Genomic DNA, 461,373 nt, shown 5'->3' with positions numbered 1-461,373 from the left:
TAAAATCTCATCTTATTACGTGTTGAGGTCATAAATGCGCTTATATACTTTTATTGCAAGTAGTCTTCTTTAGTTTATTTTATTTATATACTGTAAATATTTGATGCGATGAGTTTTTTATCATATTTAAAACCCTTTTGTGCTACTTTTTTCATATCATATTTGTTTTGGTTAGATTGGCTTGTATTTAATATCTCGGATATATGCGTACTTGAATTTTATATTGAGAAGTGTATTGTGGTCTTTATATTAGGCATTTGAGCCTGTTTCATTCATAAGTGTTGATTTTTAGAAATCCTTTAAAAAGTTTATATTAACGTTCAGATTTGTAAATATGAGTATCACTGAACGTTGATACATGGTTGAAAATGTATAACTCCATTGGATAATCTTGTTATAGTTCAGCTTGAGATGTAGAACATTCAATAGATCAATTTATGAGGCTGTGTAGCAAGTAGCAGAGGAGGGCGAAAGGTTTGAAAAGTATCACGTAAGCATCAGCTTATTCGTGGATGCTGAAATTAATACTGCAACTTCTGTACGTGAAAATATCAGAAACAGCATCGTTTATAAAAAACACATCGTTAATAATAAGTTACAACCTATAAATACGATAGTTACCAATATTATGACATCACTGAGAAAAAAATTCAGTACTTAAAATATGTTTTTAAGCGATGTCTATACATTGTACGTTGTGAATTTAATTTTTAGAACAAGATTATCGATAATGTTTTGCTTTTTTCTAGAAAAATCATGAAGGTGATAAGCAAAAGATACTTTCCAGAGAGTCCTATTGAAAGGAAAGAAAGAGCGTGAATGATAGCTAATGGTAGAATTTAAAATTGACTGTACATTGTATACACAACACATAAGCCATGTTAACATGTTAAGAAGTAGGCATACAATCATTCACATAAAACATTCAAAATAGGCAAAGTCCAATGAACAATAAGGTGGGGAAAATATATTGGTTCGTAGCTTTTATCAAAAATATAGGTATGTCTCCTTATGCGGCTGTTTCTTTACTTTAAATGGACAAATTTGATGAGGCTATCTTGCCGGTGGGTTAAATCAATAAAATTGTTGCCATTCCATGTAGTATAAAATTCGACAAAGCCTTTAAATCACTTTTAGTATCTGAAAATAAGAGGATTTGCTGAAAACATCGAGAATGCACAAGTTTTCCCTCATTTTTCGAAGGCATAAAAATATATTGAAAACTTTCTTTTCAATTTTTATATATTGATCAACAAACAAAAAAGTATATTTGGTAAATAGATAAGAATATTATATAGGAACCTATGATATTACATGGGATTTTTAAAGGATTATTTTTATTTTGTGATTTGTTTAACAGGTATCTAATTACCTTTTCATGTCATGCCGCAAGGTAGCAATATTAAGCAATAAAGTTCTCCAGGAAATTTTTTATCTGCTGGTAAAGTATTTACAATGAGATATAAAATTACTTTTAAGTTGATAGATAAGATTATTTAATGAATATTTTATCAAAATGCATATCATGATATAGAATACATATTGTTATTTTTTCATGACATGTTTTCATTAAAATTATAAGCATCTGTTTTTTCTACGAAAATCCTTAGCGCGAACAGTAGATTTATTGTTTTATTTTTTTATTTTGACTTTACATATAACACAAAACGAATTATAAAATAATCTCAAAATGAGATTATTGATAAATATCTCGCTTCAATTTTCAGTGAAAATGGAAAAAGAAAGTTTATAAAAAATCATGATTAAAGTCTTAAAATACCACACATGTTTATGTGCTCTTACAACATCTATTTTTTTTTTAGTGCCCAATATAGCTGTTAAGGCTCAAACTGTTAAGGCTCAGGAGGAGCGTTCATGTAATGCTTTATTGTCATTATATTCGTGTGATGCTGTTGTTTCGAGAGAAGATAACAGTGACTTTATTATCTCTCAAGACTTTAATATTGATAATATTATTATAAAAAAATCTGAAAATATTTCCATTAATGTAGGAAAAGAGGCCAGTTCAAATTCCCTGGAGACTTTACAGTTGAAAAAGTCTGGCACTATTATACCAGAGATTTTGACAAAACCGAATACAGCGGTTGTTTTGGATAGTGTTTCTGTTACTGGAAATGGAAAAAATACTAAAAAAGCCAAAGAAGAAAATAGTCACGGGAGTAGCGTGAACCGGGCAGTTAATGGTGTCAAGCAAGACGGCTTTCTTATCGTTCATAATAGTAAGGTTAATGTTAGTAATATTCATGGTTTTGCAGTTGAAGCTTTACCAACATTTGTTGACCCCAGTTGGAATTTAGCACACGATCCAAAGGATAAATCTGAGGTTTTTGTTGAAAATTCAAATATTGTTCTTAAGGGTCGGGGGGTTCATGGAATGCATTTTGGAGTGGAGAGTTCAGCAGAAGACTATATAGAAGGCGAGTTACTCATTCGATTAGGGGATTTCCAGTTTAAGAACTCTGTTTTAAAAGTTCCTGATGGTACGGCGGTTTATGCCGATGATGCCAGAAGGTTTTCTTATATCACTTTATTAGGGGGATCAAAATTTATTTCTGACCGGTTATTAGAGGTTAAGAATAACTCATTTATAATGGTTGAAGCTGATTCTTCTTTGCTTATAGGGGGAAGTTCCATTGAAAAAGATTCTTATGCTGAAATGAATTTATTCAATAAATCGCAGTGGACTGTGACACCAGGGAAAAGCAGTAATCAGAGAAACTCAGCATCTGTAGCTTCATCAATTTCACATTTGAGAGTTGTTAATAGTACTCTTTCTTTTAAGAAACCACAAAATGGTAAATATCAGACTCTTCATATTGGGATGTTTGATGAAGATTTTCCAAATTATGCTTACATTGCGAAGGGTAATGCGCGCCTTCTTGTAAATGCACATTTAGCTATAGATGGTAAAGATAAAGGGATAAAGACAGATAAAGTTTTGATTTATGGTGACGTTTATGGAACGACCAAAGTTTATATTGTAGAAGATTCAGGAAGCGAAAAAGTTTTTAGAAAAGGTGAGATAGGAGACAGACAAAGTGTTTCGCTGATTCAGGTTTATGGAAGAGCAAGTAAAGATTCCTTTAAATTACCGCTTGGTTATGTAGCCTTAAGAGGAGTACCTTATCGGTACAGCCTTCGTGCTTATGGTCCAGAAGAGGCAAAAGATGAAAACAGATTGATTAAAGAAAAGCGAGTTAAGGGGAGTCAAGACTTTTGGGATTTCCGTCTTGAAGCTGAGTATATAGAGCGTTACGCTCGTAATTTTTCTTCTCATCGTCCTCGTGTAATTCGTTCTGTTGGATCTAGTGATCATCCCGATTATGCTCTGGCTGGTTTAGATGATTCTGTTTTTCATTCTGGAGTAAAAATTAGGGCTGTTTTACCACAAATTCCAACCTATTTGCTTTTACCAAATGCTTTGTTTCATGCTGGTTTAATGGATGTTAATAATCAAAACAAGCAGTTGGAAACTATGCGTAAATCTATTGGAAACGTTTTAGAATCTTCTAAAAATTCTGCTTTTTTTGTGCGGGGTTATGGTGGACGCCATAGTTATGTTTCAGATTTATCTGCGCTTGAATATGAGTATGAAGGAAATTTGGATCATAATGCTGTAGAAACAGGCGTTTTGCTAGATGCAATTGAGAGTGCTCATGGCACCGCAAATCTTGGAATGATGGGAACTTATGGAAGAATTTCTCTGCAACCTCAGGATATTGTAGAAAGTAAAAAGAGCGCATTTAATAAATGGTCGGCTACAGCATATGGTAGCATATTGCATAATACAGGTTTTTATTTAGATAGTTTATTTTCTTACGGTTTTTTTAAAGGTGATGTTTCGATCCTTGAACGTGGAAAGACAGCAACATTAAAAGGGAAAACTCTGAGTGCATCATTGACTGGTGGTAAGGCATTTATGATAGGGGATAAAAGCCTTGTTTTAAATCCGCAAGTTCAAGTTGTTTATCAAAATCTGCAATTTGATAAGACGTCTGATATTGATGGTTTTGATATTGAGATGGCGACACCTGATCAGTGGGTGATGCGTGTTGGTGGGCGTTTAATTAAGACGCTTGCTATATCTGAAGCGGGGCGTGTTGCTTCTTTCGGTGGAAAGCTTCATCTTGTTCATAATTTTGAAAAAAATCAATTCGTGCATTTTAAAGATACGTTTCAGTTGGGTGCTTTTGGTTCTTTTTTAGAAGCTGGGTTGAGTTTTAATACTCAATTATCTCCAAATTTTGTATTCCGTGGAGATATGACTTATCAGCATCGGCTAAGTAAAGCTGGTTTTTCCGGGATGAGTTTCTCTGGTGGTCTTAGTTATCGTTTTTAACTATAACATGAAAGATAAGATCACTTTGATGTAATTATAGGGTGTTATGTGAAGTAATAAAAGTAATTTTCAGAATGTTATATTTTTATTGTTCAAATTTTAACTAAGTATTATCTTAGGTATTGTTTGTTTTCAATTAAAATGGGGGAGGATAACATAATATTTTTTAATATATTAAAATGTTTTGAATTTTTATTTACTTTTACAATGACTGTTTTTTCTTTTTTATAAGCTGTTAATATTAATGCCTCTGTACTTTTCTATTTCAGAGGCATAATTTTATAGTGGTAGTGATAATAATATATATTTATAAATAAAATATATTATTTAAAAAGCTTTAAGAAAAAATTTTTTATTACTATGTCTATTTCTGCTATAGGCATAAACTTTTGTTATAGCTATACAAAGCAGAGAATACTTATTAATGTTTCTCAGATAATTTTCTTTTGTAATAGTTTAGATTAAATATTTGTACATGGTGCGTATGTGTCATAAAGCGGAAACTTATTATATCTGATTCAAATCTTTAAAATATACCCAAGCTTCGCACTCAGAATGCAATTGTTAGCATGACAAAAATTAATAGAGCGTTACATGCTGTTCATGTATCAGGGGAAAAAACGGATATGTTTTCATTACTGCTGTAAATATTGATATTGAATCAGATAGTTTGAATACGGAAGAGATTGGTATTGTTAGAGGTTTTGGTACAATAGTTAGGATGTCAGGAAGTATCATCACAGTTAAAGAGGTGGCTTATTTCCAACACAACTTTGAAGGTGATATTTTTTTAGATATTATTGGTTATTAGGAAAAAAAGAGACGCTTCTAATTGAGAATAGAGATGCGGGTACGTTACCAAAGAATTTGAAAAATTTTTCAAGGTTTTACTGTTTATTTGAGAGATGATGCTGTGCAGCATTATTAATGCGGATGGTTTTTTCCCCGTGAGCTTTTCTAGTTTTGTAGACGGTATGGCAAATTATTCCAAGAATATCATTTAGAAACTTTCTAAGAAAAATTTCTTGAATAGGGTTTGACATTAGGCTTTGTACTAATGTTAGATAGGTAAAATGATATAAGAAGTGGTTATAGTTGACTGTTTTAATGTATATTTTCATCATTAAATAAATATTTTGCTAAATTGGATTTTAATACTGAAAACTCAAAAGGGGTGCAAAAAATCACAAAAATTAAAATTTCCAGTGAAAAGGGTAGGAGTCTTTAAAAATTTTAAGCAGTTGTTTTTTAGAGAGTAGAGGTAGATTTCCAGTAACTTATTTAAAGCACCACCCATCACTTTCAATCAAGCAATAAAAGATGGATTATTAGGCAGATTTAAAAAACAAAAATAATTAACTTATTGATTATATCGCATTACTAAAAACAAAACGGTGCCCCCAGAGAGACTCGAACTCCCGACCCCCTGATTACAAATCAGGTGCTCTACCAACTGAGCTATAAGGGCTTAACAATATGTGAGGTAGCACAAACTTACAAAAAGGAAAACAAAAAATTGTCAATTTTGTATAATTTTTTTAATTACATCACAGAATTGTAAAATAATCAGCTTTTTGTTCCTTTATTATCTTATATAATATTTTTTTCTATGCTTATACCATATTTAGTAGAGACTGTTAGTAAAAATGAGTCATTTTATTTATCATGTTACGAATCTGAAGATTCTTGCCTGTTAGAGAGGTATTGTTCTAACCAATGGATATGGTAATTACCATCCATAATATCTTGGTTATTAATCAGATCGCGAAAAAGAGGTAATGTCGTTTTGATTCCATCAACCACAAATTCATCTAAAGCGCGTCGTAAACGCATCATGCATTCTAAACGAGTCCGTCCATGAACAATCAGCTTTCCAATTAAGCTATCATAATAAGGTGGAATACGATAACCAGAATATGCACCTGAATCAACACGAATCCCTAAACCTCCAGGTGTATGAAAATGTGTAATTGTTCCCGGTGATGGTGTGAAATTAACGGGATCCTCCGCATTAATACGACATTCAATAGCATGGCCGAAAAAACAAACATTGTCTTGCGTAACTGAAAGTCCTTGGCCAGCTGCAATATGAATCTGTTCGTGAACTAAATCTATACCTGTAATTGCTTCAGTTACAGGATGTTCAACCTGTAAACGAGTATTCATCTCGATGAAATAAAATTCACCATTTTCATAAAGAAATTCGACGGTACCTGCGCCACGATACCCAAGTTCTGCGCAGGCATTTGCAACAATATTACCAATTTTTTCCTGTTCAATTGCATTAAGTGCAGGTGAATTAGCTTCTTCCCATATTTTTTGATGACGTCGCTGAAGTGAGCAATCACGATTTCCTAAATGAATAGCATTTCCTGCTCCATCGCCTACAATTTGTATTTCAATATGGCGTGGTTTTTCTAAATATTTTTCAATATAAACTGCATCATTACCAAAAGCAGCTGCTGCTTCTGAACGGGTTATTTTTAACGCTACAGCAAATTCTTGTTCAGAATGAACAACTTTCATACCACGTCCACCACCACCAGCAGAAGCTTTAATAATAACAGGGTAGCCAATTTCGCTCACAACACGCAAAGCTTCTGATTCTTCAGTAATAGCTCCATCTGAACCTGGAACTACAGGAATTCCAAGCTTTTTAGCGGTTTTTTTTGCTTCAATTTTGTCACCCATCATTCTAATATGAGCAGCTGTTGGACCAATAAATGTAATATTATGGGCCTCTAAAACATCTGCGAACTTTGCATTTTCTGAAAGAAAACCATATCCTGGATGTACAGCATCAGCTCCTGTGATTTCACAGGCAGCAATAATTTGCTGAATACTCAAATAAGAATCGCGAGCTGAAGGGGGACCAATACAAACGCTTTCATCAGCAAGACGAACATGCATTGCGTCAGCATCAGCGGTCGAATGAACAGCCACAGTTTTTATTCCAAGTTCTTTGCATGCTCGTTGAACACGAAGAGCAATCTCTCCTCTATTAGCAATGAGAATTTTCCGAATCATACTTGCCCCTCGCTTTATTCTACAACAATAAGTGGTTCACCAAACTCAACTGGTTGACCATCTTTAACTAAAATGGCTTTTACCGTACCGGAGTGTGGAGATGTAATGTGATTCATTGTTTTCATTGCTTCAATAATAAGTAATGTTTCTCCTTCAGAAACTCTTTGTCCTACCTCTACGAAAACTTGTGCACCTGGAGCAGGTGCAAGGTACGCTGTGCCAACCATTGGAGATGTTATTGCATTTTTTAGTTTATCTTCCGATAGAGTAGATGCTTCAGATTCTGCAGATGAAGAAGAAGCTATTTCTGCAGTTGAAGAAGGAGGAGTTATTGCAACAGTAGGATTCGAAATGGGAGGGCAGATTGTTTGTTCAGTAATGATTGAAGTGTTTTGACGTGATACACGAATACGAAGTTCGCCCTGTTCAAGTTCGATATTAGTTAAATTCGTGTCGTTTAAAATTTCGGCAAGGTCACGGATAATCTTCGTATCAATTGCATTATGTTTCATCGTATCCATTTTTTTTGTTGCCATTTTATTTTTAACTCCTTGATCCATGAAGAACTTCACTATTTAATTGCTGTGATGAAATGTCTCTAAATTGCGAATAGCCTTTTTGAGCTAGGAGAACTTATCTACTTTTTCGGTATTTATACTGATAGTATTTTGCAATTAAAAATCCATATACATTACAAAAATTGCATTTATAAACCTATTGACAAAAAAGAAAAAGTCTAAAATCATTTAATTTATGGTATTTTTATAAGACTTATGAGATAAAAAAGACACTCATTGTACATTTTCTATAGATCTTTTTAAGATTTCTTGGCTTACAGCTCCGACAAAGATTTCATTATTTATGATATAAGAAGGAGTTCCTGTAATATCTAGTGTAGAGACAATTTGAATATTTTCTTGAAAATAATTCTGTAGGTTAGGATCTTGCATTGCGTGGAGCAATTTTTTTTTGTTAGCTCCTAATGAAGTTGCGATTTTCATGGCTTTTGCTTCATTCGAGCGATTTGGGCTAGTTAAGAGTTCTTTATAAAATTGATAGTATTTTTCTGGCAATTGTTGTCTAAAAGCATAGGCAACAGTATGTGCTGCCATAGAATCATCCCCTAAAATTGGTAAATCCTTAATAATGACTCGTAAATCTGGATATTCTTTTATTAAATTCGTTATGTGCGTATATGATTTTTTACAATGGCTACAATTATAATCGAAAAAAACAACGAGTTCTGTTTTTCCATTTGGATTTCCAAAAACAGCATCATGAGGAGATTGAAAAATTTCCTTTTTTAGTAAATTAATAAGAGAAACTTGTTTTTCTTTTTGTTTTTTTAGTTTTTCTTGGAGAATAATCTGCATTTGTATCATAATCTCTGGATTAGTGAGTAAATATTCTCTTACAATATTTTGAATGTCGTGATCATCCGTATGTAATGCAATCTTTTTTTTCAGCTTAGATAAAAAGGTAGTGTCTTCTAAAAGTTGTGTCTTAATAGCTTCTAAATCCAAATGATTTTGTGTTTTCTCGTTTAATTTTGTGCTGGATGAAGAAGGCGAACAGATTAAAACGCTTAATATGGTTGTTGCTAAAATTCTTGCAATGAATGTCGTTTTAAAATACTGAGATAGATTAGTCATTTTATATTTTCTACCTTTACTGCAAACGTTAAAAAATTAGGTGGAAAGTATTGCGTGTACACAATAAAACATCTGATTATAATGTAAATTGAGTCAGTTGCAAAAAAAACATATTTTTTTTTTCATAAAAGAGTTTTATCTAATGCATATTTTGCTATCATTATGTTTTACAGTCTAAAAGTTTTTAATTTTTAAGATATTGTTTTAATTTATGGTGATGTTAAAAATATTGATACGCATATTTACTACGAAAAAAGTGCGTTAATAACGCGCTTGATAGAGTCTTAATATTGACTTTAAGCTACTGTTTTGTTGAGCACAGTGGAACGAAATAGATCTAATATGAAAAGTAAAATTATGAAAACCACAACGCATTATGATCTTTTTATCATTGGTGGAGGGATAAACGGATGTGGGTTGGCAAGAGATGCAGCTGGGCGCGGATTTAAAGTGGGCTTAGCTGAAATGAATGATCTTGCATCTGGTACATCAAGTGCATCAACAAAACTTATTCATGGAGGTCTTCGTTATCTTGAACATTATGAGTTTAGACTGGTTCGTGAATCACTAAAAGAGCGCGAGATTCTTTGGCGTATGGCTCCGCATATTGTACGCCCTTTGCGTTTTATCCTTCCTTATCATAAAAAATTGAGACCTGCTTGGATGCTGCGTTTGGGAATTTTTATTTATGATCATCTTGGTAGTTGGAATCAAAAGTTGTGGCGCAGTAAAACTGTTAATTTTTCAAAAAGTTTTGGTTCTACGCTTAAAGAAAAGTATCATAAAGGTTTTGAATATTCTGATGCACGGGTAGATGATGCACGCTTGGTAATTGCTAATGCACGTGATGCAGAAAAATTGGGGGCTGATATAAAAGTGCGGACAAGAGTTCTGTCTGTAAAAGTTGAGAATAAAAAGTGGCTTGTGGTTCTTCAAGATAAGTTAAGCGGGAAAGAGTATTGTGTCTCTGCCTCTTATGTTGTGAATATGACAGGTCCTTGGGCTAATCACGTTTTGGAAAATGTATTAAATTGTAAAGGATGTTCACCAGTACGACTTGTTAAAGGTTCTCATATTGTTGTTCCTAAGCTTTATGTTCATGATCGTGCTTATATTTTTCAAAATGAGGATGGGCGCATTATATTCTCTATTCCGTATCAAGAAAATTTTACATTACTCGGGACAACAGATTGTGAATATCAAGGTGATCCTGCTGATGTTTGTATTACAGATAAAGAAATTGATTATATATGTACCGCTGCAAGTGAATATTTTATAAAGCCTGTACAACGAGAAAATATTGTCTGGACTTATTCTGGTGTTCGTCCGCTATATAATGATGGATCTTCCAAAGCACAGGAAATTACGCGTGATTACGTTTTGAAAGAAGTAGGTAACGGGGATGCTCCGAGAATTCTTCATCTTTATGGCGGCAAGATTACAACTTATCGCAAATTAGCTGAAGATGTAATGAAATTTGTTGAAAAAGCGCTTGGCAAAAAAGGAGCGTCATGGACAGCAAATTCGACACTTCCTGGGGGTGATTTTCCATGTAATAAGCTAGATGCAATCGAAAATAAAATTGCTCTTTTAATTTCAGATTTAGACGATTTTACACATCGAAGGCTTGCTCGCTCTTATGGTTCCGAAGCGCTGACAATATTTGCTAATGGCAAGGCAGATAAGGGAAAAAATTTTGGACATGGACTTTATGAAATAGAGGTAAAGTGGTTAATGGAAAAGGAGTGGGCTCAAACATGTGAAGATGTGTTATGGCGTCGTTCAAAACTTGGTCTTTTGTTCAATAAAGAAGAAATTGAAGCACTGTTTACTTATATGCAAAGTAAACAAGAAACTACACAAAATTTGCAATAATCTAATTTACAAGACTTATATCACTGGAGTATGACATTTGTTTACGTCATAAATTGCAAGACATTGGAGAGAATTAAGTCATAATAATAGAATTATCTGAGATTTTGTATTATTGATTTGATTAAGAGTATTCTAAATGTGCAAAAATGGCATTTTTAAGTATAGTAAACATACTATCATTGAAAAGAGATGCTGTCGTTAATAAATTACTATAATGATATTTAAGCTTTATAGAATTATTTAAAATGAATAGACCTCTAGAAAAATAGCTTTGTTAAAAGCGACAATTTTTTTCAGTATGAATTGATTTTGATAAAATGTAAAATCAATTAAGGAAGTTAATGAATTAAAGAGCGTATTTTTACGTTTTTGGGGGGGGAAGAATAAAAGAAAATTTCATTTTCTATGAAACAGCAACTTATGTGGTGAAGAAGGGAGCAGTCTATTAATGGAAATACAAGAGTGAAGCTTTTATGGTATTTTATGGACTTCCGTCACCAATAAAATTTGCAGTAGCTCCAATGTTAGATTGGACAGATAGGCATTGCAGATTTTTTTATCGCCTTTTAACAAAAAAAGCGCTGCTTTATACTGAAATGATTGTAGCAGATGCTGTCATTCATGGTATGCGTGAACAATTATTGTCTCTAAATCATAAAGAGCATCCCATTGCATTGCAATTGGGAGGATCTGATTCAAAAAAGTTAGCAGAGGCTGCAAAAATTGCAGAAGATTTTGGTTATGATGAGATAAATCTTAATGTTGGCTGTCCATCAAATCGCGTTCAGTCTGGTGCATTCGGTGCTTGTTTGATGTTGCATCCCGATATTGTAGCAAATGCCGTAGAATCTATGAAACAAGCCGTCTCTATTCCTGTTACTGTAAAATGTAGGATTGGTGTAGATGATCAGGATGAAGAATTAACTTTAGACTTTTTTGTGGAACAAGTTTTGAATGCTGGGTGTGATGCACTCTGGGTACATGCACGTAAAGCATGGTTACAGGGATTAAGCCCAAAAGAAAACCGAGATATTCCTCCACTTAATTATAAAAGAGTATATAGGTTAAAACGCAAATATCATAATAAATTCATTGGAATAAACGGCGGGATTAAATCTATTGATGAAATTAAAGAACATTTAATTTTATGCGATGCGGTTATGGTTGGTCGACAGGTGTATTATAATCCAATTTTATTGAAGGATATTGATGAAAAGATATATGGTGACTCACAGAATGATCTTAGTGATTATGATCTTATTGAAGCTATGTGCGATTATTCTGCTCAACATATAGCATCAGGAGGGCGACTTTCTCATGTTACGCGTCATATGATTGGTTTATTTCATGGTCAAGATGGAGCGCGTCGATGGCGGCAAATATTGTCAAATGATGCAACGAAAAAAGATGCTGGTGTGCATGTTTTGAAAGAAGCTTTTTCTGCTTTAAGTTAAAAAAAATTATAAGACCAATGCATACTAAATTCAATTTGCTAGAATTTGTTTTTTAGAAAAATTTTAAAATACTGCAAGATTTATTAATTTCAAAAATTTGCGCTATTATGGGGAGGATGCCAATTGCATCTAGAACAGTTTACAAATTGGGCGTTTATTTAATGCAAAAATATGCTGAAGATAAAGGATTGGATACATGTAAATTAGCTATAATAATTCATTCAATTTAAAAATAATGTACAAATAATCTAGCTAATAAGATTTAATGTGTCTAAAACGTTTTTCGAAAAACAATAAATAATTTATGTCCTGTTTATAGGATAAATTGCACAACGTAAATTTAAAAAGGTATTTTTATGACCGTTAGTCCATTTGATGATTTTCGTGCTTTACTCACCAATTTACCTATCGCGGATGAATTTTCTATGATTTTAGCGAAAAAGCGCCAGAAAAGCTTAACACATATGGGAGATGCGTTAGGAAAATTAGGAGATCTTGCGGTTTGGTATGCAGGATGGAGAGGTACAGAAAAACCGGTCATGGTGCGTCCTTTGGTTGCTATTTTTTCTGGAAACCACGGTATTACGGATGAAGATATTACACCGTTTCCACAGTCTATGACACAAAAGATGGTACAAAACTTTGCAACTGGTGGTGCTGCTATTAATCAGATTTGTAAAGCTTATGACCTTGGATTAAAGATATTCGATTTGGCACTAGAATACCCAACAATGAATATTACCAAAGATGCAGCAATGGATGAGCGCAGTGCAGCTGCTACAATGGCATTTGGAATGGAATCTATAGCCGGTGGCACAGACCTTTTGTGTATAGGTGAAATGGGTGTTGGAAACACTATGATAGCTTCAGCTTTGTGTTTAGCATTATTTGGGGGAGAGATTGAAGAATGGATAGAAAGTGAGAATGCTCTCGAACATGAAGAAAAATTTCATCAGCGTAGGGTGGCTGCACTCAAAACTGCAATTTCTTTACATAAACCCCATTTCGATGATCCTTTTGAAATAATGCGTCGCTTAGGAGGACGTGAAATTGCTGCTATCATAGGTGCTATTTTAGCTGCAAGAATGGAAAAAATACCAGTTATTTTAGATGGTTTTGTAACAACAGCAGCAGCTGCGGTGCTTTATAAAATGCATCCAAGAGCTCTTGATCATGTTCTCGTTGGACATATTCCTTCTGAGCCGGTACACCGAAAACTTTTAGAAAAAATTGATAAAAAATCATTTTTAGATTTGGGGATAAATCTTGGCGAAGGAGTAGGTGCAGCTGTGGTTGCTGGTATAGTCAAGGCTGCTGTTTTAACACATGCACAAATGGTAGTTTTAAAATAAAAAGGTTTAGTCACTCAAAAAGTGTAACTTAATTTGCTCCTCTTTTCTTATGATATTCTTAAAGTAAAGCTTTATGATATTTTATCCGGTGTAAACAATAGAGCATCATAAACTTTAATTAAAAAAATATTGGGGTGCTATTTATGGTTGAGAGTCTATTTGTATAATTAAAACGGGTATCAAATAAAGCGCTTCTAGTGAAAGCGCTTTTAGCGGAATGTCGATGAAACTAGTATGAAACGACCCATAAATGAACTTAATAACTGATACAAAAGGAAGAAAACTGGCGCAAAATGTCAAAATTGGAATATTCCGTTAACTAACATACACAATAAATTTACAAATATAATTACAGTATGAAGAGCAACAATCTTTAATCTATTAATAAAATTTTTGAACATTACAAAGCTCAACCGTTACGATTGTGCGTACGTATTCTCTCCTAAAGCGAAAATACTACTACGGATATACCACAAAATGCAAACACAACAAAAAGCGGCTATCTCTAACTTATTTTATAAAAAAATAAAAATAAATTGTTAAGTAATATTACTCTCCTCAGTTTTTTAATTTTGTACTTATGAGGAATAATAAAATTTAGCTTCTTGAGTTTTGTAATAAAGAACAAATTTTATACTTTTTAAAATACAAAATCTTGAGATAAAGATAGTTTATATTTTTAAAATATTTAATTTATAAAAACTTACGCACTAAAGCGCGAAGGTGAATAATAAGTTCATCATTAAACCATGAATTTTTTTGTATCCAAGAAGTATTTCTCCATGATGGATGGGGCAACGGCATGACACGGTATCCTCTAGGTTGATGTGTAGAAAGAATGTTTTTCCAATCACGGACAGTTGCGGAAACAGTTTTATATTTTAAATTTGCAATATGCCATCTTTGTGCATAACGTCCAATCGCCAATACAAGTTTTATTTGTGGCATAGATTGAAACACTTTTTCATGCCATATCTCTTGGCATTCACGTCTTGGCGGTAAATCAGATTTATTTTTATCATAGCCTGGAAAACAAAATCCCATAGGAACAATAGCAAATAGAGATCTATTATAAAATTCATCACTTGTTACATTAAGCCAACTACGCAGTTTTTCTCCAGAACGATCGTTAAAAGGAATAGAGCTTTCATGTACACGCAATCCAGGAGCTTGTCCTGCAATTGCAATCGAAGCTGTATTGGATAAGTAAACTACGGGATTTGGTTCATGAAGAAGAGGGGGAAAATAATGTGGGTGTTCGATGCAAACACGACAGGAATAGATTTCTTTTTCAAGGTTAATAATTTTATGACACTGTTCTTGTTTCATGAATACACAGGCAATTAAAACTCTGTCTTTCCAAAAGAGAAAATTTTTTTATTTTTTACAAGTATGGTCTTTTCGCCACTTTTGTGGCTTTTGAAAACTTGATTGCCATATTCCCTTTTTTTTCTTTTTGGCATCTTGTTCTTCTTTAGGATAGCTATCGTAACTTATAGCCCAACCACCACGTACCATCATTTCATTGATATTCTTTATTTTTTTTGTTTTGCATGTTGCTAAAATACGATGATATTTATCTTTTTTATACCAGTAACATGTAATAGGTTGGTTGGCGATGAGCTGTTTTAAGTATTTTTTTGCTTCAAGACCGCACGGATATCGTCTTGTTTTTGTTCCACAAAATTGATGAAGTTCAGGAGCATCAATTCCAACAAGCCGAATTATAACAGAAGAAATTACAATTGTATCACCATCAATAATATGTGCGTTACCTTTTATAGATTTTCGAAATGTAAAATCTGCTTTTTGAGAGGATGCTTGTGCAGATTTTAAGCAAGACATGACAAAGATAATGGCAATAATAATTGCAAAAATGCTAAAATTAACAATCTTTTGCTTAAAGTTATAAACTTCAAACTGAAATTTTTTTTTCATAAAAAAACCATTCTTATGAAAACTTAAAACTCATTATATCTTTATAAAACTTTCATCATTTAATGAAAAAAGTATATGAATTATATAAAAAAATTATATTTTAATAATTACTAGTACACAAAAGCAGACCAAATACTACAAAACGATTATACGCCTAACTAGAGGATAGAAAGGTGATTTAAAAAACAAATCACCTCTGCATATACAACATAACAATATAATACGAGCAGACACAAAAGTACACTCTTTCCCTTAATTTTATGAAAAAAAATGAAAAGGGATGCAATTAGGATTTGTCTTCAACAAAAAATTAATAATTAAATGATGGCAATGACTTATTTAATTTTTGTTTCTTTAAACTCAACGTGTTTTTTTGCAATGGGATCATATTTGCGTTTGCTCATTTTATCTGTCATTGTACGGCTGTTTTTCTTTGTAACATAAAAGAAACCAGTATCTGCAGTCGATAAAAGTTTTATTTTAATGGTTGCTGCCTTAGCCATAACGAAGAGTCCTATTTAATTGAAAATGATATCATTCTGCTATTAAAATCTATTTTTATGCAATTAGACTTTATCGCAACACTACGGATGTTATAAAAAAAGTCAATAGCTATTAATTTTTTGGTTAATTGGATAAGAAGAAAATAGTATATAAATTTAAAAATGGGGCATTTTTAGCTAAAACAAGAGTTAAAAGATATTTAGCTTTATAATACCAAACTTTCGATCAAATATTTATTATAATAAAAGATATTAAATATAATTTAAGAGTAATAGATTTATAATTTTAAAAATGTAATTAAATTATATAATTGAATAGTATAAATAATTGAAATATTAGTATTTCATAATTTATTATAAAATAAATTTATTTTATAGTGTATTATTGTAATTTAATTGCGATTTTATGTAGTTATAACTCAGTAAAATAATTCATATTATTTACTATTTTATTTTATAAAAAGATTTTTTATGTTTTTTATTTATAAACTTTCTTTTATGGTAAGATGTAAATGAAAAATTTATTGGACGGGGACTGGTTAATATTTCAAAAGACAAAGCGCCAGCAATGGACTGTACTTTTATAAGTTTTATTTCTACTGTATCACTAAGTTGATAACCTTTATGACTACGCTCTCCTATAAGAACATGTCGTGCTTCATCAAAATGATAATAATCATTTTTTAGTGTAGAAATATGCACAAAACCATCTGTACCTAGTTTATCAAGTGAAATAAAGAGACCTGCTTTTGTAACACCAGAAATACGACCTGTAAAAGTACAACCAATTTTATTTATTAAATATTGTGCAACAATGCGGTCAATAGTCTCTCTTTCAGCCATCATTGCACGGCGTTCATGTAAAGAAATTTGTGTAGCGATTTCTTCAAGATTTTGTTCTTTTGTATCTATTAAATGATCACTCTCTAATTTTAAAGCTTTAATGAGCGCTCGGTGAATCATAAGATCCGCATAGCGACGTATTGGTGATGTAAAATGTGTATAGTTGTGCAGGTTTAAACCAAAATGTCCGATATTTTTGGGATTATATTCAGCTTGAGATTGTGAACGTAAAATAACCTGGTTAACCAATTCTTGTTGCTGAGTATTTGCTACTTTTGCCAAAATGTTATTAAGGCGTGCTGATGTAAGTTCTGCTCCTCGGGAGAGTGATATCCCCAAACTTTGAAGAAAGTTCCGCAATATTTCTTGTTTTGCAAGAGAGGGCTTATCATGGACACGATAAATGAGAGGCTGATGATGTTCTTTTAAGGTTTCAGAAGCTGCAATATTGGCTTGTATCATAAACTCTTCAATTAAACGATGTGCTTCTAGGTGTTCTTCTATTATAACGTCTTTGATACAACCATTTGGGTCAAGAATAATTTTTTTTTCTGCGATTTCTAATTCTAATGGCTGTCTGCGATTACGCGCAGCTCTGAGCGTATCGTAAGCTGTCCATAATGGCTGTAAGACATTCTCAAAAAGGGGAGCAATTTTTTTATTTATATTTCCGTCAATTGCTAATTGCGTTTCTTGATAAGATAATTTGACTACTACACGTATCATAACGCGATGAAAACTATGTTTTAATTTGTTACCATTCGCATCAAAAGTCATGCGAACAGCTAAGGCCGGTCTATCTTCTCCTTCACGCAAAGAACATAAATCATTAGAAATTCTTTCTGGAAGCATTGGTACAACGTGATCGGGAAAATACACAGAATTTCCGCGCTTAAACGCTTCTTTATCTAAAGGACTTCCAGCTTTAACGTAGTAAGAAACGTCTGCAATCGCAACGATAACAATCCAACCACCGCTATTGGCAAAGTCTTGGTCTTTTGTCGCATAGACAGCATCGTCATGATCTTTGGCATTTGGTGGATCAATTGTTACAAATGGTAAATGCCGCCAATCTTCTCGATTTTCTATATTAGCAGGTTTTGCATTTTTTACTTGCTCAAGAACGTCTTCAGGAAAAATATAAGGAATATTTTTCGAAAGAAGTGCAATCATTGAGATTGCTTTTTCACTTTCAATGCGTCCTAAAACATTTTTTATTTGAGCGCTCTTTAATCCATAACCAATATCTTTTTTTATTTCAACTTCAACAAGATCACCAGGTTCTAGATCAATTTTTGAAGATGTATCAATAATGAGTTCGTTAAATTTGCGTTCTATTGGATCAAGCCGCCATTGACCATTTTCAAGCCTTCTAACGACACCGAATGTTTTTTGGGGAAACACATCAATTTTACGAATAATTTTCCCAGTATAAAGAATATTGTGAGAATCTTTATTTCGAACAATTTTAACCAGAACATGGTCTCCAACACCAGCATTTATCCCTTTTTTGCGTTGAGAAGGGAGTATTTCAATATTCGGTTTTGTGCCATTTTTCCATTCGAGAGGTTGTGCAATAAAACTACCATCTTCATCACGTGCGCTAATTTTTACTAAAGCAATTGGTGGTAATTTATCTTTACTGATTTCTTTTTTATACTGTTTTTGAATAAGTCCATGATCTTTTAAGTCACGCAATATATTTCTTAGCCAGATTCGAGAATCACCTTTTAAATTAAAGGCTTTGGCGATTTCACGTTTACTTGATTGGCCAGGATTATTTTGAATAAAAGAAAGAACCTCTGCCTTATTGGGTAGATGCTCTATATTGCGAAGTTGAAAATATTTTGTTTTTTTTGCGCTTTTAGCCAAAATTTATGTCTCTTTTGTTTTGGATGAAGCTTTTTTAGAATTTGTTTTTTTAACGGTTGATTTCGTTAATATAAGTTCTAATGCTTCTACAAGTGTTACAGTACTTGGATCTTTATCTTTTGGCAATGTTACATTAATTTTACCCCAATTAACATATGGACCATAACGCCCATTGCGTACAGTAATAGTGCCTCCCTCTGGGTGTTCTCCTAATGTAGCTAGCGCTGCAGATGTTGTTTTTCTTTGCTTTGTTTTGTTTTCTTGTTTTTCAGCGAGAACTGTAACAGCTCGATTGATACCAATATCAAAAATTTCATCTACATGAGGAAGAGGGGCATATTTTCCATCATGACTAAGATATGGACCATATCGTCCAATTGTGGCTGTAATTATTTTTCCAGTTTCAGGGTGAATTCCAATTTCACGAGGTAAAGATATTAATGCCAAAGCTTTATCAAGAGTAATATTTTCTGTTTGCCATTCTTTTGGCAACCCTGTACGTTTAATTTCTTTCCCATCACCAAGTTGTACATATGGTCCAAAACGACCAGTGCGAAGAGAAACATCTTTCCCTGTTATAGGGTCGACACCAAGTATTACAGGTTCGTCACTGCGCACAGTTTCATTTTCTTCTCCTGAATCAGTTCCAAGTTGGCGTGTGTATTTGCAATTAGGGTAATTAGAACAACCAACAAAAGCACCATAACGCCCTAATTTTAGTGATAGCTGTCCATTTTCACACAGAGGACAGGAGCGAGGATCACTTTCATCTTCACGCATAGGAAATATAAGAGGAGCTAATGCTACATTTAAAACATCAAGGACGTTTGTAATACGCAATTCTTGAATATTGGCAATAGACGCATTAAACTCATCCCAAAAATCGTGCAAAACATCTTTCCATGCAAGTTTTCCGTCCGATATGAGATCTAGTTTTTCTTCCAAATTTGCTGTAAAGCCATATTCCACATAGCGATTAAAAAAGTTTTCAAGGAAGGCTGTAACGATGCGTCCTTTAGCATCAGGAATAAGTTTTCGTTTATCAATTACGATATAACCACGATCACAAAGTGTAGCTAATGTGGAAGCATAAGTCGAAGGTCTCCCAATTCCTAATTCCTCAAGCTTTTTAATTAATGAGGCTTCAGAATAACGAGGTGGTGGTTCTGTGGTATGTTGCGTGGCTTCAATTTTATCTTTTGTAAGCGTTTCATTAGCGTTAATTTGTGGTAGACGAGCTGATTCATTTTCGTTACTGTTTTCCTCATCTTTTTGATCAGCATAAACAGAAATAAATCCGTCAAAACGAATAACAGAGCCTGTTGCACGTAAATTAGCATGATTCTCTTTTTGCAATGCTTCAATTTCAACAGTTGTACGCTCAATTTCAGCAGAACGCATTTGGCTAGCAATAGCGCGTTTCCATATCAATTCGTAAAGTTTTGCTTGATCATTATCGAGAAAATGACTTACTTGATTAGGTGTTCGTTGAAAATCTGTTGGACGTATAGCTTCATGTGCTTCTTGGGCATTTTTTGCTTTGGATGAATAAAAGCGTGGTTTTTCAGGGACATAATCATTACCAAAAGATTCGTGTATTACTTTTCGTGCCAAATCAATAGCTTCTGGTGCCATCTGTACACCATCTGTACGCATATAAGTAATAAGTCCTGCCATTTCACCATTAATTTCAATGCCTTCATAAAGTTTTTGAGCAATTTGCATAGTTCGAGATGCTGAAAAGCCTAATTTAGAAGAAGCAGCCTGCTGTAAAGTAGATGTTGTAAATGGAGGTGAAGGGTTTCTTTTTGTGGGTTTTGCTTCAACGCTTAGTACACGATATTTTGCGTCTTCTAACATAAGACGAATTTGATTTGCTTGTTCTTGAGATTGGATATCGAGTTTGCCAATCTTTTTTTGATTAAACATTGTTAATCTTGCAAGAAAGCTGTCGTGACGTACAGTTTTTAAGTACGCTGCAACAGACCAATAATCTTCTTTAATAAAATGCTCTATTTCTGATTCACGGTCACAGATAATACGTAAAGCAACTGATTGAACACGCCCGGCGGAGCGTGCACCAGGAAGTTTGCGCCACAAAACAGGTGAGAGCGTAAAGCCAACCAGATAATCGAGAGCACGACGTGCAAGGTATGCATCAACGAGAGATATATCAATGTCACGAGGGTTAGCCATCGCATCAAGAACGGACTTTTTAGTGATTGCATTGAATACAACCCGTTTGACAGGCTTATCATTTAAAACTTTTTTTTGCTTAAGAATATCCAAAATATGCCATGAAATAGCTTCTCCTTCACGATCAGGGTCTGTGGCTAAGATAAGACTATCGGCTTCTTTGACGGCTTTTGCTATTTCATTTAAACGTTTCTGAGCAGTAGTATTGATATCCCATTTGAGTGCAAAATCTTCATTTGGTAAAACAGAACCGTCTTTGGCAGGTAAATCTCGAACATGCCCAAATGATGCTATTACTTTATATTGGGAGCCGAGATATTTATTTATTGTTTTTGCTTTGGCTGGAGACTCAACTATAACGATATTCATAATTTAACCTGAATGTTGAAATAAAAACTTTTTTATAAACGCCTTTTATGGGAATAGCTAATGGCAATTGGTTTAAAGAACATAAAAACATTATATTATACAACTTCTTATTGTTATTATTAAAATACACCCTATATGATACTGTGCAACTTATTTTCTACAGCTAATACAACAGATATGACGAAATAATAAGGTGATATCTATTGAAAGGTGAAGGAAAATACTCGAGGATAGAGGGTTATGTTTGTGAATCATTTAAAGGTTATCCAATATATTACAGATATGTCAAAACAAATGAACGTGATGGCGCGTCAAGCCCGGAGTCCGCTTTTGGCACTACTTTTGGATATGGCGGCTAAAGAAGGGCAAAGCATTATTAATAACGCTGAAGCTCTTAATGATGATCAAAATTCAACAATGACACATAACCACCAGCGTGTCGAATAAGTTTTCCTGCAAGATCGAGTTCAACCAACAAAAGATAAAGATTTTGTAATGAAACGCCTGAATGAGAACTGAGTGTGTCGAGGTCAATCGGAGTCGTTGAGAGAGAGGAGAGTACAGCTGCTCGTTCTTCATCATTTCCGGGGGGTGGGGGCGTATTGTTTTTTGGATAAAGAGGGCTCTGACTTAATTCTTGAAATTGAGAAAAGTTTGGTTTTTTAAAAAAATCAAGCTGAAAATCTCTCGTGTTTTGGGTAAGAGGTGTTAATGTTTCTACTATATCGGAAGGGTGTGTGGTTAATAAAGCGCCATTTTTGATAAGGTTATTTGTACCAATAGATCTTGGATCAAGTGGAGAATTGGGAAGGGCAAAGACTAATCTTCCCAGTTCAGCAGCTTGACGTGCTGTAATTAAGGACCCTGATCGCAGAGCAGCTTCTGCAACTAAGAGACCAAGTGATAAACCGGCAATAATACGATTTCTTCTTGGAAAATCGGGTGCTCTTGGCTTCCAAGAAATGGGCATTTCACTGATAATCGCTCCACCATTGTTGATGATATTTTCGTAGAGTTTTTGATTTTCAGGAGGGTAAATATGATTAATTCCACCAGCCATAACAGCAACCGTACCTGTTTGTAAGCTGGATTGATGAGCAACACTATCAATTCCACGAGCTAATCCAGAAATAATTGTAAAGCCAGCATTGCCGAGAAAGTGAGCAAATTGAGCAGTTAATTTTTTGCCAGCTGCTGAAGCGTTTCGAGACCCCACGATTCCAACAGAAGGTTTCTGAAAAATTGAACAATCTCCTTTTATGGCAATAAGTGGTGGTGAGGATTCTGTTACTTTAAGAAATGCTGGATAATCTGGTTCCCCTATACCAACAAACCGAACATTTAATCTTTCGGCTTCTTGCATTTCTTTTTCAGCATCTTCTAATGTTGCTACTTTAATAGGTCTACCAAGTCCACCTTTTCTACTAAGTTCAGGCAGTGCCTCTAGGGCATTTTCTGCTGATTTATAATGATCAATTAAATTGCGAAAACTTACTGCTCCAATATTTTCACTACGCATTAATCGTAACCAGTTTAAACGTTGACGATCAGTAAGTAAAATTCCCTTATTCATTCCTGTTTTAAATGTTAATTTTATTTTCTTTTCCAATTAATAATCTGCCTATATTTGCATAATGTTTTAAAATTACGAAAGCACTCATTGCAAGTACCATGCAATAAATGCGGGGATAAGGATAGAATAAATAAAAAAATATGGGTGTTATAACAACAGCGATAAGTGAAGATAACGAAGAATAGCGCGTAAATAGAAAAATTGCTATCCATATAACAGAAAATACAACTGCTGCTGGCCAATAAAGTCCTAAACACACACCCAAATAGGTGGCAACGCCTTTACCGCCCTTAAATTTGAGCCATATTGGAAAAAGATGCCCTAAAAAAGCTAAAAAACCAGCTAAAATAATAACAATGTTATTTTCTATTGGATAACTTAAAAATTTTGCAATAAGAACAGCGACAGTTCCCTTCAATATATCACCAAGAAGAGTAAGAGCGGCTATTTTTTTATTTTTTGTTCGCAAAACATTCGTAGCTCCGATATTTCCTGAGCCAATTTCTCTGATATCTCCAAGTTTAGCAAATCGTGTAAAAATTAGCCCAAACGGAATAGATCCAATGAAATAGGATAGCAAAAAAATAAACCATATATAAAATTGGAAAAGCGTGTTTGTTTCACTCATTAAAAATCTCATTAATTTTGTTGATCAAATTTAAAAATTAACCGTCCTTTAACAAAAGTTTGAAGAACTCTCCCTTGAAAACGAGCATTCTCGAAAGGTGTATTTTTTGCATGTGAGTATAATTTATTTGTAGATACTATCCATGGCTCATCCAGATCAACCAAAATAAGGTCTGCATTAGCACCTTTTTTTAATGTTCCTGCGTCAAGACCAAAAAGTTTTGCAGGCGCTGTTGACAAAAGTTCAGTTAATCGTAGCAGAGAGATATTTTCATTGTGATAAAGGCGCAAAGCTGCGCTTAGTAAAGTTTCCATACCAACGGCGCCTGTTGATGCTTCACTAAATGGCAAATGTTTTGTATCAGCACTTTGGGGGTCATGAGAAGAAACAATAATATCTATTGTTCCATCTTTTATTGCTTCAACTATTGCTACACGATCTTCTTCTGCGCGCAGTGGAGGCATTAAACGAAAAAGAGTACGATATTCATTAATGTCATTTTCGTTAAAGGATAAATGGTTAATAGATACACCGGCTGAAATTTTTGTATTGCGTTGCTTTCCTAAACGAACAGCATCGGCAGATATAGCTGTTGATATTTGTGCAGCATGATAACGTGTTTGTGTTAATGCAGCTAACCGCAGATCCCGCTCAAGAGGGATCACTTCTGCTTCGCGAGGTATTCCTGCAAAACCAAGCCAACTTGCTAGCAAGCCTTCATTCATAACACCTTGTCCTGTAAGATCATTATCTTGTGTTTCGTGCACCAATGTGACGTTAAAATCACGTGCGTAAGTCATTGCACGTCGCATAACAGATGAACTTTGAAGTGTTTTTTTTCCTTCACTAAAAGCAATTGCTCCCGCATCTTTTAACAATCCAAATTCCGTTATTTCTTGACCATTAAAACCTTTAGTAATGGCAGCAATGGGATAAATATTAACCCGTGATATTTCTTGTGCAGTATACGTAATAAATTTAAGAAGTGTAGCGTCATCTATAATGAGGTGTGTATCAGGCATTAAAAAGAAGGAAGTAATCCCACCTGCTGCTGCTGATTGGCTTGCTGATTCTATCATTTCACGGTGTTTACCCTTTACTTTTCCAATAAAAACGCGGGTATCAACAAGCCCAGGCAAAATTGCTTTGTTTTGGGCATTAACAATTTCTGCCCCTTCTGGGATTCCTTGATTAAGAGCTTCTTTTCCTGCGGCTGTTATTAATCCATTTTCAACAATAACGGTGCCAATTTCATCAATTGCACGAGAAGGATCAACAATACGAGCATTTTGAAAAATTATTGGCCTTATCATTTTGTTTCTCCGCTTACCTTAAGTCGTGGATCTAATAAAGCTTCTATGACAGCCATACGTACAGCGACTCCCATTTCTACTTGTGTATGAATCATGCTTTGTGGTCCATCTGCTATGTCAGATGCGATTTCTACACCACGGTTTATTGGACCAGGATGCAGAATAATACAATCACTTTTAGCATAGGACAAATTGTCTTTATGCAAGCCAAAATAACGGAAATATTCACGGGTTGAGGGAATAAAAGAACCCACCATACGTTCATGTTGTAAGCGTAACATCATGATAACATCAGCATTTTTCAGGCCTTCTTCCATTGTATTAAAGACCTCAACACTCATATTTTCGATACCTGTGGGCAAAAGTGTTGAGGGGGCAACAACACGTACACGTGCTCCTAAAGCATTAAGGCTAAGAATATTGGAACGTGCGACGCGTGAATGCAAGATATCTCCGCAAATTGCGACAGTTAATCCTTCAATGCGACCTTTTGCTCTTTTAATAGTCAAAGCATCTAGCAGAGCCTGTGTTGGATGTTCATGTGCACCATCACCTGCATTAATGACACAACAATCAACTTTTTGAGATAATAAGGCAGCTGCTCCAGCACAACTATGACGAATAACAAGTATATCTGGTTTCATCGCATTGAGGGTTGTCGCTGTATCAATTAAAGTTTCTCCTTTTTTTATAGATGAATTGCTGATAGCTATATTCATCACATCTGCTCCCAATCGCTTGCCCGCTAATTCAAACGATGATTGTGTTCTTGTGGAAGCTTCAAAGAAGAGATTAATTTGTGTACGCCCATGTAATATAGGTTTTTTTTTGTCAATTTTTTTTAAGAAAATAACGTTAGCATTTGCACGATCGAGCAGCATGGTAAGGTCATGTGTATCTAAACCTTTAATACCTAAGAGATGTTGGTGGGGAAAAATGGGGAAAAAAGTATTTTGAGTCATAGCATTCTTTTCTCTCTCTCTGCTAATAGAGACTAAAAAACTATTTGTTTAAAATGATAAGTGTTTTTTAACTGCAAAAAGACAAATAGTCTATGATATGAATTATTTGATAATAGGGAATATACTCATGAGTATCGCATCTATGCACAATATCCGCCAAAAAAATGCATTTCTTAGTGATACACTGATGTTTCGTGTTGCTTCTAATTTGCCTACATTTTTATTAACCAATTTTGAAGAAATGGGAAATTTTGTAGCAAGCCATGAAGCAAGAAATCTTTCCTATTTAGCTAATTGTTATAAGCCAGTATTGCGCTATAATGATGAGTGGGGGCGACCAGTAGAACAGCTGGAGATACATTCTTCTTATCAAGCACTTCAACGGTATTCTAGACAAGCTGGTTTGGTTACGTCGCTTTGGGAAAATACCACTTTTGAAAATGGGGTACGTTATCAGGCACGTGCTATTCGTTTGGCTTTATCCGCAAGCTTAGAAACGGGACATTTAAACGAAGTCACAATATCAAGTGCAGCCATTGCAGTATTAATTAGTGATGTTGAGCTATTTAAAAAATGGAAAAATGTTCTTTTATCGCGTGAATATGACTTATCATCCAAACCTATTAATGATAAAAAGTCAGCTTCGCTCACCTGTGCTTTTGATGATATCGAAAAAAGTGAAAAATACTTCTTCAATTATCCAAGTGTTCAAAAAATTTCTTTTGATGATAAAATGGGGCGCGATCTTTATCGTTTAAATGCTGTAAAAACAAATGTTATTAATCCTGTAGTTGATGGATATCTTGTTAGCGCAGAGGTAGATGGTCATTTAAGCTGTTTTTTAGTCCCACGTGTACAAGAAAATGGTGCATTAAACGGTACAATATCAATCCTTAATTTAATACAGCGTTCTGGAGAAACTTCAATGCCAGAGGGTGTTGTTGGTTTTCAAGGCTGCTACGGTTGGCTTTTGGGTAATATTGGAGAAGGAACTAAGATCATTAAAGATATCGAAACTATGACACGTTTTGATCAATCTGTGATTTCTGCAGGAATTTTGCGAGCAGCACTTCAATTTGGTATGGATTTTATTCGACAAAAAATGCCTAATCAAACTTTACCACCGCTGACAGAACGCATCTTTGCAGATATAGCACTTGATATTGCTGCTTCACAAGCATTAGTTTTTCGTTTAGCGCGTGCATTTGATAATGCTGCAAATGATCGCTCTGAAGCAGCTTTTGCACGAATTATGACACCTATTATTGCTTATCATGTGAGCCAATTAGTGATCCCTATTATTGGTGAAATTATGGCACAACTTGGTAATGAAGGCTTTATAGAAGGTAATCCATTATCACAAATGTTACGCAATGGACCTGCACGAATTGTTAGAAATAGTTCTGCTAATCAGTTGGTAAAAGATGCGATTCTTATAGCAGAAAAGGCACCAGGATTGTTTCAGAAATTATTAGAAAAAGTTGCAGGTGATATTGGCACAGCAGGTCCTAGAGCAATTGAGATTATTAAGTCTTCTGTAGGTATGGCATCGACAAATGAAGGTGCGGGAAGATTTTTTGTTGAGCAAGTAGCATATGCCGCGGCTTCTGCATCGTTACGTTACGCAGATATAGAACATGTTGCAAATGCCTATATGGAAAGCCGTCTTGGGGGACAATGGAGAGCTTCCTACGGTATGCTCATTGCGCGATATAATGCAGAACATTTGCTAAATGTCCTCTATCCATCTATATGATGAAGGTTTCGGATTCTATTAAGAGCACCTTGCAATATAAAAGCGGCGGCAGCCGAATCAACACGAGTTGCTCTTTTCATACGTGATACATCCATTTCTAATAAGTATCGCTGTGCAGCGACCGTTGATAAGCGTTCATCCCAAAAAATAAATGGAATTTTTGTATGCGCTGCCATGTTGCTGACAAAAGTTTTTGTTGCTTGGACACGAGGACCATTGCTTCCATCCATATTAAGAGGTAAACCAATGACGGCTGCGCCCACATTTTCATTGTCAAAAATTTGTACAAGTGCGCGAGCATCTAGGGTAAATTTTTTTCGTTGAAGAACTGGACGTGGATTTGAAAAGGCTAAACCAATATCGGAAATGGCAATTCCAATAGTTTTTGTGCCTAAATCCAATCCTGCTATTGTTTGTTCGGGCAAAAGATGTGTAATAACTTCATCTATGTTAATAATAGCCATGTGCATTATGATTTAAGTTGTTTAACATTTTAATTTGCACCTATATTTATATTTTAAGATATCAATATTCTTGCGCTTACTAACATAGCTCTGTATAGCCAGAATATGAGTAAATGAATGTCAAAATAAAAAAGCAGGAAGGCATAATATGTCTGTTGATAAAGAAACAGTCAAGAGGATGGCACATTTAGCGCGCATTGCTATCCATGATGATGAAGCAGAACGTATGACAAAAGAGCTCAATGTCATTTTTAATTTTGTAGAACAACTTAATGAAGTTGATGTCAGTGAGATTGAACCATTAACATCAATCATGCCAATGGCTTTACGAATGCGTGAAGATATTATCACAGATGGTAATAAAGCAGAGGATATTGTAGCAAACGCACCTGTTACAGAAGAAAATTTCTTTCTTGTCCCCAAAGTTGTTGAGTAACTTTAATTGTATTTAAAAATTTGAGAAGCAGTATGACAGATTTAACGACCTTAACAATTGCACAAGCGCGTGATTCTTTAACAAAAAAAGATCTCAAAGCTACTGAGCTAACAGAAGCTTATCTAAAAGCGATTAAGTTGGCTAATCCGATTTTAAATGCTTATGTGGCAATAACGGAAGAACAGGCAATGAAAATGGCGACTGTATCAGATAGCCGCTTAATTAAAGGGCAGGGGGGTATTCTCGAAGGAATTCCGTTAGGGGTTAAAGATCTTTTTGCGACGAAAGGTGTTCATACTCAAGCTTGTTCATATATTCTTGACGGTTTTAAGCCTCGGTATGAATCAACTGTAACTGCTAATTTATGGAAGGATGGAGCAGTTATGTTGGGTAAACTTAATATGGATGAGTTTGCTATGGGATCTTCCAACAAAACATCGTATTATGGACCAGTTGTTAATCCGTGGAGAAAAAAAGGATCAGAAGATAAGCTTGTTCCAGGCGGTTCTTCAGGTGGTTCTTCAGCTGCTGTTGCAGCACGACTTTGCGCAGGTGCAACAGGAACGGATACCGGAGGATCAATTCGTCAGCCAGCAGCTTTTACTGGTAGTGTTGGCATAAAACCAACTTATGGACGATGCTCACGATGGGGGATTATCGCTTATGCTTCATCACTTGATCAGGCGGGACCTATAGGACGAGATGTGCGTGATTGTGCAATTATGCTACAATCTATGGCTTCCTTTGATGATAAAGATTCAACTTCCGTTAATTTTCCTATACCTGATTATGAAAGCTATATTGGTCAATCAATAAAAGGAATGAAGATTGGGATTCCAAAAGAATGCTATATTGAAGGTATACCTGATGAAATTATTGCTCTATGGAAATCAGGAATGAATTGGTTAAAAGAGGCAGGAGCTGAGATTATTGATGTTTCATTGCCTTATATAAAATATGCTTTACCTGCCTATCATATAATAGCTTCTGCGGAAGCATCTTCTAATTTAGCGCGCTATGATGGTGTTCGTTTTGGGCTTCGTGTTCCAGGAAAAGATATTATTGAAATGTATGAAAATACACGTTCAACAGGCTTTGGTGATGAAGTTAAGCGGCGTATTTTAATTGGAACCTATGTTCTTTCCGCAGGTTGTTATGATGCCTATTATCTTAAAGCTCAAAAAGTAAGAACCTTAATAAAGCGTGATTTTGATCAATGTTTTGCAGATGGTATAGATGCCATTTTAACTCCTATAACACCAATGCCAGCTTTTGGTATTGCTGACGAAAAAGTTAAAAATGCTACTTTGACAATGTACCTTAATGATATTTTTACAGTGCCAGTTAATATGGCGGGTTTACCAGGAATTTCTGTTCCTGCAGGTTTATCAAAAGATGGCTTACCATTAGGTTTACAATTGATTGGTAAGCCTTTTATGGAAGAAGTGATTTTTCAGATAGCTCACGTTATAGAACAAGAAGCGGGCATATTCAGTGCTGAAAAATGGTGGCCATAAAGTAAAAAATGGATTTTTTATAAAGATAAAATTTTACCCGAAAAAAGTGTTTTTCGGGTGAAAAATTAAAATAATTTCCTTAAAAAAACTGTACTACAATCTATTAACCACCAAGGTAAGCTTCTTTAACACGTGGATCAGAAAGCATAGCTTTTCCTTCACCATGAAATAAAATCTTTCCTACTTCTAAAACATAAGCGTAATTAGCAATAGAAAGTGCTGCAAACGCATTTTGTTCAATAAGTAGGACAGTTTTTCCCATATCGTTAATTTTGCGAATAATCGAAAAAAGTTCTTTTACAAGGAGAGGTGCTAACCCCAGAGAGGGTTCATCTAATATCACAGTATCAGGATTGCTCATAAGTGCGCGCCCCACAGCTAGCATCTGCTGTTCACCTCCTGACATTGTACCGCTTAATTGCTTAGACCTTTCACGCAAACGTGGAAACATATCAAACACCCATTCAATATCTCGTGCAATACCAGCCTTATCCTTACGAGTATAAGCGCCTAACTGTAAATTTTCCAAGACAGTAAAATAAGGTATAACACGTCGTCCTTCAGGACTAAGTGCAATACCCAATTGCAAAATTTTTTCTGGTGTTTCTTTGATAATAGATTGGCCTTTATAAATTATATTTCCTTGAACTGATTTATTAAGCCCCATAATGGAACGTGCAATACTACTTTTTCCTGCTCCATTAGCACCAATTAAGGTTACTATACTTCCTTTTTTGATGGACATAGAAAGATCATAAACAGCCTGGATATTACCATAATGAACATGAAGGTTTTTTATTTCAAGAATATTCATGTATATCTCCACCAAGATAAGCTTCAATCACCTTAGGTTCATTACGAATTTCGTTAGGTGTACCACCAGCTATGCAACGACCATACTCTAATACATAGATATATTCGCAAAGTCCCATAACAACTTTCATATCATGTTCAATAAGTAGGATTGTAAGATCAAATCTTTCTCTTATTTGTTCTATAAATTGTCTCAACTCTTCGCTTTCTTGCGGGTTCATACCAGCAGCTGGCTCATCGAGAAGAAGCAATTTTGGTTTTGTTGCTAAAGCGCGAGCAATTTCTAAACGCCGTTGCGCTCCATAGGGGAGGGTTGTTGCCAGCTGGTCAGCAAGATGATCAAGTTGAAACCATTTAAGGAGGTCCATTGCATTTTCGTAAAGCTCATTTTTTTCTTTAATAGCACTTGGCCAAAACAAAGCTGATGCAAACCATGGATTTTTTTGTCTAACATGAGCACCCACCATGACATTTTGCAATACTGTTAATCCTGAAAAAAGTCGAATATTTTGAAACGTTCGCGCAATATGGCGTTTACATATGACATACGGCGAAAGTCCACAAATTTCTTTTCCATCAAAAATAATTTTTCCACTAGTAGGTGCATAAAAACCAGAAATCATATTAAAAACAGTGGTTTTTCCTGCACCATTTGGACCAATTATCCCAGTGATTGTTCCCCGTCCAATTTCCATATTAACATTATTTGTAGCAATCAACCCATCAAAATTCATCATGAGATTATGGAGTGAAAGAATAGAATTTTTCATGTTTTTTCCTTATTCAAAGTACTTCTTTTCTTAAAAAAACAGTAAATTCCGTTCCATGAAAATTCACGTTGTCCTAATAATCCTTTTCTCCAAAATAAGATAATTACCAACAATAAAAGTGAAAAAATAACCATACGCAGACCTGGAATTCCTGGGATATGTATAAATCCTAAGTCTAATGAATTTTCGATAACGCGAAACCATTCAAGAGCTACTGTAATAATAACACTACCTATAACACTGCCAGTAATAGAACCAAGACCACCAGCAACGACAATCATCAAAATATTAAATGTTAAAAGAAAGCTAAACATTTTTGGGTCTATTGATGAAATCAGGGCAGCCATTAATGCTCCCCCAATACCGGCGAAAAATGCTCCCATAGTAAAGGAGATGACACGGTAAAAAAAAGCATTTATTCCCATTGTTTCTGCTGCAATTTCATCATCACGAATAGCACGTAACACATTACCGGTATTACTTCTCAGCATAAAAGTAATAAAAATGATTGTGAATGCTAACCAGCCATAATTCCACCACAACGTAGCGCTTTGAGGTATTCCTTTAATTCCTAAAGCACCATTTGTTAAAGAAGTAGCATTGACGATGACAATGCGAATGATTTCTGCAAAGCCTAATGTTGCAATTGCAAGATAATCACCACCAAGACGTAATATGGGAAGTGCAATTAATAGTCCAACCACGGCTGCACATAATCCGCCTACAATAACCGCTGCAAAAAATGGTAATTGCATATGGAGCAATGGTTCAGCTATAGGGTCGAGAATCCACATTACTTCTTTTTGTTCAGGAGAGAGAAGAAAAATTGCACAGGTATAAGCACCAATAGCGATAAAACCGGCATGTCCAAGAGAAAGCATACCTGTAAACCCATATACCAAATTAAGAGAAATAGCCAATATAGCATTGATAGCAACAAGATTAATAATACGCAGCGTATAGTCATTAAAATGGCTATCGGCATAAAATAAAAAGCTTATCAACACTAAAATACTGATAAACGATAAAAAATATTCCATTGATTTTGCCATCAAATTTTCTCCTGATTTTTTTTACCCATCAAACCTTGAGGCATAAATAACAGGATCAGAATTAATAAAATGAAAGCAAAAGCATCTCTATATCCAGATAAAATTGGGAAGAAAGCAACAATCATAATTTCAATAAACCCTAATAGCAATCCACCAAACATTGCGCCTGGAATTGACCCAATCCCTCCGACAACAGCTGCTATAAATGCCTTTAATCCAGGAAAAAGACCCATATAAGGTTGAACTTGAGGGTAGCGTAACGCCCACATAATTCCTGAAACTGCTGCTAATGCAGAGCCTATAGCAAATGTGAAAGCAATAATCTTATCAACTGGAACACCCATTAAACGAGTAATTTCAATATTGTGAGAAATTGCACGCATTGCGAGACCAGGCTTTGTTTTATTAACAATCCATAATAATAAAACGACAAGAAACAATGAGACGATAGGCACGATGATCGACATGGGAACAATTCGAACTACGCTATCTGAGGTCTCTCCTAAATGCCATTCAATTGGCTTTACAAAAAAACTTGGCTGTTTTACACTTTTTGGGGCGCCACCAAAGAGTACAGTTGCTAGATTTTCAATGAGAAAAGAAACACCAATTCCACCAACAAGTGCTGAAACACGTGGGGCATCACGTAAAGGTTTATAAGCAAAACGGTCAACAGAAATTCCTATTGCACTTGTAATAAAAATTGAAAAACAAACCGCTAAAATCCAAATTGGTGTAAAATCTTGAGGAGCAATTTTCAAGTAATAAATGAGCCCAAAAATAAGGATAAGAAAGATACCAATCCAGTAATTTTGAGGACGCTTATTAAATCCTATAAATGTTGAATAATAAAGAATACTAGCCAATAATATAAGAAGAACAGCAGCCCATGCTGGCATAAAGCTGACCGTAGAGAAAAAAACAAAATACGCACCTAACATAAAAATATCGCCATGGGCAAAGTTAATTAGTCTTAAAATACCATACACCATGGTATAACCAATTGCGATAAGCCCATAAAGCGACCCTAATGCAAGTGCATTAAAAAAATACTGGATGAACATTTCGGTGCTCATCTCTTATCCTTCCATATTTAAATACAAGATGAAATGCTACGTCTTTGAATTATTTTATTTATTATTATTAAGCACATAGCATATTTTTTCTGAATTATTTTTCTTCAAAGTGTCTCTAGATATCAGATTCTACTTCACCCAAATAAACACGCTCACCATTTTTTATTTGAATTACGCCAACAGGCATTATAGGGTTATGATTTTCATCCATAGATATTTTACCAAAAGGAGTTGGGAAATCTTTCAACTTTGCAAGTTCTCGCGTAATATCTTCACGATTAGCACTACCTGCATTCTCAATAGCTTTCATAATCATTGTGTAAGCTACATAGCCGGCAACAGAGTTCATATTCGTTTTTTTATTGGGATAAAATGCTTTCCATTCTTGAGTAAATTGCTTTGCAGCTTCTGACATATTAGGCATATTTTCATCGTAAGCGAGAGTCGTATGTAAAAAACCTTCTGCAGCTTTACCAGCAATTGTGACAGTATCTGGATTATCCATAGCATCGGCACCCATGATGCGGAATTTTGCCCCCAATTCTTGTGCTTGCTTTAAGATGATAGCACCTTCAGAAAAATAGGAGGTTATGAATAAAACATCAGGTTTTTGTGCAATAATTTGCATGAGAGCAGCTGAAAAGTCCTGATCTCCAGCGTTATAATTTAAGTTTGCAACGACTTCACCGCCTAATTTTTTAAATGATTTGCTAAAATAATTCGCAATACCAACTCCATAATCACTTGATATATCTTTCAGTATAGCAGCTTTTTTTGCATGCAAAGTTTTAATTGCATAAATTGCAGCATTTGTACCTTGGTAAGAATCAGTAAAAGATGCACGAAAATAGTACTTTTTACCTAACGTTATGAGAGGATTTGTTGCTGAAGACGCGACAACAGGTGTCTTCCCTTTTTCAGCCACTTCTCCGCCAGCCAATGATAATGAAGAGCCATAACTTCCAATAATAGCATTAACCTTATCGTTAGAGATCAAACGCATGACAGCATTAGCAGCCTCCACCTTATCAGATTTGTTATCAACAACAACAAGTTCGACTTTACGTCCCAATACCTCTGGAATTTTTTTATGCGCTAACCGTATACCCCCAAGTTCAAGCTCTCCTCCAAACGTATAGGGACCTGTTAATGGGAGGTAAACACCAATTTTAATAGGTTCATTCGCATGAACATTGGCTATCAGTATCATCATTGCAGCCATTGTAGTAAAGAATTTTCTTAATCGCATTATGCACCTCCCTTATTAGTTGCGGTTTCGCACCTTATCTTGAACTTTTTCATTATGCAAGAGTTCTACTTCTTAAAATATCATTATGTAAAAAATCTTTTGTATAGCTTCTGTTAAGTTATGTGAAGCATACAATAAAGATTTTTTGTAAAATGGATTGATATTCAATATAAATACAACAAGACGCTAAAATTAAGAGGAATTTTTAAAGATGTGACAATATGGGGAAATCTTATCTTGGGGGTTGCGTGTTGATGCAGGAGCGATATTTACTTAGGTGAAAGAATCAATATCGTAATTTATACCTAATAGGATCGCGTTTTGTTATGACGAGTAAAGATGTATTAAAAGATCATTTCATGTCTGAGGACGGTTTGGGTTCTTGTGGTGAAATTATTGAAATTAGTGGTGTCATTAAGTGGTTTGATGGAAGTAAAGGTTATGGATTTATTCTGCCTGATTCACCTGGATTTCCTGATATATTATTACATGTTACTGTAATGCGGAGAGATGGTTTTCAAACAGCTTTAGAAGGAGCTAAAGTTGTTTGTTCTGTAGAAAAAACGGAGCGAGGATTAAAGTGTGTTCAAGTAAAGTCTATAGATTGTTCGTCAGCTATTCATCCGTCAGAAATTCCAGCACGTACGCACGTTGTTGTGACTCCCGAAAGTGGTTTAGAGCGCGCAATTGTTAAGTGGTTTAACCGTGATAAAGGATTTGGGTTCCTTAGTAGAGGACAAGGGACAGAAGATATTTTTATTCATATGGAAACGTTGCGTCGTTTTGGCTTAGCAGAGCTTCGTTCTGGCCAAGTTGTTCTTGTTCGTTTCGGAAAAGGGAAAAAGGGCTTAATGACAGCAGAAATTTATCCAGATATAGGTCTTCCATTTGCTACACACTAAATTTCAAATTAACGGACTTGCCTTATCTTATCTCACTTTTAATTTTTTAAGCTTTTTGTTTTGTATTACAAAATTAAAGAGTTTTTGTGGTTAAATAAAAATGTTGAAACTCTTTAAAGGAAAAGTTATCCCATTGGTGCTGTTATTATTTATGATAATGGCGGGTGTTGCCGTGATAAAAAGACCTTTGAAAATTCCTATTCATCCCGTTCCCTTAGTGATAGAGACAAAGAATGGTCCAATATTATATAAAGTAGAACTTGCGTTTACGTCATCTCAATCAGAAGATGGTTTAATGTATCGTACTGATTTTCCACGCGATCGGGCTATGCTTTTTAAAAATCAAGTAAATAATCAGCAAGAAATTTTTATGTGGATGAAAAATACGCCTTTGCCTTTAGATATGATTTTTTTAAATGCTGAAGGAGTTATTGTTTCCATTGTGGAAAAAACTACACCATTTTCAATGGATATCATTTCATCAAAAGTGCCAGCAGCTTTTGCTATTGAAGTTAATGCTGGAGAAGTTTTTGAAAAAAAGATACAAAAGGGACAACGTGTTGTTCATCCCGCTATTTGCGGCGAGTGTGAAAGTAATAAAAAGTGACAGCTGAAAACGTTTATTTTTTTGAATATGATGGATTACGCCTTGCTTATAGAGAAGAAGGACAGGGTGAACCTATTTTATTGATTCATGGTTTTGGATCTTCTGCATATATAAATTGGTACGCAACAGGTTGGTTTAAAGTTCTTACCGAAGCAGGATATCGTGTTATTGCCATTGATAATCGTGGACACGGAGATTCAGACAAAAGTTATGATCCTGCTTTTTATACGCCTCAAGCTATGGCTGGAGATGCAGTTAAATTACTACAACATCTAAATTTGTCTCAAGCTCATGTCATGGGGTACTCTATGGGGGCTCGAATTAGTGCATTTATGGCTCTTTTGCATCCAACATATGTACACAGTGTTATTTTCGGTGGCTTAGGTATTGGCATGGTCACAGGAGCAGGGAATTGGGAACCTGTTGCCGAAGCTCTCTTAGCAGAAGATATTTCTACCATTATTAATTCACGTGGTTTGATGTTTCGTAAATTTGCAGATAGAACTAAAAGTGATAGACGCGCTCTTGCTGCTTGTATTAGGACATCAAAACAAGAATTAACCGCAGATGAAGTCTACAAAATTAAGCAACCCGCATTGGTTGCGGTTGGTTCATTAGATGAAATTGCTGGTACGGCGGAACCGTTAGCTGCTTTATTGCCTCATGGCGAATCGTTATTAATTCCTGAACGAGATCATATGTTTGCTGTGGGGGATAAAATTTACAAAAAAGGCGTTATCGATTTTCTTTCTCGTTACCCTATTGTATAAATAAATTGTCAACAATTGTTTATTTTTTCTAAAAATAGGGTCCTTCTTTTGTAAGTTGATATCAAAATTTATTTTAATTTTACAATTGTAATATCAGTTTATATACAAAAATAAAGAGAACAGCGATAAAGAAAATTTTAGTGAGTTTATCTTATATACAAGTGCTTTTTTCGTATGCTAAATTTGTATTTTGCATGAGAAAAAAGAGATTTTTTTATTATACAATGTAATTTTTTTATATTAGATAAAAATAACTATAATAAATATTTAGTTTATTTATATAATTTAATTTTAATAAAGTAAACTAAATTGCTTAATATTTTATTTTTCATTAAAATATATTTGCAAAAATGAAAACTGAAATTAAAAATACAGTTTTTAAAATTATACTGATTATTATTTATTATTTATTTTGAATTTTATTTAAAAATAATCAGCTTTTTAAATTAAGGTACATTAAGATAAATTATGAAGGTACTTATGTTTGGAATATAAATTATAAAAATAAAGATTTAGGTTAATATATTTTATTATCTTTATAGAATCATAAGAGCACCTTATTTGCCAATTGATAATTCAGAAAATAGGAGAGCATAGTGAATGCTGATGAAATAAAAAAGCTTGATAGTTATTTTAAAAACACATTCCAGAATTCAGCATTACAAGTAAGAAAACGACCTAAAAAAGGTGATTCTTGCGAAGTTTATATTGGAGATGAGTTTTTGGGTATTATTTATCGAGATGAAGATGAGGATGAATTATCATACAATTTTTCAATGGCTATATTAAACATTGATTTGGAAAATTGAACAATGATAAATTATTGAATGAAGTTTTCCTGCATTCAATAAGCTTTATATAAGTTTTAATTTTTTAAAACTTGTATGGCTATTGCGTCCGATAATCAAATGATCATGAACAATAATTCCTAATGCGTTTGCTGCGTCTTTTAATCTATATGTCATTGATATATCTGCTTGAGAAGGCGAAGGATCGCCAGAAGGATGGTTGTGTATTAAAATAAGTCCTGATGCAGATAATTCTAATGCTCGAGAAATTACTTCACGGGGATAAACAGGAGTGTGATCAATAGTTCCAATTTGTTGTACTTCATCAGCAAGCAAACCATTTTTTTTATCAAGAAATAAAATACGAAATTGTTCACGTGTTTCGTGTGCCATAACAGCCTTACAATAAGCTAAGACTTTATCCCATGATGAAAAAATATCACGTTTAAATAGTTCTGCTCGAGCAAGGCGTCCTACAACATCGGAAATAATTTTTAAATCTATTGCAGTTGCTGGTCCACATCCCTGAACTTCTTGAAGTCGATGAATATCCGCGCATAATACGTCAGCTAATGAACCAAAACGTTCTATCAAGTTTTTAGCTATTGGCTTTGTATTTGCGCGAGGAATAGTACGAAAAAGCAATAATTCCAGGTATTCGTAATCTTCAATTCCATTCCCTTTTGTCTTTAAATAACGTTTACGTAGACGCTCACGATGTCCTTGATGATGCTTGTTTATTGTTAAATTTTTTTGAAGATTTTTGCTTTTCTGTTCATGCATTGAGCTTAATGGGGAAGAACTTTGTGTTAATGCAAAGTGATTGCTTTGACTTTCTCCTTTTTTATTTGATTTTTTGACCATGGTATTTCTACATTTATTTAAGAATATGAACTTGGAATATAAAAAATGTCTTTAGGAGATTGAGTAAATATTTCATATCCTTCACTTGTCACACCAATTGTGTGCTCGTATTGTGCAGTTAAGGATCGGTCACGTGTAACAGCGGTCCAACCATCAGATAAAATTTTTACATGTGGTTTGCCAAGATTAATCATAGGCTCAATTGTAAACATCATACCTTTTTTTAGTTCTATACCCTCTCCAGGATTTCCATAATGTAAAATATTGGGCGCATCATGAAAAAGCTGACCAATACCATGTCCACAAAAGTCTCTTACAATTGAACATCGTTCAGATTCAGCATAACGTTGAATAGCTGCGCCAATGTCACCCGTTGTTGCTCCAGGTTTAACTACAGAAATTCCTCTCATAAGACTTTCATGTGTTATCTTTAGTAAGCGTTCTGCAGCACGTCTGATTTTTCCAACAGGATACATACGACTTGAATCTCCATGCCAACCATCGAGTATAAAAGTCACATCAACATTAACAATATCTCCTTCTTGTAAGGGTCTTTTATTGGGTATTCCATGACAAACAACATGATTAATGGATGTGCAACATGAATGACTGTATCCATGATAATTTAGGTCAGCCGGAAGTGCTCCTCGCTCAACACCAAAAATAAATACAAAATCATCAATTTCTTGAGTAGTAACACCAGGTTTAATGATATCTACAAGAGCATCGAGACATTCTGCAGCAACTCGGCCAACCTCACGCATTTTGGAAAAAGCGTAATCATCAAAAATACGAATTTGTCCATTAAGTTTTAAAGGAGTCTTATTATATTCAATATAATCAATCATTGTTTTTTCTATTTTCTATTTTTACTCGATGAATCGGAAAAATACCTTTTATACTTACGTGACATTTTATTGCATAAAATTCTACCCCCGATTTTAGTGCTAAATCAAATTGACGTCCATAAATAAGATCTAAATCGTGACACACTGCGAAAGCTGTACAATCTTCTCTTTGTATTACATAAAGCATAGCAGCTCGTTTTCCTTGTTGTACAATTTTTATAAGCTCATCAAGATGACGTGCACCGCGTTTTGTTTTAGTATCAGGAAATTCTGCTAACCCTTTTTGACGAATATAGTGAACATTCTTGACTTCTAGATAACAATCGGGAAGGCTGTTATCACGCAGAAGAAAATCAATACGCGATTTTGTACCATAATATTGTTCTTTTAAAATTGTTTTATAGCCGTTTAACTCTGGTAACAATCCTTTTTGAATTGCTTCTAATGCAAGTTTGTTAGGTAAAATCGTATTGATGCCAACCAAGGTATTATTTGCTTCGACAATTTCTAATCGGTATGGGTATTTTCGTTTAGAATTGTTGTTATAAGAAAGCCAAATATTGGAATTGGGTGTTGTTAATCCAAGCATCGATCCTGTATTAGGAACTGAAACGGTGAAGATGTGTTGATCATCTTGTTTAACATCTGCAAGAAAGCGTTTATAACGACGAATAAGTTTTGCAGGGAGAAGTTCTGAAGTGAAGAGCATGTTTCTTTTTAAAATGTATAGTGCCATAGTTCAACTTAAATTATGATTTGTAATAATTACAGCATGTTGAATAAAATGGTATTATGTAAAAAAGTATTAGCAACTTATATGATTGCTATTTCATTTTGTCAGTGCAAAATAAGATTGATCTTAATTTATTTGTAAAATGGCTATTTTATATTTTTTAAAGTACAATTCAAAAAACAATGATAAGAGCGTGATGAGTGAAATTAGGTAAAATGAATGGCTGGAACAAATAAAAGTCGTAAAAACTTAATAAACGGTCCAATTATTATTTTAGTTGAGCCACAACTACCAGAGAACATTGGTATGGTAGCAAGAGCAATGGCAAATTTTGGGCTCTCTAAACTTCGGTTAGTTAAGCCAAGAGAAGTATTTCCAAATGAAAAAGCTAAGGCTGCAGCTAGTAAAGCAGATCATGTAATTAACAATGTAATGATTTTTGACACGTTGCATGCTGCAATTGCAGATTTACACTATGTTTTTGCTACAACAGCGCGTGAAAGATGTGGCTTTAAAACTGTAAAAAGTGCTGTTGAAGCAGCTGATATATTACGTCAACGTGAAAATATTGGGCAGAAAACAGGTATTTTATTCGGAAGAGAAAGATGGGGACTAAAAAACGATGAAATTAGTCTTGCTGATGAAATTATTACTTTTCCAGTTAATCCTGCTTTTGCATCACTCAATATAGCACAAGCAGTTCTTCTTATGTCTTATGAATGGATGAAATCAGGTTTGGATAATGCGAATGATACGGCTTTTCGTGCAGTAAAGATGCAGCCAGCTAATAAAGCAACCTTTCATGGTTTTTTATCTCAATTAGAAGATGCTTTGGATATTCGTGGATACTTTAGACCTCAAGAACGTAAAGAGGTGATGATTGCAAATATGCGCTCTGTTTTTACACGCGCTAATTTTAGCGAATCTGAAGTTTGCTTACTGCGGGGGATCATATCTTCGTTAGAGCATTTTTCGCCTCAATCTCCACGAGGAAGTGGAGCGCCAGTAGGTCGTGATCGCAAAAAAAGAAAAATAAGTGTAAATGCTGATGGTTAAACGGCCTGTTCTTTTTTTTGATAGTGGAATCGGTGGTTTAACAGTTCTCAGGGAAATGCATGCTCTTATCCCGGAGGCTCAATTTATTTATGTTGCTGATGATGCAGGGTTTCCTTACGGAAATTGGGAAGAAAATTTTTTAAAAAAACGTATTTTTAAGATTTTTACAAATCTTTTAACGCTCTATACCCCTGCTTTATGTGTAATTGCTTGCAACACTGTTTCTACGTTGATGATAGCAGATTTACGACAACAGTTTCCACATATTCTTTTTGTTGGAACGGTTCCTGCAATTAAATCAGCAGCAAAACAAACAAAATCTGGTGTTATTTCAGTGTTAGCTACTCCTGGAACAGTTAAACGCGCATACACACATGAGTTAATCGCTTCTTTTGCAGGACAATGCCATGTGCAACTTGTTGGAAGCAAAAAACTTGCTGAATTTGCTGAAAACTATTTGCGTGGAAAACCTATTAATTCTGAAAAAGTACGTGATGAAATCTTACCATGCTTTGTTAAAAAAAATGGACAATATACTGATATTATTGTTTTAGCTTGCACTCATTATCCTTTTTTGATTCATTTGTTTCGTGAGCAATCCTTATGGCCAGTTAAATGGATTGATCCATCAAAAGCTATCGCTAAACATGCTAGATCGTTATTACCGGAAAAAATGTGCCACCAAAGCATAAAGACGCATAAAAGTTTTGCATTATTGACATCACAAAATATAACGTATTCAACAGAATGTTTGCTAAAAGAGTTTGGCTTAGATATAGTGAAAAGAGTTGACTTTGAAATATAAAGTGAATAGAGCTGTTTTAAGATTTTCTTTCGAGAAAATGTTGTGAGAGTTGACGTGTCCCGTGGATAACTTTGCAAAACTTTTTTAAAGTGTCCTGTCAGTCTTCATATTTAAAGGCAGAGGAGGGCGCGTTTCCTTAATGTTTAATTGTGGATTTTTTTATTTATTTTAAAGGAAATGCGATGAGTAAACGCGAAACAACAAAGTATAAAATTGATCGCCGTATGGGAGAAAATATTTGGGGACGTCCAAAGTCTCCTGTTAATCGCCGTGATTATGGTCCTGGTCAACATGGTCAGCGCCGTAAAGGAAAGCTGTCTGATTATGGTGTACAGCTGCGTGCTAAACAAAAGCTAAAAGGATTTTACGGTGATATATCAGAAAAACAGTTCCGTAAAATCTATCAGGAAGCTTCTCGTCGACGCGGTGATACAGGTGAGAACTTTATCGGACTTTTGGAATCGCGTTTGGATGCAATTGTTTATCGTGCAAAATTTGTTCCGACAATTTTTTCTTCTCGCCAGTTTATCAATCATGGTCATGTGAATGTAAATGGTCGACGCACTAATATTCAGTCATATCGCTGTAAACCAGGTGATGTTATTGAAGTTCGTGAAAAATCAAAAAAGCTCGTTTTAGTTTTGGAGTCTGTGCAGCTAGTAGAACGGGATGTGCCTGATTATATCGATGCAGATCATAATCAAATGAAAGCAACATTTACTCGAGTTCCTGCTTTTACAGATGTTCCTTATGCCGTGCAAATGGAACCAAACCTGGTTGTTGAGTTTTATTCTCGTTAAACTTTTTGTGGGGAGAGTATTGCTCTCTCCCTATCTTTCTATATGTCTAAAAACATATACTATTTCGTTTTTGTTGAATCTGACAACGATATTCAGGGATAGGGTAGGTTGTCTGTTTTGTGCTGTATAAGCGCACAAGCATAACAGTGTAGTTATTGTTGTTTTTTTATTTTATTTAGATTTACGGCTTTAATAAGTATCAATTAAAGTTGCTTTATACCTGTATAGGTTTATGCTCATTTTACAGAAAACTTATTATATTGTATAAGTTTAATTTATAATATCATAGAATTTTTTTCAGCTAAGTACTAAAAAATGAAAGAAAATAGAGATAAAGCTGTTTCTTTTGTAGAAGAAATTGATGAATGTCATCCAATATTTCGAAGTGCGCCTTCTACTGTTGAATTTAATAAATTACGTAAACGGCTTTTGCGTCATGTGCGACAAGCATTTGATGATTTTTCTATGCTTACTACGGGAAAAAAATGGCTGGTTGCTTTGTCAGGTGGAAAAGATTCCTATAGTCTACTTGCATTTCTTTTAGATTTAAAGTGGCGTGGACTTTTGCCTGTTGAGATTTTGGCCTGTAATCTTGATCAAGGACAGCCAGAGTTTCCAAAACATATTCTTCCAGATTTTTTAAGTTCTTATCAAATTCCATACCGCATTGAATATCAGGATACTTATTCAATTGTTACAGATAAATTAAAGCACACACAGACATATTGCTCACTTTGTTCGCGATTGCGACGTGGCAATTTATATCGTATCGCACGTGAAGAAGGATGTTCTGCATTAGTTCTTGGACATCATCGCGATGATGTCTTAGAAACGTTCTTTATGAATTTATTTCATGGTGGACGATTAGCAGCTATGCCTGGGAAACTCATCAATGATGAAGGCGATCTTTTTGTTTTACGTCCTCTTGTTTATGCCGCTGAGGAGGATATACAAAAATTTTCTCAAGCAATGCAGTTCCCCATTATTCCTTGCAATCTTTGTGGTAGCCAAGATGGTTTGCAACGTAATGCGATGAAAAAAATGCTAAAAGATATAGAAAAAAGAATGCCAGGACGCAAGGATACTATGATTCGTGCTTTAACAAATGTGCGCCCAAGTCATTTACTTGATAAAAAAATTTTTAATTTTAAAAATTTTGTATAGATATTAAGTATTAATAAAAGTAAATTCAAGTTATTCATTATAATTTATAATTACTATACTATAAAATTTATTTTTTTTATTTGTATAAATACTTTTTATCTTTTTACATCTACAGAATAATTTTTTATAGTAATTATTTAACTTTTTTAAATAACTTATTGAATCATATAAATAAAAATATTAAATAATATTTTTCTATATGTATAAAGCATACTAAAAAGGTATTTTGTTTTTAATATTTTCGAATAAGCCCTATAAGTTTACCTTGTATATGTACTCGCTCAGGCTCATATATGCGTGTTTCATAGTAAGGATTTGCAGATTCTAATGCAATAAATGTCCCTTTGCGTTGATATCTCTTTAAAGCTGCTTCCTCCTTATCAACGAACGCAACAACAATTTCGCCTGATGTTGCTATGTTTTGGCGTTTAATAATTATAGTATCTTTATTAAAAATACCTGCTTCATTCATAGAATCATCTTTGACTTGTAAAGCATAGTGTTCACCATATCCAAGCATCTCTTGTGGCAAACAAAGTGTATTTATTTGTCGCAACATAGCGGAAACGGGTACCCAAGTAGCAATACATCCCATAATAGGAATAGTAACATGCTTTTTATCTTTTTCATAAAAGTTACCAAGATTAGTAACATTTTTGAACATTTTTCTTTTATTTTTTTCTATTGTATTAGGAAAAATTTCACGAGCTGAAGGGAGATTAAATGCTATCTTGTCAGGGAATCGAATAATTTCTATTGCGCGGGCCCGATTGGGTAAACGTCGTATAAACCCCCGTTCTTCTAATGCAATAATAAGCTTATGAATGCCAGATTTGGAAGCGAGTTCCAATGCTGTTCTCATTTCATCAAAAGAAGGAGAAACACCGGTTTTTTTTATATGATTGTGAATGAATAAAAGTAACTCATATTGTTTATATGTTAACATTCAACATTCCAATAGAAATTATGATATAACAAATAAAAAATACACATAACTATTCTTTATTTGTTATATAAATTTTCGTGAATTAAATAAAAACTATACGTTTTATTTTAAACTAAAATAATAAAAGGGAGACTCTATATTTTAAAATAATGAATCATGACTTAATTTTATTTTAAAAAAAATATCAAAAAATAAAACGATTAATTCATAATTTTATCACATAAGAATTGTTTTCCAAAATGAAATAAGCGGCGCTCTCGTTTTACAACGCAAAAAATGAGAATTCAGGTATTTATTTTATTCAAGTTGATAACATTTATATAATTTCAGGATATTTTTAATGCTTTTGAATGTTGCTACTTTTATTAATTTTGAAAAAATAGAATTTTGTATATGCGCGAATAATGAGAGAAAAAAATCAAAAAAAAATATTAATAATTGGGATAAAGAAATTTTTTTTAAAAAAAGAGAAATATTTTTTCTAAAAGGTGTTGACCAAATGAAGAGTCGACCGTATGTTCCGTTTACTTTCTTTAAACAATGTAGATTTGTTTGAGAGCGCGTAGCTCAGTTGGTAGAGCAACTGACTTTTAATCAGTAGGTCCAGGGTTCGAATCCCTGCGCGCTCACCACTTAAAAAAATAAATGGGTCATGCAGAAGTTCGAGACCCGAGATTTTTTTCTCAAGTTATTCTTTCTCTTATCATTATTTTTTGTAGAGGAGGTTTATCTTATCTTTAATTTTACAGAAAAATTTAGATTGTGAGACTCTCAACTTCTGCATTGGCAGTATGTATTTTACTGTTTTTTGTGTCAGCTACTTTACAAAATGAGGTTATAGATTTTCTTTGACGAGTTTATTTCTACTTGTTTACAAATGTAATGTTTTATTACTAATAGGAATCATTTCCAGGATTTTTGTAAGGAGAGTAGAATCGTAAAAAATCTATTTTAGGTTTCTTTTTTATTGTATGATCTGTCATATATTTCCAGCTAATATTAATCGCATCCACATTATTACATCGCAAGCTTATTTATAAAACAAAGTCTCTGAATACTGATATTGATTTTAAGAAAAGATAATAACGAGACAAGTTTACATGTTTTTTAATTTTTAAGATTCGTTTTGCTAGTGAATTTTTGGAATCATTTTTATTTGTTTCATATCAAGAATATATGCAAATGGAGCTTGTTAATTTCTTATTTGTATATATTCTTTATTAGCATCAGTTATTGAGAGAAGATATTCCGCAAATACCTCCACAAAAAATGGATGTTTCAGTAGGAGTGAAAGTTGTAATCATCGCACAAGTATGGGGGGCTCCCTAATATATTTTATCAGAGCTACGCCATCAGAATATGGTGGAGATCGCAAAAGCTTATTAAATATTATCGCCCAATGTTAAACAAATAGATACAGACACAGTCTCGATAAAAAACTGAACGCATTATTGCAAATTTTCTAGATTTGCACTTGAGAAAAATTCTTTCGACCGTTACCCAAAAGTCATAGTTATATATTTAAAGCAGCAAAACATTTCAATTTGGATTCTATAGCACATTCTGCATTTCGCAATAATGTTATTTAAATTTGTTTACAAAAACAGCAATGCACTTCTATTTTTTGTTGTCAAAGTAACTAATTATCGTATGACAGTGCTTGTTTTTATCAAAACTTATCAAAAATAGGCAAAGTGTATGAAGGATTTGTTTTTTTTATAAGATATTCGAAAAACAGCAACGTAGTGGTATAGTTTTAAATGCTTTTTTGGTCTTATTGTTGTGCCAGATTGTATTTACTTAGTAGATGATAGATTATTGTGCAATCTATGATACAAGAAAGACGAGAGAATCTTATATAGTACCTCACATACCCAATGCTCCAGGAGATATTATATTTTACTGCTGGAGCACATGAGAATGGAGGCATTAAGTATAACATATTTGTTACAGCTCTGGTAGTTACTTATATTAGTGCAGGGTTAATTATGATGCTGAATTGATCATAATATATTCATGCAATTTTTTTCATCTTTATCTTATTTTTTAAGAGAAGATAGAAATTTGTATTTTGATAAAATAAAGATATTATTTGATTTTACATAGATAATAAAATTTGATGACCTGAAGTTCTTAATGAGTATTTATAAAGACAGTAATAAAATATGCTTCTATTTATGATATTACAATGTTGATGGATACATGGTGCAGAACAACCATTATTATCAAGTTTGATTTGTTTTTATAAGAGAATATGTTTGATGAGCCTCTACTATTTCAGCAGATCATTGGGGAATAGAAGGGTTATTTAAAGAAAAATTATTATGATGATTAAGGTAATTCTATCGTAAAATCTTCTGTAGAGGCTATGGTTACGTTAGTCGTTTTTATGAAAAAGAAGTATATTTTTTTTTAATTTGTAAAAAAAATATATTTTCCTCTTGATATTTTATTTAATAGACTATAGACATGCAGATATATTTTAGAATCTTTTTTGATAAGTTATCAAAAATGCACCAAAGGGGGGGTGATATATGCAAGTAAAAAAAATAAAATTACAGTCCTCCTAGTTACACTATAGTTAGACGTAAGAGAAGAGTTGGCTTAAAAACTGTACAACTCACTAGAAATACTTAATATCGAGTTAAACAGTCTTCGCTTCGCTCTGATCGTGAAAAAAAATCCTCTGTAAAATTGAAAAATTACAACAAGAAAGAACAATTTAACAAAGCATTTTTTTATCTACAATCAAACACGTATTGAAAAATATCCCTCATCCCTGGTGGGAAATATTTGAAACGTAAGAAAACGCTCACTCAACTTCAAGAACCCAAATGTATTTTAGGAACCGAAATGTACTTTTTGTTTACCAATATACTTTTCTAATTTTGCATTTAGGTTCACTTTAGAAGGTACACGTAAAACACAGAAAAAAACAAAACTGCTCTCGATGATTTTTTCAAATTTAAAATCTTACGCAGGGTTACAGCTAGCACTGAAATATGTTTTTTTTGTGTTTTGGATATGTTTTAAATTTTTTTATTGGAGAATTTATTGTGAAAAAAATGTATACAACACGAATAACCAATGATTTGAAGTCATCCTGTTTTTCTTTTGGCAATGCTTTGTTTTTGACTAAAATGGTTGTGTTGTTATCGAGTGTTTCACCTGTTTTTGCTTCAAATCTGGCTATGATAGGAAATTCTAAGCCAAGTACAAATGCTGCATCTGTATCATATGCAACTGGTAGTCATGGCAGTGTTGTGTTGTCTGGGAGTGCTGGAACGGCGAGTGGTGTTCCGCAATTATGTGGTGCAGACCTTGTTGTCGGTCGTGGAGCTCTCGATGAAGACTTTCGGGGTGCTATATCTGCGCAAGAAGAGTATACTAGGTTTCTTCAGGATAGGCAATTTTCCGGGTATACTCCTTATGGTAGTAGCACTCGCCAAGAGATTGGTTTTAGTGTGGCTGAGGCTGATAGTGGGAAAACCAAACCAGGTTCAGGGGGAGGAATCGGTGTTGGCTATATGGGGACATTAACAGGTGGTCGAGTAAATGCTGCGCCTACAGCTTATGGTGTTTATTCTATTGCAACGGGTTGTGGATCTTATACATCAGGAAATTATTCGACAGCATTTGGTGCGAATGCTACTGCGCTTACTGGAGGATCTATGGCTTTTGGTGTTGCTTCGCTTGCAAGTGGAAGGGTGAGCACAGCTATGGGTATATCTTCAGAAGCATCTGGAGAATCTTCTGTTGCTCTGGGTGGACTTGCAACTTCAAAGGGTAGTCATGCTGTTGCCATAGGTACGCGAGCTCGAGCTGAGGGTGCTCATTCGATCGCAATAGGCAGTGGTGAGAATGACGATAATTTAGCGGAATCTAAAGGGAGAAGATCAATTGCTATAGGGTATCACGCCACGAGTGAAGAAGATTCATCTATTGCATTAGGTGGGAATGCGACTGTGAGGGTTAGTGGTGGCGTTGCTATAGGTTCTGGATCTGTTTCTAAGGTTGCAGCTGGTGTATCTGGCTATCATCCTATGCAAAAAACTTCATTAAATAGAGATACTGATACTGAGGTGTGGAAAAGTACAGCAGGAGCTTTTTCTGTTGGTAGTGCTGACAATAAAGTAACTCGACAAATTGTAGGGGTTGCTGCTGGATCCGCAGATACAGACGCAGTGAATGTTGCGCAGTTAAAAGAAGTCCAGAAAATTGCCAGCCAGGGATGGAGTTTTACTGTTAACAAGAAAAATCCTACTAAAGTTGGATTAGGAGATACAATAAATTTTGTAGCTGGAAGTGAAAATTTAAAAATTGCCAATGATAGTAATAATCATGCTATAAGCTTTGACTTGGCGAAAAATATTTCAGTAAAAAATATTGATTTAGAGGATGTTTCTTTAAGTGATGCAGGGTTAATAATTGCTAATGGACCTAAAGTAACTCCCGATGGTATTGATGCTGCAAATAAAAAAATTACTAATGTAGATACAGGCGTCAAGGATACAGATGCAGTAAATGTTTCTCAGTTAAATAAGACTAAAGAGCAAATAGAAAAATCTATATTGGTTAAACAAAGTTCTGACACTCAGCATATCACGATTGGTGCAGAAACGAACGGTGATAAAATCGATGTTCTCAATGTGAATAAAGATAAGCGGACCATTACTGGTGTAAAGGATGCTTATCTTTCAGCAGAATCGAGTGAAGTTGTAACTGGTGCACAGCTCTATACTGAGCAGCAAAAATTAAACGAAGTATCCAAAACAATAAAAGAAATGGGTACAAATGTTGCCCAATATTTCGGTGGCGGTGCTAGTTATAATGATGGAACATGGACAGCTCCTACTTTTAAAGTAAAAGCTGTTGCTGATGATGGTACTGAAAGTGAAAAAGAATATCACAATGTTGCAGAAGCTTTGACTGAGGTTGGTACTTCTTTGGTTAATATAGAGAGCAGTATTACCACAAAAATTACCAATCAGTTTGATGAGCAGATTGCTAGTGTAATGGGGAATGGTCTTGTTAAGCAGGATGAAGAAAAAAAGCATATCACTATTGGTCAAGCATTGAGCGGTTATAACATTAGTATTGCTGACAAAGACAATAGTCAACGAATTCTTTCAGGGGTGAAGGATGCAGAATCTGAGCATGATGCTGTTAACAAAGGTCAGCTTGATGCTCAGATCACAGATGTAAAGGGTGAACTGAAAACTAAATTTGATGAATTTGATAGCAATATTGCAAGTATAACTGAAACGGTTCAAGGTGACTCTTTATTGTGGAGCATTGAGGATGGTGCATTTGTTGCGCAACATAAGAATGGTAAGGCAAAAAAAGATAGCAAGATTACCCATGTTGAACAGGGGTCGATTTCTTCTGATTCAACTGATGCAATTACGGGTGGTCAGATTTATTCGTTAACTCAGCAGGTTGCGAAGTATTTTGGTGGCAATGCTAGTTATAATGATGGAACATGGATAGCTCCTACCTTTACGGTAAAAGCAGTTGATAATGATGGTGAGTCTAAAGACGAAACTTATGATAATGTTGCAGATGCTTTATCCGGGATTGGTACTTCTTTCACTAATATGCAGAATAATATCTCTACAAAAATTACCACTCAAATTAATGAAGCGATTGCTAATGTAAACGGATCAAGCCTTGTTAAGCAGGATGAAGCAACAAAACATATCACCATTGGTAAAGAAATAAATGGCGATACAATTAATATTGCTAATAGTAAAGGTGATTCACGAATTCTTTCAGGCGTTAAGGATGCAGAATCTGATCATGATGCTGTTAACAAAGGTCAGCTTGATAGTAAATTCACAGCTATAAGCAGTGATCTGACAACTAAATTTAATGAATTTAATGCAAGTATCAAAAATATAACTGAAGTAGTTAAAGGTGATTCTTTATTATGGAGTGAAGAAAATAAGGCATTTGTTGCGGAACATGGTAATGTTGGTTCAAAAACAAATAGCAAGATTACACATATTTTAAATGGAACGATTTCTTCTGAATCTACAGATGCAATTACGGGTAATCAGATTTATTCATTAACTCAGCAGGTTGCCCAGTATTTTGGTGGTGGTGCTAGTTATGACGGTGAACAATGGACGGATCCTATCTTTAAAGTGAAAACCGTTGATAATAATGGCACTGAAAATGAACAAGAATATAAGAGTATTGCAGAAGCTTTGACGGGAGTTGGGACTTCTTTGGCTAACGTGGAGAGCAGTCTTACCGCAAAAATTACCGATACGCTTAATGAGCAGATTGCTAGTGTAAAAGGGGAGGGGCTTGTTAAGAGGGATGAAGCAACAAAACGTATCACCATTGGTAAAGAGATAGAAGGTTACTCAATTAATATTGCTGACAGTAAAGGTGGTTTACGAATTCTTTCAGGTGTGAAGGATGCAGAATCTGAGCATGATGCTGTTAACAAAGGTCAGCTTGATAGTGAGTTCACAGCTATAAGCAGTGATCTGACAAATAAATTTAATGACTTTAATAAAGAGATCACAGAAGTAACTGGAATAGTTAAAGGTGATTCTTTGTTGTGGAGCACAGATGATAGTGCATTTGTTGCAGATCATGGTGATGATGGTTCAAAAAAGAATAGTAAAATTACACATATTTTAAATGGAACGATTTCTTCTGAATCTACAGATGCCATTACAGGTGGTCAGATTTATTCGTTAACTCAGCAGGTTGCGAAGTATTTTGGTGGCGATGCTAGTTATAATGATGGAACATGGACAGCTCCTACCTTTACGGTAAAAGCAGTTGATAATGATGGTGAGTCTAAAGACAAAACTTATGATAATGTTGCAGATGCTTTGTCCGGAATAGGTACTTCTTTCACTAATATGCAGAATAATATCCTTCAACAAATTACCTCTAAGATTGATCAAGAGATTGCTAATGTGAATGGATCAAGCCTTGTTAAGCAGGATGCAGCAACAAAACGTATCACCATTGGTAAAGAAATAAATGGCGATACAATTAGTATTGCTAATAGTAAAGGTAAATCACGAATTCTTTCAGGTGTGAAGGATGCAGTAAATAATAATGATGCTGTTAATAAACATCAGCTTGATGCTCAGATCGCAACTATAAATGGCGAGCTGACAACTAAATTTGATGAATTTAATAACAATATCACAAGTATAACTGAAACGCTTCAAGGTGACTCTTTATTGTGGAGCACGGATGAAGGTGCATTTGTTGCGCAACATAAGAATGGTGGTTCAAAAACAAATAGCAAGATTACACATCTTGCAAAAGGAACGATCTCTTCCGGCTCTACAGATGCAATGACAGGTGGTCAGATTTATTCATTAACTCAGCAGGTTGCCCAGTATTTTGGTGGTGGTGCTAGTTATAACGGTACAACATGGCAGGCTCCTACCTTTACAGTGAAAACCGTTGATAATAATGGCACTGAAAGTGAACAAGAATATAAGAGTGTTGCAGAAGCTTTGACGGGAGTTGGTACTTCTTTGGTTAACGTGGAGGGCAATCTTACTACAAAAATTACCGATACGCTTAATGAGCAGATTGCTAGTGTAAAAGGGGAGAGCCTTGTTAAGAGGGATGAAGCAACAAAACGTATCACCATTGGTAAAGACATAGAAGGTTACTCAATTAATATTGCTGACAGTAAAGGTAGTTTACGAATTCTTTCAGGTGTGAAGGATGCAGTAAATAATAATGATGCTGTTAACAAAGGTCAGCTTGATAGTGAGTTCACAGCTATAAGCAGTGATCTGACAAATAAATTTAATGACTTTAATAAAGAGATCACAGAAGTAACAGGAATAGTTAAAGGTGATTCTTTGTTGTGGAGCACGGATGATAGTGCATTTGTTGCAGATCATGGTGATGATGGTTCAAAAAAGAATAGTAAAATTACACATATTTTAAATGGAACGATTTCTTCTGAATCTACAGATGCCATTACAGGTGGTCAGATTTATTCGTTAACTCAGCAGGTTGCGAAGTATTTTGGTGGCGATGCTAGTTATAATGATGGAACATGGACAGCTCCTACCTTTACGGTAAAAGCAGTTGATAATGATGGTGAGTCTAAAGACAAAACTTATGATAATGTTGCAGATGCTTTGTCCGGAATAGGTACTTCTTTCACTAATATGCAGAATAATATCCTTCAACAAATTACCTCTAAGGTTGATCAAGAGATTGCTAATGTGAACGGATCAAGCCTTGTTAAGCAGGATGCAGCAACAAAACGTATCACCATTGGTAAAGAAATAAATGGCGATACAATTAGTATTGCTAATAGTAAAGGTAAATCACGAATTCTTTCAGGTGTGAAGGATGCAGTAAATAATAATGATGCTGTTAATAAACATCAGCTTGATGCTCAGATCGCAACTATAAATGGCGAGCTGACAACTAAATTTGATGAATTTAATAACAATATCACAAGTATAACTGAAACGCTTCAAGGTGACTCTTTATTGTGGAGCACGGATGAAGGTGCATTTGTTGCGCAACATAAGAATGGTGGTTCAAAAACAAATAGCAAGATTACACATCTTGCAAAAGGAACGATCTCTTCCGGCTCTACAGATGCAATGACAGGTGGTCAGATTTATTCATTAACTCAGCAGGTTACACAATATTTTGGTGGTGGTGCTAGTTATAACGGTACAACATGGCAGGCTCCTACCTTTAAAGTGAAAACTTTTGATAATAAAGGCACCGAAAGTGAGCAGGAATATCACAATGTTGCCAGTGCTTTTGAAGGCATTAATTCTACCTTTGCTTATATAAATAAAGAGCTTAAAAGTGAAATTAACAACGTAACGGGTGAGTTTATTGTTAAGCAAGATGCTGATACAAATGTTATCGCGGTTGGTAAAGAAAAGAGCGGTCTCAAAGTTACTTTTGCAAATGTTGATGGTATTTCTCGAATTCTCTCTGGTGTAAAAGGCGGAGAACTTTCAGAAACGTCAACGGAGGCTATTAATGGTTCGCAGCTTTATTCGATGGGAACTCAGTTTGCAGCATTTTTAGGTGGTGGTGCTGGTTATAGTAATGGCAAATGGAATGCTCCTAGCTTCAGTGTTGTACAATTTAATTCTAATCAGTTAGCAGATAATATAAAATATAATAATGTTAATAATGTTTCTGATGCTTTTGATGCTGTTAATGAAAGTATGTTGAGTATAAACGATCGTATTCATGATGTTGAACAAAATACTGTATCAAATGGTATATATTGGGATGCGAATGATGGAGCTTACAGTGCTAGCCATAATGAAAAAGATGGCAAGATTACACATGTGGCAGATGGTAAAATAGCGTTAGGTTCGACAGATGCTGTAAATGGAGGTCAGCTTTTTGCAATAAATTCTCAAGTTACAAAAATTGAAAACAAAGTTGATTCTCTTGGTAGTCAGATACAAAGTATAGCTCAAGTGGCGGATAATGTTATTGCGTATGATAAAGATGAAAATGGAAAATTGAGTATCACCTTGGGAGAAGGGGATGATAGTGCTCCAGTCTTGATAAGTAATGTTGCTGATGGTGAAATAAAACATGGCTCTACAGACGCAGTTAATGGTGGGCAGGTATACGATTTTACAAAAGAGCAAATGGCTTTAGTTTTAGAAGATGCAAAAAAGTATGCGGATGAACGTGTAGATGATATCGTTATGAATTCCGTTTTTGGCGGTGCTCAGAATTACATCGATACAAAGTTTGATGTCTTAACTTATGCTATTGAGGACGTTCGGGGAGAGGCTAGACAAGCGGCAGCTATTGGTTTGGCGGTATCTAATTTGCGTTATTATGATAATCCTGGAGCTTTAAGTGTATCATTGGGAACAGGTTTATGGCGCAATCAATCTGCTTTTGCTGTGGGAGTTGGTTATACATCTGAAGCTGGAGATATGCGTTCTAATCTATCTGTAACGAGTGCTGGGGGTCATTGGGGGACAGGTGCTGGAATTACGTTAAGATTAAGATAATGATAAAAAAATAACACCTCTTTCCTTTCCTTTTTAGGAAAGGGTAAGAGGAATGCTAAAAACTTGATAAATGTTTTAGATTAATGTGTATAATAACCCAATCCATATAAAACTAAACAAAGGAGAAAACAAAAATATAACAAAACTACATTCGAATTGTAGTGTTTGCTCTATAAATCAGATTTATAAAATACAACTTAACACAAATACTGCATTTTTTTATATGGAAACACCTTTTTACATAAAACAATCATATCAAATACATAAACTCCTCTCTAAAAGTTATTTCAGACAAAGAAAATAACTTCACCGCTCAAAAAAAACAGAACTTTTTTTGCGCAAAAACACACATTTTTAAGGACTAAAATGCGCTTTTTTACATTTACTAATATACTCTTTTTGATTGGTGCATTGAGGTTCACTTTAGAAGGTACACGAAAACATAAACAAAAACCAAATTATCATTGCTCTGGATAATTCTTTTAAGAATAAAATCTCATTTGGGAGCACAAATAACACTAGAATATGTTTTTTTTGTGTTTTGATATGTTTTAAAATTTTTTTATTGGAGAATTTATTGTGAAAAAATTGTATACAACACGGATAACCAATGATTTAAAATCTTCTTGTTTTTCTTTTAGTAATGTTTTGTTTTTTACTAAAATGGTTGTGTTGTTATCGAGTGTTTCACCTGCTTTTGCTTCAAATCTGGCAATAACGGGAACTGCTGAGTTAAGTTCAGATAGGGAAAGAGTGGGATGGAGATCCGTTAGTCATGGTAGCATCATGCTTGCCGGTGATAATAATGATTTTTGTGGTGCAGATTCAGTTATTGGTCGTGCAAATGGGACTAACTCTGTTCCTGCCTCTCGGAGGATAACTGCAGAAGAAGAGTATTCAAGGTTTTTAACGTCACCAAAATTTGATTCATATTCTCCTTATGGTGAAACTACTGGACAACAGGTTTGGTCTGGAAATGGTAGGACGAGACCAAACGGATACAAGGCTGATTCCTCCGGTTATATGGGAGTATTAACAACAGGTGGTAATGTTAATATTCTTCCCTCAGCGTTTGGTGTTTATTCTTTTGCAACGGGTTGTGGATCTTATGCTTCAGGAAACTATTCGACAGCATTTGGTGCGAGTGCCACTGCGCTTACTGGAGGATCTATGGCTTTTGGTATTGCTTCGCTTGCAGAAGGAAAGGTGAGCATAGCTATGGGTATATCTTCAGAAGCATCTGGAGAATCTTCTGTTGCTCTAGGTGGACTTGCAACTTCGAAGGGTAATCATGCTGTTGCCATAGGTACGCGAGCTCATGCTGAAGGTGCTCATTCGATCGCAATAGGCGGTGGTGAGGAAGATGCAGACCTTGCAACATCTAAAGGGCAAAGATCGATTGCTATAGGGCATCACGCCACGAGTGAAGGAGATGCATCTATTGCATTAGGTGGGAATGCGACTGTGAGGGTTAGTGGTGGCGTTGCTATAGGTTCTGGATCTGTTTCTAAGGTTGCAGCTGGTGTATCTGGCTATCATCCTATGCAAAAAACTTCATTAAATAGAGATACTGATACTGAGGTGTGGAAAAGTACAGCAGGAGCTTTTTCTGTTGGTAATGCTGACAATAAAGTAACTCGACAAATTGTAGGGGTTGCTGCTGGATCTGCAGATACAGACGCCGTGAATGTTGCGCAGTTAAAAGAAATCCAGAAATTATTTGCCGAAGATGAGTGGAGTTTTACTGTTAACGAAGGAAAATCAACTGATATTGGTTCTAATGAAACAATGGACTTCTCAAATGCAGGTAAATCCCTAAAAATTGCCAAAAACGATGCTGGTGATATGATAAGCTTTGATTTAGCGGAAAATATTTCAGTAAAAAATATTGATTTAGAGGATGTTTCTTTAAGTGATGCAGGATTAATAATTGCTAATGGACCTAAAATAACTCCCGATGGTATTGATGCTGCAAATAAAAAGATTACTAGTGTACTTGCAGGTGTTAAAGATACAGATGCAGTGAATGTTCTTCAGTTAAACAATCTTAAGGAGCAAATAGCAAATTCTTCATTGATTCAGAAAAGTGGAGAAACTGGAAATATCACGATTGGTACGCAAACAGATGGTGATAAAATTGATGTTCGCAATGTGAATAAAGATAAGCGGACCATTACTGGTGTGAAAGATGCTGATCTTTCAGCAGGATCCAGTGATGCAATAACTGGTTCACAGCTATATACTGTGCAACAGGAGTTAAGAGATGCGTCCAAAAAAATAAAAGAAATGGGCACAAATGTTGCTCAGTATTTTGGTGGCAGTGCTGGTTATAGTGATGAAACATGGAATGCTCCTAGCTTTAAAGTTCAAGTTATTAATGATAGTGGTGTTTCTGAAGAAAAAACTTATACAAATGTTGGAGAAGCATTAACAGGAGTTGATAATTCTTTCACTAATATGGAGAATATTATTATTACACAAATGACCAATCTGATTAATCAAGATATTGGTGATGTAAAAGGACATAATCTTGTTAAGAAAGATGAAGAAACCAATTTTATTACTATTGGTAAAGACCTAGAAGGTTACACAATTAGTATTGCTGACAAAGACAATGGTCAACGAATTCTTTCAGGGGTGAAGGATGCAGTAAATGATCATGATGCTATTAATAAAAGTCAGCTTGATAGTAATATCAAAATTGTAAAAGATGATTTAAACGAAAAATCTGGACAGCTTGCTCAAAGCATAACGGATATTACTAAAGAAGCTAAAAGTGATGTTCTTTCATGGAGTAAGACAGATAATGCATTTGTAGCAGATCATGGTGATGATAATTCAAAAACGATGAGCAAGATTACACATCTTGCCCAGGGATCGATTACTTCTGGTTCTACGGATGCAATTACGGGTGGTCAGATTTATTCGTTAACTCAGCAGGTTGCTCAGTATTTTGGTGGTGGTGCTGGTTATAATGATGGAACATGGAATGCTCCTAGCTTTAAAGTGAAAACTATTAAAAATGGTGGAGATTCTGAAGAAAAGACTTATGATAATATTGCGTCAGCATTAACCGAAGTTGGTAATTCTTTTACGAATATGGAGAATAATATTACCACAAAAATTACCAATGAGCTTAGTGAAAAGATTGATGATGTAAAAGGAAGCAATCTTGTTCAGATAACTAAAGAAACAAATCTTATTACTATTGGTAAAGAAGTAGAAGGCGATACAATTGATATTGCGAACAAGGATAATGAGCAACGAATTCTTTCAGGGGTGAAAGATGCAGTAAATGATGATGATGCTATTAATAAAAGTCAGCTTGATGCTAATATCAAAACTGTAGAGAATAATTTAAACGAAAAATCTGAACAGCTTGCTCAAAGCATAACGGATATTGCTAAAGAAGCTAAAGGCGATGTTCTTTCATGGAGTAAGACAGATAATGCATTTGTTGCAGATCATGGTGATGATAATTCAAAAACGAAGAGCAAGGTTACCCATCTTGCAAATGGATTGATTTCTTCTGATTCAACTGATGCAATTACGGGTGGTCAGATTTATTCGTTAACTCAGCAGGTTGCTCAGTATTTTGGTGGTGGTGCTGGTTATAATGATGGAACATGGAATGCTCCTAACTTTAAAGTTCAAGTTATTAACGATAGTGGTGTTTCTGAAGAAAAAACTTATACAAATGTTGGAGAAGCATTAACAGGAGTTGGTAATTCTTTTACGAATATGGAGAATAATCTTACCACAAAAATTACCAATCTGATTAATCAAGAGATTGGTGATGTAACAGGAAACAGTCTTGTTAAGAAAGATGAAGAAACCAATTTTATTACTATTGGTAAAGACCTAGAAGGTTACACAATTAGTATTGCTGACAAAGACAATGGTCAACGAATTCTTTCAGGGGTGAAGGATGCAGTAAATGATCATGATGCTATTAATAAAAGTCAGCTTGATAGTAATATCAAAATTGTAAAAGATGATTTAAACAAAAAATCTGGACAGCTTGCTCAAAGCATAACGGATATTACTAAAGAAGCTAAAAGTGATGTTCTTTCATGGAGTAAGACAGATAATGCATTTGTTGCAGATCATGGTGATGATAATTCAAAAACGATGAGCAAGATTACACATCTTGCCCAGGGATCGATTGCTTCTGGTTCTACGGATGCAATTACGGGTGGTCAGATTTATTCGTTAACTCAGCAGGTTGCTCAGTATTTTGGTGGTGGTGCTGGTTATAATGATGGAATATGGAATGCTCCTAGCTTTAAAGTGAAAACTATTAAAAATGGTGGAGATTCTGAAGAAAAGACTTATGATAATATTGCGTCAGCTTTAACCGAAGTTGGTAATTCTTTTACGAATATGGAGAATAATATTACCACAAAAATTACCAATGAGCTTAGTGAAAAGATTGGTGATGTAAAAGGAAACAATCTTGTTCAGATAACTAAAAAAACAAATCTTATTACTATTGGTAAAGAAGTAGAAGGCGATACAATTGATATTGCGAACAAGGATAATGAGCAACGAATTCTTTCAGGGGTGAAAGATGCAGTAAATGATGATGATGCTATTAATAAAAGTCAGCTTGATGCTAATATCAAAACTGTAGAGAATAATTTAAACGAAAAATCTGAACAGCTTGCTCAAAGCATAACGGATATTGCTAAAGAAGCTAAAGGCGATGTTCTTTCATGGAGTAAGACAGATAATGCATTTGTTGCAGATCATGGTGATGATAATTCAAAAACGAAGAGCAAGGTTACCCATCTTGCAAATGGATTGATTTCTTCTGATTCAACTGATGCAATTACGGGTGGTCAGATTTATTCGTTAACTCAGCAGGTTGCTCAGTATTTTGGTGGTGGTGCTGGTTATAATGATGGAACATGGAATGCTCCTAACTTTAAAGTTCAAGTTATTAACGATAGTGGTGTTTCTGAAGAAAAAACTTATACAAATGTTGGAGAAGCATTAACAGGAGTTGGTAATTCTTTTACGAATATGGAGAATAATCTTACCACAAAAATTACCAATCTGATTAATCAAGAGATTGGTGATGTAACAGGAAACAGTCTTGTTAAGAAAGATGAAGAAACCAATTTTATTACTATTGGTAAAGACCTAGAAGGTTACACAATTAGTATTGCTGACAAAGACAATGGTCAACGAATTCTTTCAGGGGTGAAGGATGCAGTAAATGATCATGATGCTATTAATAAAAGTCAGCTTGATAGTAATATCAAAATTGTAAAAGATGATTTAAACAAAAAATCTGGACAGCTTGCTCAAAGCATAACGGATATTACTAAAGAAGCTAAAAGTGATGTTCTTTCATGGAGTAAGACAGATAATGCATTTGTTGCAGATCATGGTGATGATAATTCAAAAACGATGAGCAAGATTACACATCTTGCCCAGGGATCGATTGCTTCTGGTTCTACGGATGCAATTACGGGTGGTCAGATTTATTCGTTAACTCAGCAGGTTGCTCAGTATTTTGGTGGTGGTGCTGGTTATAATGATGGAATATGGAATGCTCCTAGCTTTAAAGTGAAAACTATTAAAAATGGTGGAGATTCTGAAGAAAAGACTTATGATAATATTGCGTCAGCTTTAACCGAAGTTGGTAATTCTTTTACGAATATGGAGAATAATATTACCACAAAAATTACCAATGAGCTTAGTGAAAAGATTGGTGATGTAAAAGGAAACAATCTTGTTCAGATAACTAAAAAAACAAATCTTATTACTATTGGTAAAGAAGTAGAAGGCGATACAATTGATATTGCGAACAAGGATAATGAGCAACGAATTCTTTCAGGGGTGAAAGATGCAGTAAATGATGATGATGCTATTAATAAAAGTCAGCTTGATGCTAATATCAAAACTGTAGAGAATAATTTAAACGAAAAATCTGAACAGCTTGCTCAAAGCATAACGGATATTGCTAAAGAAGCTAAAGGCGATGTTCTTTCATGGAGTAAGACAGATAATGCATTTGTTGCAGATCATGGTGATGATAATTCAAAAACGAAGAGCAAGGTTACCCATCTTGCAAATGGATTGATTTCTTCTGATTCAACTGATGCAATTACGGGTGGTCAGATTTATTCATTAACTCAGCAGGTTGCACAATATTTTGGTGGTGGTGCTAGTTATAACGGTACAACATGGCAGGCTCCTACCTTTAAAGTGAAAACTTTTGATAATAAAGGCACCGAAAGTGAGCAGGAATATCACAATGTTGCCAGTGCTTTTGAAGGCATTAATTCTACCTTTGCTTATATAAATAAAGAGTTTAAAAGTGAAATTAACAACGTAACGGGTGAGTTTATTGTTAAGCAAGATGCTGATACAAATGTTATCGCGGTTGGTAAAGAAAAGAGCGGTCTCAAAGTTACTTTTGCAAATGTTGATGGTATTTCTCGAATTCTCTCTGGTGTAAAAGGCGGAGAACTTTCAGAAACGTCAACGGAGGCTATTAATGGTTCGCAGCTTTATTCGATGGGAACTCAGTTTGCAGCATTTTTAGGTGGTGGTGCTGGTTATAGTAATGGCAAATGGAATGCTCCTAGCTTCAGTGTTGTACAATTTAATTCTAATCAGTTAGCAGATAATATAAAATATAATAATGTTAATAATGTTTCTGATGCTTTTGATGCTGTTAATGAAAGTATGTTGAGTATAAACGATCGTATTCATGATGTTGAACAAAATACTGTATCAAATGGTATATATTGGGATGCGAATGATGGAGCTTACAGTGCTAGCCATAATGAAAAAGATGGCAAGATTACACATGTGGCAGATGGTAAAATAGCGTTAGGTTCGACAGATGCTGTAAATGGAGGTCAGCTTTTTGCAATAAATTCTCAAGTTACAAAAATTGAAAACAAAGTTGATTCTCTTGGTAGTCAGGTACAAAGTATAGCTCAAGTGGTGGATAATGTTATTGCGTATGATAAAGATGAAAATGGAAAATTGAGTATCACCTTGGGAGAAGGGGATGATAGTGCTCCAGTCTTGATAAGTAATGTTGCTGATGGTGAAATAAAACATGGCTCTACAGACGCAGTTAATGGTGGGCAGGTATACGATTTTACAAAAGAGCAAATGGCTTTAGTTTTAGAAGATGCAAAAAAGCGTATAGATGAAGCTTCAGATGCTATTGTTTTAGATAAAGTTCTCAGTAATGTTCAGAATTATGCTGATATAAAGTTTGATCTATTAAATAAGAGCATTGAAGATGTTAAGAAAGAATCTAGACAAGCGGCAGCTATTGGTTTGGCGGTATCTAATTTGCGTTATTATGATGATCCTGGAGCTCTGAGTGTATCAGTAGCTGGTGGTCTATGGCGCGGTGAAGCTGCTTTTGCTATGGGGGTTGGTTATACATCTGAAGCTGGAGATATGCGTTCTAATTTATCTGTAACGAGTGCTGGAGGTCATTGGGGAATAGGTGCTGGGATTACTCTGAAACTAAAATAATAAGTAAAAAAAGATATAATTATAAAAAAGCATAATATTTTATTAAATGCTCTCCACTTTTTTCTTTTGAGAAAATGGTGGAGAGCTTTCTAATGAAAAGAATATTTTTATATGAGATATCTGCAGCGCTTATATGATAAACAAGGAAAGTTTGGTGAAGTGCATCGATTATTATGCAGTTCTATTATTGGACATCAATTCATGATGAAAAAAGCTGAAGTATGGCATATGTAGTGCAGTGTAGAATGTTCATGAGCAGGAAGGCAAAACTATTTTTTATTGCTCTTTTGCTTCTATTTTGATCGGTGATGAAGCACGGTTAGCAGAGATTGCGAGGCTCCAGCAAGAGCAATGGGAGATTGCCACGCTGTTAAAAGCCATGCATGCTACATCCGGTGAAGATTAAGCGGGAGCAGTCATGAAAGAATAGTTTAGCATTGCAGAATTGGCTGCATTAGTCCTGTCAGAGTTGCCATCTACATATAAAAGTCTTGAAAATCATGGTCGTACATATTGATATTGGTAAAAGAATTCAGCTGTTTCAGGGAAAGTAGAGAGAAAAATCAAGCTGGTTTGGGAATACCACATCTTTTTATTGCAAAGCGGGCGCGGGTAGTTTTACTAATCCAGCAAGGTGAGATTAGCATTTCTCCAACAACGGAATAAAATGCGCAAAAAGAAGACATTTGGTTGCGTTATGAGGGACTTTCGAAGGCACATAAAACCGCTGTGAAGAGCGTTGGAAGGCGCTTTGTTTTATGGATGATTTACTTTTAGCAGGTAGCTGGTTTAGGTGTGCATGATGCGGCAACCAGCACTGAGGTCAAATTTGGCATAAGCTGCAGGTCACTTTTTAATTGGCGCGAGAGGGTAGAAGGTTATAGTTGTAATGATTGGTTGGCAGTATTAGCACCCGCTTGCGGTGAGGATAATTATTCACAATTTACAGTATGTCATGAGCAAGCTTGGGAGGTTTTATGTTCGGATTATTGACATTCTTCTAAGCCGGATTTTTTGGCATGTTATCGGCGGATATGGTTGCGGTTGCACAGGAAAAAGGTTGGGTTCCCATTCCTTCTGAGCAGGCTTTACGGCATCGTTTTAACAAAGAAAAAATTTGAAAAGTGGTTGTGACGTTAGCGCGTGATGGTGAAGAAAAAGGCAAAGAAACTGTATCCTGCCTAACGACGTGATTGGTCTGCCATTCATGCTTTGTAAGCAGTGAATATGGATGGGCATAATTAGATGTTTTTGTTCAAGTTTCTTGGGCAGAAAAACCTGTTCGGCTTTATTTTGTAGCCATTCAAGATCTTTATTCTGGTAAGATTTTATCGTGGCGTTTGTCGGATGCTGAGACTTGGGAAATTGTCCGTTTGGTTATTGGTGATATGGTTTCTGCTTATGGGATACCAGAGCGTATGACCTTGGATAATGGTCGCGCCTTTACCAGCAAATGGATTTCGGGGGGTGTACAAAACCGTTTTCGGTTTAAAATTAAACCAGATGATCCGCAAGGTCTTTTGACAACATTGAGTATTAAACTGCAATGGACAACGCCTTATAGCGGGCAATCCAAGCCAATTGAGCGAACATGATGTGATTTATAGCTGAAGCTATTTCCAAACATCCTTTCTGTGCAGGCGCTTATACGGGAATAAACCTGATGCCAAGCCTGAAGATTACGGTGCACGAGCGGTTATGTTTAAAGAGTTCAAAGCGTATGTTGAAGCATAAATTGTAAAGCATAATGCGCAAAAGAGATGGAAAGCAGTCAATTGTGCGGGCCTGAGTTTTGATGTCATATTTGAAGAAAATTTACAGGCCGAGGGCACGATTAATATGTCAAGCGATAAAAGCACAACGCGCTTTGTGGCTTTTTTGACATCAGAGGCACTTCGCACTCAGAAAGGGACGGGGGAGATTCATTTTTATGGTAGTCGTTATTGGTCGCAGGCGCTTAATCAGCATGCGAGTCAAAAAGTGATTGTCCGTTTTGATCCAGATAATTTACATCAAGATTTGCGGGTTTATGACCTGAATAACCGTTTTAATTTGTATTGCGTCTTGTCTTTCTGATGTTGATTTTTACGATCAGTAGCCGTGAAGCATTTCAACGTCTCTCACGACAAGATCCAAAGGATTTAATCGATTTAGAGCCTGCTGTTCGGTTTTTGTATTTGCAACGGTCAAGTTTTAGCGGCAAAGTGGTAATAAAGCGCACATTTGGCGTTGAAACGAGCTGTGGTGCACGATTTAATTATTTTTAAGCCGAAGCATTACCAGAGCTTATTTACCAGCGCTTGGCAGGGATTACGATTGAAAATACAGATGGGTCAGACTTTATGCTGCGCTATGATAAATCAAACGTTTTGTTTTATCTTGATCCGCCTTATTGGGGTGTTGGGATTATTATGGAAAAGACTTGTTTAAATGAGAAGATTATCATGCGATGGCCACGATTCCTGCGAAATTAAAAGGCAAGTTTCTTCTCTCTTTAAATGATGTACCAGAAATTCAGAAAACCTTTAGTCAATTTAATCTAAAAAAGGTCACTACATCTTATTCATGTGGCAGTTCAAATAATGCTATCGCCAAAGAACTAATCATCGCAAATTGCGATTTTTAATAGAAAAAAAGACTTTTTGAGGGGGTTTAAAAGTCCCTTTAAAGACCCCTTGAAAACCCTTTAAAAAAAAATGAATTGGTGCAAAACGAGGTGGCAAGCTACAGTGTATAGAAGCGCGTTTGACACCTGTTTTCTTACTTTTTTGGAGATTTTTTATTGATTCAAAAACTATTTTTCTACGGTTAGCGCTTTTGATGGAAGAAGAAAGAGAGATTTTCTTTCATCAACTGATTGTTTTCATTCTACAAGCTATGATAAATTAAACTCAATTTGTTTAGGTAATGCTATATTTTATACGGTAAGATTTGTTAGAAAGGGGATGTTTTTTACGTATAGAATTTCAATGTTATTAGAGAAATGTACATATTTTCAGATACAAATATTTTTAAGATAGTCGTGTAATGCCTAAAAATAAAAGCATGCAGGGTGCAATTGTTGTGATGGTGAGAGATACATCAATCGGAGGGCTTCTTGTTGCAAAGTCTTATAAGGGGATTTGTAATATAGCTTTAGGTAATACTACCGAACAATTATTACAGGAGCTTAGGATATATTTTCCCAGTGTACAAGAGAATATCGATGATAACATATTTAGTAGAGAAGTAGCGCACATTGCAACAATGATAGAAACGCCTGAGTTGATAAGACCTTATGATATGCCATTAGATATAAGTGGCACAGTTCTTCAGCAGAAAGTATGGGGTGCGTTACGCGAAGTGCAATGTGGTGAAACAATTTGTTACGAAGAATTAGCGCAGCATATTGGTATGCCGAAAGCGTGTCGAGCAGTCGCTAATGCGTGTGCGCGTAACAAATTGGCATTAGTCATTCCTTGTCATCGTGTGGTGCGCAAAAATGGTGCTCTTTCAGGTTATCGTTGGGGTGTTAAACGGAAACAGATTTTACTGCAACGGGAACGACGAGAATGCTTTTTTAAGATTTAATTTTGCTAAATTACAATTGCAATGTTTACAATTGTGCATTTCTTTTCCTTAAAAATGATTTCAAGTTATTCTTTGTGTAATGTCAACAAGGCACGCCTAATTTTAGTAAAATCGGTGAGTTGTTATAAAATGAAGAAATTTTACTATTATTGTTTCTAATAAGTTTTTTGGAACTTTATCTCTCATTTTTCTAGGGCTTTTTGATCGATTCAAAAGCAAGCTTTTTCTGGTCAGCGCTCTTTGTGTAAAGAGATGCCATACTGTCTTCTGTTCAGTTTAAAACTTGCTTTGAAGCGTGAGACTCTTGCACATGAATTTATGGCACGTGTTGTTGCTAATTTTCTTAGTTCCTGCATTGATTTTTTTTATGTCTGCCGCATTACATTCTTCATGAAACAGATTGCCAAAGCTTTCTTTGTTATTTTTTTATATGCCTTTACCGCAAATGAACGTTTTATCTCTGACAGGACTAGTTTGAAGTGTATCTGCTAATTCAGGTAAGATTGGAAGAAAAACATCTTTTTGGAATTTATTTTTTTCTGTTTTTCTATGAATAATGTCATCTTTTACATCTTTCCAGCCAATTCGTATTGCAATTACTACGATGCAAGCTCGTAAAACATCAAGATGCGTTCATGCGTTTCGACAGAGATCAGCATTGATAATATTTCTCAACGTCTTTTTCTGTCCAAATTGGAAATCCGTCTTTATTGTTGAGAGCTGTTTTTTTGATTTCTGCTGCTGGATTGTCTGCTAAAAGCCTTTGTTCAATTGCCAATTAAAAGCTCACTAAAAGCTTTCAGAACGTTTTTAGCCATTGCTGGCGTTTCTTTACGTCTTTCAACTCCTGCTGTAATATGTGCTTTTTTGATTTCTCTATATGGAATATTTCCTATGGAATCGCACACCTTCATCAAAATGAGTTTTTTGTGGCTTTAGCGAGGCGATGCCAATCAACACTATTAAAATATTGTTTGAGAAGCCATGCAAAGGAACCTTCAACAAGTTTCCCTGGTTTGGATTTAGGAAGTATGAGTTCTTGTGATTGGACTAGAGCGCTTTTATAGTTATCGACAAATTCTTGCATTCCATATACCCTTTGGATTCTAATTCGTTGCCCATGACCAATATGCACATACCATATAGTTTTGCCATAGCGTGTAATTTCTTTGATAAGATGAGGAGGATGTGGTTTTGGCATAGTAACTTTACATCTTAGAGAGAAAAACTTCGTAATACTCATTTTTTGACAAGTCTGATAAGCTGTTTGGATGTGTTGCCGTATTAGGGATTTCGATTCCGGTTTTGAGATAGATTAACAATTCACCAGTGGGCTTAAATGTCTATTAGTTCGCACCTTTGCTTTTTAGCTTCTCTGATGGCGCGAGCAATGCTGGCTGTGTTATGGTAGGTTGGCGGTGTGCCATATCTGTTCTCTTAAGTTTAGATGCAATCCATCTGTGGAGCGAAGCGCGCATTGCATAAAAAGCTTTTGTGAAAGGGCAGGGGTGCGGAACAACACTCCCATAGTGTTTAAGCGGCTTGAGTCAATATTTGCTGCATGTTTTGCTCTATTTCTATTAAAAACGTTTCAACAGCTTTGTATATGTGTTTTTCATCACGGTATATGCGTCGTATTTTGAGGCGTAAATGTGATGATTGGTCAGTAAAGCGTGGATTATAGCTTACAAAACACACCATTTACGCTTCGTACAAGCCATTTGGAATTGCATTTGTGTGATATATTCAGGCTTGATTTCGTTATCGATAAAAAAGCGGATATGAGTTGTTGATCTTGGGCATTTGACTTCGATTAAGCCATGTTCTCCAATAAGACCATCAGGCCTTGCTCCTGCCATTTTTATTGTTGGATGCGGTACAAAACCGCACCTTATTATAGAAAAAAATTTTAGAAAAAAATATTGCAAAAGGTACTTTCCTGAAGGTTAGGATTGTTGTGGGGATAACAGCGCAACCTATCGCTAGTTATAGGATTTTAAAATTGATAGTATATTAACACATTAATAACTAATGTTTTCCATACAACTTGCTGATGAATTGATAAAAGAAAGCTGAAAGTGAAGTGAGTAGGAGCGAGAATACTCGTTTGTAGCTTATATTATAATTTATGATAAATTGGGAATCACTTTATTAAAATATGATTAGGTATGGTTGTATGCTTTTATTATTGATATGCAGATAAATATCTTTATAGCCGAGTGATGTGAAGATAACATTCTTTGATGGATGGAGCTAGTCGGTATTAGCATTAGCCAACTTAGCCGCCAATTTAGCCAATGAAGAATAGACTTATCTTTTACTTTATTATAAAAATAATCTTATATAGCTCTCTTTTAAAAGAATGTGTAATGCGTAAGTTTACATTTTAATAGGGGGATTAAAATCTAGAGCGGGGGAAGAGTGATTGGTTTACGTAGTTGATAAAGCTGATGTGTATGAATCAGTTCATACTTTTTATTTATATTTAAAAAAAATTGATCTCATCAAAACAGTAAAAGATTATTATACAGTTGGCAGTTTTTTTTACGATAATGAGACTGTTCATTTTGCTTCTCAAAATGAAAGCAAAGATTAATGCGCAGATTTTTTTGTATTTATTTTGCTTTTTTTGTGTTTTTTTTTTCGCGGAGTTTTGCACAAAATATTCATGACGCTGCAATTAATCAATCAGAGAAAATCCAGCGTCAACAAACGCAACAACAGCGTTTACAACAATTGTACAAGGGGAAAGAAGCGCGTGATGTTGATGTACCTTTGCAGGATGATGAAACCACAGTGCTGCCTTATAGTACTTCGACGCATAAAACATGTTTGATGATAAAAACTATCGAGCTTCTTGGTGTTCAGTTAATTTCTTATGCTGACTTTCATTACGCAACAGCTCCTTGGGAGGGGCGGTGTTTGGGCATTGACGAAATAAATAAAGTGCTCAAAGCTGTAACCATGCTTTATATCAAACGCGGTTATATTGCTGTACGAGCTTATTTGCCTGAGCAAGATTTAAGTGGTGGTCGTCTAAAAATTGTTGTTGTTGAAGGTCAAGTAGAAGATATAATCTTTGATGGGCACAAAGTTGAGAGAAGTTATCAAGGTGAAATCATCACAGCTTTTCCAAATCTGCTTGGTAAGCCAATCAATCTGCGCGATATTGAACAAGGGCTTGATCAAATCAATCGCCTTGCTTCTCGTCGAGCTACTATTAGTCTTGGGGCTGGCAGTACTTCTGGTGGATCCGTTCTTGATATTCATGTGGACACACAAAAACCTTGGTTATTCACTCTTTCTAGTGATAATCTTGGCTCTAAGGGAACAGGGCTTTATCAAACGCGTCTTAGTTTTGTTTTTGATGATCTGTTAGGTTTCAATGATCAATGGTCGTTTAGTTATCAGCGTTCTACGGATGGCAAACCGTATCACTTTTCAAAAAAGCGCCCCAATAGTGATACGATAACTGGTTCATTTTCTATTCCCTATGGTTATTGGTCTGCGGGTTTTGATAGCAATTGGAGTCAATATCACTCGACTATAGAAGGAATATTTTCAGATATTATGACTTCAGGTAAGTCTTTATCTCTTACACCATGGATTTCGCATGTTATTCACCGTGATCAAGAGGGAAAGACGAAGGTTGCGGGGTATTTTACATGGAAATATACCGATAATTTTATTATGGGTAGTAAGGTTGATGTTTCAAGCCGTAAATTGGCCGTTGCTACATTTGAGCTTAACCATTCGCGCGCATGGGCGGGAGGTGCATTAAACGCTAATATAGGCGTTCATAAGGGACTGACGATTCTTGGCGCTTATAATGATGCAATCCAAGAAACTGCAACAAAAAACGCACCCAAAGGACAATTTTTAAAATTGTCTTTTTCTTTGGATTATGCACGTTCCTTTTCATTAAGCCAGTTGAATTTTCGCTATAACACTTTGCTTGCAGGACAATTGTCGCCCGATACGTTGTTTAGCTCAGAGCAAATGTCGCTTGGTGGTATCTCTTCTGTGCGTGGGGTGCGTGAGGCTATTTACTACAGCAATAATGCTGTGTTTTGGCGCAATGAATTGTCGTTGTTATTACCAGGTTTTGCATCCGATATGGGGCGTAAATTTATGGAACGATTTGCACCTTATGTGGCGCTTGATTTGGGAAAGGCAGCCAATAATCCACTCAAAAACAGTTTTGGTGGTAACTTAGTTGGGGCGACATTAGGATTCCATGAAACAGGAGAGACTTTAGATTTTGATGTGTCTTATTCAAATATTTTGAGTGCATTGACGCCTTTAAGGCATGAAAATGCGACAGGAGTTTTTCAAATGCGGGCATTGTTAAGGTTTTAGGATAAGGGATTTGTTTTGAGAAAGTTTTCTTAGTTATTTAGAGTTATCAGTTTTTTGCGAAGAGAGATTTATCAGATTTTATGGGGGGAAAGATGCGGGGTACAAGAGATAGATTTGCGTGTGGAAGCGTTTTTTTGCGGTATGTTTTTGGCGTTTTGAAGCGCGGATTGCATAAGGGTCTTTCGCTTGTTTTAAGCTTTTGCGTGGCATTTTATCCACTGTTAGCACAAGCTCAAATGATGGGGTCTGCAAGTTCACCATCCCCAACCATTCAAGGAATTAAAGCGGCTATAGGGGAGAGTTTTTCTACCCGTCCCACGATTGGGCAAGCAAACAATGGTGTTGTGCTAATAGATATAGCTCGTCCCAATAATCAGGGTCTTTCTCATAATAAATATGACAGTTTCAATGTTGATGTTCATGGTGTGATTTTGAATAATTCCACCGAGAACATTTCACGTTCACAGCTTGGTGGTTTGGTTTTTGGCAACGGTAATTTGCGTGATACTGGTGCGGCAAAGGTTATTCTGAACGAAGTGGTGAGTAGCAATCACTCGCATCTTGAGGGAGTGAGTGAGGTCCATGGGCAATCAGCTGATGTTATTATTGCCAATCCCAATGGGATTACTTGTAACGGTTGCGGCTTTATCAATACACCGCGGGTGACCTTATCAACTGGCAAACCGATCATTGGCATTGATGGGATTTTAAGTGGTTTTCGGGTTGAAAGTGGTGCAATCACCATTGGCGCGCAAGGTGCGGATGGGCGCGTGTTGGATATATTTGATCTTGTTTCGCGCAAGATTAGCGTAGCGGGTCCGATTCAGGTCAAAGGTGATTTGTCTGTTATAGCAGGTCGCAATAATTTTGCTTATGACAAGCGTGAAGCCACATCGCTTGGCACGGATGGCAAAGAGCCAGAATTGGCGATTGATTCCAGTGATTTTGGCGGGATGTATGCAGGTCAGATTCGCGTTATTGCCAACGATAAAGGCGCTGGAGTTAAAATGCATGGCTCTATGGTTTCCAATGCGGGCGCCATGCAACTGTCGAGCGATGGCAAGTTGGTGATTGCCAAAGCGCGTGCCAAAGGTCCTGTGAAGGCGCAATCACATCACGCCAGTGTTCGTGTAGAAAATTTGCTATTTTCAGAATCGTTTGTTGGGCTTAAGGCGCTTGATGCAGTCGAATTGGTTGATCATGCACGGGTTGCAGCGAGCGGTGCTGTTGATGTCAATTCGGCTGTCATCAAGCTTGAGCATGATGCTCTTCTGGCAAGTGGAATTGGCAATGATGGTCAACAGTCTGCTACAGGTTCTTTACACTTAAAGGCATCCAAGCTTGATGCAGGAAGCGGACGTATAGCGTCAGGTGACCTTCTGTGGATCCAAGCAGAGACAATAGATCTAAGCCGTGCTGAAGATAACCATCAGACAGGGGTATCTTCCCTTGGCAATCTGACGCTTGAAACCAATACAATCACAGCTTTAAACAATCATATTGGAGCGAGTGGGAGTGTTATTCTGAAAGCAGAGGACCGCCTCACCATAGGGGCTGGTCATTATAGCGCAGGAGGCTCTCTTTTAGCAGAAGCGGCTGAATTATCTTCTTACGCCAACCTAGCCGCGGGACAAGAAATCGGTCTTTATACGCATAGTGGTCAGCTGATCCAAGAAGGAGCCCTCTTATCCAATGGAGTGGTAACACTGCACTCCCATGGAGCACTAAACAACAAGGGTGATATCGTTAGCGTGCAGCAGGTTTCGTTGACAGCTGGTGGTGTCCTCACAGTTGGTGCGGATAGCACGCTTTTAGGTCATGATGTTATCTTGAGTGCTAATGTTCTTACGCAAGCTGGTCATGTGGAAGCGCACGGCGGGGCACTAACTCTTCAGGTTGATGATAAGATTACCAATCTTGGTACGATACGCGGTGATACTGTTAATGCGCATGCAGGTTCGCTCATCAATCAAGGCATGCTGATTGCAACTGATGAATTGCATCTTCAAGTCATTGCTCACCAAGCTGCTTTTCCCCAACAAGCTGCTGTTGTGAATGCATCTGAAGGGATCCTGCAAAGCGGGGGTGCTTTTGTTTTATCAGCAGGGCAATTACAAAATATTGGTTCGCTTGGTTCCAGTGGTGCAGATGTAGCACTTCATGTGGTGGGGGATATTCACAATAGTGGATTAATTTACGCTAAGAAATCTGCAGCCATTTCTTTAGATGGAAGTTTTATCAATAAATTTGGCGATGTCATAGCTGAAGATAATTTCTCCATTCGTGGTTTAAATGGAGATCGTGCAGGTCATGTGATCAACAATTCTGGTCTTTTGGAAGCCGTGTCAGGGGATATGTTCTTTGACGTCTCTACGCTTACCAATATGCGCGAAGGTGGGGTCGAAATTACCAATAAAGTGGTTGGTTATAGTTACGATCCAGGGGAATTCGTAAGTCATGGAATTAAACACTACACTGATAAGACCACGACTGAAACCACGATCATCCGTGAAGAATCTCATTTAATCAATAGTGCTGGACAAATTCTAGCTGGACGTCACCTGTCGATTAATGCTGATGATGTCAACAATAGCTACAGCTTAATTGCAGCCAATGGCAATATTGTTGTGCGTGCGGATTCTTTCTTCAATCAGGGGCGAGATTTAATCGAAACAACGAATATTGTGAGACAAACACGCCACAGGTATAAGCATTGCACAGTAGGGAATTTGGGATGTCTATTGGACACGACAGAGGAATGGGTTGATCCTGCTCGTACAGAGATCATCTCCCACACCTATGATGCTGTTTATGGCACGATTGAATCTGGAGGTGTTCTTGATGCTGAGGTAACAGGCTATCTTGACAATCTTGCTGTGCGTGAGGCAGCTGATCAAATTGGCTTAAGCTCAGGCGATAAAGGGGTATTTGGGGTTGGAAATGCTGATTTTGAAGGGATGCCTCTGATCAGCGATGAGCGCTTAGATGGCATGATCGATGGTTTGGCAGGTCATACAGCGCTTTTTCACCCTTCTGCTCAAACAGAGGGGCTCCAATCTGTTTGGACGCCCACGCCAGATGCGCTTCCACCTGTAAAGACAGAGCTTGTTAGCGCTCAGGCTCCGAAAGCGCCATTTTTGATAGAAACGCGTCCAGGTTTTATCGACCCCGGTCATTTTTTGGGTTCTGATTATTTTTTAGATCGTCTTGATTTTAAGCTTGGGCAAGAATTTAAAAGGCTGGGGGATGCGCATTTTGAATATCGTCTGGTGAATGAGCAAATTTTTGAGCTCACAGGCAATCATAGTCTTTTTGGAATTGATGATCCCAATGCCCAAATACAGAGGCTTTATGACAACGCCGTCGAACAGCAAGCTTTGTTGGGATTAGAGTTAGGGGATCCATTATCACCCAAGCAAATTGCTGGGCTCAAAAAGGATATTATCTGGCTTGAGACGCATAATGTGGGGGGGCAAAATGTTTTGGTGCCACGTGTTTATTTGGCGCCAAACTCTTCTTCTGTTCAAGGGACACATCAAGAGAACTTTGCTAGTGCGCGTTTAAAAGGAAATGGTCTCACCTTAACAGCAGAGAGCTTTGTCAATAGTGGTGCCGTGGTGAGTGATGGAGGGCTCCACGTTACGACGACGAAAACCGGTTTGAATGATGGAGGTTTTTTGGTTGGAACCGGTGCCGTAGAGATTACCAGTGACGACCTTTTTATCAACTCTTCAGGGATTGTTCAGGGCAATATGGTTGCTATCACTGCAGCGACAGTGATGAATAATACAGCCAAGATCCATGATTTGAATAAATATGGTTTTATTGATCGAAATGGGCAAAAGGCACAGATCATCGCGGTGAATGATTTGAGCATTCAATCCCTTGGCGATTTGAGTGCGTATGGTGGGCAGTTTATCAGTGGCGGTTCGATGGCGCTGACGGTTGATGGCTCCGCTACATTTGGTGCCTTTGTGCTGGAAAGCGCTCAGGCACAGACGCTTGAAGACAGTTTTTTTAACGCCCAAAGCTATCATAATCAGTTAAGTGGTCTCAACAGTGGTGGCGATCTGACGATTCAAACGGGCGGTGATCTTAGCCTTGAAGGAGCCAAGCTTCAGGCAGAAGGTGATGCGCAGCTTACGGCTGGAGGGGATATCACCTTAGCTTCGGTGCAAGATGTTAGCAGTTCTGATTGGGAAGTTCAGAGGACGAAGAAAGGTGGTTTATTCTCTCAGAAATTCCATTCTCATCAACATTCAGAAGAAGTTAAAACAGTCAAAACGACGGTAGAAGCTGGTGGCAAGCTTTCGGTTCATGCTCAAGGAGGGGCTCTTACGGTTGTTGGCGCGGGCTTGAAAAGTGGTGGTGAGACGCATCTGCAGGCAGATCGAGGTCAGATACAACTTTTGAGCACCAAAGACCAAGATTTTAAGCAAAGTTTCCAGCATGATGAAAATCTCTTCTGGTGGAGTGAGCGCGACCAAGGACAGTTGGAAGAAAGCATCCATCATGTGTCCATGGAAGCTGGAGGTGGCATTAAGATAGATGCCGGCAATGGCATTGTTGTTGAATACGAGAAAACAGGCAGTTTTGAAAAATCTCTTGATGAATTGGCACGCATACCAGAGCTGTCATGGATCAAGCACTTGCGTGATGATGCCATTTTAGCCCAACAAGTGAATTGGCAAGCTGTCGAGGCGAGGTTTGAAGACTGGGATTATAAGAGCCAAGGATTGACAGAAGCAGGAGCCGCTCTTGTAACATTGGTTGTTACGGCACTTTCCTCAGGAACAGCCTCTACTGCAGCTAGCGCTATAACAGGAGCTTTGGGTGTCGGTTCGAACGCAGCCATGAGTGCGGCGATCAATGCAGGTGTACAATCGCTGATTAACAAAGGCGCTGTGTCTTTAATCAATAATGGCGGTAACATTGGCGCTGTGCTGCAAGAGCTTGGTTCTTCGAAGGCTGTTCTCAGTATTGTGTCATCGATGGTCACAGTAGGCTTAACCAGCCAAGCAACGGCGATGGCAGGAGTTAATCAATCCTTGCCTAAAACCGCTCCGGTGATAGAGCGTATCACCCATGAGGCGGAAAAAAATATCGTTAAAGCGGTTATTAGCACGGGTATTCAGACTGCTCTTGAAGGTGGCTCTTTAGATGAGAACCTATTAGCGAACCTTCGTACAGCGCTGTCTGAGGTTGTTGGCAAAACCCTTGCTGAAGAAATTGGCACGGCTAAGGCTGAGGGCAAGATTAACACGGTTACGCAGATTGTTGCCCATGCGGGGCTTGGTTGTCTGGTAGGCTCCACAGCCAGCGGCGATTGTTCTGCTGGTGCTATTGGTGGTGCTGTGGGGGAAGCAGCAGCAATGCTGCAATTTAAGCACTGGGTTACAGCTATCCTCCAAGAAGAAGTGGGCGACCTAGATGGGCGACCATTAACCGCGGAAGAGCAGGCTCGTATAAACGCGCGGTTTGATGCTCAGTTTGTTGACTTTAAGGCGCAGACCATTGATGTAGCGCGAATTGCTGGGGGCTTTGCAGCAGCGCTTGCTGGCGGGGATGTGAATACCGGTGCCGATGCGGCAGGCAATGCGGCAGAGAACAATTACCTTAGCAGCGCACAAAAGGCTCAAAAAGAAAAAGAACTAGCTGAGTGTTCTGACTATCTGTGTGCATTAGAGGTTTCTGTAAGATGGTCTCTGATTGGTGGTGGGCAAAATGTATCTCTTTTGGCAGGTGTGGCTGCTGGTGTGCCTGTTGAATTATTCGATACCGTTAATGATCTCTTGCACATTGGGCTCCATCCTATCGCGACTTTGGGAGCACTTAAAGATTTGATCACGAGCGGTGATTTAGTCGGTGTTGTTGCGCAATCTTACGTAGAGCGTATTGATCACCTAACGGAGGAATTTGAAAGAGCGGGTGCTGGTGGATCTTTTAATGCTGGTTTGGAAGTCGGAAAATTACTCACCGAAGTCGTGACATTGGTAATTGGCGGGGCTGGAGTAGCCAAAGGAGGTATAAAGCTTGTAGGCAAAGCAAGTACAAAGTTTGTAAAAAATTCTCTTATCGAAGCCGCCGTTGAAGCTGAAACAGTAGGGATAAAAACAGGCAGTGAAGTTGCCCAATCCGTTGAGAAAGTTAGCTCTGAAGCAAATGCTATAAAGACAAGTGGTAAAGCTGCTCAATCCATTGAAAAAGTTAACTCTGAAGCAGCTGCTATAAAGACAAGTGATAAAGTTGCTCAATCCATTGAAAAGGTTAGCTCTGAAGCAGTTGCTATAAAGACAAGTGGTAAAGCTGCCCAATCCATTGAAAAGGTTAGCTCTGAAGCAGCTGCTATAAAGACAAGTGGTAAAGCTGCTCAATCCATTGAGAAAGTTAGCTCTGAAGCAAATGCTATAAAGACAAGTGGTAAAGTTGCCCAATCCATTGAAAAAGTTAGCTCTGAAGCAGCTGCTATAAAGACAAGTGATAAAGTTGCTCAATCCATTGAAAAGGTTAGCTCTGAAGCAGTTGCTATAAAGACAAGTGATAAAGTTGCTCAATCCATTGAAAAAGTTAACTCTGAAGCAGCTGCTATAAAGACAAGTGATAAAGTTGTTCAATCCATTGAAAAGGTTAGCTCTGAAGCAGTTGCTATAAAGACAAGTGGTAAAGCTGCCCAATCCATTGAAAAAGTTAGCTCTGAAGCAGCTGCTATAAAGACAAGTGGTAAAGCTGCTCAATCCATTGAGAAAGTTAGCTCTGAAGCAAATGCTATAAAGACAAGTGGTAAAGTTGCCCAATCCATTGAAAAAGTTAGCTCTGAAGCAGCTGCTATAAAGACAAGTGATAAAGTTGCTCAATCCATTGAAAAGGTTAGCTCTGAAGCAGTTGCTATAAAGACAAGTGGTAAAGCTGCCCAATCCATTGAAAAAGTTAGCTCTGAAGCAGCTGCTATAAAGACAAGTGGTAAAGCTGCTCAATCCATTGAGAAAGTTAGCTCTGAAGCAAATGCTATAAAGACAAGTGGTAAAGTTGCTCAATCCATTGAAAAAGTTAGCTCTGAAGCAGCTGCTATAAAGACAAGTGGTAAAGTTGCTCAATCCATTGAAAAGGTTAGCTCTGAAGCAGCTGCTATAAAGACAAGTGGTAAAGCTGCTCAATCCATTGAGAAAGTTAGCTCTGAAGCAGCTGCTATAAAGACAAGTGGTAAAGCTGCTCAATCCATTGAGAAAGTTAGCTCTGAAGCAGCTGCTATAAAGACAAGTGGTAAAGTTGCTCAATCCATTGAGAAAGTTAGCTCTGAAGCAGCTGCTATAAAGACAAGTGGTAAAGTTGCTCAATCCATTGAGAAAGTTAGCTCTGAAGCAGCTGCTATAAAGACAAGTGGTAAAGTTGCTCAATCCATTGAAAAGGTTAGCTCTGAAGCAGCTGCTATAAAAACAAGTGGTAAAGCTGCCCAATCCATTGAAAAAGTTAGCTCTGAAGCAAATGCTTCTGGCAAGAAGGTCAAAGATCCACAGAAAAAAGAGGAAGGTACAGCTAATAAAAACAGGGAACATCATGACAAAAAAAGTAAAGAAAAAAAGCAAGAATTAAGGGATGAGGGGTGCGTAGCATGTGGAGGGGAAATCACGTTTAAGACTGTGCATAAGGATGGTAAGGTTAGAAAAAATGGGAAGAAGAGTAAGCCTGAGATCAGTTCACGCCCCGATATTCTCTATATTGATCAGAATGGGAACCTCAACCTTATTGAAATAAAAACGGGTAAAGGTAAGCTAAGTAAAAACCAAAAAATTTTAGGAGAGGCGTATAAAAATGGTACTGCAATGCCTGCAGGGGAAAAGCTTTGGAAATTTCTTAACGAAAATAAACAAGCCTTTCCTGATTATCAGAAAAAGTTCATGGATCTTAAAAATAATTTTACAGAAACTGCGGAGGAATTTGATGCACAACTGAAGGAATTGGATACAGAGTGGTTGAAAGAGAAGAAGGATGAGTTCAAGAAGGGGGTAAAAATTCATAGATATGATATTATCCGTTATCCAGGTCGTTTAGAATGAAAGAAGAATGATGAAAACCAAAGATGTCACAGCAATTTTAAAAAAGCATGGTTGGAAGACATATCGTGATGACGCAAATGATAGCTATGCTCGGTATCATTTTCCTGATCGTATTGTGAGCATGGGCTATAAGGTCAGAAGTTATGGAGGGGGCGAGGGAAGCTTGGAGTTATGGATGGTTGAGCTCACCACTGCTCCCTATTGTCTTGCTTGGGAATATTATATGGGTGAAAAGCGGGATCCGTATGAAGATCAGCTCATTTCTACCAAGGAGGAGTTCGGGATTACAGCCCCAGATCTTTCTGAAAGCCATGTTGAAGCGGCATTAAATAGGGTGCTTGCATGGGCACAAGCACAGGATATTGAGCAAATATTACGCGAAAAAGCTGCCGATCATTTTCTTGCTGCAAAAGCTGTGCTTGGTGATGTAGAGGCTTTAAAAAATGATTCGTCCACACCCCAAGCCCTTGTGCCAGAATTTTCTGATTATGAAACAATGACTCGGAAAAAACGTCTCCTTCTTTTTGCACAGGCTTATAAAAATGGTGAATTAGCAGATGTTTTGGCAGGGAAAAAGCCAAAAAACCGCTTGATGAACCCCACAGCAGTCAAGCGTGCTCTCAAAACCCAAGGTTGGTTTGTTGCTAGTGATTTGGGAGACATGTGGCTGTCTTTGCCCGATCGTTTTGTTCTGTTAAAATTTGGCTTTGTGCATCTCCTTGATAAGTACAATGTCCATATTGAAGCAGAGACTTCCACTGAAGAGATTGTGGTCGCTTGTGATTATATTCAATATAGTAAGAAATATAACTCTATATCATCTGAGGTTTTGTATACTTCTTTTATTACCATTGGAGGCAATTATTACAGGAGTTTTGATAAAGGGATTGATATTTGTGTCAAGACATTGAATGAGCAAGAAGTTAGCAAGATTTCTGACCGGGTGATACAATGGGCACACGCTCAAGATTTAGATGCAACAATAGAAAACAAAGCGCTTATCCAGAAATATAAATTCTACAAAGACATCGTTTGGCATTTAGCGTGTTTAGCGTTGATGGGTAAAATCGATGTTTTGAAGTCTTATCAAAACTTTATTGCCGCGGGTACGATTGCTGAACATTTAGATGACGATGACGCAGAAACTTATGTTAACCGTGCGGTTGAATTTGCGGAAGATCACTTGAAAATTCTCAATGAGAGAAAAGCAAAAGATGCTTCTCTTGGAGCGCAGGCATTAGCTGTTTTTGATAAAATTGATGAGCAATTGAAGGCAATAGGTTGGACAGTCTATCGGGACAAGAACTATGAGCGTAATGCTTATTTTCTAGAAAAAGACCGTCTCATCAATATCGTCTACAGTCTTGACACAGAAGGAGAAACCCCTCTTATTGTATTCAAGGCTTCGCTTTCCACACTTGGTTTTTCCACTGCGCATCGAGAGATCTTTCTTGACATGCCTCAATATACACCACTCAAAGAGGCAGATGATGTGTATAAATTATCCTATAGCGAAATCGAAGCAGGCAAACTGAACCAGATCTGTACGGATATTCTTCGTTGGGCTAATCAGCAAAATGTCAATCAAATCATCTATGATTATGCTGCTTTACCAACCAACAGTGACTATGAACTTGCCGTGCATCACCTTATTGCACTTGTTTTGATTGGGGATGTTGAAAAGCTTAAATTTTATATGGACAGCTTTAATGCGGGAAACAGGTTAGGTTTTGCAGAAGGAATTACACAAAGTCTTATTAATCAATTTTTTTATTTCACTCGGTATTATCGCTCTGACTTTCCTAAAAATACACCACTTTTGAGTTTGGATCAGAAGACAGCGCCTGTTGAGGGAGCGCTTGCTGATGAAGCATCTGTTGAGGGAGTGCCTGTTGAAAAAGCGCCAGCTGATGGAGTATCTGCTAATGAAGTATCTGTTGAGGGAGCGCTTGCTGATGTAGCGCCTGCTGATGAAGATGAAGAAGGGGCAGATGAGGCGGATGATGCAGAAGAAACCTTGACGATGGAGAGTGCAAAAGCACTTTTTCAAAGTTTAGGTTGGTCGGTTGAAACACTCAATGACGAAGGCGATCATTTAGCCATTTATCAATTGGCGGATCGTGAAGTAGAATTGCTGTATAACGACGAAATCATTGAAGATTGCCCGCAATTTGATAGCGGTCTTTTGATAGAGACTGGTATTTTGACTACTGCGTGCAAGATGATTGATCCTAGCTTTACGCAAGAGCTACCGGATTTAGAGCTTAATTTTGAAGCAAAAGGGCTGGAAATTTTTGATCCAGAGGTGAGTGCGGATTACTTAAAGAAGGTTCTTCATAGCACTTTAGAATGGGCTGTAAGCGAGATTGATCTTGCTGAAATTCTTCGTTCTGATTATGGCACACCTCCTTGGCAAAGGGAAAAAAGCGCAACTGGTAAGGCGAATGATGCGCGTTATGCTTTGCAGCATATTGGTGCTTTGGCTTTATTAGGGGATGTTGAGACTTTGCAGTTTTATCACAAGAGCTTTGCCGCAAAGGATCGTTTGGGTTTTGATGAGAGCATTCAACAGATACATCTTGAACGCGCAATAGTGATAGCCAAAGCTGTGGCAGAATCTAAACAACTCAGTTATGCTTTGCTTGAACAGGTAGAAAAGAGCTTACCGACCCATTCTAAAGCTTCTCAGAGGGGCTTCTTTCGCTTTTGGAAGAAAAAATAAGAAAGAAACTTTTGTTCAGGTGCTTCTCCTGAATTTATTTGCCATTCTTTCCTTGCTTTCAAGAATGAGGATATTGCTGTTGCTAGGATTAGTTATTTAGAGTTATCAGTTTTTTGCGAAGAGAGATTTATCAGATTTTATGGGGGGAAAGATGCGGGGTACAAGAGATAGATTTGCGTGTGGAAGCGTTTTTTTGCGGTATGTTTTTGGCGTTTTGAAGCGCGGATTGCATAAGGGTCTTTCGCTTGTTTTAAGCTTTTGCGTGGCATTTTATCCACTGTTAGCACAAGCTCAAATGATGGGGTCTGCAAGTTCACCATCCCCAACCATTCAAGGAATTAAAGCGGCTATAGGGGAGAGTTTTTCTACCCGTCCCACGATTGGGCAAGCAAACAATGGTGTTGTGCTAATAGATATAGCTCGTCCCAATAATCAGGGTCTTTCTCATAATAAATATGACAGTTTCAATGTTGATGTTCATGGTGTGATTTTGAATAATTCCACCGAGAACATTTCACGTTCACAGCTTGGTGGTTTGGTTTTTGGCAACGGTAATTTGCGTGATACTGGTGCGGCAAAGGTTATTCTGAACGAAGTGGTGAGTAGCAATCACTCGCATCTTGAGGGAGTGAGTGAGGTCCATGGGCAATCAGCTGATGTTATTATTGCCAATCCCAATGGGATTACTTGTAACGGTTGCGGCTTTATCAATACACCGCGGGTGACCTTATCAACTGGCAAACCGATCATTGGCATTGATGGGATTTTAAGTGGTTTTCGGGTTGAAAGTGGTGCAATCACCATTGGCGCGCAAGGTGCGGATGGGCGCGTGTTGGATATATTTGATCTTGTTTCGCGCAAGATTAGCGTAGCGGGTCCGATTCAGGTCAAAGGTGATTTGTCTGTTATAGCAGGTCGCAATAATTTTGCTTATGACAAGCGTGAAGCCACATCGCTTGGCACGGATGGCAAAGAGCCAGAATTGGCGATTGATTCCAGTGATTTTGGCGGGATGTATGCAGGTCAGATTCGCGTTATTGCCAACGATAAAGGCGCTGGAGTTAAAATGCATGGCTCTATGGTTTCCAATGCGGGCGCCATGCAACTGTCGAGCGATGGCAAGTTGGTGATTGCCAAAGCGCGTGCCAAAGGTCCTGTGAAGGCGCAATCACATCACGCCAGTGTTCGTGTAGAAAATTTGCTATTTTCAGAATCGTTTGTTGGGCTTAAGGCGCTTGATGCAGTCGAATTGGTTGATCATGCACGGGTTGCAGCGAGCGGTGCTGTTGATGTCAATTCGGCTGTCATCAAGCTTGAGCATGATGCTCTTCTGGCAAGTGGAATTGGCAATGATGGTCAACAGTCTGCTACAGGTTCTTTACACTTAAAGGCATCCAAGCTTGATGCAGGAAGCGGACGTATAGCGTCAGGTGACCTTCTGTGGATCCAAGCAGAGACAATAGATCTAAGCCGTGCTGAAGATAACCATCAGACAGGGGTATCTTCCCTTGGCAATCTGACGCTTGAAACCAATACAATCACAGCTTTAAACAATCATATTGGAGCGAGTGGGAGTGTTATTCTGAAAGCAGAGGACCGCCTCACCATAGGGGCTGGTCATTATAGCGCAGGAGGCTCTCTTTTAGCAGAAGCGGCTGAATTATCTTCTTACGCCAACCTAGCCGCGGGACAAGAAATCGGTCTTTATACGCATAGTGGTCAGCTGATCCAAGAAGGAGCCCTCTTATCCAATGGAGTGGTAACACTGCACTCCCATGGAGCACTAAACAACAAGGGTGATATCGTTAGCGTGCAGCAGGTTTCGTTGACAGCTGGTGGTGTCCTCACAGTTGGTGCGGATAGCACGCTTTTAGGTCATGATGTTATCTTGAGTGCTAATGTTCTTACGCAAGCTGGTCATGTGGAAGCGCACGGCGGGGCACTAACTCTTCAGGTTGATGATAAGATTACCAATCTTGGTACGATACGCGGTGATACTGTTAATGCGCATGCAGGTTCGCTCATCAATCAAGGCATGCTGATTGCAACTGATGAATTGCATCTTCAAGTCATTGCTCACCAAGCTGCTTTTCCCCAACAAGCTGCTGTTGTGAATGCATCTGAAGGGATCCTGCAAAGCGGGGGTGCTTTTGTTTTATCAGCAGGGCAATTACAAAATATTGGTTCGCTTGGTTCCAGTGGTGCAGATGTAGCACTTCATGTGGTGGGGGATATTCACAATAGTGGATTAATTTACGCTAAGAAATCTGCAGCCATTTCTTTAGATGGAAGTTTTATCAATAAATTTGGCGATGTCATAGCTGAAGATAATTTCTCCATTCGTGGTTTAAATGGAGATCGTGCAGGTCATGTGATCAACAATTCTGGTCTTTTGGAAGCCGTGTCAGGGGATATGTTCTTTGACGTCTCTACGCTTACCAATATGCGCGAAGGTGGGGTCGAAATTACCAATAAAGTGGTTGGTTATAGTTACGATCCAGGGGAATTCGTAAGTCATGGAATTAAACACTACACTGATAAGACCACGACTGAAACCACGATCATCCGTGAAGAATCTCATTTAATCAATAGTGCTGGACAAATTCTAGCTGGACGTCACCTGTCGATTAATGCTGATGATGTCAACAATAGCTACAGCTTAATTGCAGCCAATGGCAATATTGTTGTGCGTGCGGATTCTTTCTTCAATCAGGGGCGAGATTTAATCGAAACAACGAATATTGTGAGACAAACACGCCACAGGTATAAGCATTGCACAGTAGGGAATTTGGGATGTCTATTGGACACGACAGAGGAATGGGTTGATCCTGCTCGTACAGAGATCATCTCCCACACCTATGATGCTGTTTATGGCACGATTGAATCTGGAGGTGTTCTTGATGCTGAGGTAACAGGCTATCTTGACAATCTTGCTGTGCGTGAGGCAGCTGATCAAATTGGCTTAAGCTCAGGCGATAAAGGGGTATTTGGGGTTGGAAATGCTGATTTTGAAGGGATGCCTCTGATCAGCGATGAGCGCTTAGATGGCATGATCGATGGTTTGGCAGGTCATACAGCGCTTTTTCACCCTTCTGCTCAAACAGAGGGGCTCCAATCTGTTTGGACGCCCACGCCAGATGCGCTTCCACCTGTAAAGACAGAGCTTGTTAGCGCTCAGGCTCCGAAAGCGCCATTTTTGATAGAAACGCGTCCAGGTTTTATCGACCCCGGTCATTTTTTGGGTTCTGATTATTTTTTAGATCGTCTTGATTTTAAGCTTGGGCAAGAATTTAAAAGGCTGGGGGATGCGCATTTTGAATATCGTCTGGTGAATGAGCAAATTTTTGAGCTCACAGGCAATCATAGTCTTTTTGGAATTGATGATCCCAATGCCCAAATACAGAGGCTTTATGACAACGCCGTCGAACAGCAAGCTTTGTTGGGATTAGAGTTAGGGGATCCATTATCACCCAAGCAAATTGCTGGGCTCAAAAAGGATATTATCTGGCTTGAGACGCATAATGTGGGGGGGCAAAATGTTTTGGTGCCACGTGTTTATTTGGCGCCAAACTCTTCTTCTGTTCAAGGGACACATCAAGAGAACTTTGCTAGTGCGCGTTTAAAAGGAAATGGTCTCACCTTAACAGCAGAGAGCTTTGTCAATAGTGGTGCCGTGGTGAGTGATGGAGGGCTCCACGTTACGACGACGAAAACCGGTTTGAATGATGGAGGTTTTTTGGTTGGAACCGGTGCCGTAGAGATTACCAGTGACGACCTTTTTATCAACTCTTCAGGGATTGTTCAGGGCAATATGGTTGCTATCACTGCAGCGACAGTGATGAATAATACAGCCAAGATCCATGATTTGAATAAATATGGTTTTATTGATCGAAATGGGCAAAAGGCACAGATCATCGCGGTGAATGATTTGAGCATTCAATCCCTTGGCGATTTGAGTGCGTATGGTGGGCAGTTTATCAGTGGCGGTTCGATGGCGCTGACGGTTGATGGCTCCGCTACATTTGGTGCCTTTGTGCTGGAAAGCGCTCAGGCACAGACGCTTGAAGACAGTTTTTTTAACGCCCAAAGCTATCATAATCAGTTAAGTGGTCTCAACAGTGGTGGCGATCTGACGATTCAAACGGGCGGTGATCTTAGCCTTGAAGGAGCCAAGCTTCAGGCAGAAGGTGATGCGCAGCTTACGGCTGGAGGGGATATCACCTTAGCTTCGGTGCAAGATGTTAGCAGTTCTGATTGGGAAGTTCAGAGGACGAAGAAAGGTGGTTTATTCTCTCAGAAATTCCATTCTCATCAACATTCAGAAGAAGTTAAAACAGTCAAAACGACGGTAGAAGCTGGTGGCAAGCTTTCGGTTCATGCTCAAGGAGGGGCTCTTACGGTTGTTGGCGCGGGCTTGAAAAGTGGTGGTGAGACGCATCTGCAGGCAGATCGAGGTCAGATACAACTTTTGAGCACCAAAGACCAAGATTTTAAGCAAAGTTTCCAGCATGATGAAAATCTCTTCTGGTGGAGTGAGCGCGACCAAGGACAGTTGGAAGAAAGCATCCATCATGTGTCCATGGAAGCTGGAGGTGGCATTAAGATAGATGCCGGCAATGGCATTGTTGTTGAATACGAGAAAACAGGCAGTTTTGAAAAATCTCTTGATGAATTGGCACGCATACCAGAGCTGTCATGGATCAAGCACTTGCGTGATGATGCCATTTTAGCCCAACAAGTGAATTGGCAAGCTGTCGAGGCGAGGTTTGAAGACTGGGATTATAAGAGCCAAGGATTGACAGAAGCAGGAGCCGCTCTTGTAACATTGGTTGTTACGGCACTTTCCTCAGGAACAGCCTCTACTGCAGCTAGCGCTATAACAGGAGCTTTGGGTGTCGGTTCGAACGCAGCCATGAGTGCGGCGATCAATGCAGGTGTACAATCGCTGATTAACAAAGGCGCTGTGTCTTTAATCAATAATGGCGGTAACATTGGCGCTGTGCTGCAAGAGCTTGGTTCTTCGAAGGCTGTTCTCAGTATTGTGTCATCGATGGTCACAGTAGGCTTAACCAGCCAAGCAACGGCGATGGCAGGAGTTAATCAATCCTTGCCTAAAACCGCTCCGGTGATAGAGCGTATCACCCATGAGGCGGAAAAAAATATCGTTAAAGCGGTTATTAGCACGGGTATTCAGACTGCTCTTGAAGGTGGCTCTTTAGATGAGAACCTATTAGCGAACCTTCGTACAGCGCTGTCTGAGGTTGTTGGCAAAACCCTTGCTGAAGAAATTGGCACGGCTAAGGCTGAGGGCAAGATTAACACGGTTACGCAGATTGTTGCCCATGCGGGGCTTGGTTGTCTGGTAGGCTCCACAGCCAGCGGCGATTGTTCTGCTGGTGCTATTGGTGGTGCTGTGGGGGAAGCAGCAGCAATGCTGCAATTTAAGCACTGGGTTACAGCTATCCTCCAAGAAGAAGTGGGCGACCTAGATGGGCGACCATTAACCGCGGAAGAGCAGGCTCGTATAAACGCGCGGTTTGATGCTCAGTTTGTTGACTTTAAGGCGCAGACCATTGATGTAGCGCGAATTGCTGGGGGCTTTGCAGCAGCGCTTGCTGGCGGGGATGTGAATACCGGTGCCGATGCGGCAGGCAATGCGGCAGAGAACAATTACCTTAGCAGCGCACAAAAGGCTCAAAAAGAAAAAGAACTAGCTGAGTGTTCTGACTATCTGTGTGCATTAGAGGTTTCTGTAAGATGGTCTCTGATTGGTGGTGGGCAAAATGTATCTCTTTTGGCAGGTGTGGCTGCTGGTGTGCCTGTTGAATTATTCGATACCGTTAATGATCTCTTGCACATTGGGCTCCATCCTATCGCGACTTTGGGAGCACTTAAAGATTTGATCACGAGCGGTGATTTAGTCGGTGTTGTTGCGCAATCTTACGTAGAGCGTATTGATCACCTAACGGAGGAATTTGAAAGAGCGGGTGCTGGTGGATCTTTTAATGCTGGTTTGGAAGTCGGAAAATTACTCACCGAAGTCGTGACATTGGTAATTGGCGGGGCTGGAGTAGCCAAAGGAGGTATAAAGCTTGTAGGCAAAGCAAGTACAAAGTTTGTAAAAAATTCTCTTATCGAAGCCGCCGTTGAAGCTGAAACAGTAGGGATAAAAACAGGCAGTGAAGTTGCCCAATCCATTGAAAAAGTTAGCTCTGAAGCAGCTGCTATAAAGACAAGTGGTAAAGCTGCTCAATCCATTGAAAAAGTTAGCTCTGAAGCAGCTGCTATAAAAACAAGTGGTAAAGTTGCTCAATCCATTGAAAAAGTTAGCTCTGAAGCAAATGCTATAAAGACAAGTGGTAAAGCTGCTCAATCCATTGAAAAAGTTAGCTCTGAAGCAGCTGCTATAAAGACAAGTGGTAAAGCTATCCAATCCATTGAAAAAGTTAGCTCTGAAGCAGTTGCTATAAAGACAAGTGGTAAAGCTGCCCAATCCATTGCAAAAGTTAGCTCTGAAGCAAATGCTATAAAGACAAGTGGTAAAGTTGCTCAATCCATTGAGAAAGTTAGCTCTGAAGCAGCTGCTATAAAGACAAGTGGTAAAGCTGCTCAATCCGTTGAAAAAGTTAGCTCTGAAGCAGTTGCTATAAAGACAAGTGGTAAAGTTGCTCAATCCATTGAAAAAGTTAGCTCTGAAGCAGCTGCTATAAAAACAAGTGATAAAGTTGCTCAATCCATTGAAAAAGTTAGCTCTGAAGCAAATGCTTCTGGCAAGAAGGTCAAAGATCCACAGAAAAAAGAGGAAGGTACAGCTAATAAAAACAGGGAACATCATGACAAAAAAAGTAAAGAAAAAAAGCAAGAATTAAGGGATGAGGGGTGCGTAGCATGTGGAGGGGAAGTCACGTTTAAGACTGTGCATAAGGATGGTAAGGTTAGAAAAAATGGGAAGAAGGGTAAGCCTGAGATCAGTTCACGTCCTGATATTCTCTATCTTGATCAGAGTGGTAACCTCAACCTTATTGAAATAAAAACGGGTAAAGGTAAGCTAAGTAAAAACCAAAAAATTTTAGGAGAGGCGTATAAAAATGATACTGCAATACCTACAGGGGAAAACTTTTGGAAATTTCTTAACGAAAATAAACAATCCTTTCCTGATTATCGGGAAAAGTTCATGGATCTTAAGAATGGTTTTACAGGAACCGCGGAGGAATTTGATAAAAAACTGGAGGCATTGGATACAGAGTGGTTGAACAAAAAGAAGGTTGAGTTCAAGGATGGGGTGAAAATTCATAGATATGATATTATCCGTTATCCAGGTCGTTTAGAATGAAAGAAGAATGATGAAAACCAAAGATGTCACAGCAATTTTAAAAAAGCAGGGTTGGAAGACTTATCGTGATGACGCAAATGATAGCTATGCGCGGTATCATTTTCCTGATCGTATTGTGAGCATGGGCTATAAGGTCAGAAGTTATGGAGGGGGCGAGGGAAGCTTGGAGTTATGGATGGTTGAGCTCACCACTGCTCCCTATTGTCTTGCTTGGGAATATTATATGGGTGAAAAGCGGGATCCGTATGAAGATCAGCTCATTTCTACCAAGGAGGAGTTCGGGATTACAGCCCCAGATCTTTCTGAAAGCCATGTTGAAGCGGCATTAAATAAGGTGCTTGCATGGGCACAAGCACAGGATATTGAGCAAATATTACGCGAAAAAGCTCATTCCCTTGTTGCAAAAGTTTTGCTTGGTGATGTAGAGGCTTTAAAAAGGAATATGTCCACACCTCAAATCCTTGTGCCAGAATTTTCTGATTATAAAACGATAACTGATACGGAGCGCCTCCTTATTTTTGCTCAGGCTTATAAAAATGGTGAATTAGCAGATGTTTTGGCAGGGAAAAAGCCAAAAAACCGCTTGATGAGCCCTACAGCAGTCAAGCGTGCTCTCAAAATCCAAGGCTGGTTTGTTGTGAGTGATTTGGGAGACATGTGGCTATCTTTGCCCGATCGTTTTGTTCTGTTAAAATTTGGCTTTGTGCATCTCCTTGATAAGTACAATGTCCATATTAAAGCAGGAATCTCCACTGAAGAGATCTCCAAAGCTTATTGTTATATTTATCTTGATAGGAAATATAGCTCTATACCGCCTACGGCTATGTATACTTCTTTTATCACCATTGGAGGCAGTTATCGTGGAATTTTTGAAGAAGGGATTGATATTTGTGTTAAGACATTGAATGAGCAAGAAGTTAGCAAGATTTCTGACCGGGTGATACAATGGGCACATGCTCAAGATTTAGTCGCAACAATAGAAAGCAAAACACTTATCCAGAAATATAGCTTCTCCCAATACATCGTTTGGCACTTAGCGTGTTTAGCGTTGATGGGTAAAATCGATGTTTTGAAGTCGTATCAAAACTTTATTGCCGCGGGTACGATTGCTGAACATTTGGATAGCATGAATGCAGAAACTTATGTTAACCGTGCGGTTGAATTTGCGGAAGATCACTTGAAAATCCTCAATGAGAGAAAAGCAAAAGATGCCTCTCTTGGAGCGCAGGCTTTAGCCGTTTTTGATAAAATTGATGAGCAATTGAAAGCAATAGGTTGGACAGTCTATCGGGACAAGAACTATGAGCGTAATGCTTATTTTCTAGAAAAAGACCGTCTCATCAATATCGTCTACAGTCTTAACACAGAAGGAGAAACCCCTCTTATTGCATGCAAGGCTTCGTTTTCCACACTTGGTTTTTCCACTGCGCATCGAGAGATCTTTCTTGACATGCCCCAATATACGCCACTCAAAGAGGCAGATGATGTGTATAAATTATCCTATAGCGAAATCGAAGCAGGCAAACTAAACCAGACCTGTACGGATATTCTTAGTTGGGCTAATCAGCAAAATGTCAATCAAATCATCTATGATTATGCTGCTTTACCGACCAACAGTGACTATGAACTTGCCGTGCATCACCTTATTGCACTTGTTTTGATTGGGGATGTTGAAAAGCTCAAATTTTATATGGACAGCTTTAATGCGGGAAACAGGTTAGGTTTTGCAGAAGGAATTACACAAAGTCTTATTAATCAATTTTTTTATTTCACTCGGTATTATCGCTCTGACTTTCCTAAAAATACACCACTTTTGAGTTTGGATCAGAAGACAGCGCCTGTTGATGAAGCGTCTGTTGATGGAGTATCTGCTGATGTAGCGCTTGCTGGTGAAGCGTCTGCTAATGAAGCCTCTGTTGAGGGAGTACCTTCTGATGAAGCGTCTGCTGATGAAGATGAAGAAGGGGCAGATGAGGCGGATGATGCAGAAGAAACCTTGACGATGGAGAGTGCAAAAGCACTTTTTCAAAGTTTAGGTTGGTCGGTTGAAACACTCAATGACGAAGGCGATCATTTAGCCATTTATCAATTGGCGGATCGTGAAGTAGAATTGCTGTATAACGACGAAATCATTGAAGATTGCCCACAATTTGATAGCGGTCTTTTGATAGAGACTGGTATTTTGACTACTGCGTGCAAGATGATTGATCCTAGCTTTACGCAAGAGCTACCGGATTTAGAGCTTAATTTTGAAGCAAAAGGGCTGGAAATTTTTGATCCAGAGGTGAGTGCGGATTACTTAAAGAAGGTTCTTCATAGCACTTTAGAATGGGCTGTAAGCGAGATTGATCTTGCTGAAGATCTTCGTTCTGATTATGGTACACCTCCTTGGCAAAGGGAAAAAAGCGCAACTGGTAAGGCGAATGATGCGCGTTATGCTTTGCAGCATATTGGTGCTTTGGCTTTGTTAGGGGATGTTGAGACTTTGCAGTTTTATCACAAGAGCTTTTCCGCAAAGGATCGTTTGGGTTTTGATGAGAGCATTCAACAGATACATCTTGAACGCGCAATAGTGATAGCCAAAGCTGTGGCAGAATCTAAACAACTCAGTTATGCTTTGCTTGAACAGGTAGAAAAGAGCTTACCGACCCATTCTAAAGCTTCTCAGAGGGGCTTCTTTCGCTTTTGGAAGAAAAAATAAGAAAGAAACTTTTGTTCAGGTGCTTCTCTTGAATTTATTTGCCATTCTTTCCTTGCTTTCAAGAGTGAGGATATTGCTGTTGCTAGGAGCGGTTTGCAACAGGAAATGATTTTTTTTTGGGGGGGGGAAATTCGTGAAAACCAAAGATGTCACAGCAATTTTAAAAAAGCATGGTTGGGAGACTTATCGTGATGACGCAAATGATAGCTATGCGCGGTATCATTTTCCTGATCGTATTGTGAGCATGGGCTATAAGGTCAGAAGTTATGGAGGGGGCGAGGGAAGCTTGGAGTTATGGATGGTTAAGCTCACCACTGCTCCCTATTGTCTTGCTTGGGAATATTATATGGGTGAAAAACGGGGTCCGTATGAAGATAAGCTCATTTCTGCCAAGGAGGAGTTCGGGATTACAGCTCCAGATCTTTCTGAAAGCCATGTTGAAGCGGCATTAAATAAGGTGCTTGCATGGGCACAAGCACAAGATATTGAGCAAATATTACGCGAAAAAGCTGCCGATAATTTTCTTGCTGCAAAAGCTGTGCTTGGCGATGTAGAGGCTTTAAAAAATGATTCGTCCACACCCAAAATTCTTGTGCCAGAATTTTCTGATTATGAAACAATGACTCGGAAAAAACGTCTCCTTCTTTTTGCACAGGCTTATAAAAATGGTGAATTAGCAGATGTTTTGGCAGGGAAAAAGCCAAAAAACCGCTTGATGAGCCCCAAAGAAGTCAAGCGTGTTCTCAAAACCAAAGGCTGGTTTGTTGTGAGTGATTTGGGAGACATGTGGCTGTCTTTGCCTGATCGTTTTGTTCTGTTTAAATTTGGCTTTGTGCATCTCCTTGATAAGTACAATGTCCATATTGAAGCAGAGACTTCCACTGAAGAGATCTCCAAAGCTTATCGTTATATTTATCTTGATAGGAAATATAGCTCTATACCGCCTACAGCTATACATAATTTTTTTATCACCATTGGAGACAGTTATAGTGGGAGTTTTGATAGAGGGATTGATATTTGTGTCAAGACATTGAATGAGCATGAAGTTAGCAAGATTTCTGACCGAGTGATACAATGGGCACATGCTCAAGATTTAGATGCAACAATAGAAAGTAAAACACTTATCCAGAAATATAACTTCTACAAAGACATCGTTTGGCATTTAGCCTGTTTAGCGTTGATGGGTAAAATCGATGTTTTGAAGTCTTATCAAAACTTCATTGCCGCGGGTACGATTGCTGAACATTTAGACGACGATGACGCAGAAACTTATGTTAACCGTGCGGTTGAATTTGCGGAAGATCACTTGAAAATTCTCAATGAGAGAAAAGCAAAAGATGCTTCTCTTGGAGCGCAGGCTTTAGCCGTTTTTGATAAAATTGATGAGCAATTGAAGGCAATAGGTTGGACAATCTATCGGGACAAGAACTATGAGCGTAATGCTTATTTTCTAGAAAAAGACCGTCTCATCAATATCGTCTACAGTCTTAACACAGAAGGAGAAACCCCTCTTATTGTATTCAAGGCTTCGTTTTCCACACTTGGTTTTTCCACTGCGCATCGAGAGATCTTTCTTGACATGCCTCAATATACGCCACTCAAAGAGGCAGATGATGTGTATAAATTATCCTATAGCGAAATCGAAGCAGGTAAACTGAACCAGATCTGTACGGATATTCTTCGTTGGGCTAATCAGCAAAATGTCAATCAAATCATCTATGATTATGCTGCTTTACCGACCAACAGTGACTATGAACTTGCCGTGCATCACCTTATTGCACTTGTTTTGATTGGGGATGTTGAAAAGCTTAAATTTTATATGGACAGCTTTAATGCGGGAAACAGGTTAGGTTTTGCAGAAGGAATTACACAAAGTCTTATTAATCAATTTTTTTATTTCACTCGGTATTATCGCTCTGACTTTCCTAAAAATACACCACTTTTGAGTTTGGATCAGAAGACAGCGCCTGCTGATGAAGATGAAGAAGGGGCAGATGAGGCGGATGATGCAGAAGAAACCTTGACGATGGAGAGTGCAAAAGCACTTTTTCAAAGTTTAGGTTGGTCGGTTGAAACACTCAATGACGAAGGCGATCATTTAGCCATTTATCAATTGGCGGATCGTGAAGTAGAATTGCTGTATAACGACGAAATCATTGAAGATTGCCCGCAATTTGATAGCGGTCTTTTGATAGAGACTGGTATTTTGACTACTGCGTGCAAGATGATTGATCCTAGCTTTACGCAAGAGCTACCGGATTTAGAGCTTAATTTTGAAGCAAAAGGGCTGGAAATTTTTGATCCAGAGGTGAGTGCGGATTACTTAAAGAAGGTTCTTCATAGCACTTTAGAATGGGCTGTAAGCGAGATTGATCTTGCTGAAATTCTTCGTTCTGATTATGGCACACCTCCTTGGCAAAGGGAAAAAAGCGCAACTGGTAAGGCGAATGATGCGCGTTATGCTTTGCAGCATATTGGTGCTTTGGCTTTATTAGGGGATGTTGAGACTTTGCAGTTTTATCACAAGAGCTTTGCCGCAAAGGATCGTTTGGGTTTTGATGAGAGCATTCAACAGATACATCTTGAACGCGCAATAGTGATAGCCAAAGCTGTGGCAGAATCTAAACAACTCAGTTATGCTTTGCTTGAACAGGTAGAAAAGAGCTTACCGACCCATTCTAAAGCTTCTCAGAGGGGCTTCTTTCGCTTTTGGAAGAAAAAATAAGAAAGAAACTTTTGTTCAGGTGCTTCTCCTGAATTTATTTGCCATTCTTTCCTTGCTTTCAAGAATGAGGATATTGCTGTTGCTAGGATTAGTTATTTAGAGTTATCAGTTTTTTGCGAAGAGAGATTTATCAGATTTTATGGGGGGAAAGATGCGGGGTACAAGAGATAGATTTGCGTGTGGAAGCGTTTTTTTGCGGTATGTTTTTGGCGTTTTGAAGCGCGGATTGCATAAGGGTCTTTCGCTTGTTTTAAGCTTTTGCGTGGCATTTTATCCACTGTTAGCACAAGCTCAAATGATGGGGTCTGCAAGTTCACCATCCCCAACCATTCAAGGAATTAAAGCGGCTATAGGGGAGAGTTTTTCTACCCGTCCCACGATTGGGCAAGCAAACAATGGTGTTGTGCTAATAGATATAGCTCGTCCCAATAATCAGGGTCTTTCTCATAATAAATATGACAGTTTCAATGTTGATGTTCATGGTGTGATTTTGAATAATTCCACCGAGAACATTTCACGTTCACAGCTTGGTGGTTTGGTTTTTGGCAACGGTAATTTGCGTGATACTGGTGCGGCAAAGGTTATTCTGAACGAAGTGGTGAGTAGCAATCACTCGCATCTTGAGGGAGTGAGTGAGGTCCATGGGCAATCAGCTGATGTTATTATTGCCAATCCCAATGGGATTACTTGTAACGGTTGCGGCTTTATCAATACACCGCGGGTGACCTTATCAACTGGCAAACCGATCATTGGCATTGATGGGATTTTAAGTGGTTTTCGGGTTGAAAGTGGTGCAATCACCATTGGCGCGCAAGGTGCGGATGGGCGCGTGTTGGATATATTTGATCTTGTTTCGCGCAAGATTAGCGTAGCGGGTCCGATTCAGGTCAAAGGTGATTTGTCTGTTATAGCAGGTCGCAATAATTTTGCTTATGACAAGCGTGAAGCCACATCGCTTGGCACGGATGGCAAAGAGCCAGAATTGGCGATTGATTCCAGTGATTTTGGCGGGATGTATGCAGGTCAGATTCGCGTTATTGCCAACGATAAAGGCGCTGGAGTTAAAATGCATGGCTCTATGGTTTCCAATGCGGGCGCCATGCAACTGTCGAGCGATGGCAAGTTGGTGATTGCCAAAGCGCGTGCCAAAGGTCCTGTGAAGGCGCAATCACATCACGCCAGTGTTCGTGTAGAAAATTTGCTATTTTCAGAATCGTTTGTTGGGCTTAAGGCGCTTGATGCAGTCGAATTGGTTGATCATGCACGGGTTGCAGCGAGCGGTGCTGTTGATGTCAATTCGGCTGTCATCAAGCTTGAGCATGATGCTCTTCTGGCAAGTGGAATTGGCAATGATGGTCAACAGTCTGCTACAGGTTCTTTACACTTAAAGGCATCCAAGCTTGATGCAGGAAGCGGACGTATAGCGTCAGGTGACCTTCTGTGGATCCAAGCAGAGACAATAGATCTAAGCCGTGCTGAAGATAACCATCAGACAGGGGTATCTTCCCTTGGCAATCTGACGCTTGAAACCAATACAATCACAGCTTTAAACAATCATATTGGAGCGAGTGGGAGTGTTATTCTGAAAGCAGAGGACCGCCTCACCATAGGGGCTGGTCATTATAGCGCAGGAGGCTCTCTTTTAGCAGAAGCGGCTGAATTATCTTCTTACGCCAACCTAGCCGCGGGACAAGAAATCGGTCTTTATACGCATAGTGGTCAGCTGATCCAAGAAGGAGCCCTCTTATCCAATGGAGTGGTAACACTGCACTCCCATGGAGCACTAAACAACAAGGGTGATATCGTTAGCGTGCAGCAGGTTTCGTTGACAGCTGGTGGTGTCCTCACAGTTGGTGCGGATAGCACGCTTTTAGGTCATGATGTTATCTTGAGTGCTAATGTTCTTACGCAAGCTGGTCATGTGGAAGCGCACGGCGGGGCACTAACTCTTCAGGTTGATGATAAGATTACCAATCTTGGTACGATACGCGGTGATACTGTTAATGCGCATGCAGGTTCGCTCATCAATCAAGGCATGCTGATTGCAACTGATGAATTGCATCTTCAAGTCATTGCTCACCAAGCTGCTTTTCCCCAACAAGCTGCTGTTGTGAATGCATCTGAAGGGATCCTGCAAAGCGGGGGTGCTTTTGTTTTATCAGCAGGGCAATTACAAAATATTGGTTCGCTTGGTTCCAGTGGTGCAGATGTAGCACTTCATGTGGTGGGGGATATTCACAATAGTGGATTAATTTACGCTAAGAAATCTGCAGCCATTTCTTTAGATGGAAGTTTTATCAATAAATTTGGCGATGTCATAGCTGAAGATAATTTCTCCATTCGTGGTTTAAATGGAGATCGTGCAGGTCATGTGATCAACAATTCTGGTCTTTTGGAAGCCGTGTCAGGGGATATGTTCTTTGACGTCTCTACGCTTACCAATATGCGCGAAGGTGGGGTCGAAATTACCAATAAAGTGGTTGGTTATAGTTACGATCCAGGGGAATTCGTAAGTCATGGAATTAAACACTACACTGATAAGACCACGACTGAAACCACGATCATCCGTGAAGAATCTCATTTAATCAATAGTGCTGGACAAATTCTAGCTGGACGTCACCTGTCGATTAATGCTGATGATGTCAACAATAGCTACAGCTTAATTGCAGCCAATGGCAATATTGTTGTGCGTGCGGATTCTTTCTTCAATCAGGGGCGAGATTTAATCGAAACAACGAATATTGTGAGACAAACACGCCACAGGTATAAGCATTGCACAGTAGGGAATTTGGGATGTCTATTGGACACGACAGAGGAATGGGTTGATCCTGCTCGTACAGAGATCATCTCCCACACCTATGATGCTGTTTATGGCACGATTGAATCTGGAGGTGTTCTTGATGCTGAGGTAACAGGCTATCTTGACAATCTTGCTGTGCGTGAGGCAGCTGATCAAATTGGCTTAAGCTCAGGCGATAAAGGGGTATTTGGGGTTGGAAATGCTGATTTTGAAGGGATGCCTCTGATCAGCGATGAGCGCTTAGATGGCATGATCGATGGTTTGGCAGGTCATACAGCGCTTTTTCACCCTTCTGCTCAAACAGAGGGGCTCCAATCTGTTTGGACGCCCACGCCAGATGCGCTTCCACCTGTAAAGACAGAGCTTGTTAGCGCTCAGGCTCCGAAAGCGCCATTTTTGATAGAAACGCGTCCAGGTTTTATCGACCCCGGTCATTTTTTGGGTTCTGATTATTTTTTAGATCGTCTTGATTTTAAGCTTGGGCAAGAATTTAAAAGGCTGGGGGATGCGCATTTTGAATATCGTCTGGTGAATGAGCAAATTTTTGAGCTCACAGGCAATCATAGTCTTTTTGGAATTGATGATCCCAATGCCCAAATACAGAGGCTTTATGACAACGCCGTCGAACAGCAAGCTTTGTTGGGATTAGAGTTAGGGGATCCATTATCACCCAAGCAAATTGCTGGGCTCAAAAAGGATATTATCTGGCTTGAGACGCATAATGTGGGGGGGCAAAATGTTTTGGTGCCACGTGTTTATTTGGCGCCAAACTCTTCTTCTGTTCAAGGGACACATCAAGAGAACTTTGCTAGTGCGCGTTTAAAAGGAAATGGTCTCACCTTAACAGCAGAGAGCTTTGTCAATAGTGGTGCCGTGGTGAGTGATGGAGGGCTCCACGTTACGACGACGAAAACCGGTTTGAATGATGGAGGTTTTTTGGTTGGAACCGGTGCCGTAGAGATTACCAGTGACGACCTTTTTATCAACTCTTCAGGGATTGTTCAGGGCAATATGGTTGCTATCACTGCAGCGACAGTGATGAATAATACAGCCAAGATCCATGATTTGAATAAATATGGTTTTATTGATCGAAATGGGCAAAAGGCACAGATCATCGCGGTGAATGATTTGAGCATTCAATCCCTTGGCGATTTGAGTGCGTATGGTGGGCAGTTTATCAGTGGCGGTTCGATGGCGCTGACGGTTGATGGCTCCGCTACATTTGGTGCCTTTGTGCTGGAAAGCGCTCAGGCACAGACGCTTGAAGACAGTTTTTTTAACGCCCAAAGCTATCATAATCAGTTAAGTGGTCTCAACAGTGGTGGCGATCTGACGATTCAAACGGGCGGTGATCTTAGCCTTGAAGGAGCCAAGCTTCAGGCAGAAGGTGATGCGCAGCTTACGGCTGGAGGGGATATCACCTTAGCTTCGGTGCAAGATGTTAGCAGTTCTGATTGGGAAGTTCAGAGGACGAAGAAAGGTGGTTTATTCTCTCAGAAATTCCATTCTCATCAACATTCAGAAGAAGTTAAAACAGTCAAAACGACGGTAGAAGCTGGTGGCAAGCTTTCGGTTCATGCTCAAGGAGGGGCTCTTACGGTTGTTGGCGCGGGCTTGAAAAGTGGTGGTGAGACGCATCTGCAGGCAGATCGAGGTCAGATACAACTTTTGAGCACCAAAGACCAAGATTTTAAGCAAAGTTTCCAGCATGATGAAAATCTCTTCTGGTGGAGTGAGCGCGACCAAGGACAGTTGGAAGAAAGCATCCATCATGTGTCCATGGAAGCTGGAGGTGGCATTAAGATAGATGCCGGCAATGGCATTGTTGTTGAATACGAGAAAACAGGCAGTTTTGAAAAATCTCTTGATGAATTGGCACGCATACCAGAGCTGTCATGGATCAAGCACTTGCGTGATGATGCCATTTTAGCCCAACAAGTGAATTGGCAAGCTGTCGAGGCGAGGTTTGAAGACTGGGATTATAAGAGCCAAGGATTGACAGAAGCAGGAGCCGCTCTTGTAACATTGGTTGTTACGGCACTTTCCTCAGGAACAGCCTCTACTGCAGCTAGCGCTATAACAGGAGCTTTGGGTGTCGGTTCGAACGCAGCCATGAGTGCGGCGATCAATGCAGGTGTACAATCGCTGATTAACAAAGGCGCTGTGTCTTTAATCAATAATGGCGGTAACATTGGCGCTGTGCTGCAAGAGCTTGGTTCTTCGAAGGCTGTTCTCAGTATTGTGTCATCGATGGTCACAGTAGGCTTAACCAGCCAAGCAACGGCGATGGCAGGAGTTAATCAATCCTTGCCTAAAACCGCTCCGGTGATAGAGCGTATCACCCATGAGGCGGAAAAAAATATCGTTAAAGCGGTTATTAGCACGGGTATTCAGACTGCTCTTGAAGGTGGCTCTTTAGATGAGAACCTATTAGCGAACCTTCGTACAGCGCTGTCTGAGGTTGTTGGCAAAACCCTTGCTGAAGAAATTGGCACGGCTAAGGCTGAGGGCAAGATTAACACGGTTACGCAGATTGTTGCCCATGCGGGGCTTGGTTGTCTGGTAGGCTCCACAGCCAGCGGCGATTGTTCTGCTGGTGCTATTGGTGGTGCTGTGGGGGAAGCAGCAGCAATGCTGCAATTTAAGCACTGGGTTACAGCTATCCTCCAAGAAGAAGTGGGCGACCTAGATGGGCGACCATTAACCGCGGAAGAGCAGGCTCGTATAAACGCGCGGTTTGATGCTCAGTTTGTTGACTTTAAGGCGCAGACCATTGATGTAGCGCGAATTGCTGGGGGCTTTGCAGCAGCGCTTGCTGGCGGGGATGTGAATACCGGTGCCGATGCGGCAGGCAATGCGGCAGAGAACAATTACCTTAGCAGCGCACAAAAGGCTCAAAAAGAAAAAGAACTAGCTGAGTGTTCTGACTATCTGTGTGCATTAGAGGTTTCTGTAAGATGGTCTCTGATTGGTGGTGGGCAAAATGTATCTCTTTTGGCAGGTGTGGCTGCTGGTGTGCCTGTTGAATTATTCGATACCGTTAATGATCTCTTGCACATTGGGCTCCATCCTATCGCGACTTTGGGAGCACTTAAAGATTTGATCACGAGCGGTGATTTAGTCGGTGTTGTTGCGCAATCTTACGTAGAGCGTATTGATCACCTAACGGAGGAATTTGAAAGAGCGGGTGCTGGTGGATCTTTTAATGCTGGTTTGGAAGTCGGAAAATTACTCACCGAAGTCGTGACATTGGTAATTGGCGGGGCTGGAGTAGCCAAAGGAGGTATAAAGCTTGTAGGCAAAGCAAGTACAAAGTTTGTAAAAAATTCTCTTATCGAAGCCGCCGTTGAAGCTGAAACAGTAGGGATAAAAACAGGCAGTGAAGTTGCCCAATCCGTTGAGAAAGTTAGCTCTGAAGCAAATGCTATAAAGACAAGTGGTAAAGCTGCTCAATCCATTGAAAAAGTTAACTCTGAAGCAGCTGCTATAAAGACAAGTGATAAAGTTGCTCAATCCATTGAAAAGGTTAGCTCTGAAGCAGTTGCTATAAAGACAAGTGGTAAAGCTGCCCAATCCATTGAAAAGGTTAGCTCTGAAGCAGCTGCTATAAAGACAAGTGGTAAAGCTATCCAATCCATTGAAAAAGTTAGCTCTGAAGCAGTTGCTATAAAGACAAGTGGTAAAGTTGCTCAATCCATTGAGAAAGTTAGCTCTGAAGCAAATGCTATAAAGACAAGTGGTAAAGTTGCCCAATCCATTGAAAAAGTTAGCTCTGAAGCAGCTGCTATAAAAACAAGTGGTAAAGCTGCCCAATCCGTTGAAAAGGTTAGCTCTGAAGCAGTTGCTATAAAGACAAGTGGTAAAGCTGCCCAATCCATTGAAAAAGTTAGCTCTGAAGCAGCTGCTATAAAGACAAGTGGTAAAGCTGCTCAATCCATTGAAAAAGTTAGCTCTGAAGCAGCTGCTATAAAGACAAGTGGTAAAGCTGCCCAATCCATTGCAAAAGTTAGCTCTGAAGCAGCTGCTATAAAGACAAGTGGTAAAGCTGCTCAATCCATTGAAAAAGTTAGCTCTGAAGCAGCTGCTATAAAGACAAGTGGTAAAGCCGCCCAATCCATTGCAAAAGTTAGCTCTGAAGCAGCTGCTATAAAGACAAGTGGTAAAGCTGCTCAATCCATTGAGAAAGTTAGCTCTGAAGCAGCTGCTATAAAGACAAGTGGTAAAGTTGCTCAATCCATTGAAAAAGTTAGCTCTGAAGCAGCTGCTATAAAGACAAGTGGTAAAGTTGCTCAATCCATTGAAAAGGTTAGCTCTGAAGCAGCTGCTATAAAGACAAGTGGTAAAGTTGCTCAATCCATTGAAAAGGTTAGCTCTGAAGCAGCTGCTATAAAAACAAGTGGTAAAGCTGCCCAATCCATTGAAAAAGTTAGCTCTGAAGCAAATGCTTCTGGCAAGAAGGTCAAAGATCCACAGAAAAAAGAGGAAGGTACAGCTAAGAAAAACAGGGAACATCATGACAAAAAAAGTAAAGAAAAAAAGCAAGAATTAAGGGATGAGGGGTGCGTAGCATGTGGAGGGGAAATCACGTTTAAGACTGTGCATAAGGATGGTAAGGTTAGAAAAAATGGGAAGGGTAAGCCTGAGATCAGTTCACGCCCCGATATTCTCTATATTGATCAGAATGGGAACCTCAACCTTATTGAAATAAAAACGGGTAAAGGTAAGCTAAGTAAAAACCAAAAAATTTTAGGAGAGGCGTATAAAAATGGTACTGCAATGCCTGCAGGGGAAAAGCTTTGGGAATTTCTTGACAAAAATAAACAAGCCTTTCCTGATTATCGGGAAGAGTTCATGGGTCTTAAGGATGGATTTACAGGAACTGCGGAGGAATTTGATGAACGACTGAAGGAATTGAATACAAAGTGGTTGAACAAAAAGAAGGATGATTTCAAGGATGGGGTGAAAATTCAGAGATATGATATTATCCGTTATCCAGGTCGTCTAGAATGAAAGAAGAATGATGAAAACCAAAGATGTCACAGCAATTTTAAAAAAGCATGGTTGGAAGACTTATCGTGATGATGCAAATGATAGCTATGCGCGGTATCATTTTCCTGATCGTATTGTGAGCATGGGCTATAATGTTAAAAATTATGGAGGGGGCGAGGGAAGCTTGGAGTTATGGATGGTTAAGCTCACCACTGCTCCCTATTGTCTTGCTTGGGAATATTATATGGGTGAAAAGCGGGGTCCGTATGAAGATAAGCTCATTTCTGCCAAGGAGGAGGAGTTCGAGGTTACAGCCCCAGATCTTTCTGAAAGCCATGTTGAAGCGGCACTAAATAAGGTGCTTGCATGGGCACAAGCACAGGATATTGAACAAATATTACGCGAAAAAGCTGCCGATAATTTTCTTGCTGCAAAAGCTGTGCTTGGTGATGTAGAGGCTTTAAAAAATGATTCGTCCACACCCAAAATTCTTGTGCCAGAATTTTCTGATTATGAAACAATGACTCGGAAAAAACGCCTCCTTATTTTTGCACAGGCCTATAAAAATGGTGAATTAGCAGATGTTTTGGCAGGAAAAAAGCCAAAAAACCGCTTGATGCGCCCCACAGCAGTCAAGCGTGCTCTCAAAATCCAAGGCTGGTTTGTTGTTAGTGATTTGGGAGACATGTGGCTGTCTTTGCCCGATCGTTTTGTTCTGTTAAAATTTGGCTTTGTGCATCTCCTTGATAAGTACAATGTCCATATTAAAGCAGAGACTTCCACTGAAGAGATCTCCAAAGCTTATCGTTATATTTATCTTGATAGGAAATATAGCTCTATACCCCCTACGGCTATGTATAATTCTTTTATCACCATTGGAGGCAGTTATCGTGGGATTTTGGGAGAAGAGATTGATATTTGTGTCAAGACATTGAATGAGCAAGAAGTTAGCAAGATTTCTGACCGGGTGATACAATGGGCACATGCACAAGATTTAGATGCAACAATAAAAAGCAAAACGCTTATCCAGAAATACAGCTTCTACAAAGACATCGTTTGGCATTTAGCCTGTTTAGCGTTGATGGGTAAAATCGATATTTTGAAGTCTTATCAAAACTTTATTGCCGCGGGTACGATTGCTGAACATTTGGATAACAGGAGCGCAGAAACTTATGTTAACCGTGCGGTTGAATTTGCGGAAGATCACTTGAAAATGCTCAATGAGAGAAAAGCAAAAGATGCCTCTCTTGGAGCGCAGGCATTAGCCGTTTTTGATCAAATTGATGAGCAATTGAAAGCGATAGGTTGGACAGTTTATCGGGATAAGAACTATGAGCGTAATGCTTATTTTCTAGAAAAAGACCGTCTCATCAATATCGTCTACAGTCTTAACACAGAAGGAGAAACCCCTCTTATTGCATGCAAGGCTTCGTTTTCCACACTTGGTTTTTCCACTGCGCATCGAGAGATCTTTCTTGACATGCCCCAATATACGCCACTCAAAGAGGCAGATGATGTGTATAGATTATCCTATAGTGAAATCGAAGCAGGCAAACTGAACCAGATCTGTACGGATATTCTTCGTTGGGCTAATCAGCAAAATGTCAATCAAATCATCTATGATTATGCTGCTTTACCGACCAACAGTGACTATGAACTTGCAGTGCATCACCTTATTGCACTTGTTTTGATTGGGGATGTTGAAAAACTCAAATTTTATATGGACAGCTTTAATGCGGGAAACAGGTTAGGTTTTGCAGAAGGAATTACACAAAGTCTTATTAATCAATTTTTTTATTTCACTCGGTATTATCGCTCTGACTTTCCTAAAAATACACCACTTTTGAGTTTGGATCAGAAGACAGCGCCTGTTGATGAAGCGTCTGTTGATGGAGTATCTGCTGGTGAAGCGTCTGCTAATGAAGCCTCTGTTGAGGGAGTACCTTCTGATGTAGCGCCTGCTGATGAAGATGAAGAAGGGGCAGATGAGGCGGATGATGCAGAAGAAACCTTGACGATGGAGAGTGCAAAAGCACTTTTTCAAAGTTTAGGTTGGTCGGTTGAAACACTCAATGACGAAGGCGATCATTTAGCCATTTATCAATTGGCGGATCGTGAAGTAGAATTGCTGTATAACGACGAAATCATTGAAGATTGCCCGCAATTTGATAGCGGTCTTTTGATAGAGACTGGTATTTTGACTACTGCGTGCAAGATGATTAATCCAAGCTTTACGCAAGAGCTACCGGATTTAGAGCTTAATTTTGAAGCGAAAGGACTGGAAATTTTTGATCCAGAGGTGAGTGCGGATTACTTAAAGGAGGTTCTTCATAGCACTTTAGAATGGGCTGTAAGCGAGATTGATCTTGCTGAAACTCTTCGTTCTGATTATGGCACACCTCCTTGGCAAAGGGAAAAAAGCGCAACTGGTAAGGCGAATGATGCGCGTTATGCTTTGCAGCATATTGGTGCTTTGGCTTTATTAGGGGATGTTGAGACTTTGCAGTTTTATCACAAGAGCTTTGCCGCAAAGGATCGTTTGGGTTTTGATGAGAGCATTCAACAGATACATCTTGAACGCGCAATAGTGATAGCCAAAGCTGTGGCAGAATCTAAACAACTCAGTTATGCTTTGCTTGAACAGGTAGAAAAGAGCTTACCGACCCATTCTAAAGCTTCTCAGAGGGGTTTCTTTCGCTTTTGGAAGAAAAAATAAGCAAGAAACTTTTGTTCAGGCGCTTCTCTTGAATTTATTTGCCATTCTTTCCTTGCTTTCAAGAGTGAGGATATTACTGTTGGTGGGAGCGGTTTGTAACAGGAAATGATTTTTTTTGGGGGAACTTCGTGAAAACCAAAGATGTCACAGCAATTTTAAAAAAGCATGGTTGGGAGACTTATCGTGATGACGCAAATGATAGCTATGCGCGGTATCATTTTCCTGATCGTATTGTGAGTATGGGCTATAAGGTCAGAAGTTATGGAGGGGGCGAGGGAAGCTTGGAGTTATGGATGGTTGAGCTCACCACTGCTCCCTATTGTCTTGCTTGGGAATATTATATGGGTGAAAAGCAGGATCCGTATGAAGATAAGCTCATTTCTGCCAAGGAGGAGTTCGGGATTACAGCCCCAGATCTTTCTGAAAGCGATGTTGAAGCGGCATTAAATAGGGTGCTTGCATGGGCACAAGCACAGGATATTGAGCAAATATTACGCGAAAAAGCTGCCGATGGAGAGTGATCTATGAAAATTTATACTTTATCCGATGTTGTACAATTAGTTGATGAATATAGTGATGTTATCAATTTCGGGACTGCAGATAAAGCGGTTGATGATATAGTAATTGAAAAAGCTGAAAAAGCTCTTGGTTTTCAATTCACATCTTCTTACAAGGATTTTTTAAAAAATTATGTAGGAGGAGACATTGATGGTGAGGAAATATTGAGCCTTTATAATGTAGATTTTAAGTATAAGCCTGGAGGCGATATTGTTTACCGGCATTTTAATAATGTAAAAAGTGGCTTAGCAAAACCACAGCAGCTCGTTGTTAGTACAACTGATTTTGCGGAGGTATTTTACTTTGATTATGCTCAATTTAAGGATAGTGAATGCCCACTTTATTTTAGAATAGGATACTCTGGAGATCCCTGTTATTATGCAAGTAATTTTTATGAATTTTTGTGTAAAAGAATTAAAGAAAACTTAGGATAGCTTTTTTTATGTTTGTTTTATTTTAGAGTGTAATTTGAAGTTGCTATTTTTATCGTTTTCAGGAATGCAAGAATTGCTATCGGCAGAACGTTGCAGTTTATAGCGAATAGCAATTTTAGGATGGTAATTTATGAAAATTTATACTCTATATGATGTTGTGCGATTAGGCTATAAATATAGTGATATTATTAATTTCGGTACTGCTGATGATGCGGTTGATGATGTAGTAATTGAAACAGCTGAAAAGGCTCTTGGTTTGCAGTTCACATCTTCCTACAAGGATTTTTTAAAAAATTATAAAGGAGGAGACATTAGTGGTGAGGAAATATTAAGCCTTTATGATAGAGATTTTACGTATTATCCTGTTGGTGATATTGTTTACCGAAACTTTAAGGATATAGAGAATGGTGTAGCAAAACCACAACAGCTTGTTGTTAGTAAAACTGCTTTAAGTGAAACATTTTATTTTGATTACTCTCAATTTAAGGATGGTGAGTGTCCACTTTATATCAGGTTTCCATCTGGAGATTCAGAGTATTATGCTAGTAATTTTTGTGAATTTTTGTGTAAAAGAATTAAGGCACACGCAGAATAGCTTTCTTTTTATGTCTGCTTTATTTTTGAAGTGCAATCTTAAATTACTATTTGCCTTTTCTTTCAAGAATGAAGTGTCGCTATTGGCAAGAACAGCTTGCAATGAGGATAACAATTTTGGGAGTCATTATGACAACTTATACTTTATCCGATGTTATACAATTAGTTGATAAATATAGCAACGTTATCAATTTTTGGATTGACAACAAAGCAGTTGATGGTGCACGAGTTAAGAGGGCTGAAGAAATTCTTGGTTTGCAGTTTACATCTTCCTATAAGGATTTTTTAAAAAATTATAAAGGAGGAAAAATTGGTAATGAGGAAATATTAAGCCTTTATGATATAGATTTGGGGAGTCTTTCTATTATTCTCGTTGGTGATATCGTTTACCAGTACTTTAATGATATAAGACTTGGTTTAGCAAAACCGCAACAGCTCGTTGTTAGTAGAACTGATTTAGGTGAAACAATTTATTTTGATTATTCTCAATTTAAGGGTGATGAATGCCCACTTTATTTTGAGTCAGGATTTGGTGATTGCTATTATTACGCCAGTAATTTTTATGAATTTTTGTGTAAAAGAATTAAGGCACACACAGAATAGCTCTCTTTTTATGTCTGCTTTATTTTTGAAGTACAACCTTAAGCTGCTATTTTCCCTCATTTCAGGAGCGAGATATAGCTATCGGCAGAACATTGCAGTTTATAGAGAATAACAATTTTTTTTTGGGGGGGATTCATGAGAACCAAAGATGTAACAGCAATTTTAAAAAAGCATGGTTGGAAGACTTATCGTGATGATGCAAATGATACCTATGCGCGGTATCATTTTCCTGATCGTATTGTGAGCATGAGCTATAAGGTCAAAAGTTATGGAGAGAACGAGGGGAACTTGGCGCTATGGATGGTTAAGCTCACCACTGCTCCCTATTGTCTTGCTTGGGAATATTATATGGGTGAAAAACGGGATCCGTATGAAGATACGCTCATTTCTACCAAGGAGGAGTTCGTGATGCCAGCCCCACTTTCTGAAAGCGATGTTGAAGCGGCATTAAATAGGGTGCTTGCGTGGGCACAAGCACAGGATATCGAACAAATATTACGCGAAAAAGCTGCTCGTTCTTTTGTTGCAACAGCTTTATTGGGTGATATAGAAACTTTAAAAAATGATCCCGCCACACCTAAAATCCTTATTCCAGAATTTTCTGATTATGAAAAGATAACTCAGAAGAAACGCCTCCTTCTTTTTGCACAGGCTTATAAAAATGGTGAATTAGAAGATGTTTTGGCGGGGAAAAAGCCAAAAAACCGCTTGATGAGCCCCACAGCAGTCAAGCGTGTTCTCAAAATCCAAGGCTGGTTTGTTGTTAATGAGTATGGAGGCATGTGGCTGTCTTTGCCCGATCGTTTTGTTCTGTTAAAATTTGGCTTTGTGCATCTCCTTGATAAGTACAATGTCCATATTGAAGCAGAGATTTCCACTGAGGAGATCTCCACAGCTTGTAATTATATTTACTATGGGAGGAAATATAGCCCTATATCAGCTGAGGCTACGTATGATTCTTTTAACGTCATTGGAAGAAATTATCTTGGGATTTTTAAAAAAGGGATTGATGTTTGTGTCAAGACATTGAATGAGCATGAAGTTAGCAAGATTTCTGACCGAGTGATACAATGGGCACATGCTCAAGATTTAGATGCAACAATAGAAAGCAAAACGCTTATCCAGAAATATAAATTCTACCAATACATCGTTTGGCATTTAGCCTGTTTAGCGTTGATGGGTAAAATCGATGTTTTGAAGTCTTATCAAAACTTCATTGCCGCGGGTACGATTGCTGAACATTTAGACGACGATGACGCAGAAACTTATGTTAACCGTGCGGTTGAATTTGCGGAAGATCACTTGAAAATGCTCAATGAGAGAAAAGCAAAAGATGCTTCTCTTGGAGCGCAGGCTTTAGCCGTTTTTGATAAAATTGATGAGCAATTGAAGGCAATAGGTTGGACAATCTATCGGGACAAGAACTATGAGCGTAATGCTTATTTTCTAGAAAAAGACCGTCTCATCAATATCGTCTACAGTCTTAACACAGAAGGAGAAACCCCTCTTATTGTATTCAAGGCTTCGTTTTCCACACTTGGTTTTTCCACTGCGCATCGAGAGATCTTTCTTGACATGCCTCAATATACGCCACTCAAAGAGGCAGATGATGTGTATAAATTATCCTATAGCGAAATCGAAGCAGGTAAACTGAACCAGATCTGTACGGATATTCTTCGTTGGGCTAATCAGCAAAATGTCAATCAAATCATCTATGATTATGCTGCTTTACCGACCAACAGTGACTATGAACTTGCCGTGCATCACCTTATTGCACTTGTTTTGATTGGGGATGTTGAAAAGCTTAAATTTTATATGGACAGCTTTAGTGCGGGAAACAGGTTAGGTTTTGCAGAAGGAATTACACAAAGTCTTATTAATCAATTTTTTTATTTCACTCGGTATTATCGCTCTGACTTTCCTAAAAATACACCACTTTTGAGTTTGGATCAGAAGACAGCGCCTGTTGATGGAGTATCTGCTGATGAAGCGTCTGCTGATGAAGATGAAGAAGGGGCAGATGAGGCGAATGATGCAGAAGAAACCTTGACGATGGAGAGTGCAAAAGCACTTTTTCAAAGTTTAGGTTGGTCGGTTGAAACACTCGATGACGAAGGCGATCATTCGGCCATTTATCAATTGGCGGATCGTGAAGTAGAATTGCTGTATAACGACGAAATCATTGAAGATTGTCCGCAATTTGATAGAGGTCTTTTGATAGTTACTCGTATTTTGACTACTGCGTGCAAGATGATTGATCCAAGCTTTACGCAAGAGCTACCGGATTTAGAGCTTAATTTTGAAGCGAATGGGCTGGAAATCTTCGATCCAGAGGTGAGTGCGGATTACTTAAAGGAGGTTCTTCATAGCACTTTAGAATGGGCTGTAAGCGAGATTGATCTTGCTGAAGATCTTCGTTCTGATTATGGCACACCTCCCTGGCAAAGGAAAAAAAGCGCAACTGGTAAGGCGAATGATGCGCATTATGCTTTGCTGCATATTGGTGCTTTGGCTTTATTAGGGGATGTTGAGACTTTGCAGTTTTATCACAAGAGCTTTTCCGCAAAGGATCGTTTGGGTTTTGATGAGAGCATTCAACAGATACATCTTGAACGTGCAATAGTTATAGCCAAAGCCGTGGCAGAATCTAAGCAACTCAGTTATGCTTTGCTTGAACAGGTAGAAAAGAGCTTACCGACCCATTCTAAAGCTTCTCAGAGAGGCTTCTTTCGCTTTTGGAAGAAAAAATAAGAAAGAAACTTTTGTTCAGGCGCTTCTCTTGAATTTATTTGCCATTCTTTTTTCGCTGTCAAGAGTGAAGTTGATACTGTTGGTAGGAGCGGTTTGCAACACGAAAAGATTTTTTTGGGAGAAATTCATGAAAACCAAAGATGTAACAGCAATGCGTGTAATCTGAGAGGAGAGAGGATATGCCAATATTTAAGACTAAGCATGAGAGTGGTAAGATTAGAAAAAATGGGAAAGGTAAGTCTGAGCTCAGTTCACGCCCTGATATTTTCTATATTGATGATGATAAAATCGGAATTACTGAAATAAAAACGGGCAAAGGTAAGCTAGGTAAAAACCGAAAGATTTTGGGAGAGGCGTATAAAACTGGTACTGCAGTACCTACAGGGGAAAGTTTTTGGAAATTTATTAGCGAAAATAAACATGCCTTTCCTGACTATCAGAAAAAACTCAAAGAACTGGAGGATGGTTTTACAGGAACTACGGAGGAATTTGATAACGAACTGGAAGAATTGAATACAAAGTGGTTGAGCGAGAAGAAGAAGGAGTTCAAGAAGGGGATGGAAATTCATAAATATAATATTTGCCGTTATCCAGGTCGTTTAGAATGAAAGAAGAATACAGATACATCTTGAACGCGCAATGGTGATAGCCAAAGCCGTGGCAGAATCTAAACAACTCAGTTATGCTTTGCTTGAACAGGTAGAAAAGAGTTTACCGACCCATTCTAAAGCTTCTCAGAGGGGCTTCTTTCGCTTTTGGAAGAAAAAATAAGAAAGAAACTTTTGTTCAGGCGCTTCTCTTGAATTTATTTGCCATTCTTTCCTTGCTTTCAAGAATGAGGATATTGTTGTTGCTAGGAGTGGCTTGTAAGTCGTTCGAAATCCATAAGCATCACTGTTCTCACTGGGAGTTTAGGATAGAGCCACGGACACAATATGGTGTGGTTGAAGCTAGTTATTTTGATCGAACCAAAGGGCAACAGTTACAGATCCAACATCAGACAAGTTACAAAGGTCCCACGCGGCGTTTGCGCGGTTGTTATAGCTGTAAGGAAGAGGCTCTAGCAGCAGCCTCAGAAGGAGAGAGGCTTTGTCGTGCTGTGGGAAGTGGTTCGTTACTGTTAGAGGGTCAACCAGAAATCATGGCCAATCAACCTCTTTTGCTTCGTGGGTTTCGTGAGGAAATGAACGGACAATGGAAAGCCTCTATGGTGACTCATCGCTATGAAAAAGCCAGCGGCTATACCACAGAAATTATCTTAGAAGCACCAGAAAAGGAAAGGGAAAATAGCAAGCAATAGAGGCTGGGCTGGTTTCTCCAGCCAACAGGGATAGTTTAGCGACAAACCCGTCCTATGCCAAGAAACATAACATCGCAGCTACTTCTTATTACTTAATGCAATAAGAAAGCGGCTATTATGGATGGAAGAAGTTAAGAAAGTATGGACATAATTTATTCTGAAACATTAAAATCTGTTGCTCCTGTCACACCAGCAGCTGCTTATATTGGTGGCAAAAGAAGGTTAGCCAAAACCCTTGTCAAAATCATTGAAGAGATTCCGCATAACGTTTATGCCGAACCTTTTATTGGAATGGGTGGGATTTTCTTTAGGAGAAAATTGATACCAGCTGTGGAAATCATCAATGATCGCTCAGGCCGATGTGGTGAATTTTTTCCGTGTGTTACAACGCCATTATCAGCCCTTTATAAGAGGCCACTACATCTTATTCATGTGGCAGTTCAAATAATGCTATCGCCAAAGAACTAATCATCGCAAATTGCGATTTTTAACAGAAGAAAAAACACTCTTTAAAGACCCTTCAAAGTCCCTTTAAAGCCCCCTTGAAAACCCTTTGAAAAAAAATCAATTGGTGCAAAACGAGATGGCAAGCTACAGGCAAGCTACAATGCATATAAAAATCCAGTGGCGGAGGGGGTGGGATTCGAACCCACGGTACAGTCTCCTGCACGCCGGTTTTCAAGACCGGTGCCTTAAACCGCTCGGCCACCCCTCCAAATGAGATATGCTTCCTTTTACAAATTTTTCATAAAAGGTCAATTACTTATATATGTTTTAAACGCTTTTAGTAACATTGCTTGAGTTTAAATTTAAAGTAAATTCTCATTTTCTGATTATTTTTGTTAATCAAACATCTCTTTTAAAGCTAAAAAATTAAAAAAATGAAAATAAACATAAAAATTATTATAAAGTTTAAACTTTTTTAATTTACGTTATTAATTTTGTAAAAATAATTCAGTTGTACAGAGACAATTGAAATTCCAAGGTTTTTAGTAAACTATTCAATTCGTTAATATAATAGTTACTTTATGAATCTTGCTCCTTAGAAAATGGTTTAGTTTGTGTTATTGAATAACAGCATTAACAGTTTATTATTTTATAATTAGCTGTTAGCGTTGCTACTTTTGCTAAACTTATTTAAATACAGAGAATTGCAATCGCTGAATAAGTTTTGGAACTGTTTTTGTATTTTTTGAAAAAAAAATTTATTAGTGTCTGAAGGGTTTTCGAATTAATATTGATCATGTGCTTTTCCTAAAACATTTTGATAAACTTAAACGATGATCCCTATTGGATATATAGGTGGTTTATTTTAACTACTCGTCTTCAAGGTTTGTAACGTGCATTAATATAGTAATTTTATATAAATCTCCTGTATAACTAATGTATTATGAACTTTAATTTTAAATTTCAGTTCTTCTCAAAAGCCCATTTTTTCTTTGAATAAAAGTTTGTTATTGATCCTTTCCCTCTTTAGCTTAAATTGCTAATAACACGTTTTATTTTTTAAATTTTTAATGTATCGGATGATTTCACTTCTTGATTCCATAACGGTTATTATGATCATTATTAAAGTGTAACAAATAGAGCGAATTTTGATAAATTTCGCTTATTTATTAATGTTTCTTTATTTTGATATATATATACTGAGAAGATAAGCGATTTGAAGTGGGAATAATCTAGATATCATCTTTCTCAAATCTGACCTAGGAACAAAACAATACCTTTTCGTAAACAATAAAATATAATAGCTCAAAAAACTTTGCAGACTATTTTTTAAGATACTAAAGAGAATAAGGATTTTTATAGCATTTTTACCTTTTCTAAAAATCCATTTCTATTAATATAGAAGGCAAAATTATTGAGACAATGTGTTGAATGACAATACTGCGCCGAAGAAGATAATTACAAAAGCATTCAAGCCGTGCGTAAACAAGAGAGAAAGTGTGCACATGCGCCTTAACAATTTTGTAAAGCAAGCAAAGGGTTTAAGCGTTTTCTTTAATACAGCGAAAACTATTAAAAGCGGTATGAGTTTAAAGAAGACGCGTCATGCGAGTTTGACAGCATCTACCTCGAAAAGTGTACGTTTTGAAAAGTATTGTCTTATACTTCATCATTTGGTGATAAAAAATTAATTTAAAGCTTAAAATAAATTGTTTAATATAATGAAATAATTTGATTTTTTATCAAAACATTCATGACAACGTTGATTTTTAATACTATAATGTACGCATGTTAGATAAAAAAACATCTTGCATATCAGAAACAGAGATTGAGATATAGGCTGCTTTACAGGAATGGCAAGCACTAAAGGGGAAAATACATATTATTTATAATTTTCCAGATTATAAAATTATAGCCAGATACCAGCAGGTACTTTTTACCAATGTTGATATGATAAAGACAAATCGGCGTACAGTGATTACAATACGTTTATGCACTGTGAGAGTATCTAAATTGATATGACTGAGTACCGTCATAGATAAGCAGAAGATGTCAACCATTCAATCTTTAGAAGCAAAAAGTAAAATTATGTTACGATGAGAGAAGGCACGTATGGATATGAACTTTTTTAAACATGATGCTTTTTCAACAACCACAATGATGAAAGCGATTGAAAATTATGAATTTCAGCCAGGTTTGATTGGTTCTTTTGATCTTTTTGAGGAGGTTGAAACCAGCGATAGATTTATCAATATAAAAAACATAACAATGTGTTGCAGATTCAAGCGCGCTCACATAGGATACCTGTATTTGAAAATAACAAAAATGATTGCAACTCTCACTCCCGTATTTATGAAAGCTCGTATTGTTATAAAAGTGACATTATTAGAGCAGATGAGTTCCAGAACTGGGTAAAAGTTAAAGGAGAAGATTGTCTTGAAACAGCGATGAAATATATCGCTCGCAAATAAAAGAAGCTGATTTCTGAAATTGAACTGACATGGGAGAATATGCAGCTTGGTGCTATTCAAGGTGTTGTTCTTGATGCTGATGGATCGGTGATTGTTGATTGGTATAAGGAATGGGAAATCAAGCCGCCAGAGCCACTCGATTTTAAACTAAACAATGAGACAACAGATGTTGCGGATATTGTCGATCAAGTTGTTACGAAAATGATTGGGGCATCAAAGGGTGCCTTTACGGATCGTTCACGGATTATTGGTCTTTGTGGAAATGAATTCTTTTCTAAATTAAAAAATCATAAAACAATTCGTGAAACCTATTTAAATACCGCCTTAGCGCAGACGTTAAATAGTGCAGGGGGTGTTACAACACCAAGTGCTATTGGGGCGGGGAGCTTTGGCAGTTTTGACTTTGCTGGGGTGACTTTTATTAATTACCGAAGCATTCATAACTATAGCGTTAAGGCTAAAGCTGGGACAAAACGTGCAATAGGAATTAAGCCTGATGAATGCCAATTCTTCCCTGTTGATGCACCCGGTGTGTTCCAGAAAACCTTTGCTCCAGGGGAATCTTTAGATTTTGCCAATACAATTGGAAAGCCTCTTTATACCATGCTGATAGTCGATCACGACCGTAATGCGTGGGTCAAGCCTGAAGTGTACAGCTATCCGCTTTATATTTGCACGCGTCCTGAAATGCTCTTTAAAGGCGTTATAGGAGCGAAATAATGTTATGGCACGGGTTGCTCAAGCAAATGGTGAAAGATGTACGCAACACCTTTGGGCAGCCTGTTGTCTACACGCGAAAAGAGACAGGGCAGTCTTTTGATATTACAGCAATTTACAGTATCAAGCATTCAGAATCGGAAGCGGGCGGCAGAACACTCACGACAATTCCAAGAAAAGAGCTGGATGTTTGTATTAATGACATTGGTGGGGTGCCTCCAAGCCTTCAGGATAGTGTTGTTATTTATTATAGAGCTTGAAAATATTACAAATAACGAAGTGCCCCTTTTCAAGAACACTTCATTGTGCCGGATGTACAAGCTTTAAAATCTGGCGTATATAAGTTCAGTTTGCGTCATGATTCCTTCATTTAATAAGTTGTTTTGATTATCCTGCTTAGAGTTATATTCTATTCCCGATAATCAGTAGGTTCAGTAAATAAAGTAACTTTTAATCTTGTTGACAGAATAATAAACATTGACGAGTTTATTTAGACTCGATAGTTGAAGGTGTTTTTGATAGGATGAAATATGACGCTACAATCACTTTTACGGACATATCGTGATGAAGCGCGTACCGAACGAGAGAAGGGTACATATTTTGAGCGTTTTTCTCTTGCGTATCTGACACATGATCCTCTCCAATTAAAACAGTATGAAAAGGTTCAAACTTTTAAAGATTGGGCTCATGAAAATGGTTGGGATGGTCGTGATACCGGTATCGATCTTGTGGCAAAGATTCGTGATGAAGATGGTTTTGCAGCAATCCAATGTAAATTTTATGATGCAGCGTATCGGATTAGGAAAGAGGACATTGATAGTTTTATTGCATCATCAGGTAAGGCTCCGTTCAAGCGACGTGTGGTTATAGACAGTACTGTAAATGCTTGGAGTGAAAATGCTGAAGCAATGATAAGAGGGCAGGCTATTCCTGTTATACGAATTAGTCTTTCTGATATGCAAAAAAGCCCGATTCATTGGAAAATTTTTGCTGCTAAAGGCAAAATTATATTGGATGATAAAAAGAAACTTCGTCCGCATCAATTGGAGGCATTGCATTGTGTGCGGGCTGGACTTGCTGAAGCAGATCGCGGCAAGCTCATTATGGCTTGTGGTACCGGTAAGACATTTACCAGTCTTAAGATTGCTGAAGATTTAGCGGGTAAAGGGAAGTTTGTCTTGTTTCTTGTGCCATCCTTGGCTTTAATGTCACAGACTGTGCGTGAATGGACAACGGATGCAGAAATCAGATTACGGTCCTTTGCGGTATGTTCAGATACACAGGTTGGAAAGCGTCGTAAAAATACTCATGATATTGCCGAAATTGATATATTTGATCTTGCTTTTCCAGCAACAACTGATGCAGCTAAACTCTCAGAACGTGTGAAGGGTGGTGTCGCAGATGAGATGACCGTTGTGTTTGCAACTTATCAATCCATTCAGGTGATTGCTGATGCTCAGAAATACTATGGTTTTCCAACATTTGATCTTATCATTTGTGATGAAGCCCATCGTACAACAGGTGCAACGTTGACGGGAGAGGATGAATCCAATTTTGTTAAGGTGCATTCTAATGATGTTATTTGTGCCAAGAAGCGCCTTTATATGACAGCAACGCCACGCATTTTTGGTGATAACGCGAAAAGCCGTGCGAATGAAACAAATGTGGTTCTTGCGTCGATGGATGATGAAAAGCTCTTTGGCAAAACGCTTTTTTATCGTGGTTTTTCATGGGCAGTACAAAATGGTCTTTTAACTGATTACAAAGTTATTGTACTAGCAATGGACGAGAAACTTGTGAGTTCAGCTGTTCAGAATCGTCTTAGTGATATTGATTCTGAGCTTGTTCTTGATGATGCAACAAAGATTGTCGGGTGTTATAAGGCGCTCACAAAACAAGACGTAAAAGCTGATGTTGGGACTGATCTATATCCTATGCATCGTGTTTTAGCATTTTGTAAAGATATTCGTAGTTCTAAACTGGTTCGTGATGAGTTTTCTGCGGTTATCAAAGAATATCTTGATTATACCAATAAAGAGGAAACTGAAAAAGGCTCATGTTTAGAATGTGAGGTTAAACATGTTGATGGCACTTTCAATGTGAAGGATCGTGGTGCATTACTTGATTGGCTAAAAGCCGATATTGATAATAATGTTTGTCGTATTTTAACCAATGCCCGTTGTTTATCTGAGGGAGTAGATGTTCCAGCTCTTGATGCGATCATTTTCTTTAACCCACGCAAAAGTCAGATTGATGTTGTTCAAGCAGTCGGGCGCGTGATGCGTCGCTTTGAAGGCAAAAAGATGGGGTATGTCATTTTGCCAATTGGTATTTCTTCTGATATTCCGGTGGAACAGACATTAAACAATAATGAGAAGTATAGGGTTGTCTGGCAAATTTTGAATGCTTTGCGTGCTCATGATGATCGTTTTAATTCTACGATTAATAAGGCATCCTTAGGGCAAGATGTAAGCAGCATGATTGAGATTATTGGTGTTACTCAAAGCACTGAGTTACAGGCTGTTACTGCGGTTGTAGAAAACCTTCCTGTTCGATCACAACCTGAACGGTCGGGAATTGGAACACCGGAGTATGACCATGTTATTACAGATATGGTACAAGGGGAGCTTTCTTTTTCTGTAAACGAACTTTCTCGTGCTATCATGGCAAAGATCGTCAAAAAGTGTGGTACGCGTGATTATTGGGAAGATTGGGCGAGCAATATTGCTGAAATTGCCAAAAATCATATTACGCGTTTAACAGGAATTTTAGCAGAACCAGACACTAAGGTTCGTCAAGCCTTTGATAAATTTATAGCAGAACTGCGTGATGACTTAAACTATACTATTACAGAGGCTGATGCGATTGAGATGTTGGCACAGCATATCATCACGCGTCCTGTGTTTCAGGTGTTGTTTGAAGAGTATAAGTTTACGCGTGAGAACCCTGTATCGCGTGCTATGCAGCGTATACTCGATGTGCTTGATGGGGCAAATCTTAATAAGGAATCCAAAGATCTTGAGAGTTTTTATGCAAGTGTAAAATTGCGAGCAAGTGGAATTACGGATCCACAAGCCAAGCAGAACTTGATTGTAGAGCTTTATGATAAATTTTTCCGTTACGCTTTTCCACGTACTGTAGAAAAACTAGGGATTGTTTACACGCCCGTTGAGATTGTGGATTTTATTATCCACTCAGTGAATGAGATATTACAGGATGAATTTGGGCAAACGCTTGGCTCATCTGGTGTTCACATTATGGATCCCTTTACGGGAACGGGGACTTTTATCACGCGGCTTTTACAGTCGGGTTTGATAAAACCAGAAGAAATGAAGCACAAATTTTGTCATGAAATTCATGCCAATGAAATTGTGCTTTTAGCATATTATATCGCAGCCATTAATATTGAGACGACGTATTATAGTCTCATGGGGGGCGATTATGTCCCGTTTAAGGGAATTTGTCTGACTGATACTTTCCAGCTTTATGAGCAGGAAAAAGACCTGATGAGTGATTTGATGATGGATAATAGTACACGTCGGTCACGTCAGAAGGAACTGGATGTTCGTGTTATTATTGGCAACCCCCCTTATTCGACTCGGCAAAAAAGCGAAAATGACAATGCACAAAATATTAGCTATCCTAAATTAGATCGTCGCATCCGTGAAACCTATGCTGCATTATCCAAAGCAACTTCTGTACAAGTCCTTTATGACAGTTACATTCGTGCAATTCGATGGGCAAGTGATCGCATAAAAGACTGTGGTGTTATCGGTTTTGTTACAGGTTCTGGTTATGCAAAAAAATTAGCAATGGATGGCCTCAGAAAAAAATTGAACGAAGAATTTTCGAGCATTTATGTTCTCAATTTGCGAGGTGATATTCGCAAAAATATGATGAGTAAAGGGGAAGCTCAAGAAGGAGACAACGTATTTGGAAATGGGAGCATGACAGGTATTGCTGTGACACTGTTTATTAAAAATCCAAATATCTCGAAAGATTGCAAAATTTATTATTATGATATTGGTGATAATCTTACAAAAAAAGAGAAACTGTGTGAACTGAAACGATTAGGTAGTGTTGGTGGTATTAAGTGTGAACACGGTTGGCGGTTGATTAAGCCAGATGAGCATGGCGATTGGCTGGATCAGCGCAACAGTGACTTTGAAAAATTTTTAGCGTTAGGTGATAAGAAGAGCAATGATAAAAAGCTTTTTAAAAGTTTTTCTTGTGCTCTTGTAACTAGTCGTGATGCTTGGGCATATAATTTCAGTCGCGATGCTTTAGCTACGAATATGAGCAATATGATCACTTTTTATAACGGTGAAGTAGAACGTTTTAACGCTGCGCATCTACACTCTGACAGCAAAGTACGTACGAATGCTGTGAACGATTTTGTCAATACAGATGCCAAAAAAATCAGTTGGAGTTATGCTCTCAAAAAACAAGTAGCCAGAGGCAAGGTTTTTAAATTTAAAGATACATGCCTTGTTCAGAGTTTTTATCGTCCTTTTACCCGACAGTGGCTCTATTATGATCGCATTTTTACTGAAAACACGTATCAAATGCCGCGGATATTCCCTTTAGAAAAAGTGGTTGAAAACAGGGTAATCCAAATTGCAGGTAAAGGAGCAAGAAGTGGTTTTTCTGTTCTTATGACTAAAGATTTACCTGATTTTGCTGGAATGGAAAATGGTCAATGTTTTCCTCGATATATTTATGAAAATGTTGAGTCCTTAGACAATGAAGAGGGAGGCCAAGTTCATTTGTTTGCAAATTTTGCAAAAGAAAGCAAAACAGCTGGACTACAAAGGCGTGATGCACTTACGGATGAAGGGTTGGCATATTTTAAGGCGGCTTATCCGGGTGAAATAATTACAAAGGATGATCTTTTTTTCTATGTTTATGGAATTTTGCATTCTAAGGATTATCGTGTGCGTTATGCGCATAATCTATCCAAACAATTGCCACGTATTCCGACTGTTAAAAAGGTAGAAGACTTTTGGACATTTGTTACAGCTGGTAGAAGGCTTGGCTATTTGCATATGAATTATGAAGAAGTTGAGCCATATCCCGTTACATATAAACAGGGTGATCCAAGCACTTGGATTATTCCTGATGAAGTGAATTTTTATCGTGTTGAAACAATGAAATTTGCTGGTAAACGCGGTGCACTTGACAAAAGTACAGTGATTTATAATGCGCATATCACTATGCAAAATATTCCTCTTGAAGCTTATGATTATATAGTAAATGGCAAGCCTGCTCTCGAATGGGTTATGGAGCGTCAAGTTATCAAAACTAATAAAGCGAGTGGTCTTGTCAGTGATGCTAATCGCTATGCTGTTGAAACGGTTGGCAATCCAGCCTATCCCTTAGAATTGTTTCAACGGGTTATTACTGTAAGCTTAGAAACAATGAAAATTGTTCGCAATCTTCCAAAATTGGAAGTGAGAGAAACTGAAAATATTTAAAAAGTTACTTTTTGTATGCAACATGTGAGTGTTCATGTTTACTGCGTTCTTCTGCTCCATGTTTAAAAAAGAAAAATAGGTAACACTTCTTTTTTGGCTTGAGGCGTGTAAATTTTTCTAATCTTTTCTAAGTAAAAAGTTTGAAATGAACAGGCTAAATCATGATCAGTAATATTAGAAGCATCAACAAAGTTATCTATTACTTCATCCGTTTTGAAAACAGGTATCTGTTTTATTTTAAGGATTATTTATAAAAATAAATCGCTTTTTGAAGTATTCTATTTTCTCTTTACCTTAAAAGATGAGAAAGAGGCTGATACCATAACGTATGTAGATTTAAAGGTATTTACAAATCAATCAACCTAAGAGTTATTATAATCTGCATCCTAAGAGGAAATTAAGACTCAAACGTCCTGTTAATCGATATCAACAATAAGAAAAAAACATAAATAAATAGACAAATTATTCTCGAAGATACGATTCTGCACAATGGTAAATAAATACCAGGAAACGTGTTTTCTTATGAACCCAAGGTTAAGATTTTTCACACATTAATAAACGCTAGGGTTCGGTGGATATAGGCAGGAATTCCCATAATGAAAGGTGAAGAAGTGAATGATCTTCGGGAGGTGCTAAAATACAAAAAAAAGAAGTCAATATAATTAGCTGGAATTAAGGCATGTTGGATGACATCAAATTTACGATTCTCTATGGGGTTTGAAGCGGTACATATCGGCTTGCCGACGTCTAATGTTCGTCTCAGTCACAGTGTTAGAAAAAATAAAAACTGGCTGTTAAAGACCGCTGTTGATTTGGTGAAATATACCAAAGAAAGAGACAGTTTTGTATCAATCAGTGCTGAAGAATGTAGAATGAACCAGATTTACATTTTCTTCAATAGTATGCAGCCATTGTTTATAAGTCGTTTGAAATTATCTGACATTATTATCTGACATTATTGGAATTCTTAATAGTGCCGCTTATGCCGAACATGGAAAGACGATTGCTGGCGATTATCCTATAAACGCAGTGTCAAATACTTGGCTGGTTAGAAGAAAGAACAACATATTTATAGTTCATAAACGGTATAGGAAAGCGTGCCAGCATGCCAGATATGGCGCAAATGGTAGTGGTGCTATAATAAGTTTCATAACGTCAGTATTGGAGGTAGATACAACACAACCTCACTTATTTATAGTAATTTTGATTTTTTACAGGAAATGAGCGATGGCTTTGGAGGCAATCCAGAAAAAGTTACTCTACATACGCACAATTGGACGATGACAATCCCCTCTGAATCTTTCATTGGAATGAGTCGTTCCTCAACTCAGGCGCAACGTGCCATTGCTAGATATGGGGATGAGTATTTGCAGAAATTGGTTACATTAGTAAAGCAATATGAAGTGCAGGAAAATTCGGAGCTTTTATATCGAAGTGAACTATACATGTACACAAGATAATCTTACATTTACAGTTACTTCTGCCCATGTCAAATCAGCTGAGGAAGAGGATGTATAGGAAACTTAGCTTTATTTTTTACAAAAATACAGATTATTGATGCTAACAATCTTCCTCTAATATTTAAACACTACCCTGATACTTTAGCTTATTTAGATGCTTAATGTACAGAATTCTTTTCAGTTTGTGGTGGCTGCTCAAAGAATCAGATCAAATTTGCGGAGATTTAAAGGGTTGGATACTATACCCTCAAACATGGGCTGATTCTTTACTAAATATTAATATCAGCCAATAAGTTGTCTATGCACCGACGTCTTTCAAATTATTTATGTCTCCGATTTCGGCATTCTGATGATTTTTTTTACAAGCAGCTTGTAAAACTCGACATCTTCCATTCATGCTAGAAACATAAGAATGTTTGTTTTCGTTTTAAAAAGATTCAGGTTACACGCTCACATCATTCGGCACAATTTTACGTAATCTTCACTTAAACAGTTTGAATTTCTTTTCGATATGGCAAAATGAGATGTGTCATCCACATCTTATATGCTTTCATAAAGATTGGAAAAAGATTTGTTCCTGTTTGCATAAAAGACAAATTATTGAATTATATATTTTAGATCAAGAAACAGCGGCAATGTTTTAAAAGAAACCGATTCTTATTGTAAAAATTTTCAAAAAAATTCTTTTAATCTACTTAACTATCAAGCTTATGATATATTTGATAAAGCAATAGTGTCTCTTTCACAACAAGAGTTAAGATGAAAAAAAGGAAGCAATTCATTAAAAAACGATTGTTCAGAGGAACGCTTGAAAGTCTTATTCTCTACCTTTATTTAAGTATCGCACACCTTAATCTTAATAAAGTAAAATCAATAAATTATACGAAATTAAAAAGCAAATGGTGGGCGATGAGAGACTCGAACTCCCGACATCCTCGGTGTAAACGAGGCGCTCTACCAGCTGAGCTAATCGCCCGGTGCAGTGATTTGCAACTAAGTTGGTCCTGTTTAGGAAATTTTTTTTAAAAACGCAAGGACAAAGACCCCTTGAAAAAGAAAAAATTATTTTTTTGTTGTTTATTTGATTTTTTTTAAAAAAATGTTGAATCTTGCTTGACATAAATGTATGAACTCCTTAACACGACGAATTATGCTGATCTAGCTGATCTATTAGATTAGTTTAAAAGATGCGCGGGTGTAGCTCAGTTGGTTAGAGTGCTGGCCTGTCACGCCGGAGGTCGCGGGTTCGAGCCCCGTCACTCGCGCCATTTCAGATTTGTATTTTGCATTGTACATTTTCCATAAAAATATTTAAGACTTTTCTTATAAGAATTTAAACTGAAGCCTAAGTTTCCTATTTTTTTTCTTATGGTTTATGCAAATGAGGACTTGCGTCTTTCTTTTCTCTGCGGTACCTATGTTATTAGAAAATGCCGTGCGGCATGCTCTTAAAAGTTGTACGAGCGGAATTAACAAGCAATTATTCTAATTTATTTGCTTTTTATGAATTGTTGGATAATTGGATTATTTAAGTATCTTGTTAAAGCGGAAGAGGATTATGTCTCATTTATTGAGCTCTTATTTACCGATATTTATTTTCATTATTGTTTCAGCCGTTATCGCTGGAGTTTTGTTGATTATGCCTTATGCAGTAGCTTATCGTTCTCCCGATCCTGAAAAATTATCAGCTTATGAATGTGGGTTTAATTCGTTTGATGATGCTCGCATGAAGTTTGATGTTAGATTTTATTTGGTTTCAATTCTTTTTATTATTTTTGATCTTGAAGTCGCTTTTCTTTTTCCCTGGGCAGTTTCTTTTAATTCGATAGGTATGTTTGGTTTTTGGTCTATGATCATGTTTTTGGCACTTTTAACTATCGGGTTTATATATGAATGGAAAAAAGGAGCTCTGGAATGGGATTAATATCTAATAATTCAGCGATTACGGCTCCGCAACCCAAAGGAATTATTGATCCTAATACTGGGAAATTGGTAGGTTCTGATGATAAGTTTTTCAGTGATATTAATGCTGAATTATCAGATAAAGGTTTTTTGGTTACCTCGGCGGATGCTTTGATTACTTGGGCACGTACTGGATCTTTAATGTGGATGAGTTTTGGGTTAGCTTGTTGCGCTGTTGAAATGATGCAGTGCTCAATGCCTCATTATGATAATGAGCGTTTTGGGTATGCTCCACGTGCTTCACCCCGTCAATCAGATGTGATGGTGGTTGCTGGAACTTTAACAAATAAAATGGCTCCAGCTTTAAGAAAAGTCTATGATCAAATGCCTGAACCGCGTTATGTGATCTCTATGGGGTCATGTGCGAATGGTGGTGGATATTATCACTATTCTTATTCAGTTGTACGTGGGTGTGATCGTATTGTACCTGTGGATATTTATGTTCCTGGATGTCCACCTACTGCAGAGGCATTGTTGTATGGTATATTGTTATTGCAAAAGAAAATTCGCCGTACAGGATCTATAGAACGATAATGATAGGGAGTATTTATCATAATGAGTGAAGCATTTTTTGAACTTGCTGCTTATTTGAAAGATCAATTAAGAGATGCAATTGAAGAAACTGTTTTCGCATTTGGTGAATTAACTGTTGTATCGCGTCTTGAGACAATAACAGATGTTTTAATGTTTGTTCGTGATGATTCTCAGTGTCAGTTTATTAATATTATAGATATTAGTGGTGTTGATTATCCTTTTCGCGATAAACGTTTTGATGTTTCTTATCATTTGTTGTCTCCGCGTCATAATTTACGGTTACGTGTTAAAGTGCGTACTGATGAAAATACTCCTGTTCCTTCTGCATGTTTAGTTTATCCTGGTGCAGAATGGTATGAGCGTGAAACATACGATATGTATGGAATTTTGTTTTCTGGTCATCCCGATTTAAGACGGATTTTGACAGATTATGGGTTTGAGGGGCATCCTTTACGCAAAGATTTTCCTGTTACAGGATTTGTTGAGTGTCGCTATGATAATGAAGTAAAGAGAGTGATTTATGAGCCTGTCGTTTTAAGGCAAGAGATGCGTAATTTTGATTTTCTTTCTCCTTGGGAAGAAGTGCAACATGTTTTTCCACATGAAAAAATAAATGACAAAGAGTAATATTAGGACTGATAAATATAGTATTTAAAAAGATAACTTTTAAATATTTGAATGTTTTTAATACAATAAAGATTTTTATTAATGCTTGATATGAAGTTCGTTTTTAAAAAAGCAAGAGGTTATTAATTGTGGCTGAGGTCAATGTTCGAAACTTTAATATCAATTTTGGTCCGCAACATCCTGCAGCGCATGGAGTTTTGCGTATGGTTTTGGAGTTGGATGGCGAAGTTGTTGAGCGCGTAGATCCACATATTGGATTATTGCATCGCGGCACCGAAAAATTAATGGAAACGAAAACTTATCTTCAGGCTGGTCCTTATCTAGATCGTTTGGATTATGTTGCTCCTATGAATCAGGAGCATGCTTTTGTGCTTGCTATTGAAAAATTATTGGGCATTGAAATTCCTAAACGAGGGCAATTGATACGTGTTCTATTTTCTGAGATTGGACGTATCCTTAATCATTTGCTTAATGTAACAACACAGGCAATGGATGTTGGTGCTTTAACACCTCCGCTTTGGGGATTTGAGCAACGTGAAAAATTAATGATTTTCTATGAACGTGCATGTGGTGCGCGTCTTCATGCAAATTATTTTCGTCCTGGTGGTGTGCATCAAGATTTGCCTGAGTCTTTAATTGAAGATATAGGTAATTTTATTGATCCGTTTCTTGTTGCTCTTGATAAACTTGATGCGCTTATCACTCCAAATCGAATTTTTAAGCAACGCAATGTGGATATTGGAGTGGTGAGCATTGATGAAGCTTGGGCACGCGGTTTTTCAGGAGTAATGATTCGTGGGGCTGGGGTGCCTTGGGATTTACGTAAAAGCCAGCCTTATGAATGTTATGACGAAATGGAGTTTGATATTCCTGTAGGTAAGAATAGTGATTGTTATGATCGTTATCTTATTCGTATGGAAGAAATGCGTCAGTCAGCAAAAATTATGCGTCAATGTGTAAACCGTTTGCTTAGTACGGAAAAAAATGGTCCTATATCGAGCTTAGATCGCAAAATTGTTCCACCAAAACGTGCGGAAATGAAAAGTTCTATGGAAGCACTCATTCATCACTTTAAGCTTTATACAGAGGGTTTTCATACTCCTCCCGGTGAAGTATATGTTGCTGTAGAAGCCCCAAAAGGTGAATTTGGCGTTTATCTAGTTTCTGATGGAAGCAATAAACCTTATCGTGTTAAATTGCGTGCTCCTGGCTTTGCACATCTTCAAGCTATGGATTTTTTAACTAGAGGCCATATGCTAGCAGATGCTACAGCTATTTTGGGTTCGATTGATATTGTTTTTGGGGAGGTTGATCGCTAATGTCTGTTCGTCGTCTTGCAGATGATATTTACCAGCCTAGAGAATTTTCTTTCACAGAAAAAAATCGGATATGGGTACAAGACACCATAAAAAAGTATCCTGTAGGGCGGGAACAATCTGCTGTTATTCCACTATTAATGCGCGCTCAAGAACAGGATGGTTGGGTAACGCGAGCAGCAATTGAGCATGTGGCTCAAATTCTTTCTATGGCTTACATTCGTGTTTTAGAAATTGCAACTTTTTATACTCAATTTCAGCTTCAGCCTGTCGGAACAAAAGCACATATTCAGGTTTGTGGTACAACTCCTTGTATGTTACAGGGTTCAGGTGAATTGATTAAAGTGTGTCAGAAAAAAATTAATCGTGAGCCTTTTGTTACGAACCAGAATGGAACTTTATCATGGGAAGAAGTGGAGTGTCTGGGTGCATGTGTAAATGCTCCCATGGTTATGATTTTTAAAGATACTTATGAAGATTTAACAGCTGAGCGTCTTGAAGAAATTATTGATGCATTTGAAGCTGGTAAAGGCGCTGAAATAGCTGTTGGTCCGCAAAATGGTAGGCATTCATCTGAGCCAATTAGCGGTTTAACCTCTTTAATTGAGAGTGATGAAAAAAAGAAAACATTTAAGTCTTCCAAGAAAAAAGGTAATGTAAAAATGGAAATGTAAAAAGCATTTTCTAAAATAAAAATGCTTTTTATTTTATCTATTTATTTGTGATTAAAAATAAAACATCTTTAAAAAGTTATAAAAGTTGCATTTGAGGAAATACTAAAATGTTACAGGCAAAAGAGAAAAGGGGAGGCATGCTAGCTGATAAAGATCGTATTTTCACCAATCTTTATGGTTTGAAAGATAAATCGTTAAAAGCTGCGATGTTGCGTGGACATTGGGATGGTACTCGAACAATTATAGAAAAAGGCCGCGATTGGATTATTAATGAAGTAAAAGCATCAGGCTTGCGTGGTCGTGGTGGTGCTGGCTTTTCCACAGGAATGAAATGGTCTTTTATGCCAAAACAAAGTGATGGTCGCCCGCATTATTTGGTTGTAAATGCAGATGAATCAGAGCCTGGAACATGTAAGGATCGTGACATTTTACGGCATGATCCCCATACTTTAATTGAAGGATGCGTTATTGCTACTTTTGCTATGGGAGCTAACGTTGCTTTTATTTATATTCGTGGCGAGTATATTCGTGAGCGTGAAGCTCTTCAAGCTGCTGTTGATGAATGTTATGATGCTGGTTTGCTTGGTAAAAAAACCAAATATGGGCATGATTGCGATATTATTATCCATCATGGTGCTGGTGCTTACATTTGTGGTGAAGAAACAGCACTTCTTGAAAGTCTTGAAGGTAAAAAAGGGCAGCCACGACTTAAACCGCCATTTCCTGCAAATATGGGAATTTATGGCTGTCCGACAACAGTAAATAATGTAGAGTCTATTGCAGTTGTTCCAACAATTTTGCGCCGAGGTGCGTCATGGTTTTCATCGATAGGGCGTGCAAATAATACTGGAACTAAGTTATTTATGGTTTCTGGGCATGTTAATGCACCTTGTACATTTGAAGAAGCTCTTGGTGTTTCTTTTCGTGAACTAATTGAAAAACATACTGGAGGTATTCGTGGCGGATGGGACAATCTTTTAGCAGTCATTCCAGGTGGGGCTTCGTGTCCGGTTGTTCGTGGTGAAGATATGATTGATGCGATCATGGATTTTGACGGAATGTGTGATGTAGGGTCTTCTTTTGGGACAGGTGGTATGATTGTTATGGATAAATCAACCGATATTATTAAAGCAATTTGGCGTATAGCAGTTTTTTTTAAGCATGAAAGCTGTGGTCAGTGTACACCGTGTCGTGAAGGTACTGGCTGGATGATGCGTCTTTTAGGACGTATGGTTGAGGGAAGAGCTCAAAAACGTGAGATTGATCTTTTATTTGAGGTTTCTAAACAAGTTGAAGGACACACCATTTGTGCTCTTGGTGATGCAGCCGCATGGCCTGTGCAGGGATTGATACGTAACTTTCGTTCAGAAATTGAAAATAGAATCGATAATTATACGAGAAATGCTGTTCAAAGAAAAAATATTGCTTTAAAAGCTGTTATATAAAAATTTATTTTTAAATAGCGAAATGAAAATTTAGGTAAATTATCCGCAGGCTGGATGAATGATGATAAATATCAAAGTTGATGGTAAAGAGATTGAAGTCCCTGATTATTATACGTTGCTTCAGGCTGCTGAAGCTGCGGGTGTTGAGGTGCCGCGTTTTTGTTTTCATGAATCTTTATCAGTTGCTGGAAATTGTCGTATGTGCTTGGTTGAGGTTAAAGGAGGACCTCCTAAACCTCAAGCTTCTTGTGCTATGGGGGTTCGTGATTTACGTTTAGGTCCTAATGGTGAAGCCCCTGAAATTTTTACCAATACGGCAATGGTAAAAAAAGCACGTGAAGGTGTAATGGAGTTTCTTCTTATAAATCATCCTTTAGATTGTCCTGTATGCGATCAAGGTGGGGAATGTGACCTTCAAGATCAAGCAATGCTTTATGGTCGTAATTGCTCTCGTTATACGGAGAATAAACGTGCTGTAGAAGATAAATATATTGGACCACTTGTAAAGACTGTTATGACACGGTGTATTCATTGTACACGTTGTGTACGTTTTACAACGGAAGTTGCAGGTATTTCTGAACTTGGTTTAATTGGTCGTGGCGAAGATGCTGAAATTACGACATATCTTGAAAAAGCAATAACATCTGAATTACAAGGAAATATTATTGATCTTTGTCCGGTAGGAGCTTTGACTTCAAAGCCTTATGCATTTCATGCTCGTCCATGGGAATTGGTTAAAACAGAATCAATCGATGTAATGGATGCTATTGGTAGCGCTATTCGTATTGATAGTCGCGGTCGCGAAGTGATGCGAATTATGCCGCGTATAAATGAAGATGTAAATGAAGAATGGATTTCTGATAAAACGCGTTTTATTTGGGATGGTTTACGTACTCAGCGACTTGATAAGCCATATGTGCGCAAAAATGGTAAACTTCAGCCTGTGAGTTGGACAGAAGCTTTTGCTCAAATTAAAATGATGGTTTCAAAAACAATTCCAGAAAAAATTGCAGCGATTGCCGGTGATCTTGCATCTGTTGAGGAAATGTATGCATTAAAAACCTTATTAACTTCGTTAGGTTCAAAAGCGTTTGATTGTCGCCAAGGGGGAATGGTTTTATCTCCTCAATTTGGTCGTTCAAGTTATATTTTCAATCCAACCATTGCAGGTATAGAACAAGCTGATGCATTGCTTATTGTAGGATCTAACCCGCGTTATGAAGCCGCAGTTTTAAATGCGCGTATTTTAAAGCGTAAACGGATGGGACAGTTCCCCATTGCATTAATTGGAGAAAAAGCTGATTTGCGTTATCCATATTCTCATCTTGGCACTGGGACTGATGCATTAAATGCATTAATTTGTGGAGAGGATGCGTTTTTAAATGTATTAAAGGAAGCTGAAAGACCTCTTATTCTTATTGGGGAAGGGGCAGTTTCAGGTAAAGAAGGTTTATCTGTTTTAAAAAGTCTTGCAAAATTAGCTGATAGTGTTGGAGCTCTTAGTGAAACATGGAATGGATTTGCTGTCCTTCATAACGCTGCGTCAATTGTTGGTGGATTGGATATTGGCTTTACTTCTGAGCTTGGTGTAAAAAATATTGTTGAAACTTGTGAAGTGTTATTTTTACTTGGTGCTGATGAGATAAACCTATCAGATAAAAAAGCATTTATAATTTATATAGGCAGTCATGGTGATAATGGTGCACATATTGCTGATGTTATTTTGCCTGCATCAGCTTATACTGAGAAATCAGGGATTTATGTAAATACAGAAGGACGCGTTCAAATGACAAATCGGGCCGGTTTTGCCCCAGGTGAAGCAAAAGAGGACTGGGCTATCTTGCGTGCTTTATCAGATATTTTAGGACACAAACTTCCCTTTGATACACTTTCTCAATTACGACAAAATTTATTTAACGATTATCCACATTTTTGCGCCATTGATGATATCGAACCTTCCGATGTTAATGATCTTAAAACGCTTGGTTCACAAAAGTGTGTTTTAGCAACACAACAAGCATTTACTTCTATAATTAAAGATTTTTATTTGACAAATCCAATAGCACGTGCTTCTGCAGTTATGGCGGAATGTTCATCGCTTGCAAAGAGTCGTGCTATGCAGACTGTAGAGTAAGAGCAGGGAGGGAAGGAGTAATTATGCATGATTTCTTTGTGACCTGGTTATCGCCATTATTCATTGTAATTGGGAAAACGCTTCTTCTTCTTGTTGTTCTTTTAATTTTAATTGCGTATCTTCTTTATGCAGATAGAAAAATTTGGGCCGCTGTACAATTGCGACGTGGTCCAAATGTTGTTGGTCCATGGGGTTTGTTACAATCTTTTGCAGATTTAATTAAATTTGTTGTTAAAGAACCTATTATTCCTGCTGGTGCTAATAAGGGCGTCTTTCTTTTAGCCCCTTTTGTTTCTGCTACCCTTGCGTTATCAAGTTGGGCAGTAGTTCCAGTTAACGAAGGTTGGCAAATTGCAAAAATAAATGTTGGTTTGTTATATATATTAGCTATTTCCTCTCTTGAAGTCTATGGCGTTATTATGGGAGGTTGGGCATCAAATTCAAAATATCCTTTTTTAGGCGCTTTGCGTTCAGCTGCGCAGATGATTTCATATGAAGTTTCAATTGGATTTGTGCTCGTAACTGTTATTTTAGTAAGCGGCTCATTGGATCTTACAACGATTGTTCATAAACAAACTTCTGGGATTGGTACGATTCTCGGTCTTCCTTTTAACAGTTTTCTTGATTGGAATTGGTTAGCCCTTTTTCCAATGTTTATTATATTTTTTATTTCTGCACTCGCAGAAACAAATCGCCCACCATTTGATTTAGTTGAAGCAGAATCTGAACTTGTCGCAGGTCACATGGTGGAATATTCTTCAACTCCTTATATGCTTTTTTTCCTTGGTGAATACGTTGTTATTGTTTTAATGTGTGCATTAACAACTATTTTATTTTTGGGGGGATGGTTACCTATTTTAGATGTTTGGTGGCTTAATTGGATTCCTGGTATTATTTGGTTTGTTTTAAAAGTTTGTTTTGTGTTTTTTTGGTTTGCCATGGTTAAAGCTTTTGTTCCACGTTATCGTTATGATCAGTTAATGCGACTTGGTTGGAAGGTGTTTCTTCCTCTTTCATTAGCAATGGTTGTTATAACTGCTACTTTTTTAAAATTCACAGGTTTAGCTTAAAAGGAGGGTTACGGTGTCAAATTTTATTCGGGCAGCAAAATCACTCCTTTTGTTGGAGTTTATAAGTGCTTTTTTCCTAGCAATGCGTCAATTTTTTTCACCAAAACCAACTATTAATTACCCATATGAGAAGGGCTTTGTCTCTCAGCGTTTTCGTGGTGAACATGCGTTACGTCGTTACCCTAATGGTGAAGAGCGCTGTATTGCGTGTAAATTATGTGAAGCAATTTGTCCTGCACAAGCAATCACAATTGAGGCAGGTCCACGGCGTAATGATGGTACACGTAGAACTGTTCGTTACGACATTGATATGGTCAAGTGTATTTATTGTGGTTTTTGTCAAGAAGCTTGTCCTGTTGAAGCTATTGTTGAAGGTCCTAATTTTGAGTTTGCAACAGAGACACGTGAAGAACTTTATTATGATAAAGAAAAGCTTTTAATGAATGGAGATCGTTGGGAACGAGAAATTGCTCGGAATATATTGATGGATGCGCCTTATCGTTAAGTGTATCAAATGAGTAATCGGATAATTTTTCCGATAAATTTTAATCTGGTATAAATTATTGTACCAATTATTTTGTAAAGTAAGGAGAGGGCTGTGCTAACAGATCTAGCGGCGGCATTTTTCTATTTGTTTTCTTTCATTATGCTTTTAAGTGCAATTATTGTCATTACTGCACGAAATCCAGTGCATTCAGTTTTATTTTTAATATTAGCATTTTTTAATGCTGCAGCTTTATTTATATTAGCAGGAGCAGAATTTTTAGGACTTCTTTTGCTCGTCGTTTATGTTGGTGCAGTAGCGGTTTTGTTTTTATTTGTAGTTATGATGCTTGATGTTGATTTTGCTGAACTAAAAAGTGGTGCACTTCGATATGCTCCTATTGGTTTTGTTATCGGAGCAGTTATTGCAGCAGAACTTATCGCGGTTTTTGTGAATAGTCATTTTCCTTCAGTTCTTAAAGCGCATGTTATTCAACCAATGCCAAATTTAGTACAACGAACAAACTCACAAGCATTAGGTGATATTCTTTATACAGATTATGTTTTTTATTTTGAGCTTGCTGGAATAATTTTATTGGTTGCAATGATTGGTGCTATTGTTTTAACTCTTCATCATAAATCGGGTGTAAAACGACAATCTATTTCCGTGCAAGTTTCAAGAACAGTAGAGAGTGCTATTGAAATTAAAAAAGTTAAATCAGGCAAAGGGATTTAAGGGGAAAACTATGCACATTGATATTGCTCATTATCTTACTGTGTCTGCTTTAATGTTTACAATTGGCATTGCTGGGATTTTTTTAAACAGAAAAAATGTAATTATCATTCTTATGTCAATTGAACTTATATTGCTTTCCGTGAATCTTAATTTTGTTGCATTTTCAGCATTTCTTCATGATCTGATTGGTCAAATATTTGCTTTATTTGTTTTAACGGTAGCAGCTGCAGAAGCTGCAATTGGTTTAGCAATTCTTGTGGTTTTCTTCCGTAATCGTGGTTCTATTGCGGTTGAAGATGTTAATGTTATGAAAGGCTAATCCGTAATGTATTACACTATCGTCTTTCTTCCGCTGTTGGGTTTTTTAATTGCTGCTATAGGTGGAAAAACCATAGGAGCTCGTGCTAGCGAATTGATAACTTCTGGTTTTATGCTGATTGTTGCAGCATTATCATGGGTGGCTTTTTTAAATATTGCTGTTGGTCATGCTCCAGTGATTGATATCTCATTATTAAATTGGGTTAGTATAGATGCTTTAAATTTTAATTGGGTATTGCATATTGATACATTGACAGCTGTTATGCTTGTTGTTGTAAACAGCGTTTCAGCGTTGGTTCATATTTATTCAATTGGCTATATGCACCATGATTCTTCAAGACCTCGTTTTTTTGCTTATCTGTCTTTGTTTACATTTATGATGCTTATGTTGGTAACAGCCAATAATTTAATCCAAATGTTTTTTGGATGGGAAGGTGTTGGGCTTGCCTCTTATTTATTAATTGGTTTTTGGTTTCAAAAAACTTCTGCCAATAAAGCTGCGATGAAAGCTTTTGTGGTTAATCGTGTTGGAGATTTTGGTTTCCTTTTGGGTATTTTTAGTACTTTTATTTTGTTTCAATCTGTTAATTTTTCCTCCATTTTTGAAAAAGCCGCTGATAGTAGTTTTTTACAAAATATGACGTTTTCAGGTTGGCAAATTGATGGACAAACAGCAATTACCGTTACATGTCTTTTATTATTTATTGGTGCCATGGGAAAATCAGCACAATTTCTTTTGCATACATGGCTTCCTGATGCAATGGAAGGACCGACACCTGTGTCAGCACTGATTCACGCAGCGACAATGGTAACAGCCGGTGTATTTATGGTTGCGCGTATGTCTCCAATTTTTGAGCTTTCTTCAGTTGCTTTGACAGTTATTATTATAATCGGAGCAACAACAGCTTTTTTTGCAGCGACTGTAGGACTAGTACAAAATGATATTAAACGTGTTATTGCTTATTCTACTTGTTCTCAACTTGGTTACATGTTTGTTGCATTAGGTGTTGGAGCTTATGGAGCAGCTGTTTTCCATCTTTTTACACATGCTTTCTTTAAAGCGCTACTGTTTCTGGGAGCTGGTTCTGTTATTCATGCAGTATCAGATGAGCAAGATATGAGAAAAATGGGAGGGTTGCGTAAGCATATAAAGATAACTTATTGTATGATGATCATAGGAACCATTGCTTTAACAGGTGTTGGAATCCCAGGAACGTTTTTTGGAACAGCTGGATTTTTTTCTAAGGATGCAATTATAGAGTCTGCATTTGTATCTCATAATATTGCTTCAGGGTATGCTTTTGGACTTCTTGTTTTTGCTGCTTTATTAACAAGCTTTTATTCATGGCGACTTTTATTTATGACGTTCCATGGGAAGCCACGTGCAACTGCTGATGTTATGCATCATGTTCATGAATCAGCTCCAATTATGTTAATCCCATTGTTTATTTTATCTATTGGAGCATTGTTTTCTGGTATAATTTTTCAACCTTACTTTTTTGGTAATTTATATGACGTATTTTGGAAGGGTGCGTTATTTACAGGAGATCACAACCATATTCTTCATGAAGTTCATCATGTTCCAAATTGGGTTAAATGGTCTCCATTTACAGTAATGATTATCGGATTTATATTAGCTTACTTATTTTATGTTATTTTTCCTTCTATTCCAAAAAAAATCTCTAAGTTGATGCCTGCGATATATCGTTTCCTTTACCAGAAATGGTATTTTGATGAATTGTATGATGCTTTATTTGTTCGTCCTACTTTGAAAATTGGTTACTTTTTTTGGAAAGTGGGAGACGGTAAAATTATAGACGGTTTTGGTCCAAACGGTATCGCTGCACGCGTTATTGATATTACAAATAGGGTTGTCCGGATGCAAACAGGTTACCTTTATCACTATGCGTTTGTAATGCTTATTGGTGTTGCAGCTCTCATCACATGGATGACAATCGGGAGTTTAAACTAATGACCGATTGGCCTATTCTTTCTACGGTTACATTTTTGCCGCTAGTTGGTATACTTTTGATTTTGTTCATAAAAGATGATAGCGAAGCAGCAAAGCGTAATATCCGCAATGTAGCATTTTTTACGAGCGTATTTGTCTTCATCATTTCTTTAGTGATTTGGGCAGGATTTGATAATACAGATCCTAATTTTCAAATGATTGAAAAATTCAATTGGTTGGGGAGTGGTATTTATTACCATATGGGCGTTGATGGTATTTCTATTCTGTTTGTTGTGCTTTCAGCTTTTCTTATACCCTTTTGTATTTTAGCAAGTTGGGAAACCATTCAAGATAGATTAAAAATTTATATGATTGCTTTTCTTCTTCTTGAAGTTGCGATTATTGGAGTTTTTTGCGCCCTTGATGCAATATTATTTTACGTCTTTTTTGAAGGTAGTCTCATTCCGATGTTTATTATTATCGGAGTTTGGGGTGGAGCACGTCGCGTTTATGCAAGTATAAAGTTTTTTTTATATACTTTACTTGGTTCCGTGCTGATGCTGGTTGCTATTATGGTTATGTATTGGGAAGCTGGAACCCTTGATATACCAACTTTGATGACCCATCAATTTTCTTTACATATGCAAATATGGTTATGGTTGGCATTTTTTGCTTCTTTTGCAGTTAAAATGCCAATGTGGCCGGTTCATACATGGCTACCTGATGCTCATGTGGAAGCTCCAACTGCTGGCTCTGTTATTTTAGCTGGTACATTGCTTAAATTAGGTGGATATGGTTTTCTGCGTTTTTCTTTACCAATGTTTCCTATAGCATCAGCTTATCTTGCATCTTTTGTTTTTATATTGTCACTAATTGCAATTATTTACACATCATTAGTTGCACTTGTTCAAAGTGATATAAAAAAGCTTATTGCTTATTCATCAATCGCTCATATGGGATACGTAACCATGGGAATTTTTGCTGTGAATGAGCAAGGAATTCAAGGCGCTATTTATCAAATGTTGTCACACGGAATTGTTTCTGCAGCTTTATTCCTTTGTGTTGGTGTTATATATGATCGTCTTCATACACGTGAGATTGCAGCTTTTGGTGGTTTGGTAAATAATATGCCCAAATATGCTGTTGTTTTTTTAATTTTCACTATGGCCAATATTGGTTTACCAGGAAGTTCAGGGTTCTTAGGTGAATTTTTAACTCTGATCGGTGTATTTCAAGTTAGTAAATGGATTGCAATTTTTGCTACGATTGGTGTTATTTTATCTGCTGCTTATGCACTGTATCTTTATCGGCGTGTTGTTTTTGGATCTTTGGATAAGGAAAGTTTAAAAGTGCTTACTGACCTATCTTCAAGAGAAAAATTGATCCTTTATCCGATGGTTATTCTTACAATATTCTTTGGTGTTTACCCAACACCCATTTTAAAAACGACTGCGCTTTCTGTAAAACTCCTTATTAATAAACTGCACTAGAAGAGAAAATCCTTATGCAAACTGAAATAATAGCTCAATTAGTGTTAATTTTTCCAGAAATTTTAGTAGCATTGGGGGGAGTTATATTGCTTTTAGTTGGCGTTTATTCTCGTGCACGCTCATATTTAAATATAGCTGGTTTAGCAATTTCACTTCTTGTTGCAACCATTATTATTATGGTTGTTTTTCCCAAAAGTGGCTCATTTCAAACCAATGCGCTTATTATAGATTCTTTCAGTCGCTATATGAAAGTTTTAACGCTAATAGCCTCACTTTTTGCTCTTATCATGTCAGTTAATTTCACGTATGTTCAAAAATTTGACGTATTTGAATTTCCAGTGCTAGTTCTTTTAGCAACTCTTGGTATGATGCTGATGATTTCAGCAGGCAATATGCTATCACTTTATATGGGATTAGAATTACAATCTTTAGCTTTATATGTTTTAGCTGCAATAAATCGTGATCATGTAAAATCTTCTGAAGCAGGGATAAAATATTTTGTTTTAGGGTCTCTATCTTCAGGATTATTACTTTATGGTATTTCTTTACTTTATGGCTTTACAGGTCAAATCGGTTTTAGCGAAATTGCTAATGCTTTAAGAGGTGAAGATTTAAAACTAGGTGTTATTTTTGGAATCGTTTTTGTTTTAGCTGGTTTAGGGTTTAAAATTTCTGCTGTTCCATTTCATATGTGGACGCCTGATGTTTATGAAGGAGCGCCAACCCCTATTACAGCATTTTTTGCTGCTGCTCCCAAAATTGCAGCCATGGCATTGATGATTCGTGTTGTTGTTATAGCTTTCATTCCATTAGATTCTCCTGATGGTTCTGTACCTGCGTGGCAGCAAATTTTAGTGTTCATGGCTGTTGCATCTATAATACTTGGTGCATTTGCAGCAATCGGGCAAACTAATATCAAACGTCTTATGGCTTATTCATCTATTAGTCATATAGGGTATGCACTTGTTGGTTTAGCTGCTGGAGACATGCTTGGAGTAAAAAGCGTTATTCTTTATATGACTATTTATCTTGGCATGACGCTTGGTTCATTTGCCTTTATTCTCGGAATGCGATCTAATAATGAAAATGTTGAAAATATTTATGATCTTTCAGGATTGATAAAGACTAATCCTTTCATGACTGTCGTTATGACGATACAGCTTTTTTCTTTAGCAAGTATACCACCTATGGCTGGTTTTTTTGGAAAATGGTATACATTTTCGGCCGCTGTTCATGCTGGTCTTATTCCATTTGTTATTATTGGTGTAATTGCATCTGTTATTGGGGCTTTTTATTATTTACGCGTCATTAAAATTATGTGGTTTGATAATGCAAAAATTCATTTTATGACTTTATCGAATGAGCTTCAATTTTGTCTTGGATTTTCTGCATTATTTATTTTATTTTACATGTTCTTCGGAATTTGGTTTGCAGATTTAGCGGAAAAAGCAGCATCCGCATTATTTTTGTGAAGATGACTTATATTTTATCAAACTTTGCGCGAAAACAAGGATATGTTGTTGAATCGTATGATATTGTTGATTCAACAAATTTGATAGCACAACGAAAAGCGTATAATGGTCATCCTGGTTATCTTTGGATTGTAGCACAGGAACAGTCGAAAGGAAAAGCAAGAAGAGGTAGAGCGTGGTATAGTCCAAAAGGAAACCTTTATACCAGTCTTTTATTGATTGATGGTATTGTTCATCAAACTGCTGCTCAGCTTGGTTTTGTTGCTGGAGTTAGTATGGTAGAAGCAGTAAAGCAGTTTATAAAAGAAAAAACAAATGGTATTATTAGCTTAAAATGGCCAAATGATATTTTGCTAAAAGGAGCTAAAGTTTCTGGAATTTTGCTCGAGATTTTTGAAGTAAAACCGCAACAATACGCATTGGTTATTGGTATTGGAATGAATGTAAAGCATCATTATGAAAATGCCCCGTATCCTACTTCAAGCTTAAAAAATATCGGTTTGCATATTGATACAAAACAGTTATTTACAGCTTTGACAGAATATTTTTCTAAAAATTACCTTCTTTGGAAACAGAGAGGAGGGTGTGATATAATTCGTGAAAAATGGCTTTTATATTCTGCATACCTTGGACAACATATCAAAATAATTAATGATAAGAAAATCCGTGAAGGTATTTTTGAAGGTCTCGATAACGATTTTAACTGCATTATAAAACAAAAGAATGATCAGCAAGCAATTATAACAGCTGGGGATGTCCATTTTGGTTCTACTGCTTCTGTTAATGCAGATCATTGTTAATTTATAAAATTTTATTTCACCAACAAATTATCTGAATGATTTAGGAGAGGTTTATGGTCGCCGCCAATGAAAATGAATTCACTTTTTTGCCATTTGGCGGAGTAGGTGAAATAGGGATGAATTTAGCGGCTTATGGCTTTGGTTCTCCCAGTTTTCGTGAATGGTTGCTTGTTGATATGGGTGTTAATTTTGCTGGTCCTGATTTACCTGGAGTAAATCTTATTTTGCCAGATATTCGTTTTCTAGAAAGTGAAAAACATAATATACGCGGTCTTGTTTTGACACACGCTCATGAAGATCATTATGGTGCTGTTCTTGATTTATGGCCAAAGCTGAAAATTCCGCTTTACTGTACGCCTTTTACAGCTGGATTACTAGAGAGTAAAAAGCAATCAGATTTTGAATCTTATCAAATGCCATTAAATATTTTTCAAGCTGGAGATTCTTTTCAAGTTGGTTCCTTCATGATCGAAGCTATAGCTGTTAATCATTCTATTCCAGAATCTGTATCTTTAGCAATTACAACTTCTTTAGGAACTGTAATCCATACCGGCGATTGGAAAATCGATCACACACCTTCGCTTGGAGATGTCACGGATGAAAAACGTTTTCGTGCTTTGGGAAACAAAGGTGTTTTGGCTTTGCTTTGTGATTCTACTAATGCATGCCGAGATAAAATATCTCCATCTGAACAGCAGGTTCAAATAAGCCTTTCTGAAATCATGTCAAAAGCTGAGGGGAGAGTTGCTGTTGTAACTTTTTCATCTAATATTTCTCGAATACGTTCCATAGCTCTTGCCGCTGAATCTGTAGGTCGTCAAGTTCTTGTTATTGGGCGTTCTCTTAAACGAAGTATTATGATTGCACAAGAGCTTGGTTATATAGATGATTTAGCGCCATTCCTCACAGAAGAAGATTATAATTATATTTCACGAAAAGAGATTGTTTTAATCGTAACAGGTAGTCAAGGTGAATCACGTGCCGCTTTAGCAAAATTATCGCGAAATGAAATGGGCAATATTATACTTTCTTCTGGTGACACGATTATTTATTCATCACGGAGTATTCCAGGAAATGAAAAATCTATTATTGAAATACAAAACCGTTTCATAGATTTAGGAATTAAAACGATTACAAATGAAGAAGCTCTAACACATGTTTCTGGTCATCCGTATCGCTCAGAGCTTTTACAGATGTATGATTGGGTAAAACCAAAAGCACTTATTCCTATACATGGTGAAGCAATGCACCTTGTTGCTCAAGCAAATTTAGCGCGTCAAGCAGGTATTAAAACCGTTTTTGATATCAGGAATGGTAGTATGTTACGTCTTGCGCCAGAGCCAATAGAAATTATTGATCACGTTCCTGTAGGACGCATTTATAAAGATGGTAATCTGATTGGAGATGAAGATTCATTAGGGATTCGTGAGCGTCGCAAGTTAAGTTATGCTGGTTACGTTGCTGTTTCTTTTCAAATGAATAACAAACATGATTTTTTGGGTGAGATTGGTTTAGCTACATTCGGTTTACCTGAAAATAATGAAAAAGGGGAATTGTTGGAAGATATGCTTTTAGACGTAGTGGAAAATACTGTTTACAGTATTCCACGTGTTAAACGAAAAAATGACGAGCTTATTCGAGAAGCTGTTCGGCGAGCAGTAAGAGCAGCTATTAATGAAGTTTGGAAAAAAAAGCCTATCTGCACAGTTTTTTTACATCGTTCAAAATAAGATAATTGGGTTGGTATTGTGTAACTATTGTGACTTAAACAGTTTTATAACATAGAGAATTACAAATTTATTTTATTGTTAAAACATGCGCTACATAAAAGCACAATATATAAACTTATCAACAACATGATTGTTATATTTGCAAGCAATCAGAATGTATTTATAGATGAACATAAGATATACGTTGAATCATTCTGATATTATGTACTTAGTTAGGAGTTAATTACCTTAATGCGCCTTTCTCGATATTTCCTTCCTATATTAAAAGAAAACCCTAAAGATGCAGAAATTGTTTCTCATCGTCTCATGTTGCGTGCTGGCATGGTTCGTCAACAAACATCAGGAATTTATTCTTGGCTTCCATTAGGTAAAAAAGTACTTGATAAAGTTTGTAAAATCATTCGTGAAGAGCAAGAACGTGCTGGTGCCATAGAAATATTAATGCCTACAATTCAATCTGCTGATCTTTGGCGTGAAAGTGGGCGTTATGATGATTATGGTTTAGAAATGCTACGCATTAAAGATCGTCAAGAACGTGATTTACTGTATGGTCCAACCAATGAAGAAATGGTAACAGATATTTTTCGTTCATATGTTCGTTCTTATAAAGATCTTCCACTCAATTTATATCATATTCAATGGAAATTTCGAGATGAAATTCGTCCACGTTTTGGTGTAATGCGCTCGCGTGAATTTTTGATGAAAGATGCTTATTCCTTCGATTTTGATCATGAGGGTGCAAAGGCATCTTATAATCGTATGTTTGTTGCTTATTTACGTACTTTTTCTCGTATAGGTTTAAAAGCAATTCCTATGCGTGCTGATACAGGTCCTATAGGTGGTGACCTCAGCCATGAATTTATTATTTTAGCTGAAACAGGCGAAAGCGCTATATTCTGTGATAAGCGATTTCTTGAACTTACAGTTCCAAATGTTTCAATTGATTTTACTGATAAAACTATTCTAGCAGATATTGTAAAAAAATGGACATCTCTTTATGCAGCAACAGAAGAAATGCATAATGAAGAAGAGTGGAATAAAATTTCTGATAATAATCGTTTATCTGCGCGCGGTATTGAAGTGGGACATATTTTCCATTTTGGTACAAAATATTCTGCTCCAATGGGAGCAAAAATCATGGGGTCAGATGGAAAAGAACATCTAGTTTCTATGGGATCTTATGGTATCGGACCTTCTCGTCTTGTAGCTGCGGTTATTGAAGCTTTTCATGATGAACATGGTATTATTTGGCCAAAATCTATAGCACCATTTGATTTTGGTATCATCAATATGAAACCAGATGATGAAAAATGTAATAATATATGTGAAACTCTTTATCAAGGATTACAACATGCTGGTTTTGATCCATTATTAGATGACAGAAATGAGCGTCCTGGATCAAAATTTGCAATAATGGATTTAATTGGTTTACCAACGCAAATTATTGTTGGACCCAAAAGTATTGTACAAAATGAAGTTGAAATTAAAGATAGAAAAACCAATGTAAAAAAATCTTTAAAAATTGAAGAGGTACTTAATCATTTCGCTGGAATTTAATGGATATTGTTATGAATAGATTGAGGGAAAAATGGTTTTTATCTTATGAATGGATGATTGCTTTCCGTTATATGATTCCAAATAAAAAACATGTAGTTGCATCTGTTATTTCAATTATTTCTTTAATTGGAATTATGCTAGGGGTATTTGCTTTAATTGTTGTTATGGCTGTAATGAATGGTTTTCGCACAGAGCTCCTCAATCGTATTCTTGGTATGAATGGGCATCTTGTCGTTCAGACAATTAATTCTGGCATTTCCAATTATGACGATTTTATTTCTTCTTTAGAGTCCGTAAACGGTATCAAATTTGCTCTGCCTGTTGTTGAAGGTCAAGCATTGGTACAAGGTGAATTTGAAGGAGGATCTGGTGCTTTAGTTCGCGGTATGCGTAAACAAGATTTAGAAAAACTAAAAACGATATCTCAAAATATTAAATTAGGTACACTTGCTCAATTTGATAAAGAAGAAGGTGTTGCAATTGGAAGCGGCTTAGCTGCAAAATTAGGACTTACCATTGGGAGTGATCTTCGTATCATCACACCAAATGGTGATGATACGCCCTTTGGAGTTACACCACGTGTCAAAGCCTACAAAGTGACAGCTATTTTTGAAGTTGGCATGTCTGAATATGATACAATATTTGTTTTTATGCCACTTCATGAAGCGCAAATGTTTTTTAATTTAGACAATAAGGTTAAATCTTTAGAATTGTTTTTGGACGATCCTGATGCTGTTGATACAATAAAACCATTAATAAAGAAGATTGTTGGTCAACAAGTTTATTTAATTGATTGGCGTACGCGTAATCAGGCTTTTTTTTCAGCGTTACAGATTGAACGGAACGTTATGTTTTTTATTCTTTCTCTTATTATACTTGTTGCTGCTTTAAACATTATTTCAGGGCTTATTATGCTTGTAAAAGATAAAAGCCATGATATTGCAATTTTACGCACGATGGGAGCACATAAAAATTCAGTTTTGCGTATATTTATTATGACAGGTATGATGATTGGAATGATCGGAACAATATTGGGCCTCATTTTAGGTATTATAACCACTGCAAATATCAACCATCTTCAAAATTTTATATCTTGGTTGTTTAATATTGATGTCTTCAATTCTGAGATATATTTTTTAACAAAATTACCCGCAAAAATTGATTGGGGACAAACAATCATGGTTGTTGTCATGGCTTTATTTTTGTCCTTCATTGCTGCCCTTATTCCAGCGTGGCGAGCTGCTAAATTAGATCCTGTACAAGCTTTGAGGTACGAATAATGGCAGCTGTTCTAGAACTTGTTGAGATTGAACAATATTTTTTTGAAAATAATAAGCCATTAGTTATTTTAGATAAAGCTAATTTAACACTTAATCGCGGAGAACTTGTAGCGCTTGTTGCACCATCTGGAGCAGGAAAATCAACACTTCTTCATATTGCTGGATTATTGGAAAAACCGATGGCTGGTGATGTCCTATTACGAGGTATTTCCTGTGCGAAACGTTCTGATAATGAACGGACATCTATTAGACAAAATGATATAGGATTTGTTTATCAATTTCATCATTTACTTCCGGAGTTTACAGCTTTAGAAAATGTTATGATCCCGCAAATGATAGCAGGATTAAAAAGATCTATAGCAGAAGATCGTGCATTTAAATTATTGAAGTATTTACGTGTTTCTCATCGTGCACAACATCGTCCATCTGAATTATCAGGTGGCGAACAACAACGTGTTGCTATTGCACGTGCGGTAGCAAATGGTCCTTCAATTCTTTTAGCCGATGAACCTACAGGAAATCTTGATCCTGTAACTTCAGATTATGTATTTCAAGCTTTATCTTTGCTTGTCCAGCAATCAGGTCTTTCTGCTCTTATTGCGACACACAATTATATTTTAGCGAAACGAATGCATCGTCGAATTACACTGAAAGAAAAAAAGATTATTGAATTACCTTAAGGTGATATACAAAAAAACTCGTGTTATAAATTGCCACTACATTGATACTACTTTTCATTTATGAGGGAGATGATTATGACCATTCTTGCCGTTGATAAGAATCAATTGGACGTGCGCCGTCGCCGATTGGTTTTTCATGCATGGCATCGGGGTATTCGTGAAATGGATTTAATTTTGGGGAATTATGTGGATGCGCATATTGTTGAGATGGATGATAAAACGATCTCTGAGCTTGAATATATTATGTCTTTTGATGATAGAGATTTATTGATGTGGGTTACTGGAGAAACTGCTCCTCCATCTGAGATTGATAGTCCCCTTTTTCGTGACATTGTAAATTACCACATTTATATAAATTCAAATTAATCCCTATGCCCATATTTAAAAAAATTATTATTCCAAAAGATATATCTACTCGTATGACCTTTGAAGGGGTTGCTGATGGATTTGAAGCTTTCGCACTTATCAAGATAAGCTTAGAAATTGCGAAAGGTAAACCACTTGTTTACGTCATTCGAGATGGAACAAATATTGCCTATTTACAGCAAGTTTTAAACTTTATTGAGCCAAACTTGCCTGTTATTCAATTCCCCGCATGGGATTGTTTACCTTATGATCGCGTATCACCTGGAATTACAGTTATGGCGCGTCGATTATCAGCTTTAGCACATATATCAAATTTGCGTAAGACTCCACACGCTGCAATCATATTAACAACAGCAAATGCAATTATGCAAAAACTGCCTCCTCGAAAAATGATTAATGAACATATTATTCATGCACGTGTTGGTCAAAATATGAATATGAACCATTTAATTCATTCTCTAGATATTAATGGTTTTGAGCGTGTTGCAACTGTTCGTGATGTGGGTGAGTTCGCTGTACGAGGAGGAATTATTGATATTTTTTCTCCTATGAATACCGAGCCTTTGCGTCTTGATTTTTTTGGAGAGACTTTAGAAAGTATACGTGTTTTTGATCCAGAAACACAAAGGACAACAAGCACAAAAACTGACTTTTTATTACAATCAATGAGTGAAGTTGTTCTTACTCCAGAGCGCATTAATCTATTTAAAAAAAACTATACCAGTGCATTTGGTATGTCGCAAAAAAATAATATTCTCTATGAAGCAATTTCCCAGGGACGGCGCTTTGCTGGTATGGAACATTGGTTACCATTTTTTTATGACAATCTTGATACTTTTTTTGATCATTGTGGTGAATTACCTATTGTTTTTGAACATCTCATAGAAGAAGTACTCACTGAGCGCTATCGTCTCATTAAAGATTATTATGGTGCTCGTAAAGAATACGGAGATGATAAGGATCATTCTACTTCCTATCATCCAGTAGATCCAAATCTTCTTTATTTAACTCCAGAGCGCGTTTTAGAATGCGCTCAAGAATCCAGATTGCGTATTGATTTTACACCTTTTAATGTTCCACAAACTTTTAAACAAACTGTCGTTAACACAAATGTTAAACCGGGGTATGATTTTGTAAAAGAACGTAATGCACAAGAAAAAAATGTTTTTTCGAGTGTTGTTAACCACATTGCTTCATTGCGTAGTTCCGGTAAAAAAGTGCTTTTAGCGTGTTGGAGTGAAGGATCTCTTAGTCGTTTAATACAAGTGCTTGATGAGCATGGATTAAAAAAAATAGAGATTGCAAAATCGTTACAAACTGTCAAAGCAACACCTCGTGATCGTATATCTGCAGCTGTTATAATGATTGAGCATGGTTTTGAAGCTGAAGATCTTGTTATTATAGCAGAGCAAGATATTTTGGGTGATCGATTAATAAGATCGCCACAGCGACGTAAACGCAATAAAAATTTTATTTCTGAGATTTCTACTTTAAATTCTGGCGATATCGTCGTGCATATTGATCATGGTATTGGGCAATTTGTTGGTCTTAAAACCATTACAACAACTGGAATTTTACGAGATTGTCTTGAAATTCAATATGCTGGAGGTGATCGACTTTTTTTACCTATTGAAAATATTGAGCTTCTTTCGCGTTATGGGTCAGAAGCAACAGATGTTTCATTAGACAAATTAGGCGGAGTTGCTTGGCAAGCGCGTAAGACACGGTTAAAAAAATACTTATTGGAAATAGCTGGGCAATTAATCCGTATAGCTGCAGAACGTGCTACGCGCTCTGCACCTGCTTTTGTTCCACCAACAGGACTATTTGATGAGTTTGTTGCATGCTTTCCTTATGAAGAAACAGAAGACCAAATAGATGCTATTAATTCCGTTTTAGATGATTTGGCATCAGGGAGACCAATGGATCGCTTAATATGTGGTGATGTCGGTTTTGGGAAAACAGAAGTTGCTATTAGAAGTGCTTTTGTTGCAGCATTGAATGGATATCAAGTTGCTGTTGTTGTACCAACAACTTTGCTTTCACGACAACATTACAAAACTTTTATCTCGCGTTTTCAAGGACTTCCTGTTAAAATTGGTCATGCCTCAAGACTTGTAAAATCTAAAGAACTCGCACAAGTTAAAAAAAATATTGCGAATGGTACACTTGATATTGTCATTGGAACACATGCATTATTAAGCAATGCAGTTAATTTTTCACGATTAGGACTTCTTATTATTGATGAAGAGCAGCATTTTGGAGTAAAACACAAAGAGCGTTTAAAAGAATTGAAAAGTGATATCCATGTTCTTACACTTTCAGCAACTCCCATACCACGGACTTTAGGATTAGCATTAGCAGGAGTACGTGAACTCTCGTTAATAACAACTCCGCCTATTGATAGAATGGCGGTACGGACTTTTATTTCACCTTTTGATGCATTGGTTATACGAGAAACATTACTTCGAGAATATTATCGTGGTGGGCAAAGTTTTTATGTTTGTCCTCGTATTTCTGATCTCGCTTTTGTGGAGGAGTATCTCAAAACACAAGTACCAGAACTTAAATTTATCGTCGCTCACGGACAAATGCCATCTGGACAACTTGATGACATTATGAATGCTTTTTATGAAGGACAATATGATGTCTTGCTATCGACAACTATTATTGAATCAGGTCTTGATATTCCAACAGCTAATACATTAATTGTACATCGAGCTGAGATGTTTGGTCTTTCTGCTCTTTATCAATTACGTGGCAGAGTAGGGCGTTCTAAACAACGAGCTTATGCGCTCTTTACATTTCCTACTGGTAAAACTTTAACGCCTGCAGCTGATCGTCGTCTTAAAGTTTTACAATCTCTCGATACATTAGGAGCTGGTTTTCAATTAGCAAGCCATGACATGGATATCCGTGGTTCAGGAAACTTTTTAGGTGAGGAGCAATCAGGACACATTAAAGAAGTTGGATTTGAATTATACCAAAAAATGCTTGAAGAGGCCATTGTTGAATTAAAAGATGGTCAACAAAATGAAGATAAGCAATGGTCGCCTCAAATTTCACTAGGTACAACAGTATTGATACCAGAAAGTTTTGTTCCTGATTTATCATTACGTATGGGACTTTATCGTCGTTTAACAGAGCTGGATGATTTAGAGCAGATTGAAGAATTTGGAGCAGAATTAATTGATCGTTTTGGACCTTTACCATTTGAAGTTCAACATCTTCTTAAAGTTTTTTATATAAAAATATTATGTAGAAAGGCACATGTAGAAAAATTAGATGCAGGGCCAAAGGGTATTGTTATACAGTTTCGCAATAATTATTTTGAAAATAGTGTAGCTCTCGTTCAATGGGTTGGAAAACAAGGATCCATGGCGAAAATCCGACCTGATCAAAGTATTGTGCTTATTCGTGATTGGACAACAGTAGATGAAAGGCTTGTTGGAGCTGCAGTTATTATGAAACAGCTTGTAGAAATGATAAAATAATATTTTATTTAGGTAATTATTTTTTCATATTTAAACATTGTTATATTTTTTACATCATATGAATATAAATTGCATAAATATTTACATTCATAATGATAAATGTTGATACAAGTATTTTATAATTCTTATTACTTTTATTCATGCCACCAAGCGGGAAGACGATATCCATATAATGGTGTATAAATAGGATGTTTAATATATGACCAACGGGCGACCCATTGCTCAGGCAAATGATAAAGTGGTATATAATAACTACCAGAAATAAGAACTCTATCTAAAGCACGAACCGCTGCAATAAAATCGACATCTGAACGTGCATCAAGCATTGCCGTTATCATTGCATCTATAGCGGGATCAGCAACTCCAGGAAAATTAAAACTTCCTTTTAAATTTCGAGAAATAGAGCTCCAACGATTGATTTGTTCGTTTCCTGGAGATAAAGAGCTTCTTAACTTACCAATAATCATATCATAATCAAACACTCCTAAACGATTTTGATATTGACTATCATCAACAGTCCTAATTTCAACCTGAATACCAAAGCGTGATAAAGTACTTTGAAAGGCAAGTGCAACTTTTTCTTCTTCAAGTGATCGTGTCATAATCTCAAATCGAAAAGGCAAACCATCAGGAAGAATGACTCTATTATTTTTTTTAGTAAATCCTGCTTTTTGTAAAAGCTTCCAAGCTTTTTGGGCAATTAATCGATCCATCCCAGATCCATCTGTTTTAGAAACGTGCCAATTTCCATCCATGACTTCGGGATGAACTGCATCAGGATAAGCTGCTAAAAGTATTTTTTCTTCTTTACTTGCTGGTTTTCCAATAGACGAAAGAATAGATCCGTCCCAATAGCCTTCTGTTCTGGTATAGATATTATTAAAAAGATGACGATTAACCCATTCAAAATCAAAAAGCATCGATAATGCTTGTCTTACTCTTTTATCTTTAAAAATAGCACGACGCGTATTAAAAACAAAACCCATAACATCAGCAGGAGTTCCTTTTGAAAAATTTTCTTTAATAACTCGTCCTTCGCGAACAGCAGGAAAATTATAAGAAGATTGCCAACGGTTTGGATTTGTTTCAATAAAAACATCAACGATGCCTTTTTTAAAGGCTTCAAAATGCACTGCATCATTGCTAAAATATTCTATTTGTATGGTATCAAAATTATTTATTCCTTTATTAACAGGGAGATTTCTACCCCAATAATTAGGATTACGTTTATAAATAATCCGTTCTCCTGGATTAATACGCTCAATGATATAGGGCCCACTTCCTGGGATTTGATTTAAACCATTTTTTTCAAAATTATCAATATTAATAGCGTGTTTTGGCAATACTGGCATTACACTCGCTAAAAGAAGCGGAAATTCACGATCTTTTGAGTGTGGAAAGCGCATTTTAATGCCATAATCTCCGATTTTTTCGATAGATTCTATGCGTTTCATGTATTGATTAAATGGGAGTCTTCCTTTATCTTTAAGAAGCTCTACTGTGAATAAGACGTCTTCAGTTGTTACAGGATTCCCATCTGAAAAACGTGCTTTTGGATTAAGAAAAAAAGTAATTTCAGTACGCTCATCGTTTAATTCAACTTTTTCTGCTAACAGACTATAAAGCGTGAATGCTTCATCCCGAGAGCGTACCATCATTGTTTCATAAACGAGACCAGAAAATTGTTCATCTGCAAAGAGTCCTCTCGCAGTTGTTCGAAAACTGCGGATGACAAATGGGTTTAATCCATCAAATGTTCCAACAACACCATAAGTCACTTTACCTTTTTTATTTGCATTAAGAGATGTATAAGGAAAATGATCAAACGCATCCGATAATTTTGGAACTCCATGCATCGCAATGCCAGTTGCTAAAGCTCCATGGCTTAAAAAAAACAATGTAAATATAAAAATCAATTTGAAATAATAAGAGCTATAAAATAGCATAAAAGTCCACTTTAGCTATATTGCAATCTCGATTCGTTTATGTAATTTTATCTTTTTTAAAGATATTTTATAGATGCATTGTGTGAAAAATAATGTGATAAAGAGGGGGGTACACATAAGTGCGTAAAAGCTTTTTTAATTATTTATAAACTCTTTCTCTAAATTTGACTTTTTTTTGTATTGAAATATGAGACACGTAAGAAAGTGTCGTTTTGTTTAATTTATTTAATACACTGGATTAACATTACACCTAATATTCCCGACATCAGGGCTATTATAAGAATATGTTGAAAGGATTAACTTAGTCATGTTGCATAAAAATATCTATTCTATTATTTCAGTATTCGCTGGTGTTGCTGCTCTTTCTGTCACATTTCACATTCCCGCAAACGCACAAACCTTATCTCAAGGTTGGTACAAAGTTTGTAGTAAGCAGCATGATGTTGATATTTGTAACACAATGAACACTGTAATATCGAGTACAGGACAACCTTTAACAGCTTTTAATTTGGTTGAAATAAAAGGAAAACAAAATGAAAGACGTATAGGAATTCAAGTACCAACAGGTCGTTTTTTACCAGAAGGTGTTCGCATTCAAATTGGAGATAATTTTTCTAAAAAAGTTCCTTATATTATTTGTAATGGGCCAAGTTGTATTGCCAATGACATTCTCGATGATAAGCTCATCGCTGCTATGAAAAGCGGTACCAAAATGATTGTAACGACAGTTAATTTTCGAGGATCAGCGAATCCTATTGAATTTTCTCTTAATGGATTTACTGCTGCATACACAGGACCTGGTATGGAGGAAAAAGATTTTCAACAAGAACAAATAAAGCTGCAACAAGCTATTCAATCACAACAAAAAGAAATTGAAGATCGTATGAAAATTGAACAAGAAAAAGCAAAACAGCAGTAATAAAATAAATTGTTTAAAAGCTTTTTTAATAAAAAAAATTGCTACAAAGTTTTGTAGCAATTTTTTTTATATTTAATTTTTAGAAAGGATCTTGCGCTTCCACCAACCAACACGCTTAGTTTTTGGAATATCAGTGTCATCAGATACAGATGATGTAATAACAGGTTGATTGGTTATTTCTTCAATTTTTTCAGAAGATTTATCTATTACAGATTTTTGTTCTGATACTTTTTTTGTTTCTGTTTTCTCTTTAGCAGTCGTTTTTTTTCGTGTTTTACGTGTTAACTTTTTTATATTTGCAAGAGCCTCCTTTACAACATCATGTGTAGGCTCATCTGCTTTTTTTGTTTTATTTTTATGCGTTGTATCATCTATAGCTTTTTCTTCAAGAAATTCTTGTGTTATTAAACTATGATCATTATCAGCAACTCGTTTACTTTGCATTATCTTTGAAGAACGCGTCCTACGCTTTTTAGGCTTAACAGCTGCTTCAACTTCTACAGTTTTATCTTTTTGTATTACTGGATGTTGTGTATCATTTTTAAGTTCTTCATGTTCAATAGGTTTAATAAATGGACTATCAGCCTCTTTAACTTCTGTTATATTTTGCTTTGTAAGATCCTCTACCGGTTCTGTCTGAATAATACGAGAGTGATGAGGATTATTATCTTTTTTATTACGGTGATTTCCAGAACGTCCTCGACGACGCCCTCGACGACGAGAATCTTCATCATTGGAGACTTCATTTTTTTTGTTCATCTCTGAAAATGAATTATCGTTAGCTTCACTTTGACGATTCCTACGTCTACGCCGCTGTTTTGTTTCAGTTGATGTTTTATCTCCACCAGATTCACTTTCTATTATGATTGCATCATCAGCTTTTTCTTTGTTGTTATCTTCAACAACTAATGAAGAGTGGACAGCTGATTCTGCTATTGTGCTCTTAGAAATAATGAGATGTTGTGTTCCAATGCTATCATCTGCTTCGATACTAATATTAAGCTTAAAGCGTTCTTCGAGATTAACAAGAATATTACGTTTATGATTTAACACATAAAGTGCTGTTGCTACGGGTGTGCGTACAACAATATTGTATTGCGGATTATGAAGAAGATACTCTTCAATTGAACGCATAACATGTAAAGCAATTGATGATTCTGAGCGTATACTGCCTGTTCCAGAACAATGTGGGCAGGGTTGTGTTGTGCTTTCTAAAACCGATATACGAATACGTTGACGGCTCATTTCTAAAAGACCAAAATGTGAAATATGTCCAACTTGAATGCGAGCACGATCGTTTTTTAAGCAGTCTTTTAACTTTTTTTCGACCATCCTAATATTACGATCCTCTAGCATATCAATGAAATCGATCACAATTAAACCAGCTAAATCACGTAAACGTAATTGACGTGCTATTTCTTCTGCCGCTTCAAGATTAGTTTGTAATGCTGTTTTTTCAACGGAATGTTCTTTGGTAGAACGACCAGAGTTTACATCAATCGCAACAAGTGCTTCAGTTTGATTAATAACAAGATAACTACCAGATTTTAAAAATACCTGTGGCTGTAGCATTTTATCCAGTTGGGTCTCGATATTATTGCGCGTAAAAAGAGGGATAGGATCGCGATAAGGTTGTACAACTTTCGCATGACTTGGCATAAGCATACGCATGAAATCCTTTGCTTCACGATATCCTTGATCACCAGAAACAAGAATTTCATTGATATTCTTATTATAAAGATCGCGAATAGAACGCTTTATAAGGCTGCTTTCTTCGTGGACAAGACAGGGTGCCGTTGACTTAAGTGTTAAAGTACGAATAGTATCCCATAATCGTGTAAGATAATCATAATCGCGTTTAATCTCAGCTTTTGTTCTATTTGCTCCAGCAGTCCGCAAAATAACTCCCATACCTTTTGGAACATTTAATTCTTTTACAATTTCTTTAAGACGTTTGCGATCCTGTAAATTTGTAATTTTTCGTGAAATACCACCACCACGCGCTGTATTAGGCATTAAAACAGAATAACGACCTGCTAAAGACAAATAAGTTGTAAGCGCAGCACCTTTGTTACCACGCTCCTCTTTTATAACTTGCACCAACAAAATTTGACGCCGTTTAATAACTTCTTGAATTTTATATTGTCGCTCTTGCACACGTTGATAGGTAGGAAGCTCTTCACTTACATCCTCTACACCTACCATTTCAATATCATCATCAGAAGCATCAACATCAAAAGCTTCTTCTGTATCATCATCATTTATGACTGATTCCGTTATAACATCATTTTCAATATCTACAGCTAAGAGTTTGCTATTTTTATCTTTTTTTGTTTTTTTAGAGCTTTTTTTATTTTTTTTAGTTTCTTCTACACAACCATCTACATGGCTTTCTCTAACAGCTGCTTTTTCTTCTTCCTCAAGAAGCGCAAGGCGATCAGCAATAGGAATTTGATAATAATCGGGATGAATTTCTGAAAATGTCAAAAAGCCATGACGATTTCCACCATACTCTACAAAAGCTGCTTGAAGCGAAGGTTCAACACGTGTGATACGTGCTAGATAAATATTCCCCTTGAGCTGCTTTTTATGTTCTGATTCAAAATCAAATTCCTCAATTTTGTTGCCATGAACAACAACAACACGTGTTTCCTCCGGGTGGGAGGCATCTATAAGCATTTTGTTTGACATAAGTTAAAATCCTGAAGGTAACATACGCAATTTTATTCAAACGAACAGTAAAAACATTCGCAGACATAAAAGGCTGTTTACCGTAAAAAAGGGTGGCCAGCATAACAAGATGGGTGGTTACGGGTAAATGTCTTCCTGCATTTACAACTTTTATAATCATCATCTCCATCTGTTTTATATGACTCATATTTTTATAAGTCTCCGGCAAAAAATCTCGAAAATAGTTCGGACATCCGAATCAGCTAATCTAAATAACGCTATCCTAGCTTTTAAGGTCTGAAGACTTCTCATTCATAAAAAGCCTTAAATGCGTAATGTACGACAAACCTTTTAAAGACAGCTGTAATATGAACTACAGATAAATTAAGTCAATACTAGGCGGCTATCATCAACTAGGAAACGTAAATATTCTTTTATGTTGATATCATATTTTTGGCAAATAACAATACGAATACGTATCATTATAAGGAATATTAACTATCTAAGCTTAGTTTTTTGCTGTTTATTAAAAATTTTACAATTTATTAAAAATACAATTTAAATCTGAGATATCCACTTGTATATGGTCAAATCGATTATTGCTTCAAAACTTTATAATAGAGTGTTTCATTTATGATAAAAAAACTTTTTGCCAAAGAGCCTAAAGCTGCTTATTGGAATATTATTTTATGTTTTTCATGTTTTTTATTATTTTTTTTTATATTCCAAACACATATTCAAGCTGCTGATTCTCTAAAACTTATGAATTTGCAAACTATTGGTGACAATGCATTTACACGCGTCATTGCAACTTTTAATGTGAAACCAAATGTACGTTTGCAAGTTTTGGATAGGCCTGCACGTTTAATCATCAATTTGCCCACAGTTGATTTTTTACAGAAAAATACATCTTTAAAGAAGAAAAATATGCTATCGGGTATGATATCAGATATCCATTATAGTTTTTCTGATATACAAACTTCACGTATTATTTTAACGAGCAAAACTGTTTTTTCTATTGAAAAAAGTACAGTGCAAAAATTAGATAATGGTTTATGGCAATTATTAATTGATATTTCACAAACTACACAAAAAAAATTTGACGAAACATTAAAAAAACAACAAACTTTTAATCAAAATACAAAAACGCAGATAACTCAAACACGTAATTTTCGTGTCGTTCTTGATCCTGGTCACGGTGGAATTGACAGTGGTGCACAGGGAGTTACCGGAATTTTAGAAAAAGATATAACACTGGCCTTTGCACGTGCATTGCGAAATGAACTTAAAAAAGATTCTCATATTACTGTTGCTTTAACACGCGATTCTAATGTTTTTTTAAGATTAAGTGAAAGAATTAAAAAGGCACAAGAATTTAACGCTGATCTTTTTATATCCATTCATGCAGATAGCATTGGTATACATTCTTTACGTGGTGCTACAGTATATACCATTTCAGATAAAGCATCTGATGCGATTACAAAATCCTTAGCTGAAAACGAAAACAAAGTAGATCTTCTTGATGGGCTGCCTGCTGAAGAAGTTTTTGAAGTCACTGATATTTTGTTTGATCTTACTCGACGTGAAACGCACACATTTTCAGTTCGTTTTGCTAATCATGTTATCTTAAATTTATCAAAAGATCATATTAATCTGATTAAAAACCCTCACAGACACGGCAATTTTCAAGTTTTAAAAGCTCCCGATATACCATCAATTTTGATCGAAATAGGTTATCTATCAAACAAGGAGGATGAACAATTATTAAATAATTCTCAATGGAGACAAAAAATGGCTGCCTCTATAGCTCATTCTATTCGCCAATTTGCTGAATATAAGCAAAAAATGATGCAACCTCTTTAAACTTTCAAAAAAATAGAGTACTAGTAATGGATTTTAGTATAAGTAAAAAAAATGGGAAAAAATCCTGTCCGTATATATGTATTATTGTAATGATACCTTATCCTGATAAGATAATGTACTTTTCTTTTAGTCAATTCTGAAGAAAGCGGTATTCGTTTTGAAGATGATTTTTTTTAGGTATTTTCTTAAAATTATTGTTATTTTTGGTTTTTTTGGAATAGTATTAACAAAAAGTCAAGCAAGTGCACTGCCTGATTATGAAGTTCTTTCATTATATGAACCTCCCGTGATGACACGTGTTCATGCTTCCGATGGTAGTCTTATAGCAGAATTTGCAACAAAACACCGTCTTTATTTGCCAATCCAATCCATACCAAAGATGCTTAAAGATGCTTTTATTTCTGCTGAAGATAAAAACTTTTATCGCCATTTTGGTTTAGATCCAGAAGGATTTTCTAGAGCTTTAATCAATAATATTCGTAATATTGGTTCTGGTCAACGCCCAGAAGGAGCCTCAACTATTACGCAGCAAGTCGCTAAAAATTTTCTTTTAAATTCAGATGCAACATTTGAACGTAAATTCAAAGAAGCCATCTTAGCAATGCGAATTGAAAGAACTTATTCAAAAGATCATATTCTCGAACTTTATCTGAATGAAATTTATCTTGGTCGTGGATCTTATGGTGTTGCGGCAGCGTCTTTAGTCTATTTTAATAAATCCGTTAATGATCTTACTTTAGAACAAAGCGCTTATTTAGCTTCTCTTCCAAAAGGACCAGCAAATTATGATCCTTTTAAATATACACAACGTGCTATTGATCGACGTAATTGGGTTATAGATAGAATGGTTGCAAATGGATATGCAACATTTGAGCAAGGTAAAAAAGCTAAAGAAAAACCTTTAGGTGTAGTTACACGCAATAATGATAGCCACATTTTTTCCGCTGATTATTTTGTTGAAGAAATACGTCGTCATTTAATTCGTGATTATGGAGCCAAGACACTTTATGAAGGTGGGCTTTCCGTTCGCACAACACTTGATCCTAATTTACAACTTGTTGCGCGACGCGCTTTACAAAATGGTTTAATTAAATTTGATCATTCTCAAGGATGGCGTGGAGCTTATAAACATATAAATGAAAAAGGCGATTGGGGTACGAAACTTGCAGATATTCCAGGATTAAATGATGTTCCAGAATGGAAACTAGCAATTGTTCTTTCTACACATGCAAATAAAATAGAAATTGGTTTACAGCCACAACGTGAATCTTCTGGAACCTTGTCAAAAAAACGAGAAATTGCTGTTTTATCTGAAGAAGATTCAAAATGGGCATTAAAGGTCATTAATGAAAATGGCTCTAAAAAAAGTGTTCCAAATTTATCTCATATCTTGCATGTTGGAGATGTTATTTTTGTTGAAAAAGTCCCTAACATAAGCAATACTTATCGTTTACAACAAATTCCAAAAGTAGAAGGTGCTATTATTGCTATGGAACCCCATACCGGACGTGTACTTGCAATGGTAGGAGGATTTTCTTTTTCTGCTTCTGAATTTAATCGTGCAACACAAGCTTATCGGCAACCTGGCTCTGCTTTTAAGCCTTTTGTGTATGCTGCAGCACTTGATAACGGATATACACCTTCATCGGTTATTTTGGATGGTCCTATCGAGGTTCGTCAAGTAAATGGAGAAATTTGGCAACCCAAAAATTATGGCGGTACATTTGCTGGTCCCTCAACACTTCGTTACGGTATTGAATATTCTCGTAACCTCATGACCATACGGCTTGCCCATGACATGGGAATGCCTCTTGTTGCTGAATATGCAGAACGCTTTGGTATAGTGGATAAATTACAGCCTTACCTTCCGATGGCTCTAGGAGCTGCTGAAACAACAGTTTTAAGAATGGTTACTGCTTATTCAGTCATTGCAAATGGAGGACGCTCTATTAAACCTTCACTTATCGATCGAATTCAAGATCGCTATGGAAAAACTATTTACCGTCATGATAACCGTCTATGTGAAAACTGTAATGTTGAATCATGGAATAATCAAACAGAACCAACATTGATTGATGAGCGGGATCAGGTTCTTGATCCTATGACAGCTTATCAGATTACCTCCATGATGGAAGGTGCTGTTCAACGTGGAACAGCGGCACATTTGCATTACCTTAATCGACACATTGCTGCTAAAACAGGAACAACCAATGATTCTAAAGATGTATGGTTTATGGGATTTACCCCTGATATTGTTGTTGGTATTTTTATCGGTTATGATCGTCCAGCTCCATTAGGATATGGAACAGGAAGTTCATTAGCAGCTCCTATCTTTGGTGAATTTATGCAGGCTGCCTTAAAAGATAAACCAGATGTGCCATTTAAAATGCCAAAGGGTATGATTTTAATGCCAATTAACCGTAGAACCGGTATGCTTGCAGAAGAAGGGGATAATAACGTTATTATAGAAGCATTTAAACCAGGAACTGGACCTGCAGATATTTATCAGGTTATTGATGGCAGTGGTTCGTTTCAAGAAGGTTTGCCTTCAACAACTATTTCTCCACAAGTCAATAAAGCTCTTGAAAGTGGAGCTGGTGGATTATACTGATCAAAAAATAACTTTTTGAATAAAGCAAGTAGATATAAACAATATCTACTTGCTTTTATTACTCAGTTAAGAGAATAAGTCTTTAAAATCATAAAGTACATTAACGTATATCATCATATTGATATCCTTAGAGTACTTAAAATCGTGTTTTAAGAAAAATATAAGTAAGTCATTAAAGGTTCATTATGCGTACAGAAATAGAAACTCTAGTTGATGAGATACAACAAGCAATAAAATTGCTAAGGAGGCATCTTTGACTGGGATCAATCATTAAAGCGTCTTGAATATCTTAATCAAAAAGCAGAAGATCCAACACTCTGGAATAATGCTCAGCAAGCACAAGATATGATGCGTGAGCGTCAAAACCTCGAAGATTCAATAAACAGCATTCGATCATATTCAAAAACACTTGAAGAATGTATTGAGTTAATCGCAATGGGCGAAGAGGAAAGTGATACGGAAATTATCACTGATGCAGAAAATGTGATACGAAATCTTAAAAGCGAAATAGATAAAAAACAAATTGATGTGCTTTTATCGGGAGAAGTAGATTCAAATGATACTTATTTAGAAATTCACGCTGGTGCAGGTGGTACAGAAAGTCAAGATTGGGCTTCTATGCTTTTGCGTATGTATATGCGCTGGGCTGAACAGCATAAAATGAAGACTGAAATATTAGAAGTTCATGATGGAGAAGAAGCAGGAATAAAATCAGCTACTATTCTTATAAAAGGATATAATGCTTATGGGCTTTTGAAAACGGAATCAGGAGTTCATCGCTTAGTGCGTATTTCCCCATTTGACTCAAATGCAAAACGTCACACATCTTTTGCAAGTATTTGGATTTATCCTGTTATTGACGAGAATATTGAAGTTGATGTCTCAGAAGCAGATGTTCGTATTGATACATATCGCGCATCAGGAGCTGGAGGACAACATGTCAATACCACAGATTCCGCAGTTCGTATTACGCATATAAAAACGGGAATTGTAGTTCAATGTCAAACAGAACGTTCTCAACATAAAAATAAAGCAACTGCGTGGTCTATGTTACGTGCGAGACTTTACGAAGAAGAGCTCAAAAAAAGGGAAGAAGAAACAAATGCTATTGAATCTTCCAAAACAGAAATCGGATGGGGTCACCAAATTAGATCTTATGTACTTCAGCCTTATCAACTTGTTAAAGATTTGCGCACAGGTATCGAAAATACCGATCCGCAATCCGTACTTAACGGAAATTTAGATGCGTTTATAGAGGCAGCTCTTGCCCGACGTGTTCATGGAAAAGATGAAAAAATTGAAGATATTGATTGATAACACATAATATTTTTAAATTTTTGATTTTGGCTGTTAACTTTTGAACTCAAATACAATACTCAAAAAACAAAGTTAACCTAAAATAACTTTGTTTTTATAGATAACCACTAGCAAATTGAATTTATGAGCCATTATTATATAAAAGCTCAGCGGCAGCTAAAACATTTTCAGCGTGTCCAGGTACACTTACTTTGCGCCATTCTTCTGCTATTTTTCCAGTTGAATCAATAAGGAAGGTGCTTCGTTCAACACCCATATATTTGCGCCCATACATGCTTTTTTCAACCCACACACCATAATTGTTAAATGTGGTCTTTTCTTCATCTGAAACAAGGACAACATCAAGCTCGTGTTTTATCTTGAATTTGTCATGTTTTTTAACACTATCTGGAGATATCCCAATAACAACAGCTCCAATTTTATCAAATTTTTCCTTTAATCGTGTAAAATCAACTGCTTCACTTGTACATCCACTGGTATCGTCTTTTGGATAAAAATATAAAATAATTATTTTTCCTTTTAGATCAGAAAGCCGCACTGTGCCTCCACCATCGCGTGGCAAATTAAAGTCAGGAGCAGGGGTTCCTTTCATCGATTTTATCATTCTTTCATCTTTCTTTTTTATGAATATTAAGTTTAAAGATACATAGAAAAAATAGCTATTCAACTATATAAGATCTAATTATTTTAAAGAGTTCTATTTTTAAAATGATATGAATGGAAATGGGATGCATAAAAACTAAAAAATATGCGTATATGATAAATATGTAAAATGTTCTTACAATTTACATAAAAACTATAAAGTAATATAAAATCTTGAATAAGCTATAGGATTTTAATTAAAGCGTGCCTTTTTTTACCGAAAGAAATTTTTATAACTCCTGCTGCATTAACATCTTTTTCAGTAATAAGACGCGTTTCATCCTCAACAATTTTACCGTTTATACGGACACCACCACCTTGGACATGTCGACGTGCTTCACTGTTAGATTTAGCAAATTTCATCTCTACTAAAAGAGATAACAATCCCAAACCCGCTTTTAATTCTGCAGAATTAAGCTCAATCGTTGGAAGATTTTCTCCAAGAGTTTTTTCTTCAAAAGTTTTACGCGCAGTTTCTGCCGCGGCTTCTGCAAGATCTCGTCCATGCAACATTGCCGTAATTTCTGTTGCAAGAATTTTTTTAGCTTCGTTAATTTCAGTGCCTTGTAACGTGGAAAGTTTTACAATTTCATCCATCGGTAATGTAGTATAAAGCTTTAAAAAGCGTGCAACATCAGCATCTTCTGTGTTGCGCCAATATTGCCAAAATTGGTAAACTGAAAGCATATCTGCATTAAGCCACACAGCACCATTCAATGATTTCCCCATTTTTGCGCCAGAAGCAGTTGTTAGCAGTGGTGAAGTTAAAGCATATAGCTGTGGCGTCCCTAGACGATGTCCTAATTCTATCCCATTAACAATATTACCCCATTGATCAGAACCACCCATTTGCATACGCAATCCATAACGGTAATACAGCTCAACAAAATCATAAGCTTGTAGGATCATATAATTAAACTCAAGAAACGATAAAGAATGTTCACGTTCAAGTCTAAGTTTAACAGAATCAAATGATAACATGCGATTGACAGAAAAATGTTTTCCTATATCGCGTAAAAATTCTAGATAATTTAAATTACATAACCAATCAGCATTATTGACAATACATGCATCAGTTTCTTTATCACCAAATTTTAAATAATTAGAAAAAACCTTTTTAATACCAGCAATATTTTTAGCAATATCATCTTGTGTCAAAAGACGTCGAGCTTCATCTTTAAAAGATGGATCACCAATCATACCTGTTCCTCCCCCCATCAAAGCAATGGGGCGATGACCGGTTTTTTGCAACCAGTAAAGCATCATAATTTGCAAAAGACTTCCAGCATGCAAACTTGATGCTGTGGGATCAAAACCAATATAAGCCGTTACAATTTCCTTTGTAAAAAGAGCATCTAAACCTTTTTCATCTGAAATTTGATGAATAAAGCCACGTTCGCTCATGATATGTAAAAAATCAGATTTAAAGACAAACACGAATTTTATTTCCTGATCAATATTGCGTTATTTTTTCTACTGGTTGCCAATGCATGCGGGTTCTATCACAAATGACATATAATGCACAAGAAAATGAAAGATATTAAAATATAAATACTATTTTATTTATCTATTTTAAGAAAAAAGCGATTTTGACTTACCTAAGAAGATATATTTTTATAAATGCGTAGTAAAACGTAAAAAACACCATACTCCGTCAAAGAATAACCCAATACTCTATTATGAAACTCTTAAGTAAGCATAGTGATTTCACGCGGAGGAACAGAGAGTTCCACTGAAATATGACTATCTAAATATTGCGCACACCGTTCAATAAGCTCTTCATGATATCCGCTAAAAAAATGGTTAGCGCCTTCTAATATTTCTTGTGTAATGACAATACCTTTTTGTGCTCTCAATTTATCTACAAGGGTTTGTACATCTTTAGGAGGAGCAACTTTATCAATACCACCATGAATGATAAGCCCAGAAGAGGGACAAGGAGCAAGAAATGAAAAATCATAAATATTAGGTTGAGGAGCTACAGATATAAAGCCTTCAATTTCTGGTCGACGCATCAAAAGCTGCATACCAATCCATGCGCCAAATGAATATCCCGCTACCCAACAATTTTTAGAGTCAGGATGTTGTGCTTGTATCCAATCGAGCGCGGCAGCCGCATCTGAAAGTTCTCCTATTCCGTAATCAAATTCACCTTGACTGCGACCGATACCACGAAAATTAAAACGTAATGTGGTAAAGCCTCGCTGTTGGAACATATAAAATAAATCATAAACAATTTTATTATTCATTGTTCCACCAAATTGAGGATGAGGATGTAGAATAATTGCAATTGGTGCATTTTTTTGTTGAGAAGGTTGATAACGCCCTTCAAGGCGACCCGCAGGACCATTAAAAATAATTTCTGGCATTAAATGCTCCTTAAGTACTATGAGACTTTCTGTTAACCTTAACTTACTTCTGCTATAGTAATTTTTTACATGATTGTTTCATTTTTATGGATTGTTAGATATCCTGTTTTGGATGCATTTTTCAAGAAAATTGCATTATTTTTTTTTAATCAATTCATAAGATTTTTTATAGTTGAGATGTAAAATGATTGTTAAACGTCGATATTTTGATAATAATGCAACCACACCGATTAAGAAAATGGCACGAATAGCATTACTTGAATCTTTAGAAATATTTGGAAATCCATCATCTGTTCATAGCGAAGGGCGTGCTGCTAAAATTTTATTACAAAAAGCACGCAGACAAGTTGCCAATAAACTCAATACACATCCAGACAATGTTGTATTTACATCTGGTGCAAGCGAAGCAGCAATGACCTTATTAACGCCCTTTTATAACATGGGAAACTCTATAGTGCATTTTTCTCATCTTTATATTGGAGCTACTGAACATCCATGCATTGCAGAAGGAGGACGTTTTTCTAAAGAATTAATCAGTACAATTGCTGTTGATCAAGATGGCTTAATTCAACAAGATCAGTTAACCGCTCTCTTAGCCGCTCATGATCGTACAAAGGGATTACCTCTTATTGCTATTCAAGCTGCAAATAATGAAACTGGTGTTATTCAAAGAATAGAAGAAATATCTGTTATTGTTCGAAACGCTGGAGGTGTTCTTATTGTTGATTTAACACAATATATAGATAAAAATTACACAGATAACAATTCTATTGATATTAATCAAATGGGTGGAGATTTTTTTATATTATCTGCTCATAAAATTGGTGGTCCCAAAGGGGTTGGCGCTTTTATTTCATGTGGTGGACTTCTAACACCTTTTCCTCTTATTGTTGGAGGAGGGCAAGAAAAAGGATTGCGTAGTGGGACAGAAGCGTTGCCACTGATCGCTGCTTTTGGAGCAGCAATAACAAATTGCTTTACTAAAGAAGAAATAAAACAATTAATTTATTTACGTGATAAATTAGAAGATGGTCTGCAAAAAATTAGTGATAATGTTACCATTTTTGGTCAAAAAGTTCAACGTCTACCAAATACAACTTACTTTTCTGTGCAAGACATAAAAGCCGAAACCATGCAAATTGGTTTTGATTTGGCAGGATTTTCTGTATCAGCTGGCTCTGCTTGTTCTTCAGGAAAAGTAAAACAAAGCAGAGTTTTAGAAGCGATGGGATACCGTACCTTAAATGGTGCGATCCGTGTTTCACTAGGACGTGATACAACGGCTAATGATATTGATGACTTCTTATTAGCTTTTTCTCAAATAATAAAGAATAATCAAAAATAAAATTTTTAGAATTCTTTAAAAAATAAAAATAAACTTGATTGAAACTTTTCTAGTTTACATATAATCTAGAAGATGGATTTTTTGTTTTCATTCTATAAAAACAAGTTGTTCAATCACCGGCCCTTGACCCCGGAAAGAATGGAGAATGCTAATGCCGGCAGTACAGGAAACAATACGCCAGGTACATGAAATAGATGTTGATCAGTATAAATATGGTTTTGAAACCCATATTGAAACAGATAAAGCTCCTAAAGGATTGAATGAAAATATTATTCGATTTATTTCGACAAAAAAACATGAGCCTGAGTGGATGTTGATGTGGCGTTTACAAGCTTTTCGCCGTTGGCTTACCATGGAAGAGCCGCATTGGGCGCGTATTCAATATCCCAAAATTGATTTCCAAGAACTTTATTATTATGCAGCTCCTAAAAATCATACGGGACCAAAATCTCTAGAGGAAGTTGATCCCGAATTATTAGCGACTTATGAAAAACTTGGTATCCCTCTTAAAGAGCAAGAAATTTTAGCAGGCGTAAGAAAACAGAGTGATCCTTCTAATCCTGATGATAATATTTATGCCTCAGGACGAGTAGCTGTCGATGCAGTTTTTGATTCTGTTTCTGTTGTTACAACATTTAAAAAAGAATTAGCACGTGCTGGTATCATTTTTTGTTCTATTTCAGAAGCGATTGCTCAGTATCCTGATCTCGTTAAAGAATATTTAGGAACAGTTGTACCAGTTTCTGATAATTATTATGCTGCTTTAAATGCAGCTGTTTTTACAGATGGCTCTTTTGTTTATATTCCTAAAGGCGTTCGTTGTCCCATGGAGCTTTCTACCTATTTTAGAATTAATGAACGTAATACAGGCCAATTTGAACGAACATTAATTGTTGCGGATGAAGATTCTTACGTTTCTTATCTTGAAGGCTGTACCGCACCTCAGCGTGATGAAAACCAACTCCATGCGGCTGTTGTTGAACTTATCGCATTAAAAAATGCAGAAATTAAATACTCAACAGTACAAAATTGGTATCCTGGTGACAAAGAAGGAAAGGGGGGTATTTATAATTTTGTGACTAAACGGGGCGATTGTCGAGGGGATAATTCTAAAATTTCATGGACCCAAATTGAAACAGGTTCTGCAATTACTTGGAAATACCCATCTTGCTTACTACGGGGTGATAATTCACGCGGTGAATTTTATTCTATTGCTGTTGCAAATGGTCATCAACAAATTGATTCCGGTACAAAAATGATACATTTAGGAAAGAATACATCAAGTCGCATTATTTCTAAAGGTATCTCTGCAGGATTTTCAAATAATACTTATCGTGGACAAGTTGCTGCATATCGGAAAGCGCAAAACGCTCGAAATTTTACACAATGTGATAGTCTATTAATTGGTAATGATTGTGGTGCACATACCGTACCGTACATTGAAGCAAAAAATGCAACAGCTCAGTTTGAACATGAGGCAACAACATCAAAAATATCTGACGATCAGCTTTTTTATGTTATGCAACGGGGAATTCCTGAAGAAGAAGCTATTGCACTAATTGTGAATGGTTTTGTAAAAGAAGTCATTCAAAAACTTCCAATGGAATTTGCTATTGAAGCGCAAAAGCTCATCGGTATCAGCCTTGAAGGTAGCGTTGGTTAATTGTCTATCGATTTAAAGTAATATGCTGAAATCAGCTGCAGGAATAGGATTAAATTATGTTAGAAATTAAACATTTGCATGCCCGTATTGCTGAAACTGATACTGAAATCATTCGCGGTTTAAATTTAACTATCCAAGATGGTGAAGTTGCCGCGATTATGGGACAAAATGGAGCTGGAAAATCTACTTTATCTTATTTACTTGCTGGTCATAATGATTATGAAGTAACCGAAGGTGATATCCTTTACAATGGACAATCGCTTTTAGAAATGGATCCAGCAGAGCGTGCTGCATTTGGCATTTTTCTTGCCTTTCAATACCCCATGGAAATTCCTGGTGTCGCAACAATGGAATTTTTAAAAGTCGCGATAAACTCTCAACGTAAAGCGCGTGGCGATGAAGAGCTTAAAACTCCTGAATTTATGAAACGTGTTAAAGAGATTTCTTCTAAACTTGATATAGATATGTCTATGCTTAAACGTCCTTTAAATGTTGGTTTTTCAGGGGGAGAAAAAAAACGAGCTGAAATTCTTCAAATGGCTCTGCTCGAGCCTAAACTTTGTATTTTAGATGAAACAGACTCTGGTCTTGATATTGATGCGCTAAAAATCGTCGCAGATGGCGTTAATAAACTTCGTGATTTAAAACGATCATTTTTGCTCATAACGCACTATCAGCGTCTTCTTGATTACATAGTTCCTGACACAGTGCATGTTCTTCATAAAGGGCGTATTATTAAAAGCGGAGATAAATCATTGGCATTATATTTGGAACAAAATGGATATGCTGATATTATCGGTACAGCAGCTTGAGGTCATTTTGAACATGCACATGAACTCACAACAACAATTGATAGCAGTTGAAACAGACATTATAAATAATTTTAATCAACGTATTGATGATTTACCTGGAAATGGAACAATGCGTGCAATACGTAAAGAGGCTATTGACATATTTCAAAAAATGCGACTCCCTACACGTAAAATAGAAAATTGGCATTACACTAATCTACGTGTTTTATTAAAATCTGTTAGTCATTTTTCAAAAATTAATAATGCCCAATTAGTTGACGCATTACTTCCGGAAAACATCGTATTTTCTACTGAAAACGGTAAAACGCTTACAAAACCAGAAACATCCGATATTTCAGCAGAACCTCTTGCAAATGCATTGGAAAAGAATTGTACGCAGATAGACCCAACCGTTGCTGACGAAGATTTTATTGGACAATTGAATACAGCTTTTGTTACGGATGGTTGGCTGCTGCAAATCCCAGAAAATATGAAATTAGATGTTCCTATTGAATTACAAAATATTCAAAACGGCGGACAATCACATATTTTTTCAGAGATTCGGGTTGGTAAAAATAGCCAAGCTGTCATTATCGAGCGTCAAATCGGTAACGATGAAGATACTTTTGTCAGTTCAGTATTTTCCTTACATGTAGCAGATTATAGTGATGTAACGTGGTTTCTTATTAGAGATAGAGGAATAAATTCTACACAGTTTGGTCAATTCCGTGCTACGCTTGGAAAAAATGCCCAATTATCTCTTTATGTGATTAACATAGGCAGTGAATTGAATCGTCAAGAGCTTGATATTGCATTACAAGAAGAAGGTGGAAATTTTCAATTACGAGTCATCAATTTATTGTCTAAAAAAACACATAGTGATTTTACAATGACAGTTCGTCACATTGCAGAACACTCAACTTCAACAGAAGTTATTCGCAATGTTGTTACAGATGAAGCACATGGTGTTTTTCAAGGAATGATACGTGTGGCTCAACAAGCTCAAAAAACAGATGCTCGTATGGCATGTAATAGTCTTATCCTTTCAGACGCTGCAGAATTTAATGCAAAGCCTGAATTGGAGATTTTTGCTGATGATGTTGCATGTGGTCATGGTGCGACTGTTGCAAAAATTAATCATGATCAGCTTTTTTACCTTATGGCACGTGGTATTCCTTTCAAAATTGCTCAAGAACTTTTGATTAAGGGGTTCGTTTCAGAATTAATTGATGATGTTAAACAAGATAAGATTCGAGCCATCCTTGATGGAATTATTGTTCTATGGTTAAAAGAGAATATTTAAGGCCACGATATGGAAAATAATCTACCAGCATTAAGTTATAATGTAGACGAAATTCGCTGTGATTTTCCTATTTTACAATGCAATGTTTATGGCAAACGGTTAGCATATCTAGATAGTGGCGCATCTGCTCAAAAACCACAAGTTGTACTTGACACTATGAATGATTTATATCGATATCATTATGCCAATGTCCATCGAGGAGTACATTTTTTATCAAACACCATTACTCAATCTTATGAAGACGCTCGTGAAAAAATTCGTACTTTTTTAAATGCTCGAACAACTAAAGAAATCGTCTTTACAAAAAATGCAACGGAAGCGATTAATACAGTTGCTTATGGTTGGGGTATGTTTAAATTAAATGAAGGTGACGAAATTGTCCTCACCATTATGGAGCATCATTCAAATATTATTCCTTGGCATTTTATTCGTGAACGAAAAGGCGTAAAGCTTGTTTTTGTCCCAGTTGATGCAAATGGTGATTTGCACATTGAAGATTTCCAAAAAGCATTGAGTAAAAAAACCAAACTTGTTGCTATTACTCATATGTCTAATATATTAGGAACTGTCCCCGCTGTTAAAGAGATTGTTGAGCTCGCTCATCAAAATGCTATTCCTGTTCTTGTTGATGGTTCGCAAGGAGCTGTACATTTAACAGTTGATGTACAAAATCTTGATTGTGATTGGTATGTTTTTACTGGTCATAAGCTATATGGCCCCACAGGAATTGGCGTTCTCTATGGTAAGGAACATCGTTTAGAGGAGATGCACCCTTTTCAAGGAGGAGGAGAAATGATTGAAGATGTCACTACTGAAAAAGTTTCTTATAATGCTCCTCCATTTCGTTTTGAAGCAGGAACTCCTCCTATAGTTGAAGCTATTGGTTTGGCTACTGCTATTGATTATATACAAGAAAAAGATAGAAATGCTATCCATGCACATGAAACAGCACTTTTAGAATATGCGCATAAAAAACTTGAAACTATTAAATCATTGCGTATCTATGGCTGTTCTCCTCATAAAGGAGCCATTATATCTTTTGACATTGAAGGTATTCATGCTCATGATGTCGCTATGTTTATCGATAGGCAAGGCGTTGCTATTCGTGCGGGAACGCATTGTGCACAACCCTTATTACAACATTTTGGTTTAACATCTATTTGTCGTGCATCATTAGCCATGTACAATAATTATGAAGATATTGATCAGCTAGCGGAAGCATTAGAAAAAGCAAGGACATTTTTTAATGGATAAATTAGTTAAAACGTATGATCCTGTTGAAGCTGATAGAAATAACAGTGAAGAAAAACAATCTTATATATCAGCAATTCCAGCAGCTGAAATTGAACGCATGACAGATGATATTATTGCTGCTCTTAAAACAGTCTACGATCCAGAAATTCCTGCAGATATTTATGAATTAGGTCTCATTTACCGTATTGATATTGAAGATGACCGTTCTGTAAAGATTGAAATGACCCTTACAGCTCCAGGATGTCCTGTAGCAGGTCAAATGCCAAGATGGGTAGAAGATGCTGTAAGTGCAGTGGAAGGTGTTTTGCATGTAGAAGTAACTATGACATTTGATCCACCATGGACACCTGACTGTATGTCAGAAGAAGCACAAGTTGCGATTGGGTGGTATTAAAATACTACTAAAAAATTTAATTTTCTTATTCGTGAATAAAGTGCTTTTTTATGTGAGCATTTAAATCATAAAAAATGATTGTATGGATTTTAGTAAACAAAATTTAAATTTATTAAATTGAAAAAAGCTTATTTAGATACCAAATCTAGTAGTTAACTCATTTGTGTTTTTCATTATAAAACGTATTTTTAATATAAAAAAACTAGCAAAAATCATAAATTTTCTTAAAAAAGACAACAAAATAGGGGAGATGAAGAAAATTAATTTCAATAATAAAAAGATTAGGTCACATTAAGCATTATATTTCAAAAGCAATCAATTCAATAAAAATAGCAATACCTTATACGAGCCCATGTATATAAAAAAGTAAACTTTTTCAATGAATTATAGATAAAAATAAATGCTTTTAAAATATTTTATACAACCAGAAGATTTAAATAATTTTTGAGATAAAATTTTTTCAGAAAATGAAACAAAAAAATTTATAATAAGTTGCAAAGGGATATGATAAATCATTACACTCATGAATAAACTGTAGAAGAATTGAACAGTTTCTACAGTTTACTCTGGTTTTAGATTTATCCTGCAATAATACCGCATGCTAAACGCGCGCCACCTCCACCAAGAGGTAGTGGTTTATCTGAGTTATTGTCTCCTCCTACATGGATCATTAATGAACGACCTTGAATTTCAGAAATTTTTTTAATTCGTGGTGCAAGAACACTCATTGTTGCATGCCCATTTTCATCAACATAAAGCGCAGGTAGATCACCAAGGTGTCCGTTAATATTATAAGGACCAAGATGTTTATTAGTATTTTGGGGATCATAATGCGCTCCTGCAGCGCCACCAATCATACCGTCTTTCATATCACATGAAGGGTTCATGTGTACATGAAAACCATGCAAGCCCTCTGGAAGAGTAGATAAATTTGGTGTGAAAATCAAACCATGTGCATTTTCTTCAATTTTTATTATACCTATAGGTTCTTTTACGTCATTTTTTTCTAGCTTGTAAATTGTTACTTGAGTTGTTGCTGCTAATGCAGAAGTAACATAATTTAAAAGCGCAAATGAAAATAAAAAAAGGAGGAAAAACTTATTCATACATCACCTTTTGCACTTATTTTTATATAAAAATATTTAATATGAAGTTTATACTTAATATAATGATTTTATTATATTATTTTTTATTAAATAAGGCGATATTTATTTTAGGCAAATGCAACTTTAAAAAATATACTTTAAACTTTTAAAAACTTTTTTATAAATGTTAATATCGTATGATGATGTTTTTTATTTATGAATAATGTAATTTTCATGATTGAGTGAGCATATATTTTTTAAAAACGCATTTTTAGATAAAAATTTTTTTATGTATAAAATAAATAAAAAATATTTATAACATTCAATTATAATCATTCAGATTGTTAAAATAGTAATATATAACTACTAGTTATATGCTTGCACACAAAATTTATAAACAAAATCATGATACGTATAAAGTTTCTATGAAAACGCAACACATACCAACAAGAATGCCCATTATTGATCCTATTGTTGCTCCAATTATTATACCAATAAGGGATGCTATTCCTACACCCATTGCAATAATTGGTCCAAATCCTGGAAGTGCTATATAGCCATAAGCAGCAAGAACCGCTGCAATCGCACCTGATACACTACCGTTTAAACCGCCGATTAACGCAAGCTCCTTAATAGAATGGCAAATCTTTTTACAAAAGGTTTTCTTACATATCTTTAAATCAACATTTTTATAAGTTTTAAAATCAATCATACCTATTACTTTCATTTTGAATATGAATTGCTCCAGAATAGTCAACTGATATGAGAAAATGGCATTTTTTAAATTCTACTAAAGCACGCCAAATTCCTTTATCGTCTAAACGTAATCGTTTAATATTACTAAAACCATTTTGCTTAAGATAATTTTTAATTTGCGAAACAGTAAATGAATTTTTTCCCGGCTTGCTTATGTCTTGTGTCGTAACATTCTCGAACATTTGACAATAAGAACCACGGAAAACTTCTCCTATTGAATTTGTAGTTGTAGATGAAATATATACAGTTATTATTATAAGAAAAATATTTGATCTTAAATTTTTATTTGATTTCACCTCATCACCATCTCTTTAAAAAGATGCTTTTAAGCATTCACCTCGTATGCTAATTTAACTGTTGTATTTCTTACTGGTTCCCAATATATTTTATTTTTTATTTTATCCTTAACAATGAAGTTCTTTTTTAATTTCAATTCATTAAAACTATTTTATTATTGAAATTGTAATAAAGTAGTCTTTCTTTTTACTCATGAAAAAATGATCTCAAAAAATAGTACATTGTGCAAATATTACCTACCAGACGGTTTATAATGCAAAAATAGTTCTTTGAGTTGTGGTTCTTTTACACGCCTTATCGCTTCTGATGCAGAAACCCATTCATATGTACGTTGACTTTTCTCAGTCCATTTTTCTTCTTGATATAAGTGAAGCACAGCAAAAACATAAACACAGATTTTTTTATTTTTTGCTATCAATAAATCTGATTTTTCATATTCATACGTACCGATAGGAGATGTCTCAATAATACCGCGTATGCCGGCTTCTTCAAAAGCCTCTTGTAATGCTGCTTGTGCAAAAGATTTGTTGGGAACTGGCCAACCCTTTGGTATAATCCACCGACCAGATCTTCTACTGGTAATAAGAAGAAATTCAAGACTTTCATTTTTTATGCGATAAATCATTGCACCAACTTGCAAAAAACGTCCATCGCTTAAAAAAATATGTTTATTGTAAGCTATGTCGTTACCATTCATTTGCTCATCATATTAATATAATGTTTTAGACAATTTGGTTGAAAATGTATGCATAATTTTTTTAAATCCATAACCAGGATGCATACCTTCTCTCATAAAAAAATTACGTAACGGCGAGCAATCACGTAATAATCCTAATCCAATGCTTCGCATAATATGAACAGGAAATATATTAGAGAGTAAAGCATAGTTGAGCGTATGAACGGAACCGCTTCGAATATATATATCAGGTTTACGACATCGATTATAATGCGCAATAATCATTTTAATATTTAAATCAGATACTTGATTAGGAACAACATCCATCAAAGTTTTAACATCACTAAATCCTAAATTTAATCCTTGTGCCCCAATAGGAGGAATAACATGTGCAGACTCACCGACTAAAATTGTTCGATTAGTAGCAAAACAATGAGAAATCAGTCCTGAAAGAGGCCATGCTTGAATTGATGATTCTAGAGTTAAACGGCCAAGAATTGACTGCATTTGTTCTTCAATTATTTTTTCAATTTCTCTTGGCTCCAAATTCAATAATTCTTTAGCTCTGGAAGGAGTAACAACCCATACAAGCCCTGATTTATGCCCTTGAAGCGGAACTTGTGTAAATGGACCACTTTCTGTATGAAATTCAATCGAGGTATTTTGATGAGAAAAATCATGTGAAAAATTTAAAACTAATGCTGTCTGTGAATAATTCCACTGTTTTACTCCTATGCCAGCTGCTGAACGCGTTGGAGAGTGACGTCCATCAGCAGCGATAACAAGTGGTGCTTGAATGATGTTTCCATCCGCAAGAGTAATACATATATGATCTTCTTTATGATCAAAAAACTTTGCTGAAGAGACAAACCTTGTAATATTAGTTGTATTTGAAACAAAATCACATAAAATTTTATTTAATTTTACATTAGGTATATTATAACCAAAAGCTTCCTCTCCAATTTCAGCAGAACAAAAATTTACACTAGGAGCACGCACAATCCTAGATGTAATATCTATGATTTTTATAAAAGATAAAGCCGCAGCATGTTTTTTGAGAATATCCCAAATATTCATTTTTTTTAACATATTAATTGCAGGCATCATAAGAGCTGTTGTTCGCAACTCATCTGCGTGGGGCAGTGGACCAATGAGAAAAACTGAGTACCCTTTGTATGCAAGACCAAGTGCTGCTAACATCCCTACTGGACCCGCACCAACGACAACAATATCTTTGCATTTATCTCTTTTCAACGCCACAATAACTTGAACCTTTTAATTTTTTTAACCATTTTTATGTTTCCAAACGAATAACCATTTTTATTATGTAAATTATTTCTGTTACACTATTTAATAAATAACGCGATATGGAAAAGTGATCTTTTTGTGTTTTTTTTACTGATGAATCATACCATAAAATTGAGGGGAATAGTATATTGCAAAATGAGTGGCGACTTTTAGAATCGAGGATAAAAAATTTTGAAACGTAAATTGGCAAAGAAAATCAAAAAAAAAGCGGATCTGCTACGTCAGAAAAAAGTAACAATGCCCCAAGCGAAGGCATTTTCTGTTCATTTGTTAACAGCTTCGGGTTCATTTTTAGCATTTCTTTCTCTTATATCTGCATCTGAAAAAGAGTGGACTGCTATGTTTTTTTGGCTAGGGCTTGCACTTCTCGTTGATGGTATTGACGGACCAATTGCGCGTAAACTTGATGTTAAATACGTACTTCCAACATGGTCTGGAGAATTGTTAGATAACATTATTGATTATGTAACTTATGTTTTAATTCCAGCATTTGCACTTTATCAAAGTGGTTTTGTGGGTCCAAGATTATCATTTTTACTTAGTGCTATCATTGTTATTTCATCAGCTATTTATTATGCTGATACAGGAATGAAAACTAAAGAGAACTTCTTTAAAGGGTTTCCCGTTGTTTGGAATATGATGATTTTTACGCTTTTTGTTGTAAAACCAGAAGAGTGGATAAGTTTTACCATTATTGTCTTATCTGCAATTATATCTTTTTTACCAATTTATTTTATTCATCCAGTAAGGGTCATCCGTTTACGGAAGATGAATTTTTCAATTTTTCTTTTATGGTGTTTTTTTGGTGGTATTGCATTTTTTTACCAACTCAATGTTCCGTATTGGGTAAAATTAGGAATTTCAGTAACTGGTATTTATATATATTGTATTGGTGCTATCATGCAGCTATTGCCTAAATTAGGAGCACCAAAAAGTCATTAAAAATAATAAATTAGTACTTTAAGATAGTTTTAAAATGCAAATTGATTTTGGAGCAAATGGTTATATTTCTTTTATGAAGGAGGGACGAGCTGGTCTTATAAAGTTAACACGTCCTTCTGTCTTAAATGCTTTTAATCATCAAATGGTTTTTGCTTTTCGAAATGCTCTTAAGGCATGGGAAAAAGATGATGATATTTCTTGTATATTAGTCGAAGGAGAGGGACGTGCTTTTTGTGCAGGCGGGGATGTTGTCGAAATTTATCATATGAGAGAAACTCCCTCTTCTTATCAGTATTTTAGTGATAAATATCGCTTAAACGCTTACATTAAACATTTTCCAAAACCTTATGTTTCTTTCTTAAATGGTATTTGTATGGGAGGAGGGGTAGGTATTTCTATATATGGCTCACACAGAATTGTTACAGAAAATGCAATTCTTGCTATGCCAGAAAGTGCTATTGGTTTTTTTCCAGATGTTGGTGCAAGCTTTTTTTTACCACCTCTTCCTGATTTTTTTGGTGTTTATCTTGCTTTAACAGGCATAAGCATAAAATGGGGAGATTGTTTAAATTTAGGATTAGCAACGCATGCGGTTCCTGAATCCGAACTAAATAGCATTAAAAATACTATTATTGAACAAGGAAATCCTATTTTAGCTTTAAAAGAAAAAACAATCGAAAAAAAGTATGAAACAAATCACAAAATGCGCTGTATAATAAATGCGTGTTTTAGTGCAAATACATTAGAAGAATGTTTAGAATTACTTTATAAAAAAAGTAAGGAAGGAGTTTTATTCGCTAAAAAATGTTATGATATTTTACAGTCACGTTCCCCAACAAGTTTAAAAATTATCTGGAAGCAAATGAAGAAAAATTCATGCAAAACTTTAGAAGAGTGTATGCAAATTGAAAATCGCATCGCACATCATATGATTAATTCACATGATTTTTGTGAAGGTATACGCGCAATGTTAATAGACAAAGATAAGACACCTAAATGGCATCCAGATAAACTCGCAGATGTAACAGACGAAATGATTGATGTTTATTTTCAACCCGTTGAACGAGAATTATTATTTTGATAAATCGCCCTCAAAAACAGATTTCAAAAATCAATATATTTCTATTAATTTATAATTTTTATTTACGTTTTTTGGCGCTCATTTGTTTGAGTTTGAGCATTCTTTATTGGTTGCGTCTTGTTGGTGTTTTTTCTGGAGTTCTCTGGCGTTTTGATCTTATGCCATGGCAGTGGCAATTTTTATCTGGAACATTAGCTGTTGTTTATCCCATCGCATTACTCGGACTTTGGATGTATTCACCGTGGGGGATTGTATTATGGTGCATTGCAGCTTTAACAGAAACATTAGTAATAACGAACTTGTATTCTCATTCTATCTATGAACTATTTACGTTATTATTACATGGAATATTATTTTTAATTTTTATACTTTTACAAAGTATAATACTTTTTTTAAAAAAAAATAATGATCCTGATACTATAACTAATTATTAAATTGAAAAGCTTCGAGCTAATAATTTTAGCTCGAAGCTTTTAATAAAATTATATAACTTTCTTAATGTCGTAAAACTTTCTCAATAGGAAAATAATGTCGTCAGACTTCCTAAATTATTGTAAAACCTTTATATCTAATAATAGAATAGAATTTTTTTAACAAAATGGAACCCACCATAAGTCCAAACTACTGGTAGCTTTTGCTGAGAAAATCCATATTAATGATGCCAATGTTCCAAAAAATGATGCTATTAACATTATAATACATATCCTTTCTATTAAAAATATTCCATAATATATATTATGCGATAATATGAATGTGATTAGAGCAAAGAAAAAATCTTTAATTAGACTTATTTCGTACACATTTTCACATTTTTGTCACAGACATCACTTTTGTAACAAAAATATGTCAATAATTTGACATCTATCTTTTATAATTAAAATATTGTTTGAAAAATAAAAAATAATAAGAAGTAATTCAAATAAATAAACAAAATTACTGAAATAATTTTAAATATTTTACCTATTATAAATCATAAAAAAACTTATAGTATTTGCATAATTTTTGTTTAAATATTATTAATAATAACATGAAATAAATACATAAAAACTTATTGAAATAATAATATTTTTATAAGAACAAAATCATACTTTAAATTGATTTAATATTCTAATAAGTATCAACAGATATAGCTGTTTCAAAAGTAAGCCCTTGATATGCAGGAGTAACATATACTGGAATATATTTTACAAGTTCATTATAATCGAGCGATTTATCCATATGTGTTAATATGGCTTTCTTTGGCTTTAAATATTTTATCCATTGTAAAGCTTGATCAACTGAAAAATGACTTTTATGAGGTTCAAATTGAAGCGCTTCAATAATTAAAATATCCAAGTTCATTAATTTTACTAATGTTTTTTCCGGAAATTCACTTACATCTGTACAATAAGCAACATTGCCAATACGAAATCCTAAAGAATGAATGGCACCATGAAATTGTAAATGCGTACTGACAGTTATTGCCCCTCCCTGTCCCTGAATTATAAACTGGCTATCTTCATTGATAAGATTTGCTTTTAAAATGGGTGTATAAAGCGAATTATTAGGTGTTTGAAAACAATATCCAAAAGCATTGTTTAAATGCTCTATTGTAGGCGCATCTGCATAAATATCTATCAAACCTTTTTGTGTAAGGGCATAGCTACGTAAATCATCTATACCATGAATATGATCTGCGTGAAAATGCGTATAGAGAACTGCATCAATATGTTTCACACATCCATCTATCATTTGTGATCTAAAGTCTGGGCCAGTATCAATCACAAGGATTGTTTTTTTTCCTGATGAATGAATACGTTCTACTAATAAAGAACTTCGATAACGTTTATTTTTAGAATTATTAGGATCACAAACTCCCCAATCACCATTAGGGCGTGGAACTCCCGCAGAAGGACCACAACCTAATATTGTAAATCGGTACCGATCACTCATACCTCTTGCCTTATTTCATTTTGTTAAATAAGTGAAAAGCATTTTTCGTCGTTATTTGAGCTATTTCTTCAATCTTTAAGCCGAGAGTTTCAGCTAAAGTAGCTGCTGTATAACGCATAAAAGAAGGCTCATTTGTTTTACCTCGATAAGGAATAGGAGCTAAAAATGGTGCATCTGTTTCAATTAATAAACGTTCATGAGGCACAATTTTTGCTATTTCACGAACTTCAGAAGCATTTTTAAAAGTAAGAATGCCCGAAAAAGATATATAACCACCTAATTCAATACCAACACGAGCAAGATGCATTCCAGATGAGTAACAATGAAACACGAATGGAAAACTCCCCTCTTTCATTTGTTCGCGTAATATTTGCTCCATATCTGTATCAGCATTACGCGAATGAATGATAAGAGGCAACTGCGTTTCTCTAGAAGCTATAATATGTTCTAAAAAACTTTTCTGTTGCTCCTTTGGTGAAGAATATTCATAATAATAATCAAGACCTGTTTCTCCAAATGCAACAATTTTAGGATGTGTTGACAGACGAATAAGGTCTTCATTTTTAATATTTTGTTCTTCATGAGAGTGATTAGGATGGATTCCAACAGAACAAAAAACGTTATCATGAGCTTGTGTAATTGCTAAAAGCTTATCCAATTCGCTAACACGTGTTGAAACTGTTATCATACGTTTAACGTCAGCATTTAAAGCGCGTTGAATAACACCATTCAAATCTTGTTTAATACTATCAAAATCAAGATGACAATGCGTATCAATCAGCACGATGGATATCCTCTTTCTGAAAAGTATAACGGGGGAAAATTGGTTCTGGTAATGGAAGCTCACAACCTTCCTGCATCTTCGAATTTCTTACATGATACAATAATCTATCTTCTTTAGAAATTGCAAGACTATCAAGTAGTTTGCTTGCTGATTGTGGTATAAAAGGTAACAACATAATTCCTATTCGCCGCAAAACTTCTACGGTTACATAAAGAACCGTAAAGAATCTTTCTGGATCATTTTTTCGTAAATTCCAAGGTTGTTCATTGGCAAAATAACGATTAGCATCTGCTATAACTGAAAAAATCGCTGAAAGTGCTAAATGCATTTTTTGAAAACACATAGCTTGACGTACATTTTCAAGTACTTGAAGAGATTGCTCCAAAAGTTGTTCATCTTGAGCTAAAAATCCTGTTGGTACAGGAACTTTTGCATCACAATTTTTAGTGATCATAGATAAAGAGCGTTGTGCTAAATTACCAAGATCATTAGCAAGATCTGCATTGATACGATTCACAAAATGATCATGACTATAACTGCCATCTTGCCCAAACGCTACTTCACGAAGGAGAAAATAACGCACCTGATCAAGACCATAACGATCTATCATTTCAAAAGGATCGATAACATTCCCTACAGATTTTGACATTTTTGCACCACGGTTAAGTAAAAAACCATGTGCAAAAATGCGCTTAGGCAATTCAATTCCAGCAGACATTAAAAATGCTGGCCAATAAACTGCATGGAAACGAATAATGTCCTTACCAATGATATGAAGATTGGCAGGCCAAAAGTCATGATTTTTTGAATTTTTATCAAAAAAGCCAATTGCTGATAAATAGTTTGTGAGTGCATCAACCCAAACGTACATCACATGTTTGGGATTATTTGGAACAGAGATTCCCCAATTAAAGCTTGTCCGTGAAATAGAAACATCTTTTAAACCCGATTTTATAAAGCTTATAACTTCATTGCGCCGTTCAGCAGGAGCGATAAAATCAGGATGTTTTTTATAATATTCAAGGAGAGCATCTTCATAACGAGAGAGTCTAAAAAAGTAGCTTTCCTCCTCGTTCCATTCAACTGGAGATCCTAATTCTTTTTCACGGCGAACATTATCCTCTCCAATTTCAGTATCCTTCTCCTCATAATAAGCTTCCTGACGAACTGAGTACCAACCACTATAACGGCCAAGATAAATGTCACCGTTGGCTTCCATCTTTTTCCAAATTTCTTGACAAGCTTGGTAATGCCGTTCTTCTGTCGTGCGAATAAAGTCATCATTAGAGCAATTTAATGCCGTAAGCATTTCCTTAAACACAGCACTGTTACGATCTGCAAGTTGTTGAGGGGTTACACCTGATGCCTCTGCTGTTTGTTGCATTTTTAAACCATGCTCATCCGTACCAGAAAGAAAAAAAACATCTTTTCCATCTAATCGATAAAAGCGAGCTAAAGCATCGCTTGCAATTGCACTATAAGCATGTCCAATATGTGGAGCGCCATTAGGGTAAAAAATTGGAGTAGTTATATAATATGTGTCACGCATGTCATACTCGTTGTAAACGCCATAGAAGTTATAATGACATAACGTCTGTCAATCACATTGTCACGGAAAAAGCTTACTTTCTTGAAATATCTTATGCACTTTAAAAAGCAGATTAATAACAAATTGCTTTTTATCAAGATTTAATAATTGTATTTCCCCTATTTCTTGATGAATTTCCTGCCATGCTTGCGCATACTTTTTTGAAAGAGTAAGATTTCCCATTTCACCAAACATGATAGCTACTTTTTGAATTTTATCAAGAATCTCATCACAAAATTGTTGGAATTGAATTCCTGAAGTAGAAGAGGATAATGTTTGAGCAAGATGATGCGCGATAGTTATGTTATATACAGGTTTCTCTAAAAGAGAATCGATAGTTTTAATAATTTCAAATCCACAATGACAAATAAGTAAAGCAGCTTTTCTAGGATTTCCTTTAGATTTTTGAACAATCATTTTAACAGTTTCTTCATCAATATTGTTTTTATTAGAAAAAACATGTGTAATAACCTGTTTGACTTCATCATTGCGCAATGGTTGCAAAGAAATCTGTTGGCACCGTGAGCGGATTGTTGGAAGCAATTGTCCAGAAGAGTGCGTGATAATAATAAATAAAGTCTTTGCAGGAGGCTCTTCAAGCGTTTTGAGAATTGCGTTAGCAGCGTTTCTGTTCATATCATCTGCAGAATCAATAATAACAATGCGCCATCCATTATTTTGCACCGTTTGATTTAAAAAATGAATAACATCACGAATATCGTCAATAGATATATTTGCTTTAAATTTTTGTGTTTTTAAATCAAAGCGACGTGAGATATGTAAAAAATTAGGATGACTGCCTTGTGTAATTTGGCGCCATATTATTGAATTGGGTTCTGGTTGCCAAAAGTGACTCTTTTGAGAACTTAAAATATTCCAAGCAAAATGAAAAGCCAACGTGGCCTTTCCAATTCCGTACTCTCCTTCAAATAATAACGCATGATGTAAACGCTCTTTTTCAAACATTTGCATCAAAAAATGACGAACATCCTCATGACCAAAGATAATATTATTTTGTGATGACGACAAAATTGTATCTATATCATCATATTGGCGTAAAAAATTTACATCACTCATGGAAAACAGTCCAATATCTTTTGGTGACAAATATCTTTTATTTGATGTGCAATAGCTTCCACTGTACCTGTCGCATCAATTACATGAAATCGATGAGATTCTTGTTTTGCTAATTGAAGAAAAGCCTGACGTCTTTGTTCTTGGATCTTTAATTCGTCTTTTTCAAAATAATCAATTGTTTCTGTTTTTTTTCTTCGTAAATTGGCACGCTTTATACCGCATATTGCGGGCATATCGAGCAAAAATGTTAAATGAGGTATCATCTCATTTATAGCAATATTTTCTAAAACTGAAAGGGTGCAATGACTTATCTTCTCATTGAGACCTTGATAAACACGTGTAGAATCAATAAAGCGGTCGCATAAAATAATTTTACCTTTTTGCAAAGAAGGTACGATGACTTCAGCAACATGATCAGCACGTGCTGCAGTTAATAAAACTGCTTCCATTAAAGGTCCGTAATGTTGTGCCTGACCCGTTAATAAAACATGGCGTATTGCTTCTGCTCCCGCTGTTCCTCCTGGTTCTCGCGTTGTAATAACATCATACCCCTTGTTACAGAGATACTGACTAAGTAAAGAAATTTGCGTTGTTTTTCCTACTCCTTCTCCCCCTTCAAATGTAATGAAACAACCTGACACGTATGAACCTAACCTTATTTTAGCATATTTAAAAATATTTTCTTAACCATCCAATTGTCACTTCATACAGTGCATCTTTTACTTTTGCAAAGAAAGTTCCTTTTCGAATATTATCCCCAGCAAAAACTGGCTTTTTAAAAATAATTTTTTCATTTTCTAAAACTTGAATAGTACCAACAGGTTGTCCTGAAACAATAGGGGCTTTTAATGGACCATGATATTTAATTTTTACTTTAACATTACTTTCTTTTTCATTCGAAAGCATAAAACTTATCGGTTCTTTGACAATTAACGGAACAAAATTCTGCGATCCGCCATAAACAAAAGCATGACCAACTACTTCCCCTTTTGTAAAAATTGTTTTAAAATCAAAAGTTGTCCTTCCCCATTCAAGAATACGTTCTACTTCTTTTGTACGTCCTTTACCATCTTGTAAACCATTTATTGCTAAAAAAAGGCGCCGATGATTCATACAGGTGGAAACAACCATTGCAAATCCTTCTTCTTCGCTATAACCAAAGCCAAAGCCTTCTACACCAATTTTTTTAGCGATAAGAGGATTTTTATTACGTTGAAAAATTTTATTCCAAGTAAAATGAGGTTCACGATAAAGCGCATAATAATCGGAATATTCATAAATGATGTGATGCACTAATGTTATCATATCTCGTAACGTTACGAACTGCCCATCCTCAGGAAGACCTGTCGCATTGACAAAATGGCTATGTGATAACCCAAGTATCTTAGCGCGCTGATTCATCAATTTTGCAAAATCAGCCTCGCTTCCTGCTATCCCTTCAGCCAAAGTAATAGCCGCATCATTTGCATTGATAATAATCAAACCATGCAAAAGATCAGAAACACTAATTTCTGTTTTTACTTTCGCAAACATAGTCGTCGTACCGGAAGGTGCTCCACCCTTGCGCCAAGCATTTTCACTCACTTTAAATGTTTGTGCGCTGGTTAAGAGTCCTTCTTTTAATTGATGAAATACAACTTCAGCCGTCATTAATTTTGCTAATGATGCAGGAAAAAAAGCAACATCACTATTTTTTTCAAAAAGAATTGTGCCTGTATCATCATCTAGAAACAATAATTGAGAGGCTGAAGTCTGAAAATTTTTTGCTCTTCCCTGCTCAGATGACGTTAATATTAAAAATAAAATAAACAAAACCCTTAATGTCGTGCTCATAGCTAATCCTTCCCCTCCCATATCTAAAGAATCAGCATAAAATAATTTTCTTAAAGAACTTTCTTATATAAAAAAGACGTGTCGCTTTTTTACAAAACAAGAGTCGCTTTTATATAATAAAAAACTAATCCCGGGTTCCTTAAGATCATTGAAACCAGCTTGTGTTTATTTTTTTATTTTTCTCATTTACAAAAGCTACCTGATCAAATGCTACAGGCTTATTAACTAAAATAGGACCAATATCTGGCAACTTTATTGAAAAAAATTTATTCAAGAGTTTTTGTTTCATTTCAACTTTGACTAACTCTTTTTGGGTATCAAAATCGAATTTTTCTAACGCAACATCTTCTTTTTTACCTGAACTATCTGCCAACGCTAATAGTGAGTCTGGATTTTGAATAGTATATGAAGCCATTAAATATGCGCCATCATAATAACCAATAGGTGCGGAAGAAATATATTCTACTTTTACATTTGTCACCCCTAGATTAACATAACCAAGTATCGTTGCGGCTTGTTTTGATAAATCAATGATTCTATCTTTCATAAATGGACCACGATCATTTACTCTAACAATAAGAGAAGCTCCATTTTCTAAGTTAGTAACACGCGCATAACTAGGTAAAGGCATTGTAGGATGAGCGGCTGTTAAAAGATTCATATCATAAATTTCACCATTTGCAGTTAAGCGCCCATGAAAATATGAACCATACCATGATGCTTCTCCAACACGTTTATAAGTTGGATCATTTTTAGGATAATACCACTTCCCTTTTATTTGATAAGGTTTTCCAACAGTAGCATATCCACTACCCTCTTTTTTCAGTTTATTCTGTTGCAGTTTCTCTTGCTTTTTTAAAACTTTTTTAGGGAGAGAAACATCTGTTACTTCTTTTTCTATTCTATTATGATCTGAATTTTTTACTGTAAACTTTGCGAATTTGCTTGTACTACAGGATATCAATAACTGAGAAACAGCTATTATAAAAACAACTTTAGAGATTAATTCGACAATGGAACCATTCTGTTTTTGGAAACCATTTTGTTTTTTATTATTAGGCATTTATCATCCTGATGATTTATATTCACTACTTATTTAATAAAAAAATCGTATTTTCATACGAAATAAAAATTTTGTCATAAATTATCCTTGTTCAGGATTTACGGTATGTTTAAATTCTGCCTTTTATCATAAAATTAACATAATGTTAACTTTTTCATCACATGTAAAAAAATAAATGCTATCTAATGAAGCATTAAAATGATTTTAAATATAAAGAAATCAATACGATAATATAAACTGTGAATAAGTATATTTGTTGTACACAAACAGCAATAAATTATGTTATTGAACGTAAAAAGAATAGAAAAAACTAAAAGTTAAATAATAATATTTATCATTTTATAAAATTTTACGCCTCATTATTTAACAATTGCTTGTAAAGATTTGAATCTTATAAATTTTGTTTATAAAAGCATGCATATCACGTATAATAATAGAGTGATACATAATAGATTTATATTCATTCTGTTTTTAAAATCTCAAAATAAATATCAATTACATCGGCTTTTTTAAATTGAATCATTTTTATAATGTTTTTTAAAGTAATATTTACAAAAATATCTCTAAATAAATCTTATTTCTGCATTTTTATCTCTTTATTGAAAGATGAATAGTAAAGATTATTATCAAAAAAACTTAATAAATACTTCTTAAATTTAGATAAAAAAATTTAGAAGTAGTAATACTACAAAAAAATAGTAAAATTAGCTACCTATTTGGGTATGACTAACTTTTTAAAACTAAACCCCATTGCCACTTTATCTCAATTTTAATAAAATGTTTTATACATTATATTTTGCAGCTATTTTTATTAATTACAACATAAGCTTCATGCTCATATAAATTTGCTAATGACATTTAAACCAAAACATATTGATCGTGACCACTTACCATATCATTTTAAAGCAATTCACGATAATTCACCAGTTGAATGGAAAGTGAGTCACAATTTGATCGAATATCCTGAAGCACTGCGTTATATGCAAGAACGTGTGGAGAATATTATTATGAAATCCGCACGCGAACAAATTTGGCTTCTTGAACACCCTCCCCTCTATACAGCTGGTACAAGTGCAAATAAAAAAGATCTTTTAATCCCTGACTTATTTCCTGTTTATGAAGCTGGTCGTGGCGGCGAATTTACATACCATGGACCAGGACAACGTATTCTTTATATTATGCTTGACCTTAAACGTCGAAAACAAGACATTCGCGCTTTTATTAGTGCATTAGAAGAATGGATTATACAAGTGCTTGCGAAGTTTAATATTAAAGGTGAACGCCGTGAAGACCGAGTGGGTGTATGGATTAAACGATCGAATGACCTATCTGCACAAAATAGTATTTTTCGTGAAGATAAAATTGCTGCTATTGGCATACGTGTACGCAAATGGGTAAGCTTTCATGGAATTTCTATAAATGTTAATCCTAATTTGACACATTATTCAGGTATTGTTCCTTGTGGAATTGCAAATCATGGTGTAACCAGCCTTGTTGATTTAGGTTTTCCCATAACAATGCGTAATATTGATATTGCTCTCAAAAACATATTTGAAGAAATTTTTGGTCTAACAATTGATGTTTCCTAAATACATTGATTTTTCAATAAAACACAGGCATAAGATTTATTTTAATAGGGATGATGATTAAGCGCCATGAGCGATAATAATAAAGATCTTTTTAGTGTTTTAGACAGTGCTCAATCTCGGATAAACGTAAAAGAAAAAAATTCACAAACTTCAATGAACGCACCTATAAACCTAGGAGAAACCTCCTCAAAAAAAGATACATCAAAAGATGAATATAATGCTCACTCTATTCGGGTTCTGGAAGGCTTAGAACCTGTACGTTTGCGCCCTGGAATGTATATAGGTGGAACAGATAGCAAAGCACTTCATCACCTATTTGCCGAAATTATCGACAATGCAATGGACGAAGCCGTGGCTGGTTATGCAGATTTAATTGATGTATCATTAGATAAAAATGGTTATTTAACAGTTACGGATAATGGGCGCGGTATTCCTGTTGAAAATCATCCTCAAATGCCTGAAAAGTCTACGCTTGAAGTCATTATGACACAACTACATTCAGGTGGGAAATTTGATGGGAAGGTGTATCAAACAGCTGGAGGGCTACATGGAGTAGGAATTTCTGTTGTCAATGCTTTATCTGATGATATGGAAGTTGAAGTAGCGCGGGATCGCAAGCTTTATCGACAACGATTTTCACGTGGTATTCCTCAATCTGGATTGGAAGATTTAGGCGATGTCTATAATCGCCGTGGAACAAGAGTTCGTTTTCATCCTGATCATAAAATTTTTGGAGAAAAAGCTGCTTTTGATCCAGAAATAATTTATAAAATGACGCGTTCTAAAGCTTATCTTTTTGGTGGAGTAAAAATTCGCTGGAATTGTGATCTTACTGTACTTAAAAACGCGAAAAATATTCCAGAAAAAGCTGTTTTTTATTTTCCAGATGGACTTAAGGATTATTTACGATCATCATTAAAAAATGAAGAACAAATAACATCAGAAATTTTTTCTGGCAAAACAAAACAACGCGATGGGCATGGCTTAGTAGAATGGGCGGTAGCTTGGCATAATGGAGATTCTTGCGTACAATCTTATTGCAATACTATTCCTACCAGAGAAGGTGGAACACACGAATTAGGACTTCGACAAGCTCTTTTACGCGGATTAAAATCCTATGCTGAATTAATAGGAAACAAGCGTGCGTCGATCATCACATCTGATGATGTTATGGCTTCAACAGTTGCAATACTTTCAGTTTTTCTCAAAGAACCTGAATTTGTTGGACAAACCAAAGATCGGCTCTCAACAATAGAAGCGCAACGTATTGTTGAAAATGCAATACGCGATTCTTTTGATCATTGGTTGACAAATTCTCCTCAAGAATCAACCAAACTGCTTGATTGGATTGTTGAACGTGCTGAAGAACGAGTTAAACGACGTCAAGATAAAGAAATTAATAGAAAAACGGCTGTACGTAAATTGCGTTTGCCCGGTAAATTAGCAGATTGTAGTCAAAGCTCTGCTTCTGGTGCTGAATTATTTATTGTTGAAGGTGACTCTGCTGGTGGTTCTGCTAAACAAGCACGAAACAGAACAAATCAAGCTATCTTACCCCTTCGTGGAAAAATTCTAAATGTAGCCAGTGCAGCACATGAAAAAATGAGCTCAAGCCAAACAATTAAAGATCTTATACTTGCCCTTGGATGTGGAACACGTTCTAAATATCGTGAAGAAGACCTTAGATATGAACGCGTTATTATTATGACAGATGCAGATGTTGATGGCGCCCATATTGCTTCACTCCTCATCACCTTCTTTTTTCAAGAAATGCCTGACCTGATTCGTCAAGGACATTTGTATCTTGCTGTCCCTCCTCTTTACAGAATATCACAAGGAGGAAAAGTTGCTTATGCACGCGATGATACTCATAAAGATGAGTTATTAAAAACTGAGTTTACAGGAAAAGCCAAAATCGAAATTGGACGTTTTAAAGGACTTGGTGAAATGCGCGCTGAACAGCTCAAAGAAACAACCATGCACCCTCAAAAACGCACGCTTTTACGTATTTCTGTTGATTCAATCCAAATGCAAGAAACTAAAGAGACAGTAGAAAATTTAATGGGAACTAAACCAGAAGCACGATTTAAGTTTATACAAGAAAACTCTACTTTTGCTTCTAATCTCAATATCTGATAGAAAAATTTTTCAAACTACTGCCGCAGCATCAATAACTCGTAACTGTGGATTAATAGTTCCATTCCAATAATTTAAACTAATATTACCAGCAAAATGAATCATTTCGCCCATATTTTCGGAAAGAAAACGACCAAGCGGCGTTCCCACTGCTCGAAAAGCTATCCCTTGCAGTTTATTACCTTCGATATTAGAAATAACAAGACGGAGATGCCCCTTTCCAACCTCACATAAATTAACTAATCGATGAGAAGGAAAAACAAAAACAGGAGTATTATTCCCCGAACCAAAGGGACCTGCTTTTTCAACCATATCAAAAAGCTCTTTGTTAGCACCGAAAGCAGAAAGACAACCATCAATACTAAGAGACTTTTTAATGCGTAACTGCGAGACTATTAACGAAACTTTTTCTTCTAACCACTCTCGAAAAATCTCTACTTTTGTCTCTTTAATTGTAACACCTGCTGCCATAGTATGCCCACCCCCATTTTCCAATAAATTTAATGTAACAGCTTCACGAACAAGCGCTCCTAAATCTATTCCACTAATTGATCGTCCTGAACCTGTTCCACTTCCATCTGGTTTTAAAGCAATTGCAAAAACAGGACAAAAAAAGCGTTCTTTCAAACGAGAAGCAAGAATACCAACAATTCCTGGATGCCATTCTTTGTGAGCAATCACAAGCGATGACAATGTTTGTTTATCTTTATAAAGGGAATCAATGTAAGCTTCCGCTTGCATTAATTGTACCTCTTCCATTTTTTGGCGCTCTTGATTAAGCTGATTTAACTGTTCTGCTATTTTTTCAGATTCCTCTTTATCGTCACAGCTAAGCAATTGTGCTCCTAAAGCTTGATTCCCAATACGTCCTCCAGCATTAATTCTAGGACCTAGTAAAAAACCCAAATGAAAACTATTAAGCGGTTCACTTATACGCGCAATCTTCGTTAAAGCCGCAATCCCAGGGTTATGCATGGAACGTGCCACTTGAAGACCTTTAACCACAAATGCGCGATTAACACCTTGCAACGGAACCACATCACATACAGTAGCTAAAGCAACAAGATCAAGCATACTTAAAAGGTCAGGAAGCTCCCCTTTATATTTTTTTCTTCGCAATAAATGATTAACCCACGCTAGTGTAATAAATACAACACCAGCAGCACATAAATGTCCTTGTCCAGAAAAATCATCAGGACGATTAGGATTAACCAAAGCAATAGCTTCTTGATGAACCTCTGTCATTTGGTGATGATCTAAAATAACAACATCACCCCCCGCAAGTCGCACTGCCTTTATTGCATCTGGACTATTCGCACCACAATCAACAGTAATAATGAGACGTGCTCCCTCTTGCACTAACATTCTCATTGCTTGTTCATTGGGTCCATATCCTTCAACAATACGATCAGGAATGTAAATTTTTACTTCTATACCAAAATAACGTAAAAAACGCGCTATAATTGCTGATGAACAGGCACCATCAACATCATAATCACCAAAAACAGCAATTTTTTCCTTATTTATAATAGCTTTAATTATACGCTCTGCTGCGCATTCCATATCCATAAAGCTTTTTGGATCAGGCATTAAAGCACGTAATGTTGGATTAATAAATGTCACAGCCTCAGTTTCATCTACATCCCTCGCAGCGAGAACGCGAGCTAGTTGATCAGGGAAACCGAATTTTTGAGAAATAGCGCGAGCGTTATTCATCCCTTGAGTATCAAGAGCATCCACCCACGCCTGACCACAAGCAGAAGATTCAACATTAAGGAAATAACGAGACTGCTGCATTAATGTTCATTTTACAATGAAAAAAAAGAAAATACAATCAATAGATTAATGATAAGCAATTTTGTACCTATATCTATTGTAGCTTAATATGTATAAATTATTAAAACCTGAAGTATTATAATACCTATCTTTTAAAGTATTGTTTTATCAGTTTTTATTTTCTCTTGACGTAAATTAAAAGACATTATATCAGAACAGTGAATAGGTGTTAAATGTTTTGCTTGAAAATAAATTCCAATGCAAAAAGTTTAACTTAATAGCAATTTCAATGCAAAAACAAGAATACCCTTATATTTAAAGGGTTGTAATAAAGGATACTTCTATGGCAACTTTTTCACAAAAGCCAACTGAAGTGGTGAAAAAATGGGTTATTATTGACGCAGAGAGCCTTGTTTTAGGTCGTCTTGCCGCGTTTGTTGCAAACCGCTTACGTGGCAAACATAAAGCTACGTTTACACCACATGTTGATGATGGTGACAATGTTATTGTAATCAATGCAGACAAAATAGCTCTTACCGGTAAGAAATACACAGATAAAAAATATTATTGGCATACCGGATATATTGGTGGAATTAAAGAGCGTACAGCTCGTCAAATTCTTGAAAGCCGTTTTCCTGAACGCATTATTGAAAAAGCTGTAGAGCGCATGATTCCTCGTGGACCACTTGGTCGCCGTCAATTAAAAAATCTACGTGTTTATGCTGGGAGCCAACACCCGCATGCGGCACAACAGCCCGAAGCTCTTGATGTTGGTGCTTTAAACCGCAAAAACAAAAGGATTGCTTAATTATGGCTGAAATTAATTCTCTTTCTGAACTCAGCGCAGTAACAAATGTAAATATTGCAGAAATTAACCAAGATAATACTCTTGTCCGTACACAGAAAATTGATTCACAAGGACGCGCCTATGCAACAGGAAAGCGTAAGGACGCTGTTGCACGCGTATGGATTAAACCAGGATCAGGAAAAATCACCGTAAATAATAAGGACTTTGATAAATATTTTGCTCGCCCTGTTCTTAAGATGATTTTGCGCCAACCAATAGTTGCTACCCAGAGGGAAACACAATTTGATATTACCGCAACCGTTGCAGGAGGTGGTCTTTCAGGACAAGCAGGTGCAGTACGTCATGGTATTTCAAAGGCTTTAGCTTATTTTGAGCCAGAACTTCATAAAATTTTGAAAAAGGGCGGTTTTCTTACACGTGATAGCCGTGTTGTTGAACGTAAAAAATATGGTAAAGCGAAAGCGCGTCGTTCTTTCCAATTCTCAAAACGTTAATGTCATTACAATTTTTTTTATATTAAAAAACAAAACTCCGTCTCTAACGGAGTTTTTTTTAATGTTATCGTAACTATTAAACTTAAAATTGCATTTTTACCATTTCTTTTATTACCATTGAATAAAACGTCTATAATATTTCAGTCTAAGAAGCGTTTTACCATTTTAATAAAGTGAGGAACTGAAATAGGCTTTGACATGTATTCTTCGCATCCACTCGCACGAATCCGCTCCTCATCTCCTTTCATAGCGAAAGCCGTTACAGCAACAACAGGAATACACCTTAGCTCTTCATCTTCCTTTAGTTGCTTTATAACATCTATCCCTGATACCTCAGGCAACTGAATATCCATAAGAATAAGAGACGGCATAGACGAACGGGCTAAATCTAATGCAAGAAGACCATTTCGCGTTTCAACAGTTTCATAACCACTCGCTTCTACAAGATCACGGAATAATTTCATATTAAGCTCATTATCTTCTACGATCATGACTTTTTTTAGCATTAATATAACTCCACTCTTCCTAGATGAGCTTAACACATTCCCTTTTAAACAATAGAAAAAATCGTAAACTATAAAAAAATAAAATAGCTCATGGTAAAAAACCTTTCCGTTATAACAGAGCGGAGTGTAGTGTTTTTAATTAAAAAAAATAAAATATCACGTATTTATCAAAAATATATTGTAACATATTTTCAATTTATATATTAAATTTGATATTAAAAAGATTTTATGACTTTTTTCACCATGATGTAGACATAAAGTCACTCAAATATCAACTTTCTAATATAAAGAAATCGATTAACTAACTTTTAATTAATCACACTATATGTGAAATAATTAATTCATTGATTTTTTTTTATGAATTTTTTATAAAAGATAAAAAAATAGATTAATATATAAATCTATTATCTGAAAATAATTTATTATGTTTACTGTCCTTTATTTTTATCTTTAACTTTAATCTTCTCTTTCAAAAAGATGCGGATTTTCAATAATAAGTTCTTTTCGTGCTTTTTGTAATCGTTGGATAACTTCATCAATTCTTGATGGAGAAGAGGAAAATTCTTGATTAGTCAGTAAATGCTGCTTCTCTATCCCCTTATAAAAACACTGCATCTGAGATTGTAACATTCTCATTTCTTGAAAAAAAAGACGACCTGTCTCTTTAAAATCATTATTAAGAGAAAAAAGTTGATCGGAAATTGATATTAAAATTTGTTTTAAGAAAAGCTCATTTTCTCGACATCTGCGATATTCTAAAATAAGAGCGCGGCTTATTTCGTCTAGCTGTTTTTTAGCAGAATCAATTTTCTGTAATAAATTCGGTTCCCCTCCTATATTATCCTTTTTTACTTTTGAAAGCATCGCATGAATATTTAATAACCTCATTGCAGAATGAGATAAATAATCGACTAATGCAGACGTATTAGCGTAACGTTCTCGTGTCACCATCATATACTCACCTAATGACAGTTTTTTTACATTTATTCCGCTATTTATTTTTAATTTTATAGAGTCATTCTAAAGAAAATACTAAAATAACGCTTCTAATATGCTTATATTTGAAGGTTAATTTCATTTTTTTTTTAATTTAATTAGCCTCTAACGGGAATAAAAGACGCATAGGTGTGTAAAGGATAATGTTTGTCGTTTTTTCCAAAACGGTACTACTATCAGCAAGAAGTGCCTGACTAGGTGTTAATTCTGTACCCTGCATGATAGCTGAAGCTAAAGAGCCATCTCTAGAAAGAGTCATTAACGTTGGTGAAGATGCAAATACATTGTGTGTTCCACCGTCAATATTAGAAAGATCAAAGACAGCTACTCCATTTTTACGTAACATATCAATATCTGAACCATCTCCCACACGAGGGTGCCCACCTGTCAAACGCCCTGAAACAGCAAGTGCTTTATCTGCACGAGACACCAATATAGCTGTTGGCCGAGGCATTTTTTTAATATCGTTTAGTTGACGCTCAAATACATCGATATCGATATCTGGCGCAGCCATTAAAAAACTTATCATATGGCGAATGGGTTCATATTTTCCTTGTAAAGCCAAAGTCCTAAATGCCTCCATCGTTACAAAATTTCCCATAGAATGAGCAATAACTGAAACTTTTTCGGCATTAGTTTTACTAATAAGAGTCAAAAGTTCTATCAATCCGTCACGTGCAAAATTAGCACTATCGCGATCATAAATATAAAGAGGAATTGATCCTGCAGAGGGCCATGAATAATGCACAGTGACAACGTCTAAAGAATAGTCATATGTAAACTGAGCAGCCCGAAATGTACCATCCGCAAAGTTATTATTATAACCATGAATAAAAAGAAAAATTTCTCTTTTCCCTGCCGGTTTTTTCGCTAAAGCCGCATTCAGTTCTTGTTTAAATTGTTCCTTACCATCATATTTCTGCAACGCTACTGCTGCAAAATACTTATCATGAGTAGGTCTATACGCATTTGTTTCAACAAAGCCCTCTTTATGTTGTTGAGGGATTCCTACATCAACACGATTATAATGCACTTTATTTGATCGTCCTGCACCATAAGGTTGAGCATAATTGCTTTGCATCATGCGGCTTGTTGCAACATACACTGGAACAATAGCTTTTGGGGGTATCGGCTCGCCTTCAACTTCTCTTTGAACAGCAACCATAGACGGTGTAGCATGCACTCCATGCCAAAGCACAGCACGCGACGCACTACATGCAACGAGTAAAGTAATGCCCATAAAGAGTACTAAATACCTAAAAAACACTGTACCTTCCACGTTAACACTGCCACTTTTATTAAAGATAAATAACACCCTTATTTCAGATTTGTAGGTATGTTTTTTAAATAATTAAAATAAAATTTGTTAAAAACACATGTACAAATGACCTATCACAATTTTGCTGTGATACACACCAAGCTCTTAATTTATCTCCATGCTATCTATGGATAGTAAAAATGGTGCGGTCGAGAAGACTCGAACTTCCACGGGTTACCCCACAGCGACCTCAACGCTGCGCGTCTACCAATTCCGCCACGACCGCACACGGTGAAGCCAAACACATTCCACTTCTAACAAATCATAAAGTCCGGAACAAGCCTCTTTTCACCTTCTCACCATTTATTTTTTCGGATGCATTACAATTATAAAAACATAAAGCTATAAAAGTATGAGCATTATTATAATTTATAAACTGTCATCATAAAATTAGCTTGTGCAGCCTGATTTTTTTCATAATATCCACGGAAGCTGGTTGTAATCGTTTTTGTTCCTTGCTTTTTTGCTCCTCTTATAACCATACACATATGCTCAGCTTCAATCGATACAGCAATGCCGCGAGGTTTTAAATGCTCTTCCAAAGCATTAGCTATTTGAGCTGTCATAGTTTCTTGTGTCTGTAAACGACGAGAAAAAACATCTACAACACGCGCAATTTTAGAGAGACCTACAATCTTTGTATCTGGAAGATAAGAAATATGCGCTTTGCCCACGATCGGAATCATATGATGTTCGCAATGTGAATAAAAAGCGATGTCTTTTACTATTATCGCTTCATTATACCCTGAAACTTCTTCAAAAACCGTACTTAAAATCTCTTCAACCGATTCGTTATAACCAGTAAAAAGTTCACGATATGCTTTAGCTACACGCTTTGGAGTATCTAAGAGCCCCTCTCGATTAGGATTCTCCCCTATCCATAACAATAATGTGCGAACCGCTGCTTCTACTTCTTCAAAATTAGGACACTTTTTTTCAGATAAAGAGGGATTTGCAGTACCTCCTTTAATATCATACATCTAAAAACTCCAAACCTACTACATACAAAATATTTGCTATATATCCATTTTATTTTGTATATTGTCTATATAATTAAATTAAAAATTTAAACAATTACAGCTTTCAGAATTTTAGGCAAGAGTATATGATTAATGATCTCTACAATGATAAAATACTTGAATGTGCCGCACATATAACCAGAATTGGACGTCTTGACAATCCAGATGCAACATCAAAGCAATATGCCCGCCTTTGCGGATCAACAATTACTGTAGACTTAAACGTAAAAAATAATATTGTGACAAATTTTGCTCATGAAGTTCATGCTTGTGTCCTAGGGCAAGCATCAGCTTCGCTTTTAGCACATCATATCATTGGACAAACAACACAAAATCTTAAAGTATTACACAAAAACATCTATAACATGCTGACAGAGGATGGTCCCCCTCCTACAGCTCCATTTGAAGAATTTTCTTGCTTACAGCCTATTAAAGACTATAAAGCACGTCATACATCAACCATGCTCATTTTCGATGCTGTTGTAGATTGCATTAAACAAATTGAAGAAAAATAAATGCGTGGACCACATTCTCACAAGAAAAAGAGATACTCTCGGAATTATACCGGTTCTTGGCGGAAAACACCTGGACGATTATTTGGTATTATATTGATACGTTTTTATCAGCTTACACTTTCCAATTTCATAGGGAATCAATGTCGACACGCACCAACTTGCTCTGAATATGCTTATGAAGCAATTGCGCGCCATGGACTATGGGCTGGTGCGTGGATGGGACTTTTTCGTATTATACGCTGTGGTCCATTTGGAACACATGGATTTGATCCAGTCCCTCCCTCTCTTGAAAACTTCTACTGCTATTATAAACCTTGGCGTTATTGGAAAATTTATACTAAACACAACAAATAATTCTTTTCTTTTTTTACGTGTATTGATAAAAGAGCAAACCACCTATTGGTCTTAAATTAATTTTTGCTATTTGTCACAAAACCATCCGCAATCGTTAGCGGAATTGGATGAAAGGGGTGTTTTATGTCTTGTTCTGTTTCTCTTTCTTTTCCAGATGGTTCAAAACGTGACTACCCCACAATGATGACTGGTCTGGAATTGGCAGAATCCATCTCCAAGTCACTTACCAAAAAAGCAGTCGCTTATAGCCTTAATGGAGTTATTCGCGATTTATCTGATCCATTAAACGAATCTGGTCAAGTGGAAATCATTACTCGCGAAGATCCACGTGCTCTTGAACTAATACGTCATGATTGTGCGCATGTTTTAGCTGAAGCAGTGCAAGAACTTTTTCCTGATACGCAAGTTACAATTGGGCCTGTCATTGAAAATGGTTTTTATTACGATTTTGCACGCCAACAACCTTTTACATTGGATGATCTTACCGTTATTGAAAAAAAAATGCGTGAAATTATTCAACGTAATAAATTTTTTAGAAAAGAAATTTTGTCTCGCGAAAAAGCGAAGAAAATTTTTTCTGAAAAAAAAGAATTTTATAAAGTTGAGCTCATCGATAGCATCCCCGAAAATGAAGATGTCAAGATCTACTATCAAGGTGATTGGTTTGATCTTTGCCGCGGTCCACACATGCAATCTACCGGACAAATTGGTAACGCTTTCAAACTCATGAAAGTTGCAGGAGCTTATTGGCGTGGCGATGCTAGTAAACCAATGCTAACAAGAATTTATGGAACAGCATTTGCTAATGAAAATGACTTAAAAGCCTATCTCCATATGTTAGAAGAAGCTGAAAAACGCGACCACCGACGTTTGGGGCGAGAAATGGATTTATTTCATTTTCAAGAAGAAGGACCAGGAATGGTTTTTTGGCACCCAAAAGGCTGGAAAATGTTTCAAAATTTGCTCAGCTATATGCGTAGGCGTCTCGATGATTATCAATATGCGGAAGTTAACGCACCTCAAGTCCTTGACAAATCACTTTGGGAACTGTCTGGTCATTGGGAATGGTATAGAGAAAATATGTTTAAAGCAATTCCAGCTTCAGATGATTGGAATGATGAATCTGTTTACGCTATCAAACCAATGAATTGCCCGGGTCACGTACAAATCTTTAAACATGGTTTGAAATCTTACCGCGATTTACCTATTCGACTTGCTGAATTTGGGATTGTTCATCGTTATGAACCTTCAGGTTCACTACACGGTCTGATGCGTGTGCGTAGCTTTACACAAGATGACGCACATATTTTTTGCACAGATGAACAATTAGCTGATGAATGTCTTAAGATTAATGATCTTATCTTATCAACTTATGCTGATTTCGGTTTTAAAAAGATTACTCTTAAACTTTCAACTCGCCCAGAAAAGCGTGTCGGATCTGACGCATTATGGGATCATGCAGAAAATATCATGGCTTCTGTTCTTAATACCATTGAAACACAATCTGCAGGACAAATTAAAACAGCTATCCTTCCAGGAGAAGGTGCATTTTATGGACCAAAATTTGAATACACATTAAAAGATGCTATTGGTCGTGAATGGCAGTGCGGAACAACCCAAGTAGATTTTAACCTTCCTGAACGTTTTGGCGCATTTTACATTGATAGCAATTCAGAAAAACGCCAGCCTGTCATGATTCATCGCGCCATTTTTGGCTCAACGGAGCGTTTCCTTGGTATATTAATCGAAAATTTTGCTGGTCACATGCCACTTTGGCTTGCACCTGAACAAGTCGTTATAGCAACAATTACATCCGAAGCCAATGAATATGCAAAAAAAATAGCTGCAAAGTTTAAAGCTATCGGACTTTCAGCAACAACAGACCTGCGTAATGAAAAGATTAATTATAAAATACGCGAACATTCTTTACAAAAAGTTCCCGTAATTTTGGTATGTGGTAACCGTGAAGCTGAAACAAATAGCGTAAATATGCGTCGATTAGGAAGCACAGATCAAGTGTCTTTATCTATAGAAGAAGCGATTAAACAACTTTCAAATGAAGCAATCCCCCCAGATTTGCGTCGTTTAATAAATTCCTAAAATATACGCTAACATATAAAATAGAGTAGAAGAATATATTTGAATTTTGTTATAAAATAGAAAATATTATCGCATAAAGGCTGTCATTGTTATCGTGCTCTATCAAGCACACGTTTGCACTCAATTAATTCAAATAGTGTGTCCTGTAACAATTCTTTGTCAGTTTTGTTTCTGTAGGCATTAACAGCCCCAATAGATGCTTCACTTTCATTTCTCATAAAACTTAAAAGCCCAAAAGATGACTTTTTTGGTTTATTATGGGGAGTTTCAGGTACTTTTCCTGCTTGTTTCTTTTTCATAACGACATTCATAGCATCAAGATCACCATTACCAAATGCAATAATGAAAGCAATACCATTCTCTTTCAAAAGACGCTGTACACCTTTTATAGTATAGCCTTGATCATATAGTAACTGCTTAATACCATTGAGTAAATCGATATCAGCTGGACGATAATAACGCCTTCCTCCCCCACGCTTCATTGGTTTTATTTGCGTAAAACGTGTTTCCCAAAATCTTAATACATGCTGTGGAAGCCCTAACAGCTCAGCTACTTCGCTAATTGTACGAAAAGCATCGGAGCTCTTATCCATTTTGCAACACCTTGTCTAAATTACAAAAATGATTTTATGATTACGAATTAAATTCACTTTTTTTATAAAATTTATTAAAAATAGAGTCACTTTTAACTGCATTTGAATCCAAAAACTCTCTATGCAAAATATAACTTAAATATTTATTTTATACATTTTTTTGAAAAATACTATAAATCTTCATTTATATAATGTTTTTTGATATCTAGCACGATGTGCATCCAAAATTCTTTGTTTAAGCACATTTGCAGCTTTAAATGTTACAACTCTCCGTGGTGGAATAGATGCTTCAACACCAGTTTTGGGATTACGTCCAATACGCTCATTTTTACTACGAACTTGAAACGTCGCAAAAGAAGATAATTTAACAGCTTCACCTTTTACAAGTGAATTGCAAATTTCATCTAAAACTAATTCAACTAAAGCTGCTGATTCACTATGTGACAAGCCCACTCTTCTGCAAACTACGCTCGCCAAATCTGCACGCGTCACTGTTTTACTTGTCATTGTAATCACCTATTTAATTATTCAAAATTACAAAACAATTAATTTATACGTTTTATATAAATACGGTCAAGTAACTATAATCTACCAACGAATAAGAATTGCTCCCCATGTAAATCCACCTCCCATAGCCTCCAACATAACAAGATCTCCTTTTTTAATTTTTCCATCATAAATAGCTGTTGTTAAAGCCAACGGAACCGATGCTGCAGATGTATTACCATGCTGATCAATAGTAACAACAACTTTGTCCATATCAATTCCTAGCTTTTTGGCTGATGCTTCAATAATACGCCTGTTAGCTTGGTGAGGAACAAACCAATCTAATTGTGAAGGATCTATACCAGCAGCCGAAAAACAATCATCAACTACATCCGTGATCATACCAACCGCATATTTAAAAACTTCTCGTCCTTCCATGCGTAAATAACCTGTCGTTTGTGTGGTCGAAGGACCACCATCAACGTACAATTTATTCATATATGTACCATCAGAACGTAATTTTGCAGATAATATACCACAATCAGATGCAGCATTACTGTCTGTTTTTTGAGCTTCCAAAATAGCTGCACCTGCGCCATCACCAAACAAAACACACGTCGTGCGGTCTTTCCAATTTAAAATTCGAGAAAATGTTTCAGATCCAATAACCAAAATTCTTTTAACTGCTCCACAACGCAAATAAGCATCTCCTGTTGTTAGAGCAAAAATAAAGCCAGAGCAAACAGCTTGAAGATCGAAAGCAAATCCATGTTTCATTCCTAAAGCATGCTGAATTTCAACAGCAGAAGCAGGAAAAGTGTGATTTGGCGTTGAAGTTGCCAAAATAATACAATCAATATCTTTTATTGTTAAACCAGCATTTATGAGTGCAGCTTGCGCAGCTTCTACTCCTAAAGAAACTGTTGTTTCATTTTCATTGACAATGTAACGCTGACGTATTCCTGTACGTTGCACAATCCACGAATCAGATGTGTCAACAAACTTTGCAATCTCATCATTCGATAAGCTTTTTTTTGGCAAGGCACTCCCTACACCACATATCACTGATCGAATCATTAATTTTTAACCTTTTCCTGAACTTTTTTACTTACATCATAAATACTGATCATATCGCACCCTCATTAATTTTCATTTCGTCTTCTTCATCAAACAATATTTTTTTATTTTCATGAAATTGCCGTAAATCAGCGGTTATTTTTTCTAAGAGTCTATTATTGACCATCTCATAACCAACGCGAATAGCAGAAGCAAAACCACTTGCATTAGCGCTGCCATGACTTTTTATGACAACACCATTCAAGCCTAAAAGGACCCCGCCGTTAACTCTATCAGGATTCATTTTGTGCTTCAGTGTACGAAAAGCACCTCGTGACAAAAAATAACCAAGATATGAAAAAAAAGAACTGCGCATAGCAGTATTTAAAATTTCTCCTATTTGCCGAGCAGTTCCTTCTGCTGTTTTTAGAGCAATGTTGCCAGAAAACCCTTCTGTTACAACAACATCAACTGTTCCCTTTCCAATGTCATTCCCTTCAACAAAACCCTTGTACTCTAAACCTTCTAATTGAACTTTACGCAATATCATTCCAGCTTTTTTAATTGCATAAAGGCCTTTTACTTCTTCAACTCCTACATTTAAAAGCCCAACACTTGGTTTTTTAATGTGATACAAAGCGCGAAACATGCCAGCCCCCATAACGGCTAAATCAACCAATTGGCTAGCAGATGCACCAATTGTTGCACCAATATCTAAAACAATACTCTCATTTCGAAGGGTTGGCCAAATACCAGCAATGCCAGGGCGCTCAGCCTCTGCCATCATCTTTAAGCAAAAATAAGACATTGCCATAAGAGCACCAGTATTTCCTGCAGAAACACAAGCATTAGCTTCACCATTTTTTACTGCTTCAATTGCATACCACATTGAGGACTTGCCACGCCCGATGCGAAGGGCTTGACTTGGCTTTTCATCCATACGCGTGTAACTTTCTGTAGGATAAAAAGACGATGCAGAAGCCAAACAAGGATATTTTTCTAAAACCGGTCTAACAGCTTCATCTAACCCATAAAATAGAAAATGGATATTTGGCAATTGTTTTTTTACAATTGCTGCTCCTGCAATAGTTACCTCTGGACCATAATCACCGCCCATTGTATCCACAGAAATTCTAATCACGCTCGCATATCCTACATCTTTAAATTTATATTTCTAAACTCATATTGTAACTTTTGTTACTAAACACCATTCGAAGCATATCTAAAAGAGCTTCGCAAAAATACCGTTTTTACATTAATACACAATAGATATCTTTTTTATTAGATATCTTTTTTATTTATTACAATTGCTTCCAATTTTTTAAAATAGAGAATGGCGATGTTTTTTTTTCACCTTCATCTGATTCATCTGAATTTTTAATTATATTCATATTTGCACCTTCTTTGCGTGGATAATGATTAATTGACAATTCAAAAAATTCTTCCATGACCGCACCTATATCAATTTTATCGCCATGAAAAACTTCTGGTGTATCTGATCCATCTACATATAAAAATAACTCACCTGTATCCTCTGATACTTCGGGCTTAGCCCAATTCGAATCGCTAGGAACAAAAATAACATCAATATTTTCACAAAGAGTATTTTCTAAGGGTTCTAATGTAATAACACATAACTGTATTATATGTGCTTGCAATACGCCTTTTACGCGAACTCCACGCTGTTTTGCTGGAAACACATGAAATTTCCCTTCACAATGCTTTACTTTAACTAAATCGTGATTCTTTGCTAAATGTTCACATTCTTGCTGGTTTGCACAAATATGAACCTTTATACCTTTAGGAGGTAATGAACGCACTGATATTGGATAAGCCAAAGCAAATGTCATTTGAGAAATGTCTTGCACATTCATGGCAACTCCTGAATATGAAAAAATATAATATACTGTGTCTTTCTTTAAGCATATTATATTTTCTTTATTTTTTTCTTTTCTAAAGAAATTCTGTATGGCATAATTTGTCTTATAACAAGGAAGCTTCATACAAGCTACGGCAGATTAAGTTAAAATTAAAAAAAACTTAAGAGTGTTTTCTTACTATATATCTAATTTATAATGGAGATATCATTGTTTCAGGTACCTAACATAGTGCCCTTAATTAAACGCAACTCGTTGATTGGGCTATTGATAGTAAGCATGGCAACAGTTTCTGGTTGTAATTTAATTCATTCCTCAGGTTCAAGTCAGATATATAGGGAAGGCTATATTCTTGATAAGAATGCTCTTGATTCTATTCCTGTTGGATCAAGCAAAGAGCAAGTTATTTTAACTTTAGGAACTCCCTCTTTAAAAACAAAATATGATAATGATGTCTTTTATTACATCTCACAAACTCGGTACCGTGGAATGCAATTTATGAAAACAAAAATTGTTGACCGTAAAGTCTTGGCTATTTATTTCGATTCAAATAATCAAGTCGCTCAAGTAGCTCATTACGGATTGCAAGATGGTCAAGTTTTTGATTTCATTACGAAAACAACACCAACTGCAGCCAGAGATCACTCTTTTTTAAGCCAAATCATTAAGGGCTCTGCGAATTTTTCACCACGCAATTAAATTTTAAATGTATCACACACAACCTCAGCGTAATTAATACTCAGGGTTGTGTTTTTCTGTTTTTTAAACGTGTTTCTTTTGCTATACTGTCAAGAACTGCATTGATAAGCTTTGGCTCGTCATTTTCAAAAAATGCTTTTGCTATATCTACATATTCACTCACAACAACAGCAACGGGCACATCTTGGCGATTGATCAACTCCCACAAACCTGCACGTAAAATCGCTCGTAATATAGAATCAATACGAGAAAGTGACCACTCAGAAGAAAAAAGTTGCTGATGAAGCATAGGATCAAGCTTTTTTTGATCTTGTACGACACCAGTTATTATAGCCAAAAACCACTGAAAATCAGCATCAAGATATTGGTCCCCATCAATTTCTTTTCCTAAACGATAGGTTTCATACTCAAGTGCTGTTTCCATAACACCAGTACCGACTATATCCATTTGATAAAGTGCCTGTACTGCAGCAAGTCTTGCTGCTCCACGTTTATTCGCAGTACGTGAAGAATGTCCGTCCTTTAGATCAGTCATATTGAGTGATTATCTCCAAATCTTTTTTTCAGAGCAATCATACATAGTGCAGCTTCAGCAGCAAAACCACCTTTGTTTTTTTCATCCTGTTTTGCACGTGCCCATGCTTGTTCTTCATTTTCAACAGTCAAAATACCATTTCCAATAGCCAAATGTTTATAGACGGTTAAATCCATTACCGCTCGACAAGAATTATCAGCAACAATTTCAAAATGATATGTTTCACCCCGAATAATACAACCAAGAGCAACATAACCATCATAAGATACTTTATTATCCTCTTCAGCAAAAACTATTGCGCTTGGTATTTCTAATGCTCCTGGAACTGTAACAATATCATAGCTTGCTCCAGCTTTTTGCAAAACATTCACCGCGCCAGCAAGAAGCGCATCAGAAATTTCGTTATAAAAACGCGCCTCAACAATCAATATACGCAGATCTTTATGTAGTTCTTGTATCATAAGATAATCTCATCAAAAAAAATAAAATTTTAAAAATTATAATAAACTTTCAGCTTATTCAGCTTCCATTTTTAAGTTAGAAAGTTTTGCAACATAACGCGCAAGCTGATCAACTTCTAAATTAACTTGATCACCAACTTGAGCCTGTCCCCAAGTCGTTACTTCAAGTGTATGGCGAATAATAAGAACATCAAAAATATTATCCTTAACACTATTGATAGTCAAAGATGTTCCGTTCAGCGCAATAGAACCTTTATTTGTAATAAAAGGTAATAATCGCACAGGAGCTTTTATGCAAAAACGAACGGCATCACCCTCTTCAACCTTATTAACAATCTCAGCCAAACCATCAATATGACCAGAGACTAAATGACCTCCAACTTCATCACCAAAACGCAACGAACGTTCTAAATTAATAAAAGTCCCTTTTGTCCACTGAGCAAGATTAGTCAAACGTAATGCTTCTTCCCACGCTTCCACAGCAAACCAATTACTAGCGGCTGGTTTTGGTGCCAGCTCAACAACTGTTAAACAAATCCCTGAACACGCAATTGATGCACCAATTGTTAAACTCTCCACGTCATAGTGTGTAGAAATTTTTAACCGCACCCCACTATTTAAAGATTTGACATCTTCAACACAACCAATGTCTGTTACAATCCCTGTGAACATAATGTCTTACGTCTCCATTTATAAAAACGATCATTTCCAAACATCTTCGTCTCAATTTTATTAAAGTCCGAAAGATATTTTTTAAAATGGGGAGCTTCAATACGGTCTTCTCCTAAGATAATAGGCGCATAAAAGCATATTAAATGATCAACACAACCAGTACTTAAAAACCTTTCCCCTGTTTTTACTCCCCCTTCAAGTAAAACACTGTTGATTCCTTGTTGATAAAGTAGCTGTAAAATAGCAAAAGGTGGCATGTAGCCATTGCTTGTTTTTACAGAATACACAGAAACACCATACTGTTCTAGCTCTATTTTTTTACTTTTTTTTGCAATATTCTCATCACAAATAATCCATGTAGGAATTTTTTTTGCAGTTTGAACAACTTTTGTATCAATTGGAACGCGTAAATCTGTATCCAAAATAATACGTATAGGAGAACGTATCCCTAAACCCGGCAAACGGCAATTTAATTGTGGATCATCTGCTAATATTGTATCAATACCAACAATAATAGCATTATTTTGCGCACGCAGAATATGGGTATATGTGTGAGAAGCCGCTCCGCTAATTTTTATACTGCCCTGTCCTTTCTTTCCTACACCATTATCCGCAGAAATTGCCATTTTTAAAGTAACTGCACATCGCTGTAATTTTTTTATACACAAATGGGTACACAATGCTTCAAAAGCTTCTTCAGCCAAAACTCCTTTAACAACTTCAATACCAGCCGCACGCAAAAGAGCAATTCCACGACCATTAACTCGCTTATCAGTATCAGTAAGAGCAATAACAACTCTAGAAATACCAGAATCTATGAGTGCATTGACACATGGTGAAGTTTTACCATAATGCGAACAAGGTTCTAAAGTGACATACGCAGTACCACCACGCGCTAAAGAACCAGCCATACGCAATGCCTGTACCTCAGCATGAGGTCTTCCATGAATAGCTGTTACACCATATCCAACAACAGAGGTCCCCACATCACCATTCTGTACGATTAATGCTCCAACAGAAGGATTCTCACCTGTAAGACCAACATGACGTTCTGCCAAACGGATAGCTGCAGCCATAAACCGCTCGTCTTGTATTTTTTTATTTTTATTCATGAAAATAAGTTTCTGTATCTATTACGTTTTTTGATAATTCGTCTATCACATCATGAAAATCACCAGCATTACGAAAATTTCTATAGACTGAAGCAAAACGAATATAAGCTATATCATCAATAGTTTTTAATGCTTCCATCACGAGATACCCAATTTTTTCTGAAGGAATCTCAGACTCTCCTGAACTCTCCAATTGACGTACAATGCCAGAAATTGCTTGCTCAATATGATTAAGATCAATATTACGCTTACGCACAGCTATATCAACTGATCGCATTAATTTATCACGATCAAATGGCTCACATCGACCATCTTTTTTAGAAACCAAAAGTTCTCTCAATTGAACGCGTTCAAAAGTCGTGAAACGACCACCACAGACGGAACATACACGTCGACGACGAATTACTGCGCCCTCCTCTGTAGGGCGCGAATCTTTAACTTGTGTATCCTCATGTTGACAATAAGGACAACGCATTTTTTTTATATCCTTAATTTAAATTATTGAGATAAGAATAAAGAGGAAAATTTTGTGTCATATTTTTCACTTTTTCTTTAACAGCCATCTCAATTGCATTATTATCTTCATCGTTTTTTGCTGCTTTAAGCCCTTCAAGAACTTCTGCAATTAAATCAGCAATTTGGATAAATTCATTTTCTCTAAAACCACGCGTTGTTCCCGCGGGTGTACCTAGACGAATACCTGAGGTTATGAATGGCTTTTCCGGATCAAAAGGAATACTATTTTTGTTACAAATAATACCAGAGCGCCCTAAAGATAATTCCGCAAATCTTCCTTTTAGATTCTTAGGACGCAAATCAACCAATAATAGATGATTATCTGTACCACCAGAAACAATATCAAAGCCGTTACTTTGCAATCTATTTGCTAAGACTTTAGCATTAGCAACCACATTTTTAGCATAATCCCGGAAAGCAGGCTGTAAAGCTTCTCCTAACGCCACAGCTTTACCAGCAATTACATGCATTAGCGGACCACCTTGAAGACCTGGGAAAACTGCCAAATTAATTTTTTTGGCTAATGCTTCATCATTCATCAATATCATTCCACCACGAGGACCACGTAGTGACTTATGTGTTGTTGTCGTCACAACATGTGCATGCGGTATAGGAGAAGGATGCATACCACCAGCAACTAAACCTGCAATATGCGACATATCTACCATCAAATATGCCCCAACTTCATCTGCAATTTCACGAAATCTTTTCCAATCCCATATGCGTGAATAGGCCGTTCCCCCCGCAATAATAAGCTTTGGTTTATGTTCTTTTGCAAGACGTTCAACTTCTTCTATATCAAGAAGTTGATCTTCTTTACGCACTCCATAAGAAACAACATTAAACCATTTTCCTGACATATTAACATGAGACCCATGCGTAAGATGACCGCCAGCATTCAAACTTAATCCCATTATTGTATCTCTAGGTTGAAGCAAAGCCAAAAACACAGCTTGATTCATTTGGCTTCCTGAGTGTGGTTGAACATTCACAAAAGAAGAACCAAATAATTTTTTAGCTCTTTCAATTGCTAATTCTTCAATTTGATCCACAAAGTAACAACCACCATAATAGCGATTTCCAGGATAACCTTCCGCATATTTATTAGTTAAAACTGAACCTTGCGCTTCAAGAACTGCTCTTGAAACAATATTTTCAGATGCAATTAACTCAATCTCATGTTTTTGACGTTCAAATTCACCTTTTATCGCATCGAAAATTGCAGCATCAACAGTTTGTAAATTATCATAAAAAAAATGCTCACGCACACCATCTGCTTGCTTATCCATAAAATATGTCCTAACATTTTACAAAATAAATTGATCGATCATAACATAGTAAACTATGGACACAAGATAATTTAAACTATCTTTATTAATATTAATTTTTTTAAATTTGAGCTTTACAAAATAGGCATTAATATTAACTAACTTTTATTGCACCATTTTTTGCAAAAAAAAATCGATCAATATTTTTAAGATATTCGATGCTTTATTGAATTTACACTATAATACATTCAGTACAGCAGAAAAAATTTATTTAAGGCAGATATAATATATGGTGGCAAAAGTTTTTATTGATGGAGAACATGGAACAACTGGATTACAAATACACAAACGTCTAGCAAAACGTTCAGATCTAGAATTACTCTCTCTCCCTCACACTGATCGCCATAACATTGATATTCGACAAGACTATTTTAAACAAGCAGACATTGTTATTTTATGCCTTCCAGATGATGCCGCACGCACAACAGTTAACTGGATCGAAAATAATAAAAAGGTGAGGATTATTGATAGCTCAACGGCTCATCGTGTTTTGCCTAAATGGGTTTACGGCTTTCCTGAAATGACTGCAGGACAAAAAAAACGTATACAAGAAGCATATTATGTATCAAATCCTGGATGTTACTCTACTGGAGCTATCAGTTTAATTCGACCACTCCGTGAGGCTGGTCTTTTAGATGCGAACTACCCAATATCAATTAACGCAATATCTGGCTACACTGGTGGTGGTAAACGATTGATTGCGCAAATGGAAAATCAACCTCAGCAAAGTGAATTTCGACAGAACCATTTTATCTATGGTCTCGATTTAAAACATAAACATATACCGGAAATTAAAATGTATGGGAAAATTAATCAAACACCAATTTTCGTACCAAGTGTTGGTCGCTTCCCTCAAGGAATGATTGTAAATCTTCCACTGCATCGTAGTTTATTTACAAAATCTGCTAATTGCTCTGATCTACGAGAGATTTTTAATAGCCATTACGATGGACAAAACACCATATTAATTGCGTCACAAGAAGAAACTGAAACGCTTACAAAACTTAACCCAGAATATTTAGCACATAAAGATGGTATGAAATTATTTATTTTTGGCGACGAAAACGAAGGTATTTTCAATTTATGTGCTGTTCTAGACAATTTAGGTAAAGGCGCATCTGCAGCCGCTGTTCAAAACCTTAATTTAATGCTCTCAAACAGCTAATATTGCTCTGATAACAGATTTATTCAATAAAAAGATACTGCTCCTTTTGTTGCACGCCAATGTGCAACCGCAAAACACAATATTATCAATGCAACACTTTGATGAATAAGTCCTAAACTTATTGGCACCTCATTTAATAAAGTAATAATCCCTAACAGTGCTTGTGCAACAATCATAGCGCAAATCAAAAAAGCACGACGAGCATGCGTTGAATGCGGAACATTTTTTTGTACATAAAAAGCATGAATAACAACTATAATAAATAAAAAATAAGCAAAAAAACGGTGAACAAATTGAACTGTTAATGGATTTTCAAATAAATTAAGCCAAACAGGACTATGATTGAATAACCCATTAGGAATGATTTGACCATCCATAAGTGGCCACGTATTATAAACTTTCCCTGCATGAAGTCCAGCAACCAAAGCACCTAAATAAATTTCAATCAAAATAAAGATAACAAGCCAACCAGCAAATTTTTGAATCATCTTATTTGTTGGTTTCTCTGAATATTCTACAAATCCTCTCGATAAATAGGTAACAAAAATAATAACAAAACACGCCGTTATAAGATGGAATGCTAAACGATATTGGCTCACACTTGTTAAATTGCTTTTTCCAATACCTGAAGCCACCATCCACCAACCAATAGCACCTTGAATGGCAATCAGTATTGGTACAATAGCAAGCTGAAGCAAAATATTTTTTTTAATCTGTTTTGTAGCCCAAAACCAAATTAGACCTACTAAAGCGATAAGACCAACAAGACGCCCAAGAACACGATGCCACCACTCCCACCAAAAAATAACCTTAAATGCACTTAAAGTCATATCATAATTAAGAAGCTTATATTGCGCTATTTGTTGATATTTTAAAAATTCTTCTTGCCATTGTTTAGCACCAATAGGTGGAATGATACCATGAATTGGTTTCCATTCTGTTATAGACAATCCTGACCCGGTCAAACGGGTAGCCCCCCCAATTAAAACGATTGCTAAACAAAGAAATAAGATAGAATCAAGCCATACTTGAATTTGCTTTCTATATTTTTTTTGCAGTGGTACCAAAACAATATTATTTAAATTTTTTGCGGTCATTCCTGATTCCCCCACATTTATTTTCCGTTTTTAATCACAAATATTTTCCAAATTTAAATATTCAATTTATCTATCACAGAAAACGCTATAATTTTAACAAAAGGCAATCATATTGACAATAACACACAATGAGCATTCCTATTTTACAATATCTTAAGAACCAATCACACGATAAACAGTTTTTGGGAACTTGTGTATCATTTTGATCATCCAACTTTGTTCATTAAGATCAGCATTGCAGATATAATAATCTGATAACTCAACAAATTGCTCAAATCCATATTGAGGTTCATTTGCTATTTCAAAAATAATAAAATCATAATTGCTTTTAAACTCTTGCAGCACACCAAAAATACAATTTGGAAAATCTTGTGCACAAGTAATAGGTGTTAAACCTTGAGGAAGAATATCAATTCCCGTATCATAATCACGATAAATAACATCTTGCAACTGCGCATGCCCTCCTAAAATATCACTCAAACCTCGATGTGGACCAATCGCCTTTTCTATTTGTTGGCCGGAAACATCTACCAACAAAATTGTCTTGTGGTCTTTTGTAAGATGAAGGGATAATTTTGCTGCTGTCCGTGCAGCTTCTGGACCCATTACTGAAATAACAGCTGAATCGCGCCACTTAAAAAAATTAGATAATTCTTCTATCGTAATAAAAACTTCAAGATTTTTTATTTTTTTAGATACTAAAATACCCTTATCGTTTTTCTCTAACTGTTTTTTTCTTATCCTAAAGCACTGTTGCCATAACAACAGCCCTCCCCCCAAAATAAGCAAACTAATAAATGCACTGACGATAATATTCTTTTTATAAAGAGTCATAAAAGAAATTGGTACTAATGTTGTTGGAACAACGACATGAACTTTTATATTCTGTAATGAAAAAGGCTTATTTATTACTTTATTTTTCTCATCTATCACTCCCCTTATTTTATTTTCTAATTCATTAAGCATTTGATTTAAAGATTCTGACTGATCCTTTACAAAAAGGCTAATTCTTTTTCTTAGTTGTAGTTCAAAGTCCTCTGCAATAATTTTGTCTGCATGAATTTGATTCACGATTTGCAAAACTTTATTTTCTAATTGGTGAGAAATTGCTTCCGATTCTGCACTCATTGCCTTGATTTGCGGATGGTCCCAACCCAATTGTGCTGCCATATGCGCTTTTTGTGATTCTAAAAGATTTCTCTTAGATTCTAATGCAGCAACTGCTGAATTATTTGAAATAAATGATAAAGATAATAAAGACTGTCCACTTTCACGCATCATCTTAATAACTGAACTTAAGCTCGTTAAATGAATACGCTTTAAAGTTGCTTCAGATAACTGTACATAAAGATCATTAAGCTCATTTTGTTTTACATCCTTGTGCATGAAAGAATCAACAGATGAGCGAAACTCTTGCATTATATTTAGCACAGTAGCACTATCGTATTGTCGGTTTACTTGTTGCTGCTTTAACAATAATTTTTCATCTTGCTTGATAATTGTTTCTGAAAAGATAGAAAATAAATTTTCTAACCCGTGCTTAGCAGCGGAGATAGTTTCAGTTTCAAAAACAAGATTGAATAAATCACCATTACGGAACAAATAAATATTTTCATGAAAATTTTTTTTATGAGACCCATCGAAAAAAAAACGATTAGAATTTGAAGAATTGAAAACTGTAGGCTGTAAAAATAAGAGTGCAATTGCACTATTTTGCCGATCAACTGGTAATGGCTTTCCTACAGAATCAGATAAAGAAAATGTTAAAGTGGCTCTGTAAGCCTGTGGCTGAACTAGGTAATACAAACAGATCAGAAACGCACATAATATTGCCAACAGCAAAATGATTAAAATGCTTCGCCGTACCATATGCACCGATAGTTTTTTACTATACTTAAAATTCATTTTTATTTTAACCAAGAAAATACTTTGTATTTTTTATTAAGAAAAAACAATAATCATCTTTTAACTTGAAGGAATATTCTTGCAAGATAATAAAAATATTTATCAATATATGAAAAAGATGAAAAACTTTAATTCATATTTTGTTTAAGGTAATCTAATCTTTTTTTGGCTTCAGAAGTAAGGACTGCTTTAATAATAACAGAACCATCATCTCGCCCTTCCTGAGTTATTTCGCTCGAATTCTTATAAAACCAATTCATAAGCGGCATTTCATGAGATCTTAAAATACATTCGATTTTTTGCATTTCTCCAAAAATCCGCTTTTCAATCGCTATTAATAATTGATCCAGTCCCTTATTATTGAGCGCTGATACCATTAAAGCAGGATTTAATCCTGTATTTGCGCTTGTTTGCAAAATACTCAGTGTCTTTTCATCCAATATATCAACCTTATTCCAAACTTCCATGATACGTTCTGTATCATCAATACAAACTCCAAGATTTGAAAGCACCTCGAAAACATCTTGAGCATGAGCACGGTGATCAAGATCTGACATATCCCTGATATGAAGAATAAGATCAGCTTCTACGACCTCCTCAAGAGTTGCTCTAAAAGCTGCAATCAAATGTGTTGGTAAGTTAGAAATAAAACCTACGGTATCTGATAAAAGAATAGTTTTACCATGAGGAAGGATAACTTTACGCAAAGTTGGATCAAGCGTTGCAAACAACATGTCCTTTGTTAATACATTCGCACCACTTAAGCGATTAAAAAGAGTTGATTTTCCTGCATTCGTATATCCCACCAAAGCAACAACAGGATGAGATGCTTTTTTTCTTTGAGCCCTGTGCAAAGCGCGTGTTTTAACAACCGTTTCTAATTCGCGTCGAATACGAACAATTTTTTCTTGCAAAAGACGCTTGTCCTCTTCAATCTGCGTTTCACCAGGACCTCCTAAAAAACCACGTCCTCCACGTTGCCGTTCTAAGTGTGTCCAACTTCGAACCAGCCTACTCTTTTGATAAGATAAATGCGCTAACTCAACCTGTAAAACCCCCTCTTTTGTTCGCGCTCGGTCTCCAAAAATTTCAAGAATTAAAGCTGTTCTATCAATAACTTTGCAATGCCATAATCTCTCTAAATTACGCTGCTGCACCGGCGTTAAAAAATAATCTACAATTACAAGACCAATACGATTCTCATTAATATAAAGAGAAAGTTCATTCACCTTGCCCGTACCAAATAAAGTTGCAGGACGCAGCTTCGTGACATTGACGACTTCAGAATACTCAACTTCTAACTTGATAGCGCGTGCTAACCCTAATGCTTCTTTTAGCCGAGAAGGCACAGAGCATTCACGTGACGTCTTCTCATTTTTATTTCCATAAACAATTGGTACCAAAACAACAGTACGCACTTATTTTACAACCTGTGAAAATTTTTAAATCTTTCCCATTTTTATCTATTATAGCAATTGACATAACACTTTAAACGGGATACTGAGTGCATAGTGGGTTAGTTTATTATTCAGAATTTTCACCTTCAAACATTTGTACAGGTTGTCCAGGCATGATTGTAGAAATGGCATGTTTATAGACCAATTGTACATGTCCATCGCGACGCAAAAGAACACAGAAATTATCAAATGACGTCACGATACCTGTCAGTTTAACGCCATTCACAAGAAAAATCGTAAGAGATATCTTTTGCTTGCGAAGCGTATTTAGAAATACATCTTGTAGGTGTTGTGATCGCTCTGCCATTATTTTTGCACCTTTTTTTTCGAATTGCGTAAAATATTCGTGCATGCATATCGACTGAAAAATATCAAATTGTCAACGTAGTAGCATTAAAATTTTAGTAAAATACTCCCTAATATTGAGAAAAAAATACTATTTGAGACAATAAATACCGCAATTATATAGCATCAATCACCATAGACGAAATTCACTAACATTTTGCTTTTTAAAACTTATTATTAAGGATACTAACGTATATAGTAGATCTTTAAGTAGGCAAGATTGTTTGCATTTTAAGAATGAATAAAAAGTGAATCTGCTTCATTTCACTATTCACAAAAGTTATTATAATTTATTGATTTTTTAAACACAAAAAATAGCCTGACATTTTTACACAAAGACATTTATGCTTTGGGTATCTGTGCTTTGTAGATTCTTTAAAACATATTGTACACAGCTGTCATTTTTATTGACTATCCTTTATTCAAATACATAAAATTTATAAATTTTGGCTTTATAAGGAAAATTGTAAACAGCATTCTTGTTTTAAGAAAAATCACATACATAATTGTTTTTATTGTATTTTTTTATCATTTTTGTATAAATAAAAAAATCACGTTAACTTTATATTGATAAGTTTTCACAATTTTACCTTTAACATATTCCTTTCTAAATGATTAACAGCTAGTATATGGGGATATGTGGAGGAGGATGTAACTCTTTCTCCGTCTGTAAAGTACGAGGCGAGTATGGCACGCAGAACCAAACTAAAGACATTCGAAGTTGAAGTTGAAGAAGCTTTGAAAAAAGCTATGGACTTTGACTTTAATGACACAACAATCGAAATGATACCATCAAATAATTCTAAAAATATTGTTAATGTGGATGATTTGCTTCAAAAGATTGTAGTAGCAGAAGAGGAAGTTTTGGCTGAAAAAGATATTCCAGATCTTACCCCCAATATTCGTGATAATGCTGTTGTTAACGAATCAGTTGTAGAACAACTTTTTTCTCAAAAGTCCAAGCATGAGTTTTCAGGTGGAACCGTGCATAATACGTTATTACCTGCACAACTTTCCCCCGCTAATGATGATATAACAACCCCTTTAGGCTTTGAATTCCCAAAACAAAAGTCTTTTTCTTTAATTTATTGGAGTACAACAGCGCTTAGTGCCTTATGGACAGCAGGAGGTATTTTTGTTGCTCATAAATTAGCACCTTACGGTCTCGGTTCTTTATCGGATATAGCTTCTTTTCTTACATCTCCAACTGGATTAGCAGTAACAACCGGAACTGTAATTCCTACCCTTATGTTTTGGGGATTTGCTCAATTAACAAAACGTTCAAATGAATTGCATAACATTGCTGTTCTTATGACAAATGCTGCACAACGTCTCAGTGAACCACAACATATGTCAGAAAAACAAGCTGTTGCTATCGGACAAACTATCCGTGAAGAAATAGCTGCAATGAATAAGGGAATTGAACGTACCCTTGGACGTGCTGTTGAACTTGAAGCTATCATACAAGGTGAAGTTCACAATCTGGAACAAGCTTATGCCGAAAATGAATCGCGCATTCATACATTAATTAAAGAATTAAGTAATGAGCGCATTGCTATTTTGAATCATGCGGATCGTGTACAATCAGCCATTAAAGGAACACAAGAGCAACTAAGTGATGAATTTGATTTGGTTACATCTAAAGTTGTAACCAATGTTAAAAAACTCACAGAAACTCTTTCTCAGACTTTACAAAAGCAAGGAGAGGATCTTATCATAAAAATTTCTCACGCAGGCGATGGCGTGACAAATCAGCTTTTTGAAAAATTTAATGAAACCACGGCACAAATTCAGCAAAAAAATACAAAATTTTTCCATGAATTGGGAAAGAACTTTGATGATTTTTCAAAACGCTTTGATATTAATGAAAAACAACTAGAAAAAACATTTAATGAAACAGCTTCTAAAGCTGAAACGCATATTGCTAAAATTGCAACGCGTATTCATACAGCAACAGACCAGGCTCTATATAGTGTTGATGAAAAGTTCAGAACACTAGATGAAGCCATAATTGATCGCAATAATCAGTCTTTGCAAAGTTTTAACGAAAGGATCACGAAGCTTGATGAACAATCATCTAAACTCTCTTTAAAATTTGATAATATAACTTCAGAAGCCATTTCTGCTTTTGAAACACGTTTAGCAAATGTTGACCTTTCTCTCAAGAAACACAGCGATTCCATCATTGATTCCTTTATTGCTCGCAGTCAAGCTCTAGAAGATAATGCTGAAAAACTTAGTGATTTCTTAGAATCTCATGCTTTAAAAATTAATTCATCTCTTAAAGAAAGAGCGGATGGTATTGCTGACGTCTTTACAAATGGACACGATACTATCATCTCTGCAATTGATAAAAGTAAAGAAATTTTAAGAGAAGAAATTAAAGTTATAGATAACTCGATTGTTAATATTATACAAGAACGTTCTCAAGACTTTAAATTACAACTCTCTGATCAACGAGATATAATGGCAAATATGCTCGATGGAGAAAAGAATAAAATCGCTGATATGTTTAGAGATCATGTTGATTCTTTAAGTCATAATACTTCAAATATTGAAAAGGTCTTTATTGATAATATTCAAATTGTTGACCAACATACAGAAAAACATGTTGCAAATATAGTCCAGCACACAGAAAAATTACAAGAAGTCATTGCGCAAAGCTGCAATGCAACCACAGATGCTTTAGAAGCACAAGCTAGAAATATTGATATACGTGCTGATGCTTTACGTGACTCTTTGGCTATTAACAGCTTCTCTCTTAACGAAATTCTTGCAGATCAAACACGCACGTTAGAACAACGAATGGAAACAATTCATAATCTCATTGAAAAAAGCGATATACATGTTGATCTTGCATTAAAGAAGCAGATAGACTTTGTTGAACAAGCGATTTTTGCTAATAACAAGAGCATTACTGAAGCTGTTCAAAACCATGTTAAAAATCTTGAAGATCACGCTGAAACTGTAAAAAATACTCTTTCTCAATCCAACGGCACATTTTTTGAAGCCCTTGAAACACAAATTGGATCGTTTGACGCAAACTTAGAAGTTCGTGCACGTAAAATTTTTGAATGTGCAGCTACATTGGAAGAAGAGTTATCTGAAAAACTTGGTCGAGTATGTAAAACTATTGAGACACAAACATCTGTCTTAGGAGCGCATTCTGATACATTACAAAAATCTATCACTTTAAATAATGAACAAAGCCAAGCTGTTCAACAAGCATTAGAAACAAGTGTAGATAATATACGCATCACATTCGAAAATTCTGTTGATACAGTTACAGGTAATCTACATAATAAAATTATAAAAGCCTCTGATATTTTATCTTCTACGGGTGAGCATATAGCTTTGTCTGTTGCAAATGTTGCTGCAGAAGCTGAAAATATTATTTCAGAATCTGGGAATCGTATTGTATCAAGTGTTAAACAAACAGTTTATGACACAAGTGACAAAATTCTCTCTGCTTTATCCGAAAAAACAGCTCACACTATAGAAGCTTTCACTGAAGCAAGTTATAATGCGCAAATATTGTTGAATGAAACAATTCATACTTCAACAACGGCAATTGAAAAAGTGCTCAGCGAACGCTGCAATGTTCTCCATAATTCTATGCAAAACTTTAAAGATGGTTTGGGCCATCAATTTTCTGATGTCAGTAATCGTTTAGAAGAAGCAAAAAATCAAACAGCTATTCAAATTTCAGGACATGTTGAAAAGCTTACAGAATTGACAAATAATTTAAATCAAGCGGCACAAAATACAACGGAGTCGATCGGTTATTTAACTCAACAGGTTAGTGAACAACTTTCCCTTTCAACGCAAGATACTGAACAAAGAATTTATGCACAAAATGAATCTCTAGTGAATACTTTGGCGCAAGCCAATTCTGAAACGTTAAAAACTGTAGCAGCAATGAAGGAAGATTTTATCAATAACGTTTCTTCTGTTCTTGAGCAATTAAATAGTTCAATTTATAATATTCATGAAAATAGCAATGTTTTAATATCAGCAGTTCAAAATATTGATAGTCAATTTAACGAAACTGCTAATAATTTCTTCCAAAAAACAAATAGAATGACAGAACATTTGTCAGCATCAGGTCAAGCACTTAATAACAATGTAAATGTCTTGCAAGGACTGTCACAAAATACATTTAAACAAATCACTGATATAACAATTGATTTTGGACAACATGTTAAAACACTTTCTGAGCTCATGCGGGTTTTTGAGCAATCCGAAAATACACTTAACATAACGCTTGAGGAAAAATATAACGCTCTTTCTGCGTTAAGTAATGCTCTTATGGCTAAATCTGGTGAAATTAATCATCTGATTAAACATTATGAAAGTGCTATTAATTCAGCGTTTGAACGCACCGATAAAAATACGCGTAACTCCACATCTTCACTTCAACAATCACTTAATCAACTTATCAATGAAGCTTCTGTACGTTTTTCAGGAGCTGCAGAAGAAATACGTCGTTCAGCTAATGAAATTCGTTCAGAAATTTCAAAAATTGGCAATGATATTACTGAAAATGTTCAAAAATTACCAGAAAAAACAAAAGAAACAACGCGTGCAATTCGTTCTGCTCTTAGTGAACAAATTACTGCATTAAATGATTTAACAAGCATTATACAAAAAAATGATCAAAATAGTGTAAAGAGTCAATCAACACAGACGACAGTCTTATCATCAATATCTAATAAAGAGGATAATACTTTTTCAGAAGTCACAAAAAAGATAGTGCCTCCAAAACCTATTCCACAGCAAGAACAAGGACAAAAAAGGCAAGGTAAATGGGTATCTAACCTTTTAAAGCGAGTTTCACATGAGGAAGAGCTATATGAGGACGAAACTGAAAAATTTTCATCAATACGAACAAAATCGCATTCTGAAAATAAATCTCTTAATTCATTAGCAAATGATATACTACAAGCTATAAACCATAATGCCATTATTGAGTTATGGAATCATTATCGACATGGACAAATAAACATCACAACAGAACATCTTTATACTTCAAGTGGGAAAAAAATATTTGAGATAATTAAAAAAAGATGTATGGATGATATAAACTTTAAGCGTTCAGTTAATAACTTTGTTAAGGATTTTGAAGAATTATTACGCAAAGTATCTGTCAACTCTGATAGTCCTCGATCAGTTCAAAAATATCTGATATCAGATACTGGAAAAGTTTATACTATGCTTGCCCATGCAATTGGACGGATCCGATAAATGGATGAAAAAGTGGAAACAATATAATTTTCCACTTTTTATTTATATTCACAATTATAATCGCAAACTTACTTTAATTATATAATATAATTTAACGTATATAAATGAAATATTGATATTATTTTAATCGATTGAATATAATAACATTTTATTAATGTAATAATCGATCAGTAATTTATTTGCTTATAATAGTAACAATTATTATATTTATATGGAAATAATTGAAATTACTTATTAATATTTAAATTAATTTTTTTATACATATTTACACTATTTAATTAATATAATAATTCTATCTTATGAGTATACTAAAACTGTTACATTTTGATAAATACTAATAAAATTAACAAAAATTATTATTATATTATTTATATAAATATAAAACTTATTAACTTTAACAAATTTATAATGAGAAAATAATCTTACTTCAAAGAAAATTATTTAATACAAACCAAAATGATTATAACCTATTTTACAATATAAAAAATTGCTCATGCTTGTATATTTGTGTATTCAAAAATCAGACTTATCAAGAAAAAAACTACACCATAAATGAAAATATTATACAATAAACGTATATTAACTTGGATATCGTAACAATGTCTAAAGAACAAAAAAATAACTTCAGTTTACAAAAAACTGAATTAGATAGCGCGGCACTTTTTTATCACCAACATCCAAAACCTGGAAAATTAGAAATCCAAGCTACCAAACCTCTTGATAATCAACGTGATTTAGCTCTTGCTTACTCTCCTGGTGTCGCCGCACCATGTCTTGCAATTTATGAAGATCCAAAACTTGCTGCTCAATATACTTCCCGCTCCAATTTAGTAGCTGTTATATCAAATGGTAGTGCCGTTCTTGGACTAGGCAATATTGGCCCCCTTGCATCAAAACCGGTTATGGAAGGAAAAGCTGTTTTATTCAAAAAATTTGCAAATATTGATGTTTTTGATATTGAAGTTGATGCACCTGACATTGAAAAAATGGTAGAAACTGTATCTGCCTTAGAACCCACATTTGGTGGTATTAATCTTGAAGATATTAAAGCGCCTGAATGTTTTGAAATTGAAGAAAAACTTCGTGCTAAAATGAATATTCCAGTTTTTCATGATGATCAACATGGAACTGCCATTATTGTTTCTGCCGCTGTCTTAAATGCGTTAAATCTAGCTGGAAAAAAAATTGAAAACGCAAAAATAGTTTCTTCAGGCGCAGGTGCAGCAGCTTTAGCCTGTATTAATCTTTTGGTTCGCCTTGGAGCAAAAGTTGAAAATATTTGGCTTAGCGACTTAGATGGAGTCGTTTATGAAGGCCGCAAGACGCTTATGGATCGCTGGAAAGTTATTTACGCACAAAAAACTGATGCACGTACTTTATCCGAAATTATTGATGATGCAGATATTTTTTTAGGTGTATCAGCGGGTGGTGTTTTAAAACCTGAATATTTAAAAAAAATGGCTCCCAATCCATTAATTTTAGCGCTTGCTAATCCAACACCAGAAATTATGCCAGAAGAAGCCCGCGCAGTGCGGCCAGATGCGATGATCTGTACAGGACGCTCTGATTACCCTAATCAAGTTAATAATGTTCTTTGCTTTCCTTATATCTTCCGTGGTGCATTAGATGTAGGTGCTACAGCAATCAATGAAGAAATGAAAATGGCAGCAGTTCATGCTATTTCTGCTCTTGCCCGTGAGGAATCTTCAGATATTGCAGCACGTGCATATTCAAAAAAACCACCAAGTTTTGGACCAGACTATCTGATCCCTTCTCCTTTTGATCCGCGCTTAATACTGCGAATTGCTCCTGCTGTTGCTAAAACAGCAATGGAAACTGGTGTAGCACTCCGACCAATTGCTGATATGGAAGCGTACTATGATACCCTTAATAGATTTGTATTTCGCTCTGGTTTAACTATGAAACCTGTTTTTGCAGCTGTAAAAACAGTAAAACGTAAACGTGTCGTTTACGCCAACGGTGAAGATGAACGTGTCCTTCGTGCAGCACAAATTGTTTTTGAAGAACAAACCGCAACCCCTCTTCTTATTGGTCGCCCACATGTGATAGAGCAAAGATTAAAACGCTTTGGTTTAAAAATTCGTCCTCATGTAGATTTTGAACTTATAAATCCAGAAAATGATCCACGTTTTCATGATTATGTTAACTTATTTTTCCATTATACAGGAAGACGTGGCGTTTCACCTGAGGTTGCAAAAACAATCGTGAGAACTTCAACAACAGCTATTGCTGCACTTGCCATAATGCGTGAAGAAGCTGATGCAATGATCTGCGGGTTAGAGGGACGCTTTGAGCGTAACCTTGAATTGATTGAACAGATTATCGGGCTTAACCCAGATGTTAGCCATTTTTCTTCTGTTAGTTTACTGATCTCTCCACATCGTACGCTTTTTTTAACAGATACCTACGTTAACGAAGATCCTTCTGCAGAGGAAATAGCAGAAATGACAGTGTTAGCAGCCAGAGAAGTTGAAGCATTTGGCATAACACCAAAAGCTGCATTATTATCGCATTCAAATTTTGGTTCAAAAAACACCAAAAGTGCATGTAAAATGCGTCGTGCAACAGAAATTCTTGCTCAGTTATATCCAGATTTAGAAGCAGATGGAGAAATGCACGGAGATGCTGCCCTTTCAGAAGCTTTTCGTAACCATGTTTTTCCTGATTCACGCCTTAAAGGTGAAGCTAATTTACTTGTTTTTCCAACGCTTGATGCAGCTAATATTGCTCTCAATCTTATTAAAAATTTAACGAATGCACTTCATGTAGGCCCTATTTTGATTGGCGCTAAACGTCCTGCGCATATATTAACACCTTCAGTAACCTCACGAGGGGTTGTCAATATGACAGCTCTTGCGATACTTGCTGCAAATAGAAAAAAGTTGTAAGAGAAATTGAATAAATAAAACCATTATAAAAATTTAAATTTTTTTTAAACTTTGGAGCAAAATACTTCATAATATAAGCTCTAATATATCAAAAATAGTATTAAAGTGCTTTTTAAATTTACAACTCTATATAATAAGGAATTATACATTGTCTTCTACGTTTGATAAAGTTGCTGACATTATCGCAGAAATAAGCGAAATTGATCGCAGCATAATCACATCTGAAAGCCATGCAATTGACGATTTAGGAATAGATAGTCTTGATTTTCTTGATATTGTTTTTGCCATTGATAAAGTTTTTGGAATTAAAATTCCACTAGAACAATGGACACAAGAGATTAATGAAGGCACTGTTGAGACAGATGAGTATTTTGTACTTAAAAATCTTTGCTCAAAAATTGATGAGCTTGTTGCCTTAAAACATGATAATTAATTTTTGTTGCCATGCGTGATCAAGCTGTATTTATAACCGGTATAGGACTTATAAGCTCTTTGGGTGAAGGAGTTGATCGTCATTGGCATGCTTTAAATGATCCTACAATCACGCCAAATCTTGATTATAAAACTTTTTCTCCCTACCCTGTGCATCAACTAGTTGAAGTTGACTGGAATTTGCAAATTCCTAAACGAAGCGACCTACGACAAATGGGAACATGGCAACGTCTCGGTGTTTATGCCGCGGGGCTTGCTCTTGATGACGCAGGTATGAAAAATGATGAACAATTAACGTCAACAATGGACATGATTGTTGCAGCAAGCGGAGGAGAGCGTGATATTGTTGTCGATACACAAATTCTTTCTAAAGCCCGTACTGCTGCTGATCATGCTGTTATGTTAAATTCAACTCTTTCGACCGAACTTCGCCCTACTTTATTTTTATCACAACTTTCAAATCTTTTAGCTGGGAATATTTCAATTGTTCATAAAGTTACTGGCTCTTCTCGCACCTTCATGGGAGAAGAAGGCAGCGGACTTGCTGCTGTTCAAATTGCTGCAGCTCGTATCCGATCCGGCCAAAGTACACATGCATTAGTGGGAAGTTCTTACAATGCACAAAGTTATGACATGTTATTATCACATGAACTTGGTGGTCTTTTAACACGTAATGAATGGGCCCCAGTATGGGATAGAAAAAATTGCATTGGTGGTGGTATTATTACTGGATCTGGTGGTATTTTTTTAGTTCTTGAGAGTGAAGAGCACGCAAGAAAACGCAATGCACGTGCTTATGCTGAAATTAATCACATTATCACAGATCAAACAGATCGAACAAAGGTTCCGCTAAAAAAATCAGTTGCAACAATGTTGCAAAAAATGAACGCGAGATCTGCTTTAACTATTTCAGCTGCTTCAGGATTTCATGAAGTGACAAAAGCCGAGCAAAATGCTCTTGATGACGCTGATATGTTTTATCGTGGCATTACAACATTATTTGGTTATATGCGGGAGGCGCAATTTCCTTTAGCACTTGCACTTTCTGCTATTGCTGTTGAAAAAAAATGTAGCTTTCCAGCATTAAGTATTGAGGAAAAACCTTATTTAAAAGAAGTGAATGAAGCATTTGTCTCTACCATTGGTGTAAAAAGAGCTGAAGGTATAGTACGCTTAATTGCTACTTAAGGGAAATTTTTATAGTGAAATATAATGATCATCTTGGACGTCCACTTGTCGCAGTCACTGGAACAGGAGTTGTAACATCACTAGGGCAAGGTAAACGTGAAAATTGGCAAAAATTAATCAATGGTGTTAGTGGAATTCACCAAATAACACGTTTTTCAGTTGATGGATTAAATACGCGCATTGCTGGAACCGTTGATTTTCTTAAAGAAAGCACACTTGGTGCCTCAGCACTTTCTGAAAAACTCGCTGATCTGGCAGCAACGGAAGCTTTAGAACAAGCAACTTTTGATAAAACAAACTTTAATGGATCATTATTTTTAGCCGCTCCTCCTGTTGAACTTGAGTGGGAAGCACGTTTTGCTCTTAGTCAAGAAGGAACATACAATAACGAACCTTCCTATGAGCATCTTCTTGAAGTTTGCAGCCTTAAACCTCATGAAGAATTATTTGAAACCACACAATTCGGTGCAATCGCTGAAAAACTTCAAAAAAAATTTGGAACAAAAGGGCTTCCTATTACACTTTCAACTGCCTGCGCATCTGGCGCAACAGCGATCCAATTAGGAGTAGAATCTATTAGACGAGGAGAAACAAATCGTGCTCTCATAATCGCTACAGATGGTTCCGTTTCTGCAGAATCTCTTATCCGTTTCTCACTATTATCTGCTCTTTCAACTCAAAATGATCCTGCAGAAAAAGCAGCAAAACCATTTAGCCGTGACCGAGATGGTTTTGTTATGGCAGAAGGATCAGGTGCACTTGTTCTTGAATCTCTCAAAAGCGCACTAGATCGTAACGCAACAATTTTAGGAATTATAGCTGGTTGTGGGGAAACAGCGGATGATTTTCATCGCACACGTTCAAAACCTGATGCATCACCAGCTATTGAAGCAGTTCGAAAAGCTTTAAAAGATGCACAAATAACAATCAATGAAATTGATTATATTAATGCACATGGAACTTCAACACCTGAAAATGAAAAAATGGAGTATCTTGCGCTATCAACAGTCTTCGGCAATATTTTAGAGCATATTCCAATATCTTCTAATAAATCAATGATTGGTCACACTTTAACTGCTGCTGGTGCTATAGAGGCTGTTTTTTCACTTTTAACTATTCAATCAGGAGTTCTCCCTCCTACAATCAATTACGATCATCCTGATCCTGCGATTCCTTTAGATGTCGTTCCTAACCATAGTCGCAAAGCTTGCGTCAATGCTGTTTTATCAAACTCTTTTGGATTTGGTGGTCAAAATACGAGCCTTGTTATTACAGCATATAAAGGATAACTCTTTATATTAGCTAAATGTTATAATAGTTAAGTTGACAGTATATATATTAAAGAGGGATGATAATGCGTGCACTGCAACTACTTGATGAACGCCAACTTAAAATCACAGATATTGCCCCACCTCCCCCACCATCCCCCGATGAAGTGACAGTACGTATAAAAGCTGTTGCCCTTAATCATATCGATGTATGGGGATGGCGAGGTATGGCTTTTGCTAAAAGAAAAATGCCACTCATAATTGGTGCAGAAGCTTCTGGTGAAGTTGTTCAATTGGGAAGTAATGTTAAAAATTTACAACTTGGACAACTTGTTTCAATTTATGGAGCACAAACCTGTGGTCTATGCCGAGCCTGTCGTGAAAGACGTGATAATCTTTGCGATGATGTAAAGGGTATTTACGGTTTTCATTGCGATGGCTTTGCATGTGAGCTTATAAATTTACCAGCGCGTCTATTGGTTCCAGCTCCTCCTCAATGTAATGAACTACAAGCTGCTGTTGCTCCAATTACGTTTGGCACTGTAGAGCATATGCTATTTGATAATGCAAAACTGCAAGCAGAAGAAACAATTTTGATACATGCAGGTGGCTCTGGAATCGGCTCAGCAGCCATCCAATTAGCAAAACATACAGGATGCAAAGTTATCACTACCGTAGGATCAGATGATAAAATTGAAAAGGCACAGTCTCTTGGAGCAGATCACGTTATTAATTACCGTAAAGATCGTTTTGAAGGTATTGTCCGAAAATTAACTCAAAAAAAAGGTGTTGATGTCGTTTTTGAACATGTGGGAGCTGATACATGGAATGGTTCTTTATTGTGTATGAAACGGGGAGCACGCTTGGTAACTTGTGGATCTACTTCTGGTGTTTCAGCTTCTATGAATTTAATGCAACTGTTTCAACAACAACTTAAAATATTTGGATCATTTGGCTGCCGTATAGAAAATATGCAAAATGCTATGCAAAAAATGGCACAAAAAATTGTGCAACCTGTCATTGATACAATTGTTAAATTTGACGAAATAGACACGGCTTTGAAAAGAATGGAAAGCCGTGATATTTTTGGAAAAATTATTTTAAAAATCAATTAAATCATGATAAAGTTTTATATTAAAAAATTTGTTTATAGTATTAAAATTATAACTAAAAATTTATTTTATTTGTTATGGGGATATGTTTTAATTGGTTCTTTATCTGCTCTAAAATATATTCCTACCAAGATTGGATTTTCCTTTTTTCCTTGGTTGATAAAAACATTCGGTCCTCTTACACATCGCCATAAAATTGCTCTTGTAAATCTTAAGGCAGCATATCCAGAAAAAACAGAACAAGAACTCCACGCGATTGCCATAGAAATGTGGGAAAATATAGGGCTTTTTCTAGCAGAATACGTTTTTCTTGATGAAATTTTTGACTTTGATCCCAATGCCGACAAACCAGGTCTCATTGAAGTTAAGGGAGCTGAAATATTTCAACGGTTAAAAAATGAAAAAAAACCTCATATTTTTTTTACAGCTCATACTGGAAATTTTGAACTTCTCCCGATATGCGCACAAAGCTTTGATCTTGATGTGACAGTATTGTTTAGACCACCCAATAACCCTTATATTGCAAAACGAGTTCTGAAAGCTCGACAAACGTCTATGGGACATCTTGTACCATCTAAAGCTGGTGCAGCTTGGGCATTAGCAGCAAAATTAGCAGAAGGTAAAAATGTCGGCGCGCTTGTTGATCAAAAATTTCGCAGAGGTATTTTAGGAACATTTTTTAACAGACCCCTCAAAACCAATCCTTTAATTATAAAGCTTGCTCGTCAATATGAGTGTGATATTTATCCAGCGCGCTGTATTCGTTTAGCTGGTGGACGCCATCGTTTAGAATTATACGAACGCATAGAACTTCCCCGTAATGAAAAAAATGAAATAGATTTAGTCGCATCTACCCAAAAACTAAATGATATTGTTGAAACATGGGTACGTGAATATCCTGGTCAATGGACATGGTTGCACAGACGTTGGGATAGCTAACATATGGTATATTTTAAAGAGGCACTTAGATGTTAGCATCAAAGAATATTCATGATCTAACTACAATTATTGTAGCATTACGAGATCATGATAATGGTTGTGTCTGGAATAAAAAACAAACCTTTTCATCGCTCATCCCTTATCTTCTTGAAGAAGCTTATGAGGTAATAGATGCTATTGAACGAGAGAATCATATGGATCTTTGTAATGAGCTTGGTGATCTTCTTTTACAAGTTGTCTATCATGCTACCATTGCAGAAGAAGCAGGAAGTTTTACTTTTGAAGATGTTGTTTATGCAATTACTGCAAAAATGATTCGTCGTCATCCTCACGTTTTTGGAACTATAGAACAAAAAAAACGTGGGTTTGTAAAAGATGAATGGGAGAGAATCAAAAAAATAGAAAAGGCTGAACAAAAAAAATGGTGTACAGAATCAAGCTTACAAACCGATTCTGAAATAAGCACTCTTACAAAAATAAAACAGATTCAACCTGCAGATAAAGAAGCTATCGCTTTACAAACAGAGGCTGCTAAGGCAGGTTTTGACTGGCACAGAAATCATAAGTCTTTTGCAGAAATCGAAAATGAGTTCTATAAACTCAAAGATGCAGTCCAAAATAATAATGCTTCAGATATAGAAACAAAATTTGGTGACTTTTATTTTAGCCTACTTAATCTTGCACGCCATTTAAATATCGATTCACAAAAAGCATTAAAAAAAGCAAATGTAAAATTCCGAAATCGTTTTAGCTATGTTGAAAAAAGTTTATCTCATCAATCCAAAACACTGGCTGACGCATCTTTAAAAGCAATAGAAATCCTCTGGAATGAAGTAGAAAATGAAAAATAGTATAATTTCAATAAGATCGATAGCCTATATACGTTTTACTTTATTAATTTTGTACAGCGGCACGAAGTTCTACTGATTCTCCACATCCACATGCCGAAATTTGATTAGGATTTTTGAATACAAAACCAGAACGAAGTGTTGTAACTTCATAATCCACTTGTGTTCCTAATAAAAATAATACAGCGTCACGTGCTACAAAAACGCGAGCGCCATTAACTTCAACAACATCCGCATCCAATACCTCTTCATTGACAAGAGTAATTGTATACTCCATCCCTGCACAACCACCTTTTTTTACACCAAGAAGAATACCACGCGCTTTTTTTGCCTCCATAATTTCCTTAACACGATCTACTGCGGCTTCTGTCAAATTTATTACAGAAAAAAAACGACCCATAATTTGCTCTTTTCTCGTTAAATAAACATTTCAAATTTTAAATAGTTTTACCTCTACATTTTATTTATTTGGTATATTAAAAAGAAAACAACAAGATATAAAGTGACATGTTTTTATCCTTTTTGTGAAGAAAAAGCTTTACACATAATATATTTAAAATAATAAAATATGCATATAACATCTATAAAATTAATAATAATCAATATTTTAACAATTTAATTGCTTATTTTAAATTAACAAAGAATATTAAAGTGCAAAGTTTAATTGTTCTTTTCATTAACTCTAAAAAATAACAAAGGTAGTTAAATTTTTTTCTTCTTATTTTTTTCTTGCCTTTAAAGAAACACTCGTTTAGTCGTTTTGAACTATTCGGAGCGTAGCGCAGCCTGGTAGCGCACTTGACTGGGGGTCAAGGGGTCGTGGGTTCGAATCCCGCCGCTCCGACCACTTTTTTGTAAATATTAAAAACTGATTCCCAAATTACATGGAAAAAGCAAATTATCACATTATGATGCATTCAGAAGATTTAAAAATCTATCCTAGTTTTTTTAATATATAGATAATATTGTTATAATATGTTTGGAAACATACTTGTCTAAAAATATAAAAAACGCAAGATCTCTATCTCGCGTTTTTTTATCGTGAGAAGTTTATAATTATTCAATTTTTAAGATTCTGAATTTACTGTATGTACATTACGATCACTACTATCCTTTGAAGAAGGTAGCGAGGATTGTACAACCACCTTTCTTGGTTTTAATTCAGCTGGCATTTCTCTTTTAAGCTGAATATGAAGAAGTCCATCACCAAGTTCTGCTCCAATAACCTTGACATGATCAGCTAAATGAAAACGCCGTTCAAAAGCACGAGAAGCAATACCTCTATAGAGAAACTCGCGACCTTCATCATCATTTTCAGACGCTCTCTCTCCTTTAACAATTAACTGATTACAGTGCGTTTCAATATCGATTTCATTCTGAGAAAAACCGGCAACAGCCATGGAAATCCTGTAAGAATCTTCGCTTAAACGTTCAATGTTATACGGTGGATAAGAAGAAACATCTTCAGGTTGTGTTCTAGAATCAAACCAATTCAAAAGGTGATCGAAACCTACTGTCGAACGATAAAATGGTGAAAAATCTACTTGACGCATAATACTTGCCCTCCTTTTAGAGCGACTATAATTGACTCACAAAGTTCCCAAATGGCAAACCTGCCTGTGAACCAGTAGCCCCATTGTGGCGACTACACACTCTATTTGGTAATTATTCTATTCTATTTCAACTTTTTTCTTTAATTAAGTAACACAACCCCTTCTTAATCCTTCATTATCACTACATTAATGTAAGATCTTTCTCCATCTCATTTTGCATAAAATCGCACAATACATCCTAAAAGATATCAATTGAAAATACCTCTTATCTCATAGACCGGGGTTCCCCTTCTATCAATCTCTATAACAATCATCTTACAATAGAAATTGATAGCTAAATTTTTTTAAAGCAACTATAATTGATTCACAAAGTTCCCAAATAGCAAAACTGCTTGTGAACCAATAGCCCCATTATGGCGACTACACACCCCATTTGGTAATTATTCTTTTACATTTCAACTTTTTCTTTAATGAAAAATATAAATGTTTTTTAAGCTTTTATTATTATTTAGTGTAAACTCTTTACTTTATTATCTTGCATATGCATTGAATGACAAAAAATACACTTACAAGGATGTCAATTGAAAATACCTTTTCATTCTATAAACTGGAGTTCTCTTCCCTGTAATCTCTGTAACAATCATCTTAAAACAGGTATTGATCGTGAAATTCGTTTTGTAACAACACGTCCTACAACAGACAAACCAAAAGGAACAATCGTTATCCTCGGAAATTATACAAATACTATTGAGGAATATTGTTTACCAATGAATGAAATATCCAAGCGTGGTTTTTATACAGCGATATTTGACTGGTTTGACAAAGCCCCCCCCCAACACACAATCGTAAAAAAAAGACACTATCAATATTTTGATATTAACAATGATATTAATGACTTAGATAAATTTCTTACAAATGTTGTTTATAATAACTGTCCACCGCCTTATTATCTGTTAACTTTCGGTATAGGTGGACTCATAGCATTTAACGGATTGGATATTATTAATCATCAATTCAGTAAAATGCTTTGTGTCTCTCCTCTGTTTGCTCCTTTTGGAAATAAAGCAAATAGTTTTCAACATAAAATCACACAACTTTTTTCTGATATCGGTCTTGGATTCTTACCAATGATAAGCGTGAATAAATTAAAAAAAAAAACTACACCATTTTTACGCATTAATAAAGAATCTTTACCTCCACCTCCTCACCTTTTTATTCCTTCTCCAACATCTCGATGGATGGCATCGGTATTCAATGCTATTGAGATTATGAAAAAAAATATACTTAATGGACATTTACAAATTGCAACACTTTTTATTCTCGCAAACAAAAACAATATGATAAATAATATTGAGGTACGACAGTTATGCCAACAAACACATATAACAGATAGCATTACAATCATAGGTGCCGACCTTGATACAATTATGCAAGAAGAACATCATAAAAATCAATTTTGGGCTGCATTTGATGCATTTATTCCTGGGAGTATTTCAATAACATAAGTTCTTTAAAGTCATAATGAATTGACTTCATTTTAAAAATAATTAATTATAGAATATTACTTTATCTTATACTTTTTATACACAACAAACTGGCCTATTAAGCTTCGATTTTCTCATATCGACATTCTATAAATGCAAATGTCATCATAAAAATTTCATAGATATCCATAGAAAAAATAAACAAAAATAGAATTCGCAATTGACTGAATTAAAAATAATCTTGTTTTTTCGTATTACATACATTTCGAATTTAACAAAATTTAAATTAATAGGCGGTATTCTTGACAAATATTCGGAAATTAACCATTTTTCCATTCATTTTAATTATGAGTATTTTATCGATTGTTATAATATTTTATATCTTGCAAATCGATATAATAAAAACTCTGAAAATGGAGCAATTGGAACATAATTATGAAACGAATCTTGCTCGCAGAAGATGATAACGATATGCGTCGCTTTTTAGCGAAAGCTTTGGAACGCGCAGGCTACGAAGTCGCAGATTTTGATAATGGAGCTAGCGCGTATGAACGTTTGCAAGAAGAGCCATTTTCTCTTCTGTTAACTGATATTGTAATGCCAGAAATGGACGGAATCGAATTAGCACGACGCGCAACAGAAATTGATCCTGATTTACGAGTGATGTTCATCACTGGATTTGCAGCAGTTGCATTAAATTCAAATAGTGATGCTCCTCCTGATGCAAAAGTGTTGTCCAAACCATTTCATTTGCGTGAGCTAGTTAGTGAGGTTGAGAAGATACTTATAGCTGCTTAAAAAATTTTTTTCTAAATTATTCATGCTTAATTAAACATGAAATCAAATTAAGCATTGACGTTTATTATTCTATATGGTGTATGCAACATTATTGGATGGGCGTGTAGCTCAGCGGGAGAGCACTACGTTGACATCGTAGGGGTCACAGGTTCAATCCCTGTCACGCCCACCATTCGTGTTTTTATGGCGCTTAATAATTTGATTTTATTCGCTTTTTTAAAGGTAAGGGATACGTAAATAAAGGTAAGGGAATAGGCTTTTTAAGTGTGCCCTTTATAAAGCATATCCTTTTTGATAAATCTCTCTATTAATTATTTTAGATTTTTCTGAATTCAGTTTTGAAAAGCTAGCCATCATTCTATTAAACATGTCATAAATTTAACGGTTAAGTAGATCAGAAAGATTCATCATAAAAATTTTCTAACAAGCACCAAATTCTTTCCTTAAAAGTACCGCTATCTCTTTATCTAAAGCATATAATTCATTGATCTTTTCTTCCATGCCAACTAGTATAGACCTTTTGCTAATTTCTATAGAAGATAGAAATGCTATAATCTGCCCTCTTAGCCAGATTAAAAACATTTTATATGGTCAATACAAAATTTTTGTAAAATTTTATCACATAAGATGGAATATTTGAACAACGCTCATGTTAACGCAAATAACAATTAATTTTGAAGTTCGCTTTTTTACAAAAAATTGTTAAAAACGCATTCAAAAATATACACAATATTCATTTATTCGTTACTGTGAATTCTTATCTTCTTATTAAAGATAAGAAAATATCATAATCAAAATTTAAATATATCAATAAATATATATAAAATCAAAAGTGTATTGGTAAACTCATGCGTGTCAATCTTAATTCTATAATTAGGGATTTTAAAAATGCGAATATCGTTACAGTTCTTAAAGAAGCTGTAGTTAATTCTATACAAGCTCATGCAAAAGAAATTCAGATTGTATTTGAGTTTGAAAAAGGTTTAGAACTTAATGAAAATGCACCAAAGGATGAAACTGTTTTATCTATAGATGTTTTTGATGATGGAGAAGGATTTACAGAAAAAAATATTGAATCTTTTTCTACTTATAAAAGTGATTATAAAATTAAAGAAGGATGTAAAGGTATTGGACGTATTAGTTATTTAAAAGTGTTTAAAAAAATTAATATTACAAGTTTTGTGAAAAATGAAGACAATACTGATACTTGTATTTCACTGAATTTTACACCACGTTTTACACAAAACTCTTTTAAAAAAAAGGCTGATAAACAAACTGCATGGTGGAAGACACATGTGCATTTTGAAACTCCTAATGAACAGAAAAAGTTTAATATAAAATCAATTTCTAACGAAATTTATTACCATCTTCTGCCTTTGCTTCTTTTAAAAAAAGAAAAAAATATTGAAATTAAGTTTTATGAAAAAATACACGATGGTAGTTGTATAGTCGATGATAACTCTACAATAAAAACACAAGAAGTACCTTATTTAAACCAAGAAAATTTTGAAGTTGGTCATTCAAAAATTCCATTCACTCTTTCGTATTATTTTAAACAAATTGAAAACAGTAAAAACTCTAATGGTATAATAGAAGCATTTTATTGCGCTAATAAGCGTACTGTTATGTCTTTTTCAAAGTTTATAGAAATCAACCCAATAAACAACATGTTGACAATATTTTTATTGGAATCTCCTATTTTTGATAAATGTGTTAATGACGAACGAGATGAATTTAGTATCGACAAAGAAACCCCCGATTTATTAACACAACTGAGTTGGGATGATATTAATAAAAATTTAACAAATGTTTTAATCAAGATAATTGACACTCAATTCCCAGACCTGAAAAAACAAAAGGATACCTTTCTTAAAGAGATTGTAGAAGAATATCCTTATTTAGTCGATTTTTTAGGTGCAAAAGAAGTGATCGGTGGTGTATTTCAAAAAGACAAATTTATTGAAAATGCAGAAAAAAAATATTCAAAAGAAAAATTATTACTCAGAAAAAAGTTACGTGACAGTAAAGGAAAATTAGAAGAAAATTTACAAAAAGCACGAAAATTCGCTAGTCTAGAATTAACCCAGTACATTGAATTTCGAGATTATATTCTGCAGAGATTTGATGAGTTAATGAAACCTGCAACTTTAGAAAAAGAGGTTCATAATTTATTCGTTCCTCAAAGAAGGTTAGCCAGTAAAACTTCACCATTGCCATTAAAGGAAAATAATTTATGGTTGCTTGATGATAAATTCATGAGTTATGATTATTTGCAAAGCGAAGAAGAAATAAAAAAATTTCTTTCTGAAGTTAATTTATCAGCAGAAAACCCTGAAAAAGATGCTCAAAAATTGTCTGATCGTCCTGATGTGGTTGTTTATTTTGATTCTATACAAGAAAAAAAACGAGCTGTTTTAATAGAATTTAAAAGACCTAAAGCAAATTATAAAACTGATGGCATTGTTCAATTGGATCATTACGCTCAAATTCTCATACAGAACGGTGTAAGTGAAGTATATATGTATCTCATTGCTGAGATAGATAATGCTTTTGAAAATGCACTGCGTCTTACATATAAATTTTCTCCTATTTTTTCTTCAAAAGGAAAAATCTATCAGCGCAGTTTGCTTCCTGACTTAAATGCTCACCAACAAGTTATTTCATCAGAAGCTATTATTGGAAACGCAAAAGCACGGAATCATGTTTTTATGAAAATTATTAAAGAAGATTCCTTACGCCATCTATCAACATAAGACTATAAAATATTTTATCACTCAGCTCCTTGAAATCCACGGCTTCAAATGTATAAGGATACTGTCTAGCGTCTCCATGAGATGAGCAAATTCAAGAATAAGTAGAAAAATAACGAGCACGATCCACTTCATGAAGCGAGATATCATTTTTACACTTTGGTAGGTAACGATTATTTCTTGAAGCATTTCTTTAGACATTATTTTACCAAAATATAAATCAATTATATCCAGCACTGATTACTAACTGGAGATTAATACTATGAAACCTAGTGATTTTAAGGCTGTTGCCTCTTCTTCTTCACAAGTGCAAGAAAGCGATGTAGAAAGTAAGTCGCTGGAAGGTGCCAGCGCAAATTTAGAAGAAGACAGAGAATTCACTCCTGAAGAATTAAAAGGTGTTATTGCAGGTTTAGAGAAAGATATTGCTGATGGTAGTTGGATACATGCTAATTATGCGCATACAGATCTCAGAATGATGCCTGCCTTGGTAGAGCAAGCAAACAAAAAGTATCCAGAAATGAATCTTCAATTAGCAAATAACCCTTATCACCTTGCTTTCCTCATGAAAAAAGCAATCGATGATGGGGTTCAATCTTCTAGATTTATCATTAGCTCGAAGGAGACAGTAATTCATTTTGCGGTCATTGATTATAAAGCTCTTGGCGATAAAAACTCCTTCATATTTTTTGAGCCAACAACATTCAATGGTATACTACAAGACATGCTAAGAATGAAAACATTAATGGCTGTTAAATCTCGCGAATTGCCTAATTGCCATTTTTCCATGGTGGAGATGGATATTCAACGAAGCTCTTCTGAATGTGGAATATTTAGTTTAGCTCTTGCTAAAAAACTGCATACTGAATCTGACCGATTAAGAAAAATGCACGAAGATAATGTTGAAAATATATTATGTGAACCAGATATGCCTTTGCCCTCTCATAAATTAGATCAGTATCTTCCTGTTACTTTTTACAAACATACACAAGGAAAGAAACGTCTCGAAAAATATATAGAATCAAATCCAAGTGCTGTAGGTGAAAAAATTAACAAAAAAGAGGAAACTATCTTTGAAAGATACGATAAAAACTTAGTTACAACTAAAGAAAATAAGACTGTCTCCGTTTCGTCACATCAGAAGAGAATTCGTGAATATAAATCTGCTCTATCTTTATGATGCAATTTTTTAACACTTTTGTGTAATGCAAATGGATGTTTTTTTACTATGAATTTAAATTTGTAATAATTATAAACGCGATTTTAGTTGAATCAATCCTTTGTTATTACATGTTTACTTTTAGTAATAGAGAAACAAATTTATTGTGTAGTATAAAAAGCTTCTTTAAGCGTTCATTTTAATTTTTTAAAAACCACTGCTTTAAGTGTGCAAAAATATTGTCTAGCGCATCCATGAGACGTGCAAATTCAAGAATAAGTAGAAAGATGATGAATGCGATCCACTTCATGAAACGAGACATCATTTTTACACTTTGATAGGTAGTAATTATTTCTTGAAGCATTTCTTTTTCTGCATCTGTAAGCTCTATTACTTTTTCAGTCTTTTTTCTAACCATGTTTCCACCCACATAGACGTTCACCTTGCTGATTATGCTTTAAAATATCCCTTGCTAAGCCAGAACTAATTGCTGTAACATCTTGCTTTTCCAAGTAAATTGGCATCCAGCCAATACATGTTGAACGTTCATTCATCACGCACCCAGCGAGAAAGCTCAACACGCACATCAGCATCACTTTTCTTGTTAATCTCATTTTCCACCTCAAGTCGTATTGTTGCTGCTTCTAAAGCTTTCTTTGTTTGCTTTTGCTGCTCAGAATTTTTTCCAAAGTAAAAAGCTTTTGCTATAGCCATAAAAAAAGCAGCTAAAGCTGCTACAATGAGTATAAGATTTTTCTTTATCCGCCAGATCATAAACGTTGCTCACGAAAACGTTTGGCAACAAAAACAACACCTGCACATGCCGCTAAAACCATAATAACAGCGAATGCCCATTGAACTGGACCATTGCCCGCTAATAAGCCTCCAAGCCCTGAAAAAGAACCTATAATCGGTGCTAAAGCTTCTGCTTTGATAAAACCTGTTGGTTCTTTTGTTTCTACTCTTTGATAATTTGAACAAACATAAGAGCCTTTAGCCCATAATCCTGCTTCTGCTGCACGGCGGTTTACAAGACCTTGCAGACGTTTTCCCCCTGCTTTCGTCCATTTCTGTAATTCAAATGGCACTGCTTCATAATCACCCTTATTAAGCTTTCTGAGCAATGTTGAATTGCAAAACGCTTTTATTCCTACATTATAGCAAAAGGATACTAACGCTGCGAATTGCTCATCGGTTAAAGAGACAGCGACTGCTTGATCAACAGCCTTCTCAAATTGTTTTAAATCTTGAAATAAAATCTCTTCTGCTGTTCTTTCAGTGATGCTCATGTTTTTATGAACAAAAGGCTTTCCAGCGTTACTTGTATGACCATAACCTATTGTCCATATACCGGTAGCATCTTGATAAGACTGTAATCGCAATCCTTCCCATTGTTTAATGAGAGCAAACCCTTCTTTGGATATTTTTCGCATATTTTTCCCTCCATAAAAAAAGCCCCGCAAAAAGCGGAGCTGATTGATACATTTAAAATTAATGGTTCCCGTCTTTAACAACGAGAAACGATAAGCTGCATTATAAGATTAAGCCACTTTCTTAAGCGAGCTTTTTAAGTTCGGATCATATGCCTTCAACAAAGGATCGATACCACGAGGAAACTCTGAATCTCCAAAGTCTGTAAGAACCGCTAAAAGCTTAACAATATGCGCATCTTTCTCGATCTTTGAAACCAAAGCTTTTTCTACCACACTCATGGTGTTAACTATAGCGTTACATTCTTCATCTACAACACCATCACGATTGCAAAGCTTAAACAACGCTATCCACAAATCACACAAAGAATCGATATTAATATTCATTGTACACCTCCGTGGATTTGCTCTCTCAAACATGCCAATCCTTTTGTGGTGATTTTTGTTGAAGGCAAGACCTTTTCTGTGCCATCGGATCTTTGAATCGTGATGGTCGGGCAATCCATGAGACCTTTCTTGATCTTATCTTGATAAGGTAATAATGGAGACCCCGGAGCGCGCCGATAAACCCAATCATTTCCACGCAGATAATCAATTAAATCTTTTGGTCGTACCTCTAATACCTTTGCTGCTTCTGTCAGACCAAACAAACCATCAGAACGGGTTAAGTGGTCATAAGCTATAACCTTAGGAGTTTGTTGTTCAATCAACGCATCTTTATTTTGCAACTCCTCTTGCATATGGGTGATGACGCCAAGTATCGTGCGTGGATCCGAATAATCAATTTGTGGAATAGACATTTGCTTTGCACGCCGTTCGCATTCAATGAAATACTGTCGTGCTTCTCTACCTTTCTGATTATTTTCAACCATGGAAAGTTCTTTAGCTACATCCAAAGTAAGAGCATAATCCTTAGAAGGACGACCACCTTGAAGGTTTTCCCCAAAATTGGTGAAAACTATATAATCCCTATTTTCTATAAATCTGTATTTGTTGATACGATCTTTAATCCATGTTGTAAAATCGCGACCTACTTCCAAAAACACATGTAGATCGCGCGCATTCACCGTTTGAACAGTTTCCTGCCCGATCGTTTGTTTTGATATTGATATGAGAGTGTCCATTATTGAACTCCTATCGATTAGAGGTTTTTGATTGACACCCACAAGGGCGCCGGGTGCTCAAAAACACGGTCGATAGTCCGTCGTTACACTTTCCCCTAAAAGGGTATTGTATAGTATAACCACACCCGACAAAATCATTGTACACTTGTAGTGCATAATGAGTCAAAGCCTTAATGTGCGGAAAAGAGATTATTTCGGTAATCTATCCGCTATCGATTCAAGGTGTTTTTGAGGCACCTGAATCAAATTTAGATACATTGTTGTGATATTGTCAAGTAAAAAATAATTATCTGCCTCCTTTCTTATTCTGCTCAATCATAAAAAATTTTTGCCATGATCGATACAAAACAATATCATTTTTTTATTCAAAATAGATAAAATAAGAAAAATATTACCAACATATTGTTTAATTGTATTACGATCATTATATACTTTTTGATAAATAAGTACTTTTAATAGGAGGGCTTTAAACATGCAATTTGTTGCTTTTGAATTTGAAAATTTTAGAGGAATTTCAGCTCCTGTAAAAATAGATCTAACAGATGGAGATCCATCTTTTCCTTTTGTTCTCGTTGGAGATAATGAAGCAGGAAAAACAACAATCCTGAAAGGTATTGAAATAATTTATTGTCTTTTTTATAACCAGGGTTTTCATAGAGTTGACGAGGAGTTTATTGCTTTTGCTCGTCCCAAAGGTTGTCGCTCTATTGATGCAATTACCTTAACAGCACATTTATCTTATAATGAAGATGAAGAAAGAGAGCTAAAAGAAAAACAATTTATATCTACAAAAAATGTTTCCAGCAATAATAGAACATTAGCAGTGTCTTTTGCTTATCATTTTAAGCATGATCAATTTGATGGTCTATACATATCAGTCAATAACGAAAAATTACAGCGTGGACATAAAATTATAAAATGGATAAAAGATTCCATTCCTGAAATTGTTTATTATAATTACTGTATTCATGGCGATATCCCTGACACAATTAGATTTGTGAAAAGTGATAATTTAAAGAATTGTCGTTTTAATATTTGCAATGATAAGCTTTTTACATTAGAAGAAAACTTACAATGGCAAGTACTCCTCCAAATACTTTTTAAAGGGTGTTATCGTAGAAATAATAATGGTATCTCTTATGAAGATTTTGAGCATAACATTGATTTTCAGAAAAATATTGTTGATTGCAACGATGAACGTACTGTTGATAAACATTTAAGATCTATCAGTTATTATTTAAATTCAATAATTGCAAAAGACTGGTTAAATATTACTCGCAATAAAGAATCTCCTTATGTTTTTTCCTTAGAGAAGAAGAACAATAAGCATAATGACAACCTTTTTGTAGATTTTCGTATGCGCATTGAGAAAGATGGTAAATGCTTTTCTTGGAATGAAATAAGTCAAGTATTTCGTTGGTTTTTTTACTTTAAAATTTTCACAGAGATGAACACAGATATGAGTTGGAATGAACATGGAATTATCTTTCTTCTAGATGATCCAGAAAGTAAATTGCCTATTAATTTACGAAAAAACTTCATAAATTCTTTAAATAATCTGTCACGTTCAGAGAACAAAAAAGTGATTTATTCAACTTATTCTCGTGATTTTATCCATAAAGGAGCACTTCAAAACTCATTTGCTCTGCACAAAAAAGCAAATAATAACTTTTCCCATCAAATCATTTGTGAAAAACTAAAAAAACAGAGTTATATTTTTTCTCTGTGTCCATTGCGTTTTATGCGAAAAAACATAAAAATCTTAGATAAATCAAAAAAAATCATAGAAAAAAATCTACAGGAAGATAAAGATACTGTCAGTGTACAAAATTATAATAATATTGACGAATTAGGACAATATGCAGAGAATAGGGATGTTTGGGGAGGGATGGACTCTGGCTCTAGTTGTTGTGATTAAAAGCTGTTTTATTCATATTTGTTTAGCCAGAATAAGCTTTTTTTCTATATCTGTGACAATATTATTTTTATTGATAACATTTTTGTATTCCCCAATTTAAAAAAGCATCAAAGAATCTCTGCCTGTTAAAATAATCAAATTTAAGCTTCAATCTGCAAAAATACCGTCTGTTTTCGTTTTAAATAGAGCCTCTTTGTTGTTTTAAACTTATTTTCTCACATATCTCCCTCGCCCATATGGATAACATCTTCTCCTTCATCATATGAAGTGTCAGGTGGGGCGTTGGGATCAATCATGTCATCCTTATCGGGCAGTGTATTTGCGATGTTTCCCGCAGCATCTTCTTGTGCTCCATCAAAGAATTCACATTCTATGTTTGTGATATACCCGCCTATCTTATCAAATTTGTGCTTAACGCTTTTAATGCGCCATTCTGCTGGAATATAAGGTCGAAGTGGCGGCTCTTGAACAAGCTTCGCTTCTGCTTGAATGAGAGGATTGCCACCCATGCTACACGAAAAGGATGATTTCCCACGTGATGATTTGTTGCGATAAGAAGCAATGGCTGCAACCGCTTCTGATTGATTATGATAGGTGTATTTTAATTCATGAAAGGGAGCATTCCCAACTTTGACTTCTTTTTTCTCACCACTGCGTAAATCATAATAAGCAGCAAGAACACCACCCTTTTTCTCTTCCTCTTGTTCAGGTGTTTGTTCTGTTTCTTTTAGATTCAGTGATGTAGAGCTTTCGCTTATCTCTCCTTCATCCTCATCCATATGGATAAAGTTTTCATCCTCTCCAATTTCTTCTGGTGCTCGTGCATTGGCAGCCGCTTTTTGATCGTCCCCCACATCTATTTCTAAGCCATTAGCTGCCCCTGCTTCCTCACGTGCGCTGTACTTAAAATCCCAAGAGCTACACATTTTCTCATTGATGGAAACGATAGGAAGTGGCTCACCCGTTATGGCTTTACCAAACCCGCGCTTGGCAAGCACAAGTTTCCCATCAACAGGCTTTGCAACAGCGTCATATTCTGCGGCAAGGCGTGCAGCAAAAGCCATATCACTTTCCGCTGTTTGGTCAATGTGACGCACAACAATCTTGGCAAGAGTGGGATCAACCTTTGCTGTATAGCCATTGCGCTGTGCTATTTCCTGGATAATACTGCCTAATGTTTGTTGGTGATAAGATTGACTTTTGGGTGTTCTGTAGGAGGTGTTCATTGAAGCAGCACGCCCTGTAACACTGAGACTTTGCGGTGGGCTGCTTACCGATATTTCATCAATCAAGTAGGTTCCCATATCACGCATCACTCCCCCTGCATAGCCAAGAGTGACAGAAAGAACTGTCCCAATCAAAGGAATATCAAGAAAGCCATTATCATTTTCCCTTGCACGATCATCAAGCTCTATGGTGATGCGGTCGCTTTTTTCTTCTGCTTCATCGGTAATTTCAATCGACAAAACATAATCCATTAAAGAGCTTGTAATGTCTTTACCATTAGCCATCACTTTACAAAAAGGCTTCATTTGCTTCCCCAGATTCTGATCACTGGTGTGGCTTTTGGATAAGGGAGAGAAGGTAAAATGATCGTTATCCCTGCTTTTAAGATTGCTCCATAATCTGCAAGACCATAGTTTGCAGCATAAACACGCTCAACGGCAAGGGCTTGCTGACCTTTGGGATAATATTTCCAGCAAATGGCATCAACCATGTCACCCTCTTTGGTTACGTAAAGATCACTCACCAACCCCCTCCATCTTCTCCGTATTCTTTTAATCTCACGGTAAATTCTTGCTTCTTTGGAGTACCGTTTTTATGGAAAAAGCTTTGCTTTTCCTCAACAGAAAGAATGACAAATTTCCCTAAAATTCTCCCCTGTCCCGTCACAAGAATATGTGCACCGTTATGCGCCATCCGCCGCAATTGTTCTAGCTGTCTAGTCCCACTTTTAAAGTCTGGATACACCACACCTGTTAGGGAAAACTCTGCGTTTGCAACGGCTGGCAATTGCAGTGCGGCTTTTCTCCCCAAGCGCCCCTGCTCAACCCATGGAACATCGTAAAACAGATCAAGTTTTTGATAAGCTGCCGTTTCCACCGAAAAAATAAAGTGTCCCAAAGCCAACATCATGACAATTAATCCGAAAAACTCGAAGCAATCGCTAAGCGCTGTTGTCTAGCATGACGTTCAAGGGCTTGATTGACCGCAGCATGAATGTCACTGGGAGAGCCACTTCCCCCCGAAATATTCAAATTGCTAATCGTGATAGAAGCATCTATTTCAGAAGGCTTATGAACCATGATTGGTTCAGAAATGTTAATAGCTTCAGTTTTTATTTTTGTCGTTTCAATTGAGCGATTACTGTTTTGTTGTTTAGGTGGAGTATTGGTAACAACTGTTGCATCGGCTATTCTCTTTACGCGTGCACTAGTTTCTTCAGTAAGATTTTTAATAGTCTCCGTTGAATTTTCGTTGATTGTAGCGCTAAAACCTAGCTTTTCTTGCATCCAATTTGGCATCCAGCTGGTCAATTTTTTAACCGCACCGCTAAGCCAATTGTACATTGTCTGCCATGCGCTTTTCATGCCTTCCCAAAGCCCACTAATCAGGTTAGCGCCTGCTTTGACCAAACTAAGCCCACAAAACCAATCAACAAATCCGCTGATTGTATTTGCGAGAAAATTCCATAACGCACCAAGAGACGCTATGATTTTATTCCAGTGCTTGTAAAGAAAATATCCCGCAGTCACGAGCAAGAAAACTCCACTTATGCCAGGTATGAATAACGCAAGCAAAGCGCGTGAAAAGTTGCCTACACTGCTGGTAATAGAGTCAAAAAAATGATCAAGATATTCGATGACCTGATCCCAGTACTTGTAAAGAAAATACCAAGAAACCGCAAGCGCTACTATTGCGGCGATTATCCAGCCTATAGGCGTCGTTGCTATAGTAAAACCAAGCGTGACAAACGCTGCTCCAAGTGCAGCTAACGATGCAATGAGTGGTCCAAAGATGAATGCGCTAAGTGCCACAAGACCTATCTTAAAGAGAGTGATTTCACCAATCAACGGCTCCATCCACTTAAACCAGCCTTTTATTCTCTCGGTAATATCTGCGATGCCCTGTCTTAAATCAGAAGTAGGATCACGCAAATCTTTAAGCACTTGTTTTAAGGTTTTCGCCCAGTGAGAAACAGCTGTTTTGATGAGTTCTCGGTTTTCATCAATCAATGCGGAAAAAGCATCAATCAAATCACTCATAATAGGCATGAAACGCGCCCCGATAAAACTGGCAACTCCTCCTAATTGACTCTTAAAAGCACCAAGCTTATCACTTAAATCTGCTGCATAGCGTGCGACATCGGCACCTATCATCCATTTTCCTTTTCGCGCATCTGCAAAAAGACTTTTGATTTTTCCCATGCCCTGTGAGAGCATAGCAGCCATTTCCTTCCCATCCCCACCAAAAAGCAGAGCCGCAATCTGTTGTCTTTGTGCTTGATTGTGCATCTTGCTCATCTTGTCGGTGATTTCTTCCAACAAAATTGAATTTGACTTAAGTTTCCCAGAGGCATCTTTGACAGAAATACCAAGTGCCTCAAATCCCATCATGCCTCTTCGTTGCCCAGCATATGCTTGTGCAGAACGTCTATTTAACACTGCTAAAGATTGTTGAAAGAGTTCAGCAGAAGTCCCCGAATTGTCTGCTGCATCGCCCCATAACTGAAGCGCTGCAACACTCATGCCTAAATGCCGTGACGCATGATAAAGACTATCCCCCATATGCATGGTTTTCACAGTGACAGCAGTTAAACTTGCCACCAAACCACCACCAGCAATACCTAAAGCACCAGAAAAGACCGCTGTACGACTTGCCGCAGTGCTAAGGGCGCCTTGAACACCCTTAAGGCTTGCCGTCATCTTTGTTACCGCAGCAGAAAAACGAGGAACACTCAATTTATGCGATAATTTCTCTGACAACTCTCTAAACTTCTTTTGTACACGTTTAAGAGGTGCAGTGATTTTATCTTCAAGCGTTAATTTTACCTTTGCATCAGCAACTTTTTTACTCATTTTGTTTTATACCTTTCTGCGGCTTTCTTGCGCCAAAAGATTAACTCCTGTGGTTCCATTTCCAGCATGTCTGAAAGTGACCAGTGAAAAACAATGGCAATATCTGCTATGAGTTTAGCGGCGGTTTCCCAGTCGAGATATCCCGCCGCTTGATAAAAGATTCCAAAATTTCTCCAATGCTCGACAAATCTTCAATATCCAGTTCTCCAACCGCTTCATATGGCCATTCAGAAAGACGCGCGATCATTGCTATCGTTTGCTCGATCCCTTCCTTTTTATCAATCGCTTGCAAATCCTTTGTTTTGGCACGCCGTAAAGTGATTTTTGTGTGTTCTTTTCCTTCAAATTTAACGGGAACAAGTAATTGATGGGTAATGCTTGGTTGTGTTGCCATTTTTATAATCCTAAAAATTCTCTGTGTTTTGCTAATTGATCGACACCATTAAATTTTCTCACCATGTTGATCGCATCTATTTCGACAATCTCAACGTCCTTCTGAACATATTTGAAGTAATGCAATGTGAATGTCGCTGTAGAAGTCGCTTTACTGCCTGGTTGCCATTCTGCCATTTCAAAGCCTTTGCAAAGCCCTCGCATAGTGATCGCAACCCCTTCTGCTGGTGTGCCTTGCGCTTGCATCGAACTTCGCAAAGAGATGTCAACATCAGACCGTCCCAATTGCGCCATAAGCTCTGGAGAACAATCAGAAATCGTCATGGTCAGTGTTAAAACCTCAAGTCCCATATCCAACTCAATGGGCACATCCATGCCGCCGCCACGGTAACTTTCAACAACGAGATTCAAATTCGGTAAAGTCACGCTTTCACACTTTGCTTGATAAGGAATGCCATCGACATAAATGTTAAAATATTTCAAAATCCTTGGTAAAGTTGGTACAGCCATCAAGCAATCTCCTCTAAATAATCATGAGTAATTCGCGAACGGAAAGTGATATGTTCTGCTGGGGTTGTTGGTGTAAATTCAACATTGAAATAAACTTTTCCGCTTTCGATAGCGCTTGCTGTATTCAGCTCTAGATCTGGAGAACAGCGTCCACTCAGAATTGCCCCTTGTGCTTTTAAATCACGCAAATAAGCATTGACGCTTTCGCTCACATCACTCATGTAGGTTTTTTTGATATTCCTATCGACAGCCCACAAATGTCCGCGCAAAATGGCATCGTTAATCATATCCGCAGTTCTCACCACCGATAAAAAAGCAAATTTTATATCGCTTGAAAGCGTACGATTTCCCCACAAGCGGTAGCCATTTTCGCGGATAATGGTTGTGATATTTTGCTCATTAAGAAGATTCGCGCGGCTAGATCTATCACCAATGGAAAAATCAATTGGGCGCGCTATACCAACAATCCCATTGATGACTTTATTGGAAGGAGAATGCCAAAAGCCGTGGGTGAAATCTGTTTTAGCAATAACACCGGCAACTGCTGCACTCGCTGGTTCTGTTAGAATTTTTCCATCATGATTCACAGTGACAAAGGGATCAATAATCATCGCACGTTTTGAATCAAAATCCTTTGCGACTGCAAAAGCTGCTTCATCTGTCGTGTTTGGTGCATCAATGACCACAATGGCACGCAACCGCTCTGCAATGCCAAGAAGCTCTGCGGCTACAGGATTAGACGTTGCTTTGATTTCAGCCTTAGCTGTCGCACCTGCCCCGTCACCTTCAATTGTCACACTTGGTGCTGTTTGGTAATCAGTACCATTGTCCTTAATAACAATAGACGTGATTTTTCCATCTGAAATAATCGCCTTTGCTGTAGCACCACCTGTAATTTTAACCGTTGCTCGACTATAACCACTTCCTTGGTTCGTAACATTAATCTTGCTAAGGGTTACTGGACGTTGATGCGTAAAACCTGGGGCAATTAAAATGCGTGGTGTTTGTCCAACAATGGATTGCGCTCCAATCAAAGCATGGACACCTTCATAAGCACCGTTGCTATTCACACCTCCAAGAATATTGCTGAATGTTGTGTGTTTGTTATCGCCTTCCTCCACCCGCACAACGACAACAATAGCACCCACTTGCTTGAAAATCAGATCAAGAGCATTGAGTAAAGTGCCTCGCCGCTTGCCTGTTTTATCAAGCTTTGCTGCTTGTGAAAGGGAACCAGAAACCAAAACCGGGGTATTAAGCGGAAATGCTTGCGCATCCGCATCTGGTGCCGTTCCTACAATCCCGATAACGGCTGATTGAGCCGTACGAAGTGAGCGCGTACCGTCATCGGACTCGATAACTTCAACGCCATGTAAAAAGCCTGCTGCCATTTTTTTATGCTCCTTTAAATAATTGGCTAATGTTAATGAATTGGGAAAAAGAGTGATTAGAAATAGCCGCTCTGGAAAACTGCATATCCTTAATTTTTGTGCTTTTTTATAGAAATCTTGACTTAGTACCATTTTGGTACTATTTTAAATGAAAGTCAGAATATGGTTATGAAAATTATTAAAATCTCCACACTTCAAACCTTTTGGAAAAAATATCCTGATGCTGAACAAGCGTTAAAAGCATGGGTTGATGAAGCGAAAGATGCGCAATGGCGTTCTCCTCATCACATTAAAGAGAAATATAAAAATGCAAGCATACTAAAAAATAATCGCGTTGTTTTTAATATCAGAGGAAATGACTATCGCTTAATTGTCTCGATCTTTTATCCAGCAGGCTGGCTTTATATAAAATTCATCGGAACGCACAAGCAGTATGATGCAATTGACGCTAATACTGTAGAACTAAAGGAGTTTTAAAAATGAATATAAAACCCATTCGTACTGAAAAAGATTATCAAGAAGCGTTGGAAATTGTCTCTGCAATGTTTGATAATCAGCCCAAAGTTAATACTCCAGAATTTGATCAAATGGAGATTCTTGTTTTATTAATTGAAGCTTATGAAGCTGAACATTATCCCGTTTCTCCTCCCCATCCAATTGAAGCTATAAAATTTAGAATGGAGCAAATGAATTTAACCGCTAAAGACCTTGTTCCTGCAATCGGTCACTTAAATCGTGTTTACGAAATTTTGAGTGGAAAAAGAAAATTAACATTACGCATGATTAGAAACTTGCATCAGCAATTCAATATCCCGCTGAAAAGCCTGATCTCTTATCCGAAAACCTCATGACTTTATGGCATAAACGACTGTTGCATTAACAGGTCGCGTTTCTGCTTCACCCGTTGGGGAAAGAGTTGCTTTGTGCGTGTGAGCACCAGCAGGTTTTGTTACGTTTTCTATGGATGCATAGTGAAACTTACCAACCGCTACAAAATTGAGATCATTCCATCCACCAGCATAATTAGAAAGCTGTTTAACTCCATTATACTGAAAATTATGGGAATGCTCGCCCGCTTCTTCAAGAATGCAATCATGCGTATGCGATTTTATGCTGTCTTTTTGTTCGGTTGCAAAATCTCTCTCTGGATCTAAACCGCGACCATTATCAAAACCACGTAAAAACATCCCTCTCAAATCAGGAACTTTAAAGGTTGTCTCGCTATCTTTTCCCCATTTATCGCCTATTGCCTCAAATAATCGTGGATACTCTTCACGTTCATAGGTCGCACCATCACATAAGAGCCAACCGCTTGGCACTTCTTGCATGGCGAATGTGGCAATGAATCCAGCGGGGAAAATTGCCTTCATTGTTTGGTATATTTCCTGAAGTGTCGCTGAAGATTCTTCTTTTGTGCAATAATTCTCCTCAAGCCCAACAATATCTTCAGTCTTATGTTGATGAGGACCTAAAAGCGATTTAGCACTACCAAAGGTAAAATTATTGTTACTTGACTTGTAGAGAACATAATTATTAGCCGCATCTTGTGCACCCTCGACATCTGCTAACTCAGAAAGTGCAAAACTCTTATCCGCAGGCATCTTGCCTTTGAGAGTTGTCTCAAGACCTGTGATATCGCTTATCGTATGTACATGTTGTGAAGGTGCTTTTTCTTTTACTTGTGTTTCAATATCTGCAATTGCTTGATCAATTTTTGTCAAATTTTCACGCAAGATAGGAAATTCAGCGCTGATAAAGCGCCCTTCTTGAGGAAGTTCCAAATTCAATTTTTCTGTTTTTGCCATTTTCCACTCCAATTATAATATACCTGCGCCAAAATCACGCACCATCGATCTTGATGCGGGACCACCAGTCAGTGTGAATTTCAAGCGTGCCTGTTTAGCTGTTTTGTTATCACTGATAAATTTACGTTCCGTCCAAAGCGGCTCAGCGAGTTGTTCTGTCTCCTCCAACGTCAGCGGAATAAAAGCTCCATCATCAAATTGGATCTCCATTTTGAAGGTCGCTCCACCTGGTAAAAAGCTTTTAATATAGCTGGTGAGCTTTGACCGTTCTCCAAAGGCAAAAGCACGGGTCACATAAGTGGCTTGTTTGTGGATTTTCCCTGCAATAAGTTCAACAGGAGCAAACAAAACAGGCGAGAGCTTTTCAGTCCCCTTGAGAATAGCGCGCAACTGAACCTTTTCGCTGATATATTCTGTTAAACTGAGCAATTGAAACGGAAGTAATTGGTAAATTGTGCCATTGTTTCTTTCAATTTCAAACACGACAGAACAATCACTGGAAGGCAATTCAATCGCTGCCCGCACTTGTAAATCTGAGCAATCAACAAGGTCAAACTCTCCTAAATTGACAGTTTTTTCTGTTTGCGTATAGCGTGCTGCTAACACCCGAAAGGTTAAAGCCTCGTCTTGATGAGCTGTCCAACTTCGCGCATTAACAGAAGAAAAACGTGGACCTGTCACATAAGGGTGACTTGAGACAACTCTTTGCTTTTCTTCATCAAAACCTCCAAGCTTTGCCAATGAGATAGCATGATGACCATCATCAGTCTTAATAACAAAAGCCGTAAGACGATCATTAGAAACCGTTAACGGCACATCATAGCGTGCCTGTGCCCAGCCCTCCTTGGCTTCTTTCATGGAATAGGATGTTTGTGCTTGGACATCGGCTGTGGGGTATCCGTTCTCTGTGGTCACTAAATCAATCACCAAATCATGAGCAGGATCACCAATTTTACAAAGGTAGAAATCAATAGCTGTGACTTGACGTGTTTCATCGGGAATGAACACTTGCGCTTGTGGGTCAGATTTTGTCCAGATACGCACCGTTGTGGTGCGCCGCATAACTTGTACATCAATCACACCCTGTCCTGTAAAAAGACCCGTTGCAGTTGTTCCCCCTTTGCCCTTCGCCACAATATTTTTCGTGCCTGCAGTGATATTTTCAGGAATAGTAAATGTACCTTCAATGACACCTTTGGTATCGGCAACAAAATGCTTGTTTTGCAAAACATCCACATCATCAAAGGTGAGGCTTTCCAAAATTTCTCCTTTGCCAAAACCTTCAATTTTAAAATCAAGATCAATTTGTCTTAAAAAATCTATTTGTTCTTGATGTGCATCAACAAGAACATTTTTCACTTCCGTAGTCGTGATACTTTTTTGGGATCTCCCCGTAAACAGTTGATTGGTTACGCTAGAAAGCCACTCTGTGCGCTGTTCGTGCCAAAAATCTGTCGCTGGTGTCAGTGTTACCATACCCGGCAGAGGTGCAAAATTTTGATAAGGATTGATTTTTTCACAAGCCGTTGCCAACTCTTGTGCGATAATGACTTCGTTTTCCCAATCAAGCGTTACAGGAGATTTTAAAGTAGCAGTATAAAATGTTGGCTCAATGGCAAGCTGCAAAATGCCGTTTCCAATGGCTCCTGTCTGTGAAACTCCCTCATCTCTATAAGCATCATCAAGGAAGGGATCAACAAACATACCCTTTTTTGCCACAGGCTCTTTTGCATCAACATTGCTTTTAATCCGCTCTAACTGCATGAGACGGTCAAGGGAGAGAACACGCTGGAAATAGCGCCACATCTCATCATAGGGGGCAACCCGGGTGCCATCATTCTTGACAATGGGTAAATCCATCCAATTATTGGTGATCGTAGCCAAAGACAGCACATCATCAGGCACACTCGGTGCCATGGGATCATCGGCTGAAACCCCCTTGATGTAAACCACTGTGCCTTGTGCATTCAATCCTAGGCGATCAATTCGTGGTAATTTATAAGTATAACTGACAATGATATCACCACCTTGTGCGCCATCTGAGATAGTAATCTCTTGCGCTGTGATTTTATCAGCAATGACTTGCGCTCGATAGCGGTAGGTGACCATATAAGTACTGCCTGAAGGCGGCTCATCACCAGCTAGCCCCCAATCAATTGTATCACCCGTTTTTTTAAAGTCAGTGCCTTCTTTAAATTCCTTGTCCCCTTGAATGACTTTAATAAACGATGTGATACTTTTATCAGGCACGCCATCACGTCCTGAAGCGATCGCCCCACGCGTGACATGGGCGGTTTTTTCTTTGGTCAGCAAAAGAGAATGAATGGCGGCAACAGGAAAGTAATAAGGTTTAAAGGTGAAACTTGTTTCCCCTTGCTTTGTTGAAAAAATATGGGTTTCACTTGGCACAACCCCTTCAGAAAAATCCTCTAATTCCTCATGTCTCAAAGCCGCAAGGCGTTTGCGTTTAAAACCATGAATATTGGCTTCCCCTTCCTGAATACTGAAAACTTGATTTTCTCCATTTTTGCCCAAAGCTGTAACACGGCAACCATTGACAATATAATGACCGTGTGCACGATCATAGGTAGCAATCGCTTGCATAGCAGGCTCAAGCAAAGAAGGCGATTTTTGATCAATCAAAATACCATCTTGCAGCACATAAACAGGATAAAAAGAACCTTCTTGGGTATCATCTTTGAGTGCCCAGACCAGCTTTACTGTTTCGCGCGCTGCCCCTGGTTCACCTTCTGATAATGTCCCTGGAACTTGACCCAATAACTGAGGGTCATCCTCATGTGTAATCCACTTTTTTTGAAGTTTTACACCAATTTCCATGCGACCAACCATCGAAACATTTTCCAAAACAGCTCGTGAGACTGGGAAAATATCACCCGCAATAAAAATCTTACCATCCGTTAACGTGACAGTTTGGCTGTCTTTATTCACGAAAGCATCAGCACGCTCAATGCGATCGCCTTCTTTAGCCACCAATCGTCCCAAACGATCATGACGCCCTCTGATGATTGTTTGAACCTCATTTAATTCGCCACTTTGAAGAAAGGGACGCTCTCCGTAGAACACAACACTTTGTTGCTCATCCATGCCCACAGATCTATCAATCGCAAAGGGTAAACCACTTTCATGCTTCATTTTAAAACCTCAATAAAATTTTGAATTGTGTGCGAACATCTGCGCGTAAAAGAATGTTGACAGGTGTTTTTATAATCTCAACGCCTCCAATGAGTTCATCAACTCTCAACCAAAGCTTTCCTAAAGGGACGTGTTTTGCTGGAGTCGCATCAACTAAAACAGAAACAGAAGCGACTTGCTTATCATCAACGTTATGGAAATCTGTACGTGCAGCCAACAAGACCATTGCGCCTGCACTCGAAGGCTTAAAGTTTTCACCTAAATGACTGTAAACTCCATTTAATGCCTGCTCTACAGGCTGTATAATGTTACATCTGCGAATGCCAATAACTGTACCCTCGCTATCTCTCAAAACAAGATAAAGAGTTCGATTTCTAAACCACTGTGCCAAAAAGATATTACGCTCATGCCGCGTGATAAAACTCCAAGAAAAGTTTACGCCATCCCATGAATAGTGGAGCTTTTCCCAACTCAGCTCCTCATCGGGATCCTCTATCCAATTGCCAATCAATTGACCTTCTTCTTTACGAAGGGTGTGAGTGATGTCTACATCTTGTCCAAAAGAAAACAATGTATCGCTTGTTGTCATGCGCACACCACTCTCGCGATCCAGCAGCGCATTGTTCAATCTCGACATATTGCCTTCACAAGCCCCAACGCTATAACCGTAAACGGCACGTCTAAAATCAGAACGCAAACTTTTAGAAAGATTGATAATCGCACAAATTGCTTCAAGTTGGCTTTGTTCAGGTAAACTGTCAAAATCAAGCTGAAAGGAATTCCACCACACACGCCCTGCCCATGCTGGTATAAAACGGGCTGAAAGCTCCAACCATTCTAGTCCACTATCAAGGGCTGCTATAGACCCACGCACCTGCTGCCATTTGGAACCTTTATCAAGCAAATCATAAGGGTTTGGTACATAAGGTGTTAACTCACCAAACCCGTATTCCTCAATCAGCCATGGCAAAAAACGAGAGGAACATACAGTAAGTTTTAAACGTGAAATCCCCCAAATAATATCATCAACATCTTGATGAAAATCGCAAGCATCGGCAAGACATTTTTCAAATTCTGTCGCATTGCTGGCAAGCAAATATCCAACCATTAGCGTGCCCGACCTTTGAAGTTTAACGTGACTTTTCCAACAGACAAAACTTCTTTATCTAAAACAGCAATATCCTCCATTGGTTCAAGAGCAATAACTTTTTGCACACCACCAATCATCAATTTTGAAACCCACCATGATAAACTTAATTCGCGACCAAGCATTTGTTCTTGTCTCCATGCTGATCTTAAGTTTTCTTCCATTTGTGCTAAAATTGTCAGTGCCGTTTCTGGTAACAGCCAAACATCAGCTTCCAAATCCACCACCTTTGCTACAGCCGCGTGAACAATGATCGTATCATTGGTCATAATCACATCTTTTTCGTGAAGTGCTTCTGAGACTTTCTCTAAAAGATCTGGGCTGGCTGTTTCTTGCTTATTATTGCCAAAAAGTGCAACATGAATCGTTGGATCTTTCCCATTACGATAGACAATAGCATCTTTAACACGGTTATCTGCTGACAGAGCCACAAATTTATAATAGGGCTCTGTACCGCTACCTTTACCACTGCGAGCATGCAATTTAATGCGTTCACGATACCTATCATCACTTTCATCTTTCATTCGGTAAACACCGTGCCATTCTCCCAAAGCATCAAGGGAAGCGCCCGTTGCAAAAGCAAGAATGTTATCGCGTGCGGCTTCATTAATGCGTTGTCTTAAAAGCAATTCTCGGTAACTGAAAGCCTCAATGACTTTTATCGCCGGATCACTTTCAAGAAACGTATACTCGGGCAAAAGTTCTTTTAAATGAGCAAGACACGCTGCACGGATTTCCTCAAAAGAAAGTTCCGAAATGATTTCAGGTTTGGTAAGTGCTTTATTCATTTTATTAGCAATCCTTCCATGACAATGGGCTTTCCTGAAGGCAAATAAATCCCTGAAAATGACAAAGAAACTTTTCCAGCCTCAACCCATTGCAAATCAATTTCCTTCAATTGAAAACGCGGTTCCCACTGATCCAAAGCCTCCGCAATAGCTGCATAAAGCGAAACCGCAAAAGCATCATTCACAGGCGCATCTATGAGCTCAGAAACGCGTGAACCATAATCACGCCGCATCACACGAGACCCAATCCGTGTGGACAAAATATCAAGGATCGATTGACGCAAATGATCAATGCCTGATAAGGGCTGTCCTGTGTTCCGATCCATTCCTATGGTCAAATCGGAACTCCTGTTATAGAACTACCAGAAGCCACACCATTATGAACGTGAGATGCCCCTACATTTCTACCGTTATGGGTCAAAGAGCTGCCATTTATTGAAACATGACCGCCGGCTTTCAAAGAAAGATTGCCCCCTGCACTTAAGCTCACATCACTTTCTGAAGCAATTTTGAGACCATCAGGAGCTGTAAGTTCTAACATGCCACCCTCTCCTTTAACGGAAACGCCATCAGAAATCGTGAGCAGAAACTTGCCTCCTGACTGAATAGAAAGGGCATAAGCATTCTGTTCATCATCATATTCAATGGTCGTTCCATCAGGGTATATGGTTCGATGAATAATGCTCCCTTTATCCGCTGCTTGGGTCTCATCGGTATGAATGGAGCCAACTATCACCCCTTGCGATAAATCCCCCGATGACGACACAACAACAACTTGCTCGCCAATATCGCGCCCCTCATAAGAACAGGTTTTTCCAGCACGCGCTTGTGTATCTGGAATCCAGTCACTGACCAAAGCACCACTTCTCACCCGATAACGAGCATTCTTATGGTCAACATGGCTAATCTTTCCTACAACGACCATATTCGCCACACGACGCTTAAGATCGTTGATTTCCTTGTCGCGTCTCTCAAGCATGAAACCCCTCAATCTTTTGATATTTATCTTCGTTTTCTCTCCCTGTTTCGGGATCAAAACCAACAAAAGGCTCAACAAATCTCGCCTCTATACTTCCTTCATCGGTCTCAGAAATATTCGTTACATATGTGACTTCAAAGGTTAAAATGGCACCATGAAGCGCTACAGCACCGTTATCACCAAAGGCAAAAGCAATATTCTGTAACCGACAACTCTCAACCGTGTTGTTTAAATGAGGATTAGCATAAAAAATGCTTTCAACTTCCCATGCCAACTGATCAACACAGCGCGCTCCCTCTTCCTGTGTTGCGTAACATTCAACATCAACGGTTAAAACACGCCGCCGCAATCCATAATCATGCCCCTGTTCCAGTGTTTCGTTTTGTGTAGACACGTTAATGGCAGGCATGGTCTCAACAGAAAAATTAAAGTCCCGCATATTGAAAACACGTTCACCAGCAATTGTCTTTGCTGCCTTTATCAAGGCAATAAATATCTCTCTTATCGTTTCTCTCGGGTGCATAAAGGTTCCTGTTCAATAAGTTGATTTTGTTATATTTTATGGATATGTCTTATGAGCAGCCGCTAACATGCACCAAAAGAAAATCAGCCTTTATGAGAACTTCAAAATTAAAACAAATGCCTGTTTTTAAAACGGATGCAGAAGCAGCAAACTTTGTTGATACTGCTGATCTTACTGATTATGACTTAACTGGCTGAATTCTGGCTTAATACGTAAGCTGCTTACGACGTAAATGTCTTGCAATCAGAAAAGGCAAAAGAATTTGCCAAATCAATAAATTTAAACGTATGATTTAGCTTCCTTCCCACCTGTGAAGATGGGAAGATATATCATATTCCTTTCAAGTTAAGCCACTTTCTTAAGCGAGCTTTTTAAGTTCGGATCATATGCCTTCAACAAAGGATCGATAACTTTAGGAAACTCTGAATCTCCAAAATCTGTAAGAACCGCTAAAAGCTTAACAATATGCGCATCTTTCTTGATCTTTGAAACCAAAGCTTTTTCTACCACACTCATGGTATTAACTATAGCGTTACATTCTTCATCTACAATGCCATCACGATTGCAAAGCTTAAACAACACTATCCACAAATCACACAAAGAATCGATACTGATATTCATTGTACACCTCCGTGGATTTGCTCTCTCAAACATGCCAATCCTTTTGTGGTGATTTTTGTTGAAGGCAAGATCTTTTCTGTACCATCGGATCTTTGGATCGTGATGGTCGGGCAATCCATCAAACCTTTCTTGATCTTGTCCTGATAAGGTAATAATGGAGACCCCGGAGCGCGCCGATAAACCCAATCATTTCCACGCAGATAATCAATTAAATCTTTTGGTCGTACCTCTAATACCTTTGCTGCTTCTGTAAGACCAAACAAACCATCAGAACGTGTTAAGCCTTCAAGTGTCTTTGCTTTCGGTTCTAATTTAGCAATGATCGTGTCTTTCTGTTCTATCTGTCCTTGGAGATGTTTCAAAAAGCCAATCATTGCCTCAGGACTAGAATAGTCAATTTGTGGTGCCGATACTTGCTTCTCCAATTCTTGCCAACGATCAACTATCTTTGCTCGTAGTGTCGTACTGTAACCTGACACAAGAATTAAACATTCACGCTTGGGAAGATTATAGCAAGGAAGTGTACGACCTGTTGAATCCTTGTATAATCCTGTAAATTCACTCAGCTCAATTTTGAGCTCAGTGAATATTTGCCGAATATCACGCATGACATTTCGATGTTTCTTATCGCATAATGCAGCAATCTCGCGGCTAGACATAGTCTGAACCGCTGCACCATTAACAGTGCTTTCTGTAATTTCTATGAAAGTGTTCATAATTGAACTCCTATGCAGTTAAAAGTTTTTCATTGGCATCCAATAAAGGATGTCGGGTGCTGAAAAACACGGTGCATAGTCCGTCGTTACATTTTCCCCGCAAGGGTATTGTATAGTGTAACTACACCCGACAAGATCATTATACGCAGCAAGCGCATGACGAGTCAAAGCTTTTAATGTGCGGAGGAAAGATTGTGTCGGCAATCTACCCGCTATGCATTTAAGGCGTTTTTCAGGCACCTGAATCAAACTTAGATACATTGTTATGATATTGTCAAGTAAAAAATGATGCTTCAAGATTTCAGTAATCGATTTATAGAGTGGATATATACTTTGCGCGCTGTGCGTATTCAATACAATACTCCCGCGCGCGTTTGCCCGCTTTTTTTAAGAATTCTATTCATCTCTTCCTCTATGTCATCAGATTTTATTTTACCCCAAATAAATATCCTCAAAAGTTTCGCCTTCATCAATTATCAGAAAATTACCAATATGAAAAATACATTCAAGATTTTCGAGTGGATAATTCGAAGAAGTGTGTCCCAAAATAAGGTTAATAGGACATACTTTACGTAATCCTGTATCATTTTTTTTCTTGGAAAGTTTAATGTTTATCAAAAGAGACAACACCAAACTTTCTTTAGCCATTATCTGAAATATATTGTTGATATAATAACTGTTATTTTTCTTCTTAACACACCTAAAATCTATGTATTTTTTCTTTATAGAATAAGCATTAACATTGTATTTTTTAAATTTTTCTTTTCCAAATATACACACTCTCTCGCTGTCTTTAGGTTCGCGCAAAACCTTATGAAAAAAACTAATGCCCTCAAACTCATACGGATCTTCCTTATAAAGCTTGAAGTAATTTATGGTTATCATTTGATGGGTAGGGTTATAAAATTTTAATATTACCTCTTTTTTTATCTCATTTATGCCTATTGAACCTGCGAAAACAACATCCCTAATCTCAAAAGAAGAAAGTTGCAGCGGCTTTCCGAAAATTTTACGCTCACTTTCTTTACGTGACCAATTATACCATAGAAACATATTTATAATTACAGAACTACTTCCAAAAGCTTCAACGATATTTTTAAATTTTACTGCTGCTGAAGATTCAGTATCTAAAAACCAGTAAACAGTACCTAAGAAAACAAAAACAAACAGAAAACATACAATGAACCAAAGAGTTTTTATCTTAAGTGCAAGCATTATTTCACTCAATATCTATCATAATTATAAATTTGATTAAAAATGATTCTGTAGCTTAGATAAAGAACAAAAAGGATTGTTTGTTGCAAAAAAAAATCTATAAATACTTGTTTTATAAAATATTTAAGTGATCATTATTGAATGAAATTATTGTGAATCATTATGCGCACAACATACAATGAATCAAAGCTTTTAATGTGCAGGAAAAGATTGTTTCGTAACCAATCCGCTTACTATCATGGTATTTCTTAAGCACCTGAAATCAACATTAGACACATTCTAGCCATATTATCAATAAAAAATAGACGTTGTTTTAACAAAGTAACTTATTTATTGACATAATGTATTTTAAAAAATATAGGCAGGCAACATAATTTTTACACAATGTATTAATGTTGATTTGTGGAGCGTTTGCTATGGGCAAAACCCAGAAAAATAATGATGGCATATGTACAGTTCAAGAAATAGCTAATTTTTTTCTTGATAAAGGATATGAAGAAAATATTGCAATTTCGCCTATGAAACTTCTGAAATTGGTTTATTTCGCTTATGGTTGGGTTTTGGCAATTACAGATAAACGTCTCTTTTCTGATCCCATAGAAGCTTGGGAATATGGGCCAGTTGTCCGTGATCTGTACCATGAGTTTAAATGCTGGGGAAAGGATCCTATAAGTCGGAGGTCGCAGACAAGCGATCTTCGAACAGGAGGTACAGTTATCCCAAGGATTTTAAAAGAAAAATGTGACAGAAATATAATCAAAATATTAGATAAAGTTTGGGATGTCTACAAAGATTTTACAGCTATTCAATTGAGTGAAGAAACTCACAAGAAAGAAACTCCATGGTATAATACGTATCGCATAAAAAAGCTTATTAACGAACGATTGAATGATGATGAAATAAAAGAATACTTCAAGAGCAATACCAAAAGCCAAGAAAATGACCGATAAAATTGATCAAATATTAGATGAAGTTGCAATTCACGCTCGGGAAAGACTGCAAAATGTTTCAGGCAATTTTGAAAAACACGGTGATAAAGCCATCATTACGCGGAATAAGTTACGACAACATATAACAGAATTTATACAGGAATGTGATTCCACGAAAAAGATATTTCTTGCAATAGAAATTGTGATAGCACAGTTCGTAATTAAAGGTGTAACTTGGCTTATAAGGAAATTACTAGATTATTTCTTTACCGAACCTTTCTTGAGCGATCTAGTCAACTGCATAAAAATAGAAATAAAAGACTTCGCGGTTTTATTTATGAACGAAGAATCTTTAGACTTTAGGGAAGCGTTAGTAGATACCATCGTTGTGGTTATTCTAACACTCATAATATTCTTCTGTTTTCCAAAGAACGATTCTAAAATAAAGATTGATCAGTTAATAGACAATATATTTCAAAAAGCACCCCCATATTTCGAACCCTCCCCCAAAAACTGCCACAAAATTTAAAACTGCCGTAAAATTTTTAGTTTTCTTCTGAATATTCAAAAAATTCAAGAAAAGAAATTTGTAAATCGCTATCTTTGAAAAAGCAACAGAAGAGTATTTAAAGCGTGCGCAGATAATAAATCAAATAATACCATGTAAATGGCTAATTAAATCACTCAGAATAAAGATGCTTCACGCAAAACTAGCTTATACATGCCAGATTCTGAAGCTTGCACATCCGTTACAATGAAGTGTTCTTGAGAAGAAGCGTTGCTGTTTTCAGGAGACATAACGATAACGCTATCCTTAAGGCTTGGAGGTAATCCACCAATGTCATTAATACAAACATCTAGCTCTTTTCTTGGAATTGTCGTGAGTGTTCTGCCGCCCGCTTCCGATTCTGAATGCTTGATACTGTAAATTGCTGTAATATCAAAAGACTGCCCTGTCTCTTTTCGCGTGTAGACAACAGGCTGCCCAAAGGTGTTGCGTACATCTTTCACCATTTGCTTGAGCAACCCGTGCCATAACATTATTTCGCTCCTATAACGCCTTTAAAGAGCATTTCAGGACGCGTGCAAATATAAAGCGGATAGCTGTACACTTCAGGCTTGACCCACGCATTACGGTCGTGATCGACTATCAGCATGGTATAAAGAGGCTTTCCAATTGTATTGGCAAAATCTAAAGATTCCCCTGGAGCAAAGGTTTTCTGGAACACGCCGGGTGCATCAACAGGAAAGAATTGGCATTCACCAGGCTTAATCCCTATTGCACGTTTTGTCCCAGCTTTAGCCTTAACACTATAATTATGAATGCTTCGGTAATTAATAAAAGTCACCCCAGCAAAGTCAAAACTGCCAAAGCTCCCCGCCCCAATAGCACTTGGTGTTGTAACACCCCCTGCACTATTTAACGTCTGCGCTAAGGCGGTATTTAAATAGGTTTCACGGATGGTTTTATGATTTTTTAATTTAGAAAAGAATTCATTTCCACAAAGACCAATAATCCGTGAACGATCCGTAAAGGCACCACTTGATACCTCAATCATTTTCATAATCACTTGATCGACAATATCCGCAACATCTGTTGTCTCATTGTTTAGTTTAAAATCGAGTGGCTCTGGTGGCTTGATTTCCCATTCCTTATACCAATCAACAATCACCGATCCATCAGCATCAAGAACAACACCTTGAATAGCGCCAAGCTGCATATTCTCCCATGTCAGTTCAATTTCAGAAATCAGCTTCTTTTGCTTTTGAGCGATATATTTCATCGCTGTTTCGAGTTGATCTTCTGTTCCAAACTCTCGACGATTTTGGATTTCTTCTGACTTTACAGTATCACTTTTAGCAATACGCGTTGTTTTAAAAAAGCGAAGGTTACGATACCCTCTATCTCCTTCAGCTAAAGGTGCACCACGTTCACTTGTTTGAATCAGTGACAAGGTATTGTCACGTCTCTCAATGCCAACAACCGTCGTGCTTGTCTCAACATCCTCAAAAAGATTGAGAGAGCTGATAAGACTTGGCTGAAATTCGTAATTTTCAATCGCTTTCATCATTGTCGTGGCTGAGAAAGCGTCGTGTTTAAAAAAGTTCATGTCCATGTACGCATTCTCCTATCGCAATATAATTTTGTTGTTTTCTTCTAAAGACTTAATGGCTACCTTCTTTTGCTCATCCGTGATTGTATCGGGCCATATCAATTCAGAAGCTTTTACAGTACATAAACGCGCTGTAATAACTGCACGCCGATCTGTCTTTGTTGCATCAACATTGGCATAAGAAATGCCTGCTGGAACTTTGCTCCCATCCACGGATTTTAGATTAAGCGGGACATATTTTCCCGTTGCAGTCACTTTTCCCATGACAGTTCCTGCCATAATTTCTGCCCCTGATGCGAAGATAACCTCTTCATGGGATAAATCGGGATCATAACGCCCAAGATAAGCGCTATCACGAATGTCTTCATAAAAAATATTGCTCATTTTACTTCCTCCCAGTCACTGCTTTCCAAGCTGTTTCCCACTTTGCATGAATCTTCGCCTTACTATTCCCGTCTTGATGCGGAACATAAGGCGACGCTTTTAAAGACGCACTCTTGGAGGAAGCCGCTGTCAAAACCGCATGGCGTGCTTTTTCCAAGCTCATGCCACTTTCAATAGCCTGAGCAGCATCAAAAGAGACCCCTAAGCATTTTGCTTGTTTCTCAAGATTCGTTAAGGCACGTGCACGTTTTCTTTCTAGTTCACGCACGGCTTTAATATTTTTTTCCGTATCTTCGTCATCTTCTTCCTCGTCTTCTTCGTCAATGACTTCGGAGTTAGCGTCAATGTCGTCATCGTCTTCTCCTTCGTCTGTGACGTCGACAATCTCTTCTTCTTCATCTTCTTTGATAATATCTTCTTCGGCGCGGTATTTTGTGCGTGCCATGTGTTTGATCCTTCTTGTTCTGTTGATGTTGGAGGGAATTTAATGGAATCCGTTAAGGCTTCCAAAGCCTGCGCAAATGTGCCTTGCGCATCTGCTAATCCAAGCTTTACAGCTTGATTGCCTATAAAAGTTTCTGCTTTCGTCTCTCGAATGGCGACAGCATTCATGGGGCGACTTTCTGCAACCAAATCGACAAACATGTCGTAGAGGAGCGCACAGTCTGCTTGCATTTTTTCAAGCGCTCTATCAGCTAGTGGTTCATGAGAGTTGCCATGCACTTTGTGATCGCCTTCAAAAACAAAAGTCCATTTATGACCATTCTTTTCATCTGCACGAGATTGATCGAGATGCGCACAAACAACGCCAATGGAACCAACAACCCCCGTACGAGCAACCCAGATTTGAGAAGCAGAGCAGGCAATCGCATAAGCCGCAGAGCACGCAAATTCATTGGCATGCGCCCAAATAGGCTTGTTATATGTTTGTGAAAGCGTGCGAAACTCTTCGACCAAATCAAACACACCACCTGCTTCACCTCCGCCGCTATCAATATCAAGCATAACAGCGCAAACATCAGGCTGAGCAATAGCTTCACGAAAAGATGCTCCTAAACCTTCATAAGAGGTCAAACCTGATGCAGTCTCAAGCCATGCACCACGACGCACAAGCGTGCCATGAACGGGGATAATCGCAACATTGTCTTGCACCCTATAAGTTTCAGGCGGTTTTAAAGCCGCCACATCACTTGCCGAAAAAGCTCCAACTGCAAATCTTTCCCCTTTAAAAAGACGCGGTGCAAGAGCATTGAGAATGACATCAAACTTTGTAGAGGCAAGCATGTGCGGAACACCGAAAAACCGTGATGCCAAAAACGGCAGATCAAGATTATTCGCCATGCCCATGTGCCTCGCTGCCCTGATTGCTTTCATAGTCATCGTTAGAATCTTCATCATCAATTGCTTTATGATCGATGGAGAGATCAGTCATATCCGTATCAAAGAATAAGCCGCGCGCTTGAGCATCTTTGCGTTCTTCCTCAAGCTCAACATGAATGCCATCAATATCAAAACCGCGTTCAGCAAGCGCCATGCGCCGTGTTTTTAATCCTGCTCGAATTTCTTCTTTTTCTGCTGAAATATCCTTGAGCGGATCAATCATTTCAAGGGGCGGGGCAAAGCTCTCACATTGTATCCATGGCAAATGATTGTCTTCCCAGCCCGGCAATTGAATACATCCAGCAAGCACTGCCATTTCAACAAAACGTTCCCAAATCATGCGATTGAATTGAAAGGCAATAACATGTTCTCGCCATTGTTTAATCTGGCGTCTAAACTGAATGATCGATGTGCGCACATTAGAAAAGTTGCCTCGCGTTACATCACCGGTCACAACCGCATAAGGCATATTAAGTCCTTTGCAAATTTTCAAAGTAGTACGATATTGAAAAGCTTCATAAGACCCGCCAACTTCTACCGGATTAGAAAACTTAATGTCCGCGCCTTCTTCCATTTTTTGGATACCACCTGGTTCCAGTATAATAGGAGGCTCATCTTGCGGTTCTTTGTTGCTTTCTTTACGGTTTTCAGCCAAACCTGCATAATCGGTATTAGGATGCGTAATAAATCCCGTGAGAAGAGCAGCTGTTCTTTTTCTATCAAGCTCGGCATCATCATAAGCTTCAAGCTGAAAAATCTTTGTCAAACTGCGCGTTACTTTTGGTGAGCCACGTAACTGACCAGCGACCCGCCTTTCTTTAATATGGAGTACCATTTCTGCTGGTATCCGCACACGCTCTTGACTTCCAAACGCTCTGCTCAATGGGCTGCTATCATAAGGATGATGCTTCCAAAAATGATAAGCAATACGCTTCCCATTGGCATTAAACTCAATCCCCATGCGGATATAATTGCCTTCAATTTCAGCAACCCCGCTATAGGTTAAATCAAGCATTTCTGCGGGATAAATTTGTAATTGAAGCGGTACACCGGAACGCCCATAATGATCAACGTAATGCAATCTCACGAAACATTCGCCGGTTAAAAAAACTTCCCGCGCAATGGTTGCTTGGAGACCATAAAAATTGGCATCCTCGTCATAATCAGCTTCATCAACCCATTGCCACCAAAGATCAAGCAGCTTCTTTTTTTCTTTCTGAAAACCTTCAATTTTTGGATAAGGTTTAATCCCATCACTAACCGCTGCTGAAACCCATTCCTCTGTTGCAGAACCATAAAGTGCCTCATTATCATAAAGCCACCTTGACCGTGCAATAATGGTATCACCCGTCGCTTCAATCGCTTGGTTAATATGTTTTTTGGCAGGGTTTAACCCACTCATGCGACGACTACGGCTTGCAGCTTCGAAAGGCGGATTATGATTACCAGAAGTGCGAAAAAAGTCCGTTACTTTACTTAATAATCCAGCCATTAATAACCTCGCCTCGCATCTATATAAAAAACACGAGAACTTCCGCGCCCTTCAAGCTCTGCTATTTGCTTGTCCAGCAGTGCAAGCGCCTTGCGTAATTCCTCAACGGAACGGTTTCCAACTTGCTTGTCACCATGACGGACAAACTGTGCACCTGAATAAAGAGTCTCCTCAAGTTGCTCTCGTCGTTTTTTTAACTCTGCAATTTTTTCAACTGTGCTCTTCAATGAATTTAAATTCTCACTCATAAAATATCCCACTCCCTTTGCATGTAAGGATTGACTGATCTCCTTAGTTTTCTCCTTTGAGGCTGTGTTGTCTGAGATTGTGTTGGAAAAGATGTTGTACTCTCTGAAGACGTCTCAACATTTTTGAGCCCTTCCAAGCGCTCTTCTAAAATATCAACTTCTTCATTAAGGTTCAGACCCGCTGAAATCAGACCTTGCAAAGCCGCATAAGCATAGACGCGGCAATCCAAAGCCTCGTTTCTGGCTTTTTCACTTTTTTGCCATTCGATGCGTTTAAAACCTTTGAAATATTTGACGACCTTCTTTTCAGCTGTCAGCTGCTCGAAATATTCTTGATCGAGGCTTGTATGAAAGTGCGTTGCCCCTGCTCCTGAAGCTTCAGGACCTGACTTCTTAAAACGTGCTGTAATAATATCTTTGGCAGCATCAACACCCACCATATAAAGGTTAATCTGTCCCTTGTTGTTTCTGCTCGGACGGCGTGGCCATACCGCACGCCATCCTGCCTGACCTTTTACTCCCCATATGCGCCTTCCCTCGCGAGGACGAACATAATTGTAAACAGCCTGGGTGTGTCCACCCCCTGTATCAATACAAGCCGCCGTTATCCTTATGCCATTTTTGTAACCTGGATGTGTCCAGCGTTTGGCAAGATATTCATCCAATTGATCCCAAACTTCAAAAGAGGATGGATCACCAAGAATTACTTGATAATCAATATGCCAGCTTTCTTCACCACGCCCCCACCCCACAACTTCTAATTCTAACCGATCATTTTGCACATCAATTCCCGCTGTCAACAACACAGCTTGTGGCGGTGCAATGGGATATTCTTCACGCCGTGCATAGAGGCTCTCAGGATCAATCACTTCACCCGTTTTATCCTCCCATGGCTCTCCAAGAACAGTATTGATAAAAGGCTGTAAAAGCGCAGGATCATCTTTGGCATCTAAAAATTCACGTGCACACTCCCCCCATGTCAACCACGGTGAATAGAGCGCTGAAATATGGTACGAACGCAAATTCGGTCGGCTTGATTCACTAGTGGGAACCCAACACGCTCCCCTTTCCTCAGACATCAAATCTTCTTTGCGATGCTCTGCATGCTCATGACCACAATGCGCACAAACAAAAACCGCCTTTTCTGGTGATCCTTTTGGCCATTTTATTTGCGACCAAACAATCGGCTGTAACGTGCCACATGCATCACAAGGCACGTTGTAATATCTCTGATCTCCAAGTACAAAATCCTTGGCTATACGGCTAGTGTCACGATGTGTTGGTGTAGACAATTTAAAAATCTTTCTTTGTACAAAAGTTGATGTACGCTTTTCGGCAATCACCACAGGATCACCTTCGTTATCCACGCTCAAAGGATACGCATCGACCTCATCCAAAATCAGATAACGAATAGGCATAGAACGAAGCCCAGCAGCACTATTGGCTCCTGTAAGCATCAAGACGCCCCCATCAAACTCCTTCGAGAACATTGTATTTCCACTGTCGCGGGCACGAGCGGGTGCAATCCGTTCACTTAAAGCAGGGCTTGCTGTAATCATCGGATCAAGACGAGTCTTCGACAGTTTCTTTGCTGTCTCAACCGTCGGCATCACGTAGAGTGCTGGGCTCGGACTAAAATGGATCGCATAACCACAGAAATTCAGTCCTGCTTCCGACATGCCAACCTGTGCACCTTTCATCACAATGGTTGTTTCAATTGGCACGTAAGAGGACAGATTATCCATGATTTCCCGCAAATATGGGGTACGTTTTGTTCTCCATAATCCAGGCTCTGCACTTGCCACTGTACTCAAATACCTATTCTTATCCGCCCATTCTGAAACCGTGTAAGGTGGATCGGGTTTTCGAGCTTCATTGGCATGCGAAAAAAACTCTTTTACCGCACGATCATTCATGGTTCACTTGCTCTTATTCAGAGGGGCTCGGATCATGAAAAGGAACAGGGATATGAACTTCTTCCAGCAAAGCTTTTCTCATAAAGTAATCAAGAGCACCAATAAGACTGGCTGCATCACACTCAACTTGAGCAGCAATGCTTGCACCAAAACGATGCGGAAAATTCAACATCGCATCACGATGCGCTCTCCCAAAATCACGCGCTGCCTTTTTTACTTCTTCTCGATCAACCGTTGTCTCACGTAATCGTTCAAGCGCAATCTGTTCACTTTCCAGTGCAACTTGCATCCTCTTGAGTTTGATCTCGTATTCATTAGCTCCGTCTATGGAATCTTTTTTAATTTTTGCACAAGAATGACCAGCAGACGACGAAAATGCTTGGAAGCGCTTTGTGGGATTCTCATTCCATATGGCTGTAGCAGCAGCTTCATTGACTGAACCATCCGCAAAAATCGCCTCATCAAATTTACCCGTCTTGAATCGAGAAACAACCGCATTGGGAGACACACCCATCTTTTTAGCAAACGCACGCACCGATATGCCTTGCCTACCCTTGTTGTTCATTGGATACTCATTCGTTCTGAATAATTTACGAAAGATTGTGCGCCTTCATTTGTTTACGGCGTCATATTTTCAATATACGTAAAGTACACAAGATAGCATTGTGTAAGCCAAAAGAGATGCTCAATGACTATCAAGAAAACCTTTAAAGAAGAATACAGTTACACAAAAGAAGACGGAGAAGCCGTAAATTCACCATCACTCACAAATAAAGAACTTGCACGCTTAAAACCAGCTAAAGAAGTTTTACCTGCTTCCTTTTTCAAATATACAGCAGAAGAACGCCGTAAACGTGGGCGCCCTTCAGTTAAAAAATAAAGCCAATCATAATCTGATTTTTGTTATTGCAGACAACATTCAAGCAAAAAAACAACCCTCCCGAGTACGCAAATCATGCCTCTGCTGTGGTTATCAATCATTGGCTTGTGCCTCTTCTCTACTAACTCATATTTTCATATCCACCAACGTAAGTTGGAATAACAATAGTTCCGCAATCTTGTTCAGAGATATTTTTCATTGTGGAGCGAATTTTTTTCATGCCCAAAATACTATGAAAATGTACAACTTTTTCTTCTTTATCTTTAGCTTTTAATTCAAACTTGCAATCCGTATCAAAACCAACCACAACACTTTCTGCACCAAGTAATACAGCACGACGAACATTTCCATTGCGCGTATTATCCGAATTAACACCATTCGTTACATGTATAGATTCACACAAAATAACTTCATTTTCATATACACCTACGCACACATTTCCTCTGTACCCACCGTCATCCACATCCGTAATCTTACCAAAAATCGTCTTCTCTCCAAAACAATCTACAGGCTTATCACAGACAAACTTTCTCCACTCTTCCCTAGAGCAACGCAGCTGAAAAATTTGCGTTGGATTAAGATACATAACGTACATATTCCTACCACAAACATGTATAGGTCTAATAGGTTTAATATGAGGGAAAGCTGTCTTTGCTTCCCGAACAGCTCTCTGGATGAGTTCAAAACTAATGCTGTGTTCCCCCTCATTTTTCAACTCTTTTTCTTCTTTTACTCCTTTTGGTAAAATAATCCGATTGGAGCTTGGAGCTATTGGTGTGTTGTACCCGTAGGAAACATCCTTAATAGCATTAATCATCTTTCCCCTAAACATTATATTCTTCGCTGTATATCCGCATGCTTGAATAAAAAATATTGTATCTATCCATGCAGCAAACCAATCTATAAGCATATCTACAACTTGCTCTGAAAAATCAGATTTGAGACATTCTGGCAATCCTTTATCTGTAACACCATAACAAAGCTTTCCGCCAGAAAGAGATTCCCACGCAGCTATAAAATCTTCTTCTGTTTTTTTATCCTCATTATATAAAAAATCACTACGTAAAAAATGAAATTCTTTTTTCTCACTATCATATGTCTGCACTAATTGAACAAAGTTAGTATGACACCTTCCTACAAAAGGACCAATATCGGTCCTTTTTAAAATTTCAGTTATTTTTTCTGAATAAACACCTTTTTCCTTTAAAATTTTACCTATCTGTTCTAACCGAGAAAAATCTTCCATAATTACTCCATAAAAAAGCTGTTAAATGGCGATTTTTTTTGAACACGATTCGGTTATTTATATAAATATCAAAATATTCATTTTAAACTTTATTAACAGCATCTAGGATTGCACCATGCAGCAAGAACATAAAGGCTGAAAACTTAATTCCAACCTCCATGTTTTATCAAATATAGAATTAAGCCACTTTCTTAAGCGAGCTTTTTAAATTCGGATCATATGCCTTCAGCAAAGGATCGATACCACGAGGAAACTCTGAATCTCCAAAGTCTGTAAGAACCGCTAAAAGCTTAACAATATGCGCATCTTTCTTGATCTTTGAAACCAAAGCTTTTTCTACCACACTCATGGTGTTAACTATAGCGTTACATTCTTCATCTACAATGCCATCTCGATTGCAAAGCTTAAACAACACTATCCACAAATCACACAAAGAATCGATACTGATATTCATTGTACACCTCCGTGGATTTGCTCTCTCAAACATGCCAATCCCTTTGTGGTGATTTTTGTTGAAGGCAAGACTTTCTCTGTACCATCAGGTCTTTGGATCGTAATAGTCGGACAATCCATCAAACCTTTCTTGATCTTGTCCTGATAAGGTAATAATGGAGACCCCGGAGCACGCCGATAAACCCAATCATTTCCACGCAGATAATCAATTAAATCTTTTGGTCGTACCTCTAATACCTTTGCTGCTTCTGTCAGACCAAACAAACCATCAGAGCGGGTTAAGTGGTCATAAGCTATAACCTTAGGAGTTTGTTGTTCAATCAACGCATCTTTATTTTGCAACTCCTCTTGCATATGGGTGATGACGCCAAGTATCGTGCGTGGATCCGAATAGTCGATTTGTGGTGCCGATACTTGCTTTGCGCGCCGTTCACATTCGATGAAATATTGTCGTGCCTGTTTTCCTTTTTCATTGCGTTCTACCATGGCAAGTTCTTTTGCCATATCAAGTGTGAGGTAGTAATCTTTTAATTTTCCACCCCGGTAAAATTTTACCGTGGTTGTAAAATCTTGTTTCTCAATAAAAGAATATTGTTCAATACGGTTGTTAATCCAATTTCTAAATTCAGATTTGATTTCCAAAAACGCGTGTAAATCACGTGCATTCACTGTTTGAACAACTTCTTGTCCAACCGCTTGTTCTGATATTGATATGAGAGTCATTGTGAACTCCTTGTTGTTAAATGTTTCTTATTGACACCTACAAAGGCGTCGGGCGCTAAGAAACACGGCAACAAGCCCGTCGTTATGCTTTCCCCGCAAAGGTATTGTATGGCATAACCACACCCGACAAAATCCTTATACGCTTTCAGCATATAATGAGTCAAAGCTTTTAATGTGCAGGAAAAGATTGTTTCGGCAACCCATCCGCTTGTTGTTTTAAGGTGTTTCTTAGGCACCTGACTCAACAATAGGCATGTTCCTGCCATATTGTCAATAGGTGAAGAAAACTATTTTAAAAATATATAAGTGTGTCTTTACTTGTTATTTTATTGTAAACATTATAGTTAATTTTCGTATTTTATTTACGGACGAGAAAAATGGTATACTTAATATATGTATATATAAGCATAATTATAAATTTAATTTGTATAGTTGGAATTATTACTGGAACAATATTATTGTTTACAAAATCGATGCGAAAAAATGGAATTGAAATCCTTGCTTTCATTTTTTTATTAGTTATTGGATGTATGATAATAAAATTTATTACTATAAATCATATAGGCTCCAATCATAAAAACGAATTAAGCCTTTTGGAATGGTTGTTATTAATATCCTTCGCTATTTTTACATTTTTCATTTTTTATAATTATCGACAACACAAACGAAAAAAATATTTTGAACAACAAGTTTCAGCATTACGACCATATCCTTTTCCCTCTAGCTTTTCAGAAGCGTGTGAAGTGTTTCAAAAACTTAACGCATATGAACTATTTCAAGAGCTTAACAAAAATAATTATCGTTTAGCACACAATGAAAAATTATTGGGAATGCAACAAAATGTTACCTTTGCTAGCAGTAAAAAAACAAATCTATAGGACGTCTTTTGGTAACAAACCAAGCCATTATATTTGAAACTCCTAAAAAAAATGAACGAATTGCTTGGGCGCAAATTGCATCAGCAAATCTCACATACCAAGGATGTCGGATTAAATGTCGCTCTGGCACCTCATGGAATTATAAATTTGCTGCCAGTCCCAAATTTTCCGCAATAGTCCGATCTCTCGTACAGCTTTATTGAATTTTGAATGTTACAAAATTTCTTTCCGTTTAAAATAATCTACACTGTACAGCCTGTGCACATTAAAACTGTACAGTCTGCACATTAAAATTAATTGTTTTCAATAACTTACATGTACAATGCACAGTCAATTTTAAAATTCTGTCGCTAGCGATGGTTCGCGCTGGGCTTCCCCGCAACAAGTCCAACCCTCCTGGAAGTACCTTTTGCATTGATTTTATTGACTTTTTTATGAAAAAAGCGAATTATCATCGATAGTCTTGTCTTAAAAATTATAATCACTGCATACAACACATAGACATCACTTAGAACGTGCTTTAGCCTTATTCTTTGCAGCATATTCCTGACGAGCAAGTTGTATCTGGATATTTTTGGTTAATCTTTCATTGGCATGTTGTACAATGGAATTGGCAATTTCTGGATTAGACATGACCTCTGCAATGGAGACCCCTTCTTGTTTTTCAATGGGGAATTGATCTCCCCCAGCTCTTTGGAAAACATTCCCCCCTCCTCTCCTTAAATTAACACGTTGGGGAAATGTCCCACCTTTTATAAAGCCATGAGGCAAAATCTTTCTTGCTCCAAACATTGTATAAACCACACCGCGCTTTGTTTCTTTTGCTTTAAAAAATTTAAGCGGCAATGCTGTCCCTGAACCAATAATATCTGCTTCAGGAAATTGTGTTGTTGCTTTTGATTTTATGTAAACACCTTTCTTAACACGCTTTACTTGAGCTGATGAAACTTCAGAAACTTTTCGTTCTGTAAAACGCTCAACCTGTTTTGCTGCGGTGTTTACAGCATTACGAAGCGCCCAATTAAGACGTGGTGCTTTAAGACTGGTAAAAGTATCTTCAACTTGCTGAAGATACCATTTTTGATGAATCGTTAGCTTCAAATACTAAACTTTCTTTTTAGAATCCGTTGATGGCTTGAAATCTTTAATGGCTTTCGGCTTCTCGGAAACGGCTGTTTCTGAAGCTTCTTGTTCGCTTATATTTGTATTCTCTTTTTGCTCATCAAGCTGTTGTCCTTTACCAGAAGCTACACATTCATCCTCTTGATAAAGCCTTGCAGCATTAGCCCGTTTAAGACGAGCATAAACTGCATGAGAAACCTCAACGAATGGATTATCTAAAACCGAAGGCTCAAAACGGATGACGTCTTTATCATCTCCCAACACACACATTGGCTTAGTGATTACTACTTTCATAGTCACTCCTTTTGATGAATTATTTAATGACATTTAATGACATGATCGGTCATTTATTCGCTTTTGTTGCTTGAAACAAAAAAACAGCCCGTTTTCCTAAGAAAACCAGGCTCTCTAGCCACATTTAAGGCTTAATATTTTTCTAAATTCTAAAGGGAAAATCTGAAATCTGGACACAATAATACTAGTGCCGTGATGTCATTAAATACGAATTTTTACACACTGTCAACAAAAAAATCTAAATATTGTGATTTTTTATTTTTTTTATCCAAATTTGGTGTTTAAAGAACTAAAAATAGAAAAAATTACGTAAGAAATGTTGCTAATTTAGCGAGCACTTCATTCATAATCATGGAGGGAACTGTTTCTATTTTCTTTCCTTTACGCGCTCCTATATCGAGAGCACGTGGTTGATCACAACGTACCACACCTGTTGTATGTAATCCAACTCCCATCAATGAAACAGCAAAACCTGCTGTTCTAGCAAAGCTTCCTCCACTTGTAATGGGTAAAACAATGGGTGTTTTCGTTACACGATTAAATGCCTCTGGTGATACAATCAGCACTGGACGCATCCCTTTTTGCTCATAGCCTAAAGATGGATCGAGCGGTACTAACCAAATCTCACCCCGCTTCATTACAAAAGTTCTCGACCAACAGATTGAACATTAAACCATTCCGTATCCTCATCAGAAAAATCAGCAAGAGGATCACATTGAGCTAACAATTCATCCAGAGTGTAACTGGGAAGTGCTTGTGGCTTCATCACTAAACATCCATTATCAATAGCTAATCCAACTTCGGTATTTTCAGAAAGGTGAAGGACATCAAGCAATGCAGGCGGTATAGAGAGCATAACAGACCCTCCAACTTTACGTAACTTTGTTGTGTGCATAAAACGCTCTCCTTAAATATTATATAAAAATATAACATTCAATCCTCTATTATTCAACGGTTTTTCATACTTTTATGAAAAATAACAGCAAAACATTCACTTTTTACTGTTTTTACCAAAATACTCATGGAAAGCATTAAGAACGATATGCAGTGGATTAACAAGATATGATAACGATTGATCTTCAATTACAATATATTGTAAAGCAGCATAAAGATTATACTGTCTGTATGAGCATTGTGCTTCTTTTACTACTTCTTGTGCAGCTTTGTAATGACTGGTTGCCCTTTGAATCCATTGCTCAAGACTATTTAAATCTGAGTTTGTAGAGACATCATCATAACAGCCACTAGGAAAACCTTTTGCACACAAATAATTGTTTCTCACTTCAAGATATTTTTGTGCAGCATCATACTGCTCTTGACTAAGCTCACCTTGCAAACAAAGCCGCCCGATATAAGAACCAGAAAGTGGATTTTTTGCCTCTTCTACAGTTAACCCAAAGTGCTTAGCACGCATTGCAATTGTTAATTTATCAATAGCTTCACGTGGTCTTTTTGCACGTGAAATACGTCCGTTTTTTTCTCTCATACGTCCCTCAATCCGTGGTCGTCCACGTTTTGCTCGTTTTTTTCTTTTTGCCATATTTTTTCAATCAAAATGGAATGTCGTCATTAACAGATGTTTTATAATCAGCAGCACCTGAAGCAACTGCATAACTTTGAGCAGTGACATAAGTATCGCTCTCTTTCTTTGCATCAAGCAAATACAATTCACCTTTAAACTGCGGTACAATCACTTCTGTCGTGTAACGCTCAATGCCTTTGTTATCTTGCCATTTACGTGTTTGTAATCGCCCTTCGATATAGACCTTACTGCCTTTTTTGAGATATTGAAGGGCAATCTTTGCAATGTGGGGATTAAAAACCGCCACAGAATGCCATTCCGTTTTCTCTATTTTTTGATTGGTGTTTTTATCTTTATAGCTATCAGAAGTCGCCATTCTAAAATTGACCACTTCAGCTCCAGAAGGCATTGTTTTGCTTTCTGGATCAGCACCAAGATACCCTATTAACGTCACCTTATTGAGCATATTTTTATATCCTTTTTGGGGAAAATTTATATGTATTAAACAGAAGAATGCACGCGTAAAAAACAAACTTTATAACTGCATTATAATACCATAAAATAATTCATGTTTCCAAATAAAAAATATCAGTAAATAACTGAAAATAAATATTTTTCTTATTTATTTTTACATTAAACCCTGACAGATGTTTTGAGCCATTTCATCACTGTACCTTTTTAAATCATTAAATGGCTTCTGAAGTGTCTTTAGCTATTTTATTGAATTTTGCATCACATCACAAGCATACCAGGTCATTTAGCGATACTAAAATTAAGCTAATACGCAGTTATTAATATAAACACCTTGCCCTTCAACGACAGAAATGTTTCTAAGTAAAAAATTCAATAAAAATGCTACAAAATGGATTGTTTAACCAATAAAATACTTGAGTAATCGCTTAATTTATTTCATTATGTAGTAAATTTTCCTAAAAATAAATTTCAATATGATAATAAGGAGTAATTATGAATATAGACCCAGATAAAGTGTATGAAACAAATCCTTTTTATCCTAATTTCAGTACAGAAAAATTGGCCCAAGGTGTCAGAATTTATTCTTATTCAGAGAAGCTTGCTGAATTATCGACAAACGTTGTGAAAATACTTTTCAAATCTTTAAAATCTGATACTGAAAAATCTGATACTGAAACCAACGCTGATATTAAAACTTTCTTCTTCATCTTATGGGCAGCTTCAAGAGGAGAAAGTGACCTGTGGAGCAATTCAATAATTTACTGTGATCATCGTAGGAAAAAATTTTGTCAGGACAATGATCTGAGAGAGAGCGATTTTAGTGATGAGATTTTTAAAAAAGGTATCAAAACGTTTTTAAATGCTCAGATTGTCGCGCAAGCACTATCTCCAAAAAATGAAGAACGTTATTTCATAAATCCAAATATTTTTTTCATATCGTAGGAATCTAAAGATACGTAGTAATCTCAAAATAAGTTAAATTTGCTAAATTTATTGTTGAGAGAAGGAGTTTTTTTATTTTTTAGCTTCACAGAGGACATAATTTTTGTGCATCTAAAAATTTATACAAAAACAAAGCTAATCAAAAAAAGAAGTGGTCAAGGTGAGTTGCTTATAGCGTTTTGCTAAATAGCTTAGGCAATACTTGAATTCACTAAATTAAGACTATAAACATTGTGATTAACGTTGATTTTATGAGCATAATTAAACTCCTTTCTTACAATATACGCGTAAATTTAGAACATATTAAAAGGAAGAACTAGAACGTATAATAGGCAGTAAAATGCTCTACGATGACTTTTGAGCAGAACTTTGCACTACTCTGATAAATGCATTTATCATACTGCGCATATAAAACATAATATAAAATGTAACAAATAAAAAAACATCCCAAAGCAAAGTATCCAATGAAAAATCAAGTTCATACTCAAAATGCCCCAAAGTGATCAGATAAGAAATATTTTTTTTAAAACTATTTGGAAAAATTAATATTATAAGTGCTAAAACAATTAAACGAAAAAGTTGATGCATATATAAACGTAAATCAGATGTTATGATATTCCAAGATGTTGTATTTTCATATTGGTACTCTGGATCAAAATGTAATTTTGACGGAAGTTTAGAATTACATAAGATTGCACAAAGGATTGTTACTATTACTAAAAAGATAGATGCAAATGTTAAAACGCCTTGAATAAAGTCAGTGTTTTTTTTCTATTTCCAAAAAAGACAAAGCTATAAGTGCTATAAACCCGATGCCATATAATAAAATTGTCGTTTTCTTCATTGTAAACATGTTTATTTCCCAGCAGATTTCGATAATTTTTTAATAGTTTCTGATAACTTTTTAATGCCTTTGTTAATCTCATCGATCAGAGGCTCAAGATGCATAACAGTACTAGGAACCTTACCTCCATAAACCCATGCTTTCACTTGTGCTTTAGTACTAAAATCGGTTTTTTCTGGCATATCATAGTACTGACAGCCTTCAAACTCCTCATATTCTCTGATCCCATTTTCATGCTCATAAAGGTTATAAAAATATTCAGCACAACCAAGCCCCCAAGGTGCATGACAAATAGCTGTTGCAACAAACTTTTTTTGTATTGGCTGTTTACGTTTTGTTAAGAACAGATGTTTTAAGATTTCCATGCTTTAATCCTTAATTTTATCGATAGGCTTATTTGCCACAAATTTGACCACAAATAGCCATTTTTATTTTAATGCTATATGTATCAAAAAATTCTTTAATCGCTCTGTATGGTGCCTTTTTATTGATTTAAACGTATGTCTAATACAAAAACGATCAACACTTTTCACTAGTTTGCTAGGCTAAGATACTCTCACGCTGCTTTATCCCGCTACGCTTTGGCAAAATACGCTTTTGCCTCTGCGGAATCTGGAGCAGCAAGCATTTGCTTCAGTTCATCAAATTTTTCTGCAGAAATCGGCTCTCCTTTTGGTTTTGGTTTAATCTCTGATCTTTCTAGGTACTGAAATATGTTTTGAACTGCTTTTCGAACGCCATTTTCAAGCTGTTCACAATAAAGAAACAAATCTGTTGCTGATGGCATAAACGTTGTCGAAAAGCCTTTTGCTTTACCTTTTATCACGTCTCTTATTGCCGTCTTAAGTCCCCACTGACTCACCCCTTCAAGTGCAAAAAAATATCCAAGTGCAGTAGCCTTTTCATCTGCTGCAGTTGAAGTTTTACGAGCACCAGACAGCACATCAAACATTAAACTGATTTCTTGCTCAGAAGCTTGGTCATCAAGTTGTTTTAAAGCCTCATTCCCCAAGGCAATGACTTGCTCCGCTTCTGCAATCGATGGTTTTTGTCCCGGGAGCCAATGGAATGGTGGATTTTGCGTCATCCTCGAAGAGAAACCTGTACGCACTGTCAGAATGTTTGATATTGCGCATGTGTTCAGCGACGCGGTGACCCCAGCCACGCTGTTGACCTGTTTGGTAACCAGTTCCTTTTCCATAGTTGTTTCCTTTCGCTAAATTCTCGATAGTCCTACGCACCCAGACACGCCATGTCGCTGGCCAATCATGCTTGGTTGCGTCCTTGCCTGTCTTAGCTTTCCAATAATCTTTGAATTTTTCCATCTCGACTTTCACACGCTCGGGAGGCAAACCTTCCTGAATTGCGAAATCGTAATCAGGCTCGAAATCATCAGGCAATCGACAACCTCGCTTGCTTTTCACTGATGAAGATTGTTTTTTGGCTTGAGAAGCAACAGGCTCTTGCGCTTGTGCCATAGCTGCCCCGTAAAGAACATCGCCGATAGCTTCTCCAAGCATTTTAGTGTTTGAGGGAGCTTCTCGTGTTGGAAGCTTCTCTAGCGCATCATCGTCAATCGGTGCCCAGTTTCTGAAATCAGGGATATCCTCGATATTTGGCTGATGAATGGGATGGATGTTTTCTGACGATGTTTTGACTGGATCTGAAAAACTCTCCAGAACATGATTGTCTGTTTGCTCGTGAACTTGATCTTCTGTTTCTGAATTTTCAGAACCCATTTCTTTTTCTTTTTTTGCTAACACGAAAGTGTTAGTTTTTTTATTTTTATTTATATTTTTATTTTCTTTTAGGGGGGTGTGGGGGGATCTTTTCTTTTCTTTTTGCTCAACCTCATGCTCAGCATCGTTCACAATGCGAACATTATGCGGATTATATGCGTCGCATTCAGTTTGCATATGCACGTGCATTACGTCTGCATCGCGTTCGCATTGCATCTGTATATGCGGATCATATACGAGGTCATTCTCTTTTAAACAATCATCATCATTTTTGTTTTTAGCTTTTTGCCATCTAGTCCTAGCTGCTTTAGATGCAGATTCTGATTTTTCTCTACTATCACTTAATTCTGCTTCAACATCTAAATTCCATAAACGACCATCTGCTAAGCTAATAATTTTTTTCTTAAGCAATAAAAGGTCTAACGCTTTGATAAACGTTTTAGCTGGATAACCAACATAAAGAGCTAATGCCTTTGCATCATTCAAAAGAGGTTCACCAGCGTAAAGCATTTGAAACCGCAACATCACATAAATACATTTCTCTGTTGGAGATAAACAAGAAACCTCATTCATCCATTCACCCGCGTTAAGCTTCGTCCAAGGCAATCTAGTTGACATGCCCGATTTCCCTCCTTTTAATTAAATGTAAAATTGCTAAAGCATCTGCTTCATTATCATCTTGTGGCGCATGTCCTTTAGAACGCACCGCCTTTATCATTTCTTCCTTTGAGGCATTCCCCTTCCCTGTCGTCGCTTTTTTAATTGTACAGACTGAAATACCTTCATAAGGAATTGTGTGATGCTCACACCATGCTGTTAAGGTTGCTAACAAACCACCATAAACATGAGCAGCATCGGTACCCACATGACGGCGCACCTCTTCAAAATACACCTCACCAATTTGACCTGCGGTCATCTTCATTTCTGTGAGCCATTGCTTAAAACGCAAATAACGCATTCCCCCACCCTCAAAACGACGTGGTTGGAAATTGGCTGTTCCACTTATGATGTGATTATCTGCACCACAAATCGCCCAGCCTGTCTTGGTGCCTAGATCAAGGCAAAGAATCGTGTTAGTCATCTGAAATTCCATTATAAGAATATTTTTATAATGCCGTTCAATGGCTGTTGTTTTCGAAATGAGGGAGAAAAATGCCTGATAATGATGCAATTCGAAACGCAAACAATCAAATAAATAGCATTCCACTGCAACCTTTATATGTTACATCTTGTTATGAAAATTTTGCTGATGATATTGCGTGGCTTAATTTTCATAACGTAACCCCCTTTGATATTAAATTGCATTCTGTTTCTGCTGTTTACTGTTTAGAAGAAGATATTGCTATCAATCGGGCACATACTAATTCTTCTCCTAAAGTATTTCTTTCTGTTGGCCAGTTTAATGCACCTACTTTTCCTTATCACCATAATATCGAAGATAAAATTCATCTTATAACCCCACCTGCAATGCCAGCTTTAGAAGTATCTTTGAAAGACATAAATATTCCAGCCCAGACAAAATGTTTTGCCATTATGGGAACACAATTTTGGGCAGATATTGACCGCACATGCTGGGCTTCTATTAAACTCACTTTTCAATTTTCTCCGACATATAATTTTACAAAAATTTTTAGTGCTAATATTTATCTAGAAAGAGCATTTTTGCGTTCTCCTATAGAAGAAGCTGAACAAATCCAATCAGCATGGAATGAAATGGAAAATGTAACAGATCAATTAAAAGCATATCAATTACGAGGTGCTTTATTTAATATGCAGACCACTTATTGTGTTTCCCAAATAATCCCCGAAACTTCTCTTTGAAAGTTTGTGTGTTACCGTGTATCTCTAAGTACAACATTGATCCTAAATCATTTTTTGCTACTAAATGGTTGTTTTCATCAAACGAAAAATTCCAATCAGAATTACCAAAAACGATTGTACAACCATCTGGAAAACCTATTGCATGTATTAAACCTTCTGAACAGCTGAAAGTATAACCTGGTGTTCTTTTCATGTTTTTCCCCCTTAAGGTTATTGCGTGTTTATATCCATGCTGCATGCACGATTTATTAATTTGATTTCTTCTTTTTTCTGTTCGATGAGCTGATCCCTTAAGCTATTAAGCTCATTTTTGACTATGGCCATAAAAAAGACCATCTCACTTAAGCGATCAAAAGATAACAAATCTCTAGAAAAATAATTGTCAAACCAAGCAGTAAAAGCTTGCGTAAACACAGATGAAAACCATTGGTTAAAATCATCGTACGGATATAATGTAAAATAACTTTTATTATCATTCTCAAAGATACTGTGCAGCGTATAGAGAATAAAACTTGTTGATGGAAAATATAATCTTATTTGAGAAGGTGGTTCATCAAGCGGATGGGCATCATAACACATATCACTCTGTTCAATCTTATTAACAAGATCGATCAGCTGATCTTTGCTTATAGTGATCTGGTGCTGATTATTTGCCATCTCTGTTTTTTCTCCAATTTAAGAGTGTGAATTGTGCTGTTGATTATTAAATGTTGAGACATTAATCGAAGGATACATAAAGCCAGAATGGTTTTTTAACTGAGGCAATTCTTGTTGCAATTCTTGTTGTAACTTTAAATAATTTATTAGAGATATAGATCCTCTTTTTTCCCATTTACAGACAGCCGCTTGAGTCACACCAAGCCTTGTTGCCATTTCTGATTGTGTCCAATTAAATTTAATCCGTACTGATTTAATAAAGTTCTTAAAATATTCTTGTTGTTTCATTAAAGGCTCCGATCATAACTTTACCCAAATAATTACTATAATTATAGTTATACAAAGTCAAGAAAATAAATCTTTATCAATAATAAAAAAATAAGGTAAGCAGAGCTATGAGCAATAAATCTAATATCATAAACACTTTAAAAAAGATTCTGACTGAATTCAACTTAACGCAAGAAGATGTGGCTAAACGATTGAATGTAACACAAGCTTCAGTCTCAAAGTGGCTAAAAGATTCAGACCCTAGAGGTTCTAATCGTGATGCCATTTTAAAACTATACAGAGAACTAACAGGAGAAAATCACTTCACAACTTTCGTGCCTCTCATGGGTTATATAGGGGCAGGAACACAAATAGATCCAAGTTTTGAACAAATCCCTGAAGAAGGTCTTGCGCAAGTAGAAGTTCCTTTCACTTTTCCTGATGATATGATTGCTTTTGAAGTTAGAGGAGAATCTATGCTCCCCGCTTACAAAGATGGAGACATGATTATTGTTAGACGGCGCCAAATCAAAACAATAGAATCTTTTTTTGGTAAAGAAGCCGTTGTTTTAACACATGACAACAAGAGATATATAAAGAAAATCAGTAGAGGTATGAATGGAGAAATAGATCTGCTTTCATGGAATGCACTGCCTATTAAAAACGTTAAAATTACATGGATTGGAGAAATATTTGCTATCCTGCCAGAAGGCACTTACGGTAAAATGATTCGTAATTACCTCTAACTATTACTGGAGTTAAAAGTACGTTCCTCTGCTTTTTTACTCACCTTTTTACTCAATAAAATATTATGATAATTTTTAAAATATAATTTTTTATAATTTTTTACTTGATATTTTATAATTATAGTTATAATAATTAATTGTAAACTACACACACAAGCATTGAGGGGGAAATTATGAAAAAGCCAATTTTTATAAATTCAGATGAAATTTTGTTAGTTATGTGCCGTGATGAATTAGAAAACATCGCACAATCGGGACCATTTTACGAAGAAAAAGACATTATAAAATTTATCGATAATGTTGAGAACGCTGTTAAAATTTTCCGTATCGAACCAACAATTAATCGTTGTGAAAATATTTCAGAAGATATTGCTGAACTTTATATTAATGGACATGATATTATTTACCTTGAAAACAAAACATATCACGATTTTATTCTAGAAAGCGAAGCATATCACAATTTCCTAGATGATATTGTAAAGCAAGAATATGAAGACGCATTGTACGGCACTTATGAACAACAGCACCGTCTACGCTTTTGCGACGTAATCTAATGGTGTTTTAAGAGCGCCCCTTTTCAATCCAATAAATATCAAGCTCGCCATGAAAAAGCTTACCGCTATTCATGCATAATGGAGTTTAATGATGAATACCATCATACCAATATCAGAACAAGCTATCGGACCGGAAACTATTCAAACAGTAAATGCACGTGAGTTGCATGCGTTTTTGGAAGTAGGAAAAGATTTTTCAAATTGGATCAAAGATCGTATCAATAAATACAGCTTTATAGAAAATCAAGATTTTATAAAAACACAAAATTTGCGGTCGCCAAATCTGGCGAGCGCAAAATCTAGAGCTGTTATTGCAATAGATTATCACCTTACACTTGATATGGCAAAAGAACTTGCCATGGTAGAACGCAATGAAAAAGGAAAACAGGCACGACAATATTTCATCGAATGTGAACGGCGCGCAAAGCAAATGCCTGTTCCGCAAATTGACTATTCAAGTCCTGAAGCAATGATCGGCTTTTTAAAACACCTAAATGGTCAAATTGAAGAGAAGGACACTATCATTGCTGAACTTAAGCCAAAAGCAATGGCTCTTGAAAGTTTAACGCGCTCTGATGGTCTGTTTGGTCTTACAGAAGCAGCAAAAATATTAGAAGTGCAACCAAAATACTTCGTTCACTTTTTACAGGAAAAAAGTTGGATTTACCGACGCATGCCAGCAGGACACTTATTGCCTTATCAGGATAAAATAAAAAAAGGTCTTATGGATTGCCCAACCATCACAATTCAAAAAGAAGATGGAACGGAAAAAATTATTCCTTCTGCAAAAATCACAACAAAAGGCATAAGTGCCCTTTCCCAAGAACTGAAAAGACAAAACACGCATTAATAAAGGAAAAAAATTATGGAAAAGAAATACGAGGGGCTGGATCGAGCATGAAGAGAACCTATGGCATGGTGGAGACTGTTGGATTAGTGATAACGCTAAAATTTTTGGTAATGCACGTATTTTTGGTGGTGCTATTATTTGCGAATATGCCAACGTGAATGGCAGCGCAAAAATTTCTAGAAATGAAACCGTCTTAAAATAAAGATTTTAGATCATGAGGCAGTACAAATTTACTGATAAGATCACACAGCCTAAAAAATAAAACTCTAACAGCACAAAACAATTATTTAAAACAAACGCGAGATTCACATCACAGATAGATTGCGCATAAATGAGGGATATTAAATGACCAATTCTCCATTAACACTCATGGCACACAAATATGGTTTCTCCCATGACGAATTTCGAGAAACAATCATCAAAACTTGTACCAGTAATAAATTTCCTTTTTCTAATGAAGAATTCACTGCTTTTATTTGTGTTGCCAATACTTACGGACTTAATCCTCTCACAAAAGAAATTTATGCCTTCCCCAAAAAAGGCGGAGGGATCATGCCTATCGTCTCCATTGATGGATGGATTAAGATCATTAAAGCGAATCCAAACTTTGATGGTATGACCTTCCACGATCAACTCGACAACAATGGCAATTTGATCGCTATCAAATGCTCCATCCGTTTAAAAAACATTCAAGATCCTATAGAGGTCACCGAATATTTGTCAGAATGTAAACAAAACACAGATATTTGGATAAAGTACCCTGCTCGCATGTTGCGTCATAAAGCTACTATACAATGTGCACGCTATGCTTTTGGGTTGTCTGGCATTTACGATGAAGACGAAGCCGCACGTATTAACAGAACAAATCACAACACACAAAGTCAACAGATTTCAAATGAAATGCTTATGCAAATTCAGGAATTAATGGATCAAACACAAACAAAGAAAGAAAATATACTTTCTTTTGCAAAAGTCGAAGGGCTTAGCGATCTGTCTCATGAAAAAGCTCAAACTGTTTTGGATGGTTTGAAAAGAAAACAACGCTTACAAATAGCTCAAGCACAACAAAACGCCTCTATACAAGATGCTGAATATGAACCAATCCTGCAAAAACAAGAAATGGCAGTGTAATATGGAACAAAGAACAGCAGAATGGTTTCAAGCACGATTAGGAAAAGTCACTGCCTCAAACGTCTACAGCGTCACCAATCGAACAGCCAAAGGATTACCCACAAGCAAATATGACGAATACAAAATCAAACTCCTTACAGAGCGCTTAACGGGAGAAACAAACCCATATTATGAAAGTGAAGATATGCGATGGGGTATCGAGCATGAAGATGATGCAATCAAAGAATATAGCTTTATTTATGATGCCAATATAACAAAGTGCGGTTTTGTACCGCATCCAACAATAAAAATGGCAGGTGCAAGCCCTGATGGTCTTGTTGGAGAACATGGCTTAATCGAAGTCAAATGTCCAAGATCAACAACCCACATCCGCTTTTTTATCGATAACGAAATCAAGCCTGAATATATCGCACAAATGCAATTCCAAATGGCTTGTACGGAGCGTAAATGGTGTGATTTTGTAAGCTATGATCCACGCTTTACTGACCAATCATCACATTTACGCCTCAAAATACGACGCATATACCGTGATGAAAAGCAAATCGAACACATAAACAAAGCTGTCGAAGCGTTTTTAGAAAAGATAGAGCAAGACATGCAGCAGATATTGACTCAAGCTGCTTAAACACTATGGGGGTGTTATTCCTTCTCTTAGCACCCCCACCCTTTCACAAAAACTTTTCATTAAATGCGCGATTCACGCCACAGATGGATTGCATCTAAACTTAGGAGAACAGATATGGCACATCGCCCACCTACCATAACACAGCCAGCCATTGCTCGCGCCCTCAGAGAAGCTAAAAAACAAGGCTGCGAACTAATAGAAATCAAACCTACAGGTGAATTATTGATTTATCTCAAAGCTGGAATCGGAATTCCTAAAACAACTACTCATCCAGACCAATTATTAGATTTGCAAAAGAACGAATATTACGAATCTTTACTCTCTAAGATGTGAAGCTCCCATGCCAAAGCCACGCCCCCCTCATCTTGTTAAACAAATTACCCAACATGGCAAAATTGTATGGTACGTACGAATTGGTCATGGACCGCGACGTAGAGTACACGGAACCTATGGAACGCAAGAGTTTGTTGACAGCTATAAAAGCGCACTTGCTGAATTGCAAGGCATCATCCCCCCTAAACCTAAATCAGGAAAACTTATTGAAGGTTCCTTTGCATGGCTTCTCAAACAATATTTTAATAGCGTTGATTGGCATCGCCTCGCTAAAGCCACAAAAAAACAAAAAGAACTCATTTTGATGAAAGTGTGCGATTCCATAGGAAATATTCCATATAGAGAAATCAAAAAAGCACATATTACAGCAGGAGTTGAAAGACGTAAAGAAACGCCAGCAATGGCTAGAAATTTTCTGAAAGCCCTAAGTGGACTTTTTAAATGGGCAATCGATCAAGGACTTTTGGAAAATAATCCAGCAGCAGGAATCAAAAAACCAGCTCTCAACAATAAAGATGGATTTCCAGTTTGGACAGAAGAAGACATAGAAAAATATTATCAACGCTGGTCTATCGGTACGCATGAACGCGTCTGGATTGACGTTTTTCTCTATACAGGCTTAAGACGGGGTGATGCAATACGAATTGGCTGGAAAGATGTAAAAGATAACACTATCCATCTAAAAACAGAGAAAAGTAAATTCCAAACAGATGTCTTCCTTCCCATTTTGCCAGAATTAGCCTCAACACTTGCAACTAGTCCTATCGGAGATGAAACGTTCATTTGTGGGAAAGGAGGCAAGAAACTAACCAAAGAAAGCTTTGGAAATTTGTTTAGAGATGCTTGTAATGCAGCAGGGATTAAAAAATCAGCACATGGATTAAGAAAGTTAGCGGCAACACGCGCCGCAAATTCAGGTGCAACAGTCTCACAACTCAAAGCAATTTTTGGCTGGACAGAGGATCGTATGGCATCTCTTTACACAAAGAGCGCTGACCGCAAAAAACTTGCTCTTGAATCAATAAAAAAGCTTCAAAAAAGTAAGGGATAGCCATTCAAAAAACGTAATAGAATCAATGATTCACTAATTCCCTCATCTTATGATAACTTATTGATTTTACTAAAACTATTTGCGCCTGTCACGCCCACCATTCGAGTTTTTATATCAATTAATAACTTAAGTTTATTTATTTTGTTAAAACTATGAATTTTATATGAAAATATTAGCAATTTTTTCGCTGTAAATAGGCACAAATCACGATAAAAAAAATCGCGTTATTCTATCTATTTTTTTGAGTTTTTTAGCAAACGTGTGATAACAAAACTACTTTTTAAATTGTTTTTCTAAAAACTTTATTGCTTATCCGTTATTAATTTAGTCTATTGTGCAACAAAAATTAAATAAAAATACTATAAAAAATCTTAAATACTTCCTTAAATTTTATAATAATCTTATTTTATCTAAAAAAAATAGATAATAATTTTAAAATTATTTTTATTATTATCACTTATATTTAAAAACTATTTTTATCATTGATAAAAATCATTCATTCTCTTTTTACGTAACATGAATTTAATAGACTTTTAACGTAAAATAATACGCAAAAAATTTTAAAATAAATAATACTTGAAAAATAATTTCTTATATTTGAGAAATAATTTTCAAATGTTGTTCTGTTATAGAGTCAACAATCATTTATTTTAAACTCAATCCTTATTCATCACTTTGACTCATCTTTCTTCTTTGAATTAAAAAATTTGAGTGTGTAAAAGCAAAAAACAAGCCAAGCTATCCAACTAACACCTATAATTAAAACTGGTCGCGTATCATCAAAAAACCATAACAAAACAAAAATAAAAGTCATAAACAAAATAGAAAAAATTGATCCTATTGGCCAAAACGGTATTGGAAACTTTAAATCACACTGCGCTTCCTTAGGCATCTTTAACCGCATAAAAATTTGTGAAAGTAAAATCATCATCCAAACAAAAACAGTTGCAAATGTAGCCATCGCTGCAATCAGAAAAAAAAGTTTATCATGGTAAAAATAATTTAGGATAACCCCAAGAAGAAAAACACTAAAAAGTAATAAAATAACAAAAATTGGTATACCGTTTTTTGACAAATATTGAAACTTCTTCAACGCATAACCTTCATGCGATAATCCATAGATCATACGACCAGCACCGTACATTCCACTATTCATTGCCGAAATAGCAGCTGTAACAACAACAATATTTAAAATATTCGCTGCTGATGAAATCCCGAGATTTTCAAAAATTGAAACGAAAGGACTATCCATTAGACCGATTTTATTCCAAGGATAAAGTGACATTAAAATAGCTAATGTCATAATATAAAATAGCAAAATACGAACTGGAGTAGAATTGATTGCCTTCGAAATAGTACGATGCGGATCTTGCACTTCCATCACTGCCATTCCAATGATTTCAATACCACCAAAAGCAAAAACAACAACACTAAAGCAAGCTAAAAAACCAAACCAACCATTAGGAAAAATACCACCGTTTTTCCATAAATTATTAATGTTAACAGCAGAAGAAACCGTATTTGTTCCCCAACCAAGAAAAATAATAGCTATTCCTAAAACGATCATAGCGATAATAGCAATAACTTTAATGAAAGACAGCCAGAACTCTAATTCACCGTAAACTTTTACTGCTGCTAAATTAATACCGGTAATAACCAATGTAATGCTAAGAGCCCATATCCAAGGAGCAACATCAGGATACCAAAATCCCATATAAGTTGCAAAAGCCGTAATATCAGCCAAACCGACTAAAACCATTTCAAAAACATAAGTCCATCCCGTTAAAAAACCAGCTAATGGCGATATGTAGTTTGCAGCATAACGAGCAAAAGAACCGGGAAGAGGATTATGGATAATCATCTCACCAAGAGCCCGCATAACCATAAAAATAGCTAAACCAGCAATACAATAAGCAATCAAAACGCTCGGACCAGCAAGATTAATAGCTTGTGCAGACCCGTAAAAAAGACCTGTCCCAATAGCAGAACCAAGTGCTAAAAAAATAACTTGTCGCTTACTCATACCTCGCTTAAGTTCATTCGTTGCCATTTCATTCCTTTTTTAAATGCTTTCGCCCTATTCATAAAAAAAATTCATAAATCAACAAGCATAAAAGCCAATTGAACTATGAAAGGGACATAATGAATCTGAAAGATTTGCAACTTTTATTGTTTCATTTTCACAATAAAGCATTATAGCAACAAAAACATATAACTTTATTTTAAGTGATAACACAGCGGACGCCGGTTACAATAAAAATTGCACCCCTTTGCCCCTTCAATTTAAAGTCTCGTTATAACGAAACAAGCTCCCCATGATGATATTTCTCTATATATTCATAGGGCTTTAATTTAACATTGCGTTTAGCAAAAAAAATTTATGGTAGCAAGCACTATCAAGAGATACACTTAATAAAACAGTGCGATACAAATTTTATATAACTGCAATATTAATTATCCAATTCATCTTCAAAATCATGAATATACCAATTTATATTAGTAAACAAATCAGTACATTCATAAAATTTTCAAATACGCCATTGAACAATAATATTTGTATGAAAAAATCCCCTAAAGATTTCTTCTTCTGTTTTTATTTCGTAATAAATATTATTTTGGTTCCAATTTTGGAAAAATTGTCTCTGGTAAAATAGATAATAAGTGCCCTTCACTTACAAGTACATCTACTTTATGAAGATCTGAGGCCATGTAACGATCTACTTTCAAAGTATCAATATCTTCACGTAAACGTGTAATAACAGATTGCAATAAAGAGCTTGTTTTTAAAGGAGCACGATATTCAATTCCTTGTGCTGCAACAAGCGTTTCAATGCCAACAATAGTCAAAAGATTTTTGCTCATAGCCAATAATCGACGCGCTCCATGACAAGCCATTGAGACATGATCCTCCTGATTTGCAGAAGTTGGTGTTGAATCAACAGAAGCAGGATGTGCCATTTGTTTATTTTCAGACATTAAAGCAGCTGCCGTTACCTCAGCAATCATAAAACCTGAATTAAGACCCGCATTCTGCGCTAAAAAAGCAGGAAGTCCATAGGAAAGTGCTGGATCAACCATAAGAGCAATACGTCTTTGAGAAATCGATCCTATTTCACATAAAGCAAGAGCAATCTGATCAGCTGCAAACGCTACAGGCTCGGCATGAAAATTTCCACCTGATACAACATCACCATTACTTAAAATTAATGGATTATCTGTAACCGCATTTGCTTCAATAACAAGTGTCTTTGCTGCTGCCATCAGAATATCAAAACACGCACCCATAACTTGTGGCTGACAACGTATACAGTAAGGATCCTGTACACGGTTATCATTATGTAAATGCACATTTCTAATTTCTGAATTCTCCACAAGTTTTTTTAACGTTTGAGACACTACAATTTGTCCATAATGACCACGTAAAACATGAATATCGGGATGAAATGGTGCTGTTGATCCCATAATAGCGTCAGTTGTTAATGCTCCAGAAAGAAGCCCGCCACACAATGCTCTATATCCTTTAAAAAGACCTGCAAGAGCAAGCGCTGTCGATGTTTGCGTCCCATTGATAAGGGCGAGCCCTTCTTTTGCCTCTAAAGTAATAGGTGACAACTCTGCTTTTTCTAAAGCAGCTGCTCCACTCATACGAGTCCCTTTAAAGAATGCCTCTCCCTCTCCCATCATAACAGCTGCCATATGAGCAAGTGGAGCAAGATCTCCCGATGCACCAACCGATCCTTTTTCAGGAATGACAGGAATAACACCCTTTGCAAGCATATTTTCTAACAAATGCACCAACTCTAAACGAACACCAGAAACTCCTCGTCCTAGCGAAATAAGCTTTAAAGTCATCATTAAACGCACAACATTTTCAGCTAAAGGATCTCCTACACCACAGCAATGCGATAAAATAAGATTTTTTTGCAGAACAGTTACATCACTTGCATTAATTTTAATCGAAGCTAACTTACCAAAGCCAGTATTAACACCGTAAACTGGTTCACTTCCTGAGGCAATCTCAGCAATGCGATTAGCTCCCTTTTCGATCGCCAAATATGTATCACTATGAAGTTTACTTACTTCACCATTTACATAAACATTTTCAAGTTCTCTAAGTGTTACCTTGCCAGGATTTAGTATAATAGTCATGATTTTCTTTCTTGCTTTTGAAAAGCCGAGTAATGCGCATTATTGGTTTTTATTCATAAAAACAAAAGAGTTACAGTTTATTTATAAGACTTAAATGATAAACTAAAACCTATGAGATAAATAAATTTTGCTAATTCTTTAATTCATCAAACAACAGTATTAGCCATTTGTCTTTTTTAGAATCCTATAAAAAATAAAAATACACCGATGATATTTCATCAATTATTGCCATAACACACTCTATTAAGTGTAAGTGGTATTAAAACCTCATCATTCTTCTGTTATTTTATACAATAAGCAAAAATACTGAGAACACAGTATTCCATTGCTGAAATTATAAACACAACGACCTTATATGGATAAACACTTCATTGTTTTTCCCCTCCCTCATTCGAACACTTAAAATAATTTATTTGAAATGCATAATTAAAAAAGAGCATATCAATATCGTGATAAATTTTACTTTTTAAAAAAGGATTTTGCTACTTAGCTTATCATTTAACAAGCAATTTTAGCCGCCAATTTAAGTAAAAACAAACCCATTGGAGATTGTTTCATAAAAATTATATATGAAACAAAATTGTGAAATTTGGTGCACCCGACAGAATTCGAATCTGTGACCTCTGCCTTCGGAGGGCAGCGCTCTATCCAGCTGAGCTACGGGTGCCTATCACTGATAACTAAAATCAATTGTGATCTTTTAACCGAACATGCCTTTTGCTTCAATGATGAATTGCCATTCTTTAAAAAAATATTCGTCTATAACTTACGTAATTATGCAACTTTCTTATTTTATTATGCTATAAAATTTTACTTTAAAAAGATAATTTTTTAAATTTTCTTCCTGCAAAACAATTTGTATTACAACTTCAAAATTTAAAAAAGTAAGCTAAAAAATAAGATAAAATATTGGAATAACTCTTAATGACAATATTACCAAACCGCTTTCATTTCATTTCTGCTGAGACTAAAGAAGCTATTGAAGCTACCAATAAATTAATTTCTATTTATGGTCACTCTTCTCTTAAAGAAGCCGATATTGTTGTTGCTATCGGTGGCGATGGTACAATGTTACAGGCCGTACGTGACATTATGGACAGCGGAAAACCTATTTATGGCATGAATCAAGGTTCTGTGGGGTTTCTCATGAATGAATTTCATGAAAAAAAATTGCCAAACCGCATTGCTGCCGCGCATAAAAAAGAAATCCATCCTCTGCGCATGATCGCAAATGCTGACTCTCAAGGACACATTGAAGCTCTTGCTATAAACGAAGTATCTCTCTTTCGTCAATCTTATCAAGCAGCTAAAATTCGTATCAGCATTGATGATAAAGTTCGCATGGAACAATTAAGTTGTGATGGTATCCTTGTTGCTACACCAGCAGGATCCACAGCATATAATTTGTCTGCACAAGGACCTATCTTACCTCTTATGGCTCCTCTGATGGCACTTACACCTGTTAGTGCCTTTCGTCCCCGATGTTGGCATGGTGCATTACTTCCAAATACAGTAACAGTACGTTTTGATATGCTCGAACCTGAAAAACGCCCCGTAAATGCTGCAGCCGATAATGTTGAGGTTAAATCTGTTCATTCAGTTACTATTTCATCAGCAACAGAATTAACAGTTTCAATCCTTTTTGATTCTAACCATTCATGGGACGAACGTATTTTATCAGAACAATTTCGTTATTAATTGTTATTCATTATTGTACATACTTTTGATACGTATATGGCCGTTAGAGTTGACTTTTTTGCAAATGAGTCTTAACCATTTTATTGATGTAAAACTTAATCTTGCTAATAATTGTTGATAATTTAATAATGAAATTAAAAATGCAAAGCGATTGATAGAAAAATTATGATGCCATCTTTAAATAGTTTTGATAATTTAGGTCTTTCCACAAAGGTTATTAAAGCAGTAAAATCAGTAGGATACACAGCTCCAACCCCCATTCAAAGCGAAACAATTCCTCATGTACTTCAAAAAAAAGATGTTTTAGGAATTGCTCAAACAGGAACTGGTAAAACCGCCTCTTTCGTTTTGCCTATGCTAACGTTACTTGAAAAAGGTCGTGCAAGAGCACGGATGCCTCGGACACTAATACTTGAACCGACACGAGAACTTGCAGCCCAAGTCGAAGAAAATTTTGATAAATACGGAATGAATCATCATTTAAATGTTGCGCTTTTAATTGGTGGTGTTTCTTTTGAAAACCAAGACCGTAAACTTGAACGAGGTGTCGATGTCCTCATAGCAACACCAGGACGTCTTCTTGATCATTTTGAACGTGGAAAGTTGCTCCTAATGGGTGTTGAAATCCTTGTCATTGATGAAGCTGATCGAATGATGGATATGGGTTTCATTCCCGATATTGAGCGCATCTGTAAACTAACCCCTTTTACACGTCAAACTTTATTTTTTTCAGCAACAATGGCACCAGAAATTGCAAAATTAGCAAAGCAATTTTTACATTTTCCTGTATCTGTGGAAGTGACAAAAGCATCCTCAACAGCGAAAACAATTACACAACGGCTTGTTAAATCTGAAAGTAAAGCATGGGACAAAAGAGCCGTTTTGCGAAACCTTATTAACAATGAAGGCAATGAGCTTAAAAACGCTATTATTTTTTGTAACCGAAAAAGAGATATCTCTGAACTTTTTAGATCGCTTACTAGACATAATTTTAGTGTAGGTGCGCTTCATGGGGACATGGACCAACATTCACGCATGAATACATTAGCTAACTTTAAGGATAATAAACTAACGCTTCTTGTTGCTTCTGATGTAGCAGCTCGCGGACTTGATATTCCGGATGTAAGCCATGTCTTTAATTACGATGTTCCTACACATGCTGAAGATTATATCCATAGAATTGGCCGTACAGGACGTGCAAATCGCAGTGGAAAAGCTTTTACAATTGTTACAAAAGCTGATCAAAAATATATCAGTGCTATTGAAAAGATAAGTAATGAAAAAATTGAGTGGCTTAATGGAGACTTATCTACTTTAGAGACTCATAATAACCATCAAGAAAAAGGTTTCGTAAAAACAAAATCTACAAAAAAAACCACTCAAAAAAAGCGCACTATACAAACTAAAAAATCATTAGATAACAACAAAGTGCGCGACATTGAAAACACAAATCATAAAACAAGTTTACTTGAGAAACACAGTAAAAATAATACCCCTCTCGGATTTGGCGATGATATTCCAGCATTCATGCTTATAAAAATCCGTAACTAAAAACTTGCTTCTTTAACAGTGCGCAAAAATTAAAAAATATCTCAAATTGCTACTCTTCCTTTTCTTGAAGAGTTAATCTTTTAATTACCTTATCCCGTCCTAAAAGCTGCAACAAGCTTCCCATTTCAGGTCCATGATCCATTCCAGTAAGAGCTTGACGTAATGGCATAAACAAAGACTTTCCTTTACGACCTGTTTTTTCTTTTAATGCTGTTGTCCACACTTTCCAACTCTCATTATTGAATGCACCTTCAGGTAAAAAGTTAACTGACTGACGCACAAATGCTTGGTCTTTCATTATAGCATTATCAAAAATTTGATTATCATGAATGATTTTCCACCAAAAAACAGCATCATTGACTTTACTAATATTGCCTTTTATCGCGTTCCAAAAATCTTTCGCTGTTTCTCCATCAATGAAAAGCTGGCTAAGTCGCATTTTAACTTCTTCATAAGGTAATTCATGGACAAGATGACTATTCAAAGCAATAAGATCGGCAACATCAAATTTTGCAACAGATTTCGATGTATCTTGAAGATTAAAATGTTCTAAAAGAGCGGTTTGGTTAGGATAAGGGTGCACGTTTTGAGATGTTCCAATCAAAACAGCAAGACACTGGACAGCTATAGATTCAAACCCTTCATTCCGTAAAGAACGAATGGAAAGATCACCATCACGTTTTGAAAGTCCTTTTCCTGAAACCGTACTTAATAAATTAATATGCCCAAAAAACGGGATTTTCTGTACATTAAGAGCTTCAAAAATAGCAATTTGCGCTCCTGTGTTAGTAATATGGTCATCACCACGAATAATGTGTGTAATACCCATGTCTATGTCATCAACCACAGACGGCAACGTGTAAAGATAACTTCCATCTTCACGAATTAAAACAGGATCTGAAAGAGAAGCCAAATCAATTATCTGTTTGCCCTTTACAATATCATTCCAATGAACTTCCGTTCTCTTAGTCTGTAATGGATCATTGTCAAAATTAGGTAAGAGAAAGCGCCAATGAGGCTTACGTCCTTGTGCTTCAAGTGCTTTTCTGTCTTCGCACGTTAATTTTAATGCTCCACGATCATAAATAGGAGGTTTTTTGCGTGAAAGTTGAATTTTGCGACGCCGGTCCAATTCTTCTGCTGTTTCATAACAAGGATAAAGAAGACCGCTTTTTTTTAAAATTTCCGTAACTTCATTATATCGACTGACTCGTTTAGACTGATAATAAATTTCATCTGGTTTTATATTAAGCCATTCAAGATCAACCATAATAGCATCGACATATTCTTGTCTCGTACGCTCTATATCTGTATCATCATAACGCAAAACAAATGTTCCATTATTTACCTGTGCATAAAGCCAATTGAATAATGCAATACGAGCATTGCCAATGTGGATGTAACCTGTTGGAGATGGGGCAAAACGAACTTTTGTCATGAAATAATGCTCAACTTTTATCACGAAAACGATTGACAATAGGATAACGACGGTCACGTCCAAAATGCTTCTCACTGATTTTTATACCAGGTGCAGATTGTCGCCTTTTATATTCAGATAAATAGAGAAGATGTTCAACTTTTTTAACTGTTTCACGTAAATGTCCACGTTTAACAATATCACGAACACTCATGTCACTTTCTACAAGAGATTGCAAGATATCATCTAAAATAGGATAAGGAGGAAGAGAATCTTCATCTTTTTGATTTTCTCTAAGCTCTGCAGAAGGCGCTTTTGCTATAATATTGGGTGGAATGACTGTCCCCTTCGGCCCCTTAAAACTTTGTAAATGATTTTTATTGCGCCACTCAGCTAACGCATAAACCTGCATTTTATAAATATCTTTAATAGGATTAAACCCTCCATTCATATCACCATAAAGAGTCGCATACCCTACAGCCATTTCCGATTTATTTCCTGTTGTTATTACCATTGAACAAAATTTATTCGAAAGAGCCATTAAAATAGTTCCACGTATCCGACTTTGGAGATTCTCTTCTGTAAGATCAGGTGCAAGTCCCCAAAAAATAGGTTCCATTATACTCGAAAAAGCCTCAACAAGCTGCGCAATAGGTATTATTTCATAATGACATCCTAAAAGACATGCACAATCTTCTGCATCTTTCAATGATTCTTGAGAAGTATAATGATAAGGCATCATTACAGTACGTACTCTTTCATTACCAAAAGCATCCACCGCCATTGCTGCGCAAAGTGCTGAATCAATTCCTCCAGAAAGACCAAGAATAACATCTTTAAAGTTATTTTTATTGACGTAATCTCGCAAACCTAAAACACAAGCACTATAATCAGCGGTTAACCCATTAAAAAGACTTTCATTTGGACCAATCACACATTGCCATTCAGCAGATTTTCGTTGCCAGTGGCTCAAAGCAATATGACTTTCAAAATGTTTCATTTGAAATACTACTTTTCCTTGTCCATTTAATGCAAATGATCCCCCGTCAAAGACTAACTCATCCTGACCTCCAACTTGATTAGCATAAATAATTGGCACACCAGACTGAATAGCTTGCATACGAATAACGTCTATACGTTTTAATATTTTATTACGATGATAAGGAGATCCGTTAAGAACAAGAATAATCTCAGCTCCTTTATTGCTAAGCTCCATACAGATAAAGGGATCATTCCAAATATCTTCACAAATAACTATTCCTAATCTCATCCCACGATAAATGATAGGTTCAGAACGTGGTCCAGGAGAAAATACGCGCTTTTCATCAAATTCAGCATAATTAGGCAAATCGAACTTCAAAGTTTCAGCAATTACCTGTCCTTTATCAAGGAGCATTGCACCATTATAAATATTATCATTATGCCGTATTGGAATACCGATTACAATTCCTGGACCATCTACTGTTACCTTTGCTAATTTTTCAACAGCATCTCTACAGGCTTTTGTAAAAATAGGTTTAAGAACAAGATCCTCTGGTGGATAAGCACATATAAAAAGCTCACTAAATAAAATAAGGTCAGCTCCCTTTTCTTTAGCTTCTTTATGCGCCATTATAGCAAGAGAAAAGTTCCCCTCTATATCTCCCACACTAGGATTTAGTTGAGCAACCGCTACCTGAAAATCATTTTTTATAAGCTTTTGTATCATCTCATCAATTTTGCGATTATGGCTCTACTTAATTAAAAAGTATTTTCTAAAAACTTTTCATCTCCATAAATATTTACAATAATAATTTCTACGTCATTGTTGCCTAATCATTCACTGCCAAAGCTACTGCATCAGTATTACGACTTTTTTTAAGAAGCTCCGCAACAAGAAAAGCCAACTCCAACGCTTGATCTGCATTTAATCGAGGATCACATTGGGTATGATAACGATCAGATAAATTTTCTACTGAAATAGCATGAGCACCACCCGTACATTCAGTGACATCACGACCTGTCATTTCAATATGAATACCTCCTGGATAAGTTCCTTCTTCGCGATGTACTACAAAAAACTTTTCCACTTCCTTTAAAACATAATCAAAAGGACGCGTTTTATAACCATTTAAGGTAATCGTATTGCCGTGCATTGGATCACATGACCATATAACTTTACGTTTTTCACGTTCAACTGCACGAATCAGTCTTGGAAGATATTTTTCAACCTTATCGTGACCAAAACGAGTAATAAGCGTCAAACGACCTGACTCATTTTCTGGATTCAAAATATCAATCAAACTCAAAAGCTCATTTGGTTCAATAGAAGGTCCACACTTCAACCCAATAGGATTTTTAATGCCACGACAATATTCAACATGGGCATGATCAATTTGACGTGTACGATCACCAATCCATAACATATGACCAGAGGTTGCATACCAATCTCCAGAAGTTGAATCAATGCGTGTTAAAGCCTCTTCATAGCCAAGCAAAAGTGCTTCATGGCTAGTATAAAAAGATGTTTCCCGTAATGAAGAATTCGTTTTAGACGTAATCCCTATAGAGCGCATAAAATCAATTGCTTCAGAAATGCGCTCAGCCAACTGTTTATAACGCTCCCCTTGTGGACTATTAGAAATGAAACTTAACATCCACGTGTGAACATTTTCTAAATTAGCGTATCCACCTTGTGAAAATGCGCGCAATAAATTAAGCGTTGCTGCTGATTGACGATAAGCCATAGACATTCGTTGTGGATCAGGAACACGAGAATCCGCATTAAATTCTATGCCATTAATAATATCCCCTCTATACACAGGAAGCTCTACCCCATCTTTGCTTTCCATGTCAGAAGAGCGTGGCTTTGCAAATTGACCAGCAATGCGACCAATTTTAACAACTGGCTTAGAACTTCCAAAAGTTAAAACGATCGCCATTTGTAAAAATACACGAAAAAAATCGCGGATATTATCAGCCTCATGTTCTATAAAACTCTCTGCACAATCCCCACCTTGCAACAAAAAAGCTTTACCCTGTGCAACTGCAGCTAATTCATTTTTCAAATCACGTGCTTCACCCGCAAAAACAAGAGGAGGATAGCTACGCAAATTTTGTTCAATTTCTGCTAATGCATATTTATCTGGATAAACTGGAACCTGTTTAATTGGCATTGTTCTCCAAGAATTAGGAGCCCATTTTTTTACCACGACATTTTCTCCAAAACTCACTTTTACAGCTTATAGTGTAATTTATAGCCTATAATATAAAAAATTTAATTATTTTCTCTAATGAGAACGGTTTAATTTTCTATTTTTTTTCCATTTTCATATATATAGCTTGGTTCATACATTGTTACCAACTCTTCTGTAACAGTTGGATGTACTGCCATCGTTTTATCAAACACATCTTTTGTCAATTTTCCTTTAAGAGATACCCCAATAAGCTGTGCCATTTCACCAGCACCATCCCCTAAAATATGAGCACCCACAACAATACGACTTTCACCATCAACAACCAATTTCATAAACATTTTTTCCAAATTATTGGAAAAAACGTTGTACATAGGACAAAAGGTTGTACGATAAATTTCAACACGCTTATAACGACGTACTGCATCTTCCTCTGAAAGACCCACTGTTCCAATCTCTGGTTGTGAAAAAACCGCTGTTGGAATTAAATCATAATCAGGCACAGTGGGAGTATTTTCCAACACAGTTTTCACAAAACACATCGCATCATGAATTGCAACGGGTGTCAATTGCATATGTCCTATTACATCACCAACAGCCCAAATATGAGGGACACTTGTTGTCATCTTCTCATCAACAATAATACCACCACGCTCATTTAATTTAACTCCTGCCCGCTCAAGTCCCAATTCTGCTGTATTTGGCACACGCCCCATAGCCAGCATAACTTGATCAGCGCTAATTGTTTGCCCATTTGACAACAGAACATCATAACAACCATCAGCAACTTGAACTTGTGAAATTGTTGCTCCATAAATAATAGAGATTCCTTTTTCAATCATTGCATCATTGAGCAACTGCCGCAAATCGTGATCAAAGTTACTAAGGACTAAGTCACCACGGTGAACTAGCGTAGTCTTCACACCTAATTCATGAAAAATATTAGCAAATTCAACTCCAATATATCCACCACCAAGAATGGTTATTGATTTTGGCAAATTTTTAAGATCAAAAGCTTCATTAGAAGTAATACACAAATCACCACCTTTTATTGCAGTGTTTCGCGTAGCTTTTGCTCCTGTTGCTATTAAAATTTTTTCTGCTCGTATCCGCTGACCTGTCGCTGAAAGTTCTATTGTATGATCATCTATAAAAACAGCACGACTTTCATAAATATGGACATTACTATTTTGCAATCCTTTACGATAAAGCCCTTCTAGTCTTGATATTTCTTTATTTTTAGCTAAAACTAGCTTTTCCCAACTAAAAACTGGATTAGCATATTCCCATCCAAAACCCGTACTGTTACGAAATTGTCGTGCATATTGCGACGCGTAAACATATAATTTTTTGGGGACACAACCGCGAATAACACAAGTCCCTCCTATACGAGATTCTTCTGCTATAGCAACACGCTTACCAAGCTTTCCAGCAAGACGTGCAGCACGTACTCCACCAGAACCACTCCCAATTACGAACAAATCAAAATCAAAAGATCTCACCAACTATTCCCTCTCATATTTTTGCAATAACAGATTATTGTCGTTTATAACCAAATGGAAATACTTTTTATTTTTAAGTACTATTTTTTATATAAAGCAATATCTTTAAAAAAACTATTTCTTTTCAAACGGCGACTTTCACGCCGTTTCTCAAAAATAAATAAAAAATTGCTTATTATCGTAACGATATCAACAAAATCACTTTTTCTTTATCGAAGAACTAGATGCCGTAGGTGTAATAGGCTTGTCCAAATTAATTATTTCGGACATCTCTTTTTTCACATTTTTTACAAGATCTTGCATAATGACATCGCGCCATGCTTCAAATGTAGAATAAGCATCATGTGCAATATTAGGAACTTCTTTCAAAAATTTTTTACCAGTATTCGAACTATAAAATGCCGTGATTGCATCGAGTTCTTCCTGAGTAAAATATTTTGCATATACATGGGCAATTTCTTTTTCCAAATCAGAACGCCGTTTAACCAAAGCAAGTGCATGTTTATCAACAATCTCAGAAATAACCGTCGCCAAATTTGGATCATTGCCTATTAGCTCATTTTTGAGATCACGTGCAGCTGTTGGTAAAAAACTATCAAATTGATCAGTTGCATGCATAGCATTGATAGCCTTTCTAGCTGCATCTAAGTGCTTATCACTCATATCAAGTGCATAAACCACTCCAATATTCACAACCAAAACGGCAACTGTAATACAACATACTAAAAAACGCTGTAAAAAAGATATTGTTTTCATTTAATGGTTACCCCGATACTTAATTATACTTTTAATTTGTTCTTTTATTCAAAATATTAGAAACCTCTTTATATTGCACTAACGCATCAACATGTAAAAAACTTGTTTTGTTCAAAAATTACACGATTCTAAAATTTTTATTTGACCATCCTTCATTGCTATAATTGCACACGAAGCCAATCCTAAAAAAAGACCGTGCTCAACAACACCAGGAATTGCAAGGAGTGCATCTGACAATAATTTTGGCTGCATAATACAGCCCCAAGATGCATCAAGAATAAAATGACCACCATCCGTTTTTAAAGGAGTATTTCCATTCATTCGCAATGTAATTTCCCCAGACAATCCTAAATCATTAGCAACTTTTTCAATAGCTATTTGTGTAGCATGCATACCAAACGGATTGACTTCAATTGGCAGAGAAAAAGCACCAAGCGTTTTTACTATCTTTGTTTCATCAGCAATGATAAGCATTGAACGAGAGGCTGCCGCTACAATTTTTTCATGTAGCAATGCACCACCCCCACCTTTAATTAAAGCCAGTTCTGGACCAATTTCATCTGCCCCATCAATATCAAGGTCAAGCTCACATATTTGTTCTAGAGTCGTAGTTGGCACTCCGCATTTACGACACAGTTGCTCAGAATATTGTGAGGTAGTAACACAAGTTACATGCAAACCATCGGAAACACGCTCTCCAAGAAGACGAATAAATTCATTTGCTGTAGAACCAGTTCCTATACCAAGCCGCATATTATCCTGAACAAATTCAAGAGCTTTGGTCGCTGCCATTTTTTTTAATTTCTGAACATTCACGAATCACTTTATCCTTTTACCAATGAAGGATATCAATAAAAGATCTATTGAACACCTTCTATGTTGAAAATATTCGCTACTATAAAGATATGTAGTTATAAAATAGAATAATTAACAATTTTATTTTTTTTAACTTATTTACATTTTTTACGTTTAAATAAGTGTTTTAAATCTACTATTCATTGCCAATAATATGCACTAATCGCATAATTTTGAAAATTCTTAATTCACCAGATGTTTTAAAAGTCATCTATTTCTTTCAAAGAGTACTTTACATAACTTTTATAAATGCCGCCTGTGCATATTCCATGGTCTGAATAAACCCCGTGAAGACCAAATGGTATTCCCGCTTTTGTCCATCATAACACTGCCTTGTGACAACAATTGTTCAAACGTAAATAGTGTTTTTGCATTCTTATTACAGTTTGAATTATGAGTGACAGCTCCATTAATTATAATATCTGCGTTTACACATTTGTTTGTCCCTTTATGTAAAACAATCACTTTTAACCCATTTTCTAATCTAGAAGTACAAACATGGTCATCACAAATAAACTGCTCCTTAAATGGAGGACCATATTTTGTTGGTTTAATAACTTCATTTACATAAAATGATTGTTTCCACATGGATCTCGTAAATTTAGAGATTGAATAACGATCAATATATAAATTTTTTCCATTAATAAGTCCCACAAGCTTTATATTGTCGGTTATAACTAATTGTATGGGGGAATGTACCCAGCAAACGTAAACACCAATCATAATAAAAAAACTAAAAGCAAGTCTAATAGGTGTTTTGCAAAAAGTCAGTCCAACCAACCCTATACTAAAGAGAATTAACGCAGATAACGGTATAAATCCGGAATTAAAAACAGGAAAAATAGTGCTTATAGTATAAGCAATTTTTGTCACAAGACCAATACCAAATCCCATAACTTGTAAAGGAAACCACTCAACACCTAAAGGCATTGCAAATGTTGCTATTAATCCGAAAGGTATGATGATTATTGATACAATAGGCAAAACTAAAACATTGCTGACAATGCTAAAAAGAGGAATATTAGAAAAATGATAGGCTGCATAAATCCCACTAGCAGACCCCGCTACAAGCGAAGATGCACCTGTTGAAATAATTGATAAAAAAGCAAAATGAATTACTCTACCCCCAATGTAAGATGGTGTCGTTTTTTTTATACGAAAAAATGACTTTCCATTCCACCAATCAAAAAAAGCTATTAAAGCTGCTGTCGCAGAAAAAGACATTTGAAAGCTAGGACTTAGTATCTCATGCGGAGCAATAGCTAATGTTATCAAACCTGCAAGAGCAAAGTTACGCATTGTTAAAACAAGACTATCACACAACACAGCAACCAACATAACGGCAACCATCACAAAACTTCTTTGCGCAGATATGGCTCCACCAGACAGAACAAAATAAAAAGCTGTTATTATTAATGATACAATAGCAGCAAACTTTTTAGTGGAATAATAGGATGAAAAAACTGGGAAAAGTGCTAAAAAACCACGAACGCTCATAAAAGCCATGCCACTTAGCAAAACCATATGCAAACCTGATATCGATAAAATATGTGCTAATCCAACTGTACGCAATGCTTCATTTGTATTATGTGAAATACCACCCCGCTGTCCTGTTATGAGAGCAGCTGCTATCTTGCCGTTTTCTCCACCAATCGCCGTAGTAATTTTTTGTGTTATTTTTATTCGCAAATTTTCAATTTTTTGTGAGACTATATCCAATATTGTATCAGGTTGCGTCTCTGGTATTTTGATCGGCGTTTCCAAATAAACACCTCGAGCACCAATCCCTTTAAAATAATTATGGAAACTAAAATCATAACTTCCTGGATACGCTGGACCAGATAATGCAAACATTTTGACTCGTCCAGACAAACCATCACCAACGACTAACCCATATGGCAAATGTCTTGCTAATAAACGAACACGTTTAGGTCCATGACATAATGTTGGCTTTTCTGTATTCAAAACATCTAAAATTAAACGAAATTTTCCTTTTTGTAGTGCCTCAATAGAAACAATTCTACCGGTCAATGTAGTGAAAACATCACGATCCAACATGGGTGTGGAAATACGCCATGTTTCTATTTTTGCAGCCAACACCCCCAATAAAGTGCAACACATAAATCCTACGATAATCCATATTTTTCGATGGACCTGCAAAATACGTAAAACATACAATATCCCAAAAAGCGCACCAACAAATACAGAAATTTGTCCCCAATTTGGTTCCCGCTCTAAATTAAAATAAAAAATGACTCCTGTAGCAAAAAATACCAAAATTAACAAAAAAAGGAGCCCTGCAGAAATTTCTTTGTTTATGCAATCTTCTAACCACTCCCAGCATAAAACTATTGTTTTCTTAAAAGACGCAAAATAATTTCCATCGTGAAAAAACATCGTCTTTTATTAAATTGAATTTCTTTTTAAGAAATTATTTTTACTTAACATCCTAACTCTCTGCTTTACTTGCTCGTGCGGATATTGCACACTCCATAGCCTATGCTAATATAACTTTTCCATAAAGTCTCACAAGCAATATCTTAATTAAAAGGAAGATATCCGTGTCCGTTATTACCCGCTTTGCCCCTTCCCCTACAGGTTTTCTTCATATTGGAGGTGCTCGTACAGCTCTTTTTAATTGGCTTTATGCAAAACATACCGGTGGAAAAATGCTTTTACGCATTGAAGATACAGATCGTGAACGTTCAACGGAAGCAGCTGTAAAAGCTATTATAGATGGATTACACTGGTTGGGATTAAACTATGATGGTGACCCTATTTCACAATTTGAACGAGCAGAACGTCATCGCCAAGTCGCAGAACAATTAGTAAAAGACGGCAAAGCTTATTATTGCTACGCTTCCCCTGAAGAATTGGCTGAAATGCGTGAAAACGCTCGGGCAGAAGGCCGTCCACCACGTTATGATGGGCGTTGGCGCGACCGTGATATTTCTGAAGCTCCCAAAGATATCAAACCTGTTATTCGCATCAAAGCACCAAAAGACGGAGAAACAATTTTGCATGATCGCGTTCAAGGCGATGTGCATTTTCCTAACAAAGACTTAGATGATTTTATCATTTTGCGTTCTGACGGCTCTCCAACTTATATGCATGCCGTTGTTGTTGACGATCATGATATGGGAATAACACATATTATACGCGGTGATGATCATCTCACAAATGCAGCCCGCCAAGCAATTATCTTCAATGCAATGGGATGGGATATCCCTGTTATGGCACATATTCCACTTATCCACGGTGAGAATGGTGCAAAATTATCAAAACGCCATGGCGCACTAGGTGTCGATGCATATCGGACAATGGGGTATCTTCCTGCTGCTTTACTCAATTATTTAGTACGTTTAGGTTGGAGTCATGGTGATGATGAATTAATTTCAATTAAAGATATGATTTCTTGGTTTGACATCGATGATATTAATAAAGGGGCAGCACGCTTTGATTTCAAAAAGTTAGATGCCATTAATGGGCATTATATGCGTATGAGCAACGATCAAGATCTTTTTGATGCTGTTCTTAACATATTGCCAGATACCGAAGGGGGACAAAAAATAATGGAAATGCTTAATGAACGACATCGTGCTCAGTTTTTAACAGCTATACCAAGTCTCAAAGAACGTTCTAAAACATTATGTGAACTCATTGACAATGCCTCGTTCATTTTTGCACAACGACCATTACACCTTGATGAAAAAGCACAAGCGCTTCTAGACAAAAATGGATTAGCTACTTTAGAGGGAATCTATTTTGTTTTGAAAAAATGTACAAACTGGGATGCTAAAGTCTTAGATGAGATTCTTCGATATTACGCACAAACACAAAATCTCAAATTTGGGGCTATTGCTCAACCACTTCGAGTGGCTCTTACAGGACGCACAACATCTCCAGGCGTTTTCGATGTTCTTATATCATTGGGACGAGATGAAACTCTTAATCGCATTCATGACCAACTAAAAAAAACACATGCTAATTTGCATGTATATCAAGGTATGTTAAGCTAAACAATCATCTATCTAAAAATGAGTGTTTTCACGTAAGTTAAAAGCGGGATTTAGCTTCAATTATTCAAAAGACGTATTAGATGTAGTGCAAATAAAAAATATTTTTAAAATTACAGGCACTAACTTTTAGAGTAAATCTACTCTTAACATCGATAGAAAAAGCTTTAACTGCATACCTCATATCTAAAAAAACAGCTCTTATTTTTAGGAGCGAGAAATCTGAAAGGAATATTTAATGTCTAAAAGTATGGCTCACATTACTGTAAATGGTAAAAACATAGATCTTCCCGTACTCAAAGGGACTATTGGTCATGATGTCATAGATATTTCTGCTCTTCATAAACAAGCAGATATTTTTACTTATGATCCTGGTTTTACTTCAACAGCCTCTTGTGAATCAAAAATCACTTATATTGATGGTGATAAAGGAATATTGCTCTACCGTGGTTATCCTATCAATCAACTGACTGAGGAAGGAGATTTTTTAGAAAGCTGCTATCTTTTACTTTACGGTGAATTACCAACAAGACAAGAAAAAGCTGATTTTGATCACTGCATTATGCGACACACAATGGTACATGAGCAATTTACGCGATTTTTTCATGGATTCCGTCGTGACTCTCATCCTATGGCAATCATGATTGCATGTCTTGGTGCTATGTCCGCATTTTATCATGATTCTATTGATATTACAGATCCTCAACAAAGAATGATCGCTTCTATTCGTCTCATTTCAAAAGTTCCAACTCTTGCCGCTATGGCCTATAAATATAGCATTGGGCAACCGTTTGTTTATCCACGGAATGATCTTAGTTATGCTGCAAATTTTCTTCATATGTGTTTCTCTATTCCTTGTGAAGAATATAAAGTTAATCCCGTACTTTCTCGCGCCATGGATAGGATCTTTACCTTGCATGCTGATCATGAACAAAATGCTTCTACATCCACTGTACGTCTGGCAGGATCATCAGGAGCTAATCCTTTTGCGTGTATTGCAGCAGGTGTTGCATGTCTTTGGGGACCAGCGCATGGTGGAGCCAATGAAGCGTGCTTAAAAATGTTACAAAAAATAGGCTCAGTTCAAAAAATTCCTGAATTCATTGCACGTGCAAAAGATAAAAATGATCCTTTCCGTCTTATGGGTTTTGGTCACCGAGTTTATAAAAATTATGACCCACGTGCAAAAATTATGCAGCAGACCTGCCATGAAGTTTTAAAAGAACTCAATATTAAAGATGATCCACTTCTTGATATTGCTGTAGAACTTGAAAAAATTGCTCTAAATGACGAATATTTTATTGAAAAAAAGCTTTACCCTAATGTCGATTTTTATTCTGGCATAACATTAAAAGCCTTAGGCTTTCCAACGGAAATGTTTACGGTTCTTTTTGCATTAGCGCGAACTGTTGGCTGGGTTGCACAATGGAAAGAAATGATTGAAGATCCTGCGCAAAAAATTGGTCGACCACGTCAGCTTTATACAGGCTATACTGTACGTGAATACGTCCCTATAGATAAGCGTACAAGTTAAAAAATACAAAGACATATCACTAAGACTTCAATTTACTGAAATTTTAGACTTCAATGTGGATCATTAAGTAAAAAGTATAAATTTTTTTTATGGTTTTTAATTTGATTTTTTTATAGCTATAGATCATTAATCACTCATGATATAATTTTTAAGTGAACTAATGATCTTTGCTCAATCAATAAGCAAATGTGCAATGCCCTCTTTTTGTAAAGATGAGGAATATTGTTTGATACCCAAAAACGCTAATCTATAATTCTATTTAATTTGGATATGTACCTTTTTCTATTTCGTCTATAAACTGAAGGACATTGTCGTATATGAAAATTAAAGGATAATAAAAAAGTGTTTTTTCTAAAATAACATTACAATAAAAATTCCTAGCCACTCATATTTTTACTTTTTATTTTTTTTGTAAATTGGTAAAGAGGGTGGCATAATTTTGAGATTTGTCTATATGAGATTATAAGGTGTTATTGTGTGGCTTCATAATGAGCCAAACTCAAGCACTTTTCTTGAAAATCATTCATCAAAAATATGCTTTGGTATAAAAAAACATTTATTGCCTACTAACATATCAATTGGTATTGGTTTTGTATGTTGCCCAATATATAAATATTTTAACTGTACCAATTATGATAACAATATCCTTTTTTCATCATCTTTAAAGTCCAAAATTTTTTTGAACTTAAAATCAATAACTTTTTTCAAAGTTAAGTTTGCAATGTGTGAAAACAAAATAGAAAGGAACGAATTATTTCATAAAAATAGTTTCAATAAGCCAATAGAATACCTATTCTCTCTGTACTTATCATATGTAAACTTGATAAAAATAAATAACTTTCTTGATCATTATATACCCGTCAACAAGCACAAAATGAATACCAATAAATTTTTTATTACTCTTATAAATATCTTACAGATTATAAAAATACACGATAATCCCATATTTTTCTGCTTATCCAACAGGAGAACATAATGAAACTCATCCCACTCGCTCTCATAATAAGTGCAACACTATTTGTTCCATTAACTCATGCTAAAACACTAAAAATTGCGAGTGAAGGCTCTTATCCTCCATTTAGTTACATTGATTCAAATAACGAACTTCACGGCTTTGATATTGATATATCTCACGCACTTTGTAAAGAAATGAAAGCAGAATGCATTATCACTACGCAAGATTTTGATGGAATTATACCTGGTCTTCTTGCAAAAAAATACGATGCCATTATTGCTTCTCTTGCTCCTACAAGAGAGCGATTAAAAAAAATCGATTTTACAGATGCTTATTACGATACAGCATTGGCTGTTATTGTTACCAAAGATTCAGGTATTAAAGAAATCTCTAAAGAAGCCTTTAAAGGAAAAAATCTTGGTGTACAATCAAATACAACGCAAGCTGCATACGCAGAAGATCATTATGCTTTTGAAGGAGTAAATATTAAATTTTATCCTACAACAATAGAAGTTAGTCGCGACCTCTTAAGTCATCGGCTTGATGCCATCATTTTGGATAAATTGCAAGCATTAAACTGGCTAAAAAATGAAGGCAAAGGTTGCTGTGAGCTTCTTGAAACACTTCAAGAAACACGCTCTCCTATAGCAATTGGTATACGCAAAAATAATGAAGATCTTAAAAATAAATTCAATGAAGCAATAAAGAAAATCCGTGAAGACAAAACCTATGATAAAATCATGAAAAAATATTTTACATTCGATATTTATTAAATATCAATATAAACTAAAATTGAACAAACTATTATTTTTTAAGAGCTGTTATAAATCTGTGTGAGGAGCGCGAGAATGATTGAAAATTTAGCATTGCTATCATTTAGCAATGGTGGATGGGGTATGGTTATACTCTATAGTGCAGGAATGACATTATCATTGGCTTTGTGCTGTGGAGTTGTAGGACTACCTCTAGGACTCTTAAGCGCCGTAATGATTCGATCTAATGTCAAAATAGCCAGAGCTATAGCTACCCTATTTTCATTAGTATTTCGCGGACTACCAGAACTTTTGACTCTATTTTTAGTTTATTACGGTTTACACAATGTTATCCAGACGATTCTTGACTATTTTAATATTGATATAACATTTAGCATTAATGCTTTTCTTGCTGGAGTTCTTGCTCTCAGTATGGTTCTTGCAGCTTTTTCCTGTGAAGTTTGGCTTGGAGCATTCAATGCTTTTGATAAGGGGCAATATGAAGCAGCTAAAGCTTTAGGGCTTTCACGTTCAACGACTTTTTTTCGTATTGTCTTTCCTCAACTCATCCGAAATGCATTGCCAGGCATTTCTAATAACTGGCTCACTTTACTTAAAGATACATCACTTGTTTCAACTATTTCACTTGTAGATCTCATGCGACAAACCAATTTAGCAGTTGCAGCTACAAATAAACCTATGTTGTTTTATCTTATAGCTTGTTTATTCTATTTATTATTTTCTGCCTTTTTTTCCATCATTTTACACAACCTAGAAATATATACTCAAGCAGGATATAGAAAGGTGTTAACCGATGTTTCCTGAGTGGCTGCATTTCCTTTTTGATCCTGATCTTTTAAATCATTACGGATTAAAACTTATTAATGGATTAATTGTTACTTGTAAGCTTGTTTTTATTGCTTGCTCTATTGGTTTCATCTTTGGTATTCTTGTCACACTCGCACGTTTATCAAATAATAAACCTCTACAGTACTTTGCACACGCTTATGTATATTTTTTCCGCGGATCTCCTTTATTAGCCCAACTTTTTCTTTTTTATTACGGTCTTGGCTCAATGAGCAGATTTTGGCAACAAATTGGCTTATGGTGGTTTTTTCAAAATGCATGGTATTGCTGCCTTTTCATTTTTTCTCTCAATTCTGCTGCTTACCAATCTGAAATTTTTAAGGGAAGTTTTCTCTCAGTAAAAATCGGACAACGTGAAGCATCAAAAGCTTTGGGATTAAGCAGATCTGTAACATTTTTTAAAATTATTCTTCCACAAGCAATGGTTTTAGCTATACGACCTTTGGGAAATGAGATCATTTTAATGATCAAATCTAGTGCTATTGCCTCACTCGTCACCGTTTATGATTTAATGGGAATCGCAAAACTCATTTATTCACGCACATTTGATTTCCAAGTTTATATTTGGGCTGCTCTTATTTATCTTTTTATAGTTGAGCTCATTAATCGCTTTATTGCTCTTCTTGAACGTCATTTAACCAGATATTTACGATAAATAAAAATGCTAAATTAATTAATTTATGCATCAATGAGAGAATACAATAAGATGAATTTGCAAAATAAAAATCATCCCCATACAGATCAAAATTCCATAATTTCTATTCGCAACTTAAGTAAATGGTATAAAACCTTTCAGGTCTTGCATGACATTAATTTAGATATAAAAGCTGGAGAACGAATTGTTATTTGTGGACCTTCTGGATCAGGAAAATCAACACTAATTCGTTGTATTAACCAGTTAGAGCAAGCACAAAAAGGTTCAATTTGCATCCACAATGTAGATATTTATACTGCTCCTATACATCAACAAAAAAACGTTTTACGTAAAATAGGAATGGTCTTCCAGCACTTTAATTTATTTCCTCACATGACAGTTATGCAAAATTGCATTTTAGCACCTATGACAGTTCAAGGGCTTTCTAAACACCAAGCAAAAGAACGGGCAATTCATTATCTTACGCATGTTGGTATCGAAGAACACTGTGAAAAATATCCTTTACAACTCTCTGGCGGACAACAACAACGTGTTGCAATTGCACGTGCGCTTTGCATGAAACCTGAAGTGATGCTTTTTGATGAACCAACTTCAGCTCTTGATCCCGAAAGTGTTGGAGAAGTTTTAGAAATTATGGCTCAATTAGCAAATACAGGTATAACAATGCTCTGTGTTACTCATGAAATGGGATTCGCTCGCAAAGTTTCAGAAAGAATACTCTTTTTAGAAAATGGAAAAATTATTGAAGATACAGCGTCTGAAGAATTTTTTACCAATCCTAAAAGTCAGCGTGCTCGTAATTTTCTTTCTAAAATTCAACATTAGTCATAAGCCATGATTATTTTCTCTACAAAACTTGAAATGTACTGATTTTTTTTTGAGAATCGTGATGATCGTTTGAGCCGCAATGACTCCTGATGGTACTTTAGTTTTCATTTTTTGTTCCATCACCTCAAAAAGATCAAGTTGTGCCTGTCGCAATAACGGATTATGCAAAAGCTGTTCTATCTGTCGTGCCAACATACCAGGCCGTAAAAATTCATTAAAATATTCCGGAACAATAGGTTTATCAGAAATAATATTTGGAAGAGCAGCACTCCATAACATTATTTTAGGAAAAATAAATAATTTAGAAAAATAATCGAGCTTGTAACAAAGAATCATTGGAATTTTTGCTAACGCTAATTCAAATGAAACCGTTCCCTGCGCAGCAAGAGCAACATCTGCATCTGCAAAAGCACGCCATTTAGCATCTTCATCAACAACAATCTCAACTTTGTTTGTCCAATCCTTTATAAAATAACGAATTTTATCGACCAAATGCGGTAATGTTGGTAAAATAATACGCAAATTAGGAATACGTTGTACAAGAATTTTTACGGTTTCTCCAAAAATAGGCATTAAAGAGCAAATTTCTAACTTGCGTGATCCCGGCAAAATAACCAATGTTGGAAAAGAAACCTGTTTATCATATAAACGTTTTTTTTCTGATTGAACAGCTAAAAGCGGAGGATAAGTTAAAAGACGATGCCCAACATAAGTAGTAGCAGGGCCTTCAAAATCCTTCATAACTTCTTTTTCAAAAGGAAAAATTGCTAAAACATGGTCAACAAATTTGCACATAGCTTTAGCTCGCTCTGGTCGCCACGCCCAAACAGTTGGTGCAACATATTTTATAATAGGAATAGAGGGCGCTAAAACACGTACTTTTTTTGCTACACGATGAGTAAAATCAGGACTATCAATAATAATTAAACAATCTGGCTGTTCTCGCGCAATAAATTTGGATAGATTATGAATTCGCATCAGCAATAATGGTAATCGCTTCAACACTGCGCTTAAACCTATTAAAGCAATATCATGAGGATCAAAAAGAGTTTTTAATCCTAATGCTTTTAAATGCCTTCCACCAACACCAATCAAATGAATATTGCACCCTGTCTGTTGGGACAAACAAGCGATTAAATCTGCTCCAAGAAAATCACCAGATTCTTCACCTGCAACAATAGCAATTTTTAAACAACGATCATTCATGATCACCTATTTCAAATGTTTCGATAAATAGTGAATGTTCGTTAGCTCTTTCTATTGTTGCTTTCGCTGATAATATCAAACTTTTATTTGCTTCTATCGCAACACCAGATAGCCCACTCTTTGCAATATTCATCATTGTTGCAGGACCAATAGATGGTAAGTCAACACGATGATCTTGTTGAGGTTTTACACATTTAACAAGAACACCGCCTTTAGGCGGGATTTGCTTTCTTTCCCTCATTTCGCAAACCCGCCATAACATATTATCAGTTCCCTCTGCCCCTTCCACAGCTATCACCCTCCCATTGATAGCCACAGCTGCTTGCCCAATATCTAATCGGCCTAAAAGCTTTGCAGCCTCAGCAGCTAAAAAAATATCGTTTTTATCTTTTTTTGTAGCCCGCCGCAGTGTTAAATCAAATTGCGTTGGAGCTAGTAGATCTGGTACTATTTCATGAGCACCAATGACACAAAAACCATATGCTTCAATAACTTGTATAAAAGCTTTTAATAACGCATCATCTCCACTTCCTAAAGCGCCAAGTATTTTAGGTAAAGCTAAAACGGTTGTCCAATCAAGACGTAATTGCCTAAGAAGCGGCCGTCTTTTGACTCCTCCAGCCAAAACAATATTGCAAATTGCAGCCGATTTTAGGATTTTAATGAGCTGTTTTAGTTCAACAATTGACAATTCACAGTGCTCATAACGACAAAGCATTGAATCTGCTTCATCGCGGAGAAGCACAAGAAAAGGATTTTGTCCATGCTTCTCAAGTGCCTGAGCAACTGTAATCGGTAAAACACCATTTCCTGCTATAATAGCAGTTCGACCGGCAAGAAAACTTCTGGCACCAGAGGCAAACATTTTTAATCCTTATTTTCTTTTACTCCATCATCTTCAAATTTTGGCGTACAATAGAAACGTTTTCCATCTTCTCGAATAAACTTAATCACATCAAGCGCTGGCTGAGAAGTAGAATAGAAAGAAAACACATCGTTTACACGCTCTTTAAATGGTTTACTACGATCAAAAAGCATAGCAACTGCATGACGTAATGTATGGATATCTTTGCGTTCAAAACCTGCACGTTTCATGCCGACAATATTTAACCCAGAAAGTTTTGCATGTACACCAACAGCCATCCCATAGGGAATCAAATCGCCAACTAGCGCTGATACACCACCGATAAATGCATGATGTCCAACACGAACAAATTGATGAACAGCAGAACCTCCACCAATAATAACGTGATCACCAATAGTAACATGACCAGCAATCATTACATTATTTGCAAATGTTACATTATTTCCTACAGAACAATCATGAGCAACATGTGCATAGCAAAAAAATTGGCAGTTATCACCAACAACCGTCATCCCTACGCTCGAATCGGACCCTCTATGCATTGTTACACCTTCACGAATTGTGCAGTTCTTACCAATAGAAAGAGTTGTACAACCTCCATTATGCTTATTATTTTGTGGATCTCCGCCTAAAACTGCATGAGAAAATACGATACTATTGGCTCCTAACGTCGTATTTCCCATTATCACAACATGGCTCATCAAAGTGCACCCATCACCAATGATAACCTCTGAACCAACATGACAAAATGGTCCAATAAGGACATTTTCACCAAGCTGCGCTCCTTTCTCTACAAAAGCGGTTGGATGAATTTTCGTACCGGACATGCTAAATCCCTACTGTATCATTTCTTCTGTTTCGCTAATCATCGCAGCGATTTCCGCTTCAGCAACGCGAACACCCTCTACTTCTGCAACACACGAAAAACGTCTCACGCCAGACCGCTTTTTTAAAAGTTGAACATGAATTTTTAACTGATCACCAGGAACAACAGGCTTACGAAATTTTGCATTATCTACAGTCATAAGGTAAACTAGATTTTTCTTCTCATTCCCTAATTTTAAAAGGGAAATCGCTCCTGCTGTTTGTGCCATAGCTTCTAAAATCAAAACCCCTGGCATAATGGGCTTTGCAGGAAAATGTCCTGTAAAATGTGGTTCATTAACTGTTATATTTTTAATACCGACAGCCTCTTGTTCCCCATCGATTTCAACTATGCGATCAATTAACAAAAAAGGATAGCGATGCGGTAATATTGAAAGCAATTTTTCAATATCTATAGTTTCTAAAGTTTTTACTTCTTCGGTGCTAATCATATTAGCGTTTCTCCTTTTTAGCCTTGCCAATATTACGCAACGCTGCTACCTCACGAAACCATTGTTTAAATGGTCGTGCTGGGCTCCCCCCCCACTTTTCACCATCTGGAATATCATTCATTACACCACTACCAGCAGCAATCTGAACATATTTACCTATCATAACATGATCCGTAACCCCAACGCTTCCGCCAAGCTGAGACATATCCCCTATGGATGTACTTCCAGCAATGCCACATTGAGCGGCAATAAGGCAATAGCGACCTATTTTCACATTGTGAGCAATTTGTACTAAATTATCAATTTTGCTCCCTTCCCCAATAACAGTATCTTCAAATGTTCCGCGGTCAATCGTTGTATTTGCACCGATTTCTACACCATCATGGATAATAACACGACCAAGCTGGGGAATTTTCTCAATCCCACTCGTACCACCAACATAGCCAAAACCGTCTTGTCCAATACAAGCACCTGGATAAATTTGGACTCTATCGCCAATTAAAGAATACTGAATTGTTACCTTTGGAGCAATATAACATTCACGTCCAATGCGACAATTTTCACCAATAACGGCGGTTGATGCGATAAGAGACCCCTCACCAATTTTAGCATTTTTGCCAATAACCGCTCCGGCTTCAACGCACACATCATTTTCAAGCTCAACGCTTGGGTGAATATGCGCATGCGGTGAGATTCCTCTTTGTCCGAACAAAGGCATCGGCTTTACAGAAGAAGGAAATAAAATACGACCTACCTGTGCAAAATCACGCTGCGGTGTAGACGTTACCAAAATTGCCATAGATGCAGGAACTTTAAAGACAATCTCATTTGTACAAAAAACAGCAACAGCAGAACTCCCCACTAAAGCATCAGAAAATTTCCGATTCTCTACAAATACGAGAGATCCTTCTTCCGCCCTTTCAAGTGAAGAAAGAGTGTATATAACCGTGTTAGAAAATTCTGGATTAAGAAGTTTTGCACCCGTTAACTCCGCAACATTAGCAACTGTTAATCGCCGGGACGGCGTAAAAAAAAATGTATCCGCCATCAAAACACTTTCTCTCCTAACCTAGTCCACTCTCTTTAAAACTTTTCCTTCTGGATAAAATTTAAATTAGAACTTAGTAGAAATACCAAAATTAAATTGCTGCACACGATCTCCTTCTTGCTTAGTAATTGGCCAAGCATAATCAAAACGCAGAGGACCAAATGGAGATTCCCACATCAAACTAGCACCTGCAGATGTACGCCACGCACTTTTGGTGTCTGTAACAGGCGCTTCACCCTCGAAAACAGGTTTATAATTATTGCCATAGAGCGTCGCAAGATCTGCAAACACAGCACCACGTAACCCTAACCCTTCAGGAACAACAGGTATAGGAAACTGCAATTCAGCAGTTGCATTCATATATGTCGTGCCCCCTAAGAAATATACTTCACCTTTATTGGAAATCTGGCGCGGACCTATCCCGTTATATTTGAAACCTCGAATTAAATCAGAGCTTTTAAACATATCGAAAATACGAACACCTTCTTGACCTACTTCATGGATATAACCAGCTCCAAACGAAAGTAAACCGACAAGATCCATTGGATCAGAAAGGGTTTTATACATCATCGCTTTACCAGTTGTCTTCAAGAATTTTGCATTCCCACCAAGCCCAGCATATTCTTGAAGAACACGTACATACAACCCATCATGAGGATCCCTCATATTGTCAATAGTATTATAAGTCAAACCATAACTAATTGATGAACGTTTCCAAGGACTATGTTTTGCTGCTTGAACAATAGCACCAGAATACTTACCGTATAAATCTCTTACAACAGCATCATTAGTTAAATCATAATTTCCGCCAAAATCATATTCCTCCTGCACATAAGAATAAGCTACATTAGCAGACAGCTGATCACTAATAGGCAATCCAAATCGAAGCGCCCCTCCTGTTTGGCGAACATCATACGCGTTATCAGCACGATAACTACTGCGAAAAAGATCAATACCAGCGGATAAACGATAACCTAAAAAATGAGGATCAACAAATGAAAGATTGTAATTACGAGACTTCTCTTGGCCAATTCCTAAGCCTAAACGCACATACTGACCACGACCTCCAAGATTACGCTCCGTCAAAGATACCTCCAATGACATTCCAGGACTCGTACCACCTGTTGTATATCCTCCTGTCAAAGAAAGATCTCCCGTTGGTGCTTCTACGACATCTATAACCAAAACAATCTGATCAGACTGATCAGTTGGAACCATTGAAATGTTAACTGTCTTGAAAAAGCCTAAATTTTCTAACCGACGCTTTGCCCGCTGCACTAGAGTTTGATTAAAAGCATCTCCCTCATTTAAATCAATTTCACGACGGATAACATAATCACGTGTCTTTTCATTTCCTCGGATCTCGATGCGCTGAACATAAGCCCGCGGGCCTCGCTCAACATTGTACACAATTGAAATTGTATGATTCGCTAAATTACGATTCCCCCGTGGTTCGACTTTAGCAAAAGCATATCCCGCATCTGCAACCTTATTATTAATAATTTCAACAGACTGCTCAATATTCTCTGCACTATAAACATCACCAGGATGTGTTTTTAACGATCCTTGTATTGACTTAACATCAATTCCATCAATATCACTTTCAATTTTGATAGCACCAATTTTATAGCGTGCTCCCTCATCAAGAACGAAATCAATTTTATATGCATTACTCGCTTCATCAAAAACTGCTTTAGATGAAACAACTCGGAAGTCTGCATAACCACGATTATAATAAAAGCGACGCAAAGCTTCTTCATCTACGGCTAAGCGTTCTTCACTATAAACATCACCTTTCGTTAACAATGACAACAAACCTGAAGGTTTCGTTAAAATGACATCACGTAAACGGCGACTGCCAAAAGCGTTGTTACCCCTAAATGTGATGTTGCTAATCTTTGTTTTCCGACCTTCAACAACATTAAAAACTACGTTTACACGTCCTTTTCCAAGATCAATGGTTTTTACTGTAACCGTAACGTTATTGCGACCAATAGTTTTATAAGCTTCACGAATCGTATTAACATCAGCCGCAAGTTTTACCGAATTAAAAGACTCATTAGGTTTTAGTGAAATAAAGCGTTTAAGATCAAGATCTTTAAAGGATTTATTTCCTTGAAATAACACCTGATTGACGACCTCATACTCTTTAACTAGTACAATGAGTTTATCACGGACTTGATTTATTTTAACATCGTAAAATAAGCCTAAGCTGAAAAGCTGTTTTACTGCAGCATCGACATCACTACTGGAAAAACTGTGTCCAGCTTTTATGTTCATATTGTCACGAATTGCTTGGGCACTTACAAGTTTATTTCCACGAACTTCAATGGAATTAACCACAGCAGCCTGCGTCTCTTCAACTATAGCAACTGACATCAAAGCTGTTATCGGAGAAACCACTCCCATAGCTAAAACAAACATGGATGCCGCACTTAAAAACTTCGAATTTGTAGTCATTGGCTTTTTTTACCTTATCTTGTTTCCCAGACGCTATACTCGAAAAAGCTAACCGTAATAAACAACTCTTTATGTTTATAACATTCACAGCAGAGCTTCTCACCCCTTAAATTAATAACAAAAATACACGGTGCCACACTATTTCATAGACATGGTAAACAAATTTCAAACTATATACTTTACTATTACTCAATTTCTAAAATGTTTTCCATAATTTAATTAGCTAAACCAACAGAAATAATCATTAAACAGCGCAAAAACCATAAATAAGAAAACTAAGAAAAAGCCTAAATAAAAAATAATTTGCCTAATTTTAATAGAAATAGCTCTACCAGATAGAGCTTCTGTGACATGAAACAACAAATGCCCACCATCAAGAGGCGGAATCGGAAAAAGATTAATAAGTCCAATACCAATAGAAAGAAAAGCTGCAAAATTCAGCAAAGAAATCAAACCTGTTTCACTAATTTGCCATGCAATTTTAACAGTCTTTGAAGGACCACTTAATCTACAATGATCTTCTTTTCCTTCTATTAAACGACCAATAAAGAGAATTGTCTGTGTGGCGATATACATTGTACGTTTTGATGCAACCACCACCGATTCTACCAAATTGTAACGGATATGTTTTTCATAAGTTGGATCTAAACGCATCGGATTAGTTGGATCAACCGGCGCTCCTACTCCTATAACTCTGTTCAAAACTCGATTGCCAAATCCATCATCCTGCTCAATCACCGTTGGCGTAATCACCGTAGTAAATATCTGTCCCATACGCTCTATTTTAAATTCTATAGGATTCTCACCATGAAAAACAACATAAGCTGCCAAATCTTCAAAGCTTTCAATTGGTCGCCCATCCATTTCAACAAAGCGATCACCTATTACCAAACCACTCTGAGCAGCAGGAGAATCTTTTACCAAAAAACCAACAACAGGCTCAGTAGCTATACGCCCATACGTAAAGAAAAAAAATGTTAAAATAACAATGGTAAAAAGAACATTAAATAGGGGACCAGCAAAAACTGTTGCAGCCTTTTTCCAAGCATGAGCACCAGAGAATGAACCACACGTGACCAAAGATGATTGAGGTGATGATACATTCATTCCATCTTCATCCCCTATAAACTTCACATATCCTCCTAAAGGAATGAGTGATAAACACCACTGTGTGCCATGCTTATCCACGTGACTCAAAATTTTGGGTCCAAATCCAAGTGAAAAAACCGATGCCTTTATGCCACACCAACGCCCAATAAGATAATGACCAAATTCATGAACAAAAATGATAACCATAACGGCAAAAAAAATGCTCAAAGCTCTTAAAAGCAAACTGCTCATGGCGAATATGTGATGCAAAAATTCCAAGACATTTTCTCCTTATTAAATCATACTAAAAAGATTAAAAGGTGTCTCCATATTAGACATAAACGAACCAATTAAATAAAGGAAAAAAGCAGCTCCTATCAACCCATCCATACGATCCATAAACCCGCCGTGCCCAGGTAACAAAGAACCAGAATCTTTAACAAAAAACCGTCTCTTAAACCATGATTGTCCTAAATCACTTATTTGAGAAACGATTGATAAAAAAAGAGCTAGCAATGGTACTAAAAAATTTTCTAAACCTACGTCCAAAAAATAAAAAGCAATTAATACACCACCTAACACCCCAAAGAGCGTACCACCAATTGCCCCAGACCATGTTTTATTAGGGGAAATTCGTGGCGCTAATTTGGGACCACCTAATGCACGTCCACTAAAATATCCACCAATATCTGTTCCCCACACTATTGCAAACAAAAAAATAACAACCCAAAATCCTAATGTTCCAGAACCTCGTAAAAGAGATAATGCCACAACAGAAACAGATGCGTACAAAAAACCCGAAAAAACCCAGCCAACACTTCTATAAGACCCAATAGCCACTAGTAGCATTGCAAAAATCATTAAAAAGAAAAATACTAATAAAGAAGGTAGACCAAATACAAAAAAAGAACCAAAAATTAAATAAAAAATACCTGCTAAAATTTTCTGAAAATTATTCCACTTTTCTTTTGTAATATCAATCCATTCATATAAAATAAAACCGCCAATGAGCCACACAAACAAAAAAAATGAAATGCCCCCTAACCAGGTTAAGTACAAAGCAATACCACCAAAGATAAAAGCAGTTAAGATACGAGAAACAAGATTAGACAAAATAACATCCAAATAAAAAATACAAAATCAATGTGAATAAAAAGCTCTGTTAAACAGCATTTTTAGGTTTATAATTTAAGAAATTTTGATACTAACTATTATAAACAACCTGATATATTAAAAAATTACTCAAAAATTAATAACCAACTATAATAATTCTTAAAGTTCTCCTCTTAAGAGCAATAAAAATACATTTTTACACTTTTCCCTAACCGTAAAAATAGAAAAATGTCGCTATTGATCAACAATAAAATCATCAAGTTCCAAAGAATGCTTTTTTCACATTACAGCACCTCTTATCAAGCAATTAAAGAATATATCCAAAATTTAACAGACCTACAAAATCAATCATACAAAACACAATTCATTTCATCTATTCTGTTATACCCTTCATCACCAAAAGTGATTAAAAAATAAGACACAAAGAATAATAGAATAATGCCTCATTTTTCTAGTTATGTAGTTACTATGAAACTTGATCAACTATAAATAAACTTTGAACTACCTTATCATGCAACTCAACAAAATCTTGATAACAAATTTAAACAATTCAATTAATTCACTTTTTAATATACAACCTTGCCAAACTCACAGATAAAAACTAAAAAATACTAACATTTTAAATCAATTTTACCTATGCGCAATATAACAAAACGTCATTATTTGATTGTATGCTTATACATGATAAGTATAACTTTTTATTCTTACCTATTAAACAATTATGAAACATAAATTATTCATATAACAAAATCAGTTTAAACTTGCATAATTTCAGATTCTTTTACAGCTAAAACTTTATCAATATCTGCAATAGTTTCATCTGTAATTTTTTGAACTTTTTCAGATAAACTATGAGCCTCGTCTTTACCAATTTCGCCTTCTTTTTCTAGTTTTTTCAAATTATCCATCCCATCCCGACGTACATGACGAGTAGCGACACGAGCTTGTTCTGCGTATTGATGCGCAATTTTTACAAGCTCTTTACGACGTTCTTCATTTAATTCAGGCAAAGGAATACGTAAATTCATACCATCAGTAATCGGATTTAAACCAAGCCCGGAATCACGAATAGCGCGTTCTACAGCTCCTACCATTGTTTTATCCCACACAGAAACTGAAAGCATCCGCGGTTCTGGAACAGAAATATTTGCAACCTGATTTATAGGAACCACTGAACCATATGCTTCAACTGTTAATGGCTCTAACAAGCTAACAGATGCTCGTCCAGTCCGTAAACCACCTAATTCATGTTTAAACGCCGAAATAGCTCCATCCATACGACGCTTCAGATCATCCATAATTGCCGTAACACTCATATTTCTGTCTCCTTTAATTACGTCTTGAAGCTTACTCTCATTCCGATACTATTGTAAACTGTCCCGTTCCATTTAATACCTTAGCTAAACCACCTTTTTCATGAATAGAATATACGATAATCGGTACATTGTTTTCACGTGCTAAAGTAACTGCTGTCGTGTCCATAATAGACAACCCTAACTGTAAAATTTCAACATGCGTCAACTGATCAAAACGTTTAGCCGTAGGATCTACTTTAGGATCTGCAGAATAAATACCATCTACTTGTGTTCCTTTTAATAAAACATCTGCACCAATTTCTGCAGCACGTAAAGTAGCAGCAGAATCGGTTGTAAAAAATGGATTACCAGTACCACCAGCAAAAATAACAACCTTTCCTTGATTCATATAACTTATAGCTTTACGCTGCGAAAAACTTTCGCAAATTTGTGGCATAGCAATTGCGGATAACACAACTGTTTCAATCCCTAATTTCGTCAAAGATGTTCGCAATGCCAAAGAGTTAATAGCAGTTGCAAGCATTCCCATATGATCCCCCGTTACGCGGTCCCCACCGTGAGAAGCAACAGCAACTCCACGAAAAATATTGCCTCCACCTATAACAATGGCAACTTCTACCCCCATAGATCGCACCTCAGCAATATCAGCAGCAATACGATCCGCAACCGAAACATCAATCCCAAAACTCTGCTTACCCATAAGAGCTTCACCAGAAACTTTTAAAAGAATACGTCTATACTGAAGCGCTAACGTCATTAATAATCTCCCAAAAAGCACATTTATTTTTGCTTTCAATACCATGAAGGGCACCACTTTATCACGTGACGCCCTCTAAATAATCAATAACTTTTTACATTAGCAATTTTACAATTAATGGCATAAATTTAAATTCATAACCAATAACCTAAGAAATTATTAGCTTTTAGCGGCTGCTGAAACTTCTGCAGCAAAATCAGATTCTTCTTTTTCTATACCATCGCCTAACGCGAAACGAACAAAGCCTGTAATTTTTGCTGGCGCACCTATATTTTTTTCAGCATCTTTTAAAGCTGCCTCAACAGTCATATCAGGATTCATAACAAATGCTTGAGAAAGTAAAACAACTTCTTCATAAAACTTACGCATACGACCTTCTACCATTTTTTCAATGATATTTTCTGGTTTGCCTGATTGACGTGCTTGATCTGAAAAAATTGCTTTTTCACGCTCAACAGCATTAACATCAACATCTTCTGCTGTTAGTGCTAACGGATTAGTTGCTGCAACATGCATTGCAACTTGTTTACCAAAAGCAGTAGCAGCTTCTTTATCTCCTGTAGTTTCAATTGCAACCAACACACCAAGTCTTCCAAGACCATCAGCAACACTATTGTGAATATAAGTGGCAACTACCCCCTCATCAACAGACAACTTAGCAGAACGACGAAATGTCATATTTTCGCCAATTGTACCAATTGCATCTTTAATGATCGTTTCTACAGTTTTTTCAGAACCAGGATACACAGATGCAGAAACAGCCTCAACATTACCTTGTGTATCCAAAGCAGCTACCGCTACATTACGTACAATATCCTGAAAAACACCGTTACGCGCAACAAAATCTGTCTCAGAATTAACCTCAACTAAAACTGCGCTTTTATCTTTTAATCCAACACCGATCAATCCTTCAGCCGCTGTACGACCAGCCTTTTTATCTGCTTTAGCTATACCTTTTTTGCGAAGCCAATCAACAGCAGCCTCCATATCACCATTTGTTTCCGCTAAAGCTGCTTTGCAGTCCATCATACCAGCGCCAGATAACTCCCGAAGTTCTTTTACTTGTGCAGCAGTAATGCTCATATTTATTTGCCTCTTTATTCTTAATGATGCAAGCGCACAAAAACTCATGTACGCCTAAAATCTTTTCTTAGAAATAATCACCTCAAAAGGCGTTTTAAACCGTTATTCAGAAGTTGAAATCTCATTTTCTAAGACGGGTTCCATAGGCGCATCAGCTTGAGCTCCTAAATCAACACCCATTGCACCTTGCTGACGAGCAATACCATCAAGAGCTGCACGAGAAACAAGATCACAATAGAGAGAAATCGCGCGTGAAGCATCATCATTGCCTGGGATCGGGTAATCAATGTAATCAGGATCGCAATTCGTATCTATTACAGCAATAACAGGGATACCTAAACGTTTTGCTTCTTGGATAGCAATGTTTTCTTTATTCGTATCAATAATAAATATAAGATCTGGAACAGATCCCATATCTTTAATACCTCCGAGCGCACGGTTAAGCTTTTCACGATCACGTTCAAGATTTAAACGCTCCTTTTTTGTAAAGCCCTGAGCCTCAGCAGCAAGAATTTTATCGAGCTTACGCAAACGATGTATCGAATTGGAAATCGTCTTCCAGTTCGTAAGCATCCCACCAAGCCAACGCGCATTAACATAATATTGTGCAGAACGGTTTGCCGCATCAGCAATACTATCAGCTGCTTGCCGCTTAGTACCCACAAACAAAATACGACCACCACGTGCAACCGTATCTGAAACAAGCTTAAGTGCCTGATGCAAAAGCGGAACAGTTTGAGCAAGGTCAATAATATGGATATTGCTACGCTCTCCATAAATATAAGAAGCCATCTTTGGATTCCAACGATGTGTCTGATGCCCGAAGTGTACACCCGCTTCTAAAAGCTGGCGCATAGTGAAATCTGGTAGTGCCATAATCTATCCTTTCCGGTTAAACCTCCGCGAAAAAAAATAGGAAAAACCTATACCGGCGGATGTCTACTAAACCTTTTCTGTAAACACCCAAATTCCGCGTGTGGAATGAAGTAAACATACTAATATTTGATTCTTTTTCAAGTTATTTTCTACATTATCTAATGTTTACATTGATTAGCTTTTTTTTCAACTTCAAATAATTCAAGATTATTTAGTTTTGCACGTACCGCAAAAGTACCATAATCCACATGAATGTCGCGCATGATTCCGCTTTCATGTAAAAGAAAGCTTGTATGATACATAGGGAGACCATCTTTATTTTCTGCATCATCAAAATAAGAAATTGTAACAGGCCAATATCCTTCTTCATCCATCTTTTTTATTTTTTGTTCTGCTGAATGAAAAACCTGTACCTTTTTTTCTCCAATCACGACGCTCTCTTTTATGACCTTATCTACTTTATTGGCTCCATCAAATACAGTCGTATAATAAAAATTGTGGCCTGCTTTTGCATGTCGAATAATACTTTTCAACTGCATAATTGGAAATTCTGCCATTGCGATCTTGTATTCTTTTTTTTGTGGTTTTTGTAATTTAACTATAATTCCATCCGGAGCATGTTCAGCCAATCCTTCCGTATTCTGCTCAACATTTTGTCCAACTTTATCTGTAAAATTAAAGCGAAATGTACGACCATCACCGGTTTCATAACTAATAGTTTGTTGATCAGTTAAACGTGTTGGCATATCTTCGATATGAATGCGACTAATAAAACGGAAGCGTGTAGTATACCCCTGACATACAGAACCAGTAAGCTCATAAACCATTCGCCCAGTCATTCCCAAAATCGCCATTTCATTAGAAGAACTGTCAAGCTGAAAATCATAAATCGCTCTATGAGGAGCGACATAGACTTCTTCATCTGCTTTCGCAGAATATAAAAAAGCAATATATAAAATTACTATAAATAATAGCCGAATCATTCCCAACTTCCAAATCTATTCTATTGTTCACAATCACATAATAAAGAACTAAAGAACAACGATTTCATAAACCAAAAAATAGTTTATGCAATAGATATAAAAATAGTTTATGCAATAGCTATATTGTAAACAATTATGGGATTTTAATTATGACCAACTTTATTGAAAGTTCTCTTAAAAAATTCGGTATTACTATTCCTGAAGCAACACAATCTATTGCAAATTATGTAACAACATCACAAAGTGGTAATCTATTTTTTATCTCTGGACAACTTCCTCTTTTAGATGGAAAACCTGTCGCTACTGGTAAAGTTGGTGCAACCGTTAGCGTTGAGCAAGCAAAAAAATCAGCTGAAATTTGTGCAATCAATATTCTTGCACAAATAAAAGCAGCTCTTGGTGATTTAAATAAAATAAAAAAAATAGTAAAAATTACCGTTTTTGTTGCTGCTGACACTCATTTTACCGACATCCCTCTTGTTGCTAATGGAGCCTCTGATTTATTAACCAATATCTTTGGCGAAGCTGGAAAACATACCCGCTCAGCTATCGGAGTTGCTACTCTTCCTATGGATGTTCCGGTAGAAATTGAAGCCATCATAGAAATTTGAATTCTTCATAAATAATAGAGTGGTATATCTGTACAAAGTCATAAATTGAATGCAAAAAGCTTTTTGATCTATATTCTATGCCATTGCATTCTTTTGTTTTGAAAAAAATTTAAAGGAAATATTCGTATGAAACAATCTTATGATAACAATAACATTTTTGCTAAATTGATTCGTAATGAAATTCCTTCTGTTCGTGTTTATGAAGATGAAGATGTCATTGCTTTCATGGATATTATGCCACAAGCACCAGGACATACATTGGTCATTCCCCGAAAAAGCTCTAGAAACTTATTGGATGCAGATACGGAAACATTATTTCCAGTTATTAAAGCCGTTCAAAAAATCGCTAATGCTATCAAAAAAGCTTTTCAAGCAGATGGTATAACAATCATGCAATTTAATGAAGAAGCAAGCCAACAAACTGTATTTCATCTCCATTTTCACATTATACCACGGATGAAAGGAGTGGAGCTTAACCTCCATAATCAAGTTATCACACCTACAGAAGTACTCGAAGAGAATGCAAAAAAAATTCGCTCTGCTCTCTAACATATTACCAAATTGCAGAGCTTTTTTTTGCTATTCGCTTTTTCTCTAAATGTGTAACTTTATTATTTTTTAAACGAACAGACGTATCAGAAGATGAAATTTTTAGCCGTAACTTTTCTTTTCCGTCATTTGTTTTCTGTGTCAATATACAAACCGTACCACCATTGCGCAACTTTCCAAATAAAATCTCATCGGCTAATGGTTTCTTAATATATTTTTGTATAACACGACTCAACGGACGCGCCCCCATTTGAGCATCATAACCTTTATTGGCGAGCCAATCTATCGCTGAAGCATTTAATTCAAAGCAGATTCCTCTATCAACCAATTGTGCTTCAAGCTGAAAAATAAATTTTTGTACAATTTTATTCATTATTGAACGAGGCAAAGGTGAAAATGGAATAATGGCATCTAGCCGATTGCGAAACTCTGGTGTAAATAATCGATTAATAGCTTCTACATCATAGCCATCACGGTATACTTTACCAAATCCAATAGCCGATTTTGCCATATCTGAAGAACCAGCATTTGTTGTCATAATGAGAATAATATTACTAAAATCAATTTTTTTACCATTATGATCGGTTAATTTACCATAATCCATAACCTGCAATAAAATGTTGAATAGCTCTGGGTGCGCTTTCTCAATCTCGTCTAACAAGAGGACAGCATGAGGTTTTTTATCCACTGCATCTGTAAGAAGACCTCCTTGATCAAACCCTACATACCCTGGAGGAGATCCTATTAAACGCGCTATAGTATGCCGCTCCATATATTCTGACATATCAAAACGCAATAATTCAATTCCTAAAGAAGATGCAAGCTGTTTAGCAACTTCAGTTTTTCCTACACCTGTTGGACCTGAAAATAAATAACCTCCTATTAATTTTTCTGATTCACGCAATCCAGCTCGTGCTAGTTTAATTGACGACACTAATGCTGAAATTGCCTGATCTTGTCCATAAACGATATGCTTAAGCTCTCTTTCAAGATTACTCAGCACTTTTTGATCATCACCAGAAATTGTTTTTGATGGAACTTTTGCCATAATAGCAACAGTCGCTTCAATTTCTTTAACACCTATACTTTCTTGACGCTGTTTTTGAGGTAAAAGCATCTGTGCTGCCCCACTTTCATCAACAATATCAATTGCTTTATCAGGAAGTCGACGATCAAACATATATCGTGAAGATAATTCTACAGATGCTTTCATTGCATCATCTGTATATTTTACTTGATAAAAATCTTCAAAATAAGGCTTTAATCCCTGCAAAATTTTAATCGCCTCAGCAATGGAAGGTTCATTAACATCAATTTTCTGAAAACGTCGCTCTAAAGCACTATCTTGTTCAAAAACCTTGCGATATTCTCGATAAGTCGTTGAACCAATACACCGAATAGTTCCAGAAGATAATGCAGGCTTTAAAAGATTTGCTGCATCCATATTCCCCCCAGCTGTCACTCCTGCTCCAACCAATGTGTGAATTTCATCAATAAATAAAATCGCACCTGGATACTGCGCAAGCTCTTTAACAACCTGCTTTAATCGTTCTTCAAAGTCACCACGATAGCGTGTACCAGCAACAAGCCCTCCCATATCAAGTGAAAATATTGTTGCGTTCGATAAAACTTCAGGAACCTGCCCATCAACAATGCGTTTAGCTAACCCCTCAGTGATAGCCGTTTTTCCGACACCAGGATCCCCTATCAAAAGTGGATTATTTTTTGACCTTCTACATAAAACTTGTATCATTCGTGAAATTTCTGCATCACGACCAATTAATAAATCAATTTTTCCATCGCGTGCTTTACGATTTAAATCAATGCAATACGTAGCGAGTGCATTTGTTACTTTTTCACTATTGTCAACAATTTGCTGATCTAATTGTTCTTCAAGATCTTCAAGAAGAAACATAGATAACCCCTCACCACACGTAATACCATGTGAGATAAAACGCAAAGCATCATAACGAGTCATTCCTAATTCTTGAAGAAAATATGCTGCATGACTTTCATGCTCAGAAAAAATTGCAACGAGAACATTCGCCCCCGACACTTCATCTTTTCCAACTGATTGAGCGTGTATCACTGCACGCTGAATAACGCGCTGTAAAAATATTGTTGGTTTTGTGTCTGTGCTATTTTTCATTTGCACATCCAATTCTGATTGGATGTAGTTAGTTAAGCGCTCCCGCAGTTTCTCTAAATTTACTTGACAAGCCTGAATAACTGAACTTGCATCAATATCATCTAACAAAGCAAGCAGCAGATGCTCTAATGTGGCGTATTCATGTTGTGCATGAGTAGCAATTGTTAATGCGCGATGCAAAGTTTTTTCAAGACTCGGCGTAAAAGATGGCATAATCCCTCACTTTCATTCTATTACAAATTGTAACGGATATTTATTTTGGCATACACATTTCATAACCTAAAAAACTTTCATTTCAGCCATTTCTCAAATATAAGCTCCGCATTCCCCATTACATTTTTATGAATATCTCACATAATATGCATTATTTCTTCGGTTTCTTTTTTTAATTTTCAAAATAAAAAAATAAAATCCATAAATATATTAATTATTATGATGCTAAAAAATGTAATATAATTTAAGCCTCTGAAAGTTTAATAAGCTTTAATCATTATAGAATCATGCCTAGTTTCTTTCTAATTTTTGCCCTCTTCATTATGCATATGTAGAAGATGAAGTTTGTTTTTAACTTTTGTATAGCTATTATTTTTGTGCAACGCACTTTTATCAATTTTAGAGCTTTTCATAACTGTTTCGACGCGCATTTGTATAAAAATTCTTCTCCTTATGGCTAAATTAAATCAAATATAAGAACTCACAAAATGATTTATGTAAATAAATTGGTAACACCATTCATTTAAACTGTGCTAACAAACCACAAAGAAAGAAACTTTTTATAAAACTTTCAAAATATCAGAGTAAATGAAGAAATAGGACACTGCAAGTGTATATTAACTGCTCAAAAATTGTACATTGCTATAAAAAGCTAGCAATTTCTCTTATTGTTTTAGCTCTTTCTTATTCTTGTGCGTCAGCTACTCCTCAAGGAGCTTATCCAGATAAATACGCAGCTATCGTTATAGATGCAAATACAGGAAAGACTTTATTTCAAGCTAATGCAACATTAAAACGTTATCCTGCTTCTTTGACAAAAATGATGACATTATACATACTCTTTGAAGCTATGCATGCACGCCGTATAACACCAAAGACACCAATCCCTATATCAAATTATGCTGCCACACGCCCCCCAACAAAAATGGGACTTAAAGCAGGTCAAACAATTTCTGCAGAAGAGGCAGCCAAAGCACTTATTACAAAATCAGCAAATGATGTTGCAGTTGCTATTGCCGAATATCTTGGTGGTAATGAAAAAAAATTTGCTAAAAAAATGACAGAAAAAGCTCGTCAACTTGGCATGATGCATACGCACTTTGCAAACGCTTCTGGACTTCCAGATGTTCATAATTACTCTACGGCACAAGATATAGCCATTTTATCATTAGCACTACGAAAAGATTTTCCACAACAATATAAGCTATTTAAAATAACAAGTTTCACTTTTCACGGTCGGACAATTAACAGTCATAATAAATTAGTCAAAATAATGAAAGGTGTCGATGGAATTAAGACAGGCTATACACAAATGTCAGGTTCAAATTTAGCTACCTCCATGCGTGCAAATGGACGTTCTATTGTTGCTGTCGTTATGGGAGGCAGATCGGCTACTGCACGTGATAAACATATGGCCAATTTACTAAGCAAATATATGCCAAAAGCAAACCGCATGCAAAGTGATCAACATTTAATAGCCTCTGCGCACTATAATCTACCCACTGGTATAAATACCCCTATACCGATTATTAAGAGCGATCAAAACGATCCCGATGATGAAGTTTCTACTTTGTTAACAGCGCTCACAGAACAACCTAAAAATTTTAATACAGCAATAACAGCTGTAAACCAAGCAATCATACCAATTCCAAACCCTCAAAAAGCTATAGCTGTTAATGCAGACAAAATTATAACAGCCTCTCTATCTACAAGCACTAGCTGGGCTATTCAGATTGGCTCACTTTCAGAACAAAGCCAAGCAAAAGCTCTCCTTTCAAAAGCAAAAAATACAGCCTACTCCGCTTTAAAGTACTCATCCTCACATATGCAGCTATTTGAAAAAGATGGACGTCGTTATTATCGAGCTCGATTTATAGGATTTTCATCAAAAAAAGCAGCATTAAATGCTTGTTCCATTTTAAAGAAAGCAAATTTTAACTGCTATACTGTAGCATATTAAAAAATTTTTAGATTCTGTATTTAAGGACAGCGCCATGACACGTAACGCTATTGCTTCATATGCTGAAAAAAAAATTTTATTGAAGCAATCATCCCCCATTTCACTCCGTTCTCTTCATGATGCTGTGATAAAATTAGCTGGTTTAAAACATACTCCCCCCACACTAAATACACATCATCTCGTTAATCTTCTCATTTGCCAAACAACAAGAAATCAGCGTTTAACTATACCTCCTATACGCATTCATTTACGTGTTATGAGTCAAACTGGTAACGTCCCTATTAAAATACGTCTAGGAGCAACAAATATCTAAATTTATAAAGAATCTTTATAAAATTTTGCTCATAAAAAAGTATTTCCACATTCCTTACAGTTTTTTTTAATGTAATGCTTCCTTACATTTACTAAAACTACGTTAAAAATTTTTCTATTTAATTGTCCATCTTCTTAAAGAGCAGCATTTTAACAATGGGGATAATTTAACATCATTCATAATTTAAAGATGTTTTTTTATATTTTTTAGTAAAAAAAATTGATATTTATAAAACAATAAGCATCAAGAGATGAATGTTATCACAAACAGTCTCATAATAATTTATAATTATTCTTAATCAAGAAAATGATATTATTTAATTTGTTAAAAAAATTATGTTTTTTTTTCATAACATATAAAATAATATTAAATTTAAAATGAAACTATTTTATAAATAAATTAATGTATACAAATTTTAAATACCGAAGAAAATTTAGCAATCTATTACATTAACTGCAAGACCAGCTTGGCTCGTTTCTTTATAGCGTTCACTCATATCACGTCCTGTTTGACGCATCGTTTCTATACAAGCGTCAAGGGAAACAAAATGCTTTCCATTACCATGCAATGCAAGGGAAGAAGCTGTTACTGCCTTAACAGCTCCCATTGCATTACGTTCAATACAAGGAACCTGCACAAGACCTGCAACCGGATCACACGTCATCCCTAAATGATGTTCGAGAGCAATCTCTGCTGCATTCTCAATTTGACCAGGTGTACCACCTAATGCTGCAGTCAACCCAGCTGCCGCCATTGAAGATGCCGCTCCAACCTCTCCTTGGCAACCAACTTCTGCACCAGAAATAGAAGCATTGTGCTTTATGACACCGCCAATAGCTGCGGCTGTTAACAAAAAGGTACGTATACCTTCTTGATCTGAACCATCATTAAACTGAAGATAATAACGTAAAACTGCAGGCACAACACCAGCTGCACCATTCGTCGGCGCAGTAACAACACGACCACCCGCTGCATTTTCCTCATTCACAGCTATAGCATAAACAGAAAGCCAATCATTAGCTAAAAATGGACGATTGTAATTCTTTTTTTGATCTTCTAAAAGTTTATCATATAATTTTTTAGCACGTCTTTGGATATGCAATTCACCCGGTAATTCACCTTCTTGCGAAAGTCCTCTGTCAATACAATTACTCATAGCTGCAAAAATTTCATCCAGCCCAGTATCAAGATCAGAACGCTCCATCCTTGTTTCTTCATTTACACGCTTCATCTCAGCAATTGAAAGTCCTGATTTCTCTGCCATCAATAACATATTTTTTGCAGAATCAAAAGGATACGGCACTTCAGATATTTCTGTTCGAGCATTACAACTTACGTGACTTAACTCATTTTCAGTTACAACAAAACCACCACCAATAGAATAATAAACTTTCCTTAAAAGAATATTTCCATCAGCATCAAGTCCTTCAAACGCAAGCCCATTAGCATGCTCAGATAAAGTTATTTTTCTCTCAAAGATAAGATCATTGTATAAATCAAATTTATAAGCATTATGGCCTTTTGGTTGCACCTTTTTTTCACGCTTAACTTTTTCCAATAATAAATCCATATGATCTGGATCAACAGTGGAAGCACTTTCTCCCAAAAGTCCTAATATAACAGCTCTATCTGTAGCATGACCAATTCCTGTCAAAGCTAATGAACCATAAAGGTAAACACGTATATGAGAAACTTTTGAATGAGGTAAAGATAAACAAGAAAAGTTTTCCGAAGCAATCTCTTGCAAAAACATATTAGCAGCAGTCATTGGTCCCATTGTGTGCGAACTGGAAGGGCCAATACCAATTTTGAAAAGCTCAAAGACAGATAAAAACAATAAGCACCTGAAAATTAAATACAAACCTAAAGAATATGTATTCTTTTATTAAATTTATCTTACTCAAGTCAAATTATTAAATAAATTAAAAAAATAATCGCAATAAATATAAATGTTGCTCGTCGCACCACTAACCAGCATTTTTTTTCTATAATGCTCTCCATAGCTATCCTTTGAAAAATTGATAGTGGTCTTTAAATAACCATTCTTTTGCATATAAGAAGTAGTAGAGTGAATGTGAGCTTACAATGTTAAAATTTAAATGGGAATAAGAAATCCCCATTTAATTATTTATTGTGATATTTGAAATTATAATAGGTATCCTATATCATGTGATCATGATTTAATAAAACGTACAAAGTTTTCAATTGATTCGCGTTCAGTTTCTACATTATTTTCTGGTGCATTCGCATCACGATAACCAAGTGACATACCACAGACAATCTTACGATCAGAAGGTATAGATAAAAGCGTATGAAGTTGTTTGTAATAATCTGTCCAAGAAGCCTGAGGACAAGTATCTAACCCAAACCCACGTGCTGCTAACATAACGGTTTGCATAAACATACCTACATCAAGCCAACTACCAACTTCCATATCACGGTCCATTGTAAATAACAAACCTACAGGTGCATCAAAACATAAGAAATTCCGCGCTTTTTGGCGCAACATTTTCTCTGTTTCGTCTTTTTGAATTCCAAGACTCGCATAAAGATCTGCACCCATTTTTTGACGTCGAGAAGTATAAGGATCCCGCCACTCACATGGATAATAATGGTATTCGCGTTCTGCTCCTACACCAGATAACACTAATTGAGAGAGCTCTTTTCCCACTCTCTTCAACGCTTCTCCTGTAACCACAACCACTTGCCATGGTTGAATATTGGCTCCAGATGGAGAGCGTGCTGCAAGCTTTAAAATTTCCTCAATTGTTTCTTGCGGAACCGGTTTATCAATAAAAGCTCGAATTGCTCTTCTCGATAAAATAGATTGAAAAATACTAATAGAATCATCTTTCATAGACATAGAATAATCTTTCATTTTTACATCTTCATTCATTTATTTTTGAATAAATTCAATGTGTAATTAAAATATTTTAAAATTTTCGGCTTAATATGCTTTTGTGAAAAAATTCATATAACCCGCCATTTAGCAAAAAAATTATTAATAACGAAACAAACCTTAAAATTGCGATCAATGATCAACTCATAAATCTAGTCAAATTTTCAATTTTTTTATATTTTTAAATTATACAAAAAATTATTCGTGACATTTTTGTTATAAGCAAACACATCTTTAATTAACCACTAAGATTAATTATTTAAGCTTTTTTTCGTTATAAAATATTTTTCTTTACTATAATCAACATATTCGATATTTCAAATAAAAAAATAACTTTTTATCATATAATATCTTTTAAATTTATAATGATTTATTTTATTATAAAAATAAATCCCTATGTTTAAAACATTTAATAAAAAAATTATAGGAATTTACTAGAACTTATTTATAAATTTATCGATAGAATAGTATTAAAATACTTTATTACTCTATTTTTATAATAGCGTATTATATTTCGTGATATTTATATTGTTTATAAAAAGTAATTAATACATCACTATTTTTTTTATTATAAAATATTATTTAATATACTTATTTTTTAATTTTATACATTTTAATGCAATTATATAAAAAAAATACTATAATATACAAATACAATAAAGTAATTAAATAAAACAACTTTTATTCTTATAAGTATGCTTTTAAAATATTGTACTACCCTATTCCAGAAACCTTAAAACGCCTGAATTTTATATTCAGACGTTTTTGTATTATCTTATACCTATCCAAATTATTCAGCAACCGCACCAGTTGTCATATTTGTCAACATAGCTCTCGCTGCTTCATTATTGTTAGATTTATAACGTTCATCTACAATTAAATCGTCACGTACTGAAGCGATACGGCGAATTTGAGCAATCGTACCACCAGTTCCCGCAGGAATAAGACGACCAACGATAACATTTTCCTTAAGCCCTTGCAAAGTATCAATCTTTCCAGAAACCGCTGCTTCAGTAAGCACACGAGTTGTTTCCTGAAACGATGCCGCAGAAATAAATGATGGGGTTTGGAGAGATGCTTTTGTAATTCCAAGAAGAATAGGATTACCAGATGCAGGTTTTTTTCCCTCTGCAATCAAATTATCATTAATTTCATCTAACTCAATGCGATCGACATGATCACCTGGAATATAACCAGAATCTCCAGATTCAGTAATTTCAACTTTTTGTAGCATTTGACGAACAATAACTTCAATGTGCTTATCATTAATTAAAACACCTTGTAGACGATAAACTTCCTGAATTTCATTGACAAGATAAGACGCTAAAGCCTCAACGCCCTTAATCGCCAAAATATCATGAGGTGCTGGATTACCATCAAGAATATAATCACCTTTTTCAATCTGATCGCCTTCTTGAAAATGAAACAACTTGCCCTTTGGAATTAAATATTCTACTGGCTCTAAAGATTCATCATTAGGCTCGATAATAATACGACGTTTATTTTTATAACCACGACCAAATCGTATTGTACCACTAACCTCTGCAATAATAGCATGATCCTTTGGATGCCGTGCTTCAAAAAGCTCAGCCACACGTGGCAAACCACCCGTGATATCTTTTGTTTTAGCACTTTCCATAGGTAAACGTGCAATAACATCACCCGCTTTTACACGAGAACCTAGTTCTACAGAAAGAATAGTATCCACTGACATCATATAACGGGCCTCCCCCCCCTTATACAATTTAGCGACAGTTTCACCTTTTTCATCTGCATAAATAACAATAGCTGGCTTTAGCTCAGCACCGCGTGGATTAGCACGCCAATCAACCACTAAACGCTTTGTAATACCTGTAGATTCATCAGCGGTTTCAGTAACTGATAAACCATCAATCATATCCTCAAAGCCCACATAACCATCAACTTCAGTTAAAATTGGACGCGTATAGGGATCCCACTCTGCAATACGTTGCCCCGTTTTAACAAAGTCACCATCATCAACAAAAATGTGCGCCCCATAACTAATACGATGCACAATACACTCTTTTCCAGTCTCATCCTTGATAACGACAGAAACATTACGCCCCATAACGACCAAACGTCCTTCCGAATTGCGAACAATATTGCGATTACGAATCTCTACCGTACCTTCATAAGACGCTTCTAAATGCGATGAATCAACAACCTGCGCGGTCCCCCCTAAGTGAAAGGTACGCATAGTAAGCTGTGTTCCAGGCTCACCAATAGATTGGGCCGCAATAACACCAACAGCCTCTCCTTGATTAACCGGCGTTCCACGCGCTAAATCACGACCATAACACTTTGCACAAACACCAAGACGCGTTTCACATGTTAAAGCAGAGCGAATTTGCACAGATTGAATTCCAGCTTCTTCGATTTTAGCAACATCTGCCTCTTCAATCATCGCACCGCCTTCAAGAATAACTTCTCCAGAAACTGGATGCAAAATATCCACAAGAGCTGTACGACCAAGAATTCTTTGACCAAGTGACGCAACAATTTGTCCTGCATCAACAATCGGCTGAATAGTAAGTCCCTTTACAGTACCGCAATCAATAGCTGAAATAATTGCATCCTGCGCAACATCAACAAGGCGACGTGTTAAATAACCAGAGTTAGCAGTTTTTAATGCAGTATCAGCAAGTCCTTTACGTGCACCGTGGGTCGAATTGAAGTATTCATTAACAGTTAGACCTTCCTTAAAATTCGAAATGATCGGTGTTTCAATAATTTCACCTGACGGTTTTGCCATCAATCCACGCATACCAGCCAACTGCTTCATCTGATTAGCAGAACCACGAGCACCAGAATGTGACATCATATAGATCGAATTCATCTGCCGCTGACGACCTGTTTTAGGATCAAACTCAACAGCTTGAATACGTTTCATCATTTCATAAGCAACACGATCAGTGCATTTTCCCCACGCATCTACAACTTTATTATATTTTTCACCCTGCGTAATTAAACCATCATTATATTGCTGCTCATATTCTTTAGCCAACGCCTCTGTTTCTGCAACCAAACGTGACTTGCTTTCAGGGATAACCATGTCATCCTTACCAAACGAAATACCAGCACGACAAGCATGGGAGAAGCCAAGCTGCATAATACGGTCACAAAAAATAACTGTCTCTTTTTGTCCACAGTGTCTGTAAACCTGATCAATCATTTTAGAAATGTTTTTCTTAGTCATTTCCTGATTAACAATATCAAAAGAGATATTTGGATTTTTTGGCAAAAGCTCACCAATAATTAAACGACCAGGTGTTGTATCATAAAGCTTAGGAACTTCTTTTCCATCTTTATCGATATTTTTAAAACGACCTTTAATCTTTGTGTGAAGCGTTACAACCTTATTTTCTAAGGCATGATGCAACTCACCCATATCAGCAAATACCATCCCTTCACCAGGTTCTTTTTCAAAAACAATTGAAAGATAGTAAAGACCAAGAACCATATCCTGTGAAGGAACAATAATTGGTGCACCATTAGCTGGATGAAGAATATTATTAGTCGACATCATCAAAACACGCGCTTCAAGCTGCGCTTCAAGAGAAAGCGGAATATGTACAGCCATCTGATCACCATCAAAATCTGCATTAAAAGCAGTACAGACCAACGGGTGAAGCTGTATAGCTTTTCCTTCAATCAAGACAGGTTCAAAAGCTTGAATCCCTAAACGGTGCAATGTTGGGGCACGATTCAATAAAACAGGATGCTCACGAATAACTTCATCTAAAATATCCCAAACTTCTGGATGCTCTTTCTCAACAAGCTTTTTTGCCTGTTTTACAGTTGATGAATATCCCTTTGCATCAAGTCGCGCATAGATAAATGGCTTAAATAATTCAAGAGCCATTTTTTTAGGAAGACCGCATTGATGTAATTTCAATTCAGGTCCTGTAACAATAACTGAACGACCTGAATAATCAACACGTTTACCTAGCAAATTCTGACGAAAACGCCCTTGCTTTCCTTTTAACATATCAGAAAGCGATTTTAATGGGCGCTTATTTGCCCCAGTAATCACACGTCCACGGCGACCATTGTCAAATAACGCATCAACAGCTTCCTGTACCATACGTTTTTCATTTCTCACAATGATCCCAGGAGCTCGCAATTCTATTAATCGTTTTAACCGATTATTACGATTTATAACCCGCCGATAAAGATCATTTAAATCTGACGTTGCAAAGCGTCCACCATCAAGCGGAACTAATGGACGTAAATCCGGTGGAATAACCGGAATTATTTTCATAATCATCCATTCTGGTTTATTGCCAGATTCAATAAAATTTTCAACAATCTTAAGTCGTTTAATTAATTTTTTCTGCTTTAATTCCGAAGTCGTTTCAGATAATTCAACACGCAAATTATTTGCGACTTTTTCCAATTCCATACCAGCCAAAAGCTCATAAATAGCCTCAGCACCAATCATAGCCGTGAACTGATCTTCTCCAAATTCATCAACAGCAAGCATATATTCTTCTTCAGAAAGAAGTTGATGCAACTTAAGAGATGTTAATCCTGGCTCTGTTACAATATAATTTTCAAAATAAAGAACTCGCTCAATATCCTTTAAAGTCAAATCTAAAAGAGTAGAAATACGGCCCGGTAAAGATTTGAGAAACCAAATATGAGCAACTGGTGCAGCAAGCTCTATATGCCCCATACGCTCACGACGCACACGTGAAAGAGTAACTTCTACGCCACATTTTTCACAAATAATGCCTTTATATTTCATGCGTTTATATTTGCCACAAAGACACTCATAATCTTTAATAGGACCGAATATACGCGCACAAAAGAGACCATCACGCTCTGGCTTAAAAGTACGATAATTAATAGTCTCAGGCTTCTTGATCTCACCATATGACCAAGACAGAATCTTCTCAGGACTCGCAATTGAAATACGAATAGAGTCAAATGTCTGTGCTGGTGCCTGAGGATTGAAAAGATTCATGACCTCGTGGTTCATGCTGTTCTCCTTAAAAGATTCTTAGAACCCTTTGTATAGCTCTTTATTTTTTATTACAGAGCATAATTTAAAACTTGTTTTTACTTTTTAAATCGTCTGTATTATTCTCATAAAAATTTCTTCGTTTTGCCTTTCAGAACAATAAAAACGCACTATTTCCAGTGCGTTCCATGAATCATTGTTCTGTTGAATTAGATGACGTTCGCTGCGCAATAAGCTCACGCGCATCATCAAGTTCTACATTAAGGGCAAGTGAACGCATTTCTTTTACTAATACATTAAAGCTTTCGGGTATACCCGCCTCAAATGTATCATCACCACGCACAATCGCCTCATAAACTTTCGTTCGACCAGCTACATCATCCGATTTAACAGTTAACATTTCCTGCAGAGTATAAGCGGCACCATAAGCTTCAAGTGCCCACACCTCCATTTCACCAAAACGCTGACCACCAAATTGTGCCTTACCGCCTAACGGTTGCTGCGTCACAAGTGAATAAGGACCAATTGAACGAGCATGAATCTTATCGTCAACAAGATGATGCAATTTGAGCATGTAAATATAACCCACCGTCACAGGACGATCAAAAGGTTCTCCAGTACGACCATCATAAAGTGTAACCTGCCCCGAACTATCCAAACCTGCATCTTCCAGCATCCTGTTAATATCAACTTCATGAGCCCCATCAAAAACAGGAGTCGCAACCGACACACCCTTTCTCATTTGCAGTGCCAATCTGTAAAGGCTTTCATTATCATACTGACGCACAGGTTCATTACGATCATTATCAGGAATAAAATCTTCAATACGCTGACGTAAAGGAAGAATATCTCCAGTCTCTTTATAAAAATCTACTAAATCACCAATTTTTTTACCCATACCCGCACAAGCCCAACCAAGATGTGTCTCAAGAATTTGACCAACATTCATACGACTAGGCACGCCAAGTGGATTCAATACAATATCAGCATGCGTTCCATCTTCAAGAAAAGGCATATCTTCTATTGGAAGAATACGTGATACAACCCCCTTGTTACCATGACGCCCCGCCATCTTATCACCCGGTTGAATTTTGCGCTTTACAGCCACAAAAACCTTTACCATTTTCATGACACCAGGAGGCATTTCATCGCCTCTTTGCACTTTCTCAACTTTATCCATAAAACGACGTTGTAAAGCTTCTTTAGATTCATCGTACTGCTTACGTAAAGCTTCAATTTCATTCTGAAGCTTTTCATCCTCGACGACAAATTGCCACCATTGTGAACGTGGATAATTCCCCATAACTGCACTATCAAGCTTTTGATCTTTTGCAAATCCTTTGGGACCTTCTACAGCGAACTTTCCTGTTAACATATCAGCAAGACGCGCATAAACATTACGATCAAGAATTGATTGCTCATCATCACGATCTTTAGCTAAACGTTCAATTTCTTCACGCTCAATCGCCATCGCACGCTCATCTTTTCCAACACCATGACGATTAAAAACACGAACTTCAACAACAGTTCCAAAAGTCCCAGGAGGCATCCGCATAGAAGTATCACGGACATCTGAAGCTTTTTCTCCAAAAATGGCACGCAGAAGTTTTTCTTCTGGCGTCATGGGACTTTCACCCTTCGGTGTAATTTTACCAACTAAAATATCACCAGGTTGAACTTCAGCACCAATATAAATAATGCCAGCCTCATCGAGATTCCTTAACGCCTCCTCTGCAACATTAGGAATATCACGCGTAATTTCTTCTGGACCAAGCTTTGTATCACGTGCAGCAACTTCAAATTCTTCAATATGAATTGAAGTGAAAACATCATCTGCGACTATGCGCTCAGAAAGCAAAATAGAATCTTCATAATTATAACCGTTCCAAGGCATAAATGCTACAAGAACATTCCACCCAAGAGCTAAATCACCAAGATCTGTAGATGGACCATCTGCAATAATGTCGCCCTTCTCTATTCGATCACCAACATGCACAAGAGGACGTTGATTAATACAAGTTGATTGATTAGAACGTTGAAATTTTTGTAAACGATAAATATCAACACCAGATCTTGAAGGGTCTAGATCTTCTGTAGCACGAATAACAATACGCGTTGCATCAACCTGATCAACAATACCACTGCGTTTTGCAACAATAGCAGCCCCTGAATCACGAGCAACGACTGACTCCATACCCGTACCAACAAATGGAGCTTCAGCGCGCACAAGAGGAACTGCCTGACGCTGCATGTTAGATCCCATTAACGCACGGTTTGCGTCATCATTTTCTAAAAATGGAATAAGAGCCGCAGCAACTGAAACTAACTGTTTTGGAGAAACATCCATTAAATCAACAAGATCTCGTGGCGCCATCAAAACTTCACCTGCATGACGACAAACGACAAATTCTTCAGTAAAGCGCCCTTCAGAATCTAATGAGGAATTAGCTTGCGCTACATAATGCTTTGATTCTTCCATAGCAGAAAGATAAATAACCTCTGTTGTTACTTTGCCATCAATAATTTTGCGATACGGACTTTCAATGAAACCGTATTTATTAACCCGCGCAAATGTTGCCAAAGAATTAATCAAACCAATATTAGGACCTTCTGGCGTTTCAATTGGACAAATACGACCATAATGTGTAGGGTGCACGTCACGCACTTCAAAGCCTGCGCGCTCACGTGTCAAACCACCCGGACCAAGAGCAGAAAGACGACGTTTATGAGTAATTTCCGACAACGGATTAGTTTGATCCATAAATTGTGATAATTGTGAAGAACCAAAAAATTCACGAACAGCAGCAGCAGCGGGTTTTGCATTAATTAAATCTTGCGGCATAACCGTATCAATTTCAACTGATGACATACGCTCCTTTATCGCACGCTCCATGCGGAGCAAACCAATGCGATACTGATTTTCCATTAATTCTCCAACAGATCGAACTCGACGATTACCAAGGTTATCAATATCATCAATCTCACCACGACCATCACGTAACTCAACTAACATTTTTACAACTGCAAGAATGTCTTCTTGGCGTAAAATGCGCACTGTATCTGGACAATCAAGATCCATACGCAAATTCATTTTAACACGTCCAACAGCCGAAAGATCATAACGCTCAGGATCAAAAAATAACGAATGGAACATAGCTTCCGCTGTATCCATTGTAGGCGGTTCTCCTGGACGCATTACTCTATAAATATCAAACAACGCATCCTGCCGACTTTCATTTTTATCCACTTTTAAAGTGTTTCGAATATACGCCCCAACATTCATATGATCAATATCAAGGATATTAATTTGGTCAGCATTCACATCAGACAAAATCTTTAATGTTTTTTCGTCAATTTCATCACCAGCTTCAAGATAAATTTCACCTGTCTGATAATTAACTATATCTTCTGCCAAATAAGATCCTAATAAATCATCTTCACTAATTTTAACAGCCTTAAGACCTTTTTCGGCTAAAGATTTTGCGACACGAGCTGTTAATTTCTTACCAGCCTCTGCAACCACTTCACCACTATCTGCGTCTACAAGATCAGAAACAAGCGTTACCCCCTTAAAACGCTCAATCGAATAAGGAATACGCCAACCATCCCCATCTCGCTCATAAACAATCTTATTATAAAAAGTTGATAAAATGTCTGACGCATCCATACCTAATGCCATCAAAAGACTCGTAACTGGAATTTTCCGTCGTCTATCAATTCTAGCATAAATTATATCTTTAGCATCGAACTCAATATCAAGCCAAGATCCACGATATGGAATTACACGTGCAGCAAAAAGTAATTTTCCGGATGAATGCGATTTTCCTTTATCATGATCAAAAAAGACACCCGGAGAACGATGCATTTGTGAAACAATAACACGCTCAGTACCATTAATGATAAAAGTCCCACTGGCTGTCATTAAAGGCATATCGCCCATATAAACACCCTGTTCCTTAATGTCTTTAATATCCTTTGAACCAGTATCTTCATCCACATCAAAAACAATTAAGCGTAATATCACCTTTAATGGCGCCGCATAAGTTAAATCACGCTGACGGCATTCTTCAACATCAAATTTTGGTGAATCAAACTCATAGCCGACAAATTCCAGCATAGCCGTACCGGAAAAATCCGAAATGGGAAATACCGATTTAAAAACAGCCTGTAGTCCTTCATTTGGACGACCACCTTTCGGTTCCTTAATCATCAGAAACTGATCGTATGACGCTTTTTGAACCTCAATAAGATTCGGCATCTCAGCCACTTCAGGAATCTTACCAAAAAATTTGCGTACGCGCTTACGACCATTGAATTGAGATGTCATCGATTGGGTCTGAGCCATCATCGCTCCTCGATCTTTACTCTTCAAGGCAAACTAAACCTTAAAAGCTTTATATCATTAACCTGCACATGCAGACCAGTTCACTTGATACCCGACAGTGAGCATCACCAAAGCATTTCATTAATCATGAACCATTTAATTTGGTCTCTATGATAAAAGATGCTAGAAATAAAACCCACATCCACTACAATTACTAAATTATTGAGGAAAGAGTTTCATTGATCTCCTTCTTTCTTTAAAAAAAAGAAAAAAATTGGCGAACATAAACGCTCGCCAATCAATTTGGACTTATTTAAGTTCAACCTTAGCACCAGCTGCTTCAAGTTGAGATTTAATTTTTTCCGCTTCATCCTTAGAAGCACCCTCTTTAATAGGCTTAGGCGCCCCTTCAACAAGATCTTTAGCTTCTTTAAGACCAAGCCCTGTAAGAGCACGAACTTCTTTAATAACATTAATCTTTTGAGCACCACCTTCAACAAGGATAACATCAAATTCTGTCTTTTCTTCAACTACTGGAGCAGCAGCACCAACAGCAGCAACTGCAACAGGAGCCGCAGCGGAAACTCCCCATTTTTCTTCAAGCAACTTAGAAAGTTCCGCAGCTTCCAAAAGAGTTAAATTAGAAAGGTCTTCTACGATCTTCGTTAGATCAGCCATTTTTAAAATTCCTTCAATTAAAAAGTTTTAACCATCATTTAAAATTTGTTCAAAAAAAAACAGAAAAGCATTAAAGTCTTTCCATTAGAATGGATACAAAACAACCTTAAACAGCTTCCCCCTCCTGAGCGTATGCACCAATAACACGCGCAACTTGACCAGCAGGTGCACTAACAACCTGCGCAATACGAGTTGCAGGAGTGGAAATCATACCCACAAGTTTTGCTCGCAATTCATTTAATGAAGGCAATGAAGCTAAAGACTTCACAGCATCTACACTCAAATTCGTTGCACCCATCGAACCGCCAAGAATGACAAATCGATCATTACTTTTTGCAAAATCAACAGCAACTTTTGGCGCTGTAACCGGATCTTCTGAATAAGCAATAAGAGTCTGTCCATTAAATAGACTCACTATTGACTCAGATTCCGTGCCCTGAAGAGCGATTTTAGCAAGACGGTTTTTAGCAACTTTAACGGCACCACCAGCTTCATTCATTTTTGAACGTAGATCGTTCATCTGTGAAACTGTCAAACCAGAATAATGCGCAACAATAACAGAACCAGACTTCTTAAAAGTCTCATTCAGCCATGTAACAAATTCGCGTTTTTCCGCTCTATCCACTGTCTCTCTCCATTTAACAGATTTATTAAATAAATCTGTTGGTTACCTTTGATAGCATAAAATATTCATGCTATCGATGAGGATCCTGTCCCCTTTTTCACGCACAGCGATCAAAGGTAACCTTGGCTCAAACTTTTTAAGTCTTTTAACTTTACAGTTCTTACCCCAGTCTCATGCAGGCCTTTTTTATTAAGATACGAAAATAGTATCACCCACAATCTCGGACAGGATATTCCGGATTTTTTTCCGGCACAACCTAAGCTCAATAAAGCCTAGATAATAAAATACCGATAAAAATCGATACCCTAAATAAAATTCTGATATTTTCACACAAAAAACAAAATCAAAAACTCAATCCACACCTATTCTGAACGAATCGTTACGGGATCAACTTTAATCCCAACACCCATTGTCGAAGAAACTGCAACACGCTTAATATATTCACCTTTTGCACCTTGCGGCTTAGCTTTAATAACCGCACTAGCAAAAGCTTTAATATTTTCTACTATTTTCTCAACCCCAAAAGAAGCCTTACCTATACCAGCATGCACAATTCCAGCTTTTTCAACACGAAACTCGACAGCACCACCTTTAGAATCCCTTACAGCACTAGCAACATCCAACGTTACAGTACCAACCTTGGGATTTGGCATCAAACTACGTGGACCAAGAATTTTGCCAAGACGACCAACCAAAGGCATCATATCTGGCGTTGCAATACAACGATCAAAATCAATCACGCCACTATTAATACTCTCAAATAAGTCTTCAGCCCCTACAATATCTGCACCGGCATCCTTAGCTTCCTTAGCTTTATCTCCACGTGCAAAAACGGCAACACGAACATTTCGTCCGGTTCCATTAGGCAAATGAGCAACACCTCGAACCATTTGATCCGCATGACGAGGATCAACACCTAAATTCATTGAAACCTCTATTGTTTCATCAAACTTTGCAACTGCACGCTCTTTAACCATAGAAACAGCATCCGTTAAAGTATAAAGTTCATTAAACTCAATACCTTTACGAATATTTTTCATTCTTTTTGCTACTTTTACCATAACGTTAGCCCACCACTTTCAAGCCCATAGAGCGAGCAGAACCTTCAACCATACGCATCGCTGCTTCAATGTCATTTGCATTAAGATCTTTCATCTTTATTTCTGCAATAGAATGAATCTTATCACGAGAAATGCTCCCTACAGAAACTTTCCCTGGTTCTTTTGATCCAGACTTTAAATTAGCTTCCTTTTTCAATAAAAACGACACAGGAGGAGTTTTTAAAGAAAACGTAAAAGATTTATCCTGATAATAAGTGATAATCACAGGTATCGGAGAACCCTTTTCCATCTCTTGTGTGGATGCATTAAACGCTTTACAAAATTCCATGATATTAATACCACGCTGACCAAGAGCAGGACCAATCGGTGGAGATGGAGTAGCTGCTCCTGCAGGAACCTGCAATTTCAGCTGACCTATACTTTTTTTTGCCATAATATTCTGCCTTCAATTTAACTAGTACACTAACAATGCAACTTGCCAGTTACCTACCGCAGTTATGTGGTTCGGATCATAAAGCTGACAAAAGCCAAAATCACCTCCCACTGATCACTTAAAGCGACTAACTTACTTCAAGTATAATCAAAGTTTCTCAACCTGACTAAATTCCAAATCAACAGGTGTAGGACGCCCAAAGATCAATACCTCGACCTTAAGACGAGAACGTTCTTCTTCGACCTCTTGCACAATTCCATTAAATGAAACAAAAGGTCCATCAGCAACACGAACTTGCTCACCAACCTCAAATAACACTGAAGATTTCGGAGATTCAACCCCTTCCTGAACCTGCTTAAGAATTTGCTCAGCTTCCTGATCAGAAATAGGGACAGGACGTGAATCCGACCCCAAAAAACCTGTCACTTTAGGAGTATTTTTAATAAGATGGTATACCTCGTCTGTCAATTCAGCACGAATAAGAACATAACCAGGAAAAAATTTACGCTCTGTATCAATCTTACGACCACGACGAACTTCAACAACACGCTCTGTTGGAACAAGAATTTTTTCAAATAGATGATCGAACCCTTTTTGCTTCGCTTCTTTTCTAATAGCTTCTGCCACTTTCTTTTCAAAATTTGAATACGCCTGAACGATATACCAACGAGCAACCACAATCACAATTCCCTGTACTATCAACCAAAAAGATACTTCAGAAGATCAATACTCCACCATACACCAAAATGCATAATCTGATCTACGATAAAAAAGAATACCGAAGCCAATGCAGCAACTAGCAAAACCATAATAGTAGAAACCACCGTCTCCTGACGCGTAGGCCACTTCACCTTAGCAGTTTCTGCATAAACCTGTTTTAAAAAAGTAATTGGATTGGTTTTAAATGCCATTAGTCACACTATATTCTTTTCTACCTTATTGTGATAATATAATAAAATAAACATAACGAAAACGCAAAAAAATATTTTTCAACTTCATATGGCTTCCTTGTCCTGTTATTCAATAACGATTTACATATAAAAAAACAAGCCCCACATAAAAAAAGCAAAGAAGGCTGCTATCCCAGCTTCTCGTCAACATACTCTATACCAATCTTTGGCAGGGGCAGCAGGGCTTGAACCCGCGACCTGCGGTTTTGGAGACCGCCGCTCTACCAACTGAGCTATACCCCTTTTCTTTAAATACTCTAAAACACACCCTCAACAATTATTATTTACTCAATAATCTTAGAGACAATACCTGCACCAACAGTACGACCACCTTCACGAATAGCAAAGCGAAGCTTTTCTTCCATTGCGATCGGAACAATCAAAGAGACATCCATGGCAACGTTATCACCAGGCATAACCATTTCAGTCCCTTCTGGAAGAGAAACGATACCTGTCACATCCGTAGTACGGAAATAAAACTGTGGGCGATAATTGGTGAAAAAAGGTGTATGACGACCGCCTTCATCCTTTGTTAAAATATAAGCTTCAGCTTTAAACTTCGTATGAGGAGTAACTGAACCAGGCTTTGCCAAAACTTGACCACGCTCAATCCCTTCACGATCAACACCACGAAGAAGTGCACCAATATTATCACCCGCCTGCCCTTGATCCAAAAGCTTACGGAACATCTCAACGCCTGTAACTGTCGTCTTAGAAGTGGGACGAATTCCGATAATTTCGATTTCTTCACCAACTTTGATAACACCGCGTTCAACACGACCAGTAACAACTGTCCCACGACCAGAAATGGAAAAAACATCTTCAATCGGCATTAAGAAAGGTTGATCAACAGGACGCTCCGGCGTTGGTATATAATTATCAACCTCACTCATCAAAAGACGAACTGCATCTTCACCAATGCTTTTATCTGTATCCTCAAGAGCTGCCAATGCTGAACCTTTTACAATCGGTATTTCATCTCCTGGAAAATCATACTTTGATAAAAGCTCACGAACTTCAAGCTCAACAAGCTCCAAAAGTTCAGCATCATCAACTTGATCAACCTTATTCAAAAATACAACAATCGCAGGAACACCAACCTGACGTGCTAGCAAAATATGTTCGCGTGTTTGAGGCATTGGACCGTCAGCTGCGGAAACAACCAAAATTGCTCCATCCATCTGCGCAGCTCCCGTAATCATGTTTTTCACATAATCTGCGTGTCCCGGACAATCAACATGTGCATAGTGTCGATTCTCTGTTTCATATTCAACATGCGCCGTAGAAATGGTAATCCCGCGCGCACGTTCTTCCGGCGCAGCATCAATTTGATCATACGCTTTAAATTCTCCAAAATATTTCGTAATCGCTGCTGTTAACGAAGTTTTCCCATGGTCAACGTGACCAATCGTACCAATATTAACGTGCGGTTTCGTACGTTCAAATTTGCTCTTTGCCATCGCTGTCAATCTCTTATCTTGTAAGTATCAAAAAAAACAGACCTACACAACAAAACTACCCGGAATAATATACAAACCCGGAAATTACAACTGTTGGGCGAATGAATCCCCGCCAAATTTACGACAAAAACATTTCATCCAACAAGCTTACCCACACAGCCCTCAATAACTTACTGGAGCGGGTAGCGGGAATCGAACCCGCATATTCAGCTTGGAAGGCTGCTGCTCTACCATTGAGCTATACCCGCATACCACACGTATTAACTCCTTTTGATGTATGGTGGAGGGGGTTGGATTCGAACCAACGTAGCATACGCAACGGATTTACAGTCCGCCCCCTTTAACCACTCGGGCACCCCTCCATTACATCAACAAAACTGCGCGATGAAATATCATCTACAACCAAATTTAATCACTTGATAAATACTGGCTGCGAAGCGGTTATGACGGTTAGTATCGTATCTGTCAACAAGATAAATGCAATTTTACGCAATTTTTAAAAAATAATTTAAAATTATATTTTTTTATCCACTTTTATTGTTAACAAGCTATAAAAAGACATGCAAAAAAAAATATCTAAAGATTCTCATTATGCTCGTTTGCGTCGCAGATATCGCGATATAAAAAACTCATCGTCTTCATCTGCGACATATTTGAAACAATCATTTTCCTCTTTAAAAAAAGAAACAATACACCTTTATGGCATTCACACAGTTTATGCAGCTTTAAAAAACCCTAAAAGAGTTTGTAAATGCCTATATATCACACAAAATGCTTTAAAACGATTAAATATACCAGAATTGGATTTGCCCTGTCTCATGACTTTATGCTCACCTAAACAACTTGATGCGCTTGTTGGAGGTGATGCAGTTCATCAAGGTGTTGTTTTAGAAACCGAACCTCTTAAACCACGCCACTTATCTGAATTAACAAATACCGATCTTGTTATTGTCATGGATCAAATTACCGATCCACATAATGTTGGCGCTATTATGCGTTCTGCAGTCGCATTTAAAGTTGGAGCAATCATTACAACCGGTCGCCATTCACCTCAAGAAAATGGTGCCCTTGCTAAAGCTGCTTCTGGAGCTTTGGAACTGATTGATTACATAACCGTAAAAAACCTTGCCGAAGCGCTTAAAGAACTCCACGAAGTAGGTTTTACCAGCCTTGGGCTCGACTCAGAAGGTTATTTACCGTTAGAAACAGCGCTCAACGGACAAAAAATTGCTCTTGTCTTGGGAGCAGAAGGAAAGGGGTTACGTAAAAAAACACGCGAAACCGTTTGTGCATTAGCGCGTCTTGATATGCCTGGAGATATCAAATCATTAAACGTCTCAAACGCAGCAACGATAGCACTTTACGCAACGCATAAATATCTTAGATCCTAATTTTTGTTTTACTCTGCGAAATATCAAAAAAACCAACTAAAAAAAAACCAGAAAAAAGCCCGCCAATATGTGCTTCCCATGCTATGGATACATTATTCTCTTCAAACAAAGAAGAAATACCTATGATAAAATTGCTAATCAACCACACAAGAATATAAACAAGTACAGTCCTTGAACAAAGCGCCCTCTTAACGGACCACAAAGGACCAAAACATTTCCTATTCTGCATATTATTATCAAAATGAACAAAAGAAAAACCATAACGTGTGACAGCCCCCATCATTCCAGAAACTGCACCCGATGCCCCAACAAGTGGCATTGTACTATTTTGATGAAAAACAAAATACGTTAACGCAGAAATAACCGCTGTTAATATCCAAAAAATTAAAAAACGGAAATAAGAAAAATGATTAACCAAAGGAGAACCAAAAATCAAAAGCCAGATCATGTTAATAGCAATATGTTCAAAATTACTATGCATAAATGAATAGCTAACAAGAGTATAACAAAATGCCAAAGGATCAGCCTTGAATAAGGCAGGTGTAAATGAGAAAAATTTAAAGCTTTCTATATAAAGCGGATAAGAAACAAAATACTGCGGAATAAAATACACACAAAAACAAAATGCTATTAAAATGATTATAATAAATGGAACATTTAACAATGATTCTTTAGTTTTTTTTGGCAAAAGAGGATTGTTATTATATTGATAATTGGCATTTTTCATTATTAAAAATCTCATACCTTTTATAAAATAAATATATCAGTATCAGTTTGGAAAATAAAAAATTGTTACACTTATAATATTATTTCGATTTGAACTCAAAAATAACATTTTTTATGTAAAATCAGCTATATATACAAAACACCAATAATTTTATCCATAAAATTACCGTGCCATGATAACCTAGAAAGAAAAAAATTCTATTATCTATTATATTAATAGCATAGATATTATTGCAAAACTATTTATTTTACTTTTTATCAAAACAAAAAACAAAACTTTTACTTAAAAAAACTATCTTCTTTTATGCACTTACATGGAGTAGTCATATTTTATCGTTTACTAACTTAACAATGAACATCATTACCTACAAAATATTATAAGCATAAAACAGATTGCCTATTTACAAAGCAATAATAACATTAAGTAATTATTTAATTTCAGTATTATATTTTTATAATTTAAAAAATACTTTAAAAAGATAAAATTTGATATAGCTTATCAAAACGAAAAATTTACTTGCAATCTTTTAACCACACATCATAGATAGGATGCTCGACTGCATTTAAACCAGGACTATCCGCAAACATCCATCCTGTAAAGATACGCCGTACCTTTTTATCTAATGTTATCTCATTAACTTCAACAAAACCTGTTGTATGAGCTGGCTCGTCTTTAGAACTCGTATAGCACGCTCGTGGCATAACTTGTAAAGCACCGTACTGATAAACCTCACCAAGAGAAACTTCAAAACGCGTAGTCTGCCCACTAATTTTATCAAGACCTGAAAAAATAGCTATTCCATTGCTAATACGATCAGCTTTCACCTCATTAACGAAAAATAAAGCCATTATTCCTATAGAACAAATAAAACCAACATACCTTAAGCTTGACAAGACAAAATAAAACATAACATCAAATCAATCGCATCTAAAAAATAGCTTCCATTATAGTCTATAAAACATAAAAAAATACATCAGCTAAGTAAAAATACCTTATGTTTTAGGCGACCATGCATCATAATCTTCACGAACATAAGAACGCTCACCACTGTGAGCAATAGATCCCTTTGGTCTATAAGCTGCACTTGTCCCTGTCATATTTGCAATATGAGGTTTCTCCCATTCATATGATTGGTATTTTTCCTGTGTAGGTGGTATATCACAACGATGATGAATCCAACCATGCCACCCTGGTGGAATAGTAGAAGCTTCAGAATAATCTTTATAGATTACCCAACGACGCGGATAACCATCTTTATGGTATCCCCCTTCATAATAAACATTCCCAAACTGATCTTCTCCTATACGCTTACCTTTCCACCAGGTAAAGAAGCGTGTATTAATAGTATTACCATTCCACCACGTAAAGACTTGCCTTAAAAAACCAACCATCTTATATTCCGTTTCTTAGAATATTTATAAAATAAACCTATCGTAAAGCCTAAAATTGAAAAAAAATATCAAAAAACTGGGAAATTATTTTTCTTAATAAAAACTTTTAATTTATATTTTTATAAAAAAGAAAATAACATAATTATAATTTTTTTCCATACAAGATTAATCTATGCCAAGTTTCACTTTAATCAATTCATTAACAATTTGAGGATTTGCCTTACCATTTGTTGCTTTCATTACTTGGCCAACAAACCAACCAGCTAAAGCGGGTTTTTGTTTTGCTTTTTCAACTTTATCAGAATTATTTGCAAGGATTTCATCGACTGCTTTTTCAATAGCCTGTGTATCTGTTACCTGCCTCATATTGCGCTCTTCTACAACTTGACGTGGATCACCACCCTCATTCCAAATAATTTCAAAGAGATCTTTAGCAATTTTTCCAGAAACAGTTCCTTCTTTTATAAGATCAATAATATCCCCTAATTGGCTTGGTGTCATTGGTGTTTCTTTAATTTCACGGTTATCTTTATTTAAAGCACCCAAAAGATCATTAATCACCCAATTAGCAACTATCTTTCCATCACGCCCACACGCCACTTCTTCAAAATAATCAGCAATAGCTTTTTCTGTTACAAGAACAGATGCATCATACACTGTTAAACCCATATCATTGACAAAACGCGCTTTGCGTTCATCAGGTAATTCCGGCAACTCCGCGGCCAATGCATCCACAAACGCCTGATCAAATTCTAATGGTAAAAGATCTGGATCAGGAAAATAACGATAATCATGCGCTTCTTCCTTTGAGCGCATAGACCGTGTTTCTCCTTTAACAGCATCAAAAAGTCTCGTCTCTTGATCTATTACACCACCATCTTCTAAAATCGCGATTTGACGACGTGCCTCATAATCAATTGCCTGACCAATAAATTTAATAGAATTAACATTCTTAATCTCGCAGCGCGTACCAAATTTTTCACCAGGACGGCGGACCGATACATTAACGTCTGCGCGCATAGATCCTTCATCCATATTGCCATCACAGGTACCCAAATAGCGGACAATTGTACGTAACTTTGTCATATAAGCTTTGGCTTCATCCGACGAACGCATATCCGGTTTTGATACAATCTCCATAAGAGCAACACCAGAACGATTAAGATCTACAAAAGACATAGTTGGGTGTTGATCATGTAATAATTTTCCAGCATCTTGCTCAAGATGTAATCTTTCAATTCCAATTTCAATATCTTCAAATTGACCATTTGAATCTGGACCAACAGATATAATAACCTTTCCTTCACCTACAATCGGATATTGAAATTGTGAAATTTGATATCCCTGTGGTAAATCTGGATAAAAATAATTTTTACGATCGAAAACAGATCTCAGATTAATGTTAGCCTTTAATCCTAAACCAGTACGAACAGCTTGGCGTACACATTCTCGATTAATAACAGGTAGCATGCCCGGCATAGCAGCATCAATAAAAGAAACATTACTATTTTGTTCAGCTCCAAATTTCGTTGATGCCCCCGAAAAAAGCTTTGAATCTGATATGATTTGCGCATGAACCTCCATGCCAATGATGACTTCCCAATCACCTGTAGTTCCAGAAATAAAACGCTTAGAATCAGAAACACGCGTATCAATGATTTCCATTGCCAATCCACTACCAATATTAAAAAAATATATCCGATGGCTAATCTAAAAACGCAACAAGTGCAAGTCTAGAATATAATCTAACACAAAAAGCCCGATAAAATCGGGCTTATTTTTATTGGGATAAACATTAACTTTTTTTAGGCAACTTCTTTTTAACTGGAGTTTTTTCCGCGCCTTTCTCTTTTACTGTAGATTTTTTCTTTGTAGATTTCTCTACAATCAAATCTGATTCATCAGACTCTTTCATCAATTCTTCAACCGTAACTTCTTTATCTGTGACTTTTATCCTTGTTAATAAATGATCGATAACCTTTTCTTCAAAAATTGGAGCACGCAAATTTGCAACCGCCTCTGGTGTTTTACGAAAGAAATCCATAATTTCTTTCTCTTGTCCAGGATACTGTCTAATCTGATCAAAAACTGCTGCCTGGAGCTCATCATCACTTACTTGAACGCCAACCTTCATTCCAATTTCAGAAAGAACTAGACCAAGACGAACACGACGCTGCGCAAGCATACGGTACTCTTCCCGTGCCTGCTCTTCTGTGACACCTTCATCCTCAAAACTTTTACCAACCTTTTTTAAGTCGTTATTAATCTGGGTCCAGATGTTGTTAAATTCGATTTCTAAAAGCCCCTCAGGAACCTCAAAAGTATAATCAGCATCCAAAGCATCAAGAATTTGACGCTTAATCTTTTGACGTGTCACTGAACCATACTGACTTTCAATTTGTCCACGAATAACTTCTCGCAAACGGTCCAAAGATTCTAAGCCAAGTTTTTTAGCGGCTTCATCATCAATTTTCAATTCATCTGGCTTAGAAACAGCTTTAACAGTAATATCAAACTCCGCATCTTTACCAGCTAAATGCGCGGCACTATAATCATCTGGAAATTTAACAGAAATTGTCTTTTTATCACCTGCTTTTACACCTATTAACTGCTCCTCAAACCCAGGAATAAATTGCTTTGAACCTAGAATTAGTTGAGAATCATTATCTGCTCCTCCTTCAAATGGAGCATTTTCAATTTTTCCTAGATAATCTATCGTAATCCGATCACCTTCTTCGGCAGCAGCATCTTTCAAAGAATAATTACGCGTAGAAGAAAGAACACGTTTGATCTGTTCATCTATTTCTTCTTCAGGAATTATTGCAATTTCACGAATAATTTCAATATGTTCGAAATCTTTAATTCCAAAATTTGGCAAAACCTCATATTTTAAGCTGAAAACAAAATCGTCTTTACCATCCAGAATCTTTTCATTTTCATCTATATCGATCTGCGGCTGCATCGCTGAACGTTCATTACGGTCAGCTAAAATAGAACGAGGAGCATCGCTAATAATCTCATTAAGAATTTCTGCCATGAAAGACTTGCCGTACATTTTACGCAAGTGTCCAGCAGGAACCTTACCAGGACGAAAGCCATTAATCCTAACTTTATCCTTGGTATCATTCAACCGCTCATTCAATTTCTCTTCTAAATCTCTCGCCGGAACCACGATCTTAATTTCGCGCTTCAGTCCTTCATTAAGCGTCTCGGTAACCTGCATCAAACAACCTTCATACTTTAAAAGGAGAGGGACAACCCCACTCTAACAATCATGATATTCTCAACACTTAAGTGTTAAGACACTATAATACAGATTTCAAAACATACAGAAACCCATAATATAAAAAAATTCCTTTGTGGTGCGGATGGAGGGACTCGAACCCCCACGGTCTCCCGCCAGAACCTAAATCTGGTGCGTCTACCAATTTCGCCACATCCGCTCAATTTTACAAGCTAGCAATCTTTTATGTAAGAGGCGTTTCTATACCATTAATTTATAAAAAAAAGCAAACAAATATATTTAAAAATCTCAATATAAATCTTTCTTAAAAAATTAAAAAACAAAATCTATGCTTTTCAGGCTAAATAATTTTCGTTAAAAGCAGATTATGGCAAACAAATTTAATACCCCAATTCATATCATCGGCGGCGGACTTGCGGGAAGTGAAGCAAGTTGGCAAATTGCACAATCAGGAATTCCTGTTATTTTACATGAAATGCGACCGCAAAAACAAAGCGACGCCCATAAAACAGATAAACTTGCAGAACTTGTTTGTTCCAATTCATTCCGTTCAGATGATGCATCAACAAATGCTGTAGGACTTTTACATGCAGAAATGCGATTAGCAAAATCCCTGATTATGATGGCTGCAGATGCTAATAAAGTACCGGCTGGAAGTGCACTTGCTGTTGATCGTGATGAATTTTCAAAAACCGTGACAACCACACTTGAAAATCATCCTCTGATAACTATAAAGCGCGAAGAAATTCAAAAAATTCCTGAAGATTGGCATCATACGATTATTGCAACAGGACCCCTTACCTCATCTGCACTCGCTCAAACAATACAAGAAATAACTGGGACAGAAGCACTTTCCTTTTTTGATGCTATAGCACCTATTATCTATACTGATAGTATCAATATGGACATCTGTTGGTATCAATCACGCTATGATAAAATTGGTCCTGAAGGAACAGGAAAAGATTACATTAACTGTCCTCTTAATAAAGAACAATATGAAGCATTTGTTCAAGCATTAAAAAATGCAGAAAAAGTAGAATTCCGAGACTTTGAAAAAGTCCCCTATTTTGATGGATGTTTGCCAATCGAAATTATGGCCGAACGAGGACTCGAAACTCTAAGACATGGGCCGATGAAACCTATGGGGTTAACAAATGCCCATAACCCTAAAATTAAAGCTTATGCTGTCGTTCAATTGCGTCAAGACAATAAACTTGGAACCCTATATAATATGGTAGGTTTTCAAACAAAACTGAAATATGGTGAACAAATTCGCATTTTTAGAATGATTCCTGGTCTTGAAAAAGCTGAATTTGCACGACTTGGCGGATTGCACCGCAATACCTATCTTAACTCACCACTAATTCTTGATAAAAACCTTCGTTTAAAACAAAAACCTAAATTGCGTTTTGCTGGACAAATTACAGGATGTGAAGGTTATGTAGAATCATCCGCAATAGGACTACTCGCTGGGCGTTTTGCCGTCGCTGAGTATAATCATAGCTATCTTCCTTTACCACCAACAACTACAGCATTTGGAGCTCTTTTAAGTCATATTACTAGCGGTCATATCGTAGTTAAAGAAACAGAAAAACGATCATCGTTTCAACCAATGAATATCAATTTTGGACTTTTTCCACCAATTTCTTCTATTTGTAATTCAAAAAAACATTTACCAAGCAAAGAAAAGAAAATGGAAAAAAAACAAGCTATCACGCTGAGAGCTCTCACTGATTGTTTTCAGTGGTTAACAAATGAAAAAACAGCGCCTAATTAATCACACTTTTGATTTATAAATAATACCACTTGTTTTTTGAAAATAAATGAATCTGCTTCTTATATGAAAAGAACTCTGAAATTTCTATAAGATTATCTAAAATATTTTCAATTAATAAGCACCCTGCACAATATATAACAGTCTGCATATTAATGTCATGCAAAGCTAACCTAAAAAAAACTTCAACGCGCTTTAAGCCTCAAAATTAAGCGATGCAAAGTACGCTGCGAGAATAACAGTTTATTCAGCATATATTAGATAACCACACAAACAAATATTCTAATAATTACCTACAAGTCTCATATGAGAAAAAGCATATAGCGACAGAGTCGTAAAAATAAAATCTTGCTTACAATCTATATTCTTCATCTCCAGAGCAATATTATTTTAAAACTAAAATAATACACTCGCCCCACAGCTCATAAGAAACTTTAAAACACTTTCAAAAAAACTCTCATAAAAAGCTTAAAGCCGCGACATACTAAAAAATTTACAGCAAAAACACACAGAGAACATCCCGTAAAAAACCCGTTTATTAAAAAATCGGGTTTTTTTTAATGTAGCTTAAAGTTATTTTTTATTAACAGCTTCTTTAAGACCTTTTCCTGCTGAGAATTTAGGTACTGAACGTGCAGGAATCTCAATTTCAGCGCCGGTTGAAGGATTACGCCCCTTTGTGGCAGCACGATGAGAAACTTCAAAAGAACCAAAGCCTGGAAGACGAACATCATCTCCAGAAGCCAAAGCTTCCGTTACAGAAGCAAGAAAAGCATCAACCATAGAACCGGACTGCGCTTTCGAAATACCCGTCTTTTCAGCAATGGAGTTAACTAATTCACTTTTATTCATTGAACATTTCCTTTCCCTATATATTTTAGGCGACACAATCCAACCGATCATTAGTTAGTTTATTTAAAAGTACAACAAACAGAAGTCTTATTTTTATCCAAAACACTGTTTTTTTAGTAAAAACCATAGTTATTCACGGAATTTTTCATTTTTTTCACAATATAAAAAAAACAACAACCCTAAAATAGCCTCTCCTGCTTTTTAAAATACAGTTTAAAACTGTCAATGAGCAATTTGTACTCCCTCGTTGTCACTCTCTGTTTTAACCGCAGTAGTTACTGCAGGAGGCTCTGTCCATTCAATTGCCTCAGGAAAATGAACTAAAGCATGTTTAAGCACTTCACTTACATGGTTGACCGGAATAATTTCCATATTATTTTTCACAGCATCAGGGATATCTATCAAATCTTTTGCATTTTCTTCAGGAATAAGCACTGTTTTTATTCCTCCCCGAAGTGCCGCAAGCAGCTTCTCTTTTAATCCGCCAATTGGTAAGACACGCCCACGTAATGTAATTTCTCCAGTCATCGCAATATCCTTATGCACAGCGATCCCTGTTAATATCGAAACAATTGCTGTAACCATTGCAATTCCGGCAGATGGACCATCTTTCGGTGTAGCACCTTCTGGAACATGGACATGAATGTCGCGCTTTTCAAAAGTCGGTGGCTCAATACCAAAATCAATAGCACGAGAACGCACATAAGATGCCGCTGCAGAAATTGATTCTTTCATAATATCACGCAAGTTTCCAGTAACTGTCATCTTGCCTTTGCCTGGCATCATAACACCCTCAATAGTTAACAGCTCTCCACCAACCTCAGTCCATGCAAGCCCAGTAACGACACCGATCTGATTTTCACCTTCAATTTGACCAAAACGGTAACGTTTAACGCCTAAAAAATCGCCAATATTATCTTTTGTAATTTTTACAGATTTTTGATGAGTCTTAAAAATTTTAGTCACCGATTTACGAGCCATTTTCATTAATTCACGCTCAAGGTTACGGACGCCTGCTTCACGTGTATAAAATTGGATAACAGACTTTATTGCATCATCAGAAACACTAAACTCTTTTTTAGATAAACAATGATCTTTTAATGCCTTTGGTAAAAGATGTCGTTTAAAAATTTCCATCTTTTCACATTCTGTGTAACCAGCAATACGAATAATCTCCATTCGATCCATTAACGGTCCTGGGATATTGAGCGTATTTGCAGTTGCAACAAACATAACGTCAGAAAGATCGTATTCTACTTCTAAATAATGATCAATAAAAGTACCGTTTTGTTCAGGGTCTAGCACTTCTAGTAAAGCTGATGAAGGATCTCCACGGAAGTCTTGCCCCATTTTATCAATTTCATCGAGCAAAAAGAGAGGATTAGATTTTTTTGCTTTTTTCATAGATTGAATAATTTTACCGGGCATAGACCCAATATAGGTACGACGATGTCCACGAATTTCTGCTTCATCTCGTACTCCACCTAATGATATACGGACATATTCACGACCAGTAGCCTTCGCAATGGAACGTGCAAGAGATGTTTTTCCAACACCAGGAGGCCCCAACAAACAAATAATAGGACCTTTTATTTTTGACGCCCGGCTTTGTACCGCTAAATACTCAATAATCCGTTCTTTAACTTTCTCAAGGCCAAAATGCTCATTATCCATGATCTTTTCAGCAAAATTCAAATCATTTTTAATTTTTGACTTTTTGCCCCAAGGTATTGCTAAAAGCCAGTCAAGATAATTACGCACAACTGTAGCTTCTGCAGACATAGGGGACATATTACGAAGTTTTTTCAGCTCTGCAGTAGCTTTTTCACGTGCCTCTTTTGAAAGCTTAGTTTTTGTGATGCGTTCTTCTAACTCAGACAATTCATCACGACTATCATCTCCCGCCCCTAATTCCTTCTGAATAGCCTTCATTTGTTCATTGAGATAGTATTCTCGCTGATTCTTTTCCATTTGTCGTTTAACATGTGAACGGATACGTTTTTCAACCTGCAAAACAGAAATCTCTCCCTCCATAAAAGAAAGAATACGTTTAAGGCGGTCACGTATAGGCAACAAAGCCAACATTTCTTGTTTTTCAGCAAGCTTAATCACCAAATGCGAAGCAATTGTATCGGCAAGCTTAGAAGGATCATCAATTTGACTAATTGCATTGACAACTTCAGGGGAAATTTTCTTATTAAGTTTTACATAATTTTCAAAATAGGTAATCACAGATCGAGAAAGAGCTTTAATCTCAACAGCATCTTCTTGAAATTCTTCCGGAATAGTTGCAAAAGCCTGATGGTAATCTTCATTTTCAGTAAATCGGTTAATTTTTGCACGCGCAGTGCCTTCAACCAAAACTTTTACCGTGCCATCAGGAAGCTTTAAAAATTGAAGAACATTGGCAAATGTACCAATATCATAAATATCTTCTGATTGTGGATCATCATCAGAAGCATTTTTTTGCGTAACTAACAAGATCTGCTTATCAGATTCCATCGCCCTTTCAAGAGCACGAATTGACTTTTCTCGCCCCACAAAAAGCGGCACAATCATATGCGGGAAAACAACAATATCACGGAGTGGTAAAACAGCGTAAGGTTCTTCTCTTCTCTCACTCATCTTTTCATCAATATATTGCATAACTCTCCTTTCTGGAGCCTATGATTCATCCACTATACAAGCCTGCCTTTATAAATCCATTTACTCTTTCACAATAACATGAAAATGGTAACTACAAGCATTACTGGTATTATATGTCTATAATATCTAAAAACATCCACTCTTAAATGATATTTATTACAACTTTTCATATAAAATAATGTTATGCTGATACGTTTTCCTTATCTTCAGCACGTTCTGAATAAAGATAAAGAGGACGTGCCTTCCCATCAACAACATCGCTTGAAATTACCACTTTTTGAACACCTTCAAGGGCTGGTAACTCAAACATAGTTTCAAGAAGTATTTTCTCCATAATAGAACGTAAACCACGTGCACCAGTTTTCCGTTCAATAGCTTTCTTAGCAATAACCCGTAATGCATCTTCATGAAACGTCAGTTCAACATTTTCCATCTCAAAAAGGCGCTGATATTGCTTCACCAACGCATTTTTTGGTTGTGACAAAATTTGAACAAGCGCATTAACATCCAAATCCTCTAAAGTAGCTACAATAGGAAGACGGCCAATAAACTCTGGTATTAAACCAAATTTGATAAGATCTTCAGGTTCTAAATCACGAAAAATTTCACCTACACAGCGCTCGTCAGGAGCCTTAACAGTAGCAGAAAAGCCGATAGAAGTTCTCTCACCACGTCCTGAGATAATACGTTCTAAACCAGCAAATGCACCTCCACAAATAAATAAAATATTTGTTGTATCTACCTGAAGAAACTCTTGCTGCGGATGTTTACGTCCACCTTGTGGCGGAACAGAAGCGATTGTTCCTTCCATGATTTTTAACAATGCTTGCTGAACACCTTCTCCTGAAACATCTCTTGTAATAGATGGATTCTCTGCTTTACGAGAAATCTTATCGACTTCATCAATATAAACAATACCACGCTGCGCACGTTCAACATTGTAATCAGCTGCTTGAAGAAGTTTTAAAATAATGTTTTCAACATCTTCACCAACATAGCCTGCTTCAGTCAATGTAGTCGCATCAGCCATAGTAAAAGGGACATCAATAATACGCGCTAATGTTTGCGCTAGATAAGTTTTACCACACCCCGTTGGGCCAACAAGAAGGATATTGGATTTCGCTAATTCTATATCACTGCTCTTAGACTGATGCGCAAGTCGCTTATAATGATTATGGACAGCAACAGAAAGAACACGCTTTGCGTGCCGCTGACCAATCACGTAATCATCGAGAACTGTTATAATTTCCTGTGGAGTAGGAACACCATCACGCGCCTTAACCCCAGAAGATTTATTTTCTTCACGAATAATATCCATGCAAAGCTCTACACATTCATCACAGATGAATACAGTCGGTCCCGCGATGAGCTTACGCACTTCATGCTGACTTTTGCCGCAGAACGAGCAATAGAGAGTATTTTTTGATTCGTTCCCGCTATTGCCAATTTTGCTCATTTTACTTTCCTTTCACCACGATATATGAAGACTTCGTTTTTTTAAGGAAGCTTTTCATAATAAAACTACAAAATACATACAAAAACACACATCGCGCATCATAACAATTTAGATATCTTCTATTATTTTATGTTTATGATATCTTTACAAAATTCCTTACTTAAAGTAGTCTTTTTTTTTTGAAAAATTGTTAGTCTTTTTCTTCTTTTTCAGTTTCTGCACGATACTGTATAACATTATCAACCAAGCCAAACTGCTTCGCTTCTTCTGCTGTCATAAAATGATCACGATCAAGCGTTCTCTCAATAACCTCATAATCTTGACCTGTATGTTGAACATAAATTTCATTTAAACGCTGCTTCATTTTTATGATATCTTGCGCATGCCGTTCAATATCTGAAGCCTGTCCCTGGAAACCACCTGAAGGCTGATGCACCATAATACGTGCATTTGGTAATGCAAAACGATGACCTTTTGCTCCAGCAGTTAGCAGTAATGATCCCATAGATGCAGCCTGTCCCATACAAAGTGTAGAGACAGGAGGACGAATAAATTGCATAGTATCATAAATTGCCATACCAGATGTAACAACACCTCCTGGCGAATTAATATAAAGACTAATTTCTTTTTTAGGATTTTCTGCTTCCAAAAAAAGCAATTGCGCACAAACGAGCATCGCCATACCATCTTCGATAGGGCCATTAATAAAAATGATTCTCTCTTTTAAAAGACGAGAAAAAATATCATAAGCTCGCTCACCACGATTAGTCTGTTCAACAACCATAGGAACAAGACTTAATGCTGTTTTCATTGAATCACTCATACTTTTACTTCCATTAATATAATAATCGCTCTTTACGCATTCAACGTCTGCATCCCTAAGCTACCATGACTTTCTTGCACAAACCACAATCAAAATTATTCACTCAAAATTAAAATTGTATTGATTAAAAATAATAATGACAATCGTACCTAAATAAATCATAAACACCGAGAACACGAAAATTTGCCAACGGATAAATTTTTAAATGATTTTGACCTTCTTGTTCATGTAAAGCTCCGACAAATATAAGCTTGCAAATGACACAACACAAAAAATGGACAAAAATGCACTCAATTTTTTATTTAATTCAACAATAATAAAATTTTTTCCTTTGTTTTATAAAAATAAAGTTTAGTTAGGAAATACCATCATTGCCAAAGATTTCAACCCCCCTCAAAAAATGGATTTTTCTCTTAAACAAAATATTTTTTAAACATAGCATAGAGATTTTAGCCATTTAAAAATGATTTTGCGCCTACTTCACAATCCTCAATAACCTTTATAATAGATTATAAAATGGCAAATAAAATACAAATGCTTTCTTTTTACAAAATACTTTAACAAACCAACACTTGTCTATATCTGTATAAACTCGTTTCATTAGATAACATTTGTATATAATTAACCATTTCACTCATATTTTATCAAAATAATATGGAAAAAACTAAAATTAAAACACTCAGCCAACAAATCTATAAAGCTGATTCGAAAACATTTAATTTAATATTAATAAACACATTATTTATTTTGTATAACAATTTAAGAAATTTAGTGTTTTTCTCTACCATATCCATTTAACAATAAGCAAAACTTGCTCATTAACCTTAACTAATTACCACGACCGAATATGTAAATATCGTGAAAAAATATTAAAAATATTCTAAACTCACTCGAAATAATTGTTCAACATCACGAACACTATCAGCAAGAGCAAAAATCACTATCCTATCACCAGATAAAATACGTGTATCTGCCGAAAGCTGTATTATCGTCTTATTACGATAAATTGCACCAATCCTCAGACCATTTGATAAATTAAGCTCTGACAATGTCTTACCAACTAAGGAAGATGTCTGCATCACTTCAGCCTCAATAATCTCAGCCTGACCATTAAAAACTGAATGAACTGCACGAATACGCCCACGACGCATTTGTTGCAAAATTTTTGATATAGTAACACTATGAGGATTAAGATATGCATCCACACCAACCGCGCGACTAAAATCCTGGTAAGCAACATTATTAATTAATACCATATTCGCTTTGCATCCCAGCCTTTTAGCTATAATAGCGCTTAAAAGGTTAACTTGATCTTGATTGGTCAAAGCAATCATCAAATCAGCCTGACCAATTTTAGCTTCCTGAAGGATGACAGGATCTAATACATTGCCGTATAAAACCGTCGCTTTCTCAAGTTTATCAGCAATGATTAATGCTCTCTCTTTTTGCGATTCTATAATCTTCAATTTTGATTTATTTAAGCGTTTCTCAATAGCCTGTGCAACATAAAGACCAATATGACCACCCCCTGCAATAATCATGCGATGCGTATCCTGTTCTTTTTGACCAAAAAGCCCAACTGCACGACGCATTTGATCACGAGCAACAACAAGATAAATGACATCACCAACAAGCAATTGCGTATTTGAATGCGCAACAAATAAGTCTGATCCACGCTTTATAGCCGTAACCGTTGTACGAAGATCTGGAAAAAGCTCTGTTAATTGACGCAAAGGCGTATTAATAACCGGACAATCTTCCATACACTCTAAGGCTAACGCAACAACTTCATCATTACAAAAATAAAGAACATCTACTGCACCAGGTAAAGCAATACGACGTAAAACCATTTCACCAACTTCAATCTCTGGTGATATAACCATATCTATAGGAATATTTTCTCTAGAAAAAAGAATTTTATAATATGACTTTAAATAAGATTGTGAGCGAATACGTGCTATTTTTGTTGGAACATTAAACAATGAGTGTGCCACCTGACAAGCCACCATATTAACTTCATCAAACAAAGTCACTGCAATTAACATATCAGCTTTATCCGCACCTGCAGCTAACAACACCTCAGGATGTGAGCCATAACCAACAAAACCTCTCACATCTAACGTATCACTAATTTTTTCAATCAATCTCGCTTCAATATCAATAACGGTAACATCGTGATTTTCAGCCGCAAGACGTTCTGCTATTCCATAACCAACCTGCCCTGCTCCGCAAATAATAACACGCATAATCTATGAAACTCCAAGCGCCTTAAGTTTACGATGTAAAGCTGAACGCTCCATACCTATAAATTCAGCTGTGCGCGATATGTTGCCACCCAAACGTCCAATCTGCGCTACTAAATATCTCTTTTCAAATAACTCCCGCGCTTCACGCAACGGTAAATCCATTATATTTTCATCTGCATCCATTTGAAGCCGTGGTAAAGAATCACTCATTTCCGGGGGAAGCAACTTTGCTGTTATTGGATCATCACCATCGCGCACAAGAATGAGAAGACGTTCAATATTATTGCGTAATTGTCTTACATTCCCTGGCCAAGCATGTGTTTGCAAAATAGCTATCACATCATCACTAATTTCACGTGGCTTAATACCAACTTGCTGAGATATTATTTTAATAAAATGGCGTACAAGCTCTGGAATATCTTCACGACGCGCAGCAAGTGGTGGAACAGTGATAGGAACAACCGATAGGCGATGGAATAGATCTTCTCTAAAGCATCCATTAGCAATAAGACTTTCAAGACTTTGAGCTGTCGAAGAAATGACACGAACATCTACTTTAACACGCTTTACACCACCAACTCTTTCAAATGTCTGACTTGTCAATACCCGAAGAATTTTACCTTGTGTCTCACGTGACATATCAGCGATTTCATCAAGATATAACGTCCCTCCATGCGCTTCTTCTAACGCACCAATCTTACGTTCTTTTCCTTCCATTTCATTCCCAAATAACTCGATTTCCATTCTCTCTGGAGTAATCGTTGCCGCATTTATTGCAACAAATGGACCATTTGAGCGTGTAGAAAGCGCATGAATAGTACGCGCCACAACCTCTTTACCAGAACCTGAAGGACCAGTAATCATAATGCGGCTATTAGTCGGCGCTATTTTTTCTATGGTTTGACGCAAGTGTTTCATAGCATGTGATGAACCGAGTAATTCTGGCATCTCACTTGAATGCTTGCGCAATTCTAAAAGCTCACGTTTTAGTTTTGAATTTTCAAGTGTTCGCTCAGCAACCAATACAAGCCTATCAGCTTTAAAAGGTTTTTCAATAAAATCATATGCGCCTCGTTTTATAGCAGAAACAGCTGTTTCAATATTACCATGACCAGAAATCATAACCACTGGAAGAGCAGGATAACGCGTCTTAATTTCATCAAGTAATGCCAATCCATCAAGAGAACTTCCCTGTAACCAAACATCCAAAAAGATTAACTTAGGAACACGTTCATTAATTTGCGCTAACGCTCCGTCAGAGTTACATGCAACGCGTGTTTCATAGCCTTCATCGTCTAAAATACCAGCAACAAGTTCACGAATATCCGCTTCATCATCAATAATTAAAATATCTGATACCATCTTATTCCCCTATTGTATAATCTGTAACTTGTGCAATAACGTTCTGCCCAGCCACAGACGATGAAAATACTAAACGGATCATCGCGCCACGACCTTCATAAAAATTTTTAGGTGCATCATGTAATTCCATATAACCACCATGATCTTCAATTATTTTTCGTACAATAGCTAATCCGAGCCCCGTCCCTTTTTCTCGCGTCGTTATATAAGGTTCTAATATTTTTTGTCGTTGTTCTTTTGGCAAGCCTTTACCGTTATCAACAACATCCACAAATAAAAAGCCTTCTTGATAGTAAGAACGAATCAAAATATGCCCGCGCACACTTTCTTCTCTCATTACAGAATCAATAGATTCGCTTGCATTTTTGATGACGTTACAAAAAGCCTGAACAATAAGACGATTATCAAATGCACCTATAAGCGGTACATTTCCTAAGTCTTGCTCAAAATAAATATCATGTCGAGCAACTTCTATCAAGAAACATGCTTCACGTAACAATTCTCGAATATCTAAAATACGCATTCTCGGTTTAGGCATACGTGCAAAAGAAGAAAACTCATCAACCATACGCCCAATATCCCCAACTTGCCGAATAATTGTCTCAATACACCGCTCAAAAACTTCCTTGTCTTGTTTAATAACTTTATCGTAACGTTTACGAATACGTTCAGCAGATAATTGAATAGGTGTCAGTGGATTTTTGATTTCGTGTGCAATGCGACGTGCAATATCTGCCCATGCTGATGAACGTTGAGCCTCTACAAGGTCTGTAATATCATCAATCGTTAAAACCCAAGATTGTCCATGCCCATCATTTTCTTCCATTGTAATTTGCACATTGCAAACACGCTCTTGTCCTGCAACACTCAAGGTAACTTGCTCACGATGATTTTTACGACCCGATAAGCGTGCAAACTTAAAAACTTGCCAAATTTCAGCACTTAATGACAAAAGATTATGTCCAATAACTTGTTCAGCACTAATATCAAACATTGTTTCAATAGACCGATTGATAATTGTAATATCACCATTATCACCAATTCCAGCTACACCCGCTGTCACACCAGACAAAACAGCTTCAGAAAAACGCCGTCTTTCATCAATTTGATCACGAACCGCAATTAATTCATTGCGTCGGCTTTTTAGCTCACTTACCATGTAATTGAAAGTTTTTGATAATTGTCCAATATCCCCATCCCTGGCGCGCACCGGAACAAAAACATCCATATTTCCAGAAGCAACATCATCAGCAGCACTAATGAGAAGACGAATAGGACGCACCAAGCGCTCAGCAACTGCAATACCAGTCCAAATAGCGGATAAAAATAAACTAAAAAAGAGACAGAGATAGAGCATGCCGAATGCAATTTGCGTTGGCAGACGGTTTTCATTAAGATCACGATAACGATCTGTATTAACCTCTGTTAAACGTAAAGCAGCTAAAACATCTTTATCAACATCACGAACCAAATACAAAAATGTATTTGGTATATTGGTAAACTTCAAAATAATACCAAAATAATCATGAACTCCTGGTTGAAAAGAAAAAGGACTTGTTCTTGTTGCTCGTTCTATAAGACTAGATGGGGGAATAGGCAACTCATTCTCATCTCCAAGATCACTCGAGATAAAAACAGTCCCGCTTGAACTTAACAAAAATGCCCCACGTAAATTACGCCCTGCAGCATGGCGTGTTAATTGCATCCTGTATTCAGCTGGATTGCGCTCTAAAAGTTTTTTATTATCAAGTGCAAATGCCATAGTATAGGATAAATTTTTTAAATTTTGAAGCATTTCATCCGCATATGCATCTGCCAAATCGATAGAAGAACCTACAATTTGTCGTGTTGTCGTATCAAACCACCTATCAAGCCCTAAATTAAGTGCAGGACCTGATACAAGAGCTACAGCAACAGCTGGCACCGTCGCAACAAGTGTAAATAATGAAATAAGGCGCACATGCAAACGTGATCCAGCACGTTTTGAGCGCCACGCGCGAATAATAGGAATCATCTCATAGAGAACAATGATTACAAGTCCCACAACCCAAACGCTATTAACTCCAATAAGAATAAATGTTACAGCTCTACTAGGGACGAGAGGAGTTAATCCAATAAGAATAATAAACGAAATTGAAGCCGTTAACAATGCTAAAACAATAATCGCTATACCTAATAAGGTGTATACCTTATTTAAACGATAGTGTTCGTTGTTATACGTTTTTCTATTTTTTTTTCGGAGATCCTTCATGGATATTGTATTCATGATTAGCTTACGTTATTCTACTCTGTAATCTCCATATAATCTCTTGCTATAAAAATTGACAATATCAATAACCCCATTTTAAACAAATGCAACCAGTTTAATAAATAGAAAATTTCTCTACTTCTCAAAATATTTTTTAAATTTTATATTTTACAAATTATTGTAAAAATTAAGATAAAGTGCATTCATGAAGTGGTGCTGAATATAGGAGGTAAAATGCGATTAACAAAACAAACAAATTACGCCCTCCGAATGCTCATGTATTGCGCAGATAATCAAAAATCCCTAAATCACGTTCCAGAAATTGCAAAAGCATATGCTATTTCTGAACTTTTTTTGTTTAAAATTCTTCAACCACTCGTTGAAGCTGGTTTTGTTAAAACAGTACGAGGGCGTAATGGTGGTATTAAATTGGCAAAACCTGCAGAAGAAATTTCAATAGCAGATGTTGTAAAAGTAACAGAAGATAACTTTTCCATGGCAGAATGTTTTGATAATGCAGAATCTAACTGTCCATTGATAGGTTTTTGTAATTTACACACCGCACTAAAAAAAGCATTAAACGCTTTTTTTGATGTATTATCAGTAACCTCTCTTGCTGATTTGCAAAAATCATCCTTTCAAAATCAATTTACAATTGACGATCAAGAAACAATTCGCTGAAATAATACAAAAGGAGACCTAGTATTTCTATTGCAGCAATAATATTAGCCGCGGGACGCGGTGAACGAGCAAGATCTTTGCAAAAAACTCCAAAGCAATATCGACTTTTAGGACAAGAGCCGGTTATTTGTCATACCGTACGTTGTTTTTTACAGCATCCAGCAATTACAACAATCGTCTTAGTTATTCATCCAGAAGATAATCAAATTTGTGAACAAGCTCTAGGTAATTTAAAAGAACAGCTCATTATTGTTGAAGGAGGAAAAACACGTCAAGCATCCACTTTATGCGGGCTACACGCACTTAAAAATATTAACCCCGAATATGTCCATATCCATGACGGTGCGCGCCCTTTTATAGAAAATAAACTCCTTGAAACAATTCATGCTACCATCAATCACCAAGAAGGTGTTATTCCTGTTCTTGCTGTCTCTGATACTCTTAAACGTGTGAATCAAGAACACCATATTGTAGAAACAATCCCGCGCACTCATCTTTACAGCGCACAAACTCCACAGTGTTTTTCATTTAAACGTATTTTAGCGGCTCATGAAAAAGCGAAAGAGTCCTACAAAGATAACTTTACTGATGATTCAGCAATTGCCGAGTGGTTTGGTATTCCTATGCGTACCATTCTTGGAGACCCTAACAATATAAAAATTACATGGAACGAAGATTTTAAAACAGCACATTTATACCTCTCAAAAAAAATGCAAATATTTCCCGATATCCGCACAGGCAATGGTTATGATGTTCACTCTTTTGAGGAAGGAGCTTTCGTTACGCTGTGCGGTATAAAAATTCCTTTTCATAAAAAATTGAGCGGACATTCAGATGCAGATGTCGCTCTTCATGCATTAACAGATGCTCTTCTTGCTACCCGAGGTATAGGAGATATTGGTACACATTTCCCCCCTTCTGATCCTCAATGGAAAGATGCGCCGTCAGAGATCTTTCTACGTCATGCTCTTGATATTATAAAACAAGCTGATGGACGGATTACCAATGTTGACATCACACTAATAGCTGAAAATCCTAAGATTAGTCCCTATCGTCATACAATGATGACAAACCTTATGAATATACTTGCAATTTCGCCAGATCGAATCTCTATAAAAGCAACAACAAATGAACAGCTTGGATTTATCGGTCGTGGAGAAGGTATTGCTGCTCTTGCAACTGCTACTGTCCTTTATTCAAGAGGCATTTCTGAATGACATATTTTTGTGAAAAACAGGCACATGCAGTCCTTGCTGCTTGTCGTAAAAAAGGTTTTCTTTTAACAACTGTTGAATCTTGTACAGGAGGGCTTATTGCCGCAAATCTCACCAATATTCCAGGATCATCTGACGTTTTTGATTGTGGATTTGTTGTTTATTCAAATGAATCTAAAGTGCGTCTTGTTGGCGTATGTTCTGAACTTATAAAAATACATGGCGCAGTTTCAAAAGAAGTGGCTATTGCAATGGCTGAGGGTGGATTAAAACATTCAAAAGCTGAAATTGCAGTCTCTGTCACTGGCATCGCAGGACCTGGAGGAGCATGCCCCAGTAAACCTGTTGGACTTGTGCACTTCGCAGTTGCTCACAAAAATCGTAAAACTCTACACACAAAAATGCACTTCGAAAGTCTTGATCGCAATGCTATTCGCTATGCAACCGTTAAAAACGCGTTCAAAATGATCTTAGAATCTCTTAAATAACACTCTGCATATCTAGATTTCATATTTTACAATCATAATTTATAAAATTTAAAACTTTTTATGCAACGCAATTAATTAATAAACTAGACTCTTAGAGAACCATAAATTTGATGAGCACGCATTTCAAAAGCATCGGTAAACTTGTGAAATGCAACATCAAACATTGAACCCATCATTAACCCAAGCATTTTGTTTTTAAATTCATAATCGATAAAAAATTCTACATTGCATGCATTTTTATTTTCGACATGATGAAATGCCCAGCGATTTTCAAGATATTTGAATGGACCATCAATATATTTAACTTCTATGAGACTTTTTTTCGGTTGAAGAAAGACTTGTGTCGTAAAAGTTTCTCGAATAATTTTATAACCAACCGTCATATCCGCGAGAAGCAATGTTTTGTCCTCATGCTTCTTCCGAGAACGTATCGTCAGTGCCTCACACATCGGTAAAAATTCAGGATAACGTTCAACATCTGAAACAAGATCAAACATTTCGTGGACACTATAGGCCATTTGCCGATGTGTTGTAAAAGTTGGCATAGTTATCTCTGTAAAGAAAATTTTTCATCACGCGCTTTTTGTAAAATTTTAAAGTCATCTCCTGCATGATGAGATGAACGCGTTAAAGGGTTGGAAGCCATATGCAAAAAGCCTTTCACTTTACCAATTTTAGCAAAAGATTCAAATTCTTCAGGAGGTACAAAACGAATAACCGGATGGTGCTTTCGTGTAGGCTGCAAATACTGTCCAATTGTCATAAAGTCAACATCAGCAGAACGTAAATCATCCATCAATTGCAGAACTTCATTTCGTTCTTCTCCAAGGCCAACCATAATTCCTGATTTTGTGAAAATCGTCGGATCAAGTTCTTTAACACGCTGTAACAACCGAATTGAATGAAAATAGCGCGCTCCTGGACGTACCTTTAAATATTTAGAGGGTACTGTTTCCAAATTATGATTAAAAACATCAGGTTTAGCATCTACAACAATCTCTAAAGCACCATCCTTATGTCGAAAATCAGGTGTTAGAACTTCAATTGTTGTTTGAGTAGCTTTCCGACGAATGGCATAAATAACTTTTGCAAAATGTCGTGCTCCACCATCAGAAAGATCGTCGCGATCAACAGATGTAATCACAACATGCTTTAATTTCATCTGTGCGACGGCATCCGCCACACGTTCTGGCTCATCATCATCAACTGCAAGAGGAACACCCGTCGCAACGTTACAAAAAGCACAAGCTCGTGTACATATTTCACCCAAAATCATAAAACTAGCATGCCGCTGGCTCCAGCATTCACCAATATTTGGACAACCTGCCTCTTCACACACCGTCACTAGTTTATTGGCGCGTACAATACCGTGTGTTTCCTTATACACTTTTGACGTTGGTGCTTTTACACGAATCCAATCAGGTTTTTTCTGAATAATTGTATCTGGACGATGCGCTTTTTCAGGATGACGCAACCTCTTATTCGTGACTCTATCAACAACCGTAACCATTTAAGCCTCTGTCTCGTAGATATGGAGCTTTAATGCAAATCTAAAAACAAGATTTTTCATGCAATGCAGTCATTAAGCATTCAAAACCTGACCATAAGCGTCCAATACACTTTCCTTCATCATTTCCGATAATGTTGGATGTGGAAAGACAGTATGCATCAACTCTTCTTCAGTTGTTTCAAGATTTATAGCAATAACAAAACCCTGAATTAGCTCAGTGACTTCTGCCCCTACCATATGCGCACCGAGAAGTTGTCCCGTTTTTTTATCAAAAATGGTTTTAACTAACCCTTGATCTTCCCCTAAAGCGATAGCCTTTCCATTAGCTGAAAAGAAATAACGACCAACACGGATATCATAACCTGCATCTTTTGCAGCCTTTTCTGAAAGTCCTACAGAAGCAACTTGCGGTGTACAATATGTACATCCTGGAATTTTTTTCTTATCAAGTGGATGAACATTTTTTAATCCGGCAAGACGTTCAATGCATATCACACCTTCTTCTTCCGCTTTATGTGCCAACATGGGAGGACCGGCAACGTCACCAATAGCATAAATACCTTCCACACCTGTCCAACTCCACTCATCAGTTACAATACATCCACGATCAGTCTTTATATTTAAAGTTTCTAATCCAAGATTTTCAATATTACCCTGAACTCCAACAGCCGAAATCAATCGATCAGCTGTGATTTTTTGTATATCACCTTTAATGTCAATATGCGCGGTAATAGAATCAGAAGATTTTTGAATCTTTGTAACCTTTGCTTCCGTAAAAATATGGATACCTTTTTTTTCCAACTGTTTTCGAGCAAATGTTGAAATTTCAGCATCTTCAGCTGGCATGATATGAGGCATCATTTCAACAACTGTTACCTCCGCTCCCATATCATGATAAAAAGAAGCAAATTCAATGCCAATTGCTCCAGAACCCATTACCAAAAGTGATTTTGGCATCGAGCTTGGAATCATAGCCTGAAAATAGGTCCAAACCAGCTTTTCATCTGGCTCAATGTTAGGCAGATAACGAGGACGTGCACCTGTTGCAATAATTATGTACTTTGCTTGATATGCCCCTTCTCCCAATGTTCCCTTAGGTACTGGGTTTTGTGGTTGCATAATCGGTTTAGAGGATGGAGAAACCATAATTTCTGCCGGCTGATTTCCTTTAGCTGCTTTAGTAAGCTTTGCTTCTCCCCAAATGATATCGATTTTATTTTTTTTCATCAAAAAACCAACACCAGCATTTAAACGTGCAGAAACTCCGCGCGAACGTGCTACGACATCCTTGATATTTGCTTCAACTGAGCCGTTCAACTTCAAACCATAATTTTCTGCATGTTCAGAAAAATGCTTTATTTCTGCTGAGCGTAAAAGAGCTTTTGTTGGAATACAACCCCAGTTTAAACAAATTCCACCTAAGTGCTCACGTTCAACAATTGCAGTTTTAAGACCACACTGTGCTGCACGAATTGCCGTTACATATCCGCCAGGGCCCGAGCCAATTACAATTACATCATAAAGATTTGCCACAGTCATTCCTCCATGGACATATAAAAAACGGATATAGGCTTTCTCAAGCTTGAGATAAAGAGAAAACGCAAAACCAATCTTCTAATCTCTCTCGTTTAATTAAGCTTCATATAAATGCTTTTACCAAATCAGAAAAGGTAACGACATTGCCATTTAAGCTCTTTAAATCCGCTTTTATTGTACTAACACACCACTATCATCACACACAATTATGTGAAACACTTTTAAAATGCTCAAATCAACATTGCCAATGGATTTTCAATCATTTTCTTAAAGGTTTGAGCAAGCTCTGCTGCTAACGCGCCATCAACAGCACGATGATCCACAGAAAGTGTGACCGACATGACTGTTGCAACGGTTAATGCACCCTTTTTAACAACAGCACGTTGTTCACCCGCACCAATTGCAAAAATTGTTGCATGTGGTGGATTAATAATAGCAGAAAAGCTCTTTACACCATACATTCCCATATTTGAGATAGCCGTTGTACCTCCCTGATATTCCTCCATTTTTAGCTTACGTTCACGTGCACGCTTTACAAAATCTTTCATCTCATTTGAGATTACCGACAGAGATTTCTTTTCTGCATGGCGGATAATTGGCGTAATCAGCCCATTCGGAACAGAAACAGCGACTCCAATGTCACAATGTTTGTGATGAAGCATCCCTTCTTCAAGCCATGACACATTAGCATCAGGAACAGTTTTTAAAGAAAGTGCCACAGCCTTAATAACCATATCATTCACTGAAATTTTATAAGCAGGTATAGATTCCTCCTGCATCTTCATCATCGGAGCAGCAGCATTTAATTGCGCACGTAACGCCAACAACGAATCGAGTTCACAATCTACTGTTACGTAAAAATGCGGAACTTTTTGTTTTGATTCAACTAAACGTCTTGCAATTGTTGTACGCATATTATTATGAGGTATAAATGTATATTCATCCTCTTTAAAAAGCTTCAGTACCTGCCTATCAGAAGAATCTGTAGCCATCTTCTGTGCAATTTGTGATGAAGAAGAAGCTTTCAAAACATCACCACTCATGGCTTTTTCTATATCACGCTGAATAATACGTCCGTGCGGACCGCTACCAGAAACAAGCGATAAGTCAAGACCTGCTTGAGCTGCTAACCGTCTCGCTAAAGGAGAAGCAAAAAAACGCATAGCTTTTCCATCTTGTTGAATTGGTCGCTGATTCTGATGTGATGATAAATGAGATCCCTGTGTTACTGCTTTAGAATCGGTCTGTTGCATATTATCTAATTTTTCGGCAGTAGACGAAGCAGACTTTTCTTCTGCTATTTTTGCAGCTTCAGCTACATCTTCGCCTTCCTCTGCTAAAACAGCAATTAAGGTATTAACCTTCACTCCCTGTGTTCCAACAGGAACAACAATTTTAGCAACCGTTCCCTCATCTACAGACTCTACTTCCATTGTTGCTTTATCTGTTTCAATCTCAGCGATAACATCTCCAGGAGAAACCTTATCTCCTTCCTTAACATTCCATTTCAACAAATTCCCTTCTTCCATCGTAGGAGAAAGCGCAGGCATCTTAATTTTAATGGGCATAGTGCTTTCCTCCGTTACGCTTTATAAGTTACAGCCTTAACGGCTTCAAGAATTTCAGCAGTGCTAGGTAAAGTCAATTTTTCAAGATTAGCGGCATAAGGCATAGGAACATCTTTACTAGCAATTGTAGCGACTGGCGCATCAAGATAATCAAAAGCCTGCTGCATAACTCGTGTTGCTATTTCGGTTCCAACAGATGATTGGGGATATCCTTCCTCTATTGTTACCAAACGACCTGTCTTTTTAACTGAAGCAATAATTGTCGGAAGATCCATCGGTCTAATAGTCCGTAAATCGATCAACTCTGCATCAATACCAAGCTTTTCAATTTCCGGCAACGTTTGAACAGCATAATGCACTCCAATTCCCCATGCCACAATTGTAACATCTTTGCCTGGTTTATGAATGCGTGCCTTACCAATAGGCAAAACAAAATCGTCTATTTGGGGAACTTCAAACTGATGACCATATAAAATTTCATTTTCAAGAAAAATAACAGGATTATCATCACGAATAGCAGCCTTAAGCAAACCTTTTGCATCTGCGGCGCTATAGGGCATAACAACTTTAAGACCTGGAATATGGCTATACCAAGAAGCATAACATTGAGAATGCTGAGCACCAACACGTGCAGCTGCACCATTAGGACCACGAAAAACCATAGGGGCAGACATTTGTCCACCAGACATATAACGCGTTTTCGCTGCAGAATTTATAATTTGATCAATCGCCTGCATAGCAAAATTAAATGTCATAAATTCAACAATAGGACGTAACCCCCCAAATGCAGCACCAACGGCTAACCCTGCAAAACCCTGTTCTGTAATTGGCGTATCGACAACCCGGCGCGCACCAAATTCTTCTAACAAACCTTGGCTCACTTTATAAGCGCCTTGATATTCTGCGACTTCTTCCCCCATCAAAAAGACCATTTCATCGCGTCGCATTTCTTCAGCCATAGCCTGATTAAGGGCCTCACGAACAGTCATTGAAACCATTTGTGTCCCCACAGGGATATCAGGATCAGCCATAACATCAAAATCAGGAGGTGTAGGTATAAATGAAGGAGAAGAGAAAGATTCTTTTCCAGATTTTTGATGATTATTTACAGAATCAGCAGCTTGCGAAATATTTTTAGCACTTTCACCTTCTTCTAATAATATAGCAATAACGCTATTAACCTTCACGCCTTCAGAACCTTCAGGCACCAAGATTTTACCAATAATACCCTCATCAACAGCTTCTACTTCCATCATTGCTTTATCTGTTTCAATCTCAGCAATCACATCACCAGAATTAACTTTATCACCTTCTTTTTTGAGCCATTTAGATAATTTACCTTCTTCCATCGTTGGCGAAAGTGCTGGCATCAAAACATTAATAGACATATTCGCTCCTCTCGCATCAAACTATAACATCTGTGTAGAGCTCAGAAACATCTGGCTCTGGATCATTTTGAGCAAACTCTACTGCATCAGCCACGATTGCACGTACCTCTTTATCAATAGACTTTAAATCGTCTTCGCTTGCCCAACTCTGTTTTAGGATACGATTCTTGACCTGATCGATTGGATCATGTTCCTCTTTTACTTTTTGAACTTCTTCTTTTGATCGATATTTTGCTGGATCAGACATGGAATGCCCTCGATACCGATAAGTTTGCATATCAAGAATAATCGGTCCCTTACCTGAACGCGCCCAAGAAATTGCTTCATCAGCAGCTCCCTTTACTACACGAACATCCATACCATCAACAACGATACCTGGAATTTCAAAAGAAATACCTCGACGAGAAAAATCTGTTTCCGCAGATGCGCGTGCAACTGACGTTCCCATAGCATATTGATTATTTTCAATAATATAAACAACAGGAAGTTTCCAAAGCGAAGCCATATTAAAACTTTCGTAAACTTGCCCCTGATTTGCAGCACCGTCACCAAAATAAACCAATGTTACATTATCTTTACCAAGATATTGATTCGAAAATGCTAAACCTGAACCAATTGGAACTTGCGCACCAACAATACCATGTCCACCATAAAAATGTTTTTCTTTGGAAAACATGTGCATTGAGCCACCTTTCCCTTTTGAAAAACCTCCTTGGCGCCCTGTTAACTCCGCCATTACACCACGTGGGCTCATGCCTACTGCCAACATATGACCATGATCACGATAAGATGTTATAATCTGATCCCCCTCTTTTGTAGCCATCAAAGTTCCAACGACAACAGCTTCTTGTCCTATATAAAGGTGACAAAAACCTCCTATTAATCCCATCCCATAAAGCTGTCCCGCTTTTTCTTCAAAACGACGTATCAAAAGCATTTCACGGTAAGCGTCAATTTCCTCTTTTTTTGTAAAATTAGCGGCTTGCGCTACTTTTGTAGCATTTGATAATGCAGGATAAGCTACCGATGCAGAATTTTTTTTCAGCTGTTCTGCCATATTAAACTCCCTTCTATGATTACTCAGGAATAACCTCTACGAACAAAAGTTACAAGCATTATCACCAAATTCAAATGACACTGTAGGACATATTTTAAATTAGACAGTTTAAATTAGGCAATTTTTATTCATTTTTAATACCAGAGAGAGAATTTAAAACTGTTAATTCATTGGGCTTAGAAAAATTTAGATTTTTTCTGATATATTCATCAAGCATATCCTTTTCAATATGCCCATCGCGTAAAAGAAAAATACGCCTTTCCATGAACATACGTTCATTTTTTGCTTTATGAAGCTCTTCTTCTAATTCAATAATATGCCGGTTGACTTCACTACGTGAAAACAATCCATACTCACCATGATAAATGTGATAACCAAAATAACTTAAAACCCCAACTGTTATAAGAGGTAATATAAAGCGCACTTTAGCCGATCTACGTTTCTGCTTTGTCCACATAAGATAGCACATTTTTTTTTAATAATTTGCATAAAATATGCATACCTTTTATTAATATCTCCTTACCCAACATAAATACCCAAACAACTGTTTTTTTCTCTTTAATTTCACGATAAAACTAGAAAATTTTATTAAAAACAAAATTATTTACCTGAAAACGAATAAAAAAAACAAGCATTAAAGTGCCTGTTCTAATCTTACAAAAATAAAAAGTTATGGATAAAAAATATACTAAAAATTCAAAAAAAGAACATAAGTACCACTTCTATCACTTTTATGATTTTAAGAGCAAAATAAATTTATGAACTAACACGATCACACGCAAAATCAGAGACATCACAAATCATCAGAAAAACTTTTCCTAACCGATTAAACTATGAAGAAATGACATACACATCATTATTATAATTCAATATGTATAAAAGGATATTCTTAATAATAATCTTCAGTTTATTATCTATTATCTATAAAATTGCATTTATGATTATTGCTAAAACTGTTAAATTAACCAATCACTTTAATTTATAAACTTATATTCTATGTCCATTTTTATCTGAAAATCTTCCAGCCACAATGAATATAAAATCAATAATAGCCCAAATTCCACTAATGACTAATCCAAAAACTGATAAAGATAAAAGAAGCATTAAAATACCTGTGCCAATTTTACCAACCATAAAGCGGTGAACACCAAATATACCAGCAAACCAGCAAACCAGCGCAATCAATATTCTTGATTGTTCTGAATGTTGAAATAATATTGGAAATACAGAAGTGACAGTATCCCCCTCATACACAAAATCAACAGTATCACCAATCCTAGGTGGCTTTTTTCCTAACCAATCCCAAGTTGCAAATTGATAACGCTTACCATCATCACCCGAAATGAGATAAATGCCCTGATCTTGACTAATAATTACGCCTCTCATTTTCACCACCTATAAAACGATCGTTTACATAATATAGAAACGATAATTTAAACTACCAATTCTTTTCACTTATGATTTTATTTCTATTTTTTTTTAGAAAACTCTCCTGTCGCAATAAGCACAAGATCAATAAACATCCAAACTCCACTAACGACCAACCCAATACCTGTCAAGGAGAAAATAAGCATTAAAACGCCTGTCCCAACTTTACCAACCATAAAACGGTGAATGCCCAGTAGCCCAAAAAAGAAACAAACAAAAAGAAGTGCTACTTTTGAATGCTCAGACTGTTTATTTTCCAATATTGGAAAAATAGAACTAATAACATCATCATTACATACAAAATCAACGGCATCGCCAACTTTTGGTGGAACTTTTCCTGACCAATCCATAAGCGAAAACTTATAACGCTTGCCATCATTACCAGAAACTAAATAAATTCCTTGTTCTTGATTAAGAATTATGCCTTTCATTTGTATCCCCTATACAACTTTTGCCAAAAACATTTATGAGATAATTGAATAATAATAATAAAAATTAGTACCTCATCTTTATAAACATTAACGATAAAAATGACCAATATAATGCGCCTGTTCTCCTAGCATTTCTTCAATGCGAATGAGCTGATTATATTTTGCTAATCTATCTGAGCGTGCAAGTGAGCCAGTTTTAATTTGCCCACAATTCGCTGCAACCGCAAGATCAGCAATAAAAGTATCTTCCGTTTCACCTGAACGATGAGATATTACAGCGGTATAACCTGCTTTATGAGCTGTGTCTATAGCATCAAGCGTTTCACTTAAAGTCCCAATTTGATTAACTTTAATAAGAATAGAATTGGCAACGCCCATTTTGATACCATCTCGCAAACGCGCTGAGTTTGTTACAAACAAATCGTCACCAACAAGCTGACATCTTTTGCCAATTGAATCAGTGAGTAGCTTCCAACCTTCCCAATCATCCTCAGCCATCCCATCTTCAATCGTAATAATTGGATAAGTTTTAACAAGTTGAGTTAAATAATCCACTTGCTCTTGAATATCACGGCACTTCCCTTCACCATCATAAAAATATGACCCATTTTTATAAAACTCTGTTGAAGCACAATCTAAACCAATAGCAATTTGCTCACCTGGCTTATACCCACACGCAATTATAGATTCCATAATAAAATCAATTGCTTGTTCAGCACTTTTCAATTGAGGTGCAAAACCACCTTCGTCACCAACATTCGTGTTATAACCTTTATCCTTTAGGCGTTTTTTTAATGTATGAAAAACCTCAGCACCATAACGCACAGCTTCTTTTAATGTAGGCGCCCCCACAGGAATAATCATAAACTCTTGAAAATCAATTAAGTTATCAGCATGGACACCACCATTAATAATATTCATCATTGGTGTTGGAAGAATATGCGCTTGGGTACCGCCAATATAACGGTACAAAGGTAAACGCAGCGATTCTGCTGCCGCTTTAGCAACAGCCAATGAAACACCTAAAATAGCATTAGCTCCAAGACGTTCTTTGTTTGGCGTTCCATCTAAAGCAATCATTGCTTGATCAATAGCTATTTGATTCCTTGCGTCTCTCCCACCAAGTTCCTCAAGAATTTCTCCATTTACCGCAGCAACAGCTTTTTCAACGCCTTTACCTTGATAACGTGTACCACCATCACGAAGCTCGACAGCTTCATGTGCCCCCGTTGACGCTCCAGAAGGAACAATAGCGCGGCCAACTTCCCCACTTTCCAAATAAACATCAACCTCTACTGTTGGATTACCTCGACTATCAAGTACTTCGCGCCCAATAATATCAACAATGATAGTCATACAATTTTCCTCATCTAACGTATATTCTTGTTCATTTTTAATTCCATAATGATGGAATATTCTTCATAATCGTATCTTCAATTTACCTTCTTCGATAAGGAGTCAAACTCCATTAAAGTCTCAAGTAATCTCTGTAAATTATCAATTTTAATCATATTAGGTCCATCAGAAGGCGCATTATCTGGATCTTGATGCGTTTCTAAAAAAATACCTGCAACCCCAACAGAAACAGCCGCACGTGCTAAAGTTTCAACAAATTGACGTTGTCCACCAGATGAATTACCATATCCCCCTGGCTCTTGAACAGAATGCGTTGCATCAAAAATTACAGGAGCTCCAAATGAACGCAAAACAGGCAATGAACGCATATCAGAAATAAGTCGATTATAACCAAATGATGTGCCCCGCTCACAAAGCATAACATTAGGATTACCACTTTGAGTAACTTTTTTTAATACATTCTCCATATCCCATGGCGCCAAAAATTGACCTTTTTTAATATTGATAACACATTTTGTTTTAGCTGCTGCTACTAAAAGATCTGTTTGACGGCATAAAAAAGCTGGTATTTGTAAAATATCCACCGTTGAAGCAACAGCAATACACTGCTCTTCTGTATGCACATCGGTTAAAACTGGACAACCAAATTCTTTTTTTAAATCAGAGAAAATATCTATCGCTTTTTCGAGGCCGATACCACGTGCAGCATTAAGAGATGTTCGATTAGCTTTATCGTAACTGGATTTATAAATAAACCTAATACCAACGTCATCTGCAATTGTCTTTATTCGACCAGCCATTTCAAAAGCATGATCTCGACTTTCCATCTGACATGGACCTGCAATTAAGGAAAGAGGCGCTTCATTTGCAAAAACAACATTCCCAACTTTTACAATGGCATTTGGTTGAAACATTTTATTCCTCAAAAGCAAATAAAAATTTACGAATTAAACTAATCTACTTTGTTCCAAAGTAGCTTCAATAAAAGAAGAAAAAAGTGGATGTGGATCAAATGGACGTGACTTCAATTCTGGATGATATTGAACGCCTATAAACCATGGATGGTCCGCATATTCTATCGCTTCTGGCAAAATACCGTCTGGAGACATACCAGAAAAGATTAAACCACACTGTTCTAACGTATCTTTATAATCAATATTCACCTCATAACGATGACGATGCCGCTCGTGAATCATTGTCATCCCATAAATTTTGGCAATATGACTACCTTCCATTAACTCAGCTGGAAAAGAACCAAGACGCATTGTCCCACCGAGATTTCCACATTTGGTACGTTTCTCAAAAACATCGCCTTTGATCCATTCTGTCATTAAACCTACAACGGGATTCTTTGTCTCTACCTGGCAAAACTCACTAGATGAAGCGTTCTCAATATGTGCAATATTGCGTGCAGCTTCTATACAAGCCAATTGCATTCCAAAACAAATACCTAAAAAAGGAACTTTTCGTTCTCTTGCAAATCGAATCGCTTTAATTTTACCTTCTGCACCACGCACGCCAAAGGCACCAGGCACTAAAACTCCATGGACTTTTTGTAAATAAGGAACAGGATCTTCTCTTTCAAAAACCTCAGCATCAATCCATTCAATATTAACTTTCACTTTATTGGCTAATCCACCATGCATAATTGCTTCTGTAAGAGATTTATACGCATCTTTTAAACCTGTATATTTTCCAACAACTGCAATGACCACCTCTCCTTCAGGGTGATGAATCCGCTGTACAATATCTTTCCAACGACCCATGTTTGGTTGAGGCGCTGTTTCAATTCCAAAAGCAGAAAGAACTTCGAAATCTAAACCTTCTTTATGATATGCTAAAAGAACATCATAAATTGTAGGCATATCTAATGCTTGGATAACTGAGCTTTGACGGACATTACAAAAAAGAGATAATTTGCGCCGCTCTGTTTCTGGAATAGGACGATCTGCACGCACCAATAAAATATCAGGAGCAATACCAATTGACTGCAACTCTTTAACAGAATGCTGCGTCGGTTTAGTTTTTAATTCACCAGCTGAATAAATGTAAGGCATTAATGTAAGATGTACATAAACGACACAATATCTTGGCAACTCGTTTTTAAGTTGACGAATTGCTTCAAGAAAAGGCATTGCCTCAATATCTCCAACTGTTCCACCTATCTCGCACAAAACAAAATCAAACTCTTCATTTCCCGCAGTAATGAATTTCTTAATTTCATCTGTAACATGAGGAATAACTTGAACTGTTGCCCCTAAATAATCACCACGTCGCTCTCGCTCAATAATATTACGATAGATACGTCCTGTAGTAATATTATCCTGATTATTTGCAGAGAGTCCAGTAAAACGCTCGTAATGTCCAAGATCAAGATCTGTTTCTGCACCATCGTCAGTTACAAAAACCTCACCATGTTGATAAGGTGACATAGTGCCTGGATCAATATTTAAATAAGGATCAAGCTTGCGGAGCCGTACACGATATCCGCGAGCCTGTAATAATGCAGCCAATGACGCTGCTGCGATGCCTTTTCCAAGGGAAGAAACCACACCACCAGTAATAAAAATATAACGTGCCATGGGCTTATGGTGATAAGCATTTTTTTCTGACTTTTCCAGTAAAAAATGCAAAAAATATTTATTTCATAAAAATAAAAAAGGTGAAAAATCACCTTTTCAAACCGATGCTACCCTGAAAGCTACTTTGTATCTCCATTATTAGATATATCAGATGGCTTTTCAAGCAACTGCGGAACCGGGCTTTCTTCTACAGGATTCGTGAATTGTTTCTCAGGAATTACCTTCCCACCAAGCTGTTCAAGAATGGAAGGACGAGAATTATTATTTAACGGTACAGTTTCCGAATTGGTTGGAATGTGATTAAAGATATCAGAGCCGGGACCAGAGATATTCCCAACGACAATAAGCCCAATGGATATTGCAAAAAAACAAAACGCCAGAATAGCGGTTAAACGTGTTAAAGGATTTCTAGTACCACGCGTCTTCATAAGTCCTGAACCATTACTAGCACTAAGTCCACCACCTTCTGAAGGTTGAAGTAAGATAACACCAACCAAAGCAATAACAACCAAAAAATGAATAACAATGAGTACTGTTTGCATAAATCCTGCTCTTTAAATAACTATACAGTTATTTTTACACATAAACTGCATATAATCCAAGAAAAAAACGTTTTTTTCGTTATAATTTGCGATAAACATCACAAATATTTAAAAAATCACTTGCTTTTAAGCTTGCTTGCCCTACTAAGGCGCCGTTAACATGAGCAGTGCTCAAAATTTCAAATGCATTAGATGCTTTTACTGACCCACCATAAAGCAAACGCATCTGACATCCTTCATTACCAAAACGAGCACGCACCTTATGACGAATAAAATCATGAACCTCTGCTATATCAGTTGAAGTCGCTGCTTTCCCTGTACCTATAGCCCACACAGGTTCATAAGCAACAACCACATTTTTGGCTGTTGCTCCATCGGGCAACGACTCTTCAAGCTGTTTCGTGAGCACATCCAACATTTTATGATCTCTGCGCTCTTCTAATGTTTCACCAATACAAACAAGAGCTACAAGACCCGCTCGCCATGCAGCTTGCACTTTAGCGCAAACTATTGCATTATTTTCGTGATATACTATGCGACGTTCGGAATGTCCGACAATAACATGACTTGCTCCTGCATCTTTAAGCATAAAAGATGAGACATCTCCAGTATAAGGACCGCTGTCTTTAAAATGACAATTTTGCCCACCTAAAAGAAGACTTTCGTTATTCAGTGTATCAAAAGCACGAGATAAAAGCGTTGCTGGAACACAAATAAGAGCTTCCAATAAATGACCCAAATCAGAACTAATACCGGCGGCAATAGCGCGCAACTCTCCAAGAGATTCACCAGTTCCCTCCATTTTCCAATTTCCAGCAATCAACGGCTTAATATTAGAAGACATGCTCTCGCCTCAAAAATATCACAACAGTTTTTTTCTTAAATATCAAATAAAAAAATGAAAGCAAGTCTTAAAGACTTGCATCTTATACATCTTTATTGCAAATTCTATTTTCATTTGGCGATAATTATACCAACAAATAGGAGCAATTAAACGATGCTTGACATCATAAAAAATGCCACAAACTCTTGGATTTCTAAGACTTTTCTTGCAATTTTGCTCTTATGCTTTATCCTTTTATGGGGTATACCTCAATTAAGTACAACAAGTGAAAGAGATCTTATAACTTCTGGAAAATCTACAGCAACAGTCGATGATTACTATCTTGCATTATTAGATCAAAGTGCACATTTGGCGCTTGCTTATCGTCTTGGACGGATGTTTATGCCATATGAAATGCAGCAATACAAAATACCTTCTTTTGTTTTCAATCAGTTACAACAGAACATTTTGCTCGATGAACAAGCACGCAAAATGAAAATTAATCTTTCAAAAAACGCAGTAGCTCGTGCCATTAGCGGTGATGATATGTTTCAAGAAAATGGAAGCTTTAGTAAAGACTTGTTTTTTAGCTACCTTCAACAATTACGTATCAATGAAAATAGCTACATCGATTATTACATTAAAAAAGAAAAACGCAATCAAATCCTTTCAGCTTCACTAGCTGATATGAAAGCTCCAGATCTTTTTTATAAAGCACTTGCCTTTTATCAAGGAGAATCTCGTATCGCCAATTATTTTATTATTGAGCTCAAAGAAAAAGAGGCAATTTCTCTCCCAAATCAGGAAATATTACAAAAGTGGTTTAAGAATCATAAAAGTGAATTCCGTGCTCCAGAATATCGGACCGTTTCTTTCTTATCCATGGAACCTGCTGAACTTGTAAAACCAGATGATATCTCAATAGAAGAAGCTAAAGCTTATTATACACAAAACTCTTCGCGTTTTATTACTCCTGAAAAGCGTACAATTGAAGAGTTGCTATTCCCAACACGTGAAGCTGCAGATGAAGCTGCGAAAAAAATAGCCAATGGACTAAGCTTTGATGATTTAGTTAAAACTGAAAAAAAGGCTGTGCATAATATACAAAAAGGTCCTTTTTCCAAAAGTGAACTTCCTCATTATTTGGCATCTGAAATTTTTAAACTTAAACAAGGACAAATCAGTGCTGTAATCAACGATTTACAAGGACCTATAATTATTCGTGTTACGCATATTACACCGCAAAGCCAAATTTCCTTTGAAAACGCAAAAAAAGACATCCAACAAATACTTGCTCAAACGTATGCCGCAGATTATATGCGTAATAATTATACAAACATTGAAAATGCTCGTTTTGAAGGTGCTTCTCTCAAAGAGCTTGCTGACCAATATAATTTACCTTTACGCACAATTACCCTTGATAAATCAGGGCAAACAATTGAAGGTACAGTTTTCACAGATTTACCTCAAAAGGACATTTTTCTGACTTCTATTTACCAAGCAAATGAAGAATCTAATTTCGATTCACTTCCCCTTCAAGGAGGCGGATATCTTTGGTATAAGATAGATAAAATTATTCCAGCTCGCGATAGAACGCTTGAAGAAGTAGAACAAGATGCTATTATACAATGGAAAAGTGAAGAGTTTCAACGTCTTCTTAATGAAAAAGCTGAAGCTGCTCTCAAACAGCTCGCTAAAGGAAAAAGTTTTTCTTCACTGGCTCACGAGCTTGGTTTTACACAACAAACAACACCAGCTTTGCGACGCGAAGACTCATCTGAAATCCTTGGGACTGAGGGTATTAAAGCATTATTTTCTGGACCTAAAAATCATTACGGCATAATAAAAGGTCCAGAAATGAAAAGTCGTATCATTTATCAAATAAAGGAAGTCATTATACCTGAAAATATATCTGCTAATACTATTGAACCTTCTGTACGCAACAGTATAAATATAATGATAAAAGAAGATTTGAAATTAGAAATGATAGAAGCTGCAAATAAAGAGCATCCTTTTAAAGTAAATTACGATAACTATAATCAGATATTTGATAGTTTTCAGTAAATAATATTACAATTTATTTTGATTACATATTTAATAAATCTATAATTACTGCTTCACTTATTGCAAAATGAATTGTTTTTGCTAATGTGAAGCAGAAAGTGTTTTTATAAAATTTTTATTTGCAAACTCATAAATTAGCAAAAATACGAAATTTTAAAAACAATCTTTTATATAAATTTAAAAATTTTATCTACGCAAAATTTTTTTCTTTAAACTGACTTTATGACACGTAACTATGCTTACAGTTATTTATCTGCATTATTGATATATACTTGCAAATTTTTTTACAGCTCATAAATTGCTTGATTTATAATTTTAATATTATATTTGCATTTTTTAAATCATTTATCCATGCACTGCACAAGATAAAATCTAGCATAAAAGAATATATAAAACTAAACTATCAATATAACCAATGTAACAAATTTAATTTTTCGCAACTTCGGGATCATCTTTACCAATTTATCAGCATTATTTCTGAATAACGCAAAATAAATTTTGCTCACAATATTATTTTTATTTTAAAAAATACTTTCACATTTCCAATGATTTTATTGCCATTATCTTTATAATATTTTGGGGAAGTTTTTGCTCATTGCTGTCTTTGTCATCAGCCAATAACGACGAAGTAGCGGTAAAGTGGCTCTTTCTTGAAAAACTGCGGGTCCTAATCGTGCGGATTTTTGAAGAGAAGCTGGCATAATAGCCAATGGAAGAAATGCTAATTTAAGCGTTTTAGGTAAAGTGACAGAATATTCATAAAACTTCCTATAATGATCTCGTGATAAAGCTACCATAGCATCAATAATGTGACGTTTTTGTTCATTACTAATACGATCAAACTCTAACTCTTCCTTACCCACGCCTATGGCTTTTAACATATCAATAGGAAAATAATATTGGTATCGTGCTCTCATGAATGACAAAAGACGCAATACGCTGCTTAATCCTTGAGTAATTCCTCCATGTTTACAAGCATCTGTAAATTTTTTCGCAGCGTCAGAATCTAATACCTGGCAAGAAAGCTGTAGAATTATACTTTCCGTTTTCTCCCAATAAATTTCTAGATCATGAATAGTTTCTATTGGCTCACGATACAGATCTAAAATCTGAGTTTCACAATAATGTAAAAAAGTCGTTTTAGATAAATTGAAAGAGGAAATTGCTGCAAATAAATCATTCAAGACCGGATGACTTATGTTGTTGTGCATTTTGTCATTAGCAATAGCATCATACCACCAACGTAATCTCATTTCACCTATGAAGGGATCACTTACACTTTCTCGAATACGAGAAATTTCAGCATTAAAAACATAAAGAGCGGCTAGAGCTCTACGTTTTTCTTTAGGTGCAAATAAAACCGATATATAACGATCACGATCTACAGCACGCAAAACACTTAAACAATAAGGAAGAAAATTTATCATTCTACCGCGCTTATTAATCTCTTTTTTATAATTAAAACTTTGATTTTATTGTTATTTTTTAACACGAAGGATACCTAAATGAAAGTGAGGAAATAGAATTTTTAAACGTACCTTTATAAAGCGCATTCTTTTTTGCCAGATTTTGCCCATTATCCTGCTCTGAAAATTATCGATCATCTTACAAAACGGCAGTTTAAGTATGGAGTAAATCAGAATAATTCACAGAAAAACTTTGATGGCAAAAATTTTACCAAATAGGGTAAAATATCCTCAACAACGCTCTTTGTTGAGACGAGTAACAATTAATTTTGCTTGTATTACAAGCTCTTTAGTTTTTAAAAATTCATTTTTTCATGAAAAAAACATTATCCCAAACACGATGAAAAATATACGCAATACTTATTATCATGAATTATAATTTCTTTTTTATAAAAAATGGTTATGCTGATGCGCTTTATGTTGGTCAATCTCAAGATTTCAAGCCAAGAACAAGAAATAAAAAATTTAAACTTCGATATTTATTTCATATTTATCTACATATCTAAAAATTAATGAGGGGCAGTTTTTTTATTTTCTTTCAAAGAAATTTACCTTTATCTCGTAAAAGATTGATATCGATGAATTTAGCTTGTATTTTTTCATACAGCTTTCTTATTTTTTTCATATGCACCAATCTTATGGAAAATCCCTTTTTTGTATATTTTTATATTAATCTAGATACTGAATCTTAGCAACTTTGTAGATGTGATCGAAATATCTGCTGATTGGTAATTATTATACAATCTAATATTATTTTGAAGAGTATCAAACTTTTAAAATAACTAACTATAAGTTTCGCTAAAATTATAAAATTACAAGATAACTAAACTATCCACTTTAGCATCGGTTTAATGATAAGAACATCGTCACCAGAATTAACCGTTTCTAATTGCTTACTTCACTTCATTATTATCTATCATCACTCCATTTACCCAACCAACCGCTACTTTATCACCGACAATGGCTGAAACAATCTCACCAAGCTTATCAGTAGTAAAATTGTATTTTTGACCATTACATTGGATTTTACATATTATCCTCTTATCATTGTCAAATATAATATCTTCGCTCAATTTCTTGGTAATATAGCTTAAACATGAAACGCAAACGCGGAGACTTTCATATACCGGCGTTGTAATAATATTGTCAAACAACGAAAATGCACGATAAAATATCAGTTGAGAAAAAAATAAATGAAAGGTTAGGAACACCTAAGTCTTTCCAAAACAAGATCCCCGAAAAAATAGCATATCCTCCTACTGAAAAAGTCCTAGCAACGCTAAGTATTGTCTTTCTGAAATTATTAAGAAGATGCTCCAAAATATAACTCATCACTAATTCCTGCGCTGTAGAGTACAGCAACCTAAAAAATATTCCAAATAGAAAAAGGGATACAAATTCCCCTATACTAAGCATTAAAATCCAACAAAAAAGCTAAAAAAGCTGCCGCAGCAGGAAGCGTATAAAACACTCTCTTTCAAAAGGTATTTTTTCCACAAGCAGATTACCAATTCGCGCTTTAACAGCAGCGTACCCGATTAAAAAAAACTAAATGAGGCAAAAAGATGCATTAAAAATTCAGAAGTCTTTAATAGAATGAAGTGAAGCTACTCGCCACCGTAGATACTAATGTATATGCATTAACATGAATGATTGTCATTTGATACAAAACAAATAAAAAGATAAAAGGTATCAATGCAAAGACAACCTTAACTTGAAAGTTTTATTCTATATTTTTTTACTATCCAAGTTGAGACTTTTTTCTGGAATAATTGCATACCATAAAAACTATAAAGAAATAATGAGGGAGAACACAAAGACTCAAATAACTTAATGAATAAAATCGCTAAAATAAGCGCCACAGTTATAATTATAGATGGTATAAATAAGAGAAGATAAGCTCCAAATTTTTGTAATTGTGATATCCCTGTTAACTTAAATGTTGATCTTACATAATCAGGTTGTAACCTTTCTAACATACCATAAATATAAGATTCATAAGTCCCTGATAATATGGTGTTACCGCAACTTAATAAAATAGCATTTGCTATAACAATAAAAATAACAAACTGATCTGAAAATTCATTGGACTTGAGATTAACAAAAGTATTCGTGCCATCGCAACACAAAGCATACCTATGATAAATGTCTTCCTGTGCCCAATATTATCAGCCAAAATAACCTGTATGGATATCCACAAAGAGTCCTAAAACAAATGATAGCGCCATGAGAAGCGTAAACATATCCAATGAAAACCCACCTATAGCACCTAACACCAAAGCATTTATCTGATTTGTAACAGTTTCTCGAGCACGATATAAATTTTGAATATATCCAATACGCCGTTCTAATGATGAAAAACGCTCCACCAAAGCCCCTTCCTATTGGCCATAATACTACATGTACTATGTGTGTGCGTATTATATGAGCGCACATTCGCAACCAAATTCAAGCAACATTATTGCCGTAATACGGCACGAAAAAAATCGTATGCCATAATAATATCTTAAAACCGATGATGATCTTAATAATTAACAAGTGAACATCTGTTTTAATAAAATGGAAGGTAATGACCATTTACATTGATACGCATCAACCAGGAACTTTTAAAATCGTTTGTAATCTCGGATGAGTGATTTTTGTTTTTTATCATTATACGATACCTTCTAGCTTTAATGCTTCCACCACATCAGCAGTAACTTGTTCTCATTTATTATGTATTATGGCAAATTTAGCATTCGAGACATCTTTCTTCTTTCACTCATAAAGTGTACTCTAAAAACCAAAAATAAGTGAAAACGCAGCATTATTCATAATGACATGCTCCAAAACAGAAAGATTTATTTCAATCAATTTCTTACAACTTATCAAACTTGTCAAAAATAAGTATTATGAAACTTTACTTTCTAAGATGCGATGCCCCCTTGTCTAACCCCCCCCCCTCATCTTGTTAAACCAATCACCCAACGTAGAAAAATTGTATGGCATGAACGTATCGGTCATGGATTACGATTAGAGTACACGGAACCTATGAAACGCAAGAGTTTGTTGGTAGCTATAAAAGCGCCCCCGCTGAACTGCAAGGTATCATCCCTCCTAAACCTAAACCAGGAAAACTTATTGAAGGTTTATTTAAATGGTTATTCAGACAGTATTTTAACGGTATCAAATAGCGTAGTCTCGCTAAAATCACGAAGTAACAAAGAAAACTCACCCCAATGAAGATGTACGATTCTATAGGAAACCTTCCATACAAAGAAATCAAAAAAGCACATATTGCTGCAGGAATTGAACGACGTAAAAAAACATCAGCAATGGCTAGAAACTTTCTGAAAACTTTTAGTGCGCTTTTAATTGAGCAATTAAACAAAAGCTTTTAGCAGACAATTCAGCAGCAGAAATCAAAAAACCAGCTTTCAACAATAAAGACGGATTTCCAATTTGGACAGAAAAAAACATTGTTGAAAAATATTATCAACGCTGGCCTATCGGCACGCATGAACGCGTCTGGATTGATGTTTTACAGGCTTGCATCGTGGTAATACAATACGAATTGGCTGGAAAGATGTAAAAGATGACATTATTCATTTAAAAACAGAAAAAAATAAATTCCAAACAGATGTCTTTCTTCCTATTTTACCAGAATTAACCTCAACACTTAAAACTAATCCTGTCGGAGATGAAACATTTATTTGCAGTAAAGAAGGTAAAAAATTAACTAACGAAAGCTTTGACAATCTTTTTCGTGAAGCAGAGTAATGCAGCAGGCATAAAACAGTGCATAGATTAAGAAAATTAGCAGAAAACGCACCGCAAATTAGGTGAATAGTATCACAACTCAAAGCACCTTTTAGCTAACCAATGACAGTAGGACATCTCTGTATACCAAAAGCACCGACTGTAAAAAAATTTGCTCTTGAATTAATAAAAAAGCTCCAAAAAAAATGAGAGATAAAATTCCCTCATATTAAATTAACTTATTGACTGTATTTATATTTATTATTCTACTGCAAATAATAACGCAGCAACCGCACGATCTTCAGCTAACAAAACATTAAATGTACGCACTGCAGCTCCTGTACTCATTGTGTCCGACACAATATGCTTTTTCCGTAAAAGCACTTGTAATTCTTTAGGTAACCGCAGTAATTCAGTTCCAGTGCCAATAAGCAAGACTTCAATCTCATCAGATTCTGCTAAAACACGGGAGATATCTTCTTGTGTAGGAATAGGCTCTGCCATATCAATACCATAAATACCTGATGGTACGCAAATAATAGAACCCTTATGTGACATATCAGCAAAACGAAAGCCACCATTTCCATAAGCATCAATAGACGCACGCCCTGGAAAATGCGCCTCACGGATCTGAATTGCATGAAACATAAACCGACCGTCCTTCCTTTTTGAAAACTCAATTGAGTTTCTCCCTCAAAGCCAGCAAAGGACCAACAACAAACATTAATATATCAAAAACAACCAAAATCACAATATTTATGTAAATTTTTTCATACAAAAATACCGCTCATATATAAAGTAAATAAATTCCCAAAGACAATATAAAAACTCTTGTAATAATTAAATAGCACACCAGTTAAGATACATCTGTCTAAAAAACTTTATCTTGCTATATAGAAATCTATAAAAAAAACAAAATCATCCGAAAGATATTACAAATTATTGCGTATTATTGCATACTTTACGAATGAAATAACTTTTTAAATAAAATAAAATCCAAAAAATAAATAAGATATGACACTTATTTATTAACTATAAAATCATTTACCATCAAAACAGCTTTTACAAAGCGGCTTTTACACAAAAGCCATCTGTTATAGGATCATTTTTGGGAAGAGATCTGCTTCGAAATAACGGATGACTTTTATAAACAAAAACATTCGTAACATAAAACTTTCAATAATTTCTAGCATACTTTAAGATTTTTCTTCCTTTGCTGCTACCTTTTTTTCTTTAGATGCGCTCGTATTTTCTTTCACTATAGTTTTGGATTTTTTCTGTTCTTTTACTTTAGCATTTGGTTTTAATTTTTTCTCTGCAATTGGTTTGCCCTTTACGCGAACATCAGACAATGTAGAACGAACAACGTGAATGTGCATTCCATCGCCAATTTCAATTTCTAATTCACCGCTGTCATCATAAACTTTCGTAACTTTACCTATAATACCACCACCTGTTACAACTGTATCACCTCGGCGTACAGCATCAAGCATTTCTTGCCTTTTTTTCATTTGTACACGCTGTGGGCGAATAATAAAAAAATACATAATTCCAAAAACAAGAATAAACGGAATAAACGTAACAAGTGAGCCCCCATTGGAAACACCGCCTGTAACTTGAGCATAAGCGTTAGTCATAAACATTTTTATCTCCTATAGATTAAATTTTAGGTATTTCCACTCTACTAAAATAAGCTTTTTTATCGAGATAAAAGCTTTTTTTAGAAGCATTACAACATAGCAATAGCTACACAACATAGTCGCAAACTTATTAAAAAGTAATAAATCCTTAAGAAACAGAAAGCAACGGACAAAAATTCTTAAAGAACAAATTTATTTTTACGTAATAAATACAAAAATTTTTATTATTATTAAAAAATAAACGATGTAAAATGATTCTTTATCTGTACAATAAAATTAGTTAACCGCAATTACTATACAATTTAAAATTGAATATTATAGCTTAAAGGCGCATCTATCACCCTTTAAAACTTATATGCTATATAAGTTTCCAAAATAAAGCTACTATCGGTTAATTTTCTAAATATTCAGTAGGGTCAACAGGCGTAATATTTTTACGGACTTCAAAATAAACCCGTGGAGTTTTTACATTTCCTGAAACGCCAGACTTTGCGATTTCATCACCACGTCGTACTTTTTGTCCTTTACTAACAATAAGCCTGCTATTATGCCCATAAATAGTAAAAGTATCATCTTCATGACGAATCATGACAACATTGCCAAGTTCTTTGAGCCCATTACTTGCATAAATAACAACGCCATTTTCCGCTGCCTTAACCGATGAACCTTCAGGCGCAGAAATATCTATTCCTCGATTGGTATCCATTCCTTTTTTTTGACCAAATCTACTTAATAAGCGTCCACGTACTGGCCAACGCATCTTAGAAATTCCAGTGACACGCGGAGGAAGCACATTATCATTACCAGCAGCAATTGTATCTAATAAACCTGTTTGATGATTCGATACCTGCGTAACAGAATTCTTTTCAACATATGAATTAGCAATTTTTGTAGAAGGCGCTATAGGAACAGGAATCTTAGATAGCTGCGGAACCTTTTTATGTTGTACGGAAGACGTCGCTGAAACTTGAATTGAAGCTCCTGCTTGGTTTCGAAAATTATTATTCTGAGTATTTGAAGCTATTACTGTACGCTTATTTGGAATCGTAAGTACCTGACCGATATAAATAAAATCATCTTTTATACCATTTGCTATTTTTAACGCGTCAACACTAACCTTTATCTGTTGCGCAATACTTAACAACGTATCCCCATTTTGAACAATGTAAGAATTCTTCTGAAGAATGGAATTATCACCCATCTGTGAACGAGAAATCACTCCAAGATTACGTGGGGGTGCCCCCATAATTGGTTCATCAAATGCAGCTCCTCTACTTTGTCTTGGAAAATGCTCCTGAGCATTTTTATACAACCCTGAATAACTATTCTGTTCCGCAGGTGGCAATTCAGTACTCTGTATCGTGCCATCATATAGCAACATTTGTGGATATGAAGAAGTCATAGCCTGCATATCTGTCCTAACAGCTTTCTTACCATCAAAGAAAGTATTAGAGAAACGCTGCGTATTGGAACTACATCCTGCAAGAGTCACCATTATTGCAAAGAAGATTATCCATTGAAAATTACGCCGAAAAATATCACTCAAAACTTTTAAGCACATAGTTTTGCTCACTCGACAACGTTCAAATCATTTTATTAAAGCGTTTTAATATTACTTAAGAGTTAAAATTTAGTGCTCGATCCATAAATATTTTATGAAATATCTTGATCTAAGAATTAAAGCACTTCTGCAATGCCTTTAATAAAGGGCTGATAACGAACTTGAAACATTTCTGAGCACTGAAATTGACTACCATTTTTTGTATAGCGCGTAATCGTTTGTACTCCTTCATCTGGTCCTATAGCCTGAATGAGGATCCCATTTTCTGTTAAAAGCTCTAGAAATTTTTTGGGTTGATCAGGACATGATGGCCAAATAAGAATACGATCAAACAACCCAAAATCTGCAATAATGCGACTTCCATCAAGTTGTTGTGCAATAATATTTTCAATTCCCAAAATTTGAAATTTTTGTTGCGCTAGGTTAACAAGTGTTTTGTAGCGATCGATTGTTGTTACACGATCACTCAAGCATGCCATAAGAGCGGTGCAAAAACCAGAGCCTGTACCAATTTCTAAAACACGATGCTTTTTTCTCAACGATAACGCAAAAAGGATCAGAAGCTGTTCTTCCAAACGTTCAATATATTCACCACATTCAATGGGAACGACTTTATTATCATAAGCACTGTTGAACCAAGGAGCAGAAACAAATTGCTGACGAGGAACTTTCTCAAAAGCTGAAAAAAAGCGAACATCATCGATCCCTTTACTGCGCATTTTTAATACAAGGACAGCTAATTCTTCACGAAACTGTAAAATACTTTTTTGTTCCATAGCGTTATTTAAGCTCCAATGGAATAGCGACCTAATTGTGCATGCAAATCATAAAAAAAACAGCAAAACCTTGCGCTTGTACACCATCATTTATCCAATAAACGCATGTTAATTCCATTTTTGTAAAAAACTATGCAGTAATACAACGCATGCCTCTCATATAAGGTTGTAAAACATCTGGAACAATAATCGATCCATCAGCCTGCTGATAATTTTCCAAAATAGCGATAAGACAACGACCAACGGCTAAACCAGAACCATTAAGACTATGAACAAAATGTAATGTTTTACCATCTTTTTCACGATATCTAGCATTCATACGTCGCCCTTGAAAATCACCACAAACTGAACAACTAGAAATTTCGCGATAACATCCTTGTCCAGGAAGCCAAACCTCAATATCATAGGTTTTACGTGCAGCAAACCCCATGTCTCCAGTAGAAAGAAGCATTGTACGAAAAGGTAAATCAAGCCGTTTTAACACATTTTCTGCACACTCTGTCATACGTTCTAGCTCAGTTAAAGATTGCTCTTCAGTCGTAATAGATACCATTTCAACTTTCCAAAATTGGTGTTGACGCAACATACCACGCGTGTCACGACCTGCGGCTCCTGCTTCTGAACGGAAACAAGGAGTTAAAGCAGAAAACCGCAGTGGGAGATCCGATGCTTCAAGAATTTCATTATTAACTAAATTTGTTAATGGTACTTCTCCTGTAGAAATAAGCCATCGACCATCAGTAGTCCGAAAAAGATCGTCAACAAATTTAGGTAATTGTGCTACTCCATAAACAATGTCATCACGAACAAGAACAGGAACTGAAACCTCTGTATAACCGTGCTCATAAACCTGCATATCAAGCATAAATTGACCCAATGCACGTTCAAGTCGTGCTAATGCACCTGAAAGAACTGTAAAACGCGTGCCTGACAAACGGCTTGCTCGCTCAAAGTCCATCTGCTTAAGATCCTGACCAAGATCAAAATGCTCTTTTGGTGTAAAATTAAACGTCGGTGGTGTTCCAAAATGCCGAATGACAACATTATCGCTTTCATCTTCACCTCTTGGAACATCATCCAATGGAATATTTGGAAGTGCTGAAAGAGCTTCTTCAAGGCTCTCTGTTAACCGCTTTTCTTCCACTGTTGCAGAAGAAAGAAACGCTTTGATTTCTTCAACTTCAGCTTTAAGATGCTCGGCCCTTTTCTGGTCACTCGCAACTAAAGCATGCCCTATTTCTTTTGATGCTGCATTTCGACGTTCCTGCGCACTTTGCACTTTAGCAACATGCGACCGACGTTCAAAATCAAGTTTTATTAACTTTTCTGCTTGCGGCTCTATGCCTCTGCTTTCAAGCGCTTTATCGAGTTTTTCAGGATTTTCACGAATCCACTTAATATCAAGCATCAAAATTCCTCATTGGTATAATAGTATAACTTTTATTCATTTGTTATCACACAAAATATCAAACTTTCTTAATAACGCTTTTTCTATAAAAAAGCGATTAAAGTTGAGACTTCATAAAAAGTTATTATTGATAGAACTACCGCAAACATAGCAAAAAATCCGACTAAGTGATCATTGCAGCAATTACAGGAGAAATAACAATAGAATAGCTTACTGTGCACAGACATCAATATATGATATGAAATGCGCTAAAAGTCCAACTCTTTGTTAAAAAATTAAGTATCAAGAGATCATTGAAAAATCAAACCAAAAATCAAGACAAACAATACCATAAAGTTTAAATAATCAAAAATACTAACAATAAACTCTATTCTTAAATTAACATCTAAAAAAATTCTGAAAAAGGTTAAATAAAGCGTGGTTGGAGCAAAAAAGTACCAATAAATATCTCTCCAATAAGAAATCAAGCAAGCCCGCCAATGAAAAATGATATAAAAATGTGTTCATTTCTATAAAGTCTCAGTATAATAAAGCTATAAGGAAACAACAAAATAACTTCCAAAGACTGCAAGTTTTATCTTTATTAAAAAAATTCCTATATTCGCGTTGATCGCAGGTATATATTTTCAAGATCGCTATCTGATATTTTCATTACCCACCGGTTAAAACTATATCACAGAATTCAAGATATAGTTTTTGATAAAGAAACACGTCATAAAAGCTATAAAAAACTATACTACCTATACTACATAACTATAATTAACTTATTTTGTATCTTTATTCTTAAATTAAAAGCATCACACGTTTAACTACAAACTATTTTTGAGCCAATTTCCACTTTCATTTAGTATATGACAATACACTCACATAAATCAAAAAACTATTTTAATACAGTCAAAAGATTTGAAAATTCTTCTCTTAAAGCAATTTCATCTGATTGATCATATTGCAAAACCTTAGTGCAAGCACTGCACGCGCGTTTTAATGCTTTTCCTTTTAAAAATGGAGTAGCGTGTGCAACGGCCAACATTTCTTTCAAATTGCCATTACAGTGCAGAACAATATCACAACCTGCTGCAAAAATTCTATGTGTTAAATCTGAAAAATTTGCTGAAAAAGCAGTCCCTGAAAGAGCTTTCATTGACACGTCATCGGACATTAAAAGTCCGTCAAAACCTATCTTTTGACGAATAGCATTTTCAATAACTTTCTCAGACAGCGTTGCAGGAAACTTATTATCAATCGCTTCATAAACAATATGAGCCGTCATCGCAGCTGGCAAATCAGCCATTTTTTTAAAAGGTACAAAATCATATTTTTCCAAAATATCAAATGGTGTATCAACACGTGCTAACTCAAAGTGCGTATCAGAAAGTGCTCTTCCATGTCCGGGAATATGTTTCATCACTGGTAAAACTCCACCATCCAAAAGCCCTTTAGCAGCAACACGTCCTAAAGCTACTACTATTTCTTGCTCCTGAGCATAAGCACGCGTTCCAATAATATCATGCGCTCCTACTATTGGAATATCTAAAACAGGAAGACAATTGGCATTTATACCAAATTTCATTAAATCAAACGCATGAAGCCGAGACATAATCCATGCAGCACGAATTCCTTTACCCGGATCTTTTTTATAAAGTTTTCCCAAAGTCTCGGCTGCTGGATAAAGAGGGACAAGAGGTGGAAGCAAACGTTGTACTCTTCCTCCCTCTTGATCAATAAAAATAAAAACATCATCACGTCCACTGATCTCACGTAGTGATGTAGTCAGCATCTTAACATCATCTGCTGTACCAATATTGCGTGTAAATAAAATAAAAGCCCAAGGCTTATGCTCAGTAATGAATATTTTTTCATCATCTGTTAGGAAAGGACCAGAAATGCCAATAATCATAGCTTTTATTTCTGACATTGTCTCAACACCTTAATACTTATTTTGAGCCATAATTCCTAGTTTTATTGAGACAACTTGTACATATCATGTCAATCTTAAAAGCAGTATTTTGGCATAATACACAACTGCTTATTTGCTTATAACATAATTTATTGTAGATCTAACCCAACCCAACGGCACTGAAAATAAAAATCAACTTACAATGCTTAGCAATGATATCTGCTATAAATTAAGGCGCAAAAATTTATATTTTAAAGCAAAAACACCTTTTTCTTTAAAAAGTTACACTGTACCACCTCTTTAATGTAAGGCATATTTAACGTGAAAAATTTACTATATATTCAATTTAAAAGCTGTAAAAAAAATTAAGATATTAATAACTCCAAAAACATAATGGAATTAATAATTATAAAAGCTTCTGATATTTAATAAATATATTAATTTTGCAAATAAATTGGCTAAAAAAGTGCAATGCTACGTTATCGTTTTCTTTAACCTTTTATAGAACATCATCTAAAAATGCACATAGGAACCAGTAATACGAATTTCATTTTTTTCTTAATAAAACATCCATCTTAGCTTATCATAAATTGATTTTTGTATAAATAAGCCAATGAACCAAGGTGTAACTTCATAAAAATTGTTTTTCAAAACTGTCTTCATGTTTTTTTTTGTAAAAAGAAATAATTCTAAAGTTATATGAATTCATGTCCCAAGACATTATTTGTAAAAATAAAAAAATATAGACAACAATACTCGATAAAGAAGAATACTTTATATGAAAAATGCAAAATATATTTGGATAAACTGAATGGTTTTAAAGAACAAAACAAATTGTTCTAAAAATGAACAAGAAAAGATACCTTTCTTCTCTAACATTACATGGGATAACTTCAATCAAAACAAAGGAAGTAATCAGTTCAAAGGTGCTAAACTCATACAAGAGTTTGTCAAACACCACCTTCCACATATGCCAGGAGTTTATCGAATGTTTGATGAGAACGGTAATGTTCTCTATGTTGGCAAAGCACGTAATCTAAAAAAACGCGTTGCAAGTTATACCCGTGAAAAAGGACACAATAACCGTATTGCCAATATGATTCGTATGACACATCAGATGGAATTTGTCATCACACATACAGAAACAGAGGCTCTACTCTTAGAAGCTAATCTTATCAAAAGATTGCGCCCACGTTTTAACGTGTTATTACGCGATGATAAAAGCTTTCCTTATATCATTATTACCGATGATCATAGAGCACCTGCACTTTACAAACATCGTGGCGCTCGAACACGAAAAGCTAATTATTTTGGTCCTTTTGCCTCTCCAAGTGCAGTTACACAAACAATCAACATTTTACAACGCGCTTTTTTATTACGCACTTGTACTGATTCAGTTTTTGAAAATCGTACACGTCCCTGCTTACTTTATCAAATTAAGCGGTGTTCTGCACCCTGTACGCATGAAATTACAGACAGTAATTACACAGAATTAGTCAGAAAAGCCAAAGATTTTCTTTCAGGAAAGAGTCAATCAGTTAAGAATGATATGGTTCAAGCTATGCATAAAGCTGCAGAAAACCTTGATTTTGAACAAGCTGCAACCTATCGTGATCGCTTATCAGCTTTATCACACATACAAAGTCATCAAGGCATTAATATTCAAACAATAGAAGAAGCAGATATATTTGCAATTGCACAACGAGAAGGAATAACTTGCATTCAAGTATTCTTTTTCCGTATGGGACAAAATTGGGGAAACCGGGCTTATTTTCCCAAAGCGGATCCATCTTTTTCTAATGCTGAAATTTTAACGAGTTTCCTTGCTCAATTTTACGATGATAAGCCTCTTCCTAAACTTATTTTTTTATCTGAAGAAATTGAAGAAAAAGAGCTTCTTACAGAAGCATTCAGCTTAAAAGCAAATCGTAAAATATTCCTATCTATACCAAAACAAGGTGAACGAAAAGCTCTTGTTAAGCACGCTTATATTAATGCTCATGAGTCCCTTGAACGCAAACTTGCTGAAACAGCTACACATACGAAACTGATTCAGGGTATTGCCAAAACATTCCAACTGCCCCATATCCCATACCGAATAGAAGTTTATGACAATTCCCATACTATGGGAACAAACGCTGTAGGTGCTATGATTGTTGTTGGGCAAATGGGATTTGTTAAAAACCAATATCTCAAATTCAATATTCGTTCAAAAAATATTACACCAGGCGATGATTTTGGTATGATGAAAGAAGTTATTAAACGAAGATTTTCACGTCTTATCAAAGAGTATGGACTGCCTAATAAGAGCAACAATATAAAGGAGAACACCATAAAAGGAAAGGACAATGACCATTTTCCCATTTGGCCTGACCTCATGCTAATTGATGGTGGTGAAGGACAAATAAACAGTGTGCATACAATATTATCTACATTAAAATTAGATAATCTTATTACGGTAGTGGGGATAGCTAAAGGTGTTGATCGCAGAGCAGGACGTGAACGTTTTTTTATAAAAGGCAAAGCGCCCTTTACACTTCCTCCACGTGATCCTATCCTTTATTTTTTGCAACGTTTACGTGATGAAGCACACCGTTTTGCAATCGGAACGCACAGAAAAAAACGGAAAAAAGAGACATTTAAAAACCCACTCGATGAAATAGAAAATATTGGTCCAGCAAGAAAGCGTGCATTACTTTACCATTTTGGCAGTGCTAAAGTCATTGCTGGCGCATCTATCGAGGATTTAGCTAAAGTTACAGGAATTTCTGCTACAATTGCACAAAAAATTTATAACCATTTTAATAAAAAATAAATCTTGTTTCATAATCTTTGCCTTGTTACTTTTATGAAATAAATTGTATTTTAAGAAGAATTAAAAATGGCTCCATGAAAAATCACGCGTTTTCTTTTCCTAATATTTTAACTTATGCGCGAATTATTGCAGTTCCAATGGTTGTTGCTTGCTTTTTTTTAGAAGGGCGGTTGCAATCAAGCGATATCGCACGTTGGACCGCTGTTTCCATTTTTATAATGGCGTCCATTACAGATTTTTTTGATGGTTATCTTGCTCGCATTTGGGAACAAACATCGAATATAGGTCGCATGTTAGATCCAATTGCAGACAAACTTCTTGTATCTGCTTGTTTGCTACTGCTTGCTGCAGACAGTACCATTGCCGGATGGACATTATGGGCGGCTATCATCATTCTTTGTCGAGAAATTCTTGTATCAGGTTTACGTGAATATCTAACTGAATTGAAAGTCAGCGTCCCTGTTTCTCGCCTTGCAAAATGGAAAACTTTTGTACAAATGGTCGCTATCGTCTTTCTTTTAGCAGGACCAGCCGGAAATAAAGTTATTCCTTACACAATAGAGTTTGGTATTACGATGCTATGGGTTTCGGCTATTCTCACATTGTGGACAGGGTGGGACTATTTTCGTGCAGGACTTAAACATGTTATTGCATGAAATCCGCATACTTTTAAAATGAGTTCTATAACTCTATATAAAAAACCCCAAAACAGCATGTTTTGGGGTTTTTTGATTCTTGTATACGCTTTTATTAACTATTAACCAACAATTTCCACCTCAGAGAACCAAAAAGAAATTTCTGTTTTTGCAGTTTCAACGCTATCTGAACCGTGCACAGAATTTTCTCCAATCGACAAAGCGTACATTTTACGAATTGTTCCCTCTTGTGCATCCATGGGATTTGTAGCACCCATTATTTCACGGTTTTTTGCTATAGCATTTTCACCTTCTAAAACCTGTACAACAGTTGGACCAGAAGACATAAATTCGGTTAATTCACTAAAAAATGGACGCTCTTTGTGAACGGCATAAAAACTTTCAGCTTCACGTTGACTCATCCATACACGCTTAGATGCAACAACACGCAGTCCCGCATCCTCAAGCATTTTTGTAATTGTTCCTGTTAAATTACGACGCGTTGCATCTGGTTTAATCATTGAAAAAGTACGTTCTACAGCCATTGGACTACCTTTATTTCATTTTTACAACATTGACCTGGGCGTTCTATAGCTATACTCAAGCCTCTTGCCAAGTAATTATGAAAAAATCTGCAATAACTTTTAGGACTATAAAATAAACTTCTATAGCTTGATACTCAATTTTATACTAAGTGAAAAAAATTAAATTAAAGATAATTAATTGTTTTTGTGTATAATTTTTTAATTTAATAAACATTGATCAAATGATAATTTTGATAGCAAAAAACTGTAACAAGTAAGAAAAATTATAAAAATCAAATTTTAGTAACAAAAAAATACACTTTCATTAGATAGCTGTTAAACTGTATTTAATAATTTAAGATGATTTTTTCTGCTACAACTTATATCTCAATGCAATTTTAAAATAGAAAAATTGCTTCAACTTTTCCATATTGTCGTAGCACTTACAGCTTTCTATCAAGCTCTTCAGCTAATTCCGCATTATATCCAAAGAAAAATTATAATTCTGAATAGCAAGAAATCATATAAGCTCAATAACTTGTTTAAGAATTTTGTCAGGATAATTTACAGTTTAAAATTCACAGCTTTTTCTTTCGTTATGCCAATAATTACCTCACTCTCATTTTACTTTTAACCAGTCTAATAAGAATTATGTTATAAATTACATGGTACAAATCAATTACTTAGCATAACATTTGATGTGCTTCTTGCATAAGATACAAACATGTTGCATTGTAAATCAAACCGCCCCCCCAAAAAACATCTCTTCTCTTACTTAAACCTTGACTTATTTATGCAACTTGTCTTTGCTAATTTTATCTTATATTTTTTCTGTAGGACACAAAATTCACTCTCCTACCAAACACTTACTTATTTTATTATAAAAAAAACTTCCGTAAATATAAAAAAGCGCCCCTGATTAGTAAACCCATCATCCAAATACACTCATTCTTTTACAAAGTTGCACTTATCTAAAAATCTCAAAAATTATCCATCAATAAGAAAAAATAAGGCTTAAAAAAAAACGAAACCTCGCAAAAGCGCACGCCTTTTAACTGCTCCTTAGATGCTGCGTGTTTTACTTCCCAACGACACACCCGAATTAGAAAGTATAACGTAAACCCAAAGTACCTTGAAATGATTGTTTAATTTTTTGCCCTTGTAAATAAGAAGCTTCTGCAAAAACCATTAATCTATCACTGATGGAACTGTTTAAACCAATGCCTAATTTCCCTGCATGGCCAGATAAGTCAGTAATAAATTTATGCTGTTTATTAATCGTCGTATAATTTTTCGTTATATTTTCACGCACCCAAGATGCCATAATATAAGCAACTGATGGTGTTTTTGTGTCAGAACCAAATTCATAACCCACCGATACTCCAACTTCACTCTGCAATGAAGTCAATCGACTTAAATCCCCCATCATTCCATTAGAAAGCTTTATTTCCTTATTGGCAACTTGCAACCAAGTTAATCCCCCATAAGGACGCATCCAACTCTGCTGTGACAGCTTAAAACGATACCCCGTTTCAAGTGACGCACCTACCGCCCATTGATTATAATTTCCATGGATATCCAAACCATTTGTTGAAACTGCATTCAAATCATTCTGATAATTATTATATTTTAAAACGGCATCTAAATACCATCCACTATAATCAAAATAAGTTGCATATGCCCCAACACTGTAACTGTTTATACTGCTAGTACCTTTCCGAGCATGCGCAACTCGTGCTTGATCATAACTCCCAAAACCACCAATATAAAACTCTCCACTCATCAATTCACTTAAACCATTAACACCTAATATTATTCCTGTCTGATCAAGTTTAAAATCTATATGACCTGTAGCAATGTGCTCTTTATGTTTGATCGCCTGTGTCCAAAAAGAAGAAGTTGTTTGACTGCCATTGATAATTCCCCTTCCAGCACGCACCGCTTGCAGCTCATTATAAAAAATAATGCCTGGCACCACAGACATAGACAACACTGCATCAGTAGAGGGACTGGTCAAAAAATCAGAAATTCGTATCTCTTGTGGTTCTTGTGGTAAACGTAAACTCTGACCATTTGGGCGTTCAATAATTTGATCAATTAAAGATACAGAAGTATTAGAAGCATTATCAAAACTCGAAGTTTCATTCTTATCATCCTGTTTCTCTCTTAAATGACGCGGAGGTCGTGAACGAGCAGTTTGCCCACGGCTTTGTCCACTACTACTAGCTCGAGAAGTTGAACCTCCACTTTGAGAACGAAAATTTTTCCAACTAACATGCCCATTCTCATTCCTCCTTCCCTTATTAGAACTCCGAAAATGGGTATTTAAAAGCTCTGTATCGTCTTGCTTCACACCCAAATACCAAAATACGTAATAACCTGATTTATCTACTTCTTTCTTACCTTTATACAAACCGTATATAAAAGTTCCACTATCAACAGATGTAATGGGATTGCCAGAATGATTGACCAGAGTAAAATTTGCACCTTCCCCGGAACTTCTATCAGTAATCAATTCAATTCGAGGAAAAAAGTCTTTTTCTTGTGAGAAAAAATTTGTAATTTCAACACCAGAATCTGCGACACTTACTGTATGGTTACCTTTCCCTTCACTAATCAATAAATAATTACTATGCTGATTTGTACGATCATACTTATTGTACTCACTATACTGATTACGCTTATTTTTTGCTGTATCAAGATTAAAATGAAAGTGTAAACGACCTGAAAGTTTGTTTACATGAAGTGATAAATGACGTGGATCGTACGGAATAGTAACAAAACTAACATTTCCGCCTTCACCACTTAAACTGTGAATACGAAACCACGTACTATTCTTGTCATCACGCATTCCAACCGAGAAAAATTCTTCTGGAGCTCGATTCTCTATTGAAAGTTTTTCTTTTTTTATATGATCTATGCTATCGCTAGCATATAAATAGAGATGTCCATGAGAATTAACTGTTACTCCCCCACTTATTTTTGCACCAGAATGTATCCATGCGCTAGCATAACCACCAATTGTTAAACCATCGATCTCTCCACCAGAATAGACTACCTGAATAGCATGATCTTGCAAAGTCGTTCCAATAGCCTTTCCTTTTTCCAAAACATGCTGCCTACCAGTTCCAGACACTGTAGTGTTTGATGCAACCCCTCCTGCTCTTTTATTTCCTGTATAAAGATTTTGTTCTCCTCCACTACTAACCTTCGTCTTCCAAGAGTGCCCACCATCATACACATTCTGTTGTCCTATCGATCCACCCGTACCAGAAACTATAGCTTCAGAAGCTGTACTTCGTCTAATTGCATCATTATCAAAACGTGTAAAGCTTTTCTCCTCGAAAACAAACTGCTGACCGCCTAAAATTTTAGTATTCGTTGCACTTCCTCCACGCGTCACTATCTGCATCCCGTCTTTTTCTACAGTAGCATTCAATGAAGACCCTTGATCAACAACCTCTACTCCACCAGATGAAATTGTAGTGTTGCTGCTAAAAAGATTAGTAATCAGTGCAGAACCTTTTGGGACCTGAATGTTACTATTCACCTGACTATAACCGCCTGCCCCAGAACCAATACGTTTTAACTCTCCCCTTTTGCTTTCATCTGCATCCACGATCTGCACTAAACAGCCATTGATCATTAATATTGAAAAACCTAATTTACATTTATACCGCATAATCCACACTCCTTTATAAAAAAATAAAATCCTGCGACTACGTAGGTAATGTCTCAAATTAATAACGTAATGTGTTTTATTTATGTTGCAATACGCCAGTTTACATCATATTGTATTTTATTCTATGATAAAACAATTCTTTACAAAACAGTTACAGCAACAAGTGAATTTATTGCTTAATTTCATTTAAACAACATAACAAAAAACCAAATTGCATTTAAAAAAACACAATTTGGGTAATTATTGTGATGAATGAAAAATCATATCATGCCAAAAAACATTATCGAAACATCAAAGTATGCAATTCGTAAAATATGACACTATCAACTTCATTGAAGAGTAAAATGCATATTAAAAATTATAGCGCATACCCAAACGACCTTGAAGTAATTTTTTAATCTTAGATCCTTTTAAATAATCAGCTTCCATATAAAGCGATAAATTATCATTGACTACACTCTTGAAACCAATTCCAACTTTTCCTGCACTTCCAGATAAATCAGTGATAAATTTATGCTGCTTATTAATGACCGTATTATTATTATTCATATTTTCGTGTACCCAAGCGCCTGTAATATAAGCCGTTAATGGAATCTTTGGACTACCAATAAACTCATGCCCCACAAACACCCCAACTTCACTCTGGAGTGACATAAATGGACTTATATCACCTGTCATCCCATTAAGAAGGTTTACTTTTTTATCTTCAACACGCGCTCCTGTTAATCTAACATAAGGCTGTACTAAAGTGTTTTTCTCTGTCTTAAAACGACCACCCATTTCAAATGAGCCGCCTATCGCCCATTGATTATAATTTCCCTGCACAGCTAGACCATTTGTTGAAATAGCCTTTAGATTATTATGATAATAACTATATTTCAAAACACCATCCAAGTACCATCCATCTTCATCAAAATAGGTTGCATAAGCTCCAATACTATAGATGTCTATATAACTGTCTCCACCTCGAGCATGCGCAATACGTGCATGATCATAACTGCCCAAACCACCAATATACAAATCTCCGTATGTTAGTTCGTGTAACTGATCAGAACCCAATATTATACCTGTCTGGTCAAGTTTAAAATTTGTATGCCCTGTAGCAACACGTTCTCTATTTGTAATCGTATATCCCCAGAAAGTAGCATCATCTTTCCTGTTTTTATCAAAAATTCCTCTACCCAAACGGACAGTTTGCAACTCATTATTAAAAATAAGACCAGACGCCACTGATGTAGATAACACCGCATCTGTTGAAGGAGTAGTTAATAATTTATCAGGATTCATCGGCTCTGCTGGATCTGGACCTTCTGAATCATCGTCATATTTTGCAGACAAAAACCAAACTTGCTTATTTTCGTCCTTTCTATGTTTTAAACTATACATATAAGCACCACCATCAATGGCTTTAACTTCATTGTTTGAGAAATTTTCCAGAGTAAAAGAAGCTCCACCGCTTTTATCAGTAATTAAATCATGTACTCCTGAAAAACGATTTGTAATCTCAGCTCCAGAATCAGAAACGCTTATTGTGTGATGCCCTTCCCCCTTATCAACTAAAAGATAATCACCAAGACCACCTGCAATATCGGTATTGAACTCAAAATGTAAACTTCCTGAAAGATCATTCACATGAAGTTGAGAATAATACGGATCAGATCCAGTAAATGCAAAAATAACATTTCCTTCACCACTTAATTTTTGAATTAAGGTTTTTTTTCCATTACCTTCAGAAGCAATAGAATAAAGTTTTGCATCTTTACCTTTTAAAACAACTTCTTCTATTTTAGAATTATGTTGATCATCTCCCACATAAAGACGAAGCTTTCCAGAATCCTGCACCATTGTTACACCTCCTAGTGTCGCACCAGAAAACACTAATGATTCTGCTTCATCGTTAATCGTCAAAGTTTTTACATATCCACCAGCGTATACTTTTTGAATAGCAGTCTCCTTTAAAGTGGTTTGGGTAGCCTGACCACCTGCCAATACATGCTGTTCACCACCTTTAAAAACTATGGTATTAAATACAGAACCGCCTTCTTCTACACTTTGATCTTTTTTTTGAACATATTGTATACCATCCTGCTTAACTACTGTATTCTGGGCTACTCCACCATCATAAACTTCTTGCTTTCCCTTATTTTGATTTTTACCAGAAATTGTTGTATTAAGAGCAAGACTAGCTTGCATCTTGTTTCCAACTATATTTTTTCCATAAACAAACTGTGCACCACTAATGATTGTGCTATTTTCTACCCTTCCTCCATCCTCGACAATTTGTTCTCCTCCTTCTTCAACTGTAGCATTTTTCGATAAACCTTGAACTCCATTTAAAGCTGCAACAACTTCACGTCCACGATTTACAATTATGTTGTCTTCACTCACACCTCCTTGATAAATATAGAGCTTGCCACCATCTTTAATTGTTACCCTAGTGACCTTACCTGCCTTGCCATCTAAAAGACTACCCACAACATGAGTTACACTGTTCTTTCCAAAAACTAAATCGCTCACAACTGTCCCATCATTAATGGTCATGCCAACTTCGTTAGGATCTATGAAACTTTTCTCGTGTGCATCTGATTCAATATTACCTCTATTTCCCCATACTTTACTAAACGATATTTTAGGCATTTGCCTCATAGTCGCATCATTAATCTTTGCAAAAGAGTTTACTTCTCTTCTGTTCTTTGTAGTTGTAGTAAAGTTATATGATTTAAGCTTTACGCAGTCCTCTATTTTTGCACACTTATTATACTGGACCCCAAATCTTTTTTCACTTACACTGTAATTTAAGGACTTATAAAAAAGTTCATTTTTACTGGTATCTGCAATAGCAGCATGTACAAGACAACTACTCGTTATAAACGCTAAACTACTTAATTTCCACTTATTATAGTATATAATCATAATCTCTCCCCCCGTTGTGTCTAAATAGACGACAAACACGCTTCATACTATTAAAGTCTCTTCTCTGAAAATTAAAAGAAACTACTTTCTAATAATTCATAGAATTCTTTTTCTGAATAATAGAAAATATTTATTATACAATTTTTTTTTAATATCTTCCTACAATTTCTATTATAAAAAAGTACCGTATAATAAATGGGATAGAAAATATAAAAAAAAACACAAAATCTAAATAATAAATACTTTCTAGGTAAACAACCTATTTGCAAATAATAATCATTGCATGCTAAACTTGATTAAAAAAGAATCTCCTAATCAAAAACTATAACGTAAACCCAAAGTCCCTTGAAATGATTGTTTAATTTTTTGCCCTTGTAAATAAGAAGCTTCTGCAAAAACCATTAATCTATCACTGATGGAACTGTTTAAACCAATGCCTAATTTCCCTGCATGGCCAGATAAGTCAGTAACAAATTTATGCTGTTTATTAATCGTCGTATAATTTTTCGTTATATTTTCACGCACCCAAGACGCCATAATATAAGCAACTGATGGTGTTTTTGTGTCAGAACCAAATTCATAACCCACCGATACTCCAACTTCACTCTGCAATGAAGTCAATCGACTTAAATCCCCCATCATTCCATTAGAAAGCTTTATTTCCTTATTGGCAGCTTGCAACCAAGTTAATCCCCCATAAGGCTGCATCCAGCCCTGCTGTGACAGCTTAAAACGATACCCCGTTTCAAGTGACGTGCCTATCGCCCATTGATTATAATTTCCATGGATATCCAAACCATTTGTTGAAACTGCATTCAAATCATTCTGATAATTATTATATTTTAAAACGGCATCTAAATACCATCCACTATAATCAAAATAAGTTGCATATGCCCCAACACTGTAACTGTTTATACTGCTAGTACCTTTCCGAGCATGCGCAACTCGTGCTTGATCATAACTCCCAAAACCGCCAATATAAAACTCTCCACTCATCAATTCACTTAAACCATTAACACCTAATATTATTCCTGTCTGGTCAAGTTTAAAATCTATATGACCTGTAGCAATGTGCTCTTTATATTTGATCGCCTGTATCCAAAAAGAAGAAGTTGTTGTTTTATTACCATTAACAATCCTCCTTTCAGCACGCACCGCTTGCAGCTCATTATAAAAAATAATGCCTGGCACCACAGACATAGACAACACTGCATCAGTAGAAGGACTAGTCAAAAAAGGAGTTGGAGATTTTGGACTTACATGAGACCCTTCGTCAACAGATAGCACAGTCAAATACCAAATCTTTTTATATTGTCCATCCTCATCACTTTTTTCTTTTAAAGCATATACATACGTCCCACCATCAACGACAACCTCACCATTAACAGCACCAATTTTTACACCTGAAATATCTTTCAAAGTAAAATGAGCTTGACCACTTTCATCAAAAATTAAATCAAAGCTTGTCGAAAGTGGACTAATAATATCCAAACCTGAATCAACGACGCTTATTGTGTGAGAACCATTTCCATTTTTAATAAAGAGATGATCTCCTTTTTTTTCTGCTAGGCTAACATTAAAATGAAAATGCATATTACCCGAAAGGGTATCAATATAAAGATTAGAATAATAGAGACTATTATTATCAGAAGTAAAAATAACTTCACCCACACCATTTAAATTTTGAATCCAAGAATTATGACCGTCAGAGTGATGAGCAACGAGATATAATTGGGCTTTTTCTCCGGTTAAATTGATGTTTTCTGTTATAGCTTTATAATTACTCTCTCCTGCATAAAGATGAAGCTTCCCAAAATCATGAACGACTGTTTTACCTTCTAAGATTGAACCAACCAAAGCCCATGAATTAGCACCCTCTTTAATCTCTAAACCATTTATATACCCGCCAGCATGAATTTCTTGAGTAGCATGAGGATGTAAAATCACACCATAGGCTTTACCCCCTTCTAAAATACGCTGTTTGCCCTCTGAACAAACCTCAGTATCAATTGCTATACCACCTCTTTTCGATACAAAACCCTCATCATCTGGAAACCATTTCGCGATAGTTTGCATTCCTCCAGCCATAACTTTTGTCCCCCAAGCAATACCAGCACCATATACTTTTTGCTCTCCTTTGGCGTCATCATGACTATAAATGTGAGTGTTATAAGCACGACTACTCACAGGCACACCATTCATTTCTCCCTCTCCAAAAATAGACTGAGTACCACCATAAACTGTAGTACCCCTAGCCACTCCTCCTTTCTCTACACTTTGTTTTCCACCTGCTTGAACAAGAGTAAATTCTGAAATTCCCTCCTTTTTAACGATTTCAGTGCCATCACGTAAAACAATAGTATTTCTACTCAAATCGCCAGCATCAACCTCAAATATATCAAATGTTCCAATTATACGCTCAACGGGTCGTCCAAAGAAATTTATGTCTTTTCCATCTGTATAACAATTAAAATTATTTTCAGATTCTGGCTTAAAAAGAACAGCATCTTTCTTTACATTACTCAAATACCAGACTTTTCCATCGTCCCTAATCTTTTCATATCGCAGATGGTACATGTAAGCCCCGCTATCAACAGCGTTAATTGTTGCATTAGCATAATTTTTCAAAGTGAAATGAGCTTTTCCACTTAAATCAGTAATTAAATTAAGTGAAAATGAAGGATAAGTTGTAATTTCAGTGCCAGTATCTAAAATGTTTACCGTATGATCTCCTTGGCCATTTCTAATAAAAAGGCTATTGTTCTTACTATTTACAGGATCAATATTAAAATAGAAATTTATATTACCTGAAAGATCAGTCACATAAAGCGTAGAGTAGTGTTTTTTATCTCGTGGAGGAGAAAAAACAAAATGACCTTTACCATCTAATTTTTTAATGTACAAATTTACTTTGCTAGATCCAGTCGTAACCAATTCTAATAAAGAATTTCTTCCCCCTAAAGTAATGCTTTCTACATTTTTAGGCCCCTGTTTATTAACACCAAGATTAAGCCTTCCATAATCATTAACTGTTATTGGCCCTTTTAATATAGCACCAGTAGAAATCTGTGCTTCGCCATGGTCATTAATCGTTATTGGCCCTTTTAATATAGCACCAGCAGAGATCTGTGCTTTGCCATGGTCAATAATCGTTAAAGTATCCACCACTCCACCAGAATCAACTTTTAAAATGCCACCATCTAAAATAGTGTTAAGGGCTTTATTTCCAGCTAAAATGCGCTGTTTACCTCCCGGATAAACTATAGTATCTATAGATAGTGCACCTTGTTGGTTAGGTTGTGCAGATTTTTTACCTAATTGTTGAACTCCTCCTTTAACCTGTGTTGAAAAAGTTACTCCCTTGTCATATACAATCTGTCGTCCAGGCTTTTGATCTAGACCTAAAACTGTGGTATTATAAGCACATTCGTTCGTTCCTGTGACAATTTGCTTCATCCCCTTAGAAACACGAGTATTGTTTATTTCATTTGCAATACACAGCACTACTTGTGCACTAATATCGGTAGCTTTTACAGGTGCGTTTTTAATAATATCCTCAACGGGATTACTCCTAATTGTACGTTTTTTATTTACTTCTTCTAGCTGTTTACCTATCATTACTGGTAATAATGAAAAAGAATCCTCATGAGAGAAAGCCACCATTTCATTTGCGCTTATAGCTTTGACAAAAAAATTACTGGTCACTAATGCCAAAAATCTGAGCTTAAATTTGCATTGCATTATCTTAACTCCATGATTTTAAATAAACATTATCTACACTCCACTATTGAAAATAAAAAAAATATGTACATCGAAAAATTAAAAAGAATTACATCTCTAAAAACATCGCTCTCCCCCCTCAGGGCTCAATGTTCATCAAAACACCAAGCAGACATATAAAATATTAAACGTACAGAATGTTCACTCATCAAATACTGTTACTGCATGCCTGCTTTAAAACTTATTCACAATAAAAATTGTGAAATCTATTTTTTGCAATTTAAAAGTGTTTTAATTGCGTTCATAAAAGTTTTTTTAACATTTTAGATACAAAAAAAATCAGTGAAACTCGTATTGATATTTAGGTAGACTGGAAAAACAACTTTATTAAATGCGAGTTAAATGCATTTATAGCGCAATTATTTGTGCTTATACTGTTCTTTAATTGCACCAATATGCTGAAAACATGATAATATTGACTCGACACTAATCTGAAATTCTTATAGTTAGAATGCCAGTTTCACAACTTAATTTGTTATACTTTTAAAAGGACATTCTGTTCATATTTATAAAATCAGAAAAACAAGACTCAAATAAACAAAATTCTCCTTACCGAATTTTATTTGCAAGCCTTATTGGCCCAATAATTGAATATTTTGATTTTTACGTTTTTGGAACCGCTGCAGCTCTTATATTTCCTTATCTATTTTTTCCAGCTGAAGGGGATAATCTTGCTGTTTTGAAATCTTTTCTTATCTTCGGAGCAGCCTTTTTTTCTCGTCCATTAGGATCAGTTATTTTTGGGCATTTTGGAGATAAAATTGGACGAAAAGCAACTCTTATTGCAGCTCTTTCTACAATGGGTATATCAACAGTTATTATTGGAATCTTACCTACTTATCAAACAGCTGGTTAGTGGGCACCTTTCTTCCTAATACTATGCCGTATTGGACAAGGGTTAGGATTAGGCGGTGAATCAGGAGGTGCTGTTCTGTTAGCAATAGAAAGTGCTCCACCAGAAAAACGTGGTTGGTATGCAATGTTTCCTCAATTAGGTGTTCCAGTCGGTTTATTTTTGTCTATTACCGTTTATTTAGGTCTATTCTACTTCTTGGATTATAATGAACTTTTGGCATGGGGATGGCGTATTCCTTTTATTTTTTCCGTTGTTCTCATGATTATAGGGATGTGGTTTCGTCTCTCAATCAATGAAACAGCTGAATTCAAAAAAGCTCTTGAACATAAAGAACGTGCTAAACTCCCCATCATAGATGTCTTTCTAAAATGTCCACGAATCTTATTTCTTGGAACATTTGGGGGGATGACAATATTTGCTTTATTCTATTTTATTACCGTATATTTGCTAAATTATTCGACAAATCACTTAAAAATTGCATATCATGAAGCTCTTTTTCTTGGACACTATATTCCAATATAACTACCATTTCTCCATATCTTATTCCTAAAAAGCATCAAAGAACATCATAGTATAGAATCTATTTTTAATCTCAAATTATAAAAAATTGTTCTCTCTTTAATTCATAAGGCTCTTTATTTAACCAAGAATATAAAACAATTATTATATGACTTTCTTAATATCTTTCTATAAATGTTTAATATTTAAAAAAAATACGACATCATAAATGGATAGAAGAAATAAATATAAAAAGAACCTATAATCAAAAACTATAACGTAACCCCAAAGTCCCTTGAAATGATCGTTTAACTTTTTGCCCTTGTAAATAAGAAGCTTCTGCAAAAACCATTAATCTATCACTGATGGAACTGTTTAAACCAATGCCTAATTTCCCTGCATGGCCAGATAAGTCAGTAATAAATTTATGCTGTTTATTAATCGTCGTATAATTTTTCGTTATATTTTCACGCACCCAAGATGCCATAATATAAGCAACTGATGGTGTTTTTGTGTCAGAACCAAATTCATAACCCACCGATACTCCAACTTCACTCTGCAATGAAGTCAATCGACTTAAATCCCCCATCATTCCATTAGAAAGCTTTATTTCCTTATTGGCAACTTGCAACCAAGTTAATCCCCCATAAGGACGCATCCAACTCTGCTGTGACAGCTTAAAACGATACCCCGTTTCAAGTGACGCACCTACCGCCCATTGATTATAATTTCCATGGATATCCAAACCATTTGTTGAAACTGCATTCAAATCATTCTGATAATTATTATATTTTAAAACGGCATCTAAATACCATCCACTATAATCAAAATAAGTTGCATATGCCCCAACACTGTAACTGTTTATACTGCTAGTACCTTTCCGAGCATGCGCAACTCGTGCTTGATCATAACTCCCAAAACCACCAATATAAAACTCTCCACTCATCAATTCACTTAAACCATTAACACCTAATATTATTCCTGTCTGATCAAGTTTAAAATCTATATGACCTGTAGCAATGTGCTCTTTATGTTTGATCGCCTGTGTCCAAAAAGAAGAAGTTGTTTGACTGCCATTGATAATTCCCCTTCCAGCACGCACCGCTTGCAGCTCATTATAAAAAATAATGCCTGGCACCACAGACATAGACAACACTGCATCAGTAGAGGGACTGGTCAAAAAATCAGAAATTCGTATTTCTTGTTGTTCTTGTGGTAAACGTGAACTCTGACCATTTGGGCGTTCAACAATTTGATCAATTAAAGATACAGAAGTATTAGAAGCATTATCAAAACTCGAAGTTTCATTCTTATCATCCTGATTTTCAATAGATGGAATCGTTGGAGAAGCAATGGATTCTTGCTTCGGACTTAAAAATTGAGAATCATTTCCCACATGTGGAATTTCATTATTTTGATTTTCAATAGATGATGGAGCTGTTGGGGTCATAAGAGCTGGCCGCCTCCGACCAGAACGCAGATGACCATTATCGGAGTACGACAACACCCTATCTGGTTCTTCCAACTGAGAATTATTTTCCGCACGTGGAATTTCATTATTTTGGTTTTCAAAAGATGGAGTAGTTGGAGTAACAAGAGCTGGCCGCCTTCGACCAGAACGCGGATGACCATTATTGGAATGTGACAATTCTCTAACTGGTTCTTCCAAAGAAAAAGCAGCCACTGGCTGACTTTGATCTACATCTTGAAGAGATCTTCTCCTACGGGATGTTGTCCGAGTTGATTGTAATCTTTTAATAGACGTTTTATCAATAGACACTGCAGCCAAATACCAAATCTTTTTATATTGTCCATCCTCATTATTTTTTTCTTTTAAAGCATATACATACGTCCCACCATCAACGACAACCTCACCATTAACAGCACCAATTTTTACACCTGAAATATCTTTCAAAGTAAAATGAGCTTGACCACTTTCATCAAAAATTAAATCAAGAACTATTGAAGTAGGATCAGCGATACTAAAACCTGAATCAACAACGCTTATTGTATGAAAACCACTTCCATTCTTAATAAAGAGACAATCTCCCTTTTTTTCTGCTAAACTAACATTCAAATAAAAATATATACTACCCGAAAGGGTATCAATATAGAGATTAGAATAATAGAGACTATCATCAGAAGTGAAAATAACTTCACCCACACCATTTAACTTTTGAATCCAAGAGTTATGACCGTCAGAATGATTAGCAACAAGATATAATTGGGCTTTTTCTCCGGTTAAATTGATGTCTTCTGTTATAGTTCTATAATTACTTTCCCCCACATAAAGATGAAGTTGCCCCAAATCATTAACCACTGTTTTGCCTTCTAAGATTGAACCAACCAAAGCCCATGAATTGGCTCCCTCTTTAATCTCTAAATTATTTATATACCCACCAGCATGAATTTCTTGAGTAGCGTAAGGATGTAAAATCACATCATAGGCTTTACCTCCTTCTAAAATACGCTGTTGCCCCTCTGCAAAAACCTCAGTGTTCATTGCTATACCACCGCTTTTCAATGCAAAACTTTCATCATCTGGAAACCATTTTGCGAGAGTTTGCATTCCTCCAGCCATAACTTTTGTCCCTAAAACAATACCATCATCATATACTTTTTGCTCTCCTTGGGCGTCATCTTGACCATAAATGTGAGTGTTATAAGCACGACTACTCACAGGCACACCATCCATTTCCCCCTCTCCAAAAACAGACTGAGTACCACCATAAACTGTAGTACCCATAGCTGTTCCTCCACCCTCTACACTTTGTTTTCCACCTACTTGAACCGTAGTAAATTCTGAAGTTCCCTGCTCTCTAATAATTTCAGCTCCATCACGTAAAACAATGGTATTTTCACTAAAACCACCTACATCAACATAAAGCTTTCCAAATGCCTCAACGACACCATTAATTGCTCGTTTCGAAAAATTTGTCGTTCCGTCATCTAATACAAAAATGGTCTCATCAACCATAAGTGTAATATCTTGCAAAGTAGATTTATCTTCATCAAGATAAACATCACTTGTATAAAGACTAAAACTATTTTCGTAAGGATTTATTGTAGAATCTTGCGAACTTAAAGCATCTTCTTTTGGTTTTATAGGAGTAACCAAAGACAAGTCTGTATTAGAAAAAACATCTAAAGATGTAGAATTTCTTTTTACAGCAGTCAAATACCAGACCTTACTATCATCACGCCCCTCTGTATGTTGCAGATGGTACACATAAGTCCCACTATCAACAATGTTAATTTTTGCATTAGCATGATTTTTTAAAGTAAAATGAGCTCCTCCACTTTCATCAGTAATTAAAAGAAATGAAGATGAGGAAGAAGTTATAATATCAATACCAGTGTCTGGAATGCTTACTGTATGATCTCCTTGACCATTTGCGATGAAAAGACTATCATTCAGCTTACCTGCAAAATCAACATTAAAATAAAAATCTATGTTACCTGAAAGATCATTAATATAAAGTGCAGAATAATATGTTTTATTTCCTGGGTAAGAAAAAGCAAAACGACCATTACCATTTAACTTTTTAATGAGAAAGTTTTTTTTACCAGCTCTATCCGCAACCAATTCTAATAAAGAATCTTTTCCATTTAGAATAATGTTTTCTATTTTATTATTAATGTTATGTTTATTATTTTCATGAACGTATAGAACAAGCTTCCCAAAATCATTAACTGTTACTGCTCCTTTTAATATAGCACCAGCATAAATCCGTGCATCAGCGTCGCTACTAATCGTTAAACTATCTACCACTCCACCAGAATCAACTTCTAAGGTGCCCCCATTTAAAACAGTGTTGCGAGCTTTACCCCCAGCTAAAACGCGCTGCCTACCCCCCTCAAAAACTGTAGTATTTATAGATAACCCACCTTGTTGTACTACCGATTTCCCACCTACTTTCTGAATTCCTCCATCCATAACATCTGTTGCAATAGCCGATCCATTACTATGCACAATCTGTTGTCCTGGCGTTCCATCTTGACCATAAACTTTGGTATTATACGCAGAGCTGCCCGTTCCTGTAACAATTTGCTTACCACCACTATAAACATGAATATCCTTTGTTTCTCCCTCATTTTGAACACGCTGCACTAAACCTTTAGTAATATTAATACTTGCTGCAGTTTTTTTTTTAGTAACAATCTCAACGTTACCATGCCCCAATATCTGTTTTTTGTCTATTTCTTCTAGCTGCTCGCTTACCATCTCCGGTAATGAAAAATCTTTTTTTGAGGGAGTAACCAATTCATCTGCACTTATAGCTTTGACAAAAAAATTACTGGTTATTAATGCCAAAAATCCGAGCTTAAATTTGCATTGCATTATCTTAACTCCATGATTTTAAATAAACATTATCTACACTCCACTACTAAAAATAAAAAAATACGCACATCGAAAAATTAAAAAGAATTACATCTCTAAAAACATCGCAGTCCTCCCTCAAGGCTCAATGTTCATTAGAACAACAAGAGAACAACAAGCAGACATATAAAATATTAAACGTACAGAATGTTCACTCATCAAATACTGTTACTGCGCGCCTGCTTTAAAACTTATTCACAATAAAAATTGTGAAATTTATTTCATGCAATTTAAAAGTGTTTTAATTGCGTTCATTAAGAGTTTTTTTTACATTTTAGATACACCAAAAAGATCAGTGAAACTCGTATTGATATTTAGGTAGACTGGAAAAACAACTTTATTAAATGCGAGTTAAATGCATTTATAGCGCAATTATTTGTGCTTATACTGTTCTTTAATTGCGCCAATATGCTGAAAACATGATAATATTGACTCGACACTAATCTGAAATTCTTATAGTTAGGATGCCAGTTTCACAACTTAATTTGTTACACTCTTAAAACTTAATTTGTTACACTCTTAAAAGGACATTCTGTTCATGTCTATAAAATCAGAAAAACAAGACTCAAATAAACAAAATTCTCCTTACCGAATTTTATTTGCAAGCCTTATTGGCCCAATAATTGAATATTTTGATTTTTACGTTTTTGGAACCGCTGCAGCTCTTATATTTCCTTATCTATTTTTTCCAGCTGAAGGGGATAATCTTGCTGTTTTGAAATCTTTTCTTATCTTCGGAGCAGCTTTTTTTTCTCGTCCATTAGGATCAGTTATTTTTGGGCATTTTGGAGATAAAATTGGACGAAAAGCAACTCTTATTGCAGCTCTTTCTACAATGGGTATATCAACAGTTATTATTGGAATCTTACCTACTTATCAAACAGCTGGTTGGTGGGCACCTTTCTTCCTAACACTATGCCGTATTGGACAAGGGTTAGGATTAGGCGGTGAATCAGGAGGTGCTGTTCTGTTAGCAATAGAAAGTGCTCCACCAGAAAAACGTGGTTGGTATGCAATGTTTCCTCAATTAGGTGTTCCAGTCGGTTTATTTTTGTCTATTACCGTTTATTTAGGTCTATTCTACTTCTTGGATTATAATGAACTTTTGGCATGGGGATGGCGTATTCCTTTTATTTTTTCCGTTGTTCTCATGATTATAGGGGTGTGGTTTCGTCTCTCAATCAATGAAACAGCTGAATTCAAAAAAGCTCTTGAACATAAAGAACGTGCTAAACTCCCCATCATAGATGTCTTTCTAAAATGTCCACGAATCTTATTTCTTGGAACATTTGGGGGGATGACAATATTTGCTTTATTCTATTTCATTACCGTATATTTGCTAAATTATTCGACAAATCACTTAAAAATTGCATATCATGAAGCTCTTTTTGTGCAAGGAATCGGTTCTATTTTTTGCATAATTTTTACTGTCATAACTGGAAAACTGGCTGATCGTATTAAACGCAGAACTTTAGTAATTTGGGGTACTATAGCTATCGGCGCTTATGCTTTAACGGTTCCTTACTTTTTAGGATTTGGTCTCTTAGGAGTTTTGGTAATTTCCATTTTGGGTCTCTCAGCCATGGGAATGGTATTTAGTCCGCTTGGTGTCGTATTAGCTTCACCATACCCAACAGCTATCCGCTACACAGGCTCTGCTGTGACCTTCAACTTAGCTGGTATTGTTGGTGGGTCCCTTGCACCTTCTATTACAGAATATTTGGTACGAAACTTTGGTATTTCTTATATCGGTTATTATTTATTTGCTTGTGCTTTTATTTCACTCATTTGTTTCATTGGATTTACAAATGAGGAAATATCTAACTAGAATATAATAAAGAAAATAAAACAAATGCTGGCGGCAAAAATGCCGCCAGTTTTATTTTTAAAGATAGAGGCTGAGGCATAGTCAACCATAATATTCCAGCAAAAAATGCACTCAAAAAAAAGAATAAAATATCTACAATATTAGTAATGTAAGCGACAGAAAACATTCCTGATAAGATATGTGTTGTACCAAGCCATGAAACGCACAAGAAAGCTAACATGACAGCCCACAAAATAAGCAAAATCCGATCAATAATCATTATCGTTCCATTCAAATATTTTTATTATAGACCACAGCTTTATTTTCTTACCATCAAATTAACGCTATTTTCCGTACTTTTCGAAATAAAAAACCCAGCTTCACCATTTCTATACATTTTTAAAGATCAAAATAGCAGATTCTATGTGCACTAAACCTGTTTTTTCCAATTGCGATCTTCAGTCTGCTGCCAGTAGGTTAAATTGTGATTTTCTATTTTATATTTTTTCCACTGTGCACGAGCGAGATTTAACTGTTCACTATTGTGACCATCAAATATCACCACAAGCCGTTGATATGCATTGATATCTGAGCAAACTGCTCCTTCCGTAAGAAACCGTATTTTTGAATCATTCGGGTTTTCCTGTCCCGTGGTCAAGAATACAGGTTGAAAATTTGAATATTTATCATGCTCAGTTCCATGCCCAACAAATGCATCATCAGCATAAACCCATAAATAAGCATCTATAGCATCACATCGTTTTTTATTAATACATTGTATTGTTATTTTACCAAAGCGTTCTAGCGCGCGCTCCACAAGTGTTGGCAAAATATCTTCTAATGTTGATCGCATCAAATGATAGAAAAGAATATCCAAATTTTCCGTCCTTATCACCATTTATCAATTAAAAAAACAACATCTTTTAGGAGGATATTCTATATCCTCAGAATAAGAGCAATAACGATTCTTCTTTTCCAATTGCGTATTGTTTTATATTTCATGCACACTAAAAGGTAAAAGAGAAAATTATTATTTTGATTGTTAATAAAAAAGTCTATTTTGCAATCTTTCTATAAGCCATACTTGAAAATATAATATAATATATGGCAAGATGACTTTAGGATAGCTAATTGTTTTCTATTGTTTATTTAAAATAGCACTCGCACATATAAAGGTACAAAACAATTGTTAAATTTTGGTTGTATTTTGAAATCCAAAATATTGCAGAATGTCGGCTTTTCGGCGGGGAATGTCATCTAGTTTTATGCGTATTATTGAGTTATACATCCTGAAGCGCGTTTCTATTTTATTTAGTGCCGTAATGATTATATCAGTTGCCATTAGCTGGACAGTGCAGATTCTTGCACGGATTGATTTTCTTACAACGAGTAAACAGACATTATTAACTGCTTTATATTTTTCATTTTCATTGCTTCCTTCTGTCGTTTTTCTTGTTATCCCATTTGCACTATTAATTGCAATTACGATTACTCTTTCAACAATGAATCAAGATTCAGAACTCGCTATTATTAGCACTTCTGGTTTCCCTAAAAATACTGTTTGGAAACCAGTTATTCTTCTCGCTATTATTGCATCATGCGCATCTTTTACCATAGCAAACTTTATTGCTCCTCACGCTCGTCTTAATATGCGACAAATGCTAGCAAGCGCCCATTCTGACCTTATTAATATTTTTATTCGTGAAGGCAGTTTTCAAAAATTATCAAATAATCTGTACATAGAAATTGGTGAACAAAAACCTGATGGAACCCTCGGGCGTCTTTTCATTGCTGATCAACGCGATCCCAAAATTGATCTTTTTTATTATGCAACCAAAGCGTTCATTGTTAACAATAAAAATGGTAATTTTTTACTTCTTAATGAGGGAGAAATAGAAAGGATCGATTATCAAAATAATAGCGCTTCAATTATTCAGTTCAGCTCGTATAACTTTAATCTAGACGAATTCATTCCCCATAATAGAACACCTACTATTTATCCCAAAGATAGATCATTTTCTTACTTGCTCAAACCTGATCCAGAGGATCCCTACTATCTACACAAACCACTTCAATACAGAGCTGAAATTCACCGTAGGCTTACAGCATGGCTCTATCCTATTGTTTTTGCATTAATTGCACTTGCAGCAGTAGGGGATACACGCGCATATCGACAAGCACGTATATCTGCAAATTTTTCCGCAATCTCTTTTTCTTTACTAGTTTACTGGGTGGGGTATTTTTTTTCTGAAAAAGTAAAAAGCGACCTTGCATACGTTCCTTTTCTCTACATTACACCAATAGGAATGAGTATGGTAATTCTTTTCATGCTCTTAACGAATCGTAAAATTGATATATTTTCGAGACTTAGCGAAATCATTCAAATAATTTTTCAAAAAATGATAAGAAAATTAAAAAAAAGAAAATCCCACTATCCATCGAGTAATTTATCATGATTGGATGGACGCTTGGACGATATTTTTTGATACGTTATATTAAAATAACTTGTTATTTTTTCATTGGTATTTTTGCTCTGGCTTTTTTAATCGATTTTACAGAAAATTCTGGTCACTTATCCTATCTTCCTCATTATACAACACAAAATGCGCTTTTTATTTCACTTTTGCGCATCCCTTTTATTATGCAACAAATTATCCCTTTTATTGCACTATTTTCCGCAATGGCAACATTGTCCTCACTTAATCAAAAATTTGAGCTTGTTGTGACTCGTTCTATCGGTGTTTCTGCATGGCAATTTCTAATGCCTATTTGTTTTGGAGCTTTTCTTTTTGGGTTATGTTCAATTTTTTTTATTAATCCGATTGCAGCATGGGGCTCTTCTCAAGCAGAAAAAATGATGGCTCAGCTGCGTAGCAATAATGCAGAAACATCTCTCCATAACATGCGCATTCCATGGTTAACACAACGCACAGATTCTGGTAGAACAACTATCGGCGCTCGATCTATTACAAATCAAGGGCTCTCTCTTATTAATGCAACCTTTGTACAATACAATAATAATGCGACAGTTAAAAATTGGATTAACGCCGAAAAAGCAACACTAATAGACGGTGCTTGGCTATTAACCAACGGGATCGTCTATAAAGTAGGTCATATGCCGGAAAAATTTACTGAATTTCATATCAAAACCAATCTAAAACCAAAATTTCTAACTGAACATTTAGCAGATCTCACAACTATCCCATTTTACCAGTTACCAACCAAAATTATGATTGCACGTTCATTTGGCTATTCTGCCAATCGTTTTAATATGTATTTGCAGTCACTAATTGCATTACCAATTCTGCTTGTGGCAATGACGCTTATTGCGGCAACTGTATCACTAAATTTTTATCGCTTTGGGCAAGCTAAATCGTTAATTCTTAGCGGTATAATCGCTGGATTTATGCTTTATGTCATGTCTGTTCTCATTCAAACTTTTGGTAATGCTGGATATATTTCACCAGTTATAGCGGCTTGGGCACCAGTGATTATTGCATTATTTTTGAGTATTGCATTTTTGCTGCATAAAGAGGATGGTTAAATGAAATCACTCAAAAATAAACAAATAACAATATTATTCACCTTAGCTTTAAAGAGTGTTATTGGCTCTATCTTAAGCGTGTGTTTTCTCGGTTATGTATTCGCACAAAATCTTATCCAAAACCCCAAACGTCCTCTTTTCTTATCTGCAGATGAACTTGTCTATAATCACGATGCAAATACTGTATCCGCAAAAGGCAATGTTCGAATCGAATATGATGGCAATAAGGCTGTAGCCCAAAAGGTGACTTACAACCCAAAAACAGGACGCATTATTGCACAAGGTAATGTTGAAATTATTCAAAAAAATGGAAATAAAATCCGTTCTAATTATATTGACATGACCAAAGATTTTGGAGAAGGCTTTGTACAATCTTTATACGTTGATACAGTTAATAATATTCATTTTTCAGCTGTAAAAGCTACACGCAGTCATAACCAAATAACAGTCTTTCATAACGCTACCTATACTGCATGCAACACTTTCTCGTATAAACAAGACAATAACGCCTTATGGAAAATTAAAGCTAAAAAAATCATATGGAACAACACTACCAAAAAAATCCAATTTGAAAATAGCCGTCTTGAATTTTTTGATATACCGATTTTAAAACTCTCCACTTTTGAACTTTATGATCCCACTGTAAAGCGCACTAGCGGTCTACTTATGCCTCATTTTTTTTATGCTGATTATTTAGGCATTGGCATAAAAAATTCCTATTTCTTGAATCTTGCGCCCCATTATGATTTTACACTTTCTACGACAATCTATACTCAACAAGGGCTTTTAACTGAAGGAGAGTGGCGCCAACGCTTAAAAACAGGTAACTATAACATTCGTTTTGCTCATATATATCAAACAAAACCTCATAATTTCGATGATAACACAATTGATGCACAGCAAACAAACCGTTATATGTTAGCGACAAAAGGTGATTTTCGTATTAATTCACGCTGGACTTATGGATGGGACATTCTTGCTCAATCTGATAAAGATTTTAGCCGTACATATAAACTTGAAAATTATGATAATCTTATACAAACTTCTCAGCTATACTTAAATGGTTTTGCAAATAAAAACTATTTTGATATGCGTTTTTATAATTTTAAGCTTCAAGATAAAATATTGAACAGCAGCCATAATAAACACCGCTTTCAGCAAGCGTGGGTCTTACCTCGCATCGATTATTTTTTTACTCCGAATGCATCAGTTTATACAGGGCTGCTAACCTTTCACAGCAACATACAATCAATTTATCGCCGTCATACTAATTTCAACTCTATCGACTGGAACGACCACTCCATAAATATGACTCAACTCTCTAATGTGGTTAAAAATAGTTTTCGTTTAACAAATGAGCTTGAATGGAAAAAGCGCTTCAATACAAATAGTGGATTAATACTAACCCCTACCCTAGCTTTACGTACTGATCTCATTGCGACGAATGCGCCTACAAATCACACTACTATACAAAACGATCCCTTTTCAACTATTCGTAAAGCAACCATCCGCAGCATGGGAACTGCAGGTTTAGAATTACAATATCCTCTCTTCATTAATTTTAATAATTCTGCGCATATCATAGAACCAACAATTCAAGTTTTTATGCGTAATAATGAACAATATATCGGACAAGTTCCCAATGAAGATGCACAAAGCTTCCTCTTTGATACGACCACTCTATTTCAACGTAATAAATTTTCTGGTTATGATCGTGCAGAAGGCGGGACAAGAGCAAATATAGGACTAAGATATTCTGGGAGTATAAACAAGGATTGGTCTCTTAATGCTCTTGTTGGACAATCTTTTCATCTTGCAGGAAAAAATTCTTTTGCAGAGAAAGATCTTATGAATATAAGCAATTATTCAGGCCTTGAAAAAGCACGCTCAGATTATGTTGCAATGCTTAATGCAAACCATAAAAGTGGTTTTTCTTTAGAATTTCGCGGACGTTTTAACCAAAAAACAGGGGAAATCCGTCATAGTGAAATTGAAGCATCACAAAAATGGAAAAATTTTTGGGCATCTACACAATATGCTTACACTCCAAGTCAATTAAATCATGAATATACACAAGATCGCAAAGAAATTTCTTTTCAAACCGGTATTAAGTTTGCTAATGATTGGTCTATTGATGGCAATGCTGGTTACGATTTAGTATCGGGCACATTTGTAAAACGAGGAATCAACTTTAGTTATACAGATGAATGCTTCGAATTAAAGTTCGGCTACCAACAAGTAGTCAATCCAGGAAAAACAAAACATTTACAGAATTTTAATTTTTCTTTTTCATTGCTTACAATTTAAAATATTGGAAAAAATAAAATCATGTTTATGAAGAAAGAATATATAAGTAATTCAACTTATAATTGTTTTTATTCAAAAAATATATATTTAAAGTAATCGATAGGGATTGATAGACACTGCAAAGGCTTATTCACATGAACAAATTTAGAAAGTGTATCCTTGCTTTTTTTTGTATTACAACTTTGAGCACAAACAGCTTACTGGTAAATTTATTTTTCGTTCCATTAACTTTTGCTCAAATCTCAATTGTTACAACAGTTAATGGAAATCCTATAACCAATTATGATATTCAAAGACGTATCGCTCTTCTAAAATTGCAACAAAAGCAAGGGAATCTCTCTACACAAGCTAAAGATGAACTTATCAATGAAGCTCTCAAAAATACTGAAGTCAAGCGTCGCAATGTTGAGGTTAGCGATAGTGATGTTGAGAGTGCTTTTGAAAATTTTGCGACACAAAATCAGATGACTATTGATCAACTAAATCAGATTTTGGTTCAGAGTGATATCACAATACAACACTTTAAAGATTACATTCGTGGACAAATAGGATGGATGCGCCTTGTTAATGCACGTTATCAAGCTGAAACAGGTGTGCTTACGGAACAAGAAACTGTACGCAGAATACTAAAAAATGGAGGTGTAAAGCCCTCAACAAACGAATATACACTGCAACAAATTATTTTTGTTATTCCTGCACATCGCCGTTCAGAAATTTTTAAAAGACGTCAAAAAGAAGCTAATAATTTTCGTGCATATTTTCAAGGATGTGAAAATACACAAACACAGATAAAAGGCCTTTTGGACGTTACTGTCCGCAACTTAGGAAAATTTTTACAACCACAGCTTCCTACGCAATGGCAACAAGAACTCCTCGTAACATCTGCTGGAAAAATGACCAATTTTCGAGAAACATCATACGGACTTGAAGCACTTGCTGTTTGTAAAATTAAAACAGTTTCTGATGATCATACTGCTCGCCTTATATTTTCTATTCAAGATAATCAACAAAGGGATCTGAAGAAACTTGAAGATTTAAGCGAAAAATATTTAAAAGAGTTGCAACAGGAAGCGCATATTCAAAATTCATAATGACTGTACTTGTTGTGAGCAGTGGTGATCCTGCTGGAATCGGACCTGAAGTAGCTATAAAAGCGTGGAGTTTGCGCTCTACACGTATAATTCCACCTTTTGTTCTTTTAGCTGATCCCGATGTTATTCGTTCACGCGCCAGTTTTTTAAAAGTTCGTATCAAAATAGATCTCATCTTAAACAATAATAAAGATAATTTTGTGAAAAATTTCCAAACGTCCTTACCCATAATACCATTAAAAAACCGGCAAAGTGATCGATTGGGAGCTTCTTCACCAAACAATGCGGCTGGAATAATCGAGGCAATTAAACGTGGAGTGCAATTAACTCAAAGTGGTCACGCATGTGCGCTCATCACTTGCCCTATTGCAAAAAAAAGTCTTTACGATGCTGGATTTGAATTTCCTGGTCATACAGAGTTTTTAGCCCATTTAGCCCATCAAACTTCCAATAAATGCTATCATCCGATTATGATGTTATCTGGTCCCCGATTAAAAACAGTGCCAATTACTGTTCATATTCCATTAAAGGAAGTTCCTACACGTCTTACAAGTCAATTAATTATTCAAACTGCATTGATTGTTGAAAACGACTTAAAAACGCGATTTAAAATTACTTCACCCCGACTAGCTGTTACTGGTCTTAATCCCCATGCAGGAGAAGAAGGAACAATGGGAAAAGAAGATATTGAAATTATCGCTCCCGCTATTGAATATCTGAAAAAGAAAGGGGTAAATATTATAGGTCCTCTACCTGCCGATACAATGTTCCATGAACGAGCCAGAAAAACATATGATGTCGCTCTTTGTATGTATCATGATCAAGCTCTAATTCCTGTTAAAACACTAGACTTTGATACCACTGTCAATATAACTTTAGGACTTCCTTTCATTCGAACATCTCCGGATCACGGAACTGCTTTTGATATTGCTAAGCAAGGGATCGCTTCTCCTGAAAGCTTTATTGCTGCTCTTAAATTAGCAAATAAACTCGCAAAAAATAATTCTGTATCATGCCAATAGATAATTTACCTCCTCTTCGTGAAGTCATTGATGTATACAAACTGCAAGCTCATAAATCTTTAGGACAAAATTTTCTTTTAGATCTTAATTTAACATCTAAAATAGCTCATCAAGCAGGAGATATAAAAGGAAAACCTGTTATTGAAATTGGTCCAGGACCCGGAGGCCTTACACGTGCATTGCTTGCAAAAGGTGCCATTGTAACAGCTATAGAGCGCGATGAGCGCTGTTTACCAGCTCTATTAGATATAGAAAAACATTACCCGCAACAATTACAACTTATTTTTAATGACGCGCTGCAACAAGACTTTTCAAAGCTTTTTGAAACATCTTCAGAAAAACCGCGTATTATTGCAAATCTGCCCTATAATATTGGAACACAACTTTTATTAAACTGGCTTTTGGTTGAGCCATGGCCTCCTTTTTATGAATCAATGACACTGATGTTTCAACGCGAAGTTGCCAAACGTATTGTTGCTACACCTAAATCCCCCCATTATGGACGTCTTAGCGTATTAGCAGGATGGCGTACCATTGCTAAAATTGCGTTTGATGTGCCCCCTCAAGCTTTCACACCAGCACCAAAGGTTACTTCGTCCATTGTTCACATCATTCCACGCACACAACCTCTTGCCTGCTCTACAAAAAAATTAACTTTTATCACAAAAATTGCTTTTGGACAAAAACGGAAGATGCTTCGTCACAATCTCAAAGATATTGGAGGTGAAGTACTTTTAAAAAAAGCTGAAATTGATGGAACACGTCGAGCTGAAACACTATCAATTTCAGAATTTGTAACTCTAGCTAATTTAATGATTTAAAAATACAAAATTTTTGCTCGTTGCTGAATTTTCTCGCAATAAAAGATATTAATCAATTTTTTCAGTAATAAGCTTGTCAACAAAAGACTTAAGAAAAAAACATCGCTCACGTCTCACTGTCTCCGCCAAATAAATTGACTTAATGAGTGACACAGAGAGATTTAAATCTTCATTAATCACAACATAATCATAAGAACGCCAATGCTGTATCTCTGCTCGCGCATTTTTTAACCGCAAATCAATAATATCCTGACTATCTTCCGCTCGACGGTATAAACGTGTGATAAGTTCCTTCATTGAAGGAGGGAGAATAAAAACAGACACCGTATCCCCTGGCATTTTCTTTTGCAGCTGCTTAGTGCCTTGGTAATCAATATCAAATAACATATCCCGCCCAGCATTCAATGCATTTTCAACATTTTCACGTAAAGTTCCATAATAATTTCCGTGAACTTCTGCCCACTCAATAAACTCATCTCCATTACGTTTACGTTCAAATTCTTTCTTGGAAATAAAATGATAATGAAGACCATCCACTTCACTAGGACGCCTCGGTCGTGTTGTCATGCTCACAGAAAGCTCTAATTGTCCATCTTGTATAAGTAACCGAGAAATAGTTGATTTACCTGCTCCTGAAGGAGAAGAAAGAATAAATAAAAAACCACGACGTTGATTGACTTTTTGAATATTCGATTCACTTTCAAAGAATATCATAATACTGCTCTGTCTTTTTAAATTTTATACTAAAACCTCAATAAACTTTTTCACATTTTTTTAAATTTAATGAGCTTGCTTTAATGCACGCCATTTGCGAACATTGGTATTATGTTCTTGTAAAGTTTTAGAAAAAACATGGCCTCCTGTACCATCAGCAACAAAATAGAGCGCATCACTGCTCGGGGAATGTGCAACTGCCTTTAAAGAATCTTTACTTGGATTTGCAATCGCTGTTGGTGGCAAACCATAAATTTTATAAGTATTATATGGTGTTTCCTTCTCGAGATCTGAGCGATAAATCGCACGCCCTGAAGGCTTACCCTTTCCACCAAAAAGACCATAAATCACCGTCGGATCAGATTGAAGACGCATGCGTTTAGCAAGCCGATTATGAAACACTGCAGCGACCTTTGATCTCTCTTCTGCAATTCCCGTTTCTTTTTCAACAATCGATGCTAATATAATGAACTCATCAATAGATTTTATGGGCAAGTCAGGTGAACGAGTAGCCCATATTGCATTCACTAATTTTGTTTGTCCTTCACTTAATCTTTTTATGATTTCTTTGCGAGTCGTACCTCGAATAAAGCTAACGGTATCAGTCATTAAACTGCCTTCTGGAGGTAAAATTTCTGGAAGTTCTCCAACCAAAATTTCATTAGCAGCTAATCGATCAAAAACTTGTTGAACTGTTAAACCTTCTGGCACTGTGAACGTGTGCTCAATAGATTTTCCTTTCACAAGGATATCCATAATATCTCGCATCGAAGCGTGTGCTGGAATTAAATATTCACCAGCCTTAAGACGTGTTGTTTTTTGATGGAAGCCAACTCCATAAATAAAAATATCAGATGATCTAACCATACCGCGTTTTTCAAGCAATGACGCAATTTCACGGATTCCCGCTCCAGGATAAATAAGAACAACTTGTTCCTCTTCGGCTATCCCCTTTCCTTCGAAAATAATTTTTCCAATATAAAGAGGAATACCTATAGCAAACAGAACAACAACCATCAGCATTAGAAAAAAATGGCCGAGAATAACAAATGGGTTACGTACAATATATGACTTTTTACGCTTCTCATGCGTTAACATATCATTATTATTGATTTTATGATTCGAAAAGGAAGCATCTACGTCCTCTAGTGGTTTTTCATTCTTCACATCGGACATAATATTAACCTCAACTTTTAAGTATTCACTGTAATTTCTTAATCTAATCCTACAACTTAACTGACAATTTTACTCTTATAGCTCACTTTTTAAGAAAAATTAGATACGAAAAAACAAATTAAAATATTTATTATCCCTTAAAGCGTTGCATCACCAAAGATGCATTTGTTCCACCGAATCCAAAAGAGTTAGAAAGAACTGTATCAATTTTTCGTTCACGTGGCTTGTGGGGTACAAGGTCAATTTTTGTTTCAATAGATGGGTTATCAAGATTCAGTGTTGCTGGAGCCACATTATCTCGTATAGCTAAAACACAAAAAATAGCCTCAGCTGCACCAGCAGCACCAAGTAGATGCCCAATAGATGATTTCGTTGATGACATAGACACTTGTGATGCATGATTTCCCAAAACACTTTCAACAGCGGACAGTTCTATCGTGTCAGCCATTGTAGATGTTCCATGAGCATTAATATAATCAATATCGCTCACATTGACCTGTGCTCGCTTAAGAGCTGCCATCATACTGCGCTTTGCACCATTACCATCTTCTGAAGGCGCTGTAATGTGATATGCATCACCAGATAAACCATATCCAACAACTTCAGCATAAATACGCGCGCCCCGTTTTTTTGCATGTTCAAGCTCTTCTAAAACAACAATAGCAGCTCCTTCACCCATAACAAAACCATCACGATCAATATCATAAGGACGAGACGCATGCTCAGGATCATGATTGCGATTAGTAGAAAGAGCCCGACAAGCAGCAAAACCAGCAAGGGATATTCTATTTATTGGAGATTCAGTCCCTCCTGCCACCATTACATCTGCATCACTCATTGCAATCAAGCGCGCAGCATCACCAATTGCATGCGCACCTGTTGAACAAGCTGTTACAACTGAATGATTAGGACCACGCAAACCATGTTTAATAGAGACATAGCCAGAAGCCAGATTAATTAAACGTCCCGGAATAAAGAAAGGAGAAACACGCCGTGGACCTTTATCACGAAGCGTGTAACCCGCTTCAACAATACCTTCAACGCCACCAATACCTGAACCAATTAATACACCTGTGCGAATCTGATCCTCATCATTCGTTGGATTCCATTCGGCATCTGTCAGTGCTTGTTCAGCCGCAGCCATTGCATAAACAATAAAAGCATCAACTTTACGTTGCTCTTTAGGTTCCATGTACAAATCAGCATTATACGTGCCATTTGTTCCATCCCCCAAAGGAATACATGCTGCAATCTGACACGGTAAATCGGACACATCAAATTCTGTAACACGCCGAACACCGCTTCTCCCTTCAATAAGTCGTTTCCAACTATACTCGACATCACCAGCTAATGGAGATACCAATCCCAAACCAGTAATAACAACCCGCCTCATACTTTCAACCTTGAATAGAGAATTTACTTTTCAAAGCCATATTTTAAATATGCTTCCAAAGAATATCGGCAAAAGCATTTTATGCTTTTGCCTTTTATAATTACGCAGAGGCTTTATCGATAAACTTTACTGCATCACCAACTGTAAAAATTGTTTCGGCAGCCTCATCAGGGATTTCCACACCAAACTCTTCTTCGAAAGCCATAACGAGCTCAACCGTATCAAGGCTATCTGCTCCTAGATCATCGATAAAGCTTGCATTTTCCACTACTTTATCTGCATCAACTCCAAGATGCTCTACGATAATCTTTTTAACGCGCTCTTCTGTATCACTCATGTTGAAATCCTCGAATTTATTTCTTTTCTATAATTTGTTAGCTATATCGAATTATCTAATCAAGCAATAGATATGTTGCTTTAAAAATTTTTATGATGACTTAAAATATCTTGTGGATATCCCCTTATACAATAAAGCAATATTACTATTCTGACATAAATTGACCAATTACTAAGTTCAAGAAACAGATATATTTTTCCATTTCATTTATATTACTAGAATAATACACATTATAAATCAATGTGGAATAAAGCGAATACCTAAATCATTGCCATACCACCATTGATATGCATTGTTTGACCAGTCACATACGCTGCTTCATCACTAGCTAAATAAACAGCAGCAAAAGCAATATCCTGCCCCACCCCCATACGTTTCATTGGAATTGCAGCCATAATGCTTTCCTTTTGTTTTTCATTAAGTTTATCCGTCATTGCAGATTTAATGAATCCCGGAGCAATACAATTAACTGTGATATTGCGTGATGCAATTTCTTGAGCTAATGCTTTAGAAAATCCTATCAAACCAGCTTTTGCAGCACAATAGTTCGTCTGCCCAGGATTTCCAACAACCCCAACAACAGATGTTATATTGATAATCCGTCCGTAGCGACGCCTCATCATGGAATGTGTCAGTTCACGCGTGAGAGTAACAGCAGCTGTTAGATTGATTGATAATACATCATCCCAATCTTGATCTTGCATACGAACAAAAAGACTATCTCGCGTGATTCCAGCATTATTAACGAGAACATCGATTCCCCCCATTTCTTTTTCTGCTAATTCAGCTAATTGCTTAATAGCTTTACGCTCCGAAAGATTAGCAGGAAAAATAAAAACATTTTTCTCAAGATTTGCGGCTACTTCCTGAAGCTTATCTTCACGTGTTCCATGGAGTCCTACAATTGCACCTTGTGCATGAAAGCAGCGTGCAATCGCTTCACCAATTTCTCCTGACGCTCCTGTCACAAGAACTTTACGACCTGTTAAATCAAACATTACTTAGACTCCTAAAAATTAAACTCCGAGTACGCATAGCGCTTCTTCTATTTCCTCAGCTGTTCCAATCGTTAATCCTTTTATATCCTTGTTAATACGACGTAACAAACCTGTTAATACTTTTCCAGAACCAACCTCAAAAATTGTATCAACTCCATTGGCACCGATCCACTCTATCGTTTCACGCCACCGTACTCTGCCAGTTACTTGGTCTATAAGAAGCATAATAATACGCTCTGGATCACTTTCTGGTACAGCAGAAATATTTGTCACCACAGGAACAACGGGAGCCTTCTTATTAACAGACAAAAGTGCATTCTTCATGACATCAACGGCAGGCTGCATTAAAGAGGAATGAAAAGGTGCAGAAACCGGAAGGAAAAGTGCACGCTTTGCACCTTTTTCCGATGCAATCTTTATCGCAGCTTCAACGGCTTTTGTTTCCCCTGAAATAACAATTTGTCCACCACCATTATCATTGGCAATTTGGCACAATCCTTGTTCTAAAACAGTTTCGCAAATCTTTTCAACGTCGTTTTCATCCAAACCAATGAGTGCGGCCATAGCCCCTTCACCAACAGAAACAGCAGACTGCATAGCATTTCCACGAATCCGCAAAAGCCTTGCAGTATCAGCAAGGCTAAATGTACCGGCCGCACAAAGAGCTGAATATTCGCCTAAAGAATGTCCTGCAACAAATTTTACTTTTGATTCTATGTTGAGCCCTAAAGTTTCCATTACACGAATAACTGCTATGGACACAGCCATCAATGCTGGTTGCGCATTCACTGTTAATTTTAAGACATCATCTGGTCCTTCAAAAATGATATCTGATAATTTCTCGCCTAAAGCATCATCCACTTCCTCAAAAACCATACGCGCTGCAACAAACTGCTCTGCAAGTATTTTTCCCATACCAACAAGTTGACTTCCCTGCCCTGGAAAAGTAAATGCTGCTACCATCAATTATCTCCTAAACTGTGCAATTAAACTCTTTGCTTTTTTACTTTTGACCTTATTTATAAGCACAAATCAAGACAAAGTCATTTATTTGAAAGGAATATTTATCTGTAAATTATATCTCAAAGGCGGAATTTTATATAAAAATTTAGGAAAATATGGTGCTACAAACCGGATAATTCCCCAATTTATGAAAGTGCCTAAAATTGCACCTGCTAAAACATCAAAGGGGTAATGCACACCAACAAAAACGCGTCCCCAACAAATCAAGCATAAAAATATCACTGCAAATTTAAAAGAAACTTTATATCGATAAAAATAAAGCCCTGCTGTATAAGATGCAATAATCAAGGCATGATTACTCGGAAAAGAAGCCGTTGCGCGATGCTTGATCAGCGGAGATGTAAGATCAGAAACAAATGGACGTGGATGAAAATAAATAAGAGAAATGAGATAGCCTGTAAAAAGAGCCATAAAAGTACTCACACAAATGCTTAATACTGAGCGTCTCTCCCTCTCTTTACCGCAAAACCACAGCACAAAGAGATGTATGGGAATAATATAAATTAAAAACTTTGCACAAAAAATACCAAAAACAATTAAAATAGACCGTGATTGACTGCTGCCAACTAACATTTCTAATAATGTCACATCAATCCGGTTTAAAAAGTCCATACTCATCTCTTTATCCATATAGCTTTGTATCATTTCTTTATAGTGTAAAAACATAAAACATATAAAAAGGTACTAAAACTTAATAAATCATATTTTTTATGAACATAAACTTGCTATTTTAAAAGATAAGCTGTAAAGGTTGAATACTTACTACCGGCATTTAGCTGGGGGTTGAACGGAGGACTGAAAATAAATCAGTAGGAAGTACAATATTTCCGACCTCCCGTGTCTCCGCTCTCGAATGTCTCAAATTGTAAACGCGTCCTTTCTTCTTTGGATCTCCCAAAAAGACAAGTCGCAGGGGCTTTGCGCTAAAACCGGTAAATTTAATTGAAGAAAGGCAAAACAATGGCTCTTTATGAACATGTGTTCCTTGCCCGACAGGACATTGCACCGCAGCAAATTGATGAACTTTTGAATTTTTACAAAGGTGTTATTGAAGCGCATGGTGGAAAAGTTGGGCGTGTAGAAAATTGGGGGCTTCGCTCTCTTGCATATCGTATTCGCAAAAACCGCAAAGCTTATTATGTACTAATGAATGTTGACGCACCTGCCGCAGCAATGGCGGAAGTTGAACGCCAAATGCGTATCAATGAAGATATCTTGCGTTATATGACTATCCGTGTAGAAAAACATGAAAAAGGGAAATCGGCTATGCTTTCGCGCATTGATCGCCATGCTGGACAAGATGAAGAACGTGCCCGCCATTCGCGTTATCAACGTGACGATATAATAGAAGGAGTAGAATGATGACCGATGTTAATCAAACTGCAGCAGTACGTCGCCCCTTTCACCGTCGTCGCAAAATATGTCCTTTCTCAGGTGCAAATGCTCCAAAAATTGATTATAAAGACGTCAAGTTATTACAGCGTTATATTTCAGAACGTGGCAAGATTGTTCCTTCACGAATTACAGCTATCAGTCAGAAAAAACAGCGTGAATTAGCTAATGCTATCAAACGTGCGCGCTTTCTTGGCTTGCTTCCATATATTATAAAGTAAAATCAACCGTATTATGCAGCTGGAATATTTCTTTCAGCTGCATTTCTTTTTTGGTTTAGCACTCATTGATAAGTTGCATATATATTCCAAAATGTATAGAATAAATACCTGAAGTTGGGGTAGTATAAAGCCTCTAACTGCAAAAGCAGGACAGCCGTAAATGGAAAATTTTCACACTTACAGGGTAATGATTGGTATTTTAGCTGGGCTATTTGCTGTCGTTATCGGAATGGCTATTATTAGCGTTGCAAATATTGCACCTTACTTTTCTTTTTTTCTTGGTTGCTTTCTTTCTCTTCCAATTTTTATTGTTGCATTTGGTTGGGGAACGTTAGCCAGTTTTATTGCATTAATAAGTGCTACCGTTGTTCTTATCATAGCCACTAATGTTTATATTGGTTTTGGCTCTATGCTCTTATTTTTTCTTCCTGCAGTTTATGCTTCTTGGCTCCTTGGACTTGCGCAACCAGCACAAAAAGAAAACTTACTGATATGGTATCCATTATCATCTGTAATTTTTCATTTAACAAACTTTATTGCTCTTATATCAAGTTTTATCGGATTTTATATTCAAGCTCATCCGTCAACGCCCATCATTGCAAACAAAATCATCGCGTACATAATGCAAGCTATGCAACAAGCACAATCTGTAAAGGAAGCTGATATACTTGCATTTAGCAAACTATTTATAACGCATACGGCAACTTTTATAGCTATTGCTCTGACTATTTATAGTTTGATTTTTCTTATTGGTAATCTTTATTTTTCAATGATAACAGCACAGCATATGAAGTGGTTAAAAAGACCTCGTGATGACTGGAAACACACTTTTCGCCTGCCAATATCCGGACTTATTATTTTTATTGTTGTTTGCGTAGCATCAATGATTGAGTTGGGGGCTACTCTTAATTTGGGTACACGTGTCTTTACCACCGCATATACCGTTGTCATATCCATTAGTGGCTTAGCATATCTTCATGATATCACCAAGGGAATAAATGGTCGGGTTATTATACTGTCTCTCGTATATATAGCCATTTTTACCGTTGTGTTTGCTCCACCTATTTCATTCATGATGCTTTTGATGGGGATTTGGGCAATTATTCAATACAATTTTCAATCATCTGACAAACTTCACTAAATTTATTTATTCGAAAGGAAAAGTTATGGATATTATTTTACTTGAGCGTATTCCTCGTCTTGGCCAAATGGGTGATATTGTCTCTGTTAAAGATGGTTACGCACGCAATTTTCTTTTACCTAAAGGCAAAGCCCTACGTGCTAATGAAGCTAATAAAAAACATTTTGAAGTACAGCGTGCACAGCTTGAAGCACGTAATCTTGAACTTAAAAATGAAGCGCAAAAAATTGCTGAAAAACTCGATGGGAAATCATTTATTGTCGTCCGTTCAGCTGGTGAAACAGGGCAGCTTTACGGATCCGTATCAACACGAGACATTGCTGAAATTATAACAGCTGAAGGTTTTTCTATTGCACGCAATCAAATTGAGCTTAATCATCCAATCAAAACGATCGGACTCCATATCGTTACTATTAGCTTACACCCTGAAATTCAAATTTCTGTTACTGTTAATATTGCACGTTCAGCTAGTGAAGCACAGCGTCAAGAAGAAGGTGAAACTCTTACTTCTGCTGAAGCAATACATAATGTTCAAGAAGATTCATTAACAGAAAAGCAAACAGAATCGTTTTTTGAAGAAACAAATGATAACAACACAAGCAGTATAAGCGAAAAAGCTTAGTTGTTGTTTTTTTTACTATTTAGTCTATTTTCAATACTCAGTTATAAAAACTGAGTATTTTTTTATCGCTATAATAAACTAATATTAAAAAAATAATTATCTATTCAATAATAGATAATCAAAATTATTTAAATACATTACTTAATCAAAATAAAAATGAAACTTATATCTTTTGCAAAAGCAAATTTTATATGGGTAATAAATTTTTATACCATACATCCTACGATACAGTCTATATTATAAAAAAGTCATTTTATAAACACTGAAATTTTTAGCTTACATTATGCTAAAATATAACCTCAGCATTTTTTCAAAGAACTGAAAACATAACTTTGAAAATTAATCTGATACTTTTGTTAAAGTTTTGAACTTATAACAGATAAGAATAAAGGAATATGTTACATTAAGCGACCGGAGATGAAATCTTTAAAAAAATTTAAATTATAATTTTCATTTAAAATAAAGATTTTGATCCCTGTTTTTTAATATACTTCAGTGGAAAAAGCGTCATGGAAAAAACAGATATTATAAATTTAAGCACTTCACAAAAAGAAGATGTCCATTCTTTTCGGCAACTTCCACATAATATTGAAGCTGAACAAGCATTGCTTGGTGCCATTCTTATTAACAATGACGCACTCGATCTCGTTTCAGATTTTCTGAAGCCAGAACATTTTTTTGAACCTTTACACCAAGGGATTTACGAAATTTTATTGAAAGTTATTGAAAAAGGAAAACTTGCAAATCCTGTCACCATAAAGCCTTTCATTCCCGCTGAAGAAAAAATTGGAGATATCACTGTATTTAATTATGTCATCCGTTTAGCCAAAGAAGCCGTAACAATCATTAACGCTGAAGATTATGGACGGGTTATCTATGATCTTTTTATTCGGCGATCTTTAATTAATCTTGGTACTGAAGTAGTCAATACAGCTTTTGATGCTCCTGTAGAACTTACAACCACTCAACAAATTGAAACGATTGAACGTCACCTATTTGCATTGGCAGAAAAAGGAAAATACGGTGGTGGATTTGAGAACTTCAATGAAGCTATTAAAAAAGCTGTTGACATGGCAAGTGCTGCGAAAAAACGTTCTTCACGCTTATCAGGAATAGCCACCCATATTAAAACACTTGATGAACAAATGGGAGGATTACAACCATCAGATTTGATTATATTAGCTGGGCGCCCTGGTATGGGAAAAACTGCACTTGCCACCAATATAGCCTTTAATATTGCTAATGCGTATACTCATAACACACAGACGAAAGATTCTTCACAACAACATGAAGGTGGCATAGTCGGTTTTTTTTCACTTGAAATGTCATCAGAACAACTTGCAACACGTATTATTTCTGAGCAAATAGAGCTCTCTTCTGCTGATATCCGACGTGGTAATATTTCAGAAGAACAGTTTTCAAAAATAATTCGTGCAATGCACCGCTTACAAAAAGCACCACTTTATATTGATCAAACAGGAGGAATATCAATTGCTCAATTAGCAGCGCGCGCACGACGTCTAAAACGGCAACATGGTTTGGATGTATTAATTATTGACTATATACAATTAATGACTAGCAACTCAAAACGCTCATCTGAAAATCGTGTTCAAGAAATTACTGAAATTACGACAGGTCTTAAAGCACTCGCCAAAGAATTAAATATTCCTATTATTGCTCTTTCACAACTTTCACGCCAAGTTGAAAACCGAACAGATAAGCGCCCACAACTTTCAGATTTACGAGAATCTGGTTCTATTGAGCAAGATGCAGATGTTGTTCTTTTCGTGTATCGTGAAGCATATTACTTCAAAAATGAAGAACCCAAAACAGGTTTTACGGAACATGAAAAAACAAAACATGAAGCATGGCAAGATAAAATGGATGAACTTTTAGGACAAGCTGAAGTTATTATTGCAAAGCAACGCCATGGACCAACCGGATTGATTAAGCTTGCCTTTCAGCCTGATTTTACACGCTTTAGTGATTTGGCAGATACTAAATATCTTCCAGAACAAATTGGTTAAATCACTATGGCACGCATCCGTCTTCAATTTATTTGCCAAAATTGTGGAACTATCCATTCAAAATGGGCTGGGAAATGTAATTCTTGTGGACAATGGAATTCCTTGACCGAAGAAAATACACACAGTGGTATAGGGAGTAGCCCAGTGCAAAGTGTGCGTAAGGGACGCATCATTAATCTTACAACTCTTTCGGGAAATATTGAAGATGTCCCACGCATTCAATCTAATATTGCTGAACTCGATCGTGTTGCTGGAGGAGGTTTTGTTCGTGGATCTGCATTACTTGTTGGTGGTGATCCAGGTATTGGAAAATCAACATTGCTAACACAAGCGGCCGCCGCTTTATCACGAAAAGGATATCATGTAATTTATGTTTCAGGTGAAGAAGCTATTGCACAAATCTGCTTACGTGCACAAAGACTTGGTGCTGCAAACACAGAAGTTAAACTCGCAGCTGAAACAAATGTTGAAGACATTCTTGCAACCTTAAACGAGCATAAAAAGCTCGATATGGTTATTATTGATTCAATTCAAACCCTCTGGTCAGATGTAGCTGATTCTGCACCAGGCACCGTTACACAAGTGCGTATCAGTGCTCAAGCACTAATCCGCTTTGCAAAAAAAACAGGCACAACTGTTGTTCTTGTTGGACATGTTACAAAAGATGGACAAATTGCAGGTCCACGAGTTGTTGAACATATGGTTGATGGTGTTTTTTATTTTGAAGGTGAAGGTGCCCACCATTATCGAATCCTGAGAGCTGTAAAAAATCGCTTCGGACCAACTGATGAAATTGGCGTTTTTGAAATGTCTGATAAAGGACTTCGAGAAGTTACTAATCCATCCGAACTCTTTTTAGGTGAACGAAATGAAAAAGCATCAGGATCTGCTGTTTTTGCAGGAATGGAAGGAACACGTCCTATATTGGTAGAGATTCAAGCACTTGTTTCTCCCTCATCGCTTGGAACACCACGACGCGCTGTTGTTGGGTGGGATGGCAATCGTCTTTCAATGATTTTAGCCGTCTTAGAAGCACATTGCGGCATTCGCTTTGGACAACATGATGTCTATCTTAATGTTGCAGGAGGGTATCGCATATCAGAACCCGCAGCCGATGTAGCAGTTGCAGCAGCTTTAGTTTCTTCTCTTGCAAATATTCCTCTTCCCACTGATTATGTATATTTTGGTGAAATAGGTCTTTCAGGAGCCATTCGCGCTGTTGCGCATTCAGGACAGCGCATTTATGAAGCCCAAAAACTTGGTTTTCATGGATCTATCCAACCTACTGCAACAACAAAAACAACAAAATCAAAAATCTTTCAACAAACAACCTTTTCTAACCTTGCAGAATTAGTGACCGCTATTATCACAGAAAAAAAACAATCTGTACCACAAATATAAAAAACTTTACAAAGTATAAAAGATCCTTTCTATAAGAATAAAAAATAACATAACCGAGAGTATAGAATATACTTAAATATGTTGTGTAAACAGAATATAACTTTATGTATGAGGAATAAGCAAATGGTTATAACGGTCTTTGATGGAATTGTCGTAGCAATCATCCTGTTATCTGCTTTTCTCGCTATGCTCAGAGGATTTTCACGTGAAGTATTTTCGTTAATATCCTGGGCAATTGCAGCTATTGCTACACTGTTTTTCTTTAAACCCGTATTACCTTTCTTTGAAAAATATCTCTCTAATAAAATGATTGCACTCATCGTCACATTAGTTACGCTTTTCATTATTATTCTCGTTATTACTTCTCTCATTACAATGAAAATTTCTGATTTTATTATTGATAGTCGAATTGGCATAATTGATCGCGCTATTGGTTTTATTTTTGGAGCACTTCGTGGCTTACTGATTATGGTTATTAGTATGTTGCTTCTTAACGCACTTATCAAACCTGAACAGCAAGCAGATTGGCTGAGAAATGCAAAAACAAAACCTATATTAGAAACATTGGGCACGAGGATTTTAGATATTTTGCCTCAAAACTTTGATTATGTTTTTGAAAAAACAGAGCAATTTTTTAAAAAAAATGATGCAAATAAAAATACTAAGCACTCTCAAAAAAATATGGACCAACAAAACCAAAAATAATTTGTTATTCGGAAAGAAAATTCAAATAATATAAGATATATGGTATTAACTATTTTTTACATCATGACAGAAAGAATATAATGATAAAAATCAATATTCCCTTTCAGGAATTTTCATTAGATGACGACACCCTTCACGAAGAATGTGGAATTTTTGGTATTCTTGGGCATGAAGACGCAGCAACATTAACAGCTCTTGGACTCCATGCACTGCAGCACCGTGGACAAGAAGCAGCTGGAATTGTTTCTTACCATAACAAAATGTTTCACCAAGAAAAGCATCTAGGTCTCGTTGGTGATCACTATACAAACCCCGCCACACTTGCTCGTTTACCAGGAGATCGTGCTATCGGGCATACCCGTTATGCAACAACTGGAGAAGTAGCATTGCGCAATGTGCAGCCTCTTTTTGCTGAATTAAAAGCTGGGGGTATCGCTATTGCCCACAATGGCAATCTTACCAATGGTCTTACATTACGTCGCGCACTCATCGCTTCTGGTGCTATCTGCCAATCAACATCAGATTCTGAAGTTTTTCTTCATCTTATTGCCCGTTCCCGTTATGAGTCCTCATCTGATCGTTTTGTTGATGCCATCAGGCAAGTGGAAGGTGGATATGCCATGCTAGCACTGACACGCACAAAGCTTATTGCTGCACGTGACCCGACAGGGATTCGTCCTCTCGTCATGGGCGAACTTGATGGTAAACCAATTTTTTGTTCTGAAACCTGTGCTCTTGACATCATTGGAGCTAAATATATTCGTGATGTTAAAAATGGGGAAATTATTATATGTGAAATACAAAAAAATGGAGAAATTACCACAAAAACTATACAGCCAAAAGTAGAAAAAACAGAAAAGCTTTGCATTTTTGAATATGTCTATTTTGCACGTCCTGATTCAATTGTTGGAGGGCGAAGTGTTTACACAGTACGTAAAAATATGGGTATCCATTTGGCACAAGAAGCACCCTGTGATGGCGATGTTGTAGTTCCCGTTCCTGATGGTGGAACACCAGCAGCAATTGGTTACGCACAAGAAATTGGAATTCCCTTTGAACTTGGTATTATTCGTAATCACTATGTTGGCCGTACCTTTATCGAGCCAACACAACAAATTCGGGCCTTTGGAGTCAAATTAAAGCATTCTGCAAATCGCCCAGTCATTGAAGGAAAACGTGTTATTTTGGTCGATGATTCTATTGTGCGTGGCACAACATCCGTTAAAATTGTACAAATGCTCCGAGATGCAGGAGCTAAAGAAGTCCATATGCGCATTTCCAGCCCTATGATTTTTTATCCTGACTTTTATGGTATTGATACACCGGAAATTGACAAACTTTTAGCTAATCAATATCCAGATCTAAAATCCATGTGCGATTTCATCGGAGCTGATTCATTAAAGTTTCTTTCAATAGATGGCTTATATTCTGCTGTAGCAGCTCAAAAACGCAATAATAATGACCCACAATTCACTGATCATTATTTTACTGGAGATTACCCTACTCATTTAGTCGATCAAGAAAGTATTAATATAACTCCTCAATCATCTGTTCTTAAAACACGAGATTAGTGATGACAAAATTTGACTTTAGCCTTCATGGACGTGTTGCACTTGTTACAGGCGCTTCAAGAGGGATTGGTTATCATTTAGCTTTAGAACTTGCAGCACGTGGTGCTCATATTATCGCCGTTGCACGCACAATAAGCGGCTTAACAGAACTCGAAAGCCAAATACGAAAAAAAGGAACTTCTGTAACACTTGTGCCCCTTGACTTACATTCCATGGAAAACATTAATTCTCTCAGTATTTCTATTGGTAATCAATGGAAAAAACTTGATATCATGGTTGCTAATGCAGGAATCCTTGGGACACTTTCACCAATTGCTCATATCGAAAACGCAGTATTCGAAGATGTTTTTCAAATAAATTTTATGAGTCAGTGGCATTTAATAAAAGCTATGGATCCCTTATTGCATAAATCCGATGCTGGACGAGTTATTCTACTATCTTCAAGCGTTGCTCATCGTCCACGCGCTTTTTGGGGACCTTATGCAGCCTCTAAAGCCGCTTTAGAAATTATTGCTCGTTCCTGGGCAGAAGAAGTAAAACAAACTCAGATCAAGATTAATTGCGTAAATCCAGGTGCTACACGCACTACCATGCGCGCGCAAGCAATGCCTCATGAAGATCCTCAGACCCTTCCTTCACCGCAAGAGGTTGCTGCAAAAATAGTCCATCTCTCATCGCCTAATTTAAAAGAAACAGGAAAACTTTTTGATGTGCGTGAAAATCGCTTTATGAATTATCATGCTCCTGACTAACCATAAAGAGCACGATTTTGAATTAAAGGTTTTGATCACCCTACTCTACTTTACTTTATAACTAAAAATATAAAATTCTTATGTTTTTGAGATAGACTTAATATTAATATTGGTGTTTTTTTCTTCCAAAGCAGCCTGTTTATTATAAGCTAAAAAACTACAAGGTAGGAATATCATATAGCTAACAGCTGTAACCAATAAAGTATGCCATGTATAAGTTGCGAGAAAACCTACATAAATAACAATAATGAGCATGCATGGTATAACAATATCACGCCTCAAATTTTGATCAATTGACTTTGCATTCCATACTGGTAAACGACTGACAAAAAGAAAAGCAATCACCACAGTATAAAGACTAAAAAACAATGCCCAACTCCGACTTGGAGTTAAACCAAGAGCTCCCAAATAAACAGGCAACAAAAGCAATAATGCTCCCGCTGGTGCAGGAACCCCAACAAAGTAATTATTTTGCCATTTTGGTATATCATCATGCTCCAACATGACATTAAAACGCGCTAACCTTAAACAGCAAGCTACACAATAAACAAGTGCCGCAATCCAACCAACTTGGTGAACATGAGCTAAAATAAAGGAATAAACAATTAATGCAGGCGCAACACCGAAATTAATAACGTCAGCAAGAGAATCCATTTGCGCTCCAAAAGATGAACTACCATTCATTAAACGAGCAATGCGTCCATCAGCCCCATCTAAGATTGCCGCTAAAAAGACTAATAAAATAGCAGCTTCATAACGATGTTCAAAAGCTAAGCGGATACTACTTACTCCTGCGCAAATTGCTAAAACAGTAATAATATTAGGGATAACATACCGTATTGGCGTAGGCGAACGCCGCCGATTTACAGTATCGTCATGTTGTCCTTCAGGATTAAATGAAGAAAATAGCGCAAAGAATTTCATTACGTAACCTAATCAAATCTGAAATCAATCATCGTTCCCCTATCATCAAAAGAGCCTAAAACTGTTTCCCCCGCAATAGCGGTTTGACCAACCGCAACATGCAGCTTAACTTCAATTGGCATATAAACATCGAGCCGAGAACCAAAGCGAATGAGCCCAAAACGTTGCCCCATAATAACTGAGTCATTTTCCTTCGACCAACAGACAATTCGTCGAGCAATCATTCCCGCTATCTGCACTACACCAATTTTACCGTGTTTGCTATCAATGACCATCCCATTACGCTCATTATATTGGCTTGCCTTATCAAGTTCAACATTAGCAAATTGTCCTGGACGATAAACAATAGACTCTATTGTACCACTTACCGGAATACGATTAATATGGCATGAAAAAATATCCATAAATATAGAAACACGGGTCATTTCTTCATTCCCAAGCCCCAACTCTTCAGGTGGAACACATGGCTCAGCAAATGAGATAAGCCCATCAGCAGGAGATATAATCCAGTTTGGATCCAGAGGAATCACACGATGTGGATCACGAAAAAAATACGTACACCATACGGTTAAAACAAGGCCACACCAAAATAAAGGACCCCATATCCAACCAAGAATAAGCGAAAGAATAAAAATCGCTAGAATAAAGGGATAACCCTCTTTATGAATTGGCACAAAGCCATTATGGATAGACCGTAAAATACTCATATAATTTCCTATTTATAAATATAGTCAAAAAAATGATAATTTCCTTATTTTTTTATTTGTGTACTAAACTAATCACTCCATATATTAAAGATAAAGTACTATAGTAAGTTTATTTTCTATTATTAAAAACACCCAAATCATCTTCTTCACGCATTTTACGTAACTTTTCTTCAGCTTGCGATACTTCAAGCTGCTTATTCCACATTGAAGCGTATAAACCCTTTTTACTTAAGAGCTCGAGATGAGTCCCGCTTTCAATAATACGTCCATTTTTGAGAACCAAAATTTTATCAGCATTGACAACAGTAGAAAGACGATGAGCAATAATTAACGTCGTACGTCCACGGCTTACAATATCCAATGCTTGTTGAATTTCTTGTTCTGTTGCTGTATCAAGAGCTGCAGTTGCTTCATCTAAGATAAGCAGAGGAGGAGCTTTTAACAACGTTCGCGCAATAGCTACACGTTGTTTTTCGCCTCCTGATAATTTTAGTCCACGTTCACCGACCATAGCCTCAAAACCTTTGGGAAGGTTCTCAATAAATCGAGATATCTTTGCCATTTCAGCAGCGTTACGCATTTCTTCATCCGTAGCATTTGGACGCCCATAACGAATATTATATGCGATCGTACCATTAAATAAAACGGTATCTTGCGGCACCATACCAATAGTCGCACGTAAGCTGTCCTGAGTTACATCACGAATATCCTGCCCATCAATTGTAATCGACCCTTCATCAACATCGTAAAATCTAAAAAGCAATCGAGAAATGGTCGATTTACCAGCGCCTGATGGACCAACAATTGCAACTGTCTTTCCTCCAGGAACTTCAAAATCAATATCTTTAAAAATTTGGCGGTCCTGATCATAAGAAAATTTGACTTTATTAAACCGAATGGTCCCTACATCAACAACTAACGGTTTTGCATCTGGTTTATCAACAACCTCTTGCTCAACATCTAAAAGATCAAACATAGCTTCAATATCAGTTAATCCTTGTCGAATTTCACGATAAATTGAGCCAATAAAATTTAATGGAATAGAAAGCTGCATTAAAAATGCATTAATAAAAACGAAATCTCCCAAAGTTTGCGTCTCATGAAAAACTTCATAAGCTGACATTAACATCAAGATTGTCATTCCAATACCAAAGATAAGAGCTTGCCCAAAATTAAGCCAACTTAACGATGTCCAAATCTTTGTTGCAGCTTTTTCATAATCTGCCATTGAGGAATCAAATCGATGTGCTTCTAGAGTTTCATTGCAAAAATATTTGACTGTTTCAAAATTCAAAAGAGAATCAACAGCACGCGTATTCGCCTCAGTATCTGCGGTATTCATTTTTTTCCGAATACCAATACGCCAATCGCTCGCTTTAATTGTAAACCAAGTATAGAAACCAACAGTTAGAACAATGATGACAAAATAATGCCATCCATAATTTATGTAAAATACAAGTGCTGTCAGTATAAATTCCAAAACTGTTGGTACTGTATTAAGAATTGAAAATCTAACGATCGCTTCAATTCCCTTGACACCACGCTCAATCACACGAGAAAGTCCGCCAGTTCTTCTGTCTAAGTGGAATCGCAAAGATAGTCCATGAATATGCACAAAAGTTTTATAAGCTAAGTTCCGAACAGCATATTGCCCAACGGTTGCAAAAAAAGAATCGCGTAATTGGTTTAACCCAGCTTGAATAATACGTGCAGCATTATACGCCAAAACCAGCATAATGGGCACGATCCAACCAGACGGCAACCATGTAGGCAGCTCAAAGCTTACATCAAGTGCATCCGTAGCATATTTAAAGAAATATGGCACGGATATGAGAATAAGCTTTGCTAAAACAAGATAAAAAATTGCCCATACAACACGCATTTTCAGATCATGTCGATCTTTAGGCCACATATAAGGCCATAAATTATAAAGTGTGCGCAAAGTCTGACCTGTATCTGACGATACAGTTTTGATCGTTTTATTCTGTTTCATAAAACCCTTACTTCTCTATCATACATCCCAAAAGGATTATAATATCCCCCTGTAGTCATTCACAGGTCATACCATCTTTTTTATTTACACTTATCTTATGGGTATTTACGGTGAACGTTAAACACTTTTCGAAAAAGGAACAAGCAGTAATTCATTTTCAAATTTATTATTTTGTTTGTATTTTTACACTGTTTGGCGGCAAATAAGTTCTCAATGATTATTATGACATGCTTTTTTCAATTTTGTTTGAAGAAGATTTCTCTAATTTACTAACATATCTAAACTATCGCCGAAAAGTTCTGTATCTTTTACTAAGATGATATCCTTATTCTCTTCATTTATAATAAAACACCCCCTATCCGTTTTTCAAAAAATGCAACTTCATTTAAATTGCAATCTTTATAATGAAAAACTAGGTTAAATTATTCACATCCGTTTTCCACGCTCTTAATTTATACATTTCTACACCACCTCAAATAAATACAACACTGCATATACAATTGGATGATAGAAAATAATATATTATATCAAAAGTTAAAGAGACATATCCAAAGCTTACTCAAAAAAATAAAATAAGAAACAATCAAATACAGCCAATATCTTAAATTATAATAACTTTTACAATAATATTACCTACTAACTTAACGGTTATCATTCTGTTTCAAGCCTCTATTATCTATAATTTAAATAAAAAGCAAAAAAGACAAAAAATTTTACAACGAACTCAAATGTGATACATCTGCAATAATATAAGAGTTTTATCAGACCGCCTTCCTTATCATACACATCGCTCCACTATGAAAATTAAAATCACTTTACTTTCCATAGAGTTATGCGCTCACCAGTTTGTGGATCTTTTCCATCCTCTAATAAAATCCCTTCAGCGGCAAGCTCATCACGAATTGCATCCGCAGCTGTCCATTCTTTATTATGGATAAGCTTCATCCTTTCGGCAATGCGTTGATCAATAAATTTTGGATCAAGAGAAATTTTTTTCATAAATAATGGACATTCTAATCCTATAACCCACTCTTCACGCAATAATCCCAACAAATTCATTCCATTTGCAAGAGCGACAGCATTGCTTGTTTTATAAAATTTTCGCAAAAGAGTTAGCGCACTTGGGGTATTCAGATCATCGCTTAATGCATTTATGAAAGTATCATCAAGAATTTCATTATTTTCCAAGCATTCCCTTTTGCAACGAAGCAATTCATACCAACGATACAATTCGTCACTAGATTGCATTAAACGCTGAGTAGTCCAATTTAACGGTTCGCGATAATGCGTTTGTAACATAGAAAAACGCGCAGATAAACCTGCCCAACTTTGTTTCGCTTCATCTGGTAAATCCTCATTAAACTCCAAAAAATTATTCTTCAAAACAGAACGAATGGTAATGAAATTACCCAGGCTTTTAGACATCTTCTTACCATCAACCTGCAAAAAACCATTATGCAACCAAAAATTAGCCATCCGCTCAATACCAAAAGCTGAACAACTCTGTGCAATCTCATTTTCATGATGAGGAAAAATTAAATCAATACCACCGCCATGGATATCAAAAATATTTGCTGTTGGATCTTCACAAGTCAACCCCCCACCATAAGGAGATAAGAGCTTTGCCATCGACATTGCAGAACATTCAATATGCCAACCCGGACGACCCAAAACAGGAATCCCCGCTGGTGATTTCCAACCCGGTTCACCTTCTTCAGAAGGCTTCCATAAAACGAAGTCCATCTCCTCCCTTTTGTAAGAGGCAACATCAATACGCGCACCCGCTCTCATTTCGTCCAATGAACGTTTTGCAAATGTACCATAATAGGGATGCTTTTTTATGCTGCTCACAGAAAATAATATATGATTTTCTGCTTTATAAGCATGCCCTTTTTCAAGCAACTTTTCAATAAGAGAGCGCATTTCTTCCAAATAGTCAGTTGCACGCGGTTGACTCGTTGGTAATAAACAACCAAGTGCTGCTGTGTCCTGTTGAAATTGAAAATATGTGCGCTCAGTCAGTTGACGAATAGCATCGTTCAGCGTCAAATCTGGATACTCACAAGCTGCTCGTGCATTAATCTTATCATCTACATCTGTAATATTACGAACATAGATAACATGATCATTTCCATAGATATAACGTAATAAGCGAAATAAAATATCAAAAACAATTACGGGACGTGCATTCCCTATGTGAGCATAATCATAAATCGTTGGACCACAAACATAAAGACGTACCTTAGTAGCATCTATAGGTATGAAACTTTCTTTTTTGCGTGTAAGTGTATTATAAAATCGCAACTCTTTCATAAATATACTCCGTTAGCGATATTACTCGCCACATTATTAGCCAAATCTTTTCCAAGATTAATCAATCATTACATGACAGATTTAGAATTTAGGTAAAATTTTTATAACCACTTCATTTTACCTACGATGTATCTATCTATTACAATCATAAAAACAATCTCGTTTTATTTGATCAATTCGATTGATGAACATTCGCTTTCTTTTTCTTGAGAACAAAATTATCGAAGAAAAAATTACAATAAATAAATACACCATGAATTTATATAAAAAAGAGATTCATGCAAAAAGTTTTCAGTTTTAAACCGCGCAAAGCTCCATCAAAATTTTAAATATCCTTCTTATTTCTTTATCACTTCTTATGCCCTAAATTTCATCATATATCTGCTGTTAGTAAGGATGTACAAATCATTTTTAATATATATTCAGTGAAAAAGTTACTTTATCCGCAATTCTACAATTCTAATAGCGTAAAAATTTATTAAAAAGGGGATCAAATAATGCGTAAAGCATTGATTAAAATTATTACTTTAACGTCTTTTTTTACTCCAATACCAATTTTTGCGCAACAATATCCGCCATATGATACAAAATTACTACGGCTGTCAGAAATTTTAGGATCCTTGCACTATCTGCAAAATCTTTGTAGTACTCCAACAAATCAATGGTACAACCACATGCACGCATTAATGGAAGCAGAAAGACCAACCGCAAAAAGACGTGCCTATTTTTACGCAGCATTTAATGAAGCTTATCGTGCTTTTTCAGAAAGTTACCACCATTGTACACAATCGGCAATAGAAGCAAGCCAAAGATATATTCAAGAAGGAAGAATATTATCCGAAAATCTTCTTACGCATCCTAACAATTAACTTTATCGCATTACCATATTTTCAACTTATTCTAAGTTGATGACAATCATTTTAAAAATGAGTAAACCAATCACAAAATTTTATCTCAATATGATCATTTCTATTGCTAAAATATAAATCTTCAAAATAATTTCATTTACTTATAATAACTATACATAACTATATAGCTAAATCATCCTAACTGCCTTTTGCATCCAGGAAATAATTCTATAAAATTCACCGACTTTCATTTTATCATGCTAAAGATTCTATAAATTGAATAGGCTCACCTTGTGAAGGTGTAACAATTTCACCTTCCCACATAACCTGCATACCACGAATGATGGTCCCTACAGGCCACCCCTTAACCTTTTTTCCATCATAAGGCGTCCAACCAGCGCGCGAACCAATCAACGCATTTGTAATTATCTCTTCTCTCTTAAGATCAACAATAGTCAAATCAGCATCATATCCAACAGCAATGCGTCCTTTACGGCTTATTCCAAAAATGCGACTAGGACCATGTGAAGTGAGATCAACAAAACGTTCAAGAGACATCTTTCCTGTATTAACATGTGTTAACATAATTGCGACTGTTGTTTGTACACCTGTCATCCCTGAAGGAGAAGAAGGATAAGGCTTATGCTTTTCCTCAAGCGTATGAGGAGCATGGTCAGAACCCAAAACATCTACGATACCCTGCTGCACACCATACCAAAGAGCTTTACAATGATGACTTGTGCGAATAGGTGGGTTCATCTGGATTAATGTGCCCAATTTTTGATAATCATCAGCAGTTAAAGTCAAATGATGTTGAGTAACTTCGATTGTCGCTATATCTTTATGGTTTTTTAGAAAATCAATTTCTTCTGCTGTAGAAAGATGTAACACATGAATGCGCGCCCTTGTTTCATGTGCAATTTTAACCAAACGTTGTGTAGATTTTAATGCTGCAACTTCATCGCGCCAAATCGGATGCGATGACGCATCACCCTCTACACGCAACATTTTTCGCTCATTAAGCCTTGCTTCATCTTCAGAATGAAAAGCTGCACGACGGTGTATATTCTGCAAAATAAGACGCACACTTTCATCATCATCTACTAAAAGGTCTCCCGTAGAAGATCCCATAAATATTTTTATTCCAGCAGCGCCAGGCAGTCTTTCCAATTCAGCTAATTCATATATATTTTCACGCGTTCCTCCAATCCAAAATGCAAAATCACAATGCATTCGGTGAAATCCGCGCTTAACTTTATCAGCTAATGCTTCTTCCGACGTCGTCAATGGATTAGTATTAGGCATTTCAAATACCGCTGTTACCCCCCCTAAAACCGCAGAATATGAGCCACTTTCTAAATCTTCTTTATGCTCATTACCTGGCTCCCGAAAATGCACTTGACTATCGATAATACCAGGCAAAATATGAAGCCCTGTACAGTCAATAACTTTACCAGCAGATGCGCACGCAAGATCACCAATTGCAGCAATACGACCGTTCGTGATACCAACATCACGCTTACCACTTCCATCATGATTCACAAGTGTTGCGCCTTTTAAAATTGTATCAAATGTTTTAAACATAACCAAACTCCTTACATATCGCCTCTTTATCGATTATGTAACTTTGAGTAGAAAGGCAATAACCATGAACGAAAAACAAAATGCTATTTGCTTTAAAAATCGTAAGATTATTAAAGTCATGGGTGAAGAGGCAACAAATTTTCTGCAAGTTCTTATCACAACAGATGTGAATAAAATTAGTTCACAAGAAATTTTTCCTGGAGCTCTTTTATCTCCACAAGGAAAAGTTATTGCGGATTTTTTAATATGTAAAATAGATAACGGTTATTTAATCGATGTCACAGAGTCCTTAGCTGATATACTATATAAACGCCTTCTCCTTTATAAGTTACGCAAAAAAGTAGAAATTATACAACCAATACAAGAAGTTATAACTGTTTTTTGGAATGAAAAAATAGATACCTCAAACCTTACTTTAAGTTTTATAGATAAAAGATTCCCAAAAAAAGAAAAAATATTACGATCATATGGAAAAACACCATTTTTTGTTCCTGAAAATAACAACTATTGGGATCAACTACGTATACGTTATGCAATTGCAGAAAGCGATAAAGACTATGAAATAGGAAAAGTCTTTCCTCATGATATTAATTACGATCAAATTAGTGGACTAGTGTTTAATAAAGGTTGCTATATCGGGCAAGAAGTTATTTCACGAATGCATCACCGCCGTGCAGTACGTCGTCGTATCTTAGTAGTAAAAAGCCAACATATATTAATTCCAAAATCTAGTATTGAAGCTGGAGGTAAAGTATTTGGTCATTTAGGCACATGCGTTGCAAACGAAGCTCTCGCTTTAATGCGTATTGACCATGTTAAAGATGCTATGGATAACAATATCACATTTACTGTAAACAATATTCCTGTAACAATAAACATTTCTGAAAATATGAATTTTACCTTTCCTGAAAACACTACGGAAACTGACTAATGGCCAAAGCTGAATTATTACACAATGGAGAAGCGCGCGCATGGCAGAGAATGCTTTCTGGCAGGCGACTTGACCTCTTAAATCCTTCCCCTTTCGATGTTGAAATCAAGGATATTGCTCATGGACTTGCTCGTGTTGCACGTTGGAATGGTCAAACGCAAGGAAAACATGCATATTCTGTTGCGCAACATTCACTGTTGGTAGAACAAATATTTCAGAAGCTTTTTCCACAATCACATAACAATGAATGCCTCTGTGCCCTACTCCATGACGCACCAGAATATGTAATTGGTGATATGATTTCACCTTTTAAAGCTGTCATAGGAAAACAATACATGCTTATCGAAAAACGTATACAAGATGCCATTCATATGCGCTTTTCTCTACCTATTTCTCCTTCTCAAAAACTCTTAAAAAAAATCAAACAAGCCGACCGCATTGCCGCATTTCATGAAGCCATTGCCCTGGCTGGCTTTAATCTAGAAGAAGCACTTCGCTATTTTGGTCCTCCTAACAATATTGCACCGGATGAACTTAATTTACAGCCATGCCCTACACAAGAAATTGAAAATGCCTTTTTACTTCGCTTTACTGACCTTGATGCTCAAAGATCATCTTAGTTTCTCTTATCGATTGCTCTTGATCAGAAAAAGAAAAAAATATATATAACAATATGTTACCTTATTTTATTCATAACAATTTGAAACTATCAATTTAGAAATAAAACACACGTGCTTGTCCTTTTCCTACATTATGGTTTCTTCTTTCATTATTATAATGAACTGTAAATTAAAGTTTATAAGGGAAAAATATATTTATTACCATTCATAACCTAAAAGATCTTAAAAAAGTTCATCAATCAAATGATACAAAAAGTAATGTCTCCGTTTTGCATTAAGAAAAAATAACTGATTATTGAAGTTTAATAATGAAGGACCTCTTGTTAAAATCCTGTGTTAAACTGAATTTTGTTTAAATTTATAAACTTCTGCATCTGCTGGAAAAGTACGTGACTTAACATCATCTGCATAATTTTTAATCGCAGTTTCAGCTGCTTGTTCAAGAGAACCATAACGACGCACAAATTTAGGCACGTGAGCACCATATCCTAACATATCTTCTACAACCAATATTTGCCCATCACACTGATTAGAAGCACCAATACCAATGGTGGGGATAGAAAGCTTTTCCGTAAGTTTAACCGCTAAAGGCTCTACAACCCCTTCCACAACAACAGCAAAAGCTCCCGCTTCCTGAACTGCTAACCCATCATTTACAATTCTGTGCCAATCACTTTCCTCGCGCCCTTGTGTCTTAAATCCACCAAAATTATTTATCGCTTGTGGAGTAAGACCAATATGCCCCATAACTGGAACACCACGTTTACACAAAAAATCAATCGTTTCTGCCATATAAATACCACCTTCAAGCTTCACTGCACCACATCCTGTTTCCGCAAGAATACGTGACGCATTAGAAAAAGCTTGTTCTGGACTTTCTTCATAAGAACCAAAAGGCATGTCAACAACCACAAGCGCCTTTTGTGATCCACGCATAACTGCCTTCCCATGCAAAATCATCATATCTAAATCAACAGGAAGCGTCGTATCAAACCCATGCACAACCATGCCAACACTATCACCAACCAAAAGGAAATCACAATATGGATCAGCAATCCGTGCAGTATAAGCCTGATAAGCTGCTAAAGAAACAATCGGTTCTTTTCCTTTTCTTGCTCGTATTTCAGAAGCCGTCATACGTTTTATGATTTTATGTATACTCATTTTTAGCCCTTTTATTGCAATATATATTGATCGATAAGTCTAACCTCACCAAAGCGAACAGTTAATAATAAAACTGCAGGTTTATCCAATCTTCCTTTAATCACACTTAAAGTTTTTATATCTCGCAAATCTATTGCTTCAATGACCGCGCGCGATTCTTGTTGTAAAATCTTGCGAACAGTTTTGCATAATTTATCAACTGACCGCTCACCTTGGCGATAAAGCTTTTCAGCTGCTTTACCACTTTCAGAAATAATTTTTGCAGCTTTACGATCTTCTGACGTTAAAAGCTGATTCCGTGAAGAGCTTGCTACACCATCTGCTTCACGCAAAATAGGCACACCAATGATTTCAATAGGAAAAGCTAAATCTTCAACCATACGACGAATAATCAAAAGCTGTTGAAAGTCTTTTTCTCCAAAAAAAGCTTTATCTGGTTGAACAATATTAAAAAGCTTAGCAACAACGCTGGTCACACCACAAAAATGTCCAGGACGTAATTTTCCCATCAAAATGCGTGACATTTTTTCAACTTTGACAATTGTATCATTTCCTGATGGCCACATTTCTTCTACAGAAGGTGCAAAAACATATTCAACACCCTCCTGTTTTAATAAAGCACAATCACCTACAAAATCTTTTGGATATTTGTTAAAATCTTCATTAGGACCAAATTGCTTCGGATTAACAAAAATAGAAACGAATATTCGATCGCACATGTCTCTTGCCCGCTGTACTAATGCAAGATGACCATCATGTAATGCTCCCATAGTAGGAACAAGACCAATCGAAAATCCTAAATGCCGTTCTTTTGCTACACACCGGCGCACTTCGTCAATTGTATTTAAGACTTGCATTTTCTCATTCTATTCATTTTCATTAAACTAATTTAACACTTGCATACCAAACCGCTGTTTAAGCAATCGTATCAAATTCATACGTACCGATGGCTGCCTTATACCCCGCGGTTCCCAAACATGACGCATTAAAAAAAAACCTGTCAAAATAAAACCATTGATTATATCACTAAAATCAGCAGGACGTACAATTTTTTGCACCAGAAATTGTGGCAAAATCAAAAGCTTTTTTCTCCAAGGATGCCCTGCTTCTTCACATACAGCACGACCTGATTTTGGTGATACATAGCAAAGTTTCTCCCTACGACCTGTAGCCGCACAACAAGACAAATCAAGTCCAAAGCCAAGTTCTTCAAGAAGCCGCATCTCAAAACGTACAAGTAACTCCGCATTTACAAATGGTTCATCAAAATTCTGCATAAAAAGATATAAAATATCATATAAAGTAGGATGCGGATCTCGCTCGGGAAGAAGGCGCATATGGAAAGCTAGCAGCTGTAAAGTATAAAGCGCCTCAGGTATGAGTATTAACCGTGCAGCATGTAAATCAAGTGCTTCAATTCGAAAAGATCCCAAATGTTCGTCTAAGCGTGCCCACCATTCAACTTCTACAAAATTCCCAGGTTGTAAAATAGCCATCATTCGGCGTGAACGTCCACCTTTTACTATCCCCATGCAACGTCCATGCTGACGTGTCATAATTTCAAGAATAACACTTGTTTCACCATGCTGACGTGTTCCGAGAATAATAGCTTGTTCTTTCCATTTCATTTCATTTAAAAAAATCCAATCCCATTTCACGGTAACGTTCTGGGTCAGTATCCCAATTATTACGCACTTTTACAAACAAAAAGAGATGAACCTTTTGGTCCATAATTTCCATCAACTCTTTACGTGCTGCCTGACCAATTGCTTTAATTGTATAGCCTTTTTCGCCTAAAATAATTTTTTTTTGACCATCACGCTCTACATAAATAACCTGATTAATTTTAACTGAACCATCTGGGCGCTCTTCCCAACTTTCTGTTTCCACTGTTGAAGAATAAGGAAGTTCATCATGGAGACGAAGAAAAAGCTTTTCACGCGTAATTTCAGCAGCAAGCTGACGCATAGGCATATCTGAAATTTGATCTTCCGGATAATACCACGGACCTCTCTTCATCATTTTACTGAGAGCATAAAGCAAATCCTTACAACCAGAACCATTTAAAGCTGAAATCATAAACGTCTGTAAAAAATCCACTCGCTCATTAATCTTTGCAGCTAATGCTAAAAGAGAGGACTTAGCAACTGTATCAATCTTATTAAGGACAAGAATTTTATCGTGTTTGATGTTTTTTACAATATCTAACATTGTATAAACTTCATCTGAAAGCCCACTTTTAACATCAATCAAAACCAAAAGCACATCAGCACTCTTAGCACTACCCCAAGCAGCAGACACCATAGCACGTTCTAACCGCTTATGAGGTTGAAAAACACCCGGTGTGTCAATCAAGACAATTTGCGTATCCTCATGAATGACAATACCACGAATCAAAGTGCGCGTTGTCTGTACTTTATGCGTTACAATTGAAACTTTTGTTCCAACTAGCTGATTAACCAATGTCGACTTACCAGCATTAGGCATCCCAATGAGCACAACAAAACCAGAACGCGTATTGATAACGTCATTCATGATCATTTTTTCCTGTAGCTTCCCATACACCTTCTCGTCGTAAAATTTTCTCAGCGGCCATTCTTTCAGCATACCGCTTAGAACTCCCTTTCCCAATCTCTGGAGCAAAACCAGAGACGTTGACCTCTACCGTAAAAACAGGGTCATGATCTGGACCATAACGCTTTACGACTCGATAATGTGGTTGAGCACAACCTTTTATATGAGCCCATTCTTGCAACTCTGTCTTAGCATCACGACGACCTGCCTCTATCTGCTTTGCCCGGCTTTGCCAATATTTTTGAATAAAAGGACGAACACTCTCCAATCCTCCATCAAGATATATCACAGCGATCAAGGCTTCAATCACATCAGCATACATATTCGTAAGTCGACGACATCCTAAATTTGTCATATCAAAACCTACACGAATCATACAAGGCAAGCCCATTTCCAAAGCAATATCAGCACACGTATGTGCATTTACCAAGCCGTTTAAACGTACAGATAATTCACCTTCACTTGCTTGTGGAAAAAATTGGTAAAGCATTTCCGCAATCAAAAGCCCAAGAACCCGATCACCTAAAAACTCTAACCGCTCATAGTTCCCTTGTTCTAAATCTTGTACACTAGAATGCGTTAATGCTATTTTTAATCTGTTTTGATCTTTAAAATGATGCCCAGTCAGTTTTTCGAGCTTATTAATTATTAAATGATTCATTGCCGATCTCCTGCTTATGAAACGGTAGATCATGAACAGAGTGAATCAAAGAAAAAATACGTCTCCAACGTACATCAAATGGCCAGCGCCAAATTTGCCAAGCACTTGAACCATTACTGATAGAGAAAAAAATTAAACTTGCCCGACCAATAAGATTTTCTTCTGGAACATATCCTACACCTAAACGACTATCGTCTGAATTATCGCGATTATCACCCATCATAAAATAATGCCCCAAAGGAACTTCAAAAACTTTTGTATCATCAATTTTTGGAAAAAAACCAAGGTCCAGTGTATCATAACTAACACCATTAGACATTGTCTCACGATAAACATCAACAGGATCCGTAGACTCTGTTATATCAGGATCATTAATCTTACCCATAAAGCGACGCGGAACAGCCTCATCATTAATGTAAAGAACACCTTGGCGAACTTGTATACGATCTCCAGGTAATCCAACAACACGTTTTATGTAATCAATATCTGGATTACTTGGTAAACGAAATACCACAACATCTCCACGCTTAGGCTGAGATGCCCAAATACGTCCAGAAAAAATAGGAGGAGAAAAAGGTATAGAAAAACGAGAATACCCGTATGCGTACTTAGAAACAAATAGATAATCTCCTATCAACAAAGTAGGACGCATAGAGCCTGAAGGAATACTAAATGGCTGAAAAAAAAGCGTACGAATAACCGCAGCTAAAAACAAAGCCTGTATCAAAACGAAAATAAATTCAAGAATTCCGTTTTTTTCTTCCTTTTTATACATTTTCTCTTTTTGAATCATTACAGAGCACCTTCCCATCACAGATACAATTTATTATTTCATCATAACGTTTGGATAATAAAAGCACAATTTTCATTCCATCTATCCACTACATGGAAGCGCTTCGATAATAACAAATGCCTGAGCCCAAGGAAAATCATCCGTTAAGCTGAGGTGGATAACAGCATCATAATGAGGGAGCAATAACTTTTGCAGTTGCACTTGTGCTTGATTTTCTAATTTCATAATTGGCTTTCCAGATGGTAAATTAACCACTCCCATATCTTTCCAACCCACACCGCAAGCGATTCCTGTTCCTAAAGCTTTAGCACATGCTTCTTTGGCAGCAAATCTTTTGGCATAAAAAGAAGATTTTTTTTGAACTTTTTCAGATTTTTTCTGCTCAATATCCGTAAAAACACGTTGAACAAATCGGTCACCATGACGAATTAATACTTTTTCTATGCGCCTTATATCAATCAAATCATTTCCAAGACCGACTATCATAAGACATTACTCCAATTTTCTTGCGCCAAGCGTCTTTTTTTCATAATCTTTTGATATCGTTTATGTTGAAAACGAACTATTGCTCTATAGACACCTACATAAGATAAACTACCAAAAATAAGACCTAAAATGATACCTCCTATGACCATTGGCATCATAATAGAGTTCCACGCATCTTCAAAGAGCAGAGATACATTTGACAACGTTAAACCATCAAAAAGAGTGCGAACTTGAGAGAAAGAAATCTCATTCACATCGGCACCGCGGAAAAATGATAAGCACAAATAGCCTATCTTATAATCTGCCATAACGATAAATAAAAATGTAAGTGGATTAGAAAAAACAGTTCCCAAAATCGCCGCTGCAAGGCTTCCACGCAAAATCCAAGAAAAAAGTACAGCCAAAATCATATGTACACCAAAAAGAGGCGAACAGGCTAAAAAAATACCAATAGCAAATCCTAATGCTACTTTATGCGGCGTTGCAGATATACGCAAAACACGCTTATACATATAGCGAAATGAGCGAGAAAATGAACGACGCGGACAAAATAAAACTCGTATACGTTTTACAAAATCTACTGATTCCCGACGATGAAAAAGCATATGATTCTCAACACATATCTTGAAAACTGTAAAAACAAAATAATCGACGCGATTCCAAATAACCGCGTTGAATTTTTGCACAAAAATAAAAAAATATCAAAAACAATTAAACATTTTAAATACCTCGACTTCCTGGCTTCACCGCCGGAAGCATAGCAAGATCAGAAGGAAGCATATCACTAGCATAAGATTCTACTTCATATTCAGCAAGTGCTATCAATGGAACACCGACATCAACCTTACCACCAGAACGATCAACTATACATGCACTTGCTACCACATCCGCTTCTACTGCAACTAACGCTTCAATTGTTTCACGAATAGAAAGACCCGTTGTTACAATATCTTCAACAACCACAACTCGAGCACCTTTCTCAATTTCAAAGCGGCGTAACTGAAATACACCATTTACACGTTCTACCCAAAGAGAAGGTATACCGAGATGTCGTGAAGTTTCATACGATGGAATAAGACCACCAATCGCAGGACCAACAACATAATCAATTTTTTCCTTAACACATCTCTTAATTTTTTCAGCTAATCCATGACACAATTTTTCCGTTAAATCAGCATGCATGAATACTTTTGCTTTTTGCATATAAATAGCACTATGGCGACCTGATGTTAAAATAAAATGTCCTTCCATAATAGCATCTGCTTGTTTAAAAATATCAATCACGTCTTGTGTATTCATTGCAAAATTTCTCATTCTTCACCCATAAACTCGATGCACTGCACTAACAGAACTAGCTTCTTTTAACTGAGAGAAAATACGATTCAAATGTTTTAAATCCCAAACTTCTAAATCAATCATAATCTCTGTAAAATCTGGTGCTGCACATACAAAAGATACATTTTGGATATTAGCGTCGTTTGTTGAAATAACTTGCGTAATTTCCGCCAAAGAGCCAGGACTATTAACAGCTAAAACACTTATCCGAGCGGGAAAACGTTCACTCATTTGAGCGTCAATATCCCAGCGAACATCAATCCATCGTTCTAACTGATCATCATACGCCATTAAAGCTGAAGATTGTATTGGATAAATAACAATCCCTTCACCTGGTTGCATAATGCCAACAATTCGATCTCCTGGAACCGTTCCCTCAGGAGAAAACCTAACAGGAATATCTCCACGCATTCCCCGAATAGGTAGTGCTTTGTATTGATACTCATTTTTTGCAAGTGCACCATTTTCATTTTCTGGAACTTTAAAAATCATACCTTGAGCATTTTCGATATTAAACCAACCTTCTTCTCCAGGCTTAAAAAACGATTTTTGTACTACACGCTGATCTTGATAATCAGGATAAACCGCTTTAAGAACATCAGCAGAAGATAACTCACCGCGTCCAACAGCTGCCAAAACATCTTCAACATCTTTACGTGCCAAACGTGGCAAAAATTGTTTAAGAATATCTTTTGAAAATTGTTTTCCTACATATTCAAATGAACGTTCAAGAATACGATATCCAAAACCCGAATATTGCTTATGTACCTCTGCACGAGTTGCTTTACGAATAGCTGAACGTGCCTTCCCCGTTACAACAAGAGATTCCCATGCGGCAGGTGGAATCTGAGCTTGCGAACATATAATCTCAACTTCATCACCATTTTTTAATTTTGTTATTAAAGGCATAATGCGACCATTAATTTTTACACCTACACAAGAATTACCAATGTCGGTATGGACTGCATAAGCAAAATCAATAGGTGTCGCTCCCGTTGGAAAAGCAATTAACCGTCCTTTTGGGGTAAAACAGAAAACTTGATCTTGAAAAAGCTCAAGCTTTGTATGTTCTAAAAATTCTTCCGGACTATCTCCATCTGATAAAGACTGAATAGTTTGACGTAACCATGCATAGGCCTTAGTTTCACTTGATAATTTTGAAATCGAATAATTAGAACCATGATCTTTATAAAGAGAATGCGCAGCAACCCCATATTCAGCTATTTCATCCATAGCAGCAGTTCTAATCTGCAATTCAACACGTTGTCGTGAGGGACCTATAATCGTTGTATGGATGGAACGATAGTCATTTTGCTTTGGTATAGAAATATAGTCTTTAAAACGACCAGGCACCATTGACCACGTAGTATGAATAATACCAAGAACACGATAACAATCATCCACTGTTTCAACAATTACGCGAAATCCAAAGATATCTGACAATTGTTCAAAAGATAATGCTTTACTTTCCATTTTACGAAAAACTGAATAAGGTTTTTTTTGACGACTTCTAACATCAGCTTTAATACCATGTTCAGAAAAAAGCTTCGTTAATTCATTTTCAATTCTAGAAAGCAAATCACGGTTGCGCATTGATAACTCAGAAAGTCGATTGGTAATCGCACGATAACCTTCTGGATTTAAATAAAAGAAAGAGAGATCTTCCAATTCTTCGCGCATA

At 36.3% G+C, this 461,373-nt stretch carries 359 protein-coding genes, 13 tRNA genes and 11 pseudogenes (1 of these 383 only partly in view); 163 read left to right on the top strand and 220 right to left on the bottom strand.

Annotation, left to right across the window (positions count from 1 at the left end):
- The first annotated feature begins 1,759 nt into the window (after positions 1–1,759).
- The gene (locus V4P55_RS02640) at positions 1,760–4,360 is read left to right on the top strand and encodes an autotransporter outer membrane beta-barrel domain-containing protein (RefSeq protein ID WP_455474889.1); all 2,601 of its coding nucleotides are present in this window, start codon (positions 1,760–1,762) and stop codon (positions 4,358–4,360) included.
- A gap of 670 nt (positions 4,361–5,030) precedes the next feature.
- Positions 5,031–5,171, top strand: a complete 141-nt coding sequence (locus V4P55_RS02635) for a hypothetical protein (RefSeq protein ID WP_455474888.1) — start codon at positions 5,031–5,033, stop codon at positions 5,169–5,171.
- A gap of 584 nt (positions 5,172–5,755) precedes the next feature.
- On the opposite strand, the gene V4P55_RS02630 is transcribed toward V4P55_RS02635, so the two are convergent.
- The 4 genes from V4P55_RS02630 to V4P55_RS02615 form a co-directional block, all read right to left on the bottom strand.
- Positions 5,756–5,828: transfer RNA gene (locus V4P55_RS02630), tRNA-Thr, on the bottom strand.
- A gap of 200 nt (positions 5,829–6,028) precedes the next feature.
- Positions 6,029–7,387, bottom strand: coding sequence for an acetyl-CoA carboxylase biotin carboxylase subunit (gene accC, locus V4P55_RS02625; protein WP_455474887.1), 1,359 nt, complete (start codon positions 7,385–7,387; stop codon positions 6,029–6,031).
- Positions 7,388–7,401: 14 nt separating this feature from the next.
- Positions 7,402–7,923, bottom strand: coding sequence for an acetyl-CoA carboxylase biotin carboxyl carrier protein (accB, locus tag V4P55_RS02620; protein WP_455474886.1), 522 nt, complete (start codon positions 7,921–7,923; stop codon positions 7,402–7,404).
- Positions 7,924–8,178: 255 nt separating this feature from the next.
- Positions 8,179–9,039: a thioredoxin domain-containing protein gene (locus V4P55_RS02615; protein WP_455474885.1), complete on the bottom strand. Its 861-nt coding sequence runs from the start codon at positions 9,037–9,039 to the stop codon at positions 8,179–8,181.
- Between the two features lie 342 nt (positions 9,040–9,381).
- Here V4P55_RS02615 and glpD point away from each other — a divergent pair, with 342 nt between their 5' ends.
- From glpD to V4P55_RS02600, 3 genes are all read left to right on the top strand, one after another.
- Entirely contained in the window at positions 9,382–10,914 is a 1,533-nt protein-coding gene (gene glpD / locus V4P55_RS02610) for a glycerol-3-phosphate dehydrogenase (RefSeq protein WP_455474884.1), read from the top strand.
- A 473-nt stretch (positions 10,915–11,387) separates the two neighbouring features.
- Complete coding sequence (dusA, locus tag V4P55_RS02605; RefSeq protein ID WP_455474883.1) at positions 11,388–12,368, top strand: tRNA dihydrouridine(20/20a) synthase DusA; 981 nt, start codon at positions 11,388–11,390, stop codon at positions 12,366–12,368.
- Between the two features lie 356 nt (positions 12,369–12,724).
- Positions 12,725–13,720, top strand: a complete 996-nt coding sequence (locus V4P55_RS02600; RefSeq protein ID WP_455474882.1) for a nicotinate-nucleotide--dimethylbenzimidazole phosphoribosyltransferase — start codon at positions 12,725–12,727, stop codon at positions 13,718–13,720.
- Positions 13,721–14,413: 693 nt separating this feature from the next.
- Here the strand turns inward: V4P55_RS02600 and V4P55_RS02595 are convergent.
- The 5 genes from V4P55_RS02595 to topA all read right to left on the bottom strand — a co-directional run bounded on the left by V4P55_RS02595 (position 14,414) and on the right by topA (position 21,441).
- Positions 14,414–15,049: a uracil-DNA glycosylase family protein gene (locus V4P55_RS02595; protein ID WP_455474881.1), complete on the bottom strand. Its 636-nt coding sequence runs from the start codon at positions 15,047–15,049 to the stop codon at positions 14,414–14,416.
- Positions 15,050–15,097: 48 nt separating this feature from the next.
- The gene (locus tag V4P55_RS02590) at positions 15,098–15,658 is read right to left on the bottom strand and encodes a thermonuclease family protein (protein ID WP_455474880.1); all 561 of its coding nucleotides are present in this window, start codon (positions 15,656–15,658) and stop codon (positions 15,098–15,100) included.
- Between the two features lie 335 nt (positions 15,659–15,993).
- Positions 15,994–16,161, bottom strand: coding sequence for a 50S ribosomal protein L33 (gene rpmG, locus V4P55_RS02585; protein WP_241437046.1), 168 nt, complete (start codon positions 16,159–16,161; stop codon positions 15,994–15,996).
- A gap of 444 nt (positions 16,162–16,605) precedes the next feature.
- Positions 16,606–18,876 (bottom strand): ribonuclease R, encoded by a 2,271-nt coding sequence (gene rnr / locus V4P55_RS02580; RefSeq protein WP_455474879.1) that lies wholly within the window; start codon positions 18,874–18,876, stop codon positions 16,606–16,608.
- A 3-nt stretch (positions 18,877–18,879) separates the two neighbouring features.
- A complete protein-coding gene (topA, locus tag V4P55_RS02575; protein WP_455474878.1) occupies positions 18,880–21,441 on the bottom strand; it encodes a type I DNA topoisomerase in 2,562 nt (853 codons plus the stop codon).
- 240 nt (positions 21,442–21,681) lie between these two features.
- Here topA and V4P55_RS02570 point away from each other — a divergent pair, with 240 nt between their 5' ends.
- Positions 21,682–21,888: a hypothetical protein gene (locus tag V4P55_RS02570; RefSeq protein ID WP_455474877.1), complete on the top strand. Its 207-nt coding sequence runs from the start codon at positions 21,682–21,684 to the stop codon at positions 21,886–21,888.
- On the opposite strand, the gene dprA is transcribed toward V4P55_RS02570, so the two are convergent.
- From dprA to V4P55_RS02550, 4 genes are read right to left on the bottom strand one after another with little or no spacing between them, the layout of a single operon-like run.
- Positions 21,836–23,014 carry a DNA-processing protein DprA gene (gene dprA, locus V4P55_RS02565; RefSeq protein ID WP_455475108.1) on the bottom strand — a complete coding sequence of 393 codons (1,179 nt, stop codon included), beginning with the start codon at positions 23,012–23,014 and terminating at the stop codon, positions 21,836–21,838. The two genes, V4P55_RS02570 and dprA, sit on opposite strands and share 53 nt — an antisense overlap.
- Positions 23,015–23,021: 7 nt before the next feature.
- Positions 23,022–23,642: a glycerol-3-phosphate 1-O-acyltransferase PlsY gene (gene plsY / locus V4P55_RS02560; protein ID WP_455474876.1), complete on the bottom strand. Its 621-nt coding sequence runs from the start codon at positions 23,640–23,642 to the stop codon at positions 23,022–23,024.
- Positions 23,643–23,653: 11 nt separating this feature from the next.
- Entirely contained in the window at positions 23,654–24,955 is a 1,302-nt protein-coding gene (locus V4P55_RS02555; protein ID WP_455474875.1) for a dihydroorotase, read from the bottom strand.
- Positions 24,952–25,917: an aspartate carbamoyltransferase catalytic subunit gene (locus V4P55_RS02550; protein ID WP_455474874.1), complete on the bottom strand. Its 966-nt coding sequence runs from the start codon at positions 25,915–25,917 to the stop codon at positions 24,952–24,954. Before V4P55_RS02550 ends, V4P55_RS02555 begins: the two co-directional genes overlap by 4 nt.
- 127 nt (positions 25,918–26,044) lie before the next feature.
- Between V4P55_RS02550 and V4P55_RS02545 the strand changes: the two genes are divergently transcribed.
- Positions 26,045–27,673 carry an acyl-CoA dehydrogenase family protein gene (locus tag V4P55_RS02545; RefSeq protein ID WP_455474873.1) on the top strand — a complete coding sequence of 543 codons (1,629 nt, stop codon included), beginning with the start codon at positions 26,045–26,047 and terminating at the stop codon, positions 27,671–27,673.
- Here V4P55_RS02545 and ruvX read toward each other — a convergent pair.
- The gene (gene ruvX, locus V4P55_RS02540) at positions 27,658–28,137 is read right to left on the bottom strand and encodes a Holliday junction resolvase RuvX (protein ID WP_455474872.1); all 480 of its coding nucleotides are present in this window, start codon (positions 28,135–28,137) and stop codon (positions 27,658–27,660) included. The two genes, V4P55_RS02545 and ruvX, sit on opposite strands and share 16 nt — an antisense overlap.
- 148 nt (positions 28,138–28,285) lie before the next feature.
- Here ruvX and gatC point away from each other — a divergent pair, with 148 nt between their 5' ends.
- Positions 28,286–28,573 (top strand): Asp-tRNA(Asn)/Glu-tRNA(Gln) amidotransferase subunit GatC, encoded by a 288-nt coding sequence (gene gatC, locus V4P55_RS02535; protein ID WP_455474871.1) that lies wholly within the window; start codon positions 28,286–28,288, stop codon positions 28,571–28,573.
- 32 nt (positions 28,574–28,605) lie between these two features.
- A complete protein-coding gene (gatA, locus tag V4P55_RS02530; protein WP_455474870.1) occupies positions 28,606–30,090 on the top strand; it encodes an Asp-tRNA(Asn)/Glu-tRNA(Gln) amidotransferase subunit GatA in 1,485 nt (494 codons plus the stop codon).
- A 103-nt stretch (positions 30,091–30,193) separates the two neighbouring features.
- Here the strand turns inward: gatA and V4P55_RS02525 are convergent, their stop codons facing one another.
- The 5 genes from V4P55_RS02525 to V4P55_RS02505 all read right to left on the bottom strand — a co-directional run bounded on the left by V4P55_RS02525 (position 30,194) and on the right by V4P55_RS02505 (position 35,050).
- Positions 30,194–30,904, bottom strand: coding sequence for an ABC transporter ATP-binding protein (locus V4P55_RS02525; protein ID WP_455474869.1), 711 nt, complete (start codon positions 30,902–30,904; stop codon positions 30,194–30,196).
- Positions 30,891–31,673 (bottom strand): ABC transporter ATP-binding protein, encoded by a 783-nt coding sequence (locus V4P55_RS02520; RefSeq protein ID WP_455474868.1) that lies wholly within the window; start codon positions 31,671–31,673, stop codon positions 30,891–30,893. The genes V4P55_RS02525 and V4P55_RS02520 overlap by 14 nt, the downstream gene beginning before the upstream one ends.
- Positions 31,670–32,725, bottom strand: a complete 1,056-nt coding sequence (locus V4P55_RS02515) for a branched-chain amino acid ABC transporter permease (protein ID WP_455474867.1) — start codon at positions 32,723–32,725, stop codon at positions 31,670–31,672. The genes V4P55_RS02520 and V4P55_RS02515 overlap by 4 nt, the downstream gene beginning before the upstream one ends.
- Positions 32,725–33,801, bottom strand: coding sequence for a branched-chain amino acid ABC transporter permease (locus tag V4P55_RS02510; protein WP_455474866.1), 1,077 nt, complete (start codon positions 33,799–33,801; stop codon positions 32,725–32,727). Before V4P55_RS02510 ends, V4P55_RS02515 begins: the two co-directional genes overlap by 1 nt.
- Positions 33,802–33,916: 115 nt before the next feature.
- Positions 33,917–35,050, bottom strand: a complete 1,134-nt coding sequence (locus V4P55_RS02505; protein ID WP_455474865.1) for an ABC transporter substrate-binding protein — start codon at positions 35,048–35,050, stop codon at positions 33,917–33,919.
- Positions 35,051–35,376: 326 nt separating this feature from the next.
- On the opposite strand from V4P55_RS02505, the gene V4P55_RS02500 reads away from it, so the two are divergent.
- The 4 genes from V4P55_RS02500 to V4P55_RS02485 all read left to right on the top strand — a co-directional run bounded on the left by V4P55_RS02500 (position 35,377) and on the right by V4P55_RS02485 (position 38,138).
- Positions 35,377–35,952 carry a cold-shock protein gene (locus V4P55_RS02500; RefSeq protein ID WP_455474864.1) on the top strand — a complete coding sequence of 192 codons (576 nt, stop codon included), beginning with the start codon at positions 35,377–35,379 and terminating at the stop codon, positions 35,950–35,952.
- A 100-nt stretch (positions 35,953–36,052) separates the two neighbouring features.
- Positions 36,053–36,559, top strand: a complete 507-nt coding sequence (locus V4P55_RS02495) for a DUF192 domain-containing protein (protein ID WP_455474863.1) — start codon at positions 36,053–36,055, stop codon at positions 36,557–36,559.
- The gene (locus V4P55_RS02490) at positions 36,556–37,329 is read left to right on the top strand and encodes an alpha/beta fold hydrolase (protein ID WP_455474862.1); all 774 of its coding nucleotides are present in this window, start codon (positions 36,556–36,558) and stop codon (positions 37,327–37,329) included. The genes V4P55_RS02495 and V4P55_RS02490 overlap by 4 nt, the downstream gene beginning before the upstream one ends.
- A gap of 596 nt (positions 37,330–37,925) precedes the next feature.
- Positions 37,926–38,138, top strand: a complete 213-nt coding sequence (locus V4P55_RS02485) for a DUF3126 family protein (RefSeq protein WP_455474861.1) — start codon at positions 37,926–37,928, stop codon at positions 38,136–38,138.
- 45 nt (positions 38,139–38,183) lie between these two features.
- Here V4P55_RS02485 and radC read toward each other — a convergent pair whose 3' ends face one another.
- From radC to sfsA, 3 genes are read right to left on the bottom strand one after another with little or no spacing between them, the layout of a single operon-like run.
- A complete protein-coding gene (gene radC / locus V4P55_RS02480; protein ID WP_455474860.1) occupies positions 38,184–38,981 on the bottom strand; it encodes a RadC family protein in 798 nt (265 codons plus the stop codon).
- A gap of 17 nt (positions 38,982–38,998) precedes the next feature.
- Positions 38,999–39,829: a type I methionyl aminopeptidase gene (map, locus tag V4P55_RS02475; protein WP_455474859.1), complete on the bottom strand. Its 831-nt coding sequence runs from the start codon at positions 39,827–39,829 to the stop codon at positions 38,999–39,001.
- Positions 39,822–40,538 carry a DNA/RNA nuclease SfsA gene (gene sfsA, locus V4P55_RS02470; protein ID WP_455474858.1) on the bottom strand — a complete coding sequence of 239 codons (717 nt, stop codon included), beginning with the start codon at positions 40,536–40,538 and terminating at the stop codon, positions 39,822–39,824. The genes map and sfsA overlap by 8 nt, the downstream gene beginning before the upstream one ends.
- A 243-nt stretch (positions 40,539–40,781) precedes the next feature.
- Between sfsA and V4P55_RS02465 the strand changes: the two genes are divergently transcribed.
- From V4P55_RS02465 to ttcA, 4 genes are all read left to right on the top strand, one after another.
- On the top strand, positions 40,782–41,618 hold the full coding sequence (locus tag V4P55_RS02465; protein ID WP_455474857.1) for an RNA methyltransferase: 837 nt from the start codon (positions 40,782–40,784) through the stop codon (positions 41,616–41,618).
- Positions 41,611–42,423, top strand: coding sequence for a glutamate racemase (gene murI / locus V4P55_RS02460; RefSeq protein ID WP_455474856.1), 813 nt, complete (start codon positions 41,611–41,613; stop codon positions 42,421–42,423). The genes V4P55_RS02465 and murI overlap by 8 nt, the downstream gene beginning before the upstream one ends.
- Positions 42,424–42,605: 182 nt before the next feature.
- Entirely contained in the window at positions 42,606–43,223 is a 618-nt protein-coding gene (gene rpsD / locus V4P55_RS02455) for a 30S ribosomal protein S4 (protein WP_455474855.1), read from the top strand.
- 315 nt (positions 43,224–43,538) lie between these two features.
- On the top strand, positions 43,539–44,387 hold the full coding sequence (gene ttcA / locus V4P55_RS02450) for a tRNA 2-thiocytidine(32) synthetase TtcA (protein WP_455474854.1): 849 nt from the start codon (positions 43,539–43,541) through the stop codon (positions 44,385–44,387).
- 232 nt (positions 44,388–44,619) lie between these two features.
- On the opposite strand, the gene lexA is transcribed toward ttcA, so the two are convergent.
- Positions 44,620–45,333, bottom strand: coding sequence for a transcriptional repressor LexA (lexA, locus tag V4P55_RS02445; RefSeq protein ID WP_455474853.1), 714 nt, complete (start codon positions 45,331–45,333; stop codon positions 44,620–44,622).
- Positions 45,334–45,889: 556 nt separating this feature from the next.
- Here lexA and V4P55_RS02440 point away from each other — a divergent pair.
- The 7 genes and pseudogenes from V4P55_RS02440 (at position 45,890) to V4P55_RS02410 (ending at position 66,425) form a co-directional block, all read left to right on the top strand.
- Positions 45,890–45,965, top strand: a tRNA-Lys gene (locus V4P55_RS02440).
- Positions 45,966–48,398: 2,433 nt separating this feature from the next.
- Entirely contained in the window at positions 48,399–55,343 is a 6,945-nt protein-coding gene (locus V4P55_RS02435; RefSeq protein WP_455475107.1) for a YadA-like family protein, read from the top strand.
- Between the two features lie 579 nt (positions 55,344–55,922).
- Positions 55,923–62,855 (top strand): YadA-like family protein, encoded by a 6,933-nt coding sequence (locus V4P55_RS02430; protein ID WP_455474852.1) that lies wholly within the window; start codon positions 55,923–55,925, stop codon positions 62,853–62,855.
- Positions 62,856–64,156: 1,301 nt separating this feature from the next.
- Entirely contained in the window at positions 64,157–64,450 is a 294-nt protein-coding gene (locus V4P55_RS02425) for a transposase domain-containing protein (protein WP_455475106.1), read from the top strand.
- 244 nt (positions 64,451–64,694) lie between these two features.
- Complete coding sequence (locus tag V4P55_RS02420; protein WP_455474851.1) at positions 64,695–64,931, top strand: Mu transposase C-terminal domain-containing protein; 237 nt, start codon at positions 64,695–64,697, stop codon at positions 64,929–64,931.
- A pseudogene (locus V4P55_RS02415) lies at positions 64,931–65,481 on the top strand (DNA adenine methylase); the annotation flags it as partial. The gene V4P55_RS02420 and the pseudogene V4P55_RS02415, both read left to right, overlap by 1 nt.
- A gap of 440 nt (positions 65,482–65,921) precedes the next feature.
- A complete protein-coding gene (locus V4P55_RS02410) occupies positions 65,922–66,425 on the top strand; it encodes a methylated-DNA--[protein]-cysteine S-methyltransferase (protein WP_455475105.1) in 504 nt (167 codons plus the stop codon).
- Positions 66,426–66,615: 190 nt separating this feature from the next.
- Here the strand turns inward: V4P55_RS02410 and V4P55_RS02405 are convergent.
- The 3 pseudogenes from V4P55_RS02405 to V4P55_RS02395 form a co-directional block, all read right to left on the bottom strand.
- Positions 66,616–67,626 (bottom strand): annotated as a pseudogene (locus V4P55_RS02405) (tyrosine-type recombinase/integrase).
- Positions 67,627–67,633: 7 nt separating this feature from the next.
- A pseudogene (locus V4P55_RS02400) lies at positions 67,634–67,852 on the bottom strand (hypothetical protein).
- Positions 67,853–67,958: 106 nt separating this feature from the next.
- A pseudogene (locus V4P55_RS02395) lies at positions 67,959–68,356 on the bottom strand (YqaJ viral recombinase family protein); the annotation flags it as partial.
- Positions 68,357–69,020: 664 nt separating this feature from the next.
- Here V4P55_RS02395 and V4P55_RS02390 point away from each other — a divergent pair.
- The 17 genes and pseudogenes from V4P55_RS02390 to V4P55_RS02310 all read left to right on the top strand — a co-directional run.
- A complete protein-coding gene (locus tag V4P55_RS02390; protein ID WP_455474850.1) occupies positions 69,021–70,784 on the top strand; it encodes a ShlB/FhaC/HecB family hemolysin secretion/activation protein in 1,764 nt (587 codons plus the stop codon).
- An 80-nt stretch (positions 70,785–70,864) separates the two neighbouring features.
- Complete coding sequence (locus V4P55_RS02385; RefSeq protein WP_455474849.1) at positions 70,865–78,838, top strand: two-partner secretion domain-containing protein; 7,974 nt, start codon at positions 70,865–70,867, stop codon at positions 78,836–78,838.
- A 10-nt stretch (positions 78,839–78,848) separates the two neighbouring features.
- A complete protein-coding gene (locus tag V4P55_RS02380) occupies positions 78,849–81,560 on the top strand; it encodes a DUF6990 domain-containing protein (protein ID WP_455475104.1) in 2,712 nt (903 codons plus the stop codon).
- 151 nt (positions 81,561–81,711) lie between these two features.
- The gene (locus V4P55_RS02375; protein ID WP_455475103.1) at positions 81,712–88,893 is read left to right on the top strand and encodes a two-partner secretion domain-containing protein; all 7,182 of its coding nucleotides are present in this window, start codon (positions 81,712–81,714) and stop codon (positions 88,891–88,893) included.
- A gap of 10 nt (positions 88,894–88,903) precedes the next feature.
- Positions 88,904–91,594 carry a DUF6990 domain-containing protein gene (locus tag V4P55_RS02370; RefSeq protein WP_455475102.1) on the top strand — a complete coding sequence of 897 codons (2,691 nt, stop codon included), beginning with the start codon at positions 88,904–88,906 and terminating at the stop codon, positions 91,592–91,594.
- Between the two features lie 133 nt (positions 91,595–91,727).
- Positions 91,728–94,319 carry a DUF6990 domain-containing protein gene (locus tag V4P55_RS02365; protein ID WP_455474848.1) on the top strand — a complete coding sequence of 864 codons (2,592 nt, stop codon included), beginning with the start codon at positions 91,728–91,730 and terminating at the stop codon, positions 94,317–94,319.
- Between the two features lie 139 nt (positions 94,320–94,458).
- Positions 94,459–102,129: a two-partner secretion domain-containing protein gene (locus tag V4P55_RS02360; RefSeq protein WP_455474847.1), complete on the top strand. Its 7,671-nt coding sequence runs from the start codon at positions 94,459–94,461 to the stop codon at positions 102,127–102,129.
- Positions 102,130–102,136: 7 nt separating this feature from the next.
- Positions 102,137–104,824: a DUF6990 domain-containing protein gene (locus V4P55_RS02355; RefSeq protein WP_455474846.1), complete on the top strand. Its 2,688-nt coding sequence runs from the start codon at positions 102,137–102,139 to the stop codon at positions 104,822–104,824.
- A 128-nt stretch (positions 104,825–104,952) separates the two neighbouring features.
- Entirely contained in the window at positions 104,953–105,345 is a 393-nt protein-coding gene (locus V4P55_RS02350; protein WP_455474845.1) for a DUF6990 domain-containing protein, read from the top strand.
- 3 nt (positions 105,346–105,348) lie between these two features.
- Complete coding sequence (locus tag V4P55_RS02345) at positions 105,349–105,816, top strand: SMI1/KNR4 family protein (protein ID WP_455474844.1); 468 nt, start codon at positions 105,349–105,351, stop codon at positions 105,814–105,816.
- Between the two features lie 130 nt (positions 105,817–105,946).
- Entirely contained in the window at positions 105,947–106,411 is a 465-nt protein-coding gene (locus tag V4P55_RS02340; protein ID WP_455474843.1) for an SMI1/KNR4 family protein, read from the top strand.
- 128 nt (positions 106,412–106,539) lie between these two features.
- Positions 106,540–107,013, top strand: coding sequence for an SMI1/KNR4 family protein (locus V4P55_RS02335; protein WP_455474842.1), 474 nt, complete (start codon positions 106,540–106,542; stop codon positions 107,011–107,013).
- A 135-nt stretch (positions 107,014–107,148) separates the two neighbouring features.
- A complete protein-coding gene (locus V4P55_RS02330; protein WP_455474841.1) occupies positions 107,149–109,764 on the top strand; it encodes a DUF6990 domain-containing protein in 2,616 nt (871 codons plus the stop codon).
- Between the two features lie 179 nt (positions 109,765–109,943).
- Positions 109,944–110,372, top strand: coding sequence for a hypothetical protein (locus tag V4P55_RS02325; protein WP_455474840.1), 429 nt, complete (start codon positions 109,944–109,946; stop codon positions 110,370–110,372).
- A 31-nt stretch (positions 110,373–110,403) separates the two neighbouring features.
- Entirely contained in the window at positions 110,404–110,535 is a 132-nt protein-coding gene (locus V4P55_RS02320) for a hypothetical protein (protein ID WP_455474839.1), read from the top strand.
- 106 nt (positions 110,536–110,641) lie between these two features.
- Positions 110,642–111,064: pseudogene (locus V4P55_RS02315) on the top strand (late control protein); the annotation flags it as partial.
- 141 nt (positions 111,065–111,205) lie between these two features.
- Positions 111,206–111,473: pseudogene (locus V4P55_RS02310) on the top strand (DNA adenine methylase); the annotation flags it as partial.
- Between the two features lie 216 nt (positions 111,474–111,689).
- On the opposite strand, the gene V4P55_RS02305 reads toward V4P55_RS02310, so the two are convergent.
- Positions 111,690–111,779 (bottom strand) — tRNA-Ser (locus V4P55_RS02305).
- 1,844 nt (positions 111,780–113,623) lie between these two features.
- Between V4P55_RS02305 and V4P55_RS02300 the strand changes: the two are divergent.
- From V4P55_RS02300 to V4P55_RS02280, 5 genes and pseudogenes are all read left to right on the top strand, one after another.
- Positions 113,624–113,753: pseudogene (locus V4P55_RS02300) on the top strand (major capsid protein); the annotation flags it as partial.
- Positions 113,754–113,937: 184 nt separating this feature from the next.
- Positions 113,938–114,702 (top strand): annotated as a pseudogene (locus V4P55_RS02295) (major capsid protein); the annotation flags it as partial.
- A pseudogene (locus tag V4P55_RS02290) lies at positions 114,702–115,073 on the top strand (head-tail joining protein). The pseudogenes V4P55_RS02295 and V4P55_RS02290, both read left to right, overlap by 1 nt.
- Before the next feature lie 156 nt (positions 115,074–115,229).
- Entirely contained in the window at positions 115,230–120,173 is a 4,944-nt protein-coding gene (locus V4P55_RS02285) for a DEAD/DEAH box helicase (RefSeq protein WP_455474838.1), read from the top strand.
- A gap of 1,184 nt (positions 120,174–121,357) precedes the next feature.
- Positions 121,358–121,633: pseudogene (locus V4P55_RS02280) on the top strand (class I SAM-dependent methyltransferase); the annotation flags it as partial.
- A 900-nt stretch (positions 121,634–122,533) separates the two neighbouring features.
- Here V4P55_RS02280 and V4P55_RS02275 read toward each other — a convergent pair.
- Positions 122,534–122,609 (bottom strand) — tRNA-Val (locus tag V4P55_RS02275).
- Between the two features lie 215 nt (positions 122,610–122,824).
- Here V4P55_RS02275 and V4P55_RS02270 point away from each other — a divergent pair.
- The 22 genes from V4P55_RS02270 (at position 122,825) to mfd (ending at position 147,752) form a co-directional block, all read left to right on the top strand.
- Positions 122,825–122,901 (top strand) — tRNA-Asp (locus V4P55_RS02270).
- Between the two features lie 290 nt (positions 122,902–123,191).
- The gene (locus V4P55_RS02265) at positions 123,192–123,557 is read left to right on the top strand and encodes an NADH-quinone oxidoreductase subunit A (RefSeq protein WP_455474837.1); all 366 of its coding nucleotides are present in this window, start codon (positions 123,192–123,194) and stop codon (positions 123,555–123,557) included.
- The gene (locus V4P55_RS02260) at positions 123,548–124,129 is read left to right on the top strand and encodes a NuoB/complex I 20 kDa subunit family protein (RefSeq protein WP_455474836.1); all 582 of its coding nucleotides are present in this window, start codon (positions 123,548–123,550) and stop codon (positions 124,127–124,129) included. Before V4P55_RS02265 ends, V4P55_RS02260 begins: the two co-directional genes overlap by 10 nt.
- A gap of 21 nt (positions 124,130–124,150) precedes the next feature.
- Positions 124,151–124,756 carry an NADH-quinone oxidoreductase subunit C gene (locus V4P55_RS02255; protein ID WP_455474835.1) on the top strand — a complete coding sequence of 202 codons (606 nt, stop codon included), beginning with the start codon at positions 124,151–124,153 and terminating at the stop codon, positions 124,754–124,756.
- Between the two features lie 128 nt (positions 124,757–124,884).
- Positions 124,885–126,075: an NADH-quinone oxidoreductase subunit D gene (locus tag V4P55_RS02250; protein ID WP_455474834.1), complete on the top strand. Its 1,191-nt coding sequence runs from the start codon at positions 124,885–124,887 to the stop codon at positions 126,073–126,075.
- Positions 126,075–126,746 carry an NADH-quinone oxidoreductase subunit NuoE gene (gene nuoE / locus V4P55_RS02245; RefSeq protein WP_455474833.1) on the top strand — a complete coding sequence of 224 codons (672 nt, stop codon included), beginning with the start codon at positions 126,075–126,077 and terminating at the stop codon, positions 126,744–126,746. Before V4P55_RS02250 ends, nuoE begins: the two co-directional genes overlap by 1 nt.
- A gap of 137 nt (positions 126,747–126,883) precedes the next feature.
- A complete protein-coding gene (nuoF, locus tag V4P55_RS02240; RefSeq protein WP_455475101.1) occupies positions 126,884–128,191 on the top strand; it encodes an NADH-quinone oxidoreductase subunit NuoF in 1,308 nt (435 codons plus the stop codon).
- 61 nt (positions 128,192–128,252) lie between these two features.
- Positions 128,253–130,325: an NADH-quinone oxidoreductase subunit NuoG gene (gene nuoG / locus V4P55_RS02235; RefSeq protein WP_455475100.1), complete on the top strand. Its 2,073-nt coding sequence runs from the start codon at positions 128,253–128,255 to the stop codon at positions 130,323–130,325.
- A 23-nt stretch (positions 130,326–130,348) separates the two neighbouring features.
- Entirely contained in the window at positions 130,349–131,395 is a 1,047-nt protein-coding gene (gene nuoH, locus V4P55_RS02230) for an NADH-quinone oxidoreductase subunit NuoH (protein ID WP_455474832.1), read from the top strand.
- Positions 131,396–131,408: 13 nt separating this feature from the next.
- Entirely contained in the window at positions 131,409–131,900 is a 492-nt protein-coding gene (nuoI, locus tag V4P55_RS02225) for an NADH-quinone oxidoreductase subunit NuoI (RefSeq protein WP_455474831.1), read from the top strand.
- A gap of 93 nt (positions 131,901–131,993) precedes the next feature.
- Positions 131,994–132,614 (top strand): NADH-quinone oxidoreductase subunit J, encoded by a 621-nt coding sequence (locus tag V4P55_RS02220; RefSeq protein WP_455474830.1) that lies wholly within the window; start codon positions 131,994–131,996, stop codon positions 132,612–132,614.
- A 10-nt stretch (positions 132,615–132,624) separates the two neighbouring features.
- Complete coding sequence (gene nuoK, locus V4P55_RS02215) at positions 132,625–132,933, top strand: NADH-quinone oxidoreductase subunit NuoK (RefSeq protein ID WP_455474829.1); 309 nt, start codon at positions 132,625–132,627, stop codon at positions 132,931–132,933.
- Positions 132,934–132,939: 6 nt separating this feature from the next.
- Complete coding sequence (gene nuoL, locus V4P55_RS02210) at positions 132,940–134,904, top strand: NADH-quinone oxidoreductase subunit L (protein WP_455474828.1); 1,965 nt, start codon at positions 132,940–132,942, stop codon at positions 134,902–134,904.
- Entirely contained in the window at positions 134,904–136,373 is a 1,470-nt protein-coding gene (locus V4P55_RS02205; RefSeq protein WP_455474827.1) for an NADH-quinone oxidoreductase subunit M, read from the top strand. The genes nuoL and V4P55_RS02205 overlap by 1 nt, the downstream gene beginning before the upstream one ends.
- A gap of 14 nt (positions 136,374–136,387) precedes the next feature.
- Positions 136,388–137,845: an NADH-quinone oxidoreductase subunit NuoN gene (gene nuoN / locus V4P55_RS02200; RefSeq protein WP_455474826.1), complete on the top strand. Its 1,458-nt coding sequence runs from the start codon at positions 136,388–136,390 to the stop codon at positions 137,843–137,845.
- Positions 137,842–138,645, top strand: a complete 804-nt coding sequence (locus V4P55_RS02195) for a biotin--[acetyl-CoA-carboxylase] ligase (RefSeq protein WP_455474825.1) — start codon at positions 137,842–137,844, stop codon at positions 138,643–138,645. Before nuoN ends, V4P55_RS02195 begins: the two co-directional genes overlap by 4 nt.
- A gap of 53 nt (positions 138,646–138,698) precedes the next feature.
- Positions 138,699–140,375 carry a ribonuclease J gene (locus V4P55_RS02190; RefSeq protein WP_455474824.1) on the top strand — a complete coding sequence of 559 codons (1,677 nt, stop codon included), beginning with the start codon at positions 138,699–138,701 and terminating at the stop codon, positions 140,373–140,375.
- A 231-nt stretch (positions 140,376–140,606) separates the two neighbouring features.
- Positions 140,607–141,932: a proline--tRNA ligase gene (gene proS, locus V4P55_RS02185; RefSeq protein WP_455474823.1), complete on the top strand. Its 1,326-nt coding sequence runs from the start codon at positions 140,607–140,609 to the stop codon at positions 141,930–141,932.
- Between the two features lie 11 nt (positions 141,933–141,943).
- Complete coding sequence (locus V4P55_RS02180) at positions 141,944–143,212, top strand: lipoprotein-releasing ABC transporter permease subunit (RefSeq protein WP_455474822.1); 1,269 nt, start codon at positions 141,944–141,946, stop codon at positions 143,210–143,212.
- Entirely contained in the window at positions 143,212–143,892 is a 681-nt protein-coding gene (locus V4P55_RS02175) for an ABC transporter ATP-binding protein (protein WP_455474821.1), read from the top strand. The genes V4P55_RS02180 and V4P55_RS02175 overlap by 1 nt, the downstream gene beginning before the upstream one ends.
- A gap of 75 nt (positions 143,893–143,967) precedes the next feature.
- The gene (locus V4P55_RS02170) at positions 143,968–144,258 is read left to right on the top strand and encodes an FAD assembly factor SdhE (protein WP_455474820.1); all 291 of its coding nucleotides are present in this window, start codon (positions 143,968–143,970) and stop codon (positions 144,256–144,258) included.
- Positions 144,259–144,263: 5 nt separating this feature from the next.
- Positions 144,264–147,752 carry a transcription-repair coupling factor gene (gene mfd, locus V4P55_RS02165; RefSeq protein ID WP_455474819.1) on the top strand — a complete coding sequence of 1,163 codons (3,489 nt, stop codon included), beginning with the start codon at positions 144,264–144,266 and terminating at the stop codon, positions 147,750–147,752.
- A 134-nt stretch (positions 147,753–147,886) separates the two neighbouring features.
- On the opposite strand, the gene V4P55_RS02160 is transcribed toward mfd, so the two are convergent.
- Positions 147,887–149,698: an extracellular solute-binding protein gene (locus V4P55_RS02160; RefSeq protein WP_455474818.1), complete on the bottom strand. Its 1,812-nt coding sequence runs from the start codon at positions 149,696–149,698 to the stop codon at positions 147,887–147,889.
- A 307-nt stretch (positions 149,699–150,005) separates the two neighbouring features.
- Here V4P55_RS02160 and V4P55_RS02155 point away from each other — a divergent pair, with 307 nt between their 5' ends.
- Complete coding sequence (locus V4P55_RS02155; RefSeq protein WP_455474817.1) at positions 150,006–150,617, top strand: invasion associated locus B family protein; 612 nt, start codon at positions 150,006–150,008, stop codon at positions 150,615–150,617.
- A 72-nt stretch (positions 150,618–150,689) separates the two neighbouring features.
- Here the strand turns inward: V4P55_RS02155 and V4P55_RS02150 are convergent, their stop codons facing one another.
- Positions 150,690–153,308 (bottom strand): Rne/Rng family ribonuclease, encoded by a 2,619-nt coding sequence (locus V4P55_RS02150; RefSeq protein WP_455474816.1) that lies wholly within the window; start codon positions 153,306–153,308, stop codon positions 150,690–150,692.
- A 612-nt stretch (positions 153,309–153,920) separates the two neighbouring features.
- Here V4P55_RS02150 and V4P55_RS02145 point away from each other — a divergent pair.
- From V4P55_RS02145 to prfB, 3 genes are all read left to right on the top strand, one after another.
- A complete protein-coding gene (locus V4P55_RS02145) occupies positions 153,921–155,150 on the top strand; it encodes an N-acetylmuramoyl-L-alanine amidase family protein (protein WP_455474815.1) in 1,230 nt (409 codons plus the stop codon).
- Between the two features lie 163 nt (positions 155,151–155,313).
- Positions 155,314–157,761, top strand: coding sequence for a penicillin-binding protein 1A (locus tag V4P55_RS02140; RefSeq protein WP_455474814.1), 2,448 nt, complete (start codon positions 155,314–155,316; stop codon positions 157,759–157,761).
- A gap of 185 nt (positions 157,762–157,946) precedes the next feature.
- Positions 157,947–159,075 (top strand): peptide chain release factor 2 gene (gene prfB / locus V4P55_RS02135; protein WP_455474813.1). Its coding sequence is split into 2 segments (ribosomal slippage): positions 157,947–158,015 and positions 158,017–159,075, totalling 1,128 coding nucleotides; the frame shifts between segments, so codons are not numbered across the junction.
- Between the two features lie 124 nt (positions 159,076–159,199).
- Here prfB and V4P55_RS02130 read toward each other — a convergent pair.
- From V4P55_RS02130 to V4P55_RS02120, 3 genes are all read right to left on the bottom strand, one after another.
- Positions 159,200–159,682: a peroxiredoxin gene (locus V4P55_RS02130; protein WP_455474812.1), complete on the bottom strand. Its 483-nt coding sequence runs from the start codon at positions 159,680–159,682 to the stop codon at positions 159,200–159,202.
- A 221-nt stretch (positions 159,683–159,903) separates the two neighbouring features.
- Positions 159,904–161,157 carry a tyrosine--tRNA ligase gene (gene tyrS / locus V4P55_RS02125; protein ID WP_455474811.1) on the bottom strand — a complete coding sequence of 418 codons (1,254 nt, stop codon included), beginning with the start codon at positions 161,155–161,157 and terminating at the stop codon, positions 159,904–159,906.
- A 251-nt stretch (positions 161,158–161,408) separates the two neighbouring features.
- Positions 161,409–162,089, bottom strand: coding sequence for an alpha/beta hydrolase (locus V4P55_RS02120; protein WP_455474810.1), 681 nt, complete (start codon positions 162,087–162,089; stop codon positions 161,409–161,411).
- A 184-nt stretch (positions 162,090–162,273) separates the two neighbouring features.
- On the opposite strand from V4P55_RS02120, the gene V4P55_RS02115 reads away from it, so the two are divergent.
- From V4P55_RS02115 to V4P55_RS02090, 6 genes are all read left to right on the top strand, one after another.
- Positions 162,274–163,434 carry a cysteine desulfurase family protein gene (locus V4P55_RS02115; protein WP_455474809.1) on the top strand — a complete coding sequence of 387 codons (1,161 nt, stop codon included), beginning with the start codon at positions 162,274–162,276 and terminating at the stop codon, positions 163,432–163,434.
- Positions 163,435–163,585: 151 nt separating this feature from the next.
- Entirely contained in the window at positions 163,586–165,097 is a 1,512-nt protein-coding gene (gene sufB / locus V4P55_RS02110) for a Fe-S cluster assembly protein SufB (RefSeq protein WP_455474808.1), read from the top strand.
- Between the two features lie 56 nt (positions 165,098–165,153).
- Complete coding sequence (gene sufC, locus V4P55_RS02105; protein ID WP_455474807.1) at positions 165,154–165,909, top strand: Fe-S cluster assembly ATPase SufC; 756 nt, start codon at positions 165,154–165,156, stop codon at positions 165,907–165,909.
- Between the two features lie 13 nt (positions 165,910–165,922).
- Entirely contained in the window at positions 165,923–167,191 is a 1,269-nt protein-coding gene (gene sufD / locus V4P55_RS02100; RefSeq protein ID WP_455474806.1) for a Fe-S cluster assembly protein SufD, read from the top strand.
- A 9-nt stretch (positions 167,192–167,200) separates the two neighbouring features.
- Positions 167,201–168,445 carry an aminotransferase class V-fold PLP-dependent enzyme gene (locus V4P55_RS02095; protein WP_455474805.1) on the top strand — a complete coding sequence of 415 codons (1,245 nt, stop codon included), beginning with the start codon at positions 167,201–167,203 and terminating at the stop codon, positions 168,443–168,445.
- On the top strand, positions 168,438–168,839 hold the full coding sequence (locus V4P55_RS02090; RefSeq protein WP_455474804.1) for an SUF system Fe-S cluster assembly protein: 402 nt from the start codon (positions 168,438–168,440) through the stop codon (positions 168,837–168,839). The genes V4P55_RS02095 and V4P55_RS02090 overlap by 8 nt, the downstream gene beginning before the upstream one ends.
- A 578-nt stretch (positions 168,840–169,417) precedes the next feature.
- Here the strand turns inward: V4P55_RS02090 and sodC are convergent.
- The 5 genes from sodC to V4P55_RS02065 form a co-directional block, all read right to left on the bottom strand.
- Positions 169,418–169,945, bottom strand: a complete 528-nt coding sequence (gene sodC / locus V4P55_RS02085) for a superoxide dismutase [Cu-Zn] SodC (protein WP_455474803.1) — start codon at positions 169,943–169,945, stop codon at positions 169,418–169,420.
- A gap of 382 nt (positions 169,946–170,327) precedes the next feature.
- Entirely contained in the window at positions 170,328–170,651 is a 324-nt protein-coding gene (locus V4P55_RS02080; RefSeq protein ID WP_455474802.1) for a hypothetical protein, read from the bottom strand.
- Positions 170,629–170,976 (bottom strand): hypothetical protein, encoded by a 348-nt coding sequence (locus V4P55_RS02075; protein ID WP_455474801.1) that lies wholly within the window; start codon positions 170,974–170,976, stop codon positions 170,629–170,631. Before V4P55_RS02075 ends, V4P55_RS02080 begins: the two co-directional genes overlap by 23 nt.
- A 233-nt stretch (positions 170,977–171,209) precedes the next feature.
- Entirely contained in the window at positions 171,210–171,674 is a 465-nt protein-coding gene (locus V4P55_RS02070; protein WP_455474800.1) for an NUDIX hydrolase, read from the bottom strand.
- 12 nt (positions 171,675–171,686) lie between these two features.
- On the bottom strand, positions 171,687–172,853 hold the full coding sequence (locus tag V4P55_RS02065; RefSeq protein ID WP_455475099.1) for a UbiH/UbiF family hydroxylase: 1,167 nt from the start codon (positions 172,851–172,853) through the stop codon (positions 171,687–171,689).
- Between the two features lie 279 nt (positions 172,854–173,132).
- Here V4P55_RS02065 and pcsA point away from each other — a divergent pair, with 279 nt between their 5' ends.
- Genes pcsA through V4P55_RS02050 form a run of 3 tightly spaced genes read left to right on the top strand, consistent with a single transcriptional unit; the run spans position 173,133 to position 175,418 of the window.
- Entirely contained in the window at positions 173,133–173,903 is a 771-nt protein-coding gene (gene pcsA, locus V4P55_RS02060; protein WP_455474799.1) for a phosphatidylcholine synthase, read from the top strand.
- A gap of 34 nt (positions 173,904–173,937) precedes the next feature.
- Positions 173,938–174,984, top strand: coding sequence for an enoyl-CoA hydratase/isomerase family protein (locus tag V4P55_RS02055; RefSeq protein ID WP_455474798.1), 1,047 nt, complete (start codon positions 173,938–173,940; stop codon positions 174,982–174,984).
- Positions 174,981–175,418, top strand: coding sequence for a DUF6163 family protein (locus V4P55_RS02050; RefSeq protein WP_455474797.1), 438 nt, complete (start codon positions 174,981–174,983; stop codon positions 175,416–175,418). Before V4P55_RS02055 ends, V4P55_RS02050 begins: the two co-directional genes overlap by 4 nt.
- A gap of 673 nt (positions 175,419–176,091) precedes the next feature.
- Here the strand turns inward: V4P55_RS02050 and V4P55_RS02045 are convergent.
- From V4P55_RS02045 to V4P55_RS02015, 7 genes are all read right to left on the bottom strand, one after another.
- Positions 176,092–176,916 (bottom strand): MBL fold metallo-hydrolase, encoded by an 825-nt coding sequence (locus V4P55_RS02045; RefSeq protein WP_455474796.1) that lies wholly within the window; start codon positions 176,914–176,916, stop codon positions 176,092–176,094.
- Between the two features lie 10 nt (positions 176,917–176,926).
- Positions 176,927–177,700, bottom strand: a complete 774-nt coding sequence (locus tag V4P55_RS02040; protein ID WP_455474795.1) for a TatD family hydrolase — start codon at positions 177,698–177,700, stop codon at positions 176,927–176,929.
- A complete protein-coding gene (gene metG, locus V4P55_RS02035; RefSeq protein ID WP_455474794.1) occupies positions 177,690–179,249 on the bottom strand; it encodes a methionine--tRNA ligase in 1,560 nt (519 codons plus the stop codon). Before metG ends, V4P55_RS02040 begins: the two co-directional genes overlap by 11 nt.
- A 60-nt stretch (positions 179,250–179,309) precedes the next feature.
- On the bottom strand, positions 179,310–180,365 hold the full coding sequence (locus tag V4P55_RS02030; protein ID WP_455474793.1) for a DNA polymerase III subunit delta': 1,056 nt from the start codon (positions 180,363–180,365) through the stop codon (positions 179,310–179,312).
- On the bottom strand, positions 180,362–181,006 hold the full coding sequence (gene tmk, locus V4P55_RS02025) for a dTMP kinase (protein WP_455474792.1): 645 nt from the start codon (positions 181,004–181,006) through the stop codon (positions 180,362–180,364). Before tmk ends, V4P55_RS02030 begins: the two co-directional genes overlap by 4 nt.
- Positions 181,007–181,034: 28 nt before the next feature.
- A complete protein-coding gene (locus V4P55_RS02020; RefSeq protein ID WP_455474791.1) occupies positions 181,035–182,198 on the bottom strand; it encodes a D-alanyl-D-alanine carboxypeptidase family protein in 1,164 nt (387 codons plus the stop codon).
- 145 nt (positions 182,199–182,343) lie between these two features.
- Positions 182,344–183,261, bottom strand: a complete 918-nt coding sequence (locus V4P55_RS02015; protein WP_455474790.1) for a septal ring lytic transglycosylase RlpA family protein — start codon at positions 183,259–183,261, stop codon at positions 182,344–182,346.
- An 851-nt stretch (positions 183,262–184,112) separates the two neighbouring features.
- On the opposite strand from V4P55_RS02015, the gene lipB reads away from it, so the two are divergent.
- Together lipB and parE are read left to right on the top strand one after the other, a co-directional pair.
- Positions 184,113–184,850 (top strand): lipoyl(octanoyl) transferase LipB, encoded by a 738-nt coding sequence (lipB, locus tag V4P55_RS02010; RefSeq protein ID WP_455474789.1) that lies wholly within the window; start codon positions 184,113–184,115, stop codon positions 184,848–184,850.
- A gap of 66 nt (positions 184,851–184,916) precedes the next feature.
- Positions 184,917–186,986 (top strand): DNA topoisomerase IV subunit B, encoded by a 2,070-nt coding sequence (parE, locus tag V4P55_RS02005; protein ID WP_455474788.1) that lies wholly within the window; start codon positions 184,917–184,919, stop codon positions 186,984–186,986.
- Positions 186,987–186,998: 12 nt separating this feature from the next.
- Here parE and recJ read toward each other — a convergent pair whose 3' ends face one another.
- Complete coding sequence (recJ, locus tag V4P55_RS02000; RefSeq protein ID WP_455474787.1) at positions 186,999–188,783, bottom strand: single-stranded-DNA-specific exonuclease RecJ; 1,785 nt, start codon at positions 188,781–188,783, stop codon at positions 186,999–187,001.
- A gap of 322 nt (positions 188,784–189,105) precedes the next feature.
- Here recJ and rplM point away from each other — a divergent pair, with 322 nt between their 5' ends.
- Positions 189,106–189,570: a 50S ribosomal protein L13 gene (rplM, locus tag V4P55_RS01995; RefSeq protein WP_455474786.1), complete on the top strand. Its 465-nt coding sequence runs from the start codon at positions 189,106–189,108 to the stop codon at positions 189,568–189,570.
- Positions 189,571–189,572: 2 nt separating this feature from the next.
- Entirely contained in the window at positions 189,573–190,064 is a 492-nt protein-coding gene (gene rpsI / locus V4P55_RS01990; protein ID WP_455474785.1) for a 30S ribosomal protein S9, read from the top strand.
- A 140-nt stretch (positions 190,065–190,204) separates the two neighbouring features.
- Here rpsI and V4P55_RS01985 read toward each other — a convergent pair whose 3' ends face one another.
- From V4P55_RS01985 to folE, 5 genes are all read right to left on the bottom strand, one after another.
- On the bottom strand, positions 190,205–190,570 hold the full coding sequence (locus tag V4P55_RS01985) for a response regulator (RefSeq protein WP_455474784.1): 366 nt from the start codon (positions 190,568–190,570) through the stop codon (positions 190,205–190,207).
- 456 nt (positions 190,571–191,026) lie between these two features.
- Positions 191,027–191,521: a hypothetical protein gene (locus V4P55_RS01980; RefSeq protein WP_455475098.1), complete on the bottom strand. Its 495-nt coding sequence runs from the start codon at positions 191,519–191,521 to the stop codon at positions 191,027–191,029.
- Between the two features lie 139 nt (positions 191,522–191,660).
- On the bottom strand, positions 191,661–192,806 hold the full coding sequence (locus V4P55_RS01975; protein ID WP_455474783.1) for an alpha/beta hydrolase: 1,146 nt from the start codon (positions 192,804–192,806) through the stop codon (positions 191,661–191,663).
- Positions 192,807–193,025: 219 nt separating this feature from the next.
- Positions 193,026–193,110: transfer RNA gene (locus V4P55_RS01970), tRNA-Leu, on the bottom strand.
- Between the two features lie 136 nt (positions 193,111–193,246).
- Entirely contained in the window at positions 193,247–193,864 is a 618-nt protein-coding gene (gene folE, locus V4P55_RS01965) for a GTP cyclohydrolase I FolE (protein WP_455474782.1), read from the bottom strand.
- 125 nt (positions 193,865–193,989) lie between these two features.
- Between folE and V4P55_RS01960 the strand changes: the two genes are divergently transcribed.
- The 3 genes from V4P55_RS01960 to thrS all read left to right on the top strand — a co-directional run bounded on the left by V4P55_RS01960 (position 193,990) and on the right by thrS (position 196,872).
- Positions 193,990–194,418: an iron-sulfur cluster assembly scaffold protein gene (locus V4P55_RS01960; protein WP_455474781.1), complete on the top strand. Its 429-nt coding sequence runs from the start codon at positions 193,990–193,992 to the stop codon at positions 194,416–194,418.
- Positions 194,419–194,772 (top strand): membrane protein insertion efficiency factor YidD, encoded by a 354-nt coding sequence (gene yidD, locus V4P55_RS01955; RefSeq protein ID WP_455474780.1) that lies wholly within the window; start codon positions 194,419–194,421, stop codon positions 194,770–194,772.
- A 123-nt stretch (positions 194,773–194,895) separates the two neighbouring features.
- Positions 194,896–196,872 (top strand): threonine--tRNA ligase, encoded by a 1,977-nt coding sequence (thrS, locus tag V4P55_RS01950; RefSeq protein WP_455474779.1) that lies wholly within the window; start codon positions 194,896–194,898, stop codon positions 196,870–196,872.
- Between the two features lie 89 nt (positions 196,873–196,961).
- Here the strand turns inward: thrS and V4P55_RS01945 are convergent, their stop codons facing one another.
- The 5 genes from V4P55_RS01945 to V4P55_RS01925 all read right to left on the bottom strand — a co-directional run bounded on the left by V4P55_RS01945 (position 196,962) and on the right by V4P55_RS01925 (position 200,881).
- Positions 196,962–197,465: a MerR family transcriptional regulator gene (locus V4P55_RS01945; protein WP_455474778.1), complete on the bottom strand. Its 504-nt coding sequence runs from the start codon at positions 197,463–197,465 to the stop codon at positions 196,962–196,964.
- 180 nt (positions 197,466–197,645) lie between these two features.
- Entirely contained in the window at positions 197,646–197,972 is a 327-nt protein-coding gene (locus V4P55_RS01940) for an integration host factor subunit alpha (RefSeq protein ID WP_455474777.1), read from the bottom strand.
- Positions 197,973–198,053: 81 nt separating this feature from the next.
- Positions 198,054–199,028 carry a beta-ketoacyl-ACP synthase III gene (locus V4P55_RS01935; protein ID WP_455474776.1) on the bottom strand — a complete coding sequence of 325 codons (975 nt, stop codon included), beginning with the start codon at positions 199,026–199,028 and terminating at the stop codon, positions 198,054–198,056.
- Positions 199,029–199,077: 49 nt separating this feature from the next.
- The gene (gene plsX / locus V4P55_RS01930) at positions 199,078–200,148 is read right to left on the bottom strand and encodes a phosphate acyltransferase PlsX (protein ID WP_455474775.1); all 1,071 of its coding nucleotides are present in this window, start codon (positions 200,146–200,148) and stop codon (positions 199,078–199,080) included.
- A gap of 160 nt (positions 200,149–200,308) precedes the next feature.
- Positions 200,309–200,881 (bottom strand): YceD family protein, encoded by a 573-nt coding sequence (locus tag V4P55_RS01925; protein ID WP_455474774.1) that lies wholly within the window; start codon positions 200,879–200,881, stop codon positions 200,309–200,311.
- A 201-nt stretch (positions 200,882–201,082) separates the two neighbouring features.
- On the opposite strand from V4P55_RS01925, the gene V4P55_RS01920 reads away from it, so the two are divergent.
- On the top strand, positions 201,083–201,583 hold the full coding sequence (locus tag V4P55_RS01920; protein ID WP_455474773.1) for an outer membrane protein assembly factor BamE: 501 nt from the start codon (positions 201,083–201,085) through the stop codon (positions 201,581–201,583).
- 40 nt (positions 201,584–201,623) lie between these two features.
- Here V4P55_RS01920 and nusB read toward each other — a convergent pair whose 3' ends face one another.
- The 7 genes from nusB to V4P55_RS01885 all read right to left on the bottom strand — a co-directional run bounded on the left by nusB (position 201,624) and on the right by V4P55_RS01885 (position 206,469).
- Complete coding sequence (nusB, locus tag V4P55_RS01915) at positions 201,624–202,118, bottom strand: transcription antitermination factor NusB (protein WP_455474772.1); 495 nt, start codon at positions 202,116–202,118, stop codon at positions 201,624–201,626.
- Complete coding sequence (locus V4P55_RS01910; protein ID WP_455474771.1) at positions 202,115–202,579, bottom strand: 6,7-dimethyl-8-ribityllumazine synthase; 465 nt, start codon at positions 202,577–202,579, stop codon at positions 202,115–202,117. Before V4P55_RS01910 ends, nusB begins: the two co-directional genes overlap by 4 nt.
- Before the next feature lie 54 nt (positions 202,580–202,633).
- On the bottom strand, positions 202,634–203,251 hold the full coding sequence (locus V4P55_RS01905; RefSeq protein WP_455474770.1) for a riboflavin synthase: 618 nt from the start codon (positions 203,249–203,251) through the stop codon (positions 202,634–202,636).
- Positions 203,233–204,327: a bifunctional diaminohydroxyphosphoribosylaminopyrimidine deaminase/5-amino-6-(5-phosphoribosylamino)uracil reductase RibD gene (gene ribD / locus V4P55_RS01900; RefSeq protein WP_455475097.1), complete on the bottom strand. Its 1,095-nt coding sequence runs from the start codon at positions 204,325–204,327 to the stop codon at positions 203,233–203,235. Before ribD ends, V4P55_RS01905 begins: the two co-directional genes overlap by 19 nt.
- A 28-nt stretch (positions 204,328–204,355) precedes the next feature.
- On the bottom strand, positions 204,356–204,838 hold the full coding sequence (nrdR, locus tag V4P55_RS01895; protein ID WP_455474769.1) for a transcriptional regulator NrdR: 483 nt from the start codon (positions 204,836–204,838) through the stop codon (positions 204,356–204,358).
- A gap of 13 nt (positions 204,839–204,851) precedes the next feature.
- A complete protein-coding gene (gene glyA / locus V4P55_RS01890; RefSeq protein ID WP_455474768.1) occupies positions 204,852–206,168 on the bottom strand; it encodes a serine hydroxymethyltransferase in 1,317 nt (438 codons plus the stop codon).
- A 250-nt stretch (positions 206,169–206,418) separates the two neighbouring features.
- Positions 206,419–206,469, bottom strand: a complete 51-nt coding sequence (locus tag V4P55_RS01885; protein WP_455475096.1) for a hypothetical protein — start codon at positions 206,467–206,469, stop codon at positions 206,419–206,421.
- Between V4P55_RS01885 and argC the strand changes: the two genes are divergently transcribed.
- Positions 206,455–207,372, top strand: coding sequence for an N-acetyl-gamma-glutamyl-phosphate reductase (gene argC, locus V4P55_RS01880; protein ID WP_455475095.1), 918 nt, complete (start codon positions 206,455–206,457; stop codon positions 207,370–207,372). The genes V4P55_RS01885 and argC overlap by 15 nt on opposite strands.
- Positions 207,373–207,395: 23 nt before the next feature.
- Here argC and V4P55_RS01875 read toward each other — a convergent pair whose 3' ends face one another.
- The 4 genes from V4P55_RS01875 to hfq form a co-directional block, all read right to left on the bottom strand.
- Positions 207,396–208,469, bottom strand: a complete 1,074-nt coding sequence (locus V4P55_RS01875; protein ID WP_455474767.1) for a COX15/CtaA family protein — start codon at positions 208,467–208,469, stop codon at positions 207,396–207,398.
- Between the two features lie 153 nt (positions 208,470–208,622).
- Positions 208,623–210,374, bottom strand: coding sequence for a hypothetical protein (locus V4P55_RS01870; RefSeq protein WP_455474766.1), 1,752 nt, complete (start codon positions 210,372–210,374; stop codon positions 208,623–208,625).
- Positions 210,375–210,502: 128 nt separating this feature from the next.
- A complete protein-coding gene (hflX, locus tag V4P55_RS01865) occupies positions 210,503–211,792 on the bottom strand; it encodes a GTPase HflX (protein WP_455474765.1) in 1,290 nt (429 codons plus the stop codon).
- A 106-nt stretch (positions 211,793–211,898) separates the two neighbouring features.
- Complete coding sequence (gene hfq / locus V4P55_RS01860) at positions 211,899–212,138, bottom strand: RNA chaperone Hfq (protein WP_455474764.1); 240 nt, start codon at positions 212,136–212,138, stop codon at positions 211,899–211,901.
- Between the two features lie 725 nt (positions 212,139–212,863).
- On the opposite strand from hfq, the gene V4P55_RS01855 reads away from it, so the two are divergent.
- From V4P55_RS01855 to mazG, 8 genes are all read left to right on the top strand, one after another.
- Complete coding sequence (locus V4P55_RS01855) at positions 212,864–217,420, top strand: hypothetical protein (RefSeq protein ID WP_455474763.1); 4,557 nt, start codon at positions 212,864–212,866, stop codon at positions 217,418–217,420.
- A gap of 599 nt (positions 217,421–218,019) precedes the next feature.
- Positions 218,020–220,329, top strand: coding sequence for an NADP-dependent malic enzyme (locus V4P55_RS01850; protein ID WP_455474762.1), 2,310 nt, complete (start codon positions 218,020–218,022; stop codon positions 220,327–220,329).
- Positions 220,330–220,477: 148 nt separating this feature from the next.
- A complete protein-coding gene (locus tag V4P55_RS01845; RefSeq protein WP_455474761.1) occupies positions 220,478–220,762 on the top strand; it encodes an acyl carrier protein in 285 nt (94 codons plus the stop codon).
- A gap of 11 nt (positions 220,763–220,773) precedes the next feature.
- Positions 220,774–221,949: a beta-ketoacyl-ACP synthase gene (locus tag V4P55_RS01840; protein ID WP_455474760.1), complete on the top strand. Its 1,176-nt coding sequence runs from the start codon at positions 220,774–220,776 to the stop codon at positions 221,947–221,949.
- Between the two features lie 14 nt (positions 221,950–221,963).
- Positions 221,964–223,238, top strand: a complete 1,275-nt coding sequence (locus V4P55_RS01835; RefSeq protein WP_455474759.1) for a beta-ketoacyl-ACP synthase — start codon at positions 221,964–221,966, stop codon at positions 223,236–223,238.
- 65 nt (positions 223,239–223,303) lie between these two features.
- Entirely contained in the window at positions 223,304–224,332 is a 1,029-nt protein-coding gene (locus tag V4P55_RS01830) for a zinc-binding dehydrogenase (protein ID WP_455474758.1), read from the top strand.
- 6 nt (positions 224,333–224,338) lie between these two features.
- Positions 224,339–225,268: a lipid A biosynthesis lauroyl acyltransferase gene (locus V4P55_RS01825; protein WP_455475094.1), complete on the top strand. Its 930-nt coding sequence runs from the start codon at positions 224,339–224,341 to the stop codon at positions 225,266–225,268.
- A 29-nt stretch (positions 225,269–225,297) separates the two neighbouring features.
- The gene (gene mazG / locus V4P55_RS01820; protein ID WP_455474757.1) at positions 225,298–226,119 is read left to right on the top strand and encodes a nucleoside triphosphate pyrophosphohydrolase; all 822 of its coding nucleotides are present in this window, start codon (positions 225,298–225,300) and stop codon (positions 226,117–226,119) included.
- Between the two features lie 43 nt (positions 226,120–226,162).
- Here mazG and V4P55_RS01815 read toward each other — a convergent pair whose 3' ends face one another.
- On the bottom strand, positions 226,163–226,516 hold the full coding sequence (locus V4P55_RS01815) for an iron-sulfur cluster assembly accessory protein (protein WP_455474756.1): 354 nt from the start codon (positions 226,514–226,516) through the stop codon (positions 226,163–226,165).
- Positions 226,517–226,886: 370 nt separating this feature from the next.
- Between V4P55_RS01815 and V4P55_RS01810 the strand changes: the two genes are divergently transcribed.
- Positions 226,887–226,963: transfer RNA gene (locus tag V4P55_RS01810), tRNA-Pro, on the top strand.
- 220 nt (positions 226,964–227,183) lie between these two features.
- Here V4P55_RS01810 and V4P55_RS01805 read toward each other — a convergent pair.
- A complete protein-coding gene (locus V4P55_RS01805; RefSeq protein ID WP_455474755.1) occupies positions 227,184–227,669 on the bottom strand; it encodes an Hsp20 family protein in 486 nt (161 codons plus the stop codon).
- Between the two features lie 581 nt (positions 227,670–228,250).
- On the opposite strand from V4P55_RS01805, the gene V4P55_RS01800 reads away from it, so the two are divergent.
- The 5 genes from V4P55_RS01800 (at position 228,251) to V4P55_RS01780 (ending at position 233,881) form a co-directional block, all read left to right on the top strand.
- The gene (locus V4P55_RS01800) at positions 228,251–229,174 is read left to right on the top strand and encodes a serine aminopeptidase domain-containing protein (RefSeq protein ID WP_455474754.1); all 924 of its coding nucleotides are present in this window, start codon (positions 228,251–228,253) and stop codon (positions 229,172–229,174) included.
- A gap of 414 nt (positions 229,175–229,588) precedes the next feature.
- Positions 229,589–229,951 (top strand): cell cycle two-component system response regulator CpdR, encoded by a 363-nt coding sequence (gene cpdR, locus V4P55_RS01795; RefSeq protein WP_455474753.1) that lies wholly within the window; start codon positions 229,589–229,591, stop codon positions 229,949–229,951.
- Between the two features lie 97 nt (positions 229,952–230,048).
- A tRNA-Val gene (locus tag V4P55_RS01790) sits at positions 230,049–230,123 on the top strand.
- Between the two features lie 676 nt (positions 230,124–230,799).
- Complete coding sequence (locus V4P55_RS01785; RefSeq protein ID WP_455474752.1) at positions 230,800–232,704, top strand: ATP-binding protein; 1,905 nt, start codon at positions 230,800–230,802, stop codon at positions 232,702–232,704.
- A 259-nt stretch (positions 232,705–232,963) separates the two neighbouring features.
- Positions 232,964–233,881, top strand: a complete 918-nt coding sequence (locus tag V4P55_RS01780; protein ID WP_455474751.1) for a YopJ/AvrA family T3SS effector serine/threonine acetyltransferase — start codon at positions 232,964–232,966, stop codon at positions 233,879–233,881.
- Positions 233,882–234,059: 178 nt separating this feature from the next.
- On the opposite strand, the gene V4P55_RS01775 is transcribed toward V4P55_RS01780, so the two are convergent.
- The 6 genes from V4P55_RS01775 to V4P55_RS01750 form a co-directional block, all read right to left on the bottom strand.
- Entirely contained in the window at positions 234,060–234,278 is a 219-nt protein-coding gene (locus V4P55_RS01775) for a hypothetical protein (protein WP_455474750.1), read from the bottom strand.
- Positions 234,271–234,414 carry a hypothetical protein gene (locus V4P55_RS01770; RefSeq protein WP_455474749.1) on the bottom strand — a complete coding sequence of 48 codons (144 nt, stop codon included), beginning with the start codon at positions 234,412–234,414 and terminating at the stop codon, positions 234,271–234,273. Before V4P55_RS01770 ends, V4P55_RS01775 begins: the two co-directional genes overlap by 8 nt.
- A complete protein-coding gene (locus tag V4P55_RS01765; protein ID WP_455474748.1) occupies positions 234,407–234,634 on the bottom strand; it encodes a hypothetical protein in 228 nt (75 codons plus the stop codon). The genes V4P55_RS01770 and V4P55_RS01765 overlap by 8 nt, the downstream gene beginning before the upstream one ends.
- Complete coding sequence (locus V4P55_RS01760) at positions 234,631–235,293, bottom strand: lysozyme (RefSeq protein WP_455474747.1); 663 nt, start codon at positions 235,291–235,293, stop codon at positions 234,631–234,633. The genes V4P55_RS01765 and V4P55_RS01760 overlap by 4 nt, the downstream gene beginning before the upstream one ends.
- 108 nt (positions 235,294–235,401) lie before the next feature.
- On the bottom strand, positions 235,402–235,677 hold the full coding sequence (locus V4P55_RS01755; RefSeq protein ID WP_455474746.1) for a hypothetical protein: 276 nt from the start codon (positions 235,675–235,677) through the stop codon (positions 235,402–235,404).
- Complete coding sequence (locus V4P55_RS01750) at positions 235,674–236,414, bottom strand: antA/AntB antirepressor family protein (protein WP_455474745.1); 741 nt, start codon at positions 236,412–236,414, stop codon at positions 235,674–235,676. The genes V4P55_RS01755 and V4P55_RS01750 overlap by 4 nt, the downstream gene beginning before the upstream one ends.
- Positions 236,415–236,886: 472 nt before the next feature.
- Here V4P55_RS01750 and V4P55_RS01745 point away from each other — a divergent pair, with 472 nt between their 5' ends.
- Entirely contained in the window at positions 236,887–238,332 is a 1,446-nt protein-coding gene (locus V4P55_RS01745) for an AAA family ATPase (RefSeq protein WP_455474744.1), read from the top strand.
- Between the two features lie 215 nt (positions 238,333–238,547).
- Here the strand turns inward: V4P55_RS01745 and V4P55_RS01740 are convergent, their stop codons facing one another.
- Genes V4P55_RS01740 through V4P55_RS01705 form a run of 8 tightly spaced genes read right to left on the bottom strand, consistent with a single transcriptional unit; the run spans position 238,548 to position 244,705 of the window.
- Positions 238,548–239,864, bottom strand: a complete 1,317-nt coding sequence (locus tag V4P55_RS01740; RefSeq protein ID WP_455474743.1) for a phage late control D family protein — start codon at positions 239,862–239,864, stop codon at positions 238,548–238,550.
- A complete protein-coding gene (locus V4P55_RS01735) occupies positions 239,861–240,082 on the bottom strand; it encodes a tail protein X (RefSeq protein WP_455474742.1) in 222 nt (73 codons plus the stop codon). The genes V4P55_RS01740 and V4P55_RS01735 overlap by 4 nt, the downstream gene beginning before the upstream one ends.
- On the bottom strand, positions 240,079–240,468 hold the full coding sequence (locus tag V4P55_RS01730) for a phage tail protein (protein ID WP_455474741.1): 390 nt from the start codon (positions 240,466–240,468) through the stop codon (positions 240,079–240,081). The genes V4P55_RS01735 and V4P55_RS01730 overlap by 4 nt, the downstream gene beginning before the upstream one ends.
- 5 nt (positions 240,469–240,473) lie before the next feature.
- Positions 240,474–242,411, bottom strand: a complete 1,938-nt coding sequence (locus V4P55_RS01725) for a phage tail tape measure protein (protein WP_455474740.1) — start codon at positions 242,409–242,411, stop codon at positions 240,474–240,476.
- Positions 242,408–242,470 (bottom strand): hypothetical protein, encoded by a 63-nt coding sequence (locus V4P55_RS01720; protein WP_455475093.1) that lies wholly within the window; start codon positions 242,468–242,470, stop codon positions 242,408–242,410. Before V4P55_RS01720 ends, V4P55_RS01725 begins: the two co-directional genes overlap by 4 nt.
- Before the next feature lie 47 nt (positions 242,471–242,517).
- Entirely contained in the window at positions 242,518–242,805 is a 288-nt protein-coding gene (locus V4P55_RS01715; protein ID WP_455474739.1) for a phage tail assembly protein, read from the bottom strand.
- Positions 242,806–242,807: 2 nt separating this feature from the next.
- On the bottom strand, positions 242,808–243,314 hold the full coding sequence (locus tag V4P55_RS01710; protein WP_455474738.1) for a phage major tail tube protein: 507 nt from the start codon (positions 243,312–243,314) through the stop codon (positions 242,808–242,810).
- Positions 243,314–244,705 (bottom strand): phage tail sheath subtilisin-like domain-containing protein, encoded by a 1,392-nt coding sequence (locus V4P55_RS01705; RefSeq protein WP_455474737.1) that lies wholly within the window; start codon positions 244,703–244,705, stop codon positions 243,314–243,316. The genes V4P55_RS01710 and V4P55_RS01705 overlap by 1 nt, the downstream gene beginning before the upstream one ends.
- Positions 244,706–244,873: 168 nt before the next feature.
- On the opposite strand from V4P55_RS01705, the gene V4P55_RS01700 reads away from it, so the two are divergent.
- Positions 244,874–245,182, top strand: coding sequence for a type II toxin-antitoxin system HigB family toxin (locus V4P55_RS01700; protein WP_455474736.1), 309 nt, complete (start codon positions 244,874–244,876; stop codon positions 245,180–245,182).
- A gap of 2 nt (positions 245,183–245,184) precedes the next feature.
- Positions 245,185–245,556, top strand: a complete 372-nt coding sequence (locus tag V4P55_RS01695; protein WP_455474735.1) for a helix-turn-helix domain-containing protein — start codon at positions 245,185–245,187, stop codon at positions 245,554–245,556.
- On the opposite strand, the gene V4P55_RS01690 is transcribed toward V4P55_RS01695, so the two are convergent.
- From V4P55_RS01690 to V4P55_RS01660, 7 genes are read right to left on the bottom strand one after another with little or no spacing between them, the layout of a single operon-like run.
- Entirely contained in the window at positions 245,551–246,510 is a 960-nt protein-coding gene (locus V4P55_RS01690; RefSeq protein ID WP_455474734.1) for a Bgr_08870 family protein, read from the bottom strand. The genes V4P55_RS01695 and V4P55_RS01690 overlap by 6 nt on opposite strands.
- A 12-nt stretch (positions 246,511–246,522) precedes the next feature.
- Positions 246,523–249,663 (bottom strand): DUF4815 domain-containing protein, encoded by a 3,141-nt coding sequence (locus V4P55_RS01685; protein ID WP_455474733.1) that lies wholly within the window; start codon positions 249,661–249,663, stop codon positions 246,523–246,525.
- Between the two features lies 1 nt (position 249,664).
- Positions 249,665–250,771 (bottom strand): phage tail protein, encoded by a 1,107-nt coding sequence (locus V4P55_RS01680; RefSeq protein WP_455474732.1) that lies wholly within the window; start codon positions 250,769–250,771, stop codon positions 249,665–249,667.
- A complete protein-coding gene (locus V4P55_RS01675; RefSeq protein WP_455474731.1) occupies positions 250,771–251,598 on the bottom strand; it encodes a baseplate J/gp47 family protein in 828 nt (275 codons plus the stop codon). The genes V4P55_RS01680 and V4P55_RS01675 overlap by 1 nt, the downstream gene beginning before the upstream one ends.
- Entirely contained in the window at positions 251,595–251,936 is a 342-nt protein-coding gene (locus tag V4P55_RS01670) for a GPW/gp25 family protein (RefSeq protein WP_455474730.1), read from the bottom strand. The genes V4P55_RS01675 and V4P55_RS01670 overlap by 4 nt, the downstream gene beginning before the upstream one ends.
- Positions 251,933–252,577 carry a phage baseplate assembly protein V gene (locus V4P55_RS01665; RefSeq protein WP_455474729.1) on the bottom strand — a complete coding sequence of 215 codons (645 nt, stop codon included), beginning with the start codon at positions 252,575–252,577 and terminating at the stop codon, positions 251,933–251,935. Before V4P55_RS01665 ends, V4P55_RS01670 begins: the two co-directional genes overlap by 4 nt.
- Complete coding sequence (locus tag V4P55_RS01660) at positions 252,570–253,100, bottom strand: hypothetical protein (RefSeq protein ID WP_455474728.1); 531 nt, start codon at positions 253,098–253,100, stop codon at positions 252,570–252,572. Before V4P55_RS01660 ends, V4P55_RS01665 begins: the two co-directional genes overlap by 8 nt.
- Positions 253,101–253,192: 92 nt before the next feature.
- Here V4P55_RS01660 and V4P55_RS01655 point away from each other — a divergent pair, with 92 nt between their 5' ends.
- Positions 253,193–253,297 (top strand): CopG family antitoxin, encoded by a 105-nt coding sequence (locus V4P55_RS01655; protein WP_455474727.1) that lies wholly within the window; start codon positions 253,193–253,195, stop codon positions 253,295–253,297.
- A gap of 148 nt (positions 253,298–253,445) precedes the next feature.
- Here the strand turns inward: V4P55_RS01655 and V4P55_RS01650 are convergent, their stop codons facing one another.
- The 3 genes from V4P55_RS01650 to V4P55_RS01640 all read right to left on the bottom strand — a co-directional run bounded on the left by V4P55_RS01650 (position 253,446) and on the right by V4P55_RS01640 (position 255,652).
- A complete protein-coding gene (locus V4P55_RS01650; protein ID WP_455474726.1) occupies positions 253,446–253,721 on the bottom strand; it encodes a hypothetical protein in 276 nt (91 codons plus the stop codon).
- The gene (locus V4P55_RS01645) at positions 253,718–254,437 is read right to left on the bottom strand and encodes a phage antirepressor KilAC domain-containing protein (RefSeq protein WP_455474725.1); all 720 of its coding nucleotides are present in this window, start codon (positions 254,435–254,437) and stop codon (positions 253,718–253,720) included. Before V4P55_RS01645 ends, V4P55_RS01650 begins: the two co-directional genes overlap by 4 nt.
- A 432-nt stretch (positions 254,438–254,869) precedes the next feature.
- Complete coding sequence (locus V4P55_RS01640; protein ID WP_455474724.1) at positions 254,870–255,652, bottom strand: hypothetical protein; 783 nt, start codon at positions 255,650–255,652, stop codon at positions 254,870–254,872.
- A gap of 416 nt (positions 255,653–256,068) precedes the next feature.
- On the opposite strand from V4P55_RS01640, the gene V4P55_RS01635 reads away from it, so the two are divergent.
- Together V4P55_RS01635 and V4P55_RS01630 are read left to right on the top strand one after the other, a co-directional pair.
- On the top strand, positions 256,069–256,602 hold the full coding sequence (locus V4P55_RS01635; RefSeq protein WP_455474723.1) for a Panacea domain-containing protein: 534 nt from the start codon (positions 256,069–256,071) through the stop codon (positions 256,600–256,602).
- Positions 256,592–257,110 (top strand): hypothetical protein, encoded by a 519-nt coding sequence (locus V4P55_RS01630; RefSeq protein WP_455474722.1) that lies wholly within the window; start codon positions 256,592–256,594, stop codon positions 257,108–257,110. Before V4P55_RS01635 ends, V4P55_RS01630 begins: the two co-directional genes overlap by 11 nt.
- A gap of 155 nt (positions 257,111–257,265) precedes the next feature.
- Here V4P55_RS01630 and V4P55_RS01625 read toward each other — a convergent pair whose 3' ends face one another.
- Genes V4P55_RS01625 through V4P55_RS01585 form a run of 9 tightly spaced genes read right to left on the bottom strand, consistent with a single transcriptional unit; the run spans position 257,266 to position 264,680 of the window.
- Complete coding sequence (locus V4P55_RS01625; protein WP_455474721.1) at positions 257,266–257,622, bottom strand: head-tail joining protein; 357 nt, start codon at positions 257,620–257,622, stop codon at positions 257,266–257,268.
- Positions 257,622–258,698, bottom strand: a complete 1,077-nt coding sequence (locus tag V4P55_RS01620; protein WP_455474720.1) for a major capsid protein — start codon at positions 258,696–258,698, stop codon at positions 257,622–257,624. Before V4P55_RS01620 ends, V4P55_RS01625 begins: the two co-directional genes overlap by 1 nt.
- Before the next feature lie 12 nt (positions 258,699–258,710).
- Positions 258,711–259,079, bottom strand: coding sequence for a head decoration protein (locus V4P55_RS01615; RefSeq protein WP_455474719.1), 369 nt, complete (start codon positions 259,077–259,079; stop codon positions 258,711–258,713).
- A 1-nt stretch (position 259,080) separates the two neighbouring features.
- Positions 259,081–259,347, bottom strand: coding sequence for a hypothetical protein (locus V4P55_RS01610; protein ID WP_455474718.1), 267 nt, complete (start codon positions 259,345–259,347; stop codon positions 259,081–259,083).
- On the bottom strand, positions 259,335–260,420 hold the full coding sequence (locus V4P55_RS01605; protein WP_455474717.1) for a S49 family peptidase: 1,086 nt from the start codon (positions 260,418–260,420) through the stop codon (positions 259,335–259,337). Before V4P55_RS01605 ends, V4P55_RS01610 begins: the two co-directional genes overlap by 13 nt.
- The gene (locus V4P55_RS01600; protein WP_455474716.1) at positions 260,410–261,951 is read right to left on the bottom strand and encodes a phage portal protein; all 1,542 of its coding nucleotides are present in this window, start codon (positions 261,949–261,951) and stop codon (positions 260,410–260,412) included. Before V4P55_RS01600 ends, V4P55_RS01605 begins: the two co-directional genes overlap by 11 nt.
- A complete protein-coding gene (locus V4P55_RS01595) occupies positions 261,951–262,199 on the bottom strand; it encodes a phage head-tail joining protein (protein WP_455474715.1) in 249 nt (82 codons plus the stop codon). The genes V4P55_RS01600 and V4P55_RS01595 overlap by 1 nt, the downstream gene beginning before the upstream one ends.
- Positions 262,196–264,115: a phage terminase large subunit family protein gene (locus V4P55_RS01590; protein ID WP_455474714.1), complete on the bottom strand. Its 1,920-nt coding sequence runs from the start codon at positions 264,113–264,115 to the stop codon at positions 262,196–262,198. Before V4P55_RS01590 ends, V4P55_RS01595 begins: the two co-directional genes overlap by 4 nt.
- Positions 264,116–264,128: 13 nt before the next feature.
- Positions 264,129–264,680: a hypothetical protein gene (locus V4P55_RS01585; protein WP_455474713.1), complete on the bottom strand. Its 552-nt coding sequence runs from the start codon at positions 264,678–264,680 to the stop codon at positions 264,129–264,131.
- A 123-nt stretch (positions 264,681–264,803) separates the two neighbouring features.
- Here V4P55_RS01585 and V4P55_RS01580 point away from each other — a divergent pair, with 123 nt between their 5' ends.
- Complete coding sequence (locus tag V4P55_RS01580) at positions 264,804–264,995, top strand: hypothetical protein (RefSeq protein WP_455474712.1); 192 nt, start codon at positions 264,804–264,806, stop codon at positions 264,993–264,995.
- A gap of 121 nt (positions 264,996–265,116) precedes the next feature.
- Here V4P55_RS01580 and V4P55_RS01575 read toward each other — a convergent pair whose 3' ends face one another.
- The 3 genes from V4P55_RS01575 to V4P55_RS01565 all read right to left on the bottom strand — a co-directional run bounded on the left by V4P55_RS01575 (position 265,117) and on the right by V4P55_RS01565 (position 267,417).
- Complete coding sequence (locus V4P55_RS01575) at positions 265,117–266,241, bottom strand: phage capsid family protein (protein ID WP_455474711.1); 1,125 nt, start codon at positions 266,239–266,241, stop codon at positions 265,117–265,119.
- Positions 266,242–266,419: 178 nt separating this feature from the next.
- Positions 266,420–266,695 carry a hypothetical protein gene (locus tag V4P55_RS01570; RefSeq protein WP_455474710.1) on the bottom strand — a complete coding sequence of 92 codons (276 nt, stop codon included), beginning with the start codon at positions 266,693–266,695 and terminating at the stop codon, positions 266,420–266,422.
- Complete coding sequence (locus V4P55_RS01565) at positions 266,692–267,417, bottom strand: antA/AntB antirepressor family protein (protein WP_455474709.1); 726 nt, start codon at positions 267,415–267,417, stop codon at positions 266,692–266,694. The genes V4P55_RS01570 and V4P55_RS01565 overlap by 4 nt, the downstream gene beginning before the upstream one ends.
- Before the next feature lie 473 nt (positions 267,418–267,890).
- On the opposite strand from V4P55_RS01565, the gene V4P55_RS01560 reads away from it, so the two are divergent.
- Positions 267,891–268,295, top strand: a complete 405-nt coding sequence (locus tag V4P55_RS01560; RefSeq protein WP_455474708.1) for a hypothetical protein — start codon at positions 267,891–267,893, stop codon at positions 268,293–268,295.
- 504 nt (positions 268,296–268,799) lie between these two features.
- On the opposite strand, the gene V4P55_RS01555 is transcribed toward V4P55_RS01560, so the two are convergent.
- The 6 genes from V4P55_RS01555 to ssb form a co-directional block, all read right to left on the bottom strand.
- On the bottom strand, positions 268,800–269,396 hold the full coding sequence (locus tag V4P55_RS01555) for a hypothetical protein (protein ID WP_455474707.1): 597 nt from the start codon (positions 269,394–269,396) through the stop codon (positions 268,800–268,802).
- Positions 269,397–269,399: 3 nt separating this feature from the next.
- On the bottom strand, positions 269,400–269,711 hold the full coding sequence (locus V4P55_RS01550; protein WP_455474706.1) for a hypothetical protein: 312 nt from the start codon (positions 269,709–269,711) through the stop codon (positions 269,400–269,402).
- A gap of 305 nt (positions 269,712–270,016) precedes the next feature.
- Positions 270,017–270,349, bottom strand: a complete 333-nt coding sequence (locus tag V4P55_RS01545; protein ID WP_455474705.1) for a type II toxin-antitoxin system PemK/MazF family toxin — start codon at positions 270,347–270,349, stop codon at positions 270,017–270,019.
- Positions 270,349–270,606 (bottom strand): AbrB/MazE/SpoVT family DNA-binding domain-containing protein, encoded by a 258-nt coding sequence (locus tag V4P55_RS01540; protein ID WP_455474704.1) that lies wholly within the window; start codon positions 270,604–270,606, stop codon positions 270,349–270,351. The genes V4P55_RS01545 and V4P55_RS01540 overlap by 1 nt, the downstream gene beginning before the upstream one ends.
- A 96-nt stretch (positions 270,607–270,702) precedes the next feature.
- The gene (locus tag V4P55_RS01535) at positions 270,703–271,251 is read right to left on the bottom strand and encodes a hypothetical protein (RefSeq protein WP_455474703.1); all 549 of its coding nucleotides are present in this window, start codon (positions 271,249–271,251) and stop codon (positions 270,703–270,705) included.
- Between the two features lie 10 nt (positions 271,252–271,261).
- A complete protein-coding gene (gene ssb, locus V4P55_RS01530) occupies positions 271,262–271,699 on the bottom strand; it encodes a single-stranded DNA-binding protein (RefSeq protein WP_455474702.1) in 438 nt (145 codons plus the stop codon).
- A 500-nt stretch (positions 271,700–272,199) separates the two neighbouring features.
- Here ssb and V4P55_RS01525 point away from each other — a divergent pair, with 500 nt between their 5' ends.
- Positions 272,200–272,649, top strand: coding sequence for a hypothetical protein (locus tag V4P55_RS01525; protein ID WP_455474701.1), 450 nt, complete (start codon positions 272,200–272,202; stop codon positions 272,647–272,649).
- Between the two features lie 855 nt (positions 272,650–273,504).
- On the opposite strand, the gene V4P55_RS01520 is transcribed toward V4P55_RS01525, so the two are convergent.
- The 4 genes from V4P55_RS01520 to V4P55_RS01505 form a co-directional block, all read right to left on the bottom strand.
- Complete coding sequence (locus V4P55_RS01520) at positions 273,505–273,858, bottom strand: hypothetical protein (protein ID WP_455474700.1); 354 nt, start codon at positions 273,856–273,858, stop codon at positions 273,505–273,507.
- A 209-nt stretch (positions 273,859–274,067) separates the two neighbouring features.
- Positions 274,068–274,580, bottom strand: coding sequence for a hypothetical protein (locus V4P55_RS01515; RefSeq protein WP_455474699.1), 513 nt, complete (start codon positions 274,578–274,580; stop codon positions 274,068–274,070).
- Positions 274,495–275,850, bottom strand: coding sequence for a DUF1376 domain-containing protein (locus V4P55_RS01510; protein WP_455474698.1), 1,356 nt, complete (start codon positions 275,848–275,850; stop codon positions 274,495–274,497). The genes V4P55_RS01515 and V4P55_RS01510 overlap by 86 nt, the downstream gene beginning before the upstream one ends.
- Positions 275,840–276,313: a crossover junction endodeoxyribonuclease RuvC gene (locus tag V4P55_RS01505; protein ID WP_455474697.1), complete on the bottom strand. Its 474-nt coding sequence runs from the start codon at positions 276,311–276,313 to the stop codon at positions 275,840–275,842. The genes V4P55_RS01510 and V4P55_RS01505 overlap by 11 nt, the downstream gene beginning before the upstream one ends.
- Positions 276,314–276,384: 71 nt before the next feature.
- On the opposite strand from V4P55_RS01505, the gene V4P55_RS01500 reads away from it, so the two are divergent.
- Positions 276,385–277,053 (top strand): hypothetical protein, encoded by a 669-nt coding sequence (locus tag V4P55_RS01500; protein ID WP_455474696.1) that lies wholly within the window; start codon positions 276,385–276,387, stop codon positions 277,051–277,053.
- 210 nt (positions 277,054–277,263) lie between these two features.
- Here the strand turns inward: V4P55_RS01500 and V4P55_RS01495 are convergent, their stop codons facing one another.
- Together V4P55_RS01495 and V4P55_RS01490 are read right to left on the bottom strand one after the other, a co-directional pair.
- Complete coding sequence (locus V4P55_RS01495) at positions 277,264–277,710, bottom strand: hypothetical protein (RefSeq protein ID WP_455474695.1); 447 nt, start codon at positions 277,708–277,710, stop codon at positions 277,264–277,266.
- An 18-nt stretch (positions 277,711–277,728) separates the two neighbouring features.
- Positions 277,729–277,998 (bottom strand): helix-turn-helix transcriptional regulator, encoded by a 270-nt coding sequence (locus V4P55_RS01490; protein WP_455474694.1) that lies wholly within the window; start codon positions 277,996–277,998, stop codon positions 277,729–277,731.
- Positions 277,999–278,105: 107 nt separating this feature from the next.
- Here V4P55_RS01490 and V4P55_RS01485 point away from each other — a divergent pair, with 107 nt between their 5' ends.
- From V4P55_RS01485 to V4P55_RS01455, 7 genes are all read left to right on the top strand, one after another.
- Positions 278,106–278,723: a LexA family transcriptional regulator gene (locus V4P55_RS01485; RefSeq protein WP_455474693.1), complete on the top strand. Its 618-nt coding sequence runs from the start codon at positions 278,106–278,108 to the stop codon at positions 278,721–278,723.
- Positions 278,724–278,896: 173 nt separating this feature from the next.
- The gene (locus V4P55_RS01480) at positions 278,897–279,277 is read left to right on the top strand and encodes a hypothetical protein (RefSeq protein WP_455474692.1); all 381 of its coding nucleotides are present in this window, start codon (positions 278,897–278,899) and stop codon (positions 279,275–279,277) included.
- A gap of 91 nt (positions 279,278–279,368) precedes the next feature.
- The gene (locus V4P55_RS01475) at positions 279,369–280,127 is read left to right on the top strand and encodes an antA/AntB antirepressor family protein (protein WP_455475092.1); all 759 of its coding nucleotides are present in this window, start codon (positions 279,369–279,371) and stop codon (positions 280,125–280,127) included.
- A 345-nt stretch (positions 280,128–280,472) separates the two neighbouring features.
- Positions 280,473–281,258 (top strand): RecT family recombinase, encoded by a 786-nt coding sequence (locus tag V4P55_RS01470; RefSeq protein ID WP_455474691.1) that lies wholly within the window; start codon positions 280,473–280,475, stop codon positions 281,256–281,258.
- Between the two features lies 1 nt (position 281,259).
- A complete protein-coding gene (locus V4P55_RS01465; protein ID WP_455474690.1) occupies positions 281,260–281,883 on the top strand; it encodes a lambda exonuclease family protein in 624 nt (207 codons plus the stop codon).
- A 114-nt stretch (positions 281,884–281,997) separates the two neighbouring features.
- On the top strand, positions 281,998–282,216 hold the full coding sequence (locus V4P55_RS01460) for a hypothetical protein (protein ID WP_455474689.1): 219 nt from the start codon (positions 281,998–282,000) through the stop codon (positions 282,214–282,216).
- A gap of 7 nt (positions 282,217–282,223) precedes the next feature.
- A complete protein-coding gene (locus V4P55_RS01455; RefSeq protein WP_455474688.1) occupies positions 282,224–283,267 on the top strand; it encodes a tyrosine-type recombinase/integrase in 1,044 nt (347 codons plus the stop codon).
- Between the two features lie 670 nt (positions 283,268–283,937).
- Here V4P55_RS01455 and V4P55_RS01450 read toward each other — a convergent pair.
- The 3 genes from V4P55_RS01450 to V4P55_RS01440 all read right to left on the bottom strand — a co-directional run bounded on the left by V4P55_RS01450 (position 283,938) and on the right by V4P55_RS01440 (position 288,083).
- Complete coding sequence (locus V4P55_RS01450) at positions 283,938–285,317, bottom strand: amino acid permease (RefSeq protein ID WP_455474686.1); 1,380 nt, start codon at positions 285,315–285,317, stop codon at positions 283,938–283,940.
- Between the two features lie 560 nt (positions 285,318–285,877).
- Positions 285,878–287,416 carry a histidine ammonia-lyase gene (gene hutH, locus V4P55_RS01445; protein ID WP_455474684.1) on the bottom strand — a complete coding sequence of 513 codons (1,539 nt, stop codon included), beginning with the start codon at positions 287,414–287,416 and terminating at the stop codon, positions 285,878–285,880.
- A gap of 590 nt (positions 287,417–288,006) precedes the next feature.
- Positions 288,007–288,083: transfer RNA gene (locus V4P55_RS01440), tRNA-Arg, on the bottom strand.
- A 257-nt stretch (positions 288,084–288,340) separates the two neighbouring features.
- Here V4P55_RS01440 and V4P55_RS01435 point away from each other — a divergent pair.
- Both V4P55_RS01435 and V4P55_RS01430 read left to right on the top strand, forming a co-directional pair.
- Positions 288,341–289,114, top strand: coding sequence for an NAD kinase (locus tag V4P55_RS01435; protein ID WP_455474682.1), 774 nt, complete (start codon positions 288,341–288,343; stop codon positions 289,112–289,114).
- A gap of 165 nt (positions 289,115–289,279) precedes the next feature.
- Entirely contained in the window at positions 289,280–290,665 is a 1,386-nt protein-coding gene (locus tag V4P55_RS01430) for a DEAD/DEAH box helicase (protein WP_455474680.1), read from the top strand.
- Between the two features lie 49 nt (positions 290,666–290,714).
- On the opposite strand, the gene gltX (V4P55_RS01425) is transcribed toward V4P55_RS01430, so the two are convergent.
- From gltX (V4P55_RS01425) to V4P55_RS01395, 7 genes are all read right to left on the bottom strand, one after another.
- On the bottom strand, positions 290,715–292,103 hold the full coding sequence (gene gltX / locus V4P55_RS01425) for a glutamate--tRNA ligase (RefSeq protein ID WP_455474679.1): 1,389 nt from the start codon (positions 292,101–292,103) through the stop codon (positions 290,715–290,717).
- Positions 292,104–292,113: 10 nt separating this feature from the next.
- The gene (locus tag V4P55_RS01420) at positions 292,114–293,790 is read right to left on the bottom strand and encodes an NAD+ synthase (protein ID WP_455474678.1); all 1,677 of its coding nucleotides are present in this window, start codon (positions 293,788–293,790) and stop codon (positions 292,114–292,116) included.
- A gap of 103 nt (positions 293,791–293,893) precedes the next feature.
- A complete protein-coding gene (locus tag V4P55_RS01415) occupies positions 293,894–295,273 on the bottom strand; it encodes a class II 3-deoxy-7-phosphoheptulonate synthase (protein WP_455474676.1) in 1,380 nt (459 codons plus the stop codon).
- Between the two features lie 92 nt (positions 295,274–295,365).
- Positions 295,366–296,757 carry a glutathione-disulfide reductase gene (gene gorA, locus V4P55_RS01410; RefSeq protein WP_455474675.1) on the bottom strand — a complete coding sequence of 464 codons (1,392 nt, stop codon included), beginning with the start codon at positions 296,755–296,757 and terminating at the stop codon, positions 295,366–295,368.
- Between the two features lie 198 nt (positions 296,758–296,955).
- Entirely contained in the window at positions 296,956–297,513 is a 558-nt protein-coding gene (locus tag V4P55_RS01405) for a DUF2059 domain-containing protein (RefSeq protein WP_455474674.1), read from the bottom strand.
- Positions 297,514–297,624: 111 nt separating this feature from the next.
- A complete protein-coding gene (gene rpiA / locus V4P55_RS01400) occupies positions 297,625–298,329 on the bottom strand; it encodes a ribose-5-phosphate isomerase RpiA (RefSeq protein ID WP_455474673.1) in 705 nt (234 codons plus the stop codon).
- 282 nt (positions 298,330–298,611) lie between these two features.
- Positions 298,612–300,765 carry a ComEC/Rec2 family competence protein gene (locus tag V4P55_RS01395; protein ID WP_455474672.1) on the bottom strand — a complete coding sequence of 718 codons (2,154 nt, stop codon included), beginning with the start codon at positions 300,763–300,765 and terminating at the stop codon, positions 298,612–298,614.
- Positions 300,766–300,929: 164 nt separating this feature from the next.
- On the opposite strand from V4P55_RS01395, the gene gltX (V4P55_RS01390) reads away from it, so the two are divergent.
- The 6 genes from gltX (V4P55_RS01390) to V4P55_RS01365 all read left to right on the top strand — a co-directional run bounded on the left by gltX (V4P55_RS01390) (position 300,930) and on the right by V4P55_RS01365 (position 307,972).
- On the top strand, positions 300,930–302,387 hold the full coding sequence (gene gltX, locus V4P55_RS01390) for a glutamate--tRNA ligase (RefSeq protein ID WP_455474671.1): 1,458 nt from the start codon (positions 300,930–300,932) through the stop codon (positions 302,385–302,387).
- A 235-nt stretch (positions 302,388–302,622) separates the two neighbouring features.
- Complete coding sequence (gene gltA, locus V4P55_RS01385) at positions 302,623–303,918, top strand: citrate synthase (protein ID WP_455474669.1); 1,296 nt, start codon at positions 302,623–302,625, stop codon at positions 303,916–303,918.
- Positions 303,919–304,893: 975 nt separating this feature from the next.
- Entirely contained in the window at positions 304,894–305,646 is a 753-nt protein-coding gene (locus V4P55_RS01380; RefSeq protein ID WP_455474668.1) for a transporter substrate-binding domain-containing protein, read from the top strand.
- Between the two features lie 75 nt (positions 305,647–305,721).
- Positions 305,722–306,450 (top strand): ABC transporter permease, encoded by a 729-nt coding sequence (locus tag V4P55_RS01375; RefSeq protein ID WP_455474666.1) that lies wholly within the window; start codon positions 305,722–305,724, stop codon positions 306,448–306,450.
- Positions 306,440–307,147: an ABC transporter permease gene (locus V4P55_RS01370; RefSeq protein ID WP_455474664.1), complete on the top strand. Its 708-nt coding sequence runs from the start codon at positions 306,440–306,442 to the stop codon at positions 307,145–307,147. Before V4P55_RS01375 ends, V4P55_RS01370 begins: the two co-directional genes overlap by 11 nt.
- 51 nt (positions 307,148–307,198) lie before the next feature.
- Positions 307,199–307,972, top strand: coding sequence for an amino acid ABC transporter ATP-binding protein (locus V4P55_RS01365; protein ID WP_455474662.1), 774 nt, complete (start codon positions 307,199–307,201; stop codon positions 307,970–307,972).
- Here V4P55_RS01365 and lpxB read toward each other — a convergent pair whose 3' ends face one another.
- The 13 genes from lpxB to V4P55_RS01300 all read right to left on the bottom strand — a co-directional run bounded on the left by lpxB (position 307,973) and on the right by V4P55_RS01300 (position 322,087).
- Positions 307,973–309,181, bottom strand: a complete 1,209-nt coding sequence (gene lpxB, locus V4P55_RS01360) for a lipid-A-disaccharide synthase (RefSeq protein ID WP_455474660.1) — start codon at positions 309,179–309,181, stop codon at positions 307,973–307,975. It abuts the gene before it with no gap.
- Entirely contained in the window at positions 309,174–310,046 is an 873-nt protein-coding gene (locus tag V4P55_RS01355; RefSeq protein ID WP_455474658.1) for an LpxI family protein, read from the bottom strand. The genes lpxB and V4P55_RS01355 overlap by 8 nt, the downstream gene beginning before the upstream one ends.
- Positions 310,047–310,048: 2 nt before the next feature.
- Positions 310,049–310,873, bottom strand: a complete 825-nt coding sequence (lpxA, locus tag V4P55_RS01350) for an acyl-ACP--UDP-N-acetylglucosamine O-acyltransferase (protein ID WP_455474656.1) — start codon at positions 310,871–310,873, stop codon at positions 310,049–310,051.
- A 9-nt stretch (positions 310,874–310,882) separates the two neighbouring features.
- Positions 310,883–311,362: a 3-hydroxyacyl-ACP dehydratase FabZ gene (fabZ, locus tag V4P55_RS01345; RefSeq protein ID WP_455474654.1), complete on the bottom strand. Its 480-nt coding sequence runs from the start codon at positions 311,360–311,362 to the stop codon at positions 310,883–310,885.
- A 1-nt stretch (position 311,363) separates the two neighbouring features.
- Positions 311,364–312,410, bottom strand: coding sequence for a UDP-3-O-(3-hydroxymyristoyl)glucosamine N-acyltransferase (gene lpxD, locus V4P55_RS01340; RefSeq protein WP_455474652.1), 1,047 nt, complete (start codon positions 312,408–312,410; stop codon positions 311,364–311,366).
- Positions 312,411–312,476: 66 nt separating this feature from the next.
- On the bottom strand, positions 312,477–314,870 hold the full coding sequence (bamA, locus tag V4P55_RS01335) for an outer membrane protein assembly factor BamA (RefSeq protein WP_455474650.1): 2,394 nt from the start codon (positions 314,868–314,870) through the stop codon (positions 312,477–312,479).
- A 219-nt stretch (positions 314,871–315,089) separates the two neighbouring features.
- The gene (rseP, locus tag V4P55_RS01330; RefSeq protein ID WP_455474648.1) at positions 315,090–316,238 is read right to left on the bottom strand and encodes an RIP metalloprotease RseP; all 1,149 of its coding nucleotides are present in this window, start codon (positions 316,236–316,238) and stop codon (positions 315,090–315,092) included.
- Between the two features lie 15 nt (positions 316,239–316,253).
- Positions 316,254–317,072: a phosphatidate cytidylyltransferase gene (locus tag V4P55_RS01325; RefSeq protein ID WP_455474646.1), complete on the bottom strand. Its 819-nt coding sequence runs from the start codon at positions 317,070–317,072 to the stop codon at positions 316,254–316,256.
- 755 nt (positions 317,073–317,827) lie between these two features.
- Positions 317,828–318,388, bottom strand: a complete 561-nt coding sequence (frr, locus tag V4P55_RS01320) for a ribosome recycling factor (protein WP_455474644.1) — start codon at positions 318,386–318,388, stop codon at positions 317,828–317,830.
- Positions 318,389–318,425: 37 nt separating this feature from the next.
- Positions 318,426–319,145: a UMP kinase gene (gene pyrH / locus V4P55_RS01315; protein ID WP_455474642.1), complete on the bottom strand. Its 720-nt coding sequence runs from the start codon at positions 319,143–319,145 to the stop codon at positions 318,426–318,428.
- Positions 319,146–319,304: 159 nt separating this feature from the next.
- Positions 319,305–320,228 carry a translation elongation factor Ts gene (gene tsf, locus V4P55_RS01310; protein ID WP_455474640.1) on the bottom strand — a complete coding sequence of 308 codons (924 nt, stop codon included), beginning with the start codon at positions 320,226–320,228 and terminating at the stop codon, positions 319,305–319,307.
- A 102-nt stretch (positions 320,229–320,330) separates the two neighbouring features.
- Complete coding sequence (gene rpsB, locus V4P55_RS01305; protein WP_455474638.1) at positions 320,331–321,104, bottom strand: 30S ribosomal protein S2; 774 nt, start codon at positions 321,102–321,104, stop codon at positions 320,331–320,333.
- Between the two features lie 158 nt (positions 321,105–321,262).
- Positions 321,263–322,087: an EipB family protein gene (locus V4P55_RS01300; RefSeq protein ID WP_455474636.1), complete on the bottom strand. Its 825-nt coding sequence runs from the start codon at positions 322,085–322,087 to the stop codon at positions 321,263–321,265.
- 149 nt (positions 322,088–322,236) lie between these two features.
- Between V4P55_RS01300 and V4P55_RS01295 the strand changes: the two genes are divergently transcribed.
- Complete coding sequence (locus V4P55_RS01295; protein WP_455474634.1) at positions 322,237–322,698, top strand: RidA family protein; 462 nt, start codon at positions 322,237–322,239, stop codon at positions 322,696–322,698.
- A gap of 126 nt (positions 322,699–322,824) precedes the next feature.
- Positions 322,825–323,247 (top strand): HIT family protein, encoded by a 423-nt coding sequence (locus V4P55_RS01290; RefSeq protein ID WP_455474632.1) that lies wholly within the window; start codon positions 322,825–322,827, stop codon positions 323,245–323,247.
- 4 nt (positions 323,248–323,251) lie between these two features.
- On the opposite strand, the gene clpA is transcribed toward V4P55_RS01290, so the two are convergent.
- Positions 323,252–325,609 carry an ATP-dependent Clp protease ATP-binding subunit ClpA gene (clpA, locus tag V4P55_RS01285; protein ID WP_455474630.1) on the bottom strand — a complete coding sequence of 786 codons (2,358 nt, stop codon included), beginning with the start codon at positions 325,607–325,609 and terminating at the stop codon, positions 323,252–323,254.
- 610 nt (positions 325,610–326,219) lie between these two features.
- Between clpA and V4P55_RS01280 the strand changes: the two genes are divergently transcribed.
- Together V4P55_RS01280 and V4P55_RS01275 are read left to right on the top strand one after the other, a co-directional pair.
- The gene (locus V4P55_RS01280) at positions 326,220–327,569 is read left to right on the top strand and encodes an SPOR domain-containing protein (RefSeq protein WP_455474628.1); all 1,350 of its coding nucleotides are present in this window, start codon (positions 326,220–326,222) and stop codon (positions 327,567–327,569) included.
- Between the two features lie 34 nt (positions 327,570–327,603).
- Positions 327,604–327,882 (top strand): hypothetical protein, encoded by a 279-nt coding sequence (locus tag V4P55_RS01275; RefSeq protein WP_455474626.1) that lies wholly within the window; start codon positions 327,604–327,606, stop codon positions 327,880–327,882.
- A gap of 433 nt (positions 327,883–328,315) precedes the next feature.
- Here V4P55_RS01275 and V4P55_RS01270 read toward each other — a convergent pair whose 3' ends face one another.
- The 14 genes from V4P55_RS01270 to V4P55_RS01205 form a co-directional block, all read right to left on the bottom strand.
- A complete protein-coding gene (locus V4P55_RS01270) occupies positions 328,316–329,719 on the bottom strand; it encodes an L-serine ammonia-lyase (RefSeq protein ID WP_455474624.1) in 1,404 nt (467 codons plus the stop codon).
- A gap of 336 nt (positions 329,720–330,055) precedes the next feature.
- Positions 330,056–330,739: a nitroreductase gene (locus V4P55_RS01265; protein WP_455475091.1), complete on the bottom strand. Its 684-nt coding sequence runs from the start codon at positions 330,737–330,739 to the stop codon at positions 330,056–330,058.
- A gap of 832 nt (positions 330,740–331,571) precedes the next feature.
- Entirely contained in the window at positions 331,572–335,783 is a 4,212-nt protein-coding gene (gene rpoC, locus V4P55_RS01260; protein WP_455474622.1) for a DNA-directed RNA polymerase subunit beta', read from the bottom strand.
- Positions 335,784–335,958: 175 nt separating this feature from the next.
- Complete coding sequence (gene rpoB / locus V4P55_RS01255) at positions 335,959–340,110, bottom strand: DNA-directed RNA polymerase subunit beta (protein ID WP_455475090.1); 4,152 nt, start codon at positions 340,108–340,110, stop codon at positions 335,959–335,961.
- A 288-nt stretch (positions 340,111–340,398) separates the two neighbouring features.
- Positions 340,399–340,767: a 50S ribosomal protein L7/L12 gene (rplL, locus tag V4P55_RS01250; protein WP_455474620.1), complete on the bottom strand. Its 369-nt coding sequence runs from the start codon at positions 340,765–340,767 to the stop codon at positions 340,399–340,401.
- 106 nt (positions 340,768–340,873) lie between these two features.
- Positions 340,874–341,392, bottom strand: a complete 519-nt coding sequence (gene rplJ, locus V4P55_RS01245; RefSeq protein WP_455474618.1) for a 50S ribosomal protein L10 — start codon at positions 341,390–341,392, stop codon at positions 340,874–340,876.
- 362 nt (positions 341,393–341,754) lie between these two features.
- Positions 341,755–342,453 carry a 50S ribosomal protein L1 gene (gene rplA, locus V4P55_RS01240; protein ID WP_455474616.1) on the bottom strand — a complete coding sequence of 233 codons (699 nt, stop codon included), beginning with the start codon at positions 342,451–342,453 and terminating at the stop codon, positions 341,755–341,757.
- Positions 342,454–342,457: 4 nt separating this feature from the next.
- Positions 342,458–342,886 carry a 50S ribosomal protein L11 gene (rplK, locus tag V4P55_RS01235; protein WP_455474614.1) on the bottom strand — a complete coding sequence of 143 codons (429 nt, stop codon included), beginning with the start codon at positions 342,884–342,886 and terminating at the stop codon, positions 342,458–342,460.
- Between the two features lie 147 nt (positions 342,887–343,033).
- Positions 343,034–343,564 carry a transcription termination/antitermination protein NusG gene (gene nusG, locus V4P55_RS01230; RefSeq protein WP_455475089.1) on the bottom strand — a complete coding sequence of 177 codons (531 nt, stop codon included), beginning with the start codon at positions 343,562–343,564 and terminating at the stop codon, positions 343,034–343,036.
- Positions 343,565–343,584: 20 nt separating this feature from the next.
- Entirely contained in the window at positions 343,585–343,797 is a 213-nt protein-coding gene (gene secE / locus V4P55_RS01225) for a preprotein translocase subunit SecE (RefSeq protein WP_455474612.1), read from the bottom strand.
- Positions 343,798–344,003: 206 nt separating this feature from the next.
- Positions 344,004–344,079: transfer RNA gene (locus tag V4P55_RS01220), tRNA-Trp, on the bottom strand.
- A 41-nt stretch (positions 344,080–344,120) separates the two neighbouring features.
- The gene (gene tuf / locus V4P55_RS01215; protein ID WP_455474610.1) at positions 344,121–345,296 is read right to left on the bottom strand and encodes an elongation factor Tu; all 1,176 of its coding nucleotides are present in this window, start codon (positions 345,294–345,296) and stop codon (positions 344,121–344,123) included.
- A 174-nt stretch (positions 345,297–345,470) separates the two neighbouring features.
- Positions 345,471–345,544, bottom strand: a tRNA-Gly gene (locus tag V4P55_RS01210).
- A 30-nt stretch (positions 345,545–345,574) separates the two neighbouring features.
- A tRNA-Tyr gene (locus V4P55_RS01205) sits at positions 345,575–345,658 on the bottom strand.
- 198 nt (positions 345,659–345,856) lie between these two features.
- On the opposite strand from V4P55_RS01205, the gene V4P55_RS01200 reads away from it, so the two are divergent.
- A complete protein-coding gene (locus V4P55_RS01200; protein WP_455474608.1) occupies positions 345,857–346,687 on the top strand; it encodes a TrmH family RNA methyltransferase in 831 nt (276 codons plus the stop codon).
- On the opposite strand, the gene V4P55_RS01195 is transcribed toward V4P55_RS01200, so the two are convergent.
- The 6 genes from V4P55_RS01195 to V4P55_RS01170 form a co-directional block, all read right to left on the bottom strand.
- Positions 346,677–347,414 carry a rhomboid family intramembrane serine protease gene (locus V4P55_RS01195; RefSeq protein WP_455474606.1) on the bottom strand — a complete coding sequence of 246 codons (738 nt, stop codon included), beginning with the start codon at positions 347,412–347,414 and terminating at the stop codon, positions 346,677–346,679. The two genes, V4P55_RS01200 and V4P55_RS01195, sit on opposite strands and share 11 nt — an antisense overlap.
- A gap of 512 nt (positions 347,415–347,926) precedes the next feature.
- Positions 347,927–348,262, bottom strand: a complete 336-nt coding sequence (locus V4P55_RS01190) for a DUF2155 domain-containing protein (protein ID WP_455474604.1) — start codon at positions 348,260–348,262, stop codon at positions 347,927–347,929.
- A gap of 144 nt (positions 348,263–348,406) precedes the next feature.
- Positions 348,407–348,805 (bottom strand): NADH:ubiquinone oxidoreductase subunit NDUFA12, encoded by a 399-nt coding sequence (locus V4P55_RS01185; protein WP_455474603.1) that lies wholly within the window; start codon positions 348,803–348,805, stop codon positions 348,407–348,409.
- 165 nt (positions 348,806–348,970) lie between these two features.
- Entirely contained in the window at positions 348,971–350,470 is a 1,500-nt protein-coding gene (gatB, locus tag V4P55_RS01180) for an Asp-tRNA(Asn)/Glu-tRNA(Gln) amidotransferase subunit GatB (protein ID WP_455474601.1), read from the bottom strand.
- Positions 350,471–350,600: 130 nt separating this feature from the next.
- Positions 350,601–352,028, bottom strand: coding sequence for a trigger factor (tig, locus tag V4P55_RS01175; protein ID WP_455474599.1), 1,428 nt, complete (start codon positions 352,026–352,028; stop codon positions 350,601–350,603).
- Positions 352,029–352,165: 137 nt separating this feature from the next.
- Positions 352,166–352,248, bottom strand: a tRNA-Leu gene (locus tag V4P55_RS01170).
- 168 nt (positions 352,249–352,416) lie between these two features.
- Between V4P55_RS01170 and trmFO the strand changes: the two genes are divergently transcribed.
- A complete protein-coding gene (trmFO, locus tag V4P55_RS01165; RefSeq protein WP_455474597.1) occupies positions 352,417–353,826 on the top strand; it encodes a methylenetetrahydrofolate--tRNA-(uracil(54)-C(5))-methyltransferase (FADH(2)-oxidizing) TrmFO in 1,410 nt (469 codons plus the stop codon).
- A gap of 570 nt (positions 353,827–354,396) precedes the next feature.
- Here trmFO and V4P55_RS01160 read toward each other — a convergent pair.
- The 7 genes from V4P55_RS01160 to V4P55_RS01130 form a co-directional block, all read right to left on the bottom strand.
- Positions 354,397–354,675: an HU family DNA-binding protein gene (locus V4P55_RS01160; RefSeq protein WP_455474595.1), complete on the bottom strand. Its 279-nt coding sequence runs from the start codon at positions 354,673–354,675 to the stop codon at positions 354,397–354,399.
- A 222-nt stretch (positions 354,676–354,897) separates the two neighbouring features.
- A complete protein-coding gene (gene lon, locus V4P55_RS01155) occupies positions 354,898–357,321 on the bottom strand; it encodes an endopeptidase La (protein WP_455474593.1) in 2,424 nt (807 codons plus the stop codon).
- A gap of 181 nt (positions 357,322–357,502) precedes the next feature.
- Positions 357,503–358,777, bottom strand: a complete 1,275-nt coding sequence (gene clpX / locus V4P55_RS01150) for an ATP-dependent Clp protease ATP-binding subunit ClpX (protein WP_455474592.1) — start codon at positions 358,775–358,777, stop codon at positions 357,503–357,505.
- A 190-nt stretch (positions 358,778–358,967) separates the two neighbouring features.
- Complete coding sequence (gene clpP / locus V4P55_RS01145; protein WP_455474591.1) at positions 358,968–359,600, bottom strand: ATP-dependent Clp endopeptidase proteolytic subunit ClpP; 633 nt, start codon at positions 359,598–359,600, stop codon at positions 358,968–358,970.
- Positions 359,601–360,469: 869 nt separating this feature from the next.
- Positions 360,470–361,846 (bottom strand): Trk system potassium transporter TrkA, encoded by a 1,377-nt coding sequence (gene trkA / locus V4P55_RS01140; protein ID WP_455474589.1) that lies wholly within the window; start codon positions 361,844–361,846, stop codon positions 360,470–360,472.
- A gap of 3 nt (positions 361,847–361,849) precedes the next feature.
- A complete protein-coding gene (ntrX, locus tag V4P55_RS01135) occupies positions 361,850–363,208 on the bottom strand; it encodes a nitrogen assimilation response regulator NtrX (protein WP_455474587.1) in 1,359 nt (452 codons plus the stop codon).
- 1 nt (position 363,209) lies between these two features.
- The gene (locus V4P55_RS01130) at positions 363,210–365,474 is read right to left on the bottom strand and encodes an ATP-binding protein (protein WP_455474585.1); all 2,265 of its coding nucleotides are present in this window, start codon (positions 365,472–365,474) and stop codon (positions 363,210–363,212) included.
- 216 nt (positions 365,475–365,690) lie between these two features.
- Between V4P55_RS01130 and rirA the strand changes: the two genes are divergently transcribed.
- From rirA to V4P55_RS01115, 3 genes are all read left to right on the top strand, one after another.
- Positions 365,691–366,137: an iron-responsive transcriptional regulator RirA gene (gene rirA / locus V4P55_RS01125; RefSeq protein WP_455474584.1), complete on the top strand. Its 447-nt coding sequence runs from the start codon at positions 365,691–365,693 to the stop codon at positions 366,135–366,137.
- A gap of 77 nt (positions 366,138–366,214) precedes the next feature.
- The gene (locus tag V4P55_RS01120) at positions 366,215–367,354 is read left to right on the top strand and encodes a bifunctional 2-C-methyl-D-erythritol 4-phosphate cytidylyltransferase/2-C-methyl-D-erythritol 2,4-cyclodiphosphate synthase (protein WP_455474582.1); all 1,140 of its coding nucleotides are present in this window, start codon (positions 366,215–366,217) and stop codon (positions 367,352–367,354) included.
- Positions 367,351–367,839: a CinA family protein gene (locus V4P55_RS01115; protein ID WP_455474581.1), complete on the top strand. Its 489-nt coding sequence runs from the start codon at positions 367,351–367,353 to the stop codon at positions 367,837–367,839. The genes V4P55_RS01120 and V4P55_RS01115 overlap by 4 nt, the downstream gene beginning before the upstream one ends.
- A gap of 83 nt (positions 367,840–367,922) precedes the next feature.
- Here V4P55_RS01115 and V4P55_RS01110 read toward each other — a convergent pair whose 3' ends face one another.
- The 14 genes from V4P55_RS01110 to tpiA form a co-directional block, all read right to left on the bottom strand.
- Positions 367,923–368,384, bottom strand: a complete 462-nt coding sequence (locus V4P55_RS01110) for a type II toxin-antitoxin system RatA family toxin (RefSeq protein WP_455474580.1) — start codon at positions 368,382–368,384, stop codon at positions 367,923–367,925.
- A gap of 2 nt (positions 368,385–368,386) precedes the next feature.
- Complete coding sequence (lipA, locus tag V4P55_RS01105) at positions 368,387–369,349, bottom strand: lipoyl synthase (RefSeq protein WP_455474578.1); 963 nt, start codon at positions 369,347–369,349, stop codon at positions 368,387–368,389.
- A gap of 72 nt (positions 369,350–369,421) precedes the next feature.
- Complete coding sequence (gene lpdA, locus V4P55_RS01100; protein ID WP_455474576.1) at positions 369,422–370,882, bottom strand: dihydrolipoyl dehydrogenase; 1,461 nt, start codon at positions 370,880–370,882, stop codon at positions 369,422–369,424.
- A 233-nt stretch (positions 370,883–371,115) separates the two neighbouring features.
- Positions 371,116–372,453 (bottom strand): pyruvate dehydrogenase complex dihydrolipoamide acetyltransferase, encoded by a 1,338-nt coding sequence (locus tag V4P55_RS01095; RefSeq protein ID WP_455474575.1) that lies wholly within the window; start codon positions 372,451–372,453, stop codon positions 371,116–371,118.
- 14 nt (positions 372,454–372,467) lie between these two features.
- Positions 372,468–373,841 carry a pyruvate dehydrogenase complex E1 component subunit beta gene (locus V4P55_RS01090; protein ID WP_455474573.1) on the bottom strand — a complete coding sequence of 458 codons (1,374 nt, stop codon included), beginning with the start codon at positions 373,839–373,841 and terminating at the stop codon, positions 372,468–372,470.
- Positions 373,842–373,857: 16 nt separating this feature from the next.
- Positions 373,858–374,898 carry a pyruvate dehydrogenase (acetyl-transferring) E1 component subunit alpha gene (gene pdhA, locus V4P55_RS01085; protein WP_455474571.1) on the bottom strand — a complete coding sequence of 347 codons (1,041 nt, stop codon included), beginning with the start codon at positions 374,896–374,898 and terminating at the stop codon, positions 373,858–373,860.
- A 124-nt stretch (positions 374,899–375,022) separates the two neighbouring features.
- Positions 375,023–375,355, bottom strand: coding sequence for an FtsB family cell division protein (locus V4P55_RS01080; protein ID WP_455475088.1), 333 nt, complete (start codon positions 375,353–375,355; stop codon positions 375,023–375,025).
- 530 nt (positions 375,356–375,885) lie between these two features.
- On the bottom strand, positions 375,886–376,284 hold the full coding sequence (locus V4P55_RS01075; RefSeq protein ID WP_455474570.1) for a TM2 domain-containing protein: 399 nt from the start codon (positions 376,282–376,284) through the stop codon (positions 375,886–375,888).
- An 83-nt stretch (positions 376,285–376,367) separates the two neighbouring features.
- On the bottom strand, positions 376,368–376,757 hold the full coding sequence (locus V4P55_RS01070) for an NINE protein (protein WP_455474568.1): 390 nt from the start codon (positions 376,755–376,757) through the stop codon (positions 376,368–376,370).
- Between the two features lie 87 nt (positions 376,758–376,844).
- Positions 376,845–378,113 carry a phosphopyruvate hydratase gene (gene eno / locus V4P55_RS01065; protein ID WP_455474566.1) on the bottom strand — a complete coding sequence of 423 codons (1,269 nt, stop codon included), beginning with the start codon at positions 378,111–378,113 and terminating at the stop codon, positions 376,845–376,847.
- A gap of 77 nt (positions 378,114–378,190) precedes the next feature.
- Positions 378,191–379,027 carry a 3-deoxy-8-phosphooctulonate synthase gene (gene kdsA, locus V4P55_RS01060; RefSeq protein WP_455474565.1) on the bottom strand — a complete coding sequence of 279 codons (837 nt, stop codon included), beginning with the start codon at positions 379,025–379,027 and terminating at the stop codon, positions 378,191–378,193.
- Between the two features lie 33 nt (positions 379,028–379,060).
- Positions 379,061–380,695 (bottom strand): CTP synthase, encoded by a 1,635-nt coding sequence (locus V4P55_RS01055; protein ID WP_455474563.1) that lies wholly within the window; start codon positions 380,693–380,695, stop codon positions 379,061–379,063.
- Positions 380,696–380,814: 119 nt separating this feature from the next.
- A complete protein-coding gene (gene secG, locus V4P55_RS01050) occupies positions 380,815–381,237 on the bottom strand; it encodes a preprotein translocase subunit SecG (protein WP_455474562.1) in 423 nt (140 codons plus the stop codon).
- Positions 381,238–381,316: 79 nt separating this feature from the next.
- Complete coding sequence (gene tpiA, locus V4P55_RS01045) at positions 381,317–382,081, bottom strand: triose-phosphate isomerase (RefSeq protein ID WP_455474561.1); 765 nt, start codon at positions 382,079–382,081, stop codon at positions 381,317–381,319.
- 153 nt (positions 382,082–382,234) lie between these two features.
- Here tpiA and V4P55_RS01040 point away from each other — a divergent pair, with 153 nt between their 5' ends.
- Positions 382,235–384,124, top strand: a complete 1,890-nt coding sequence (locus tag V4P55_RS01040; RefSeq protein WP_455474560.1) for a peptidyl-prolyl cis-trans isomerase — start codon at positions 382,235–382,237, stop codon at positions 384,122–384,124.
- 566 nt (positions 384,125–384,690) lie between these two features.
- On the opposite strand, the gene V4P55_RS01035 is transcribed toward V4P55_RS01040, so the two are convergent.
- The 3 genes from V4P55_RS01035 to V4P55_RS01025 all read right to left on the bottom strand — a co-directional run bounded on the left by V4P55_RS01035 (position 384,691) and on the right by V4P55_RS01025 (position 387,959).
- Complete coding sequence (locus V4P55_RS01035; protein ID WP_455474558.1) at positions 384,691–385,551, bottom strand: phytoene/squalene synthase family protein; 861 nt, start codon at positions 385,549–385,551, stop codon at positions 384,691–384,693.
- A 932-nt stretch (positions 385,552–386,483) separates the two neighbouring features.
- On the bottom strand, positions 386,484–386,801 hold the full coding sequence (locus V4P55_RS01030) for a hypothetical protein (protein ID WP_455474556.1): 318 nt from the start codon (positions 386,799–386,801) through the stop codon (positions 386,484–386,486).
- 957 nt (positions 386,802–387,758) lie between these two features.
- The gene (locus tag V4P55_RS01025) at positions 387,759–387,959 is read right to left on the bottom strand and encodes a hypothetical protein (protein ID WP_455474555.1); all 201 of its coding nucleotides are present in this window, start codon (positions 387,957–387,959) and stop codon (positions 387,759–387,761) included.
- Between the two features lie 849 nt (positions 387,960–388,808).
- Between V4P55_RS01025 and V4P55_RS01020 the strand changes: the two genes are divergently transcribed.
- Together V4P55_RS01020 and V4P55_RS01015 are read left to right on the top strand one after the other, a co-directional pair.
- Positions 388,809–388,970 (top strand): hypothetical protein, encoded by a 162-nt coding sequence (locus V4P55_RS01020; RefSeq protein WP_455474554.1) that lies wholly within the window; start codon positions 388,809–388,811, stop codon positions 388,968–388,970.
- Between the two features lie 148 nt (positions 388,971–389,118).
- Positions 389,119–389,349, top strand: a complete 231-nt coding sequence (locus tag V4P55_RS01015; protein WP_455474553.1) for a hypothetical protein — start codon at positions 389,119–389,121, stop codon at positions 389,347–389,349.
- Between the two features lie 240 nt (positions 389,350–389,589).
- On the opposite strand, the gene V4P55_RS01010 is transcribed toward V4P55_RS01015, so the two are convergent.
- The 6 genes from V4P55_RS01010 to nagZ form a co-directional block, all read right to left on the bottom strand.
- Positions 389,590–389,976: an Mth938-like domain-containing protein gene (locus V4P55_RS01010; protein ID WP_455474551.1), complete on the bottom strand. Its 387-nt coding sequence runs from the start codon at positions 389,974–389,976 to the stop codon at positions 389,590–389,592.
- A gap of 548 nt (positions 389,977–390,524) precedes the next feature.
- The gene (gene yajC, locus V4P55_RS01005; RefSeq protein WP_455474549.1) at positions 390,525–390,971 is read right to left on the bottom strand and encodes a preprotein translocase subunit YajC; all 447 of its coding nucleotides are present in this window, start codon (positions 390,969–390,971) and stop codon (positions 390,525–390,527) included.
- Positions 390,972–391,359: 388 nt separating this feature from the next.
- On the bottom strand, positions 391,360–392,529 hold the full coding sequence (locus tag V4P55_RS01000) for a peptidoglycan DD-metalloendopeptidase family protein (protein WP_455474548.1): 1,170 nt from the start codon (positions 392,527–392,529) through the stop codon (positions 391,360–391,362).
- A 116-nt stretch (positions 392,530–392,645) separates the two neighbouring features.
- Positions 392,646–393,305: a protein-L-isoaspartate(D-aspartate) O-methyltransferase gene (locus V4P55_RS00995; protein ID WP_455474546.1), complete on the bottom strand. Its 660-nt coding sequence runs from the start codon at positions 393,303–393,305 to the stop codon at positions 392,646–392,648.
- A gap of 130 nt (positions 393,306–393,435) precedes the next feature.
- Positions 393,436–394,713: a serine--tRNA ligase gene (serS, locus tag V4P55_RS00990; protein WP_455474544.1), complete on the bottom strand. Its 1,278-nt coding sequence runs from the start codon at positions 394,711–394,713 to the stop codon at positions 393,436–393,438.
- An 880-nt stretch (positions 394,714–395,593) separates the two neighbouring features.
- Positions 395,594–396,628: a beta-N-acetylhexosaminidase gene (gene nagZ, locus V4P55_RS00985; protein ID WP_455474542.1), complete on the bottom strand. Its 1,035-nt coding sequence runs from the start codon at positions 396,626–396,628 to the stop codon at positions 395,594–395,596.
- 793 nt (positions 396,629–397,421) lie between these two features.
- Here nagZ and uvrC point away from each other — a divergent pair.
- Entirely contained in the window at positions 397,422–399,425 is a 2,004-nt protein-coding gene (gene uvrC / locus V4P55_RS00980; RefSeq protein ID WP_455474541.1) for an excinuclease ABC subunit UvrC, read from the top strand.
- A gap of 74 nt (positions 399,426–399,499) precedes the next feature.
- Positions 399,500–400,081, top strand: coding sequence for a CDP-diacylglycerol--glycerol-3-phosphate 3-phosphatidyltransferase (pgsA, locus tag V4P55_RS00975; RefSeq protein ID WP_455474539.1), 582 nt, complete (start codon positions 399,500–399,502; stop codon positions 400,079–400,081).
- Positions 400,082–400,182: 101 nt separating this feature from the next.
- On the opposite strand, the gene ndk is transcribed toward pgsA, so the two are convergent.
- The 4 genes from ndk to V4P55_RS00955 all read right to left on the bottom strand — a co-directional run bounded on the left by ndk (position 400,183) and on the right by V4P55_RS00955 (position 410,920).
- Positions 400,183–400,605 carry a nucleoside-diphosphate kinase gene (ndk, locus tag V4P55_RS00970; RefSeq protein ID WP_455474538.1) on the bottom strand — a complete coding sequence of 141 codons (423 nt, stop codon included), beginning with the start codon at positions 400,603–400,605 and terminating at the stop codon, positions 400,183–400,185.
- Positions 400,606–401,686: 1,081 nt separating this feature from the next.
- Complete coding sequence (gene bafA, locus V4P55_RS00965) at positions 401,687–404,266, bottom strand: BafA family autotransporter (protein WP_455474536.1); 2,580 nt, start codon at positions 404,264–404,266, stop codon at positions 401,687–401,689.
- Positions 404,267–404,617: 351 nt separating this feature from the next.
- Entirely contained in the window at positions 404,618–406,903 is a 2,286-nt protein-coding gene (gene bafA, locus V4P55_RS00960) for a BafA family autotransporter (protein ID WP_455474535.1), read from the bottom strand.
- Between the two features lie 591 nt (positions 406,904–407,494).
- On the bottom strand, positions 407,495–410,920 hold the full coding sequence (locus tag V4P55_RS00955) for an autotransporter outer membrane beta-barrel domain-containing protein (RefSeq protein ID WP_455474534.1): 3,426 nt from the start codon (positions 410,918–410,920) through the stop codon (positions 407,495–407,497).
- Between the two features lie 541 nt (positions 410,921–411,461).
- On the opposite strand from V4P55_RS00955, the pseudogene V4P55_RS00950 reads away from it, so the two are divergent.
- Positions 411,462–412,310: pseudogene (locus tag V4P55_RS00950) on the top strand (MFS transporter); the annotation flags it as partial.
- 268 nt (positions 412,311–412,578) lie between these two features.
- Here the strand turns inward: V4P55_RS00950 and bafA (V4P55_RS00945) are convergent.
- Positions 412,579–416,655: a BafA family autotransporter gene (gene bafA / locus V4P55_RS00945; protein ID WP_455474533.1), complete on the bottom strand. Its 4,077-nt coding sequence runs from the start codon at positions 416,653–416,655 to the stop codon at positions 412,579–412,581.
- A gap of 577 nt (positions 416,656–417,232) precedes the next feature.
- Here bafA (V4P55_RS00945) and V4P55_RS00940 point away from each other — a divergent pair.
- Positions 417,233–418,522 (top strand): MFS transporter, encoded by a 1,290-nt coding sequence (locus tag V4P55_RS00940; protein WP_455474532.1) that lies wholly within the window; start codon positions 417,233–417,235, stop codon positions 418,520–418,522.
- On the opposite strand, the gene V4P55_RS00935 is transcribed toward V4P55_RS00940, so the two are convergent.
- Together V4P55_RS00935 and V4P55_RS00930 are read right to left on the bottom strand one after the other, a co-directional pair.
- Positions 418,515–418,781 (bottom strand): hypothetical protein, encoded by a 267-nt coding sequence (locus V4P55_RS00935; RefSeq protein ID WP_455474531.1) that lies wholly within the window; start codon positions 418,779–418,781, stop codon positions 418,515–418,517. The two genes, V4P55_RS00940 and V4P55_RS00935, sit on opposite strands and share 8 nt — an antisense overlap.
- Positions 418,782–418,931: 150 nt before the next feature.
- Positions 418,932–419,378 carry a DNA polymerase III subunit chi gene (locus tag V4P55_RS00930; protein ID WP_455474530.1) on the bottom strand — a complete coding sequence of 149 codons (447 nt, stop codon included), beginning with the start codon at positions 419,376–419,378 and terminating at the stop codon, positions 418,932–418,934.
- 388 nt (positions 419,379–419,766) lie between these two features.
- On the opposite strand from V4P55_RS00930, the gene lptF reads away from it, so the two are divergent.
- The 6 genes from lptF (at position 419,767) to rsmA (ending at position 427,286) form a co-directional block, all read left to right on the top strand.
- The gene (gene lptF / locus V4P55_RS00925; protein WP_455474529.1) at positions 419,767–420,957 is read left to right on the top strand and encodes an LPS export ABC transporter permease LptF; all 1,191 of its coding nucleotides are present in this window, start codon (positions 419,767–419,769) and stop codon (positions 420,955–420,957) included.
- Positions 420,954–422,045: an LPS export ABC transporter permease LptG gene (lptG, locus tag V4P55_RS00920; RefSeq protein WP_455474528.1), complete on the top strand. Its 1,092-nt coding sequence runs from the start codon at positions 420,954–420,956 to the stop codon at positions 422,043–422,045. The genes lptF and lptG overlap by 4 nt, the downstream gene beginning before the upstream one ends.
- Positions 422,046–424,352 (top strand): LPS-assembly protein LptD, encoded by a 2,307-nt coding sequence (locus tag V4P55_RS00915; protein ID WP_455474527.1) that lies wholly within the window; start codon positions 422,046–422,048, stop codon positions 424,350–424,352.
- Between the two features lie 134 nt (positions 424,353–424,486).
- Positions 424,487–425,443 carry a SurA N-terminal domain-containing protein gene (locus V4P55_RS00910; RefSeq protein ID WP_455474526.1) on the top strand — a complete coding sequence of 319 codons (957 nt, stop codon included), beginning with the start codon at positions 424,487–424,489 and terminating at the stop codon, positions 425,441–425,443.
- Positions 425,443–426,465: a 4-hydroxythreonine-4-phosphate dehydrogenase PdxA gene (pdxA, locus tag V4P55_RS00905; RefSeq protein WP_455474525.1), complete on the top strand. Its 1,023-nt coding sequence runs from the start codon at positions 425,443–425,445 to the stop codon at positions 426,463–426,465. The genes V4P55_RS00910 and pdxA overlap by 1 nt, the downstream gene beginning before the upstream one ends.
- Positions 426,456–427,286, top strand: a complete 831-nt coding sequence (rsmA, locus tag V4P55_RS00900) for a 16S rRNA (adenine(1518)-N(6)/adenine(1519)-N(6))-dimethyltransferase RsmA (protein WP_455474524.1) — start codon at positions 426,456–426,458, stop codon at positions 427,284–427,286. The genes pdxA and rsmA overlap by 10 nt, the downstream gene beginning before the upstream one ends.
- A 48-nt stretch (positions 427,287–427,334) precedes the next feature.
- On the opposite strand, the gene gmk is transcribed toward rsmA, so the two are convergent.
- The 7 genes from gmk to V4P55_RS00865 form a co-directional block, all read right to left on the bottom strand.
- A complete protein-coding gene (gmk, locus tag V4P55_RS00895) occupies positions 427,335–428,000 on the bottom strand; it encodes a guanylate kinase (protein WP_455474523.1) in 666 nt (221 codons plus the stop codon).
- Between the two features lie 66 nt (positions 428,001–428,066).
- Entirely contained in the window at positions 428,067–429,176 is a 1,110-nt protein-coding gene (gene mltG, locus V4P55_RS00890; protein WP_455474522.1) for an endolytic transglycosylase MltG, read from the bottom strand.
- Between the two features lie 130 nt (positions 429,177–429,306).
- Complete coding sequence (gene fabF, locus V4P55_RS00885; RefSeq protein WP_455474521.1) at positions 429,307–430,569, bottom strand: beta-ketoacyl-ACP synthase II; 1,263 nt, start codon at positions 430,567–430,569, stop codon at positions 429,307–429,309.
- A gap of 100 nt (positions 430,570–430,669) precedes the next feature.
- Entirely contained in the window at positions 430,670–430,906 is a 237-nt protein-coding gene (locus tag V4P55_RS00880) for an acyl carrier protein (protein WP_317993046.1), read from the bottom strand.
- A 260-nt stretch (positions 430,907–431,166) separates the two neighbouring features.
- The gene (gene fabG / locus V4P55_RS00875; RefSeq protein WP_455474520.1) at positions 431,167–431,904 is read right to left on the bottom strand and encodes a 3-oxoacyl-[acyl-carrier-protein] reductase; all 738 of its coding nucleotides are present in this window, start codon (positions 431,902–431,904) and stop codon (positions 431,167–431,169) included.
- An 18-nt stretch (positions 431,905–431,922) separates the two neighbouring features.
- Positions 431,923–432,867 (bottom strand): ACP S-malonyltransferase, encoded by a 945-nt coding sequence (gene fabD / locus V4P55_RS00870; RefSeq protein ID WP_455474519.1) that lies wholly within the window; start codon positions 432,865–432,867, stop codon positions 431,923–431,925.
- 84 nt (positions 432,868–432,951) lie between these two features.
- On the bottom strand, positions 432,952–433,539 hold the full coding sequence (locus V4P55_RS00865; RefSeq protein ID WP_455474518.1) for an undecaprenyl-diphosphatase: 588 nt from the start codon (positions 433,537–433,539) through the stop codon (positions 432,952–432,954).
- Positions 433,540–433,887: 348 nt separating this feature from the next.
- On the opposite strand from V4P55_RS00865, the gene rpsF reads away from it, so the two are divergent.
- The 9 genes from rpsF to V4P55_RS00820 all read left to right on the top strand — a co-directional run bounded on the left by rpsF (position 433,888) and on the right by V4P55_RS00820 (position 442,759).
- Positions 433,888–434,289 carry a 30S ribosomal protein S6 gene (gene rpsF / locus V4P55_RS00860; protein ID WP_455474517.1) on the top strand — a complete coding sequence of 134 codons (402 nt, stop codon included), beginning with the start codon at positions 433,888–433,890 and terminating at the stop codon, positions 434,287–434,289.
- Positions 434,289–434,540: a 30S ribosomal protein S18 gene (gene rpsR, locus V4P55_RS00855; protein WP_455475087.1), complete on the top strand. Its 252-nt coding sequence runs from the start codon at positions 434,289–434,291 to the stop codon at positions 434,538–434,540. Before rpsF ends, rpsR begins: the two co-directional genes overlap by 1 nt.
- A gap of 160 nt (positions 434,541–434,700) precedes the next feature.
- Positions 434,701–435,681 (top strand): hypothetical protein, encoded by a 981-nt coding sequence (locus V4P55_RS00850; RefSeq protein WP_455474516.1) that lies wholly within the window; start codon positions 434,701–434,703, stop codon positions 435,679–435,681.
- A gap of 25 nt (positions 435,682–435,706) precedes the next feature.
- Entirely contained in the window at positions 435,707–436,303 is a 597-nt protein-coding gene (rplI, locus tag V4P55_RS00845; protein WP_455474515.1) for a 50S ribosomal protein L9, read from the top strand.
- 509 nt (positions 436,304–436,812) lie between these two features.
- Positions 436,813–438,330, top strand: coding sequence for a replicative DNA helicase (locus tag V4P55_RS00840; RefSeq protein ID WP_455474514.1), 1,518 nt, complete (start codon positions 436,813–436,815; stop codon positions 438,328–438,330).
- A 6-nt stretch (positions 438,331–438,336) separates the two neighbouring features.
- The gene (gene radA, locus V4P55_RS00835) at positions 438,337–439,731 is read left to right on the top strand and encodes a DNA repair protein RadA (protein WP_455474513.1); all 1,395 of its coding nucleotides are present in this window, start codon (positions 438,337–438,339) and stop codon (positions 439,729–439,731) included.
- A 123-nt stretch (positions 439,732–439,854) separates the two neighbouring features.
- Complete coding sequence (locus V4P55_RS00830; RefSeq protein ID WP_455474512.1) at positions 439,855–440,436, top strand: CvpA family protein; 582 nt, start codon at positions 439,855–439,857, stop codon at positions 440,434–440,436.
- 80 nt (positions 440,437–440,516) lie between these two features.
- The gene (purF, locus tag V4P55_RS00825) at positions 440,517–442,007 is read left to right on the top strand and encodes an amidophosphoribosyltransferase (RefSeq protein WP_455474511.1); all 1,491 of its coding nucleotides are present in this window, start codon (positions 440,517–440,519) and stop codon (positions 442,005–442,007) included.
- Between the two features lie 2 nt (positions 442,008–442,009).
- Positions 442,010–442,759: an SDR family NAD(P)-dependent oxidoreductase gene (locus V4P55_RS00820; protein WP_455474510.1), complete on the top strand. Its 750-nt coding sequence runs from the start codon at positions 442,010–442,012 to the stop codon at positions 442,757–442,759.
- A gap of 78 nt (positions 442,760–442,837) precedes the next feature.
- Here V4P55_RS00820 and pssA read toward each other — a convergent pair whose 3' ends face one another.
- The 4 genes from pssA to cysS form a co-directional block, all read right to left on the bottom strand.
- Entirely contained in the window at positions 442,838–443,683 is an 846-nt protein-coding gene (gene pssA / locus V4P55_RS00815) for a CDP-diacylglycerol--serine O-phosphatidyltransferase (RefSeq protein ID WP_455474509.1), read from the bottom strand.
- An 8-nt stretch (positions 443,684–443,691) separates the two neighbouring features.
- Positions 443,692–444,390, bottom strand: a complete 699-nt coding sequence (locus tag V4P55_RS00810) for a phosphatidylserine decarboxylase (RefSeq protein ID WP_455474508.1) — start codon at positions 444,388–444,390, stop codon at positions 443,692–443,694.
- A gap of 109 nt (positions 444,391–444,499) precedes the next feature.
- The gene (locus V4P55_RS00805) at positions 444,500–446,383 is read right to left on the bottom strand and encodes an ABCB family ABC transporter ATP-binding protein/permease (protein WP_455474507.1); all 1,884 of its coding nucleotides are present in this window, start codon (positions 446,381–446,383) and stop codon (positions 444,500–444,502) included.
- An 810-nt stretch (positions 446,384–447,193) separates the two neighbouring features.
- Positions 447,194–448,696, bottom strand: coding sequence for a cysteine--tRNA ligase (gene cysS / locus V4P55_RS00800; RefSeq protein WP_455474506.1), 1,503 nt, complete (start codon positions 448,694–448,696; stop codon positions 447,194–447,196).
- A gap of 497 nt (positions 448,697–449,193) precedes the next feature.
- Here cysS and V4P55_RS00795 point away from each other — a divergent pair, with 497 nt between their 5' ends.
- Positions 449,194–449,565 carry a TIGR02301 family protein gene (locus V4P55_RS00795; protein WP_455474505.1) on the top strand — a complete coding sequence of 124 codons (372 nt, stop codon included), beginning with the start codon at positions 449,194–449,196 and terminating at the stop codon, positions 449,563–449,565.
- A 234-nt stretch (positions 449,566–449,799) separates the two neighbouring features.
- On the opposite strand, the gene V4P55_RS00790 is transcribed toward V4P55_RS00795, so the two are convergent.
- Positions 449,800–451,128: a dihydroorotase gene (locus V4P55_RS00790; protein WP_455474504.1), complete on the bottom strand. Its 1,329-nt coding sequence runs from the start codon at positions 451,126–451,128 to the stop codon at positions 449,800–449,802.
- 64 nt (positions 451,129–451,192) lie between these two features.
- Between V4P55_RS00790 and ygfZ the strand changes: the two genes are divergently transcribed.
- Together ygfZ and V4P55_RS00780 are read left to right on the top strand one after the other, a co-directional pair.
- Positions 451,193–452,059, top strand: a complete 867-nt coding sequence (gene ygfZ / locus V4P55_RS00785; RefSeq protein ID WP_455474503.1) for a CAF17-like 4Fe-4S cluster assembly/insertion protein YgfZ — start codon at positions 451,193–451,195, stop codon at positions 452,057–452,059.
- A complete protein-coding gene (locus V4P55_RS00780) occupies positions 452,059–452,679 on the top strand; it encodes a YfbR-like 5'-deoxynucleotidase (protein WP_455474502.1) in 621 nt (206 codons plus the stop codon). The genes ygfZ and V4P55_RS00780 overlap by 1 nt, the downstream gene beginning before the upstream one ends.
- Positions 452,680–453,015: 336 nt before the next feature.
- Here V4P55_RS00780 and panB read toward each other — a convergent pair whose 3' ends face one another.
- The 10 genes from panB to V4P55_RS00730 all read right to left on the bottom strand — a co-directional run.
- On the bottom strand, positions 453,016–453,843 hold the full coding sequence (gene panB / locus V4P55_RS00775; protein ID WP_455474501.1) for a 3-methyl-2-oxobutanoate hydroxymethyltransferase: 828 nt from the start codon (positions 453,841–453,843) through the stop codon (positions 453,016–453,018).
- 11 nt (positions 453,844–453,854) lie between these two features.
- On the bottom strand, positions 453,855–454,700 hold the full coding sequence (gene panC, locus V4P55_RS00770; RefSeq protein WP_455474500.1) for a pantoate--beta-alanine ligase: 846 nt from the start codon (positions 454,698–454,700) through the stop codon (positions 453,855–453,857).
- Positions 454,701–454,727: 27 nt separating this feature from the next.
- Positions 454,728–455,471, bottom strand: a complete 744-nt coding sequence (gene recO, locus V4P55_RS00765) for a DNA repair protein RecO (RefSeq protein ID WP_455474499.1) — start codon at positions 455,469–455,471, stop codon at positions 454,728–454,730.
- A gap of 1 nt (position 455,472) precedes the next feature.
- Positions 455,473–456,378 (bottom strand): GTPase Era, encoded by a 906-nt coding sequence (gene era, locus V4P55_RS00760; protein ID WP_455474498.1) that lies wholly within the window; start codon positions 456,376–456,378, stop codon positions 455,473–455,475.
- Positions 456,371–457,078, bottom strand: a complete 708-nt coding sequence (rnc, locus tag V4P55_RS00755) for a ribonuclease III (protein WP_455474497.1) — start codon at positions 457,076–457,078, stop codon at positions 456,371–456,373. Before rnc ends, era begins: the two co-directional genes overlap by 8 nt.
- Positions 457,059–457,871: a signal peptidase I gene (gene lepB, locus V4P55_RS00750; protein ID WP_455474496.1), complete on the bottom strand. Its 813-nt coding sequence runs from the start codon at positions 457,869–457,871 to the stop codon at positions 457,059–457,061. The genes rnc and lepB overlap by 20 nt, the downstream gene beginning before the upstream one ends.
- 81 nt (positions 457,872–457,952) lie before the next feature.
- Positions 457,953–458,357, bottom strand: coding sequence for a holo-ACP synthase (gene acpS, locus V4P55_RS00745; RefSeq protein ID WP_455474495.1), 405 nt, complete (start codon positions 458,355–458,357; stop codon positions 457,953–457,955).
- On the bottom strand, positions 458,354–458,962 hold the full coding sequence (locus V4P55_RS00740) for a DUF2062 domain-containing protein (protein WP_455475086.1): 609 nt from the start codon (positions 458,960–458,962) through the stop codon (positions 458,354–458,356). Before V4P55_RS00740 ends, acpS begins: the two co-directional genes overlap by 4 nt.
- Before the next feature lie 115 nt (positions 458,963–459,077).
- Positions 459,078–459,656 carry an orotate phosphoribosyltransferase gene (gene pyrE / locus V4P55_RS00735; protein ID WP_455474494.1) on the bottom strand — a complete coding sequence of 193 codons (579 nt, stop codon included), beginning with the start codon at positions 459,654–459,656 and terminating at the stop codon, positions 459,078–459,080.
- Positions 459,657–459,674: 18 nt separating this feature from the next.
- Positions 459,675–461,373, bottom strand: partial view of a RelA/SpoT family protein gene (locus V4P55_RS00730; RefSeq protein ID WP_455474493.1) — the 3' portion only. It continues 530 nt past the right edge of the window; the window shows 1,699 of its 2,229 coding nt (coding positions 531–2,229); its start codon lies off the right edge, out of view; its stop codon occupies positions 459,675–459,677.

It is taken from the genome of Bartonella sp. B30(2025) (assembly GCF_053793825.1).
Note: the sequence above shows the minus strand (reverse complement) of the source record. Positions and strands in the feature narration are given on the sequence as shown.

Excerpts from the sequence above, each read along its gene's own strand:
- V4P55_RS01405 (WP_455474674.1), bottom strand. The coding sequence starts at position 297,513 with ATGAAAACAATATCTTTTTTACAGCGTTTTTTAGTATGTTGTATTACA.
- cpdR (WP_455474753.1), top strand. The coding sequence starts at position 229,589 with ATGAAACGAATCTTGCTCGCAGAAGATGATAACGATATGCGTCGCTTT.
- V4P55_RS01450 (WP_455474686.1), bottom strand. The coding sequence starts at position 285,317 with ATGGCAACGAATGAACTTAAGCGAGGTATGAGTAAGCGACAAGTTATT.
- V4P55_RS01570 (WP_455474710.1), bottom strand. The coding sequence starts at position 266,695 with ATGAATATCAGTATCGATTCTTTGTGTGATTTGTGGATAGTGTTGTTT.
- V4P55_RS01565 (WP_455474709.1), bottom strand. The coding sequence starts at position 267,417 with ATGACTCTCATATCAATATCAGAACAAGCGGTTGGACAAGAAGTTGTT.
- V4P55_RS01460 (WP_455474689.1), top strand. The coding sequence starts at position 281,998 with ATGGCACATCGCCCACCTACCATAACACAGCCAGCCATTGCTCGCGCC.
- panC (WP_455474500.1), bottom strand. The coding sequence starts at position 454,700 with ATGCAAGTCTTAAATACAATTGACGAAGTGCGCCGGTGTGTAGCAAAA.
- V4P55_RS00805 (WP_455474507.1), bottom strand. The coding sequence starts at position 446,383 with ATGAAACAGAATAAAACGATCAAAACTGTATCGTCAGATACAGGTCAG.
- V4P55_RS01830 (WP_455474758.1), top strand. The coding sequence starts at position 223,304 with ATGCGTGCACTGCAACTACTTGATGAACGCCAACTTAAAATCACAGAT.
- V4P55_RS02360 (WP_455474847.1), top strand. The coding sequence starts at position 94,459 with ATGGGGGGAAAGATGCGGGGTACAAGAGATAGATTTGCGTGTGGAAGC.
- nuoH (WP_455474832.1), top strand. The coding sequence starts at position 130,349 with ATGCATGATTTCTTTGTGACCTGGTTATCGCCATTATTCATTGTAATT.
- era (WP_455474498.1), bottom strand. The coding sequence starts at position 456,378 with ATGAATGACGTTATCAATACGCGTTCTGGTTTTGTTGTGCTCATTGGG.
- V4P55_RS01560 (WP_455474708.1), top strand. The coding sequence starts at position 267,891 with ATGCGAAAAAATGGAATTGAAATCCTTGCTTTCATTTTTTTATTAGTT.
- V4P55_RS01380 (WP_455474668.1), top strand. The coding sequence starts at position 304,894 with ATGAAACTCATCCCACTCGCTCTCATAATAAGTGCAACACTATTTGTT.
- V4P55_RS02255 (WP_455474835.1), top strand. The coding sequence starts at position 124,151 with ATGAGTGAAGCATTTTTTGAACTTGCTGCTTATTTGAAAGATCAATTA.
- lipB (WP_455474789.1), top strand. The coding sequence starts at position 184,113 with ATGACATTTAAACCAAAACATATTGATCGTGACCACTTACCATATCAT.
- V4P55_RS01535 (WP_455474703.1), bottom strand. The coding sequence starts at position 271,251 with ATGGCAAAAAGAAAAAAACGAGCAAAACGTGGACGACCACGGATTGAG.
- accB (WP_455474886.1), bottom strand. The coding sequence starts at position 7,923 with ATGGCAACAAAAAAAATGGATACGATGAAACATAATGCAATTGATACG.
- V4P55_RS01520 (WP_455474700.1), bottom strand. The coding sequence starts at position 273,858 with ATGGAAATCTTAAAACATCTGTTCTTAACAAAACGTAAACAGCCAATA.
- hfq (WP_455474764.1), bottom strand. The coding sequence starts at position 212,138 with ATGGCAGAGCGATCACAACACCTACAAGATGTATTTCTAAATACGCTT.
- V4P55_RS01115 (WP_455474581.1), top strand. The coding sequence starts at position 367,351 with ATGACATATTTTTGTGAAAAACAGGCACATGCAGTCCTTGCTGCTTGT.
- V4P55_RS01615 (WP_455474719.1), bottom strand. The coding sequence starts at position 259,079 with ATGAGCAATATTTTTTATGAAGACATTCGTGATAGCGCTTATCTTGGG.
- V4P55_RS00865 (WP_455474518.1), bottom strand. The coding sequence starts at position 433,539 with ATGGACTTTTTAAACCGGATTGATGTGACATTATTAGAAATGTTAGTT.
- V4P55_RS01685 (WP_455474733.1), bottom strand. The coding sequence starts at position 249,663 with ATGAAGCATGAAAGTGGTTTACCCTTTGCGATTGATAGATCTGTGGGC.
- V4P55_RS02340 (WP_455474843.1), top strand. The coding sequence starts at position 105,947 with ATGAAAATTTATACTCTATATGATGTTGTGCGATTAGGCTATAAATAT.
- V4P55_RS01875 (WP_455474767.1), bottom strand. The coding sequence starts at position 208,469 with ATGACCGCAAAAAATTTAAATAATATTGTTTTGGTACCACTGCAAAAA.
- V4P55_RS02550 (WP_455474874.1), bottom strand. The coding sequence starts at position 25,917 with ATGACTCAAAATACTTTTTTCCCCATTTTTCCCCACCAACATCTCTTA.
- V4P55_RS02495 (WP_455474863.1), top strand. The coding sequence starts at position 36,053 with ATGTTGAAACTCTTTAAAGGAAAAGTTATCCCATTGGTGCTGTTATTA.
- sfsA (WP_455474858.1), bottom strand. The coding sequence starts at position 40,538 with ATGCTCTTCACTTCAGAACTTCTCCCTGCAAAACTTATTCGTCGTTAT.
- V4P55_RS01745 (WP_455474744.1), top strand. The coding sequence starts at position 236,887 with ATGCAATTTGTTGCTTTTGAATTTGAAAATTTTAGAGGAATTTCAGCT.
- V4P55_RS02600 (WP_455474882.1), top strand. The coding sequence starts at position 12,725 with ATGACCGTTAGTCCATTTGATGATTTTCGTGCTTTACTCACCAATTTA.
- V4P55_RS01765 (WP_455474748.1), bottom strand. The coding sequence starts at position 234,634 with ATGATCTGGCGGATAAAGAAAAATCTTATACTCATTGTAGCAGCTTTA.
- map (WP_455474859.1), bottom strand. The coding sequence starts at position 39,829 with ATGATTGATTATATTGAATATAATAAGACTCCTTTAAAACTTAATGGA.
- V4P55_RS02345 (WP_455474844.1), top strand. The coding sequence starts at position 105,349 with ATGAAAATTTATACTTTATCCGATGTTGTACAATTAGTTGATGAATAT.
- V4P55_RS01760 (WP_455474747.1), bottom strand. The coding sequence starts at position 235,293 with ATGCGAAAAATATCCAAAGAAGGGTTTGCTCTCATTAAACAATGGGAA.
- V4P55_RS02020 (WP_455474791.1), bottom strand. The coding sequence starts at position 182,198 with ATGAGCACGACATTAAGGGTTTTGTTTATTTTATTTTTAATATTAACG.
- eno (WP_455474566.1), bottom strand. The coding sequence starts at position 378,113 with ATGACTATCATTGTTGATATTATTGGGCGCGAAGTACTTGATAGTCGA.
- V4P55_RS02115 (WP_455474809.1), top strand. The coding sequence starts at position 162,274 with ATGATTGTTAAACGTCGATATTTTGATAATAATGCAACCACACCGATT.
- V4P55_RS01160 (WP_455474595.1), bottom strand. The coding sequence starts at position 354,675 with ATGAATAAAAGTGAATTAGTTAACTCCATTGCTGAAAAGACGGGTATT.
- lpxA (WP_455474656.1), bottom strand. The coding sequence starts at position 310,873 with ATGTCCGGTACGAAAATTCATCCAACCGCTTTTGTAGAGAAAGGAGCG.
- nrdR (WP_455474769.1), bottom strand. The coding sequence starts at position 204,838 with ATGCGTTGTCCTTATTGTCAACATGAGGATACACAAGTTAAAGATTCG.
- gatB (WP_455474601.1), bottom strand. The coding sequence starts at position 350,470 with ATGGAAATCATTGATACGCGTGTTTCTGATTCTAAGCGTTTTATTTCT.
- V4P55_RS01925 (WP_455474774.1), bottom strand. The coding sequence starts at position 200,881 with ATGAATGTGCAAGACATTTCTCAAATGACATTTGCTTTGGCTTATCCA.
- folE (WP_455474782.1), bottom strand. The coding sequence starts at position 193,864 with ATGTATGATATTAAAGGAGGTACTGCAAATCCCTCTTTATCTGAAAAA.
- V4P55_RS02190 (WP_455474824.1), top strand. The coding sequence starts at position 138,699 with ATGGTCGCCGCCAATGAAAATGAATTCACTTTTTTGCCATTTGGCGGA.
- sufD (WP_455474806.1), top strand. The coding sequence starts at position 165,923 with ATGCACATGAACTCACAACAACAATTGATAGCAGTTGAAACAGACATT.
- V4P55_RS02055 (WP_455474798.1), top strand. The coding sequence starts at position 173,938 with ATGCAAATTGATTTTGGAGCAAATGGTTATATTTCTTTTATGAAGGAG.
- ttcA (WP_455474854.1), top strand. The coding sequence starts at position 43,539 with ATGAAAGAAAATAGAGATAAAGCTGTTTCTTTTGTAGAAGAAATTGAT.
- V4P55_RS01010 (WP_455474551.1), bottom strand. The coding sequence starts at position 389,976 with ATGTTTCATGCAATTCAGATCCGTGAGGCGCATTTTCCAGGGCGTGCG.
- V4P55_RS01725 (WP_455474740.1), bottom strand. The coding sequence starts at position 242,411 with ATGAGTAAAAAAGTTGCTGATGCAAAGGTAAAATTAACGCTTGAAGAT.
- V4P55_RS01130 (WP_455474585.1), bottom strand. The coding sequence starts at position 365,474 with ATGAATACAATATCCATGAAGGATCTCCGAAAAAAAAATAGAAAAACG.
- V4P55_RS02150 (WP_455474816.1), bottom strand. The coding sequence starts at position 153,308 with ATGTCAAACAAAATGCTTATAGATGCCTCCCACCCGGAGGAAACACGT.
- V4P55_RS02080 (WP_455474802.1), bottom strand. The coding sequence starts at position 170,651 with ATGAAAGTAATAGGTATGATTGATTTTAAAACTTATAAAAATGTTGAT.
- dusA (WP_455474883.1), top strand. The coding sequence starts at position 11,388 with ATGGTATTTTATGGACTTCCGTCACCAATAAAATTTGCAGTAGCTCCA.
- nuoN (WP_455474826.1), top strand. The coding sequence starts at position 136,388 with ATGCAAACTGAAATAATAGCTCAATTAGTGTTAATTTTTCCAGAAATT.
- V4P55_RS01665 (WP_455474729.1), bottom strand. The coding sequence starts at position 252,577 with ATGCTTGAGAGACGCGACAAGGAAATCAACGATCTTAAGCGTCGTGTG.
- V4P55_RS02500 (WP_455474864.1), top strand. The coding sequence starts at position 35,377 with ATGACGAGTAAAGATGTATTAAAAGATCATTTCATGTCTGAGGACGGT.
- plsY (WP_455474876.1), bottom strand. The coding sequence starts at position 23,642 with ATGAGTGAAACAAACACGCTTTTCCAATTTTATATATGGTTTATTTTT.
- V4P55_RS01540 (WP_455474704.1), bottom strand. The coding sequence starts at position 270,606 with ATGCACACAACAAAGTTACGTAAAGTTGGAGGGTCTGTTATGCTCTCT.
- fabZ (WP_455474654.1), bottom strand. The coding sequence starts at position 311,362 with ATGATTAGCACCGAAGAAGTAAAAACTTTAGAAACTATAGATATTGAA.
- accC (WP_455474887.1), bottom strand. The coding sequence starts at position 7,387 with ATGATTCGGAAAATTCTCATTGCTAATAGAGGAGAGATTGCTCTTCGT.
- V4P55_RS01675 (WP_455474731.1), bottom strand. The coding sequence starts at position 251,598 with ATGAATAAAGCACTTACCAAACCTGAAATCATTTCGGAACTTTCTTTT.
- V4P55_RS02640 (WP_455474889.1), top strand. The coding sequence starts at position 1,760 with ATGATTAAAGTCTTAAAATACCACACATGTTTATGTGCTCTTACAACA.
- V4P55_RS01455 (WP_455474688.1), top strand. The coding sequence starts at position 282,224 with ATGCCAAAGCCACGCCCCCCTCATCTTGTTAAACAAATTACCCAACAT.
- secE (WP_455474612.1), bottom strand. The coding sequence starts at position 343,797 with ATGGCATTTAAAACCAATCCAATTACTTTTTTAAAACAGGTTTATGCA.
- V4P55_RS01740 (WP_455474743.1), bottom strand. The coding sequence starts at position 239,864 with ATGAAGCCTTTTTGTAAAGTGATGGCTAATGGTAAAGACATTACAAGC.
- V4P55_RS01265 (WP_455475091.1), bottom strand. The coding sequence starts at position 330,739 with ATGAAAGATGATTCTATTAGTATTTTTCAATCTATTTTATCGAGAAGA.
- V4P55_RS01545 (WP_455474705.1), bottom strand. The coding sequence starts at position 270,349 with ATGAAGCGGGGTGAGATTTGGTTAGTACCGCTCGATCCATCTTTAGGC.
- V4P55_RS01480 (WP_455474692.1), top strand. The coding sequence starts at position 278,897 with ATGAAAAAGCCAATTTTTATAAATTCAGATGAAATTTTGTTAGTTATG.
- rnc (WP_455474497.1), bottom strand. The coding sequence starts at position 457,078 with ATGAATCATTTAATAATTAATAAGCTCGAAAAACTGACTGGGCATCAT.
- lexA (WP_455474853.1), bottom strand. The coding sequence starts at position 45,333 with ATGTTAACATATAAACAATATGAGTTACTTTTATTCATTCACAATCAT.
- V4P55_RS01625 (WP_455474721.1), bottom strand. The coding sequence starts at position 257,622 with ATGTTATGGCACGGGTTGCTCAAGCAAATGGTGAAAGATGTACGCAAC.
- V4P55_RS02090 (WP_455474804.1), top strand. The coding sequence starts at position 168,438 with ATGGATAAATTAGTTAAAACGTATGATCCTGTTGAAGCTGATAGAAAT.
- pdxA (WP_455474525.1), top strand. The coding sequence starts at position 425,443 with ATGACTGTACTTGTTGTGAGCAGTGGTGATCCTGCTGGAATCGGACCT.
- V4P55_RS01505 (WP_455474697.1), bottom strand. The coding sequence starts at position 276,313 with ATGACTAACACGATTCTTTGCCTTGATCTAGGCACCAAGACAGGCTGG.
- V4P55_RS00995 (WP_455474546.1), bottom strand. The coding sequence starts at position 393,305 with ATGGAACAAAAAAGTATTTTACAGTTTCGTGAAGAATTAGCTGTCCTT.
- metG (WP_455474794.1), bottom strand. The coding sequence starts at position 179,249 with ATGCGTGACACATATTATATAACTACTCCAATTTTTTACCCTAATGGC.
- sufB (WP_455474808.1), top strand. The coding sequence starts at position 163,586 with ATGCCGGCAGTACAGGAAACAATACGCCAGGTACATGAAATAGATGTT.
- V4P55_RS01805 (WP_455474755.1), bottom strand. The coding sequence starts at position 227,669 with ATGCGTCAAGTAGATTTTTCACCATTTTATCGTTCGACAGTAGGTTTC.
- V4P55_RS01500 (WP_455474696.1), top strand. The coding sequence starts at position 276,385 with ATGCCTGATAATGATGCAATTCGAAACGCAAACAATCAAATAAATAGC.
- rpoC (WP_455474622.1), bottom strand. The coding sequence starts at position 335,783 with ATGAACCACGAGGTCATGAATCTTTTCAATCCTCAGGCACCAGCACAG.
- V4P55_RS01395 (WP_455474672.1), bottom strand. The coding sequence starts at position 300,765 with ATGTTTTTTCACGATGGAAATTATTTTGCGTCTTTTAAGAAAACAATA.
- ruvX (WP_455474872.1), bottom strand. The coding sequence starts at position 28,137 with ATGGCTATTATTAACATAGATGAAGTTATTACACATCTTTTGCCCGAA.
- V4P55_RS01515 (WP_455474699.1), bottom strand. The coding sequence starts at position 274,580 with ATGACGCAAAATCCACCATTCCATTGGCTCCCGGGACAAAAACCATCG.
- mltG (WP_455474522.1), bottom strand. The coding sequence starts at position 429,176 with ATGTCCGATGTGAAGAATGAAAAACCACTAGAGGACGTAGATGCTTCC.
- V4P55_RS02045 (WP_455474796.1), bottom strand. The coding sequence starts at position 176,916 with ATGAGTGATCGGTACCGATTTACAATATTAGGTTGTGGTCCTTCTGCG.
- panB (WP_455474501.1), bottom strand. The coding sequence starts at position 453,843 with ATGAGTATACATAAAATCATAAAACGTATGACGGCTTCTGAAATACGA.
- V4P55_RS01920 (WP_455474773.1), top strand. The coding sequence starts at position 201,083 with ATGGAGATATCATTGTTTCAGGTACCTAACATAGTGCCCTTAATTAAA.
- rpoB (WP_455475090.1), bottom strand. The coding sequence starts at position 340,110 with ATGGCTCAGACCCAATCGATGACATCTCAATTCAATGGTCGTAAGCGC.
- nuoL (WP_455474828.1), top strand. The coding sequence starts at position 132,940 with ATGTATTACACTATCGTCTTTCTTCCGCTGTTGGGTTTTTTAATTGCT.
- V4P55_RS01680 (WP_455474732.1), bottom strand. The coding sequence starts at position 250,771 with ATGGTTGGATATTTGCTTGCCAGCAATGCGACAGAATTTGAAAAATGT.
- mazG (WP_455474757.1), top strand. The coding sequence starts at position 225,298 with ATGTTAGCATCAAAGAATATTCATGATCTAACTACAATTATTGTAGCA.
- rirA (WP_455474584.1), top strand. The coding sequence starts at position 365,691 with ATGCGATTAACAAAACAAACAAATTACGCCCTCCGAATGCTCATGTAT.
- V4P55_RS01190 (WP_455474604.1), bottom strand. The coding sequence starts at position 348,262 with ATGGCTTTATTTTTCGTTAATGAGGTGAAAGCTGATCGTATTAGCAAT.
- V4P55_RS01465 (WP_455474690.1), top strand. The coding sequence starts at position 281,260 with ATGGAACAAAGAACAGCAGAATGGTTTCAAGCACGATTAGGAAAAGTC.
- V4P55_RS00790 (WP_455474504.1), bottom strand. The coding sequence starts at position 451,128 with ATGTTTAAAACATTTGATACAATTTTAAAAGGCGCAACACTTGTGAAT.
- V4P55_RS01035 (WP_455474558.1), bottom strand. The coding sequence starts at position 385,551 with ATGATAAATTTTCTTCCTTATTGTTTAAGTGTTTTGCGTGCTGTAGAT.
- ygfZ (WP_455474503.1), top strand. The coding sequence starts at position 451,193 with ATGAACGAAAAACAAAATGCTATTTGCTTTAAAAATCGTAAGATTATT.
- V4P55_RS02030 (WP_455474793.1), bottom strand. The coding sequence starts at position 180,365 with ATGAGTGATGTAAATTTTTTACGCCAATATGATGATATAGATACAATT.
- rplK (WP_455474614.1), bottom strand. The coding sequence starts at position 342,886 with ATGGCAAAAAAAAGTATAGGTCAGCTGAAATTGCAGGTTCCTGCAGGA.
- V4P55_RS02375 (WP_455475103.1), top strand. The coding sequence starts at position 81,712 with ATGCGGGGTACAAGAGATAGATTTGCGTGTGGAAGCGTTTTTTTGCGG.
- V4P55_RS02555 (WP_455474875.1), bottom strand. The coding sequence starts at position 24,955 with ATGATAAGGCCAATAATTTTTCAAAATGCTCGTATTGTTGATCCTTCT.
- V4P55_RS01785 (WP_455474752.1), top strand. The coding sequence starts at position 230,800 with ATGCGTGTCAATCTTAATTCTATAATTAGGGATTTTAAAAATGCGAAT.
- fabD (WP_455474519.1), bottom strand. The coding sequence starts at position 432,867 with ATGGTAGCAGCATTTACTTTTCCAGGGCAGGGAAGTCAACTTGTTGGT.
- V4P55_RS00820 (WP_455474510.1), top strand. The coding sequence starts at position 442,010 with ATGACAAAATTTGACTTTAGCCTTCATGGACGTGTTGCACTTGTTACA.
- ribD (WP_455475097.1), bottom strand. The coding sequence starts at position 204,327 with ATGGCTGCAGCTATCCGTTTGGCAGAACGTCATGTTGGTCTTACAGGT.
- V4P55_RS02065 (WP_455475099.1), bottom strand. The coding sequence starts at position 172,853 with ATGTTAGCAGCACTTGGTCTTGCATACAAAGGGTACTCAGTTTTTCTC.
- V4P55_RS01525 (WP_455474701.1), top strand. The coding sequence starts at position 272,200 with ATGAATATAGACCCAGATAAAGTGTATGAAACAAATCCTTTTTATCCT.
- rplL (WP_455474620.1), bottom strand. The coding sequence starts at position 340,767 with ATGGCTGATCTAACGAAGATCGTAGAAGACCTTTCTAATTTAACTCTT.
- V4P55_RS01705 (WP_455474737.1), bottom strand. The coding sequence starts at position 244,705 with ATGGCAGCAGGCTTTTTACATGGCGTTGAAGTTATCGAGTCCGATGAC.
- nusB (WP_455474772.1), bottom strand. The coding sequence starts at position 202,118 with ATGACTGATCTAAAGGACGGACATTCTTCACGTACTGCGAATAAACGT.
- gltA (WP_455474669.1), top strand. The coding sequence starts at position 302,623 with ATGTCTAAAAGTATGGCTCACATTACTGTAAATGGTAAAAACATAGAT.
- V4P55_RS02095 (WP_455474805.1), top strand. The coding sequence starts at position 167,201 with ATGGAAAATAATCTACCAGCATTAAGTTATAATGTAGACGAAATTCGC.
- V4P55_RS02205 (WP_455474827.1), top strand. The coding sequence starts at position 134,904 with ATGACCGATTGGCCTATTCTTTCTACGGTTACATTTTTGCCGCTAGTT.
- bafA (WP_455474536.1), bottom strand. The coding sequence starts at position 404,266 with ATGCGGTATAAATGTAAATTAGGTTTTTCAATATTAATGATCAATGGC.
- V4P55_RS01660 (WP_455474728.1), bottom strand. The coding sequence starts at position 253,100 with ATGCACCCGAGAGAAACGATAAGAGAGATATTTATTGCCTTGATAAAG.
- V4P55_RS01040 (WP_455474560.1), top strand. The coding sequence starts at position 382,235 with ATGCTTGACATCATAAAAAATGCCACAAACTCTTGGATTTCTAAGACT.
- V4P55_RS01300 (WP_455474636.1), bottom strand. The coding sequence starts at position 322,087 with ATGATTCGGCTATTATTTATAGTAATTTTATATATTGCTTTTTTATAT.
- V4P55_RS00850 (WP_455474516.1), top strand. The coding sequence starts at position 434,701 with ATGGAAAATTTTCACACTTACAGGGTAATGATTGGTATTTTAGCTGGG.
- V4P55_RS02325 (WP_455474840.1), top strand. The coding sequence starts at position 109,944 with ATGCCAATATTTAAGACTAAGCATGAGAGTGGTAAGATTAGAAAAAAT.
- V4P55_RS01295 (WP_455474634.1), top strand. The coding sequence starts at position 322,237 with ATGACCAACTTTATTGAAAGTTCTCTTAAAAAATTCGGTATTACTATT.
- lepB (WP_455474496.1), bottom strand. The coding sequence starts at position 457,871 with ATGATTCAAAAAGAGAAAATGTATAAAAAGGAAGAAAAAAACGGAATT.
- V4P55_RS01095 (WP_455474575.1), bottom strand. The coding sequence starts at position 372,453 with ATGCCCATTAAAATTAAGATGCCTGCGCTTTCTCCTACGATGGAAGAA.
- V4P55_RS02570 (WP_455474877.1), top strand. The coding sequence starts at position 21,682 with ATGTTTGTGAATCATTTAAAGGTTATCCAATATATTACAGATATGTCA.
- V4P55_RS01580 (WP_455474712.1), top strand. The coding sequence starts at position 264,804 with ATGACTATCAAGAAAACCTTTAAAGAAGAATACAGTTACACAAAAGAA.
- lon (WP_455474593.1), bottom strand. The coding sequence starts at position 357,321 with ATGCAATATATTGATGAAAAGATGAGTGAGAGAAGAGAAGAACCTTAC.
- V4P55_RS02615 (WP_455474885.1), bottom strand. The coding sequence starts at position 9,039 with ATGACTAATCTATCTCAGTATTTTAAAACGACATTCATTGCAAGAATT.
- V4P55_RS02380 (WP_455475104.1), top strand. The coding sequence starts at position 78,849 with ATGAAAACCAAAGATGTCACAGCAATTTTAAAAAAGCATGGTTGGAAG.
- V4P55_RS00955 (WP_455474534.1), bottom strand. The coding sequence starts at position 410,920 with ATGCAATGCAAATTTAAGCTCAGATTTTTGGCATTAGTGACCAGTAAT.
- yajC (WP_455474549.1), bottom strand. The coding sequence starts at position 390,971 with ATGTTTATGACTAACGCTTATGCTCAAGTTACAGGCGGTGTTTCCAAT.
- V4P55_RS02335 (WP_455474842.1), top strand. The coding sequence starts at position 106,540 with ATGACAACTTATACTTTATCCGATGTTATACAATTAGTTGATAAATAT.
- V4P55_RS02435 (WP_455475107.1), top strand. The coding sequence starts at position 48,399 with ATGTATACAACACGAATAACCAATGATTTGAAGTCATCCTGTTTTTCT.
- V4P55_RS00940 (WP_455474532.1), top strand. The coding sequence starts at position 417,233 with ATGTCTATAAAATCAGAAAAACAAGACTCAAATAAACAAAATTCTCCT.
- proS (WP_455474823.1), top strand. The coding sequence starts at position 140,607 with ATGCGCCTTTCTCGATATTTCCTTCCTATATTAAAAGAAAACCCTAAA.
- V4P55_RS02385 (WP_455474849.1), top strand. The coding sequence starts at position 70,865 with ATGGGGGGAAAGATGCGGGGTACAAGAGATAGATTTGCGTGTGGAAGC.
- V4P55_RS01490 (WP_455474694.1), bottom strand. The coding sequence starts at position 277,998 with ATGAAACAACAAGAATATTTTAAGAACTTTATTAAATCAGTACGGATT.
- bamA (WP_455474650.1), bottom strand. The coding sequence starts at position 314,870 with ATGACTACAAATTCGAAGTTTTTAAGTGCGGCATCCATGTTTGTTTTA.
- V4P55_RS01080 (WP_455475088.1), bottom strand. The coding sequence starts at position 375,355 with ATGTGGACAAAGCAGAAACGTAGATCGGCTAAAGTGCGCTTTATATTA.
- nuoG (WP_455475100.1), top strand. The coding sequence starts at position 128,253 with ATGATAAATATCAAAGTTGATGGTAAAGAGATTGAAGTCCCTGATTAT.
- V4P55_RS02410 (WP_455475105.1), top strand. The coding sequence starts at position 65,922 with ATGGTGAGAGATACATCAATCGGAGGGCTTCTTGTTGCAAAGTCTTAT.
- ndk (WP_455474538.1), bottom strand. The coding sequence starts at position 400,605 with ATGGCTGTAGAACGTACTTTTTCAATGATTAAACCAGATGCAACGCGT.
- V4P55_RS00740 (WP_455475086.1), bottom strand. The coding sequence starts at position 458,962 with ATGCTTTTTCATCGTCGGGAATCAGTAGATTTTGTAAAACGTATACGA.
- V4P55_RS01870 (WP_455474766.1), bottom strand. The coding sequence starts at position 210,374 with ATGAATTTTAAGTATAGTAAAAAACTATCGGTGCATATGGTACGGCGA.
- nuoF (WP_455475101.1), top strand. The coding sequence starts at position 126,884 with ATGCTAGCTGATAAAGATCGTATTTTCACCAATCTTTATGGTTTGAAA.
- parE (WP_455474788.1), top strand. The coding sequence starts at position 184,917 with ATGAGCGATAATAATAAAGATCTTTTTAGTGTTTTAGACAGTGCTCAA.
- V4P55_RS01960 (WP_455474781.1), top strand. The coding sequence starts at position 193,990 with ATGATTAATGATCTCTACAATGATAAAATACTTGAATGTGCCGCACAT.
- V4P55_RS00935 (WP_455474531.1), bottom strand. The coding sequence starts at position 418,781 with ATGATTATTGATCGGATTTTGCTTATTTTGTGGGCTGTCATGTTAGCT.
- V4P55_RS01290 (WP_455474632.1), top strand. The coding sequence starts at position 322,825 with ATGAAACAATCTTATGATAACAATAACATTTTTGCTAAATTGATTCGT.
- recJ (WP_455474787.1), bottom strand. The coding sequence starts at position 188,783 with ATGCAGCAGTCTCGTTATTTCCTTAATGTTGAATCTTCTGCTTGTGGT.
- V4P55_RS02520 (WP_455474868.1), bottom strand. The coding sequence starts at position 31,673 with ATGAAAAATTCTATTCTTTCACTCCATAATCTCATGATGAATTTTGAT.
- V4P55_RS01855 (WP_455474763.1), top strand. The coding sequence starts at position 212,864 with ATGGCACGCAGAACCAAACTAAAGACATTCGAAGTTGAAGTTGAAGAA.
- V4P55_RS01940 (WP_455474777.1), bottom strand. The coding sequence starts at position 197,972 with ATGACAAGTAAAACAGTGACGCGTGCAGATTTGGCGAGCGTAGTTTGC.
- clpP (WP_455474591.1), bottom strand. The coding sequence starts at position 359,600 with ATGAGTGATTCAATGAAAACAGCATTAAGTCTTGTTCCTATGGTTGTT.
- V4P55_RS02175 (WP_455474821.1), top strand. The coding sequence starts at position 143,212 with ATGGCAGCTGTTCTAGAACTTGTTGAGATTGAACAATATTTTTTTGAA.
- V4P55_RS01985 (WP_455474784.1), bottom strand. The coding sequence starts at position 190,570 with ATGCTAAAAAAAGTCATGATCGTAGAAGATAATGAGCTTAATATGAAA.
- V4P55_RS02170 (WP_455474820.1), top strand. The coding sequence starts at position 143,968 with ATGACCATTCTTGCCGTTGATAAGAATCAATTGGACGTGCGCCGTCGC.
- V4P55_RS01635 (WP_455474723.1), top strand. The coding sequence starts at position 256,069 with ATGGGCAAAACCCAGAAAAATAATGATGGCATATGTACAGTTCAAGAA.
- V4P55_RS01935 (WP_455474776.1), bottom strand. The coding sequence starts at position 199,028 with ATGATTCGATCAGTGATATGTGGTGTAGGGAGTGCCTTGCCAAAAAAA.
- V4P55_RS00795 (WP_455474505.1), top strand. The coding sequence starts at position 449,194 with ATGCGTAAAGCATTGATTAAAATTATTACTTTAACGTCTTTTTTTACT.
- V4P55_RS02590 (WP_455474880.1), bottom strand. The coding sequence starts at position 15,658 with ATGAAAAAAAAATTTCAGTTTGAAGTTTATAACTTTAAGCAAAAGATT.
- V4P55_RS01650 (WP_455474726.1), bottom strand. The coding sequence starts at position 253,721 with ATGAATATCAGTATCGATTCTTTGTGTGATTTGTGGATAGTGTTGTTT.
- V4P55_RS01905 (WP_455474770.1), bottom strand. The coding sequence starts at position 203,251 with ATGTTCACAGGGATTGTAACAGACATTGGTTGTGTTGAAGATGTCAAA.
- V4P55_RS01840 (WP_455474760.1), top strand. The coding sequence starts at position 220,774 with ATGCGTGATCAAGCTGTATTTATAACCGGTATAGGACTTATAAGCTCT.
- V4P55_RS01420 (WP_455474678.1), bottom strand. The coding sequence starts at position 293,790 with ATGATACAAAAGCTTATAAAAAATGATTTTCAGGTAGCGGTTGCTCAA.
- V4P55_RS00840 (WP_455474514.1), top strand. The coding sequence starts at position 436,813 with ATGGAAAAAACAGATATTATAAATTTAAGCACTTCACAAAAAGAAGAT.
- V4P55_RS01645 (WP_455474725.1), bottom strand. The coding sequence starts at position 254,437 with ATGAACACTTTCATAGAAATTACAGAAAGCACTGTTAATGGTGCAGCG.
- V4P55_RS02180 (WP_455474822.1), top strand. The coding sequence starts at position 141,944 with ATGAATAGATTGAGGGAAAAATGGTTTTTATCTTATGAATGGATGATT.
- murI (WP_455474856.1), top strand. The coding sequence starts at position 41,611 with ATGGTTAAACGGCCTGTTCTTTTTTTTGATAGTGGAATCGGTGGTTTA.
- V4P55_RS01510 (WP_455474698.1), bottom strand. The coding sequence starts at position 275,850 with ATGTCAACTAGATTGCCTTGGACGAAGCTTAACGCGGGTGAATGGATG.
- V4P55_RS01640 (WP_455474724.1), bottom strand. The coding sequence starts at position 255,652 with ATGCTTGCACTTAAGATAAAAACTCTTTGGTTCATTGTATGTTTTCTG.
- V4P55_RS02370 (WP_455475102.1), top strand. The coding sequence starts at position 88,904 with ATGAAAACCAAAGATGTCACAGCAATTTTAAAAAAGCAGGGTTGGAAG.
- ssb (WP_455474702.1), bottom strand. The coding sequence starts at position 271,699 with ATGCTCAATAAGGTGACGTTAATAGGGTATCTTGGTGCTGATCCAGAA.
- topA (WP_455474878.1), bottom strand. The coding sequence starts at position 21,441 with ATGAATATCGTTATAGTTGAGTCTCCAGCCAAAGCAAAAACAATAAAT.
- V4P55_RS01575 (WP_455474711.1), bottom strand. The coding sequence starts at position 266,241 with ATGGAAGATTTTTCTCGGTTAGAACAGATAGGTAAAATTTTAAAGGAA.
- frr (WP_455474644.1), bottom strand. The coding sequence starts at position 318,388 with ATGAGTGTTACGGCAATTATGGATGATCTGAAGCGTCGTATGGATGGA.
- V4P55_RS01475 (WP_455475092.1), top strand. The coding sequence starts at position 279,369 with ATGAATACCATCATACCAATATCAGAACAAGCTATCGGACCGGAAACT.
- V4P55_RS01945 (WP_455474778.1), bottom strand. The coding sequence starts at position 197,465 with ATGGATAAGAGCTCCGATGCTTTTCGTACAATTAGCGAAGTAGCTGAG.
- lptF (WP_455474529.1), top strand. The coding sequence starts at position 419,767 with ATGCGTATTATTGAGTTATACATCCTGAAGCGCGTTTCTATTTTATTT.
- V4P55_RS02320 (WP_455474839.1), top strand. The coding sequence starts at position 110,404 with ATGGTGATAGCCAAAGCCGTGGCAGAATCTAAACAACTCAGTTATGCT.
- V4P55_RS01690 (WP_455474734.1), bottom strand. The coding sequence starts at position 246,510 with ATGGCAAAAACAGAAAAATTGAATTTGGAACTTCCTCAAGAAGGGCGC.
- V4P55_RS02140 (WP_455474814.1), top strand. The coding sequence starts at position 155,314 with ATGATTTTTTTTAGGTATTTTCTTAAAATTATTGTTATTTTTGGTTTT.
- V4P55_RS01070 (WP_455474568.1), bottom strand. The coding sequence starts at position 376,757 with ATGAAAGGCATAATTCTTAATCAAGAACAAGGAATTTATTTAGTTTCT.
- V4P55_RS02390 (WP_455474850.1), top strand. The coding sequence starts at position 69,021 with ATGCGCAGATTTTTTTGTATTTATTTTGCTTTTTTTGTGTTTTTTTTT.
- kdsA (WP_455474565.1), bottom strand. The coding sequence starts at position 379,027 with ATGTTTCAACCAAATGCCATTGTAAAAGTTGGGAATGTTGTTTTTGCA.
- V4P55_RS00810 (WP_455474508.1), bottom strand. The coding sequence starts at position 444,390 with ATGAGTATTTTACGGTCTATCCATAATGGCTTTGTGCCAATTCATAAA.
- V4P55_RS01470 (WP_455474691.1), top strand. The coding sequence starts at position 280,473 with ATGACCAATTCTCCATTAACACTCATGGCACACAAATATGGTTTCTCC.
- lptG (WP_455474528.1), top strand. The coding sequence starts at position 420,954 with ATGATTGGATGGACGCTTGGACGATATTTTTTGATACGTTATATTAAA.
- pgsA (WP_455474539.1), top strand. The coding sequence starts at position 399,500 with ATGAAAAATCACGCGTTTTCTTTTCCTAATATTTTAACTTATGCGCGA.
- V4P55_RS02070 (WP_455474800.1), bottom strand. The coding sequence starts at position 171,674 with ATGAATGGTAACGACATAGCTTACAATAAACATATTTTTTTAAGCGAT.
- V4P55_RS02465 (WP_455474857.1), top strand. The coding sequence starts at position 40,782 with ATGGCTGGAACAAATAAAAGTCGTAAAAACTTAATAAACGGTCCAATT.
- rpsF (WP_455474517.1), top strand. The coding sequence starts at position 433,888 with ATGGCTCTTTATGAACATGTGTTCCTTGCCCGACAGGACATTGCACCG.
- V4P55_RS01700 (WP_455474736.1), top strand. The coding sequence starts at position 244,874 with ATGAAAATTATTAAAATCTCCACACTTCAAACCTTTTGGAAAAAATAT.
- radA (WP_455474513.1), top strand. The coding sequence starts at position 438,337 with ATGGCACGCATCCGTCTTCAATTTATTTGCCAAAATTGTGGAACTATC.
- V4P55_RS02420 (WP_455474851.1), top strand. The coding sequence starts at position 64,695 with ATGTCAAGCGATAAAAGCACAACGCGCTTTGTGGCTTTTTTGACATCA.
- V4P55_RS01910 (WP_455474771.1), bottom strand. The coding sequence starts at position 202,579 with ATGATACAAGAACTACATAAAGATCTGCGTATATTGATTGTTGAGGCG.
- lipA (WP_455474578.1), bottom strand. The coding sequence starts at position 369,349 with ATGGTTACGGTTGTTGATAGAGTCACGAATAAGAGGTTGCGTCATCCT.
- gatC (WP_455474871.1), top strand. The coding sequence starts at position 28,286 with ATGTCTGTTGATAAAGAAACAGTCAAGAGGATGGCACATTTAGCGCGC.
- V4P55_RS02120 (WP_455474810.1), bottom strand. The coding sequence starts at position 162,089 with ATGCCAGAAATTATTTTTAATGGTCCTGCGGGTCGCCTTGAAGGGCGT.
- V4P55_RS00830 (WP_455474512.1), top strand. The coding sequence starts at position 439,855 with ATGGTTATAACGGTCTTTGATGGAATTGTCGTAGCAATCATCCTGTTA.
- V4P55_RS01595 (WP_455474715.1), bottom strand. The coding sequence starts at position 262,199 with ATGAGTGAGAATTTAAATTCATTGAAGAGCACAGTTGAAAAAATTGCA.
- glpD (WP_455474884.1), top strand. The coding sequence starts at position 9,382 with ATGAAAAGTAAAATTATGAAAACCACAACGCATTATGATCTTTTTATC.
- thrS (WP_455474779.1), top strand. The coding sequence starts at position 194,896 with ATGTCTTGTTCTGTTTCTCTTTCTTTTCCAGATGGTTCAAAACGTGAC.
- serS (WP_455474544.1), bottom strand. The coding sequence starts at position 394,713 with ATGCTTGATATTAAGTGGATTCGTGAAAATCCTGAAAAACTCGATAAA.
- sodC (WP_455474803.1), bottom strand. The coding sequence starts at position 169,945 with ATGAATAAGTTTTTCCTCCTTTTTTTATTTTCATTTGCGCTTTTAAAT.
- lpxB (WP_455474660.1), bottom strand. The coding sequence starts at position 309,181 with ATGAATGATCGTTGTTTAAAAATTGCTATTGTTGCAGGTGAAGAATCT.
- ntrX (WP_455474587.1), bottom strand. The coding sequence starts at position 363,208 with ATGGTATCAGATATTTTAATTATTGATGATGAAGCGGATATTCGTGAA.
- V4P55_RS01850 (WP_455474762.1), top strand. The coding sequence starts at position 218,020 with ATGTCTAAAGAACAAAAAAATAACTTCAGTTTACAAAAAACTGAATTA.
- V4P55_RS02265 (WP_455474837.1), top strand. The coding sequence starts at position 123,192 with ATGTCTCATTTATTGAGCTCTTATTTACCGATATTTATTTTCATTATT.
- V4P55_RS01975 (WP_455474783.1), bottom strand. The coding sequence starts at position 192,806 with ATGGGCATTACTTTACTCGTTGCATGTAGTGCGTCGCGTGCTGTGCTT.
- rplA (WP_455474616.1), bottom strand. The coding sequence starts at position 342,453 with ATGGTAAAAGTAGCAAAAAGAATGAAAAATATTCGTAAAGGTATTGAG.
- V4P55_RS01630 (WP_455474722.1), top strand. The coding sequence starts at position 256,592 with ATGACCGATAAAATTGATCAAATATTAGATGAAGTTGCAATTCACGCT.
- V4P55_RS01655 (WP_455474727.1), top strand. The coding sequence starts at position 253,193 with ATGAGAACTTCAAAATTAAAACAAATGCCTGTTTTTAAAACGGATGCA.
- bafA (WP_455474533.1), bottom strand. The coding sequence starts at position 416,655 with ATGCAATGCAAATTTAAGCTCGGATTTTTGGCATTAATAACCAGTAAT.
- pyrH (WP_455474642.1), bottom strand. The coding sequence starts at position 319,145 with ATGACGTTAGCGCTTCAGTATAGACGTATTCTTTTAAAAGTTTCTGGT.
- V4P55_RS02145 (WP_455474815.1), top strand. The coding sequence starts at position 153,921 with ATGATAAAAAAACTTTTTGCCAAAGAGCCTAAAGCTGCTTATTGGAAT.
- V4P55_RS01075 (WP_455474570.1), bottom strand. The coding sequence starts at position 376,284 with ATGAGAGGCGTAATTATTAGTCAAGATCAGGGCATTTATCTCATTTCG.
- V4P55_RS01780 (WP_455474751.1), top strand. The coding sequence starts at position 232,964 with ATGAAACCTAGTGATTTTAAGGCTGTTGCCTCTTCTTCTTCACAAGTG.
- V4P55_RS01375 (WP_455474666.1), top strand. The coding sequence starts at position 305,722 with ATGATTGAAAATTTAGCATTGCTATCATTTAGCAATGGTGGATGGGGT.
- glyA (WP_455474768.1), bottom strand. The coding sequence starts at position 206,168 with ATGGATAAGCAAGCAGATGGTGTGCGTGAGCATTTTTTTTATGATAAT.
- V4P55_RS01550 (WP_455474706.1), bottom strand. The coding sequence starts at position 269,711 with ATGAAAGTAGTAATCACTAAGCCAATGTGTGTGTTGGGAGATGATAAA.
- V4P55_RS01365 (WP_455474662.1), top strand. The coding sequence starts at position 307,199 with ATGAATTTGCAAAATAAAAATCATCCCCATACAGATCAAAATTCCATA.
- fabG (WP_455474520.1), bottom strand. The coding sequence starts at position 431,904 with ATGTTTGATTTAACAGGTCGTAAAGTTCTTGTGACAGGAGCGTCAGGA.
- radC (WP_455474860.1), bottom strand. The coding sequence starts at position 38,981 with ATGGTCAAAAAATCAAATAAAAAAGGAGAAAGTCAAAGCAATCACTTT.
- V4P55_RS00880 (WP_317993046.1), bottom strand. The coding sequence starts at position 430,906 with ATGAGTGATACAGAAGAGCGCGTTAAAAAGATTATCGTAGAGCATCTT.
- hutH (WP_455474684.1), bottom strand. The coding sequence starts at position 287,416 with ATGACTATTATACTAAATCCTGGCAAGGTAACACTTAGAGAACTTGAA.
- fabF (WP_455474521.1), bottom strand. The coding sequence starts at position 430,569 with ATGAGGCGGGTTGTTATTACTGGTTTGGGATTGGTATCTCCATTAGCT.
- acpS (WP_455474495.1), bottom strand. The coding sequence starts at position 458,357 with ATGATAGTCGGTCTTGGAAATGATTTGATTGATATAAGGCGCATAGAA.
- V4P55_RS02525 (WP_455474869.1), bottom strand. The coding sequence starts at position 30,904 with ATGAATATTCTTGAAATAAAAAACCTTCATGTTCATTATGGTAATATC.
- pssA (WP_455474509.1), bottom strand. The coding sequence starts at position 443,683 with ATGAAATTCTTTGCGCTATTTTCTTCATTTAATCCTGAAGGACAACAT.
- V4P55_RS01695 (WP_455474735.1), top strand. The coding sequence starts at position 245,185 with ATGAATATAAAACCCATTCGTACTGAAAAAGATTATCAAGAAGCGTTG.
- V4P55_RS01430 (WP_455474680.1), top strand. The coding sequence starts at position 289,280 with ATGATGCCATCTTTAAATAGTTTTGATAATTTAGGTCTTTCCACAAAG.
- nagZ (WP_455474542.1), bottom strand. The coding sequence starts at position 396,628 with ATGTCAGAAATAAAAGCTATGATTATTGGCATTTCTGGTCCTTTCCTA.
- rpmG (WP_241437046.1), bottom strand. The coding sequence starts at position 16,161 with ATGGCTAAGGCAGCAACCATTAAAATAAAACTTTTATCGACTGCAGAT.
- trmFO (WP_455474597.1), top strand. The coding sequence starts at position 352,417 with ATGGCAAACAAATTTAATACCCCAATTCATATCATCGGCGGCGGACTT.
- V4P55_RS01200 (WP_455474608.1), top strand. The coding sequence starts at position 345,857 with ATGCAAAAAAAAATATCTAAAGATTCTCATTATGCTCGTTTGCGTCGC.
- V4P55_RS01600 (WP_455474716.1), bottom strand. The coding sequence starts at position 261,951 with ATGGCTGGATTATTAAGTAAAGTAACGGACTTTTTTCGCACTTCTGGT.
- V4P55_RS02015 (WP_455474790.1), bottom strand. The coding sequence starts at position 183,261 with ATGCCTAATAATAAAAAACAAAATGGTTTCCAAAAACAGAATGGTTCC.
- V4P55_RS01435 (WP_455474682.1), top strand. The coding sequence starts at position 288,341 with ATGACAATATTACCAAACCGCTTTCATTTCATTTCTGCTGAGACTAAA.
- secG (WP_455474562.1), bottom strand. The coding sequence starts at position 381,237 with ATGCAAACAGTACTCATTGTTATTCATTTTTTGGTTGTTATTGCTTTG.
- V4P55_RS02515 (WP_455474867.1), bottom strand. The coding sequence starts at position 32,725 with ATGGCAAAATCAATGGAATATTTTTTATCGTTTATCAGTATTTTAGTG.
- pyrE (WP_455474494.1), bottom strand. The coding sequence starts at position 459,656 with ATGAATACACAAGACGTGATTGATATTTTTAAACAAGCAGATGCTATT.
- V4P55_RS02505 (WP_455474865.1), bottom strand. The coding sequence starts at position 35,050 with ATGCGATTAAGAAAATTCTTTACTACAATGGCTGCAATGATGATACTG.
- dprA (WP_455475108.1), bottom strand. The coding sequence starts at position 23,014 with ATGAATAAGGGAATTTTACTTACTGATCGTCAACGTTTAAACTGGTTA.
- V4P55_RS00910 (WP_455474526.1), top strand. The coding sequence starts at position 424,487 with ATGAACAAATTTAGAAAGTGTATCCTTGCTTTTTTTTGTATTACAACT.
- clpA (WP_455474630.1), bottom strand. The coding sequence starts at position 325,609 with ATGCCATCTTTTACGCCGAGTCTTGAAAAAACTTTGCATCGCGCATTA.
- V4P55_RS01055 (WP_455474563.1), bottom strand. The coding sequence starts at position 380,695 with ATGGCACGTTATATTTTTATTACTGGTGGTGTGGTTTCTTCCCTTGGA.
- uvrC (WP_455474541.1), top strand. The coding sequence starts at position 397,422 with ATGGTTTTAAAGAACAAAACAAATTGTTCTAAAAATGAACAAGAAAAG.
- yidD (WP_455474780.1), top strand. The coding sequence starts at position 194,419 with ATGCGTGGACCACATTCTCACAAGAAAAAGAGATACTCTCGGAATTAT.
- rpsD (WP_455474855.1), top strand. The coding sequence starts at position 42,606 with ATGAGTAAACGCGAAACAACAAAGTATAAAATTGATCGCCGTATGGGA.
- V4P55_RS01755 (WP_455474746.1), bottom strand. The coding sequence starts at position 235,677 with ATGAATATTAATATCGATTCTTTGTGTGATTTGTGGATAGCGTTGTTT.
- V4P55_RS01370 (WP_455474664.1), top strand. The coding sequence starts at position 306,440 with ATGTTTCCTGAGTGGCTGCATTTCCTTTTTGATCCTGATCTTTTAAAT.
- rplM (WP_455474786.1), top strand. The coding sequence starts at position 189,106 with ATGGCAACTTTTTCACAAAAGCCAACTGAAGTGGTGAAAAAATGGGTT.
- V4P55_RS01585 (WP_455474713.1), bottom strand. The coding sequence starts at position 264,680 with ATGAACAACAAGGGTAGGCAAGGCATATCGGTGCGTGCGTTTGCTAAA.
- V4P55_RS02545 (WP_455474873.1), top strand. The coding sequence starts at position 26,045 with ATGAGTATCGCATCTATGCACAATATCCGCCAAAAAAATGCATTTCTT.
- rplI (WP_455474515.1), top strand. The coding sequence starts at position 435,707 with ATGGATATTATTTTACTTGAGCGTATTCCTCGTCTTGGCCAAATGGGT.
- rsmA (WP_455474524.1), top strand. The coding sequence starts at position 426,456 with ATGCCAATAGATAATTTACCTCCTCTTCGTGAAGTCATTGATGTATAC.
- V4P55_RS01590 (WP_455474714.1), bottom strand. The coding sequence starts at position 264,115 with ATGAATGATCGTGCGGTAAAAGAGTTTTTTTCGCATGCCAATGAAGCT.
- V4P55_RS02155 (WP_455474817.1), top strand. The coding sequence starts at position 150,006 with ATGTTGCATAAAAATATCTATTCTATTATTTCAGTATTCGCTGGTGTT.
- tig (WP_455474599.1), bottom strand. The coding sequence starts at position 352,028 with ATGCAGGTTACCGAGACGCTTAATGAAGGACTGAAGCGCGAAATTAAG.
- bafA (WP_455474535.1), bottom strand. The coding sequence starts at position 406,903 with ATGCCTAAAATATCGTTTAGTAAAGTATGGGGAAATAGAGGTAATATT.
- tsf (WP_455474640.1), bottom strand. The coding sequence starts at position 320,228 with ATGAGCATTACTGCTGCACAAGTAAAAGAACTTCGGGAGTTATCTGGC.
- V4P55_RS01485 (WP_455474693.1), top strand. The coding sequence starts at position 278,106 with ATGAGCAATAAATCTAATATCATAAACACTTTAAAAAAGATTCTGACT.
- cysS (WP_455474506.1), bottom strand. The coding sequence starts at position 448,696 with ATGAAAGAGTTGCGATTTTATAATACACTTACACGCAAAAAAGAAAGT.
- V4P55_RS01775 (WP_455474750.1), bottom strand. The coding sequence starts at position 234,278 with ATGGTTAGAAAAAAGACTGAAAAAGTAATAGAGCTTACAGATGCAGAA.
- V4P55_RS01495 (WP_455474695.1), bottom strand. The coding sequence starts at position 277,710 with ATGGCAAATAATCAGCACCAGATCACTATAAGCAAAGATCAGCTGATC.
- V4P55_RS01980 (WP_455475098.1), bottom strand. The coding sequence starts at position 191,521 with ATGGTGACACGAGAACGTTACGCTAATACGTCTGCATTAGTCGATTAT.
- clpX (WP_455474592.1), bottom strand. The coding sequence starts at position 358,777 with ATGAGCAAAATTGGCAATAGCGGGAACGAATCAAAAAATACTCTCTAT.
- V4P55_RS02595 (WP_455474881.1), bottom strand. The coding sequence starts at position 15,049 with ATGAAACAAGAACAGTGTCATAAAATTATTAACCTTGAAAAAGAAATC.
- V4P55_RS01750 (WP_455474745.1), bottom strand. The coding sequence starts at position 236,414 with ATGGACACTCTCATATCAATATCAAAACAAACGATCGGGCAGGAAACT.
- V4P55_RS00780 (WP_455474502.1), top strand. The coding sequence starts at position 452,059 with ATGGCCAAAGCTGAATTATTACACAATGGAGAAGCGCGCGCATGGCAG.
- V4P55_RS00915 (WP_455474527.1), top strand. The coding sequence starts at position 422,046 with ATGAAATCACTCAAAAATAAACAAATAACAATATTATTCACCTTAGCT.
- V4P55_RS01355 (WP_455474658.1), bottom strand. The coding sequence starts at position 310,046 with ATGTTTGCCTCTGGTGCCAGAAGTTTTCTTGCCGGTCGAACTGCTATT.
- rpsI (WP_455474785.1), top strand. The coding sequence starts at position 189,573 with ATGGCTGAAATTAATTCTCTTTCTGAACTCAGCGCAGTAACAAATGTA.
- sufC (WP_455474807.1), top strand. The coding sequence starts at position 165,154 with ATGTTAGAAATTAAACATTTGCATGCCCGTATTGCTGAAACTGATACT.
- V4P55_RS01110 (WP_455474580.1), bottom strand. The coding sequence starts at position 368,384 with ATGCCAACTTTTACAACACATCGGCAAATGGCCTATAGTGTCCACGAA.
- V4P55_RS02330 (WP_455474841.1), top strand. The coding sequence starts at position 107,149 with ATGAGAACCAAAGATGTAACAGCAATTTTAAAAAAGCATGGTTGGAAG.
- V4P55_RS01020 (WP_455474554.1), top strand. The coding sequence starts at position 388,809 with ATGAAGATGTACGATTCTATAGGAAACCTTCCATACAAAGAAATCAAA.
- V4P55_RS01710 (WP_455474738.1), bottom strand. The coding sequence starts at position 243,314 with ATGGCTGTACCAACTTTACCAAGGATTTTGAAATATTTTAACATTTAT.
- V4P55_RS01275 (WP_455474626.1), top strand. The coding sequence starts at position 327,604 with ATGACACGTAACGCTATTGCTTCATATGCTGAAAAAAAAATTTTATTG.
- rpsR (WP_455475087.1), top strand. The coding sequence starts at position 434,289 with ATGACCGATGTTAATCAAACTGCAGCAGTACGTCGCCCCTTTCACCGT.
- V4P55_RS02285 (WP_455474838.1), top strand. The coding sequence starts at position 115,230 with ATGACGCTACAATCACTTTTACGGACATATCGTGATGAAGCGCGTACC.
- V4P55_RS01815 (WP_455474756.1), bottom strand. The coding sequence starts at position 226,516 with ATGGGTCGTTTTTTTTCTGTAATAAATTTGACAGAAGCCGCAGTAGAT.
- nuoE (WP_455474833.1), top strand. The coding sequence starts at position 126,075 with ATGTCTGTTCGTCGTCTTGCAGATGATATTTACCAGCCTAGAGAATTT.
- rpsB (WP_455474638.1), bottom strand. The coding sequence starts at position 321,104 with ATGGCACTACCAGATTTCACTATGCGCCAGCTTTTAGAAGCGGGTGTA.
- V4P55_RS02160 (WP_455474818.1), bottom strand. The coding sequence starts at position 149,698 with ATGCTATTTTATAGCTCTTATTATTTCAAATTGATTTTTATATTTACA.
- V4P55_RS01730 (WP_455474741.1), bottom strand. The coding sequence starts at position 240,468 with ATGATGTTGGCTTTGGGACACTTTATTTTTTCGGTGGAAACGGCAGCT.
- purF (WP_455474511.1), top strand. The coding sequence starts at position 440,517 with ATGATAAAAATCAATATTCCCTTTCAGGAATTTTCATTAGATGACGAC.
- V4P55_RS02260 (WP_455474836.1), top strand. The coding sequence starts at position 123,548 with ATGGGATTAATATCTAATAATTCAGCGATTACGGCTCCGCAACCCAAA.
- V4P55_RS01000 (WP_455474548.1), bottom strand. The coding sequence starts at position 392,529 with ATGTGCTTAAAAGTTTTGAGTGATATTTTTCGGCGTAATTTTCAATGG.
- V4P55_RS01195 (WP_455474606.1), bottom strand. The coding sequence starts at position 347,414 with ATGAAAAATGCCAATTATCAATATAATAACAATCCTCTTTTGCCAAAA.
- trkA (WP_455474589.1), bottom strand. The coding sequence starts at position 361,846 with ATGCGTGTTATTATTTGCGGAGCAGGGCAGGTTGGTTATGGAATAGCA.
- V4P55_RS01090 (WP_455474573.1), bottom strand. The coding sequence starts at position 373,841 with ATGTCTATTAATGTTTTGATGCCAGCACTTTCGCCAACGATGGAAGAA.
- tpiA (WP_455474561.1), bottom strand. The coding sequence starts at position 382,081 with ATGTCTTCTAATATTAAGCCGTTGATTGCTGGAAATTGGAAAATGGAG.
- V4P55_RS02355 (WP_455474846.1), top strand. The coding sequence starts at position 102,137 with ATGATGAAAACCAAAGATGTCACAGCAATTTTAAAAAAGCATGGTTGG.
- V4P55_RS02510 (WP_455474866.1), bottom strand. The coding sequence starts at position 33,801 with ATGAGCACCGAAATGTTCATCCAGTATTTTTTTAATGCACTTGCATTA.
- V4P55_RS01715 (WP_455474739.1), bottom strand. The coding sequence starts at position 242,805 with ATGGCAACACAACCAAGCATTACCCATCAATTACTTGTTCCCGTTAAA.
- mfd (WP_455474819.1), top strand. The coding sequence starts at position 144,264 with ATGCCCATATTTAAAAAAATTATTATTCCAAAAGATATATCTACTCGT.
- nuoK (WP_455474829.1), top strand. The coding sequence starts at position 132,625 with ATGCACATTGATATTGCTCATTATCTTACTGTGTCTGCTTTAATGTTT.
- pdhA (WP_455474571.1), bottom strand. The coding sequence starts at position 374,898 with ATGGCAGAACAGCTGAAAAAAAATTCTGCATCGGTAGCTTATCCTGCA.
- gltX (WP_455474679.1), bottom strand. The coding sequence starts at position 292,103 with ATGACAAAAGTTCGTTTTGCCCCATCTCCAACAGGTTACATCCACATT.
- V4P55_RS01770 (WP_455474749.1), bottom strand. The coding sequence starts at position 234,414 with ATGAATGAACGTTCAACATGTATTGGCTGGATGCCAATTTACTTGGAA.
- tuf (WP_455474610.1), bottom strand. The coding sequence starts at position 345,296 with ATGGCAAAGAGCAAATTTGAACGTACGAAACCGCACGTTAATATTGGT.
- lpxD (WP_455474652.1), bottom strand. The coding sequence starts at position 312,410 with ATGGCGGATACATTTTTTTTTACGCCGTCCCGGCGATTAACAGTTGCT.
- V4P55_RS01605 (WP_455474717.1), bottom strand. The coding sequence starts at position 260,420 with ATGGCGAATAATCTTGATCTGCCGTTTTTGGCATCACGGTTTTTCGGT.
- V4P55_RS01185 (WP_455474603.1), bottom strand. The coding sequence starts at position 348,805 with ATGGTTGGTTTTTTAAGGCAAGTCTTTACGTGGTGGAATGGTAATACT.
- V4P55_RS02130 (WP_455474812.1), bottom strand. The coding sequence starts at position 159,682 with ATGATAAAATCGATGAAAGGAACCCCTGCTCCTGACTTTAATTTGCCA.
- recO (WP_455474499.1), bottom strand. The coding sequence starts at position 455,471 with ATGAAATGGAAAGAACAAGCTATTATTCTCGGAACACGTCAGCATGGT.
- V4P55_RS01620 (WP_455474720.1), bottom strand. The coding sequence starts at position 258,698 with ATGGACATGAACTTTTTTAAACACGACGCTTTCTCAGCCACGACAATG.
- gmk (WP_455474523.1), bottom strand. The coding sequence starts at position 428,000 with ATGATATTCTTTGAAAGTGAATCGAATATTCAAAAAGTCAATCAACGT.
- gatA (WP_455474870.1), top strand. The coding sequence starts at position 28,606 with ATGACAGATTTAACGACCTTAACAATTGCACAAGCGCGTGATTCTTTA.